General features: G+C 48.4%; 298 protein-coding genes and 3 tRNA genes. 153 read left to right on the top strand and 148 right to left on the bottom strand.

Annotated features, from left to right (window positions below; translation table 11 throughout):
- Positions 1–157: 157 nt before the first annotated feature.
- The 4 genes from Q1A54_RS14875 to Q1A54_RS14860 all read left to right on the top strand — a co-directional run bounded on the left by Q1A54_RS14875 (position 158) and on the right by Q1A54_RS14860 (position 2,957).
- Positions 158–715 (top strand): DUF2199 domain-containing protein, encoded by a 558-nt coding sequence (locus Q1A54_RS14875; RefSeq protein ID WP_299989800.1) that lies wholly within the window; start codon positions 158–160, stop codon positions 713–715.
- An 84-nt stretch (positions 716–799) separates the two neighbouring features.
- Positions 800–1,336, top strand: a complete 537-nt coding sequence (locus tag Q1A54_RS14870) for a hypothetical protein (RefSeq protein ID WP_299989797.1) — start codon at positions 800–802, stop codon at positions 1,334–1,336.
- 95 nt (positions 1,337–1,431) lie between these two features.
- Entirely contained in the window at positions 1,432–2,262 is an 831-nt protein-coding gene (locus Q1A54_RS14865) for a hypothetical protein (protein ID WP_299989794.1), read from the top strand.
- A 170-nt stretch (positions 2,263–2,432) separates the two neighbouring features.
- On the top strand, positions 2,433–2,957 hold the full coding sequence (locus tag Q1A54_RS14860) for a YetF domain-containing protein (protein WP_196121018.1): 525 nt from the start codon (positions 2,433–2,435) through the stop codon (positions 2,955–2,957).
- 47 nt (positions 2,958–3,004) lie between these two features.
- Here the strand turns inward: Q1A54_RS14860 and Q1A54_RS14855 are convergent, their stop codons facing one another.
- Positions 3,005–5,635, bottom strand: coding sequence for an SBBP repeat-containing protein (locus tag Q1A54_RS14855; protein WP_299989791.1), 2,631 nt, complete (start codon positions 5,633–5,635; stop codon positions 3,005–3,007).
- Positions 5,636–5,878: 243 nt separating this feature from the next.
- On the opposite strand from Q1A54_RS14855, the gene Q1A54_RS14850 reads away from it, so the two are divergent.
- The 5 genes from Q1A54_RS14850 (at position 5,879) to Q1A54_RS14830 (ending at position 12,807) form a co-directional block, all read left to right on the top strand.
- Positions 5,879–9,940, top strand: a complete 4,062-nt coding sequence (locus Q1A54_RS14850) for a response regulator (RefSeq protein ID WP_299989789.1) — start codon at positions 5,879–5,881, stop codon at positions 9,938–9,940.
- Entirely contained in the window at positions 9,930–10,760 is an 831-nt protein-coding gene (locus Q1A54_RS14845; protein ID WP_299989787.1) for a protein-glutamate O-methyltransferase CheR, read from the top strand. Before Q1A54_RS14850 ends, Q1A54_RS14845 begins: the two co-directional genes overlap by 11 nt.
- Positions 10,760–11,332, top strand: a complete 573-nt coding sequence (locus Q1A54_RS14840) for a chemotaxis protein CheB (protein ID WP_299989784.1) — start codon at positions 10,760–10,762, stop codon at positions 11,330–11,332. The genes Q1A54_RS14845 and Q1A54_RS14840 overlap by 1 nt, the downstream gene beginning before the upstream one ends.
- A gap of 25 nt (positions 11,333–11,357) precedes the next feature.
- Positions 11,358–12,530 (top strand): hybrid sensor histidine kinase/response regulator, encoded by a 1,173-nt coding sequence (locus Q1A54_RS14835; RefSeq protein WP_299989781.1) that lies wholly within the window; start codon positions 11,358–11,360, stop codon positions 12,528–12,530.
- A gap of 97 nt (positions 12,531–12,627) precedes the next feature.
- A complete protein-coding gene (locus Q1A54_RS14830) occupies positions 12,628–12,807 on the top strand; it encodes a hypothetical protein (RefSeq protein ID WP_299989778.1) in 180 nt (59 codons plus the stop codon).
- On the opposite strand, the gene Q1A54_RS14825 is transcribed toward Q1A54_RS14830, so the two are convergent.
- A complete protein-coding gene (locus Q1A54_RS14825; RefSeq protein WP_299989776.1) occupies positions 12,797–14,260 on the bottom strand; it encodes an aminoacyl-histidine dipeptidase in 1,464 nt (487 codons plus the stop codon). The genes Q1A54_RS14830 and Q1A54_RS14825 overlap by 11 nt on opposite strands.
- 238 nt (positions 14,261–14,498) lie before the next feature.
- On the opposite strand from Q1A54_RS14825, the gene Q1A54_RS14820 reads away from it, so the two are divergent.
- The 4 genes from Q1A54_RS14820 (at position 14,499) to Q1A54_RS14805 (ending at position 17,075) form a co-directional block, all read left to right on the top strand.
- The gene (locus Q1A54_RS14820) at positions 14,499–15,530 is read left to right on the top strand and encodes a phosphatase PAP2 family protein (RefSeq protein WP_299989773.1); all 1,032 of its coding nucleotides are present in this window, start codon (positions 14,499–14,501) and stop codon (positions 15,528–15,530) included.
- 87 nt (positions 15,531–15,617) lie between these two features.
- A complete protein-coding gene (locus Q1A54_RS14815) occupies positions 15,618–16,043 on the top strand; it encodes an EamA family transporter (RefSeq protein WP_007659376.1) in 426 nt (141 codons plus the stop codon).
- A gap of 3 nt (positions 16,044–16,046) precedes the next feature.
- Entirely contained in the window at positions 16,047–16,532 is a 486-nt protein-coding gene (locus tag Q1A54_RS14810) for a GNAT family N-acetyltransferase (RefSeq protein WP_299989770.1), read from the top strand.
- A gap of 30 nt (positions 16,533–16,562) precedes the next feature.
- On the top strand, positions 16,563–17,075 hold the full coding sequence (locus tag Q1A54_RS14805) for a DinB family protein (protein ID WP_299989767.1): 513 nt from the start codon (positions 16,563–16,565) through the stop codon (positions 17,073–17,075).
- A 72-nt stretch (positions 17,076–17,147) separates the two neighbouring features.
- On the opposite strand, the gene Q1A54_RS14800 is transcribed toward Q1A54_RS14805, so the two are convergent.
- Entirely contained in the window at positions 17,148–17,969 is an 822-nt protein-coding gene (locus Q1A54_RS14800) for a nucleotidyltransferase (RefSeq protein ID WP_299989764.1), read from the bottom strand.
- Positions 17,970–18,207: 238 nt separating this feature from the next.
- Complete coding sequence (locus Q1A54_RS14795) at positions 18,208–19,431, bottom strand: glycoside hydrolase family 2 TIM barrel-domain containing protein (RefSeq protein ID WP_299989761.1); 1,224 nt, start codon at positions 19,429–19,431, stop codon at positions 18,208–18,210.
- Between the two features lie 309 nt (positions 19,432–19,740).
- Here Q1A54_RS14795 and Q1A54_RS14790 point away from each other — a divergent pair, with 309 nt between their 5' ends.
- Entirely contained in the window at positions 19,741–21,552 is a 1,812-nt protein-coding gene (locus tag Q1A54_RS14790) for a glycosyltransferase family 2 protein (RefSeq protein WP_299989756.1), read from the top strand.
- An 85-nt stretch (positions 21,553–21,637) separates the two neighbouring features.
- Positions 21,638–22,405 (top strand): hypothetical protein, encoded by a 768-nt coding sequence (locus tag Q1A54_RS14785; RefSeq protein ID WP_299989753.1) that lies wholly within the window; start codon positions 21,638–21,640, stop codon positions 22,403–22,405.
- 38 nt (positions 22,406–22,443) lie between these two features.
- On the opposite strand, the gene Q1A54_RS14780 is transcribed toward Q1A54_RS14785, so the two are convergent.
- The gene (locus tag Q1A54_RS14780; protein WP_299989750.1) at positions 22,444–23,340 is read right to left on the bottom strand and encodes a glycoside hydrolase family 25 protein; all 897 of its coding nucleotides are present in this window, start codon (positions 23,338–23,340) and stop codon (positions 22,444–22,446) included.
- Between the two features lie 186 nt (positions 23,341–23,526).
- On the opposite strand from Q1A54_RS14780, the gene Q1A54_RS14775 reads away from it, so the two are divergent.
- The gene (locus Q1A54_RS14775; RefSeq protein WP_299989747.1) at positions 23,527–24,390 is read left to right on the top strand and encodes a M28 family peptidase; all 864 of its coding nucleotides are present in this window, start codon (positions 23,527–23,529) and stop codon (positions 24,388–24,390) included.
- Between the two features lie 69 nt (positions 24,391–24,459).
- Here Q1A54_RS14775 and Q1A54_RS14770 read toward each other — a convergent pair whose 3' ends face one another.
- Positions 24,460–25,584, bottom strand: a complete 1,125-nt coding sequence (locus tag Q1A54_RS14770) for an alanine racemase (RefSeq protein ID WP_299989744.1) — start codon at positions 25,582–25,584, stop codon at positions 24,460–24,462.
- 322 nt (positions 25,585–25,906) lie between these two features.
- Between Q1A54_RS14770 and hemN the strand changes: the two genes are divergently transcribed.
- The 3 genes from hemN to Q1A54_RS14755 all read left to right on the top strand — a co-directional run bounded on the left by hemN (position 25,907) and on the right by Q1A54_RS14755 (position 28,670).
- Positions 25,907–27,277: an oxygen-independent coproporphyrinogen III oxidase gene (gene hemN / locus Q1A54_RS14765; RefSeq protein ID WP_299989741.1), complete on the top strand. Its 1,371-nt coding sequence runs from the start codon at positions 25,907–25,909 to the stop codon at positions 27,275–27,277.
- Between the two features lie 119 nt (positions 27,278–27,396).
- Positions 27,397–27,945, top strand: a complete 549-nt coding sequence (locus Q1A54_RS14760; protein WP_196121000.1) for a CopD family protein — start codon at positions 27,397–27,399, stop codon at positions 27,943–27,945.
- Positions 27,946–28,004: 59 nt separating this feature from the next.
- A complete protein-coding gene (locus Q1A54_RS14755; protein WP_299989738.1) occupies positions 28,005–28,670 on the top strand; it encodes a hypothetical protein in 666 nt (221 codons plus the stop codon).
- A 262-nt stretch (positions 28,671–28,932) separates the two neighbouring features.
- Here the strand turns inward: Q1A54_RS14755 and rluF are convergent, their stop codons facing one another.
- The 7 genes from rluF to Q1A54_RS14720 all read right to left on the bottom strand — a co-directional run bounded on the left by rluF (position 28,933) and on the right by Q1A54_RS14720 (position 37,727).
- Entirely contained in the window at positions 28,933–29,943 is a 1,011-nt protein-coding gene (gene rluF, locus Q1A54_RS14750) for a 23S rRNA pseudouridine(2604) synthase RluF (protein WP_299989735.1), read from the bottom strand.
- Positions 29,944–30,033: 90 nt separating this feature from the next.
- Positions 30,034–30,945, bottom strand: a complete 912-nt coding sequence (locus Q1A54_RS14745; protein WP_196120997.1) for an AEC family transporter — start codon at positions 30,943–30,945, stop codon at positions 30,034–30,036.
- A 189-nt stretch (positions 30,946–31,134) separates the two neighbouring features.
- Complete coding sequence (gene ctlX, locus Q1A54_RS14740; RefSeq protein ID WP_299989730.1) at positions 31,135–32,064, bottom strand: citrulline utilization hydrolase CtlX; 930 nt, start codon at positions 32,062–32,064, stop codon at positions 31,135–31,137.
- Between the two features lie 143 nt (positions 32,065–32,207).
- Entirely contained in the window at positions 32,208–33,986 is a 1,779-nt protein-coding gene (locus tag Q1A54_RS14735) for an aminopeptidase P family protein (RefSeq protein WP_299989728.1), read from the bottom strand.
- A 168-nt stretch (positions 33,987–34,154) separates the two neighbouring features.
- Positions 34,155–35,285, bottom strand: a complete 1,131-nt coding sequence (locus Q1A54_RS14730) for an OmpA family protein (RefSeq protein WP_299989725.1) — start codon at positions 35,283–35,285, stop codon at positions 34,155–34,157.
- A gap of 76 nt (positions 35,286–35,361) precedes the next feature.
- Positions 35,362–36,660 carry a S41 family peptidase gene (locus tag Q1A54_RS14725; RefSeq protein ID WP_299989721.1) on the bottom strand — a complete coding sequence of 433 codons (1,299 nt, stop codon included), beginning with the start codon at positions 36,658–36,660 and terminating at the stop codon, positions 35,362–35,364.
- 86 nt (positions 36,661–36,746) lie between these two features.
- Complete coding sequence (locus Q1A54_RS14720) at positions 36,747–37,727, bottom strand: hypothetical protein (protein ID WP_299989718.1); 981 nt, start codon at positions 37,725–37,727, stop codon at positions 36,747–36,749.
- A 257-nt stretch (positions 37,728–37,984) separates the two neighbouring features.
- Between Q1A54_RS14720 and Q1A54_RS14715 the strand changes: the two genes are divergently transcribed.
- The 17 genes from Q1A54_RS14715 (at position 37,985) to Q1A54_RS14635 (ending at position 61,675) form a co-directional block, all read left to right on the top strand.
- Positions 37,985–39,229, top strand: coding sequence for an HlyD family efflux transporter periplasmic adaptor subunit (locus Q1A54_RS14715; RefSeq protein ID WP_299989715.1), 1,245 nt, complete (start codon positions 37,985–37,987; stop codon positions 39,227–39,229).
- Positions 39,230–39,346: 117 nt separating this feature from the next.
- Positions 39,347–40,819, top strand: coding sequence for a TolC family protein (locus Q1A54_RS14710; RefSeq protein WP_299989712.1), 1,473 nt, complete (start codon positions 39,347–39,349; stop codon positions 40,817–40,819).
- Between the two features lie 177 nt (positions 40,820–40,996).
- Positions 40,997–41,701, top strand: coding sequence for an ABC transporter ATP-binding protein (locus Q1A54_RS14705; RefSeq protein ID WP_299989709.1), 705 nt, complete (start codon positions 40,997–40,999; stop codon positions 41,699–41,701).
- Positions 41,702–41,703: 2 nt separating this feature from the next.
- Positions 41,704–42,945, top strand: a complete 1,242-nt coding sequence (locus tag Q1A54_RS14700) for an ABC transporter permease (protein WP_299989706.1) — start codon at positions 41,704–41,706, stop codon at positions 42,943–42,945.
- The gene (locus Q1A54_RS14695) at positions 42,942–44,123 is read left to right on the top strand and encodes an ABC transporter permease (RefSeq protein WP_299989703.1); all 1,182 of its coding nucleotides are present in this window, start codon (positions 42,942–42,944) and stop codon (positions 44,121–44,123) included. Before Q1A54_RS14700 ends, Q1A54_RS14695 begins: the two co-directional genes overlap by 4 nt.
- 56 nt (positions 44,124–44,179) lie before the next feature.
- A complete protein-coding gene (locus tag Q1A54_RS14690; RefSeq protein ID WP_299989700.1) occupies positions 44,180–45,559 on the top strand; it encodes a sigma-54 dependent transcriptional regulator in 1,380 nt (459 codons plus the stop codon).
- The gene (locus Q1A54_RS14685; protein ID WP_299989697.1) at positions 45,543–46,859 is read left to right on the top strand and encodes an ATP-binding protein; all 1,317 of its coding nucleotides are present in this window, start codon (positions 45,543–45,545) and stop codon (positions 46,857–46,859) included. The genes Q1A54_RS14690 and Q1A54_RS14685 overlap by 17 nt, the downstream gene beginning before the upstream one ends.
- Before the next feature lie 172 nt (positions 46,860–47,031).
- Positions 47,032–47,244 carry a hypothetical protein gene (locus tag Q1A54_RS14680; RefSeq protein ID WP_299989694.1) on the top strand — a complete coding sequence of 71 codons (213 nt, stop codon included), beginning with the start codon at positions 47,032–47,034 and terminating at the stop codon, positions 47,242–47,244.
- Positions 47,245–47,740: 496 nt separating this feature from the next.
- Complete coding sequence (locus Q1A54_RS14675; protein ID WP_196120984.1) at positions 47,741–48,514, top strand: polysaccharide biosynthesis/export family protein; 774 nt, start codon at positions 47,741–47,743, stop codon at positions 48,512–48,514.
- A gap of 9 nt (positions 48,515–48,523) precedes the next feature.
- On the top strand, positions 48,524–50,896 hold the full coding sequence (locus Q1A54_RS14670; RefSeq protein ID WP_299989689.1) for a polysaccharide biosynthesis tyrosine autokinase: 2,373 nt from the start codon (positions 48,524–48,526) through the stop codon (positions 50,894–50,896).
- Between the two features lie 103 nt (positions 50,897–50,999).
- On the top strand, positions 51,000–52,535 hold the full coding sequence (locus Q1A54_RS14665) for a lipopolysaccharide biosynthesis protein (protein ID WP_299989687.1): 1,536 nt from the start codon (positions 51,000–51,002) through the stop codon (positions 52,533–52,535).
- 84 nt (positions 52,536–52,619) lie between these two features.
- Positions 52,620–53,837, top strand: coding sequence for a glycosyltransferase family 4 protein (locus tag Q1A54_RS14660; RefSeq protein ID WP_299989684.1), 1,218 nt, complete (start codon positions 52,620–52,622; stop codon positions 53,835–53,837).
- 29 nt (positions 53,838–53,866) lie between these two features.
- Positions 53,867–55,168: an O-antigen ligase family protein gene (locus tag Q1A54_RS14655; RefSeq protein WP_299989681.1), complete on the top strand. Its 1,302-nt coding sequence runs from the start codon at positions 53,867–53,869 to the stop codon at positions 55,166–55,168.
- 64 nt (positions 55,169–55,232) lie between these two features.
- Positions 55,233–56,168 (top strand): nucleotide-diphospho-sugar transferase, encoded by a 936-nt coding sequence (locus Q1A54_RS14650; RefSeq protein WP_299989679.1) that lies wholly within the window; start codon positions 55,233–55,235, stop codon positions 56,166–56,168.
- Positions 56,169–56,281: 113 nt separating this feature from the next.
- Positions 56,282–57,121, top strand: a complete 840-nt coding sequence (locus Q1A54_RS14645; protein WP_299989677.1) for a glycosyltransferase family 2 protein — start codon at positions 56,282–56,284, stop codon at positions 57,119–57,121.
- 27 nt (positions 57,122–57,148) lie between these two features.
- On the top strand, positions 57,149–58,417 hold the full coding sequence (locus tag Q1A54_RS14640) for a glycosyl hydrolase (protein ID WP_299989674.1): 1,269 nt from the start codon (positions 57,149–57,151) through the stop codon (positions 58,415–58,417).
- Positions 58,418–59,035: 618 nt separating this feature from the next.
- The gene (locus Q1A54_RS14635) at positions 59,036–61,675 is read left to right on the top strand and encodes a PA14 domain-containing protein (protein WP_299989671.1); all 2,640 of its coding nucleotides are present in this window, start codon (positions 59,036–59,038) and stop codon (positions 61,673–61,675) included.
- Positions 61,676–61,858: 183 nt separating this feature from the next.
- Here Q1A54_RS14635 and Q1A54_RS14630 read toward each other — a convergent pair whose 3' ends face one another.
- Both Q1A54_RS14630 and Q1A54_RS14625 read right to left on the bottom strand, forming a co-directional pair.
- Positions 61,859–62,338, bottom strand: coding sequence for a hypothetical protein (locus tag Q1A54_RS14630; RefSeq protein ID WP_299989668.1), 480 nt, complete (start codon positions 62,336–62,338; stop codon positions 61,859–61,861).
- 343 nt (positions 62,339–62,681) lie between these two features.
- Positions 62,682–64,964 (bottom strand): LamG-like jellyroll fold domain-containing protein, encoded by a 2,283-nt coding sequence (locus tag Q1A54_RS14625; RefSeq protein WP_299989664.1) that lies wholly within the window; start codon positions 64,962–64,964, stop codon positions 62,682–62,684.
- A 673-nt stretch (positions 64,965–65,637) separates the two neighbouring features.
- Here Q1A54_RS14625 and Q1A54_RS14620 point away from each other — a divergent pair.
- The 3 genes from Q1A54_RS14620 (at position 65,638) to Q1A54_RS14610 (ending at position 69,544) form a co-directional block, all read left to right on the top strand.
- Positions 65,638–67,116, top strand: a complete 1,479-nt coding sequence (locus Q1A54_RS14620; protein WP_299989661.1) for an MBOAT family O-acyltransferase — start codon at positions 65,638–65,640, stop codon at positions 67,114–67,116.
- Between the two features lie 12 nt (positions 67,117–67,128).
- Complete coding sequence (locus Q1A54_RS14615; protein WP_299989658.1) at positions 67,129–68,241, top strand: hypothetical protein; 1,113 nt, start codon at positions 67,129–67,131, stop codon at positions 68,239–68,241.
- A 61-nt stretch (positions 68,242–68,302) separates the two neighbouring features.
- Positions 68,303–69,544 (top strand): glycosyltransferase family 61 protein, encoded by a 1,242-nt coding sequence (locus tag Q1A54_RS14610; protein ID WP_299989655.1) that lies wholly within the window; start codon positions 68,303–68,305, stop codon positions 69,542–69,544.
- A 9-nt stretch (positions 69,545–69,553) separates the two neighbouring features.
- On the opposite strand, the gene Q1A54_RS14605 is transcribed toward Q1A54_RS14610, so the two are convergent.
- The 7 genes from Q1A54_RS14605 to Q1A54_RS14575 form a co-directional block, all read right to left on the bottom strand.
- Positions 69,554–70,768 (bottom strand): glycosyltransferase, encoded by a 1,215-nt coding sequence (locus tag Q1A54_RS14605; RefSeq protein WP_299989652.1) that lies wholly within the window; start codon positions 70,766–70,768, stop codon positions 69,554–69,556.
- Between the two features lie 101 nt (positions 70,769–70,869).
- Positions 70,870–72,216 carry a Gfo/Idh/MocA family oxidoreductase gene (locus tag Q1A54_RS14600; protein WP_299989649.1) on the bottom strand — a complete coding sequence of 449 codons (1,347 nt, stop codon included), beginning with the start codon at positions 72,214–72,216 and terminating at the stop codon, positions 70,870–70,872.
- 113 nt (positions 72,217–72,329) lie between these two features.
- A complete protein-coding gene (rfbC, locus tag Q1A54_RS14595; protein WP_299989647.1) occupies positions 72,330–72,881 on the bottom strand; it encodes a dTDP-4-dehydrorhamnose 3,5-epimerase in 552 nt (183 codons plus the stop codon).
- A gap of 59 nt (positions 72,882–72,940) precedes the next feature.
- Complete coding sequence (gene rfbG, locus Q1A54_RS14590) at positions 72,941–74,047, bottom strand: CDP-glucose 4,6-dehydratase (RefSeq protein WP_299989644.1); 1,107 nt, start codon at positions 74,045–74,047, stop codon at positions 72,941–72,943.
- Between the two features lie 79 nt (positions 74,048–74,126).
- Entirely contained in the window at positions 74,127–74,927 is an 801-nt protein-coding gene (rfbF, locus tag Q1A54_RS14585) for a glucose-1-phosphate cytidylyltransferase (protein WP_007658941.1), read from the bottom strand.
- Positions 74,928–75,228: 301 nt separating this feature from the next.
- The gene (locus Q1A54_RS14580) at positions 75,229–76,050 is read right to left on the bottom strand and encodes a WecB/TagA/CpsF family glycosyltransferase (protein ID WP_299989640.1); all 822 of its coding nucleotides are present in this window, start codon (positions 76,048–76,050) and stop codon (positions 75,229–75,231) included.
- Between the two features lie 4 nt (positions 76,051–76,054).
- Entirely contained in the window at positions 76,055–77,386 is a 1,332-nt protein-coding gene (locus Q1A54_RS14575) for an undecaprenyl-phosphate glucose phosphotransferase (protein ID WP_196115691.1), read from the bottom strand.
- Between the two features lie 1,054 nt (positions 77,387–78,440).
- Here Q1A54_RS14575 and Q1A54_RS14570 point away from each other — a divergent pair.
- The 3 genes from Q1A54_RS14570 to Q1A54_RS14560 all read left to right on the top strand — a co-directional run bounded on the left by Q1A54_RS14570 (position 78,441) and on the right by Q1A54_RS14560 (position 86,523).
- Complete coding sequence (locus Q1A54_RS14570) at positions 78,441–84,977, top strand: gliding motility-associated C-terminal domain-containing protein (protein WP_299989635.1); 6,537 nt, start codon at positions 78,441–78,443, stop codon at positions 84,975–84,977.
- A 6-nt stretch (positions 84,978–84,983) separates the two neighbouring features.
- Complete coding sequence (locus tag Q1A54_RS14565; RefSeq protein ID WP_299989632.1) at positions 84,984–86,000, top strand: type IX secretion system membrane protein PorP/SprF; 1,017 nt, start codon at positions 84,984–84,986, stop codon at positions 85,998–86,000.
- A gap of 130 nt (positions 86,001–86,130) precedes the next feature.
- A complete protein-coding gene (locus Q1A54_RS14560) occupies positions 86,131–86,523 on the top strand; it encodes a transmembrane 220 family protein (RefSeq protein WP_299989630.1) in 393 nt (130 codons plus the stop codon).
- A 73-nt stretch (positions 86,524–86,596) separates the two neighbouring features.
- Here the strand turns inward: Q1A54_RS14560 and Q1A54_RS14555 are convergent, their stop codons facing one another.
- On the bottom strand, positions 86,597–86,806 hold the full coding sequence (locus Q1A54_RS14555; protein WP_299989627.1) for a heavy-metal-associated domain-containing protein: 210 nt from the start codon (positions 86,804–86,806) through the stop codon (positions 86,597–86,599).
- A 35-nt stretch (positions 86,807–86,841) separates the two neighbouring features.
- A complete protein-coding gene (locus tag Q1A54_RS14550; RefSeq protein WP_299989625.1) occupies positions 86,842–89,076 on the bottom strand; it encodes a heavy metal translocating P-type ATPase in 2,235 nt (744 codons plus the stop codon).
- A gap of 295 nt (positions 89,077–89,371) precedes the next feature.
- Between Q1A54_RS14550 and Q1A54_RS14545 the strand changes: the two genes are divergently transcribed.
- Together Q1A54_RS14545 and Q1A54_RS14540 are read left to right on the top strand one after the other, a co-directional pair.
- Complete coding sequence (locus Q1A54_RS14545; RefSeq protein WP_299989622.1) at positions 89,372–92,719, top strand: PAS domain-containing protein; 3,348 nt, start codon at positions 89,372–89,374, stop codon at positions 92,717–92,719.
- 2 nt (positions 92,720–92,721) lie between these two features.
- On the top strand, positions 92,722–93,138 hold the full coding sequence (locus Q1A54_RS14540) for a response regulator (protein WP_040574064.1): 417 nt from the start codon (positions 92,722–92,724) through the stop codon (positions 93,136–93,138).
- 99 nt (positions 93,139–93,237) lie between these two features.
- Here the strand turns inward: Q1A54_RS14540 and Q1A54_RS14535 are convergent, their stop codons facing one another.
- On the bottom strand, positions 93,238–93,618 hold the full coding sequence (locus Q1A54_RS14535) for a DUF305 domain-containing protein (RefSeq protein ID WP_299989617.1): 381 nt from the start codon (positions 93,616–93,618) through the stop codon (positions 93,238–93,240).
- Between the two features lie 80 nt (positions 93,619–93,698).
- A complete protein-coding gene (locus tag Q1A54_RS14530; protein ID WP_299989615.1) occupies positions 93,699–94,277 on the bottom strand; it encodes an AraC family transcriptional regulator in 579 nt (192 codons plus the stop codon).
- Between the two features lie 294 nt (positions 94,278–94,571).
- Here Q1A54_RS14530 and Q1A54_RS14525 point away from each other — a divergent pair, with 294 nt between their 5' ends.
- Entirely contained in the window at positions 94,572–95,978 is a 1,407-nt protein-coding gene (locus tag Q1A54_RS14525) for a DEAD/DEAH box helicase (RefSeq protein ID WP_299989611.1), read from the top strand.
- Positions 95,979–96,054: 76 nt separating this feature from the next.
- Here the strand turns inward: Q1A54_RS14525 and Q1A54_RS14520 are convergent, their stop codons facing one another.
- The gene (locus tag Q1A54_RS14520) at positions 96,055–96,426 is read right to left on the bottom strand and encodes a hypothetical protein (RefSeq protein ID WP_299989608.1); all 372 of its coding nucleotides are present in this window, start codon (positions 96,424–96,426) and stop codon (positions 96,055–96,057) included.
- Between the two features lie 203 nt (positions 96,427–96,629).
- On the opposite strand from Q1A54_RS14520, the gene Q1A54_RS14515 reads away from it, so the two are divergent.
- Entirely contained in the window at positions 96,630–96,857 is a 228-nt protein-coding gene (locus Q1A54_RS14515; RefSeq protein ID WP_299989605.1) for a hypothetical protein, read from the top strand.
- A gap of 7 nt (positions 96,858–96,864) precedes the next feature.
- Here the strand turns inward: Q1A54_RS14515 and Q1A54_RS14510 are convergent, their stop codons facing one another.
- The gene (locus tag Q1A54_RS14510; protein WP_299989602.1) at positions 96,865–97,860 is read right to left on the bottom strand and encodes an alpha/beta hydrolase; all 996 of its coding nucleotides are present in this window, start codon (positions 97,858–97,860) and stop codon (positions 96,865–96,867) included.
- 117 nt (positions 97,861–97,977) lie between these two features.
- Positions 97,978–99,081: a T9SS type A sorting domain-containing protein gene (locus Q1A54_RS14505; protein WP_299989599.1), complete on the bottom strand. Its 1,104-nt coding sequence runs from the start codon at positions 99,079–99,081 to the stop codon at positions 97,978–97,980.
- A 142-nt stretch (positions 99,082–99,223) separates the two neighbouring features.
- Between Q1A54_RS14505 and Q1A54_RS14500 the strand changes: the two genes are divergently transcribed.
- A complete protein-coding gene (locus Q1A54_RS14500; RefSeq protein ID WP_299989596.1) occupies positions 99,224–101,428 on the top strand; it encodes a HAMP domain-containing sensor histidine kinase in 2,205 nt (734 codons plus the stop codon).
- A 75-nt stretch (positions 101,429–101,503) separates the two neighbouring features.
- Complete coding sequence (locus Q1A54_RS14495; RefSeq protein WP_299989594.1) at positions 101,504–102,220, top strand: response regulator transcription factor; 717 nt, start codon at positions 101,504–101,506, stop codon at positions 102,218–102,220.
- A 71-nt stretch (positions 102,221–102,291) separates the two neighbouring features.
- On the opposite strand, the gene Q1A54_RS14490 is transcribed toward Q1A54_RS14495, so the two are convergent.
- A complete protein-coding gene (locus Q1A54_RS14490; protein WP_299989591.1) occupies positions 102,292–102,972 on the bottom strand; it encodes a porin family protein in 681 nt (226 codons plus the stop codon).
- A gap of 249 nt (positions 102,973–103,221) precedes the next feature.
- On the opposite strand from Q1A54_RS14490, the gene Q1A54_RS14485 reads away from it, so the two are divergent.
- Positions 103,222–104,271 carry a nucleoid-associated protein gene (locus Q1A54_RS14485; protein WP_196115732.1) on the top strand — a complete coding sequence of 350 codons (1,050 nt, stop codon included), beginning with the start codon at positions 103,222–103,224 and terminating at the stop codon, positions 104,269–104,271.
- A gap of 129 nt (positions 104,272–104,400) precedes the next feature.
- A complete protein-coding gene (locus tag Q1A54_RS14480) occupies positions 104,401–104,835 on the top strand; it encodes a hypothetical protein (protein ID WP_299989587.1) in 435 nt (144 codons plus the stop codon).
- Between the two features lie 51 nt (positions 104,836–104,886).
- On the opposite strand, the gene Q1A54_RS14475 is transcribed toward Q1A54_RS14480, so the two are convergent.
- Positions 104,887–105,888: a sterol desaturase family protein gene (locus Q1A54_RS14475; RefSeq protein WP_299989583.1), complete on the bottom strand. Its 1,002-nt coding sequence runs from the start codon at positions 105,886–105,888 to the stop codon at positions 104,887–104,889.
- Positions 105,889–106,080: 192 nt separating this feature from the next.
- Here Q1A54_RS14475 and Q1A54_RS14470 point away from each other — a divergent pair, with 192 nt between their 5' ends.
- Complete coding sequence (locus tag Q1A54_RS14470; protein ID WP_299989580.1) at positions 106,081–106,272, top strand: hypothetical protein; 192 nt, start codon at positions 106,081–106,083, stop codon at positions 106,270–106,272.
- A 66-nt stretch (positions 106,273–106,338) separates the two neighbouring features.
- On the opposite strand, the gene Q1A54_RS14465 is transcribed toward Q1A54_RS14470, so the two are convergent.
- The 4 genes from Q1A54_RS14465 to Q1A54_RS14450 all read right to left on the bottom strand — a co-directional run bounded on the left by Q1A54_RS14465 (position 106,339) and on the right by Q1A54_RS14450 (position 109,425).
- On the bottom strand, positions 106,339–106,902 hold the full coding sequence (locus Q1A54_RS14465) for an HD domain-containing protein (RefSeq protein ID WP_299989578.1): 564 nt from the start codon (positions 106,900–106,902) through the stop codon (positions 106,339–106,341).
- A gap of 75 nt (positions 106,903–106,977) precedes the next feature.
- On the bottom strand, positions 106,978–107,478 hold the full coding sequence (locus Q1A54_RS14460; protein WP_196115743.1) for a hypothetical protein: 501 nt from the start codon (positions 107,476–107,478) through the stop codon (positions 106,978–106,980).
- Between the two features lie 399 nt (positions 107,479–107,877).
- On the bottom strand, positions 107,878–108,597 hold the full coding sequence (locus Q1A54_RS14455) for a TVP38/TMEM64 family protein (protein ID WP_299989573.1): 720 nt from the start codon (positions 108,595–108,597) through the stop codon (positions 107,878–107,880).
- 30 nt (positions 108,598–108,627) lie between these two features.
- Positions 108,628–109,425, bottom strand: coding sequence for a rhomboid family intramembrane serine protease (locus Q1A54_RS14450; RefSeq protein WP_299989571.1), 798 nt, complete (start codon positions 109,423–109,425; stop codon positions 108,628–108,630).
- 298 nt (positions 109,426–109,723) lie between these two features.
- On the opposite strand from Q1A54_RS14450, the gene Q1A54_RS14445 reads away from it, so the two are divergent.
- From Q1A54_RS14445 to msrA, 3 genes are all read left to right on the top strand, one after another.
- Entirely contained in the window at positions 109,724–111,547 is a 1,824-nt protein-coding gene (locus tag Q1A54_RS14445) for a glycoside hydrolase family 3 N-terminal domain-containing protein (protein WP_299989568.1), read from the top strand.
- An 80-nt stretch (positions 111,548–111,627) separates the two neighbouring features.
- The gene (locus Q1A54_RS14440; protein WP_299989565.1) at positions 111,628–112,326 is read left to right on the top strand and encodes a hypothetical protein; all 699 of its coding nucleotides are present in this window, start codon (positions 111,628–111,630) and stop codon (positions 112,324–112,326) included.
- A 111-nt stretch (positions 112,327–112,437) separates the two neighbouring features.
- A complete protein-coding gene (gene msrA / locus Q1A54_RS14435) occupies positions 112,438–112,980 on the top strand; it encodes a peptide-methionine (S)-S-oxide reductase MsrA (protein ID WP_299989562.1) in 543 nt (180 codons plus the stop codon).
- Positions 112,981–113,054: 74 nt separating this feature from the next.
- Here the strand turns inward: msrA and Q1A54_RS14430 are convergent, their stop codons facing one another.
- The 8 genes from Q1A54_RS14430 to Q1A54_RS14395 form a co-directional block, all read right to left on the bottom strand.
- Entirely contained in the window at positions 113,055–113,567 is a 513-nt protein-coding gene (locus Q1A54_RS14430) for an NUDIX hydrolase (protein WP_299989558.1), read from the bottom strand.
- 62 nt (positions 113,568–113,629) lie between these two features.
- Positions 113,630–114,649, bottom strand: coding sequence for an SDR family oxidoreductase (locus Q1A54_RS14425; protein WP_299989556.1), 1,020 nt, complete (start codon positions 114,647–114,649; stop codon positions 113,630–113,632).
- Between the two features lie 120 nt (positions 114,650–114,769).
- On the bottom strand, positions 114,770–115,543 hold the full coding sequence (locus tag Q1A54_RS14420) for an outer membrane beta-barrel protein (RefSeq protein ID WP_299989553.1): 774 nt from the start codon (positions 115,541–115,543) through the stop codon (positions 114,770–114,772).
- Between the two features lie 206 nt (positions 115,544–115,749).
- Positions 115,750–116,670 (bottom strand): M28 family peptidase, encoded by a 921-nt coding sequence (locus Q1A54_RS14415; protein WP_299989550.1) that lies wholly within the window; start codon positions 116,668–116,670, stop codon positions 115,750–115,752.
- Between the two features lie 55 nt (positions 116,671–116,725).
- Positions 116,726–116,935, bottom strand: a complete 210-nt coding sequence (locus Q1A54_RS14410) for a hypothetical protein (protein ID WP_299989547.1) — start codon at positions 116,933–116,935, stop codon at positions 116,726–116,728.
- Between the two features lie 215 nt (positions 116,936–117,150).
- A complete protein-coding gene (locus tag Q1A54_RS14405) occupies positions 117,151–117,741 on the bottom strand; it encodes a hypothetical protein (protein WP_299989545.1) in 591 nt (196 codons plus the stop codon).
- A 14-nt stretch (positions 117,742–117,755) separates the two neighbouring features.
- Entirely contained in the window at positions 117,756–118,478 is a 723-nt protein-coding gene (locus tag Q1A54_RS14400) for a head GIN domain-containing protein (protein WP_299989542.1), read from the bottom strand.
- A gap of 104 nt (positions 118,479–118,582) precedes the next feature.
- Positions 118,583–119,500 (bottom strand): membrane-binding protein, encoded by a 918-nt coding sequence (locus Q1A54_RS14395; RefSeq protein WP_299989539.1) that lies wholly within the window; start codon positions 119,498–119,500, stop codon positions 118,583–118,585.
- Positions 119,501–119,676: 176 nt separating this feature from the next.
- Here Q1A54_RS14395 and Q1A54_RS14390 point away from each other — a divergent pair, with 176 nt between their 5' ends.
- On the top strand, positions 119,677–121,092 hold the full coding sequence (locus tag Q1A54_RS14390; protein ID WP_299989536.1) for a sodium:solute symporter family protein: 1,416 nt from the start codon (positions 119,677–119,679) through the stop codon (positions 121,090–121,092).
- Positions 121,093–121,131: 39 nt separating this feature from the next.
- Here Q1A54_RS14390 and Q1A54_RS14385 read toward each other — a convergent pair whose 3' ends face one another.
- From Q1A54_RS14385 to Q1A54_RS14375, 3 genes are all read right to left on the bottom strand, one after another.
- A complete protein-coding gene (locus Q1A54_RS14385) occupies positions 121,132–121,743 on the bottom strand; it encodes a hypothetical protein (RefSeq protein WP_299989534.1) in 612 nt (203 codons plus the stop codon).
- Positions 121,744–121,930: 187 nt separating this feature from the next.
- Positions 121,931–122,680, bottom strand: a complete 750-nt coding sequence (locus Q1A54_RS14380; protein WP_299989531.1) for a YgaP-like transmembrane domain — start codon at positions 122,678–122,680, stop codon at positions 121,931–121,933.
- Positions 122,681–122,846: 166 nt separating this feature from the next.
- Complete coding sequence (locus Q1A54_RS14375; protein ID WP_196115787.1) at positions 122,847–125,099, bottom strand: Tex family protein; 2,253 nt, start codon at positions 125,097–125,099, stop codon at positions 122,847–122,849.
- A gap of 239 nt (positions 125,100–125,338) precedes the next feature.
- Here Q1A54_RS14375 and Q1A54_RS14370 point away from each other — a divergent pair, with 239 nt between their 5' ends.
- The 5 genes from Q1A54_RS14370 (at position 125,339) to Q1A54_RS14350 (ending at position 132,731) form a co-directional block, all read left to right on the top strand.
- Complete coding sequence (locus Q1A54_RS14370) at positions 125,339–126,697, top strand: neutral/alkaline non-lysosomal ceramidase N-terminal domain-containing protein (RefSeq protein WP_299989527.1); 1,359 nt, start codon at positions 125,339–125,341, stop codon at positions 126,695–126,697.
- 507 nt (positions 126,698–127,204) lie between these two features.
- Positions 127,205–130,831, top strand: coding sequence for a T9SS-dependent M36 family metallopeptidase (locus Q1A54_RS14365; RefSeq protein WP_299989524.1), 3,627 nt, complete (start codon positions 127,205–127,207; stop codon positions 130,829–130,831).
- A gap of 210 nt (positions 130,832–131,041) precedes the next feature.
- A complete protein-coding gene (locus Q1A54_RS14360; RefSeq protein WP_299989521.1) occupies positions 131,042–131,281 on the top strand; it encodes a hypothetical protein in 240 nt (79 codons plus the stop codon).
- A gap of 144 nt (positions 131,282–131,425) precedes the next feature.
- Entirely contained in the window at positions 131,426–132,001 is a 576-nt protein-coding gene (locus tag Q1A54_RS14355; RefSeq protein WP_299989519.1) for a hypothetical protein, read from the top strand.
- A gap of 148 nt (positions 132,002–132,149) precedes the next feature.
- Positions 132,150–132,731: a hypothetical protein gene (locus tag Q1A54_RS14350; RefSeq protein WP_299989516.1), complete on the top strand. Its 582-nt coding sequence runs from the start codon at positions 132,150–132,152 to the stop codon at positions 132,729–132,731.
- Positions 132,732–132,809: 78 nt separating this feature from the next.
- Here the strand turns inward: Q1A54_RS14350 and Q1A54_RS14345 are convergent, their stop codons facing one another.
- Positions 132,810–133,298 carry a peroxiredoxin gene (locus Q1A54_RS14345; RefSeq protein WP_196115807.1) on the bottom strand — a complete coding sequence of 163 codons (489 nt, stop codon included), beginning with the start codon at positions 133,296–133,298 and terminating at the stop codon, positions 132,810–132,812.
- Positions 133,299–133,433: 135 nt separating this feature from the next.
- Here Q1A54_RS14345 and Q1A54_RS14340 point away from each other — a divergent pair, with 135 nt between their 5' ends.
- The 10 genes from Q1A54_RS14340 (at position 133,434) to Q1A54_RS14295 (ending at position 142,016) form a co-directional block, all read left to right on the top strand.
- On the top strand, positions 133,434–134,126 hold the full coding sequence (locus tag Q1A54_RS14340) for a glycosyltransferase family 2 protein (RefSeq protein WP_299989511.1): 693 nt from the start codon (positions 133,434–133,436) through the stop codon (positions 134,124–134,126).
- Positions 134,127–134,145: 19 nt separating this feature from the next.
- Complete coding sequence (locus Q1A54_RS14335; RefSeq protein WP_299989508.1) at positions 134,146–135,627, top strand: cellulose synthase family protein; 1,482 nt, start codon at positions 134,146–134,148, stop codon at positions 135,625–135,627.
- Complete coding sequence (locus tag Q1A54_RS14330) at positions 135,624–136,982, top strand: hypothetical protein (protein ID WP_299989505.1); 1,359 nt, start codon at positions 135,624–135,626, stop codon at positions 136,980–136,982. The genes Q1A54_RS14335 and Q1A54_RS14330 overlap by 4 nt, the downstream gene beginning before the upstream one ends.
- Positions 136,983–137,009: 27 nt before the next feature.
- Entirely contained in the window at positions 137,010–137,870 is an 861-nt protein-coding gene (locus tag Q1A54_RS14325; protein ID WP_299989502.1) for a CPBP family intramembrane glutamic endopeptidase, read from the top strand.
- A 120-nt stretch (positions 137,871–137,990) separates the two neighbouring features.
- Positions 137,991–138,773 (top strand): subclass B1 metallo-beta-lactamase, encoded by a 783-nt coding sequence (bla, locus tag Q1A54_RS14320; protein WP_299989499.1) that lies wholly within the window; start codon positions 137,991–137,993, stop codon positions 138,771–138,773.
- 27 nt (positions 138,774–138,800) lie between these two features.
- Positions 138,801–139,481: a class I SAM-dependent methyltransferase gene (locus tag Q1A54_RS14315; RefSeq protein WP_299989496.1), complete on the top strand. Its 681-nt coding sequence runs from the start codon at positions 138,801–138,803 to the stop codon at positions 139,479–139,481.
- A gap of 3 nt (positions 139,482–139,484) precedes the next feature.
- The gene (locus tag Q1A54_RS14310; RefSeq protein ID WP_299989493.1) at positions 139,485–139,724 is read left to right on the top strand and encodes a thiamine-binding protein; all 240 of its coding nucleotides are present in this window, start codon (positions 139,485–139,487) and stop codon (positions 139,722–139,724) included.
- Between the two features lie 176 nt (positions 139,725–139,900).
- On the top strand, positions 139,901–140,743 hold the full coding sequence (locus Q1A54_RS14305) for a hypothetical protein (protein ID WP_299989491.1): 843 nt from the start codon (positions 139,901–139,903) through the stop codon (positions 140,741–140,743).
- Positions 140,744–140,853: 110 nt separating this feature from the next.
- The gene (locus Q1A54_RS14300) at positions 140,854–141,303 is read left to right on the top strand and encodes a hypothetical protein (protein ID WP_299989488.1); all 450 of its coding nucleotides are present in this window, start codon (positions 140,854–140,856) and stop codon (positions 141,301–141,303) included.
- Positions 141,304–141,425: 122 nt separating this feature from the next.
- Entirely contained in the window at positions 141,426–142,016 is a 591-nt protein-coding gene (locus Q1A54_RS14295) for a hypothetical protein (protein WP_299989485.1), read from the top strand.
- A 4-nt stretch (positions 142,017–142,020) separates the two neighbouring features.
- Here Q1A54_RS14295 and Q1A54_RS14290 read toward each other — a convergent pair whose 3' ends face one another.
- Positions 142,021–142,704: a DUF2461 domain-containing protein gene (locus Q1A54_RS14290; protein ID WP_299989482.1), complete on the bottom strand. Its 684-nt coding sequence runs from the start codon at positions 142,702–142,704 to the stop codon at positions 142,021–142,023.
- Positions 142,705–142,908: 204 nt separating this feature from the next.
- Between Q1A54_RS14290 and Q1A54_RS14285 the strand changes: the two genes are divergently transcribed.
- Positions 142,909–144,075, top strand: coding sequence for a L,D-transpeptidase family protein (locus Q1A54_RS14285; RefSeq protein ID WP_299989479.1), 1,167 nt, complete (start codon positions 142,909–142,911; stop codon positions 144,073–144,075).
- A 3-nt stretch (positions 144,076–144,078) separates the two neighbouring features.
- On the opposite strand, the gene Q1A54_RS14280 is transcribed toward Q1A54_RS14285, so the two are convergent.
- The 5 genes from Q1A54_RS14280 to Q1A54_RS14260 are packed head-to-tail and all read right to left on the bottom strand — an operon-like array spanning position 144,079 to position 147,287.
- On the bottom strand, positions 144,079–144,684 hold the full coding sequence (locus Q1A54_RS14280; RefSeq protein ID WP_299989476.1) for a TIGR04282 family arsenosugar biosynthesis glycosyltransferase: 606 nt from the start codon (positions 144,682–144,684) through the stop codon (positions 144,079–144,081).
- Positions 144,677–145,225, bottom strand: coding sequence for a rhodanese-like domain-containing protein (locus Q1A54_RS14275; protein ID WP_299989473.1), 549 nt, complete (start codon positions 145,223–145,225; stop codon positions 144,677–144,679). Before Q1A54_RS14275 ends, Q1A54_RS14280 begins: the two co-directional genes overlap by 8 nt.
- Positions 145,206–146,270: an arsenosugar biosynthesis radical SAM (seleno)protein ArsS gene (gene arsS / locus Q1A54_RS14270; protein WP_299989470.1), complete on the bottom strand. Its 1,065-nt coding sequence runs from the start codon at positions 146,268–146,270 to the stop codon at positions 145,206–145,208. The genes Q1A54_RS14275 and arsS overlap by 20 nt, the downstream gene beginning before the upstream one ends.
- A gap of 3 nt (positions 146,271–146,273) precedes the next feature.
- Positions 146,274–146,609, bottom strand: coding sequence for an arsenosugar biosynthesis-associated peroxidase-like protein (locus Q1A54_RS14265; RefSeq protein ID WP_076422597.1), 336 nt, complete (start codon positions 146,607–146,609; stop codon positions 146,274–146,276).
- A 57-nt stretch (positions 146,610–146,666) separates the two neighbouring features.
- Positions 146,667–147,287, bottom strand: a complete 621-nt coding sequence (locus tag Q1A54_RS14260) for a DUF2064 domain-containing protein (RefSeq protein ID WP_299989464.1) — start codon at positions 147,285–147,287, stop codon at positions 146,667–146,669.
- 256 nt (positions 147,288–147,543) lie between these two features.
- Between Q1A54_RS14260 and Q1A54_RS14255 the strand changes: the two genes are divergently transcribed.
- Positions 147,544–148,905 (top strand): NAD-dependent succinate-semialdehyde dehydrogenase, encoded by a 1,362-nt coding sequence (locus Q1A54_RS14255; protein WP_299989461.1) that lies wholly within the window; start codon positions 147,544–147,546, stop codon positions 148,903–148,905.
- Between the two features lies 1 nt (position 148,906).
- Here the strand turns inward: Q1A54_RS14255 and Q1A54_RS14250 are convergent, their stop codons facing one another.
- Positions 148,907–149,671: a YdcF family protein gene (locus tag Q1A54_RS14250; RefSeq protein ID WP_299989458.1), complete on the bottom strand. Its 765-nt coding sequence runs from the start codon at positions 149,669–149,671 to the stop codon at positions 148,907–148,909.
- 66 nt (positions 149,672–149,737) lie between these two features.
- A complete protein-coding gene (locus Q1A54_RS14245) occupies positions 149,738–149,959 on the bottom strand; it encodes a DUF2905 domain-containing protein (RefSeq protein WP_299989455.1) in 222 nt (73 codons plus the stop codon).
- A 112-nt stretch (positions 149,960–150,071) separates the two neighbouring features.
- Between Q1A54_RS14245 and Q1A54_RS14240 the strand changes: the two genes are divergently transcribed.
- On the top strand, positions 150,072–152,531 hold the full coding sequence (locus tag Q1A54_RS14240) for a type IA DNA topoisomerase (protein ID WP_299989452.1): 2,460 nt from the start codon (positions 150,072–150,074) through the stop codon (positions 152,529–152,531).
- A gap of 40 nt (positions 152,532–152,571) precedes the next feature.
- Here the strand turns inward: Q1A54_RS14240 and Q1A54_RS14235 are convergent, their stop codons facing one another.
- On the bottom strand, positions 152,572–152,973 hold the full coding sequence (locus tag Q1A54_RS14235) for a hypothetical protein (protein WP_196115832.1): 402 nt from the start codon (positions 152,971–152,973) through the stop codon (positions 152,572–152,574).
- A gap of 432 nt (positions 152,974–153,405) precedes the next feature.
- Between Q1A54_RS14235 and Q1A54_RS14230 the strand changes: the two genes are divergently transcribed.
- Both Q1A54_RS14230 and Q1A54_RS14225 read left to right on the top strand, forming a co-directional pair.
- Positions 153,406–154,398: an SWFGD domain-containing protein gene (locus Q1A54_RS14230; RefSeq protein WP_299989449.1), complete on the top strand. Its 993-nt coding sequence runs from the start codon at positions 153,406–153,408 to the stop codon at positions 154,396–154,398.
- 191 nt (positions 154,399–154,589) lie between these two features.
- Entirely contained in the window at positions 154,590–155,213 is a 624-nt protein-coding gene (locus Q1A54_RS14225; RefSeq protein WP_299989446.1) for a porin family protein, read from the top strand.
- Positions 155,214–155,574: 361 nt separating this feature from the next.
- On the opposite strand, the gene Q1A54_RS14220 is transcribed toward Q1A54_RS14225, so the two are convergent.
- The 4 genes from Q1A54_RS14220 to Q1A54_RS14205 all read right to left on the bottom strand — a co-directional run bounded on the left by Q1A54_RS14220 (position 155,575) and on the right by Q1A54_RS14205 (position 160,041).
- On the bottom strand, positions 155,575–156,210 hold the full coding sequence (locus Q1A54_RS14220; RefSeq protein WP_299989443.1) for a carbonic anhydrase: 636 nt from the start codon (positions 156,208–156,210) through the stop codon (positions 155,575–155,577).
- Between the two features lie 14 nt (positions 156,211–156,224).
- A complete protein-coding gene (locus Q1A54_RS14215) occupies positions 156,225–157,796 on the bottom strand; it encodes a SulP family inorganic anion transporter (RefSeq protein ID WP_196115836.1) in 1,572 nt (523 codons plus the stop codon).
- 170 nt (positions 157,797–157,966) lie between these two features.
- Complete coding sequence (locus tag Q1A54_RS14210; protein ID WP_196115837.1) at positions 157,967–159,364, bottom strand: ATP-binding protein; 1,398 nt, start codon at positions 159,362–159,364, stop codon at positions 157,967–157,969.
- Positions 159,361–160,041 carry a response regulator transcription factor gene (locus Q1A54_RS14205; RefSeq protein WP_299989437.1) on the bottom strand — a complete coding sequence of 227 codons (681 nt, stop codon included), beginning with the start codon at positions 160,039–160,041 and terminating at the stop codon, positions 159,361–159,363. The genes Q1A54_RS14210 and Q1A54_RS14205 overlap by 4 nt, the downstream gene beginning before the upstream one ends.
- A gap of 117 nt (positions 160,042–160,158) precedes the next feature.
- Here Q1A54_RS14205 and Q1A54_RS14200 point away from each other — a divergent pair, with 117 nt between their 5' ends.
- Complete coding sequence (locus Q1A54_RS14200) at positions 160,159–161,088, top strand: cation diffusion facilitator family transporter (protein WP_299989435.1); 930 nt, start codon at positions 160,159–160,161, stop codon at positions 161,086–161,088.
- Here Q1A54_RS14200 and Q1A54_RS14195 read toward each other — a convergent pair.
- From Q1A54_RS14195 to raiA, 4 genes are all read right to left on the bottom strand, one after another.
- Complete coding sequence (locus Q1A54_RS14195; RefSeq protein WP_196115841.1) at positions 161,075–161,434, bottom strand: DUF1801 domain-containing protein; 360 nt, start codon at positions 161,432–161,434, stop codon at positions 161,075–161,077. The genes Q1A54_RS14200 and Q1A54_RS14195 overlap by 14 nt on opposite strands.
- A gap of 186 nt (positions 161,435–161,620) precedes the next feature.
- A complete protein-coding gene (locus tag Q1A54_RS14190; RefSeq protein WP_196115843.1) occupies positions 161,621–162,259 on the bottom strand; it encodes a DsbA family protein in 639 nt (212 codons plus the stop codon).
- Positions 162,260–162,310: 51 nt separating this feature from the next.
- Positions 162,311–163,093 (bottom strand): glucose 1-dehydrogenase, encoded by a 783-nt coding sequence (locus tag Q1A54_RS14185; RefSeq protein ID WP_299989430.1) that lies wholly within the window; start codon positions 163,091–163,093, stop codon positions 162,311–162,313.
- 108 nt (positions 163,094–163,201) lie between these two features.
- Positions 163,202–163,507: a ribosome-associated translation inhibitor RaiA gene (raiA, locus tag Q1A54_RS14180; protein WP_196115847.1), complete on the bottom strand. Its 306-nt coding sequence runs from the start codon at positions 163,505–163,507 to the stop codon at positions 163,202–163,204.
- Between the two features lie 168 nt (positions 163,508–163,675).
- Between raiA and Q1A54_RS14175 the strand changes: the two genes are divergently transcribed.
- The 3 genes from Q1A54_RS14175 (at position 163,676) to Q1A54_RS14165 (ending at position 168,300) form a co-directional block, all read left to right on the top strand.
- A complete protein-coding gene (locus tag Q1A54_RS14175) occupies positions 163,676–164,395 on the top strand; it encodes a hypothetical protein (RefSeq protein ID WP_299989427.1) in 720 nt (239 codons plus the stop codon).
- Positions 164,396–164,458: 63 nt separating this feature from the next.
- Positions 164,459–164,872: an OsmC family protein gene (locus Q1A54_RS14170; protein ID WP_299989424.1), complete on the top strand. Its 414-nt coding sequence runs from the start codon at positions 164,459–164,461 to the stop codon at positions 164,870–164,872.
- A gap of 929 nt (positions 164,873–165,801) precedes the next feature.
- Positions 165,802–168,300, top strand: coding sequence for a TonB-dependent receptor (locus Q1A54_RS14165; protein ID WP_299989421.1), 2,499 nt, complete (start codon positions 165,802–165,804; stop codon positions 168,298–168,300).
- A 102-nt stretch (positions 168,301–168,402) separates the two neighbouring features.
- Here Q1A54_RS14165 and Q1A54_RS14160 read toward each other — a convergent pair whose 3' ends face one another.
- A complete protein-coding gene (locus Q1A54_RS14160) occupies positions 168,403–168,705 on the bottom strand; it encodes a hypothetical protein (protein ID WP_299989419.1) in 303 nt (100 codons plus the stop codon).
- 166 nt (positions 168,706–168,871) lie between these two features.
- Between Q1A54_RS14160 and Q1A54_RS14155 the strand changes: the two genes are divergently transcribed.
- The 5 genes from Q1A54_RS14155 to Q1A54_RS14135 all read left to right on the top strand — a co-directional run bounded on the left by Q1A54_RS14155 (position 168,872) and on the right by Q1A54_RS14135 (position 178,123).
- Positions 168,872–171,316, top strand: a complete 2,445-nt coding sequence (locus Q1A54_RS14155; RefSeq protein WP_299989416.1) for a bifunctional aminotransferase class I/II-fold pyridoxal phosphate-dependent enzyme/GNAT family N-acetyltransferase — start codon at positions 168,872–168,874, stop codon at positions 171,314–171,316.
- Between the two features lie 36 nt (positions 171,317–171,352).
- A complete protein-coding gene (locus Q1A54_RS14150) occupies positions 171,353–173,038 on the top strand; it encodes a response regulator (protein WP_299989413.1) in 1,686 nt (561 codons plus the stop codon).
- Between the two features lie 79 nt (positions 173,039–173,117).
- On the top strand, positions 173,118–173,309 hold the full coding sequence (locus Q1A54_RS14145) for a CsbD family protein (RefSeq protein ID WP_007652002.1): 192 nt from the start codon (positions 173,118–173,120) through the stop codon (positions 173,307–173,309).
- A 177-nt stretch (positions 173,310–173,486) separates the two neighbouring features.
- Positions 173,487–176,711, top strand: a complete 3,225-nt coding sequence (locus Q1A54_RS14140; protein ID WP_299989408.1) for a SusC/RagA family TonB-linked outer membrane protein — start codon at positions 173,487–173,489, stop codon at positions 176,709–176,711.
- Positions 176,712–176,722: 11 nt separating this feature from the next.
- Positions 176,723–178,123 (top strand): SusD/RagB family nutrient-binding outer membrane lipoprotein, encoded by a 1,401-nt coding sequence (locus tag Q1A54_RS14135; RefSeq protein WP_299989405.1) that lies wholly within the window; start codon positions 176,723–176,725, stop codon positions 178,121–178,123.
- A 61-nt stretch (positions 178,124–178,184) separates the two neighbouring features.
- Here Q1A54_RS14135 and Q1A54_RS14130 read toward each other — a convergent pair whose 3' ends face one another.
- The gene (locus tag Q1A54_RS14130; RefSeq protein WP_299989402.1) at positions 178,185–178,625 is read right to left on the bottom strand and encodes a hypothetical protein; all 441 of its coding nucleotides are present in this window, start codon (positions 178,623–178,625) and stop codon (positions 178,185–178,187) included.
- Between the two features lie 257 nt (positions 178,626–178,882).
- On the opposite strand from Q1A54_RS14130, the gene Q1A54_RS14125 reads away from it, so the two are divergent.
- The 7 genes from Q1A54_RS14125 to Q1A54_RS14095 all read left to right on the top strand — a co-directional run bounded on the left by Q1A54_RS14125 (position 178,883) and on the right by Q1A54_RS14095 (position 188,946).
- Positions 178,883–179,656, top strand: a complete 774-nt coding sequence (locus tag Q1A54_RS14125) for a M15 family metallopeptidase (RefSeq protein WP_299989400.1) — start codon at positions 178,883–178,885, stop codon at positions 179,654–179,656.
- 217 nt (positions 179,657–179,873) lie between these two features.
- A complete protein-coding gene (locus Q1A54_RS14120) occupies positions 179,874–182,666 on the top strand; it encodes a DEAD/DEAH box helicase family protein (protein ID WP_299989397.1) in 2,793 nt (930 codons plus the stop codon).
- Position 182,667: 1 nt separating this feature from the next.
- Positions 182,668–183,990, top strand: coding sequence for a restriction endonuclease subunit S (locus Q1A54_RS14115; RefSeq protein ID WP_299989394.1), 1,323 nt, complete (start codon positions 182,668–182,670; stop codon positions 183,988–183,990).
- 29 nt (positions 183,991–184,019) lie between these two features.
- Complete coding sequence (locus tag Q1A54_RS14110) at positions 184,020–185,252, top strand: PD-(D/E)XK nuclease family protein (RefSeq protein WP_299989391.1); 1,233 nt, start codon at positions 184,020–184,022, stop codon at positions 185,250–185,252.
- Between the two features lie 29 nt (positions 185,253–185,281).
- Positions 185,282–186,799: an AAA family ATPase gene (locus Q1A54_RS14105; protein WP_299989388.1), complete on the top strand. Its 1,518-nt coding sequence runs from the start codon at positions 185,282–185,284 to the stop codon at positions 186,797–186,799.
- Positions 186,799–187,464, top strand: coding sequence for a hypothetical protein (locus Q1A54_RS14100; RefSeq protein WP_299989386.1), 666 nt, complete (start codon positions 186,799–186,801; stop codon positions 187,462–187,464). The genes Q1A54_RS14105 and Q1A54_RS14100 overlap by 1 nt, the downstream gene beginning before the upstream one ends.
- Positions 187,465–188,946: a class I SAM-dependent DNA methyltransferase gene (locus tag Q1A54_RS14095; protein ID WP_299989383.1), complete on the top strand. Its 1,482-nt coding sequence runs from the start codon at positions 187,465–187,467 to the stop codon at positions 188,944–188,946. It abuts the gene before it with no gap.
- 369 nt (positions 188,947–189,315) lie between these two features.
- On the opposite strand, the gene Q1A54_RS14090 is transcribed toward Q1A54_RS14095, so the two are convergent.
- From Q1A54_RS14090 to Q1A54_RS14050, 9 genes are read right to left on the bottom strand one after another with little or no spacing between them, the layout of a single operon-like run.
- A complete protein-coding gene (locus Q1A54_RS14090) occupies positions 189,316–189,834 on the bottom strand; it encodes a hypothetical protein (protein ID WP_299989380.1) in 519 nt (172 codons plus the stop codon).
- Positions 189,835–189,892: 58 nt separating this feature from the next.
- Complete coding sequence (locus tag Q1A54_RS14085; protein ID WP_299989377.1) at positions 189,893–190,432, bottom strand: retropepsin-like aspartic protease; 540 nt, start codon at positions 190,430–190,432, stop codon at positions 189,893–189,895.
- The gene (locus tag Q1A54_RS14080; RefSeq protein WP_299989374.1) at positions 190,429–191,040 is read right to left on the bottom strand and encodes a hypothetical protein; all 612 of its coding nucleotides are present in this window, start codon (positions 191,038–191,040) and stop codon (positions 190,429–190,431) included. Before Q1A54_RS14080 ends, Q1A54_RS14085 begins: the two co-directional genes overlap by 4 nt.
- The gene (locus Q1A54_RS14075) at positions 191,030–192,775 is read right to left on the bottom strand and encodes a MotA/TolQ/ExbB proton channel family protein (protein WP_299989371.1); all 1,746 of its coding nucleotides are present in this window, start codon (positions 192,773–192,775) and stop codon (positions 191,030–191,032) included. The genes Q1A54_RS14080 and Q1A54_RS14075 overlap by 11 nt, the downstream gene beginning before the upstream one ends.
- 1 nt (position 192,776) lies before the next feature.
- Positions 192,777–194,021 (bottom strand): hypothetical protein, encoded by a 1,245-nt coding sequence (locus tag Q1A54_RS14070; RefSeq protein WP_299989368.1) that lies wholly within the window; start codon positions 194,019–194,021, stop codon positions 192,777–192,779.
- Positions 194,022–194,028: 7 nt separating this feature from the next.
- Positions 194,029–197,481, bottom strand: a complete 3,453-nt coding sequence (locus Q1A54_RS14065; RefSeq protein ID WP_299989365.1) for a hypothetical protein — start codon at positions 197,479–197,481, stop codon at positions 194,029–194,031.
- Positions 197,481–198,995: a hypothetical protein gene (locus Q1A54_RS14060; protein ID WP_299989362.1), complete on the bottom strand. Its 1,515-nt coding sequence runs from the start codon at positions 198,993–198,995 to the stop codon at positions 197,481–197,483. Before Q1A54_RS14060 ends, Q1A54_RS14065 begins: the two co-directional genes overlap by 1 nt.
- 9 nt (positions 198,996–199,004) lie before the next feature.
- Positions 199,005–199,460 (bottom strand): hypothetical protein, encoded by a 456-nt coding sequence (locus tag Q1A54_RS14055; protein ID WP_299989359.1) that lies wholly within the window; start codon positions 199,458–199,460, stop codon positions 199,005–199,007.
- Between the two features lies 1 nt (position 199,461).
- Complete coding sequence (locus Q1A54_RS14050; RefSeq protein ID WP_299989356.1) at positions 199,462–200,991, bottom strand: hypothetical protein; 1,530 nt, start codon at positions 200,989–200,991, stop codon at positions 199,462–199,464.
- 657 nt (positions 200,992–201,648) lie between these two features.
- On the opposite strand from Q1A54_RS14050, the gene Q1A54_RS14045 reads away from it, so the two are divergent.
- The 4 genes from Q1A54_RS14045 (at position 201,649) to Q1A54_RS14030 (ending at position 204,669) form a co-directional block, all read left to right on the top strand.
- A complete protein-coding gene (locus tag Q1A54_RS14045) occupies positions 201,649–201,855 on the top strand; it encodes a helix-turn-helix transcriptional regulator (RefSeq protein WP_299989353.1) in 207 nt (68 codons plus the stop codon).
- A 2-nt stretch (positions 201,856–201,857) separates the two neighbouring features.
- Positions 201,858–202,193 carry a HipA N-terminal domain-containing protein gene (locus tag Q1A54_RS14040; protein ID WP_299989350.1) on the top strand — a complete coding sequence of 112 codons (336 nt, stop codon included), beginning with the start codon at positions 201,858–201,860 and terminating at the stop codon, positions 202,191–202,193.
- 115 nt (positions 202,194–202,308) lie between these two features.
- The gene (locus tag Q1A54_RS14035) at positions 202,309–203,136 is read left to right on the top strand and encodes a HipA domain-containing protein (RefSeq protein WP_366915819.1); all 828 of its coding nucleotides are present in this window, start codon (positions 202,309–202,311) and stop codon (positions 203,134–203,136) included.
- Between the two features lie 255 nt (positions 203,137–203,391).
- Positions 203,392–204,669: a phage integrase SAM-like domain-containing protein gene (locus Q1A54_RS14030; protein ID WP_299989344.1), complete on the top strand. Its 1,278-nt coding sequence runs from the start codon at positions 203,392–203,394 to the stop codon at positions 204,667–204,669.
- 167 nt (positions 204,670–204,836) lie between these two features.
- Here Q1A54_RS14030 and Q1A54_RS14025 read toward each other — a convergent pair whose 3' ends face one another.
- Positions 204,837–206,162: a hypothetical protein gene (locus Q1A54_RS14025; RefSeq protein WP_299989341.1), complete on the bottom strand. Its 1,326-nt coding sequence runs from the start codon at positions 206,160–206,162 to the stop codon at positions 204,837–204,839.
- Between the two features lie 1,325 nt (positions 206,163–207,487).
- Here Q1A54_RS14025 and Q1A54_RS14020 point away from each other — a divergent pair.
- From Q1A54_RS14020 to Q1A54_RS14000, 5 genes are all read left to right on the top strand, one after another.
- The gene (locus tag Q1A54_RS14020; RefSeq protein ID WP_299989338.1) at positions 207,488–207,685 is read left to right on the top strand and encodes a hypothetical protein; all 198 of its coding nucleotides are present in this window, start codon (positions 207,488–207,490) and stop codon (positions 207,683–207,685) included.
- 764 nt (positions 207,686–208,449) lie between these two features.
- Positions 208,450–210,435, top strand: coding sequence for a hypothetical protein (locus Q1A54_RS14015; protein ID WP_299989335.1), 1,986 nt, complete (start codon positions 208,450–208,452; stop codon positions 210,433–210,435).
- Positions 210,436–210,515: 80 nt separating this feature from the next.
- The gene (locus Q1A54_RS14010; RefSeq protein ID WP_299989332.1) at positions 210,516–211,265 is read left to right on the top strand and encodes a hypothetical protein; all 750 of its coding nucleotides are present in this window, start codon (positions 210,516–210,518) and stop codon (positions 211,263–211,265) included.
- Positions 211,266–211,484: 219 nt separating this feature from the next.
- A complete protein-coding gene (locus Q1A54_RS14005; protein WP_299989329.1) occupies positions 211,485–212,000 on the top strand; it encodes a hypothetical protein in 516 nt (171 codons plus the stop codon).
- Positions 212,001–212,385: 385 nt separating this feature from the next.
- Positions 212,386–212,970, top strand: coding sequence for an antitoxin Xre/MbcA/ParS toxin-binding domain-containing protein (locus Q1A54_RS14000; protein WP_299989326.1), 585 nt, complete (start codon positions 212,386–212,388; stop codon positions 212,968–212,970).
- A 53-nt stretch (positions 212,971–213,023) separates the two neighbouring features.
- Here Q1A54_RS14000 and Q1A54_RS13995 read toward each other — a convergent pair whose 3' ends face one another.
- From Q1A54_RS13995 to Q1A54_RS13985, 3 genes are all read right to left on the bottom strand, one after another.
- Positions 213,024–213,641, bottom strand: a complete 618-nt coding sequence (locus Q1A54_RS13995; RefSeq protein ID WP_299989323.1) for a recombinase family protein — start codon at positions 213,639–213,641, stop codon at positions 213,024–213,026.
- A 1,252-nt stretch (positions 213,642–214,893) separates the two neighbouring features.
- On the bottom strand, positions 214,894–216,633 hold the full coding sequence (locus Q1A54_RS13990; RefSeq protein WP_299989321.1) for a DNA cytosine methyltransferase: 1,740 nt from the start codon (positions 216,631–216,633) through the stop codon (positions 214,894–214,896).
- A 290-nt stretch (positions 216,634–216,923) separates the two neighbouring features.
- On the bottom strand, positions 216,924–217,370 hold the full coding sequence (locus Q1A54_RS13985; protein WP_299989318.1) for a very short patch repair endonuclease: 447 nt from the start codon (positions 217,368–217,370) through the stop codon (positions 216,924–216,926).
- Between the two features lie 288 nt (positions 217,371–217,658).
- Here Q1A54_RS13985 and Q1A54_RS13980 point away from each other — a divergent pair, with 288 nt between their 5' ends.
- From Q1A54_RS13980 to Q1A54_RS13960, 5 genes are read left to right on the top strand one after another with little or no spacing between them, the layout of a single operon-like run.
- The gene (locus Q1A54_RS13980; RefSeq protein ID WP_299989315.1) at positions 217,659–219,401 is read left to right on the top strand and encodes an NERD domain-containing protein; all 1,743 of its coding nucleotides are present in this window, start codon (positions 217,659–217,661) and stop codon (positions 219,399–219,401) included.
- A gap of 26 nt (positions 219,402–219,427) precedes the next feature.
- On the top strand, positions 219,428–222,016 hold the full coding sequence (locus Q1A54_RS13975) for a hypothetical protein (RefSeq protein ID WP_299989313.1): 2,589 nt from the start codon (positions 219,428–219,430) through the stop codon (positions 222,014–222,016).
- Complete coding sequence (locus Q1A54_RS13970) at positions 222,001–226,221, top strand: helicase-related protein (RefSeq protein ID WP_299989310.1); 4,221 nt, start codon at positions 222,001–222,003, stop codon at positions 226,219–226,221. Before Q1A54_RS13975 ends, Q1A54_RS13970 begins: the two co-directional genes overlap by 16 nt.
- A gap of 11 nt (positions 226,222–226,232) precedes the next feature.
- The gene (locus Q1A54_RS13965) at positions 226,233–228,362 is read left to right on the top strand and encodes a DUF1998 domain-containing protein (RefSeq protein WP_299989308.1); all 2,130 of its coding nucleotides are present in this window, start codon (positions 226,233–226,235) and stop codon (positions 228,360–228,362) included.
- A 19-nt stretch (positions 228,363–228,381) separates the two neighbouring features.
- Entirely contained in the window at positions 228,382–229,476 is a 1,095-nt protein-coding gene (locus Q1A54_RS13960; RefSeq protein WP_299989305.1) for a hypothetical protein, read from the top strand.
- Between the two features lie 637 nt (positions 229,477–230,113).
- On the opposite strand, the gene Q1A54_RS13955 is transcribed toward Q1A54_RS13960, so the two are convergent.
- Both Q1A54_RS13955 and Q1A54_RS13950 read right to left on the bottom strand, forming a co-directional pair.
- Positions 230,114–231,121, bottom strand: a complete 1,008-nt coding sequence (locus Q1A54_RS13955) for a DnaB-like helicase C-terminal domain-containing protein (RefSeq protein WP_299989302.1) — start codon at positions 231,119–231,121, stop codon at positions 230,114–230,116.
- Between the two features lie 319 nt (positions 231,122–231,440).
- Positions 231,441–231,740, bottom strand: coding sequence for a helix-turn-helix domain-containing protein (locus Q1A54_RS13950; protein WP_299989300.1), 300 nt, complete (start codon positions 231,738–231,740; stop codon positions 231,441–231,443).
- A gap of 654 nt (positions 231,741–232,394) precedes the next feature.
- On the opposite strand from Q1A54_RS13950, the gene Q1A54_RS13945 reads away from it, so the two are divergent.
- Together Q1A54_RS13945 and Q1A54_RS13940 are read left to right on the top strand one after the other, a co-directional pair.
- Positions 232,395–233,411, top strand: coding sequence for a hypothetical protein (locus Q1A54_RS13945; RefSeq protein WP_299989298.1), 1,017 nt, complete (start codon positions 232,395–232,397; stop codon positions 233,409–233,411).
- Between the two features lie 322 nt (positions 233,412–233,733).
- On the top strand, positions 233,734–234,951 hold the full coding sequence (locus Q1A54_RS13940) for a site-specific integrase (RefSeq protein WP_299989295.1): 1,218 nt from the start codon (positions 233,734–233,736) through the stop codon (positions 234,949–234,951).
- 28 nt (positions 234,952–234,979) lie between these two features.
- Here the strand turns inward: Q1A54_RS13940 and Q1A54_RS13935 are convergent, their stop codons facing one another.
- From Q1A54_RS13935 to Q1A54_RS13885, 11 genes are all read right to left on the bottom strand, one after another.
- The gene (locus tag Q1A54_RS13935; protein ID WP_299989292.1) at positions 234,980–235,324 is read right to left on the bottom strand and encodes a helix-turn-helix domain-containing protein; all 345 of its coding nucleotides are present in this window, start codon (positions 235,322–235,324) and stop codon (positions 234,980–234,982) included.
- A 407-nt stretch (positions 235,325–235,731) separates the two neighbouring features.
- On the bottom strand, positions 235,732–236,154 hold the full coding sequence (locus tag Q1A54_RS13930) for a hypothetical protein (protein WP_299989289.1): 423 nt from the start codon (positions 236,152–236,154) through the stop codon (positions 235,732–235,734).
- Positions 236,154–237,650 carry a hypothetical protein gene (locus tag Q1A54_RS13925; RefSeq protein WP_299989286.1) on the bottom strand — a complete coding sequence of 499 codons (1,497 nt, stop codon included), beginning with the start codon at positions 237,648–237,650 and terminating at the stop codon, positions 236,154–236,156. The genes Q1A54_RS13930 and Q1A54_RS13925 overlap by 1 nt, the downstream gene beginning before the upstream one ends.
- 1,281 nt (positions 237,651–238,931) lie before the next feature.
- On the bottom strand, positions 238,932–239,660 hold the full coding sequence (locus Q1A54_RS13920; protein ID WP_299989283.1) for a hypothetical protein: 729 nt from the start codon (positions 239,658–239,660) through the stop codon (positions 238,932–238,934).
- A gap of 91 nt (positions 239,661–239,751) precedes the next feature.
- The gene (locus Q1A54_RS13915) at positions 239,752–242,373 is read right to left on the bottom strand and encodes a TnsA endonuclease N-terminal domain-containing protein (RefSeq protein WP_299989280.1); all 2,622 of its coding nucleotides are present in this window, start codon (positions 242,371–242,373) and stop codon (positions 239,752–239,754) included.
- A complete protein-coding gene (locus Q1A54_RS13910) occupies positions 242,366–244,342 on the bottom strand; it encodes a site-specific DNA-methyltransferase (protein ID WP_299989277.1) in 1,977 nt (658 codons plus the stop codon). Before Q1A54_RS13910 ends, Q1A54_RS13915 begins: the two co-directional genes overlap by 8 nt.
- 4 nt (positions 244,343–244,346) lie before the next feature.
- On the bottom strand, positions 244,347–247,268 hold the full coding sequence (locus Q1A54_RS13905) for an ATP-dependent DNA helicase (RefSeq protein WP_299989274.1): 2,922 nt from the start codon (positions 247,266–247,268) through the stop codon (positions 244,347–244,349).
- Positions 247,269–247,366: 98 nt separating this feature from the next.
- The gene (locus tag Q1A54_RS13900; protein WP_299989271.1) at positions 247,367–247,663 is read right to left on the bottom strand and encodes a hypothetical protein; all 297 of its coding nucleotides are present in this window, start codon (positions 247,661–247,663) and stop codon (positions 247,367–247,369) included.
- 513 nt (positions 247,664–248,176) lie between these two features.
- On the bottom strand, positions 248,177–250,687 hold the full coding sequence (locus Q1A54_RS13895; RefSeq protein WP_299989268.1) for a S8 family peptidase: 2,511 nt from the start codon (positions 250,685–250,687) through the stop codon (positions 248,177–248,179).
- Between the two features lie 22 nt (positions 250,688–250,709).
- Complete coding sequence (locus tag Q1A54_RS13890; RefSeq protein ID WP_299989265.1) at positions 250,710–251,663, bottom strand: ATP-binding protein; 954 nt, start codon at positions 251,661–251,663, stop codon at positions 250,710–250,712.
- Positions 251,664–251,976: 313 nt separating this feature from the next.
- Positions 251,977–252,050, bottom strand: a tRNA-Ile gene (locus Q1A54_RS13885).
- A 90-nt stretch (positions 252,051–252,140) separates the two neighbouring features.
- Here Q1A54_RS13885 and Q1A54_RS13880 point away from each other — a divergent pair.
- Both Q1A54_RS13880 and Q1A54_RS13875 read left to right on the top strand, forming a co-directional pair.
- Positions 252,141–252,773, top strand: coding sequence for an HAD family phosphatase (locus Q1A54_RS13880; RefSeq protein ID WP_299989262.1), 633 nt, complete (start codon positions 252,141–252,143; stop codon positions 252,771–252,773).
- Positions 252,760–254,046 carry a site-2 protease family protein gene (locus Q1A54_RS13875; RefSeq protein WP_299989259.1) on the top strand — a complete coding sequence of 429 codons (1,287 nt, stop codon included), beginning with the start codon at positions 252,760–252,762 and terminating at the stop codon, positions 254,044–254,046. The genes Q1A54_RS13880 and Q1A54_RS13875 overlap by 14 nt, the downstream gene beginning before the upstream one ends.
- A gap of 599 nt (positions 254,047–254,645) precedes the next feature.
- Here the strand turns inward: Q1A54_RS13875 and Q1A54_RS13870 are convergent.
- The 4 genes from Q1A54_RS13870 to Q1A54_RS13855 all read right to left on the bottom strand — a co-directional run bounded on the left by Q1A54_RS13870 (position 254,646) and on the right by Q1A54_RS13855 (position 260,543).
- Positions 254,646–254,948 carry a rhodanese-like domain-containing protein gene (locus Q1A54_RS13870; RefSeq protein ID WP_299989257.1) on the bottom strand — a complete coding sequence of 101 codons (303 nt, stop codon included), beginning with the start codon at positions 254,946–254,948 and terminating at the stop codon, positions 254,646–254,648.
- The gene (locus Q1A54_RS13865; protein WP_299989254.1) at positions 254,945–256,756 is read right to left on the bottom strand and encodes a T9SS type A sorting domain-containing protein; all 1,812 of its coding nucleotides are present in this window, start codon (positions 256,754–256,756) and stop codon (positions 254,945–254,947) included. The genes Q1A54_RS13870 and Q1A54_RS13865 overlap by 4 nt, the downstream gene beginning before the upstream one ends.
- 50 nt (positions 256,757–256,806) lie before the next feature.
- A complete protein-coding gene (locus Q1A54_RS13860) occupies positions 256,807–257,583 on the bottom strand; it encodes a PASTA domain-containing protein (protein WP_299989251.1) in 777 nt (258 codons plus the stop codon).
- A 233-nt stretch (positions 257,584–257,816) separates the two neighbouring features.
- Positions 257,817–260,543 (bottom strand): D-alanine--D-alanine ligase, encoded by a 2,727-nt coding sequence (locus tag Q1A54_RS13855; protein WP_299989248.1) that lies wholly within the window; start codon positions 260,541–260,543, stop codon positions 257,817–257,819.
- A gap of 773 nt (positions 260,544–261,316) precedes the next feature.
- Between Q1A54_RS13855 and Q1A54_RS13850 the strand changes: the two genes are divergently transcribed.
- From Q1A54_RS13850 to Q1A54_RS13830, 5 genes are all read left to right on the top strand, one after another.
- Positions 261,317–262,516, top strand: coding sequence for a phosphoglycerate kinase (locus tag Q1A54_RS13850; RefSeq protein ID WP_196115904.1), 1,200 nt, complete (start codon positions 261,317–261,319; stop codon positions 262,514–262,516).
- A gap of 385 nt (positions 262,517–262,901) precedes the next feature.
- Positions 262,902–264,110 (top strand): porin, encoded by a 1,209-nt coding sequence (locus tag Q1A54_RS13845; RefSeq protein ID WP_299989244.1) that lies wholly within the window; start codon positions 262,902–262,904, stop codon positions 264,108–264,110.
- Positions 264,111–264,195: 85 nt separating this feature from the next.
- Positions 264,196–264,411, top strand: coding sequence for a VF530 family protein (locus tag Q1A54_RS13840; protein WP_299989241.1), 216 nt, complete (start codon positions 264,196–264,198; stop codon positions 264,409–264,411).
- Positions 264,412–264,432: 21 nt separating this feature from the next.
- Positions 264,433–264,819, top strand: coding sequence for an SRPBCC domain-containing protein (locus tag Q1A54_RS13835; protein WP_299989238.1), 387 nt, complete (start codon positions 264,433–264,435; stop codon positions 264,817–264,819).
- Positions 264,820–264,822: 3 nt separating this feature from the next.
- Entirely contained in the window at positions 264,823–265,806 is a 984-nt protein-coding gene (locus Q1A54_RS13830) for an ABC transporter ATP-binding protein (protein ID WP_299989235.1), read from the top strand.
- A gap of 6 nt (positions 265,807–265,812) precedes the next feature.
- Here the strand turns inward: Q1A54_RS13830 and Q1A54_RS13825 are convergent, their stop codons facing one another.
- From Q1A54_RS13825 to Q1A54_RS13815, 3 genes are all read right to left on the bottom strand, one after another.
- A complete protein-coding gene (locus Q1A54_RS13825) occupies positions 265,813–266,013 on the bottom strand; it encodes a helix-turn-helix transcriptional regulator (RefSeq protein ID WP_299989232.1) in 201 nt (66 codons plus the stop codon).
- A complete protein-coding gene (locus tag Q1A54_RS13820; protein ID WP_299989229.1) occupies positions 266,006–266,425 on the bottom strand; it encodes a hypothetical protein in 420 nt (139 codons plus the stop codon). Before Q1A54_RS13820 ends, Q1A54_RS13825 begins: the two co-directional genes overlap by 8 nt.
- A 173-nt stretch (positions 266,426–266,598) precedes the next feature.
- A complete protein-coding gene (locus Q1A54_RS13815) occupies positions 266,599–267,141 on the bottom strand; it encodes a DinB family protein (RefSeq protein WP_299989226.1) in 543 nt (180 codons plus the stop codon).
- 172 nt (positions 267,142–267,313) lie between these two features.
- On the opposite strand from Q1A54_RS13815, the gene Q1A54_RS13810 reads away from it, so the two are divergent.
- Positions 267,314–267,601 carry a DUF1330 domain-containing protein gene (locus Q1A54_RS13810; protein ID WP_196115916.1) on the top strand — a complete coding sequence of 96 codons (288 nt, stop codon included), beginning with the start codon at positions 267,314–267,316 and terminating at the stop codon, positions 267,599–267,601.
- A gap of 136 nt (positions 267,602–267,737) precedes the next feature.
- Here Q1A54_RS13810 and Q1A54_RS13805 read toward each other — a convergent pair whose 3' ends face one another.
- Complete coding sequence (locus Q1A54_RS13805; protein ID WP_299989221.1) at positions 267,738–268,370, bottom strand: YdcF family protein; 633 nt, start codon at positions 268,368–268,370, stop codon at positions 267,738–267,740.
- 121 nt (positions 268,371–268,491) lie between these two features.
- Here Q1A54_RS13805 and Q1A54_RS13800 point away from each other — a divergent pair, with 121 nt between their 5' ends.
- From Q1A54_RS13800 to Q1A54_RS13785, 4 genes are all read left to right on the top strand, one after another.
- Positions 268,492–268,863 (top strand): nuclear transport factor 2 family protein, encoded by a 372-nt coding sequence (locus Q1A54_RS13800; RefSeq protein WP_299989218.1) that lies wholly within the window; start codon positions 268,492–268,494, stop codon positions 268,861–268,863.
- Positions 268,864–269,493: an HAD family hydrolase gene (locus tag Q1A54_RS13795; RefSeq protein WP_299989215.1), complete on the top strand. Its 630-nt coding sequence runs from the start codon at positions 268,864–268,866 to the stop codon at positions 269,491–269,493.
- 10 nt (positions 269,494–269,503) lie between these two features.
- Positions 269,504–269,992 (top strand): GNAT family N-acetyltransferase, encoded by a 489-nt coding sequence (locus Q1A54_RS13790; protein WP_299989212.1) that lies wholly within the window; start codon positions 269,504–269,506, stop codon positions 269,990–269,992.
- A gap of 95 nt (positions 269,993–270,087) precedes the next feature.
- Positions 270,088–270,549, top strand: a complete 462-nt coding sequence (locus Q1A54_RS13785; protein ID WP_299989209.1) for a hypothetical protein — start codon at positions 270,088–270,090, stop codon at positions 270,547–270,549.
- Positions 270,550–270,560: 11 nt separating this feature from the next.
- Here the strand turns inward: Q1A54_RS13785 and Q1A54_RS13780 are convergent, their stop codons facing one another.
- The 9 genes from Q1A54_RS13780 to Q1A54_RS13740 all read right to left on the bottom strand — a co-directional run bounded on the left by Q1A54_RS13780 (position 270,561) and on the right by Q1A54_RS13740 (position 280,556).
- Positions 270,561–271,622, bottom strand: a complete 1,062-nt coding sequence (locus tag Q1A54_RS13780; protein WP_299989206.1) for a methyltransferase domain-containing protein — start codon at positions 271,620–271,622, stop codon at positions 270,561–270,563.
- 90 nt (positions 271,623–271,712) lie between these two features.
- Complete coding sequence (locus Q1A54_RS13775) at positions 271,713–272,465, bottom strand: helix-turn-helix domain-containing protein (protein WP_299989203.1); 753 nt, start codon at positions 272,463–272,465, stop codon at positions 271,713–271,715.
- 447 nt (positions 272,466–272,912) lie between these two features.
- Positions 272,913–274,364 (bottom strand): L-lactate permease, encoded by a 1,452-nt coding sequence (locus Q1A54_RS13770; RefSeq protein WP_299989200.1) that lies wholly within the window; start codon positions 274,362–274,364, stop codon positions 272,913–272,915.
- 27 nt (positions 274,365–274,391) lie between these two features.
- Positions 274,392–275,384, bottom strand: a complete 993-nt coding sequence (locus tag Q1A54_RS13765) for a 2-hydroxyacid dehydrogenase (protein ID WP_299989197.1) — start codon at positions 275,382–275,384, stop codon at positions 274,392–274,394.
- A 54-nt stretch (positions 275,385–275,438) separates the two neighbouring features.
- Positions 275,439–277,358, bottom strand: coding sequence for an ATP-dependent DNA helicase RecQ (locus Q1A54_RS13760; protein ID WP_299989194.1), 1,920 nt, complete (start codon positions 277,356–277,358; stop codon positions 275,439–275,441).
- Between the two features lie 57 nt (positions 277,359–277,415).
- Positions 277,416–277,616 carry a hypothetical protein gene (locus Q1A54_RS13755; RefSeq protein WP_299989191.1) on the bottom strand — a complete coding sequence of 67 codons (201 nt, stop codon included), beginning with the start codon at positions 277,614–277,616 and terminating at the stop codon, positions 277,416–277,418.
- Complete coding sequence (locus Q1A54_RS13750) at positions 277,594–278,394, bottom strand: hypothetical protein (RefSeq protein ID WP_299989188.1); 801 nt, start codon at positions 278,392–278,394, stop codon at positions 277,594–277,596. Before Q1A54_RS13750 ends, Q1A54_RS13755 begins: the two co-directional genes overlap by 23 nt.
- 295 nt (positions 278,395–278,689) lie before the next feature.
- Entirely contained in the window at positions 278,690–279,355 is a 666-nt protein-coding gene (locus tag Q1A54_RS13745; protein ID WP_196115939.1) for an ABC transporter ATP-binding protein, read from the bottom strand.
- A 112-nt stretch (positions 279,356–279,467) separates the two neighbouring features.
- Positions 279,468–280,556 carry an AI-2E family transporter gene (locus Q1A54_RS13740; RefSeq protein WP_299989184.1) on the bottom strand — a complete coding sequence of 363 codons (1,089 nt, stop codon included), beginning with the start codon at positions 280,554–280,556 and terminating at the stop codon, positions 279,468–279,470.
- A 564-nt stretch (positions 280,557–281,120) separates the two neighbouring features.
- Here Q1A54_RS13740 and Q1A54_RS13735 point away from each other — a divergent pair.
- On the top strand, positions 281,121–281,657 hold the full coding sequence (locus Q1A54_RS13735; protein WP_299989181.1) for an SRPBCC family protein: 537 nt from the start codon (positions 281,121–281,123) through the stop codon (positions 281,655–281,657).
- 182 nt (positions 281,658–281,839) lie between these two features.
- Positions 281,840–283,042 (top strand): ADP-forming succinate--CoA ligase subunit beta, encoded by a 1,203-nt coding sequence (gene sucC, locus Q1A54_RS13730; RefSeq protein ID WP_196115947.1) that lies wholly within the window; start codon positions 281,840–281,842, stop codon positions 283,040–283,042.
- A gap of 55 nt (positions 283,043–283,097) precedes the next feature.
- Here the strand turns inward: sucC and Q1A54_RS13725 are convergent, their stop codons facing one another.
- Entirely contained in the window at positions 283,098–283,514 is a 417-nt protein-coding gene (locus Q1A54_RS13725; protein WP_299989175.1) for an organic hydroperoxide resistance protein, read from the bottom strand.
- A 191-nt stretch (positions 283,515–283,705) separates the two neighbouring features.
- On the opposite strand from Q1A54_RS13725, the gene Q1A54_RS13720 reads away from it, so the two are divergent.
- From Q1A54_RS13720 to Q1A54_RS13710, 3 genes are all read left to right on the top strand, one after another.
- A tRNA-Arg gene (locus Q1A54_RS13720) sits at positions 283,706–283,779 on the top strand.
- 426 nt (positions 283,780–284,205) lie between these two features.
- The gene (locus Q1A54_RS13715) at positions 284,206–285,471 is read left to right on the top strand and encodes an APC family permease (protein WP_299989172.1); all 1,266 of its coding nucleotides are present in this window, start codon (positions 284,206–284,208) and stop codon (positions 285,469–285,471) included.
- A gap of 113 nt (positions 285,472–285,584) precedes the next feature.
- Positions 285,585–285,658: transfer RNA gene (locus tag Q1A54_RS13710), tRNA-Pro, on the top strand.
- A 51-nt stretch (positions 285,659–285,709) separates the two neighbouring features.
- On the opposite strand, the gene Q1A54_RS13705 is transcribed toward Q1A54_RS13710, so the two are convergent.
- Complete coding sequence (locus Q1A54_RS13705) at positions 285,710–286,261, bottom strand: DUF4136 domain-containing protein (RefSeq protein ID WP_299989169.1); 552 nt, start codon at positions 286,259–286,261, stop codon at positions 285,710–285,712.
- 184 nt (positions 286,262–286,445) lie between these two features.
- Between Q1A54_RS13705 and Q1A54_RS13700 the strand changes: the two genes are divergently transcribed.
- From Q1A54_RS13700 to Q1A54_RS13680, 5 genes are read left to right on the top strand one after another with little or no spacing between them, the layout of a single operon-like run.
- Positions 286,446–287,318: an STAS domain-containing protein gene (locus tag Q1A54_RS13700; protein WP_299989166.1), complete on the top strand. Its 873-nt coding sequence runs from the start codon at positions 286,446–286,448 to the stop codon at positions 287,316–287,318.
- A 4-nt stretch (positions 287,319–287,322) separates the two neighbouring features.
- Positions 287,323–287,733: an STAS domain-containing protein gene (locus tag Q1A54_RS13695; RefSeq protein ID WP_196116032.1), complete on the top strand. Its 411-nt coding sequence runs from the start codon at positions 287,323–287,325 to the stop codon at positions 287,731–287,733.
- Positions 287,726–288,130, top strand: a complete 405-nt coding sequence (locus Q1A54_RS13690) for an anti-sigma regulatory factor (RefSeq protein ID WP_196116034.1) — start codon at positions 287,726–287,728, stop codon at positions 288,128–288,130. The genes Q1A54_RS13695 and Q1A54_RS13690 overlap by 8 nt, the downstream gene beginning before the upstream one ends.
- Positions 288,120–289,151, top strand: coding sequence for a stage II sporulation protein E (locus tag Q1A54_RS13685; RefSeq protein WP_299989162.1), 1,032 nt, complete (start codon positions 288,120–288,122; stop codon positions 289,149–289,151). Before Q1A54_RS13690 ends, Q1A54_RS13685 begins: the two co-directional genes overlap by 11 nt.
- A gap of 3 nt (positions 289,152–289,154) precedes the next feature.
- The gene (locus Q1A54_RS13680) at positions 289,155–290,525 is read left to right on the top strand and encodes an ATP-binding protein (RefSeq protein WP_299989159.1); all 1,371 of its coding nucleotides are present in this window, start codon (positions 289,155–289,157) and stop codon (positions 290,523–290,525) included.
- 60 nt (positions 290,526–290,585) lie between these two features.
- On the opposite strand, the gene Q1A54_RS13675 is transcribed toward Q1A54_RS13680, so the two are convergent.
- The 3 genes from Q1A54_RS13675 to Q1A54_RS13665 form a co-directional block, all read right to left on the bottom strand.
- Positions 290,586–291,026, bottom strand: a complete 441-nt coding sequence (locus Q1A54_RS13675) for a response regulator (RefSeq protein ID WP_299989156.1) — start codon at positions 291,024–291,026, stop codon at positions 290,586–290,588.
- A gap of 207 nt (positions 291,027–291,233) precedes the next feature.
- Positions 291,234–292,370: a PepSY-associated TM helix domain-containing protein gene (locus tag Q1A54_RS13670; RefSeq protein WP_299989153.1), complete on the bottom strand. Its 1,137-nt coding sequence runs from the start codon at positions 292,368–292,370 to the stop codon at positions 291,234–291,236.
- Positions 292,371–292,449: 79 nt separating this feature from the next.
- Positions 292,450–294,780, bottom strand: a complete 2,331-nt coding sequence (locus Q1A54_RS13665; protein WP_299989150.1) for a TonB-dependent receptor — start codon at positions 294,778–294,780, stop codon at positions 292,450–292,452.
- Between the two features lie 219 nt (positions 294,781–294,999).
- Between Q1A54_RS13665 and Q1A54_RS13660 the strand changes: the two genes are divergently transcribed.
- Positions 295,000–295,296 carry a hypothetical protein gene (locus Q1A54_RS13660; protein WP_196116046.1) on the top strand — a complete coding sequence of 99 codons (297 nt, stop codon included), beginning with the start codon at positions 295,000–295,002 and terminating at the stop codon, positions 295,294–295,296.
- Between the two features lie 60 nt (positions 295,297–295,356).
- Here the strand turns inward: Q1A54_RS13660 and paaN are convergent, their stop codons facing one another.
- Positions 295,357–297,030, bottom strand: coding sequence for a phenylacetic acid degradation protein PaaN (gene paaN / locus Q1A54_RS13655; protein WP_299989146.1), 1,674 nt, complete (start codon positions 297,028–297,030; stop codon positions 295,357–295,359).
- 175 nt (positions 297,031–297,205) lie between these two features.
- Between paaN and Q1A54_RS13650 the strand changes: the two genes are divergently transcribed.
- The gene (locus Q1A54_RS13650) at positions 297,206–300,526 is read left to right on the top strand and encodes a S8 family serine peptidase (protein ID WP_299989143.1); all 3,321 of its coding nucleotides are present in this window, start codon (positions 297,206–297,208) and stop codon (positions 300,524–300,526) included.
- 160 nt (positions 300,527–300,686) lie between these two features.
- On the opposite strand, the gene Q1A54_RS13645 is transcribed toward Q1A54_RS13650, so the two are convergent.
- Positions 300,687–302,966, bottom strand: coding sequence for an aconitate hydratase (locus Q1A54_RS13645; protein WP_299989140.1), 2,280 nt, complete (start codon positions 302,964–302,966; stop codon positions 300,687–300,689).
- A 196-nt stretch (positions 302,967–303,162) separates the two neighbouring features.
- Between Q1A54_RS13645 and Q1A54_RS13640 the strand changes: the two genes are divergently transcribed.
- Positions 303,163–304,401, top strand: a complete 1,239-nt coding sequence (locus Q1A54_RS13640; protein WP_299989137.1) for a peroxiredoxin — start codon at positions 303,163–303,165, stop codon at positions 304,399–304,401.
- A gap of 167 nt (positions 304,402–304,568) precedes the next feature.
- Here Q1A54_RS13640 and Q1A54_RS13635 read toward each other — a convergent pair whose 3' ends face one another.
- Together Q1A54_RS13635 and Q1A54_RS13630 are read right to left on the bottom strand one after the other, a co-directional pair.
- Complete coding sequence (locus Q1A54_RS13635; RefSeq protein WP_299989134.1) at positions 304,569–305,192, bottom strand: methyltransferase domain-containing protein; 624 nt, start codon at positions 305,190–305,192, stop codon at positions 304,569–304,571.
- Positions 305,193–305,518: 326 nt separating this feature from the next.
- Positions 305,519–306,499, bottom strand: coding sequence for a polyprenyl synthetase family protein (locus Q1A54_RS13630; protein ID WP_196116055.1), 981 nt, complete (start codon positions 306,497–306,499; stop codon positions 305,519–305,521).
- Positions 306,500–306,675: 176 nt separating this feature from the next.
- Between Q1A54_RS13630 and Q1A54_RS13625 the strand changes: the two genes are divergently transcribed.
- The 3 genes from Q1A54_RS13625 to Q1A54_RS13615 all read left to right on the top strand — a co-directional run bounded on the left by Q1A54_RS13625 (position 306,676) and on the right by Q1A54_RS13615 (position 308,789).
- Positions 306,676–307,533, top strand: coding sequence for an alpha/beta fold hydrolase (locus Q1A54_RS13625; RefSeq protein ID WP_196116058.1), 858 nt, complete (start codon positions 306,676–306,678; stop codon positions 307,531–307,533).
- Positions 307,526–308,017 carry a 2-amino-4-hydroxy-6-hydroxymethyldihydropteridine diphosphokinase gene (folK, locus tag Q1A54_RS13620; protein WP_299989128.1) on the top strand — a complete coding sequence of 164 codons (492 nt, stop codon included), beginning with the start codon at positions 307,526–307,528 and terminating at the stop codon, positions 308,015–308,017. The genes Q1A54_RS13625 and folK overlap by 8 nt, the downstream gene beginning before the upstream one ends.
- Before the next feature lie 151 nt (positions 308,018–308,168).
- A complete protein-coding gene (locus Q1A54_RS13615; RefSeq protein WP_299989126.1) occupies positions 308,169–308,789 on the top strand; it encodes a hypothetical protein in 621 nt (206 codons plus the stop codon).
- 98 nt (positions 308,790–308,887) lie between these two features.
- Here the strand turns inward: Q1A54_RS13615 and fabD are convergent, their stop codons facing one another.
- The 3 genes from fabD to Q1A54_RS13600 form a co-directional block, all read right to left on the bottom strand.
- Positions 308,888–309,769: an ACP S-malonyltransferase gene (gene fabD, locus Q1A54_RS13610; RefSeq protein WP_299989123.1), complete on the bottom strand. Its 882-nt coding sequence runs from the start codon at positions 309,767–309,769 to the stop codon at positions 308,888–308,890.
- Positions 309,770–309,912: 143 nt separating this feature from the next.
- Positions 309,913–310,341: a DCC1-like thiol-disulfide oxidoreductase family protein gene (locus tag Q1A54_RS13605; protein ID WP_299989120.1), complete on the bottom strand. Its 429-nt coding sequence runs from the start codon at positions 310,339–310,341 to the stop codon at positions 309,913–309,915.
- Positions 310,341–313,103 carry a gliding motility-associated C-terminal domain-containing protein gene (locus Q1A54_RS13600; protein WP_230392051.1) on the bottom strand — a complete coding sequence of 921 codons (2,763 nt, stop codon included), beginning with the start codon at positions 313,101–313,103 and terminating at the stop codon, positions 310,341–310,343. The genes Q1A54_RS13605 and Q1A54_RS13600 overlap by 1 nt, the downstream gene beginning before the upstream one ends.
- 228 nt (positions 313,104–313,331) lie before the next feature.
- Between Q1A54_RS13600 and Q1A54_RS13595 the strand changes: the two genes are divergently transcribed.
- The 4 genes from Q1A54_RS13595 to Q1A54_RS13580 all read left to right on the top strand — a co-directional run bounded on the left by Q1A54_RS13595 (position 313,332) and on the right by Q1A54_RS13580 (position 317,526).
- The gene (locus Q1A54_RS13595) at positions 313,332–314,021 is read left to right on the top strand and encodes a succinate dehydrogenase cytochrome b subunit (protein WP_007652458.1); all 690 of its coding nucleotides are present in this window, start codon (positions 313,332–313,334) and stop codon (positions 314,019–314,021) included.
- A gap of 21 nt (positions 314,022–314,042) precedes the next feature.
- Positions 314,043–315,977, top strand: coding sequence for a fumarate reductase/succinate dehydrogenase flavoprotein subunit (locus Q1A54_RS13590; RefSeq protein WP_299989115.1), 1,935 nt, complete (start codon positions 314,043–314,045; stop codon positions 315,975–315,977).
- Between the two features lie 123 nt (positions 315,978–316,100).
- Positions 316,101–316,853, top strand: coding sequence for a succinate dehydrogenase/fumarate reductase iron-sulfur subunit (locus Q1A54_RS13585; RefSeq protein WP_196116072.1), 753 nt, complete (start codon positions 316,101–316,103; stop codon positions 316,851–316,853).
- Positions 316,854–317,001: 148 nt separating this feature from the next.
- The gene (locus Q1A54_RS13580) at positions 317,002–317,526 is read left to right on the top strand and encodes an NAD(P)H-dependent oxidoreductase (protein ID WP_196116074.1); all 525 of its coding nucleotides are present in this window, start codon (positions 317,002–317,004) and stop codon (positions 317,524–317,526) included.
- Between the two features lie 94 nt (positions 317,527–317,620).
- On the opposite strand, the gene ftsZ is transcribed toward Q1A54_RS13580, so the two are convergent.
- The 13 genes from ftsZ to mraZ all read right to left on the bottom strand — a co-directional run bounded on the left by ftsZ (position 317,621) and on the right by mraZ (position 333,060).
- Entirely contained in the window at positions 317,621–319,237 is a 1,617-nt protein-coding gene (ftsZ, locus tag Q1A54_RS13575) for a cell division protein FtsZ (RefSeq protein ID WP_196116076.1), read from the bottom strand.
- A gap of 46 nt (positions 319,238–319,283) precedes the next feature.
- On the bottom strand, positions 319,284–320,579 hold the full coding sequence (gene ftsA, locus Q1A54_RS13570) for a cell division protein FtsA (RefSeq protein WP_007652463.1): 1,296 nt from the start codon (positions 320,577–320,579) through the stop codon (positions 319,284–319,286).
- A gap of 12 nt (positions 320,580–320,591) precedes the next feature.
- Positions 320,592–321,305, bottom strand: coding sequence for a hypothetical protein (locus Q1A54_RS13565; protein WP_299989109.1), 714 nt, complete (start codon positions 321,303–321,305; stop codon positions 320,592–320,594).
- Positions 321,306–321,354: 49 nt separating this feature from the next.
- Positions 321,355–322,749 carry a UDP-N-acetylmuramate--L-alanine ligase gene (murC, locus tag Q1A54_RS13560; protein ID WP_299989106.1) on the bottom strand — a complete coding sequence of 465 codons (1,395 nt, stop codon included), beginning with the start codon at positions 322,747–322,749 and terminating at the stop codon, positions 321,355–321,357.
- The gene (murG, locus tag Q1A54_RS13555) at positions 322,746–323,858 is read right to left on the bottom strand and encodes an undecaprenyldiphospho-muramoylpentapeptide beta-N-acetylglucosaminyltransferase (protein WP_299989103.1); all 1,113 of its coding nucleotides are present in this window, start codon (positions 323,856–323,858) and stop codon (positions 322,746–322,748) included. The genes murC and murG overlap by 4 nt, the downstream gene beginning before the upstream one ends.
- The gene (locus Q1A54_RS13550; RefSeq protein WP_196116085.1) at positions 323,851–324,999 is read right to left on the bottom strand and encodes an FtsW/RodA/SpoVE family cell cycle protein; all 1,149 of its coding nucleotides are present in this window, start codon (positions 324,997–324,999) and stop codon (positions 323,851–323,853) included. The genes murG and Q1A54_RS13550 overlap by 8 nt, the downstream gene beginning before the upstream one ends.
- A 27-nt stretch (positions 325,000–325,026) precedes the next feature.
- Positions 325,027–326,370, bottom strand: coding sequence for a UDP-N-acetylmuramoyl-L-alanine--D-glutamate ligase (murD, locus tag Q1A54_RS13545; protein WP_299989100.1), 1,344 nt, complete (start codon positions 326,368–326,370; stop codon positions 325,027–325,029).
- A 19-nt stretch (positions 326,371–326,389) separates the two neighbouring features.
- Positions 326,390–327,610, bottom strand: coding sequence for a phospho-N-acetylmuramoyl-pentapeptide-transferase (mraY, locus tag Q1A54_RS13540; protein WP_007652469.1), 1,221 nt, complete (start codon positions 327,608–327,610; stop codon positions 326,390–326,392).
- Positions 327,611–327,649: 39 nt separating this feature from the next.
- Positions 327,650–329,116: a UDP-N-acetylmuramoyl-L-alanyl-D-glutamate--2,6-diaminopimelate ligase gene (locus Q1A54_RS13535; protein ID WP_299989095.1), complete on the bottom strand. Its 1,467-nt coding sequence runs from the start codon at positions 329,114–329,116 to the stop codon at positions 327,650–327,652.
- Positions 329,116–331,215 (bottom strand): penicillin-binding protein, encoded by a 2,100-nt coding sequence (locus Q1A54_RS13530; RefSeq protein WP_299989092.1) that lies wholly within the window; start codon positions 331,213–331,215, stop codon positions 329,116–329,118. Before Q1A54_RS13530 ends, Q1A54_RS13535 begins: the two co-directional genes overlap by 1 nt.
- On the bottom strand, positions 331,205–331,627 hold the full coding sequence (locus Q1A54_RS13525; protein ID WP_366915818.1) for an FtsL-like putative cell division protein: 423 nt from the start codon (positions 331,625–331,627) through the stop codon (positions 331,205–331,207). The genes Q1A54_RS13530 and Q1A54_RS13525 overlap by 11 nt, the downstream gene beginning before the upstream one ends.
- 63 nt (positions 331,628–331,690) lie before the next feature.
- Positions 331,691–332,593, bottom strand: coding sequence for a 16S rRNA (cytosine(1402)-N(4))-methyltransferase RsmH (gene rsmH / locus Q1A54_RS13520; RefSeq protein ID WP_299989086.1), 903 nt, complete (start codon positions 332,591–332,593; stop codon positions 331,691–331,693).
- Positions 332,593–333,060, bottom strand: a complete 468-nt coding sequence (gene mraZ, locus Q1A54_RS13515) for a division/cell wall cluster transcriptional repressor MraZ (RefSeq protein ID WP_007652473.1) — start codon at positions 333,058–333,060, stop codon at positions 332,593–332,595. The genes rsmH and mraZ overlap by 1 nt, the downstream gene beginning before the upstream one ends.
- Before the next feature lie 393 nt (positions 333,061–333,453).
- On the opposite strand from mraZ, the gene Q1A54_RS13510 reads away from it, so the two are divergent.
- The 3 genes from Q1A54_RS13510 to Q1A54_RS13500 all read left to right on the top strand — a co-directional run bounded on the left by Q1A54_RS13510 (position 333,454) and on the right by Q1A54_RS13500 (position 336,598).
- The gene (locus Q1A54_RS13510; protein WP_299989083.1) at positions 333,454–333,858 is read left to right on the top strand and encodes a hypothetical protein; all 405 of its coding nucleotides are present in this window, start codon (positions 333,454–333,456) and stop codon (positions 333,856–333,858) included.
- Positions 333,859–333,957: 99 nt separating this feature from the next.
- Positions 333,958–336,159: a TonB-dependent receptor gene (locus Q1A54_RS13505; protein ID WP_299989080.1), complete on the top strand. Its 2,202-nt coding sequence runs from the start codon at positions 333,958–333,960 to the stop codon at positions 336,157–336,159.
- An 88-nt stretch (positions 336,160–336,247) separates the two neighbouring features.
- Positions 336,248–336,598, top strand: a complete 351-nt coding sequence (locus Q1A54_RS13500) for a heavy-metal-associated domain-containing protein (RefSeq protein ID WP_196116092.1) — start codon at positions 336,248–336,250, stop codon at positions 336,596–336,598.
- A gap of 47 nt (positions 336,599–336,645) precedes the next feature.
- Here Q1A54_RS13500 and Q1A54_RS13495 read toward each other — a convergent pair whose 3' ends face one another.
- From Q1A54_RS13495 to Q1A54_RS13450, 10 genes are all read right to left on the bottom strand, one after another.
- Positions 336,646–337,335 carry a fatty acid desaturase gene (locus tag Q1A54_RS13495; RefSeq protein WP_299989075.1) on the bottom strand — a complete coding sequence of 230 codons (690 nt, stop codon included), beginning with the start codon at positions 337,333–337,335 and terminating at the stop codon, positions 336,646–336,648.
- A 91-nt stretch (positions 337,336–337,426) separates the two neighbouring features.
- Positions 337,427–338,278, bottom strand: a complete 852-nt coding sequence (locus Q1A54_RS13490; RefSeq protein WP_299989072.1) for a 4-hydroxy-3-methylbut-2-enyl diphosphate reductase — start codon at positions 338,276–338,278, stop codon at positions 337,427–337,429.
- Between the two features lie 6 nt (positions 338,279–338,284).
- On the bottom strand, positions 338,285–338,983 hold the full coding sequence (locus Q1A54_RS13485; protein ID WP_299989070.1) for a lycopene cyclase domain-containing protein: 699 nt from the start codon (positions 338,981–338,983) through the stop codon (positions 338,285–338,287).
- A 5-nt stretch (positions 338,984–338,988) separates the two neighbouring features.
- Positions 338,989–339,525 carry a hypothetical protein gene (locus tag Q1A54_RS13480; RefSeq protein ID WP_299989067.1) on the bottom strand — a complete coding sequence of 179 codons (537 nt, stop codon included), beginning with the start codon at positions 339,523–339,525 and terminating at the stop codon, positions 338,989–338,991.
- A 3-nt stretch (positions 339,526–339,528) separates the two neighbouring features.
- Positions 339,529–340,362, bottom strand: coding sequence for a phytoene/squalene synthase family protein (locus Q1A54_RS13475; protein ID WP_299989065.1), 834 nt, complete (start codon positions 340,360–340,362; stop codon positions 339,529–339,531).
- A 16-nt stretch (positions 340,363–340,378) separates the two neighbouring features.
- Positions 340,379–341,881 carry an NAD(P)/FAD-dependent oxidoreductase gene (gene crtI, locus Q1A54_RS13470; protein ID WP_299989062.1) on the bottom strand — a complete coding sequence of 501 codons (1,503 nt, stop codon included), beginning with the start codon at positions 341,879–341,881 and terminating at the stop codon, positions 340,379–340,381.
- A gap of 36 nt (positions 341,882–341,917) precedes the next feature.
- Positions 341,918–342,427: a sigma-70 family RNA polymerase sigma factor gene (locus Q1A54_RS13465; RefSeq protein WP_299989058.1), complete on the bottom strand. Its 510-nt coding sequence runs from the start codon at positions 342,425–342,427 to the stop codon at positions 341,918–341,920.
- Positions 342,428–342,638: 211 nt separating this feature from the next.
- A complete protein-coding gene (locus tag Q1A54_RS13460; protein ID WP_299989055.1) occupies positions 342,639–343,526 on the bottom strand; it encodes a MerR family transcriptional regulator in 888 nt (295 codons plus the stop codon).
- Complete coding sequence (locus tag Q1A54_RS13455) at positions 343,499–344,008, bottom strand: sterol desaturase family protein (RefSeq protein WP_299989052.1); 510 nt, start codon at positions 344,006–344,008, stop codon at positions 343,499–343,501. Before Q1A54_RS13455 ends, Q1A54_RS13460 begins: the two co-directional genes overlap by 28 nt.
- Before the next feature lie 44 nt (positions 344,009–344,052).
- Complete coding sequence (locus Q1A54_RS13450) at positions 344,053–344,862, bottom strand: enoyl-CoA hydratase-related protein (protein ID WP_196116123.1); 810 nt, start codon at positions 344,860–344,862, stop codon at positions 344,053–344,055.
- A gap of 311 nt (positions 344,863–345,173) precedes the next feature.
- On the opposite strand from Q1A54_RS13450, the gene Q1A54_RS13445 reads away from it, so the two are divergent.
- From Q1A54_RS13445 to paaD, 5 genes are all read left to right on the top strand, one after another.
- Positions 345,174–345,746, top strand: a complete 573-nt coding sequence (locus tag Q1A54_RS13445; protein WP_299989047.1) for a TetR/AcrR family transcriptional regulator — start codon at positions 345,174–345,176, stop codon at positions 345,744–345,746.
- Between the two features lie 80 nt (positions 345,747–345,826).
- Positions 345,827–346,813, top strand: a complete 987-nt coding sequence (paaA, locus tag Q1A54_RS13440) for a 1,2-phenylacetyl-CoA epoxidase subunit PaaA (RefSeq protein ID WP_116543088.1) — start codon at positions 345,827–345,829, stop codon at positions 346,811–346,813.
- 26 nt (positions 346,814–346,839) lie between these two features.
- Positions 346,840–347,472, top strand: coding sequence for a phenylacetic acid degradation b (locus Q1A54_RS13435; RefSeq protein ID WP_299989041.1), 633 nt, complete (start codon positions 346,840–346,842; stop codon positions 347,470–347,472).
- The gene (gene paaC / locus Q1A54_RS13430) at positions 347,472–348,227 is read left to right on the top strand and encodes a 1,2-phenylacetyl-CoA epoxidase subunit PaaC (RefSeq protein WP_299989038.1); all 756 of its coding nucleotides are present in this window, start codon (positions 347,472–347,474) and stop codon (positions 348,225–348,227) included. The genes Q1A54_RS13435 and paaC overlap by 1 nt, the downstream gene beginning before the upstream one ends.
- A 7-nt stretch (positions 348,228–348,234) precedes the next feature.
- The gene (paaD, locus tag Q1A54_RS13425) at positions 348,235–348,720 is read left to right on the top strand and encodes a 1,2-phenylacetyl-CoA epoxidase subunit PaaD (protein ID WP_299989035.1); all 486 of its coding nucleotides are present in this window, start codon (positions 348,235–348,237) and stop codon (positions 348,718–348,720) included.
- Positions 348,721–348,939: 219 nt separating this feature from the next.
- Here paaD and Q1A54_RS13420 read toward each other — a convergent pair whose 3' ends face one another.
- The 3 genes from Q1A54_RS13420 to Q1A54_RS13410 form a co-directional block, all read right to left on the bottom strand.
- A complete protein-coding gene (locus Q1A54_RS13420; protein WP_299989032.1) occupies positions 348,940–350,067 on the bottom strand; it encodes a copper resistance protein NlpE N-terminal domain-containing protein in 1,128 nt (375 codons plus the stop codon).
- A 187-nt stretch (positions 350,068–350,254) separates the two neighbouring features.
- Complete coding sequence (locus tag Q1A54_RS13415) at positions 350,255–351,985, bottom strand: M3 family oligoendopeptidase (protein ID WP_299989029.1); 1,731 nt, start codon at positions 351,983–351,985, stop codon at positions 350,255–350,257.
- Positions 351,986–352,101: 116 nt separating this feature from the next.
- Positions 352,102–353,187, bottom strand: coding sequence for a ferredoxin--NADP reductase (locus Q1A54_RS13410; RefSeq protein WP_299989026.1), 1,086 nt, complete (start codon positions 353,185–353,187; stop codon positions 352,102–352,104).
- A gap of 258 nt (positions 353,188–353,445) precedes the next feature.
- Here Q1A54_RS13410 and Q1A54_RS13405 point away from each other — a divergent pair, with 258 nt between their 5' ends.
- From Q1A54_RS13405 to Q1A54_RS13395, 3 genes are all read left to right on the top strand, one after another.
- On the top strand, positions 353,446–354,000 hold the full coding sequence (locus Q1A54_RS13405) for an HNH endonuclease (RefSeq protein ID WP_040573668.1): 555 nt from the start codon (positions 353,446–353,448) through the stop codon (positions 353,998–354,000).
- A gap of 46 nt (positions 354,001–354,046) precedes the next feature.
- Positions 354,047–354,748 (top strand): peptidoglycan DD-metalloendopeptidase family protein, encoded by a 702-nt coding sequence (locus tag Q1A54_RS13400; protein WP_299989021.1) that lies wholly within the window; start codon positions 354,047–354,049, stop codon positions 354,746–354,748.
- Between the two features lie 91 nt (positions 354,749–354,839).
- Positions 354,840–355,700 (top strand): mechanosensitive ion channel domain-containing protein, encoded by an 861-nt coding sequence (locus Q1A54_RS13395; protein ID WP_196116151.1) that lies wholly within the window; start codon positions 354,840–354,842, stop codon positions 355,698–355,700.
- Positions 355,701–355,813: 113 nt separating this feature from the next.
- Here Q1A54_RS13395 and Q1A54_RS13390 read toward each other — a convergent pair whose 3' ends face one another.
- Positions 355,814–357,028 (bottom strand): FtsX-like permease family protein, encoded by a 1,215-nt coding sequence (locus Q1A54_RS13390; RefSeq protein ID WP_299989015.1) that lies wholly within the window; start codon positions 357,026–357,028, stop codon positions 355,814–355,816.
- Positions 357,029–357,139: 111 nt separating this feature from the next.
- Here Q1A54_RS13390 and Q1A54_RS13385 point away from each other — a divergent pair, with 111 nt between their 5' ends.
- The 3 genes from Q1A54_RS13385 to Q1A54_RS13375 are packed head-to-tail and all read left to right on the top strand — an operon-like array spanning position 357,140 to position 359,809.
- Positions 357,140–358,366, top strand: coding sequence for a DUF1343 domain-containing protein (locus Q1A54_RS13385; RefSeq protein WP_299989012.1), 1,227 nt, complete (start codon positions 357,140–357,142; stop codon positions 358,364–358,366).
- A gap of 4 nt (positions 358,367–358,370) precedes the next feature.
- A complete protein-coding gene (gene fmt / locus Q1A54_RS13380) occupies positions 358,371–359,306 on the top strand; it encodes a methionyl-tRNA formyltransferase (protein WP_299989010.1) in 936 nt (311 codons plus the stop codon).
- Entirely contained in the window at positions 359,303–359,809 is a 507-nt protein-coding gene (locus Q1A54_RS13375) for a dihydrofolate reductase (protein ID WP_299989007.1), read from the top strand. The genes fmt and Q1A54_RS13375 overlap by 4 nt, the downstream gene beginning before the upstream one ends.
- Positions 359,810–359,871 lie beyond the last annotated feature (62 nt).

Below are 359,871 nucleotides of genomic sequence, written 5' to 3'. Positions count from 1 at the left end.
AAGAGTTAAGTGTGATTCCAAAAGATAGCCCTTATCCGCTGCTTTTTAAAACCAGCTACCGAAGGTTTAGTGCAACACTGTGCATAATATAGGCTTCGGCCATGCCTCACCCACATTATAGCACGAACCCGTTGGGTGATACTATAAATTATGAAAATTGAAAGTCACTAAAGTAATAAACCAGTTAGGTCAGGTAGCTTATAAATGTGCATGCTGCGGTATGGAACTTGGCAGTCTACCGTTGACTTTTGGCAGCGACTACCCTGAATATTATTTTACTATTCCAGAAGAGGAAAGAGAAACAAGGGTTGAAGAAACTAAAAGCCTATATGTAGTGGACGAAGAATACTTCTTTATCCGTGGCAGGTTGACTATACCTATAATCGACTATGAAGAAGACCTAATATTCGATGTCTGGACTACTTTAAGCGAGAAAAACTTCATCAGAACGAATGAATTGTGGAATGACAAAGACAGAGTAAACGAGCTTCCATACTTTGGTTGGCTGCAAACATACATTCCTACCTACGGCAATACCCTGAACATAAAAACTGAAGTCATCACACAGGAAGTTGGAGTTATACCTAAAGTAGTCGTGATAGAAGAAAACCACCCTCTAGCTCTTGACCAAACAAACGGGATAACTTTAGAAAAGGCTTTGTCAATTGTTACTGAAATCATACCTGACTTACATCAGGAAACGAACAAAGAATAGCAATACCCAACAAGGTTTATACCCTATGCTTCGGCTGACTGCCTCGCACAGGTATACACAAGTCCGTTAATTGCAATTCATAAAATGAAAAGCTTCAGAATCATCATCTTTACTCTAGTAGTTTTAACTTCCTGTAAATCTGATGACTTTATCAGTGTGACTAAGACTATAGAAGCGCCCGAACAGATTGAAGTAAATGAACCATTCGAGGTTAAACTTATCCTCACAAATAATACAACAGCACATTTGCCTCTGACTCTAGATCAGGATATAACAAAGTCGATCCATCTTATGCCACATTGGTATTGTGGAGATGAATACCTGTCTGACAGGACACCAAACCCAAAGGATAAAATACACACCTACTATTCTGTTGAACTTGCTCCAAAGGAGTCATTGACATTTGATTTAATGGCTGAATTAAGCGTTTTTTCAAATGGAGACAGTTTAAGGTTAGTGATTGACAATTATGAAAAGGATTTTAAGCTTGCCAATCCTAATTGTGAAAACTTCAATCTGACTTTGGGGGGAATGTGGATTCCGGGTAACGGCCCTTTTGGAGATTCAATGGAAGGGTACGATTTCAAAACAAAAATTAAAATAAAACCTCCCGCCAACTAAATCCACAAGCTGTAACCTACTGCTGGCTATTAGTGTTCATATTAAATGTTGTATGCAACTTAATTGATAGGTGTATGAACAGGTGTAAAGAGGTTTTGCAACAACAACTACGGTATGCTATCATTCTTATCGCTGTTGTGTTGCTTCCTACTAAACTTCTTGCACAAAGAGAGTTTTATACTCCAAAATCACTGTTAATCCCGCTCCACGATCAAAAAAATCAATTGCATGTTTCATTTGGCAGAGGTGGTGGCTACGACTTTAATCTATCCTATGCCTTTTCAAATAAGCTGGCACTGTTCTCAGCTGCTACCTTCGACAATGACACCAAGAAAAGAATAAGCATACTTGGAGACAGGTATAATGTTGACAGGAATGATTATGCCCTCAAGGGCGGCTTGGGTTATTTCACCAATACTGACAATCCGGTTTTCCCCATCATAGAGGTATATGTGGGCGCAGGTATAACCAAGGTAGACAACTATTGGCATTTTACAGGTAACACAGATGGAGAAGTCACGCAGGCACAATACTGGAGCCTGTTAGGGCAATTTAATGCAGGCAAGAGGATGGCAAAAAGTGAGTATGGTCTAGGACTAAGGTTCGCCTATTCACAGTATACTGATTTCAATTTCTATGACACCTATTCCATTTCCACGAAGAGTAGTTATAAAAACCTGACAGGCTTGACTGCTGATCCAGTAATTAGCGCGGGCTACACGTTATATGGTGTAAATATAAACGCACAGTTAGGGGTAGCAATTCCTTTGATAGCTCCATCTGTAGAACGAACAGATACTCATACCGCTTATGAAGGAAGCAATGAAATAAGTACATTGATTCATTCACAGGAAGAGGTTCGCCTATACTCTGTTATAGGTAGGCTGGCCTTACAGTATAAATTAAACCTTCACAAGAAAAGGTAATAAATACTGCCTGATCGCTAACCGATTCTTTTTGATAAGGTAGAGAACGGACTGATGCTTAACCGCATCGACTGATCAATTCCCTGTTTTTTCCTCTTTTGCAACCGCACAGGTTCAATCCAGTAAAAGATGCGTATACCTGCAACTTAAAAAAGCGGACCTCACACCTTATGGAACAATTCTTTTTCGACAACTGGGAGAGCATCTTCAGAACATTTACCATCACCATTCTAGCGTACATTGCCATGGTTCTGCTCCTGAGGGCATCCGGCAAACGAACACTCTCCAAGATGAACGCATTTGATTTCATTGTGACAGTGGCTTTGGGTTCGGCACTCGCCGCAGTTTCACTTAACAAAAATATTGCGCTGTTAGATGGTGTTTTAGCATTCTTCCTGCTGATTTTCCTGCAATATGCCATTACCTGGCTTTCAGTACGCGTCAAGTATGTTAAGCATATCATAACTAGCAAGCCAACCCTGTTGCTATACAAAGGAGAATTACTGGATGATGCCCTCAAAAGAGAACGCGTGACAATAGAGGAGATCAATTCGGCCGCACGCAACGGCGGGCATGGAGATCTCTCTCAAATTGAAGTGATGATACTGGAATCCACGGGTGAGATCACAGTAATCTCAAACATTAAAGCAGACTCCACCAATGCACTGAAAGACGCTGAGAATTTCCCGCGATGAGGCTAACACATGCGCCCACCGTTTGACAGTGCTTACTGCTGCTTTTTTTAACGAATCAGTTCAACCCAACCTTTCCAATTCTGCCCGTTACTGGTGGTGGCGTGATAGAAATAAATACCGCTTCGCTGATTTCCGCCATCCCAGTTTTGTTTATAGTCCGCCTGCTCAAAAACCAGTTTCCCCCATCGGTCAAACACTTTTAAATCAAGGGGATGGCAGGATACATTCAGGACGAAGTAATCATTCAAGCCGTCGCCATTCGGAGTAAATACGTTGGCGTTCTCGTTCCGGCGCTCGACTTGCACTGTTGTTACCTGCTGTCTGCTGCTGCAATCATTTCCATAATAGGTAGTCAGGTACACATCAAAGTTGCCGATTGTATTGTAGGTATGGTCAGGCGTAGCTTCCTGTGAAGTAGCGCCATCGCCAAACTCCCATAAATAGGCAGTAGCGCCGCTTGTGCTGTTGGTAAACTTTACCTGCAGCGGGGCGAGTCCCGACGGGCTTTCAGTAGTACCGCACTCAACTGGTTCGAAACCTGCCTGGATAGTAGGTATAGGCGTAACCCGCACCTCTTTTGTACTGTAACCCGCGCAATGCCCATTGTCAAAGGTATAGGTCAGGGTGTGAGTTCCTGCACCTGCCGACGAGGGATTGAATACTCCTGCAGCACTTACTCCTGCTCCACTCCAAGTGCCACCTGCCGGGCTAAATCCTGTCAGCTGCACCTCACCTCCGCCCATACATAGTTCAGCATCGCTGCCCGCCTGCACATTCAGCGCAGAATCAATGGTAGCCGTTACCAGCGTTCGCTCACTTTCGCAGCCCGTGCTGTTTACAAGTGATACATAGTAGTGTGTGGTGCTGTTGATAGGTGGTGTCCTGAAAGCAGGGCCAGTGGCAAGTACTTCATCTCCTGTGGCGTTGGCATACCAATGGTAGGCTTCATCGCCACGAGCTCCTGAAACTGCAAGGGTTACGTTACCGGTGCCACAACTTGCAGTAGGTATAGCAACAGGCGCCATAGGTCTTGCTACAATACTGACAGGTATGCTACTCTCCCGGCCTATTACAGCTGGCACTCCGGCCACTACCCGGATCTTATAGCCAGCGCCTGGCGCTATACCTGCCGGTAACTCAGCCATAATTGGAGCCGATTGACCAGTACCTATCGTCACAGGGTTAGCAAACGAACCGGAGGCATCGGAGAGTTGGGCCATGAAGGTGTTGCCAGCTGCGTAAGAACCGGATTTGAGAAATGAAACAGGCACGATTGCGCCAGCACAGTACTCCAGTTCAGGCAGGTTGCTGGTCAGAATGGCAGGGTTGTCCTCTGATTCGAGTTTAGCCACGAAAGCACTGAATCCCTCTGACTTATGCAAGAGTCTTGTTTCCCCGAAAGAAGTATCTACTCCATACACCCCATGCAGGTATACACCTCCCAAAGCATCTACTGCCAAGCCGTAGCCCAGGCCATGGGTGTTGTTCCCGTCAAAGGTTTTTACCCATACCACCTTTCCGTAAGTATCATGTTTGGCTATAAAAAAGCTCCCTCCCAAACTGTTCTGAATGACGAATGGCCCAAAGTCAGCCTTGTACGAAAAAAAACCTGAAACATAGGTGTTGCCTTTGTAGTCTGTAGCCAGTCCCTGCGCCGCATCTGGTCCTGAACCGCCTGCTCTACGAGCCCAAATGACTTCACCGTCTGGCGTGTATTTAGCGACAAACACTTCCTGCTCTTGCGAGTCAAAACTGTAAGAACCGAAGCTGGCGTTAGAAAAAAAATAACCCGTCAGCAGAATGTTGCCTCGGGGGTCCAAATCAATTTTATAGCTCTGAGTACGGACTCCGCCCGTTTGTTTTACCCATTCCAACTTGCCTGCAGCATTGTATTTTGCTATAAATATCGCATCCTCCTGTGGACCAAAAGGACTGGAGATAGAAACCGTTTCAAACTGGGCCACTCCCTGAAATCTGCCTGTCAGGTAACTATTGCCCTCCCCGTCTACTGTAATATCGGAGGCAATATCGTAGTCTTGTCCCCCTATTTTTCTGACCCAGATCTCTTTACCCTCAGGGTCATACTTGACCAGGAAGATATCCGATGACTGACTGGAGAAATCAGTATTTTCAAAGAAAATACGTGTGTCGGCAAAGGAACCGGTAACGTATATGTATCCCGCACGATCAATCCCAAGTCCTACGCCATGCGAAGCAGGAGTACTTTTAACCCATAAAACGTTACCTGCGGGGTTTAGCTTAACCAAAAAAAAGTTGTTTGTACCAGAGCCTGAAATCGTGAAAGCGCCAAAAACGCCAACTCCTGTAAAATTTCCGGTGACATAAATATTGCCCGATGCATCCAATGCAATATCCCTACCTATACCTCCAATCTTAGTGGCCCATATCTCTTTTCCAGCATTATCATACTTCGCGACATAACCATTTACAACGCCACCTAAACCTGTTAGACTGATATCCCCAAAGTTGGCTGATTGCTGAAACATGCCCGTCACAAAGGTATTACCTGCGTTATCCACCGCAATTTCATGGCTGACTGTGGCATAGCCCGTAATACTGTTGGCCCACTCCCACCCCGGAGGGTTATTCGTTTGTGCTGATAAGGATGTAGCGATGACACACAAAGTGAACAGTAACAGTGTAAAATTTTTAAGCATAAGCTGCTGATGTGAACTTGAATAAGGGAGATACAGACTGTCACCTACAGATGATAAGGTATGGCAGCCATTGTCCTGCAAATATACAATATCTCCACTCTCCCAAAACCCGCTTCAACTGCTAATTGCCAGGCCGGATTTTTAACAGCTAAGGCAAGTATTGAGGGCAAAACAAATCTGTTTTTCCTAACTTGCATTTTTAACAGGTTCTTATTCACCCTTGCTTAACCCTACGCACGCTCGATGAACATCATCCGAAACCTGAAGATCAGGGATAAACTCCTCCTCCTGCTGGCCCTGCTCCTTTTTCCGCTTGTCTATTTTGTGGCTGTTACCGTGCAGCGCGAAATAGAGGAGAATAACAAACTGCAGGACGAGATTGCTCAACTCACCGAGTCAGAAAAAATATCCTCTCTGTTGCACGCCTTTCAGCGCGAGCGTGCCCGTATACTGGCAGCTGCTTCCGGCGATTCCATTTTCATGCTCGATGCACGTGCGCAAAGAAACCTGACCGATGCCGCCACACTCGACCTGACAGACTTCCTGAGCAACACCAGCCGCACCTTGCCTGCCATCTCCATGATGCAGGATATCAATAAATACCGCAGTGACCTCGATAAGGGAAATCTGGATGTGGACGACTTTCGCCGCTATTCAAATGAGCTGATTTTTAGCATGCTTAACCGCATGGACGCCAGTGCAACTGCACTTAGCAACGTCGAGATCAGTCGCCAGCTGATCGGTTTCAAAAGTCTTTCTGAAGCCAAAATCCACCTGGGTCGCATGCGTAGTCTGCTGATGAAGTCTATGCAGGAAGGCATATTCTCTTATCAGGATTATGCCCTCCTGATGACGCAATACAACAGCCACACAACAGCCTTGGAAAGCTTTTACCGCTACGCCGATCGTGGCACCGTGAGCGAAGTGCAGGAGATATTAGTGTCTGATGATTATAAACGTGCCGTTGCTGTTGTACAGCGCCTTGAACAGAACCCGGACACAGATCTGAACACCTTTGATGCAGGCTCTGTCTACAGCTTGTATACCTCCAATATCGAGGCGCTTCGCGGAGCCGAAAAGCACCTCATACAAAACATCAGAGAGCAGGTACAGGATGAAAGCAATCGCAAGGAGCGCTATCTGCAGGTGCTGTTTGTAGCGCTGCTGTTTATTCTGACGCTTGTAGGTTTCCTTTCCTACTTCATCATCAGCCTGATCTCTACCTCACTGGCCACACTCAAAAACGCGGCCGACCGTATCCGGCTGGGTGCCACAGACGTGGTGGTTAATATTGAAAGCGAAGACGAGATCGGTAGTGTGGCCTCTTCATTCAGAGGGGTGGTGAACAAAACCGTGTCGCTGTCGCAGGTGGCGCAGGCTATTGGCGAGGGCCGGTATGATGTAGAGGTAGAGGTGCAAAGCAAGGAGGATATGCTGAGCCTTGCCATCCGGGACATGAAAAATAACCTGGAGCACTTCACCACCGAGAATGCAAATCGCAACTGGGTGCTGACAGGCGTAGCCGAGCTGAGTAATCTGATCGGGGGCGAAACTACACTGGACAAAGTCTCCAGGCACGCCCTCTCCTACCTCTGCAACTACACTGACTCTGAGGCCGGTGTGCTGTACCTGCACAACAACAATGGCAAACTGGAACCTGCCGCCAGCCATGGTCTGCAACAGAACAAGGCGCAATTGCCTGTGTTTGAAGTTGGAACCGGTTTGGTAGGCCAGGCAGTGGCCGAACGCAAGGTGAAAGTGCTGGAGGAAGTGCAGGAGGAGTACCTGCGCATTCGCACCGGACTTTCAGACATTGAGCCAGCTACGGTCATCATCATCCCATTATACTTTGGCAACACCATTATAGGCGCACTGGAGCTGGCCTCCCGCCGACCGTATTCGGAGGTGCAGCGCCGTCTGCTCGACTCCGCAGCCGAGCGTATTTCGGTGCTCATCCATACCCTGAAAGCACACCTGCAAACGCAGGAACTGCTTTACGAAACGCAAAACCAGGCTGAGGAACTGGAGACGCAGCAGGAAGAGCTGCGCCAACTCAACGCTGAACTCAAGGCATCGGAAGAAGAGCTGCGTGTAAACCAGGAGGAATTGCAGGAGAAGAACGCTGAACTGGAAGAGAAGGCGCAACTGCTGGAAGAACAGTACGAGGCGCTGGGTGCTAAGAATAAGGCCCTGGAGGATGCCCGCGAAGCCATCGAACTGAAGATACAGCAGGTAGAGACCGTGAGCAAGTACAAGAGTGACTTCCTGGCCAACATGAGCCACGAACTACGCACCCCGCTCAACAGCATCCTCATCCTGTCGCGCCTGCTGGCCGACAACAACGAAAACACGCTCTCCACGAAGCAGATCGACCACGCCCAGATCATTCATAAATCAGGCAATGATCTGCTCAGGCTGATCAACGAAATACTGGACCTCTCCAAGATCGAGTCCGGTATGGTGAAGCTGGAGACGGAAGAGCTGCGCCTGACTGACGTATCCCTGGAGCCGATGTTTAAGGAACTGGCCGCCAAGAAGAAGATCAACTTCAAGGAGCACCACGTGCCGGGTACCTTCGACAGCATCGTGACCGACCGTTTCCGGCTGGAGCAGATCCTCAAAAACTTCATTGGCAATGCTATCAAATTTACCGACGAGGGCGGCGAAGTCGAGTTCAAGGTATACCCGGTTACGCAGCGGCCTAAGTTTAAGTCGGAGCAGCTGCGCGACGCCCAGGATGTGGTAGCCTTTGCTGTGCGCGACACGGGCATTGGTATACCTGCTGAGAAGCAAAGTATGGTGTTTGAGGCCTTCCAGCAAGCCGACACGTCCACTACCCGCAAGTATGGCGGCACTGGTCTGGGACTGACAATCAGCAAAGAGCTGGCTACCTTGCTGGGCGGTGAACTGATGCTGGAAAGTGAGCCGGGCAAGGGCAGTACCTTTACGCTATACCTGCCGCGTGTGCCTTTCGGTGCAACAAATGGCGCCGCTATACCTGAGCAGCGTCAGGCTCCTGCCTATACCCCGCCAGCTGCACAGCCTGTCGCTGTAACTAGCCCATCGCCGGCGCAACAAAAAAGCCAGAGCATGGGACAAGTGTTCCTCAACATGGAGCGACAGAACAAGACAGACATCTGCGTGCTGATCGTGGAGGATGACAAAGGCTTCAGCGACATCCTGGCGGATTTTGCCAAGGCCAAAAACTTCAAAGTACACCAGGCCTTTACAGGGCGTGACGGCCTGCGCATGGCTCTGGAGCACAAGCCTGACGCCATGCTGCTCGACATCCAGCTGCCGGATATGACAGGTTGGGATGTGCTCAAAAAAGTGCGTGAAGACAAAGACCTGCGAAACATCAATGTGCACGTAATGTCGGCTTACGATAAGGAGGTGATCGGCGAGCATGCTGAGAATGAAGAGTACCTTCCCAAGCCAGTCACGCTCGAGATGCTCAACAAAGCTTTTGGCTCTATCGTGAGCAAATCGGGAGCAAACATTGAGAACATCCTGATCGTGGAAGACAACGAGATCGAGAACAAAGCCGTGGCCGAGCTGCTGCTGGCACACGGACTCAAGTCGACTTCCGCCTACTCTGCTGAAGAAGCCGAAAAGGTGCTGGCTAAGCAAAAAGTAGACTGCATCATCCTCGACCTCAACCTGCCGGGCATGAAAGGCTATGACTGGATGAAGAAGATCAAGTCGCAGACCAAACTCGGCGATATTCCGATCATCATCTACTCGGGCAAGGACCTGAGTGAAGAGGAAGAGACGAAGCTGAAGGAGTTTGCCAACACGATCATTATCAAAAACGAGTACTCATACCTGCGCCTGCTCGACGAGGTGCAGCTCTTCCTGCACAAGGTAAACCAGAAGCTGCCACCGGGCAACGAGTTCAAGATGAAGCTGCACGTGCCGGAGGAAGTACTGCGCGGCAAGAAGATACTGGTGGTGGACGACGACGTGCGCAACATCTACTCACTGAGCAGCCTGCTGGAAATGCACGGCATGCAGGTCATAGCGGCTTATGATGGCAAGGAAGCACTCGAAAAACTTGACACAGAAACAGGTATAGACATGGTGCTGATGGACGTGATGATGCCGGAAATGGATGGGATAGAAGCGACAAAACGAATCCGCAAGGATTTACGTTTTAAGCAACTGCCGATTATTTCACTCACCGCGAAGGCTATGAAAGAAGACAGAGAAAAATGCATAGAAGCCGGGGCTTCTGACTATATACCTAAACCAGTGGATACCGATAAGTTGCTTACCCTTATGCGGGTTTGGTTGTATGAAGCTTGAGAACGAGGAGCTGTTTGAGCTGGAGGTAGAGGCGCTCATCAAAGAAATACACACACAGTACGGTTACGATTTCAGCGGCTATGCACGGGCCTCGGTGTACCGCCGCATTAAGCGTTTTCTGGGTCAGAAACATTTGCAGAGCATCGACGAACTACGCAAGTTTCTGTTCACGGACAGCTTCTTTTTTGAGAATTTCCTGCAGGAAGTCACCGTGAATGTAACGGAGATGTTCCGCGACCCGACTTTCTATAAGTCGCTTCGAGAGAACGTGCTGCCTATACTTTCGACCTATCCATTTATCAAGGTATGGGACGCGGGTTGCTCCACCGGCGAGGAACTGTTTTCGCTGGCGATTCTGCTGGAGGAGGAAGGGCTGCTGAGTCGAACCAAGATCTACGCCACAGACATCAACCAGAAGGTGCTGCGGCAGGCGAAAGACGGCATCTTTTCCGCTACGCACATGACGGCCTACACCGCCGCCTATTACGCGGCCGGTGGCAAGCGCGATTTTGCAGAATACTATACCAGCAACTACGGCAGCGTGAAGTTCAACTCCTCGCTTGTCAAAAATGTAGTATTCTATCCGCATAATCTGGCGACTGATACTTCGTTCAATGAGTTCCACCTGATCGTGTGCCGCAACGTGCTCATCTACTTTAACCGGGCATTGCAGGAGCGTGTATACCAGCTTTTTGATGAGAGTCTGGTGAGCCTGGGCTACCTGGCATTGGGCAAAAAGGAAACACTGGCCATGTCAGAGATCAGTAGCAAGTATAACTTTGTAGACAAGAACAACCGCATATACCGCAAGAACTCCTGATGCGCGACAATACCCGACTGATCGTACTAGGTGGCTCCTGGGGTGGCATACAGGCCTCCATGAAGATACTGCAAGGGCTGCCCGCGGACTATAGTATCCCCATCGTATTGGTGCTGCACCGCTTGCGCAATCAAGAAGGCAGCCTGCAGGAGCTTTTTGACAAGAAGCTGGTACTGAAAGCGGTCGAGATCGATGACAAAGCGCCACTGGAGGCAGGCCACGTATACATTGCCCCGTCCAACTACCACGTGCTGCTTGAAAAAGATCTTACTTTCTCGCTCGACGCCTCCGAATTGGAGAACTACTCCCGCCCTTCCATCGACGTGACCTTTACCAGCGCAGCCGATGTTTTCGGGAAAAATACAGTTGGAATACTACTTAGTGGGGCCAGTAAGGATGGAAGTTCAGGATTAAAGTATATATTTGAGAAACGGGGCACTGCCATCGTGCAGCATCCCGGCGAAGCGGAGATTGCCACCATGCCGCTGGCAGCCATCAATAGCACACCCGGCTGTAGTATCATGAATGTTGAGCGCATACAAGCTTATTTGCTAACTTTACATGAACACTGACCACGATATCATACCTATAACATCCTTGCCTACAGCTACCCACCCGGTAAAGATATTGCTAGTCGACGACAAGGAAGAAAACCTTGTCAGTCTGGCGAGTCTGCTCTCTGAGGAAGGCGATAATACGGAATACCTGTTTGCCAACTCGGGCGAAGAAGCCCTGAAGCTGGCGCTGCAGGAAGAAATAGCGCTGATCCTGCTGGACGTGCAAATGCCCGGCATGAATGGCTATGAAGTTGCCCGCTACCTGCGCGATATTTCTAAAACACGGGATATACCCATTATTTTCGTGACAGCCATCCACCAGCAGGACGTGCATGTGATGGAAGGTTTTGAGGCCGGTGCCGTGGACTTTCTTTTCAAACCGCTGCACCCTGCCATTACCAAGGCAAAGGTAGCGGCATTTGTTCGCTTTTACCTGCAGAAGAAAGAAGTGGAGCTTGCCCACAAACGTACCCAGGAAATCAACCGCGAACTGGAAGAACGAGTGAAGGCCCGCACAGCGGAACTTACCCGCGTGAACAAAGACCTCGACAATTTTGTATACACTGCCTCGCACGATCTCAAGGCCCCTATCAACAACATCGAGGGACTGGCGGTGGCGCTGAAAGAAATACTCGAAAGCCCGGAACCTGATCACAATGAACTGAATATCATCATGGCTATGATTCAGGATGCCATCAGCAGGTTTAAACACACGCTGATGGACCTGACCGAAGTGGCCAAGCTACAGCATCAGGATGAAACAGCCATCGAAAGCGTCCGATTTGAGGAATTGCTAGAGGATGTGACCCTCAATATCCAGGAGCTGATCACCAAATATGACGCTGAGATAAAGACGGACTTTTCGGAGGCCCCCGAAATGGTTTTTTCCCGCAAAAACCTTCGCAGCATCGTCTACAACCTGGTATCAAATGCCATCAAGTACAGCTCACCGGAACGTAAACCATTGATTGAGGTCAGCACATACCGTGAGGGCACTTATACTGTGTTCCGGGTAAAAGACAATGGACTCGGTTTGAAACCAGAAGATCGGGACAAGGTATTTGACATGTTCAAGCGCCTGCATGCGCATGTGGAAGGTACCGGCGTAGGCCTCGCTATCGTGAAACGGATCGTAGAGAACTGTGACGGTAAAATTGAGTGCGACAGCCAGCAAGGTAAAGGCTCTGAATTCAGAGTTTATCTGAAGAATTAACAAGATCCTGTCTCCTACATAAGGTATAGCACATCATGGCTAATCTCTCTGCAGCGCTCACGATTCTTTAGGCCATGATTACCCGGCCTTTCAGATCATGGCCAGTGGAAGAGTTCGCAAACCGACCGAGCAATACAGCACACTTACTGCTAAAAAAACCCTCTCCCAGGCCGATAACGCAGGAAAGGGCTTTCTGTTGGAGCTATTTAAAACAGAAGAGCCGCTCTTTGCATTTGCAGGAGCGGCTCTTCTGTTTCAGGTTTCTATTACGCTTTAGCAGGTATACGCTTCAGTGTATCCAGCAGGAAATCCCAGTACTTCTGCACCGAGCTGATCTGCACTTTTTCATCTGGTGAGTGAGCACCGCGAATGTTCGGACCGAAAGAGATCATTTCCATCTCAGGGTAGTTGGCACCGATGATACCGCATTCCAGACCAGCATGGCAGGCGTTCACATGGGCTTCGCCGTTATACTTCTCTTTGTAAAGGTCGCTCATCAGCTGCACAATGCCTGCACCCGGACGAGGCATCCAACCCGGATACATACCACTGAGCGATACTGATGCGCCACCCAATTCGAGGGCACTTTGAATAGCTGCAGCCAGATCCATTTTCTCGCTGTCTACAGAGCTACGGGTGAGGCACTGAACGGTCAGTTTTCCATCCTGTACCAATACGCGGGCCACGTTATTGGAAGTCTGCACCAAGTGCTGGATATCCGGGCTCATACGGTATACCCCGTTATGGCATGCGTAGAGGGCACGCAATAAATTCGCCTGATAGTCGGCTGGTAAAACCTGTGCAGGTGTTTCTGTCTGCTCTACTGTCACGGCCAGATTCGGGTCTGTCGTAGCGTGCTCGTTTTTAAAGATGGCTGTCAGCTCCTCCACAAAATTCTCAAAAGCTCTAGCCTCCCCTGTAGGTATAGCTACCACGGCTACGGACTCACGAGGGATCGCATTGCGCAGTCCGCCGCCATCGATCGAGCCGATGCGCAAGCCAACTTTTTCAGTAGCTTGGTGCAGCAGTCGGTTCATCAGTTTGTTCGCGTTGCCGCGACCGAGGTATATGTCCATACCGGAGTGACCGCCCGTCAGGCCTTTGATGTTTACTTTGTAACCTTTCATGTCACCGCTTATACCTTCAGGCTGGTAAGTGCCGCTGGCATTGATGTCCACTCCGCCGGCGCAACCTATTGTCAGTTCGGTATCATCTTCGGTATCGAGGTTGAGCATGATATCGGCTTCCAGCATACCGCCTTTCAGGCCGAGGGCACCGGTCATACCTGTTTCTTCGTCTACTGTGAACAGCGCCTCGATGGCTGGATGCTCAATGTCAGTAGAGGCCAGAAGCGCCATGATCGTGGCCACACCCAAACCATTGTCGGCTCCCAGTGTCGTGCCGCGGGCTTTTACCCAGTCACCGTCCACATACATGTCGATGCCTTGCTTATCGAAGTCAAAATCAGTGTCGGCATTCTTTTGATGCACCATGTCCACGTGGCTCTGAATCAGCACCGTCTTGCGGTCTTCCATACCTGCGGTGGCGGGTTTCTTGATGATGACATTGCCGATTTCGTCCTGTATAGTTTCAAGGCCAAGTTTTTGACCAAATTCCATCATAAAGGCGATCACACGCTCTTCTTTTTTGGAAGGACGCGGAACGGCGTTCAGGTCGGCGAAATTATTCCAAAGGGCTTTCGGTTCGAGTGCTCTTACTTCAGTGCTCATGTATGGGTTTTATTTTGATTGCGATTCTAAGCTATACCTGTTGTCAAGAGGTATAGGATTGGGTGCCGCTAAGGTACTAAGTTTATGGTGAAAGCCCCAGCAAGAGTGCAGCGTGACAGCCGATTAATTTACCAGACAGAATAATTCTCAAAAAAAATTTCTGAACCCTGCGTCTTTCCGGCATCCTCCCCGTCATCCTGATGAATTTGAAACCAAAACATTAATAACAATTCATCATATGGAACCGATTTATCAATTCGCAACGCCACAGTCAATCGAAAATCAGAAAGCAGCACAGAGCAAGCAAGCTCAGGATGCCACAGAGCAAACGGCCTCATGCCAAAACTGCAAAGAATCGAAGACGGACAGATCTTCTACCACTACCACCCTGTTGGCTATCGCCATCCTACTGGTTACGGGCTTCTGCACCAGTTTCTCCGCAACAGCTCAAACAGCTTTCGCCAGCAACAACGGTCCTAACAAGCCAGCTAAAGAAAACAAGTCGGATGTAGCCATTCGCTCACTGGATGACATCACCTTCCCGGAGGCTGACTTCAAACGTGGCGCCTACCTGAAGCTGCGCACGGTATACGTGGATGTGCCGGTGAGCAAATTCAAAATCAAGCCTTTCCCGGCCAACAGTTCGGCTGAAACCCGCGCTGAACTTGACTTCCTGCTGCACCTGCAAAAAACCCGCAACGCCGAAGCCATCAACCGCACTGAGACCATGGCCAACATATACTTCGACCCATTGACCACCAACCCGGCCGACGCCGACTATACCCGCAACATCAACAGCCTTTTCTTCATTGGCCGCGATCTGGGTCCCTGGTTCAATGCGCAGCAGTTGCCGGTTACATCGCGGGTATTGCAACAGGTGATTCAGGATGCTACTTACTACATCTTCTCCCTCAAAGCCGACTTTAGCCGCCCTCGTCCTTACCAGTTGGATAGCCGACTGGAGAACCTGGAAGCGCCGGGCCACGCCTCCTACCCTAGCGGACACTCTTCTACTTCGCACGTGCATGCCTATATTCTGAGCCACATTTTCCCGGAGTATAAAGACCACTTCATGGGTGTTGCCAGCGACATGGCCTTCTCCAGAGAAACCCGCGGCGTGCACTACCCAAGCGACTCGGAAGCCGGTAAGGAGTTTGCCCACCAGTTTGTGGACGAACTGATGAAGAGCCGTCAATTCCGCACTGACCTGGAAGCCATGAAGGCGGAAATAGTACAGGTAAGAGCTGCTAATCAACTCACAAAAAAATAAGGTAGAAAGCCACACAAAAATTCCGAGCAGAATTAGTTGGAGAGTGTAAAACCTGTCGTACTATTGCAGCCTGAAATTTAGAGGATAATGGAATCTTGGTTAGGATACGCACTCGTTGCCATGCTCACAGGGGGCGTGGCAATGGTGTTTGCGAAGATGGGCATGAATAACAACGCCAACGAGCATTTGGCGCTGGTGATACGCACAGGGGTATTATTTATGATGGTGCTGGGCCACGCACTCTACGCAGGTGGCCTCAAGTCAGCCCGGTTGATCGACAACAAAACGCTCACTTGGTTTATACTGGCAGGAGCCTGCACGGCAGTGTATTGGATACTCTATTTTAAAGCCATCAAAACAGCCGATGTATCGGTAGTGGCTACCATAGACCGGGCAGGTATACTGGTCACGGTGGGACTCTCCTACTTTCTGCTGAACGAGCCGCTCACGCCACGTCTGCTGCTGGGTATGGGCGTGATCTTGTGTGGCACTTTGATTCTGATCTGGAAATAAACGATGATACAGCTTGCAACAATGCAGCAGGAGCATGCGCATGAGGTGCTCCGCATTTACGGGGAGGGCCTGGAAACCGGCTTTTCGACCTTCAACACCGAGGTGCCCACCTGGGAGGAATGGGACCGTAACCATCTGCCGCATACCCGAATCGTCGCTGTTGAAAATGAGGAAGTGCTGGGTTGGGTGGCGCTCCTACCCGTCTCCTCCCGGGCCTGTTACCGGGGAGTGGCTGAGTTCAGCATTTACATTGCCTCCCTCCACCGTGGCAGAGGTATAGCCGATAGGCTCATGCAAGCCATGATTGAGGAGAGCGAAGCCAACGGCATCTGGACACTGCAGTCATCCACTTTTTCTGATAATACCACCAGCCTGCGCCTGCAGGAGCGGCACGGCTTCCGGCAGATCGGCTACCGCGATCGTATCGCTCAGTTGCACGGAGTTTGGCGCAACACTATATTACTTGAGCGACGCAGCAACTTATTTTGACCTGAAACTCGTTCTCAGCCTAAAAAGCCCATGGAAATCAGCAGCATACCTTCTTTTCTGGATTACTACAGCAAGATCAGGCAGCGCACCGAGCGTGTCATCGCCTGTATACCTGCCGACCAGTTCGATTGGACCTACCGGGAAGGGAAATTCACCTTTGCAGACCAGATCCGGCACATTGCGGCCATAGAGCGCTACCTGTATGCGGAAACCGTGCAAGGCAGACCTGCCGCTTATACCGGTTGCGGCAAGGCGCTGGCGGATGGTCCGGAATATGTACTGGCCTTTTTCAGGGAAAAGCATCAGGAAAGTCTCGCTATTTTCAACAGCCTGTCTGACCAGGACCTGCAGCAGAAAATACAAACACCGGGAGGCGGTCAAATCACGTGCTGGAAATGGCTTCGCGCGTTGGTTGAGCATGAAATTCATCACCGGGCGCACATCTATACCTATCTGGGCATACTTGGTGTACCGACACCCCCTATTTTTGGCCTCACCTCAGAGCAGGTACAGGAGCAAAGCACTCAGGCAGCCAAAAGTTAATACATAAAAAAACGCCACTACAATGAGCAGTGGCGTTTTTCTGTTGGCTATACCTCTTAGCAGGTATAGCAACTATATCGTTCGCATAGTAAGGGCCTTGTAATCCCATACACGTACATCATGCCCGTACTGTGTCTGGTCGATGAACGGGCCCCGGCAGATTTTGTCTTTTGGTGGTTCCACATCATACTGCTCTCTGGCCCGCAGCAGCAGTTCGTCCATTAGCCAACGGGGTATGATGTCCCGGTCGGATGGATATACGAACTGGAAACTCATGAACTGGGCCAGTAACAGCTGCCAGTGCTGTTCTGTGTAGGACCACAGCCGGTTCCAGTCCAGCTTATCGCCGCAGCTCAAGATGATGTGGTTGATGTCAGAACCGTCGTAGCGTTCCCGATTCTGCACATACAGTTTACACCAGATCAGCTCTTCGGCAGGCATAAATTTCACTTTTACACCGTACAGCTCGCCTTCTGTGGCATACTCAAACCAACGGTCATCCACCGGGCACATGCTGGCGGGGTTATTGAAGATCAGGTCCATGAGGTGCTCCCCTTTTTTGGCTTTGGCCAGCCAACGGGCGTCTGTCATTTCGGTATAGTAACCCTCTTCGGCAAAGGTCTTGAGAATGCGGGGGCACTCTCCCACCTTGCAGAAAATGTCCATGTCTTTTGTTGCCCTGTTGATCCCCGTGTACATGTCAAGGGCCAGACCGCCACCTACCAGGAACTTGGCCTCACTCTTGACCAACAGGCTCAGTGCTTCTTTGTAAAAGCTCTCTGCGGTTAGTTCGCTATCGCCAGGGGGAGTCTGCTCTGCTTTCACAGTCTTTTTTTTAATTTTTACCGGGTCTTGGGCAGTTTTTACTTTTGTATGATTCAGTTGCTTATTCATGTGTCAAATTCAGGCTCTGTGATGGATGTAATCTTCAGCAGGAGACAGCATTGCCTGAAGACCGCCTCTGTCAGAAACAGTCTAAATTGTACTACTCCTTAATCTAAAACTGAGGTAAGTGGTTTACTCATAAAGCGCTGAATTAGTTGTAGCACTGACTAAATAAACAATCAGGTAAGGTATAGTCACAATTTTCCCTTGAAAGGCAAAATTTAATTTGGATAAAACCTGGAATATATCAATAGAAATCCAATGCTGAGCTGAAGGTGTTGCCAGCCTTCACATAGAAAGGAAAGTTGGCCGTGGCAACGTTTCCCTGCCCGTCATAAACATAGGCATAGAGTCGGTAGGCCCCGTCACGCTGCGGGGCTTTGAGAGTGACGTTGTTGCCAGTTGTTTTCTGGATCGCATCAGGTATAGCGTCAGGCTTTTCTTCTTTGATGGCATTGCCGTCTTCACTTACCGTTTCCGGCAGTAGCTCCCACTGCACTTGCAAACTATCGCCGTCAGGGTCAGTAGCGAACACTGCTGCTGAGGACAATTCACCGGGTTGCAGGTATACCTGGTCCGTTGGAAAGATGTCTTTGAGCGAGAGATAGGCGATGTGCGGCGCCCGGTTAAAATCCCGCTTCCCGCTCCAGATCTCCCGCATCACCTGTGCTAACTCCGTTTCTTCGCCGGTCTCGGTCATAATGCTGAACCAGGTCGGGGTGGTTTCGTACTTGTAGCCCCAAATAAAAGCATAGGCACCCAAACAACGGTTAGGGTCAGCCAACACGGTATTTTCATACCTTTCGCGGGCAAAGGAGGCTTTTTCGGAGCTAGTCTGCTCGATCGGGGCATACCACCAGGTCGTGTAAGTCTCCCAGTAGCCTCTGCCTCCGAACTCAGCTATCACATAAGGCCCGCTCCAGTTGGTTTCACGGATTTCAGCCGGCAGGTCGTTCAGGGCTCCGAAGGAGTTGATGGAGAGAATGTCGATGGCCGGGCAGCGTCGCTTGATCAGGTTGACAACCTGCTTTGGCACGTTCATGACAGTAGTGGTCGTCGGGTGGTTCGGATCTATTTCATGGATCATTTCGGCAATGCCGTTCACGGCATCCCATACCTTCACATTGGAGCCTTCCGCGTAAAGTTCATTGCCTACTACCCACATCAGTAAGGCCGGATGGTCCTTGTATTTGAGGACTTCTGCACGTAAACGCTCCTTCTGAGCCGCCACGTCCTCTTTGTCGTAGTAGTTGAAGCCTTCCCGCTCCCGTTCCATCCAAAGTCCCAGCATAACGGTTAGCCCTTGTTCATGCGCTTCGTCCAGAATGCGCTGCGCATCATCCGTGTGCCACACCCGGATAGAGTTGCCACCATAAGCAGCTACCTTGTCAAAATGCTCGTATCCGGCGGCTCCCTTTATAAAGTAGGGTTCGCCATTCCGGTATAAAGTATACTTCTCCCCCTCCTTCACGACTTCTACTGTGCGCCCCAGTTTGTTATACTGTTGATCATCAGATGTTATAAAAGCACAAGAACTTAAAACAGATAAGCAAAAGATAACAATTGTACTAAAACGGATAGAATAAACCATGTAGCTGGTCAGCATAAAGTCAAGAAAGTAAGGCGTAAGCGATTAAATACAGGGTAAAGCAATGGAACTTTTGAGGATAATACGAGTATAAACCACAGATGTTATTGTACCAAATAATCACAAAACAGGCAAAACAGCTAGTGCATAAAAATTAAGCTATCCTAAAAAAATACACGTTCCCGTTCGCTGATGTATAACATTCCTGCCAGTAACCCTAAAGTACAGCATACTTCCATTCCCGGCGTTGTCCCTAAGCCGAAGGATGTCCTGACCATCCGCCTCATGATCGTGATGGGCTTGATCACCATGGTGCTGTTCCTGTACTGGTTTATCGACGCAGACCATATCGGCTACCTGCCGCTCTATATACTTCTGACTACTGCCCTCGGCTTTAAACTGCTGCGCACCCTGCACGAATGGTACCACTATTTTGATGTGAGCGTACCGGTCAAGCCTAAGCTGCGAACTAAGTTTAAGGTGGATGTGCTCACTACTTTTTGTGCCGGCGAGCCTTATGACATGATCATTAACACACTGGAGGCCATTCAGCGCATCCGCTATCCGCATACCACTTACCTGTGCGACGAAGCCGATGATCCATACCTGAAGGAACAGTGCGAACGATTGGGTGTGATCCATGTGACCCGTACCAAAAAGATCAACGCCAAGGCAGGAAACATCAACAACGCCCTGAAACAGGCCACCGGTGACATCTGCCTGATTCTCGACCCGGACCATGTGCCGGTGCCGGAATTTCTGGACGAGGTGCTACCTTATTTTGAAGATCCGGAGATTGGCTATGTGCAGTGCGTGCAGGCGTATTACAACCAGAAGGAAAGCCTGGTGGCTTATGGTGCCGCCGAGCAGACTTATAACTTCTATGGCCCCATGATGATGGGCATGAATGCACACGGTACGGCGCAGGCCATCGGGGCCAACTGCGTTTTCCGACGCAGCGCCCTCGACAGCATTGGTGGTCACGCAGCGGGTCTGGCCGAAGACATGCATACGGCCATGCAGTTGCATGCCAAAGGATGGAAATCAGTATACGTACCCAAAATCCTGAACAGAGGCCTGGTACCCGGCACGCTGGCCGCCTACTACAAGCAGCAGGTAAAGTGGAGCCGTGGCACCTTTGAGTTGCTCTTCACCACATATCCGAAACTGTTCAAACACTTTACCTGGCGGCAGCGCATCCACTACGGCACACTGCCGCTCTACTACCTGTTTGGGGTTTTCAACCTGATTGATTTCCTGATTCCTTCCCTGGCGCTGATCATGGCTGAATTTCCCTGGTATGTGTCTTTGGGTGAGTTCCTGATCATGTTCACGCCTTTCTTCCTGATCTCCATTGCTATCCGGCAATATGCGCAGCGCTGGTACCACGAGAAAAATGAAAAGGGCTTTCACATGTTCGGGGGCATTCTGCGTACCGGCACCTGGTGGATCTTCCTGCTGGGGCTCGTTTACTCTATTTTCCGGGTAAAAGTACCTTATATACCCACCCCTAAAGATGACAAGCCAAAAAACAACTGGTTGCTGAGTCTGCCCAACATACTGATGGTCGGACTGATGCTCGGAGCCATTGCCTACAGCCAGCACCTGTACGGGCACCTGTACACCAATCCGTATGTACAGATGATGGCCATGTTTTCGCTCGTGAACGTATTCATATTGGGTTCTGTGGTGGTGATCGGACAGGAGAAATTCATACAATGGGTGCGACACAACATCCTGCACGCCCACCTGCTGCAGCCTGTCCTGCAACCGCTCCGACTGGCAATCTGGCGTACGCGTCACAGCTTTTACGACGGCATCCGCTACGTAGCTATTTTGATCACCATGGTCTCTGTGGCTGTTTCTACCAGTTTTTTGCTCTTTGGCTACAAGCCTTACAATACCTCTCAGGAACAGGACAAGCCGCTGGTACAAAAACCTGTTAACACTGGCGCCCGCCCCCATACCATACTTCCCGCCAGTTTGCTGCCCAGCCCCCAATAAGTACAGACACAAATTCCCCAACAGTTGACGGTTGCTCTCGTTAATAAGTATAATGTATTGATGTAGAACGCTAAAACTTAGAACTATGAACAGACATTCATCAGACCGGGATCACGACCGTCATGAAAGAGATTTCCATACCCGTCGCTCAGAGCGCTACCGTCATCCTGAGCAGGACAGCGGCTACCGATTCGACGACTACGGCTCTGCAGCGCATGGCGGCTATGGCAATGAAACCTATCAGGACACTTGGGGTAACCAGGGCAATGAGCGGGGCGGATCGCGCAACTATTCCAGAAGAAACATCACCGACAACGATACCTACAGCTCATCCCGCAACTACGGCAACATGGGCAGCTATGGCGGTGCCCAGGGCTTTGGCGACATCCGCGGCGGCCGCCACGATTCTGACCACCCGTTTGACAGCGGCATGGGATCTCAGCGCAGGTATGGCAGTGAAGGCAGAGGATCGATGGGTAACCGTGGCTACCGCGAGGAAGGCCGTGACTACAGTCGCCACAACAGGTATGGCTCCGACCGCGAAGACCTGTACGGCAACGAAGTATCGCGCCGCTTTGAAGGCAGCAGCGGGCAGGGCCGCTACGACTTTGAACGGGACGACTACTACAGCTCCAACTATGGCGATGATCAGGGCAACTACATGGGCAGCGGCTACAACCGCGAAACCCGCAGCCGATATGGCGAAGGCGACTACGGCTCGAGTGGCTTCATGCAGTCAGGAAACCGGTCTGGTAGCCAAGGCCGCAGAGACCGCGACCGTGACCGTAACCGCGATGACCGTCGCCCACGTGAGTTTAATACAGCTCAAAACCGCTGGAGCAACGACTGGTAGACCAGCATAGAAACCATAAAAAACAGCAAAGGCGCAGCTTATCGTTGCGCCTTTGCTGTTTTGGGGGAGTCTTTCGGATCTATAGTTTCTTTAGGCTGGATGCATAATTTGAGGATATCCTTTTTGGTTCCGTAGAAAATATTGCAGTCTACCGGCCCCCGTATACCTTCTATCACGCCGCGGTCAGTGTGCTGCCAGAACGATAGCAAGGCCCGGTCCGTACGTTGCATCTTTAGCTCTTTCACGTTGTAGTGCGCGATCCAGAGCGTGTATTCGTCAAAAAAGCCCTCCAAGTAATCCTTGTAAAAGCTATAGCCAGTATAGATGATCGGCTTTGTGCCATAGGCCCGCTCCACATGCACCAGCCACTCTTTGATATCGCCCCGGAAGTGGTTGAGCGGTTGCTTACCACGGACCTCCACATCCAGTACAGGCGGCAAGTCACCGGGCTGCAGCACCACTGTCTGGATGAAGTTGCGGGCCTGCTCCTCAGGCGAGACGCTGGGACGGTAAAAATGGTAAGCCCCTCGGATGATGCCCACCTCCTGTGTGCCCTCCCAGTTTCGCTCATAGTGACTGTCTTTTAGCTTCACGCCTTCAGTGGCCTTGATAAAGGCGAAAGACACGTCGTTGTCGCGCACCTTCTCCCAGTTGATCTTGCGCTGGTACTTGGACACGTCTATACCCAGAATCGTATTACCAAGCGGACTGTGCCCTTCCGGCCAGATAGGCTGCTTCTTTTCAGTGAAGAACTCCACATACAGAACCAGCAAACCAATAGCCGCGACCACGCCCAGCCCGACCCAGAAAGGCAGCTTAGACTGCTTCTTCTTAGGCTTCTTGCGTTTAGGCGCAGCACGGGGAGCCTTTGGGGCTGGTGTAGCCTTGGGCGTCCGGATGGCCTTGATCGGGTGAGGAGTTTTGACTGTACTCATAGCTTCCTGAGGGAAAGCAAAGATATACCTTTCAGACAAATGGAAGGTATAGCCCTGTTTAAAAAAGATTAGCTGCTCATGCGGCTATACCTTGCAGTTGCCCTAAAAAGCGGTGCTATACCTGCTATTGCCAATTAAACAGATTTTGCTAAAACCGTAAAAGGAAGTTCACAGACAATGAAAGGCATGACAAACAGCAAGCACAGACTTCACCGTGATGTAGAGCAACTGACAGGTATACAGCCTGCCCGAAACTACCAGAACATAGAGGCCCTGGAGACAGCGGTCAGGTATATCAAAGGTGAATTTGAGAGGCTGGATTGTGAAGTGGTGGAGCAACCATTTAAAGTTGACAACAGGACTTATAAAAATGTGGTAGCTATGTTTAAAGGCCAAAGCAGTGCTGAACGCATTGTGGTAGGCGCCCACTACGACGTGTGCGGTGACCAACCCGGTGCCGACGACAATGCCAGTGGTGTGGCCGGTCTGCTCGAAACGGCTCGGCTCCTGCACGAGCATAAGCCTGATCTAAAACACGACATTGAACTGGTCGCTTACTGTCTGGAAGAGCCTCCTTTCTTTGCCAGCGAAGCCATGGGCAGCGCCGTGCATGCCCGAAAACTGCACGAACAGCAAGTAATGGTGCGGGCCATGATCTGCTACGAAATGATCGGCTACTTTTCGGATGAGCCTAATTCACAGAAGTTTCCCGACCCGGAGCTGGCCAAGCACTATCCTAATAAGGGCAATTTTATAGTCGTAGTCGGAAAGACAGGGCAGGAAGGCTATACCCAGCAGGTGCGTGACCTGATGCGCCAGCATACCTCCATCGATGTGCAATCGGTTAACCTTCCAGCCGGTTTTGGGCTGGTGGGTCTCTCCGACCACCGCAACTACTGGAAGTACGACATCAACGCCATCATGATCAACGACTCCTCCTTTCTGCGCAACCCACACTATCACCAGACCAGCGATACCATCGATACGCTTGACTTCGACAAAATGGCGGCTGTGGTAGAGGGAGTGTACGGTGCCTTAACCAAGCTATAAAAAAGCCGACACTTCACAGGATATACCCCGCTAAAGTACCGGCTACTTATACCTGACGGTAGGTCTTGCTTATACAGGTTGCCCCTGCTGCCCTATACCTGACAGATGCTCCAGTCGCTTGCCCTCGAGGGTCGTGTAGCTTCCCATCACGTCAGCAGTAAGGCAGGAATGGATCGGCAGTATTCCCATCAGGTCACCTATTTTATACCTGTCGAAGAGCTCCTTGCTGGCCCGTATGGTGCCGTGCTCCTGCGAGAGGGACACTAGTTCTATACCTTCCAGGGGTTCTGACCAGCCGTTTTCCGTCAGCTCGACCACGCGTCCGAAGATCAGCGAGCCATCTGCCCCCACCAAGCTGTCTTTTGAGAAATGCACACTGCCGCCGTGCACAATGATCTCGTTACGCTCCGGATGCTTTGCGATAACCGGGCAGGCCATGCATACCGCTATCTGCTCGAAACTGCAGGAGCCGATGTGCTGTTGCGTCAGGTCATAGAACACATAGTTGCCCGGGCGGATCTCGTCAACCCCAGTGATGGTCTGCAAGATGCTGCACGAAGGCGTGTCCCCGATAGATACCTGCAACTCCGGGAAGCGCGCCTTATACCTGTCGCGTACCAAATTCAGGAGAAAAACTGTGGTGTGGTGAATAGTCCGAATAGCTTCTGCATCGGTTTGTTTGTAGGTATGGCCGTCGTGGGCGAGCACGCCTGTGAACTTTAGCTTGTCATTCTGCTCCAGCAAGGCCACAATCGCATCGAGTTCTTCGTGGCTGTGTGGCAGAATGCCCGTGCGGCGGTAGCCTGTATCGATCTTGAGCCAGAGATTCACCGGATGCTTCAGCTGCTCTGTCAGCGCCTGCACTGTTTCAATATTTACGGCCACCAAATGCAGTTTTATCTTTGCCGCCAGTTCGTTTACCAACGCCATCTCGCGGATGTTCACAGGTATAGCCACCATGATGTCATCCCAGCCGTGCTTGGCAAAGTAGCGGGCCATTTTGAGTGAAGAGACAGTAATGGCTTCTGTTCCAGCCTCCCGAAACCAATCCCCCACCTGTGCGGACTGGTGCGTTTTAAAATGCGGACGCAGCCGAATGTTGTTGCGTGCAGCTTTTTCGGCCATCATGGCGATGTTCCGGCGGCATTTCTTTTCGTCCAGTAAGAGGATGGTTTCTGTGATATGGTCAAGCATGTCTATCTAGTTTTACAGGTATAGCGGATACTAAGGGAGGGCCTCAAACTCTGTCGGAAACTATCCTCTTGAGGACAAGTGAGAACCTGTTAGAATTTAATGCCACAAACAGGCTTTAGGCAGGCTCATGACAGGTATAGCGTCTAACAATTCAGTCACAAAATTTCTTTTCATGACAAATATCATCCCTTAGCCCTGCCCTAAAGTTCATAAAAAGCAGCTTGACTGACAAATGTCATTTCTTAGGTGACGGGGGTGCCCGACCTTTGTAACCGTAATGAAGCAGCAATTGCTTCAATGTACCAATTTAGAAGAAACGATTATGAAAACTGCTGTCACTCCTGCTGAACTACTGGCCAAGTACGATGTACCTTCGCCACGCTATACCAGCTACCCTACTGTGCCGTTCTGGGACGAAAAACCCCTGACCGAAGCCCGTTGGAAGAGCCATGTGCAGCAGGCTTTCCGAGCCACAAATAAGAAAGAAGGCATCAGTCTATACCTGCACCTGCCTTTTTGTGAGGCTTTGTGTACGTATTGTGGCTGTAACAAGCGCATCACCAAAAACCACGCGGTAGAGTCACCTTACCTGGAGGCCCTACTGAAAGAGTGGGACCAGTATCTGGAACTGTTCGATGAGAAGCCACGCATTACGGAACTGCACCTGGGTGGTGGTACTCCGACTTTCTTCAGCGCAGCCAACCTCAAAAACCTGCTGGAGCGATTGCTCGAAAAAACTGAGACTACGCCTAATGCGGCTTTCAGCATCGAAGTGCACCCGAACGCCACGAATCGCGAACAGCTGCAGGTACTTTACGACCTGGGTTTTCGCAGACTGAGTGTGGGTATACAGGACTTCGACCCCTACGTGCAACTGATTATCAACCGCATCCAGACGTTTGAAAAGACGAAAGAGATATTTGACATAGCCCGTGAAATCGGCTATACCTCCATCAACGGCGACATTATCTACGGACTGCCGCACCAGACCGAAAAGAGCGTGCGCCATACCATCGAGAAAGTGAAAGAGCTGCGTCCGGAGCGCATCGCCTTCTACAGCTACGCTCACGTGCCCTGGAAGAGCAAAGGCCAACGTCGCTACTCAGAGGCTGACCTGCCTGCACCGGAAGTAAAGCGTGGTCTTTACGAACTGGGCAGAGCCATGCTGGAAGAGGCTGGTTACATCGAAACAGGTATGGACCACTTTGCTCTACCGGAAGACGAGCTTTGTATCGCAGCCGCCAATGGCACGCTGCATCGCAATTTCATGGGCTATACCCCGCGTCATACTCAACTGCTAATCGGCTTGGGCTGCTCCAGCATTTCCGACACCGGCACGGCCTTTATGCAGAACATCAAGGAAGTGGAAGCCTACGAAGAAGTCGTGCTGACTGGTCATCTCCCAATCTTCAAAGGTCACGAGCTGACCGGCGAGGACATGCTGTTGCGCACCCACATCCAGAACCTGATGTGTCGCGATTACACCAGCTGGGAACCTGAGGAATTGCCTTACTTTGTGGATGCGCTAATGCGCCTGCAACCATTAGCCGACGATGGTCTGGTAGAGTACAGCAACCAGGACATACAAGTACTGCCTGCCGGCAAGCCCTTCGTGCGCAACATCGCCATGTGCCTGGATGCCCGACTATGGGCCGGAAAAATGACGGTGCCGGTTTTTAGTAAGTCTGTTTAAGGTGATTTGATAGGATTGATTTTTTGATTATTCAGACCGAAGAACAAAGTCCGGATACCCTTAGGTATGCCGGGCTTTTGTTTTTATGTACCTTTGCCGAAACAGCATCCTGACGGTCTATGTCCTTTTTATACCTCAAAGCCCTGCACATTATATTTGTGGTTACCTGGTTTGCCGGCCTGTTCTACATCGTGCGCCTGTTCATCTATTATGCTGAGGCACAGGAGAAACCGGAGCCGGAACGGAGTATTCTGCAGAATCAGTTCAGCATCATGCAGAAGCGGCTCTGGTATGGCATTACCTGGCCATCGGCTGTGCTTACGCTTATTTTTGGTACCAGCATTGTTATCACGCTTGGACTTTACGACCCTTTTCCGGGCTGGCTTATCTGGAAACTGGCTTTCGTGGTAGGGCTGTACGCATACCACTTCCTTTGTCACAGTATTTTCAAGCAACAGCAAAGCGGCATCATCAAGTATAGCTCCACCCAACTGCGCATCTGGAACGAGGTGGCCACCGTCTTCCTGATCGCCATTGTGTTTTTGGTAGTGCTCAAAAGTGCGCTAAGCATGGCCTGGGGCATTGTGGGTCTGCTGCTGTTTTCGGCATTGCTGATGCTGGCCATTCGCATCTATAAGCGCACCCGGGAAGCGAAGCAGGCGCGTTAAACGACTGAACAATTCGTGCTTTGCCACGGATTTTGTAACTTTGAACAAACACCTGATACATGAAACAACCCGCACTGAAGCCCAACGAGAGAGAACTGATCAAACTGATACGCTTTTTCAGTAAGCGTGCCGCACGACTGATGGAAGAGGGAGAACTCAGCGCGGAGCATACACAAATGACAGCCGCGTGCGAGAATCTGGAGACGCAGCTGATCACGCATGCTGCCAATCGCGCCGCCATCATGGATAAGCGGGAGCGCCTGCTCAACATCATCGAGGACAATGCCCAGTGCCCGAAATGCAACAAAGCCGATATGCTGAAACGCACCGGTGCTACCACCAACGAGCACGGCTGGAAATGCAATACCTATAAGTGCCGCCGATGCAATACCGCCTTTACCTGGAATCGCCCCAACAACCCCTGGGATATGGTGGAGTTTCTGGAAATGTACATCGGTCAGCTGCAACTGGCCATGGCTGCTGAGCAAAACCAGGATGTGATCAACCACACCGAAGATGCTGTGGCCCAAATGAAGGATAGCCTAAGCCGCCTGCGTCCGGTGCTGCAAACATCAGACGAAGAGGTAGACGCCCTGCAGCAAAAAGAAAAGGAGATGGACAAGCTGATTCACCAGTTCAAAACCTACCTACAGATCGAGAAGATCAAATTAAATGCCTATCCGGGAGAGGAAGACGCTGAAGAAGAGGAAGAAGATAATCAGTAATTTTCTTGTTAAATTATCTTAGAAAAGGGCTAGGGCATTTCAAAAACAGCTTGCCTCTGATCGATTGAGTTTTTAATACGCTGTGTAGGCTTTAAATTTACTTTAATGAATTAATCAGGTATAGCGGTTTTAATGGCTTATACCTGTTGAAGCTAGTAGAAGCAAATTCCTATCGGATTAATCAACTCAATGAAAAAGCCGGTGCATCAGGCAGGTCTTACACCTATACCTAATGCACCGGCTTTTCAATATTGCCAGTAGCCTAACGTCTCTTTTTTCCGCCGCCCTTGGCTGCTGGTGCGTTTCTGCTGGCCCCTCTAGAGCCTGCACTGCTTTTCCCTCCTGATTTCTTGGCCCCCGGCCCTTTAGAGGCGCCGCGTTGGCCTCTTCCGCCTTTTGAGTCGCTTGATCCAAAACCACTTTTCTTGCCTGCACCGCCTTCTTTTCGTGGCGGTCTGCTGCCCGAAGAAGATTTTTTGCGAGCTGGCTGTGAAGTTTGCGTTTGGTTCGCAGCCGCCTTTTTCTTGCCCACTGAGCCTTCTTCTGTCATCACGGAATCAGCCACCATGCTTTGCAACATGTCAATCTCGCTTTCGGTGAGCTCTCGCCACTGGCCTAGCGGGAGCTTTGCCAGGGTAATGTTCATGATGCGAATACGCTGCAGGGTCTGCACTTCGTAGCCCAGTGCCTCAGTCATACGGCGGATCTGGCGGTTCATGCCTTGCGTCAGGATAATGCGAAACTTGTTCGGACCCAATTGCTCTACAAAGCACTTCTTCGTGTTCACCCCAAGTATCGACACGCCATTGCTCATCTTCTGAACAAAATCCTCGTTGATCGGCTTGTCCACCGTCACAATGTACTCTTTCTCGTGCTTGTTACCAGCCCGCAGGATTTTATTTACGATGTCGCCGTCGTTGGTCAGAAAGATCAGGCCTTCGGAGTCTTTATCGAGGCGGCCGATCGGGAAGATGCGCTCCGGGTAATTGACAAAGCGGATGATGTTGTCGCGCTGCGAGAGGTCAGTGGTCGTCTCTATACCTGCCGGTTTATTGAGTGCCAGGTATACGGGTGCCACCTGGTTCCATTGCAGCGTTTTGCCGTCTACCTGAATTTTGTCTTTGCCTTTAATCCTGGCTCCGACTTCGGGCGGCTTGCCATTCACCAGTATCCTCCCCTGCTCTATCAGTTTATCTGCTTCGCGACGGGAGCATATGCCTGCGTCGCTTATGAACTTGTTTAAGCGGATGCCGTCGGATGTGTGTTGTGTCATAATCTGAAATGGCCGTACTCTATACCTGTCGGCCGTGTGTTTATACTTGTAAAATAACGAGAAAACTTCAGGAATAGCTAAAGCTTGTCCCTACAGCCCCTGCACCAGCAGGTACCAGACGGCCAGCGTGATAAAGGAAAGCGGAATTCCGAAGCCCACCATCATAGAAGCCAACCGGGGTTTGAGGCCGTAGGAAATAGCTACGATAGAGGCCGTGATCATGGGCGCCATACCTGCTTCCAGTATGCTCACCTGCACCACCGGGCCGCGCATGCCCAGCACCAATGCGTAAAGCACATAAATAAGCAGTGGTGCCAGTATAAGTTGAAAAGCAAGGCCCAAAGCCAGAAAGCGCCAGTGTTTGCTCTTACGCTCAATCCGTAATTGCATGCCCACACTTACCAGCGCCAGCGGCGTCACCGTGCTGCCAAGGCGATTGAAAACATCCTTCAGATCATCCGAAAAATGTAAGTTCGCTACGTTCATGGCAAAGGCGATCACGAACACGAGGAAAGGCGGGAAAGTCAGTATTTTAAGACCGATCGCTTTAAAATCCGGCTGCCCCTTGGAGAAGTAGGCAGCTAAGGCTATACCTAGGGTCGAGACCACCACAAAGGTGCCGGGCAGGTCGACAAGGATAGCTGTCTGCAAACCTTGTTTGCCGTACAGTGCCTCGATGATCGGGAAGCCTACAAAAGAAGTGTTGCCGAGACCGGCGGTAAGAATCAGGCAACCAATCAGCTTCTTGGACCAGCCATAGATCCGGCCCAAGGTATAGAAAAAGGCCGCAGCCGCCCCAAAACAGATCCAGGCCACGCCCACAGGCAGCAAAACCGTACTATCAAGTTCCACTTCAGGTATAGCATACAGGGCCAGCGCCGGAAGCGAGATATGAATAATAAACTGGTTGAGCACCACCGGAGAAGTGCTCGGGAAAGCCGGTACCCGGCGCAGCAGCACCCCCACAATCAGACAAAGAAAAAGTAAAATGATACTGCTCATGCAGGCTCCGATAAAAATGAAACCGCAAAGCTAGGTATACGGGGAATGGGATGGGGCATGATGTAAAAGAAAAATTATGGAGCCATGTCTTCGTGAAAAGCTTCAACAGCAACATACCCAAGTATAACAGGTCCGGCCCACTTCTGCTAATCAAAGGTGAGCGCCTGAAAGCATACCTAATGTTCTAAATCATCGCTTCTTAAACAACTCCGCGATCATGCACCGGATGCTGCCGCCCCCGGCTTTCTCGATCATGTGGATAGGCAGGTATAGTATGTGCTCATTGTGCGCTTGCATACGTTCCAACTGCTTCGGCGTCAGGCTCTGATAGGCTGCCTTCGACATCACCAGAATACGCTCGCCCTGCTGGTTTTCTATTTGGAGCATGTTGCCAGCAAAATGCTGGTAGGTTTGCTCTTTGCTGATCTCGATAATCTCTTTGCCGCTTCCAACTAAACTAGTGTACAGCTTTTTGCGGTCCCGTGCATCCACCACATCGAGCGCCACCACCGCATAGGTATCGCCCACACACATCATCACATTGGTATGGTAGATCAGTTCACCTGCCGGGCCGTAGGCTTCGAAGGTAACCGCTTCGTAGCCGAGCTTGTCGCAGAAGTGCTGCAATGCCACCAGACTCGTGCGAGGTGAAACCGCAGCATAAGCGATCTTGTTCACGCGGTCCAGCACCAGGCTGCCTGTGCCTTCCAGGTATACAGGCGCTTCCTGCTCTTCAAAAAACTCCAGTGTCACATGCTCTCCACATTGGCAAGCATGCTTTATCTGTTCTATTACCTCCTTGCGCCGCTCATTGCGTCTGCTGGGTGATGCCATGGGGTAGGTTACCAGTTGCCCCTCGGCATGGGTAGAGAACCAGTTATTCGGAAAAACAGAGTCGGGTGTGCCTGCGTTTTCAGGGTCCCGCATTGTGATGACTTCTACCCCCAGATTGCGCAACTCAGCCACCGCATTCTTAAACTCAAGCAGGGCAATGTCCTGCACCTGATCAGGTGTGAAGTCCTGCAGCTCTTGTTGAAAGCTGTTGGTTTCGGCTGCCTCCGGGTTAAAGGCAAAGCCTGTCGGCTCGATCATCAAAATGGTGCTGGTGGTTTGTTTCATAACAGGATTTTTTCAAATATACTTCGTTTTCCAGGAAAGTGTAACTTGTAAGCCAGACAAGTCGGGATTACTCTCTGCTCTAAAAGAAAAAACCGGCTATACCCTCAACAGGTATAGCCGGTCTAACAATTAGCAATCAAAAATTAAATCGCCTTAGCCTTTTCCTTCAGCCAATTCAACTCGTCCTCTGTCAGCTGCGGTCCGAGCTTGTCTACCACCAGTTGGTTGTAGTCGTTCAGCCATTTGATCTGGCGCTCGTCGAGCAGCTCTTTTTTCACTGGCGCCGTGTCGATCAGTGCTAAGGTCAAGTGCTCGAAGGTATAGAACTCACCGAAGTCATTGGCCTCGTCAGGTATAGTCAGCACAAGGTTCTCAATGCGGATGCCGTACTGGTTCGGACGATAAAGCCCCGGCTCCACCGAAGTGATCATGCCCAGCTCAATATCCACTGGAGTTGGCGAAGGGTTAAATACGTGTGGACCTTCGTGTACGTTCAGGAAGAAACCTACGCCGTGGCCGGTGCCGTGGCCGTAGTTGCGGGCATGGTCCCAGAGCGGTTTGCGCGTGATGGCGTCAATCTGGTAGCCGCGCGTGCCTTTCGGGAAGCGGGCGGTAGCGCCGTCGATCATGCCTTTCAGCACCAGGGTATAGTCAATCTTTTCTTCTTCGGTCAGGTTGCCCAGTGAAACTACGCGGGTAATATCGGTAGTACCCGTCGTATACTGTCCGCCGGAGTCGAGCAGGAACAGGCCATCTGCCTTCAGCTCCACATCACTCTCGGGTGTGGCTTTATAATGCGGCAAAGCACCGTGCGCTTTGTAACCGGCAATGGTATCGAAGCTCTCGCCTACAAAACCCTCCTGCTCTGCCCTAAACTCCAGCACCTTGTCAGCAACTGATAGCTCGGTGATGGTTTCTTTGCCCAGATGCTCCTCCAACCATTTGAAGAAGCGCGTCAGGGCCACGCCGTCTTTCACCATCGTTTTGCGGGTGTTCTCTACCTCCACTTCATTCTTGATGGCCTTTAAGAAGGTAGTAGGGTTAGTAGTTTGGATCACGCGCACCTCAGTCGGTAGTTGCTTGTACAGGGCATAGCAATTGCGTTTTGGATCGATCAGGATGGACGAGCTGGCTGGCAGTTCGGCGAGTAGGCGATCCACCATCTCGTATGGCTGCAGCTCCACACCATCGGCCATCAGTTGTTTTTTGTCTGCCTCACTCAGTTTGGACTGATCAATAAACAGAATCGCATTGTCCTGACTGATCAGCGCAAAACTCAGCACCACCGGGTTGCACTTCACGTCGGAGCCGCGCATGTTAAAAAGCCAGGCCATATCGTCCAAGGAAGAGATCAGGTGGTAGTCGGCTCTTTGCTTTTTAAGTGCTTTGCGCAGCGCTTCCAGTTTTGCGGTAGTTGACTGACCGGTTGTCTCCTCTCCTATCAGGTAGGCCGAGGCAGTTGGCAATTCCGGACGGTCGTCCCAAATGGCGTCCAGCAAATCGCGGTCCGTGGCCAGTTCTATACCTAGTGGTGCCAACTCCTGCTCCAGCAGCTCAGCCAGTCCCACCGAGATCAGTTTGGCATCGTACGCCACCACTTCTCCCTCCTCCAGACGGTCAGCCAGCCAGCCGATGTACTCGGGTGCATGCTGCGCCTGCAGTTTCACAAGCTCAAAGCCGTTGCCTGCCAGTTGGTCTTTGGCCTGCACAAAGTAGCGGGCGTCGGTCCAGAGGCCAGCAAAGTCTTGTGTGATCACTAGTGTGCCTGCTGAACCAGTAAAGCCCGAGGCAAAGTAAATGCATTTGTAACGATCAGGCAGGTACTCGCTGATGTGCGGGTCAGCCGAAGGAATGATATAGGCGCTCAGTCCCTGCTCTTTCATTTGCTGGCGTATGGCAGCCAGTCTTTCTTTATGACTCATAGTTTATGTGGCTTAGTGAAAGAGGCAAATTAAGGAAAGATGCGGAGAAATACGCAGTTTCGCACAGGGTTTGGCTGGTTTGCATGAGAAAGACAACTATGCCTGAGGCTATAAAACTGCCGGCGTTGAACGTAGTTGCACAACATGGGCCCTCCTGCGTCTCTCACCTTACTTTTGAGATATTTTAATTTCCACCCTCCTGTTCAGCGCCCTATTCTCCTCGGTATCGTTAGCTACCTTTGGCTTACTTTCACCAAAACCTTCTGTCGAAATCCTGTCCTCCGCTATACCACTGTTCGTCAGGTATTCCCTAACAGCTTCTGTTCTGCGCACCGAAAGCTCCAGGTTGTCCTCTTCTGAACCTACGTCATCGGTATGTCCTGTAATGTGCACCACCGCCTCCTGTTCATTTCTCATAAAAGCTGCCAGCGAGTCGAGCATGGGGTAGGCCACGGACAGTATGTGATGATCTCCGGAAGTGAAGTTGATGTCTTCCAGCGTGATCGTCTCTCCAATGGCAAAAGGTAAAGGCTGGCTTTTTCTGCTTGCGGTTGCAGCAGAGCTTGGCTGTGCTTCTTCCTGCGCTGCCTCCGACTTCAGCACCACACTGATATTGTCGTAGCAATAGTAGGTGCCTTTGATCTTGCTGCCTTTCTCTTCCTGCTCCTCATCAGGGTTCATGGACTCGAGAGCCGCTGCGTTAGCTCCTATAAAGTTACCGATAACCAGATAGCGTTCCCCTCCTTTGGCTTTATAAATGGCACTTACTTTTGTCCATACCTGCCGCGATGCCAGTGGTCCCGGCGGTGTAGCTTTTAACGACAGGTAAGGTATGCTGGCCCCGGTTAGCGGATGCTCTTTGAGTCCGTATACCTGGCGGGTAAACCGTTGTGGTCTGTTGGTGAAATGCACGGTGATCTCACTGATGGGCGGCTCAATGGTGGAGGCTTTGATTGTATAAAGCGATACCAGGTACTCTTTGTTCTTCTGAAGTGGGCGTGTCAGTTCTGCCTGCGTCAGTTCGCTGGCGCCGTAGCTAAACCACTGGCATAGGCAGACCTCTCCAAATGCGATGTTTGTCAACTGTCTGCCAGGTGTTTCGGAGCGATACGCGTTGAAGTAAGGCGGATACATGATTACCTTGCTTTCTACAGACGCGATATCAGGTGTGCCGCTCACACCCCTGAAACCAACGATACCGCCTTTCAGTTGCTCAAGACTTGGGTTCTTGACCAGGTTCTGCGCCAGGGCCTGACTTAGGTATAAACTGAAGAGAAAGTATAGCAGAAATGCTTTCATTTCAGTTATTACGGGGAGAAATGCCAGAAGGTGTGTTGTAAGCTCAGGCAAGGAACTAATCGAATCGTTCGACTACTTAGTCTCTTTTCATGAGGCTGGCTTCAGGTACTATCGGATTTTTTTCCCTTATCCGTTCTATAATTTGGCCAATCCAATCTGACTCGTGTTCCAGTTCGATAGCCGGTTCGATCCCATAATCCTCGTATGCCAGAAACTGCCTTTTGTTTTGTGTGTCAGTGATGTAAAGTGTATATCGACCACTTGGCAATATTACTCTTTTACCGTAATTACTGCCATAACTCAGCATACCCTTCGTAGTTTGCCCTGCAGTTGTGGTATTTTTCAGTCTCATCAGCTTCAACGTAAAAATCTCTGCCTGGCTGAGTGTCTCGTTGTTTAAAAGCACATAGATGTTACCTTTTTTTGAATAACTTTTAAGTAGTTTAAAGTACTTCAGCATCTCTTTAGGAGCTCCACCCTCGTTGTTTCTTAAGTCCAGAATTACATTGGCTGCCGTTAGGGAGTCCTTTATGGATTCATAAAAAGCCTGTGACTGCTGCCTGGTAGCCTCGTTTATCTGAAAACTTCTAATCATTAGGTATTGCACATCAGCCGCTACGCGTTTCAGCTCAAATTTAGATGCCTTAATCGGGATGTTTACATAGTCTTTTTGGTACTGCTGCTTGCTATACTGATTGTAAGCTCCGTAAGCGTAAAACTGGGAGTTTAGTAATGTTTGGTTCCGGAGCTTTTCGTTATTCTGAAAAGTAAAGTATTTTTGAACTGGATGACCATAAACAGCTTTGTATGCACTCGGTCCTGATTGGTAGAGCCGAACAGCGATTTGCCCCTTTTGCCAAAACTTAACATTAGAATCCACTACCACTCCCAAATATTCCTTTTCGCTGCTCCGGAAAAGCCCCACAATGTATGAGTTGCCATAGTGATAGATTCCCTCGGTGGAGTCAGCGTGTTTCTGCATCAACTCGTTCTTTAAAGAATCTATATTAAGCTCAACTTTTGGGTAAAGCTGGAATTCCTCGGAGGCGATATAGTTATTTATACTGACAGAGTCCTTGAAATGGCTAAACACTGGAGTCTGATAAAAGCCCAGATGGTTGTCCCGAATCAGAAACAGAAGATGTGACAGCTTGAAAAATTGCTCGTAATTACTCAAGTCACCTGCTGTGTCAGTCGCCAAGGACTTATATAGTTCGTTGTAAGATATAAGTTCACTACCCTGAATCTGCGCTTTATAGGAAGGTGTTTTTTGCAAGAGTAACCTTAGAGCGCTTAAGTCAGACAGATAGTTATCATTCTGTGCTTTCGCTACAGTGGCTGTGAATAATAGTGCTAGTGTCAGAAGTATCTTCATGATTTTAACTAAGTGCTTTAATGATACTACTGTTCAAGATTTAGGTATAGCAAAATGTCTTGTTAATACTCTTTAACAAACCATGCCTACAAACAGCTGCAGCCGAAATTATCGATATCGCTGTACCACAGTTTTAGCCACGCTCCATTCTCTCCTTTCGCTACTAATGCGCGTAAGGGCGTATGCAACTCCCTGTTATTTGGAAAAGCATCCACATATATAAAATAGAGATTCTCAGTGCCGGTCAGTTTGGCGAAAGAGACGGCTTTGTCATGGCTGCTGGGGCAATCGGCACAGTCTGGCATCAGCTTAGACCTGTACCAGCTATCAAAGGCAGGATTGTTTTCATAAGTCAGGTCGAGCGGAAAACGGCTGGCAAAAAGCACTTCATCCCCGCTTTCTAATGCCTGCTCATCAAAGGTATAGTGATAATATTCAGAACACTCATTTTGATAATGGCCCAGGTCCTGTATACGTGATTTGCGGGTTGTCTTAGTTGTGTAAAGGAAAACCTGTGGTTTGCCGGTAGGGTATAAAGAATCGAGCAATTCCGGGAAATGCACTAGCCTGGTTGAGTCAAAGTAACCTTTTTGGTAACCGGGCCGACTGCTCAACAATACTTTTTCAGCTGAAAGATCATGATATTCCATTGGCCGCTCCATGTCCGGTATTGGCTGACCGATAATACCTGCTCTTTGGTTCGGAATCCTGAATACAGGAAACAGCGCCTGCTCTATAGTCAGGCGGGGCTGCTTAGGATTGCTGTTAATGAACTGCTGTCTAAGCTGCATCAGAAACTGGCGGTTGTTAGCAGTGAGCCTGCTCTTCTTATCCGCTAATAACCTGTCGAGGTAGGCTACCCGCACCGAATCGTGTACATACAGGGAAGCGTAGTAGTCTTCACATTTTTGCCTCCAGTCTTCCATTTCTTCATCCGTGAGCTCTATAGCTACTTCGACTGACTGCGTAGTATCGGCAGTTGCAGTAGCAGGCAGTTCCTGTACCGGCTTATCACCACAAGCAGTCAGCAGCAGTGCCACCAGGTATAGCACATAGTTTATTTTCATAATTCCTTAAGATTACCGGTTACCCAATAGGCATATTAAAACCAATCTATACCTAAAGCTAATAAAAATAAGCTATGTTCTATATACAATATATTTACTCAAAGCTCCCTCACAAAACCGCACAAACTGTTCATTATTGAACAGGTACAAAGTGCTAAAAATCAATTATTTACAGTATAAATGTCTGATTATCAATAATATATAAACCTGGCATCCAAATTGGCTATACCCTCACGAGCAAAGCACAAAATAAGACTATGGATCGTGAATTATCAGCCAGCACCAGACAAGCCCAGAAGCGGAAGCGCATTTGGCAAATAGGTATAGCTGTTGCCCTAGTGGCAGTAGCCATCTTTGGGTTTAGAAGCCTGATCACCCCGAGCATCGCTAGAACAGAAATCAGTACGGTGCAAGTTGAAGAGGGGCCGGTGGTGGCTACGATCACTGCTTCTGGCACAGTGGTGCCGGAGCACGAGCAGGTGATCACCAGTCCCATACAGGCGCGAATTGAGCAGGTCGTGCACTCTACTGGCGAGCAGGTACAGTCCGGCGACCAGATCCTGCTCCTCGACAGGGCCTATACCCAGTTAGCCTATGACAAACTGAAAGACGAGCAGGAACAGAGTCGACACAAAAGCGTGCAGCTCAACCTTAACCTCGAAAAGAAACTGAACGCGCTGGCCTCGCAGCTGGAAATAAAACGGATGCGGGTGAAGAGCCTGCAGGCGCAGCTCGAAGATGAGCAGTACCTCCTCAAGATCGGGGGCGGCACACAGGAAAGCGTAAAACAAGCCGAACTCAACCTCAGAATTGCGCAGCAGGAACTCGAGCAGATTGAGCGCGACATCGTAACAGAACGTCAACTCCTGAAAGCTGACCAGCAGGAGCTGCGCTATACCCTGGCCATGCAGAGCCGCTCGATTGAGGAACTGCAGCGCAAAATGGAACAGGCCGAAGTGCGCGCCAAACAGCCGGGAGTTATCACCTGGGTGAAAAACGAGATCGGCAGTAATGTAAATGCCGGCGATATCATCGCCCGTTTAGCTGACCTGAGCAGCTACCGGGTGCAGGCCACCATCTCAGACGCCTTCGCCAGTCAGATCAGCGTCGGCAGCAGCGTGTTGGTGCGCATCAACGACACAAACCTCAAGGGCAGTATTGCCTCCATCAAACCAACTGTCGAAAACGGCATCGTCACCTTTTTTGTGGTCCTCGAAGAGAAAGCACACCAACTGCTGCGCCCTAGCCTTCGCGTGGATGTATACGTGCACACTGTCGCCAAACCGAATACGCTGCGTGTGAAGAACGGCCCTTACTTCAAAACAGCCAATAAACCCCAGGTATACCTGCTGCGCGACGGCGAACTGATCCGAAGAGAAGCAAGGATCGGTGTGAGCAACATAGACTATGTAGAGCTGGAAAGCGGCGTGCAAGCCGGTGATGAAGTCGTGATATCCGACCTGGTCGATTATCAACACCTCGATAAAGTGAAAGTGAAGTAAGATTGATAATTGGACAAAAGACTTTGTGACAAAAGACAATAAATGTGAAAAAGAAAAGTCCTCTGTCTCTTCCCAAGAAGAAGTCGTGATACGAACCTGTGATACGCAAATAAAACGATGAAAGACCTATACAAAATTTGTTTGCTGTTTGTGACGCTGCTGCCCTGTCTGCCAGGTATAGCACAGCCTGCGACGCGTACCTTGCGTCTGCAGGAGGTAATCGCCCTAGCACAGGAGCAGTCGGCAGCGGCACGGCAGGCCGAAACCAGCCGCGAAAACAGCTACTGGCAATGGCGCAGCTTCAAGTCTGACTACAAGCCGCAGCTAAGCCTGACGGGTACCCTCCCCGACTTCAGCCGCACGATCATGCCCGTAACGCAACCCGACGGTACCACTGACTTCAAACCGGTGTCGATAAATAACTCTGAGCTTGGACTAAGCCTGAGCCAGGTGGTGAGTCCAACCGGAGGTCGTGTGTTTGTCACGTCGCTGATGCAGCGCTTCGACGACTTTGACCGCCAGCAGACCCGCTACAACGGCAATCCGGCCATTATCGGTCTGGAGCAACCGCTGTTTGCCTACAACCAGCTAGCCTGGGCCAAAAAGATAGAGCCGCTCCGCTACCAGGAGTCACAAAGAGAATTTCTGGAGGAGCGCGAAAAGATAGCCGTGAATGCCACCCGACTGTACTTTGATCTGCTATTGGCCCAAACAAACCAGCGCATCGCCAGCCAGAACCAGTCGAGCAACGACACGCTATACCAGATCGCGCAGGAGAAGTATAAGCTCGGCCGCTTTTCCAAAAACGACTTGCTACAGCTGCGTCTGGCCGTGCTGAACGCCGAGCTTGCCATGGCGCAGGCTGCCCTTGATCAGCAGACTGCGGCACTTGCCCTCAAAACCTACATCGGCATGAAAGAGACAGACCAACTCGAACTGCATACGCCCGAAGGTATACCTGCCACTACCGTGCTTGCGGAGGTAGCCCTGGCCGAAGCCCGCAAAAACCGCAAAGAAAGCATCAATTTCAGCAGAAGGCTTTTGGAGGCCGAGGCGCTGATGGCCAAAGCCCATGGCGACAATGGTTTTAACGCCAGCCTGTTTGCCACCTTTGGCCTCACGAACCGCGGCGCCTCTTTCACCGACATCTATACCCGCCCTGAGAACCAGCAACGGGCCCGCATCGGCTTCAGCATGCCGATCATGGACTGGGGGCGGCAGCGCTCTATTTATAAAGTGGCCGAGCTGAACAAGCAGCTGGTGCAGTACACCGTGGATCAGGAAGACGCCAATTTCGAACAGGCCGTGCTCACGCAGGTGAACCAGTACAATACTCTGAAAGCCCGCATTGCCACCACTGCCGAAGCCGACGCCATCGCACAGGAACGTTACGAGATCGCCCGCAACACTTTCCTGATCGGCCGCATCAGCATCACCGACCTCAACATCGCCCTGGCCGAAAAAGACCAGGCCCGACGCGCCCACATCACCTCGCTCAGTGCATTCTGGACAGCCCACTATACCCTGCGACAGCTCACCCTCTTTGACTTTGAACAACAACAGGTGATTTTAATAGAGACACAACATTGAGATGATAGATCTATTAAAGACCAAAACACTACCTGTCAGTTCGAGTGCAACGAGAAATCTGGGTTACTGCATGCTTTCAAAAATATTCCAGATTTCTCCCAAGGGTCGAAATGACAAGAAAAACCAAGCATATATGCATCAAAAAATTTACAGATATTAGAACCAAGGTATAAAACTATGATCACGTTAAAGAACATCGAAAAAGTCTACCAGACCAAGACGATTGAAACGGTAGCGCTGCACAACGTCAACCTGCACATACCTAAAGGGGAATTTGTGTCAGTGATGGGTCCATCGGGTTGCGGCAAATCCACACTACTCAATATTATGGGCCTGCTCGACGAGCCGACTAACGGCATTGTGGAGATAGATGGCAACCCCATCAGCAGGTACAGAGACAAAGAGCTGGCGCACATCCGCAATCAGAAGATCGGGTTTGTGTTCCAGAGTTATCACCTGATCAACGACCTGAGCGTGATCGACAATGTGGAGCTCCCGCTACTCTACCGCAGTGGTACATCTGCAGCCGAAACAAGAAGACTCGCCCTCACGGCTTTGGAAAAAGTAGGCCTCAGCGCCCGCACCAAGCACTACCCTACGCAGCTTTCCGGTGGACAGCGCCAGCGGGTAGCCATTGCCCGTGCACTGATCGGTCAGCCGGAAATCATTTTAGCTGACGAACCCACTGGTAACCTCGACTCGGTAATGGGCGAGGAAATCATGAACATCCTGCTCACGCTCAACCGCGAAGACGGCACTACCATCGTGATGGTGACGCACGACGAGAACATGGCCCATAAGACCGAGCGCCTCGTACGCTTCTTCGATGGCCAGCAGGTATCGGATGCTAAAACCACTGCCTACGACTATCAAAAGGTATAGCCATGCTGAAGAATTACATCAAAATAGCCTGGAAGGTGCTCTTGCGGCGCAAGTTCTTTACCTTCATCAGCCTCTTCGGTATCAGCTTTACGTTGCTGGTGCTCATGGTGGCCTCTTCTCTCTTCGACCATACCTTTGGTCCGCAGATGCCGGAGCGCGAAACAGACAAGCTTCTCTTTGTGAATATCCTGCGTGAGCAACGTGAAGGTGGTTTCTCGAGCAGTGGCCCTCCCAGCTACCGCTTTCTCGACCAGCATGTGCGCATCATGAAAACGCCTGAAATGGTGTCCATCAACTCCATGTTCTTTCAGGTGAACAGCTACATCAACAACCGTAAGCTTGCCTTGGACATCAAGTACACAGACCGGGCGTTCTGGGATATCCTGGACTTCAACTTCCTGGAAGGGAACGGCTTTAGTGAGCAGGATGTGCGCGGCGCCAACCGTGTGGCCGTGATCAACGAAAACACCCGCAAGCAGTACTTCGGCACAGATAAGGCAGTGGGACAGTACATCGTGGTGGACCAGGTGCGGTACAAAGTAGTAGGCGTGGTAGAAGACGTACCGGCGCTGCGCCTGCACTCCTACGCCGATGTGTGGGTGCCGATTTCAATGAAGAGTCAGGAGTTTAACAGGCCTGGCCTTCGGGGTACTTACTTTGCCACTATTAAGGCGAAGTCAGCTGATGACGTTCCCAAAATAAAGGAGGAGTATGCGGGCATCATGCAGGAGGTAGAACGCCAGCAAGCAGAAAAAGGCACGACGCTCTCCTCCCACCCCGATACGTTTCTGGAAAGCATTGCCCGCACCTTTCTGAGCAACGGCAAGGACTCCGGTTTAGGTATACTGTATGTGATCATGGCAGGTCTTGCACTGCTGTTCATGCTGCTGCCCACCATCAACCTGGTCAACATTAACATTAGTCGCATCATGGAGCGCTCATCGGAAATCGGTGTGCGCAAGGCCTTCGGTGCCACCTCTTCCACCATTATTGGGCAGTTTATCATCGAGAACGTTTTCCTGACACTGCTTGGTGGCTTGCTGGGCTTTGCGCTGTCAGCGGGAGTGCTCTGGCTGATCAACGACAGCGGCGTCATCGTCTATGCAAACCTGGGGCTCAACATCCGTGTGTTTGCCTTCGGTCTGTTGCTCTGCCTGGTTTTCGGGCTAATTTCCGGAGTGTATCCGGCCTATAAAATGTCACGCTTAAATGCCGTAGAGGCGCTGAAAGGAGGTACAAAATGATACGCCATTTATTTAAACTGATCTGGAACCGCAAAAAGAGCAATTTCCTGCTCATGACCGAGATCTTCTTTTGCTTCCTGGTGCTCTTCGGGGTGGTCAGTCTGATCGTGTACAATGTACGCAACTATACTAAGCCCTTGGGATTTGAGTATGACAACGTATGGTTGCTCACCATGCGCCCTAGTGCCGACTCCGCTGCCCTCAACCACCAGAACCTAGTACAGGCGGTGCAGCAGGTGCGCGCATACCCAGAGGTCGAGTATGCCGCCCTCACAAACAGTAATGCCCCCTTTGCCTTCAGCCAGATGACGGATAACCTGTCGTATGACAACAAGCGAAGCACGCAGGCAGACCACTACCAGGTAGACGACGACTATGCCGATGTGCTGCAGGTACAGCCTAGCCAGGGTCGCTGGTTTGGCCCGGAGGACAATGCCGCCCACCACCAGCCCATCGTAATTAACCGCGAAATGCAAAGGCAGCTTTTTGGAGAAGAAGATCCCCTTGGCAAGCTAATCCCCCAAAACGACTCGGTGAACTACCAGGTGGTGGGGGTCGTGGACCACTTCCGAGGCTACAGCGAGTATTCAGCCGAGCGACCAGCCTTTTTCACTCGGATCAACCTCCAGCAAAGTGACAAGTCTTTTTGGGGTGAACTCCTGATTCGGGTAAAGCCTGGTACCGGGATTGCTTTCGAGGAGAAAATGGTGCGTGAGGTTTCAGGTATCGGCAAAGACTGGACATTGGAGGTGGCTACCCTGGAGAAAATGCGCCAGAACAAATCGAAACTCACCATGGTGCCCATGATCGCCCTAGGGCTTGTCTGCGGCTTTCTGATCCTTAATGTAGCGTTGGGCCTGTTTGGAGTGCTGTGGTATAACATCAGCCGACGCAATGGTGAGATCGGGCTTCGCAGGGCGCTGGGCGCTTCCGCCAACCAGGTATACCGGCAGTTTATCGGCGAGGTACTGGTGCTGGCCACTTTCGGTCTGTTGTTGGGTGTGGCCTTTGCCGTGCAGTTTCCGTTGCTGCAGGTGTTTGAGGTCGAGTCAGTGGTTTACTTCTTAGCTTTAGGTATAAGCGTGGTTGTTATCTATATATTGGTGGTTGGTTGTGCCCTCTACCCTAGCCGACAGGCAGCAGCCATCCACCCTGCCATCGCCCTGCACGAAGAATAATAGCAATTTATACCTTAAAAAATTATCTTTATACCTGATTTAGCAGCTCCCATTCCATGATCCTGATAATAGATGATGATATAGCCGTTCGCGCCTCTTTGAGCATTTTGCTAAAGCAGCACGGCTTCAAGACTAAAGAAGCAGCCTCTCCGAGGGAGGCGCTTGAAGTGGCGCAGGCACATCCTCTACAACTCGTGGTCATGGACATGAACTTTTCCATTGAGACGACAGGTCATGACGGGCTTCGGCTGCTGGAGACTTTCAAGCAGCAGCTGCCACAGGTACCGGTCATTCTCATCACAGGCTGGGGCTCCATAAGTCTGGCAGTGGAAGGTATGCGCCTGGGTGCGGCAGATTTCATTACCAAGCCCTGGAGTAACGACTACCTGGTGCAGGCAGTGCGCACGGCTTTGAGTCTGTCGCAGCAGGCTCCAACCAAAGATGAAGGCCTGAGCCGCAAAAAGCTCGACCAGCAGTATAATTTTAAGAACATCGTAGGTCAGGACCCGCAGCTGCTCCGGATACTGAAGCGGATCGGGCAGATCGCCCCAACCGATGCCTCTGTGCTGATCGAAGGCGAAAGCGGTACGGGCAAGGAACTGATAGCGGAGGCGGTGCATCGCAACAGCCTCCGCAAGTCCCAGCCATTCGTGAAGGTGAACCTGGGCGGCATTTCAGCCAGTCTTTTTGAGAGTGAGATGTTCGGCCACAAACGAGGCGCCTTCACCGATGCCAAAGCCGACCGGGTAGGCCGTTTCGAGATGGCCAACAAGGGCACCATCTTTCTCGACGAGATTGGTGAGCTGGACATGAACAGCCAGGTAAAATTGCTGCGCGTGCTGCAGGACCGCACCTACGAAGTGCTTGGCGACAGTCGCTCCCGCAAACTCGACATCCGGGTGGTGTGCGCTACCAACCGCAACCTGGAGCAGATGGTGGAGGAAGGCAAATTCCGCGAAGACCTCTTCTACCGCATCAACCTGATCAAGGTGCGTATATCTGCTTTGCGTGAGCGCCCGGATGACATTCCGCTACTGGTGCAGTTCTTTGTGGAGAACATGAAGCAGACTTACCACCGGCCTGAGTTGGAGGTTAGCCCCCGAGCCCTGCAGTGGCTGAAGGAGCTCACCTTCCCTGGCAACATACGCGAGCTGAAGAACCTGGTGGAGCGGACCGTGCTGGTTGCCGAGGACGATATACTGCGTGCCGAGGATTTTCAGGCGCAGTCGCAACAGGGGCCTGTAAAAGCTGGCGATAAAACGCTGCCAGCCGTGGGCACCATGACGCTTGACGAGATGGAAGCCTCCATGATCCGAAAGTCCATGGCCTATTACCATAACAATGTTAGCAAAGTAGCCCGTGCGCTTGGTCTGAGCAGGGCCGCACTATACCGTCGCCTCGAAAAGTTTGGCATCCCCTATGAATCTCAGGACTAAGTTCATCCTTTTTGCGGTTGCAGTACACGGCCTGCTAGCAGCTATGGCTTACTTCCTGCTGCAGGAGAACAAGCTGCTGTTCATAGGTATGGAGGTGCTGGTGTTGATCTCTGTTGTGATAACGGTGAACCTGTACTTTGCCTTCTTTAAACCGCTCAACCTGATCCGGGCAGGTATAGAGTCCATCCGCGACAAGGACTTCTCTACAAAGTTTGTACAGGTGGGGCAGCCCGAGTTGGATGAATTGGTAGACGTGTACAACCGCATGATTGAGCAGCTGCGGCAGGAACGGGTGGCACAGGCTGAAAAAAGCTTTCTGCTCGATAAGATTATCCGAGCCTCTCCTGCCGGCATCATCCTCCTCGACTTTGATGACCTCATCGAAAGCATCAACCCCGCCGCCGAGCGTTACCTGAGTCTGTCTGGCCACACATTGCAAGGCAGCGCACTGGAAGAACTGCCCAATACCTGGTCCCGTGAGCTGACGCAGGTACAAGCCGGACAACCCTATACCTTCCGCCTCAATGGCATTCGGACGTTCAGGGCACACCGGGCCCACTTCATCGACCGTGGCTTTCAGCGTGCCTTTATTATGTTGGAAGAACTAACTGAAGCTATTATCAAAAATGAGCGGCAGGCTTATGAAAAAGTGATCCGGATGATGTCGCATGAAGTAAACAACTCGACCGGCGCCATCAACTCGATCCTGGATTCGGTGCAGTACTATACCCCACAGATTGAAGTGGAGCACCGCGAAGATTTTACTTACGCCCTGCAGGTAGCCATCGACCGCAATACCAACCTGAGCAGGTTCATGGCCAACTTTGCCGATGTAGTTCGCCTGCCCCCCCCTTCCAAAAAGCCGGTACAGGTACAGGCGCTGCTGAAGCGGCTTGAGCGCCTGATGCTGCCACAGTTGGAGCAGCGACAGATTACTCTGTCTCTACTGCTTCCCGCTACCCCCCTCTGCATACCGATGGACGAGCAGCAGATAGAACAAGCCCTGCTCAACATTCTCAAAAACGCCATGGAAGCTGTGAAGTCAGAAGGAAACATCTGGGTGGAGCTGCAGCAGGACCCGCCTTGCCTGACCATCACCGACGATGGCGAAGGTATACCGGAGCATGTCCGCCCCATGCTGTTTACGCCATTCTTCAGCACCAAAGAAACTGGCCAGGGCATCGGCCTGACCATGATCCGGGAGATTTTGCTGAGCCACGGCTTCCAGTTTTCACTCGAATCAAATGAGGATAAGCTCACCACTTTCAGAATACGCTTCGCCACAAGAGGAGCTAAATAGAACTAATCCAGCAAAAAGAGCCAAAACACTATGTTTATTTTGAATCATTTTAATAATCAGCTAAATTTTATTCTGAATGTAACCCCATTCACTAAATTTCCGTAGCCACCCGCATACAACCTATGTTATAATCCGCTATATTAGTTCTATAGTTTGTTTATTTACTCACAAGATGGAATACAATATAGTAGTAGCCCCTAACCTCGAAACACTGGCAACAGAGGTTGCCGTATTATTTCCGCAAGGCTGGAAGCTGAAAGGTGGAATAATTGAGCATGCTGAAGGATTTTCGCAGCAGCTGATACGCAAAACGTCTGACAAACTGAAACATCGCCAGATGCCTGAGCCCCGCGCCAGACATCGCCGCACTAAATGGATTGAATAGTTAAGCATACTGTATACCCTTTATATATGTATCGAAACCACCTTTTCTGTACCTCGTGTATGGGAAAGGTGGTTTTGTTTTGCACTCCCCCTATCTACAAGTAACACCGGTTGCCTACTACCTAACCTCCCTGTTCATTTAATCTCTCTAATTCACCCCTTTCCATACATTAATTGCACTTTACTTATAATATAGTTATATTAATTTAACGCCCTAATTTCACTACTGCTTTTCTAAAATTTTAATTTACAAACTTTTTACATTCCACAAAATATTAAATATCAGCTACTTAAAATAAAAAACAAGTAATCACAACATTAAAAGCACATAATATTTTCCAAAATCAGAATCTTTTTGCGGCTCCTATAGTATATATGGCTGATACAATTTTTTGGGTATGCATGCTGCCATCCTTAAACAGTATGTAGCCCTGGAGTGCTGTAAATGAGCAGCCTCTATACAATCTTCACCATATACAACACCCTAACCAAAACAAATGAGACGAGTCGTATACTTTCTACTCCTACTGATAAGCGCCTCTTCGTGCCTGAGCAAAAAGGAGCTCGTATACATGCAAAATGAGAACCTGAAAGAAACAGCGGCAACCTCTATGCAAACCAGCTACAAGCCTTACCAGCTGCAGCCTGCCGATGTGCTTTCTATTAAGGTGCAGAGTTTAGAACCTGAAATATCCAATATATACAACATCGTGCCCCCCTCAAGCGCCTTCGGTTTTGCTGATCCGGGCACCATGTTCCTGAGTGGCTACTCCGTGGACGACGAGGGCAACGTGAATCTTCCTAATGTGGGCAAAGTGAAGGTGTCAGGACTTACCCTGCAGCAAACCCAGGAACTGATTCAGCGCAACGTAGACCGCTACATCACCAATGCGACTGTAGTAGTGAAGCTGATCAACTTCAGAGTAAGTGTGCTGGGAGAGGTAAACCGTCCGGGCCAGTACTTTGTGTACAACGAGCGGGCTACCCTCTTCGACGCGCTCGGCATGGCGGGTGACCTGACACGCGGTGCTGCCCGCGAGAACGTAAAGCTGGTGCGCCAGACCCCTGGTGGATCTGAAGTAGTACTTATCGACCTTAAAGACCCGAATATCGTACAATCTAGATACTACTTTATGCAGCCCAATGATGTGCTGTATGTAGAGCCGTCCGTGGCGCAGGTTAAACGCGACAACCTGGTGTCGCTTAACGTGGTCACCATTGCATTGGGGGTTATTTCTACGGCGGCAGTTATCCTGAATTATTTTAAGTAAGAATCCTCCATGAAACGAAAAAATAAAGAGCACGAAATAGATCTGCGAAGCTGGCTTTTCAAGTTCCGAACCAGATGGTATCTGTTTCTGGCTTTTGTACTGGTGGCACTGGCAGGGGCTTATGTCTATGTTAAAAGCTCTACCCGCATTTATGCTTTTAAGTCAACACTTCTGCTGGGAGATCAGCACACCGGTTCCAAAAAAGCACAGGAGCTGCTGAACCTACTGGATGTACAGAATAAAGGGATCAAAGTGGAAGATGAAGTCGGCATTCTGACCTCAGCCGACATGATTCGCAGCACCCTTAAGCAGCTTGATTTCTCGGTGTCGTACTATAAAGTGCCTGACCACTGGCTCAACACGGGGATAGACCTTATCAAAGAGGAGCAGTACGAAAACGCTCCATTCGTGGTACGCCTTGACACCAGTTCGCTCCAATTAGTGGACATTCCGCTGGAGGTGCGTGTGCTGAACGACAAAGAGTACGAACTGACTGTAAAGGCTGAAACTCCTCCTCTATATGATTTCAGAAAGCATACCGTTGAGCAGATCATTACTGAGGTAGACTACACCAAAGTGCTGGAGTTTGGCAAGCCTTACAAAGACAAATACCTGAGCATTACGATTGAGCGAGCCAATCCTGAGGACAAGATTGACGCCAAGAAGCACTATTTCGTGCTCAACAGCATGGAAAGCCAGGTGGCCCAGTATGCCAGCACATTGCATGTCAAGCCGATTGAGCGTGAGGCACGTGTACTAGAACTGAGCACCAAAGGCGCCATTCCACAGAAGGAGTTGCTTTTCCTTAACACGCTGATGGAAACTTACGTGAAGCGTGACTTGGACGAGAAAAACATGAATGGCCAGAAAACACTGGAATTCATTGATAGCCAGATCGCAACCCTGACAGACTCGCTGCGTCAGAGCAAGCAGGCTCTTTCTACTTTCCGCTCTACCAACCGCATCGCCAACATCGACATGCAGTCGAACATCAGCTACGAAAAAATGGCGCAGTTGGAGATGGAAAGGTCCAAGCTGACAACCGAGAAGCAGTACTACGTGACGGTGCTTGACCAGATAGAAGACGACGAAAGCTTTACGCAGGCTGTGTCGCCGGCTGTGGCAGGTATACAGAACCCTAACCTGGCCAACCTGTTCAACGAGCTCTCGCGCCTGAACCAGCAGAAGGCCTCCTATAGTGTGAGTGCTACTGCCGAAAACCCACGCATCCGGGTGATCGAAAGCGAGATCAAAAGCACACGCAATGCCATCATTGCAAACATCCGCAACCTGGTGCGCTCTACAGACATCTCCATTGCGAACGTAGACAAGCGCATCAATCAGCTGGAGTCCAGCATTGCAAAGGTGCCAGAGAACGAGCGCCGCCTGATGGAACTGCAGAGCCAGGCTGACTTTGTGAACAAGAAGTACGACTTCCTGCTCGAAAAACGCGCCGAAGCGGCTATTGCATTGGCTACGAACACCACTGACAAGAAAGTAGTCGACAAGGCTGCAATGTGGGGAGCCGGGCCGGTGAACGTGAAGCCGAAGATGATCTTTATGCTGGCTTTCATACTGGGCCTGATCATCCCTGCCGCCCTCATCGTGCTGCTCGACAATGTAGACAATACTATACAGGGTAAGAATGACCTGAACAATGTGACCAACATTCCGTTCCTGGGCGTGATCGCGCATGGCACTAAAGCTGACAAGCTCGCCGTGAAAAACAATCCGCGCTCTGCCATTGCCGAGTCATTCAGGTCCATCCGTATTAACCTGCAGTACCTGATGTCCGAAACCGACTTCAAAATTGTAGGCGTGACTTCATCGGTGTCAGGCGAGGGCAAGACTTTTACCTCTGTCAACCTGAGCAGTGAGATGGCCATGGCCGGCAAACGCACCATCCTGATCGAATCGGATATGCGCAAGCCTACTTTTGGCAAGTACTTTAACACGCACAATGCGGCTGGTCTGTCCTCATACCTGAGCCAGGGACTGCCGCTGGAGGAAGTGATTCAGAAAACCGATATCGAGAACCTGGATATTATTTCCTGCGGTCCTATACCTGACAATGCCATCAAGCTGTTGGAGCACAAGCGTATGGCTGAGCTGATCGCCAAGCTGAAGGAACAGTACGAATATGTGGTGATCGATACACCGCCAATCGGATTTGTGGCTGAGTACTTTATCCTGATGAAGCACATGGACGTAAACCTGTATGTAGTGAAGCACAAGTACACCAGCAAGGACATGCTCACACAGGTGAACGAACTGTACGCAGCCCGAAAGCTGAAGAACATCTACATGGTGATCAATGACCTGGACTACAACAACACCTACGAATACGGATACAAGAAAAAAGGCAGCTACTATTACGTATAGCGCCTAAGCAATACATACATGTGCGCTTGATCTTAAAGGTGCTGTGGGATGCAGATTCCTGCAGCACCTTTTTTGAGAAGGACACGATTACCTGAATCTATACATGAGTAAAAATTTAGCTTCGAAGGCGGTTAGTGGTTTGAAGTGGAGCTCGGCTGGCACCATTGCCAATGCCGTGATGCAGATTGGCTATACCTCGGCTATGGCTCGCTTACTCGCTCCTGAAGCCTTTGGTCTGGTCGCCCTTTCAGCTGTTATCCTGCGCTTCGGCTACTATTTTGCCAATCTGGGCCTGAACCAGGCTATCATCCAAAAAGAAGAACTGACCTCTGAGAACATCCGAGCAGCGTTTACCTCCTCGGCTCTGCTGGGTGTTGTATTTACAGTGCTGGCCTGGGCACTGGCGCCTTATGCCACCATGATATTCGACATGCCGGAAGTGGTGCCTATTGTGCGTGTCATGGCGCTGGCATTTGTTGTCGGGGGCGTGTCGGCCACAGCGACCAGCTTGCTGCAGCGCAACATGCGATTCAAAGCACTGAGCATCGTAGAAACGGGATCTTATGTGGTTTCATACCTGGGAGTGGGTATTCTGTTGGCCTGGCTGGATTTTGGGGTATGGAGCCTTGTGTATGCCTCGCTGGTACAGCAGGCACTGGTGGCACTGGGAGCGTACGCCATGGCACGTCACAATGTACTGCCGGTCGTGCGGTGGGAAGCTTACAGAGCCCTGCTCGCCTACGGCAGCAAAATGTCTGTCATCAGTTTTTTTGAGTTTATCTACACTGAACTGGCCACACTTCTGATAGGCCGTGTATTTGGTGCCTACCGACTGGGTATCTACAACCGGGCCTTTATGCTTGTCAACCTGCCCATGTACAACCTGACGCGCACCGTATCGCGTGTTGTCTTTCCTTCGTTCAGCAAGCTGCAATCCGAAACTGACAAACTGGCCAAGGTATACCTCTCCAGCACTACCCTGCTGGCGACCCTGATCATACCAGTTTGCCTGGGTATAATGATTGCGGCACCCGAGATCGTGTACGTGGTGCTGGGCGACCAGTGGGTCGAAGCTATCCCTGTGCTGCAGGTGCTGAGTCTGGCTATTCCGCTTAGCTTCATCACCATGTTTGCCGGCATCGTGTGCGATGCCAAGGCTGTACTTAACTGGAAGATTGTGATCACGATAACCCTGATCATTGTGATCAGTGGCTTATTCTTTCTACTGAAAGAATATGGCCTGGTAGGCTTCGGCTTTGCGCTGCTGATCAGTGAGCTCATCCGGATCGGCATGTACCAGACCCTGATGAAGAAAATACTGTACCTCTCATACTGGAAGCAGCTGCGGGTATACCTGCCAGGTTTACTGAATGGTGCTGTCGTAGCTGTAGTCGTATACCTGGTGAGCACCTTGCTGCGTGGCATGGAACTGCCACACCTGGTGATCCTGCTAGCACAGATGATCACGGGTGCCTTTGTATTTCTTGCCATGATACTGCTCTTCCCGCACAGTGCACTCAAAGAGCAGCTGCATATGATCTTTTCCAAGCTGGGCGTACAGGACAATCCAACCTCCTACTATGGAAGAATGCTGATGCGATATAGAAAGAGTTTGGTAAAAGAAACTGAGCATGTATAAACAAGGTATAAATGAAAGATGTGTCGACGGTTAGCCAGCCTTGTCTGACCTAATGCATACTAAATAACCTTAGGATAAAACCAAATGACTATAGGAGTAGCCGGACCCGTTAATTTACAAATACTTAACTGGGATCTTAAAGATAAAAACTTACCTCAGACCAATGCGTTTCCTCTAACCTCGCATTTCATCAATGCATTGCTGAAAAGAGGCTTTAAAGTAATTGCCTATACCAACTCAACCGAGATTGCGGAGCCAATGGTGCTGGAGAGCGGCAACCTCAAGGTTTGCATTAGCCGCCAGAAACCACAGCCAGGCCGTCGCCTCTTCCTTTTTGAGGTTGAGGATCTTCGTAAGATGATGGTAGCTCATCCGGCAGATTTTATCAGTGCATTCTGGAGCTATGAATATGCCTGGGCAGCCTTAAAAACAGGGAAGCCAACAGCCGTCAGTTTTCACGACGTTGCGTTCCAGATTCTGCTTAACATTCCGGATATGTTCCGGGTGGTGCGCTGGTTAATCAACTCCATTGTAGTCTCTAAGGCGAAGTATCTTATTGCCAACTCATCCTATACCTATAACCAATTGGCAAGGCGCACACAGAAAAAGACGCGCATCATCGACAATTTCTACACAAGCGAACTGGAGGAGAGTATACCTGAGCCGTTGATCAAGGGTAACTACATCACTACCGCTGTGCAGGGCTTTACACATCGCAAAAATGTGCAGAATGCCCTCCATGCCTTTGCGCAGGTACGGGCCAGACATCCCGAACTGACCTATCATTTAATAGGAGTAGACATGGAGGAAGGTGGCCTGGCGCAGCAGTATGCCCAAGCCAATGGTCTGACGGAAGGCGTGCGCTTTTTAGGCCCGCTGCCTTTCGACAAGGTATATCAGCAAATAGTGCATGCGCGTGTGCTGCTTCACCCCGCCCGGGAGGAGTCGTTTGGCATGGTGCCTCTGGAGGCCATGGTGGGGGGCACGCCTGTAGTAGGCGGCAGTAAAAGTGGTTTTATACCTGATCTGCTTGACCATGGTAAGGCTGGCCTGCTCTGCAATGTGGAGTCGCCCGACGACATAGCTGCTGCGCTGCTGCGGCTGCTGGAAGATGAGCAACTGGCTGCGGAAATGACGGAGAAAGGCCGTGCTTTTGCCCGTGCCAGTTTTTCTGAGGACGTGATCATAGACAAGCACCTGGCTTACTACAGCGACATAGTGGGCAGACCCATTCAGCCTGATAACTCACAGTACGAACCTGAAGACGCTTTACACCGTAACACCATACACACTGCCAAATAGCTGCAGTAGATGTTGGATTGCCCGCTACAATGAAAATTAACTACAGCTTTCTCTTTATTATCCCCATCGCCCTGATCCTGCTCATGGACAACATGTTCACGGAGCTGGCCTTTCCGAACAACCTGGAGGCGCAGGGAAACATGCTGAACATGCTGATGAAAGGTATGGCGGCCTTATCGTTTGGCTACAGCGCCGTGTACTTCATGCGCATGTCGCCTGTAATGCGGGTAGCGTTTGGACTTACTACGCTGTATGTGTTCGCGATGGTTTTTGAGTCGTATTACTTCTATGGCACCCCGATGGTATACCCGCACGTGTTCCAGAAGCTTTTCCTGTTTTACTTTATCTTCTTTGTCTATACCTTTTACAAAGGCAATTTTTACCTCAAGTTCTCGCATCTGGTTTGGTTCATCCTGGGTGGTTTCTGGCTTAGTGTGGTTGTGGTGCACCCCGATAAACTGAGCCTCGGCGCCTTTACCTCGCATGAGCGCGGAGTATACGCCTCCTCGGTTTATATGCTGGTCATTCCGTTTATGTATTTCCTGAGCAAGTACATTTTCGAGGGCAAGCTTTTCAGCTTGTTCATGGCTTTCTTTATCCTGGTGTCTATCGTGTTCTTCCAGCACCGTACCGTCTGGATCTCGACAGCAATCATTCTGATTGTTTACTACCTGCTGATCCGATTCAAGTCAGGTCTTTCCATCAACTTCGTCGCCAAGTTCATGCCCATCGGCATTGTGATGCTCATAGCAGGTATAGCGAGCAGCGCCTTTTTATTCTCCACCAACCCCGAGATCATCACCAAAATAGAGGAGAGCTTTTCTGACATCGAAAATTTTGACTCGCAGGGTACGGGAGGCTGGCGTTATATACAATGGATGTCATACCTGCCCTTTATACAGGATAACTGGCTGATAGGCATGCGCTTCGAGGGTTTCGAGCTGCCCATCCAGTTCTGGCGTGACGACACCAACGAACCCGTGTTTGACGACGGCCAGGGGCATCACTTCCATAGCTTTTATGTCGATGTGCTGTTCTATACAGGTTTTGTGGGATTGGCGATCTACTCGATCATGCCTATTTACGCTATTGCGAAAGGCTTGCGTTCCAAAGCGATGACCGTGCACCAGATCATCCTGGTAGCATTTATCAGTACAGGTTTCGTGTATGGTTTCTCTTACGTGCTGCCCGTATTCTACTATGCCATACTTGGCTGGACGATTGTGTACATGGAAGAAGATGGCGTTGAGCGAACGACCTACCTGCGCGACTTCGGCTCCCGCTGGAAGGCAAAAGCAATTGGACAGTACCGCAAATTAACAGCTGCCTGAGCGTAACAACTTCTGACAGCGATTTCAGTATACAATTCCAAACATATTGTTATACCTTAATATTATGAGTAATTCTATTCCCAATACCCCTTTGCACACACCTGTGTTGCTAATCATATTCAATAGAGCTCATACCACACAACAAGTATTCGACCGTATCCGACAGGTAAAGCCCTCGCGACTGTATGTAGCCGCTGACGGCCCGAGACCTAGTGTGGAGACAGATATAGAGAAGTGCGCCGAAACCCGACGCATTGTAGAACAGGTAGACTGGGACTGCGAAGTGAAAACGCTGTTTCAGGAGAAAAACCTGAAGTGTGGTGTAGCTCCGGCTACGGCAATAAGCTGGTTCTTCGAGCATGAAGAATCGGGCATAATTCTCGAAGATGATTGTGTGCCTTCTAAAAGTTTTTTCTGGTTCTGCCAGGAGCTTCTCGAAAAGTACAAGCACGACACGCGCATCATGCATGTCAGCGGCAACAACTACCTGAATGGCTGGCGCAAGGACAATGACTACTCCTATTACTTCTCGAACAAGGTGAATGCCTGGGGCTGGGCTACCTGGCGCAGAGCCTGGCAGCTATTCGATTTTAACCTCAGAGCCTACCCGGAGCTCAAAGAAAAAGGCTATCTGAAAGGGCTTTTCCTGAATAAGTTTGAAGAGACGTACCGCCTGAGCAAACTCGAGGAGGCATTTGCCAGCATTCCGAACGGAGACATCTGGGATTATCAGTGGGAGTTTACCGTGTACAGCAACTCAGGACTCTGTATTGTGCCAGAAGTCAACCTGGTCCGCAATATTGGATTCGGTGAGGATGCCACGCACACGTTTAACACGCATGATAACAAGGCACAGATCAAAGAGAATGAAATCTCATTCCCGCTGCGCCACCCTCGCTTTGTCGTGCGTGATATCGAGTCAGACACCAAGAACTTTAACCATTTGATTAAGGGTAAGGTAAGCTCCAAGCTAAAGAGTCTGCTGAGCTTTAATTTGTAAAAAAACTACTATTCCATAAGCTGATATTTTCGTAGACGGTACTGTCTGCAAGGTTTCGTTGCAAATTTGGCAACAGCAGCCGTACCCATACCTAAGCTTTATACCTGAATAATATGATAAGCATTGTTATACCTGTTTTTAACAGAAAAGAATACACCAGGGACTGTCTTCAGTCTCTAAAAAAACAAACCGACCAGCGTTTTAAAGTCATAATTGTAGACGATGGCTCAACAGACGGTACTGAAGATATGCTTCGGGAAGAGTTTCCGGAAGTGGAAGTACTCAAAGGCAGTGGCAACCTGTTCTGGACGGCTGGGGTGAACATGGGCATCCGGCATGCACTGAAGCAAGATGCGCAACTCATCATGACCATGAACAATGATGTGATTACGGATGAGCGTCTGCTGGAAAAGATGTATTACTGGCACGAGCAGAAACCTGCTGCGCTGCTGGGGGCACTCGAAATGGACGCCAATACAAAACAGCCCATTTTTGGAGGAGAACGGCTTAACTGGCTGTTGAACACCATCGACGAAGTACTCCCAACGCTATCAGCGGAAGAGCAGAAAGGCCTGCACCCTGTAACGCACCTGCCTGGTAGAGGCCTGCTTATACCTCGGGCAGTATTTGAGAAGATAGGGCTCTTCGACCAGGACCGCTTCCCGCATTATATAGCCGATTACGACTATACCCATACTGCCAGAAGAGCCGGATTTGAGCTGTATGTGAATTATGATGCAAGACTGCTCACGTATCCGGAAGAAAGCGGTGAGCGACAGATCAGAAGTGAAAAGAGCTTTAAAAATTACTACAAGCACTTGTTTGACTTGAAGGGTGGCGGCAACCTGCGTGACTTTACCAGGTTCACACTCAAGAACTGCCCCACGCCTTACATCCCATTTCACCTGGCGAATGGCTACACGCGCCGGCTCTTTGGTTATTTTTTAAAGTAGCACCACTTGGTTTACTAAACAATTGATTTGAAGCTAGATTCACCATACATTAAAATACTGAGCATTGCTATTCCCCTGTTGGTAGTAGCAATGCTTTTTACTTACTATTATACCCAGGGGCACCTTCCCGGAGCCAAAAGGAGCGCCAAAGCCACAACGGTTGGCTATGACAACCCGATCGTGATTAGTAAAGGAGGCACCTACTCCGGCAATTGGGAATCAAGAAATTCTGAGGTGGCCGCTGTGGAAATCAGGACATCCGAACCAGTCATCATTGAGAATTCAAGTATAAGAGGGGCCGGCTACCTGATTAAAAGCTGGGGGCACGCAGCCAATATTACTGTCAGACATACCAAAGGCTATGGTCTCACCCCCACCCCATGGATTATATATGAGAAGCCACGGCGTTTTTTGATCGTCAACGACTTCAAACATGTGGTGGTAGAGAACTGCTACATGGAGAATACAGCCGGCATCTACATAGGTGATGCATACAAGGGCGACAGCAGCCCAAACAACACCATCAAGATCCGCTACAACAAAGCCAGGAACATTGATGGACGTATTTATGATGGCTGGTACCGGTCACAATTTGTGCAGTTCAATTTCCGCAACTCAATACAGTATGCCGAGATTGCCTGGAACGAAGTAATCAACGAGCCAAACAAGTCGCTTGTAGAAGACAACATCAATCTTTCAAATTCACGAGGCACACCGGCTTCACCTATCCGCATCCATAACAACTACATCCAGGGAGCCTATCCCTACCCAGCTGACAGCAAAGACTACTCAGGTGGTGGCATCATTGCTGACTCCTGGCACGAAGACGGCATGGGCGATCCCAAGGAGGTAGCTACCGCCTATGTAAAAATACACGACAACCAGACGGTAAACCTCGGCAACTATAACTACGCTATCGCCGGCGGTAATAACATAGAGATCTATGACAACCGTGCCGTAAACGCCGCGCGCTTCGAGAATGGCGAAAAATTCAGGATGTGGACCCAAGGGCTCTATGGGTACGACTTTTATAAAAAGAAATCGACCTTCAACAACACCTTCCGCAACAATGTGATCGGAATCATGGGTCAGGACGGCAGAAACGACAACCATTATTTTCCGGATGGAACAGTCCAAGAGCGCAACAACACCTTCATTGAAGGTGAAATAACAAAAGAAAGCGAGCGCGCAGAGTATCAGCTCTGGAAATCTAAGCTAGAGAGGAATGATATCTCCCTTGGTCCTCGTATAACAACGCCTACCTCAGGATCGGATAAGTCCGTTAGTTTTCAGTAACTGGCTTACTAACCTGGCTTCGCGATAAATTCCCCGTCTAACGTTTTGCACTGCCTCCTCTGATTTACGACTCCGATTTTTATCCTCAAGCTACCGATCCAAAGTTATAACATCTATAAAAAACATAACGGCTAAACCCCCATTATTAAATATATTATATTTTATATATTAAGCATTTTCACTGAATTTGCCATCTAAAACCGAACTTGTATCTTATATTTTAGATTAATAATTATATGTATAATTATATGATTAATATCTATAATCATATTAAAAAGTTTGGACTTTTAAAATTTTTGTAACTTTTTTCAAACATCACCTCAGCAACAAAACACTCAAAACAGGCTTAAAAAGCACTTTTTGCATCTTTTATAAATTGAAATATACAAAGTGTCTATGATTTAAGTAAGAATTTATCATAAAAGACTGGTTTTTCTAAAAAATTCATACTTATATTTGCAACAACTTATATATGAAGATAAGGACAAGGATTAGTCTAGCTCAATATTTTCATAAAAAGCACCAGGCAGATTACCTGCTACACTTATAGAAAACGGTAGTTTACTTGGGGCCTTATAAGGAGTACATTTTTTAATTTTTCAACTTTTAGCCAAAAAGATGAATACAATTTCCACTAAGGTGACTAAGTGGACGGGGACAACTCTGTCTGCTTTCATGCTCACACTCGTAGCCTTTCTACTCTCGACAGGCTTCGTAAACGCCCAGACTTACAGCGGGCCATTAGTAATCACAAAAGGAGGTACTTACACAGGTAACTGGGAGTCAAAAGACTCTGAGGTAGCTGCTGTAGACGTGCGTACTTCTGAACCTGTTGTCATTGTCAATTCGAACATCAGAGGGGCCGGTTACCTGATCAAAAGCTGGGGCCATGCCGCTAATATTACTGTCAGACACACCAAAGGTTACGGCCTAACTCCTACCCCTTGGCGTGATTACAAGAAGCCACGCCGCTTCTTAACAGTTAACAACTTTAAGAACATTGTAGTAGAGAACTGCTACCTGGAAGGTACAGCTGGTATCTATGTGGGTACACGTTACGAGGGCAATGGTTCTACAAACGAAACCGTAAAGATCCGCTACAACAAAGCCAAGAACATCGACGGTCGCGTTCACGGTGGTGCTGAGCACTCGCAGTTTGCGCAGTTTAACTACCGCGGTAACCTGCCACACGCTGAGATTGCCTGGAACGAGATAATCAACGAGCCAAACAAGTCGCTTGTAGAAGACAACATCAACTTGTCAAACGCTCGTGGTACTTCTGCTTCACCTATCCGCATCCACAACAACTTCATCAAGGGTGCTTACCCAATCCCTGCTTCAGAAACTAAATTCTCAGGTGGTGGTATCATTGCTGACTCCTGGTACCAAGATGGCATGGGCGATCCGGCTTCAGTAGCCACAGCTCACGTGAAGGTATTTGACAACCAGACGGTAAACGTTGGTAACTATAACTACGCCATTGCTGGTGGTAACAACATCGAGGTATATAACAACCGTGGAGTAAACTCTGGTTTGTTTGACGATGGCACCCGCATGAACACACACAACGTAGGCCTATATGGCTACGACTACTACAAGAAGGGTGCTACCTTCAATGCCGTAATGCGTAACAATGTTACAGGCGTTATGAGCCAGGGCAACCTTTTCGACAAGAACTACTTCCCTGATGGTCTGGTTAAAAACGAGAACAACCCATACGTTGGTGGTAACATCACAAAGCAGCACGAGCAAAATGAATACAGCGCCTGGTTGTCAAAGCTGAGCCGCAATGGTATCGCACTTGGTCCTAACGGATCAGCTCCGGCTACTTCTCCGTCGCAGCCAACACAAGATGCGCCGGTAGCAACTGCACCTGCTGAGCAGACTCCATCTGCATCAACTTCACCATCAACTGGAACTACAACTGGTACTGCTGGTACTGGCAAGATCACGCGTGACTTCTGGTCAAACGTACACGGTTCAACCATCAGCGTGGTACCAGTGAACACGAACCCAACTTCTTCGAGCGCAATAAGCTCGTTCGAGGCGCCAACAGGCCAGGGCAACAACTACGGCCAGCGCATCCGCGGCTACGTGACAGCTCCTGCCTCAGGCCAGTACACTTTCTGGATCGCGGCCGACGACGTGGCTGAGCTGTACCTGAGCACAAGCGAGGACCCAGCCAAGAAGACGCGCATCGCCCTGTCAAGCACCTGGACCAACCCACGTGAGTGGACCAAGAACGCAAGCCAGCAGTCTGCCAAGATCACCCTGGAGGCCGGCAAGCGCTACTACATCGAGGCGATCATGCTGCAGGGCGGCGGCGGCGACAACCTGGCCGTGGGCTGGCAGTTGCCGGATGGCTCTATGGAGCGCCCGATCGCTGGTAACAGACTGTCTGAAATGGGAAGCACTGCTCCTGCAACAACAACTCCTGTAGCAACGGCTCCAGCAGCTACTACAACTCCTGTAGGCAAGATCACACGTGACTTCTGGTCAAATGTGCATGGCTCTACAATCAGTGTAGTTCCTGTGAACACAAAGCCTGTTTCAACTACTGAGCTTAACTCATTCGAGGCGCCAACAGGCCAGGGCAACAACTACGGCCAGCGCATCCGCGGCTACGTGACGGCTCCTGCCTCAGGCCAGTACACTTTCTGGATCGCGGCCGACGACGTGGCTGAGCTGTACCTGAGCACAAGCGAGGACCCAGCCAAGAAGACGCGCATCGCCCTGTCAAGCACCTGGACCAACCCACGTGAGTGGACCAAGAACGCAAGCCAGCAGTCTGCCAAGATCACCCTGGAGGCCGGCAAGCGCTACTACATCGAGGCGATCATGCTGCAGGGCGGCGGCGGCGACAACCTGGCCGTGGGCTGGCAGTTGCCGGACGGCTCTATGGAGCGCCCGATCGCTGGTAACAGACTGTCACCAATCGAGACTCTGACAGCTTCTGCTTCTTCATCACTTTCTGCTGAGACAACTGATACGAACATCAGCTTTGAGAAAGTAAGCGCTTATCCTAACCCATTCAACGACGTGGTAACACTCGACCTGGGCAAAGAGGAGATCAAGCTGCAGGAAGTAGTAATCCTGGATCAGGCTGGCACAGTAGTATACAAAGAAGCTAACCTGAAAGTAGAAAACAACAAGCTGGTGATGAACCTGGCTGCCAGCGGTCTCAGAGCAGGTCTGTACTTCCTGAAGTATACTGACAACGCCGGTAAGAGCGCTACAATCAAGCTTATCAAAGAGTAAGCTTGGCTTAAAATAAAAATGGATCTTTCCGAACTCTTATAGAGGGGTAGAAACATAGATCCCAAAGTTGGCCGGTGTGCCTACTGGAAATAAGAAAACTCCCGCCTTAGTCGATGTATTGACTAAAGCGGGAGTTTTTCTTTATTCACACCATGCTTAAAGCACAGGGTATTTCATGCAATACTAGTTTTTGCGAACAAACTTCCAGGTATACAAACCAAGTCTGGATGTTGTTTTTTCTGATTCCGGCGCCTCCTCTGGAAAGCCAGCCCATGGCTTTTCCTCTACCCAAGTCATTTCCGTATCTGAAATAGAAGTTACTTTATACTGTCCTTTATCATTGCCCCGCTGTAGTTCGATGATGGTGGTATCGGCTGGGTCTGGGAAACTGTAATTCATTACTTCTGGAGTGCCTCCTGGTACAGTAACAGTCAGGCGTTTTCCGTCAAAACTGAAGTTTGTCTGGTATTGAACTGAGTCAGTGAACATGACTTCATCATCAATTGAATAATACACTCTTTTGATCATCGTGTTTGTCCAGTCGCCACGCATCTGCGCATCAATTTCCGAAACTGCTGGTTCAACCGTTTCATTGTCGTCGTCGTCACTGCATGAAGTGAAGACAAGAGCAAATAATATTGGTAATAGAAATAACTTTTTCATAAAAAATTAAAATTTAGATAAGTAAAGGCATTTTAAACTTGATGATAATTCATTGGTAAAACGGAGCACATGTAATGTTTTTTCACCCATAGTACGAACCGCGCTTTGCAGGGTTTATTAAAAATTTCATAAATACAATATTAGATTCATAAGTGGTTGTTATTCATTACGATATAGAAAATTTAAAAGTTTTAACCGGAATTTTTATCCATTTTTAGAACGACAGTTTCTAACCCTGAACAGCATTAAAGACCATTACTTGCATGCTTCCCCACTACCAGGTTGATAAAAGGCCCGTTCCCATAATGTAGGTTATACTTCTCCTACTATGGTTTAGACTGCACTAGCGGGCCACCACTAGCTTACGATTAAGGGTTTTGTTACTGCCAGCCACCGTCAGGTTGTATATACCTGGCTTTAAAGACATACCGACTGGCAGTGTCAGGCGTAGCTCCCCAAACTCATCGGTTCGGACCTGCTGGCTGAGCACTTGCTTGCCGGAGGCATCCGTTATCATAAAGGTCACATCTTCGCTTTCTTTCAGGTTGGCGATCTCAATGGTCACCTCGTCCCCCACTGCGGCGGGATTCGGGTATACCCTAAAGGATGATGCAGCTGGTGAGCGGTCTTGTAACAGTATGGTGTTGGAGTAGGAAAAGGTACCATCCAGCCGAACCAGCCGAAGCCTGTAATACCCTTGCTCTTTAAGCGGCATGTCGTCGGTAAAGGTATAATCTATGGCAGCCGTAGTAGTGCCGGAAGCTTTCACCTGCCCAATAGCTGTAAAATTCTCACCGTCTTCGGATCGCTCTACCTCAAAGAAATCTGTTCCAAGCTCATAAAGTGTTCTCCATTCTAGGTTTACAATTTTCTGATTAAGGGTTTCTCCATCTGTATAGCGCCCCTCAAAGCTTAAGAACTCAGTCAGGTTGTTGTATACATCAGCGAAACGCTCCCTGATTTCCTCCGGCGAAAGTGCTCTGCCGAAAAGCTTCACCTCATCCAGCTCGCCTTCGTAGTGATAACTGTTGAGCATACTGGCGTTAAAGTAGCCAATGGTAACAGGCGAGCGGCTACTAAATCCATGATCGTGTGCAAAGTTGCTGGTGGCTATTTGCTCACCATCCACATACAGTCTGATAGCTCCTGAGTTACCCTCCCGCACCACTACCAGCTGATGCCAGGATCCGTCGTTAAGCTTCGGGCCACTGTTCCCCACATAAGCACCTTTAAACTCGATGTCGGGCAAGTAAAAGCCGGCTCGTCGGTCTTTGTCGAGCCCCAGCCACCACTGCGACGGAGAGTCCGTGGCATGGCGACCCATCAGCACCTGGTTCTGGGCTTCGCTACTTCCTTCCTTGGTTTCTGTGCGAAGCCACAGTTCGATCGTAAAAGTTTCGTTTGCCTCCCAGTCAAAGTTCGGACTACCGATCACATCAAGCCCGGTGTCACGTCCATTAAACCGCTGCCCTCCGCCTACTACGCCTTTTACCGGGGCAGGACGGCTTCTTGCCTGTGCAATGGCATCGATAGGCGTATACACATCCCGGTAGTTAGATCCTGAAGATTCATTCAGCATCCAGTGGTGCAGCATCCCTATCCCCTCTTCCGTGGCAGCCTTCACCTCAATTTGAAAGCGTTGCGGGGCGCTCTCTCCCTGGCTGTTATTCGCTCTTACCTCTACTGCAAAGTTTCCGGCTGTTTGTGGCACCCAGGTAATCAAGCCCGTACCTGCATTGATCGTCATTCCAGCAGGGCCTGAGATCAGAATATAGCGAGGATCGGGTTTGCCTGACGCATTTACATCATACTTGTATTGCTGATTAACCGTGCCGTAGGTAATTGGAGTTGACACGATTTCGGGTCTGGTCACTTCGGGGCCACAGTAACTGCCAGCCCCCTGATTGTAGCGGTCACGCATTTCCTGCTCCGACAAATTGCGGTTGTAAACCAGCAATTCATCCATTACACCATCAAAATAGTACTTGCTGTCGATATCGATGAATCCGATTGTGGTTGGGCTGGAAGACTCCATACTTCCCCTATAAGTCTTTTTTTCACTGACCCTGTCATCAACTCTGAACCCATCTACATACAGCTTGCTGATTTCATTGGGTCCATCCCGAACGACCGCCACATGATGCCACTTGCCATCAAATAAGTTTACAGCTTTGAGATAATCTCTTATGGTATGTGGCTCACCATAATTATCCTGCATATCAAATACGGCATATCCTTCAGGGCTGACACCCAGCCACCAGGCTGTTAACCCATCGCCTGATTTACGGCCGATAATAACCTGATTGGATGATTTACTGTTTACCTGCACCCATACCTCTATGGTAAAACTGGTGTGGGGTCCCCATTGGAAGTTTTGGATAGGGGTGAACTGCAGGCCAGTGCCTGAACCGTTAAATCGTTGACCACCGGCAAAGCGGCTGCTGGCAGGTTCCGGGCAAGCAGCACAGTTTGCGCTTGCATTCGTCACGTAATCAGAATAGCTGCCAGCCACTTTCTCGTCCAGTCCAAAGTGATGCACCAGGCCGGGAGGACAGTAAGTCTGGGCCAGCGCCATATCCTGAACTGCAAAGCTTAGCAGCAGGCTAAGTGCAGCGACGGAGGCCATGGTGCGCCTACAAGCTAACTGAAAGGAAGATAGGTATAGAAAGATGTACCTTGAGGTGGATGCTATCATATAAGCTCACTAAGTATTTTGTCACGGCGTTTGATTAATCTTCGCCAGTTTATATCGGGTTGTTAAGCGGTATCAATTAGAGCTGAACAGCTGTCGTTCTAAGCAAAATGCTAGTTTACAACATTGCATGTCCTGTACGAGGAGTATAGAGTTACTGTTGTATTAGAGTACAATAATATTACGCCGTAACCGCCCAGATGTTCGGCTTTGTGGTATACTAAAATTGTCCATAAAGTGGCTTACCCGAAAAGAATGCTGAAGAGGGGATTATGAAGCTTTATCTGTATCTAAGGCAGGCCCGGTAACACAACATACCTGCGGCGGGCTCGTGCAGTAAGATGGCTGTTAAATGAGTAGATACAATTTTTTTGTTGTATGAACAGCCATTTCGGATCAGATGCGTATAGAAAGCTGCACAATAAATCCGGTGCATTTATACCGTTATAAAAATATATACTGAAATCCTAAACCTTTTGGTCTGACTCCTAATATAATAAAGGAAACAGGTTCTGTTTTTATACCCTGCCGCAGGATACGGCCTGACTAACAGCTACCAGAAGACATGGGATCACACGCTTCTCTTTATCCATAACAGCGTCTATATATGTTATTTAACTCTACTGAATTTTTCATATTCTTCCCGGTAGTAGTTACGCTCTACTTTCTAACGCCCCCAAATCGCAGATGGCTGATCCTGCTGCTGGCCAGTTACTATTTCTATGCTTCCTGGAAGCCGGCCTACACCCTGATCCTGATTTTCTCAACTTTGGTGGACTACGGCTGCGGACGCGCCATGGGCAGGTATAGTGACGAGGAAAAACACAAACGCAAACCCTACCTCTGGATCTCGCTGCTCTCTAACCTGAGCATACTCGGCTTATTCAAGTATTACAATTTTTTTAATGAAAGCGCACGCGATGCGGCCTCTGCCCTGAACATGGACTATGCTATGCCGGCTTTTGAGCTGCTGCTGCCCATGGGTATCTCCTTCTATACCTTCCAGACCATGAGCTACTCCATTGATGTGTACCATGGGCGCATCAAACCGGAGCGGCACCTGGGCGTATTTGCACTGTTTGTGACGTTCTTCCCGCAGCTGGTGGCAGGCCCTATTGAGCGGGCGGGTAATCTGCTCGGACAACTCAAGGCCAATCATGCATTCAGCTACGAGCGCATAGTAGGTGGCCTGCGGCGCATGGGCTGGGGCTTCTTCAAGAAAATCATGATCGCGGATAACCTGGCCCTGATGGTAAACCAGGTATACAACAACCCGACTGACTACGAGGGCATTACCCTGATCATCGCCACCATCTTTTTCGCCTTTCAGATCTACTGCGATTTCTCCGGCTACTCCGACATAGCCATTGGGGCGGCACAGGTCATGGGCTTCCGTTTGATGGAAAACTTCCGCAGACCCTATTACTCCAAGAGTATTTCAGAGTTCTGGAGCCGATGGCACATCTCCCTCTCCTCCTGGTTCCGTGACTACCTGTACATTCCGTTGGGGGGCAACCGGGTGGTGAAGTGGCGCTGGTATTACAATCTGTTCATCACGTTTTTGGTGAGTGGCCTGTGGCATGGCGCCAACTGGACCTTTGTGATGTGGGGCGCTTTGCACGGCTTTTACCTGGTGTTTGCTATCCTGACAGCGAAGCAGCGTGATGCCTTGGCTGATAGCATGGGCCTGCGAAGCCACCCACTGCTTTACAAATGGGTGCAAGTGTTGAGCGTATTCGCGCTGGTGCTCTTTTCCTGGGTATTCTTCCGGGCCAACTCTATTGGGGAGGCTTTCTACATTCTACAAAGCAGTGTGGCAGGTATAGGTAACATCCGACAATTGATCGCAGGTATAGACCTGCAGCACATCCTGTTCATGGACCAGGGTTTCAAGGTATTTGCGGTGTCTGTCATTTCGATCATGATCATGGAAACGGTGCACCTGATCCAGCGCCATGGCAGCGTATCGCAGCTGATTGGTCGCCGACCCACCGTGGTGCGCTGGGCGTTTTACTATGCGGCCATCATCGCAGTGCTGCTTTTTGGGCAGTTCGGACATCAGGAATTCATTTATTTTCAGTTCTAACCAGCACAAGAGATGAAAAATAAAGAGGTGAAAAGGCTTTTAAAGAAACTGACGCTGCTTGTGCTGCCCTTCGTACTATGGCCTTTTGTAGAAGCAGTCGTGCTTCCCATGAACTTCTTTACGTTTAGGATTTGGGAGACCATCTCTGTGAACAGTGTACGCCTGATGTCAGGACCATTTTACCCGAACATGCACATGCGTATGGAGGAAGAGGGCGAACTGGCACCTCGCACCGCTTATGCTGAAAAGAAACAGGTGGAATGGTACACAGACCCTTACGGCTACCGCAACCGTGATACCAAAGCAGAGGTCTTGCTGATCGGAGACTCCAACATCACAGGCGCCAAGCTCTCACAGGAAGAAATTCTGGCTGAAGTACTGGAAAAGCAATTGGGCAAGGAAGTGTATTCCTTCGCTCCTGCTACTGTTAACCGCTTTCTGGGCACCAAACGCTTCGAGGAAAATCCTCCGGAGATTGTGGTGGTCTCGAGTATTGAGCGCCGCATACCGGAGCTGCCCGCCGTGGGCGCCACAGGCATTGGCAACAAGCTGCGCGACCGCACGGGCGCTGTCATCAATTCATCTAAAGTATTGACCTGGATGGCGGTGACAGCGGACCGCATCTCAAAGCTGGCGCTCTACCATCGCACACTAGCTAACATCGAGCGGACATTCGGAAAAAAAGAGTACATCAATTATCAGAATGAGTTCTTTATGGAAGGCGAATATGCCAACCGAACCTTCACAGATGACGAAATAAACCGCATAGCCGACGTGCTGGAAGGTTACAAACATGCGCTGGCAGAAAGAGGCATCCCATTTGTGTTCATGCCCATTCCAAACAAGGAGAACATCTACCACCAAATGCTGCCATCAGCCAAAAAGCCGGACTTTCTGCCTCGCCTGCTGGCTGAGCTCAGGAGTAGAGACGTACAGGTGGTAGACACACAAATCACCTTCGAGCACTTGTACAAAAACGAAAATAAGAAGCTGTATCCTGCAGATGACGGGCACTGGAACAACACAGCGGTGGCCGCTGCCGCCAACTTGCTGGCGCGACATTTGCAGCAAACCGATGACAGCACGGAAAATAACACCCGACACCTGGTAAAACAATTAGATTGATGGTGTAACACAGCCAAATTAAAATAACAAACGTATAGCAACTATTACCTACCGTATATATATGAAACCAAAGGTATTTTACGATAAATCTACCAATCGTCTGAAGAAGATACTTGGCCGTATCATTCCCCATAACACCCGTTTCAGACCTAATGGCGTATGCCAGATCAATACAGAAAGTGCAACCACATGCACCGATTCCGAAGTGAAGGTGCATCGCATATACCCCAACCTGACCACCCCGCTTGAGATATCCGAGGATCTCTATGAGGCTTGTTCTGATTACTGGAAGCCCAAGCGCAGTGTCACCACTGACTACGTAGTGGTGGAGGTACCCGACGGCCGCATTTACACAGACAATGAGAGCAGTGTGGCCATCGTTTCGCAGCAGAACCGCATTATCGAGAATGTGTCGCTCAGCCTGGTAGAAGGTAAGGCAAAAGGTGCAGAGACGAACAACATCTTTACTCAAAGCTATTTTCAGGCACCTACCCGTTTCAAAGGCACTGTGTTTAGTATGCTGACCGGTGGTGCCGGCCTCAACAATATCGGGCACTGGTTTCTGGACGTGCTGCCACGCCTGCACCTGCTCCGCGAGAGCGGCCTCTACGACGAAGTGGACTGGTTTCTGGTGCCTAACACACGCTACAGCTACCAGACCGAAACGCTGGAACTGCTGGGTATACCTGCTGAGAAGATCATCACAGGTATAGAATACCACCACCTTACCGCCGACCGCATCATCGCTTCCACGGCACCGCGAGGTAATCACACCCTGGTACCACGCTGGCTGGGCCAGTATATCCGGGACTCATTCCTTCCGTTGGTGCAAGATGAAGTATTGCCTGCTTCGGAGCGGGTACCATACCTGTACATCAGCCGAAGTGATTCAGCCATACGCAATGTGTTGAACGAAAAAGAGCTGCTGGAAGCCCTCGAAGCGTACAAGTTCAAATCAATCGTCTCGAGCAAGTATAGCATTCTGGAAAAGATCAGGATGTTCTCACAGGCCAAAGTGGTAATATCGGCTACAGGCGCCGGTCTGATCAGCATGTTCTTCTGCAAGCCGGGCACCAAAATCATTGAGATCTTCCATGAAGGCTTTGTGATAGAGCCATTCTACGACATAGCCACTAAAATCGACCTGGACTATGACTACATCATCTGCAAAGGTGACAGAAAGGTACACGATGCCGCAGAAGGACAGCGCCAGCACCTCCGTGTAGACACCGACCAAGTGGTGGAGATACTGAAGAAAATGCGAAAAAACTCTGAAAAGAAAAGTAATGTGCAGACCGTGTAATTCTGCCTGCTATGAAAGTTTTGCCTCTGCGACCTGGGTTGCAGGGGCATTTTTCTTTTTAGCCCGGATGACGTCTTCGTAAATGGAAATGAGCAGGCGGTAGTTGACTTCGGGAGTGTACTTCACCTCGTAACTCTGGCGGGCAGCAGTGCCCAGTTGGCGGATCAGACGTGGGTACTGCTGCAGATGATGTACGCGTTCGGCTAGCTCCTCCGCCTTCCCAGGACTATAGTGAAGTCCGTTTACGCCATCTTCAACGAGTTGCGCAGCCCCACCCATTTTGGCGGCAATAACCGGTGTTCCCGTCGAAAAAGCTTCTATAATGGTCATCCCGAAGGTTTCCAGCCACTCCGAAGAAAAGATCAGCCCACGTGCACTTTTCAGTAGCTCCAGCACCTGCTCCCGGTTTTGGAAACCCAGGTACTCTATACCTGGGTTTGCAGCCGAATATTGCTCCACACGCTCCCGGAGCGGACCGTCGCCCACGATTTTGAGCGGAAAGTTTTGCAGCGTGTGGGCTCTAAGCAGCGTTTCTATACCTTTTTCAGGCGTTAGGCGACCGACATACAGGAAAAAATTTTCCCGCTCGGGGTAACCCCTGCCCAAGTCCTGGGTGAAGTTGGGTTTCACGGCCAGTTGCTTTGGCTTAAGTTTGAGGGAGGAATTTCGGAACAGCTCAGCGGCGGCAGGCGTCAGGGCGATGAATTTATCCACCTTCTGCTGCCATGTGCCGAACAGTTTATGCATGCCGGTGGTAAGCACCACCGATGCCGTTTGCACAGCCGAATCGCGGTATACCTTCTGACGGATGGCACCCAGCGGAAAAGTCTTGTGCAGATTCTCCATCTGCACCTTCCCATTATAGTAAAGCAGGGCGCTCGGGCAAACCAAACGGTAATTGTGCAGCGTCATTACGATCGGCACCTGCATGCGCTGCGCCACATAAAATACGGCTGGCGAAAGCAGCGGAAAGAAATTGTGCACATGGATCACATCCGGCTGAAATGCCTTTATCCGCTCTTCTACCAGCTTCGCGCTACCCGAATTATACACAACGCCCAAAGCAGCTTTTAGCTTTTCAGGCAGACTGTTAACCTCTTTGTTTGAAAAGGTCAGCTTCTCCACCTGATGTCCGTGCTGCTCCAACAGAGCCGCTTCGGCATGAAAGACGGTGTCTTCCCCACCTGCCTGTTTGTAATAATTATGTATGATCAGAATGCGCATTGTGCAAGTAAGTTGTCATGCATACGAAATCCCGCCCGGGCCATACCTGACAGAGGCGGGATTTTGCCTTTGAATTTATTCTATGTCGCCACAGCGCCAGATTAGGCCATTGCGGTTTTATTCGGTTCCTGCTCCTTCGTCTCAGCGAGAGCGGAGGCAAAGTATTTCCGCTGTTCCTCCCGCAGCTTGTCGATCGTCCTACCCTCCGGTAAAATTACGTCATCGTAGGTCAGCACCTGGTCTTTCGGGATGTCTCGCTTCAGCACGCAGCCTTCGGCTACACCTATTGGCAGCAGGTTCTCGCGCTCGGTCACATCAGCGTTTTCGCACAGACCATAGGTCATGTAATGGCCGATGCCGTCGATGGTCTCACCGGCTTTCAGATTCTTTTTGGCGGCCGTTACTACTTCTACGTAAGGACGGTCCAGTGGCGTGAGAGCGGCATCGTTGAAGAGGACCGCTCTGGCAATGGTGAGTGGCACTTCGAGGTGGCACAGGTGGTACGGGGTATAGAAACAGTACAGTGGCCCCTCTCCCATCTTGTAGTAGTTAAGGTAATGCTGTTGCCGTGGATTATCCTGCGTAGCAAGCACAAACACGCCGCCAGCCGGCTCGGCTATACCTACCACATAGTCCACAATACCCGGCCCCTTGGTGAGTTCCTCCAGCGGAAACAAATTCACCGACTCCCGGATGTTGGCCCCCTGCGGCGCATAAGGGCCTAGCATACCTCGTTTGGCTACACGCATACCTGTTCCGTTTGCGACAATGGCCTGTTCGAAGGAGATCTTGGTGCCGTCGGCAAAAGAAGTCACCATGGCGGGGTTCTGGCCCCAACGCTTGGCAAAGCCCTCTTGTGTAGTTGGGTTACGGTAAGGGTCGTGCAGACCTTTGATGTTACCGCAGAGCACTGGTTTCATACCAATGGACTTCACGTAGCGGTACAAGTTCATGATCACACCGGGCTGGTCGCCGTCAACATTAGTGAATACGACGCCCGCCTTGTCAGCATATACCTTCAGGATCGGGCCAACTGTGCCGTCGACCTCCGCATCCATCATAATGGTATGCTTGCCGTTTTGGATCGCCTCCAGCGCCACCTGCGCCCCAAATTCTACGGCACCGGTTACCTCCAGAATAGCATCTATACCTTCTGCACGGCATAACAGCATCGGGTCGTTGGTGATGCTATACCTGCCGTTGCGAATGTTTTCCTGCAGGGCTTCCACAGTGTCCACTTCTTCCACATCGGCTATACCTGCCTCGTTGTAGGTCTCGCGGGCACGCTCGATGGTTCGGTTTGAGATCGCCACCAGCTCCATTCCCGGCACGTGGTACTTGATTTGCAGGGCCACACCTTTGGCCATAAATCCGGCGCCCACCATCCCTACACGGACAGGTCGGCCTTCAGCTTCTCGTTTGGCTAATGCTGTATCTATAATGATCATAGTTCTTCTTTTAAAATGCGCTTTTGTAAAACGGCTTTATTCAGTTTCAAACAAGCTATAGGTATAATTCCGAAATCTAATATCTACTACCCCTTACCTGTTGTCAAATTTACTTACAAAGCAGACTGCTCCGGTATAGCTTCCAGCAAAGGATGGTTCTGGTCCTTTTCTGAGATGATCTGGGGCTCCATCGGCCACTGAATGTTGAAAGCCGGGTCATTCCAGCGGTGGCCACGCTCTGCACCGGCCGCATAAAAGGCCGTCACCTGGTACATCACGTCTGAGTTGTCTTCCAGAGTCAGGTAGCCGTGTGCGAAGCCTTCCGGTACGTAGAGCATGCGGTAATTGTCCGCGGTTAGTTCCACCCCTATCCATTGCTTATACGTCTCAGAGTCGGGACGCAGGTCCACGATCACGTCATAGATAGCACCGCGGGTGCAACGTACGAGCTTGGTCTCAGCGTGCGGGGCCAGTTGCATGTGCATGCCGCGCAGGGTGCCTTTCTTGTAGTTGTAGCTCACATTGGCCTGCACCAGGTTGGTGTTCAGCCCGTACTGCTCAAACTCCTGCTGGCAGTAAGCCCGGCCAAAGAAGCCACGCTCGTCTTCCAGCTTCTTAATGTCGATGATGTAGGCGCCTCTTAGTTTGGTTTCTGTAAAGATCATGTGTTTGATGTATTGGAAAACACCTGCAAGGGTTGCTTTGCAGGTGCTTGTCGTTCAGATTAAGATGGCAGGTATGCAGGCTGTTCTTCACCCAGGTATTCCGCGATCTGCCCAATCGTGAATTCCTTGATGTCGGTTATACCTTCGTGATACGTCTTATACCAGCCGATGGTGCGCTCAATGGCCTGCGCCGAGTTGTATTTTGGCGTCCAGCCCAGCTCTACTAACGCCTTGCTGATGTCGAGCTTGAGCAAACCGGCTTCGTGCGGCTGGTTCTTGAGTTCCGGCTTGTCGTAGCTGCCCGAGCCCCATACCTGCAGGGCTTTCTGTACCAGGTCCTCCACCGGACTATTGTCACCGGCCTGCGGACCAAAGTTCCAGGCACCGCCAAAGGCTTTTGGGTCCTGCGCCATTTTAGCACCCAGCAACAAGTAACCACCCAGTGGCTCCAGCACATGCTGCCACGGACGCACCGCATTCGGATTACGCACTGTTACTGGCTCCCCTACCCGCAGTGCACGCACAATGTCAGGTATAATACGGTCCTTGGCCCAGTCGCCGCCACCGATCACATTACCGGCACGGGTGCTGGCGATTGCTTTCTGATGCTGGTCAAAAGCTTCCAAGTGGAAGAACGAGCGGGTATAGGACGAGATCACCAGCTCCGCACATGCCTTGCTGGCGCTGTAGGGATCGTAACCGCCCAGTTGGTCCGTTTCACGGTAAGGGTAAACCCATTCTTTGTTCTCGTATACCTTATCCGTCGTGATCAGCACCACCGAGCAAGGCTTCTCCAATTTGCATACCGCATCCAGCACATGGGCTGTACCCACGGCGTTTACTGCGAAGGTCTCCGAAGGAAACTCGTAGGATAAACGCACCAGCGGCTGCGCTGCCAGATGGAAGATAAAGTCAGGCTGAAAACGCAGCACGGCGTCTTCTACGGCTTCTTTGTCCCTTATATCCGAGATCACTGACTCGCATAAGCTGTCTCCATCGATGAGGTGGTACAGGTCTTCCTCGGTTTCAGGTGCAAGGGCATAACCCATCACCTCAGCCCCCAGCGAGTGCAGCATTTGCAACATCCAGGAACCTTTGAAGCCGGTATGACCAGTCAGAAATACTTTTTTGTTTTGATAGGTCTGCTGCAGAAATTCTCTCTTCATCAGCTTATGTTTCGCTAAAAGGTCAGGTATAGGATATGTTATACGCAGTTGCCAAACAATGTGCTATACCCTTTGCCCTTTAGGCATTTACAGGTTGGTTTTGAATCACTTTGTACCAGGGAGCTTTGCCTTGCTGGATCAGCTCTTCCAGATAGTTCTTGTCACGAAGCGTATCCATTGGCTGCCAGAAGCCTGTGTGTTTGAAAGCAGCCATCTCCCCTTCGCGGGCCAATCGTTCCATTGGTTCGCGCTCCCAGGTGGTGTGGTCGCCGTCGATGTAGTCAATCACGGATGGTTCCAGCACAAAGAAGCCACCATTGATCCATGGCTGTTCGCCGCCTTCCGGTTTTTCCTGGAAATGACGCACATGGGTATCCTCTCCGGACAGCGTGAAAACGCCAAATCGGCCTGGCTGCTGCACGGCAGTAAGCGTGGCCTTGGTGCCCTGCTGTTTATGAAACTCAATCGCAGCGCTAATGTCAATATCGCTCACACCGTCGCCATAGGTCAGGCAGAACGTTTCGTCACCGATGTAGTCGCGCACACGCTTCAGTCGTCCGCCAGTCAGCGTACCTTCGCCTGTGTCAACCAACGTCACTTTCCACGACTCTGTGTTGTTCTGGTGCACCTTCATGCTGTTGGTGCTCATGTCGAAGGTCACGTCTGAGTTATGCAAAAAGTAGTTGGCGAAATACTCTTTGATCATGTGGCCTTTGTAGCCACAGCAAATCACAAAATCATTGATTCCATGGGCTGAGTATATTTTCATGATATGCCAGAGGATGGGTTTCCCGCCGATCTCCACCATCGGTTTCGGCCTGATACCACTCTCCTCACTGATGCGGGTTCCATATCCGCCTGCCAGTATTACAGCTTTCATTAATTTCTAAGGGTTTGGGGTGAACTTCAGTTTTAAATCTGTCTTCTATACGACAATTACTATATTTTGATTATGATATTGCGGAATTTATAATCGCAGGCAGCTATGTTCTTAAGTATCAGAACTTCGCGTGTTATAACACACCTCCACCTGCAATTACTAGTCCTTATACCTGCATTTGGCTGATAAGTTGAGCTTAAGTCAGAAGCTTTTCAGACACGCTTGCAAAAAGCTTTAAGAGAACTGATGAAAAAAATGCGCTGAGGTGGTGCTATACCTACGCAGCGCATTTTTGGTCTTGCTAACCCACCGTTACGGCAGTAGCTTTATTATGTTTATCCCTGGGCCAGAGCATGTCTTTTAGCGTCAGGTATACGAAAGTGCTGTTGGTAACCAGGTAGCGTTTCCAAAGCCGTTTGGGCTCTTGGTACAGCCTGTAAGTCCACTCCAGCGACAGGTCTCGCGCCCATTTCGGCAGGCGCTTTTCCAGTCCCGCGTATGTCATATACGCTTGTCCAACCCCCAGCATACAGGCCTTGACGCGGCCCTTGTGCTCAGCCATCCAACGCTCCTGCTTCGGACAACCCAGTGCTACAAACACCAGGTCAGCGCCTGAGTCGTTGATCATGTCCACAATCGACTGATCTTCCTCTTTTGTAAGTTGACGGAAAGGTGGTGAATAATGGCCTGCTATCCTGACATCCGGGTGTTTTGATTTTGCAGTAGCCACCACAGCTTCCAGTACATCGTCAGTGGAGCCGTAGAAGAAGACCGACTTGCCCCTGGCAGCGGCTTCCTTGATCAGGCGCGGCATCAGGTCCATGCCTGGCACGCGGTCCTGCTTGTGGCCGTACTTCAGCTTCATCAGCTTTGAAAGTGGCCCACCGTCAGGTGAGGCAACGTCTGCTTCGTTTAGTATTTTATTGAAGTTCGGGTCTTGGTACGCTTCCACAAGCATGTGCACATTGGCAAAGCATACGTAAGACGATGTCCTGTTTTCAGTCATCCAGAAGACCTGCTCCACAAACTCGTCGAAACGACCCGTGGTGATATAGGAGTTCAGGAGGCGGCGCTTTTGCTGTAAGGGTGCAGTTGTTTTGCGCAGGGTGTTTGTCTCAGTCATTTCGTTAGTATGCATTTTTCTCGCCTTTCACCATATTCCACACAGTCAGGAAGATGATTTTCATGTCCATCATAAAGCTCCAGTTTTCCATGTACTTCACATCGTACTCCACACGTTTCTCCATCAGGTGCACTTCCTTGGTCTCGCCTCTGTAACCACTCACCTGAGCATAGCCTGTAATGCCTGGTGTTACGAAGTGGCGCATTTTGTACTTGTTGATCACTTTAGAGTAGTGGTCCAACTGCGACACCAGGTTCGGACGTGGTCCTACTACCGACATGTCGCCGAGCAGCACGTTGAAAAACTGTGGCAGTTCGTCCAGGTTGGTCTTGCGCAGGAAAGCTCCTACTCTGGTTACACGTGGGTCATCCTTGGTGGCCTGCAGCTCTGTATTGTTGTTCACACGCATGGTTCTGAACTTGTAGCACACAAACAGGCGGTTCTTTTTACCTGGACGCAGCTGCTTAAAGAAGATCGGACCAGGAGAGCTGATCTTGATAGCCAATGCGATGATCGGCATCACGATCGGGAACAGGAACAGGATCACACCCAGTGAGAAGGCGATATCAAAAGCACGCTTGATCACACGGTTAGTTACCTGCTCCAGTGGCTCTTTGCGCACACTGATCATCGGGATGTTCTGGTAGAAGTACATATTCACTTCACGCTGCACAATGGCACTGAAATCAGGCACGATGCGGAAGTAGATGAAGTTCTCGTCAGCAAACTCTGTCAGCTCGTCGATGTGTTCCTTATCATTTACAGGCAAGGTATAGTACACCTCGTCAATGTTGTTCTGAAGGCAAAATTCCTGAAGGTCAGACACATTGCCCTTCACCATGCTGCTATGCTTGCTCAGTTCGTCGGCCTTGTCAGAGAAGAAGCCCATAAACTTGCGGCCCGGTGCCTCGTCGCTGCTGAAGGTCTGGTGCAGGTTGATCGCTGCCGGACCCATACCTACAATCACGTAGCGGCTGTAGGCCATATCTGATTTTGAGAAATAGCGCTGTGCCAGGAAAAGCACCACACGGCTCAGACCGATCAGCAACGCTGTGAACAGGTAAGTATACAAGAGCAACAGGCGGGACAGATGCTCCAGGTTGAATATCACGATACAGCTGGCCAATATGACGGCGTGTATCGCAAAAGCATTCAGCATGTTACCAGTCCTTCTGCCTACCGGAATAAAACCATCGATCCGGAAAACAAAATTCTTAAACCCGGAAACGATCCACCACACGAGCGCAAACAGTACAAAGAAGATACTGTACTGGTGTGTGAGTTCTAGATCACCGTATCTGAAAAGGTTTGACAGCTTAAACGCGAAAGCTATCAATGTAATGTCTAGTATTAATAAGAGTATTCTATTAAAACTATTATAGTGTCTGTATTTGTGCATAACCTGAAATTGTACTTATTGAATCATAATTCCCTTTTTACCTTAATTGACTTTCTCACGCCTCTCGTCTTCAATCACTTTGTCAATCCCCTCGTTGCTCCAGGACCCATGACAACCTTAATGTCTGTATTCACTTTAGCTTATAATTTATATTCTGCTTAGGAGATACTTGCTTGCCCGCTTTGTAGGGGCTCACAATTAACAACCAGAATTTAGACTGAAATACGACTGCATTTATATTAAGGTTTATTAATTTATCGCTAAAACATCAACAAAATTAAAATTGATAATATTAGTATATTTATATTATTAAATAAACATAGGTTAAAATTATACCTTTAATCTTTATTATATAATTATTTAAATAAATCATCCGTTTTTAGACTGCTATTCCTAAAAAGGTTTCACTCAGGGGCTGGAATTTTTTATTAAAAAATAATCAACAATAATTCGCTTACTCTAAAAAGGATCATTTTTTAAACTACTCTACCAAAATCAAAAAATTTTTACTCAAGCACCGACTAGATTATATTATTTATCCATCCTCACTCGCTGTTTAATACCATATAAGAATAATACAACGCCACACATTACTATCTCGCCTGTATCTGTCCCAAATGCCTTGGAACAGGAAAACAACTAAAGCTTGCGTTAATTCAAGATAGGAGCATTTAATAGAATGCTATTTATCTGGATGTGCCTTAAATCTTGATTCATAAAAAATTTACAATTATTTGAACCAAGTCCCTTCAAAAAACATTTTGCACAATACGGACAGACCATGAAAATGTTCAGCCACAGATGATAAATATTTATTGAGCTCAGAATTCATTTTTCTGATACCTCATTAACTAGTTGACAGACATAGGAAAGGATTACCAACACCTCTGTTTTTCTCTCAAAACGCATCGTTTAGCTGAATTGAATTTTCCGGCCATAGCCATTTTCATAAAAAAGCATTTATCTATAGCAAACTTATACTGAACCCTTTATGCAACCGGTACAAAAGAGCCTCACGTTTGTTGTGCTCACCCTGCTTTATGTGCTGTGTTTTGGTACAAAAACCGTAGCACAAAGTTGCACTCCTATTATAACTATTTCGGGCTCTCCTTCATTATGTGCTGAAGGCGAAACGACTCTTACTGCCACACAGGCAGCCAGTTACAAGTGGTCGAATGGTGCTGCCACACAAAGCATTACCGTCACAGAAGCAGCCACTTATACCGTCACGACCACCACTGAAGACGGCTGTACGGCCACCTCAGCACCTTTACAGATCAGTGACCGGCCAGACGCTACGATCAAAGACCCACTCTACGACTTCACCTATTGCAGCTATACCGGCAGCGCCAACTCTTTTAAGCTGGAGGTGGAGAATGCCTCTACTACAGCCGCCACTAACACGGGCTATACCATCAGTTGGGGCGACGGCAAAAGCAGTGCCCTCGGAACTGATTTTGAGCGAACCAGCCATACCTACACTGCCCCAGGTCTTTATACGATTACCGTAACAGCCACTGACGCCAGCGGCTGCCAGGGTACCTTCACCGAGAAACTTTTCATTGGCAGCAACCCCGGCCTGGGTATCACCAGCGATGGCAATAACATCGACTGCGCCCCGGTATCCTATGGGTTTAAGATCACAGGTGTGGAGGGCAACTCACCACATACAGTTTATACCTTCCAGTTCGACGATGGCACGGCACCTTATGTGTTCAAACACAACGAGCTGCCTGCTGACCGCATCTTACGCCACGAGTTCCTGGAGTCTTCCAAGGACAAGCCAAACGGCTTCACACTGACAGGTACTGCCATCAATCAGTGTAACAAATCCATCGCCACCTTTACCGGTATCCGTATTTCCAAAGGCCCTATCGCCGATTTTGCCATCGGTAATGTGTGCTTGAACGAGCCAGTTCGCTTCCAGGACAAGACCAAGAACGGTTATGATGCCTCTGCCAGAACCGACCGATACCGTGTGCAGTGGGAGATCTTTCCGGCGACAGGCTGGAAGTTCACATCAGGCAATGGCACGACGCTATCTCCGAATGTGGTTTTCAACGAACTGGGTGAGTACATGGTCCGCCTAACTGCCTATCCACTTGACCCGAACTCGACCTGCTTGCCGACCGTGATGGAGCAGATGATCGTGGTGAACGATGTACCCAAAGCGGCTTTCGAACTGACGCCGGACGGCGGTGTTTGTGCTCCTTCTATTTTCAGAGCACAGAACAACTCAACCGGTGCAGACCTGAAATATACCTGGACTGTATCCGCCACAGAAGGCTGGAGCTTTGCGGAGGGCACCGACGCCAACTCTGAGAATCCGGTGTTCAGCTTCGATAAGTCAGGTACTTATACCGTGTCCCTGCTGGCCAGCAGCTTCTGTTCTGCCGTGAGCACGCAGGAAACGAATATCGTGGTCATTCACAAGCCCCTGGCCACTTTGCCAGAGGCGCAAACCTACTGCGGACCACAAACCATTGCCTTCTCTGCAGACAACGCTGCCCACCGACCAGTTTACGATGCCCAGTCCGGCACCATCAGCGCCTACCGTTGGGAGGTGAGCGGCCCTGGCAGCGCAACATTTGAAAGTGGCACCCACGCCGGCTCTGCCTTCCCAACCTTGCGTTTCACAGAGCCGGGCACTTACGAAGTAAAAGTGATTGCTACCAACGAATGCGGCGATTCAGAAGAAGCTACGCAGCAAATCACCATCGACGCTATACCTGTTCTCGAATTGAACGCACCAAAGGAAGTAGTTTGCCTCAACAGCGGCATCATGCAACTGGAGGCCTCACATGCAGGCGGTGTTTGGAGCGGCTCTGAATATGTATCGGCTGACGGACAATTTAACCCCGCTGCCGTGGGTTCCTATACCTTAACTTATACCTACCGTGCTGGTGTGTGTGAAGTCTCCGAGACTATCGCAGTAACGGTGAATGACCTGCCAGCAGCCCCAACCGTGCAGCCGGTAACAATACTTTGTCCGGGCACCCCGGCATTGTTACAGGTACTGCAGGCCGAAGGCAGCGTGCAGTGGTACGACCAGCCAACAGGCGGCAATCTGCTGCACGAAGGCAACAGTTTCCAGACTTTAGCACTTGATCAGACGACAATATTTTACGCCCAAACTACAGTAGAAGGCGGCTGCTCGAGTGTGCGCACGCCACTTAAAGTAGAGGTATACCCGGCCACACCAGCTCCTATGGTAGCCCCTGTTACCCTGTGCGGTGCAGGCAGCAGCGCCACCTTGATAGCGGAAGGCAATGCCGGCGCTTATGAATGGTTTGCAGATGCAGCAGCGACTCAAGCTTTGGAAACGGGCAGAAGCTTCACAGCTCAGAATCTGCCAGAAGGCACCAGCACATTTTATGTACGTGGTGTTACAAATGGTTGCTACAGCCCTGTAGTGGCTGCAACTGTCACGATTCTGCCAGCGCTTGACCGCAACACACTAAAAGAAGTGGCGACGATCTGCGCAGGCCAGTCCCCTGCTTTACTCACTGGCACTGCCCCGACCGGTGGCAACGGTAGCTATACCTATCAATGGGAGGCCAGTGTAACAGACGCTGAAGGAGGATTTGAAGTGATTGCCGGTGCTTCTGCTGCTACTTACCAGCCGGGCACGCTTAACCGCACGATCTGGTTCAGAAGAACGGTGTTATCAGCCGGTTGCTCCCATACTTCCGCTCCTATTGCTGTTACCGTTACACCTGTTATCGATCAAAATACTGTTACCGCTATCGCTCCTATCTGCGAAGGCGCAGAAGCCCCAACCTTGAAAGGCAGCGAGCCAATCGGCGGCACGGGCAGCTATGCCTATACCTGGGAATTTAGTACGACAGGCGTAAATGGCAGCTTTAAAACGCCACCTAGTGGGTTCAGTGGAAAAGACTATGCCCCCGGCGTATTGAACGAAACCACCTGGTTCCGCCGAAAAGTAACCTCCGGCACTTGCCAGGTACACGTGAGTGAAGCCGTGAAAGTGACAGTGGTAAAGCCGATCACGATGAACTTTGTTTCGGTGCAGCAGGGCACCATCTGCAGCGGCAGCACGCCATCTGTTATTATCGGCAGCATGCCACAGGGCGGCACTGATCAAAAGACGTATCGCTGGGAGATGCGCAGCGAGAGCGGCAGTTTTGAGCCGGCTCTTGGCACTAACTCAGGCCTGAACTATACCCCGCAGATCAACGATAAAACCATGTGGTACCGTCGTGTGGTAACAGGTGGCCCTTGCGGCGAAAGCGTCAGCAACGAAATCCAGATACTGGTGCAGCCGGCCATTGAGCAGAACACCATTCAGATCGCCGGGCAGCCGGTTATCTGCGAAGGCACTGTTGCAGCCACGCTCACGGGCGCACTGCCTACCGGTGGCAACGGCAGCTACACTTACCGCTGGCTATACAGCACCGCAGGCCCGAGTGCTACGTTCAGCCCGGCTCCTGGCAGCAACGCCAGCCAGCACTACACGAGTCCGACTACCCTTACTCAGACCACTTGGTATATCCGCGAAGTGGTATCCGGTGAGTGTATCAGCAACTCCGATGTGATCGAGGTAACCGTAGTGGGTTTACCGGCAGCGCCACAGGTAGCTCCTGTTACGGTTTGTGAGGGCAGTAAAGCCACCCTGACTGTGAACAGTCATACCACCAATACCTTCCGTTGGTATGCCAATGCATCAGCACAGGAATACTTATTCGAAGGCTACAGCTTTGAAACAGAGGTACTGCAGCAAACCACAACCTTCTTTGTAGAGGCGGTAAATGTGAACGGCTGCGGCAGCAGTGAGCGCCTCCCTGTGACGGTGACAGTCAACAAACGCATCAACAACAACAGCCTGACAGCTCCAAGTGCACCTATCTGTGCCGGTCAGCGACCGAATGTACTAACTGGTACGACGCCTTCAGGTGGAAACGGCAGCTATACCTATCAGTGGGAAAGTAGCGTAACGGGTGCCAATGCAGGCTTCAGCGTGGTAGCAGGTGCCACAGGTGCTTCATACCAGCCAGAGGCGCTGGAGCAAATGACCTGGTTCAGGAGAGTTGTATTGTCTGGTCCATGCGAGGCACACACCAGCGTAGCCGTGAAAGTGGACGTACTGCCGGCGATCAGCAACAATACTATTGCTATTGAGAAGGGTATCATCTGCGCAGGCGATGTGCTGCAGCAACTAAAAGGTACGGCCCCGGCCGGAGGCAATGGCAGCTATACCTACCTGTGGGAAAGCAGCCGCGATGGCCAGCACTTTACGGCCGCAGCAGGCACTAACAACCAGCCTGATTACCAGGCTCCTGCCCCACTGACTGAGCGCATGTGGTACAGACGAGTAGTTTACTCTGCTCCTTGTCAGCAGTCGGTAAGTACGGTACTGGAGATTGTGGTGCAGCCAGTGATCACCCATAACACCATTATTACTCAGTCACATGCGGTTTGCGCAGGCGATACGCCGGGCGAATTGAAAGGCACCCGGCCAACTGGTGGCAACGAGCAACCGGTATACCTGTGGGAAAGCCATACGGAGGGCACTGACTTTGCCCCAGCTACAGGCAACAACACGGGTATGAACTACCAGCCGGGTCAGCTAACGGAAACCACCTGGTTCCGCCGCAAAGTGGTGGCTGGCGAGTGCTACAATACTTCGGCAGAAGTGCGCATCCTGGTAAATGCCGTGATCGCCAACAACACGATCTCTGCGGATCAGGTGATCTGTACAGGTACTGCTCCGGCTAAACTGATTGGTTCACAGCCTAGCGGCGGTACTGGCAGCTATACCTTCTATTGGGAAGCGGCAGGCAATGACGGCGTGTTCCGCAAGGTAAACAACAGCGTATCAGCCGACCTGAACGTGGGCATCCTCACTACCACGACCTCTTTCCGCCGTGTGGTGGAGACTGGTCCGTGCCAGCATGTGTCGAATGTAGTGACGATTACAGTCTCGCCAGTCATCAGCAACAACACAATTGGCCTGAACCAAAGCATCTTCCGTGGCCAGACACCGGCTCCGCTTTCGGGAACCAACCCAAGCGGTGGCGCAGGAGCAGGCACTTATACCTACCTGTGGGAGAGCAGCCTCAGCCAGCAAGGTGGTTACCAGCCAGCAGCAGGTATAAATAACGGTCGCCATTATACGCCAGGTGCACTGCACGAATCTACCTGGTTCCGTCGCCGTGTCTTCTCGGGTGGTTGCGAAACTACTTCTGATCCGGTGCTGATCGAGGTGCACAAAGGCGTCACGAACAACAACATCTACAGCGATCAGGTAATTTGTGCGGGCAACAAACCGGCTACACTCCAGGGCTCTGTGCCTGTAGGTGGCGATGGTGACTTCCTATACCTGTGGCTGGCCAGCACGAAGGGGTCTAAATCAGGCTTTATGACGGCTACCGGCCAGAGTACCGGCAAAGACTATAGCCCGGCAGCACTCACGCAGTCTACCTGGCTCCGCCGAGTAGTACTCTCAGGTCCAACGCCAGACACCAGCGCGGCTGTGTTCATCAGCGTGCGTCCGCCAATGGCAAACAACCGCATCAGCACCAGCCAGACCATTTGCTATGGCACTGCACCCTCTCCGCTAGTGGGCACATTGCCAACAGGCGGTAGCGGCAACTATAACTATAGCTGGGAGAGCAGCACCAGCGGTCCGGACAATGGCTATACAATAGCTGCAAGTATAAACAATGGCAAAGACTTCCAATCGGCTGCACTTACCCAGTCCACCTGGTTTAGAAGAGTAGTTACCTCTGAGTCCTGCGGAAGATTGGTGAGCGAGGCGATAAAAGTAACCGTAACACCATTGCCGGACATGCCGGTTGCCAGTGGCCAGACCATCTGCCACAGCACCAAAACTACCCTGAACGCCACCGGCAAAGGCGGCAGATTGGAATGGTTTAACCAGGCGAAAGGCGGCAATCCGATTCATGTCGGCAACAGCTTCACCACACCAATCCTGACAAGCACAACCACCTACTATGTGCAGGAAGTGGCTTCGTCGTGCGCCAGCGAGCGCCGCCCGGTAACGGTAACCGTGCCTGCACCAAGTGCCAATGCAGGTTTGGACCAGACTTTGATGCTAGGCAGAACGGTGCAGTTCCAGGCTAGCGGTGGAACGACCTATAGCTGGTCACCAGCGGAAGGACTGAACAACCCGAACATTGCCAACCCATACGCCAAACCAGAGAAAACCACGACCTATACCGTAACCGTGACCAACGAAGCCGGCTGCGTGTCTACAGACGAGGTGACTATTGCAGTGCAACAACTGGTGTATGTGCCAAATACCTTTACTCCGAACCACGACGGTGTGAACGATGTCTGGGAAATCCTCAACATTGAGCAGTACCCGAACTGTAAGGTGCAGGTGTTCAACCAGTGGGGCAACACGGTGTTTAGCTCACAGGGCTATAAACTGCCGTGGGACGGTCGCCAGAACGGCAAGGAACTGCCTATCGCCACATATTATTACCTCATTCAGCTTGACAACCAGGAAAAACCGCTTTCAGGAAGTGTGACAATTGTTAAATAACCGTCTATGAACAAACTTTTAGCTTTAGGATTTGTGCTTTTGCTGGCGACACAGGCCATGGCGCAGCAAAAGCCGCAGTACAGCCAGTACACCCTCAACAATTACCTGCTCAACCCAGCCATAGCAGGTATAGAGGATTACGCTGACGTGAAAATCGGCACCAGACAGCAGTGGTCCGGATTGGAGGGAGCCCCGGTGTCCTATTACGCCACCTTCCATGCCCCGATCATGAAAGAGGTATCGCCCGTTACAGCGGCGCAGCGCAACAGTTCGCCTGCCAAAGAGGCTACCACCAAAAAGCCGACATCCTACCGTCGCATCAGGCCACACCATGGCTTGGGTGCCATGGCCATGACGACAGCTACGGGTCCACTCAAGCGCAGCAGTTTTAATGTAAGCTATGCCTACCACCAGCCGCTTTCCCGCACCATGCGTATAGCTGCCGGTGTGGCACCGGGCCTGATCCAGTACAGCCTGGACCCCACCGCTGTACGTGTCATCAACCCGAATGACAGAGCCATCAACGATGGACGGATCAACGAGATGAAGTTCGACCTGAACATGGGCCTGTGGCTCTATTCTTACAACTACTACGTAGGTATAGCCGGTGCGCAGCTTGTACCCAGCAAGCGTGAGCACCTGACGACTGGCACTGCCACCGACAACAGCGGCCGACTACAGAAGCACTACTTCCTGACGGGTGGTTACCGACTGGATGTGTCGCCCGACCTAGCGCTTATACCTTCGGTAATGGTGAAAATGGCCCAGCCAAGCCCGGTATCAGTAGATGCCACGCTCAAGGCTTTGTACAGTGACCGTATCTGGGCGGCGGCCTCTTATCGGCACAACGAGTCAGTGACTGTAATGGCAGGTATAAATATCAGCTACCTGATGGATCTGAGCTATGCTTACGATGCGAGTGTATCGCCACTTGCCGGCGCCAACTCAGGCAGCCATGAGGTGGTATTAGGCTTAAAACTGCGCAATTCCGCTAAAATAATTTGTCCGCAATGGGCCTGGTAGGCTTTTAAGTTTAAGTTTACTGAATTTATGACGAGCAGCCCCAGGCTGCTCGTTTACTTTTAAAACACAATAAAAACAGGAAACTTTTATAAATTATTTTAGTATAGTTAGGTAACCATCTCCATCAACTATGGTCTTCAAACAAATCATTTCGATTCTCATGGGTATTGTTTTCATTGTCTTTGCAGCGCTGCAATACAATGACCCGGATGCTGCCATTTGGATAGCAATTTATCTATTGGCAGCCATTTTCAGTTTCCTGGTTTCTTTCAACAGAATCAGTCAGGTTGTGCTTTTTAGCGCCTTTGCTGCCTATGCAGTAGGTGCTGTGTTCTTCTGGCCTGAGAAATGGGAAGGGCTAGCCATTGGTGGAGGAGATATTAAAAACATTGAAGAAGCCCGTGAGTTCTTAGGTTTAGCCATGACGAGTGCCTCTATGCTGACCTTTGCTTTGCTGAACAGAAGCAAAGCCCGGCTTCACCCCAGGAAACCCGTCTATAGACAAAGAAAATGGGCAAATTGATAATTCAACTTGCCCATTCATCATAAAACAGCTCTGTCTATTTTAGCAGGCAAAGCATCCTATTTATCACAGGTTATACCTGCTCTGCCTTAAATCCTGCCTTTTCCACAGTACTTTTGATATCCTGTGCATCCAGGCTATTGGCGTTCACTTCCAGGATCTTGTCCGGATTGTCAGTATCCACTTTCCAGTCCTGTACCCCTTCCAGTTTATTGAGGTGTGGCGTTACGGCTCTCACACAGCTTCCGCAGTTAATGGTTGTTTTAAACTTATAGGTCTTCATATTTAACATAATTTATCAACTAATTAAAAATACTTTTATAATTTCTTGCCACGCAGGCGCAAACTGTTACTTACCACCGAAACCGAGCTAAGGGCCATGGCAGCACCGGCTAACATTGGGTTGAGTAGGAAGCCTGTGAACGGGAACAACAGACCTGCAGCAACAGGTATACAGATCACGTTGTAGATAAAAGCCCAGAACAGGTTTTGCCGAATCGTACGCACCGTCGCCCGCGACAGGTTGATAGCCGCCGCCACTTGCACCAGGTCAGAGCGCATCAACGTAATGCCGGCTACATCCATGGCTACATCGGTACCGTGTCCCATTGCGATGCTAACATCAGCTGTGGCCAGTGCCTGTGCATCGTTTATGCCATCTCCTACCATGGCGACTACTTTGCCTTGCTCCTGCAGTTTCTTCACAAAATCTGCTTTGTCGCCTGGCAGTAGTTCGGCCTCAAAGTGCGTGATGCCCACCTGTCGAGATACGGCCGCTGCAGTTTGTGTATTGTCGCCAGTGAGCATGTGTACCTCCAGGCCGGCCTCTTTCATACGGGCTATCCCTTCGGCAGCAGCGGGTTTTATCGGGTCACTTACCGCAAACACACCCAAGGCTTTCTGCCCATTAGCGAAGTATACGGCGGTTTTCGCGTTTTCCTGCAGCTGTCGGGCGGCATCAGCGAGCTGACTTTCTATACTTATACCTTCCTGGCGCAGTAGCTTCTCGTTTCCGGCGAAGAACTTTTCCCCTTCAAAAGCCGCTTCTACCCCCATACCAGTCACGCTGTTAAAGTACTCCGGCTCTAGCGACTGCATTCCCTGCTCTTTGTAGTAGGTATAGATGGCCTGCGCAATCGGGTGTTCTGACTTGGCTTCGATCGAAAAGAAAAGCTGTTCCAGTCGCTCCTGCCCTTCTACGCCTTTTGCCCATACCACATCAGTTACAGCGGGTTTACCCATGGTGATCGTTCCGGTTTTGTCAAGCAGGATGGCATTGGCTTTATAGGCATGCTCCAGGCTCTGCGCGTCTTTGATCAGGATGCCGTTTTCAGCACCTTTGCCCACGCCCACCATAATGGCAGTAGGCGTTGCCAGGCCCAGGGCACATGGGCAGGCGATTACCAGCACCGAAATCATCGACACCAGCGCCTGCGACAGATAAGCTTCTCCGCCCAATACCACCCAGGCTACAAATGTCAGTATCGCGATCAGCAGCACGACCGGCACGAAAATACCCGCTATCTTATCTACCAGCTTCTGCACCGGCGCCTTGCTGCCCTGTGCCTCCTGCACCATTTTGATAATATGGGCCAGCATGGTCTCACCACCGGTTTTGCGGGCAATGAGCTGCAGACTACCTTTCTGGTTGATCGTACCGGCAAAAAGCATATCTCCCACTTGTTTCTGCACCGGCAAAGGCTCACCGCTCAGCATGCTCTCGTCCACATACGAGCCGCCTGACACTACCTCACCATCCACCGGCACCCGGTCGCCCGGCAACAGCAGCACATGGTCACCTAGGCGCACCTCTTCTATGCGAATCTCAGCTTCCACACCATCACGAACCACGCGCACCGTTTTGGGCTGCAGGCCCATCAGTTTTTTTATAGCTTCGGAGCTTCTGCTTTTGGCGCCTTCCTCCAGGTACTTACCCATCAGGATAAAGGCAATGATCACCGCTACGGCTTCGTAGTACACGTGCGGCTCCAGTCCGCGGCTCAGGAAGAAATCTGGGTATACGGTATTGAACAAGCTGAAAATAAAGGCTATACCTGTGCTCAGTGCTACGAGCGTATCCATGTTGGCCCGCAGGTGCTTGGCCTGCCCCCAGGCATTCACGAAAAAGTGACGACCGGCCCAAAGCAGAATCGGGGTAGTGAAAGCCAGCATGGCCCAGTTGCCCCAGCTGAAGGCATTGTGGAAGAACATGCCCAGCACAAATACCGGGAATGCCAGTACGCCCGCTACAATGGTTTTGGTTTTGAGTACACCCAGTGCCTTCTCCTGGCGCTCCTCCAGTTCCTCCTCGGTATGCTGGTCAATCAGCAGTTCAAAGCCGATCTCCTCCAGGGTATCGCGCAGCTGATCCGGCTTAACCTGATCCGGCGCATAAGCAACCTGCACTGTCTTGCCGGCAAAGTTCACGTTGGCCTCCTGCACGCCCTCCACAGTACGCAGCATGCTCTCTATGCTGGAGGCACAGGAGGCGCAAGTCATCCCCTCTACGGGGAAAGTATCTTTTTTATAGGCTTTTTTTGTGATCGTTTCCATGTTGTCTCGATGGTTTAGCGTCCAATCAATACAAAGGTACGCCCCTTTCATGCCCTGTGTGTTACACTATCTTTTAAAAGGTTTATAGATTTTTGACGGATTGAGCTGCTGTACTATACCTGAACTATATCATATTTGCCAGAAAATCAGTTGAATAAAACTAATTGGAGGCTGTATTTTTGTTTTTAGAGTTGCAATTGTTTAAGTTCGGGGATAAACACTGATAACAATCAGTGCAAAATCCGCGACCCAAATACTTGTGCTTCGTAATTTAGTAAGCACCTGTACCTGACCCATGTTGAAAACAAACCAGCCCACGCATCTGCATGCAGCATCGCGCACGACCTATCTTGTGCTGTTTGTATTCGCGGGCCTATTGATTACCCTGCTCATCCTGATCTCCAACACCTTTTTTCAGGCCCGCCAGGTTCAGCTCAGCCATGATGCTTATATCGTGCTGGCCTTGCAGGAGCTTGAACTCATCGATGACCTGCAGACCAATGATGATGCCGTACACCAGGCAGTACTACTGCACCTGACTTCAACCAGTCCTGCTGAGAAAGCCAAATACGAAAAGGACATTCAGGCGACCCAGGCACACAGTGCCGACATCATCACGCAGTTGAAGGCCATGATGCAGGATAAGCAGCGCCAACAGATTCTCCGCAATTTTGAAAATGAGACGGCTGCGCACGATACCCTGGTCAAGCACCTGCTGCAACTTAGCCGCAGTAGCAACATAGCAGAGGCTCTGGCCTATAACCGCATGGTGATCACCCCTGAATACCGGCATCACCAAAACTACCTCAAGGATTTAAGTGAAAGTATACGCCAAGCTACCCGCGAAAGCAGCCAGCAGGCATCTCATTCTATCTCGTCATTTGTACAAAGTCACCGGCTTATACTTGCCATTATCATACTGATAAGCATTGCCGCCACTCTTCTGCTCCGCAACGTCATTCAGCGGCTGCGCTCTGACAACAAATTGCTCAACGCCGAAATGCAGAAACGACAGGAACTGCAGGAAGCGCTATCTGAGAGCCAGCTGAAGTATAAGATGCTCTTCGACATGAACCCTATCCCCATGTGGGTGTATGACCGGCTCACGATGCAGTTCTTGGACGTAAACAAGGCCACCCTCCGTGAGTATGGTTACAGCAGAGAGGAGTTCCTGGCGCTGAACATATTCGACATAAGGCCGCAGCATGACGTGCCGCTTCTTAAATTCAGGCTGGACCAGGTAGACGAGCTGGAGTCGCAGCAAAGCAGGGTGCGCCATAAACGCAGCGACGGCAGTGAGTTTGAGGTCGAGGCGATTTCTCATGCGCTGCCGCGCATTGGGGAAAGTATGCCGCGTCTGGTTGTCGCTATAAACGTGGATGAGCGCCTGGAGATGATCGAAAAACTGCAGGTGAACGATAAACAGCTGCGAGAGATCAGCTCCAGCATACCGGGCGCTGTTTTTCAACTGGAGATGAAGAGCCTGTCCCATTACGCCTTTACATTTGTCAGTGACGGCATCCAGGACCTTTTTCATATAAGTCCTCAAGAGGTGTATGGCAACATTACGGCGCTATACCGACACATCGAGCCTGATGATGTGCCCCAGGTTCTGAGTGCCATCACTGATTCTTATCGCAGCCTGTCTCCCCTGGTGGTGATCTTCCGGATCAGGCAGCCGCAGGGCGGCCAATGGAAATGGGTGCAGACCCACGGCCTCCCTACCTGGCGAGAGGCTGGCCACGTGATCTGGAACGGCACTATGATCGATATTACAGAACAGGTCATAGCCCAGGAAAAACTAATGGCCAGTGAGGCGAACCTGAGGGCACTACTTGACAGCTCACCACAGGCGATCTACCTGCTCGATAAATCAATGCGTGTGATGATGTGCAATGCGGTGGCAAAGAAAGATGTGCACAACATGCTGATGAAAGAGCTAAAAACAGGAATGAACTTCCTGGATTTGGTTGGTGAAGAAAAAGGCAGGCAGTTTCGGGAGCAGCATGCACGTGCCATGAAAGGTGAGATCATCCAGTATGAAGATGGCCATGGCGATTTCTGGCATGAAATAGCGTTTCGTCCAGTGCTTGGCCCGGATAACCGTGTGCTGGCCGTTGCCCTGAACGTGCTCAATATCTCAGATCGCAAGCTGGCGCTGGAGACTATCAAGCGCAACGAGGAGCAACTGGCCCGGGCCCAGCAACTGGCCATGCTGGGCAACTGGGAACTTGATGTGGAGCGTGACCAGCTGACCTGGTCTGACAGTGTGTATGCTATTTATGGCGTCAATAGGATGTCCTTTATTCCATCGCGATTCAACTTCATCCATTTTGTGCCAGAGGAGGAACGTGAGCTCATATGGAAGGCGATAGAGGAAGCTTCTGAAAATAACAGTATCCTATCGGTGGAGCACACCATTGTGCGGCCTGATGGTCAGAAGCGTACGGTCTATGAAATTGGAGAGCCGGAATATGATGCGCAGGGAAAGCTGGTCCGTTTCCATGGCTCGGTGCAGGACATCACTGAGCGCAAATGGGCAGAGCAGGAGGCCCTGAAGGCGAAAAACCTGCTGCAATCAACCCTGGAAAACATACCGGAAATGATATTCTCCGCTGACACTGCTCTTAAGATGCTCTATGTAAGTCCGCAGTGCCTCGAACTGACGGGTTATACAGAAGAAGAGTTTACAGCACAGGCTGAGCTCTGGTGCAACAGAATACACCCGGAAGACAGAGTTTACATAGAGCAGCACATTCTGCCAGAACTCAAAAAGGGCGAGCGCCAGCATTATGAAGTACGCATCATAACAAAAGACAACCAGTGCAAATGGCTGATGCTGCGCATTTCGCCCAGAAAGGATGAAAACGGGCACGTTTACCTTCTCGATGGCTCTGCCTCTGACATGACATCTTACAAGGAGGCTCAGCAAAAGCGGGACGAGCTGACTGACCAACTGCTGAAACAAAATCAGAACCTGCAGCAGTTCGCTTACATTGTATCACATAACCTGAGAGCTCCGATTGCTAACATTCTGGGCCTTACCACTATATACAACAAGCACAAGCCTGATTCACCCATGAACCCCCGGGTGATTGACAACCTGTTTAAGTCTGCCAAACTACTCGACACCACCATACGGGACCTCAACGACCTCCTCACGATCAGGAGTGAACTCAACAATGTACGGGAAGAGATTAAGTTTGAGGATGTCTATGAAGAGATCTATGATAGCCTCCCCAATGAGCTGCTGGGAGGGCATATCAGGCTGGAGCGGGACTTCGATGAGGCGCCCAACGTGATTGGCGTTCGGAGCTATGTGCACAGCATCATGCATAATCTCATCACAAATGCTTTGAAATACCGATCGCCTGACAGAAATTTGTATCTGCGGCTTAAAACTTTCACTATTCCTAACTATATTTGTCTCAGCGTATCAGATAATGGTCTTGGGATCGACCTGAGTAAGGAAAAAGAAAAAGTCTTCGGTTTATACAAGCGATTTCATGCTCACGGAGAAGGACGGGGCTTGGGATTGCATCTTGTCAAAACCCAGGCTGAGCTGCTAGGCGGCAAAGTAGAAGTAGATAGTCAGGTGAATGTCGGCACTACTTTTAACATTTACTTTAGACACACCCTGTAGTAATGAATATATTGAAAAGAGTAGTTTTGATTGATGATGATGAAGTGAACAACTTCGTTTGTGAAAGCATCATCCGAAATGAGAACTTTGCTGAGGACGTTTTCAGCTTTCAAGGAGCTGAAGAAGCACTTGATTTTCTGAAGTCTTCTGTGGAACCTTCAGGAGAAAAATTCCCTGATCTGATTTTCCTGGATATCAACATGCCTGGAATGGACGGCTGGAATTTTATTGAAGAGTATCGCAAACTTCCGGAATACGCCACCCAGAAGTGTAGCTTATTTATGCTTTCCTCAGCTGTGGACCGCAAAGACATACAGTGTGCCCGCAGCCATAAGGAAGTAAAGGAGTTTTTCTCGAAGCCCCTCTCTCCTGAGATACTCGAGTTCATCAAAGAAGAATTCTTGATGCGGGTAGAGTAATTTCCTGCTTCAAAAAGCAAGAGCGCATGCCAAGTCAGTACCGACGCAGCATGCGCTCTTGCTTTTAAGTAACTTCGGACTGCAGTACTGTCTGCTTACTCAGTCTAACCGCTGTAGAACTTTCTCCATCTCTGCGATTTCTTCGTTCTTTGACCGGATAATCTCCTCTGCCAGCTTCTTCAACTCCGGATCACTGATTCTGGCCTCTTCACTGACCAGTATCGCAGAAGAGTGGTGCAGGATCATGGAATGAATAAACGCTTTGTCACCGACATAGGACTGGTTGCGCAGCATAATAAATGACCCAACAATAGCTACAATACTCATGACGGCGATGATAGCGTTCAGCTTCTGGTCTCTGTACATCGAGCGCATTACCCCCAGCATGATCAAAGCCATAGGAGCCACCATCAGGATGGTCATGTACAGCCGGCTGAGGTTGAGGTGAATGTGGCTTATTTCGGCTACATTGCTTAACATGACGACATATATCACCAAGAAGGAAAGCCCAAGCATCAGCATAAACTTCCCGTAATTCCCCTTCCCCATAAGCAATTAAATCAGTTTACATTATCCAGCGGCTTCCGCAAGGGAGCTGCGGCTTTTTTATACTCCGATGGGGACATCCCGGTTACCTGCTTGAACTGCGCCGACAGGTGCGCGACGCTACTATAGCCCAAATGGAAACTGATTTGGCTCAGGCTCAACTCGTTGTACGCCAGCAACTCCTTGGCCCGCTCTACCTTTTGCAGCACGACGTAGCGTGCAATCGTAAGTCCTTCTTCAGCCGAAAAGAGCGTGCTCAGGTAGTGGTAGTCACGGCCAAGCTGCTGTGCCAGGTAGTCTGATGTGTTAACATGGAGATTTTCCACCTCTCCAGATCGAATCAGTTCGATAATGGCGATCTTGATCTTCTCGACAAGTTCTGCCTTCTTATCCTCTATTAGTTCAAAGCCATTTTCCTGCAGGGCTTCCCGCAACTTTTGCAATTGCTCTGTTGTGGGCTCCTGCTCCAGCTTTACTTCGCCCAGTTGTATGGCTATCGGATGTAAGGCAAGCTTATCCAGCTCCTGGGTCACCACTTTGAGGCAGCGGGGGCAAACCATATTGCGGATGTGCAACGTGTGTGGCTGTATCATTTCCTTTGTTATATTAAAAGCAAGTCATTGTCGCACCCAGAATATCTACAGAGCGGTCATACCTGCCTATACCTACGCAAATCTAAGAAAACATTTTGCCCTGACACATTTACAGGCTGTCACAAACCAGAACTGCCCTGCTTATACCTGCTTTGAATTATTACGATACACTTCCTGTTGTACCCTTATTCGACCATCCTATACCTGCTGGGTAGCAGTATAGTGGTTTACAAATAAATAAGCGCAAGCCGGAATAATAGACTTACCTTTGTAGCTTGCAATAATCAATCATACATGACATTTAGCGAATTAAATTTAATAGATCCTATCCTGAAGGCACTTCAGGCGGAGGGCTATACGCAGCCTACGCCAATACAGGAACAGGCTATACCACACCTTTTGGCTGGCACCGACGTGCTTGGCTGCGCCCAGACGGGCACAGGCAAGACAGCTGCTTTCGCCATACCTGTGCTACAGATGCTGCACAACCAAAAAAACAGAGCATCTAATACCATCAAAACGCTTATCCTGACTCCTACACGGGAGCTGGCCATACAGATCAACGAAAGCTTTGCCGCTTACGGCAAGAACACCGGCGTGCGCCATACCGTTATTTTCGGTGGCGTGTCGCAACATGCGCAGGTTCAGACCATAAAGCGTGGCGTAGACGTGCTCATCGCAACACCAGGCCGTCTGCTCGACCTGATCGGGCAGGGCTTTATCTCGCTTAAGCACGTAGAGTTCTTCGTGTTGGACGAGGCGGACCGCATGCTGGACATGGGCTTTATCCATGACATCAAGCGCATCATCCCGATGCTGCCAAAGCAGCGCCAGTCACTGTTCTTCTCAGCTACCATGCCGCCTGTTATCCAGGCACTGGCCGATACCATTCTGATTAATCCGGTAAAAGTGGAAGTGACACCTGTGTCGTCTACCGCTGAGAAAGTGGGTCAGGCCGTATACTTTGTAGAGAAAAACGACAAGCGCGATTTGCTGCGTCACCTTCTTTCAGAGTCTGAGATTGACCGTGTGCTGGTATTCACCAGAACAAAGCATGGTGCCGATCGCGTAGCCAAGGACCTGAACAAAGCGAATATACAGGCAGAAGCCATCCATGGCAACAAGTCGCAGAATGCGCGTCAGCGTGCTTTGAGTAACTTTAAGGCAGGTTCTACCCGTGTGCTGGTGGCTACGGACATTGCCGCCCGCGGCATTGACGTAGAGGAGCTGTCGCATGTGATTAACTATGAACTGCCAAACGAACCTGAGACTTACGTGCACCGCATTGGTCGTACGGGCCGTGCCGGCAATGCAGGTATAGCACTGTCGTTTTGCGATGAGGAAGAACGCTATTACCTACACGACATCCAGAAGCTGATCAACAAGCAGATCAAAGTAAATGCGGACCACCCTTTTGCTTTGCCTGAGCACTTATCTGTTAACCTGGAGCATGCCAAAAAGCCGAAAGGCCCAGCCGGAAGAGAGCCGCGCAACAAAACAGCTTCTAATAACGGTAACCGTGCTGCAAGTGGTAACAGGCCATCCGGAAGCGGTAATGGCCGATCAGGCAGAAGCGAAGGAAACAGCCGTGCTACTGCAAGCGCAGGCACGAGTAGCCGCTCAACTAAGGGTAACAGCAGAAACTGGCGAGGTAAAAAAGGAGGCGGTCAAAGCCGCCCATCCGGAAATCTGGAATACTAGCCGTTCATAACATAAAAAGCCCCGCCTCTTTGTAAAGAGGCGGGGCTTTTTGCTGAATTCAGGTACAGCCTATACCTTAAATGCGACTTTGGTCGCTGTCGTTCGGCTCGGTATCATCTTCCCCAAAAGGCTGCTGACGACTGCGGATGCCATTCACATCATCGTCCATGGCGGTATCACTGCCTTCGTACTCGAAGCCGGGGCCCTGTGCGAACTCCTCCGTGCTCTTGGGATTGTTGGCGCCATAGCCAGTCGCTTCGTTCCCCTGTATATGCAGGTTTTCAAGGCTGTCTTTCTGGTCGCCTCGCTCCAACGCTCCCCCATACCCCACGTTGCGCTTCGCAGATGGGTCAGGTTTGTTACCCATCGTCTGTCCTTTGCGGTGCTCGTCGTTTATATTCTTCGGGCTATTGGGCGTGTTCTGTATATCTTCATCTCTGGTTGCCATAATTCAATTCGTTAGTTTACCTGTGTATACGCTCAGCCGGGAGATCAGTTAGGTACAGCAATTTTTATTTAACATAATCAATCAACTGAACACTATTATATATCTACCACATCTTTCGATTATCTTTGAGCGAAATAACGCAAACGGATGGCACGTATGGCACCTCAATTGCGTTACAGAGAGAACCGGCAGCAAAGTAGCTTATGAAACTATCGAAAATATATGACCCGCGTGAAATGAACTCTTACCAGTTCGTGGCTATGACGGGTTTGGTGATGACCATACTGGCAAATATTATCTTACTGTTTATCGACAAAACAGTGGAGAATTTCAATGCGCTATACCTTTGCTGGTTTATATTCTTTGGATTAGGCACCATTGCTAACTTCAACAGCAAGCCCGATGATCACGATCATCATCACCATCACTAAGATCAGGTTACTGCTTCAGGAATTCCAGCAGCGCTTTGTGAAACTGATCAGTTGCCTCGATATGCGGGATATGTCCCACCCCGCTTAATTCCAGCAATCGGGCATTTGGTATAGCTCCGGCCGTTTGCTGCCCCAATTGCGGATACTGTCCGTACTGCTTCCGCTCCTCTTCGCTTTTGATATAGGCTTTGCCTACCACTGTGCGGTCCTCCACCCCGATGGCCAGTAACACAGGCATTTTCAACTCGCTGAATTCATACACCACTGGCTGCTCATAGATCATAGCGTAGGTATGCGCCGCCACCCGTGCCACCAACGGGTAGTCCGGACTCTGCAACTGTGCTGCAGGTATACGTACCCATTCTTCATAGGCTGGTTTCCAGGAGGTATAGTAAGTCTTGTGATAGCCCCGAATGCCTGTCTCCGTGCGCTTCAGTTCTTCCTGGTATAGCTCATCCAGACTCTTGTAAGGTACAATGCGCCGGTAGTCTTCCAGCCCGATCGGGTTTTCGAGCACTAGTTTGGCGGTCGTCTCCGGATACATGAGTGCGAACCTTGTGGCCAGCATGCCCCCCATGGAGTGCCCTACCATCACGGCCTCGCTGATTTTGAGGTGGTCCAGCAATTGCCGTGTATACTGCGCCAATTGGTGAAAACTGTAATGCACCTCTGCCTTGTCTGACTTGCCGAAGCCTAACTGATCTGGCACTACAACCCGGAAGCCCTGTCCTGCCAGGAAGTTCACTGTCTGCTGCCAGTAGGCTCCCAGAAAGTTCTTGCCATGCAGGAGCACCACTGTCTGCGGATTTTTGAAACTGGTGGGCGGCGACACGTCCATGTAAGCCATTCTGTACTTCTGCCCCTCCTGCTCCACTTCCAGGTAATTCACCGGGTAACGGTAAGCATAGTCGCTCAAAGTGGCATCGTAGGTACGCTGCGATTGTGCTGCTGCCGGAACCTGGAAGAGTAGCAGGAATAAAAAAGGGTATAGATAGTTTTTCATCTGATTCAGGTATAAGTCATGTTCTTTTTACTTACAGCGGGCTGGAAGAGTTATGACGCAAAAAGCCCGGCGCTGCAGGCACCGGGCTTCTCTACTGAACTATGCCACAAATCTAATTTACTGTACTAACACCTTTTTGGTATGGTAGCGGCTACCCTGGGCCACTTGCAGAAAGTACAAGCCACGGCCAAATGGAGTCAGGTCTATCTCCCGTTCATATACGCCTTCCAACTTCTCTACCGTATCCACAAACACCTCCTGTCCCTTATCATCCATCACCCGCACCACGGTAGTGCCTTTGTTTTTGAGCGCGAACTTAAGTTTGAAGCGTCCATTGTTCGGATTGGGATGGAAGTTAATCTCCTCTACCTTCAGTTCTTCACGAGACTTCATCTCTACAGGAGCACCGGATGCCTTCAGTTGTTCTTTGTCAGCCTTGGTCACATCCTCCACCCTGGCTTTGTGCACAAGAAAAATAGTCCGCCCGGGTCTGGTAAAGTGCAGTCCAACTTCCTCGCCCGTCACCTCTACTTCTTTCCCGTCGCGATCGATGCGGTATACCTTCTTGTCTTCTCCATCTGTGATGATCTTGATGTAAGATTTCCCCTCTTTCATGAGCAGCGAGTCTGTTCGCAGCCCTCTAGGCATTGTTTCCACGATAATCCGCTCTATTTCCTTAGGATTTATCTCCTTCAGACGCTCCCCGTCGAGCATTCTGAATGTAAAGGCCGAGTCCCGGTGCATTTTAATGAAAGCGTCAGGGTGTCCCTTTATTGTCAGGTTCTTTCCCTCTCCTCGCAACACTTCCATCCGCTTCACCATCTCTTTACTCAAACTATCGGCAGAAAACGTCAGCACACGCACCTCTCTCAGAGCTCGCCGCATGGCACTGTCTCCTTCCAGACTTTGCGCCCTGGCCCTGAACATGGCATTCCCCGCTCTGCCCAAGGTATAAGCTCTGACTTTTCCATCCAGCAGGCGCATGTGCGCAGTATCCAGTCGGGCTGCTTTGAGGGCTTTGGCGATGGCCTCTTCCGTTTCGGCTGTAAAGGTGGTATCAATCACCACAGTTTTGCCATCCACAGTGCGGATCATCTTGATGTGCATCTTATGCTTTTGCTCGCCTGACTCCTGCGCCAGGGTACGGTAAAAGGGCAATAGCCCCATCAGTAAGGCAAGGGCCAGTCTGAGCAAGGTCTGGAGGTTAAGGAAGAGGTTCATAGTATTGGGGTATAATGGGTTAGCGAATCGTTTCTACAAATGTACGCCAGCACAGGGGGCCTAAGCGTTAAAGCCGAGTTAAAGTCTGTTAAGGAAAAGTTAAAGTGATGGACAAGCCGGACGAAATACGTAAATTTGTTATGTGAGCAAACTGACTATCATAGGTGTTATCGTGCTGATGAGCATATCGTTACTGGGTATGGTCGGCCTTCAGCTGTACTGGATATCGGATGCCATACAGGTGAAGCAGGAGCAATTTGACCGCAGCGTGCACGAGGCGCTGGCCCGTGTGGTCGAAAAGCTGGAGACCCAAGAGGCCGTGTCAGCAGTGGCAAGCGGAATGGCTACGCTACAGCAAACTGAACAGGAAACTGTGCCGCTTCATGGAGTACCGTCTCTTTCAGAAGTATCATTTACCAGCGCCAAGCAGGCAGAAGCTTCTGATCAGTCTCAGGGCAGTAGCAAGATCGCCTCACAAAGCAAAGCCCAGGGTATAGCAACAGCAGAAGGTAGGGTGCCGACAGAAAAGCAGCAGCCAGACAAGCCCACGCTTTACAGAAGCATAAAAGGGCAGGCCTTTCCCTATGCTGGCAACCGCAGTTTCCGGGTGGAGTTTAGCTCCTTAGACTCTATGGTGCAGCACCTGATGCCTCCAGGAGTTCGTATGCCCGCTATGCCAGCCATCCCGATCGAGCATATCCAGTACATGGCGGCTTGGCAAGCCCAGGCAGACTCCATGCAGGCACGCGCCCAGCGACTGAGCCAGAACAGCACCTTGCGTATACGACGATTACCGGACAGCACGGTTAGGTATACCCGCCAGCTGAATGGCCGTAGCGTTCACTTTTCGGTGGATACGCTGCAGTATATTGCCCTGCACCTGGACAGCCTGCGCCGTAACAACTTCATCACCCAAACCCTTTCGCCCTCTGAAATAGCCTCTATCAACGTGCGGAAGGACAGTATTTTCATTTATAGAAATGGCAATACCGCCCGTGGCAGCAACTTTACGGAGGCCATCGTATCGGATCCAGCGGTTCTTTCGGGCAGTAAGATCACCTTCCGGAGCATTCACAGGCCAGAAGAGCGAAGAACCGCACAGGAGACAGCACCCAACAACACAGCGCTTCAGGCCAGGGCAAAATCGAGTACTGTACCTGCCATAACGGCAAAGCCTGCTCAGCGCACGTCCGTCCAGCCGACTGCAGTAGCTACGCCGGATCCGGCCAAAATAGAGGCGAAAAAAGAAAAGCTGAATGATGTAGTAGAGAAAATGGTGGTGGAGTATGTGGCCAAGGACATCCCCCTGGCGCAGCGCATGGACCTAAATGAACTGAAACCAATGCTGCAGAGCGAACTCCGCGACAAAGGCATTGCGCTGGATTTTGGCTACTGGGTACTTTCCGATCAGCAGGATACGGTGACGTCCAGCCACTTGCCGGTCAGGGGCATCAATTCCTTTGCCACTTACAAAGCCAGCCTATTTCCAAACGACATATTTGATAAGTCTGACCAGCTTGCTGTATACTTTCCCGACAGCCAGGCCTATGCGCTCAAGTCCCTCTGGATGATGCTGGCTTTCTCTGCGCTCTTCACCCTGATCATGGTAGCCACTTTTGGCACCACGATTCACATTATTTTCAGGCAGAAAAAGCTGTCGGAAATGAAGAACGACTTCATCAACAACATGACGCACGAGTTCAAGACGCCGATTGCCACTATCTCGCTTGCGGCTGATGCCATCTCCAACCCCAAGGTATACGCCCGCCCGGAGAAGGTGCAGTACTACACTGGCATCATCCGGCAGGAAAACAAGCGTATGAACACACAGGTGGAGAACGTACTGCAGATAGCCCGACTTGAGAAGAACGACTACCAGATGAACCTGACCCGGACTGACCTGCATGCCCTGGTGCTCAAAGCAGTTGAAAGCATACACCTGCAGGTAGCGGAACGACAAGGCACGATCACCACCGAGCTGCATGCCACTGCCCCTGATCTTGAGCTGGACGAGGTACATTTTTACAATGTGATCTGCAACCTGCTCGACAACGCCAACAAGTATTCTCCGGATCGCCCTGCCATTCGCATCGAAACCTATAACACAGCCGGCGGCACGCTGCTCGCTGTGGAGGACAAAGGCATGGGCATGACCCGCGACACGCAACTGCGGGTGTTTGACAAGTTTTACCGCGTGCCAACCGGGAACCTGCATAACGTGAAAGGATTCGGACTGGGACTCAGCTACGTGAAAGCCATTGTAAAAGCCCACAACGGCACCATACGGCTGCAAAGTGAGCCGGGCAAAGGCAGTCGCTTTGAGGTATTTTTACCAGCCAGTGCCTAAAAGCACAGCGCCGTGCAACCCGTGAGCCCTATGTGGCATCTTTAACTTAAAGCCTATACCTAAATTTGCCACCTTATGAGCGACAAAGGACTAAACATACTGCTTGCCGAGGACGACCCGAACTTCGGGATCGTACTCAAAGACTACCTGGAGTTGCATGACTACGAGGTGACGCTAAGTCCTGACGGCTGCCAGGCCATTACTGCTTTTCGGAAAGGAAACTTCGACCTGTGCATACTCGATGTAATGATGCCGGGTAAGGACGGCTTCACACTGGCCCGCGAAATCAAGAAGTTGCAACCAGACATGCCGCTGATTTTCCTGACTGCCAAAGCGATGCGAGAAGACATGCTCGAGGGTTTTAAAATTGGTGCCGACGACTATATCACCAAACCCTTTGACTCTGAAGTATTGCTTTATAAAATAAAAGCGATTATGCACCGCAAGGGCGGCAACCCTATACCAGAAAAGCAGGAGGTGACAGAATATAACATTGGGCAGTATCGCTTCCAGTACAAGTTGCGCCTGCTGCACTATAATGGCGAAATCCAAAAGCTTTCACCAAAAGAGGCTGAGTTGCTGCGCCTGCTCTGCCAGCACCTGAATGATGTGATGCCGCGAGAGGAAGCTTTGCTGCGCATCTGGCACGAAGACAGTTACTTTACGGGTCGCAGCATGGACGTATACATTGCGAAACTACGCAAGTACCTCCGTCACGATCCTGCCGTTGAGATCATCAATATACACGGCCAAGGGTACAGACTATGCGCCCACAACGGGGTAATGCTCTAAAATGAAACAGGCCGCTACCAGAAGAAGCGGCCTGTGTGTCTCACCAAAACACTTTAACAAACAATATCTTTTTAGAAAGTAAATCCTACAGAGGCTTTGATCACCCGGTTGAAGGTGTCGAAGTTGCGGTTGGCATCCACAGTGGTCAGACCGTAGTCGTAACCCGCACTTAGATTGAAGCCGCTGGCGAAACGGTAGCCTATACCGCCTGTCGCCGCCACATCCAGTTCACGGAATCCGCTGTTCATGTCCCACTCCTGGTTCAGGGCGTTAAAGCCCAAAGCTCCGGCCCGTACCTGCACCTTATTTGACACCAGGTATGAGAACTGCGGTCCAGCAAAAATGTGGAAACCGTCTCCTATGAAGATCTTTGCCAGAATCGGCAGGTCAATGTATTCTGCCTTGTTGGTAACTGTTACCCCGGCGTTCAGGAAGTCAAATTGCTCCATCGGGATTTTGCCAACCAGGCGCATGCCTTTTTGAGAGTAAAGCAGGCCCGGCTCAATTTCGAAACCCGGTGCTATAGGTATAGACACCACACCGCCGACATGAAATCCTTCGCGCATCTCACGGCTCAGGGAGCCATTGGTCATATCCATCAGATCCTGGGCACTGTTAATGGTCTGCCCCTGCCATTCGGCCATGTTCACACCCGCTTTTATACCGATGCGCACGGGCTGCTTTTGCTGCGCATTTGCCTGCGTTACCGCCATTCCCAGAACGACGGCCAGTAGTAGAAATATCTTTTTCATCACACCTATCCTTAAATATTGAAAAACAAGAAATAAGCTGCGCAGCTTAATTACCCTGATGTAAGAATCGTGCCAAGTCGGGGGCAGACGTTTTAAAAAAAGTTCACAGCAAGGTGTAAATATTTCAAAATCAGCTAATTATGGTATAAAATATTTTTTACACGCTTCTTATTTGCCCATAGGTATAGTTGCGCCTTACCTTTGCAACCCCATGGCTCAGAACAGAGGCAGGTATAAAGGTATAGGCAGATGAACGACAAAAGACAGGTGCGGCTGAACAGGCTGGCCGTGCACAGGGTAGGCAACAAGGCAAAGGAAGAGGGTGTGATCGCTTCGAAAGAGCTGGTTGACCTACGGGACGAGCAGCTGAGCGATTTGCTGACCAACTACTTTTTGGCCCCCTTTAAGCAGGAGGAGTTTTTCCGCTTCCACCATACCTCCGACCTGGCCTTGAATGAGATGTTCGCCTACTCCGCCCTGATGTTCACGGAGCCACAGAAGTTTCTGGAGTACTCCGTGCATGTGCTCAACCACCTCTACGAACAGTCCGACCATCCCAAAGTAAAGAGCGGTGAGCTATACGTGGTACATTTGTCGGGCTGCGTGATGGAGGACGACATCGTGGACGCAATCGGTATTTTCAAGTCGGAGAACAAAGACACTTTCCTGACCTTTCAGGAAGAAGACGATGACCTGAGCATGAACTACCATTTCGGGGTAAACATCAAGAGCGTGGACAAAGGCTGCCTGATCTTCAATACCGAGGCCGAAGACGGCTTCCGGGTGAAGATTGTGGACGCCAACAGCACCGACGCCGTGTTCTGGAAAGAGGACTTCCTGCATGTAACGGAGCTCAAGGACACCAACTTCAACACCAAGACGGCGCTAAACCTTTGCAAGGATTTCTCGGAGGAGGTATTTGCCCAAACTGACAGCAAAAAAGCACAGGTAGACTTCATCAGCCGCTCTGTGGATTATTTCTCCAAGAGCGAGACCTTTGACTTAGAAGAGTTCACCAGCAGCGTGATCGATGAGCCCGAAACGGCGGAACGCTTCAAGAACTACACCCAGGCCTTTGCCGAGGAGCGTGACATCGAAGGCTTCACCGACTTTGCCATCAACAAGAACACGGTGAAGAACATGAAGCGCAAGTTCCGCAACTTCATCAAGCTCGACACCCAGATCGAGATCAAGTTCAGTGGGTATAACCCGGAGCAGAGTGAGCAGTACGTGGAGCGCGGCTTCGATCAGGAGCGCGGCATGCACTTCTACAAGGTATACTTCCACTCCGAGTCGTAGCGTTATCTGCGAGGCTAGCAGGTATAGAAACTATACCTGAACCGGGCTTGTTGCAGAGAGACCGACACCAAAATACCGGAACAGTATTTGATAGATAAGAAAGCACCTATGATAAGCTTTAAAAGAGATATGAAAAAATCAGTTCTTGCCACCTTATTTTTTGCCTTTGCCGCGACCGCCGTGTTTGCACAGGCCCCCGCACAAAAGGCTGGCACAACCCAAAGTGCGCCCAAAACATTGGAACAGCGTGCCGATGATATAACGGCCGGTATGGTAAAGAACCTGCGCCTTAGCCCAAAACAGGCTGCTGAACTAAAGGAGGTGAACCGCAGCAACATGAAGTTTGCGGAAGAGGCCCGCAAAAAGCATCGTGACAACCCGCCCAAACTAGCGCAGCAAATGGACATGATCAGCCAGACGAGGCTTTCGCAGATCAAAGACATTCTCACAGAGCAGCAGTTTGCCCAGTACCAGTCACGCCGCGAAGAGAAAATGGGTGTGCCGCGTGAGGCCAGAAGCAACCCTAGCCAAGGTCCAGGGCAGCAGTACGATAACAACTACTAGTTCATATTGAGTATTAGCAAAAAGCATGGCAGCCGCCATGCTTTTTTTATTTCAGCCCGCCTGCCTGTTTTCAGGCGGACTAGCTTGTTCCTCAAGTTCCATCTCGACAGGTATAGCCGTGGACATTTGCAGGGCAGGCGTCACCGCAGGTGTAACTGCTTGTCGTGCCGCCAGTGCCTCCTGCTCCCGCTGGTAAGCCGTCACGACAGCTCCCGGTGGTTTGAACAGGATATCCCAGGCTTCTCTAAACGACCGGGCATGCAGCAGATCTCTCCAGATATCCACCCATTCATGGAACACCAGGTAGATCGGGTTGTAAGAGTTGACAGGTTTGGTCAGACCATATGTTGGACGCTCCTCTTCTTCCTGGAAAGTCCCGAAAAGGCGGTCCCATAAAATAAAGGTGGAGCCGTAGTTCTTGTCGATGTACTTGGGGTTGGAGCCGTGGTGTACCCGGTGATGTGAGGGCGTCACGAAGATATACTCAATAGGTGCAGGCAGCTTCCGGACCAGCTCGGTATGCACCCAAAACTGATAAAGCACGGCCAACTGGTGGCAAACGAAGAATGTCAAGGGATCAAAACCCAGGAAAGGCACAGGCAGGAAAAACAGGAACTTGATGTGTTGGGTCCAGCTGGTGCGGAAGGAGACTGAGAAGTTCATTTTCTCAGAAGAGTGGTGCGTGACATGGGTCGCCCACCAAAAGCGTTGTTCGTGCGAGATACGATGCGCCCAGTAACGGCAAAGGTCCACTAGCACAAATGCCAAAACAAACCCCCACCAGGACCGCGGTATGGCCCAGGGGACCGCATTGTAAATGACCAGCGATATGTAAAAAAGTGTGACCTTAAGCATAGCCCCCAGTATGACACTGCCCAACCCAATGGAAACAGCGGCCATAAAATCACGCTTGTCATAGTAATTCCGCTTCTTTCTTACACCCACATACCATTCGATCAGTACGGAGGCTACGATAATGGGCGCTGCCAAATGCATGATCGTAAAATTATCCAGCTCTGCCATTTGGTCCATAGTAAAGATTTCCTTCTCCATAAGCTATCCATTTTTGCAGGGGTATAGCTTAATGTAACGACCACCACCGGAAAGGGTTAGTCTCTCCATCAGGCCTAGCTATACAAACGTGGGTATAACACTGGTCTGCCTTTTGTTAGATAAAGGGGATCAACAAAAAAAATTGATTTTGTGAATTAGGCTGCGTAATCTTGTTCCAATCAAGTACACACCATGAATATCCGAAAAAAAGTAAGAGTCACCCTACCTGCCGGCATCAACCGCTATGCCGCCATCGACCTGTTTGTCAGAGCTGCTGAGAAGGAGAACTGGAGCGAACAGGAGATTCAGTTTGTGATAGACGACGTAGTAGAGGCCGAGGATGATGCCAAGGGCCTGGAGGCGCTGCGCTACTACCTGGCTTAAAAGAAAAGCCGTGCCGACGCAAAATCATTGCACCGGCACGGCCTGTATAAATTTACACTATGCTGCTTAGGCTTCGTTTTGCTCCAAAGGCTCGAGCTGGAGCTCAGCCTGGTGCTGCTGCAGCACCCCAATGATAAAGTCGATATGCTCCTTTAAGTCCACGCCGAAGAGCTCAGCACCTATGCGTACTTCTTCACGGTCAACAGAAGCGGCGAATCCACTTGTCTTCAGTTTCTTCATCACTGACTTCGCTCCCAGCCCTTCAAGTCGCTGTGGTCGTACCTGCGCACAGGCTACAATAAAGCCTGTTATCTCATCGCAGGCGATCAAGGCTTTGTCAAGCGTAGTCTCATAAGGCACACCCCAATGCGTATAGTGCGCCGATATGGCATGGGCAATGCGCTCCTCCCCTTTCTCACGCAACTGGTTAACGATCACATTAGGGTGCTGCTCCGGGTAGGCCTGGTAGTCGGCATCATGCAGGAGGCCGGCGATAGCCCATTCTTCAATGTTCTCTCCTAACTTATTTGCATAGGCCTCCATGACCAGCTCTACGGTGCGGGCATGGCGCAACAGGCTTTCGCTGGTAGTCATCTGCTCTAGTATGGCGCGTGCTCCGTCTCTTGTCATATTGTTTTAAGCTTGATGAAGCTCCAATATAAGCAAAATCACCATACAAGCCTGCCGCCAGTAACGGAACAATGCTTAGCGGTTCATAGCAAAACCGAAGTCACTCGGCTGGAAGTGATGCTCCACTTCCGGAAATTCGGCTTTCGCAATCTGCACGTTATCCCACTTGCCATAGATCTTGTCTCTGCGGCCTACCAATATGTCGATGCGATTTGTGAAGCGTCGGTTCATGGTGTCGCGCACGATGTACTGCCCATCCAGTTCATCTGAGATTCCGCGTACCCACACCGTATCGCCATACTGTATATCACCGCCCCAACGCGACAGCATATCGCGTGAAAGAGCAATCCAGCGGTGTTTTTTAGGGTTTTTGGGGTTAATGCGGGAGCCGTCGGCTGTGATAAGGGGATTTCCGTCAGTCTGGCCTCTTTCGGGGTAGTAAACAGTGGCCGTTACGGTAAAGGTTTCTGGGTACTCGGGGTATTCTTGTATTTTTTCTATAAGTCGCGGAGTTAATAAATCCGGAGCTTGGTGCTCACTTGCAGGGCTTGGATCCTCAGGTTCCAGATAAGCCATTTCGTCGAAAAAAGTTACAAAAATGGAGACTACTACTGCGAGTATTTTGACCCTAAACATATGCAATCCATTTCGTGAAACATCATTTCTATTACAATAACCCGCTTAAACGGCAGGCCTAGAAATTAAGTTTTATAAGCTGGACGAATTTAGGACAGTAGTATAGTGAAAGTTTATATTATGAAAAGCAGTACATATTGCCAGTATATTCTAAATTCAATGATTTAGGGCTAAGAGAAGTATAAGATAAAATTTTAAAATTTTCACTAAATATTTATAGTAAAAATTAAAATCATTGCATAAAATCACTTTGAGAAATGAAGCTTATGAGCATCAAAATACGACTGAAATTGTAATTTACAAAGCTTCAAAGATTGCCCTAGTAACAACCTCGGAGGCCTACCCTTGATGCTGCTTTTTGAAGTACTTGTCATAGATGACATAGCCTACAAAAAGCACCAGGCTGACACCCCCTACCCAGATCAATCCGTTCATCAAACGGTCATCATCTTCGCCGAGCCAGGCCAATAACACGGTAAGCGGAATAATACCAGCCATAGTGGCCCCAATGAATTTGAAATACCCCATCTTGGTAAGGCCGGCGACGAAACTAACCGCATCATTGGATAGAAAGGGGGAAATACGGGCGATGATCACAGCCCAAATACCATACTCTGATACAAACCCGCATACCTTTTCTTCGGCCTTATGCCCAATGATCTTGCGTACCCCTGCTTCTCCTAGTCCCCGGCCAATTAAATACCCGATAGTGGAGGCGACCAGCACAGCAGCCAGCGCTATAAGCGACCCCCACACTGGCCCATAAGCAATGATGGCAACCAACATCAGCGCCACTACATTGATGACCAGCAAGAACATCTGAGCCACCATGGCCAGAATAATGAAGAATGGTCCCCAAAAGCCAAATTGCTCCACCCAGGAGGAAATACGTTCCTCATCGCCGCTTGTCAGCACTTCCCAGCCTTCCTGAATATTTGCCTGAAAGCCTGATGAAATAAAATAAGCACCTACTAGCATGGCAATAATTGCCGCCGTTACCAAGAGGGGCCATTTGCTTTGTTTTGTATCTTCTTGCTTGGTTGTCGTATTGTTCGCCATAAGGGGAGTCTTTCGTTGTTTAGACGCAGATTATCTGATTGAGGTTGGATGCTCGAGCATACCACTCGATTTGTTTATCAGGGCTGTCTGTTTATACACCCTGCCCGGTTCGGGAGTGGCAAGCGAGTAACGCCAGGTATACTGCGGATTGGCCAGCGTACTGCTCTGATGCCGCTGCTGCGTCGAGAGCTCACCTTGGCTAAGGGGAGGCTCTGCAGGTATAGCCACCTGTTTGTCGACATGCTCTCCGTAAAGCACAGCCGCTGCCAGTCCTGCCACCAGTCCACCCAGGTGCCCTTCCCAGGAGATGCGCTCCTCTGATGGGAACAAACCGTAAAACAAGCCACTGTACAGAAAAAGTATAGCTAAAGAGATTGCCAGGCCTGCCCTGTCGCGACGCACGATGCCATTGAACAGCAGAAAACCCGCCAGGCCATACACAACTCCACTTGCCCCTACATGGTAAGCATCACGACCGATAAACCAGGTGAACAGTCCGCTCAGTACGTAGACCAGCACGAACACACGCAGTGCAACCGATCGGTGCAAAAACAAGATGAAGCCGGAAAGCAGCACCAGCGGAAAGGAATTGGAAAGTAAGTGTATGAGACCCGAGTGTATGAGTGGCCCCATAAACACACCGATCAGCCCCAGAAAGTCGCGCGGATGAATCCCTAACCACGTCAGGTTCACCTCGTTCAGGTAAGAAAGCAACGCCACCAGCCAGATGAGCCCGACAAACAAGGTGCCCGGCAGAAAACTGTAAGCAAAACGCTCATGTTCGGCTTTCAGGCTTTGGTGGCTCTGCAAAGGGGTTACTTGCATCATAGGTTATGTTTGGAGCAGGTATGGTTGCGCTTTTCACTGTGCTCAGGCTATACGTACAAAGGTAAAGGCAAGTCACAGAGAAATAATCCCGCACAGTGACAAGATACGGGCTGTGGGTTATAAATCGTATGCTATATCCATACTTTTCACGTTCTATATCGTAACAGTTCCATTTCAGCCCTGTTGTTAAGCATACAAGGGTATAGTTAAAAAATCGATTACAAATTTAAGAAGTATAAAAGGTGATTTCACCACCAGTACCATGCACGCTAATCCACTTCACCCTTTAGCCAGACGCTTGTCAGCACTAGGCCTTTGCCTGATGTGTTGCATGCTGTTGTTGCTGAGTTCCTGCGAGAGTTCAGACACAAGCGGGGCAGCTTATGCGCGTGAGGAAGAGCAAAAGCACGAATTTTCCCCGGAAGAGGTCCCTTATACACGCCCCCGCACCTTGGTGGAGGCGATTGAAAACCCATCACCTTGGGTGGATTCTGTATTCAGGACCCTGAGCCCGGAAGAGCGTATCGCACAGCTTATTATTATTGAGGCTTTCTCAAACCAAGGTCCAAAGTACGAGGCCGACGTCATGAACCTGGTCAAAAGGTACAGGATCGGCGGTATCATCTATTTTCAGGGCGGCCCCGTGCGGCAGGCTGTCCTGAACAACCGTTTGCAGGCTGCTTCCAAAGTGCCGCTTCTTATCTCAATGGATGCCGAAACGGGTGTGGGCATGCGCCTAGACAGTACGGTACAGTATCCTTTCCAGATGATGATGGGCGCTATAGAAGACAACGGCCTGATCTACCGGATGGGGGCCGAAGTGGCCGAAGAGTTTAAGCGGCTGGGTATGCACGTCAACTTTGCACCGGTGGCCGATATCAACAATAACTCCCAGAACCCCATTATCAGCTATCGGGCTTTTGGCGAGAACAAACTGGACGTCACAGCCAAAAGTCTGGCCTACATGCGCGGCATGCAGGAAAATGGCATCATTGCGGTGGCCAAGCACTTTCCTGGCCACGGCGACACGGATGTGGACTCCCACTACGACCTGCCTGTGATTCCGCATGACCGTGCCCGGCTCGACTCACTGGAGCTATACCCTTTCCGGGAGCTGATCAAGCATGGTATTGGCGGTATTATGGTCGCACACATGCACATGCAGCAGCTCGACACGACCCATAACCTGCCCTCTACCCTATCCAAGCCCATCGTGACCAGTTTGCTCAAGAACCAGCTGGAATTTAAAGGTTTGGTCTTTACAGATGCCATGGTGATGAAGGGCGTTACCAAATACTTCCCTCCGGGGGAGGCCGAGGCACGCGCCTTGATGGCGGGTAACGATGTACTGGAGCGCCTTAACAGTGTGCCCAAAGCCATCCAGGCTATCAAGCAGGCCATTGCCCGAGGTGACCTGTCGCAGGAAGAGATTGACCGCCGCTGCAAAAAAATGCTGGCGGCCAAAGCCTGGGTAGGTTTGGACAGGTATAAACCTGTTGAACTGGAAAACCTGTATGAGGACCTGAACCCAGGTATAGCCGATAGTACCAACCATGCGCTGGCCGAAGCGGCCATGACCCTGCTCAACAACCGCAAGAACTTCCTGCCCATCCGCCAGAAAAAACGGCAGCGCATCGCCACACTCTCCTTCGGTGTGGTACGCCCCAGTATTTTCCAGCGGGAGATAAACAGGCATGCCCGCATTGACGCAGACTTTGTGATATCCCGAAAAGCCAATGCTAAAGAGGTAAAACAAATAAAGCAAAAGCTTAAAGGATACGACCTGGTGCTGGTGGGGCTCTATGGCCCGAGCGTGACGCCTAGCAACCGCTTGGGTTACTCGAAGGAAGCAACCGCCTATGTAACGGACCTCGCTCGCTCCGACCGGGCTATTATGACGCTCTTCGACAACCCCTATACCCTGAACCAGTTCCCGGACATACACAAGAGCCGGGTACTCATACTGGCTTACCAGGCCCACATGCACGCGCAGGTGGCAGCAGCCAAACTGCTGTTCGGCAAGATACCTGCACGTGGCAAGCTGCCCGTTACCGTCAACAGGCACTACCGCTATGGACACGGCATTAGCAAAGACAAACCACTACTCGCCGTAAGTCCATAGTATCTTGTATGAGTGCTTTGCGTATTATGCCAAGTATAGGCATTGCCTGTCAACACCAACCCTAAAACTGTGAAAAAGAAATGCTTAACAATAAAACAACTTACCTTATAGGCCTGCTGGCTATCTCGCTACTCTGGAGCTGCGAAGGAAACCGCACCGCTCAGGACACAGAAGAAATAACGGTAGATGTACCCGCTGACACTGCTCGTGTAGAGCGAACCGGCCGCACCGTGGGCGATCGACTGGAGTCACTCCGCGGCTGGATGAACGAGAAAGTGGAGCGTGGCGACACGGCCATACAGCGCGAGATGCCCGGGATCAAGGAGGACTTCAGGAAACGATCCGCTGAAATCGAGCAGAACCTGGACAGTCTTTCAGCTGACTCCAAGGCGGAGTACGCACGACTGAAAGAGCGCTACGAACGCTGGGAAAACAGACAGGAGCGACGACTGAACACTCCGTTGGATCGCTCTGAACTGAGCCAGTGGGAAGAGCAGCTGCTCCGCGAGTTTAACAACATTGAAAACATAGCGCCCCAGGACATGCGGGAGGCTTATCTTACCTTTATGGGCGTGGTACGGGCCAAGCGCCGCAACTGGACGCAGCACGACTGGGACTACGTGGACAATGTGTACGGACAGCTGAACCAGCGTCGACGCCAAGTAGAAAACCAGATTTCGAACAGCGACAAGCTCAAAATCAGAGCACTGCAGGCAGAGTACCTGACTCTGGAGGGTGCCGCCGATGCCCAGAGCACCATGCGCAATATGCGCAACTAAAGGCCTGGTAAAACTATTTAGAGGCTTTGTGGTTTAGGCCTTATACCTTTGCACAGGTATAGCCAATAGCCTTGGGCGAGATTGCCTGTACCTAATTTAAAAGCAAGAATTATGGGAAAAGCGACATTTGGAGGAGGATGCTTCTGGTGTACTGAAGCAGTGTTTCAGGACCTGGCAGGCGTGCAGAAAGTGGAGTCCGGCTATGCAGGCGGACATATGGAAAACCCAACCTACAAGCAGGTAACCTCAGGCACAACCGGACATGCGGAAGTACTGCAGATCACCTACGACCCTGCTATCATAAGTTATGACGAACTGCTGGAGGTGTTCTGGAAAACCCATGACCCCACTACCCTGAACAGACAAGGCAATGATATCGGTACACAGTACCGCTCTATTGTGCTCTACCACAACGATGAGCAGCGCGAGAAGGCCGAAAGGTATAAGCAGGAGTTGGACGCAGCGGGTGCTTTCGATGATCCGATTGTGACCACGATTGAGCCTCTGCAGGAATTTTATCCGGCCGAAGACTATCATCAGAACTACTTCAATACCCACGGGCATGAGCCTTACTGTAGTTTTGTGATCAGGCCGAAAGTAGACAAGGTTAGAAAAGTGTTTGCTGACAAACTCAAGCCTGAGGCCAGAAGATAGTCAAGCATAAAAGAAAAGCCTCAGCCACCTTGTAGGTCGCTGAGGCTTTTTTATATCTGCTATTTAGAACTCTACTAGCTGTTTAGCTGCACCCATTGTTGGGCGATGATGGTCTTGGCATCAGCAAAGCTTTCTTTCAGAAGTTCTTCCCGGGTATAGCTCACCAGTTCAATATCCTCGTGCTCATCCTCCTTGCCACCGCCGTCAGCATGTTGGTGCGATACTTCGACATAGTATAACAGCACTTTTTCAGTAGTGCCTCCCGGCGAAGAGTAGAAGGTATGCAGGTGCGTCAGGTTGTCCACGCTATAGCCAATTTCTTCTTCTATTTCGCGGGCAATGCTGGTTTCAGGGCTTTCGCCTTCGTCTATCATACCTGCCACTACTTCCACCAGGTCCGACTCTGATCCAACCCGAAATTGCCTGGTCAGGATGTAGCGCTGCTTTTCCGTGTCGTAGACCATGGCAGCCACCGCTGTGCCGCGGTCAAATTGTTCCCGGGTGAAGGTATGGCCGTTTTGAGTTACTGTCAGTTTATAGATCTTGAAATAGCCATCATAGGCTGTCTCTCTTTTTTTAATTTCCATAAGGGCGAATATAGGCAATGCCAGGGTATAGCTTGCCATCAGGTATAGGTTAATGTGTATCGTTACAATTCGTTGTTCCGGAATGCCGCTTTTTGGGTCCGTTCTGTAAGGCCAGACATGGAAAGCGGAGTCTCACTTTCATAGCCTTTCTTAGCTCGTTGTTCTCCGGTAGGCCCAGGAAGCATACGGTTGAGCACAGCAAAAATATCGGTGGTAGTCTCCGGAGATAGCCCGTGCACAAAGGCACCGATCTTGGCAGGTATAGACGTCACCACTTCTGCATCACCGTGACGGCAGGCATCCAGAATCGACTTGGCTGATCGCTCCGCACTGATGGAAGTCAGCGGACTGGAGTCGGCTATTTTAAACAGGGTATATTCCTCTTCATGCTGCCCTTTTACGTTCGCATGGCGTGGGCTTCCCGTCTGCATCAGACCCGGCGAAGCACAAGTGACCGTGATGTTATACTGCTTCAATTCGGCACGCAGACCTTCCGATAAGCCGACCAGCGCAAACTTGCTGGCACTGTAGGGCACCAGGTGCGGCACTCCCAATTTACCCCCGATCGAAGCAATGTTGAGAATACGACCTGCACCACGTTCCTTCATGGAAGGCAGCACGGCCAGGGTAGTGTAAAGTGGTCCCCAGAAGTGTGTCTGCATGGCCTCCTCAAAGTCTCCGACAGTCATCTCCTCCAGCGGTCCCGCCGTGATGATGCCGGCATTGTTGATCAGCACGTCAATCGGGCCGAACTCCCGCTGCACCTGCTCGACCATCTGCTCCACCTGGGCTTGCTGGGTCACGTCGCAGGGCAGCACCATCACATCGGCTCCGTTGCCTGCCAGCTCCATGCGGGCGTCCTCCAGTTGCATTTCATCACGTGAGCACAGCACCAGTCGCGCTCCTTCTTTGGCCAGTTGCCGCGCCATCACAAAGCCCAGCCCACGGGCGCCGCCGGTTATCAGCACTACTTTGTTTCGGAAATTATAGGCATTCAGTTTGCGGCTAATGGCTCGGGCTGCAAGCAAAGCTCCCGCTCCGGCTGCCAGCCACCATAGGTTTCTCTTCTGTTCTGTTTCCATAGATGTTAGGTATAGCAAATAAAGCCGGAAGCAGCATACAGACAGCTGATCTGGCTTTTTTGTCTACGGGAAGGCAGGGTATGTAGGTTCGGGAACCGGAAACAGCAGGTATAACGCTGCTTATTTTTTCTTTTTGAAGGGATTTATACCTTGACGTTTGCTTGTAAACACCTCGTTTTTAGGCATCGGGGTATAGAGCAGCTTGACTGATACCACGCCGTAGTGATCTTTCGTGTTCTCTATCCGAGTAACATTGTCAAGATAGTCCGTCGTGGTAATCTGGTACATCACCTCGGGCGCAATACTGATCTGATCGGAGAAACGGAAGCGTATACCCCCACCGAAAGGAATTACGCCGGCTATGGCTGGATATGACCTTAAGCGGTCGTAAGTAATGTCGGAGTTCGGGGCACGGTTGGTCGGGTAAGAACTTGGGGTATAATATACAAAGCCAATCCCGCCTTTCACAAACGGCACAGCAAAACGCTTACGGGTAGAGCGGTAGTTGTTAGACCCGGCGTAGCTGTCCATCAGGTTGTATACCAGCATCCCGGATACTTCGATCACTCTGGACTCAAAAGTGATATTGTCCTGATAGGTTTTTTCGGAGGCGCCTAGTTTGATGTACTCCACCTCACCACTGATGGACCAGAAGGGGTTATACTTGAAAAGGGCACCGATGCTGAAAGCAGGGCCAATGTCATTACAATCATAGCTTCCGCATATATCGCTTTTCACAGCGGCTACACCTGCGCCAGCCTGAATGACCAGTCCGCGCTCCGGAATCTTACTCACCCCCATGCGGCGTATGACACTATCCTGCGCTTGGGCGGTAGTGCAAACTGTAAGGGCGATCAAACATAGTAATAGAAGGAAGTATCTGCTCCTGCTCATGCTTCAGACAGGTTTCTCTTTAAGTGTTGTGTGGCATGCAGCCCAGGTATTGGCTGTGGTGGGCCTGCTCCCCCTATCTACGCAGGGCCAAAAGAAAGGATCATTAATTTTTATGAATACATTATAATATAGCCATTATCCTATAATACGTGCTATAGCTTCCCAATTGGATACAATTAGTTTAGCAAACCTTAAGATCCAAGGAATTAATTAGTTGTGCGGAGAGCCGGACGCTTCTTGTTCAGTAACTGAACAAAATCGATTACGAGCGCAGCCGCATCCGGATAAAAAGTGGAATTGATGTTTTCGAAATCATCCGTGGGCTTATGGTAGTGCGGATGGTCTTCTACGCCAAAGTAAATGAAAGGAATCTGGCGCTTGTGGAATTGATAATGATCAGACTGCCTGGTCCAGTCGTTCTGGCCTTGTTCAGGTCGGTCATGGCCTGTTAGCAACTTGGCTTGCGGTCTTGCCTTCACCTGCTGCAGCAGTGGCAGAAGCGCTGGATAGTGATAGGCGCCACTGGCATACAGCTCACCTTGCTGGTTCAGGCTGAGCATGTCCATGTTTACATTTAGCTGGATCAGGTCGAGTGCAAGCGGCGGATTCTCCAAAAAAGCATTTGCCCCCTGCAGACCCAACTCTTCGCCATCAAGCGCGGCAAAGATCAGGGTATAGTAAGGTTTGTTTTTCTTGAAATAAGCGGCGGCAGCCAGCAAAGCCCCTACCCCGGATGCGTTGTCGTCGGCTCCGTTGTAGATCTCGTCCTTGCGAACGCCCACGTGGTCGTAGTGCGCGGTCAGGACAATGGCTTTGTCCGTTTTGCCAGGTATAAAGCCGATCAGGTTCACGGCCTCTTCTACTACGATGCCCCTACCCTCCAGGCGGAAGGTATGGCGGTAGCTATTGTTATAGAGTTGTAGTCCGATCTCGTTGAAACGCTTTTCTATATATTCCTGCGCCATCCGGCTGCCTTCGGTGCCGCTCAGTCGGCCTGCCATCGAGTCGGCAGACAGTATCTGCACGTCACGCAGCAGGACTTGTGGATCGAGCACCTGTTTCTGGGCGACTGCAGTCAGCTGCAGGGCACACATCAGTACAAAAGCGAGGGATAGGCGGCGTTTCATAAGTTTTAATTTAGGCGAAATTAGCATAAATACGCTAACCCGCCCTCAAAATATATTAGCCGTTTATAGCAGGCCAGTTGATCCAGCTTTTCTGGCGTGCAGTGGCTTTCTTCTGCTGGTCGGCCACACGGCGCTCTACCTCCTGCGTGTAGCTACCGTCTTTTTCAAAGACCTCGCCTTTCAGCACCCATCCTGTTTTTACATAGTCCTGCACTCTTGTTACAAGTGCCTGCAAGTCGTTTGCTACGATTACGTCGAATTCCATGTTCGTTCCTGTTTTAAATGGTCTTACAAATGGTTATCAGATGGTATTTAAACAAGGAGCGTGCCACATACGTTCACTGACTATAAATGTTACAACAATTTTAAAACAAACTGCATAACCTTACACAAAGGGCTCTAGGAGCATCCCCAAAGGCCTAGAAACAAAACGGGCCGGTATAAACACCGGCCCGTTTCACTATCGCAACTAATTGTATTTTAGTTTCTTACATTGATAAAGGAAGGCACTTCTACTGGTCCCACCGATGTCTGAATGGTCGGCTTGATCTGGAGTACCAAATCTGGTCGGCTGGTGCCGTCTGTCTTGGTGAGCATGGTAACCAGGCGCAGCAAATTGTTATACCCTGGCTTGCCGTTTTCCTCAGCTATCCGGATAGGCGTGCGCACGTTGATGGTGTTGAGTCCGTGACGGAGCTCCACCGGCTCGTCTACGATGCCGCTCAGCGTTTGCTTGCCGTCGAGCAGCAGCTGCCATTTCAGCTTGGTCACGGTCATGCTGCGCTCCTGGTTTGCTTCATCCAGTTCTACATTCAGTCCCAGGCTGGAGTACGCGGACAAGTTATTGTCAGAGAAGGCCGTAAAAAGCAGCGCCGCTTCTCCGAGAGAAAAGTCCTCCGGCCGCTTTTTGTTCAGCACATTCACGCCATTGAGCTTCACTTCATTTATACCTGACAAGCTATACTTTGCTTCCTTGAAAGCATCCACGTCGCTCTTGGTGCCGCACGAGAATGCGAAAAAGGCTATACCTAGCAGCAGAGCGAAACTTAAGAGATTTGTTTTTTTGATCATTTGCTTTGTTATGCTCAGCGCTTTATCACTTTACCTGAGCCTGAAATATTTGAATTAATAGTCGGATTTCCCTGGTAGTACACATTACCGCTTCCACTGATCGTAACGGCCAGTTCATTGGCGGCATGCACTTCCACACTGCCCGAGCCACTCAACACCACACCGGCATTCTCGCTGCTCAGACCAAAAGATTTTATGCTTCCCGAACCAGAAAGATTAATCTCCTCTACCTCAGCCGTTCCTACCAGATCAATCTTACCCGAACCAGTGAGTCTGCTGCTTACTTTTGTGGCTGACACATTGATCCAGAGATAGCCTGATCCATCCAGCACCGCCCGGAAGTTGTTGGTATCGAATTCATCCTGCAACTCTATACGCCCCGACCCGATCAATTCGGCACTGCTCAGTTCCGGCACAGTCATGTGTACTTCAACGGTCTTGTGGCTGCGCAGGCACCTATCAAAGCTGAGGTCCCATACCCCGTTGGCTACATTGGTGTTGATCGCGTCCAGGACGTTAGGCTGCGCTCTGACCTCGATGCGCTGCGTAGCTCCCCGTCTAACAAATACACGGGTATCGCCGTTCACTCGCAGCCCGTTGACAGCGTCCAGGTTAAACTCCCGGCTCTCCACATCCCCTCTTCCCCTGATACAATCCACCTCATCACCACAGGAAACAAGCAAGAGAGTGGGCAGGATGAGCAATAGCATCCTGCATGCAAAATTAGTAAATTTCATAGTTTTATGTAGCTTAATTAACGTTGCAAGTTACATAATCCTGCTCCAGCTGCATAAAACTTATGAATCCGTCTGCTCAATATTTTGGGGCCATTACTAATTTTTTAGCTGAAATGACCGACTCTTTGCCCCCGCTGGTTTACCAGTACCCCATTATCGGTTACGAACAAGCCCTGCAGGTATTCGCTCTCGAAGTAGAAAGGGTAATCGCGGTTGTTGGTGCGGGCCAGCTTACCAATGATGCGGGCACCTCGCTCGGTCATGTGCACCAGTTGCAACCTCGTGGTCAGGAAAAACTGCTCGTCAGGCGCATTGTTGAACACTACCTTGCGTAATACCAGTCGGCTATCCAGTCCCTGCGAAGCTGTGTTGGTTCTGACTGGCTGTTGTCGCAGTTGCTCCCTTGCCTGCTGGGGTGGCTGGCTGTTGCCGGCCATGGTCTGCGACTCCCGCTGATGGCCGTTTGCACTCGCCAGCAGCTGCGCATCGGCATTGCCCCAGCCTTTGCTGATAGCCGCCAACCGGTAGCTGCGGCCCGGATGCGTGGCAGAGCTTCTTTCATCAGACAACACTTTCATGGCAGCCTGCGCCTCCTCCAAACTAGCTCCCATCTTGCGAAGCACAAAGCCAGAGAACTCGTCCGCCTCCAGTTCATCAGCGTGATTGCTGCCCTGCCGCGACAAGGTATGGCCGTTGAGGTGATGCCCGATCTCGTGCGCCAGAATGCTCACGCCCGCCCAGTCGGTATGCACGGCATTGTTGATGGCAGCCAGGAAATGTTCATTATAAAGAATGTAGCGTTTCCCGTTGTAGATCACAGCAGCGGCATTCTCGATATTGGCAGAACGCACCTCAAAGCGTGGCTTGAGCCCGATCACGTCGATGATCTCACCGATCACGTCACGGGGCGCGGCTTTGGTAGTGGCATAAGGCTCCGGACCGGGCGCTGTCTCTGCCACTGCCGCCAGCAACGGAGTCAGGGCCAGCAGCAAGGCCAGGCTTATTCTATTCAATCGATTCATATTATTTCCCTTTCTGTAGATGGATGAACACAGCATATCCAAAACGAAAAATGGGCGGAAGCTGGTATACCCTTCCATGCAAGTACTTTGCCAGACTTGAGCGTTACGTTCCTCCAAAAAGGGCATTTTGGCAGCTGCACGAATTATTTCTAATTTTACCCGACTGATTTAGAGGCATGCTGCTAATTTTTGTGATCCTTTACCTGCTCTTCAACATGGGGGTGGGCTTCTGGGCATCAAGACGGGTACACAATACCAGCGATTTCCTGCTGGCAGGCAGGAGCCTGCCTTTCTATATTTCTACTGCCGTGGTGTTTGCCACCTGGTTTGGCTCTGAAACCCTACTGGGCGCTTCCTCGGAGTTTGCTTCGCACGGACTGCTGGGAGTAATCGAAGACCCCTTTGGTGCTGCGCTTTGCCTTGTGCTGGTCGGCCTCTTCTTCGCCAAAAAACTCTACCGCCTCAACCTGCTCACCATTGGCGATTACTACCGTATCCGCTTCAACCGCACCACCGAGCAGATAGCCGCTTTCTTTATGGTCATCTCCTACTTCGGATGGATCGCGGCACAGATGGTCGCCTTGGGCATTGTGATGAACCAGGTGTTCGGGGTTTCCACAGCCGCAGGCATTATTATTGGCAGTATGATCGTGGTCGGCTATACCTACATGGGCGGCATGTGGTCGGTTTCGATCACGGACTTTGTGCAGACTGTGATGATCATCGGGGGACTTATCTTCATTACCTATACCTTGCTGCAGCACATGCCGCTGGAGCAGATCACGGCTACCCTGCCCGACGGTTTCTTCCGGATGACGCCCCCTGACCGAAGCCCTACTACCTGGCTTAACTACATTGCCCTCTGGATCACGATCGGGCTTGGCTCTATTCCGCAGCAGGATGTGTTCCAACGGGTGATGTCGGCAAAGTCAGAGAAAGTGGCGGTGGCTGCTTCGCTGGGCGCAGGCCTGCTATACCTGACGGTGGCTTTCATGCCGCTGCTGCTGGCTCTCTACGCCCGCACGCTGCATCCTGAACTGCTGCAGGAAGACGCCCAACTGCTTGTTCCCGGTCTGATCATGGGTCTGGACTCCATGCTGATCAAGGTCCTCTTTTTCGGAGCGCTCATCTCGGCTATCATCAGCACGGCCAGTGGCGGTATTCTAGCCCCGGCTGCTGTGCTGAGTGAGAACATGCTGCGTCCGCTTCTCGGCCAGCGAAGCGACAAGCAAATGCTGTTACTGTCGCGCATCAGCGTGCTCGTGGTAGCGGCTGTCTCGCTGGGTATGGCGCTGCTGCGCAGCAATATCTATGAACTGGTGAGCGAGTCCTCTGCCCTGAGTCTGGTGTCGCTGTTTGTGCCGTTGGTAGCAGGCCTGTATTGGAAACGCACCTCTGCGCTGGCTGCCAACGTCTCTATTCTGGCAGGTATGGCCGGCTGGCTGCTCTGCCTATACCTCCAAACGACTGTCAACCCGATGCTCTATGGACTGGGTGCCAGTGTAGCCGGATTGCTCATCGGCCAATTGATATCCCATCTGCGGGCTGAGCCTATACCTGCTGAACCATTGGCCATAAAAAAACAGGTATAGCCCAAAGGCCATACCTGCTATACCTATCACTGTTACAGCTTATTTAAAAAAAGCCACTATACCGGTCGGTTTGGTCACGGTGATATACGCTGGAGATTCTATGTTTCCTACCGGTGTTTTGATCGTCGGCTTGATCTTGAGCGTCACATGCTCCCGGATATCCGTACGCTGTCCCAGCAGAGTGATCAACCTGGACAGGCCTGTATAGTTGGGCAGATCTCCATCCGAAACCACCCCTACGGGCGTTGCGATCGGCAGCAGGTTCAGGCCCTCCTGCAGTTCCATAGTTTCCTCGATAACACCTGTCAAAGCCTCTTCTCCATCCACTTCCAACAGCCATTTCATGCGCGTGATGGTCAGGTGTCGTGCTTCCTCGCTGTGCTCCTGCAGGGTGACGTGCAGGGCCAGCGTTGAACTAAACTCTAGCGAGTTACTGGTCACGGTAGCCAACAGGCTGTCGCGCTCTTCGTGAGAAAAGCCACGGCGCTCCTGTATGCGCTGCTCTACATCGATTCCGTTGAGCTTTATGTCCCGTACGCTTTGCAGGCTGTACTTTGCTTCTGTAAAGGCTTTTATGTCCTGCGCCTGCTTACAGGAATAGATGACCATTGCCAGTATCAGCAGCAAGGCCATGCTCCATATCTTATTCATGCTAAGATGTCCTAAATATTATCTGCTTCAGATAACGCTCACGGTTGCCTAAAGTGTTTCAAACGAAGCTTTTATAATACTAATTTAGTAAAGTTGATGAAAAATTAAAGCTTCTATACACAAAAACCAGGTATAGCAGCGAGGCTATACCTGGTTTTACTTATGATTTACCCAGTGTTGCTATATCCTAGTTGGCTCCAAGCGGCTGTTTAGGCTTGTGCACGTCCTGCCCTGTCTCCATAAATCGCTTGAAGTAGCGCAGATCATTCTCCACCATTTTCTTAAGCATCGGGTTGAGCATCTTCGCAGCCAGTCCGCCCACCGACCCTGCCGGCGGGCTATAAGAAATCACCGCCTGCACAATAGTCCCCTGCCCATCAGGGGAGTCAGAAAAGCGCACTTCACCGGCATTGTCAAGTTCCGAGTTTGGCAGGGAGCGCCAGGCAATCAGTTCGTTTTCTTTCTCATTGATGATATCCGCATCCCATTCAATGGTACCGACACCACCCGGAATTTTGGCTATCCAATGCGAGCGCTGGGGACCGTTGGACTGTACGCTTTCCAGATGCTCCATGAACTTGGGCAGGTTTTCGAGCATGCGCCAGAACTGGAAGACCTCTGAGCGCGGGCGCTGCACTGTGATGGTTTTGATGATGTCGACTGAAATATCCTCGTTTTCAGCAGTATCACGGCCTATCATTTGGTTCATAGGGCAGTAACCGGTAAAGCCTCTGAAAAGCAGCAGGCCTCCCGCCAGCGTGGACAGCAAACCGGCAGTTCCTGACTGTCGCAGCCCCACAAGGGCCAGTGCCGCTCCACCCACTGCCGAGAGCACACGCTCCGGCCGGCTCACATTGATATGGCTCGACCCGGAAGCAGGTGGAAAAATATGCTCCGTGTGAAGCATTTTGGAGTAATTAGGTTTGTATGTATCCATAGTTTATTTGTTTTGTTCTATTTAGATTTTATTGGATACGTGCTTAGGGTCTATTATTGTTGCTATACAGTTATTTTAATAAGAATGGAGATCTGGCTAAGCTGACCTTAAACAACAAAGCCCCGGCTGTTCACCGGGGCTTTGCTATACATTCACTAGGTATGACTTATTTAAATTTGCCTTTCAGCATGGCCAGTTTTGCCGCAAAATCATTGGCTGGCTCCTCTTCGCGTTTAGCACCACCTTTTTTGCCGCCACCGCCTGCTGGGCGGGCTGCATTCGGATCGCCTTTCATGCTCAGGGAAATGCGCTTGCGCGGCACGTCCACCTCTAGCACGGTTACGTCTACCTTCTGCCCTACCTTCACCACATCATGCGGGTTGCTCACGAAGCGGTCTGACAGGTGGCTCACGTGTACGAGTCCATCCTGGTGCACTCCTATGTCCACAAAGGCGCCGAAAGCCGTGATGTTTGTCACAAGACCAGGGAGCTTCATGCCTTCGCGCAGGTCCTTCATCTCGTTCACGCCTTCTGTGAAGCTAAACGCCTCAAAGGTCTGACGCGGGTCACGACCAGGCTTGGCCAGTTCGCTCAGGATGTCCTGCAGCGTCGGTAAACCTACTGTATCGGTCACGTAGTTTTTCAGGTTGATCTGCTTGCGCAGTTCGTCTTTCTGCATCAGATCCTGCACGGTTACGCCCAGGTCTTTAGCCATCTGCTCCACAATCGGGTAGCTTTCCGGGTGCACGGCCGAGGCGTCCAGTGGATTCTTCGCATCGCGTATTCTTAAGAAACCTGCCGCCTGCTCAAAGGCCTTATCACCCAGACGCGGTACTTTCTTCAGTTCAGTACGCGTGCGGAACGGTCCGTTTTGATTTCTGTATTCTACGATGTTCTGCGCAAGTGAAGGGCCCAAACCTGACACATAGGTCAGCAGTTGCTTGCTGGCCGTGTTTACCTCCACACCCACTGCGTTCACGCAGCTCATCACTACGTCATCTAGCGAGTGCTTCAGGGCAGTCTGGTCCACGTCGTGCTGGTACTGGCCTACTCCTATGGACTTCGGATCAATCTTCACCAGCTCAGCCAGCGGGTCCATGAGTCGGCGGCCAATGGAAACAGCGCCACGCACCGTCACGTCTTGATCCGGGAACTCTTCACGGGCTACGTCCGATGCAGAATAGATGGAGGCACCGCTTTCATTCACCATCACCACCTGCACCGAAGCAGGCAGTTTCAGGCTCTTCACGAAGGCCTCTGTTTCGCGGCTGGCTGTACCGTTGCCAATGGCAATGGCCTCTACCTCAAACCGCGTCACCATATACCTGACTGCCTGGGCGGCTTCGCTTTCCTTATGCTGACCCGTGTGCGGGTAGATCGTTTCGTTGTGCAGCAGCTTGCCCTGCTTGTCTAGCACCACCGACTTCACACCGGTTCTGAAACCCGGGTCAAGCGCCAGCACCGTCTTCTGACCGAGCGGCGATGAAAGCAACAGCTGGCGTAGGTTGTCAGCAAACACACGGATCGCTTCTTCATCGGCACGCTTCTTTGAGGTCAGGCGTACTTCTGTTTCCATGCTCAGTTTGAGCATACGCTTATAGCAATCCTTGGCGGCAAGTTTCACCTGCTCCGAGGCCGCATTGTTACCTTTCACGAACATACGCTCGAGTCTCTCGAGCGCTTCCTCTTCATCGGGCTGGGCACTGAGCAGCAGTACCATTTCGGTTTCGCCGCGGCGCATGGCCAGTATGCGGTGCGAAGGCGCCTTTTCAATCGGCTCTTCCCACTCGAAGTAGTCTTTAAACTTCTGACCTTCCGCTTCCTTGCCCATCATCACGCGGCTCTTGAACGTGCCCTTCTTCTCGAAAAGCTGACGCATGGTCGCGCGTGCCTCGGCATTCTCGTTCATCCACTCGGCCATGATGTCGCGAGCACCAGCCAGTGCCTCTTCGGTATCCTTCACCTCTTTTTCTTCGGAGATGAAATTGGCAGCCTCAGCAGTCACATCGATATTCTCCTGTTCAAAAATACGCTGTGCCAAAGGCTCCAGTCCTTTTTCGCGGGCGATGGTGGCACGGGTGCGGCGCTTCGGCTTGTAAGGCAGGTAGATGTCCTCGAGCACGGCCATGGTTTCGGCGGCCATGATCTGCGCCTCCAGCTCCGGTGTCAGCTTCTCCTGGTCACGGATGGACTTGAGGATGCTCTCGCGGCGCTTGTCAAGTTCACGCAGTTGTTCCAGGCGATCGCGCACGGCAGCTACCTGCACTTCATCGAGCGAACCAGTGGCCTCTTTTCGGTAACGGGAGATGAAAGGCACCGTGGCACCTTCATCGAGCAAGGTTGCCGTGGCTTCCACCTGCTTAATGGTGATGGACAGCTCGGTGGCAATCTTGATTAAATGGTCAACGTTTAATTCCATGTATTTTGGTAAAGAGTAATCTAAACTATCAGGCGGGAAAAGCGCAGCGGGAGGTATAAACTAAGCCCTGCATGATTCGCCCGCACATCCCCCCCTGTTTCGGGGTATACCTTCTTGCTTAAGGAACGTCAAATTTAAACGATATTGCCAGAAAGCGAAACATCTTAGGCCTGTAAATTAACCTCCGCCCTTAAAAGGCTGTCGCACTGTTTGCTTAATATTTTTATACCTTCGTAAGCTTGAGATTCCTGAAACACGATACGATCAGCTTGTTTGCGCTGCTCAGCCTGCTGCTTTGCACGATGCAGAGCTGTGTGGTGCAGCGCATTGACCATACCCCCTACGCACAGACCGATTACTACCGCCATACCTTATTGGCGCTCGAAGAACAACCTCCAGTTGCCAGGGAGGGTGATTCGCTACAGGTTGGTTGGGCCAAAGTAAATATCACTCCTCCCGTGGGAAGTCCACTGGCTGGCTACGGCAAACGCAAAGGGCTCCGTTATAACGCCGTGCACGACTCGGTGTGGGTTCGCACCTTTGCTTTTGACAACGGCCAGGCAGAGGTCATTTTTGTGGCCCTGGATATGCTCATTGCACCGATGACGGTGGCTGCTGCGTTGGAGGAGGAATATGCCGCGCTGGAACTCAGTCCCGGACAGGTATATCTGAGCGCCACCCATACGCATACCAGCTTCGGAGGCTGGGGACAAAAGCTGGTAGGCCGGCTCATGGCTGGCAGGTATAGCAGGCAACTGGTGCAGCAGACGACTGCCCATATTGTGCAGAGCATACAGCTGGCCAGGCAGAACAAGCAAGCCTCCCGACTCGGATACGGCATCGCTTATGCGCCCCACCTGGTACGCAACCGCCTGACAGGTTTTTTAACTGGAAGAGATACAACCATTCGTTTTTTCAAAATAGAGCAGGCTTACGGTAAAACAGCCGTGCTGGCCACTTTCGCAGCGCACCCCACCATCCTGCCCTCTATGGACCCGGTGCTCTCGCGAGACTATCCGGGGGAGTTGGTAGACCAGTTGGAAAAAAGTGTGGACTTTGCTGCTTTTGCAGCTGGCGCGGTTGGCAGTCAGGCCGTAGTGGCACCCCACGGCGACACCTACGAGAGCACAGCTGCCGTCGGACAGCAGCTGGCAGCTGCCATAGTAGAGAAGCTGCCGGCAGTTAAGCTTAAACCCACTGCTCCGCTCGGTTACGGAAGACATACCCTCCTGCTGCCCCGGCCGCAGTGGCGTCTCAATGCCAACTACCGTTTTGCTCCATTTTTGTTTAATGGGCTGTTCGGCCAATACCCGACCTATATTAATAGTATGCTGCTTGGCGATGCAGTGCTGCTTGGCGTTCCGGCTGACTATTCGGGCGAGCTTACACCTGAACTGGAGCAGCATGGTCGACCTGTTGTCGTGACCGGATTCAATGGCGGGTACATCGGCTATATAACACCTGACCGGCATTACCATTTGAAGAAATACGAGACTCGTTCCATGAACTTTTACGGTCCGCAAAGCGGAAGCTACCTGACGGAGATTCTAGAAAATATAATGCGCAGTTATAAGCCAAATGACGGACGCAACAACTGATCTGCAAAAATGTTTAAATTTTATTAAAAGAATTTTAATCCAATATTTCAGTCACAGAGCAGCAGTTTATAGATAGATTATATCCTATTCCTTATTTTTTATTCCCAATCAGACTTTATAAAATAATACAATACTTAGCCGTAATTACTTTGTAAAATTATCCCTTCCCTACCTCTCATTCCTTCACTTTCGCCCTTCGTAACACTCAAAACGCTCTCAGAACTGTCAGTTTTATACGGCCTGGCAAACTCCCCAAACAGAATCTCCAAAAGGTGCAAAAAGGCATACAATCAGCTATACAACGATGTTATGACGCACAAATCCTGATATTATCCGGCATCGTAAATGCATCAATGTCAGCGAAAAACAGGAAAATGCCTATTTAGATTCTCCTGCTTTCGACAGATCACCCATACTTATATAATACAAAGCACGACACCAAAATCCAATCTACAACACCTAGTAAAGAATACCTTATGTAGCATTTCTAATTCTAATCTCTCCTCTATGAAACTAAAATTAACGTGCAATCCCCTGTATCTGCTGGGATTGATTCTGTTATTGGCATCGGGCAATGTACTTGCCCAGTCTCCCCTCGACGTCGCCCTGCGGCACATCGACCAGACCAAGGCGGACTACAAGCTCAATGCCGCCGACCTCTCCGACTATGTGGTCACTGACCAGTATACTTCCAAGCACAACGGTATCACGCACATTTACCTCCGCCAGCGCCACCAGGGCATTGAAGTAGTGGATGCGAACATCAACATCAACATCGACCGTGAGGGCAATGTGATCAACATGGGCAACCGCTTTATACCTAATCTGCGCGGTGCCATCAAGGGCAATGCGGCAGCCCTCTCTCCTGAACGGGCCGCCAACGCAGCAGCAGCGGCTCTCAAGCTCACACCTATGCAGACGATCAAATTAAAAGAGCGCAAGGCCCCTTCTCCTAAGCTACCTGCCGCCGCCAAGGCCGTGGTGCTGACTGATGGAGGAATTTCGCTGGAGCCTATACCTGCCAAACTGGTGTACCAGCCCATGCCGAACGGTGATGTGCGCCTGGCCTGGGAAGTGGACATCTACAACACAGATGCCCGGCACTACTGGAACATGAGCATTGACGCTGCCACCGGCCAAGTACTGAAACAGCAGGACCTCGTCATTCACGATAACTGGGGACTGCCTGTGGTAACAGACGACCCGCACCAGAAAATGGCCATTGTAAAGCAGAGCAGACAGGGTCGCGTAGCGACGAAAGCTGAGCGCCTGAAAGCACAGCAGGACTTCTATACCCAGGCTTTTGCACCGCGTAGCGTGGCTGCTGCTGCAGTTGCCTCCAGCGGTACTTACCGCGTATACGATGCGCCTTTCGAGACACCAAGCCACGGCGACAGAACCCTGGTGACCGGCAAGGAAAACCCGCTTGCCTCTCCGCTGGGCTGGCACAACGACGGCCTGTTAACTTACACCATCACCAAAGGCAACAACGTGCACGCCTACGAAGACCGCCTCGGCGCCAATGCCGGCACCAGCCCCGACGGCGGCTTCGGCCTCAACTTCGACTTTCCACTTGACCTATCCAAAGAACCAGATACTTATGTAAAGGCAGCCACTACCAACCTGTTTTACTGGAACAACATTATTCATGACCTGTTTTACCTCTATGGTTTTGATGAAGCCAGTGGCAACTTTCAGCAGAAAAACTTCTCTGGTGAAGGTATGGGACTGGACGCTGTTATGGCAGAGGCACAGGATGGCGGCGGTACCAACAATGCCAACTTCCTGACGCTGCAGGACGGTATACCTGGCCGCATGCAGATGTACCTGTGGACCTCTTCCGTACCTGCCAAACTGCTTCATATCACAGCTCCTTCCTCGGTTGCGGGTTCTTATACCGGGGTGCAGGCGGCTTTTGGTCCGGCAATTGATGAAAAGGGCGTATCCGGCAAGATCGTGATGGCTGACCCGGCAAATGGCTGTAACGGTGCTCCTGAGCTGCCGGCTGGTTCTGTTCCTTTGCCATTCAACAACCAGGCGGAAATCACTGGTAATATTGCCCTGGTAGACCGCGGCGACTGCTCTTTTATCTCCAAGGCGCTCAATGCGCAGGCTTCAGGTGCCACGGGAGTTATCGTTGTGAACAACATAGACGGTCCGGCCATGTCGATGGGTGGCGATGAAACAGGTGCGCTTGTGCTGATACCTGCTATCATGATCAGCAAAGCCGACGGCGATAAACTGAAAGCAGTCCTGGCCCAAGATTTGGTTGGCGCCCTGCGACTGGAAGGCGGCGTACCTCCGATGCGTGACGGTGACCTGGACAACGGTATCATCGCCCACGAATATGGTCATGGTATCTCTACCCGCCTCACCGGTGGCCCGAGCACGCAGTGTCTGTCAGGTGCTGAGCAGGGCGGCGAAGGCTGGAGCGACTTCTTTGGCCTGATCATGACCATGCGCGATGGTGACACGGGTACGCAGCGCCGTGGCATCGGTACTTATGTAATGTCCGAGGGCACGGACGGTAACGGTATCCGCCCTGCTCCTTATAGCACCGACATGGGCATCAACCCTTATACCTACAAGATGATCGCCAACCCGGAGATCTCTGTGCCGCATGGTGTAGGTTTCATCTGGGCGACGATGCTCTGGGATATGACCTGGAACCTGATTGAGGAGTATGGCTATGACCCGGACCTGCACAATGGCAAAGGCGGCAACAACATTGCCCTGCAGCTGGTCATGGACGGCCTGAAACTGCAGCCATGCAGCCCCGGCTTTATCGATGCCCGTGACGCCATCCTGGCTGCCGACCGCATTAACAATGGCGGTGCCAACCAGTGTCACATCTGGCGTGCTTTTGCCAAGCGCGGCCTCGGCTACAGTGCCACACAGGGCAGCAACAACGACCTCACCGACGGTACCGAAGCCTTTGACATGCCGCCGTCCTGCGAACCACAATTCGCTATAAATCTGCAAGCTACCCCTTCTCCGGTAACTGACGGGGCAGAACTGACTTACAGGATCACCGTGACGAATGAAACGGAAGGCGCTGTGAATAATGTATCGATCACTAATCCGCTGCCAGATGGGACTGTATTTGTACAGGAGTCAGGCACAGATGCCCCTAAGCTGACAAAAGGTGTGGTTACTTTCAAATCGGTGAAGATGGCGCAGGGTGAGACACTGGAGCGTACTTTCAAGGTGCGCGTGAACAAAGGCACCGGCACGACCGTGTTCTTCCACGATGACATGGAAAGCGGCACCGGCAAGTGGAAGACAGCCCGCGGCATTGGCCTGAGTGATTGGAAACTGAGCACGAAGAACCCACACAGCGGCACGAGCTCTTGGTTTGCTGTGGACCCGGATGCCTTTAGCGATCAGTACCTGATCACGGCGCAACCGGTTGCTGTAGGCGAGAATGCATTGCTGCGCTTCTGGCACAGTTATGCCACCGAAGACGGGTTTGACGGCGGCGTAGTCGAGATCAGCACCAACCGTGGCCTCACCTGGAGCAACCTGGGCAGCAAAATGATACAGAACGGATACAACAGCGAAATCCCGCTGCTCAACGCCTCCACTATTGTGGGGCCGGCCTTTACAGGCAACAGCGACGGCTACATCCAAACCGTTGTGGACCTGAGTAGCTACAAAGGACAAAACGTGCTGATTCGCTTCCGCATGGGCTCCGATGTACTCACGGGTGCTACCGGCTGGTATGTGGATGACGTGGACATCGTATCGAACCCAACTGTGGTTACCAGCACGGCCTACGTTAGCTCCCGGTTTGGAGGAGATGTCAGTGCGACCACCGAAACGCTCGTGCTGAAAGCAGGCAGTCTGTCGCAGAGCAGTGTGCTCACGGCCCAGGCTGCAGAAACCCGCGAAATACTGTTTCCGAACCCGGCTCAGAACAGAATCAGCCTGAAGCTGTCCGACAAAGCAGCTGGCCCTGTGCTAATCACCGTTGCCAACGCCCTGGGACAGCAGGTGGCTCAACACGAGATTGCAGCTGAAGACGCCGGTAGCGGAGCAACTATACCGCTGGAGGATCTGACAAATGGCATTTATTATTTCACAGTACTAAATGGTGACAAGAGCAGTACCCACAAGGTGATCATCAGAAAATAATATTATAAACCCCGAGCAAAAGCCATCCCTTCATGGGGGTGGCTTTTCTCTTTTTATACCTGACCGGAAGAATAAATACAATATATCATTTCCATATCACCCATATTCATATCATTGTATTAGAATAGTTATAAACAAATCCATAGCTTTTCAGGTTTAAAATAATGTAGGGGCTATGTTCCTCTTTATGTGATACTTAAATATTTGATAATGGAAACGATTTTGCCTGATATAGCTAGTTTACTCTTTTTCTTAACCTTTGCCATTTACTCTTTACTGGTGATTTTTATGCTGGTGTGGACCTACCATGATGCGGAAAGCCGTGGTGTGATAGGATGGCTGGTAGTAGTTCCGACTTTCATGACAGGTACCCTTCTGGGTGTAATACTTTGGCTGGTGTTCAGACCAGCTCTCAAACCAGAGCCTGTATGGGTAAGGGTTCGAGAATAAAATTTTCAGTGTGATTTAACTTGAATAGCAGCCGGGCAAACACCCGGCTGCTTTCATTTTCTGCCTATCTCCATTCACTAATCTGCGTTTTATAGACTATCAACCGGATTAAGTTCGTTAATTTGCAGTATAGCCAATGAACCTATGAAGTCAATTCGCTTACTACTATACCTGTCCTTGTTCGGCGCCTCTCTGTGGCTTAGCTCCTGCAACGACTGCGAAACAAAAGTAGCGCAGTTTGAAAATGGCGATAGCAGCTGGACCGTGTACAATGCCCGGGACAGCCTCCTCATGGTTGACAGTAACACACCTGATACAATTCGCGTGTTTCTGAACACCCGGGTTAACTCCGATCCTATACCTGGCGACGGATTTGGCCCGGCCGATGTGTGCATAGAGCAGTACTATACCCGCCGCACCAGCGTCATGCAGCACAATAACCGTCGCTTTCCGGCCCTGACAGTTGTAGCCGTGCGCATGCCCGATTCTATTCGTGTGAGCCTGGTAGTAGCCGGCAGAGCTGAGCTTCGCATACCAGATGTCAACACACCAGACCATGCCACCCTTCCCGTTGGCGGCGTAACTTACCAGAATGTGTTCGATCTGACAAATCCGGATAGCACGGCTACCGGCGTGCGCCGCATCCTGTTCAATCGCGAGTTTGGCTTTCTGCAGGTGGCTTATTTCAATGGCCGCACCTTTACCCGATACACACCCTAAGCCCTGCTCACCCTACCAGCCAAGTTGTAACAATAATTTTTGTAACGGCTTGCAACGCTTTGCCTCCAAAACGAATCTTACCATTAGGTATAGCTATACCTGATATGCGACAATTAAACATTTACCATTACAATCAAATTTCACCCTAATGAAACACAGTATTAAACTTTTCGGAGTATTTATTCTGGCAACACTTCTTTTTACCTCTTGCAAAGACTGCGACACCACTACTACCCAATTTGACGAAAAAGATGTGGAATGGCTGGTCTATGACCGCAATGACACCATCCGTTTTCTGAACGAAACAGGTGACACCGTTACGTATACTAACACAGCGCTGATAGCGGAGCAGGTACCAGGCGAAGGCTACAACATTTCCGATAATTGCATCGGTCACTTTGATGTGCAGGCTTACAGCGTGATGGAGGATATTACCAGAAGCAACACGAATACGAACACTAGCCCGGGCATTGCTACTTATTTTCTGAAGCGTGAAAACAGCCTGGAGGTGTCGGTAGCGGTAAATGGACGCGGCGAGTACAAACTGAACCCGGGCCAGCCAACCTACCCATCTGTTGAGGTAAACGATGTGCTGTATACCGATGTGTATGAAGTGACAAATAACGACGCAAGCAAGGCGACAAACGTAAAGCGCATCCTGTTCACCAAGGAGCGCGGCTTCCTGAGCGTGGAGTTTTACAATGACAAAAAGCTGGAACTGATATTCTAGCTCCCAAAAAAGAACATGCAAAAGGCCCGGTGCGAACAACACCGGGCCTTTTGGCTTTATTCAAGTGATACAAATAACTTAGGCGTACTGGGCTACGCTGTCGTGGTTTATGTCGTCCAATACGTCCAGTACCTGCTGCACGTGCTCAGCTGGTTTGGACAGCGAGTTGAACACATACTGCACCTCCCCTTTCTTGTCGATCACGTAGATGGCCCGGCCCGGCATGATACCGAACTTACGCGGCACCCCGTACAGGTTCCGGATTTGGGCGTCACAGTCGCTTAGCAGGGTAAAAGGCAGACGGTACACCCGCTCAAAGCGTTTGTGGGCGTCGGCCTTGTCGTAGCTGATGCACACAATCTCCGTTTCCAGATCCTGGAAGGTATCATAGTGATCCCTGAACTCACAGGCTTGCTTGGTACAATCAGATGAACTGTCCTTCGGATAAAAGTACAGCACAACGTTTTTCTTCTTCAACAACTCGTAAAGTCGGAAAAACCCTCCATCCAATCGCTGCAATTCAAAATCAGGGGCTTTATCTCCAATCTTAACTACTTCTCTACTCATAATTTAAAAAAGCTACTCTCTAAAAACCTTTCTGATACCGGAAGGTTCAATTTGCAAAGTTAATACACTTCTTACTACAAAAGCCATACCTGACCTTCAATAGTTTAGCATATATTTTTTGCACAAATTTGCAGCATGCCCCGAATCAGCGTCATCATACCTACCTACAACGAAGAAAAATCTATTGCACACGTAATCAGCGACATAACTACCAAACTGGTACAGGAAGTGATTGTGGTGAACAATAACTCCTCGGACAGCACCCCTGAAGTTGCCCGGGCCGCCGGTGCCACTGTGCTCCACGAGCCCCAACCCGGGTATGGCAATGCCTGTCTCAAAGGTATAGCCTACGCAGCCAACAAGCCCACTCAGGAGCAGCCAGACATCATTGTGTTCCTGGACGGCGACTACTCCGACTACCCCGGCGAGCTGCCGCAGGTGGTACAGCCTATTTTGGATGGAAAGGCGGACATGGTGATCGGCTCCCGGGTACTGGGGCAGCGGGAGGCGGGTGCTCTGATGCCACAGCAGATCTTCGGCAACTGGCTGGCCACTACCCTGCTGCGCTGGCTCTATGGCGTACGGTATACCGACCTGGGACCTTTCCGGGCCATCCGCTTCAGCACCTTGCAGCAGCTGGGCATGCGCGACCGCAACTACGGCTGGACGGTAGAGATGCAGGCGCGGGCGGCGAAGCAAAAGGTAAGGTATGCAGAAGTGCCTGTGAACTACCGCAAGCGCATCGGCGTGTCGAAGGTATCGGGTACGGTGAAGGGCTCAGTGCTGGCCGGGTATAAGATTATATTGACTATATTTAAGCTCCTGTAGCCTTAACCAGCGCCACCGCATGACAATCCCTCAGCTTCTTCTTGTTGCCGTGTATGGTCTTTGCCTGGCCTTCATCTTCTGCTACAGCCTGGTGCAGCTGCACCTCACCTACCTCTACTGGAGCCGCCGGAAAACTATACCTGCACCCGAGGCTATACCTGATGAAAGCTATACCTGGCCTGCCGTGACGGTACAGCTCCCGCTCTACAACGAACGCTATGTGGTAGAGCGCCTGATTGACGCCGTGGCCGCTCTCGACTACCCTCGTCATCTGCTGCAGATCCAACTGCTCGACGACTCCACCGACGATACAAGTGAGCTGATCCGGCAAAAGATGGCTAGCTACGCCAACACTGGTCTGCGCCTGGAGCATGTGCGTCGCCCTGACCGCAGCGGCTACAAAGCAGGTGCCCTGCAGTATGGCCTGCAGCAAGCCACGGGCGACTTCATCGCCATATTCGATGCCGATTTTGTTCCGCAGCCTGACTTTCTCAAGCGCACTATACCTGCTTTCAGTCACAAGCAGGTGGGGGTCGTGCAAACCCGCTGGGGTCACCTGAACCAGGACTACTCGCTACTCACCCGACTGCAGGCTTTTGGATTGGATGCGCACTTTACGGTAGAGCAGGTTGGGCGCAACAGTGGCGGGCACTTTATCAACTTCAACGGAACGGCCGGAGTATGGCGCAAAAGCTGCATCCTAGACGCCGGTGGCTGGCAGTCTGATACCCTGACCGAAGATCTGGACCTGAGCTACCGTGCTCAGTTGCGGGGCTGGCATTTCCGCTACCTACAGGGTGTAGAAGCCCCCGCCGAACTGCCTGCCGCCATGGGAGCACTTAAGTCGCAGCAGTACCGCTGGACCAAAGGCGCTGCCGAAACCGCCCGCAAACACCTAGGCAAAGTACTACACGCCTCCATCCCATTTTCTACCCGAATTCATGCGGTCTTTCACCTGCTCAACAGCAGTATCTTTGTCTGCGTACTGCTCACCGCCCTGCTCAGCCTCCCGATGCTATACCTGAAACACAGTGTGCCGGGGCTCGAACTGCTTTTCGCACTGGGCTCCCTGCTGATCATCAGTCTGCTCGCCCTGCTGGCCTTTTACTGGACCTCCCTGTACCAGCGAACAGGCTCGGTATGGTACACCACCAGGCGCTTTATACCTGAGTTTTTCCTGTTTCTTTCGATGTCTATGGGGATGTCGCTGCACAACACGGTGGCAGTACTGGAGGGCTACCTGGGCCGTAAAACGCCTTTTATCCGCACACCCAAGCACAACCTGCAGCACCGCCACGACTCCTGGCGCCAGCACGCCTATGCCATTACCAGCCTCCATCCGGTTACTGTGCTCGAGGGGCTGCTGGCATTTTATTTCGGGTACGGTGTCGTGATGGGATTTCAGCTGCAGGATTATGGTTTGCTGCCTTTTCATGTGATGCTGATGCTCGGTTTTGGTGCCGTTTTCGTATACTCGCTCAACCATAGCCGTCGCGCATGACCCTTGCCCGAAAGCACATAGCAACTTATTCCTTGCTGGGGATGTCAGCCCTGGTATACTTGGCGCTGGGCTATGCGACCCCACGCGAAAACTTTACGCAATTGCTGCTGCTCACTTTGCTGGCTTACGGCATTTACGCCTATGTCACCAACCAGAAGCTAAACGTATGGCACGGCATCGGGGCCGGTCTCTTTTTCAGACTGCTATTCCTCTTTGCTATACCTGCACTATCCGATGACTACTTCCGCTTTGTGTGGGACGGACGGCTGCTGCTGGCCGGTGAGAACCCTTACTTATACTTGCCGGCACAGTTCGCAGGCGAAGAGGCCCCTGCTATACCTGGCCTCACGGCTGAACTGTTTTTGCAGCTCAATTCCCAGCATTACTTTTCGGTATACCCACCAGTGCTGCAAGGTGTATTCTGGCTGGCAGCCGCCCTCTCGCCTGATAGTCTAACGGGCAGCATCCTGGTGATGCGGGTGATCATCCTTGCTGTTGAGACAGGCTCCATATTGCTTTTGCTCCGTCTGTTGCGCCGCATGGCCCTGCCCGATCGCTACGTGCATATCTACGCCCTCAACCCCTTGGTGATCCTTGAGCTGACAGGCAACCTGCACATGGAAGCGCTGCTGATCTTTTTCCTGCTGCTCTTCCTGTACCAGCTGCATTACCAGCGCTACCTCATTGCGGCGGTACCTTTTGCCCTGGCCGTCGGCAGCAAGCTCCTGCCGCTGATGTTCCTGCCCTTTGTGTGGCGCAAGCTGGGCCTTAAGTGCTTTATCAGTTTTGGTGTAGTGATGATTGTTGTTCTGTTGCTGCTCTTTCAGCCCTTGCTTTCGTGGGAGGTGCTGCACAATATCTGGCAGAGCATCGATCTGTATTTTCAGCGTTTTGAGTTCAATGCCAGCGTCTACTACCTGCTCCGATGGCTAGGCTATCAGCTGACAGGCTACAATCAGATTGCTGTGATTGGGCCTCTGCTTTCGCTGGCAACATTTTTAGCTATTTTGTCGATGGCGGCGGTGAAGAAGCTGGGCTCGGTGCGCCGACTGGCCGGCTACATGGCGGCGGCCCTAACCGTATACCTGCTGCTAGCCACCACGGTGCACCCCTGGTATATCACGACGCTTGTTGCGCTGACCACCCTGAGCCACTTCCGCTACGCCACTGTCTGGAGTTGCCTGGCTATTTTCAGTTACTCCGCCTACCGCACCAGTGCCTATACTGAAAACCTGTGGCTTGTGGCCCTGGAGTATACCCTGGTCGGACTTTGGCTGCTGGCCGAGCTATACCTGTACCGCCAACAGAAAAAGCACGCCAACCTGCCCCGGCAAAGTGTTGCGCAAACGAAGTGATCTTTAAGCCTGATACTATCCACTAGCATGCAAAAGCTCTACCAGTACTTTGAAAGCATACCTCACAGCAGGACCAGAACTCTTGTACTGGTATTGGCAGGTATCCTGTGCATCACTTCGTTGCTCAACTTACTCTTCCTGTCTGACAAGCTTCGTGACCTGCTCGATAATCAGCTATACTTTGTAGGGATGGTGCTGGTGGTATACCTGATCTGGCTTGTGTTTCTGTACTTCCTGCAACAGCGTGATCCGGTACAACCTGAGCACCTGAGTCTTAGAGGACGGGATATTGCCAGCGGGTTTGCGGTGGCGGCGTTCCTATACCTGGCCGTAACGGTTGCATTGGCAATCGGTGCTTTATTAGGAACGGATGGCTTAGCGGTTCATGCTAAATTTGCGACTATTGGAGCTACCGCCAGAACCCTGGGCGTTTTCACGTTCAACATCATGCTCAATGCCTTTGTAGAAGAGCTGCTGTTCAGGGTATATCTGATACCACAAGCATACCTGCTGCTTCGGCAGAAAATAGCTTCCAGGTTTGTGGCCCTACTGCTCGCCGTACTTTCCACACAATTACTGTTTGCTTTGATCCACCTCCCCAGAGATCTTTTCCGGTTCGACGTAGCCATCGCTACCATGATCAGCACCCAGGCCCAGCTGTTTATGAGCGGATTGCTACTGGCTTTGGTATACCTGCGCACCCGAAACCTCCTTTTCCTGACCTTATTTCATGCTTTCTTGAACTATGGCCTGCCCGTGGTGGGCACGGAATCCGACTTTAAGCTCTACTACATGATCGCTGCTTTTGCCGTTACGATTTTCTGGAGCAAGATACCTGGCTTAGTCCCAGTAACGAAACAGCAGCTTCATCCGCACCAGCTGCAATAACCGTCCACTTGTATGTGTGCGCTGTGCTGAATTATCATTAAATTACCTGTCATTGCTCCTGCTGAGAAATGCGGCAACTGGCAGGAGTTATCAATTCAACTTCTAGACCTGATTCTGTCCATGAAACCTTACCACTTGCTCCTGCTCACGATGCTGCTCTCCTGCCAATCTCCTAAGTCAACAGACAGGCGGGCTGCTGCGGAAAAGATCAACTCAGGTATAGCCGCCAGCGACAGCCAGAGCTATACCTCCGAAACACTGGAAGTACACAAGATAGCAGACCAGGTATACCAGCACCTGTCCTTTCTGGAAACCCAGAGTTTCGGCAAAGTACCCTGCAACGGTATGGTGGTGATCGATCAGCAGGAAGCCATCATTTTTGACACGCCGCCAACAGACCAGGCTTCCCTGGAGCTAATCGAATGGGTGGAGCAAAGTCTGGGGTGTCAGGTAAAAGCGGTTGTCGCCACGCACTTTCACGACGACTGCCTGGGCGGTCTGCAGGCCTTTGAGCAACGTGGCATTCCGTCCTACGCCAGCCATAGGACTATTGCCCTGGCAAAGGCTAATCATTCAGCTGTGCCAAAGCATGGCTTCGAGGAAGAGCTGACGCTGGAGGTCGGAAACGAAAAGGTGCTGGTGCTATACCCTGGCAAAGGACACACGCAGGATAATGTAGTGGGTTACTTCCCGAAGGCGCAGACCATGTTTGGCGGCTGCCTGATCAAGGAAGTAGGTGCTGGCAAAGGCAACCTGGCCGACGCTGACACGGTGGCCTGGCCACAAACGGTGGCGAAGCTGAAAGCCACCTTCCCGCAGGTAAAACACGTTATTCCGGGGCATGGCAAAGCAGGCGGGCAACAATTAATCGACTACACTGTTCATCTGTTTGAGCAAAAATGATATATTGCTCATGTAATATATTTGCCTATGTCTTTTTTTACGCTTCATGCCCCCACCGTTTACTTGAATGTTTTTGCAAGGCCTGACATCGCCGACAGCTACGACGACTACTACCGCACCGACATGGGGCAGCACGTAGACCTCCTCGAAAAAGCGGTTGTCTCCGAATTGTTGCAGCGCATTCCACGGGGAGCCATGCTCGAAGCGGGTTGCGGCACCGGGCACTGGAGCAGTTACTTTTTGGAGCAGGGCTTTAACGTGACAGGTATAGACGCATCAGAGGCCATGCTCAGCATTGCATCTGAGAAAAAGCTGGATGCTCAGTTGATGAAAGCAGATGTGCATGCATTGCCTTTTGAGGATGAACAGTTTCCGGTGGTGGCTTCTATCACAATGCTGGAGTTTGTTGAGGACCAGGACTGTGCGCTGCGGGAGCTATACCGGGTATTGCAACCGGGTGGCTGGCTGCTACTTGGCGCCCTCAATGCCCGCTCCGTGCTGGCGCTCACCCAGCCACGCGACGAAACCTTCCGACACGCCAACTTTATGACACCTGAGGAGCTGACCGCTAAACTGCAGCTTTTTGGTGAGCCAGAGTCAAGGTACTGTGTGCACCTCACCCACGATTTTCAGTTGATTGACGGCACGCCCGAGGCCCGCTATATCCACCCGGTATTTATGGCAGCAGCCGTTCAGAAAATCCGATAAGCCATGATGGTTACCCTGGAAATCAGCTACTATCCCCTGACAGAAGATTTCAGCACACCGATCAACCATTTGCTGGAGCTGTTGCAACGCACAAAGTTCACTGTAGAGATCGGTACCATGAGCACCCTGATTACGGGGGAATACGACGAGTTGATGCCCCATCTCACAAAGGTAATGGGAGAGCTGATGGCGCAGTATCCTTCAGTGTTCAACATCAAGCTTTCGAATGCCTGCAGGGTATAGCGGCTTATGGGGGATTAAGGACTGAAAGCTTTGGCTTGGCTTAAAGGATGGCCCGCTTTTCTAATTTCGTGGTCAGAAGCTGCTTTTAGAAATTATATGAATTACCCTACATATAGAGCCATTAGTGGGGTGTGTAATTCTATAAGCGGTTAGTTAAGAAGGTTATTAAAAATAAAATGAGATTATTCATTATCGGCCTTTTATTAGGCATTTCACTGAATGCTTTCGGCCAGGAACTTCACAGCGAAGTTGAAAAAGTGTTTAACTTTTATCCACATAAGTTGACTTCTGAGGAGCAGAAAGCGCTATACCCAAAGCTTGATAAATTCTTTGAGCTAGTTATTAATGATAAAGAGAAATACATAGAACCTCTAAGGAATGAGCTTAGGCGAGAGGGCAATAACCCTTACTTCTACTTTGATGGGGGCGTGCTGTTATTGGAAATCAGCCAGGAACCGAAGGATATACAGTTAGTTGCCGATGCATTGGTTAAAGCAGACTTGAGGGACTTACCTGGAGATATATACCTGAAACACCTTCTATCATTGTCCCTGAAAGGTGCAGATATCATTGACCCAGCCTTGCATGTACTGGATGACACTACTTTCTATGCCTTTATACCTCAGCATGTTTTAACTTTAAATTATGGTGAGGGACTCAAGTTTCTGCTTCCAAGATACCAGCCTGAGTTGTACATAGACAAGCTTATTTCTAAATATGAGCAGATAACTTCAACCGATAAGAAATTAACCTGCATCGACCTATTTATTTACGCCAATAGCTGCCAAGCTGACAAGTTCTTAGACGCGCAGTTAATGGATAGCAAACAGCCAAAACAATTGCACGACAAAATAGCTGAAACATTAAAATTGACGAAAGTCTCAAGAAGTGAAAATTCAAATAAATACAATAAACTCTTTGAGGAGAGGAAATTGGTTTTAAGCAGAATCTCAGATGAGGCAATTTATGATTTAAATAAAGTGACTCTAAGAATGAGGAAGACTTTCAAGTGTAACTGAAATCATTAGAATCTTTATTCATAACACGTTGCAAAACAAAAGCTTTGGCAACGCCAGCCTATCCGCTGCATAAGTACATTGTAATTAATATAAATAGAACACAAATAAGCATGAAATTCAAACTCCTTGCATTATCGCTGTTAGTTATCCTATCGGCTAACACTTTGAAAGCACAAATAACAACTGAAGAGATTGCCGAAGGATTTTTCAAAGCCTATGCAAAATCCCCACATAAAGCCATTGACTATGCTTTTGAAACCAACAAATGGATGATGGATAGAAACAAGGATGGGATTGATAAAATTAAAACACAATTGAGCAGCTTTCTGGGCTTGGTAGGAGATTACTATGGCTACGAAAAGATCACGGAAAAAAGTGTTGGAGAAAGCTATAAACTCGTTAGCTACATGCTTCGATATGACCGGCAACCTGTACGATTTACTTTTGTCTTTTATAAGCCAAAAGATAAATGGCAAGTGCAGAATTTCCAATATGATGACAGTTTGGATGATGAACTAGAAGAGTCAGGCAAGGTTTACCGATTGAAAGAAAACTGGTAATAGCTACTACTAAACAAGTAACCTTAAATTTAAGTGCAACGGGAAAATTCTGCTTCAGAAAAGCTTTAAGGGCTACTACGATCTGACTAGTATAACAATGCCCCTGAAATAGTTTGATACTTATGGAATCAACCAACTACATACTGCTCCATGACCCGCGCCAGGAAGACATCATTACAGCTGTTCAACAACTGACTGATCTTTACGCTGACTCTGGTTTCACCAATGGAATCACATTGTATAAGTCAACTGCCAAAGAAGAACTCTATATACTGTTTTTTTCAAATCAACCCGATTTTGAAAGATTCAAGTACTTCGTGAATTACCTGACATACCCTGAAATTGACAATTTCAAAGCGAAGGTCTTTGGGTACTGGACCGTAACAGCCGCAGATAATCTACCCCAGAGATATATTGGTCAAAGAGCTTTAGTCTATGTTTCAGAGCAGGATACAGAGGGCGATAACGTACATGCTGTCTTCAAAGAATATGAAAGCACCATCAAAATGGGCTTCGCTTCCGGAGAAGAGTTTCAGGTTTTAGGTGAAAAGGAGTTTTCTTTTTCCGAGCCTCATCTTGAACAGAAGGACCTTTCTTTGATAAGAACGTTCACACCCAACATAAGCCTTAAGAAAACAACTAAGCCTGGCTGCTCCATAATGATGGCTACTTTCATGGCATTTGGAATTCTCTTAATGTGGATTATTAAATAAACCCCTACTCCTCCCCAATATCCCGTATCGGCGCTGTCAGGAAATCATTAAAAGGCTTCACCGCTTTAAAGCCCTCCAATACTGTGTTCATAAAATCCTTGCTGAGCACCACCTTGTCAGATATCGGCATGACGGCGTTCCAGCTTTTGAAGCGGAGGTACTCGATGGCGGGATTGTCTTTGTCGTAGCCTTTTGGCGTGGTCTTGAGCTGCTCCCCTTGTATGTTGCCGAAGCGCTCCTTAAATGATGGCGCCTGAATGATGCGTTCCAGCTCCTCCAGGTTGTAATCAATCTCCTGACGCACCGCCTTCAAATAATCAGCAGGTGGCATCCACAGACCACCGGCCAGGAAGGAATTGTTGTTGGCGGACAGGTGCAGGTAGTAGCCTGGCAAAATAGACTTGCGTCCGCCTTCGGCTACGTAGGCTCCGAAATGATCCTTGTAAGGTCGCTTGTCATTGGAGAAGCGCACGTCCCGGTAAATCCGGAATACCAGGTCTTTGCCCTTCTGCCCGATCGCCACAGGTTCGAAAAGCGCCATCTCCTCCATCAGTTCGTCCAGAAAGCCCAGGTAGTTTTTGCGGGCAGCTTCGTAGCGGGACTTGTTCTCCTGAAACCACTCGCGGTTGTTGTTTTGTGTCAGATCGGCCAGAAAGGCCAGTGTGCTTTTGTCTATTGTTGTTGCCATGGGCTGGTTTCGTCGTGCTTTTAGCGATGCATTGGGTTATTATACAGCCCTTCCGTCGGCTTTGTTTATTGCCATGCCGGATAAGCCAATTTATACCTTTCCTGCAAGCAAACCAATCTATCCTATAAGTTGTTAAAACACGGAGGCTAGCGTCTTATTTTTGCCGCTTGCGTACATTTTAATACCACCGCTTTCTTTACGCCCATGGCACGCCTGCTTTTCATTGTTTCGCTGTTTCTGTACTCGCTCTCGGGTATAGCCAGCGACTCTACGGAGGTATGGCTGCTGGTGCCGGATCAGAAAGAGCAACTCCGCCAGGCCATCGCGCATTACCAGGATCTGAGCAACCGCACCTGGCATACCTTCCCCGATAAGCTGCTGCTCCGCCCCGGTGACTCCAGCCGGCACACCCCGGACCTGCGCGCCAACCTGCTCCTGACCGGCGACCTGGCCAGCTCTGACACCACCGATAGCACAACGCTTTATACCCTTAAGCTTGCAGCGGCCGTCGTGCGTTTTCAGGCAAGGCACGCACTCAAAGCCGACAGCATTGTAGGACCGCGCACCGTGGCTGCGCTCAATGTGCCACCCCTGCAGCGGCTGCGGCAGTTGAAGAACAGCCTGTACCGCTGGGAAGCATTCAGTCACGACCTGCCACAGCCCTTCATCATCATCAACATACCTGACTATACCTTGCGGCTGATCGACCAGAACAGCGTGCAGCTATACCTGCGCACCATTGTGGGCAAACCCAACCTGCCGACCATCGTCAACCACACCAAGCTGCATACGATTGTTTTTAACCCCTACTGGTACATCCCCAACTCTATCGCCTCAAAAGAGATCCTGCCCCTGCTCAAACGCAACCCCGGCTACTTAGAGAGCCGTGACATGGAGCTGTTCCGACCCAAGCCGCTAGGTGGGTGGCAAAAAATAAGCCCTTGGGATATGGATTGGAGCACCGTCAGCGCCTCGGACTTCAACTACCGGATCGTGCAGGTAACGGGGCCGCATAATGAACTGGGGCAAATGAAGTTTCTTTTCGATACTCGCGTGAGCCAATACTTGCACGACACTAAAGACAGACACCTGTTCTCCCTCGAGAAAAGAGCCTTCAGCCATGGCTGCATCCGGCTGCAAAATCCCGAAGACCTGGCGCTATACCTGCTGCAGGAACGGAGCGGGCTATCAGACCACCGCATCGAGAAGGTGCTGGCATCTGAAAAGGACGAGCAGTTCATCCGACTCAAAAAGCCGGTGCCCTTGATTATTGTGTATATGACAGCCTGGGCCGACGAGTTTTCGGTCATTCAGTTTCGGGAGGATATTTATGGGTATGACAGGCTGGAGGAGATTGGGCTGGGGCAGTAAAATCTAACCCAGCTCCGGCCAATTTTCCTGCAGGTCTTCCAGCTTGTCCACATCTGAAAGGTAGGGCAGCAAGGTATGGCTCAGGTGCAGCCGCTCAATGTCGTACAGGGTATCAGGAAAAACATGCTCTGTGCTCCAGCGCTTGTTCTCAAAAAACGCAGAATGCAGGTGCTTCATGCCGAGCAGGTAGTAACCGCCGTCCAAAGCAGGGCCAATGACTACTTCATGCGTCTTCAGTTCTTCAAATGCCTGGCTGATGATGTCTGAAGTAAGTTGCGGACAGTCGCTGCCGATGATGACCACCGAGGTATAGCCTTCGGCAAAAGCCGCTTCAAAGGCCAGTTTCATTTTCTCACCCAGATCACCTCCGGTGTGTTGCAGCTTCTTTTGGTAGTGCCTGGTGGGCCAGAGGTCGTCCTGTTCCACTTTTTCGGAGTAGTACACTACTTTATCCATGGGCAGGTGCTGGGTGATGTTGCGGGTATGGCGGAGCAGGTGCAGGTAAATATCGAGCGCCGTTTCGGGGCCCACACTGGCTGCTAGGCGGGTTTTCACCTTGCCCAGCTCCGGGTTGCGGACAAATAGCATTAACAGGTTTTTCTCAATCATATACTTTCTCTCCTTTGCGCAGCCATACGCCCCAGGCGCGGGTATAGCCATGCACTTTTGTGGTTTGTCCCTGCTTGTCATAAACAGGCAGTCCCTGATTCACCCAGCCAAACAAGCCGCCATGCAGGTTTCGTACCTGGGTATACCCTGCCGCCTGCAGTTGCTCCCCTACCTTTTCGCTGCGGTAGCCAACCGAGCAGTATACCACGAGGGGTGTATTTTGGGGTACGTCTTTCAGGTCAGAAAGGTCAAAGTCCTCGTAGCCCACATACCGGGCACCGGGCAGGTGGCTCACCTGGTATTCACTTTCACTGCGGGTGTCGAGTAGCAGAGGCGCTATACCTTGCCTCAGTTGTTGCTGCACTTGTATAGCCGAAATGGTATCGACGCTGTGGCTATAGAGTTGCCGGAGCATTAGGTTATAGGCTGCGTCTGATGGCTGTTGGCAGGCTGACAGCAGCAGGCAGAGCAGTAAAATCAGGTATAGCCGATGATGCCAGGTATAGCGCATAGGCAGCAGGTCAGACAGTGGAGCCGCCACAGCTGGAGCCAGCCCCGGCTGTGCAACCGTAGCAATGCTGGTTCAGCACGATCTGCCTTCCGTCGAGCTGGGTCAGGTCAAAGTCGCGGATGTGTTGCGGTGTGCCGGGCTGTACCTGGAGCTCCAGCATCTGGTTGAAGTCGCAATCGTACAGTGCACCATCCCAACCGACTGAAACGGTATTCCGGCACATCACATTGGCCGCCGCCACCGGGTTGAAGGCCGTCACCAGCTTCTCCATGTAGCTGCTGTAGTTCCCGCTCTCTATTAGGTAATCGAGGTAGCGGCTTACCGGCAGGTTGGTGATGCAAAACAGGCTATTGAATTCGATGTCGTAAGCGCTCCTCAATCGCCGCTTAAACTCCGCCTCCAGTGATTTCTGACCCGCGGGCAGAAAAGCACCCGACGGATTGTAGACCAGGTTCAGCTCCAGTTCGCTTCCCTCTTGTCCGTAACCCACCTTGTTGAGCATTTGCAGCGCTTTGATGGATTTCTCAAACACGCCATCACCACGCTGTGCATCGGTGCGGGAAGCCGAGAAGTATGGCAACGAGGAAACTACCTGTACCCGGTGTTCCTTAAAAAACGCTGGCAGGTCGTGGTATTTGGGATTGGCCAGGATGATGGTGAGGTTGCAGCGCACGATCACTTGCCGCCCCATCGCCGACAGCTGCTCCACAAACCAACGGAAATCAGGGTTCATCTCAGGCGCACCGCCCGTCAGGTCCACGGTGGTGAGTTGCGGGGACTTAGCCAGCGCATCGAGGCAGAGCTGCATGGTGTCGCGGGTCATGATCTCTTTGCGGTCCGGACCGGCGTCTACGTGGCAGTGGCGGCAGGTCTGGTTGCACATCTTGCCCACGTTGACCTGAAGAATGGTGGTGCCGGTAGGTCGCAAAGGGTATAGCTCGTGCTCGAGCAACTTAGTTCCGAAAAGTGGAAAATCGCCTTCTTCCGTTCCCGCATGCTGCAGCACCTCCAGTTGGTAAGCCGGGTTGGCAAACTGGTGCTGCTGCGCCTTCAGCGATTTAACAGTTATAGGCATGGGCTACATCGTCAGGTCCTTGATCTTGTTCATCATCTGCACGCCGTGCACCAGCGCAGCGCCTCCTTTTATAGCGGCGGCCACGTGCACGGCTTCCATCATCTGGTTTTCGTCGGCACCTTTCTCCAGACAGTCAGAGGTATAGGCATCAATGCAGTAAGGGCATTGCACGGCGTGTGACACAGCTAGGGCAATCAGGGCCTTTTCGCGCTCGGTCAGGGCGCCTTCTTTGAAAACTTCGCCGTAGTAGTCGAAAAACTTGCGGCCCATCTCTGGCTGCAACTCACTGATGTTCCCGAATTTCTTCAGGTCCGCCGGATTGTAATACGTATTATCCATAGAAAAATAAAGTCTTATTTACCTTAAAGGTAACAAGAAACCAAGACTCCTGTTTGGTTAGCTCAGAATAGCGCTGAGTTGCCTGTGCAGGTGATGGTATACGGGGAGGATATTCAATTGACGGGAAAGGTCAGCTCCGCTGCCTGCTTCGGTCTTTTCGTCGAGTACCGTCAGGCTGCCCATACTGGCCTGCATGCGGTATCCATAGAGCACGAGTTCATTCAGCAGTTCGTCGGTTTGCCAGTTGAGCATGGCCAGTGCCTCGGGGTCGAAGCAGTCAATGTGCAGGCCCACCAGGTAAGCGCCGCCGTTTGTACCCGGTCCCACGACCATCCGGCCTTCGCTAAGCGCATCCTGGGCCAGCAGCAGGTCTGCCGGGGTCAGGTCTACACAGTCAGCCCCAATGCAAATCACACGCTGGTAGCCCATCGAGTAAACTTCCTGAAAGGCATTGGCAAGGCGCTCCCCGAAATTGCTTCCCTCCTGCCGCTCCGGGTAGATCACTACAAGCGGAATACCGGAGCCCTTAGCCACAAACAGGGTATGCTGCAACAGCAGGTCAGCCGCTTGCTTGTTCAGTTCAGGGCCATGCTCCTGCGTGAACGTTTTATAGCGGATCTGCTGCTCAGGAGTCTGGGCAAACAGCAAAATGACGGTATCGTGTTGGAGCGTATTCAAAAGAAAAATTTAAAATAAAGAGTTTTTATCTCTGGAGTGAAATCCCTTCGAAACTCTAATGGAAGGCAATTTAGTAAGAAACAATCTATAAAAAAGGGAATATTTGCGAAAGAAGTAACAATATCCGCAAAACCCCGCAAATAGAACTTTAGCAACACTTTATTTAACCCTTTTTTTATCAGTTTATTGTCTTTGGCAGCATAAATAGTCCGGCAACCGTATATTTACAGCACATCTTATCTAGAATCTGAAACAAATGGCGATACAAACAATAAATCCTGCAACAAACGAAGTTATCAAAACATTTGAGGAACATACCTTCGATCAGGTGCAGCACAAACTGAAAGCAGCAGATGAGGCTTTTCAGCAATGGAAAAAAACCGGTTTTGAGGAAAGAGCCCGCCTGATGAACCGCTGTGCTGACATTTTGGAGGAGGAAGCTGAAAAGTACGGGCGCATCATCACACTGGAGATGGGTAAGCCACTGAAGGATGCCATAGCAGAAGTACAGAAATGCGCCAAGGTATGCCGCTACTACGCTGATCATGCCGCTGAATTCCTGAAAGACGAAGAAGTGGAGTCCGGAGCAAGCCGTAGCCTGATCGCTTACCAGCCGCTGGGTGTGGTGTTAGCTGTCATGCCCTGGAACTTCCCTTTTTGGCAGGTTTTCCGCTTTCTGGCTCCTGCCCTGATGGCCGGAAACGCAGGCGTACTCAAACATGCCTCCAATGTGCCACAATGCGCACTGGCCATTGAGGAGATCATCCACAAGGCCGGCTTTCCGAAAGATGTGTTCCATACCTTCCTCGTTGGCTCGAAGGCAGTAGATGCGATCATTGAGAATCCCATTGTGAAGGCCGTAACCCTGACCGGCAGCGAAGGTGCTGGCTCCAAAGTAGCCGAAAAAGCGGGCAGCGAGATCAAGAAAACCGTGCTCGAACTGGGCGGTAGCGATCCGTTTATCATCCTCGAAGATGCCGACCTTGAAGCCGCCGCCACTACTGCCGTAAAATCGCGCATGGTCAATACGGGCCAGAGCTGCATTGCAGCCAAACGCTTTATTGTGGTGGAAGGTATAGCGGATGCCTTTCTGGAGAAGATGAAGGAGAAAATGCAGGCTCTCCGCACCGGCGACCCACTCACAGAGGATTGCGATTACGGTCCGCTTGCCCGCCAAGACCTGGCCGAGGAGTTGGAGCAACAGGTACAGGAATCCATCCAAAAAGGCGCCAAAGTCGTGCTGGAAGGCGGTCACGAAAAAGACTCCGCTTACTTCAAACCGATGATCATTCAGGATCCGAAGCCCGGTTCACCAGCCTACGAAGACGAACTTTTTGGTCCGGTTGCCATCGTGTTTGTGGTGAAAGACGAAGCAGAAGCCATCCGGATAGCCAATGATCACAAGTATGGACTGGCCGGTACCGTATTCACCAGCAATCAGGAACGTGGTTTGCGTGTCGCCCGACAGGTAGAGACCGGCGCCATGTTTGTGAACGCCATGGTCGCCTCCAGCCCTGAAATGCCTTTTGGTGGCATCAAAAAGTCAGGCTACGGCCGCGAACTCTCCTATATCGGTATCCGGGAATTCACGAACCAAAAGAGTATCTGGGTGGGGTAAATCACGCATACCCCACCAGCTTATAAATCACAAAACCCGTCACTTCGTGGATGATGCGGTGCCAGAGGCGGAAGGCGTCAGGATTAGGTATAAGCAGCTCATCCGGGGTATAGCGGATTTCGGAGGTATAGAAATCGGTTGGGAAAACGTCGGTGGCTATACCTGCTTTGTCGAAACAGGCTTTGGAGCGGCGCATGTGGAAGGCGGATGTCACGAGTAGGCGGCGCTCCATCTCTGGGTGCTTTTGCAGCACATCACCTGTAAAGATGGCGTTCTGGTAAGTATTGTCGCTACGGGTTTCAATGATGATGTCTTCCTGCGGCACTCCGGCCAATAACAGGATCTCCTGCAGCATCTCCGCCTCCGGTCGACGGTCCATCGCCACGGTGCCTATACCTCCCGTGATCAGAAACTTGTCCACCTTGCCCATACGGTAGAGCTTGAGCGGATGCAGAAAGCGGTCTGCCCCTTTGTTGGTATGCACCCGGTCATCAGCAAAACCTATGGCCTGGGTCACGCCCGTCAGAATGATGGCCACGTCGTAATTTTCCACCTGCTCCAGTGGTACGGCTTCCAACTCCCAGGCCCGCATGGTTACGTTCGCCAGAAATGGATTCGAGAAAACCAGCAACAGCACCGTAGCCGTCACCAGCATGATGCGTCGCCACTTGGCTGATCGAAGGAAAACAGCCAGCAACAGGAGTACCGCGATCCAGATGATGGGCATCAGGAAATACTGCAGCAGCTTCGAAAGGACAAAAAACATAAGGGTTTCAGGTATAGCAGACGCCGCAAAGGTATAAAAGGCATGGCATCCCTGAAAGGCTATACCTTAAAAGAGCCGCCTGAAGATCCAAAGCAGCAAAGAGAGCAAAATACTCACCAGGATCATACTCGTAATGGGCATGTAAAATCTGAAATTCTCCCGTTCCACCCGAATATCACCGGGCAGGTTGCCAAACCAGCCCAGTTTGTCGCCGGCCAGCCAGACGATAAGCCCGATCACTACAATCACGACCCCGATAATGATAATGTATTTCCCAATTGGCTGCATTTTCTGACGCTTAATGGTATAATGCCTTAGTTTACGACAAAGCAAGTTTAGGGATTTAGAGCCTAAAAGCGTAAATTTGAATGTTAGAGTCACCCTAAAATTACCCTATACCTTGAAAGTTTGCATTGCTGAGAAACCGAGTGTTGCGCGTGAGATTGCCCAGGTAATTGGAGCCAAAACCCGTAAGGATGGCTATTACGAAGGCAACGGCTACCAGGTCACCTGGACGTTCGGCCACTTTTGCACGCTGCGGGAGCCCGACGACTACCGCCCCGAGTGGAAGCGCTGGAGTCTCTACGACCTGCCCATGCTCCCCGAAAGGTATGGCATCAAGCTGATGCAGGACAAGGGGGTGGTGCAGCAGTTCAACATCATCAAAAAGCTACTTGACAATGCCGAGGAGGTGATCAACTGCGGTGACGCCGGCCAGGAAGGGGAAGTGATACAGCGCTGGGTGCTTACTGAGGCGAACTACCGCAAGCCTTTCAAGCGCCTCTGGATCTCCTCGCTTACCGAGGATGCCATCCGCCAGGGTTTCGCCCGACTGCGCGAAGGCTCTGAATTTGACTCGCTTTACCAGGCCGGCAAGAGCCGGGCCATCGGTGACTGGCTGCTGGGTCTGAATGCTACCCGACTTTTCACGCTCAAGTATGCGCAGGGCCGTCAGACGCTCTCTATTGGTCGGGTACAGACTCCTACCCTGGCTATGATCGTGAACCGCCATCACGAGATCGCCAACTTTGTGCCCCAACCATTTTGGGAGCTCAAGACGGTATACCGCGACACCACTTTTTCGAGCACCAACGGCCGCTTCCACAAAGAGGAAGAAGGTCAGCAGATATTGGAAGCCATCCAAAAAGATGAGCTCACCATCACGGATATCGAAACCAAGAAAGGCACCGAGAGTCCACCCAAGTTGTTTGACCTGACCTCCCTGCAGATCGAGTGCAACAACAAGCTGAGCATGTCAGCCGATGAAACGCTCAAAACCATCCAAAGCCTCTACGAGAAAAAGGTGGTTTCCTATCCGCGTGTGGACACTGTGTTTCTGCCGGACGATATTTACCCGAAGATTCCGGGCATTCTGCAGGGTTTGAGCGGCTACCGGCAGGAAGTGGCGCCGTTGCTGCAGAGCAAAATCCGGAAGAGCAAAAAGGTATTCAACAACAACAAAGTAACCGACCACCACGCCATTATACCGACCGGTGCACAAGCCAGTCTGTATGGTCGCGAGGCGGATGTATACGACATCATCACGCGCCGTTTTCTGGCTGCCTTCTACCCGGATTGTATCGTGAGCAACACCACGGTTATGGCGGAGTCAGCGGGCTATACCTTCCGGGTGCGCGGCAAGCAGATCCTGGAGCCGGGCTGGCGCGTGCTTTATGGTGCTGATGATGTAAAGTCGGATAGCAGCACGGGCAAGGATGGGAATAAAGAAGAAGAGGAAACAGCTGGTATACTGCCTAACTTCGAGAAAGGCGAGCATGGTCCGCATGCCCCGCTACTCGACAAGAAATGGACGAACCCGCCAAAGGAATATACCGAAGCTACCCTGTTGCGTGCCATGGAAACAGCCGGGCGCCAGATAGACGATGAAGAGTTGAAAGAAGCGCTGAAAGAAAACGGCATTGGCCGTCCTTCTACCCGAGCGGCTATTATCGAAACGCTGTTTAAGCGCCAGTACATTCGCAAAGACAAAAAGAAGATCATACCCACCCAGATGGGCATCGACCTGATCGGAGTGATCCGTAACCAGACGCTGAAGTCAGCGGAGATGACTGGGCAGTGGGAACGCAAGCTGCGTCAGATCGAAGGCGGTTCTTTTAAGGCTGAGGCTTTTCTGCAGGAACTGCAGGAGTTTGTGGTGAGTCTGGTGCAGGAGGTGAAGTACGACAAAGCCACAGTGACGATGGAGGCGCAGCCAGAGCCTGCCCCTACTAAAGGAGGAACTGCCAAAACTGGCAAAGAAAAAGCCGCTGCAAAAAAACCGAAAGCCGCCACGGAGGCTATACCTGGCAAAGGCCTTGGCGCATGCCCGGCCTGCGGCGAAGGTCACATCCTGAAAGGCTCCAAGGCTTACGGCTGCATCCGCTTTAAGGAAGGCTGTCGTTTCCTGATCCCGATCGAGCAACAGGGCAAAACCCTGACCGACAAACAGGTCACAGCTTTGCTCAGCAAAGGCAAGACGCCAGTGATCAAAGGATTTAAAGACGAACAAGGGAACAGCTTTGATGCCACGCTTAAGTTAGATGGCAACAAGCAGGTGGTGTTGGAGAAAGCGGAAAAAACACCCGAGGCAGATCTCTTTGCGACCTGCCCACGTTGCCAGCAGGGCAGCATGCTCAAAGGCAAGACGGCCTTCGGTTGCAGTCGCTTCCGGGAGGGTTGCCAGTTTGTAGTACCCTTCGAGATGGGTGGCAAGCAGCTTACTGATAAACAGATCGGTACTTTACTCACCAAAGGCAAAACCGGCAAGATCAAGGGCTTCACCTCTGCCAAAACCGGCAACAGCTTTGATGCTGCGCTTACCATCAACGACAACTGGCAAGTCGTATACCTGCTGAACTAACCAGCACAATGGCTATAGGTATAGTCAGCAGGTATACCATTTACTTCACTGAAAACAGTACTTCGCCGGTAGAGACATTCGTCCGGAAGTCAGTGGCCTGAATCCATAAGGTATAGTCGCCCTGTGGCAGGTTGTTTGCGTTCAGCAGCGTATCGAATTCGAGTATCTTCTTATCTGGTAAGGTGGTAAAGTTGATGTGGTCTGCATCGCCACCAACCGCACGCACACGCACCTGCAACTCCTTCACTTTGTCTTTGTCAGAGGCTGTCAGCTTTACACGAAGTCCTGACGACTTTGATAACTTTTGGTTATTGGTTGGATTTCGGATCGTTAGAGCGGGCTTTGAACCATCCGGCTGCAGGCTCCCATCCTCAAACACATCTTCACAGGCTGTCAAAGAAACAACCATCACCGCTGAGGCCAGCAATTTTGTAAACTTCATAAGATAGTAAATAGAGAAAATAATCTAAAGGCCTGCAATTTACTAAATCAATATAATTTACAAAAATCATAAAATAAAAAATATTCAATTCAACAACTTCCAGCTCAACCACCTTCAACACCCCAAACAAGGCCCAATCAGCTGATTTTAAAACTTCTAAATAAACTCTATTCATTCTATAAAAATTAAACCACTTTCAATAATTCAATTCTATCTATATAAATAGTCTTTATTTATTAATAATTAAATACAATTTGTAATTCTACAAACATTACCCATATGCTATGTTATGCCCATAGCATTGGGGCGCACTCTTATCCGGCATTTCCATCAATAACTTATGCGCACTATAGCCGTAAAAAATACCGGTATGCCTTTTTTGGCGTGCCTCAATATTGTTCTTTTTTTCAAACCTAAAAATTAAGAAAAGCTATGAGAAGCTATGAAAATTTGGGTAGTAACCCATACAATGACAACTATAGGTCTGAGAGCAGAGGCTCAGGCAGAAATTATTATTCAGGAGATTATGATCCAACCAATCGCATAAGAGGCTCCTATGGTAGCGAGTCATCAGGCAGAAGCAGCGATTCTTCCCGCATGGGTGGTTTCGGTAGCGGCCGCGACAGCTACTCCTCATCAGGATATGGCGGCACCTCATCTTATGGCCGCTCCGCTGGTAGCTCCAACTACGGCTCAGGTTCTTCTAACTACGGTTCCGGCTCAAACCGCCGTTACGGCAGCAGCGACTGGGACTCCTCTAACCGCTCTGGCGACCGTGATACATGGGACCGCGGCAGCGATGAAGTAAGATCCTGGTTCGGTGATGATGATGCTGAGCGTAGAAGAAGAATGGATGATATGCGTGATCGTGGCAGCGATAGCTACCGTTCATCAAACCGCGGCTACAGTGGTTCCTCTAACTACGGTGGATCTAACTACGGCTCGGGTTCATCAAACTATGGCTCTGGCTACAGCAGCGGCAACTACGGTTCCGGCTCATCTAACTATGGCTCAGGCTCGTCTAATTATGGCTCGGGCTCATCCAACTATGGTTCTGGCAACTATGGCTCTGGTTCTTCCAACTACGGTTCAGGTAATTATGGCTCATCAAGCTATGGTTCTGGCTATGGAAGCGGCAGCAGCTATGGTTCTTCAGGCTACGGCAGCAACCGCGGCTCCAGCGACTGGGATCGCGACAGAGACAGAGACCACGACAGAGGTTTCTTTGACCGTGCCGGTGACGAAGTAAAGTCATGGTTCGGCGACGAAGAAGCAGAGCGCAGAAGAAGAATGGACGAAATGCGTGACAGAGATAACGACAACGACTATAACAGTCGCCAAAGAACGCATACCAGCTACGGTAACACCTACAGTGGACCTCCGTACTCTTATGGTTCGTCCTCACGCAGAGATTACGAATGGTAATATGAAGGCAAACGGCTTATCAGTCGACGACCTGACATAAACCATATTATTAAAGAAAAGCCCGACCAATACTGGCCGGGCTTTTTGCATGAGAAAAATAGTACAATTTATATATATCCTCCATTGACCTGTTTTCTGCTTCTCAGTAATTTCACCCCGATTAAACCAACCCATTTAAACAGGTATTTCCTATGAAAAGACTCTTACTGGTTTTGTGCTGCATTGCACTTATGTCAGGCACTGGCTTCGCCCAACAACTTGGCTTTAAAGGCGGCGCAACCTACACAACATTTACCGGCGCTGACACCGACAACTACAAGTACCGGGTTGGGTATACAGGCGGTATATTTCTGCAAAAGCACATCAATAACATGATGGGGCTGCAACTGGAGGCACTTTATACTTCTAAGGGAGCTCGCCGCGAAATCTACTCAGGCAGCAATCTGCAGACAGCCGAGGTATTTAAGCTGAACTATATCGACATCCCATTGCTCTTCCACGTATCAGCCAGTGGGGTGTTTTTTGATCTTGGTCCGCAGGTATCCTTTATCTACAATGCTAGTCATGTGCACGAAGCGCATTCCAGCAATGGCGATAAGATTGTTACCACCAAGCACAACATTTCAGACAACCCTTACACCATCGACTTTGCTTATGTTGGTTCTGTGGGCTACCGTTCTACAAATGGCCTGGGCCTAGAAGTACGCTACACCGGCGGTTTGAAAAAGATAGATGATGAAGGTGCCTTCGCAAATCGTGAGCGTCGCAATGCCGGCTTCAGCCTGATGCTAAGCTACCTGCTCGGCGGACGCTAAATTAATATACCTCATTTGAAAAGCCCTCCTTGTTGGAGGGCTTTTTTTGTTAAAGAGATGTGGGATCAGACCCTTTCTGTAACTAAGAAAATTCGTTAAGAAGAGTACTCCTAACTCTATCCATTATACTTGGAGATTAAACTAATGCTACTGATAAAGGTATAGGACACCCTTTACAAGCACCCTTTCAGAAGGATAAAACTGTAAAATGAAACAGCTCTGACCAGGTGATGATCAGTTGCAAAACTCCCTGGCTTGCTTTTCAGATCGCCTCAAAAAAAACAAAACCCTCGCAAATGCAAGGGTGTTGTCCAATGTAGTTAATAGAAAAAATCTAGGTAGTAGTGGTTTTTTTCTACGCTTAAGCATCTTGCTCCAGGCTGTAGATGTGCTCATAACGTTTCATGTAGTCGCTTTGCTCAAGCACGTTCAGGTCTCTCAGAAGCCCCTCACTTAGATCGTATACCAGACCGTACAGCTTCGGAGGGTTGTCAGACTGCATGGCATTCTGGATGATAGACGTTTTAGACAGATTAAGCACCTGCTCAATAATGTTCAACTCCACCAGGCGACGGTGGCGCTGTTCCTCATCCTTGATGCTCAGAAGTTCCGGCTCGTGCAGGCGTATCACATCCTTGATGTTGCGCAGCCAGTTATCGATCAGTCCAAACTGTTTGTTGCTGGCCGCAGCCGCCACACCGCCGCAACCGTAGTGGCCGCACACAATGATATCCTTTACTTTAAGCACCTCCACCGCATACTGTAGCACCGATAGCAGGTTCATATCGGTATGTACCACCATGTTGGCGATGTTGCGGTGCACGAAAATCTCGCCCGGGCCTGTGCCAGTTACTTCATTTATGGGAATGCGGCTATCTGAACAGCCTATGTACAGGTAACGTGGCGTCTGTCCCTTAGCCAATTTGTTAAAGTAATCCGGGTCTTCGTTGAGCTTACGCTCCACCCATTTTTTATTATTCTCAAATATTTTTTCCATAGTTTTATTTATTCCTAGTGCATATCCAGCACCTGTACTTCTTCTACATTTAGCACTTCCACAAATATACCACGTTCGTGCGCTGTTTTCTTGAATTCGTGTATAGCCTCCAGCACATCGTAGTCAATATACTCAGAATTCGCCCCATCGATGATCACATGGCTGTTATCCGGCAGCTTCTCCAGCGTCAGCACAATGCTTGCTTTGTTCAGGAACGACACGTGCTCGCTCAGTTTAATGCGAATCGTTTCTTTGTCGCGATGCTCTTCTTTGTGGAAGAAGTAAGGCGACTTGTAATTGGCCTTCAGGATGAAGAATACCCCCACAGCCAGACCGATCAGGATACCTACCAGCAGGTCAGTAAACAGGATGGCCACGATTGTTACCACAAACGGAATGAACTGTTCATGCCCTAATTTAAGCTGCCCTTTGAACAGGGTTGGCTTCGTCAGTTTATAACCCACCATCAGAAGCACGGCGGCCAATGCTGAAAGCGGCACCTGGTTCAGGAAGCCAGCCAGGAACAGGACAGACAGCAACAGGAATATACCATGTATAAAGGCTGACATCTTGGTCTTGCCACCAGCGGCGACATTGGCAGAGCTTCGCACGATTACGGCAGTCATCGGGATACCGCCCAGCATACCTGCTATGATATTACCGACACCCTGTGCCTTCAGTTCGCGGTTGTTTGGAGTGCGGCGCTTGTGCGGGTCAAGCTTATCGACAGCTTCCACACTCAGCAAGGTCTCCAGACTGGCAATGATGGCAATCGTAAACGCTACCACGTAGAGCGAGGGATTCGTAAACTGATCAAATGCAGGCAAACGAAGCTCGTTCTGCAGCGCTCCCATACTGGAAATATCAGGTAAATTAACCAGGTGTGTGCCTGCTACAGCCAGCTCAGGGGAATAGTTGAGGAACAAATAGTTGATACCGACAGAGCCAATCACCACGATCAGAGCACCCGGCACCAGCTTAAAGAGTTTGATACGCTTCATGAATGGCTGCTCCCATAAGATCAGGATCGCCAGCGAGATAATACCAATGATCAGCGCACCTAGCTGTATGGCAGTGAAGGCATGAATTATTTCAGAGAAAGTATTGCGTCCATCCGGCTGTAAGAAGTTCATTTCACCAAAGAAGTCATCATCGGCACCCATAAAATGCGGAATCTGCTTCAGAATAAGGATCAGACCAATAGCGGCCAGCATACCTTTGATGACAGAGGAGGGAAAATAAAGACCAATGACACCGGCTTTCAGGAAACCAAGCGCAACCTGCAACACACCCGCCAATACAACGGCCAGCAAAAAGGCTTCATACGACTGCAGGGTTTCGATACCGTTAAGCACAATTACTGTCAGACCAGCTGCCGGACCACTCACACTCAGGTGAGACCCACTGAGCCAGGATACCACAAGACCACCTACTACGCCAGTAATAATACCAGCAACAAGTGGAGCCCCAGAGGCAAGTGATATACCTAAACAAAGTGGTAAGGCAACAAGGAAAACAACGAGGCCAGCAGGAATGTCTTTACCCAGACTGGCAAAATAATCTGGTTTGGAAGAGATGTTTTTCATAATAAGGTGGAGAGTAAATATTAGGCGAGCATGTAAATTAAAAGTCCCAACTCACATCCCTGCGCTGACCAACAGGCCAGCTGCAGGAACATAAGTCAGAATACTCACCTTATGTCTACAAAAGTACGGGGGAGGTATTAAGCCAGTATTAAAACGGCATTAAAATGAAATTAAAATGCGTTTTTGGCCGAAATAAATCCGATTGCCTGCGGTAAACGCAAGGTCACGACTGTCCCTTCGTTTACGCGGGAATCTATCGAAATGGAGCCTTTGTGGAGTTTTATGATGCTCTCTGTCAAGGGCAGACCGATGCCATGCCCCGTAATATTGCGCACATTGTTTGCCCTGAAAAATGGCACAAATACATGCCTGAGGTCGTGCGGTGCTATACCTACTCCCTTGTCTGCAACCTGTAACACGACCTCCCGCCGGTCAGCGGAAAGTCGTACGGTGCTGTACTCTCCCTTCGGTGAGAACTTGGCGGCATTTTCCAGTACATTGACAATGGCGATCAGCAGCAGCGCATCGTTGCCTTTCACGATCAGGCGGTCCTCATCATCAGGCAGGTTGTCAAAATCTATGTTGAACAGCGCCCCCGGATGACGCTTTAGCGCCTGCTCGTGCGCCATCCACAGCAACTCATCAAATCGCAACTGGGAAAGCTTGATTTTAGAAGTATCCACACTTGCCTGCGCTATCTGCAGTAGGCCGTTTGACAGTTCAGCCAGGAGCCGGGCATCTTCGAGGGTGGAAGCCAGGACCCGCTGATACTCTTCTTTTTCGCGGGATTTCATCAGCGCCACCTCCAACTCACCGATCATGGCTGTGAGCGGCGTGCGCAGTTCATGGGAGGCGTTGGATACAAAGGTGCTCTGCATTTCAAATGCCATCTCCAGCCGGTCCAGCATCTTGTTGAAGGTCTGTGCCAGGTGCGACAGCTCGTCCTTGCCGCCTGCACTGCTCAGGCGCAGGTGCAGGTCAGAGGCACTGATCTTCTCTACCTCGCTCACCACTTTGGTAATAGGGCGCAGCGCTTCGCGGGCAAAAGCCCAGCCCGCCAGCAGTACCACTACCATCGAACCCAAAAAGCCCACGATCAGGATGACCTTAAGGTGCTGCAGCTTCCGCAGACTATAGGCATCCACGGAAGAAGAGAGCACGATAAATTCACCCTCGTTGTCTTCGTAAAGTATGCCCACGACCTGGCGTTCGTCATGCGCATACTGTACCATACCCTCCTGTTTCACACGCTCCAGCACCTCTGGCTCCACATCCAGTTCTCCATCTCCGTCTGAGAAAAACAGGCTGCCATCCAGCCGGTAAATACTTACCTTTTCATAAGGAAGCACTCTGTAGTACCGGATCTGATTGCTGCGGCGTGCCCTTTCGCTCACTTCGTCAGCCTCCAGTATATGGGCGGCCGTATCATAGGCACGGCCCTCGATGCGCTTGTAAAAGTCGTCCTGCCGGTAGAGGGAGGTGAAGTAATAGATCACCAGCGAGAACAGGACCAGGATCAGGGCAAATATACCTGCAAACTGCAGGGTCAGTTTACTGCGAATGGTCATGCGTCGTCCTCCTTGAGCACATAGCCCATTCCTACCAGGGTATGGATCAGTTTACCAGGAAAGCCTTTATCTATCTTTTTGCGCAGGAAGTTGATGTATACATCGATCACGTTGCTGCCCGTGTCAAAAGAGGTTTCCCATACGTTCTCGGTAATATCGACGCGTGAAACGACGCGACCACGGTTGCGCAGCAGGTAATGCAGCAGGGCAAATTCCCGTGCCGTCAGGTTGATGGGCTTTCCGCCACGGGTCACCGTCTTGCTGCTCAGGTCCATTTCAAGATCTGCGATGGAGAGCTTCTCCCCTCCCCCGTTGTCGCCTGACCGACGGGTAAGGGCACGCAGTCGGGCCAGCAGCTCCTTGAACTCGAAAGGCTTGGTGAGGTAGTCATCCGCCCCGGCATCCAGCCCGATGATCTTATCGTCTGTGGAACCAAGCGCTGTGAGCATCAGGATCGGCACCTGCGATTTTTTCTTCCGGATGGCCTGGCAAACTTCCAGCCCGTTCATGTGCGGCAGAATAATGTCCAGTATAATGAGGTCATACTCGTTTTGCATGGCCATCTTCAGGCCAAAATTACCATCGTAGGCCTGCTCCACTTCATACGACTGTTCTTCCAGACCCTTTTTGATAAAGGAAGCTACTTTGGGTTCGTCTTCTACCAGCAGTATTCTCATATTCCAGTCACCGTTTACGTGTTTACCCGGACAAGATACGACTAAAACGCTACTGAGCCGTCCGGCAGCTTGCAGTTGCGCCAATATCTGTATATTTTAGATGAAGACAAACAGTTTATGGCACACGATCATCACCATCACGGAGGCCACGGCCATCACCATCACCACGGAAGCGACAACATCAAGGTGGCTTTCTTCCTGAATCTGGGCTTTACCGTGATCGAGATATTTGGCGGACTCTGGATCAACAGCATGGCCATCCTTTCGGATGCGCTGCATGACCTGGGCGATTCGCTTTCACTGGGCCTTGCCTGGTATTTTGACCGTCTCTCGCGCAAAGGCAGCGATCAGCAGTACTCTTATGGGTATAAACGTTTTTCGCTCCTGGGGGCTGTTATCAATTCGATCGTTTTATTAATTGGCTCAGGTATCGTGCTTTGGGTTTCGATTCCGCGCCTCTTTAACCCGGAGCCCGTGTATGCACCTGGTATGATCGGGTTTGCCATACTGGGCGTGCTTGTGAACGGAGCCGCTGCCTTGCGTCTCAACAAGGGAGAGTCGCTGAACGAGCGGGTGGCCATGCTCCATCTGATGGAAGATGTGTTGGGCTGGGCGGCCGTGCTCGTAGGCGGTATTCTTCTCTATTTCTTTGACTGGCCTATAATTGACCCACTGCTATCAGTGCTCATCACCTGCTTTATACTCTATAATGTAGTGCGCAACCTGCGCAAAGGTCTCCAGATCCTGCTACAGGGTACTCCTGCCAATATCAGTTTGCAGGAAGTACGCCGACGGCTGCAACTTCTCCCTGAAGTGCGCTCCGTGCATGACCTGCACCTCTGGACGCTGGACGGCATGAGCCATGTACTGACCATGCACGCTGTCGTAAATCAAAACCTGAGCTTAGAAGAGGCGCACGGTGTGAAGCAGCGTATACGCGATACCATGCAGGACGCGCACATAGACCACGTAACGGTGGAACTGGAAATGCCGGGGCAGGAATGCAGTCAGGAGCACTGTACCCCTGACCTGCCTAATTCTGGTTAAGCAGCACCGCCTGGCGCACCAGGTCGCTGAAATATTCTTCGTCAATGTCCTCGAGCGTACGCAGCTTGATGTGCGGCAGCTGCCCATTGCGGCTTACCAGGCGCTTGTTGGGGTCATCAAGTTCTTTTCCGCGGAAAAAGCCGAAATGAAGTCCGCTTCGCGAAGAGGCGAAGTAGCATACGGGGCCGTAAAAGAAATAGCAGGGATTTTCCCAGCGCACACACTCTTCCAGATGAGCAGCCGTTTGGCTGATGATGCGGCGTACTGCTTGCGCTAATAGCTGTTTCTCAGGTGTAAGTTTGTCGATGTACTCATCGACCTGGTTTGTGGATATCTTGCTTCTCATACAGGGTATGTATCGGCCTGAGTGGCCTGAGCCGTTAATTTACAGCTAAATATACATATCTTTTAATATTGGAGCAAAAAATCTATTACTGCTTATACAAGGCACTTCATATTCTGTTGCAGGACACTATGCAGTTCCGGGTAGGTAAGCCAGTCTTTCACAAATACTTATACCTCAGGTATAGGGTCAGGCCATTTCCAGATGCTGTAATAACCTTTCTTCCAATTCATCGAGCTGGCAGAAGCCGCTGGCGAGCAGTTCCGGCCCCATGCCTCCTTCCATGTATACACTGGGCAGGTTTGTAACCCCTAGCATCTCGACAAACTCAAACTCCTTTTCGGTTGCATCAATGATCTCCTCAGCTTCAAACAAGGTATAGAATAGGTTTTCCTGGATGCCAAAAGGGCGGACCACATGGGCGAGCACCTGCGGATCAGCCAGGTTCAGGCCATCGGCATAGAAAGCGGAGTGCATGGCCCGCAGTATCTCAAGCGTGAGAGCAGGCCTGAGGCGACGCACCACATGCAGGGCGCGGCAGGCGGGTTCCGTGTCGTACACAAAGTCTTCCTGCAGAAACAGGCTGTAGTTAAATGGCAGACTGGTACGCTCCTGCACCCGGTGCCAGCTTACCGCCAGTCGCTCCCGCTGCTCACGCGAAATAGGCTCGCGGGCAAAGGGATGAAGCCCTCCGGCCACAACCTCTACGGTCAGCCGACCATGCCACAAGGCGCGCAAGCGACGAATCACGTGCGTGAAACCGTAGCACCATGCGCACATCGGGTCGGTCACATATAGCAGTACCGGGTTGTAAGGACTGTTCGTCATAGGCAATTTTTACACTTCCCTTAGGTTTTACCCCAATGCCCGCAGATAGGTTCAGGCATAAATCATCTTTATGGTCATACCGCCGTCTATCACCAAATGCTGCCCCGTGATAAACCCAGCTTTGTCGGAGCACAGAAAGAGCGCTGCTTCGGCGATATCCTGCGGCTCGCCTACCCGGCCGGCCGGGTGCTGCTCCTTGTCCTCGCGGGTATGCTGCGGCTCGTAGCGATTCTTTTCTTTTTGCCAGGGCCCGGTTTCGATCCATCCGGGTGCGATGGCATTGACCCGGATGCGTTCAGGCGCCAGACTCACGGCCAGGGAATGGGTGAGCGCCTCCAGTCCGCCTTTGGAAGCCGAGTAGGCGAAGGTATCGGGTTCTGACATGAAAGCGCGTGTGCTCGTGATATTCAGGATGGCAGGATGTGCTGACTTGCGCAGCAGCGGCAAACCATATTTAGCACAAAGCATGGGCCCACGCAGGTTTACCGCCAGCACCCTGTCAAATTCAGACATCTGCATTTCATCCAGATTGCCAATAAAAGGATCGGCTATACCTGCATTGTTCACCAGCACGTCCAGCTGACCGTGCTCCTCCTCCACTTTTTGCATTATGGAAACCACCTCCTGCTCGGCGCTCACGTCGCAGGGTATAAAGCTGGCATTCAGCTGCCGGGCCTGCAGTCGTTGCAGGGCTTCCTGCCCTGCTTCTTCGTCCGCATCTGTCAGCACGACGCGGGCCCCCGCCTGCCCAAAAGCCTGGGCTATACCCAAGCCTATACCTTGCGCTCCGCCGGTAACCAGTACTACTTTGTTTGTATAATCTGCTGTGGCCATACGTTCTGTTTTATGTTGCTATACCTGTCCGCACCTAAAGGCAAACCCGCTGCCGGGCAGGTGCTGTACCTGGCCACGCAGCGGGTTTGCATTCCTATGCCCCTCGGCTTATCTTTTCTCGAGCTGGCGCTTGAGTTTATCTTCTACGTTCTTCAGCAACTCATACCAATTGTCACCATTGTCTTCGGCAAATGCGTCGGTGCCGGGTATACCTACACGCATGCTCAGTTTCTTGGCATCGGTCGCGTGGTTCGACTCTTCTTTAAAGTATACGTCCACAGAGTCTATCTTCTTGGCGTGGCGCTTCAGTTTGGAGATGGTGTTGCGAATATGCTGCTGTACGTCATCCGAAATCGAAATGTCTACAGCCTGTACGTCAATCTTGATTCCTTCGAAATTCTCTGTATAATTCATGTTCTGTCTTATAAGTATGGTGTAAAATGGGAGGCTTTGTTCAGAGCATCCCGGTGCTGAAATTAAACGGTCGCCTGCCATTAAAGTTTACGCTGACAAAGTGCCCTGCGAAGTAACATCGCCTTGGCACCATTCGTTTTTATGCATAATCACCCAAGGTTTACCGTTATGCAAAACTTACCTATCAATTGGCTGACAGAAGGATTGCTTGACTTTGAATACAAAAAATACCGCTTGCTGGCCTACCTGCAGGCCGTCCGGTCCGAGTTCGGGCAACAGCGCCTCTACCCTGTCTTTTCTGACCTGATCATGCACTATCGTAACCTGCAACAGGTGCGCGAACATAAGAAGCTGGTTTACGAAGCTTTTCCGCAGCAAATTACCCGCGCCGATTTTGAGAAGCTGGAGCTGGTATATGAAAAGATCGTGGAGGACGACGAAACCATGGCCCAGATTGAAGAGGTGATCCAGTATGCCGCACCGCTCTTTCAAGAGGCCGTGCATCAAGGCAAGGAGCTGTATGACTTTATAGAGCGCCACATCGAAATCAATCCGGTGGGCATCACGCCGATGTACTTCAACGAGGGCTATCTCTTCCTGGACGCCTTTCCGGGCAGGGAAACGCAGGTGTACGTATACCGCATCACCGTTTTTGAGAACACCTATGAGAAGTACCGGGGCATCAACACACAACTGGTCCGCACAGTGCGCCGCGGGCTGGCCCAGACGCACGAAAATCTGAAGGTACAGCTGGTGAAAGAAAACCAGGAGCTCCCTAATCCCGCTACTTTTGTAGTCGTAGCCAAGGTACCCTGCCCCCTCGACAGCGCCCTGCTTCCCATAGCCAAACGATCACTGGTGAAGTATGTGACGCGCCTGGCAGCCTGAGCCGGACTTGGTGCAAAGGGTATAAATTTATACCTTCGGACTTCAGAAAACGAGAAATACACCATGGAGATCAACCTCACCCGCATAGACCAGGACTATCACTTCGAAGCCAGAGGCGCAGCCAATGTCGCCATTAACATAGATGCCAATCCCGAAATAGGGGGCCACAACGAGGGTGCCCGCCCGATGGAGCTCATGCTGATGGGCCTGGGAGGCTGCAGCGCCATCGATATTATCAGCATCCTTAAAAAGCAGCGCCAGCCCATCGAAAGCTTTGACATCAATGTGAAAGCAGAGCGCCAGAAGGTAGAGGAGTTTAATCTCTTCAGCACCATTCACATTCACTTTAAACTGGGCGGTCAGCTGGATGAGGACAAAGTACGCCGCGCGATTGAGCTCTCACTGGAGAAATACTGCTCTGTAGCTGCTATCCTCTACAAGACAGCCACAATCACGCACTCATTTGAGATTGTGTAGTCACCCTCCGGCCCTCCCCCTTTATAGAGGGCCCTTATCCCAGAGGGGACATGGGAACGATTGTCATCCCCCTGCCCCTTCAAAAGTAGGGCCGTTAAGTTCCAGCAAATTCTCCCTTAGAGGACAAGTGAGACGCGAGTCGGAACTTGCGAGCGAAGCTCTCAGAGGGGTGTTGAGGCTGCGGATGCATCGTAAATAAGTCCGCTACTGGCAAATTAGCACCGAATTTACACCCCTATAATCCCCTCAAGGGGATAGTTACAAACAGAACTTAACAGCTCTACCTTGGAAGGGGGGACTTAAGTAACGCCAGTCCTCAGGTATAAGCTTTGTGGCTAGCGTCACATAACACTGGCAGGTATAGCAAGACTAACTCGCACTGAACTTACGCAGCAAATAGCTGTGCCAGGTGCGCTTGAATGACTACCCACTGTTCGAGCGTTCAGCGAGTTTGGGGAGTCTTGATTTTTTTGCTTACTTTTTTCATCAAGGAAAAAAGTAAGGCCCGCCCGGCCAGGGTATACCCTGCCCGCCGCACAGGCGAAGCAATGAAACAGTACCATTTGCTATACCTGCAACAGCAGTAGCTATACCTGCAACAGCCGCAGCTACACCTGGGCCAGAGGCCCCACCATATCCGACACGAGCGAGGACGCTCGCGCCATAGGGCTTTGAGGCTATACAGCAACAGTCGCTATACCTGCAATAACCCATCCTGCTATACCTAACAAACCACCTTTCCCTCCACCAACCTCCCCTATTTACCGACGAATGGCTTATAGGCTATATTCGGCTATTCATATAGAAATGCGACGCCTTGGTATATTCCGTTTTCAGGAGTCAAAAACCCGGTTTTTATTTACATCAGCAAGAAATTACAGAAGACCGGAAATATGAAAAGAGAACGTATACACCAACTCGAAAAAACTATGAAAAAGAGCCTGCTGCTCGCCCTGTTGGGACTGAGCACGGTGCCGGCTCTGGCACAGGCACCTCAGGCTGCCCCACAACAACAGGCCGCCTCAGGTATGGCCGTGCCGCGCGGCAACGCCACCATCGTGGGTATTGTGCAGGATGCTGACACCAAAAAACCGGTAGAGTTCGCTACGGTTGCCCTGATCAGCCTGGCCACAGGCAAGCCGATCGATGGAGCCATGGCCGACGACAAGGGCCGCTTCACGATTAGCAAGGTAGGCGTGGGTAAGTACAGACTGCAGGTGAGCTTCCTGGGCTATCAGCAGAAACTGGTAGAGGATGTGACCGTGTCTTCTGACAATGCCAGCGTGAATGTGGGTGCCGTATCCATTGCCTCTGACGCCAAAAAGCTGAGTGAGGTGGTGATTACAGGTGAGAAGCCGCTGGTTGAAGAGAAAATTGACCGCACGGTATACAACGCTGAAAAGGATATCACCAACTCGGGTGGCAATGCGGCTGATGTGCTGCAAAAGGTACCGGCCCTTTCGCTGGATACAGACGGCAACGTGCAGCTGCGTGGTAGCTCTAACGTGCGTGTACTCATTAACAACAAGCCATCAGCCATCATGGCGGGTAGCGTGGCCGACGCCCTCAAGCAGATTCCGGCAGACCAAATCAAGTCGGTGGAAGTAATCACCAGCCCCTCTGCGAAGTATGATGCAGAAGGTACAGCTGGTATCATCAACATCATCACCAAAAAAGACGGTGGTCTGCAGGGTGTGACCGGTTCGGTAGCTGCAACAGCAGGCACCCGTAACAGCAATGCCAACGCCAGCCTCAACATCCGTCGTGGCAAGCTAGGCATCAACGGTACTTTCGGGGGCAACATGTTCTACAATCACGGCAACATGAGCAACACCATTCTGGCTGGCAACACCACCAGCTTCCAGTATGGCAAGACCCGTATAAACGGCTCGTTCATGAACGCCCTGCTCGGTTTTGACTACGACCTCACTCCGAAGAACAACATCTCGGGCAGCATCCGCACCAACGGCGGTACCTTCCGGATGGAGAATGACCAGGAGGTAAACAGCCGCGAAGGCAATACCCTGATCCAGGACTTCCGTAACGAGATCCGTAACCGCAATGAGCGCATCGGCACGGACTATAACCTCGATTACACCCGCACATTCAAGAAGCCAGGTCAGGAACTTGCGCTCCTGTCACTCTACTCGGTTACAAATACCGATAACGATATCCGCCAGGACTACCTGAACGAAAGCGAAAATCCATACCTGCTGAAGCGCAACCTGAACGAAGGCGCTAATAAGGAGCTAACCTTCCAGGCGGATTATACCCATCCGTTTGCTAATAAAACAATGCTGGAACTGGGTGCCAAGTCTATTTTCCGTGATGTGGAAAGTGACGCCCTGTACCGCGACATCCTGAGCTCAGGAAACGAAACGCGTCGCACTGATGCCTTCTTCTATGAGCAGGATGTGTACGCTACTTATATGACCTACGGCTTCATGCTGAAGAAAAAGCTGAACGTGAAAATGGGTGGCCGTTACGAGTATACCGACATTAACGCTGATCTGCAGGGTGACAATGACTATGCCCTGAACTATAACAACTTTATTCCGAGTGTGGCCCTGTCGTACAACCTGAAGCAGAAGCATACTTTCCGCGCCAATTTCACGCAGCGTATACAGCGTCCTTCGCTGTTCTATCTGAACCCGTACGTGCAGGAGCAGACCTCCAACACCCGCGTGCAGGGTAACCCGAACCTCGACGCCGAACTGACTGACCTGTTTGAACTGGGCTACAGCACCTTCTTCAAGACAACATCCCTCAGCGTGACCGGCTACATGCGCCAGACTGACAATGCGATCGAAACGGTGGCCACCATCGAAAGAGAGACAGACACCAACGGCTTGCCTGTGGACGTGACCACCCTGACGTTCGACAACATCGCCAAAAACAAAACCTATGGGGTAAGCTTGTTCGGAAATACCAAGCCGACCAACAACTGGACCATCGGCGGTAGCTCCAACATTTATTATGTAGACCTGAATGGTAAGTATGCCAGCAACAGTGGCTGGATGTACAACATCAACGCCAACTCATCTTATACCTTCGGCAAAGGTATATCGGCACAGTTCAACGGTGGTTTCAACTCCCGCCGCATCCAGCTGCTGGGTGAGTTTGCTGCCTTCTCGTATCACACCATCGCCATCAAGAAAGACCTGTTCGACAAGAGAGGTGGTATCAGCCTGGGTCTGGACAACCCGTTCAGAGAGAGCATGCGCATGCGTAACGATGTACGTGTGGAGGAATCGCCTACCAACCCGAGAGCCTATACCCAGCAGATCCGCATCAACAACTTCAACCGTGGGGTGCGTGTGAGCTTCAACTACAACTTCGGTAAGATGGAGCAGCAGCGTCCGCCTAAGCGCAAAAAGAGCATCCGCAACGATGACGCCAAGCAGGGCGACAGCAACGGCATGAACTAATAACTAAAACCCTTAACCAGGAAATGAAAAAGCCTCTCCGTTCCGGAGAGGCTTTTTCATTTCCTGGCTACAGTAGTTGCCGTTTATTGAGAATAAGTCTTCTTATTTTTTGAATTGTTCAAGCCACTCAACTGCTTCCGCTTTGTCTGTAAACATGCAGGTGGGGTTCTTCGGCTTGTTCACATGTATATAAATATTGGCGGCCATCTTTACCATTGGTGAAGCCACCAAAATAGCACTGGCTGAAACACCTATATTACCTTCGTCGGCCAGGTAGTCGCGTGCTTCTTTGGTAGAGTGTTTTACCTGCGTAATATCAAACAAACTGGGGTATACCTGCTCGCCAATGTAGTTTAACCGGTCCTGCACGCAGATACGGGCTTTTGCCAGATCAAGCTCTCTCACCTCATTATAAATACAGTACAAGATTCCCTCTCTCAAATAAAGCTCGAGGCAATCCGTTTTAATTGGACTCTTTTCGTATTCTTTTTCGAAATTTGCCATTCAAATTTGAATTGGATCTAATGTTTGCATGTTCGGCTAGAGCAATAATGCAGGCATAACAAAACACATGGCAAAGATACGACATAATAACATCATTGATACGGTTGATTCCGTACTTTCTGTTTCTAAAAAAAAGGGGATCATCCACCTGCATGCTGAAGACCAAAACCTTAGCGGCCAGCACTTAACGTTGCATGGCAAGCAGGTGCTGCACTTTGGCACCTGTGGCTACCTGGGGCTGGAGCACCACCCACAGGTAAAGCGTGGCGCCATCGATGCCATCGAGCGCTACGGCACGCAGTTCCCAATGTCGCGCACCTACATATCCAATCCTTTGTACCGCGAACTCGAGGTTCTGATTAAGCAGCTGTACAACGCACCGGTCGTTATCTCTAAAAATTGTACACTTTCGCACCTCACCGTTATACCTAGCATTATACGCCAGTCGGACCTGGTTATACTTGACCACCAGGTACATGCCAGTGTGCAGGAAGCAGTGAAGAAGCTCCTCAGCCAGGGGGTGACCGTGGAAATGGTGCGCCACAACAACCTGGAGATGCTCGAAGACCGCATAAAAAAGCAGCGCGGCAAGTTTGAGCGCATTTGGTACATGGCCGACAGTGTGTACTCTATGTACGGCGACTTCGCCCCTATCAAAGACCTGATTGCCCTGGCCGAAAAATACGAGCAGCTATACCTGTACGTGGACGATGCGCACGGCATGAGTTGGGCAGGCAAACATGGTACAGGCTATGCTATGAGCCAGATGCCGGATGGACTCTATCGCAAAATGATCCTGACCGCCAATTTGGGCAAGGCCTTTGGTGCCTGCGGCGGACTGTCGCTCTTCCCGAATGAAGAATGGTATAACAGGGTCAACAACTTTGGTGGTCCCCTCACCTTTTCGGTGCAGATAGAGCCTGCCACGCTGGGAGCCGCCATTGCATCGGCCAAAATCCACCTGAGCGACGAGATCTATACCTACCAGCAGGAACTGCAACGCAAGATCGCTTATTTCAACCACCTGCTCAAGCAAACCGATCTGCCCTTGGTACACGAAAGCGAGAGCCCGATCTTCTACATCGGCACCGGCACCATGGAGATGGGCAACCACCTGGTACAAGCCTTGTTGCAGGATGGCGTTTATGTGAACCTGGCAACCTTCCCGGCTGTACCGGCCAAGAACATCGGGGTGCGCATTACCATCTCCCTCACCAATTCAGACGAAGACATCGAAGAACTGGTACGCAAGCTGCAGCTGCATTTCCACCTGGCCCTGACTGCGACTAACCAGACACAGGAGAACATCCGGAAGGCCTTTAAGATGGCGCCGCCTGCTCAGTCCCTTGCACCAGCAGTTGCTCAGCCAACTTCTGCCAGCGGCATCAGCCTGCAGCGCTATACTTCTATCACCCAGATCGAGACGGGGCTCTGGAACAAGCACTTGGGTCGCCGGGCTATGTTTGACTGGGAAGGCATGCGCTTTCTGGAAGATTCGTTCAGCTATAACCCTGAGAAGGAAAATAACTGGGATTTCCGCTACTATACCGTGCAGGACCCGGAGGGAAAAGTGGTGTTGATGACCTTTGCCGCTATTGCTTTGCTTAAAGAGGACATGTTTTCGCAGGCCTCCATCTCCAAAGCACTGGAACGCGAACGGGAAGCCAACCCTTATTACCTCACCACCACGGGCATTGTGTTGGGCAGCTTGTTCACCGAGGGCAACCACCTCTACCTGGACCGCAACAGTCCTTACTGGAAAGAAGCTCTGAAGGCACTGCTGTCGGAGCTGAGCAAAGAGCAGGAAGAAAACCAGGCCAGCAGCATCCTGCTCCGCGACCTCGACGATCAGGATCCGGAACTGGATGAATTTATGGTGGAGCAGGATTTCGTGAAAATGCACCTGCCGGAGTCATGTGTGGTCGAGGATCTGAACTGGATAGATGAGGATGGCTTCAGAAAGACGCTCTCCAAGAAAGGACGCGAGAACTTTGTGCAGAAGATCAAGCGCAATGAGCACTTCTACGACGTGGTGATCAAAGAACGTCTCGACGTCGAAGAGCTGCAGCACGCCATGGCTTTGTTCCGCAACGTGAAAAACAACAACTTCGCCATCAATAACTTTTTGTTTCCGGAGAAAATGTTTCAGCAGCTCAACGAAAGCAAGGCTTGGGAATTTATCGTACTCTATATAAAAGAGGAGTACTCCATCAGCCGCAAGCCGGTAGCCGTTGCCTTCTGCCACAGAAATGTCGCGAATGTCTATAGCTTTATGCTGATCGGGATGGATTACGAATACCTGATGACTTACGGGGTATACAGACAGACGCTTTATCAGGTAATAAAGCGCGCCAATGCCCTGCAGTGCACACAGGTAAACATGGGGATATCGGCCACCATCGAAAAGAAAAAAGTAGGCGCAACGCCTTATCCGAAAGTTGGCTATTATCAAAGTAAAGACAACTTTGCACTGGAGATGATGGGTGCCACCTTTGCCATTGAAAAAGAATAAGACAATAACACCGGAAGCGGTGAAAAAACGAAGCGAGTGAAAGTACTAAAAGAGCGAATAGAGGAGATCATGTCCCTGATCACCGAGGTTGCCAGCGGAAACTTCGACTACCAGATCGAGACATCCGAAACGGGCGACGAAATGGATGCCGTGATTGCGGGGATCAACATGCTGGGTCAGGAACTTAAAAGCTCCACCGTATCACGGGATTTCATGCAGAGCATCTATCGGGGCGTAGTGGACATGCTCCTGATTCTCAATCCTGACTTCACGATCCGGTCTGTGAACGAGTCGTTGGAAGAAGCCCTGGGTTACCGGGAAGATGAACTGCAAGGCAAGCATTTGTCGGTGCTGCTCCCCAAAGACCATGTGCCGACGCTGGTGTCGCTGATGGAACAGTGCCGCTCACAGGACAAGTGCCTGAACAAGGAGTTGCAATTCAAAACAAAGCAAAGCCAGCCAGTGCCGGTTTCCTGCTCTTTCTCACACATCCGCAACAGCCACAAGGAAGTAGACGGAGTGCTGATCGTGGCCAAAGACATCACCGAACTGAAGCAGAACGAGAAGGCACTGCGCAAGGCCAAGCGCAAGGCAGAAGCGGCCAACGAGGCCAAAAGCAATTTCCTCTCCAGCATGAGCCACGAGATACGGACGCCGCTCAATGGCATCATGGGCTTTACGGACCTGCTCCTGGGTACAGAGCTGAACGATACGCAAAAACAGTACATCAACCTGATCAAATCGTCGGGCACCACGCTTACCAAACTGCTCAACGACATACTGGATCTCCATCGTGTAGAGCAGAACAAAATCTACCTGGAGGCCATCCCATTTGAACTGCGCGAAAACCTGGAGGCCAGCCTGGGCCCGTACCGGCACCTGGCTGAGAGCAAGGGGCTGCGCTTTGACTGCTCCTTTGATCCTACTGTGCCGCAGTGGGCAATCGGCGACCCAACCCGCATCAATCAGGTGGTGATTAACCTGGTGAGCAATGCCATCAAGTTTACAGAACAGGGCAGCATTGAAGTGCTGTTCAAGGCCGAGCAGCTGCCAGAGGATGAGCTGCTGCTATACTGCTCTGTGAGTGATACCGGCATTGGTATACCTGCCAACAAGCAGGACCTGGTGTTTGAGTCTTTTACCCAGTCCGACCAGTCTACCTCCCGTAAGTACGGCGGCTCCGGGCTTGGCCTGGCTATCAGCAAGAAGTTAGCCCGGCTGCTGCAGGGCGACCTGCAGGTGATCAGCCCATTGCCCGGCCAGAAGCAGGGTTCATTGTTCTGGTTTACGATCAGGCTGAAGCGCATGCAGGTCAGGCAGCCTGTGCAGCAGGAAATGGAGGACGACAGCAGTTACAGGGTGCCTGCAGGCAAGCATCTGCTGGTGGTAGATGACAACGAGATCAATGTGATGCTGCTCGAGACGGTGCTCGAAAACTTCGGGGCAAAGGTAACTGCTGCTTTCAGTGGACAAGAGGCCATCGACCTGGTACGCAAAGACAAGTTTGACCTCATCTTTATGGATGTGCAGATGCCCGGCATCAGCGGCCTGGAGGCAGCCCGTACCCTGCGTCAGGAAAAAAACGATACGCCGATCATTGCCTTTTCGGCCAGCGCCTACAGCAGCGACATCGAAAACAGTCTGGCTTCGGGCATGAACGACTACCTCTGCAAACCCTTCGAGCAAAGCGACCTTGTCGGACTGCTCAGAAAGTGGGTATAGCCTCTCGTTTCAAACGTATGTCCTGTTTCACCCGTAAAACAAGGTATAAGATTTATATAAATTTAAAGTCTAAAATACGATGAACGAAACAGAATATAGAACCAGAGGAAACTGGAACGAAATGAAAGGCAAGATCAAGCAAAGCTACGGCGACCTGACAGACGATGACCTGACCTACGACGAAGGCAAGCAGGACGAATGGCTCGGCAAACTGCAGCAGAAGACCGGCAAGGCGAAAGGCGAACTTAAAAAATGGATCGACTCGCTGTAAGCTGACAGTTTTTTGACAAGTAAAAACAACCCGCAAAGGCTACGGCCTGCTGCGGGGTGTTTTTTTATATCCGCACATTCGTGCATCATGTTATAACAAATATTGCTTTTATATTAATTAAATATATCCTATATTCAACGAAACTAACCTATTCACCTTTAAACTACATGTTGAATTATGGGAAAAAAACTACTATCCATCATTTTACCGCTTATGGTGCTCTGGTCCGCTAGCGCCTTTGCCCAGGACAGGGCAGTAAGCGGTAAGGTGACAGAAGCCTCGACAGGCAATGGCCTGCCCGGGGTGAGTGTTGCCGTCAAAGGCACAACCATCGGCACAGCAACAGACGCGGAGGGTAACTACCAGGTCCGGGTACCCGATGCCAATGCCACCCTCGTGTTCCGCTACCTGGGCTATACCACCCGTGAGGCAGTGGTGGGCAACCAGAGCACGATCAATGTGAGCCTCCAGACCGACGCCCGTCAGCTTGACGAGGTGGTGGTAACGGCCCTCGGCATCGAGCGTAGCGAGCGCTCCCTTGGCTATGCTACCCAGCAGGTGCAGGGCGATAACCTGACCTTCACCAAAGAGCAGAACGTTATTGGTTCGCTAGCCGGTAAAGTGGCCGGTGTGCAGGTACAGGGCTCTTCCGGCGCCAGCATGGGCGGTACCCAAAAGATCAAGATTCGTGGTGTGAACTCTGTTGCCGGCGTGGATCAGCCCCTGATCGTAGTGGACGGCACTCCGATCTCCAACTCCAACTTCGCCGGTGCCGACCAGGCTGACTATGGTAACCTGGCACAGGACATCAACCCAGAGGATATTGAGTCGGTGAACGTGCTGAAAGGTCCTGCCGCCTCTGCCCTCTACGGTATTCGTGGACAGTATGGCGTGATCATGATCACCACCAAGAAAGGTCAGAAAGGCCCAAAGAAAGTAGGTGTGCAACTTAACTCGGCCTTCTCTGTTGAAAGAGCCGTGAATTTTATGCCGATGCAGAACATGTATGGCGGTGGCTCCAGCCAAACCTGGCGCACCCTGCCAAACGGCGACAAGTATGTAGACGTGTCTGTAGATGAAAGCTGGGGCCCGCGCATGGATGGCACCCCGGTGCGCCAGATCTTCAGTTTCTACCCACAGGATCCGGAGTATGGCCAACTGACACCTTTCGTACCGCATCCTGACAACATCAAAGACTACTACGAAACAGGTTATAACCTGAACAATGGCGTTGTCATAACAGGAGGCAACGAGAACAGCACCTTCCGCCTGAGCGTAAACGATACCCGCGTAGAGGGTGTGGAGCCGAACACCTGGCTCAACCGAAACAACGTGGGCGTGAGCGGTAGCCTGGACCTGTCTAAAAAGCTGACAGTGTCGACCAACATCAACTATGCCCGCAACAATGCCCAGCGTCCGTCTCAGGGATCGGAGTACGGTGCCCGTTACATGGTGCAGTGGTTTCAGCGTAACATCGACATGAAGCGCATGAAAAACTATGTGTATCCGGACGGTACTTTCCTGAACTGGAACCTGCGCCGCCCAAGCACTGCTACCGGCGAAATCACCAACTTCAACCCGCTGTACTGGAACAACCCTTATTTTGAGGCATACGAGAACATCAGCAACGACAACCGCGAGCGTGTGTTCGGCGACGTGGGCCTGACCTATCAGATCCTGCCCGACCTGAAAGTGAGCGGCCATGTGCGCAACGACAGCTATACTCAGAACATCGAGACGCGCCAGGCTTTCGGCGGCAGAAGAGTACCTCAGTTCACTACTGGCAAATACCAGGGCCGCGAAACCAACTACGAGTTGCTGGCGCAGTACACGAAGCAACTGGGTGACTTCTCGCTCAACGTGAATGCCGGCGGTAACATCTTCGACACCCGCTACACGGCGCTCTACATGGGTTCGGTAGGTGGACTAGCCACACCGGGCTTCTACCACATCGACGGCTCCATCGACCGCCCTACTACCAACCAGACACTTCGCCGCAAGCAGATCCGCAGTATGTACGGCATGGCCTCTGTAGGATACAAGGACACCTATTTCATCGACGCCTCCCTGCGTAATGACATTTCCTCTACCCTGCCGCCAGACAATAACTCGTACTGGTACCCATCGGTATCCGGTAGCATGGTGTTCAGCGAGTTGATCGACTGGTCGCCGCTTTCGTTCGGTAAGATCCGCGCCAGCTACGCACAGGCAGGTTCTGACCTGACACCTTATCGCACCACGCCTTTCTTCATTTCAGGCACGGTATACGCGGGTTCTCCAACTGTAAACACGCTGTCCGTACCTGATAACCTGAATAACCCGAATGTAAGACCTTCGTTTGCGCACTCTTATGAAGCCGGTCTGGACCTGCGCTTCCTCAATGGTCGTCTGGGTCTCGACGTGACGCTATACCAGCAGAAGAACAAAGATCAGATTCTGGAACTGCCTGTATCGGGCACCAGCGGGTATAGCAGCACCACAATCAATGCCGGTCTGATCCAGAACAAAGGTATAGAGTTCGTACTCAGCGGTACGCCGATTCAGACGAGCAACTTCACCTGGAACACGGCCCTGAACGCCAACCGCAACCGCAACATGGTCGTGGAGCTCCACCCAGATATTGACGTGCTGACGCACTACTCTACTACTTACTCTTCTGTGACCTCTTACCTCAACTCGTATGAGGGCCAGCCTTTCGGTAGCCTCGTAGGCCAGGCTTATCAGCGCGACCCTGCCACCGGGCAGAAGCTGATCGGCGCCAACGGCATGCCGCTGTATACCGACGCGACACACGACTTCGGCACCGTGCAGCCTGATGCGACAGGCGGCTGGCAGAACATCTTCCGCCTCTGGAAGTTTGACCTGTCTGCCATGATCGACTACCAGTTCGGCGGTCAGTTCTTCAGCCGCTCTAAAATGCTGGCAGTGCGTACAGGTCAGGATCCGATCACGGTGGCTACCAACGACCGCGGCGCGAACGTGCGTGATCCGCTGGAAGAAGGCGGTGGCGTGAAAGTGGAAGGCATCTACGCACCAGGCACTACCGTGGGTGGTGTGGATGTGAGCGGACAGCCGGCCTCTAACTACGTGAACGCCCAGTCTTACTACAACACCGTAGTGGGTCGCCGCGTGTACGAAGAGTGGCTCTATGATGCTTCTTACATCAAGCTGCGTGAACTGCGCCTGGGCTATACCCTGGACAAGTCTATGCTGGGCCGTCTGCCGTTCCAGAGCGTAGGTGTTGCCCTGATCTCCCGTAACGTGGCCCAGCTGTGGCAGAAAGCACCGGAGGGCATCGACCCGTCTGAGATCTCAACCGGCTCTCAGTCCATCAGCTGGTACGAGTCAGGTATGACCAACTCCGTGCGCTCTTACGGCATTAACCTAAACATTACTTTATAAGGAAGATGAGAATGAAGAAAATATATGCAGTGCTATTGTCGTGCTTTATGCTGGCAAGCTGCGACAAGTTTGATGAAGACATCAACATCAACCCGAACCAGCCGAGCAATGCTTCCGGCACCCAGCTGATTGCCAACTCGGCGCTCTCGCTGTCGAGCCTGAGCTCCTCGCCTTCGGCCCAGTTCCATGCCCAGTACCTGTCCGAAACTCAGTACCCGGGCGCTTCCCTCTACCCGGAGGGCGGCACCAGCTTCTACTGGATCTACCAGGGGCCGTTGATGAACCTGGAAACTGTGTTGACGTCAGATAACCTGAGCGCTACGGAAGGCCCGGTGAACAACCAGCTGGCGGTGGCCCGCATCCTGAAGGCCTACTACTTCTGGCACGTGACCGACCGTTGGGGCGATGTGCCTTACACGGAGGCCCTGCGAGGTTCCGAAAACTTCACCCCGAAGTATGACACCCAGGAGTCGATCTACAACAGCTTGTTTGCACAGTTGGAGCAGGCTAATAACGAGATCACGGCCGGCAACATCTCCAACGACATCATTTATAACGGTGATGTGAACAAGTGGAAGCGCCTGGCCAACACCATCCGCATGCTGATGGCCCTGCGCCTGTCTGAGGTAGACCCTGCCAAAGGAGCCGCTGAGTTTAAGAAGGCCCTGGAAGCCGGTATCATGACCTCCAATGCCGACAACCTCGCATTCCGCCACCTGGCCGATGCCAACAACCAGAACTACTGGTTTGGACAGGTATCGAACCAGAACCGGGAATGGTGGGCGCTGACAGAGCGACTCGTAAACGAGCTGAAGCCTGTAGAAGACCCACGCCTGCAGGTATACGGCGCACCTGCCCGTACCTCGGGTGAGTATGTGGGCTTGCCATACGGCCGCGTGGAAGGTCTGCCAAACGTGACCAATTACTCGCTGCTGGGTCAGGCCATCTGGAAGCAGGACGCGCACATACAGCTGGTGACTTATGCACAGGCGCTCTTCGCCAAGGCTGAGGCCGCCAAGCTTGGCTGGATTGCCGGTGGCGATGCCGAGGCTGAAGCCAATTACAACAAAGCCATTGAGCAGTCGCTGCTGCAGTGGACGGGAAGCGCAGCCGGAGCCTCAGACCTGTTGAGCCAGGAAGGTATAGCCTACGACGCGGACAATGCCATTGAGCAGATCGCGACGCAGCGCTGGATCCACCTGTTCATGCACGGTTACGAAGCCTGGGCCGAATGGCGCCGCACCGGCTACCCTGCCAATCTGGTGGAACCAGACGGAGGCCGTGCCGTGCCACGCCGCAACAGCTACCCGGCCAACGAAGCCTTCAACAACGCCGCCAGCTACAACGAGGCTGTGCAGCGTCAGTTCGGCGGTCAGGACAACCTGTATGGCCGCGTATGGTGGGATAAGTAAGTTTAGATTGTTTGAGTGTGTTACAAGACGCCGCTCTCCTGATGGGAGGCGGCGTTTTTGTTTAAGCTGCTTTCAGCCATTCCAGACCTTCGCGTTCTATCAGGAAGTACTGGGTGTCAAAAAACGGCGTCTGTTCTTTTACTCTGCTGTCGAGCTTCTCGTTGGTATGCTGCTGAAAGAAATCGGTGGAAGAAATGATCGCCAGCTGTTTCAGCTTGCTCTGCGAGATCATCCTGATGGAGATAGACGCCAGCCATCCCTGGTCATCCATTGTTAGCACGCCCATGCGCTGGTTGTTCACGAGCAGTTTCTCTAGTCCCAGTTCCAACAGCACACGACCTGTTTCCTCTATTCCGAAGCGGTATTCATGGCTCTGCACCGGTCGCAGCCATCGCACAAGCAGCATAGCATACAACGGGTTGTGTATAATCTCAACAAAATCGGTTGAAAGGCAACATACCTGCTGCAGGTTTTGGGGTGGTGTAATGGTATGATGTTTCATCGGAATTGCACCTGTCAGCCAGATCGCAGGGCCTTAAAAATACAAATATTACTTTTCAGAAACCCTCTCTTATTGCCCAGTCAATCATTTTCATTTTTTGACTTAGCCGAACAATTACCAGAGACTCCTGCAACGCAAATTAAATCAAGCGCACTTATTTCCCTATTTTTTTTGCACTATTTTTTTAACCTCTGAAGCTACAGTGTATTTATCACGTATTAAATTGAAGATTTAAATATATACAAAATGCAATAAACATGAAGGTACTCAGAATTGGAAGCAGAGACGATGATGTCCGGAAATGGCAGTATTTTTTGATTGGGCAGGGATATGACCCAGGTATAGCAGATGGCATTTTCGGGGAGAAGACCAAAGCTGCCACCATTATTTTTCAGCTGGAGCATAGCCTGCAGCCCGATGGCATTGTGGGTAACAAGACAACAGGTATGGCCATGACGCTGGGCTTCGGGGTGTTGGCCGATGACCGTACAGGTATACTGAGTGCTCACTGGCCACCACGTCCTCCTTTCCGGCCGCTGCTCAGCCATGCTAATCGGGCCCGGGTATTCGGCTATTTCAATTACCTCCCCCACCCCATACCTGGCAACCCCGAAAACATCCGCATCACCGACGGCTGGGACCGCCGCCACATTATACCCGTGCAGGTGCCGCAGCTTATACCTGTCAAAGGCAGCGCCACGGTCTATTTCCACCGCTTTGCCGCCGACCAGCTCGTGCAACTCTGGCGCGACTGGGAGCGGGCCAATCTGCTGCACCTCGTCCATACCTGGGAAGGAGCTTACGTGCCGCGCTTCATCCGGGGCAGCCGCACGGTGCTCAGCAACCACGCCTTTGGTACGGCTTTCGATATTAATTACGCCTGGAACAAGCTAGGTACCCAACCTGCACTGGTCGGGCAGAAAGGCTCAGTGCGGCAGCTGGTGCAGATCGCGCATCAGAATGGGTTTTACTGGGGTGGGCATTTTACAAGGCAGGATGGGATGCATTTTGAAGTGGCTTGGGTGGGGTGATAGTTTGCAATTCGCGAATTGCAAATTAGACTAAGCTATACTTAAAAAAATGTACTCGCAGTAGAAGCAGATAAGATTCAAAAGTTTTTCACTTGAACTAAAATCAGTTCGATTAGCAAAATATCAGCTTCACCTAATGTTAAAATCAGCAAAAAGCTATATATTTCAAGACAATTAATGTGACAACACGATCTTGCCCTGAATCCAAGCTCTGCAAATGAACCAAAACCCTGAACAGATTGCCCGTGACCAGATTGACGAGTTGTTAACTGCCTCTGGCTGGGTGATACAGGATAAAAATAAAGTCAACCTGGCAGCTGCTACAGGTATAGCCATTCGTGAGTACCAGACTGATGTGGGCCCTGCCGACTATGTGCTGTTCGTAGACAAGAAACCAGTTGGAATAATTGAGGCGAAACGTGAGGAAGAAGGTCATAAACTGACCGTGCACGAGGATCAGTCTATCGCCTATGCCACAGCCAAGCTGAAGCACATCAACAACAACCCTTTGCCCTTCGTGTACGAAAGCACTGGCTTAGTAACCCGCTTTACGGATTACCGCGACCCTAAGCCCCGCTCCCGCGCTGTCTTCACCTTTCACAGACCAGAGACTTTCCAGAAATGGATAAAGGAAGAGAAGACTTTGCGTGCGCGGTTTTACGACATACCTGAGTTGGCAACGGATGGCTTGCGCGATTGTCAGGTAGAGGCGATCACGAATCTGGAACAGTCTTTCCGAGAGAACCGGCCAAAGGCGCTGATTCAGATGGCGACTGGCTCGGGCAAGACCTTTACGGCGATCACCTTTATTTACCGTCTGCTCAAGTTCGCCAAAGCCAAGCGGGTGCTTTTTCTGGTCGATACCAAGAACCTGGGCGAGCAGGCAGAGCAGGAGTTCCGAAAATTTCTGCCGCAGGATGATAACCGACTTTTCCCGGAGCTTTACGGACTCACCCGACTCAGCAGCTCTTTTGTACCGGACGACAGTCAGGTATACATCAGCACGATCCAACGCCTTTACTCTATTCTGAAAGGTTCGTCGCTCGACGAAAAGGACGAAGAGGAAAACCCGAACGAGGGCAACAAGTGGCAGCCCAAAGAGCCGATGCCAGTGGTGTACAATGAGAAAATACCAATGGAGTTTTTCGACTTCGTGGTGATTGACGAGTGCCACCGCAGTATTTACAACCTCTGGAAGCAGGTGCTCGATTACTTCGACGCTTTCCAGATCGGTCTGACGGCCACACCGGATAACCGCACTTTCGGCTATTTCAACCAAAACCTGGTCTGCGACTATGGCTACCAGAAAGCTGTGGAAGATGGCGTGTTGGTGCCTTACAATGTATTCGAGATTGTAACCAAAGTAACGCAGCAGGGCGCGAAAATAGAATTGGGTGAGTATGTCAGCTCACGCGAAAAAATGACCAGGAAAGAGTTCTGGAACCAGCTGGACGAAGAGGTGGAGTATAACAACAAGCAGCTCGACGATAAGGTGGTGAATGTGAACCAGATCAGGCTGATCATTAAAGCTGTGCGGGAAAACCTGCCGACCATGTTCCCTGACCGCTATGCAGGGGAAGGTCGCGAACTGACCGATTTTGAAGTACCTAAAATGCTGATCTTCGCCAAGAGCGACAGCCACGCCGACGACATCATCAACATTGTGCGCGAAGAGTTTGCCGAAGAGAACAAGTTCTGCAAAAAGATAACCTACCACACCGAAGACCCGAAAGGTACGCTCACGCAGTTCCGGAACAGCTATTACCCACGTGTGGCCGTGACGGTGGACATGATTGCGACGGGCACCGATATTAAACCGCTGGAGGTGTTGCTGTTTATGCGCGACGTGAAGAGCCGCAGCTATTATGAACAGATGAAAGGACGTGGTACGCGCACCTTGAGTCTGGAAGACCTGCGGGCTTCGGGTACGCCATCGGCTAAGCTTACCAAAGACCATTTTGTGATCATCGATGCCATTGGCGTGGAGAAAAGCCGCAAGACCGACAGTCGACCGCTGGAGAAAAAGCCAGGACTCTCGTTGAAGCAGGTGCTGGAAGGTATAGCCATGGGCAATACTGACGAGGCCATGCTGACCACGCTGGCTAACCGCCTGATCAGGCTCGACAAGCAGATAAACGAAAAAGAGAAAATGGCTTTTGCCGAAAAGGCCAACGGCTATACCTTAAACCAGGTGGTGAAGCAATTGCTGCACGCCCATGACCCAGATACACTGGCAGGTATAACAGAGCAGGTAAAAGCCCAAAATCCAGGCGCTGCGCCCGCTACCATTGAAGCTCAGATACAGGAACAGCACCAGCAGTTGGTGGAGCAGGCGGTAGCTGTTTTCAACGACTACGAGCTGCGCGATTTTGTGGTGGATATCCGCCGCAAGTACGACCAGATCATCGACCACATCAACCCGGACGAACTGGTGAACATCGGTTGGGTGAAAGACAACAAGGCCGAGGCGGAAAATCTTGTAAGCGATTTCAGAAGCTGGATAGAAGAACACAAAACGGAAATCGTAGCTTTGCAGCTTTTTTACGGACAGCCTTACCAACGGCGCGAGCTAACTTACAGAATGCTGAAGGAACTGGTGGAGGCGTTGAAAGCCGACAAACCTACCATGGCGCCACTTAACATCTGGAAGGCTTACGAACAGTTGGAGAAGGTAGAAGGCAAACCGAAGAACGAACTAATGGCCCTGGTGGCGCTGATACGGCGGGTGAGCGGTCTGGACGACAAACTGACGGCTTACGACAAAACTGTGGACCGCAATTTTCAGGAGTGGGTATTCCGGAAGCAGGCTGGCCCTTTGAAGTTCAGCGAAGAGCAAATGCAGTGGCTCCGCATGATCAAGGATTATGTAGGCAACAGCTTCCGGATTGAGCGCGATGACTTTGGCCTGAGCCCTTTTAACGCACACGGCGGTTTGGGTAAAATGTGGTCTTTGTTTCAGGAGCAGACCGACGAAATTATGAATGAATTAAACGAGGAGTTAGCAGCGTAGGATGATTGATAAAAGTATACTTCCTTCACATTGGGAAGTGAAGAAGTTAGGAGAGGTTTGTAAAGCAGTTACTGGCAATACACCATCGAAAGGGAATATTGCAAACTATGGAAATTATATCCCATTCGTTAAGCCACCACAAATTAATGATAGAAAAATATCTGATGCTCCTGAAAAACTTTCACTCGAAGGTTCACAGAAGGCTAGAATCTTACCAGTAGGGTCTGTTTTGGTAACCTGTATTGGAAATTTAGGAAGGACTGCCATAAATAAAACTCCAGTAGCTTTTAATCAGCAGATAAATGCTTTAATCCCATCTGAAATTTTAGATGGAAACTTCTTATTCTACCAAGCTCAATCAATCAATTTTAGAAATCAATTAGAGAATCTTGCAGCTGCGACTACAGTAGCGATAGTTAATAAAGGAAAGTTTGAAACTATTGAAATTGTAATTCCTCCCCTACCCGAACAGCAAGAGATAGTTGCTAAAATAGAAGAACTTTTCAGCGAATTAGATAAAGGCAAAGAGCAATTAGAAACTACCCTGAAGCAACTTAAGGTATACCGCCAAGCTGTTTTGAAGTGGGCTTTTGAAGGGAGGTTTACAAATGCAGAGGTTAGGGATGGGGAGTTGCCTGAGGGGTGGTTAAATTCATCTATAGGTGAAATTTTCGAGGTTTTTGTTGGCTCTACACCTAGTAGAAAGATAGATAGTTACTGGAATGGAAACATCAACTGGGTAAGTAGTGGCGAGGTCGCCTTCTGCAACATCAACGAAACAAAACAAAAAATTACTGAAGAAGGATTAAATAAATCTTCATGTAAGCTCCACCCACCAGGCACAGTGATAATTGCTATGATTGGTGAAGGAAAAACGAGAGGTCAAGCAGCTATACTTAAAGTTGAGGCAACTCACAACCAAAACACAGCAGCTATTAGAGTAGATCAGGATAAATATCTATCTAAATTGCTTTACTACTTCTTAGTATGGAAGTATGAAGACAATAGACGAGTTGGCTCTGGAAATAATCAAAAAGCCCTAAATAAAGAGCGTGTAAAAAGCATCCCAATTCCACTTATACCACTTGTAGAACAACACCATCTTGTTCAAGAAATAGAAAGCCGCTTGAGTGTTTGCGATAAAGTAGAAGAGACGATAACAAAAGGTATGCAGCAGGCAGAGACTTTGCGGCAGAGTATTTTAAAGCAGGCTTTTGAGGGGAAGTTGGTAAAAACTGCAAGTGCAAAAGTAACTCAGCAGGTAAATCAGCTAAAAAAGAAATTTGCCCAGACAGATCAGTACCAGATTAGTTTTGGTCAATAGTTTGCCTAAGAAATTTTCAATTAGTAGTGATGGAAACAAGCGAAATAAACGAAGCCAAAAATACTTTACAGTTAACAGTATTATCAGAAGTACAAACGGTTATAGAGAACCATTTAAGCCAACTACATCAATTTATCTCAAATGCAAACCTACAGCAACTAACACATAGGTATGCTGAATTTCAAGAACGAGAAATAGAAATTGGGTTAAATGTTTTTCAATTAGTCTCTGATACTTATTATAAAGAAAATTTCCATAGCGATATCCTGAAGGCCATACTAGATCCTGAAGGTCTGCATAAAGAAGGCCCAAAGTATTTACATAGTTTCATCTCCTACTTAAATCAGCATTCAGGTAAAAGCTGGATCAAGAAAGAAGATTATCAAAATGCGGTAGTTGAGAGAGAAGCTGGAAGAATAGATATTTCCATAATAGACAGTAAGTCTAAAAAGGCTATTATCATTGAGAACAAGATGAATAATGCCGGTGATATGGAACGGCAGATACCAAGGTATGTAGCACATCTGGAAAAGAAGGGTTTTGAAATAGACCTTGTTCTATATCTGGTATTAAACGGACACAAAGAGCCCACAACCCATAATTGGACACAAGCTGAGATAGCTCACATACTACCGAAGGTAATACAGGTTTCTGCTTACAACGAAACGCCAAAGGACTTATACAACGGGTGGTTATCTAAATGCGAGAAACAAGCACAAAACATTGACACATTATTCTTAATCAGACAATACAACAACTTAATAGCCTACTTAGGAGGTAAAAATATGAACAAACCGCTGATGGAAGAGTTTCTGCAGAGCATGCTAGTAAATAAAAATTACAGCAAAGCGATGTCGCTCAATGCCATGCTACAAGACCTAATAAACTATAGAAGAGACAAAATTCTAGACACATTTAAGTTTGATAAGACTCCTTTCACAAGGGTATATGATTGGAAACACTACGCTGTTTTAGATAACTGTCATTTCGATGGTATTCGCTTCGCTATAGATATTATTGTGGAGCAAGACCGATACCGATTCCAATTCTTTGTCAGATCATATGATAACAAAGAAACTCCTATAAACCCAGCTACAACATTTTTACAAGCAAATAACCTAATCGATGATTTCTTCCCAGCTGAAGATAGGTGGGAAAAGCAATTTATGTTCCCTACACAGGAAGAAGAATTGTATGCTTACATCAAATCATTCAAGGCAATTCTAAAGGAATATACAGCAACGTCTGCAGTTGAAGAGTAACAGTAAAATGAAATCGAACTAAATACTAAATGTTTAAGCTACTAAAATTAGAGCTAAAGGGTCACCAAATACTTGGAGATTTAAAGCTAGACTTTGTTAATGAAGGTGAAGAGAATAATGGACCTTATTCTACAATAATCATAGGTCCAAATGGTACAGGTAAAAGTAATATACTTAGAGCCTTAGTAGATGTCTACAGAGATTTGTACGAGTATAAATTTAATGGTAAACGACCTCGGTACACTACCGGAAAATTTAATTTAGAGTTTGAATTAGAAAATATCAACTATCGATATTCTAATTTTAACAGGCTTACTTTTATAACCAAGAATGGAAAAGAAACTGCTCCTGCTTTTCTTGAAATAAATGGAGAGAAAGATGATTACAGATACGCGAAGTTCCCTAATAAAATAATTGCTAGCTCGATTTTATTGAATGATAAATTCCCGTTCATAGAAGAGAAAGAAGAATTTGAAAATAAGATATTCCCAATTTACAAATATTTAGGAATCAGGAGTTCTTCTTCGTCAGCTGGCACAAAAACTTTAGTTAAAAGAACAGTAAGTAGTATTGTAGATGCTATCGACAGGGATGGTTTTATGGACTCACTTGGAGAGGTCTTGGAGACACTTGATCTAAAGCAAAGTTTTAGAATTGAGTATGATCTTCGCTATAAGACATACTTCTACGACGGCAACCTAACTGTTGATAAATTCAATGATTTCTTCATAAATTGGAGAAAGCATACAAATAGAAAAACAGATCCTTGGACTCTTGGGCATTATAAAAAAATAAGCTCAGACAAAGCCAACGTTTCTAAGATTGTAGACTTCATGAATACTTTAAGTGCTCGAATGAAGTCTCCAGAAGAGGGGTCGAGATTGCGTGTTATTAGCTATGACATTTTTGAAGATAATTCAATGCGAGAAGAATATCCGATTCTTCTGGAATTATCTAAACTCGACTTGATTAAGTTTCCCAAAATTAAATTATTCAAAAGGGGTAAAAGCTTTAGTTTAGAGACAAGTAGCTCAGGTGAGTTTCACTTTATATCTTCCCTCATCACCATTTTTTCAGAAGCTGAGAATAACAGTCTGATACTTATAGATGAACCTGAAATAAGTTTGCACCCTAATTGGCAAATGAGGTATGTTCATCTATTAAAAAAGCTATTTAAAAATTCTAGTGGAGTACACTTCATTATTTGCACACATTCCCATTTTATAATTTCCGACTCAAAGGGGGATACTTCTGCTGTTATTACACTCAAAAATGGTGAGACCGTGGAAGCAGAATTATTAGATTATAATACTTATGGATGGTCAGCGGAAGATGTGCTTCTTAACGTTTTTGGTGTTGCCACTAGTAGAAATAAATTCTTAGCAGATAAAATAAGTAATCTTTTAAAGTTGATAGGAAATGGTGAGAACAGCAGTGGTGAAATTAAAAGAGAGCTAATACAAGTAAAACAACTAGGGCTACAGCTAAAAAATGTTGATCCATTAAAAAAAATAATTTCAACCTTAACTGAAAAATATTTGGGTTAATGAGTTATTCAGCAAATTACCATTTTATAATTAACCCTTATGAAATTAGTGATGACGATAAGGGAATTATTGATGAAGGGGTAAAACTTCAACTCGCCTGGGAAGACAAGCACTACAAACCATTTAGAGATAGAATTAGGAAGTATTTACGAGTACAACAAAATAAGAGGTGCGGATTCTGCAGGCTTAGAATTAATAAATCACAATTCTACCCACATCTTGAACATTTAGTATCAAAAACTAAATACAAACAATTTACTTTTACATCTAATAATCTAGTTTATAGCTGTCAAAAGTGTAATTTTGGTAAGGGAGTAATTAATGTTTTAAGTGTCCCCCATTCTGATCCTGAATCTCAGACTTACCCAATGACATCCGATGGTTTTACCATAGTTAATCCATATTATGATAATATATTAGATCATATAGAGTTTATAGGCGAAGTGATAGCAAAGCCTATAAACTCTTCACTAAAGGGAATAAATACAATACAATTTTATAAACTAGATAGGCTTGATCTAACTGAAGATCGAGCTTTTGAAGCCGACCTAAGTCAAGCTGACATTGAAGAAAAGTTAATGCAAAGAATCTTAATCGAAAACGATCAAGCTTTAATAACTGAAATACAAGATTTCATAAATAGTTTACCCGATTTGGAAATTTAAATGAACAACAACTCCGCTATAGTTTCTAAAGTCTGGTCTTTTTGTAACACTCTCCGCGACGACGGCGTGGGCTATGGAGACTATTTAGAACAGCTTACCTACCTGCTATTCCTGAAGATGGCAGACGAATATACCAAGCCTCCGCATAACCGCCAACTGCCTATACCTGCCGAATACAACTGGGAAAGCCTTGTTGATTTGAAAGGTGCTGAACTGGAAGCGCATTATACCATCATGCTGCGCGAGCTCGGCAAAGAGAAAGGTATACTGGGCCAGATCTTCACCAAGAGCCAGAACAAGATTCAGGACCCAGCCAAGCTCTCCAAGATCATCGCCATGATCAACAACGAGCAGTGGCTGATGATGGGCGTGAAAGACAAAGGCGACATTTACGAAGGCTTGCTGGAAAAGAACGCCGAAGACACCAAGAGCGGTGCCGGCCAGTACTTCACTCCGCGCGCCCTGATCAAAGCCATGGTGGAGTGCGTGAACCCGCAGCCTATGAAAACCATTGCCGATCCGGCTTGCGGTACAGGCGGTTTCTTTCTGGCAGCTTACGATTACCTGGTGGAGCACCATCAGCTGGATCGGGAGCAACGGCAGTTCCTGAAGTATAACACCTTCTTCGGTAACGAGATCGTGGCCAGCACCCGCCGCCTGGCACTGATGAACCTGTTCCTGCACAACATCGGCGACATTGACAGCGACAACTTCATCTCCCCAGCCGATGCGTTGATTGCAGATGCTGGTGTGCGCTATGATTATGTGCTGGCCAACCCGCCTTTTGGCAAGAAGAGCAGCCAGACCTTTACCAATGCAGATGGCGAACAAGAGAAAGAAGATTTGACCTACAACCGGCAGGATTTCTGGGCCACCACCAGTAACAAACAGCTCAACTTCCTGCAGCACATCCGCAGCATGCTCAAAACCACAGGTATGGCCGCCGTGGTTTTGCCAGACAACGTACTGTTCGAAGGCGGAGCCGGTGAATCGGTGCGCAAGAAGCTACTCGAAACAACCGACATCCATACCATTTTGCGCCTACCGACAGGTATATTCTATGCGCAGGGTGTAAAAGCCAATGTGGTGTTCTTCGATAACAAGCCGAGTAGCAAAGATCCTTGGACGAAGGAAATCTGGGTATACGACTACCGCACCAATGTGCACCATACCTTAAAAAAGAACCCGCTCAAGCTAGAAGACCTCCGCGATTTCATCACGCTCTATAACCCAGAAAACCGCCATAAGCGCACCGAAACCTACCACCCGGGAACAAACCCCGAAGGCCGCTGGCGCAAGTTCACTTATGAAGAGATCATCGCCCGCGACAAGACCAGCTTGGACATTACCTGGCTGAAAGACAAGTCACTGGCAGATCTGGATAACCTGCCTGACCCGGATGTATTGGCGGAGGATATTATTGAGAATCTGGAAGCTGGTTTAGAAAGTTTCCGGACGATTTTGGTGGCGTTGGAGAAGTAGCAAAATCAAAATTGAATCAACCTAAAGTAAAAACCCCTGTCATTAAGTTGTCAGGGGTTTTTACTTTAGGTTGATTCAATTTCAGGCTTTTTCTATCAATTCAATTGATTAGATTTCACTTATGCGCACCTGTTCCTTTTTAACTAACAAAAATAAAAAACGATAAACTATAGTGAAGTAGAGATAAAGGATTAGTAAAAAAGTCTAAAAACAAAAAGCACCTACCTCTCAATAAGATAAGTAAACGATTTTCTGTGGCCCTACATGAACACCAACGGATATACTTTCCTATACCAAACTATATTAATTATATCGACTTAGAAACCATCAGTTATATAAAATAAATTAACCATTACTAATAACATCAATTTACTGAACCAGCTTTAATTTGACCTTACATACAAAATCGCAAACATAAACATAGTCTTGGCCATCCTTACTAAAACCAAGGTAAGCTTTCGTATAATGTGTTGTATAATTATCTATTTCTTTTTGAGATCTAATATTTCTAAGATCATATTCAAGATTTATAATACCGTCTTGACCAGTAGTATGAAGGCCCCCCTTATTCCAATTTGCACCTGATATAAAATCTTGTTCAACAACATTAAAAAAACTAATGTCACTAGAATGATCAATCTTTATATGTTTTATACCCGTGAACTTTGTTGAGCCATCCGCCAATATAGAGTGCTTTTTCACTTCAACTTCCCCTAAGTCAATAGTATCTTTAAAACTAAAAGCCTCCACTTTCCAACCATCAAATTCACCAGTAGTATTTATAGTGGAATTGGATATAATGCCATCTAGATCTATCTTGTATGAATCGCTACAAGACGTAAGCAAAATGGCAAAAGCTAAGCACAGATACCTAAAGTATTCTCTCATAAATTGATTATAATTATTAAACCAGATTATAATGTTTCAACATATTAAAGGTGATCCTTCATTCGAAGATTATAATACCTTTATTATAATCTATAGATATTTTCCCAAATCTCTCTAAAGCTGATTGCCCGAATAGAAGAGGTGCTTCCATATTATGTACAACTGAGGCACTTACATTATATAGTGTCTTATTTCCTAGTTTAACAGAATGCAGTTTGATAACAGTACCTTCACTCACTCTCCCAGTCGCGTCAATGAAATTCTGCTTGCCTACAACGTCTTCGTCACTTAGCTTTCCTTGTTTATAAAGAAAGAGTGCTTCAGCTCCAGAAATAGAAATACTACTAGCACCCGTATCGAATATAAAGTGCATCGGTACCCCATTGATCTCTACTGGAATTTCATAGACTCCGCCTGACTTTACCATTCTCACAACAGTTCGGCTCCCATCAGAAACCAGAACTCCATGATCCTTTGAGTCACTAACTCTATCTTTTTTGGTAGCTGATACTCTTCTGCCCGACTGAGAACAGCCAGAGCAGCCAGTTATACTGATGAAGAGAAGATAAACCAATGCAATATTCAAGTACCGCATCATAACTCTATCTCTCCTATTTTAGGAACCACCTGAATAAGAAATTGTTGATTTTTATATTCTTCGTTACCAGAATATCTCCCGACCCCTCCAGTTCCGCTACCCGCAATTTGGACTTCACAAATAGTAGGATCAAACTCAATCCCATTCAACTTCCAAAGGTGAAAGAGCGAAAGAGCTCTTTCATAACTTAATGGAAAGTTTCTTGAATAAGGTATATTAGAAGCCATGCCTTCTATTACTATCAGGTACTTAATATTCTGATCTTGATATTTAGTTTTTAATCGTTCTACCAAAGACACGATACTGTTACCTACTGTTATGAGATATTCTTTATCACCCTCCCTTATATCGCTCTCCTTCGATTCAAAACCTATTTGTTGATTTAATATGAACCTTTTGTGCTCAGGTTGATAAGTAAAGTATTCTTGCGGAAGTTCTTGAACAGCCGCCTGTATCTCTTTTATCTTGTTTAACTGCTCTTCCGTAGCCTGTTGTTGAAGACGTAGCTTTACGAATGTTAACACATATAAGACAAGCATAATAAAGAATAAGCTCGTCATTAAGTCTGCGTAACTCGGCCAGAAAAAATTTGACCCTTTACTCTTCATGCTTCCCAGTTTTCTTAGAGTTGAAAAGCTTTCTGTATACTTTAGAGAAGAACGTGTATAGGCCGTTCTGTAAAGAAGGCCTTTTATTCATTTCTTCCAAGATAGTAAATGAAGCAGCTATTTTAGAATTTAAGTCGGCTAATTCGGATTTTAGCCCACCTACCTGAGAGGCTGTACTCATTTTCATCTCATATAGATTTTTATTTACACTTTCTAAATAGGACAACTTATTTAGATTGGTTTTATTTTCAGAGAAGGCTTGAATCATTAACTCTTCCTCCTTCGCTGTAATGGCCATCATTGCTTTCATTTTAGCTTCATTATGCTCCCTTATTTGACTGAGCATATCTCCCATTACCTCTTCTTCTCTAATAGTAATCTCTTTGAACGAGCTTATTTTAGCTTGGGTGTGTTCTTTTAGTTGGCCTACTGCTTCAGTCATAACATTATCTACATCCGCAACGGTTGTTTGTATGAGATGACTACGGTCCTGCAAATCCTTGAAATGAGAACTTAAGAAGTCTAATAGCTGTTGACTCTGGTCAAATTTAGACCCAAGACTATTTGCAATTACATGGAAATCCTCTGTGCGGTCAATAGCATCATTTAGCTTTGAAGTAAGCTGCTTAGAGCTATCAATCATAGAGTTGACCTGGTTCAGGTAGGTATTAAACTTAACAAACTGTTGTGTACTTTCTTTTAACTCCTTTAATACATTGACATTATACTTGGCAACCTTAGCTATGTCTATCTTCTCTAGGTTTTGAATCATCCTATCTTGAAGTTCTAAGTACTCAAAATTTGAATGAAACAATCCAGTTAGCTTTGTCAGGTTACCAGAAAACTCAGAGTTAAACTTGAAAAGGTTCCGCTGCAGAGATTCCATAGTCCCGGCAAAAGACTGATTTATTACAGGTAGAAGTTCTGTCTGTACAAACGTGTAAAAGTCATTCTTCTTAGCTTCTACTTTACTTTTCGCTCCTTTATATACAAATGCAGAATTAATGATAGTCAGCAAAAGTCCTACAAAGCTAGCTATCATGGCAATTTTAACCCCACCTAATAAGATATCAATTCCTTCCCCTAACTGCTCATTTGCAGAAGTACCAGATAAAGCTCCAGACAGATCTGACATGTTAAATAAGCCAATAACGATCCCTAACATAGTGCCAGCTAAGCCAAGATATAGAGGAACTGAAACACTTAGGTTAATTTTCTCATCGTAAGCATCTACATTCCGTTCTACAATATCCTTGATTAAATTGAAGTCAGAAGCTGCACCTTTGTTACGAATCAAATATGTGTTTATAGAATTTAACACGTTCTCAAACACCTTACTGTTTTGTGAGTCACTCTCAATAATACTTAACTCAATAAATTCTTCATTATCAAAATCTTCTTCTTTATAAAATGAATCTGGTTCGTCAGTATCTAAGTCTTCATCCAAGTATTCTTCATCTCCAAAGTCATCATAGCTAGCTAGTACAGCTACTCTTTCCTGGACCTTGTTAGGAGAAGAAGCATATCTATACTCATTAAGATTAGCCAGTATTTGAGCGGGTTCATGGTTTTGTAACTCAGCTTGCGTTATATAGATTTTGGAAACCTTGATATTTCTTACAGGAGTAATAATCTTCTTAAAAGAAAGTATCTGATAAAGAGTTTGCCCAAACAAAAAGATTTGTAATACTACTATTCCTGTTATAAGAAATATTTCTAGTTGAATTAAATCCATCTTATATATATTCAATTATTGCTTTACTTGTCACCTTCCACTTATCAGCGCGAAGTTCAGCTTTACCTGGAGCAGACGTATATACTGACTTTGCTTTCGGATTGAAAGCATTCTTGGGCTCACATGCAGGGTCAATGTTTTTATCTGGAAACTGCAGAGCTAATTTTATTGCATCTTCACGATTATCAATTTGAAACTCCGCTCTAAAATCATCAATTTTTGTAAATCTGTAGATTGAAGCGCCAGTTCTGAACGCATGAGAGATAGAAAGTGAGTTAAAACTCTCATCTGCATTAGGGTTAGATAAGTAGAAGACTTCCCTTTCTTTATAAGTATTTTTATCTAGTATAGGTGGTGTTATAATATGTTTTTCACCACCGGTCACATGAGTATTAATACTTTTAGTAGCTAGACCATTTATTTGCTTCTCTAGATCTCTAATGACACCCTTTAGCTTATCTAAATCATCTCGCAGGCTTCTAATTTCCGAGTTGGGAGTGGTTTGTTTAGATCCCACTTTAAAGAGTGGATCATTTAACTTACTACTTACATAGCTTTTTACCGCACTAGGCACTTCATCTGACTTTTTCAGGAAGTTAAAGTCTAGATAAGCATAAAGAATTAAAGCAGTTATGATACTTATAAGAATGGCTATAATATCAAACTCAAATGTAAGACCACCAAACCAGCCCGCTTTCTCTTGGTTTGTTATGCTAGTCTGAGATCGATCAAAAATTACTTCACTTTCATCTTCTACTCCTAATGCAGTTTGGTCAGGTGAACTATACCAACCAGTATCTTCATGTACTCCAAATATATGATTTAATCCTTCAGTGATACTTTTCTGGACGTTCTCGAACTCTTCACCTTTCCTTTTGTCCTTAAAAGCATAAAGCTTACCTAGTTTTTTTTTATCATTAAATGCATTCTGAGACAGATATCTTATAGGGTCATTAGCAGCATTTGAATAGTTATTTATTAAGGAATTTATTTCTTTAGAAAGTTCGAGAGTACCACCATATTTTTTTGGAATAGAAACTAAGATCTTCTCAAAAGTTAGAGTTGAAAATTCATCACAATTACATTCTTTTTTAAATTTATTTAAATCCTCCTTTTCGCTTGTTAAAGAGGCTTCAATAGTTTTGCAATTCAAATAGTTTACCGCTGTTTCATATGTATCTTTTGAAACCTGTGCATACAAACTTTGGCCCATGAAAAGCAAAAGCCCTAAAATATAGATTCTCATTACTTTGCTAGTTATTGATGGGAGTTAAGGTAGAGAGCGGTGTTAATAGATTACTGATAGATCCAATGAGTGGATAAAAGAACAGTGTTTCTTCAAGTTCTTTATCACCGCTTGCCGTTTCATCTAGCTGCTGATTGAATTGCAATCCTTCTTCTAGATAATCTCTTAAGTGCTTATTTGATTCAATATTATACAAGTCCATTGCTTTAGAAGAGACTCCGAAGTTATCAGCAAAACTGTATTCCCTGTTAATCTCTCTTATTGTATGCAGAAACGCCTTAACCTCATCAACCACTACCTGCTTTGTATCTTCATCAAGATCATTGTAAGTCAATGGCTTATTTTCTCCTACAGTAGAATTATATACAGCTTTAATAGTTTTTACATCTATTGATAAATCCTCTGCATTTGACATCAGTCCTCCTTTGCAGGTCACTTCTTTAGGCATTTCTCTTTCTGCTTTGATTGTCAAGCCCTCCGAGTTATAAGATTCACCAAATACTTTTTCAAATACTCTCTTAGTAACTTCTTCTAATTGTTTAGCATCAGGTCTGATAATGGAGAGAATTTTAGATCCTGTTCCACTGAAAACTATATTCTTAGGGAATTCAATTTCTTTAGCCTTCATCAATTGTGCAACGTGATACACAATAGCTAAATAGAAATGCAAGAAGGCGATTTTAAGATCGTCATCCTTGGCAAGTAGTGAGTTGTAAGAGAACAGATTTTTATCTTTTACTTTACTGTTGTTCTCAATTGAAAAGAGGAATGTGTTTATATCCTCGGTTCTATTTTTATCTTTGATACTCGATAGAATCTTAGACAGGTCATAGAGCTTATTGATGGCCAATAAATTCTCAAAGTGAGGATAGTACTTTGACATCAAACCATTCGAGCTAGCAGCACCATACTCACTATAAGCATCTCCAAACATTGCATTAGCAGCAAATTTGAAAGATGTTAACAACAAAGGGCGATTGTGTTTGAATACTACCACATCAGTAGTACCGCCACCGATATCAATAGAAACAACTGGCTTATATGCACCACCTTGAATCTGATTTGTACCTTTATAATAATAGAAAGGCGCAAGTGACTCTGTGATTCCTACTGGTGTGTTAGCAGAGCCAAAGTATTCCTTGAATAATTCGTTCCATGTATTTTCCAAATCAGCCTTTCGGGCAGGTTTCATACTAGAAGGATAGAACCAGATTAAGCGAGTCTGTGATAGATTACCCCTATTAAAGATTACTTTATTTCTAAGTAACATAATTAGGTTCTCGAAGAAAGCTCTTACCCTCTTTTCATTCCCTTTTTCTTTTCTCGCCCATTTAAGATTTGACAGAACCTTATCTCTTTCTGGTTTTTTTTCATAGGCGAACGGTATGTTGAAATCTGCTAATGAGAAAGTCTCCATTTCAATATTCAATGAGTGGCTTTCAGCAATCACCGTCCTATGAGGAAACTTATATTCTGCATGTCCTCCTAAAAATTGAGGTATAAATTCATGATCAATAAGTTCCCTTATCGCATTTGCGCCAGAGCCTCCAAAGTCTTCCGTTGTTTTCTCAGGGTGAAACAGTGTTGCGATTTGTGTGTCTTCAGGCGTAACATCGAAAGACCTCGGTGCACCATTACCAACTTTATATTCAACGTGTGTATTTGTTGTACCAAAATCAATAGCAAATGTGAAGTCCTCATTACCTGGTTGATAGATTGGCCACTTAGGAATTATGATGCCAGATGATAATCCATTATTTACCTGTATGTAATCAAACTCGTCATTTAGTATAAAATACTGTGAAGCAACAGAATCAACAGAATCAGAAATCTTACGACTTCTATGCTTTTTTGCTCTTACAGGTAATACATCGGTTCTATTATCACTGAAGAAATTTAAGTCGTATTCGCTACGTTTAAACAATCCTGCTACATCTCTGTCTACTAACTGAATTCTATAGTGTGCCTTTATTTCAGGTGTGCCACATTTGATGAAAGGAAAAATTGTTACACCAACCTGGTTTTCAATAATTACCCCTTTGTTCCTTCTCTCATCTGGGTTAGTTATTTCATAATCTGAAGTAGGGTAATAAGTTCTTTCAAATGTTATATACTCTCGATCTTTTTTTATTGGAATTCTTAAGATAGCCTTAACAGAGTTTCCTGCACCATGGATCAATTCAAACATTACCTTTCCATCCGGAAGCGTTTTTTGCAGATCAAGTGCATTAAAGTATTTAAAGAATTCTCCCTTGATAGGTAGTAAATAGCCTTTAGAGTCGTCCCCAACAGCAGAATTGAAATTACCGTCAAAGTAACTTTCCTTGTTAAGAGGGTAAACAAGCCTTGTGAGATAGGGCTCTAAGAAATCACTAACAGTAAGATAAGGATACTGCACCTTCTGGCCTGGTAACCACCTGTTATTGAAATTTAGCTCTTCATCAAAATATGGAACAGATGTGTTTTTATTCCACAGGTCATTTGTATACTTCAAATTCTTATTCAAATGATTTTGAAGAACTAGTGGCTTCAAATTGCCATTATACTTGACAGAATCTATTATGAAGTCACTTTCCTTTACGGATGCTATTATATCTTCTTTTTTACGCTTCCAAAGAGGTATACCTAAAACTTCTACGACATCACCAGCAGCACCAGTATCAAGGGCAGCATACTTAGTGGCTAGATCAACAGACCCCAGGCTATTTATCTTATTATAAAGATCTGGCTTATGAGAATTAAGAATTTTTAAATTACGTTGCAAGTAATCATAAAAATCTCTACAACTCGATTTGAGTGTATTATATGTATGGAACAGGCTATAAATGTAAAGCTGAAAATCAGCATCCCTTTCATACAAAGCTGCATAGTTATGATCAAATAGTACATCATCTGTCGTCAGCTTGATATTAGCAAACTCAAGATCATTTGCGGATGCAAAAAACAAAGTAACCGGTGATGTAGCACCAATTATCTTGTGTTTATATTCTATAAGATACAGCCTTTGAAGTTTATCAAAATTGTAAGAATGTTTATCTTGGTCTAGGTATAATTTAAGCGTTTCAGCTAAACGCTTATGCATTTCAGAGCCAGACTTTAATTTTCCTATCTCAATGTCTTTGTCCCAAGGAATAATTCTAACATCATTACTTAAACTATCAATATTAAATAGCAACTCTGCGAGATCTAAAGCATCAGAAACAAGCTTTTCATCTTCACGGCTAACAATTGAATCACCTTCTTTTGTATAACATTTTAGATTGGGGCTTTTTGCTGCATTTCTAAAAGCTGTTTTAACAAGATCCATTCTAGCAAAAGGACTAGGTATAGCTGTTGGCAAAAATGTTTCGCTCCCCCCTTGTGGATCGGTTATAGCTTCTATATGCTGATCATTGTAGGCATCAGCATTAAACCATCCTTCACCATCTGTAATATTATGATATGTAAAAATCTTTTTCATTATGCCTTAACTTTGAAGTGAGCGAACTTTTTTGTCAGGATTTCATCTGTAGCTTCAAAAAATAATTTGATTAGTTTTTCAGAGGATGATGCATATTGCCTGCCTTTAGAAATAGAGTTGAGCTTATTATCATAAAAACCGTAGTCAACTTTATCTTTAAACCAACCTTTCTCAGGCTCTATACCCTTTATGGATGCTTCTAAATTAGATTTGATATTAAAAGGAGAAAAGCCTCTTCTGTTTCTGGCAAGTTCTTCAAGCCATTCATCATAAAATGAGAAGAAATCTGCAATGTAGTTTTTATAAAAGGCAGTACTCAGAAAAGCTTTTTTTATTTCAGGAGAATCCGTGCTCCATGCTTGTTTATCAATAGAAGAAGTTAACTTCTCTTGCATATACTTATGGAAAAAGAAGAATTGAGATAATCTAAGGTTCAGGATGTCTTGACTCTGATTACCAAGCTCAAGTAATGTAAGTGCTTCATTATCTGCTTTGGTACCAAACTCTTTATATATTGGGTTAATTGCTCTCCCTTCAGCAGTTTGTAACTGCCGGTCAGGTATACCCATAAAATCAATAATTGCTAAAGCAGAAGCTAATTCTACGAAATGAGCATCATTTTTTTGCCCACCATCACCCGGGTCATTTTTATAAGATTTTCCATTGTATGAATCTGCTATATAATATAGTGCATTAACTGATTGGTTGCCGGTTACATTATCCTTATAGTAATGTAAAGCTGCCTTAGTTTTTGCAATAAAGTCTGATGTTTGGATAGGACTACTTTCATCCTTTTCTACATTAAAATAAGGAAGAACAGTTAAGGCACCAATTTTAGAGTCTTGAAGAAATCCTTTAGAATCAATGGTAGAGTTACCCATTGCACCACGAATATTTTTCAATATGGTCGGGAAACCTGCAGCACCCGTACCTCCAAAAATTGAGCTAATTATAAAGATTCTGTCATCTTCGTTAAAGCTTGATGCGAATTGCTTAAATTCATCTGAATCTTTAAACTGATTTAGTACAACACTTCCTACGTTTGGATTCCCTACAAATCCAATGTCCATCTCAATATCAAGAAGATCGACATCCTCTCCTCTTTTATTAATTGACTGTCCGGAGAATAAAAGGTTAGCCAAAGCTTGATTTGGCTTATCCATAGTATTGTAGCCAATGTAATCTCTAAATCTACTATTAGATACTTCCTGCAGATCAAATGTGAAACTTCCCTGGAACTTTTGCTTATTAGCAGCTAAACTTTGTAGAGTTGAGATTCTGGTATTGAAAAAACCGTTGTTGATTCCAACTTCTTCTGTTATAGATTGGTAAGTATCTAGAACCCGTAAGGTCCTCTTTAAGTCTTCGTTTGCTTTATGAGGGTCAATGATAATAGGTACAATTTCATAAGTATTGTCAGTCTTTTGTGTTATACCAGAGGCCAACAACATTGTAAGAGATCTCAGTACTCTTGATCCAGTACCTCCTATTGCGAAAATAAATAATCTTGCCATTCTATTATATTATTGTTTCCAAGGTGTGTTCCTGCAATTTACACTAAGCTTTCTAGGAAATGGACTAAGAGAAACAAGAGAAAATAAAATTATTGCCCATATACCGTTTGATACACCAAACCCAATACAATCACCTATTGACAGTGTTAATTCACTACAGTAATTTTCTGTTGATAAGTCATTCATTGGTATAGCATATGCTATAAAAAAATTTATGATAAAATTTATGGCTAAGAATATAACCCAATGTTCTCTCCTCTGCCAAGTAGATTTGTCAATGACATGGTAGTAAGCAGAATATGTCAGAAAAGAAACAACTACCATTATACTAGCTACTATAGAATACCAAGGTGTGCCATCATAGCTACAGCTTATATTATATCCTCTCAAGTGATCACCCATGTCTGTAGCATACAGTGGAGAAAGGCCCCACCATTCATATAAACCTGCCAAAAATTCTATCATCTTATTTCTTTATTTTAATCTTTATTTCACTAATAGCTTTAGGAGTGGAAGAATCACCATAGTTGTTATCTAGCTGGTAACCATAGGCACCTGCAACTCCATTGATTAAATATTTAAATCCAAAAGTCTTTGAATGCTCAGATTTATCAGTTTTTATTCCAGTATCATCGTAGGAAGTGACTGTATATACCCACTTAGGTGTCTTAGGTAAAACTTGTATAGTCAGTTCCTCTGATTTTAAGTCATAAGTAGATAAGTGTAGGAGATGTGTAAAATTATTTAAGGCTGGACTTGACCTATCCGTGTTAGCTGTAATCTTAATTGTGTAGCTGCTGTTACTGATTTCGTAATTAATGGGGTCTTCAAAATATTTTTCATCGATTTTATAATCTGAAAAATCCACAGCAACTGTAAAGCCAAAGAGATCTTTATTTTTATCTCTTTTCTCCTTCTCTGCATCTATTATCGATTTTTTAAAATCACTCTTATCTAATTCAAACGTACCAATTTTTGGGTTTTTTTGAACTTTGTAATTTGGTATTCTAGTATCTCTATGTGATGTAAAATAAGCTTTGTTTAATATTTCTCCTCTAATATTCTTTACAATATTATTCGAGATTATACTTTGCACTTGCTCATCAGTGCCCAATATCCAGACATAATAAGGCCTATTGATAGATGCCTCTCTAAGATTTATTTTAGTATCATATTTATTAAAATAATCTCCTTCAAAAGGCGCTTCTAAATGTAAAATCAATACAGAAATATCTGTCTGTTTCAGTTTTTGTACAAAATCCATTCTAATCCCAACCGACTGGGCTTCAAGGTAATCTGTTGCACTCCCAGAGGCTTTCCCTGGAGAAAAAACATAATCTGACACCAATATCACTGCATTTTTAGTATCTACCTGACCCAGAACTTTGGTTATAATATCTTTAAGATCAGAAGCAGCTTTGTTTCCTCCTTTTGCCCTAAATGAATCAGGGGACAACTTATTGATAAAGTCAGCTATATCAGCGGGTAATGCATTATCCTTTAGAGGAACAATAGAATTATTTATGTAGTAAAGATTTAGACTATCAATAACTTCTGAAATTTTCAAATCCCCTAATAGATTGTAAATAGCATTTCTAAATTCTGGTACATTATTCACATATCCATCCATACTTTGAGAATTCTCTAAGTATACATTTACATTGAAAGAAATATTTTCAGAAGTCTCCGTTCCATTATTACCTGGAAGCCAAATAGTAACATCCCTATCTTTAAATCTTAGGCTTACAATTTTATTTAGGAACTCTTCTAAAGCAGTATTATTTAAACTGCCATCTTCTTTTACAAACTCAGCTAGATCTTCAGGATTTGACTTTATAAATCCTTCCAGATCCTTGTATTCCTCCTGTGTTATATCATATCCTTTTCTCACCATTTGCACAGCTTGCCTCTCCAGTTCTTCATTCAGATTTCTACAAGAACTAAGCAAAATTGCTATTACAGGTATGATATAAATTAAAAAGGAGCGTTTTGACATATATTTCTGCACCACGTTCTGTTAAGTATTTATTCAGATAATTTAAATTGGATTTGATTTGCCTATTTACTATTAGATATTCTAAAACCCGCAGCTAAAAAGAAGAATAAAGGATCATCCCCTTACACTTCCAGAGGGAGTCTAAATTCATCTAAATCAATTGGAAATTAAGAAGGGTTTTAATGTACCGAAAGCATATATGATTCAAGTAGTTAAAACTAGTTGAGATTAAAGCTTTAATATGTATACAATATATGCATATATTATAATACAAAAAACAAATATTGATTATTTATAAGATTATGATCGATTCTCAGCGCCGATAGTATTAAAGCATTTCTGCTACTGATTAACAAAGTATTAAGTTGTTTGCTAAAAAAAGAGTTAACAAAACACCTAAAACAAAGAAAGCACCTACCTCTCCTCGAGATAAGTACTTGATTTTCTGTGGCCCACCTAGAATTGAACCAGGCACCTATTGATTATGAGTCTTTGCTCTAACCGAATAAGCTATAGGCCCGTTTCCTTGAGTCACAAACATACTTGCCTATAAATTATACCTGATAGGGTATAAAATAGTCCAAATTAAAATTATTATACCCGATAAGGTATAGCAAGAAAATTTTAACTATATTTATACCCGAAAAGGTATAAGACATGCATTTATACGAATTTGTAAAAGAGAACCGTAAAGCGGCTAACCTGACGCAGCCAGAGTTAGCTGCTAAAGCTGGCGTAGGCCTCAGATTCATAAGGGAACTTGAACAGGGAAAGGAAACACTACGCTTAGACAAGGTAAATCAGGTGTTACAACTCTTCGGCTACCAAACAGGCCCTGTCCCTATTAACCGAAACAATGCATAGGCATGAGGAAAGCTGAAATTAAATTTAAAGATAAAACCGCTGGCTGGCTTACACAGGATGAAAATGGCTATCATTTTGTATATGATGCTGCATTTCTCGCTTCAAGGGATGCTGAACCAATAAGCCTTACCCTCCCTTTACAAGAATTACCTTATCAAAACCAGGTACTTTTTCCCTTTTTCGACGGACTGATTCCCGAAGGATGGTTGCTGGATATTGCCGAAAGAAACTGGAAACTCAATCCGCGTGACCGCATGGGCTTACTGCTAGCCTGCTGTAAAGACTGTATCGGCGCTGTAAGTGTGTATCCTGTAAAGAAAGAGAATGCAGATGAATAGATGTCTATACTGTTACCAACCCCTCAAACTGCCGGGGACTGATTTTCATGCTGGCTGTAGCAAGAAAATATTCGGACAGCCTACCCCCCCTGTTCTCCCTTATACCGAGGCACAAATGGAAGGACTGGCAGAACAAATTATACGAAGTCAGATAACGGTGACAGGTGTGCAGCCAAAACTATCGCTGGATCTGACACCAGGAACAAGTGCGGGAGATCCGCAAAGATTTACAATTGTCGGCCTGTGGGGAGGCTACATCCTGAAACCTCCAAGCCAGCGGTTTGCGGAGCTATCGGAAGTAGAGGACCTAACTATGCACCTGGCAACTCTGGTGAATATCGATGTAGTACCGCACAGTCTCATCCGGCTACAATCAGGCAATCTGGCTTATATTACGAAGCGTATCGACCGCACCCGGAAAGGCAAATTGCACATGGAAGATATGTGCCAGCTAACTGAGCGCCTCACCGAAGACAAATACCACGGTTCCTACGAACAGATAGCCAAGGCGATTGACAAATACTCCATTCGCCCGGGACTGGATGTTGTCAATTTTTACGAACAGGTAGTATTCTCCTTCCTAACAGGAAATGCTGACATGCATTTAAAGAATTTTTCACTGCTTCATCAGCCTGGTATAGGCCCATTGCTTGCACCTGCTTATGACATGGTAGCCACAGCTGTCGTAAATCCTGCAGATGACGAGGATATGGCACTTACGCTAAATGGCAAAAAGAAAAGAATAAAACGTAGCGATTTCACAGCAGCTTTTAACACTTCCAAACTTACCGAGAAGCAGCAGGAAAACATCTTTAGTAAAATGTTAAAAGCGAAGCCAAAGTGGTTCGATCTTATTGAGATTAGCTTTCTAAGCCAAGACTACAAGGAAGCCTACAAGCAGATTATTCAGGATAGGTTTTTGAGGCTGGGCTTAAACGATTGATGCTACACCACCTAATAAATTTGACCTTAAACAAAAAAAGCACTTACCTCTCCTCGAGATAAGTGCTTGATTTTCTGTGGGCCCACCTGTGCCCAAAAATATAAGTATTAAAGATTTAGAAATAGATATACACCTACGATTAAAATGTGCTTCCATTGGCCCTAAAGTGAATTTTTATCATTCCCTCTCGTCTGTTTATGTTGCTTTTCGTATATTTATTACATGATATCTTGGTTACATATTTAGGTACATATTATGGATATAAATATCAACTTGCTTGAGAGCCGAGAGATAAAAGAAGGCAAGCATAAAGGTAAAGCACCCCTAAGGTTTTCATTTTATTATCATGGTAAAAGAATCTTCATCGGAGCAGGAGAGCGATCTCAAATCAAAGCCTGGGACAAAGACAAACAGAAGGTAACGAGGAAAGACCCTGATGGAATAGAGATCAATAAGAGGCTGGCTAAGAAGAAGGTAATTTTACAGGACTCCATCAAGGAACTGGAGAAGCTTGAACTAGAGCCTACACAAGCTAATTTTAAGGAGTTGTACCAAAAGAAAGTTGACGAGGTTTTTAAAGGGCTTAAGCCAGTAGAAAAGACTCCTAAAACATCCGGAAAAGCTTCTTTGCCTAATACTTTCTGGGAAGTTGTTGAACACTACAGAAAGAACTCCAAGAACTCGAAAGAGACAATCCGTAAATTCAATCAGGTTGAAGGTCACCTCAAGGCTTTTAAGCCAGATCTTGATTTCAAAGATTTTACTGAAGACTTCTACAATGACTACTTTCTTGATTATCTGGTAAACGTACCGGTATGCGATAATACTATTGACAAGCATATCGCAGAGATAAAAAAGATATGCAACTACGCTTTAAATAGGTTTAGCCATATTGATATACCTAAAGACTTCATGGACTACAAGAGGGTATATATTAACCCTTTTAGGTTATCTCTATCTTGGGATGAAGTTAAAAAGATAGAAGCATATAAGGCTCCAAATGAAGAACTAGCACTTGCCCAAGACCTTTTTCTAATCTCTTGCTATACAGGCTTACGCTGGCAAAATATAAGTAAGCTTCAGGAGCACAACATAGTAAAAATTAATGGCCAATATTATTTCCAGGGCATAACGTTTAAAAACAGTAAACCTATACAATTCGCCCTCTCCCCTAAGGTAGTTGGCATTCTAAGACGTTATAGTAATAACATTCCAAAAGCCTATAACTATGACATAAATAAGGGCATTCAAAGGGTAGCAAGAGCAGTCGGCTTGAAAGACAAGGTATCCTTCACAAAACTATATGGAGGCGTACCCAAGGTAACAGTAGTGGAAAAATGGAAGAAAGTTACTATGCACGTGGGCAGGCATACTTTTGCGAGGAGATTTCTAGAGTATAACAAATCTGAGGGAGCATTAGCGCTTCAAGCCTTAAAGGAACAATTAGGTCATAGCTCATCTGTTATTACTGAAATCTACTTAAAAATGGTATCCGAACGAAAGGACGCCATGCTTCTTCAAGCTATAGAGTAAAAAGAATGGCTTTAATACTTATGCCACTGATATGCACAATCACTTATTGTGGCAGTTCTTAGATTAGAAAGAAAAGGCACTGAAGAAAAAACTTTAGTGCCTTTTTACATTATCACATTGACTTACCTTCTCTTACTTATTCGTTGGTTGCTACCCTGCAATAAGTTCTAACTTACACACTTGAGTTTAACATTCGGCTCCCGGCCCAGCCTCTCCCTAAAGCACTGCAGGATCAGCTGCCGGATCGCCTCGGCATCCTGCCGCTGGCAGATCACGCCGTCGTGCCTGGTGATGAAGACCAGCCGAAGGTCCAGCGCCCGGGGCACCAGGTACTCGACCATCACCGAGCTTTCCAACCTTGTGATGGTGCGGTAGACAACGACGTTGTCCTCGCGGTTAAGCCGCTCCACCTCTCCGAACACAGTGGGGAAGAACTCCCGGGCCACACGGTACAGGGTTAGGTGCTTGTTACTGGCGCTCAGGTTGCTCTTAGACTTTTTGTTGAGGGACCTGAGCATTGCCTTCTTCACCAGCTCCTTGGTTCCCCCGTACCTTTCCTCCAGCTCCTCTACCTCCCCCACTCTCCCCTGCTTCATGAGCTCGCCCAGGCAGTAGTCGTAAAGGGCCGTGTAGAGGTTCCCGCCACTTGCCATGGCGTTGAAGCGCTCCAGATCCCGGCCCCTGTGCCCCTCCAGGGCCAGGTAAGCTCCGAAGATAAAGAAGTAACAGGCCGACACGTCCACCTCCACCCAGTCCGGCTGCTCTGGCCGGTTGTCGATCCTGAGGAAACGGCGCAGGCTGTTGTCCAGGCTGTTGAAGGGATGGTAGAGCCTGCCCTCCTTGTCGAGCTTGAGGTAGTCCCTCCTCCTCAGGTTATAGACCGGGTAGATCGCCCGGTAGAACTCCAGCGTTTCATAATCCCCCTGGCTAGCCAGCAGGCTCTCCTCGGCCTCCTCGCTCAGCGATACCCGGCTGAGCACCTCCCGTCTGTAGCGGTGCAGGTAGTCCGGCACCTGCCCCACTTTGGCGGCAGTAAGCTTCCGGAGCAGGTGCGGGTCAGAGAGCTTCAACCTGGTGATAGAACGAGAGGAATGGAACACGCCCACGAGCCTGTAGCCCTTCGTGAAGGAGTCTCGCTTCCTCTCCGGCTGGCCCGTCGAGTACGACTCGTTTACCACCAGGATAGGAATTTGCTCCAGAAATTTCCTGATGCTGTAGTAGTGCGTGCTCCCCCCATAGCGGACAAGCTCGTCGCGGTGTATGTTGACGAACTCTTTCAGGCTAGACTTCTCCCTGGACAGCTTCCCGTTATCCCCTTTGGCGGGGAAAAGGCGCCTGGTGACGACATACCAGACAAGGAACAGGGTCCTCTCCCTTAGCCGCTTCTCTACGGTGCGGCTCCACTTCCCACCGCCCCCTAATACGAGCTCCTTTAGCTTATTGAGGTCTCTGTCGACCCAATCCACGACCTCCTGCGGAAGATAGATGTACATAGCAAAGTCTTAATCCCTTTATACCCTTGCGTCCCTTGCCTGCGCCCTTAGGGACACTGAAAAAAGTGAACACATATATGGTGGTGGTAAGGGGGAGGGAGGGGTATATATATAATACAGTACATTAAGTACCGGTACAGTACGGAAGTGCATATCGTACGCAAAGGCCGCTTTAGGCACACCAGGAAACGTACGGCATCACCCCAAGTGCCACTCCCTCACCACAGCGCACAGCGCGCCTGTTTGGCCGCACAATTTACGCCTATGTCAAAAAAGGCGCAAGAGACAGCGCCGCTACGCTGGGTTTGGTGCGCAGAAGGGCAAGTCCGCCATCTAGGCATGACAGCACTCAAAAAGCCTTCCAGAGCCGTTTTTTCGCCCTCTGGCGAGCCTTCTCCCTTAAGACATAGTTTCTCCTTCTACCCGGCACATGAAGTCGCCAGAGGTCTTGCTTTTGCGGTATCCCTTTGCTCTTTCAGGACGCTCTGCCACCGCTGGCCCTGGGCTCTCCTCCGCACTTCCTGGTCGCCTGATACGGCACCGTTTGCCCCAACAGTTCGCCTGATTGTAGGTGAGCACCTCTACCCCACGCACCCGCAAAAAAATTTAACTTCCCTCACTAACCTCCCGCACCCATTTTTCCTATATTATTCCGAAAAGCAAGAGGAGTTTGGTTGGATTCGCTCAGCTTTAGGCTAAACATCCAACATGTTCATGTGTATCTGTCCGTAGTCTCTGTTCCGCATGAACATTACCCGTGGCTAGAAGCGCTCAGAGCCACAGCCGAGAACAAAGCGAAAGCGGCGAGCAAGGTGCGCAACAACTGATGGACGGCGCAACGATTCGCAAGCCTTGGGATTTTTGGTTGTTTGTCCCCGGGTGCGTGTGGAAACCTCGGAAATGTTTCCCCCGACAGTTCCCCCTCCCCTAAGGGAGAACTGTGTGTGTATTCCTAGAAATGTCTCCCCCTGTTATAGGGACGAAAAGGCACGCTGAAGGGCGTAGAAGGACGTGATGTGACTGTAGTGGTGAGTTATTATGTGATTGTGCGAAAGTGACTTGTATAAAGTATAGCTGTGCGTGTATTGGGGTTGCTTGATGGTGTGGAGCTGAGCGTGAATGTAGTTGTTGTGGTTGATTAGAGGGACTTGTATGATAAGGGAATTAGAGCGAGAATAACTAACGTGAGATGGAGCGATTAGGAAAGTGTTGTGAAGCTGTGGGTAAATGTGGTGTAACATATAGGCGAGTGACTTGAAGGAAGAAGCAAAAGCGTGTAGAGAAAGAGCAGTAAAACTTTGTTATAACCTTTAATCTTGACGGAAATGAGAGCGTTTTATTCGGTAAGAGAGTTCAGAGCAGAGCTAAAGAGCAGAGGAATCGACGTGTCGGAGAAAGCGATCCGCCACTACATCGAAAGGGGCACGTTGAAGGCGCAGAAGGACGTGCTCAGGCCGAGTCGTTGGCTCATCCCATCCTCCGAGCTGGAAAGGGTGATTCCTTTGGCACAGCAGGCTTCGTGAGCCGCTCCTGAAACCTTAAAAACGGGTCGGTAATGTATGCGCCCTTACAGGCTCGAAGGGCACCCGGTCGTTATTTTCTTAAGGGAGGGGGGACTATAAGGCTGCTGCTGTACCGGGCTATCACCTGAAGGCTGCTAGCTTCTGGCGGCACTCTTCCAGCAGCGCCCGGGTCTCCTCCAGGCTACGCGCCATCTCTTCCTGCTCCTAGGGGGAGAGGAACTCCTCCTCGTCTCTTGCAATCCACATCATGGCCGGAATATAAGAAAGTCCCTGGGAAAGCAAGCCCGCCCAGCAAACGCAAACACGCATTTTCGACCGGCTGGGAGAAGGGTCGCGCCAGCCCCTAGGCTGAGGGAAAGGGACCGGGGCCAGCCGCCGCCAGTAAAGCACCGTGCCTAAATGAAGTGTAAAAAAATAAATTAGGGTACGGAGCCGGGAACGGTAATACTGCTATCTACCCAGTACAAAGCTCCATCGCTAATCCTTGGATGATCATGTAAACTATTGTTGCTTTACGCCAGTCATCTGACATTTTTGAGCCTATCTAGCCAACAATAGAATAAGAATTACTGCAGAGTATGAAGTACTGGTGCTTTTGATAGAAGTTCTTATATTGTAGGAACAAAATATTAGAGTGGGAACATAGAACTGCCTCAGCAGTTTTAAAAATGAAAGAAGAGCAGGTTAGATCTCTTCCCTACGTAGTTCAAATTGGAATAGACATCCCTTTATAATACAGTTAGCCTCAATTAAAACCTATTTTTATGCATAAATATGATCGAGACAAGGTAGTTTTTCATTCAAAAGAAGATTTGGCTGGCGTTTATAATTTATCTAAAGGTGAAGCTATTCTAAGAAGTGAATTTAAAAAAATTCCAGATGACATTAACAAAATACTAGAGTTATATAATATCAAACTCTTTATCGATAACGAGGTTTATCTAAGAAGCTGGTCAGAAGGTGAGATTAATGCATTCAAACAAAAAGTACTAGAATATGGAAAATCAATAGGGCAATTCATGTCTAAAATTGATGATAACAATGTTCTAACCTATCATAAAGAGTTAGTCTCTGGATATATCGAATCATTTTGGAGATTAGTTAATGATCAAAAGATTTATAAAAAGGTTTCACCTTCAAAAATTGAAGAAATCTTAGCTCAAGAACCACATCAAATAAGAGTAATCTTAAAACACAAAGGCTTGGTAGAACATTATAATAATGTGCTACGTGATTTTCTATTAACCTACCAACAAAGTGCTAGTATATTGCTCACAATATACGAGATAAAAAAAGACTTAAATCATGTTGACTTATTCTTGCCTAAAAGCCTATCAACAGCTGATAAAGAAAATATTATTTCTGAATATATCGACTCAGAAAATTGTAATATAAACTACTTACAAATAATACAGAATTCAAAAAAGACTAATGAATTTAGGATATCAGACAAAATAAGATTAAAAGCTAAACGAAGACATCAAAAAGAAACTAGTAAGTTTTTTGACGAGGTATCTAATACTTCCTTGATGAAATATGGCGTTTCAGTTACTTACCTAGAAAACGTTTCTAAAATAAAAGAAGTTAAGTTAGAAAACTTTGTAACCCACTACACATACAGCTTAGACTTTATCAAGAATGACACTCATCCATATTCATTGTATTTAAATTTCAAGCTGCTCTTTGGCTATTTAGATTATCAGAATCGAATAGACTTAATCAGCAAATCCAGTCAACTTGGTGTCATGGAAAGAGTAATGGGGGTACGCTCTCAAAATGAATATTTCTGCGGAATGTTATTTCGTCTGTCTCAGATGACTTCTCAAGCACAAATTTTCACTTACTCAAACGTTTTAAAAACGCTAGATTATTCTTTAGAAGAAATTCTTCAATTCGTTTATACTTCTTTTTTTGCTGAAAAATATGGTTTCGCAGATAATGCTAGCCTTATTATGCCAACTGCAAGTGCTTCACCTTTAGAAAAAGTAAGGATGTTAGCACCAGAATTAGAGTCAGTGCTTAAACAATACAAACTATACGTTGAAGACAATCAGATTGACTTTGAGCTTTTGCAAATATCATCCAGTCCAAGCTCAATAAAAGATATACCTAGCTTAAATAAAAAAAAGTACATCTACCCTAATACAGATAATCAAGAGGCAGTTGCGTGTTCTAACCTATTTTTCTCAGATCAAACGTTATTGGCGTATGTAGAACCATTCAAAGAGAGTCAATATCACACTTTTTTTGAACTATTGAATAATGAGAACAATGTCTATTTCAATAATTATGAAGAGTATCAAATCCCTAGCCTTAAATATTTAATAGAGAAGAAATACATATTCTTAGATGAGCACGATCGTATCCAAGTCGCCAACTACAATAGGGTTCTCATTTTAAAGGACTTACGCGAAAATGAAGTTGCTTCTTTCTATCATTACCCTACTGAACTTCAAGAAGAAGCGATCAAAATGTCTGAAGAAGATTTAATCTATTTCGATAGTTCTCTCCTCTCAAAACCAGAACAAGATTATTTTAATTTTTACCTAAATAAAAGCGAATTTACTAATGGCCTAGATCTAAGAAATAGCTATCTGCATGGTACACAAGCTAATCCTTCAGAAATTACCCTTCATGAAAATTCTTATTTACTATATCTACAACTACTAACTCTTGTTTTATTGAAAATTGAAGACGATCTGTTTATAAACCAAATAAAAGAAGAAGCTAAAAAGGTATATAGTGCATAATTCCCTTAAGGATGCTAGGATACCATACACGAACCGCTTTAATGCTTAGTTAAAAAAAACAGGTAGATGTAACTTAATGTATGAAAATATTTAAAAATTTAATAAAAGATATAGCAGACACAGGTAAACCGATCTCTGATTTTAGAAAAAAGGTTGTTACGATAACTAAAATCATATCAAGCCTTTCCTATCAGGAGAGCAAATACTCACCAGGTCTAACTTGGAAGAAGCTACAAGTTGAATTTCTTGAACTACAGGAGATTGCAGAAAGGTGTCCGGCAAACAGTGAAGTTAGAATGTACTTTGAGCCTGCCGCAATAGAAACTAATATTCCCGTGGCAATACTGGCAATACAAAAATGGATTAATTATGCGGTGCTTGAAGGAAATCCATTCACAAATACAGCTGCGCTAGCTCTTATCCAGGCCGCTGAAAAGGAGGTGAATGCTCAAAATAGAGCTTTTAGAAAGCCCAAGCCCATAAGCGATGTGTTTCCTGCGTTTTTTAACTACAAATTACCAGGTCACACTGTTGTAGGAGATAACTCATTGAGAATGGAATTGAAGTTCTCCAGCTCAAGTTATATCTCATACAACGACCCTAGAAATAGTAATTCACACCTCCACACTATCATAGAAAAGAATATTTATGGAGAGTATCTCCTATTTGAGGAGTTCCATTATGAGAGAAAAGGATATTCAGGAAAAGTGGCTACGAAAAAGTATAAGCTCGAAAAGGATAAAAAGCTTGACTACTATAGAAACGTCGACCAGCACCTCCACCATGAAATTTTCTTATTGAAAGCGGATGTACTAAAAGGCATTGCATGAGAGATAGCTTAAAGTATATTAGTATTTAGTTATAGCTGACACATTAGAACAATACCATATAATTGAGTAGATAGCCACGCAAAGGTCAACCGATGGGGTACGCCTCACAAATTATTCTGTTTACAGTTCGTGTACATGGCGGTTCGTCAAGGAGAGCACAGCCACTCTTACAGCAACCATGCCCGCGCGCCCGTTAGAATTTTGATTTAAAGAAAATAAATGATAAAAAATATCTGGAAGGACCCAGTTTGGAGCAAAGTTATATCTGTGGGCATTATTGGACTCATTTCCCTTGCCTACGCTAGATTTATAAGTGTAACTGAACATCTAACCTTTCAACAAGCGTTAAATAAAATTATAGAAATAAGAATATCAGTAATCTATATTATATGTGGAATAATTTCATACTGGGTTCTTGCTTGGGTTATAAGGAATTTATTAAAAAAAGACAATGAATTATATAACAAAAAACAGAGAGAGCTCAGAAAGTTCAACAAACACCATGAGCCGAAGTCAGGGCTGCTAGCTAGGTGGCAAGTGTTGTTCGATTATGACACCCCATTTATATCAGACTTATCAGTATTCTGTACTAAACATGACGGTCCCCCAGTAAGATTTATGGATAATAAGTGTCCATTCCTTGACTGCCCAAACTCTATGCAAATAATAAATAAAGAGGCAATAAAGAACCTTATTGAATCAGACTTAATTCACAAGTGGGATAATCTAAAATAATAGCAGCCAACAACCTCAACTAAACTTCCACCTCTGACCGACGGCCTCGCACGCTAATGAACATTGATCGGACCCAAGAAATATAAGAAGCGTTTGGGGCTTTGTTCCTTGGAGCGGTAGGAAGCTTCGTCCAGCATCCGGAAATGCGCTCAGCGGGCCGGAAAAAGGCCAAAAAGGTCGAAATGGGGCGGGTTTTATACGTGGCCATACCGCCAGGAGAGGGTGCCCCCCTGTTTTTTTCGCGCATAGGGGGGGTACCTGCAGCTAAGTGGTTCCTCCAAACCAGGTTCTACTGTAGTTTCCTGAAATGTGCCCTTGACCAATCGTGCTTAAATAAAGAACCTCAAGGATTTGTCGTATAACAGGTGATTTAGGATATTTAGTTATGGAAATAAAACTGATCCGCAACGAAGACGATTATCAGGATGCGCTTAGGCAGATTAAGGCGCTGTGGAATGCTAAGCCTGACACACCTGATGGAGACAGACTGGAGACACTCTCCATGCTCGTCCATAAGTACGAGGAAGAGCATTACCCTATAGATGAACCTGACCCAGTTGATTATATTAAGGTCCGCATGGAGGAGCTGGGGCTCCGGCACGAGGACCTGGTGCCCTACATAGGCAGCAGGGAAAGCGTCACGGAGGTGCTGGACGGTAAGCGCCCGCTGTCTCTGGAGATGATCCGCAGTCTGCACTATGGCCTCGGCTTTTCCCTGAAGGCGCTCATTGCCGCCCCTTCTGGACCAGGCTTGAATACTGAACCACAGCCCCAACCTCTAAAGCTGGAAGACCCTATCGCAATAAAAGGAATAGAGGTATTCGAGGATGAGGACGCTTTCCAGAGGTGGCTCAACACCAGGAACACGGCCTTAGGTAAAGAGAAGCCCATTGACTGGCTAGACACTCCGGAAAAAAAAAAGCAGGTGTTAAACGTGCTGGTGTGCATCGAGCACGGGATGTACTCCTGATACCCTCTGCCTTCCAGTACTAATGTTGCCTTAACTGGAAGGAAAGAGTTCCTTTAGCATGCCAGCGCCTTCTTTACCCGCTGCACGGTACTCACCCCTACTCCGCAGAGCTTGGATGTCTCTCGGATGGACTGCCCCGCCCGGAGGTAGCGGACCACCTTCGGGTGCGACCTGACAAGATCTTTGGTGCTTCCCTGTGGCCTGCCCAACACCTTTCCCTTGCGCCTGGCCTCCTCCAGCCCCGACTTCACCCGCTCGATTAGGGTAATGCGCTCCATGCGCCCGATGTCGGCCAGGATGGTGAGCAGGAACTGAGCCATGGCGTTCACCGAGCCATCAGGGTTGAGCGTCTCAATATTGTAGTTCTTCACCACCACGCTGACCTGGAGCGCGTGCAGAGCTTCCAGTGTGGCCAGCACCTGCGCCGTGTCCCGACCAAGCCTGGTTACCTCGTGCACCAGCACTTTGTTGATCTTCCTGCCCTGCGCCAGCTTGAGCAGGCGCTGTATGCCCTTGCGCTCCGAATTCTTTTTAGCCCCTGAGACGGTCTCGGTGATCAGCTCTATGACTTTGTAGCCCTGTGAGGCGGCATACTCTGTAAGCTCTGTCACTTGTCTGTCGTAGCTCTGGTCTGCCTTGGACACCCTGACCAGTATAGCAACTTTGTTCATAGCTGTCATCTTGGTACTGACGTGAGAAGTTTTGGAGTTGGGACTAATATAGCAAAAGTATTCAAATAAACTAATAATTATCTGAATACACTTTCCCAAAACAAAGAGCGCCCGCAGGAGGGTGTAAGTAAGGTACAACCTAGAATACCTATTTTTGAATACACCCGTGTCCTCTGCCCCAAAGATTAATGAGCCTTAACAAGAATTTGCTGTCATAACGATAAGGCAGCTATTAGGCCCTTATAAGTGCCTCATTAATCTTGGGATTAGAGACCAATCAATCTTCTTGAGAATTAATAAACTGCCCTTATATAGAATTGAGCCTTTCGTCCCTCCTCCTGCCACACAGCCATCAACTTCGATTCGACATACACCCTCCAACCGCTTCCATAATTAGCTCACCCCATGGCCGTTATCCGCGTTGGCAGCATCTGAACTCGTAACCCTTCAACTGCGTTTGCTGACCAAACGTACTCTTGTCCCCCTTTCAGTCAGCCATGCTAATACTCTAAAATAATTATCTTTCACTTTTTATATAAAGGGGATCTATGATTTCTTCAAATACAAATGTTTGTTAAATAGTATTAATCGCGAATATGCTATAGGAGGCCGTGATCCGAGTGCTGGCCGCACGAAAAGATACCTTTATCATTTGTATGTTTTTATATGCTCGTCAAACGGTTATTGGTCGATTTAAGTCGATTTGATTCGTAATTAATCGGTGGAATTATAGCCTCTAACGAAAGCATTTAGGTTAGCAACAAAGGAGCACTGCTTATCTCCGTCTATCAAGCATATGCATTCATATTCACTAGGTTAACCTACAAATATGCACAATAAAAGAGCAACAATTATCAATTCCTTTCTTTCTCAGTTGTATGTGTACACTTACCGTCTGAGCTATTACTACAAACGATACTTTAACTTCTCCTTACACTAAGGACCTCTACTTATATAAAGTTCATGAGATATTGACTAAGGCACTTCTAAAAGAGAATTATAAATGCTTATGGTCACGCTGCATTTCGTTTTTATTTGCTATTCTTATTAGGCAAGCATTTTCTGCTGCAGAAGTTCTCACTCATATGAACTTGTCCTTTTGGAAGCTAGCTGTAGATTAGCTTAAAGCAATCAATAAAATAAAATCCAAGATGTGTAAGTGATAATATTATATTGATGATTGTGCTTATTCAAATATTAACACTGCTAACCTAGTTGTGACTTAGTGATACTACTTATCCTATCATTTTAATTAGTTGTTATTTGCAACCGAAATTATTTTATTGATAGCATATAATGAGTAAAGCTGCTTCTTAGGAACAGACGATTTTTTAAATATTGACAGCCCTTTCTGATCAAAAGCTTCATCTAGAGTATCAAATTGCTCAATAATTTTTGCAAGCTCATCAATCAGTAGAGTAGGCTCTAGATATTGTCCATACGAAATTTTGTTTTCATACATTTCCTGGAGTAAGTGCTTGCCGGCAATTCTTTCACTAAATCCATTATTTATAACCTTGATGAAGTTTTCTCCATCGGGAAACTCTTTTATGATGATAGGCTCCAGTTGCTTGTAAAATCCTTCTTTATATGAAGAACTACCAAACCCTTCGCCTGTGCCATAAAATACAGTTACTCTCCAATCTCCTAATTTTTTGTTCTCACCGGTTATATCATAGTTAGAGAGAGCTATGGTCATATTGCCACTTTTGAAAGGATGCCTTCGGAACCTCGATCCTTTTTTTCGCTTTGGAGGAAGACCAAAGTCTTTGGTAGAGAAAGTGTTTAAATTGTTTATTTTCTCTAAATTTGGTTCAGTTGTTACGTCTGGTTTATCTAAAACACATAGTCCATAAGCTCTTCTAACTTCTCTTGCCAGGGCATTACTCACGGGTGGGCATACTGCGTTGCCAATAAGCTTTCTTTTGATTCCTTCAGAGCCAATAAACTGGTAAGTTAATGGGAAACCCATTAAAACTGCTGCTTCTCTGACTGTAGGTATTCTGTATTCACCGTTTCCTGTTCTGTGAACTTCAGATTTAAAAATTAAGGCCTCTCTAGATGAACCTATACTAGTAGCTGTTACTGTTCTACTTGGTTTACTTAGGTTTTCAGGAAATGACATTTTGCCCATAAAAGGGTGGTTTAACTTAAGGTACTCTGAATTCTTCCATTCACATTCATGTATACCTGTATCATAAAAGTGATCAGATATGCTCCTCTTCTCGATGATAAAATCATAAGAAGGGTCACTAACTAGTTCACTTGTTTCCTTATCAAAAGGAGAAGGAAAAGATTTCATGAACTGCCCTAGTGTTCTGTAGTTGGGCAAAGATTGTAAATTTTCAAAGAGGCAGTTAGCAGTCTTGTTTTCAGGACATTTATGAGTGGGGGTAGGCAGTAAGAACTTGCCTGAAATTACAATTTCGCCAGTTATAAGTCTATGTCTCGATTGTAAGGAGCCGTAGTCAGCAGAATTGATTATAGCGCTATTACCATGTAAAACAACGGCAGTACTTTTAGGATCTATGCCATTTTCTATAGCCCATTCATATAAGTTCAAATCCTTGAATGAATATGAAGGTTGAAGGTGCTTTTTTGAATTTTTAACATTCTCCATAAACCAAGCTTTCAACTTGGAGTTAGGTTTATGCTTTTTAACTGCTACAATCCTCAAAAAGCACTCTGTCAGCTTTATACCAAGAGTTTTGTCTGCTTTACCAGATTTATTAGAGTTAGAAAAGCTGACGCAAGGGGGGCTGCCTAGTATTACATCACTGTCAGGTAAATTTTCTATCTCCTCAATTGACTCTCCGTATAACAATATGTTTTTAGCCTCGAAGTCTTTACTGTAGTTGTGGTTAAAAGTATCTATAGCTGGCTGCCACCTATCAACCCCAAGGATGATATCAAAACCCTGTTGTCTAAATCCCTCCGAGAACCCCCCTGCGCCACAAAATAAATCAATTACTGTAAGTGTCTTTTTACTCATAAAATCGATTAAATCTCAATCTTCTATTAATAGTTATTTTTTCGAAGTATCTTCAATAAAGTCAAGCGCTACTAGACAATAAATAAACTCCCAATGGAGAAGAACTCCTTCACTCATATATCAATTATAATATACAAATATAGTTTATATCAATTAAGAGTGGAGGATAAAAACTGTCACGGTAAGGCTAAAATGAATATCTACCTGTACTTCATAGTTTAATTAATAGATATTTTTTATCTAATTATACACTTGGCGATCATTAGATAAAAAATAAAAAAAATAGTATGTTATTGTTTAAAGATTGCTGCTTTTATTCTTTCGATTGTGACATCCAATTCTTTTGTTAATTCACATTCCCAAATTACTAATACCTTATATCCTAAACTCTCTAATTCAGATGCTTTTGCTTCATCTCGATGCTTGTTTTTCTTAAACTTTTCTTTCCAAAAGGTTGCATTATTTTTTGGTAAAGGTAAGTTGCATTTTGTGCATCTATGCCAGTAGCACCCGTTCACAAATATTGCCACCTTGGCTTTCGTGAAAACTATGTCAGGTCGGCCAGGGATGGATTTGTAATGAATGCGGTAACCCCTCAGCCCTTTAGCGAAAAGTTGCTTCCGTAGCTTTATCTCTGGCTTTGTATTCTTTGATTTGTTTGCACTCATTACTCTTGAGACGCGGGTGCTCTTCGGCACTGGCGACCTTGTGTCTCTTAAAAACTTTTTAGTAATCATAGAACTCAAATTGTTGCGAAACTTGACTGATAATAGGGATGCGTTGGTAACCTTTTTATCCCGATTGTTAAAGACTTTTACCTGCATTTCTTACAAGAGAATATCTTGTTTGTGATTCAATGTTTATTTGATTCTACTTCATATTAACTGCGTTAAACTGTTGTTTAAAGTTTCTACTAATAATAGGAAAATTTAAATATATAAAGCTTTATAGTTTTATATATTCTTTGTATGTTTAAACACTTGCTCATGACTGACAAAGGGTTAAAAAACTAAAACAAACTCATAATGCCGATTACCTTCTTAGACAATATACCTGAATTACAGCTCCACAAAGTTATCCTAAACCCAAAGACCAAGGCGCCTCTATATGGTGAGATATGGTTCTATGAGCAACTTCTTAAAATAGACAAAGCTGGATTAGTTGAGGACCAATGGTATGTAAAGTGGAACTATATGCTTTCCACACACCCAAACTCAAGAAAATCCGAGGGCCAAATAGACTTCTTGATCATAAGCAAATATGGCGTTCTAGTAGTTGAGATAAAAGGTGGTGATATCAATGTTGAAGGAAGCAAATGGTACTATGGAACTGTAGAGGATGGTAATAACTGCCAAGACCCCTTTGCGCAGGTCAGTGAGAACATGCACTCATTAAAGTCATTACTAAGTGATGACGGAGTATTCTTTTATAGAGCTGTCATACTACCACACAATCACAGCTTCTCAGCTACAAGCCCCAACTATATTGGTTATAGGCATCAGCTCTTCTCTGGGCTGGACATCAGCAATTTACGGGAGCAAGAGATTACTCAGAAAGTATATACTTTTCTTATAACGACAGCAAAAGCATCTAGGCAGAAGATATTAAAGGAGCTGTATCCAAGCAAGGACCATTTGCAGATACAAGCCTTATTGTTTGAAAGATATCCTGAGATAAAGACCAAGAAGATAGATCAAATTAAGAGAGCTTTATTCCCAAATGTAATGAGTTATGGTTTTAATCCTGATAGCCTTAAGACCATCATTCAGAACGAGAACGTTGAAATCTTCGAAGGACTTAGAAGAAATAAGAAGATAATGGTTATGGGACCTCCTGGTTCCGGGAAGACCGTTCTAGCCAGAAAGTTCATTGCAGATCAGAAATTGATGGACCAGAAAGGAATCTATCTATGTGCCACGAAGCTCTTGTCAGCATACATGAAGCACGACCTTATCGCAGAGCATCAGATAAACCAAGAAGGCTTAATCATAAGGACCTTTCCCTATGATGTCACGAATAGAGGCGATGCTAATAGGTATGACAGTATTGATAGGTTCATAGATGAGCTCAAGGGGAAGACCGTTGATTTCGTAGTGGTCGATGAGGCGCAAGAGCTAATGGACAAGGGATTAGATGTGCTATTGCAAAAGCTTCAAGAGGAGTTTGCAGAGCTTAGGCTACTAATGCTATACGATAGCCAGCAAGCTTACATGTCTAAGTTCATTGACCTTGACATCTTCGTCGACTGCATTTACGATATCTACAACTTCACTCATTATGAGTTCAGCACAGTATATCGTTCTAGTCAAACCTCAAAGATAAATTCATTTTGCAGTGGGCTACGAGATTGTAGGGATGCAGATATCACTTCCTTATTGAAGAAAGAGCTGGTACCGACAGAGGAATTACAAAAGCGTGGTATAGTTTCCAAATTGAAAGAGATTCTCTCAAGAGCCAATAGTCTGGAAGATACGAGTCTGGAATTTAATAATGTCATTATATTAGTTGAGTCCAATTTACTTGATGATTTCCAGCTTCTCGTCCGAGAGTTCTTTTCAAGACACATAGAGGAACTGACCAAAGACAACATTGGAGAGACACCTCGTGGCAAGCTCAGATACACGTCCCCTCTCAAATTCAAAGGATTGGAAAAGCCTAATGTGTTCCTCTTCCTTAAAAAGGAAATATGCTCAGAGAATATGACTGAAGCCTATGTTGGTGCCACAAGAGCTATGTTAGGTTTGAATATCTATCTATGCAACATATGAATCTACTTACAAGATATAAACAATCCTTGAGAGACAACCTTTGTGAGGTAAGTTCATTTTTTGATGAATATCAAACTGTTGATATAGTACATGATGTGTTGAGGGAAGCGTTATTTAGGCAGGATTCTAAAATCAACAAGGACCTCTTCAACCACTTTAAAGAGGTGATTCTTCTTCAGAGGGTTCTAAGACTAGATAAGGGAAATCACCTTACATTCCACATCCCTTCTTATACTGATGGGACAGAGATTTTCCTACGTGACCATGTCTTGCTGTTCTCAATGCTTGTGAGTATCTATGAACAGCTAAAGAATGCAACTTCAACTGATTGGGAAGAAGAAAAAGAACTCTCTTCAATTATTGACATATTTCAAGAACAAATGAACTTCCTCTCCTATTCAGGGTCTGCAGAAGGACTCATGATATTTGGTAATGAGGAGATATTCGCGGACACAAATCATTTTCTTCCGCTCTTTTATATTAAGGAAGTGAGTGCTCTGAAACAGGTAGACAAGGAGTTGTTAAGAACTTTATTTAAACCAATAATTTCCTTAGGCAAAAAGCTAGGAATAAATTACCCTATACTGATTTCCTTAAGGAGCAACAAGGGTCTATTTCTTACAGGCACGAAAAGACCCGATTCAGAATATAGATTCATTACCACAGACAATAGAACCGACGGTATCTTCTTTGATTGTATCAATAATGGAGTTGAACGTGAACAGGTACAAAGTCAGCTTAAAGAGAATGCACCTGCAACAATAATACAATTAGAATGGCCGTACAATCGGTTTGACAACAGTTCTTATATTAAACTGCTAAGACCACAGGATTCACTTAGACTAAAGCTCCAAAGGAGATACACTCTGAATTCTTCAAGCAAAACTCCTAAAACTTTGCACTTCCTGCCAGGCGAACTTTCGGAGACGAAAGACTTCTATGACCACAGTGATATAGGTGATATATTAAATATCATCCCAACTGGAGAGGTAAAGACCATAATACAGCTGCTCGAAAACTTGAAAGAATCCTGGAGAGAGCTTGACACTAGAGTATTCACTTGTCCCTTCCCATCCAAATGGTTAGTACTAATCCATGCAGGTAAGCCCCTTGAGTACTGGATAAAGAGCTACTGGGATACTTTCCCAACTGCCCCAACCTCCATGAGAAGCGAACTAGAGTCGATCATCGAGCACGTTTGGAGAGGGAATTGGATAGGGACAGCTATACCTAAATTTCAAGAGAAAGCTCTAAACAAGATAAATATATTACTCCCTCGAGGTAACAACTATAGGTCTATAACTGAAGAGTTCAAAACCTACCTAGACCGACAGCTAAGTAGAACAGAGGTCAACTGCATTGACCTCCAAGACCTACTGCATGGCAAGGTCGATGGAATAGTATGGATATTGAACACTAGCTGGAACATTCTATTCAACCTTCCTAAAAGGGAAGACTTAGAGCTTTTAATTACAGTACCCGATTTTCATTACTTGCAGTCCCTGCTCTACATAAAGGTAAAAATATTGAAAGAGACAAGGGATAACATCTTAGGTGAAAGGAACAAGGCCCCAGGTGTAAGGCAGAAGCTGTTATCAAAAGAGCAGATAGACGATTTGGACTCTCTTTATCTTAGCGAAGTAAAAAAAGCTATGAAAGAAGCCAAGGACAATGCTCAAAATTATAGGATCGAAGTCTCTGAAGAGGTGGATGACACGATCTTAGAAAAGCTTCAAGACCCTGTTGATGACCGGTTGGACCAGGAAGAACTGGATACACATGAACGAGAAGAGCGATTCTACAGCAAAAGGGAACGTGAGTCTCATTACAACTTTAATGCCCCTGCTGTTGAGGCGGACGAAAGGTATCTGGTGAAAATATCAACTATAAGAAGTGTAGTTTCTCTAAAGATAGACACGTCAATCATTATCAGACATGAAGGAGAGTTGATAAACGCTGTTGCAGGAGACCTGGAAGTTGGTGACAGGTTTGCCACATATGCCCAGGTCAGATCATCGTTTGAATTATCTGATGGTATTTTAAAAAGCTGGGCAAAGCATCCAGAGATAATAAATGAATGGAAACAGAGACTTGTTTCACTTCATCCACAAGCACACATAACCTATCAAATGGTAGAGGCTCTTTTAAGTGATGATGACGATAAAATGGTCCAGATGCAGACATTCATTACCCAATGGCTTTCTCCAGACTCCGATATGATTCTACCACGTAGCAAGAGCCATTGGAATGCAGTATGTAAACTATTAGGAGTAGATACCAGACACAAGAATCTGGCTTGGATATCGGTGCGCTGTGCTCAAAGAAGGCAAGACAATGCATGGAGGCGGGCAAAGAGCAGGATCATAGAAGCCATGATAGAGGAAAGGGACCTGGGAAGAACAAAAGAACAAAACACATTGGATAAAATCACTTCATACCTTGATGAGGAACTGGGGGAATTCCTTAAGAGCGAAAACATAGAAGCAACTGAGTTGACCCAGGCACTACTCGATGACTTGGAACATGCTCTTTTGAACGATGAGGTCGAATTTGAAACAACACTAAAGATTGAATACACTACCGCTTTAAAAGAAACTTTATGTCAAGATATCTAAATAAAAGAGAGGAACTCGTTGCAACGATCCAAGAACAGACTATGGGCCCTGGAGCAAATGGGAACCGGTACGTGTTGTTGAGTGAATGGGATATGCTCAAGGCAGAACTAAGAGAAAAAGACCTCAAGAAAATTGCCCCACTAGAAAACCAGTATGAAGTGATGGATGAAGTGCCAGCCTATTATTATGGTACTGGTATACTATTCCCACCTGTAGCTCCACCGGACCCCAATGGACAAGATGGTCATGCAGTCCCACAAAATACCCTCTTGGTCCCAGAAGAATTTGCCGGTGACGAGGTCAACATGCTTTCCACAACACCTGATACCGAAATAGAGGTAAGTGAGCAGAAGGGAGAAGCACTCACTTCTGCTAACCAGAACTATCCTACCTCTTTTGGACTCTCCTTTGCGGTTAAGAAGACAACTACTCTTGCATCCATGCTTGACATCAAACTGGATTTCAGGACCTATAGTAAAATCACAGGTGAAAACTTGAAGAATATAGGTGTAAGAATCACCCACCATGAAAAGGAGATTGAGGATGTCATAAAAAAATACTTTAGCAAGTACCTTGACACTGAGGAAAAGGATGATAACCTCTTTGTGAGGTTCATTGGTTTTAAGTTCACTAGTGAGATCGACCGTGTAGCTTTTGAGCATTTTCAACATTCCTATCTTGAAAATGAAGTTTGGAATGCAGAGAAAGAAGAATTCACAAAAGAGATACAAAGTGAGGGCAGAAAGCTGAGTCTTAACAATGAAAATGGCTGGACAAGTAGGATAAGAGACCGCTATATAGCTCGCTTTCAAAGCGAGGCTCAAGGTGGACAGCAGGAAGCATACGACCTAGAGCTGATAAAAAGGATCGAGGTCATTAATGAGGTAAGGGAGCTATTGGATATATTCAAGGTAATGCATAATCCCAAAAAAAGTACCTTTTGGAAATCAGCACCTCATTCGATACCACTGACCTTAGAGCCTTTACAAGATGAACATAAAAGAGAATCGGGGCATAAAAAGATTGAGGGTTTTGAAGGAACAAATAATAACGTACCTGTTCTTTCATTGCATTGGCAATACCTCCCGAAAGGTGACAAGGTATATGTTAAACTCATTATCAAGAACGACTCTACTCCTATACCATGTGAACCTAACCATCTGAATAAAAAGGATGAAGCTAACATTGTTAGCTGTTTCGGCATTCAGTTGTCTGTGACCGAGAATGGCACAGGCATAGGCTCTCTTATCGGTTATAACCCTCCTAACCTAAGTAGAATCGATAATGAGGACAACTTCAATAAGCTCCTTTATAGGCAGTATATTGACCTAGGAGAAGGGTATAACACCTCTGTAAGATGGGGCAAGCACGAGGATGGACGAAGGTATGTATCCACTGAGTTCCTGCCAACATCTACTACTCCCCAAATTGACCATACTCCTAGCAAATTAGAGAATGAGCAAGTCCGATCTAGATTAAGGAATGAGGACATTCTCAATATCAAATCTCTTTCAACTTTAAGCGACCAATCCGATCAACAAATAATTGATGGTCTTACAACTTTTGTGGGTGACTATGAGATCTGGATAAAGGAAAAATATGATGAATGTAATCTGCTTGAGAGTGAAAAAAGGTTAAACCCGAACGAGGTAAAGCTACTGAAATCACAACTCGATAAAGCAACGACAGACAAGAAGCGACTCCTTCGTAACATAAAATTGTTGAAGGTGGACTCTGTTGAAATGGCAGCCTTCCGGCTCATGAACACAGCAATGTTCATGCAGATGCATCATGCATTAAGTATCAAGGAATACAAGAAAAACAATATACAGCTACCCTACTTAGTGAGTGGAGGGAAGGGAGAAAGTGCTTATAAAGCCCTTGCTGACACCGTTCCTGGCACTGGAAGTATCCCTATTTCATGGAGACCATTTCAGTTAGCATTTGTCCTACTTAACATTGATGCTTTCATAAGACCAGGCAGTAATTCTGAGAAGATATTTGATGATTTCTTCGATAGCGGATGGCATGAGCGAAACGATTTGGCTGATCTGGTTTGGTTCCCTACTGGCGGTGGTAAGACTGAAGCATATTTAGGCATTATGGCCTTCTTTATTGCGTACAGGAGATTCACTAAAGGTGAAAAAGGGTATGGTACCGCCATACTCATGCGGTACACGCTCCGCTTACTTACTTTACAACAGTTCCAAAGGGCTACTCTACTCATCTGTGCATTAGAGCATATCCGGAAAGAAGAATTCAGTATACCAGGCAACTCGTCATTAGGAAAAGAGAGGATTACTATCGGCTTATATGTCGGAAAGGGTTCTCTCCCTAACACCTGGGAAGCAGATCAAAATACTCAAAATGGGGAGGATGGATCCATGGAAGCCATTCTTAAAAAGATAGCAACACAGATTGCTGAGGGGAAAGATATAGAAACAAAGTTGCCCCACACAGAATGCCCATGGTGTGGAAGTAAACTTTTCACAAAATTAGAACCAACTGATGAAACCAATTTAGAGAATATTGAGGAGCCTACAAATAATAACCCTCTAAAGCTTTATTGCAATGAGGCCGATTGCTCTTTTGAGAATAAGGATAACAACCTATTCGAGAGGGACTCTCTACCATTAAGGCTGTTTGACGAGGACATCTACAAAGCTCCGCCCACACTACTATTTGGAACGGTTGATAAATTTGCACAGTTAGCCTTCAATGTAGAGAATCAAGCAAAAAAAGACTCTAGAAGGATATTCGGCCGTAGAAGCAATAATGGCGCTGACGACGTACTTCCTCCTGAGCTAATTATTCAAGACGAGCTGCATTTACTTTTAGGCCCTTTGGGTTCAGCTGTAGGTCTTTTCGAGACAGTTATTGATAATCTCTGTTCATATACCGAGGCTGGTATAACGATTAGACCCAAAGTAATCACGTCCACAGCTACTACCCGTAACACAGACAAGCAAATCTATGCGTTGTTTGATAGAAAGGTGGAGATATTCCCAAAAGCAGGCATTGACTGTGACGACTCCTTTTTTGCTTATTACAAGCGGGATAATAAAGGTAATTACCTGTCAACTAGAAAGTATATGGGGATATTACCTGTTGGTAAGACTCAGGTTTGGATGCAATTACGAATCGCTGCAGTAATGCTTGCCCATAGGTACAAATACATCTATAGCCGTTATTCTACCGAAGAACTCTTCAATGAAGGGATAGTTGACCAAGAGCTAAGAAAGGTCTGTGATTATTACCACACTATGCTCATGTACTTCAACAGCCTAAAGGAGGTTGGCAAGACAGAGTCGCAGCTTTATCATTATTTACCAAATGAGGTGAGCCTTGTAAAGCGGAACATCACAAGAACTAGTTTTTTTGACCCGCTTGTCTCCTCACAAGACAAGATAGAGCATTCTGAGCTTACCGGAAGGTTAAGCGGGGAAGAAGTAAAATCCAGCCTTTCAGCCATTGAGAGGAACTGGGAGCTACAGAAAATACAGAACCCTCCTGAGTTCGTAATAGCCACGAACATGATATCGGTCGGAATAGATGTATCAAGGTTCAATACCATGGTCATTAGCTCTATGCCAAGAAACATTGCAGAGTACATCCAGGCTTCAAGTAGAGTAGCACGTGATAAGGAAGGGCTGGTAGTCACTGTACATCACCCATTCAGAAGTAGGGATATTTCACATTATCAAAAATTCGTGGAATTTCACGAGAAATTCTATGGCTATGTAGAGCCTATCTCTGTGACTCCTTATACACAAAAGGCCCTAGAGCGTTACCTTTCCCTATTTCTAGCAACTTGGATACGACATAAGTATGAGGCATTAGCCGATAATAATAGAGCGGGCAATCTAACATCAGAACTTAAGGACGAGATAGTGGCTGAGGTAACACAACACTTTTCTAAACTCATGGCCCACTCGGAGGCACTTGGTCTGCTTGGTATCCTAGATGAATATGAATTGGGAACAATCGAGAGCGAGACAAGAAGGTTGATGGAGAGCATGTGGTATTCCAGGTTAGAGGAGCAGGAAGTTGACAAAGCTAGATTAAAGTATAGCGCAATGAGATATGAGGAGTCAGTCTATACACCTTATAAGAAAATCCATACTACAAAGCTTAAGAACTGGAATGTGAAGGGCTCATTAAGGGAGGTAGCACCAGAGACAGTGATAAAGACAGTGCAACAATAAATTGATTCTAAATGTCATTCAAAGAGAATAAGCAGGCAAACGAGAGCCTGAGCCAATATAAATTACTCTCCGCCTATGGTGGAGCAGGATCCATATTACATACACAATACGGTTCTATAATTGTGTCATGTATAGAAGAGTGGGGTTTTTTGAAAAAGGCGAAAGAAGTTCTAGATGAGCTAAATGACGAAAAAAAGTTAGATGAAAAGTTACAAGATAGTGGGCTTCGTCAATGTAAGGACCAGCGACTTTTAAGGGACCTCAAGTTCAGAAAGAACCTGACTAACCTGAAGAGTCTAATTTTGATTCCTAACATAGAGGTTAAGGAGCATGACAACCAGATAAAAGATAACAAAGCGGTCCTTGCTATCAACAGTACTTTCATGCCGAAGAACTTTTCTGACACAAAGAACATATTAAAAGCCTATGATAAGTGGTACAATGAATGGGTAAAATCACTAAAACTAATCAATTATAAAAATCCTGAGGATGAATTCTTCCCTCCTAAGTTCCTTTTGAGGAACAAAGAAGGAGGAGTAGTAATGGAAAATTACCAGCCAAAGTTCGGAAAATTAAAGCAAGACAACATTGTCACGATCTGTGACCATGGACACATCAGCAGTTTTCCTTGGTCAAAATATTTGCGGTGGAAGAAAGGAGGACAGAAAGGAAAGGATATCTTCAATATGCAGGACTGCTGTAATGATCCTGTTTTAGAAATAAAGGAGAATCAAGGAAGTGGCTTTGATGGCAAAGAGCTTAAATGTTATAAATGTGATAGTGCAACTTCTTTGAAAGGACTCTTTAGTATTAAGGTGAAATGTCCTGGTCAACTCCCTTGGCATATAGATACCGGAGAGTCATGGGGCTACCGTGGCATTAAAAATAAGCATTCACTACCACATGAGGATTGTTCTTGTGAAAGTGCTAAGGTGGTCTTGACCACAGCGAACAACCTATACTTTGCAAGAAACATCTCAAGCATCTATATTCCAGATCAATTGTATAAAAGCTTCTCAGATGATATACTTGAGAAATTAGAAGCTAAAAAGATCGATGTTTACGAAGATGAAGGACTTGAAGGGCAAGCTCTAAAAGAGAGAACAGTGGAACTCGTCGGGAGAAGGGTGATATATGGTGTACCTTATCAAGAGCACCCTCTTTGGGTAGGTACAGTAGCGGCGTTCTTAGACGGCGGACCAATCGATGATTCAAATTTTCCTACGATACTGGATGGGGAGGAGAATGAGCAAAGGGAAATAGCATTTAGATTCAAAGAATATAATGTATTGACCACTAAAGATGTAGATTACATCAACTGCGATAAGGACAAAGACCTATGGGTGCAGGATGTTACCGAGAATCTTGCCCCAGACCTTACCCCATTCTTCAGTCGAGTGTTAAGGGTCGACAAGTTAATGGTAACGACCTCTCAGCTTGATTTCTCTAGGGTAAGACCGTTAGATGCTGATGCCCAAGGAGTAATTCCTCAAAGCATCTTCAGGAGTAAGCCACATCAAGTAAAGGTTTACCCTGCGGTAGAAAGTTATGGTGAAGGTATATTCTTTGCTCTGGATGAGCAATTGGTTGAGAAATTCGTGGGTTTGTCAGAACCTAAAGAGGAGTTCAAAAGGTATAGAAATATCTTTGAAAGGCCAGTAGACAGCTTTGCGGCCCCAGCGAGAGAGCATGCAAAGCAAAATAGATTACCACTATACCTGATTCACACCTTCTCTCATTTAATTATGCGTGAGTTGGAATTCCAATGTGGGTATCCAACTGCTTCTTTATCAGAGAGGCTTTACATTTCAGATAAAGAGGATACCAAGATGTATGGTGTGCTCATCTACACCTCTGAGGGTGCTGAAGGAAGTATGGGCGGTCTTATTGCTCAGACCAGAAAAGAAAATCTTAACCTATTAATTAGACGAGCACTAGAACGAGCGACCATTTGCTCGAGTGATCCCCTTTGCTGGGAATCAGAGGGTCAAGGTCTGTTTGAGCTGAACCTTGCCTCATGTTTCTCATGTAGTCTTGTAAGTGAGACTTCTTGCGAAAAGAGGAACATGTATTTAGATAGGAGAATTCTTGTAGATGAAGAGTTTGGGTTTTTCAAAGATGTTGTTAATGTGGAAATTTAACAGGAACTGATTTAACAATATGGGATTCAAAGAAGTGAACAGAGACTTTATCAAACAGGTCACCCTTCAGCTTGCCTATGTACCTGGTGGTAGAAACAAGAGAGACAGATTTGAAGGTATCTTCCAAGACGCTGCAATAGAAAGAATCAGGTCTTACTATAAAGAATATGCCAAAGACATGGCAGGTTTGGGAGAGCTTTACAATGAAATTTTAGATACAAACTTAGGCATTCTTTTAGAGCAGCCTTTCAAAGAGTTCTTATCTGAACTCCTGGTGGATATCTACTTGGACCCAGAGTGTGAACTAAAGATCAAGAAGCTCAGGGAAAACAACACAGTAGCAAGGATGGCCTCAATGTCATCCCTACTACCCGACCTAGTGATTTATAACGGTCACATCAAGGATTTTGTGTTTGCCAACATGGTAACTGTTGGGGTCAGCAAAGGTGCTAGTGGCATATTGTCCATCAGTTATTCATTTGCTGAAACTATCTGGGAGTTCATGAATGAACAGAACCAGCATGTGCATATCGAAGGATTGCTCATTCACTTTACCAAATATTTCAGTCTTTTAAGTCAGGAGGACAGAAAAATCTGTGGAATCACTTTTCTTAAAGTCCTTAATAATTTTATAAGTACTTTCTTAGAAAATGAACACGACAATATTGTTGATAAAGATTACAGAACTGTTCATCAAAAGTTTGAGGAGTTCATGATAATGCTTCTAAGGTTCAAATCAAAGAGAATACTGGACCTCTCCTATGTTCCACTGTTCGACATCCAAGTTAGGAATCCGATTATTTTAGGGAGCAAGTATCTTGAGCAACATCAGCTCTTTCACCTCAATTTAAAGCTGCTAAACGAAAGGGTAGTAGGCCTCAGTAAGCTTCTTTCAAAAGATGATACCCTAGAGCTCCTCCTGAAAATTGCTGTACTTGAAAAGAAGCTATCCAAGCCAGAAGAAGCACAACTTTTGAAATCTATTATATCGATCAATAAAAAGGACATAATTAACACACTAGGGATTGATACTTTAAAGGAATCGAAATACATGGATAATTTCTTCAAAAATATCATCCGCAAGAAATACATCTATGAAGCAATACTTGACTAGCCCTCTATAAAGTAGTGAATCAATAAAAGCTCTATTAATATCATGTCATTCAGCACTGATAATCAGTATCTCCTACAGAACCTACGAAGAGAGTTCCAGTCGCTTATCCTACTATTTATAATCAAGACTCTAGAGGAATCGAATTTATACTAATATGCAATCGCCACTGACTTGACTGGACACTACTACTAGGCTTAGCAGCAGAAAGCTTACAGGTTAATTTTTCTTTCGCAACCCCTTTATGGTTTTGTTAGAGGGGATTATAAAAAAAAGATATGAAGTATAATATTGTTCAATGCCAGAGAATGTCAGCTTACATCCTAACTATTGCAATTAATGTCTTTAAAGTCAACCTGCCTCCTTCTCTCTCAGCCTTGGGTATATAACCTCTACTTTTACCTATAGCCCTCCCATGCTGCTGAGTAAATTGCTGATCTTTACGGACGGCCTTCAGCATTGGCCCAATCTCGGATGCCTTACTTGCTTTGTATTGCTTATATACCACTCCAGAGTCCGCTGTGCTGGCCACTTTAAACTTAATACCTGCCGTAGGGCTAAATTACGACTTCTCACTTTTATCCTCCATCGAGCGCTTATTTTAGACAAATGATTATGTAGCTTCTTATTCAAAAGTTCTTTAAAAAGGAGGCTCATCCTCAAAGTCATGGAATGAGGAAGGTTTCCCTAAGCGCATACGAGTTCCTAGTCTCACTCGCCCCTTTGTTTGACCTTCATCTATCCCATTCAGCCATACTTTAGAGCTATTATATTCATCAATTGTAATCTCCTCTTTATTACTAATAAACTTCACTAACTTCCCTATAAACCTTAAGAAGACAGAAGCTTCCACTCCATCCCTATGCTTAGCCACGATCAACTCAGCTCTTCCAGTCGTTGGTTTTCCAAATCTGTCTTCGATGATTCCATAGTAATCTTCCCTGTATAGAAGTAACACCACATCAGCCTCGTCTTCTATCGCTCCCGAGTCTCGTAGGTCAGATAGTATCGGCCTTTTACTTCCTCCTCTGTTTTCTGTATTTCGGTTAAGTTGAGATACAGCAATAATAGGCACCCTAAGCTCTCTTGCTAACAATTTTAATTCCCGAACTATACAAGAAACTTCCTGCTCCCTATTAGCTGCAAATTTTCGTTGCTCTTCCCCTAGCCTAAGCTTATGTATGTCATCTACTAGCAGTAGCTTAACATTATGTGCTTTTATATATTTTCTGGATTGAGCAACCAGTTCATCTATTGTTAAACCAGAAGTACTTAATATATACAGGGGTGCTTTTTCGATGGCATGAGCACATTCAACCAGTTGATTACACTCATAATCTTCTAAGTTGCGTTGGGTGAGCTTAACTATATCTATACAGCTAACTGCGGAGATAAACCTTGTAGCTATTTGTTCATGTGACTGTTCAAGTGTAAAAAGCATAACTCCACTTTTATCATCCAAGGAGACGTTTCTTGCTATATTTAGAATAAGAGCTGACTTTCCCATAGCTGGTCGACCAGCTAATACATATAGATTACCGCCTTGAAAACGACCTATAATATTATCTAGATCAGAAAATCCTGATTTTATCCCTTGGGTCAGCTCTTGCTTAAAATCAAGTCGCCTAATGATATCACCTAGCTTCATTATATATTTTATAGTCTTTGCTTCCAAAGCACCTATTTAGAGGATATAAAAAAGGCTGTTTGGTTCAAACAGCCTCGTCATTAACAGTCATGATTTCAAATTTAAGAAGCTAATCTAGCTTTATACTTCGTCTTCTAGATAGATGTAACCACCAGACCAGATGATTGAAGATACATATCTCTGATAACCTAGGCTCACTGCTTTTCCCTTTCAGGTTTACTAGGCATACCTCCTTTTAACAGTTCTGCTACTTCATCGGACAGTAGCATTACCTAAACTGAATCACACTCTTAATCATTGCCTTCATACCCCCCTGTCTTTAGATTCTGTTTAAGTACTCAGTTATAGCACTCCTCTTTATTCTGTACTGGCAGCCAAACTTCTCGTATGCAATCTTATCCCTTCGGCACAAATCCCTAACGGTATTCTCCTTTACTTTTAGGATTTCCGCTGCTTCCCTTACTGTTAGCTTCTCCTCCGGATTTGATTTCCTAAGAAGCTCCTTTACAAGCTTTTCGAAATTTTTGAACTGCAGAGCCAAGTTCTCAATTTGATTTTCTGTTTTGGCCAACTTCTCTGCAATCACTGACTCTAGTGCGGATTGGATGATTGCTTCCATGGTCATATGTCCTCCTTTCTCCAATCAGTTTAACCATACATGAAACGAATATTAAATCATGTAGCTAGTGGGCTACAATTGATATCAATATCTTCGATACTGGGAATGATTCCTTCCTAGCAAAGATTACCTTACACTCTACTCATAGCCAAAGCCTACACCTTTGAATTGTTCTAAAACTGTAGGCACAATTTTTTACAAATAGCTTCAAAAACAAACTTATCTACGACTTTACCTTTATCGGAAAAGCAATAATTATAATGCAAATATAACTCTCAATGTAAACCTTGTAAATACCTCTAAAAAACTTCCTCAAAACTTACAACTAAGAAAGCCTAATCCCGAATATTTACAATACAAAAACAAGCAGCTATCTTTGTATTGTCAATTCCTAATATAATTGTTGTTTAATTATCTAAAGCATATTTTTAACATAGTACAGAGTAAATAAAAAAGATTATATACTAAGAGTGCGATATTAACAAAGTGCAATAATCGTTTTATTAGTATCACAGGATTTAAAAATCAAAATATATGCAGGAATCAAAACTTACCAGATTGCAACTATATGAACAAGTGTGGGCTTTCCCCATATCAACCCTATCTGCCAAGTATAAAGTCTCAGACTATGAATTCCGAAAAATCTGTAGCCGTATGAAGATACCGCTACCTAAATCGGGACATTGGCAGAAGGTAAGAGTTGGTAAAAGCGTATATAAAGCTCCCTTGCCAGCTGTTGATAACATAGAACAGGAATTAGATTTTGAATCATATAATGATTGCAACTACAACCAGAAGGTTCTTTCTCCTTTAGCTCTTTTGCAGAAAGAGATTGAAGACAAGCATAAGGATTTACTAGCTGTACCTCCAAAGCTTTCCAACCCCGACAAGCTAGTTGCTGAAGCCAAAGAACATCTTGAAGCTGAGAAGAAAGACCGCCTATTCAAAGGTGTTGTACATACATATGGAGATAAGATAAGTATCAAAGTGTCCCCAGCCAATATCTCCAGAGCGTTACGTTTTTTCAATGCTTTGATTAAGTTATTAAGAGTTAGGGGGCACCATGTAAAAGTTAAGTATCAAACGACATACGCTATTGTCGAGGGAGAAGAAATAGAGATTAGCTTAAGAGAAAAGCTCCATCGAACCATAGTAGAGGAGAAACACTGGAATACAGCCAAGTACACCCCAAGTGGCGTATTAGTCTTTAAAATGGACAGAAGTATATCCACAAAGGAGTGGGTAGACGGCAAACTATCCATAGAGCAATATCTGTCAGGTATAGTAGCCAACTTGGAATTAAAAGCTAAGCAAGAAATAGAGCGTAAAATCAAATGGCAAAAGCATGCTGAGGAGCAGAGGGAAAGAGAGAAAATAGAGCGCGAACTAGAGGCATGTCAGGAGAAAGAGCTGGATAGTTTTAAAAAGCTACTCCAGGAAGCACACAGGTGGCATCAAGTAAAGCTATTAAGGGAGTATATTGAGGATGTGAGACAAAATACCATTGCTTCTAATAACCTTTCTGATGAGCTTCACACATGGCTGGAGTGGGCTTCAAAAAAAGCTGATTGGTATGATCCCCAAGTTTCAGGTGCGGACGAATTATTGAGTAAGGTCGACAAAGACACACTCACTTTGAAAAAGAAATTTTCCTTCCAATCTTGGCTATGAGAAGAATTTAAGGGTCAACCTACCTTAGACAGAGCAAGAATGACAAAAGTATTGACTTTGGTTACATTTGGCGATACATAAAATAAAAAAGCCCCTTAGAATGATCTAAGAGGCTTTTCTGTGGGCCCACCTGGAATCGAACCAGGCACCTACTGATTATGAGTCATAACCAAATCTATAGTAGTTAATTATTGATGTTTACAACATGTTGCTAAACCAGCTAATTTAAGGCTTTTTATGCTAAATATACTTATCGATATTTATTGATATTTGATAATTTTTATGCAAATTGTATGCAAATACAACCGCTTGCATAACATCTATGTCAAAGATCCACACTTCCATTATTCATGATACAAGAAGACCGTTGAAGGACGGTACTTATCCGGTAAAGCTCCGCATCACTTACAATAAGAAACAGAAGTACTACCCCACCGGCATATACATGACAACAGAGGATATGGGAAAAATGTATGGCCCGAAACCAAGGGACCATTACAAGAAGCTTCTGTCAAAGCTTACTTCCATTGAAGAGCGAGCGGTAAATGTCATCGATAAGATTAGCGCATTTACTTTCGAACAATTTGAAAAGAAGTTCTTTGACCTCTCGCAACGGGATAACGTATTCGACGCATTTACAACCAAGGTAAAGCACCTGCAGTCAGCTGGAAGAGTTGGCACAGCAAGCAGTTACGAGTGCGCTATGAACTCGCTCAAGTCCTTTACTGAAAATGAGAAGCTGGTCTTTGCCGACATTACGGTTGAGTATTTGAAAGCATACGAGAAGTGGATGCTGGGGAAAGGTAAATCGTTAACTACTGTAGGGATGTATCTTAGAGCGCTGAGGACGCTGTTTAACGATGCTATTGCTGAAGGTGACATCAACCAAGATCTCTACCCGTTCGGAAAGAGGAAGTACCAGATACCTGCCGGAAAGAACCCAAAGAAAGCACTAAAACTGGAAGATATAAAAAAGATATTCCAGTATGAGCCGGTGCATGACAGTGAAGCAAGGGCTAGGGACCTTTGGGTATTCTCCTATTTATGTAACGGAATAAATGTGAAGGATATCGCCCGTCTAAAGTACAGAAACCTTAGTGGTGATAAATTAACCTATGTACGGGCAAAAACAGAGCATACCACCCGTAAAAATCTAAAGACAATTGTTGTGGACCTAGCTCCTGAGACAAAGCAGATCATTGAAAAGTGGAGCAACAGATTCGTCACCTTGGATACTTATATCTTTCCTATACTGGAAGCAAATGTTACACCGGAAGAAGAACTGGCAAAAGTGAGACAGGCAACCAAGAACATTAATAACTATATGAAAAGGATCGCCAAAGCTGTAGGAATAGAACAGAGCGTCACTACATATGTTGCAAGACATTCGTTTTCCACCGTTTTAAAGCGTACTGGGGCACCTATGACGTTAATCTCTGAGGCTTTAGGCCACAATAACCTCAAGACTACTGAAAGCTACTTGGATAGCTTTGAAGATGAAACTAGAAAAGAATATACTTCAAAGCTGACTGCATTCTAAAGATGAATTAAGAAGGGAAGTCCATACCTTATCTACTGCGTTTTCTGTGCTGCATTACAACTCCTTGAATTGCTTCGTTTGATATTTCATGAGTTGTTTGCCTTCTTCCGGCCTTCAGCCAAGTCAGCAACTCATCCTCAGAAAAGTAAAGATACTTCCCTCTTTTGTAGACAGGTATCTCCTGCTTGCTGACATAACTATAGATGGTAGATTTTGATACATTTAGAACTTCAGCTGCTTCCTTCACTGTAAGTGTATGCGTTGTTATAAAACGCTTTGACTGCTGCCGGTTGCTTACCGATTCGTAAAAGAGCTGCAGCATGGCTTCAATAGATCGAAGTCTAGTATCAAGTATTTCAAAAGGGTTTTCCATCTGTATTTTCTTTAGCACAAAACTCTCTATTCCACTCCGTTCTGGAACGGGATAATTAACATCTGTAAAAGGGAAGAATTATTGCCGGCAATGGCTCTTTACCAGGTTTTCATTTGTTTCTACCTGCTTATACTAAAGAATAAGAAAATTGTCACAACTGCACATTAAAAAATCAAACCTTTCGCGATTCTTTTAAGGAAACACGAGCAGGTACCTACACGGCTCATATTTTGATTGTAATTTTTGCACGACTTATACTTATAACTGGAAAGCGAAGGGTTAAAAAGAGCCACTGGTTAGAGTAGCTCTTTTTCATTAAGCAACTAATTATTGAAGATTCAACCTTATTGATTTATTATAAACTAGGCATGCATTTTTAGCTACAACACCTACTCAGCTACATAATATTATAATCCGCAATGTCTAAACACTTCCCCTAGGATATCTCTGTGATAAGTGTTAACATAGCCAAAAGTTTGGTGCTCTGCATTCTTTGTTACTACCCCCCTTTCGTTACTAAGTTTTGTAGCCATTTTACCTAACATAATGCTACCTTTTCGGCTAAGCCCCTTCCGGCCTGTTAATTTGGCATATCCATGAATCGAAAAATAGTCTTGAAATTCACCCGTCTCTTCAGACGGTATATGTTTTTTCCTAGTTAGGTTTTTGGTTAGAGCATCATTTACCTTGGTGCTTAAAGTTGTAATTTGCTCTATGAGGTTACATCTTTGCTTCTCCAAATTTAAGAGAAGCTCTAAATCTGCCAATAGTTGGCTATTCGCAATAGAATCACTTGCATGTGCTATGTTTGGTTTTCTATTATTAGACATTATATATTAAAATTATAAGACAAATATTTATTTATTTCATACTCCGTTTTGGCGTCAGCGATTGGTTCTACTAGCTCTTCAACATCCACAGATGGAGTTAAGCTATGCTCTTCTTGGAAGGAAGCAACTACTATATCTTTAACTAGTAAAGCATCTTTGCGATAGCAAATAAAAGAATCGTGAACTGTCTGAAAGAAAATACCTGCTTTCTCAAGTTTAGGAGCAATTACCTTCAGCACCATATGTGATTCTATTCTTTGCATACGGATGGGAAGCTGTTTATAAGCGTTAGCGGCTTCCTCTTTTGTCATTCCAGGTAGAGGTTTCTTAAGCTCAGAGATTACCCGAGCAACAGATGGAAACATTTTGATAAAGTATTTCCCTTCTTTTGTTTGAGCTGTATACTTTGCTTTACAGTAAAAAACCGTTGCAAATAGCTTTTTCTTAAAAACATTACGTTGACTTGCCGGAACACGGAAATGAGCCATGATACTGTCGTACAACTTCCCACTGGATGTTAATTGGATATACTCCTTAACATCTTCTGGCATGTATCTCCCCTTAAACTGCTCTATCAGTATAATACATAGCAGGAAAGGCTGACTATTTTTAATATCAACATTAAAAAGACATTGCTGATCTTTCTGAGTTGTGTGTAAGCATCCTCTTAACACCTTACTAAGATTAGTAATATTAGTATCAAGCCGGTTATTCACGTCAGACACGCTAGCTCTGAACTCTTTGTATCTTATACTTTCAACAGCAAGATAATCTTTATTGAACTTGCTATTTAAATAGTTACTTAGGTATAAGTATACATCTTTTTTACCATTTACATCAGGCAATTTAACCATTGCTCTTCCGAACTTTTCCTCATTTGCCAAAGAGTAAAAGCTTTCATTTTCACCGGATTTTGCTAGATACTCATTGTACCTTTGGTAAAGTGTTTCAGAATTACCAAAGAGGTCGTGTAGCACCTTGAGCAGTTTCTGTGAATTGGAGAATTTAATTTCTAAGTATTCGTGGGCGGCATCGTGATGGATTCTCATCAATCTTAGGTTTCTGACCAGTATTCCTTTTGCAGTTATTTTACTAGCCAGCTTCTGCTTCCTCTCTAAATTAGCTGCAAAGACTTCACTGAAAATCGTTTCTCCTAAGAGCTTTGTTTGATAAGCAGGTGTTATACGATAACCAATACACCTTTCTCCGGCCTTGTATGAATTATTTTTCTCAACTACTCCTCCACTTATTAGCTCATCAATTACCCATTTCCTATGGTTATAATATAGCTCATCTAAAATTTCTGAAGATATATACGACCACCCTTTTTCATTCTCAAAAAGTACAGCTTGCGTGGCCACTGAATGTACAAAATGGCGAAATTTATCTTGGTGCGAGTTTATCTTTCGCAAACTATACCCTCTACCCATCATCCATGTAACAACGTTAAAGTTTGACGGTACATAGAGCAGCTTTGCTCTTTTCTTATAGTGCATGTTTTTTTCATGTTATATAAAATTATATGGATATTGCCTTTACAGTAATAGCCCAACAGGAAGACAACAAAAACCTGGAGACACCTCGGAATGATCAGTTCCAACTTCTAGAAGCGTACTTATTGAAATCGTATATGACTAGTTTGCCGTGCGTTAGTCAATTAGAGGTGAGGTAGCTGGAATGTAGCTTCCGGCGGTCATACGCATGGTAAGGCTACCCTCTCCGTTTACTTGTTGCAAAGATGGTGAATGCAAAATAACAAAAAGGAACCTTTTAGAATTTTTTTAAAAATTTTATATATACCCACAAAATATTCAAAGCAACAAATTTAGTACTAATCACCTTTTTATTTAATTAACAAATTTCTAGATCTATCAAAACGAAAGACTTACATCAATACTAGCATATAACACCAAACACACAAAACACAACCTAAAAACTTATAAACCAATGAAATAAAAATATATCAACGGAACATAATGAAAGAAATAAATGCTCACTCTTCCTCTCTTATATAACAACAACTTATTCCACTTATCTACATAATATTGTATTTAACTTACCTCTTATAATTATTAAATAAGTTTATAAAAGTGTTTAGTAATATAATTATTACCACACAGCCCCTATTATCTCTTGTAGATATCTACACAAACGTCTTTTATATAATACAAAGGGGACCTCTTACCGAGGCCCCCTACATTTTGTTATTTCCAGTTCTGGTTTAGCTCTTAATTATTTGTTAAAAGCTACTTTTCACTTTTTATTATCTTGTCTTTAGTTCTTATGTCGTTTGTTTTTTTTACATGGTTACACCAGCCCCACTCCTGCCAAAGCTTCAGTACTCTTTATCTTCAAGTACTTCATTTTGCTGGCATTGGCTAATTTGAGATAGTCAAGATGCAATCTGACACTTTCAAGGTATGAGGAGGCTCAACTGCCTCCTCATCTCTAATTTTTGATTATCACAGTGTTGTTATCACCGGTGATGATAATATTCTTATCACCGGTTATTACTGTGGTAGTAATGCCGGATCCCACTGGTATATAATCCTTACCGGCCTCTGCACCCTTATCGCCACTAAGCATAAAGGTTACGATTGTTAATATCCATCCGATCACGTCGTTCACGGTTGGAGCACTAAAGAACTTATGTGTATTAAACATAACATGCCAGATCGCTAATGCTTTTGTGCCCTCGCTCACTGTACCTGTTATATTACCAATTCAAATTAAGTTGTATTCACCAATGTTAAGTTTATGTTAAATTTTTAAGTGCTTTATTCATCCAACATCAACCAGTCGAAAGCACTTTGAAAGTAGCTTTCTGCATATGCTAAAACATCTATACCTCCATGGTACCCAAAGTTCTTTATCTTCCGCTGCGGAGAGCCCGGTGAAGGAATAGCAAGAGCTTGAACGGTAGCTTCGCCTATGGTAAAAACTCGTGCGACCGGAGATACTTGGAGCAAGGTATCACTACCACCTATGCCTTGAATGAAATTATGTTGAAACCCTAACGATTGAGCCATATCAACCTGCCCAAAGTTTGCAGGACAAATAATCTTCCTCTCAAGATCAGAGAGAACACCCTTAGAGGTACATAAAACTTTAGTGACACCACTTGTTATCAGGTCAAGTATCATTCTCCTATTCCACTGCCTCCCCCTTAAATCGGAGTCTGAAGAACTAAAATCTCTCCTCTCGCTTTGGGTAATTGTATCGGAGATAGCAACACCGAAGTGGCTAAGGCTTTCCAGGATGAGTTGTGGGTTAGGAGGTAGATCTAGATTGTTATCAACATAAGCTATGTACTTGCCCCACAGTCGGCTGTCTACGCTCCCGTAGAAAAATCTGACTGTTCCTTCAGCTTCACGGTTGCCTAGCTTTATTTGATTGTCTGGATTAGTACATTCATACACTGGGAAGCTCCCTAAAATCATTTTAGTTGCACCATGAATGGCACCATCTAAAAGGTATGGGTGCGTTTCGACCTCTCCTATTGGCATGTTAGTTTTTCATATATTGACACAGTGATTGCAATAGCATAGCTTAGGATTAAGATATGGATATATGATTAATTCATACAGCAAGTACTAGTTAAGCAATCCCCACTCCGGCCATTGCTTCAGTACCTTTTATCATTTGGTACTTCATATTGCTGGCATTGGCCAGTTGCTGTGCATAAGCCGCTTTTGCTTTCACCACTTCGTCATCAACCATGTGATCAGCTTTCACTTCCATGATAACATAAGATTTGTCTTTCAGTTGTACTAGGAAGTCCGGGTAGTAACAGCGTAAAGTATGTGACTCCGGGTCCACATAATTCACCACAAAGTCACTTTGGCCATGTGTTAGCATACCAGTGAACCATACCTTCTCTACCTGGTCATCGTGGAGTAGTGTCCAGAAGAGTTGGCTTTCCGGTTTACTGTCGAAGCAGTAGTTGTCCAGGTGGAAAGACTTTTCAATGAAGCTCTTGAACGTCTCATTATGCATACTGGCTAGTAGTTCTTTTTTAGCCGATACGCGGTAATACTGTTCCTTTGGCTCCTTCACCAGGCTAACTTCTACTTCGTCTTCTGTTTTGTATTCCTTAAGCTCAAATAGCTCGCTGAAGAGTCTCGGTATTACCCAGTCATACAATAATTCATTAAACTCATTAACGCGTCCAGTGACCTCTGTAATGCCTTCTTTTGTAGAAGCCAAGATCTTCTTCACCCGGATAGGTGAAATGTTGAGGTAACGGGAAATTTCGGCAACTAAAGTTAATTCGGAGAATTCTCGTTTCTCTTTGATGTGGGTGAAGTCTTTGTCCTGCCCGATTTTCTTAGACAGGTCCATGATATTCAGTTCAGATCGTATGATCTTATACTTATCGGTTTCTGCTTTGTCAAGTTCAAGATCAATGGTGCCACTCAGTACTTTCTCTCGTAAAGTATGGAGTTTATTAACCTTCTTCAGTTTTACTTTTACTGGTGGTGGCACAACTCTAACTTCTACCGGAGTATTTTTGTCACCGGCACCATTAAGGTCATCAACTGACAACTTAAAGTTCTCTTGTAGCTCGTCGTTAAGGATGTTAATGTTATCTTCTGATAAGAACACCAGTCCAGTCTCTTGAATGTCACCAATGGCTCGTAAACAGCGCATAGTAGCCTGTAATACAAACACCCTAGACTTTGGCTGACGGTGCAAACCAACTGAGAAAAGAGAACGGCAATTCCAGCCTTCTTTACCCTTATTTACCAAGAGTATAAACTGCTTGTTCGATCCAGGTGTATCCAAGTTCTTGAACTCTCGGATATCATCGTTCGTGGTAACAGAAGTGTCTCCAACGTTAACCAGTATCCGATCCATCGGAATGTTTAGTTCTGAAAGGACCTGTTCCACTGCCGGGCGCAGATCTTTCTCTAACTCTTCTATAGAAGATGCAAAGAAGGCCATCTTTGGCAGCATGTACTCATAACGTTTGTCCTTATAAGTACTCCAGAATTCATTTATCGAAGTTCTAACAAAAGCCTGGGTCTGGTCCTTTATATTTTTAAAAGAACTGATCTTTACCTTCTTCAGGTACTTATTGTTAATCGCTTCTTTTAGGCCATAAGAATACACAACTTCCGGTAACAGTCTGCTCCCAACATACGGAGTACCAGTATAGTTATAGCAACCTACAACTTTACTACCGGCTTGTTGTATACTTGCTGCCAGCTCATTTATTGTTACCCTAAGACTAGTAGCTGTGTTCTTTAACCCAAAGTCAGCTGCTAGTGCGTTACCGAATATATGGTGCGCTTCATCTACATAAATCCCCAACTGCTCTAATCTGGTCAACTTAGCAAATCGCTGGTTAGTGATTAGATCCTGCTCAGAGTTTATATCAAAGCCATACAAGTCAGCATCATCATCGTTACCATATTTGGCTTTATAAATGTTAGCACGTTCATTAAATAGATCCAGTGCTGCTGACTGTTTCTTATGTTGTTTCTTTAGGATGATCTTCTGAGTATTGGAAATTATGATGTTAAACCTAGAACGCTCTATGGCATTAAGGGCATCACCGGTTTCATCCAAGAAGAAGAACTTCAGGTTTGTCTCCAGCCAATTAACATATTCTGTTGGAACAACTTTACTCTTATCAAATGTCTGAATTTCCTTCAGTGATTGCAGTACAGTCTTATCCGGAGCAAATACAAGCACGTTATGGCAGTACTTCTCATCTTTCGGGTACTTGTTGGCAAGCAAGAACTCATAGAAGATAGAAGTAGCCATCAGAATGCTCTTCCCAGTGCCCATCGTTAGAGCAAAGATGTAGTTCGGATAGGTTTGCTGAAAGCTTTTTATCTGCTCAAATACATCCTTGAATTTGATCTTATCATCTGAACTGAACTCAGACGGACCAAACATGCCTAACTGACCGGTTGCAGCCGAAACCCCGATATCTGGTCTACCTTCGAAGTGGTTCTGTTTATAATACCACTCTTCGAAGATCTTGAACAGGTACTGATTATCACAGTACTCCTTCAGGAAAACATACATCTCCAGCGCTTCGAACTGTGGCCGTCTTAGGTAAGCACTTGGGCTGTCCGGATCGTTGAAGTCCAGAAACTTCTTTGTTAAAGGCCTGTATGTACTGCGTATCTTTTTCCGTTCCTGCTTATAGAACAGGTTAAGGTAAGTATAAAATGGAAAGTCTATACTTGCTTGCTTCTTCTTAGCCATTAACGGTAACTTCTAATGATTCACTTAACAGGTCAGTGATTTTAACTCGGATAACTCCAGCATCGCCAGGTATAAGATACACTCCACTTACCAGTTCGTTCTTACCAGGTACATCTACTTTACTAGGAGAGAAGACCGCACCATCATAGTTATAGTCAATCATAACTGATTCCGTAAGCTCACGCCAGTCTTCCACGTTCTCTTTCATCAAGCTCAACTTCTGGAGCAGGTTCATCGGATAAAACTCTCTTATCAGTAACTTACCACCTTCTATCGTTACTTCAGCTTCAGCATCACGTTTAAATTCCAGGTTAGACTTATCTCTAAGGATGTCTACTACTTCTACATCTAGCTTGTAAGGTACTTCGCTGCGAAGGTAAGCTGCCAAGTCCGGTTCGTGACCCATACAGACTAATAGAAGGGATTCTACCGGTTTACCAGGGTTGTCATCGTTCCTTTTATCAAATGTTTTGTAGTCAAAACCGGTGATTAGTTCGTTCAGGTCCGCTCTGGTAGCAATTCGATTTATTGGCATGATTTTCACCATCCGGCCATCTTTCTCGCCATCATATAGCGCATTATTTGGCAATGGTTGTATTTCCAATGCTTTCACAAGCAGATCCTTTGCCTCTACCGGGTTCCGAAATACATCGTAATGATTAACATTGAACACTTCAAAACCAGTGAAATATGCTTGGTTTGCTTGTTGATTTGCACTGCCATACATAACGGTAGGTTCAGCAGCCATTGATGTTACCCCAAACTCAAGTTCCGGTTGGTTCGACTGAAGTTCCTTAGCTACGCTTAAAAGCCTCTTTGTTGTAGTTTGTATTGCTCCTAGATTTATATCAGCACCGATGAAGCGTCGTCCTAACTTCATCGCAACAGCTTGGGTTGTACCTGAACCCATGAAGCAGTCAAATACTATATCACCAGGGTTCGATCCAGAATTAATAACTCGCTCAATTAGTGCTTCTGGCTTTTGTGTTGGATAGTCTAATCGTTCTTTTGCTTGAGAATTAACATCAAAAACGTCATCCCAAATATCTCCTATTCTTTTACCTTTAGATTGATCTAAGTATCTGCGTAAACGTGGCATTCCATTCGATGTGAACTCAATTAAGTTCTTAGCCATACCATCATCAATCTTCTCCTGTGACCATATCCAATGCTTTCCTGCAGGTGGAGCTATGATCTGATCACCAAAACTCCTAGCTGGTCCAGACCCAGCCTGAGTGAAATCCCATAGCCCATACTTGCGATTATTTTCGTCTACTAAATTATAATGAGATTTAATGTAGCTTTCTGAATGGGAGAGGTAAACTGGTTTTACATCATAGCTAGGAGATTTAGAATACACCAGTATAATATCATGAACGTTACCGAAGTTAAGACTTTGCCCCTTCGATACTCGTGTTTTCTGCCAAATTATCTGATTGACAAAGTAACCAAATACTTCTTCTAGTACACACCGGAGATGGTGTGATTTTCTCCAATCACAGTGAACCCAAATCGTACCCTTTTCACTTAACAGCTCTCGCAATAGTATGAACCTCTCATACATAAATTGCAAATATTCATCATTATTCCATATATCAGTATATTGCTTCTCTTCAAAAACTGTTATATCGTTCTGAACTGTTTTACCTTTTAATGCTATCTTCTTCTTATAATCAGCATTGCTGTCAAATGGTGGATCTATATATATTAGATTGACTTTACCTCGAAACTCTTTTAGAAGATGGCTCGCAACTTGAAGATTATCACCCCAAAAAATTTTATTCATCCAACCGTTGAGTTCAGTCCCATGACTTTCCTTTAGCTGTGCTGGATAAAATTGAGTTGAGTAGAAAGGTCGTTTCCCTACCCAATGCAACATAGCTCTCCCTCGAATAGGATCAAATTTATACTCCTCTACAGATGTGATCTTTCTATCTACTTTCAGATCTAATGTCTCCTGCTGTTCCATGTACTTAGTTGTTGCTGTACTGACGTGGGTTACAATGATATTTCATGTCGCATTCGCCACATTGCTTCTCTGATTTTACCACATGCGCCATGTCGTAGTCTTTACTTTCTATTTTTCTTACCACTTGGTCGAATGTGCCGATGGTAGTGCTGATATTCAATTTATTTGAAGAGAAGGTTATGTAAGGATTACCATCTTCTTCTTTAGGATAGTATAGGTGCATCTTACTTACCTTGTTACCGGTTCGTTCTTCTACCAAGTGTGCATACACCTCTAACTGTCTCCGGTACTGTTGTAACGTGTTGCGGATCTTCGTGTCAGTGGTGTTCACATCCGGTTTGTCACCTGATTTAAAGTCAATCAACTCCACTGTTCCATCTTCACCTTGTATCAGGTCAATGGTACCTTTCAGTATATAACCTTCCTTCACCAAAGATACATCAACTTCAGCTTCTTTTATGCGGTGCCACTGGTTTTCATTTCTGTCACGGTAGCGTAATATCTGTCTAAGCAATGCATTCAACTGAACGTCATGCAAATAGGCTTTTAGGTTCTTTGATAGCAATGTGTAGTTGTTGTTGAACCAGTGTCCTATGTTATCATCGGTTAAGGTATGCGACTCTCCACGCAGTACCGCTTTGTGTATATCTTCTATCGTTTGGTGCAACAGCTGACCGAACATAGTGGCACCGGAACGAACGCCTGCAAACTCCAGCTCTTTGTAGAACTTGTATTGAAGTGGGCAGTTTTCATAAAGTAAGATATGAGAAGTAAAAGAGTACTCATGCTTGATGTTGATCGGCTTCACCTTCTCAAGCTCTAACTCATTTAGATCAAGTAGACCGCTATCCCATGATGGTACACTATCGTAAACCGGCTCGAAGTACTTAGAGGGGCACCGGCCACGACCTAGCTTCTCAGCAGCAGTTAAAACCAACAAATTCTGAGGTCTGGAGAAGGCAGTATAAAATAACCTCCAGAAGTCATAATACTTGGTTAATTCCAGCGGCTCGTAGATAGGCTTTGAGTAGTACCTACTCTGTAAAAGCTCGTCTACCTCAGTGTATTGTTTCCGTGGCACCAGGTTAAGAGAACCAACAAAAACTATTGGAAACTCCAGGCCTTTAGATTGGTGAATGGTCATGAACGATACGCACCCGGAAGGAGCATACTCATCAAAGTCTTCGTACTCTTCTATACCACCATCAATAATAAAGCGAAGGTAGTTGTTAAAGAAGTTACGAAGAGTTGCTGTCAGTATCTTAGGTGTGAATACCGTAATACCATACAGGTACTCAAACTTATTCAACAGCTTTGTCAATGTCGCTATGTTATAAGCTGCCCTGAGATTTACCTTGTTATCGTTTAGGTCCACGTTCATGTACTCTGAGAACATGGGGAATTCAAGTAACTGGTAAACTAAAGCCGTGAATGCATAGTTAGTGCTATCCTGCAATGCCAGGTGCTGTTTGGACCGCTTCCGGCACCACTTGAGTAGACTGGCATGCTTTTCCGGATCTCTTCTCAGCTCATAGGTAAACCGCTTTTTCCAGGATTCATACTCCTCCCACACATGCAATTCAATATCTTCATCCCATTGTAGGTGTTCAGTTATGAGCTTCGGAAAGATGAAGATAATTGCACCTAGCAAAAGCTGAATTTCTTCTCGCTCAAAAAATAATCCGGAACGCGGTGAAAACACGTTTATACCTCTTTCTTCCAGGTACTGAGCTAAAGCTATAACTCTGTCATTCTTAACTGATTTAAACAGGAATGCTATCTGGTTGTAATCATCCAGGTTACCTTCACTTTCCAAATGTTTGATAAACTGGTAAACTTCTTCATAGTAACTATCGGTTGCTTCTTCACAACTTACTTTCACCACTGATGCATATTTGCCGAACTCACCATCTTTAGGTTGAATGGTTTTGTCGAATCGGAAAGTAGTGCCATTATGTTCCCAGTCTAACTCATTCATCCAACGGTTGTAGAAATCCACTATACCAGGATGGGAGCGGTAGTTTATGGTTAATGTAATCTGTTTGCAAGTTCCTGCAGGAAAGTTATCCGGAAACTCCAGGATGTTGCGGATAGTGGCACCACGGAACCGGTAAAGGCCTTGGTCATCGTCACCCACTACGCAAATATTTTGATGTGAGCTGGCCAGGAGTAACAGTATCCGTTCCTGGATGGTGTTTGTGTCCTGGTACTCATCTACCATCAGGTACTTTATCTTCTCTTGGAGTTTTTGGAGTATCTGTGGGTTGTTCTCCAGCAGGTATAACGCTTCTGACTGTATAGTAGAAAAATCAAGTGCATTCTCTTCATGTAGCTGGTTTGAATACAACTTGGAAAACTCACCAATGATCCTGATCTCTTCTTCTTCAGCAGTACATAGCACTTCCGGATCTATGCATTCTTCGCTTACCTTACCAATATACCTGACGATCTGATCTGCTTTATCCCAACGGGAAGATCGTTCGCCCAGTAGCTCATATGCTCCTTCTATTGAGATATATTCTTCAAGGTTGCGGAATACAAAGTACTTCTGGTCGAACTGGTCCAGCAACCGGTAGCTTCTCTTCAACCTGGTAAACTCTCTGTGTTCTTCCAGGAACCGGAGGAAGATGGAATGTAAAGTACCAATGTACATTTCATTCAGGTTCACCTTCATGTTTAACTCCAGCATCCGGTTAGAGACACGGGTAATTAGTTCCTTTGCAGCTTTCTCGGTAAAGGTTGCCACCATAATACTCTCAGCATCTACACCAAGCTCTATCAAGTGAACAATTCTTTCAACGAGTGTGCGGGTTTTACCTGAGCCGGGTCCAGCGATGATTAGGACAGGCCCTTCAGTAGTAGTTACTGCTTCTCGTTGCGCCGAGTTAAGAGAAGCTAAGCGGTCAGGAGTAATGTTTGCTTTCAATATATTGGAGCATTAATGTAATTACACTCCAATTACTATAATTTATTACTAAATTTCAATAAATATTTTGATATATTCAGCTCTTGTAACAGTAGTAGTTAGCTCCCTTGCTCTCTAATAACTAACTTATGTACTGCGGTTACAATGTCAGCCACTTTTCCTGCCTTTATCTCCTTACCACTGAATGGAGTAGCAATTACATTTTTATTAAATAGATAATATGGCTTTGTGATAGAGAAATAGGCATCAGTTACTTCACCAAAATATTCTATGCGAAGGTTATATTCTTCGGAAATCCACATCCAGGAAGTGACCTGTTTGAATCCGAGCTTTATAAAAGCATCAGTGCTTAAGTGTTTATCTACACCTGGAAATTTGGGTTGTTTACTTGTCATAGAGAAGCTAGGTCACTATACCCCAATCAGTACTACCGGTTTCTTACGTTTGGTCTTTAAGTTGATAGTACTATTAAGATACTAAAAAAAAGGAATTTATATATACTAAAATTAGTATTTATAGCTACTTAAACCTATTGATATCTCTAATTTTTGACACTTTTACGGACTTAGTAAAGCTTGTAAAAGTGCTTATTTCAGTAGATTAACGATAATTTTGGCACAAATACTGATTTAAGATCACTACACATGCAACGGTTGACCAAAAATCTAGCTCCAAATTGCATTTACTATTTACTAGCCCTACCCGGGGGTATCCGGGTACAAATTTGCCCCCCTGGGGGGCCCCTCATTGTTCAGCCGATAGCGTTTCTAAAAAATTTACAAAATTTTTGATTCGAAAATCTGCATGGAACTAGTTTGTATAGTTAAGCTGGTTGGTATATACTGTGTACAGTGTTTTGAATTAAATTATGTTGCATGTTATTGTTTTGAGAGAGATAGAAATAGAAGTTAGACCGTCACTTCATTAACAATAGTAACTGGTATACTAACTTTATGCATTACTGGTGTATAAATATCTATCTCTTGATTGGGTGTAATTAATGAGACAATTAATGAGTATCTGGTACGGGAACCCCATTTATCCAAATTCTTCCTTTCTCTCCACCAACCGATCACTGGGTATACAGCTAAGAAATTACATGCTGCAATATTAGCTGCATTATCAATATATGAGTCTGAATGAATTGAACCCATACTTCTGTTGGTCTTCCCTATAACCCATCTCTCACTGCCTGGATCTGAAAAACCGGTTTCATCTTCTTGTCTTGCTGCTACATTTACTCGTTTGATAAATTCTTCTTCTGACTCAGATGGATTATTTAAGTCAAACCTTAATGCATGGGAAGCATATCTATACCTATCTTTCCAACCTACTTCACCTGGTCCTGGCTCTATAAAATAAGATAATGTAATACGAACTTTTACCTGAGTCTCTCCTAAATCCCTTAAAACTTCATTTGGCCATGGCAATTTGAAGAAGTGCATGTCTTTTGTTATAAGCCTAGATCCACCTTGGGCTCTATCATATGGCTGTATATATTCTTGTGCAATTAATGTTAAGCTACTGCTGGTGCTAAAGAGAGCTTTATCAAGGGAAGGAACCCCATAACCACAAATCCTTAAAAGTTTTTTTACACTTGTTTTTCTAGTAATATCAATGGCGAATTGGCTAATTAATTGATCTGTCCATTCAGCTGAATGGACAATTAAACCTCTTACAGTTTCCGGCCAAGCATCAGGATACAGTGTCTGTATTCTAGCAGCCATATTTGAAGCTTGTGCAGTCGCTGCGCTTGTCGCACTAATAATATCAAATTGTTGAAGCAAGGGCCTAGAAGAAGTCGAAAGTATACCTAAATCACCACAAGAGTCAACATTGCCTTCACCATCTCTTAATAAATTACCACCCTCAAAAACTACATCAGGTTTTATTGGCCATTTAGTTGTTTCCCACATGTTTGAAGTTGAGCTATAAGGTGATAGTTCTCCTGCTTGTGCTAAAGGAGACCAGCCATCAAAAGAGGTACTTGTAATTCTTGTTTTTTGAGTGTAAGCACCAACTGTTAATGCATTCCAAGACTGAGCTGGGTCCTGAATTGAATTTAATAGATTACTATCCGGGTATGATCTCCACTGTGCTCTATCACTAATATTACCTGCAGAAATGATAATTAATCTCTTAGATTCTTCATTTTCACCAAAAGCAGATTGATCTATAGCTGCTGACCACGAAGAAGGTCTCCCTGAACCTATTTGCTCCATTGTGGTCACTGCCATACAATAAATATGATTCCAGGTCGGTCTTTGAATTTCAATCCTACTTATAGCTTGTTGAGTTATTGATCCATACAGATCAAAGCTATTTTCTCCAGAGGGCGGAAGGATTTTTACGGATGTTAGCTTATGATTGACGTGAATTGTACTACCCCCTTCAAAAGAGGACTGTAGGTCCCCATATGTAGCGAGCCCACTCATAAGTGTTCCATGCCCTAAATGGTCTCTAACGCCCCATGCTTCTACCACTGTTAGGCAATCATGCTGGCTGATAACAGGAGATAGTAATCTATGGCCGTAAGTGACTCCAGAATCTAGTACACAAACACTAATTGTAGTATCCGCAAATATTGTTCTACCTAATAAGTCGTCAATCCAACTACTTTGTTCACTATTTGACTCTTGGAGCCAAAATTCAGCAGTCTCTTTAACTGCTCGTATCTCAGCTAATGTATCAAGCCGGTTAATTAATTCGATTAAATTATCTCTGGTTGCTTTAAAAATTAATACAAGTCTTTCCGGGAATACTAATGAATTTTGTTTTACTTCTATACCTAAGCTTTGGCATGTGGAAATAAAATTATTATAGACATTCTCTTGTCTAAATACACCATCAGTATCAGTAATTTCAAATCTTAACCATGCTTCACACCATTTCGGATTGTCACCTGGTTGTAGGTCAAGTGAATCTGTCCATAACGCATTGAGAAAAGCAACTCTTACATCATCTATACTATTTACCAGAGGCGCATTTTTTGGTTTACCGGTAATAGTTTCATTTGTCGAATATTGCCTAACCTTATTTAAAAAATAGCTTTCTTGACCTCTCGGCACGTAGACTGTTGCATAAGTAACATCACCAGTGTCAGCGGGTTGCTCCCTAACATTTAACAGCCTAATTCCCTTTCTCTGGTCTTCTAGACTTTTTGTTATTAAGTCATATCCTAAACCACTCTTAAATTCCAAGTACGTACCGCTACGAATTGGAAGTGCAACAGCTGCCCGGTCACTATTTGTTCTATCAACATCACTCCAAGCTTCTCGAAGTCTATTATCTAAAAATTCACTATGTGATACTCTATTACGTTCAGGGATTCTAGGCCTGCTTCCTTGTTGTTGTCTAGGCCGATAAACGCTTGCTTCAGCAATTCCTTCTAGAAAGATATGATTAAGATTTGTTTGCATGGTAATGGGCTAAGAATAGAATTTATTTTTGATATGCAGATACCCGGTTCTTAAGCATCTTGAGAAGAAGGCTCTTATCTACTTTATTTTTGTCGAACAGAATAGCTTCTTTAATTGAATCATTACATGCTTGCACAATCTCAGCATGACTTAATGATTTTACATTATCTGCAATTGATGCGACATTAAACCTACCCTTAAAGCTTCCCAATCTGTTTTCAATTAACTGGATTACTTCGCTTTTAGCTGGTAGGTTATAATGGAAGACATCATCAAATCTTCTAAACAATGCCTGGTCTAACATGGATGGATTATTAGTAGCAGCTATTATTATAGCTGCTGACTCATCTCTTTCAATAAATTGTAGGAATGAGTTTAACACCCGGCGCATTTCACCTACATCATTATCTCTGAGACGCTCCGCACCGATAGTATCAAATTCATCGAATAGGTATATTCCATGATTGTTGTTAATGAACTCGAAAACTTGTCGAAGTTTTGAACTTGTTTCACCCATATATTTTGAAACCAGCCGATCCATATTTACTAGATAAAAGGGCAAGTGAAGTTCCTTAGCAAAGATGGAAGCCGTCATGCTTTTTCCAGTGCCAGGAGGGCCTGCAAGCAATAGTTTACGCCTATTTCTTAAATTATGCTTTGAAAGTTTTCCTCGCTGTTTATACTCCAGTATTACACGTTCCATCCTTTCTTTTAGTGAATCTGAAATAACTAATTCGGTTAGCCTTGAGTGGACCGGTATCTCTTCAACTAAACCTTCTACTGATTGATCAAAAAGTTTAAGTCTAGGAGGGGTAATTTTGCGACTATCAATAAGCTTTTTTATTTCATCAGCGAATATAGATCTACCCAGTTTGGCTTCGTGAGCAGCAATTTGAAGAGCAATAGTCACGAAACGTTCATCCTCATTATTGACATGAGACTTAATAAGTGCTTTTATCTGATCCGAATTAGCCATGAGGAGTAATTTACAGGAAATTTAAATTAATTATTTAATATATAAAGTGAATTACAATGTAACACCTGGTTTAATAGAGATTTTAAGAACCGGCTTCAGCTAGTAAGCTTCGAATTTGCAATTCGTTTGTCCTATATCATTAAGTATTGGATGCCTAAGTAGAAAAGCTGACATCTTGCTAAAGATAGAAGATGATTTATCACAAGAAAATAAAGGGATGTATATGACAATATAGAGCAGATATTATGCAAATAGTATGCAAACAAAAAAGCACCTACTCCGAATTAACGACGTAAGTGCTTGATTATCAACGTGGGCCCACCTGGAATCGAACCAGGCACCTACTGATTATGAGTCAGTTGCTCTAACCGAATGAGCTATAGGCCCGTTCCCTTAAAAGAATGTGCTTCCTTTGATTTGGGAGTGCAATTCTACATATTTGTACTGACAATTTCAAATACCAGACCAAAAAATTTCGTGGACCTGACTAGCATCAAAAACATCATCTTCGACCTCGGCGGGGTCATCATCAACATAGATTATTTTAAAAGCATACGCGAGCTGGAGCAGTACTGTGCCGAGGGGCACACCATCGAGTACAGCCAACGCGCACAGTCTCACCTCTTTGACCTCTTCGAGACCGGCAACAGCAGCCCCGAGGAGTTTCGCCAGCACCTGCGCGAAGCCTACCACCTCAACGCCACCGACAAGCAGATCGATGATGCCTGGAACGCCATGCTGCTTGATATTCCGGCCGAAAGAATTGAGCTGCTCCGCGAGTTGGGCAAAAAATACCGCATTTTCCTGCTCAGTAATACCAACGCCATCCACCTCAAGCGCTTCAACGAAATGGTGGCCCACAGCTTTACCATGCCGAGTCTCGACTCTCTGTTTGAGCAGGCCTATTACTCGCACCTGATCGGGCAGCGCAAACCCGATGCCATCGTGTTTGAGCAGATACTGGAGCAGAACGGCCTGAAGCGCGAAGAGACGCTCTTTATCGATGACAGCATTCAGCACATCGAGAGTGCCCAAAAAGTGGGGCTGCAGACGCTCTTCCTGGAGCCGCCGCTCACCATCAACCAGGTGTTCAAGGATGAGGTTTCCTAGGCAGCAAAACAGGTATAGCCTGCACCTGCTCCTCTTTGTGCTCACCCTGACCACGACGACCATCGCCGGAGCCGAATGGCGCTTCGGTAAGTTGTTCTTCTGGGGAGCAGAGGGCTTTTCGTGGACGGGTACTTTTACCTGGGCCGAACTGGCAGCCGGGCTATACTTCTCTATTCCTTTTCTGGGCGTGCTTACGGTACATGAGTTCGGTCATTACTTCACTGCGAAGCGCTACCGGGCCAACGTTTCATTGCCCTATTATATTCCGCTGTGGTTTGGCATCACGTCTACCATTGGTACCATGGGGGCTTTTATCCGGATCAGGAGCCGCATCTTCTCCCGGCAGCAGTTCTTCGACATTGGTATAGCCGGTCCGCTGGCGGGCTTTGTAGTGGCTATACCTCTGTTGTGGTACGGCTTCACGCACCTACCCGACCCTGACTTTATCTTCACCGTTCACCCGGAATACCGGCAGTTCGGTCAGGACTATGCCCAGTATGTGTACCAGGGCGAGGGCAATTTTTCGCTTGGCAAGAACCTGCTGTTTTTGTTCTTCGAAAGGTATGTGGCAGACCCGGCGCTAGTACCCAATGCCTATGAAGTGATTCATTACCCGCTGCTCTTTGCGGGTTACCTGGCCTTGTTCTTCACGGCGCTCAACCTGCTGCCTATCGGTCAGTTGGACGGTGGACACGTGCTTTACGGCTTGATCGGATACAGACGTTTCAACCAGCTCTCTCCGATCTTCTTCAGTTTTTTTATTCTGTATGCCGGTATGGGCATGATCTCGCCGCACCGCGAGCCGCTCTGGGACGACAGTCTGCTGGTGGTACTGGCGCCCTTTGTGTTCTTTGCCTTCCGGGGTATCTTGCACGACAACCGCCACGGCCTGCTGGCCGCGCTGGGGATGCTACTGGCACAGTACAGCCTGGCCGAAACCTTCCCGGAACTGGCAGCTTACATCTGGGTATGGCCGCTGTACGTGCTCTACCTGTTCTTCGTGCTGGAGCCCGCCACCCCAAAACTGAGCTTTACCGCCTACCTGGTACTGATCGTAGTAGTGGTACAAGTGCTGATTGCCTCGCTATACCCAATTGCCGACGGCTACAGCGGCTGGCTGGTATTCGGTCTGCTACTCTCACGACTTATGGGCATCTTCCACCCTTCCTGCCCGAACGAGGCTCCGCTTACGCCAGGACGGAAAGTACTAGGTATACTGGCCTTTGTGATCTTCCTACTGTGCTTCAGTCCGACGCCGTTTGTGATTGAATAACCTCCCCCAGCCCCCTCCTAAAAACAGGAGGGGGAGTGTGCACGATTGTCATCCCCCTGCCCCCTTCTTCGTGGAGGGCCCCTACCCCCAAGGGGGACTTTCTGTAGCTGCCAGTTCTCAGGTATAGCTTCTTTGTTTCAGCAACAGACTACACATACCCCACGAACCCTTGGCACGCATTGCCAAGGTAACTTGCACATAAGCTACGCAGCAAGCAGCGGTGCCATGTGCGTCCTTTGATTACCCACTGTTTGAGCGTTCAGCGAGTTTGGGGAATCTTGATTTTTTTGCTTACTTTTTTTATCAAGAAAAAAAGTATGTGCCCGCCGCACAGGCGAAACAATGAAACAAATCAGATTGCTATACCTGCAAAAGTAGCTACGCTAGTTATAGGCGTTGATACAAGCAATACTAAAGCTAGCTATGCCTAGAGCAACAGGGCCAAAGGCCCCACCATATCCGACACGAGCGAGGACGCTCGCGCCATAAACACTACACAATAGAAAAGGGGCCATAAAGGCCCCTCTATAGCAGACACAAGTGTAAAGATCCCGAATCAAATCCGAAATCTCCGACCCACGCCATATCCAAAAATCAAATTACCCCTGATACCCGGTAATCCCGCCAAGCAGGTTCCTCACCTGCTTAAACCCCTGCTGCTGCAGAAACGCTTTGGCGGAAGCTGAACGCATACCGGATTTGCAGTGCACGATCACTTCCAGGTCTTTGTAATCCTCTATATCATCCAGGCGTTGCGGCAAAGCTCCGAGCGGGATGTTCTGTGCACCTTCAATTCTGGATTCCTGATGTTCCCAGTCCTCGCGAACATCGATGATAACGGGCGTTTCACCCTTGGCCAATCGTTCCTTGAGTTCCTCGGCCGTAATGTCTGTTGTGATCATAAGTTTATTAGGATGCGTTTGGTAGTAAATGTATGATGGTCGGTTTCAATTCGGATAGTGTATAAGCCCGGCGAAAGCTTCGGGAGGCGTACCGGTTCCTGCCATACCGTTGCTTTATGACGCAAAATCTCCCTTCCGGTTACGTCGTACATCGAAAAAGAACGGTAAGGTCCGGAGAAATGTAAAATGCCGTTGCTGGGGTTGGGGTATACCTGCAGGCCAGCATCACGTGCCTCCTCCTCCAGACCCAGTGCCTGCCCAGCCATTACGGGACGCAGCATCACGGCACCAGCGTTCACGCTGTCCCGCTGCCAGCCACCTACTACGGTATTGTAAAACAAACGGCCTGTGGCACCGGCATTGCGGTCAAAGCCAATGTTCAGGTATAGGGTCGCAGGCTGACTGAAGCCGACATAAAAGGTGCCCTCCACCGGAACCGGTTGGCTCAGTTCTATTTCATAAAAGGTGTTTAGTCCCTCGTTCTGTTGCACCGGAAAGGATTGCTCGTGAAGGGTGCGGCCCGGTCGTCCGTTGTCGTCAGCCCAGATGCGGAACACGATAGAAACGTTGTTATGCCGTACGCCCACCTGCGGAAAATGCACCCGGAAAGCCCGCACCTGGTCTGCTGTAGCCAGTTCAAAGCGCTGCGCCACCTGGGTGTTGCCATAGGTATAGAGACTGCTGTAACCGGCCTCTGCTGAGCCATCGTCCAGGGCGAAGTAGTCGCTGAAGGTAGTGCGTTGCAGCGTGCTGTCGTTGGCGCGCTGCCGGGCGTTCTGCTCTTTGGTATCGAGCCAGAAACCGTGCTGTAGCACAAAGCCCTCCGGATTGAGGTTGAGGTTGCTGATGCGCGGTGTGGCCGTGATCTGGCGCTGTCGGGCCTGTCCAGGTATAAGGGCTTCTTCGCGCAGGAAGGTATCGGCTGGCGAAACACCTACCTGCTGGATAAAAGCACGCCAAGCAATCGCTCCCGGCAGGTCACCGAGGTTGTTCAGACTGGCATAAATCTCGTCGCGTAGGTATAACTCGGGGTTGGCCACAAACTGACGGGCAGGTACGGCACTATAATCCATGAGCGGTGACACGCTTTCGCTGATGCCGATGTCGCGGGTCGTGTTTTGTCCACGGCGACGGTTGCGGTCCAGCTCTACGTAGTCGAGGTTCCAGATGTCGCGGATGGCATTGCGGGTGCCCTCTGTTCGGAAGCGGAATTGAAACTCGTCGTGCATAAAGCGCTGCTCCCTTACAGCCACCCAAGCCTGGGCAAACTCTGTTACCTGGCCAGGGGCAGTCTGTTGCCATACCTGTGTCCAGGTGCCATTGCTTTCTTTGAACTCCAGCCGCAGCACACGCGGGTTGTTATTATTCCGCTCCGGCGCACTCCCCTGCCCACCTGATTGCCAGTAAAAGCTCAGGTATACCGAGTCGGCTGGCATGAGCCCTGCTAAGCGAATGGGCTGCGAAGTCAATGTATCGGTTGGTCCACCAATGTTGCTACCATAGGGGTTGCCCTGCGCATTGAGTCCGTCAAACGTGGCTACGTTGCGGGTAAGCGGTCGTAGGGCAAAGCGATTGTTTACGTAAACCCCGCCATTGATCCAGTAAGCCGGATCGGGCGTGGTGGTGGTACCGGAAAAATCGTCGAAAAAAGGTAGGGACAGGTGATTGCTCTCTGTTCGGAGTTGGTAAGGACTGCCGGAAGGTATACGCTGCGGATCCTGCTGTAAGGGCATCAGTACTCCCTGAGCCGAGGCAAAAGAGCCGCAGCAGAGCAGTACTAGCGTAAACAGAAACTGTCTTGTACCCATACCTTCGTTATATAAAATGCGCCCGCCACGGTGAGTAGCGGGCGCATCTGTTAGTCTATACCTTGCACTGGCTCTTCGCCGGCTACCCAAAGGTCCACCAGCTCGCCTGTCCTGATCATGGCTTTCACATCAGCGATCGGACGCTGACGAATGATAGTGCCATCCGGCTTGCCGCTGCCTGACACATAAAAGATGTTGCCCAGCTGTAACTTCTGACCTACGAGCAGCACCGAAGCCTCGTCGAGCGGCATACCTACCACGTCCGGCACCTCAAATTCAGTATTACCAAGGCCGTCACCTACGTGCAGGTCTACCACTGCACCCTTTGGTACCTGGTCGCCCGGCTGCACTTCCTTGCCATTCACAAACTGCTTTAGCACAGCACCATGCTGCAGGTCAGGCACATTAGTGATCTTGCCACGACGCAGGTTATAGCTTTTCAGGATAAGCTCCGCATTTTTCACCGAACCATCAATCAGCTTCGGCATCTTGATCATCGGCGGGTTTTTCATGTTGATGCTGATGTAGATCTTGCGGTTTTCCTTTACTTTGGAGCCCGGTGCAGGATCTTGCGTCAGAATCTCAAAGGGCTTGTACTCCGGATGATAACTCGAGTCGTTTACGAAATAGCGCAGGTTCTGTTCTTCCAGAAACGCCTCAGCATCCGGCAACTGCATACCTGTGATTTTCGGCACCGAGATCGTCTCGCCATGGTTCGTAGCCGACGGCAGGTACAGGTAGAAGAATCCGAAGACCAACGCGGCCACAATCACTCCCATCAAGGCCAGGTGTACCAGCACCCCCACAAATGAATTCGTCTTTAACATTTAATTTTTTTCGATTGCTAATTGCTTGCCCCTGTGGGGGCTTTTTTATTTTTGAATTAATGATTAGATGAATTAGTGAGTTGGATTTATTCCATTTTACTCTCTAAGTCACAGCGCTCTGGCATTACTGTCATTTCGAACAAAGTGAGAAATCTGTATAACTTCATGGCTTCCACAATAACTCAGATTTCTCATTGCATTCGAAATGACAGTTAGTGAATGACTCCCTAACTTCAAATGTTCTTCGCCTTATACCCTTCCAGATCCTTGGCGCGCTCAGTTCTTTCCACACCAAAAGTCAGAATGCGGTCGATGAACTCGTAGGGTTTGTAGCCGTTGATGGCGGTCTGGTGGAAGATGCAGGTTGCCGGAGTCATGCCTGGCAGGGAGTTTACCTCGATGATGATCGTCTCCACCTCGTCGTTTTCCAGCACGCGCACAAAGGCGTCGATACGGGCATAGCCTTCTATGTTCAGAATCTGGGCCACGCGCTTCAGGTCCTCCTTCACTTTGTCAGATATCTTCTGACGGCGCTCCGGGTCCTGTGCATAACGGGCCGGGGTAATGTTTTGCCCCTCCCCTGCCAAAAACTTCTCTTCAAGTGACAGTACTTCGCCTTCGGCCAAAGCCTCAGAAGCTTCGAATACTTCGTACTCTACGGTACCATCCGGGTTGTATCGGGTCAGCAAACCACCGGTGATCTCCAGGAAGTGCTTCGCTCCGTTTTTGCTGATGAGCGTTTCTACCAGGAAACCCTGCTTGTTCGGGAATTCCTCTTTGAAGCCCAACGACAGTGTTCTGGCACATTCTGTATCCAGCTCTTCCATCTCACGGAAGATCAGGGTCGTGAAAGCGTCCAGTTCTGCGCGGTTCTTGATCTTCTTCACGGCCGAGCTGCAACCATCGTCCGCTGGCTTGGCAATGAACGGATAGCGGAACTCTGTTTCAAGACTCGCATAAAACGCTTCTTTGTCCTTCAGCCAATCGTCTTTCCAAGCCATGCGGTGATGCGCTACCGGTATGCCGTGTTTGGCAAGGATCTCGTTGGTGTCGTATTTGTTGATCGTGATCTGTGAAGAGCTGATGCCGGAACCGTTATAAGGTATAGCCAGCTTCTCCAGCTCCTGTTGCAAGGCACCGTCCTCACCCGGACGACCGTGCAGGGCAATGAACACCGCATCGACCATGTTCTGCAACTGGCTATAGGTCAGGCGCTGCGGCTCGTCGAGGCTCTTGCCTGTATACTTGCGGGTAATGCTTTCAGCCTCACTGATGATCTCCTGCAGCACCGGATGCGGTTTGCCGCCGTGCTCAAAATGCTGAATCTTTTCTTTGATATCGTCGGCATTGTCCTTCAGCATGATGTTGATCGGAATGCTGTACAGACGGTGCTCCTCGTTACTACCCGTCAGGAAGATCGGCAGCGGTTCGTATTTGGTAGACGAAGAAAGCTTCTCGTAAATGTTACGACCGCTCTCCACGGAAATGTGTCTTTCAGAGGAATAACCACCCATGATCACCCCCACCCGAACCTTGTCGTGGCGGTGGGCGTTCTCTTCGCGGATGGCATTATCCAGCTGGCTTAACAGCCTGGTCAGCGTCACAGTGTCCTTACCCGACTTCAGGCGCTCAGCCACGGAGGTGCGGATGATATAGGTCAGAAACTGCGAAGGGTTCAAGCCAATCTCAGCGGCCTGATGGAAGAAGAACGACGAAGGCAGCATGCCTGAGGTCGTGTTCGGGTCGTTCAGGAAGATGTTGCCTTCCTCAGTAATGAAGCCGTCGAGACGGGCATACACGTTGAAGCCCAAATTGATGAACAGCTTGCTGCAGGCCTTGCGGATCTCCTGAATCTGCTCGCTTGGCAAATTGATCGGGGTGATCTTACGCGCCAGACCCGGCAGGTACTTGGAACGGTAATCGAATACCTCGTTGCCCTTCACGATCTCGGTCGGCGGCAAAGCGATCGGCGCACCAGTCTCGTCCTGCACTACAATGCAGGAGAACTCGCGTCCGTTGATGAAAGCCTCCACCAGCACCTGCTGCTCATGCTCGACACTGGTCAGCACGATCGTTTCGGTATCGGTTGTGGCGAAGGTATGGTTGATATGGTTCAACAGCTCTTCAGGGTGATACAGGATGGTGCCGTCTTCGAGCACCACCGGCATGCCGATACCCTCGCGGATGTCAACCAGCTGCTTCATGCTGGCTACCTGCTTCTCCTCACCCAGCGCCTGCCATTGCGCTTTGTAAATGTTCTTGGTAAAGAAACTACGGTCCATGCCCTGCTCGAACAGGTCGTAGTTGTGCTCCTTCACAATGGAAACGCCAATAGAAGAACCCTGATGCGGCGCCTTGAGCACCAGCGGCAGACCAAGGTCAGCTACCAGCGACTCGAACAGCTGCTTGCGGTTGTTAACATCTTTCCACTCAGCGTACTGCACCTTGCGGTAATCCGGCGTCGGGAAGCCATGCTGCTTAAGCATCTCCTTCTGCGCAGCCTTGTCTATACCTATGGAAGATGGCAGTATACCTGATCCAGAGTACGGAATGTGGTACCACTCCAGCAAGCCTTGAATGCTGCCGTCTTCTCCATAAGGTCCGTGCAGCGCCAGGAATGCGAAATCGAAATGGTTTTTAAACTCGTGCGGCAACAGGCGCTTACCGGCTTTCGCGATAATGCGGTCCTGCTCCTCAATGCTCAGCTCGCCTAGCGACTCCAGGTAGATCTGTAGTCCGTGCTCGCTCTCCGGCAGCGCCTCTACCGGCGGATAGAAGTCGCGGATGGTGCCTTTGTAGATGTATTGCCAGTCCAGCAAAATGAAATTGCCGAGACTGTCGGCAAATACCGGAACGGCTTCAAAAAGGGCTTTATCAAGGTTGTCGTACACGGTGCGGCCACCTGCGAAAGAGATCTCACGCTCACGGGACGGTCCGCCAAATATTATTCCTACTCTCATGGTATGCAAAGGTAACAAATACACTCAGTATTTTAAGGGGCAAAAGATACAGGATGCAATTGGAAATACATAGCGAAATCGGGATTTATGATACCGCTTATTATGATAACGATGTGGTTTGGGAAAAATTCAATGTTTAACCAGGAGATGAGGTTCTTCGCCTTGCCGGCGGGGCTCTCTTTATAAGCCTATGGCGCGAGCGTCCACGCTCGTGACGGGTATGGTGGGGCCTCCGGCCCAGGTATAGGTGTAGCTGCAGCAGTTACAGTTATAGCAACGTAACTTGTTCCATAGCTTCGCCTGTGCGGCGGGCACAGTATGCCCTGGCCGGGCGGGCCTCACTTTTTTCCTTGATGAAAAAAGTAAGCAAAAAAATCAAGACGCTCCAAACTCGCTGAACGCTCGAACAGTGGAGCCTCGCAAAGCGCACCTGGCACTGCTGTTTGTTTCATTGCCAGCGTGCAAGTTAGTCTTACAATGTGTGCCAGTGTTACGTGACAGTAGCTATAAAACTTATACCCTTGAATTGGCAGATACTTAAGTTCCCCTTCTAAGGGGGCAGGGGGATGACAATCATTCACAGCACCCTCCCCTGTTTTTGGGTTAGGGTCAGGTGACCCGATACCTGATAAAATCCTGTCAATCCTAAAATCCTGAAAATCCTGATTCAGACAAATACCCTTTTCACTATATTTGTACACCCAATTACGCATACCGGAAACAAAAACTCCGTAAAAACGAAAAACGAGTAAGACTAACGAAAAAGACAAATCATGAGAACTGTAGACGCGTATAACTTTGCCGGCAAGAAGGCGCTGGTCCGGGTGGACTTTAACGTTCCGCTGGATGCTGACTACCGCATTACCGATGACACCCGTATCCGTGCGGCCGTGCCGACTATCCAGAAAATATTGAACGATGGCGGTGCTGTCATTCTCATGTCACACCTGGGTCGTCCAAAAGCCGGACCGGAAGAGAAATACTCCTTGCGTCACCTCGTGGACCGTCTTTCACAGGAATTCAACACTACTGTTAAGTTTGCTACTGACTGCATCGGCCCTGAGGCGGCGCAACTGGCTCAAGACCTGCAGCCGGGCGAGATCTTACTGCTCGAAAACCTCCGCTTTCATAAAGCTGAAGAAAAAGGCGATCCGGAATTTGCGCAACAACTGGCCAGCATAGCCGATGTGTATGTAAATGATGCCTTTGGTACCGCACACCGCGAACATGCTTCTACAGCTGTGATTGCCCGCTACTTCCCGAACGACAAAGTGATGGGCTATGTGATGCATGCCGAACTAGACAATGCCCGTCGCGTGATGGACAATGCCGAGCGTCCTTATACCGCCATCATGGGTGGTGCCAAAATATCTGACAAAATCTTGATCATCGAGAAGCTGATGGACCGCGTGGACAACCTGCTGATCGGTGGTGGCATGAGCTATACCTTCGTGAAGGCTGACGGTGGACAGATTGGTTCTTCGCTGGTGGAAGAAGATAAAGTAGAACTTGCAGCCCGCCTCATCGCGATGGCCAGAGAAAAAGGCGTGAACCTGATGATCCCTGTTGACTCCATCATCGCTGACGAATTCAGCAACGACGCCAATGTGGATACGTCACTCAGCCACCATATCAAGCCGATGTGGATGGGCCTTGACATCGGACCAAATGCCCGCGAGCAGTATGCTGACGTGATCCGTAACTCTAAAACGATACTTTGGAATGGCCCGATGGGTGTGTTCGAGATGTCGAACTTCTCTGTCGGAACCGAAGCCGTGGCTGAAGCGGTGGTAGATGCAACCCGCCGTGGTGCTTACTCGCTGATCGGTGGTGGTGACTCTGCTGCCGCTGTCAACCAGTTGGGCTATGCCGACCGCGTGTCTTACGTGTCGACTGGTGGCGGTGCGCTGCTGGAGTACATGGAAGGCAAGACCCTGCCGGGTGTGGCCGCCATTGAGCGTGACGACTATTAATCTAATAAAACTAACGCGCTTGTGAAACCGTCCCCTGACACCCTCGCTCACTTCCCGCGAGTGTGAGGCATCTAGTGGCGTCCCGTCACTTGTATCAGAGGCACAGACCTTAGCGGCCAGTTGAACTTCCCAAACACTTTCGGGAAGTCCGCCGGACCACCCACACTCGCGGGACGCGAGCGAGGGTAGTAGGTATAGAACAAGCGAGAACACTAATTAACTCAAGAAATCCCCCGCTGCTTTTCTGTAGCGGGGGATTTTGCTAAACAGCAGACAGCATCTGATCTCACAGTACTTGCTGTTTCTTATAAATTTATACCTGATCACATTGGTCCTTTTTAAGCTCTGAAGACCCAATGAATTCCATAAGAGCCAGAGACTAAACATGAAAATTTATACCCTATTGCTGGCGCTTTTGCTGGCATGTCCCGTTGCAGCTGTTGCCCAGACTCAAGAAAGTAATCAGCCACTGTTCAACTTCAAACGCGGTGTTGGCATTGTGACTCCGGACAGCTCCTTCTCGATCAACATGAGGTTTCGTGTGCAAAGCCGGGCCATGTATAACTCCGTTGCAAAGGACGATTTTGGAGTGTCAGAATATGAAATGCGGGTGCGGCGTCTACGTTTGCGATTCGAGGGTTTTATGTACTCCCCCAAACTGACCTATAACATACAGCTCTCTTTCTCGCGCGGCGACATGGACTGGAGCATGCGCGACCAATCCAACATCAACACCAGCCCCAATGTGGTGCGTGATGCCGTGGTGTACTACCGGCCGAACGATAACTGGCAATTCGCTTTCGGACAGACCAAATTGCCTGGCAACCGACAGCGTGTGATCTCTTCCGGTGATCAGCAATTCATTGATCGTTCCATCGTGAACGTGGCCTTCAACGTTGACCGTGATTTTGGTTTTCAGGCGGTGTATAGCAATCAGTTCGGTGGTTTCCACTACATGCTCAAAGGTGCACTCACAGCTGGTGAGGGTCGTAACGTGTTTTCCACTGACAAAGGTCTTGCCTATACCGGGCGTTTGGAGCTCCTCCCCTTTGGCAAGTTCACCAACGGAGGCGATTACTTTGAAGGAGACCTGGAGCGTGAACAGACCCCAAAACTTTCCCTGGCAGGTGGCATGAGCCATAACGAAGGTGCCCGCCGCACGGGTGGCCAGATTGGTCGTGACCTGTACGAGCAGTCGGATATGCAAACCTATATTTTTGATGGCCTTCTCAAGTACAGAGGTATGGCCCTTTATGCGGAGTACATGGCGCGAGAGGCAAACAACCCGATTACGCTTAATGCTGCAGGCGATCGACGCCACATCCTGACCGGTCGTGGGCAGAACTACCAGCTGAGCTATATCTTCCCGAATAATGTGGAGCTGGCAGGCCGTTATTCCCGCATAACACCCAACCAGGAAGTGCGCTCTCTGGAAAACACCGAAGAGGCTTACCTGGCGGGCGTAACTAAATACCTACGGGCGCACCGCCTTAAGCTACAGGCCAATGTGGGCTATCACTCCTTCAATCCTTTCCTGCCCGTAAACAACGACTATCACTGGACGGCTGGCGTGCAGGTCGAACTGGGGATATAAGCCACGAACAGGTATAGCAGCCTTCGGCTAATTAAATTGCGTATTCAGGATAATGTATGGAACTTGCAAGCCCTAACATTTGCGTATGGAAGAACAGAAAAACAATCCCCTGCACGGCAAAACACTGGAGCGCATCCTGGTGCAGCTCGTAGACTATTATGGCTGGGAAGAGCTGGGTTATAAGATCAACATCAACAGCTTCAACAACAACCCGAGCATCAACTCCAGTCTGAAGTTTTTGCGCAAAACACCCTGGGCAAGGCAGAAAGTAGAGGAGCTCTACATCAGAACCTTCAGCTAGGACCTTACGAAAGCGATCGACATGAAAGACTATAAAAAATATTTTATCATACCGGCTGCCCCTGAGGAGGTGTATGTGGCCCTAACCAACCCCAGCACTATCCAATTGTGGACAGGCGATCCGGCAGAGATGTCGACCGAGCCGGGCTCGGAGTTTTCGCTTTTTGAGGGTAACATTGTAGGCAAAAACCTGGAGTTTGAGGAGGGCAAAATGCTGATGCAGGAGTGGTACTTCGGCGAACAGACAGACAAGTCGATTGTTACCATCAAGCTGCATCCACACAAACATGGCACCTCTGCCGAGCTGCGCCACCTCAACATTCCTGACGAGGACTATGATGACATCGTAGAAGGCTGGAACGAAGCGTACTTCGGTGCGCTGATAGAGTTTTACGAGGACGAGTTGTAGGCTTTGAGTTTCCTAGAAGTATCCGGAATACATGTGCACGAAGATGGCCATACCGTGCTGCATGACATTAGTTTTCAGCAAGGTGAATACGAGAAAATTGCGATAGCTGGTGAAACCGGGTCCGGCAAAAGTACGCTGCTGCAAACCATTGCCGGACTTGTGCAGGCCAGTGCCGGTCAGATCAGGTTTGAAGGCAAACGGGTGATTGGTCCGCACGATAAGTTGGTGCCGGGTCATGAAGGGATTGCCTATCTGTCGCAGCACTACGATTTGCCCCAGTTTTTGCGGGTGGAGCAGGTGTTGCGCTATGCCAACATGCTGCAGGGCGATGAAGCTGAAACCTTGTATGAAGTGTGCCGCATCAGTCACCTGAAGCAGCGCAAAACCAACCAATTGTCGGGTGGTGAGCGCCAGCGCATTGCTTTGGCACGACTGCTCAGCACATGGCCCAGTTTGCTACTGCTCGACGAGCCTTACTCCAACCTCGACAAAGGCCACAAGGAATTACTCAAAGAGGTCATCCACGACATCACCGAGCGGCTTGCCATTACCTGCATCCTCATTTCCCACGACCCACACGACACCCTTTCTTGGGCCGACCGCATTCTGGTGATCAAAGGCGGCCAGATCATACAACAGGGCACGCCCGAAGAGGTATACCGCCACCCCATCGATACGTACACAGCTGGCTTATTCGGCAGCTATAACCTGATCCTGGCAGACATAGCCCGTGAAATTGTGAGCAAGCTAGGGATAGAAACCCAGGGCCGCGACCTGCTAGTGCGTCCGGAGCATTTTAAGTTCGTAAGCAAAGCAGCCGGTTCTCTGACTGGCTTCGTTCAAAAGGTTACCTTTTATGGCGGGTATTACGATGTGGAGGTACAGCTATCGAACAGCAGCGTCACGGCAAGAACACAGGCCATACCTGCCAGTATAGGCGAAAAAGTATACCTCGCCGTTAAGCCAGAGAATATTACATTGGTTTAGTGTAGCTTAGTCTTCCTTTTCAAGCTGGAACAGCTCTTCGACACGCATCTTGAAAATACTGGCCATTTTTAGAGCAAGCACAGTAGAAGGTATAAACTTCTTATTTTCAATGGCATAAATTGTCTGCCTTGTAACTCCAAGTAAATCGGCCAATTCGGTCTGTGACATGCTGTACCTGGCCCGCTCTACTTTTATGCTATTATTCATGTGAATGGCTTGGTACTACCTCATTAATAACGTTTGACTTCTTATAGTAATAAAGCACAATAACACCGATTATTTGAAGGTTTACCAAGTAAGATGGATGAATTCTGTAATTAGGAAAAATCATATAAACCAAGAATACGATCATAAGTGAAGCCATAAAAATAAGCTTCACCGATTCTAGTTTTAAACTATGCAAGAGTTCATCGTGTACTTTATCCTTCGCAAAAGCATAAAGCGCTATACCTAACATCCCTACTATATCTAGCATATGCACGTATTGTTTTTCAAAGAAATGATACTCTTGTCCTGTCCAACCATCTACCATACCGGAAATGAATGAAGGAGTACTCGCTAAAACAAAGATGATTATGCCGACCTTCTTAAAATAGTTTGGGAGTAATTGTGTTTTCATATAGTCTAGTTTAGTTATACAAACGTAAACAATAGATTACACAATGCAAAGTATACATTACATAAATATTCAAAAAAACATATCTTTATACTGAAGCAAGAAAGCCCTTTTGAAATAGATCATTTTAGATCAATCTCAAAAGGGCCCTGTAATTTTGAATATTTCAGTTCGTGCTAATCCACCATATTCCCATTCGACATTTCGCGTTCACGCAGCACCCGCGCTGTTACCAGCAGCTGCCCTACATGGCGCATGCTGTGTTCGGCGGCGTGAAAAAGAAGGCCCATCACCGTGGACTCTACCTGCGCACGTCCTACCCTTCTACTTTCGGTCAGGCTGTTTTCATCGGTCTGCCGCAATTGATCCATGGCTTTGTCCACCTGCTCATTAAACTTTTGCACCAGTGTTTCAGATTGCTTGTCCTCCCCTACTGGTTTGCCTTCGGCGTACAGATAGGCTAACTGTTGCTCACTCAATTGTTCGCCGCGGGCATAGGCAAAGAGGCGCTCTAGTATACCGGTGAGGTGCTGCAGGTGGTAACCGACCGAGGCAACTCCGGCAGGTCGCTCCCAAAGCAGTTCATCCGGGAAGTCCTGCATGAAACTTCCGACTTCTTCGCGGGCCTGCAGCAGCGCATGGGCTACTGGCTGTAACAAGGCAGGCACATCAGGCAGCGGACCGCGCAGCCATACTTCGAGGTTTTTGGTCTGTGTCATAAGATCAAGGGCTTGTACATGAGCGATGTACGCAATCAGCAGCGAAAAAGCCTAGCTATTTTGTTTTTTCAAGTTGAAATTGATGCATGCACCTACTCAAACTTCAGCTTGCACCATCCGCGGATTATACCTAATATGCAGCCATCCTATTATAAACCCATACTTAACTGATATGCCAGCTTATATTATTGTAGATGTAGAGGTGAACAATCCTGCCGCTTACGAAGATTATAAAAAACTGACACCAGGCTCTCTGGAGCCATTCGATGGCAAGTTCATTGTACGTGGTGGCGCTGCTCAAAACCTGGAAGGCGACTGGAACCCAAGCCGCATCGTTGTGCTCGAGTTCCCGACCATGGAGCAAGCCAAAGCCTGGTGGTCGTCTGACGAGTATGCCCCAGCCAAAGCCCTGCGCCAGAGTGCTTCCAGCACCCGCATGATCGCCGTAGAGGGAGTTTAAAATTTCCTATCATTTCGACCTTTGGGAGAAGTCTGAAATATTACTCAGGCTTTGAGTTAATTCAGATCTCTCCTATTGTCGAGATGACAGATTAAAAAAAATTGTTCCTTATACTGAAATTGGAAGTAGAGACAGCTTACGAATCTAACTTCTTTTTATCCCGCCGGTTCAGGTAATCGAGCGCCTCTGTCACGGATATAAGGTCGTTGCGGTCGTGGTAGCAGCGGATGCGCTCCATCTCACCGGCGATGAGTCCGGCGCGAGTGTCTTCGAGCTTGCCTTGCGAGTGGGTCACTTCCTCTTGCCAAAGCATGGGCTTACCGGGCAGACTGTACAGGTATAGCGACGGGTGCTCCCGCAGTGCAGCTGTAATGGCTGTCATAAAAGCACGTGGCTGTTGGAAAGGAGCTGCCGTTACCACCATGCTTTTATAGCCCTGCTCCCTGGCATAGCGCACTGCCGAAGTCGCTTCGATCAGGGTATGGAGCATCGCTGTATCTTCGGGCACGGGGGGAACAGGTATAAGCTGCTCCACTCCTATTCCGAGTTTTGTCATCTCCTCTTTCCATACCTCAAATCCGGGGTAGCCGCTCATGGCTTTGGTCCCGAGGCAGAGCACCTTGCCGGTGCGGCCGCTTTGCAGAAAAGATTGGGATGTTTCAAAGGCTGCCTGCTGGTTGTCTTCGGTCTGGCCGAACAGAAACAAACCGTCTACCGGCTCCTCAGGTATTGTATCGCAAAGTGCACGAATGATGAGTTCTTCTATCATAGCTCCGCTTATACGCAATGTAATTGTGCAAGGTATATCCCCACAAAATTGCCTAATTTTGTGCATGATCAAAAAATACCTGCTACCTCTCACCATCCTTTTATTTAGCAGTATCCCTGCCATGAGCCAAAGCAAACCTGAAACGCCTGCCGTTGTGAAACCGGTGGAACTGCAACTGAAAGGCTACAATAGCCGCGACATTGATCTGTTTGCCAGCGCCTTCAGCGACACCGTGAAGGTATACCGTCAGCCCGGCGTGCTTACCTACCAGGGTCGCGACGAACTGCACAAGCGCTACGGCGCCATGTTCGCCAGCACTCCGGACCTGCACTGCGAGATCGTGAACCGAATTGTGGCAGGCGACGTGGTGATTGACCAGGAGAAAGTGCAGCGAAAAAAAGGAGAGCCGCGCACCGACGCCATAGCCGTATACCGCGTAAAGGATGGCTTAATCGTAGAGGTGACTTTTATACCGCCTTACAATACCCAATAAATGACGAACCAGATAGACAGTATCATATTTGACCTGGACGGCACCCTCTGGGATGCTGCCCAGACTGTGGCCAAAGCATGGAGTGCAGCCCGCCAGAAAGTTGACTTTGAGATACAGGGGATCACACCTGACAAAATCCGTTCCATCGCCGGCACACAGCATAACCTGATCTTTGATATGCTATTCCCGCACCTGGACCAGGCACAGCGCCAGGAACTGATGGAAGTGAGTGGCAAAGAAGAAATGGCCCATATCCGCGCGCACGGAGGTGACCTGTACGAGGGACTGGAGGAAACGCTGGAGTACCTGCACAACAAGTACAAGCTTTTTATCGTGAGCAATTGCCAGGACGGCTACATCGAGGCTTTTCTGGAGCGGCACGACCTGGGCAGGTATTTTGGTGATTTTGAATGCTCCGGCCGCACCGGTGACCCGAAGGATGTGAACCTGAAAGCCATCGTGGAACGCAACAACCTGCAGGCACCTGTGTATGTAGGCGACACCCCCGGCGATCTGGATGCCAGCAAGAAAGCTGGTGTACCCTTTATCCATGCCGGTTACGGCTACCGCGAAGTGGATGAGTACGAGCACCGCCTGGAGCGCATCAGCGATCTGACCACGCTTTTCTAGCAGCTCCGTTATGATCTTTGAAGCCCAGCCTGAGGATATTGATGAGTTCTACGAGCTCTGGTGCCTGCTGCTCGACCTGCATCAGTCCCATCATGCCGTATTCCGCTTTAAGCCGGGCAGCGAGCAGGCTCTAAAGGCAGAGCTGCTCCACCGCCTCAAGGACAAAAGCACCCGGGTATTTGTGTACCAGGATGCGGATACCTGGGCAGGTATGCTGGTGGCCAGCCTACGGCCTGGCTCAGCAGGCTTCAAGCTCTCCAACAAAGGTTACATTGGCGAGACGGTGGTGCGTGCCGGATATCGGGGCAAAGGTATCGGCAAGGAATTGTTTGAGGCCGCCCGCAAGTGGCTTAGCGACCAGGGAGCCGATCACCTCGAGCTCCAGGTGTCGGTGCAAAACCCAAAGGCCATCCGCTTCTGGGAATCATTGGGCTTCACTCCCTCTACACAGCACATGGTGCTGCCTCTGCAGGAGCCGGGAAATTCGAGAAAAAACTAAGCCGGAACCGAAAACTGAAGCCGGGGTGCTCCGTACTGCTAAGTAGGCAACACCCCATGTCGCCTTCCCCCTAACAGCTTCTACTTACGATTATCATGGTTCTAAAATTACGCACCCTTGCGCCCTTTCTGGCGCTTTTGTTGTTGCTCACAAGCGGCTGCGACAAAGAAAAAGATGAAGAAATGCCGCTCCCTGAGTCCCCGGTGTACAACAAAGAGGTGGCCTTCAAAATTTTTACGGAAACAGATTACAGTGAAGCCCGCTGGCAGGATTCTAAATTGAACCTGACCCTCAGGTTGCGCCGCATCAGCACCACCCTGCCCAAAGACGAGATCGTGCTGGACACTACCTTCGGTTGGATGCCATTCCAGGAGCTGCCCCTCAGGACTGCGCCTCTGCAGCTGGACAAACAAATGCGGGAAATTCATAAAGAGCAGGACCAGCTGGTGCTGGACGTAACCAAAGTCGTATCCATCAACGGTTACGAAACAGTGTTCCACTACGACCAGACACTGGACCATGACAAGCGACAGGAGACAGTAGAAGTCAAACTCTAGTTACTGGCACCTTAGCGCCGCAGTTCATATACCTTGTCGTAGAGGGTTTCCGCTACCTTACGGAAAACTGAAAAACCAGCTGCTGTGGATGCTCTATGCAGTTCGTGCTCGTGTCCGTCAATACCGCGCTCTACCCGGTATATATGCTCTTCCAAAACAGGCAGTACTTTGGAGGAGCGCAGGCGCTGGTACTGCTCTTCGCTTACGATGTTGCTGTCCTTGGCTTCCGCTATCACCAGCACACCGTCTGCTTTGAGTACCTGATAACATTCAGAGAGCAGATCCTGGAGGCTGTCCCCCATGCAGTCCAAAGTTTCGATAAGCGTGATCAGGTCATACTCGTAAGCATACACCTGCTCTTCGGTGGCCCACTCAAAGTGCGCATTCACGATATGCTTCTCTTTGGCAAGCAGATTAGCCCGCTCTACAGAGGAGATATACCTGTCAAAACCCAGGAAGGTCGATTTAGGAAACACACGAGCCATCACCAACGTCGAAGCCCCGTGGCGACCGCAGCCCAGGTCCGCTACCAGTATACCTGTTTCCAGTTTTTCAGAAAGCCCTTCCACAGCAGGAATCCAGTTATGCAGCAGACTAGCCAAGTACTCTTCACTGAAAAACCGGCCAGATACATCTTCAGGCAATAAGTTAAATCCTTTGGCATGGCTACTTCCTGTTGGCAGCGTCATATCATGGGGTTTGCCATGCTGGTCTCCGTTTCCTTTCAGGAAGCGGTTACCTATGTAATGGGGGCTGGTAGGGTCGGTCAGTGCAATGGCATGCGCCTCGGGTAGACAGAAGGTATCGGCTTCTGGTTCGTGCAGGAGGTAGCCATCCGCAGCCAGGCTGTCCGCCCATCGCTTGACCAGTTTGATGCTGGCTCCGGCGCTTCGGGCAATCTGACCTACAGTCATAGGTCCTGCGTTGACCATCGCTTTGTAAAGCCCCAGTTGGCTGCCCAGAAAAGACATCCTGACTCGCTCGGCAGCACTCAGGTCTTCCAGCACGTGATGAGCAAAATCCTCTACCCGCTCCGGCCTGACCTGGTTTCGATGTATTGTATTCTCTTCCATAGTAGTAGTGTTTAGTTTGAGGATAACACTCTAAAATTAAAATACTTACAATGAAAAGTATTGTATGAATTTCGGAATAATTTGTGCAGACTAGAAGTTTTTGCGAATCTCTAACGGAGTCTGTCCGGTTTTGCGCTTGATGAAGTGACTGAAATGGGACTGGTCCTCAAAATGCAACGCATAGGCGATCTCAGCCATACTCATTTTTGTATGGCTGAGCAGCGTGCGGGCTTCCTGTAAGAGCCGGTTTTGGATCATTTCGTGCGGGGGCTTGCCAGTGGTGCTTTTCACAACGTCAGCCAAGTGCTTCGGTGTGATGTTGAGCAAGCTGGCATATTGCTGCACCTCGTGCATTTCGCGGAAGTGCTCGTCGACCAGGTGCTGGAAGCCACTTGTCAATTGCACGGCACGAGTAGCTTTCTCTTTGATGTAGACCGTGTACCTGGCTTTGTAGCAGTCACGGATGAGCAAGAGCAGGATATGGATATAATTTCGGATCAGTTGTGTTTTCTCCCTCGAATGGCCATTGTATACTTCTATGATTTCCTCAAAAGACCGCTGCAATAGTTTGCTTTCATATGAGGTGAGGCTGATGACATGCTCGGCATCCAGATCAAAGAATGGAAATTGTTCTGACAGGGCTCCCTGCATGACAGGCTCCATGAACTCCGTTGTAAATTCTATACAGAAGCCCCTGCAGTCTTTGATGTTAGTGGAAGCGTAAAGCACATTAGCTGGCACAATGACCAGATCATGCGGCATGAGCCAGCGGTGCTTATCATCAAGGCGTACATCGTGGAGGCCGTCGAGGAGGAGGTAAATCAGGTTAAAGTTTCTCCGCAAAGCTGGAATCCCCAGCTTTGGGTCAACATGTTGGTGCCTTTCCTCCATACGCCCTGGCAGGAACTGAAGGCCCGGATCATAGGGCCGTGTATCGTGGTTTATTTTTCTTTCAAAGGCAGCAATTGTTTCAAAGGTCAATATTTCATTTCTGGGCACAAATACCTTATTAAATTTCCCTACTTACCCTCCATCGTCTATTTCGCCCGTAATGTGAAGGATGCTCGCCCCGCCAATCGCTCTTTGTTCTCACTTGAGTCTGTTGCTCACTAAAAACAGCAGGGTTCCTCTATTTATCATAACATTATTTCACCCAAAAAAGTAGCAATTTTTATACATTTAGTTAAAGCATAGATCCGCTTTTGGGTGAATCGCACTGAGACACTGATATAGGGCCATAAAGCGTAAGTTAACAAAACCTGTAGCAGAAAAGGGCGCAAATTAATTGCATCAGAATAGCGTTAGAGCGAGCCAGCCAAATGCGCCGGCCACTGCTCCCGCCAGGAGCGTAGGCAGCATATTGGCTGCCAGGATGGCCTTGTAGTTCTGGATGTTTGCCACTGATGCCGCCGCGATAATATTGAACAGGCAAATGGCATTGCCCAGTCCAGCACCACTCAGTTGCAGCGCCAGCAGCACATTGGGATTGAGCCCCAGTACGGCGGCCGTCTCGAGTTGCGAAGCCCCGAACACGACGTTGGAAATGGTGGTGCTGCCTGTGATGAAAGCGCCCATAATGCCCACAAAAGGTGCAAACACCACATAGACAGGCCCCAGGCCGCTTAACATTTCAGAAATGTACCGAACCATGGAAGGCTGCGTGACACCTGAGTGGATCATCAGTTGGGCAATGGCGATGGAAGGGAAAAGCACAGCAAACACGGCCAGCATCTTTTTGAGTGGCTCTGCCAGGTATAGGGACTTACTCCGGTACAGCACCGCAACCCCTAATCCCACCGCCGCAAAGGGCAGCAAGGGGGAGGCAAGCGGCCTGATGGCAGCCCGTATACCTGTACCGAACATATTTTCAAAGGTCAACTCCCAACCCAACCAACTCCGCAACACAGGAGAGAGCTTTGGCAACAGCAGCATTATTGCGAGCAGCGCATAAGGCAACCAGGGTTTCAAATCAATCTTTACATTTTTCTGCCGCAGGTATAGCACTGACAACCCCAGCATGGTCAGGGCGGCCAGCACAGTGGCGAGTTCGGCAGCCAGCCTGGCCAGCAGCAGAAAAGGCAAGGTGATGAACAGGTATAGCAACAGCACTTGCCTGCGGTGCTGCAAGTCGCCATGGCTGCGTGTCACCATCCGGAATACCAGCCAAAGGATCAGCAGGCCAACAAGCACATTGATACCTGCCGCCATCCAGGCGATATCGCGTATGGCAGCATCAGGCAGACCCAGAGGAACTTGCAGGCCTGTGAGCAAAGGTGTACCAACGGCCCCGAAAATAGCGAATAAGCCATCGAAGAGCAGTACTACCGCCACCGAAAGCACGGCATCAAAACCCAGGGCGATCAGTATAAGCGGCACAATGGCACCCGGCGTACCGAACCCAGCCACTCCCTCAAAAAAAGCGGTCAGTCCAATTGCCAGCAGAAAAAAGCGTAACTCTTTGGAAGGATGCAGCTGGTCGAGCGAATGGGTTATCTGGTTGATCAGACCATTCCGGGACATGATGTTGTAGAGAAACGTGGCGCCCAGTACAATCATCAGAATATTGATGGTCGTGAGCAGCGACGCCCCCATTGCAGCCAGAAAATGTGCTGCCGTAGCGCCCCAGTAAAAGAACAAGATAGTCGTGAAGATCGCCCCAACCAGCACCGCCACTTTCACTCCTCTGGTAAGGGAGAGCACAACCAGCAGCAGAATAGGCAACAAGGAGAGCAGGTAGGGCATCTTGTCGATCGATAGCGAAGGTATAGCTTAGGCCTTTACTTCATTTTCCAATTGCCGTCCTTGTTCAAAGTCAGCAATATTTTGCAAGGTAACACCTGCTATACTTTCAAGGGCATTGCTGGTGAAGAAGGCCTGGTGCCCGGTGATCAGCACGTTGTTGAACGAGAGCAGCCGCATGAACACATCGTCCTGTATCACCCGATCTGACAGATCTTCGAAGAAAAGATCGGCTTCCTCTTCATACACATCAATGCCCAGGTACTTGATATGCCCACTCTTGAGTGCGGAAATGACAGCTTTGGTATCCACGAGCGCTCCCCGGCTGGTGTTGATGAGCATCACACCTGGTTTCATTTGGGTGATGGTTTCTTTACTGATAATATGGTGGGTTTGCGGCGTGAGCGGACAGTGCAAGGAAATAATGTCGGAGTTGGCGTAAATGCTACTCAGGTCGGTGAATTCTATACCTATCTCGTCAAATTCATCCCGCTTTTCAATGTCATAGCCCAGCACGCGACAGCCAAAGCCTTTCAGAATTTTTGCTGTCACCAGCCCGATCTTTCCGAGTCCGATCAGGCCTACAGTCTTACCGTTGAGGTCGAAGCCCATCAGTCCGTTTAGGGCAAAGTTGCCTTCTTTCACGCGGTTGTAGGCGCGGTGAGTTTTACGGTTGAGCGTCAGGATGAGTGCCAGGGTATGCTCTGCCACCGAGTAGGGCGAGTAGGCTGGCACACGCACCACTTTCATACCCAGTTCTGCAGCTGCACCAAGGTCTACGTTATTGAAACCGGCACATCGAAGCGCGATCAATTTCACTCCCTGCTCTGCCAGCAACCGCAGCACTTCGGCATTGGCGGTGTCATTCACAAATATGCAGACAGCCCCATAGCCTTTGGTCAGCACAGCGGTGTTCTTGTTAAGCGGTACCTCCAGATAGCTGAGTTTGTGCTGGTGCGATTTGTTTGCGGCATTAAAAAAAGTGCTGTCGTATACCTTGGAGCTGAAAAAAAGTACGTTCATATCGCGGCGGTTTTGATGAGCAGGTATAAGACTATACGCAAAACCTCCGGTGGGTTATACCTGTTCTACTGCCAGGTATAGCTTGCCGCTCTCGGCGTACTTGACAATGCCTGTGTCCAGGAGTTCACGCAGCAATTCGGTTACCGCTTCGCTGTGTTTGGTTTCAAATTGCTGCACGAGTTCTTTCGGCAGCAGATTTTTGGATTGCACTACTTCCAGCAACTTCTGCCGCAGAGCCTGCTGCTCCTGCCCTTGCCGCTCCTTCTTGCGTTGCGCCAGGCAGTAGTCACAGATGCGGCAACTCTTGTCACTGACTTCGGCAAAGTACTCCAATAGCAACTGTGTGCGGCAGCGGTCAGTGGTCTCTACATAGTGAGCAATTTCCTGGGCCTGCTTCATGGCACGATCGCGGAGTTGGTCCAGCTTTTTGTGGTTAAGCGGCAGATTGGCGGCATCCAGACGGGGCGCTGTGAAAACCAACTGTGGCGCATCGTGCTGTGGCTCGTACACCAGCACCTGTAGCTTGTGCAGGTACTCGAGTTTGCGGCGCACTTCTTGTTCCGGCTTCTTAAGCTGCTCGGCCAGTTTGCGCTCCGATATCTTCACAAAGCCCGTGAAAGCCTCACCGCCATACATGCGCAGGATCAGGCGCAGCAGGGCATCGTGCTCGGCATTGGCCACTTGAAACTCGTAAAGCGCCATGTTGTCGAGCAGCAGGTATAGCCGCGACGGACTGTAATAAGCTTCGTTGAGTTGCACGTAGCCCTCCCCTTCTAGTCGCTTGATGGCGTGGTGCGTTTCGAGGGCCGACAGTTTGTAGTTTTTGGAGAAAGCAGCCAGGTCGAAATCGAAGCTGCCCATAAAGCCGCTGCCCACCGCAATCTGGTAATAATTGGCCAGGCACTGGTATACCCGCCGGATCAACTCCAGTGGAGGATGCGCCTCCTTCACTTTCTGCAGCAGGTCTTTGGTGTCGCTCGGGCCGTAAAGCAGCGTGGCATAAGCGTACTTTTCGTCACGGCCGGCACGGCCCGCTTCCTGGTAATAAGCCTCCAGACTCTCCGGCAGATCGAGGTGCACGACCAGTCGTACATCCGGCTTGTCGATACCCATGCCAAAGGCGTTGGTTGCCACCATCACCCGTACCTTGTCTTCGATCCAGGCCTGCTGAGTTTTGTTGCGCTCCTCAAACTTAAGCCCCGCATGGTAGGCCGCGGCAGGTATACGCCGGCTCTGCAGGAAGCGGGCTATCTCGACCGTCTGCCTGCGGCTGCGCACGTACACAATCGACTGCCCCGGCATGCGCTGCAGGATCTCAAGCAAACGCCCCACTTTGTCTTCGGTATAGAGACAGGAGTAAGACAGATTGGCCCGGGCAAAGCTCTTGACAAAGACGTTCTGCTTTTTGAAAGCCAGTTTCTCCTGTATGTCTACGCGCACCTGTTCGGTAGCTGTAGCCGTGAGGGCCAACACAGGTATAGCCGGCAATGTTTCGCGCAGGGCAGCCAGCTCCAGGTATGGCGGACGGAAATCGTAGCCCCATTGCGAAATACAGTGCGCCTCATCCACAGCCAGCAGACTGACTTTCATGCGCTTCACCCGCTCCTGAAACAGCTCGGTTTGCAAACGCTCCGGCGACAGGTATAGAAACTTGACATTGCCATACACACAGTTGTCCATGGCAATGTCGATCTCGCGTCGGTTCATCCCTGAGAAGATAGCCACGGCAGATATACCACGCTTCTTCAGCTGCTCTACCTGGTCTTTCATCAGCGCGATCAGCGGCGTGACCACAATACAGATTCCCTCCATGGCCATGGCCGGCACCTGAAAGCAGATCGACTTGCCCCCACCCGTCGGCAACAGCGCCAGCGTATCCTGCCCCGCCAGCACCGACCGGATAATATCTTCCTGCAGCGGCCTGAATTGGTCGTAGCCCCAGTAGGTTTTGAGTATGTGGTGGATGTCTTGCAAGGGTGTGTGCTTTACAAAGGCGAAGATAAGGCATATCGGCTAAACTAGCTGCCCGGCTTAAGGCAGGACTTGGAAAATTACGCCGATAGGTATAGCCGATAGGTATAGCCGATAGGTATAGCCGATAGGTATAGCCGATAGGTATAGCCGATAGGTATAGCCGGTAGGTATAGCCGATAGGTATAAAAAAAGCCCGACTCTAAGGAGGCGGGCTTTTAAGTGCGGTAGTTTCAGATTAAGCGGCAGCAGACTGACCATCTTCACGGTCTTCGATCACTTTTTTCAGTTTATCGATCGCCTGCGCGGCACGCTCTTCGTCAAATCTATTGATGTTAAGCAGCATCTTCGTTTTTTCCTGGCGTGTGATCACCGGGTTGTTCAGCAGTCGGATGATTTCCTCTTTCTGCTTGGCAGAGGCATATCGCACACCAGCCACCTGCTCGTCCACTTCAGCTTTCTCAGCCACAGGAGTGGCAGACGCAGCTTTCATGGTTGCTTTCTTCTCCGTTGGCACAGCTGGCTTAGCAGATGATTCGTTGCCGCCATAGTCCATCTCCTCTACCGGAGTAGGTTCGTAACCAGCCGCACGGATGATCCAGGCCAGAATGTTACGATAAGCCTTACCTATCGCACGCGTCTGCGCCATCGAGGCGATCGCAAATTCCTGATAGTACTTCTTGCCCTGCTCTTTGTTAGAGCAAATCGCAAAACCGGCACCCACCACCTGCTGACTGCGCAGGTCTAGCAAGTTTACCTTCGCCTGGTATTTAATTTCCTCGTCGGTGCTGATGTTCACCACATGCTCCACCACCGGCAGGATACCCAGACGAGATCCGGCATACTGCCAGCCTTCTACGTTTACGTACTCTTTTCCTTGTATATTTTGATATAACCTGTTCTCTTTTATAAACTTAGCCAGGTCAACAGCTAAGTGAAGCGTCTCATCAGATTTAGCAATATCATAGCTCTCAACCTTCGGCTTTCTCTCCACTTTTGTTTCTTTATTCACTTGACTCATACTTTCGTTAGTTTTCATGTTTTAGTATATATATCAAACATACCTGCTCCTGAAATGGTGCAAAAAAACTAAAAAAATATTCATTATAAACGTCTAATAATCAGATATTTATAAAATAATTTTAGCCAGGTATATTTCCCCCGAAACCAGTCTCTATTTTAGCACAAAAAGGCAAAGGGGGGATATATTGTACGTGAAAACTGCAATTGAGGTAGTCGGGTGAACCGGAAGGCCAGTCAAAACAGAGGGCATGGGAAATATTCGCCCAAGCGATGGTCGCTTATAGCACTGTAAACAGCGGATTAGGTATAGCTTAGGCCCTAACTTCCTGCACGATCAAGCCGTCTTTCATGATCAGGGTGCGGTCGGCCATGGTAGCCAGCTGCTCGTTGTGCGTCACGATCACGAAGGTCTGGTTGAACTCGTCGCGCAGCTTAAAGAAAATCTCGTGCAGCTCCTGGGCGTTTTTGGAGTCGAGGTTACCACTGGGCTCATCGGCGAAAATGATGCGGGGTGAGTTGATCAGGGCACGGGCCACGGCCGTGCGCTGCTGCTCCCCTCCTGACATTTCGGAAGGCTTGTGGTGCATGCGGTGGCTCAGGTTGAGCATGCTCAGCAATTCGGCGGCCCGTTCAGTCACCTCCAACTCCGGACGACCGGCCAGAAAGCCCGGCAAGCAGGCATTTTCGAGGGCTGTAAACTCGGGCAGCAGGTTATGGAACTGGAAAATAAAGCCAATGTGCCGGTTACGGAAACGTGCCAGTTCAGTCGGATTGAGGCGGGAAATGTTCTTGTCATCGAACATCACGTCGCCGCTGTCAGCCGAGTCAAGTGTGCCCAGGATGTGCAGCAGCGTACTCTTGCCGGCACCGGAAGCACCTACAATAGAAACAACTTCTCCGGCATGGATGGTCAGGTCAATGCCTTTTAGAACTTCTAGCGAACCGTATTTTTTGTGAACGTTGACTACCTGCAGCACAGCTTAATGAATTGGTTTGAAAGTGTTGAACCTTCCAAAGCTACAAAACAAAAGGTATAAGTGCGGTACCTGCTCCCCAAATTTTAGCTTCAGCCTCCCGGTACGACCGCATCTAGGAGCTTGCTGTTCCTGTGCCTGTACTGTCCCCGGCACCAGCTGCTTTAGTTGAATCAGGCCGTTCGAGCACATCCTTGATGTATACTTCCTGCACGATCACCATGACCACTGCCAGTAACGGCGCTGCCAGAAAAAGTCCCAGCCCACCCTGCACGATGCCCAGCAGCACCTGGAAGAACAGCAATAGCGCCGGAGGCAGTGCCACTGTTTTCTGAAAGATAAGAGGCGTCAGTACATAGCCCTCTATACCCTGAATGATACTGTAGACCAGGAGTACTTGCAGCGCCATCTGCGGACTGTCCAGCAAGCCTAGCAGGATGGGTGGCACGCCTGCTATGATAGGTCCTATGTTCGGAATAAAAGCAAAGAAAAAAGCCAGCAGTGCCATCAGCAGCGCCAGTTCCAGCCCTATGATCGTAAAGCCCAGCCATACCGTCCCCCCAATAAGGCACATAGCCAGAAACATGCCCCAAAGCCACTGCCGCAGGGTATCGTAGCACAGGCTGAGCACCTCGTATACCCTGTTGCGCCTCATAACCGGAAAGAGCTTCACAAAGCCTTTGGTGTAGAGCAGCGGGTTTGCCGCCAGAAACAAGCCTGTGATCAGAACGATCAGTAAGTCAGTAATAATGCTCAGCGTGGAAGTGAACATATTGGTGACGCGCGAAAAGATGGCTTTGGACTCCGGTATCATCTTGCCTGTTCCATTTTCCACCTCGTGAAGCACCTGCTCCCCCCATGTGGTCTCCCGCAGTTTATCTTTCAGATCTTCCCAAGCCTGGGGTATGGAATCGCCCATTTCATTGACCTGCTCCCCGACCGTGGGTGCCACAATGAAGCCCAGGCCGACCAGCATCCCAAAAAGCAAAATGGTTACAATGGTCAGGCTGAGTCCCCTTCCAAAGCCTATTTTAGCGCTCACCCACTCTGACAGGCTCGTGAAAAGCACCGCCAACAGTATACCTGCGAACACCAGCAGTAGAAAATGGGTGAGCTGTATGAACAGGTAAAAGGCTGCCGCCACCAGAAAGAAAATAAAAGCGGCCAGTGCAATTCGGCGAGCATATGTGTAAATGTCTTGCATGTAGCGTTTCTGAGGAATGCAATGTATCCATATCGGATTATGTATATTACTCAGAAACTATATCCATCGTTGCAAAGCAATCATTTGGGAATCTTTATTTATGCACAAACCAGCATGGCTCACAATGGCAAAAACATTGCAATTATCTGTTTCCAATAACCGCAACTTTATGCATAGCATCATAATTTTCTAAGCAGAGTTATGGCAGCAACACAAGTTTCCTGATAAGGAAAAAGCTGCTAAAAGGAGTTGACAAGTACTATATCTTGTAAAATCCGGCCTGCCGCCCCTATCATCTTTGCTGATAAAAAAGGAGTTTCGTCTTTGATTGCTACAAGATATAAAGCACAAACAGTGAAAACTATAGCGATCATTATAAATGAATAGTTATATTTACATATTCTAATAGCTTTCACTGCCTTAGAGTACTTTGCCAAAAACTGGATGAACCTATCAGGTTGGCTAATTTCAGTTTACGCTTGCAATCGTTATCCTCTGTCTGCAAAGACCAGATAAGGTAAAGGAGATTTTACGAAGCAGTATACATTATACACGTTATACCTTATGCCTACTATCACATTAGAAACGGTTATCGATGCCCCAATATCCATTTGCTTCGACTTATCCAGAAGTATAGATCTGCACGCTATCTCGACTCGCCATTCCGGCCAGCAAGCCATTGCCGGTGTTACAACTGGTCTGATAGGCTACAATGAAACAGTTACCTGGAGAGCGAAGCATTTTTTTCTTTGGCTTAACATAAGCAGCCGGATCACGGTTTTTGATCAGCCCCGCTATTTCGCCGAAGAGATGGAAAAGCGCTCCTTTATAAAATTCAAGCACGAACGCTATTTTGAGGAAACTGCTGAAGGCTCCATCATGGTTGATGTCTTTAACTATACATCTCCTTTCGGGGCATTGGGAATCATGTTAGATAAGCTGTTTCTGCAAAAATATATTACCGCTCTGCTCCAGAAGAAAAATAGAGTAATTAAGCATTTTGCTGAGACAGGCAGGTGGAAATCTGTATTAAAAGGGTATTCCAGCTCTCCTCGGTCTTATCAGTCTAAACCTGACAGGCTAGTGTTGGCGCATGCCTGATCCCAACCTCACTTCATTTAGGCATGTAATAGCTTAAAAGGCTGCACCTGAGGATCCCGTCTGATAGCATATAGCGTCTTGGCCAGCTATAGCGCTGTGCACTCCCGTTTATATTTTAAAAACCTATTACTTGAATTTAAGCCGATAAACGATTACTTTCGTGCGACCATTAAATTGAAAGCATGAACATACACGAATATCAGGCTAAAGAAATTCTGAAAAGCTACGGCGTTCGCATACAGGAAGGCATCGTGGCAGAAACGCCAGACCAGGCTGTAAAAGCGGCAATGAAACTGACCGAGGAAACCGGTACAGGCTGGCACGTGATCAAAGCGCAAATTCATGCGGGTGGCCGTGGTAAAGGCGGTGGTGTGAAACTGGCGAAGAACCTGGATCAGGTGAAGCAGATCGCAAACGACATCCTGGGCATGACACTGGTAACGCACCAAACCGGTCCTGAGGGCAAGCTGGTACAGAAAGTATTGGTAGCGCAGGACGTATACTACCCTGGCGAATCTGATCCGAAGGAGTACTACCTAAGTATCCTGCTGGACCGCGCCAAAGGCCGCAACGTGATCATGGCATCTACTGAAGGTGGTATGGACATCGAGGAAGTGGCTGAGAAAACTCCTGAGAAAATCATCAAAGAGTGGATCGACCCGGCTATCGGCTTGCGTCCATTCCAGGCAAATAAAATTGCATTTGCATTCGGTTTGCAAGGCGAGGCTTTCAAAGAGATGGTGAAATTCATCACTAACCTTTACAAAGCTTATGTGGAGACAGACTCTTCTATGTTTGAGATCAACCCTGTGTTGAAAACTTCAGACAACAAGATTCTGGCCGTAGACGCGAAAGTTGACCTGGATGACAACGCCCTGTTCCGTCACAAGAACCTGGCTGCCCTGCGCGACATCACGGAAGAAGATCCGTTGGAAGTAGAGGCAAGCGAGTCTAACCTGAACTATGTGAAGCTGGACGGTAACGTTGGCTGTATGGTAAACGGTGCCGGTCTTGCGATGGCAACCATGGATATCATCAAGCTTTCTGGCGGTGAGCCTGCTAACTTCCTGGACGTAGGGGGTGGGGCAAACGCGCAAACGGTTGAGGCTGGTTTCCGCATCATCCTGAAAGACCCGAACGTGAAGGCTATCCTGATCAACATCTTCGGCGGTATCGTTCGTTGCGACCGTGTTGCCAATGGTGTAGTGGAGGCTTACAAGAACATCGGTGACATCAGCGTGCCAATCATCGTTCGCCTGCAGGGAACAAACGCTGAAGAAGGCGCCCGTATCATTGACGAGTCTGGCCTGAAGGTATACTCTGCCGTAGCTTTGAAGGAAGCTGCTGAGAAAGTGAAGCAGGTTTTGGCTGAAGTAGGAGCTTAATTCCTATAATACATAAAAACAGAAAGGGCTGCCAGTGATGGCAGCCCTTTCTGTTTTATACAATCTCTAACTCTACATTGATGTTGCCCCGCGTACCGACTGAGTAGGGACACACCTCATGTGCTTCGTCTACGAGCTCTTTTGCTTTGTCCTTTTCAAGTCCCTGCAAGTGCACCTCCAGCTTCACTCCCAGTCCGTATTTACCATCTTCTGACTTGAGCAGATCCACATGTGCTTTCACAGTAGATTCGGGATTAAGGCGGATGTGATGCTTACCGGCAACCAGCAGTAAAGCACTTTGGAAGCAGGCCGCATAGCCCGCCGCAAATAACTGCTCAGGGTTTGACTTCCCCTTCTCCCCTCCCAGGCCCTCAGGTAATGAGAGTGGCATATCAATAACTCCGTCAGACGACGTCACATGGCCTCGGCGGCCTCCTGTAGCAGTTACCTCTGCCGTATACACTTTTTCCATAGCTTTCTGATTCTGTTTGCTTGATTCTAAGTATTATTTAATAACTCTCAATTTATCCATATTGTTTTAGGTATGAACTAATTATGTACTTATATCAATGCTATACCTGCGGGATCTGCCTTTGTGAATTATAATTATTGATCCTAAAATTTCCTTTTTAGCGCATTGTTCCTATTTTTGCAACACGGAGAGCACCCGTAGTTCAACTGGATAGAATATCGGATTTCGGCTCCGAGGGTTAGGGGTTCGAATCCTCTCGGGTGCACAAGTACAATTTAGAGCGCTAGCTACTGTAGAAGTGGCTGGCGCTTTTTTGTTGAATACACAATTAAGTGCCGCTATAGGAAATAGGTATTTACAGAAGAGATAACAAGTGCGATGACATAGATCAGGAGCAACCATCTGAAAAGCCTCTTTCTGCTAATGTACCGCTTCAGGATCGGGTAAAATAAGAAGTAGGCAAAGCCTGTTACTACTAGTATATAGAGAAGCGCTTTTAACACTTTTTAAAGTAAAATGATAAGATCACGTTTGGAGTGATCAGAGAAAACATAGAGTGCCAAAGTTAAGAAATCAATTTACCAATCTCTACTTTTATACCTGCCGTACTGGGGCTTTAACCTGGCAATCTTTCTTTTTCAGACTGAACTTGATCAGTGTAAGTAAAGTACAGCACTATAAATAAGAGCCTATGAAAAAACAAGGCCCAAAGCAGCATGAACTGTTGCGCGCACTCACGCTTAAAGACGCCGTGGGTGTCGGGCTGGGTGCTATAATCGGTGCAGGTATATTTGTGGTGACAGGCGTGGCTGCAGGTATAGCCGGTCCGGCTTTCCTTGTCGGGCTACTTTTTGCCGGACTTATCGCAGCCTTCAATGGCTTGTCTTCAGCACAACTGGCGGCAGTATACCCGCAGTCGGGCGGCACTTACGAGTACGGTTACCGATTACTCAACCCGACTTTTGGCTTTTCGGCCGGCTGGATGTTCCTGATCAGCAAGCTTTCGGCGGCAGGGGTCGTAGCCATTGGCTTTGGCAGCTACTTTTACCAGCTTGTTCCGATCCACTCTCCCCTTGCGCTCTCGCTGGTGGCTGTGGTGCTTCTGACACTTGCCAATTACTTCGGTATCAAGAAAGCGGGTATGCTGAATTTGGTGATCGTATCCTTCACCCTGCTCTCCCTCCTATACCTGGTTTTCAGTGGAGTACCTGCTATGAAACAGAAAAACTTTCAGCCCTTTGCACCATTTGGCACGGCAGGTATAGCAGAAGCTTCGGCCTTACTGTTTTTCGCCTTTACCGGGTATGCCCGCATTGCCACACTGGCCGAAGAAGTTCAGGAGCCCCACAAAACAATTCCCCGCGCCGTTATCATCACTATCGTTTCAGCCATACTGCTGTATGCGGCTGTGTCGCTGGTAGCAGTCGGCGTGATCGGAACTGAAAGCATGGCAGGCAGCAAATCGCCTTTGCAGGTGGTGGCCTCTTCCCTTAACACACCCGCTATCAAAACCATGATCACGCTGGGCGCCTCCACGGCTATGCTCGGGGTATTGCTGAGCCAGATATTAGGTATAAGCCGTATGCTGCTGGCCATGGGCCGCCGTCATGATTTACCGCCTGTATTTGAGCGCGTGCATGCCCGTTACCGGGTGCCGCACGTGGGCATTTTCCTGACCGGATTTATTATCTTTCTGCTGACCATTGCGGGTTCCTTCGAATTTATTCTTCGCTCTGCTTCCTTCACGATTCTGCTCTACTACAGCATTACCAACATAGCGGCCCTGCGCCAACCTGCCGGCGAACAGTTGTACGGTAAAATTATTCCTGTACTGGGTTTGATTGGATGCCTGGCTATGTCTGTATCTTTACCTTTAGCAGTGATTCTTTCAGGTATAGGCCTGCTTGTGATCGGCTTTGCACTTCGGTTCGTTTTTCACAAAGTATACGATAAGTGATTTGCGTAAAAATACTTTTGAGCTCAGGTATAGCTCCTGGAAAAAAATGAAACCATAGTGCCTGAGACAGTATTGCAGCAATGCAGTGTTTTTGCTATGTTGCATAAAATTTTCGGGGTGTAGCGTAGCCTGGTATCGCGCCAGCATGGGGTGCTGGAGGTCGTGGGTTCGAATCCCGCCACTCCGACAAAAGCGAAGCCTTCTACATGTTATAGAAGGCTTCGCTTTTTTTAGCTCCTTAGGATGGAATTTCACCCACCAGCCTTTCTATACCCTTCTCTATCTGCTCCCGCAATTTTTCAGGCTTATCAGAAATAACACGCTCAGCCGTACCCTGCCATACCAGTTCGTTCTGCACCGGATCAACCAGATGTACCGACACCGTGCCTACGCTGTAGCGCCCGACTTCTACCTCCCTACTCTGCCAGGTATAGCGTCGCTGTCCTATGTAACGGGGCGGGTCAGATATGATATTAGTTTCCCTGGTTTGTACCTGCCTGTCTACCACTATACCCAGGTTGATGAGCAGGTCGGCTTCTTCTGTCGTCGGTGCTTGCTTCAGGCCGCGGAGTTCCAGTTGTCGGGCCAATTCCTGCTTCAGGAAGTGTACATGCCCCTGATAGTCGCGCCCCGTCTTCTCTAAGTCGGTATCTACATCCATGAAGGCAAACTGACGGTAAGTGCTCAAGCCGAAGCCGGGTGCCGGCTCGGAGTGGATATTGGTGGAAGAGCTACAGGCCGTGAGCAGCCAGAGTAACAGACAAGCAGTACTTAATACTAGTTTTCTCATTTCCGAAAGTTCTTGGATCATCACACAGGAAATAATTTATATACGTAAGCAGTAATCTGAGAAGTATGCATTGATTGCGATTTTTATATTTAACTTAGCACCTAGCCTGCTAAAAGAACTATTCCGCGATGTAAAATATCAGCATCGTTTAAACCATACGTCCACAAGCTACGTTTTGCCCTCCATGAACACAACGGCACAAGTACTCGAGAAAAACAAGGAACGCATCCTGGAAAAATGGATGCAAAATCAATTGTCGGATGCGTCACTCCGTGACGATCTGATGACAAGTGATGAACTGCAGCGTCAGTCAAAAGAGATGCTCGACGGTCTGCTCAGAGCAATTTCCAAAGGAAACTATGACAACATTTATGACACGGAATTTGAGCAGGTAACTGATACGCTCCGCGACATTTCCATTACAAGAGCAAGACAGGGTTTCAGTCCGCGTGAAACAGGCGCGTATGTGCTGAGCCTGAAGCAAGCCATCATGGAAGTACTGATTGAGCAGCGTAAAGATGACCCTGCTACCCTCTATCAGGAAATCATGCAGCTCAACAACCTGCTGGACAACCTGAGCATCGTTACCTTCGAGACTTTCATCAAAGGACGCGAAGAGGTTATTCTTCGTCAGACAGATGAAATAAGCGAGATATCTACACCTGTGATCCGGGTATGGGATGGTATACTGGCCCTGCCTATCATCGGAACCCTGGACAGCGCACGCACCCAGGTCGTGATGGAAAACCTGCTGCAGGAGATCGTGAACACAGGCAGCAACATTGCGATCCTGGATATCTCTGGCGTACCTGCCGTTGACTCACTGGTAGCACAACACCTGATCAAAACTGTAAGCGCGACACGCCTGATGGGTGCCGAGTGTATCATCAGTGGTATACGTGCCGAAATAGCGCAAACTATTGTACACCTGGGCATTGACCTGTCTAACATCAAGACCAAGGCCAGCCTGGCCAGTGCACTGCAGCTTGCCTTTAGCATGACCAACCTGGAGGTGCGCCGTGTAGACCGGAACAAAGGATTTAAACTAACCCGCTAATACGATGGAAAGGATACCAGTTTTAAAAATGGGGCCTTTCCTGTTGGTGACTATACAGGTAGACCTCTACGACAGGCTAGCCCTGACGCTGGAGAATGACCTGATCAACATGGTGAGCCAGACCGGGGCACGGGGCGTTTTGATAGATATCTCGGCAGTAAGCATCGTAGATTCGTTTATGGGCCGCATTTTGGGCAACATTGCCTCTATGTCGCGCATTATGGATGCTGAAACCGTAGTAGTAGGTATGCAGCCCGCTGTGGCCATTACACTTGTGGAGCTAGGCCTAACGCTGCAAGGTGTACATACTGCCCTGAATGTAGAAAAGGGCATGGAATTACTTAACACTAAACTAGGCGATAACCTGGAACTAGACGACGAAGAGGAGGAAGACCAGGATGATCGTAATGACTAAAGATACGATGGAGATCGTGCGCGAGCAGGATGTGGTTCCCTTCCGCAACCGTGTGCGCGAATTTGGCACCCGTATAGGTATGAGTCTGGTTAACCAGACCAAGCTGATCACGGCTGCGAGCGAACTCGTGCGTAATATGCTCAAGTATGCCAGTGGAGGCAAAGTAATACTCGAAATTATCAGCCACAATGCCAAAACCGGCGTAAGACTAACCTTCAAAGACGAAGGCCCGGGTATAGCTGATATCGCCATGGCCATGCGCGATGGCTTCTCTACCGGCAGGAGTCTCGGCCTTGGTCTGCCCGGCGCCAAACGATTAGTCAACGAATTTGACCTCAAAAGCAATCCGGGAGAAGGCACAACAGTTACTGTCATCCACTGGAAACATGGACGTTAATCAACACTACCGCTTCGCGATACCCGACCGAAGCTACGCTAGTCTCACCAAAAAAGACATTACCCGACTTGCTGAAAGCTTCGCCCTATCGGAAGGAGCCGTGGGCAAGGTCAATATTATCGTGTCCGAAATGCTCTCCAACCTGGAGAAGCATACGACGCAGGGTGGCGAACTGCTGGTGAAAGCCATCGGCAAACCCATTCATGGGATTGAGATCATCAGCCTGGACAATGGGCCCGGCATGAACAACCCGGACCGGATGCTGGAGGACGGCGTTTCTACCTTTGGCTCTGCCGGTGAGGGGCTCGGCGCGATCAAGAGACAGTCTGACGTTTTCGACCTTTACTCACATCCCCAGGTAGGCACCGTGATCATGGCCCGGGTATACAAGTCGGCACGCTCCATCCCTCCAAGCAGACGCTACGACATTGGCAACATCATGGTCCCCAAGCCGAAAGAAGTAGACTGCGGCGATGGGTATGCTATCGTACATCACGAACGGGGCGTCTACCTGCTGGCACTCGATGGGTTGGGCCATGGCATGCATGCACAGGAGGCATCCCAACTGGCCGTCAAGACCTATTGCGACAATCCTATACCTGATCCGGCCATGGCGCTGCAGGTAATACATACAAGCATCCGGCGTACACGGGGTGCAGTGGGTTTTGCAGCTAACATCGACATCAGCCAGAACATATTCAGTTACTGTGGCATAGGCAACATAGCCGGCAAGTTATTCTCTATGGAGAGTGCGCTGGGCAACATGCCTTATAAGAATGTGATATCGTACAACGGTATACTAGGCCACAACATTCCGGGCAATTTCAACAACCAAAAGCTGGAATGGAACCGTAACAAATTGCTCATCGTGCACAGCGACGGATTGAAATCGCGCTGGGACCTGAGCCGTTACCCTAACCTGCATCGGCACTTACCCACTACCATCGCGGCAGTTCTTTACAAAGACCATAGCCGCCAATCAGATGATACACTCGTACTAGTTTGTAAAGCCAAAGTCTAGCTGATGCCAAGGAGTTTTCTCAAAATAAACATTGCAAACGAACTGGACGTGGTGCTGGCTTATAAGCGGGCCATGCAGCTATCAGAAAAAACAGGTATGGCACAGGCCAACCAGACCAAGTTCGCAACGGCTGTGTCGGAGATTTGCCGCAACGTGGTAGAGCATGTGGGCAACGGCACCATACAGTTTGGCATTATCGGAGAAGCTGGGCATAACTATCTGGAGGCGAAAGTGTCGGATCGGGGGCGTGGCATCGGAAACCTGGATCATATTTATGAACGGGCCAGTTATGGCAGCAGTGCTACAGGGCGCGGCATGGGCATTGTGAACTCCCGCAAACTGGTGGATTTCTTTGAGATCAAGACCGAGAGTGAACAAGGTACTATCGTGACCCTCCGCAAGCGCATCCCTACACAGTCTCCTGTGTTTACGAAAAGTCTGCAGGAGCTCTGGCTACGTGAGTTTAATGACGAAGAGGGAATATCGCCCTATGCAGAGATCAAGAGGCAGAACATGCAGCAGCTTGAGCTACTCGAGAAACTGCGACTTCGCAACCTGGAGGCAGAGCAGCAACTGCAGGAGATCAGGAGACTGAATCTGCAGCTTCAGCAGTCCAACTTTGAAATACAGTCGCTCTCGGAGGAGCGCGAACGCCGGAACCTGGAACTGCAGAAAGCTAATGCCGACCTGGATGCATTTGCCCATACCGTTTCGCATGACCTGCGGGCTCCTTTGCAGAACATCGGAGGCATCATTAACTTCCTGGAAAACAGTTTGCAGAACGGCAATAGCGAAGATGCCGCTTCACTGCTGCCGATCCTTCGGGAGCAGGCCAGCAAGATGGACAAACTGATCACAGGTATACTGGCCTATTCGCTTGCCGGCCACCACAGCCTGCACCGCCAGATCGTATCTATCCGGTCTGTCCTTTACAAAGTGCTGGAGTCGCTCTACATTCCATCCACTTTTAAAATCATACTGCCGGATGAGCTACCTACCCTCTACACACAGGAGATTTACTTGTACCAGATATTCAGTAACCTGCTCGGCAACGCTGTAAAGTACCACGACAGACCGGAACAAGCTGTGATAGAAGTGCAGTACAGCCTCCGATCTAGCCTCATCTATCTGGCTGTGCAGGACAACGGCCCGGGCATAGCACCCGAAGATCAGGAGCAGATCTTTAGCAAATACGAATCGCTCGGTCACAACCTGACGCGTGCCGACAGCTCAGGTTTGGGACTTGCCATCGTAAAGCGTATACTCGAAGAAAAGCAGGGTGATGTGTGGGTAGAGTCTGATGGGCGTGGTACCCGCTTTGTGTTTACGTGGCCAGCCACTGAAGTGGTCACGGAGTCAGAAGAGGCCGAATAAAGCACAAAGCCTGTATACCTCGCGGCATACAGGCTTTGTGCTTTATTAAGCTAACTTTCCCTAGCTATTGCGCTTCTGGAAAAACTCAGCCAATATCTCTTTTACATCATGGTTGGTCAGTGCCTTGGAGTAATGTTTCTTCACTTTCTTAAAGCTCTTGATACGCTCCAGGTCATAAAAGCTTGCTGAAGATGTCAGCATCAGAATGATGACATGATCGCCGGCATCCAGCCCCTTGCGCTGGTACTCCTCCAGAAACTCAAAGCCATCCATGGTAGGCATTTTGATATCGAGAAAGATCAGATCAGGGCATTTAGTTGCACCATCTGACGTTTCGCTGCAGGCTTTGCTCAGGTAGTCAATTGCTTCTTTACCGTTCTTAAGCACCAAAATCTCTTTGGCCACCTTCATATCGGTCAACAGGCGCTTATTCAAATAGTTTGTGGTGTCGTCATCGTCTACCAGCAGCACTAGGTCAAGCATTTCGGATGCTTCCTTCATAGTCAGTCTTATTATCTCTCTCAAATTAACGGTACAGTACAACTAATACCTGCGGATGCTTCGGTCCTCGGTTGAGCCACTAACACATTGTAAACAATTAATGTTCAATATTGCTGCTCTTTGTGGTGTATATCACCATAGCGGCGCAAAAATACATTTTTGATTTTTAAGTATAAAGCTAATTCAGCGGTTATCGTACCTAATTTTTCAGGCCATCACACCACCCTTTACTTTCACATAGCCCCTCTTTTTCTTCTTTTTGCTTTTGCCTCGCCACATCACGATGCCGGTTACCCACAGCATAGCTGGCATCAGCCCCAGCACGAACCAAAGTATCCGGGTGATCCACCCGCCTATTTCCCCGAAATGGATCGGCACAAACCAATTGCGGGTAAGCTGCCGGCCCAGGGGAGCAGTGTGCGGATTGTAATCGTACACGATGTCTCCAGTGTACTGGTTCAGGTATACCATCGGGCGGTCCTGGGGGCCGGCTTCCAGATCAGACGAAGCCAGGTAAGTCAGATTGAGCGTACCCAAACTATCGGGCGCCAGTGTGAGCGTTCGCCTGACGTAGCCAAGGTATAGAGCATCCATCCTGTCGAGCGCCTGGTATACGGTTAGCGGTGCTGTACCATCCGCTGGGTAAGTCGACTGCAGTGCCTTCACGTAAGGTGTCGGTTCCTTAGCCAGCGTCAGCTTATCGACCACCGTCTGGGTCTTCTCCTGAAAACCAAAATACACTCCGGTAACTGCGGCCAGGAAAAGCGGTACACTGAAGTAGAAGCCAAACACATTGTGCAGATCAAAGTTGCGCCGCTTGAAAGATGCGTTGGCCTTGAGGCGCAAGCCGTCTTTCAGGTTACGTTTCTTGCGTGGCATCCACAGGTATAGCCCCGTCGTGAGCAGCACAAAGGCCAGCAACAGCGCACTTATACCTGTAATCAACGCTCCGGTGTCACCCATTGTCAGGTGGCGGTGCAGGTCAAGCACTGTATCCATCACGCCACGGCGTTTCTCCAGTTGCCCCACGTAGTTGCCGGTCGCTGCATCAAAAAAGAGAAACTGCTTATTGCCTTTTACTTTGACGATGTAATTTTCCAGCTCCCGCACCGGAAAAAAAATGTTGGTAACCGAAGCACCGAACTCCTTTTCGGCATTGCGGACAACCAGTCGTACATCTACTGGAGCTGCTTCCGGATCAGAGCTTTTGTACTGCTCAGGGTATAGCGCCACCGTCAGCTCAGACTGAAAAACGTAAAGCGATCCCGTCAAGCCCACGAAGGCTAGTACGGCACCCGCTGTCAGGCCGATCCAAAGGTGTAACTGAAGAAGGAATTTGCGCATGTACCTGAACTTGAAATCGGCGGCATCGCCCTTTTCAGGACAATGCCGCCGATATACTTATTATCTGTGTTTCTATCAATTAAAATCTCACACCGACTGTGCCCTGCACTGTAGTAGGTGCACCTGGCATGATCACGGTAGCTGACTGTGAGCCTTCGTAGTACTTCACGTTGGTCAGGTTCTTTACATTCAGGGCTGCGTGGAAACGCTTGCTGTTGTAGAACATGGTGGCGTCGTAGCGGGTATAGCCTGGAAGCATAAAGCTGTTGGCATCATCCACCGGACGATCTTCTACATAGGTAAAGCCACCGCCAATGCCCAGGCCTTTCAGCAGGCCATCCTGCAGTTCGTAAGTCGTCCAAAGGCTGCTGTTGTTATACCCTACCCCTCTGAAGCGACGGCCTACGGTATGGCGTGGATCGTCGTTGTTGAGAGCGTCTTTAGTCACACGGGCATCCGTGTAAGTATAAGTGGCGATCACGTTCAGGCCTGGCAGCACCTCCCCTGTGATATCGGTTTCTATACCTTTACTCTGCACCTCGCCCAGTTGTACGCTGGCGCCACTCTGTGTTGGATGTGGCACTACCACATTCTGGCGTGTGATATCGAAATAAGCAGCTGTCAGGTTCACGCGGTCGTTCAGCAGACCGATTTTTGTACCAGCTTCATACTGCACAGAGGTGATTGGCTTGAACGCCTCGCCTTCCAGTGTCTGCCCTATACCTGGCTGAAAGCCCTTCGAGTAGTTAGCATACACCGATACCGGACCGTATACCTCATACAGCACGCCCAGTCTTGGGTTGAAAGCCTTGTTTTTTTGCTTGGTCGTTTCGTCCTTCATGCGGTTCTCCTTCTCCTGTTCCCAGAAGTCGTAGCGGCCGCCCAGTAACACTTTAAGGCGCTGGTTTACTGTGATGAAGTCCTGCAGATAGAAGCCCAAAACATTCACGCGGTCCTGGTAATCCTGTGAATAAGTGAGCAACGAGTAATCCTTTGGTTTGGTATTGTATTGCGGGTTCAGGATATCCAGCACATCATAAGGAGCACGCTTTACCCAGATGTCAAACACGGAGCGGGAAATTTCTATACCTCCTACAGCTTTGTGCTCCACTAATGCGCCGGTATTGAAGTTGGCGTACAATTCATTTTGCGTAGCGATGTTGCGGTCATAGGTATCCTGGTCCTGATGCTGACGATTGATACGGAAAGAGCCGTCTTTCAGGACAGTAGTCTGCTCCACCACGTCACGTGTTTCGGTGGCATAGTTGTAATTGAACGCATGACGGAAGCTCAGTGCCTCAGAGAACTTGTGCTGCAGGTTGTACTGGGCCATGCGGTTCGTAAACTCACCGGTATTGCTTGGCTCAATCAGCACACGGCTTCTTGATACAGGCGCAATCTGACCGTTTACAGAGAAGATGCCGCGATCAGAAGGCTGATCATGGTTCAGGAATTCAGTTTCTACCGTCAGGGAAGTCTTGTCGGAGAAATCGTAGGTGATGGCCGGAGCGACGAAAATACGCTTGGTCTTCACGAAATCGCGGTAGCTATCAGCACGCTCGTACACAGCATTCAGTCTGTACTTAAACGTTTTGCTCTCATTAAATGCACCGCCCAGATCGATAGCAGGTCTTACGAGGCCAAAGTTGTTGGCCGTGATCTGGATATCCTGGAAGGTATGGGCTGTCGGTTTTTTGGTGGAGATGTTCACCATACCACCCGGATCGCTCACACCGTACAGCACTGAGGCGGGACCTTTCATCACTTCAATCTGCTGGATGTTGGCACTCTCGCGGTAGGTACGCACCGTGTTGCGGAAGCCGTTCTTGAACACACTCTGCATATCGGTACGGAAACCACGGATCTGGAAAATATCGGAGCGACCACCAAAGCCTGTCTCCATGCTCACACCGCTTACATTGCGCATGGCATCCTCCAGGCGAAGCACCTGCAACTGGTCCAGGGCGCGGCGCGATACCACCTGTACCGACTGCGGCACCGACTTGATAGGTGCTTCCATTTTAGTGGCTGTTGTGGCGGTGCGCTGCAGGTACTCGCCGCTGCGGTGTGCCGTCACCTGCACCTCTCCGAGTGAATGCGAAGAAGCAGCCAGGTCTACATTCACAAAGGAAGCCTTCCCTCCTGCCACTTCCAGCAACTGCTTTTGCAAGGTATAGCCTATACCTGAGGCCACCAGCGTGTAGTTGCCAGCGGGTATGTTTCTAATCAGGAATTTGCCTTCGTCATCTGTCGTGGAGCCATAAGAAGTGCCTTCCAGCCCAACGCTGATACCGGCTATACCTTCTCCTCTTTCTGATTGAATACGACCTTCAATACGGCCTGTGGTTTGAGCAAATGCCTGCTGCGCCAGAAGCACGAAGACAAACATGATAGTAAGTATGCGTTGCATGTATTTTTATTTAGATTAATTCTAACAAGCGCTGCAAAAGTAAGCACCGGATACATAAGAGAAAAGAGTTATTTAGATATTTTCTAAATAAGTGATGTAAATCATCTACCGCTTCCACTATACTTCAGTCTGTACATCCTTTTTACCCTTTTTTGAGTATTTAGAGAAGATTGCTGCCAATGACAGCATGACAGAAACTGAAAGACAAAACTGAGAAATATGGATACTTATAACCTGAAACCGGAGCATATGCGGGCTCCTGCTCATCTCACCCGTGAGGAGATACAGAAAAGTCTGGATGAGTTGGACAGCAAAATAAAAGTGCTGAAAGGCCGGGTAAATGCGACCGCCGCCGACTCAAATCATACCTATCATGAGCATATTGCGGCACTCGAAGCCAAGCGCGAACTGATTGCCAACAAACTGAGCGATCAGGAAGACAGTCAAAGTAAGTGGCAGGGCTTGAAAGATGGCCTTGACAACCTCAAAAAAGACATGGATAACCTGTTCAAATAAAGCAAAAAGCCCCGGCACTGTGACAGTGCCGGGGCTTTTGTTTTATAGGCTATACCTGGTTTAACCAGCTACAGGCTCACGGAAACCAACCCATGTAAAGCGCTTGATCACAAACTCAGGGTTTGTAAAAGACGCATTGCCAGCTGGATTGCCGCCTGTCACGTGGAAGTCAGAGAAAGCCGCGTTCTGATTCACATAGATGCCACCCGTCAGGTTGAAGCTCACCGGCGTACCCGCCAGGCTCATCTCATCCATGATCTTCTCTTTTGTCTCCTCGTCTGTGGTATAAGCACCGCAGGAGATCGCACCGTAGTTCATTGCCATCTCTTTTGCCAGTTCGATTGACTGGTCTGTATCCGTGGTTTTGATAACCAGCGCAATCGGGCCGAACAGTTCACGGCTGAAGCTTTCCTTCTCAGTTGCATCCACTTCGTAGATCACCGGCGTACAGGTACGGGCGTTTTCGAACATCGGGTTGCTGAAGTCGCGAGTGCTCAACACCTCTTTGCCTTTTACGCTGGCGGCCTCTTTTACACGCTCCGATGTGGCCGGATTTTGGATGGCCCCCAATATGTGTGGACCAGCTTTCGGGTTGTTTACCAGACCGGTTACGGCATCAGCCAGTTTCTTCACAACTTCATCATAAGGCATCATCTCCTCTCCTACTTTCACGCCAGAAGCTGGCACGAAGAAGTTCTGCGGAGCGGTACACATTTGTCCGGAGTAAAGGCTCAGCGAGAAAGCCAGGTTCTGCGCCACTTTGTCGATATCCTGCACTGAATCCAGTATGATCGAGTTCACACCTGTTTTCTCTGTAAAGGTCACCTTGCCCGGCAGGCTCTCTACATAGTTACCAAACTCTGTTCCACCGGTGTAGTCGATCAGTTTTACCTTCGGATTCTCAGCCAGTTCTTTTGTGATCAGATGATCGTCCGCATCTACACCAAGTTGGCAGATGTATGGGCTCAGTCCGTTTTCTACCAGCACCTTCTGCACCTCTGCCACTACAATTGCGATTGGCAATACGGCTTTCGGGTGTGGCTTCACGATCACAGGGTTACCTGTTACCAAGCTGGCATACATGCCCGGCACTGTATTCCAGGTCGGGAAAGTCGAGCAGCCGATCACCAGGCCTATACCTTTCGGTACGGCACGCCAGCTCTTGTTCAGCTTGAGGTTATACTTGCCCATCGGCTTCTCCCATTCCATGTGCTCCGGAAAGCGGGTTTGCTCTTCGTAGCCAGCTGCTATGGCCTCCAGCGCACGGTCAGCTGCATGCGGTCCAGATGCCTGAAACGACATCATATAAGCCTGCCCGGTAGTGTGCATCGTAGCGTAGGCAATTTCGAAAAACCGCTCCTTCATGCGCTCCAATGACTCTACTAGAATCGCAGCACGATCAACTGGCTTTACCTTGCGCCACTGATGGAAAGCCTCGCCGGCACGCGACACCAGCGTTTCTGCACTGAAATAAGGGTACTTTATGCCTAGTGGCTGCTGCTCATAAGGTGATTCTTCCTGACCTGCCCAATTTTCAGCATTATCATGCACCAATTCTGTAAATTTGTTGTTAAGGTGCTGCTTGTAGCTCTCACGGCCTTCTTTATCAGCGGTTTCGCCATAAATATCAGGCATCGGGTTTTCAGGATATTGCGCAAAAAAACGTCGCTCATGCAGGGCTTTCACGGCGTTTTCTATGATGGGAAGATTTTTATTTTTCAAATCCGAGGTCATAGTATTTATTTTATATAATTAAACACATATATTAGAATCAATTGTTGGAAAGTTACGTATTTTTTTAATACGCACGGGAAGCATCTTTAAATTTCGCCGTGTACTATGCGCTTTTGCTCTATACCTCTGCCTGCTCAGCGAAGGTTGTATTCACCTAATAGTTTAATATGATTTAATGTTTACCCAAGGGCCAGTGGTTTACCGCTGCATACTTTCTTTCCTGTTTATAGTCCTGAGTTCTTCCCTGCTTGCTGCGCAGCATTTGCCTGCTCCAAAAGGTATAGGAAACGCGACTAAACCCCATACCGTTGTCTACAAGCTGAAGCCTCAGTCAGGTAATCAGCTCCGCATGGCTACCGGTAATCCTATGCAAAAAGCCTTGCAAAAGGTAGGAGCTAAATCGGTTGAACAGAAGTTCCCGGGTAAAGCCCCTTCTCCTTTTGCCCGCAAAGCCCACGTGGATCTCTCGCTCATCTACGAACTGTCATACGACCCTTCGCACAATCTCGAAGCCGTGCAGCAGGCCCTGCTGGCAACCGGTATGGTGGAGTATGTGGAACCGCTCTACGAACGGGTACCACTCTACCAACCCAATGACCCGGCCTCCGACTCGACAAAAACAACGCAAGCTTACCTCAAACTGATACAGGCTTATGGTGCCTGGGCTGTGCAGAAAGGCGATACCAACATTGTGATCGGTATAATGGATACAGGCTTCAGGCTGACCCACGAGGATATTCGCAGCAAAATCAAGTACAACTACGACGACCCGGTAGACGGGATCGACAATGACGGGGATGGTCTGATCGATAATTACATTGGATGGGACTTCGCCGAGCGAGACAATAACCCCAATGACGATAGTCCGCACCGTGGGCACGGGGTGGCAGTGGCCGGTGCTGCTATTGGCCATGCTGATAACGGCGTAGGTATAGCGGGCGTCGGGTTCAACACCAAGTTTATGCCGCTTAAGGTATTTCCATCGACGGCCTATGGTAGCTTTGGTGGATACGAGGCTATCGTGTATGCCGCTGACAAGGGTTGCAGTATCATTAACCTGTCGTGGGGTGGTGAGGGTTCTTCCCAGTTTGAGCAGGATATCATCAATTATGCTGTATTTGACCGTGATGTAGTTATTGTAGCTGCTTGTGGCAACACCAATGCACAAGTCAATATTTACCCAGCTGCCTATGAAAATGTGCTTTCTGTTGGGGGAATTACGAATGATGTAAAAACTAATGGGCATACCTGGAATTACAGGGTCGATGTAACCGCTCCAAGCACCGGCATTTTCACTACCACAACCTCACGCGATAATTCTTATGGCACCTGGGGAGCGGGAACATCCCATGCTTCTCCGCAAGTGGCAGGCGCAGCAGCCCTAGTGCGTTCCCAGATGCCACACCTGAATGCGTTGCAGGTAATAGAAAGGATACGGGCCACATCCGATAACATTTACCACCTCGCCGGCAATGCTCCCTACAACGAACTACTCGGCAGGGGACGTCTGAATGTGAAGCGTGCTGTGCGTGACCTCCAAGCCAAATCGGTGCGCTGTACTTCTTTCAGTATCGTTGACAACAAGGTGGCGCAAATTGGCGACACGATGTTAGTCCATCTGAGCCTCACTAATTACCTCGACCCTATTATTGACCTTAAACTTAGACTTACTTCAACCTCACCTTTTATCAAAGTACTCGAGGAAGACCTGAGTATTGGTGCCATGGCTACTTTGGCTTCACGTAATAATCACAACAAGCCTTTCCGTTTCGTAGTGCTCCCGGATGCCCCCCATAATGCCATGGCTACTTTCAGACTTGGTTTTACAGATGGAGAATACAAGGATTTCCAGTATTTTCAGTTGCCTGTCAACCCGGATTATATCACCCTTACGGCTAACAACCTGCATATCACCCTGAACAGCAAAGGCAACCTGGGGTACAACGGGTACAATTTCAGACAAGGCATCGGCATTACTTATAAGGGAAGCACTTCCATGCTATTCGAGGGCGGACTACTGGTAGCCACTGCCCCTGACCGTGTATCTGACAATGTCCGCAATGCCAGCTGGCAAACAGACAACGACTTTGTATCTGTGAACTCCGCGCGGCTCCGCCACAACACAGACGATGCAGACCAGGAGATCACCGGGATGATGCGGGACAAATTTCCGACGCCAACACAGGCGGGTGTGCAGGTCAGTTATAAAGGAATGGCTTGGAGCGATACTGCGAACGCTGACTACATCATACTAGAGTATCGCATCCGCAATATTACACCGGATACGATCAAAACCCTGCATGCCGGTTTGTTTGCTGATTGGAATATAACCGACGCCTACATGAACGTGGCAGACTGGGACGAAACACTCAAAATGGGCTATGTTTATAACATGGGCCAGGCTTCGCCTTATGCAGGTATAAGTCTGCTATCGGTGACACCGCCTTCTTACTACGCGATCGACAACCTGTCTGGGGGCTCATCTACTTTTGCGATAGCCGACGGCTTTAGTACGCAGGAAAAATACAGAACACTGTCGGGAGGAGTGGCACGGAAGAAAGCATGGGGCAGTGGTTATGGCAACGACGTGGCACATGTTGTAGGCACCACGGCCAAGGGGTTAGCGCCAGGCGAGAGCCAGTTGGTTTCGTTTGCCATTGTCGCTGGCGATGATTTGGAACAGCTTCAGGAAAATGCAAAAGCGGCTCTTGTAAAATACCAGGTCATGAAAGCGGGGCCGGCTCCGCTGGCTATCAGTGATACAGTTTGCATTGGCTCTTCAATTAGTCTTTCGCCGGAGGGAGGCAAGCAGTTTAAATTTTATGCTGACGAAACCAAAACAAAGCTTCTGGGCGCTGGCAATAATTTCGAGCTGGCTGCCCTCGACACGAGCACGGTGCTATATGTTTGCAACGCCGACTCATTGTTTGACAGTCCGCTGGTACCTTTCCGGATCGTGGTAGCCAACTCTCCTGTAGCCGGTTTCAGCATTGCACAGCAACCGGAAACTTTGGAGCCCGGCACGAGCATTGACTTCCGTAATGAAAGCGAACATGGCAATAGCTGGCGATGGGACTTTGGCAACGGTGACACTTCTACTGAACAGCACCCTACATATAGCTATGACTTGCCTGGCTCTTATGATGTGGCCCTGATTGTAGCGAATGCCTATAACTGTGCTGAGGACACCGTCACAAGGCGGATAGAGATTAAGCAAAGCGAAACAGTAATACCGCCACTAGAAGCTCCTCAACAGTTTGTAGTGTATCCTAACCCGGCCGTGTACGAACTGTATGTCGCAATGCCTACGGCTGATGCTGCTCTGACTTTGTTTATGACAGATGCCATGGGCCGTCGAGTTAGTCCTAAGTTACGCAGCCGCCTGCCGCACGAGGCTATCTATGACCTCAGCGGCTTGGCTGAAGGTCTCTATATTGTTCAGCTTACGTATGAGCAAAACACGGTCACGAAACGTTTGCTGATCATGAGACCTTAAGTATAGGCGTTCCATTCTCATGGCTAAGCCCAGGTTAATTTTTGCCAGCCTGCACGGCTCCTGATAGCAAGTCGCATAGAAATAAATATACATTCTTACAAAAACAAAACGCCCCGCTCTTTCGAGCGGGGCGTTTTCATTATCGGCAGCTAAATGTTTATTACGCGTTAGTTGACTGTTTCTGCTGCAAACGAATCAGGTTAAGCGCTGAACCAGCCTTGAACCACTCAATCTGACCTTCGTTGTAGGTATGGTTTACCATGAAGGCATCCTGAGAACCGTCTTTGTGCGTCAATACCACTTTCAGCGGCTGACCTGGTGTGAAGTTTTCCAGACCCAAGATATCGATAGTATCGTTTTCCTCGATCAGGTCATAGTCAGCCTTGTTGGCGAAAGTAAGACCCAGCATACCCTGCTTTTTCAGGTTAGTCTCGTGGATACGCGCGAATGACTTCACGATAACGGCACGAACTCCCAGGAAGCGTGGCTCCATGGCCGCGTGCTCACGTGATGAACCTTCACCGTAGTTCTCGTCACCAATTACAACGGTACCGATACCGGCAGCTTTGTAAGTACGTGCAGTGGCAGGTACGGTGTCATAACCACGGGTCATGTCGTTGTATACCTTGTTGGCTTCACCGTTGAACGCGTTGATCGCACCGATCAGCATGTTGTTGGAAATGTTATCCAAGTGACCACGGTACTTCAACCAAGGGCCAGCCATGGAGATGTGGTCAGTTGTACACTTGCCCTGTGCTTTGATGAGCAGCTTCAGACCTTTCAGGTCAGTGCCTTCCCATGGCTTAAAGCCTTCCAGCAATTGCAGACGATCAGACTTCGGATCAACCACTACCTCTACGCTGCTTCCGTCTTCAGCAGGAGCTACATAGCCCGCGTCTTCCACGGCGAAGCCCTGAGGTGGCAATTCAATACCTCTTGGTTCGTCCAGCATTACTTCCTCACCATCAGCGTTGATCAGCTTGTCAACCAATGGGTTGAAGGTCAGGTCACCGGCGATAGCGAAAGCAGTTACGATTTCAGGCGATGCCACGAACGCGTGTGTGTTCGGGTTGCCATCGTTACGCTTGGCGAAGTTACGGTTGAAAGAAGTGATGATAGAGTTCTTGCGTGTAGGATCGTCTGTGTGACGAGCCCACTGGCCGATGCACGGACCGCAGGCATTTGCCAATACCACACCACCCATCTGAGCGAATGTATCCAACAGACCATCGCGGGCTGTGGTAAAGCGTACCAGTTCAGAACCTGGTGTGATGGTAAACTCAGCCTGGGCTACCAGTTTTTTAGTAACAGCCTGCTCAGCAATAGAAGCTGAACGGGTAAGGTCCTCGTAAGAAGAGTTGGTGCACGATCCGATCAGACCTACTTCCAGTTTAGCTGGCCAGTTGTGCTCTTTTACAACAGCAGCGAACTGAGAAATTGGCCAAGCTGCGTCCGGAGTAAATGGTCCGTTTACGTGTGGCTCCAGTGTAGAAAGGTCGATCTCGATCAGTTGATCGTAGAAAGAAGCCGGGTCAGCGTATACCTCGTCGTCAGCACGCAGTTGGTCAGCTACCTCATCGGCCATCTGTACCACTTCTTCGCGGTTTGTAGCACGCAGGTAGGCACGCATGCTATCGTCGTAGGCAAATACCGAAGTAGTCGCGCCGATCTCAGCACCCATGTTACAGATTGTACCTTTACCAGTACAAGACATAGACTCAGCACCTTCGCCGAAGTACTCCACGATCGCACCGGTTCCGCCTTTTACAGTCAGGATACCAGCCACTTTCAGGATCACATCTTTTGGTGAAGTCCAGCCGTTCATTTTGCCGGTCAGTTTCACACCGATCACTTTCGGGAACTTCAGCTCCCAGGCCATACCGGCCATTACGTCTACGGCATCAGCACCACCAACACCAATCGCTACCATACCCAGACCACCAGCGTTTGGTGTGTGGGAGTCAGTACCGATCATCATACCACCTGGGAAGGCGTAGTTCTCGAGCACTACCTGGTGGATGATACCTGCACCTGGCTTCCAGAAACCGATACCGTATTTATTCGAAACAGAGGCCAGGAAATCGTATACCTCTTTGTTTTCGCTGTAAGCGTCCTGCAAGTCCTGGTCAGCACCAACACGTGCCTGGATCAGGTGATCGCAATGCACGGTAGAAGGCACAGCCACCTGCGGCTTACCCGCCTGCATGAACTGAAGCAAGGCCATTTGCGCCGTTGCGTCCTGCATAGCCACCCTGTCCGGAGCGAAGTCTACGTAAGACTTTCCACGCTCAAAAGACTGTGTCGCGTTACCGTCGTAGAGGTGCGCGTACAAGATTTTCTCTGTCAGGGTAAGCGGTCTGCCTACTGCGTTACGGGCAGCATTCACGCGCTCGGCCATCCCGGCATACACTGCCTTGATCATTCCTAAATCAAATGCCATAGTTTTGCTATTGTTATTATTTTTAATGCTTCGTTGTGAAGTTTACAAATGTACGAAATATGCGTGTTTTAGCACAACATTAGCAGATAGGAATATAACATTTCCATACCTGATGTTGCTATTTGGGCTAAGTTTCGCTTTTCACGAATTCATCTAGTAATTTCGTGGCATGAAACTTACTTGTTTTAATACCCCAATGAAGCTGATTTTGTTGTTGGCACTGTCCTTCACACAGCTTTTAACATCCTGTGGTTCTTCTACATCTAACGATAACACCATACAACCTGGTCCGTGGCGCGTTGTGCTGCAGGCTCAAGGCCAGGAGATTCCGTTTATCATGGAAGCAGAAGAGCAGAACGGCAAGACCGTGCTATACCTGGTGAATGCTGACGAACGCATTTTGGTGGACGAAATAACCGAAGAAGGCGACTCGCTTAAAATCAGGCTGCACATATTTGACGCCGACCTGATTGCGAAAGTAGACGGCGACAAGATGGCCGGCCGCTTTACCCGAAACGACTTGAGCAAGCGCTATTCCGTGCCTTTTACAGCCGAGCATGGCAAGACCAACCGCTTTAAGGAGAATCCTGCTCCGGCTACCTTTGACTATTCCGGTAAGTGGGAAGTAACCTTCACAAAGGCAGATGGCAAAACCTACCCGGCGATCGGGGTTTTTGAGCAGCAGGACAATCGCGTAACCGGCACCTTCCTGACCAACACCGGTGACTACCGCTACCTGGAAGGACAAGTGGAAGGCGATCAGCTGAAGCTCTCAACTTTTGACGGTAACCACGACTATTTGTTCACGGCGCAACCAACAGCTGAGGAAACGCTGAAGGGCGATTACTTTGCAGGCCTGTATGACTACGAAACCTGGACAGCTAAACGCAACGAAAACGCACAATTGGCCAATGCCTCTGAGCTAACTTACCTGAAGCCTGGCTACGAGTCGCTGGAATTTACATTCCCTGATTTGGAAGGCAAACAGGTATCGCTGTCGGATGAGAAATACAAAGGCAAAGTAGTACTAGTGCAGTTGCTCGGTTCCTGGTGTCCGAACTGTATGGACGAAACGCAATTCCTGGCGCCTTATTACAGTAAGAAAAAGGACCGCGGACTTGAGATTATCGGTTTAGGTTTTGAGCGCACCAAAGGCTACGAACAAGCCGTGCCACGTCTGAATAAAATGAAGGATCGCTTCGACATTGAGTATGACCTGCTCTATGCCGGTCCGGCCGACAAAGAAGCTGCCGCGCAGGCGCTCCCGGCCCTCAACCACGTGCTCTCCTTCCCTACTACGATCTTCATCGATCGCCAGGGCAAAGTGCGCAAGATTCACACGGGCTTCTCTGGTCCTGGTACCGGCAAGTATTACGAGGAGTGGGTAGCAGACTTTAACAAGACGATGGACGAGCTGCTAGCGGAGGAGATTTAATTGTTGATTGTTAATTGCTGATTGTTAGATGATCGGCAGGTATAGCAAAGGCCGCTACTGAGGAAGTAGCGGCCTTTGTGTTTTTGTATCTCCGCCTAGCGCTTTCATCACTTTATGGATCTTCCATACAGTAACTTCGGGCTACCATTCATCTTGGAGATCTACGCTTAGGCTTGTTTCCGAAGCCGCACAATCCTAAAAGTTCCCCCAAAAGCTGCTGGCTCATTCAATTCCACCTGCAGCGAGGTATGGCGCACGATCTTGCCAATGCTGCGGTTCACATCAGAGAAGAGCGTGCTGGCGACTTGGTTGAAGAGGCGGCGCAGCAGCGAAGGCTTCTGTCCATCAGGCAGAAACTTATCGAAGACCATGACTGATCCGCCTGGCTTCAGCACCCGCTCTACTTCCATAATGCAAGCGATAGGGTCAGGTATAACAGCGATGATCAGGTGCAGGATCACCGCATCGAAACTGTTATCTGCATAGGCAAGCTGCTGGCCGTTCATCACATGGGCCTCGACAGGTATACCTAATTTGTCAGCACGAACTTTCAATTTTGTGATCATGCCGGGGGTGATGTCGTTAGCGGTGATGCGTGTATAGCCTTGCAGGTATGGGAGGTCCAGTCCGGTGCCGGCACCGATGATCAAAATGGCATCGTCGGGTTCAGCTTGCAGCAGCTCGATGGAACGCTGGCGGTGCTTGCGGAAAACACGGTCAGCGATCAGGTCGTATACCGGCAGGTACAGGGTATAGCGCAGTCGGTTCCAGGTGTTCGTGTTGAGACTCATTTTTCATAGGTTATTTTGTACGGCTCAAAATTACCTGATGTGTATACCTGTAGACTTACAGTTTTAGAAAAGAAGTTTATAAATATTTCTGCTTCTAACCTCACAGTGTCTTCAAGACCTGTGAGTGTCTTATTTGCTACAAAGCAAGGTATAGGAGGCATTATAAATTCGTACAGATCTAGGGGTAAGGATCCTCATCTTAATCATCAGAATCCTTGGGACAGGAGCCCTAAGTATAGATTCAAGCAAGTATAGGCTGCGTAGGCAACAAGACCCTCACAGGTCTTGGAGACACTGTGGGGTCACAGCAATCTAACCATCAACAATTATTTCTCCCGCTCGATGGTATAGGCGATGAGCTGCTCCAGGGAGGTGCGGGATGGGGAGGCCGGGAAGGTATGGAGAATAGCGAGTGCCTCGGCATGGTACTGGTTCATGGCCTCGATGGTATACTGTATACCGCCGGAGGTTTTCACGTAGTCGATCACCTGCTGCACACGCTTGTTGTCGCCGTTGTTGTTTTTCACGTTGTAGATCACGCGGCGGCGGGTCATCCAATCGGCTTCGCGCAGGGCGTGGATCAGCGGTAAGGTCATCTTCTTTTCCTTGATGTCTATACCTACCGGCTTGCCGATTTCAGCAGTGCCGTAGTCGAACAGGTCGTCTTTGATCTGGAAGGCGATGCCTACTTTCTCGCCGAAGAGTCGGGCTTTTTCTATATCTTCTTTAGAGGCTCCGGCAGAGGCAGCTCCCACTGCACAGCAGGAAGCAATCAGGGAGGCAGTCTTCTGTCGGATGATATCGAAGTACACAGACTCGTCAATGTCCAGGCGGCGTGCTTTTTCGATCTGTAACAGCTCCCCTTCGCTCATTTCCTTCACAGCATTCGACACGATCTTGAGCAGTTCGTAATCATCGTTTTGAAGCGAGAGCAGCAGGCCTTTGGATAACAGGTAGTCGCCTACCAGCACGGCAATCTTATTTTTCCAGAGGGCGTTTACAGAAAAGAAACCGCGGCGGTAGTTGGCCTCGTCCACCACGTCGTCGTGCACGAGGGTGGCGGTGTGCAGCAGCTCTATTAAGGCCGCACCACGGTAGGTGGCATCCCCGATGGCGTCGCCGCGGAAGAGCTTGGCCATGAAAAACACAAACATCGGCCGCATCTGCTTGCCTTTGCGCTTTACGATGTAGCTCATGATCTTATCGAGAAGCAGCACCTTAGACTTCATCGAAGTCCTGAACTTTTTCTCGAACAGCTCCATTTCCTGCGCAATCGGCGCTTGTATTTCCTTTAGGCTAATGCTCATGCGATATTCCGCAATATTACTAGGTGTGGGGGTCGTTTCCAAACAAGTATAGCAAATCGGCGTTTAAATAATCTTAGATAAGCCAGGCGGTATACGTAACCAACAGCACAGCCTCGTGCTGGTTTGCCGCATGCCGAAAATAACTATATTGCCTTCTGATAACACAGCAGACCGTTATGGCAGATACACTCAAAGTAGACTTCGTGGTATACCCGGAGCACGAGCGTCCATTCACCGCTGACGCCACCTATACCCAGGACGGAAACAAAAAGCCGGTCGTGCTTTATACCCATGGTTTCAAAGGCTTTAAAGATTGGGGACATTTCAACCTACTGGCAAACTATTTTGCCGAGCACGGTTTTGTGTTCATCAAATTCAACTTCTCTCACAACGGCACCAGCATCGACAATGATTCCGATCTGCACGACATGGAGGCTTTTGGACGCAACAACTTCAGCATTGAGCTGGAGGACCTCAAGTCGCTTATCGACATGGTGCACGACGAGGAAGGCCCGCTGGCACAGAACGAATTAGATCTCGACCGGATTTACCTGATAGGCCACAGCCGTGGTGGCGGGTCTGTTATACTCAAAGCCGCTGAAGACACCCGTGTGCGTGGTGTGGCTACCTGGGCCGCCGTGAATAATTTTGACCAGCGCTGGGACGAATTGGAGCAGGAACAGTGGAAAAAGGAAGGGGTGCAGTGGGTTACCAATTTCCGCACAGGTCAGCAAATGCCCTTGTACTACCAGATCGTGGAGGATTACCTGGCCAATGTCGAGCGTCTGGAGATTCCGAAAGTGATCCAGAAAATGCAGCAGCCCTTGCTCATCTTGCATGGCGAAGAAGACGAGACATTGCCCGTACAGATGGCCCACGACCTCCATACCTGGAAACCCGATGCGGAGCTGCACCTGCTACCCGGCGCCGATCACTCTTTCGGGGGCCAACACCCTTACCAGCAGGAAGAATTACCACTTGCAGCCAAAGCCGCTGCCGACCTGAGTATCGCCTTTTTTAACAAACATGCCTAATTTATACCTGCTCCTGGGAGGTAACCTCGGTGACCGCACGCTATACCTGTCCCAAGCCCGCGAAAGCATTGCCGCACAGGTCGGCCCGATCCTGCAAGGGTCCTCTCTATACGAAACAGCTGCCTGGGGCAAGACAGATCAACCCGCTTTCCTGAACCAAGTATTGGAGGTACAGACTACTCTCAGTCCGGAGCAAGTGCTCCAAACGATCAATCAGATAGAGCAGGACTTGGGCCGCATCAGGCACGAGCACTGGGGAGCACGCGTCATAGACATCGACATTTTGTTCTATGACGAACTTGTACTACAATCGCAGCGCCTAACCATCCCCCACCCGCAGCTACACCTGCGCCGGTTTACGCTCCTGCCGCTGAGTGAGATAGCACCGCATCTGCAGCACCCTGTGCTCCACATGCAGGTAACACAGCTTCTACAAAATTGCCCAGACGAACTTCCGGTTCATTTGTATATTTCAAGTCAATAGCTTGTCAGTTACTGAGAAATTTCACTAAAAATGCCTTACATTAGCGCAAGATGCAGCTAGCAAAGTGAAATTTTACTTATATTGTGAGATAACTATACTTGCGATTATGCATGATTTGATGCGCTTGTGGTTCGCTTCTCCAGAATAGCTTATGAACGACCTCCTCACCATCATCACAAACGAAAAAAGAAGCCTTATGCGAGGCTTCCTGGTTGTGTTTATCTTGGTGCTTCCCTTTACTTTTATTCCTGTTCTGTTCACGCAGCGCTTCACTGCAGAAACTTTTAGCCAGCAATTGCCAGAAAAGGCCTTGGTTGCAGCACTAATCGCCGGGGCTATTATTATCCTGCTGCTACTCAACAATTACGAAAAGCTGCTGCAGAAGAAGCGGCTGTATGACCTCCCTGCCTTTTCATCGCTTCATTTTAACGGAGCTGTTGAAAAATACAACGCGATTGTAAAAGAAATTTCAACCTACCTGTTCGGCAAAGTAGGCAATTACTTTTTCAGGGTGAACATCACCAACCCAAGGCAGCATAATATTCAGGTTGAGCTTTCACCCCTCATCTATGTCGGTCAAGACCATGAGTTACTGGACCGCCTCATGCAAGAGCTACAGCTAAAGGAAAATCTATACCTGTCACGCGTGATCAACCTGCCCGAAGAGGAACTGCAACACAGCGACATCATCAGAAACGAACTCTTGAAACTGTCGGACGAACTAAGCAGACTTGGCGTAACACCGATGGCCGTAGATGAAAATGGGCAGTAAGCCATACCTAAGCGTCATCATTAAGCCAACTACTCCCCATAAAAAAAGACCATTGCAGCAGCCGCCACAATGGTCTTTTTATGTTCTCCTTTAAGGTTTTATTCCACTGAACTCACCTCGGCCGTACGTTCGATCTTTTTAACCAATCCCTGTAGTACCTTGCCAGGGCCGCACTCTACGAAATGAGTGGCGCCATCAGCTACCATTTGCTGTACTGATTGCGTCCAGCGTACCGGGGCTGTCAGCTGGCTGATCAGGTTCTGCTTGATCTCCTCCGGATCAGTGTGCGGCTGAGCGTCCACGTTCTGATAGATCGGGCAGATACCCTGGCTGAAGGTCGTTTCTTTAATGGCTTTGGCTAGCTCCTCTTCGGCCGGTTTCATCAGCGGGGAGTGGAAAGCACCGCCCACAGGCAGTGGCAAGGCACGCTTGGCACCGGCTTCCTTCATCTTCTCGCAGGCGATTTCTATACCTTTGTTAGAACCAGAGATCACCAACTGCCCCGGGCAGTTGTAGTTAGCGGCCACTACCACTTCACCTTCTATTGAGGCACACACCTCTTCTACTTTCGCATCGTCCAGACCAAGTATAGCCGCCATGGTAGACGGATTGGCCTCGCAGGCTGCCTGCATCGCCATTGCTCTTTTATATACCAGTCTCAGGCCATCCTCAAAGCTCAGCACCTTGCTGGCTACCAAAGCCGAAAACTCACCCAGTGAGTGACCAGCGACCATATCCGGATTAAATTCCTGTGCTACAGCCGCCTGCGCCACAGAATGCAGGAAGATAGCCGGTTGCGTCACTCTGGTTTGCTTCAGCTCCTCTTCGCTGCCGCTAAACATGATCTCTGTAATGTTGAATCCCAGTATTTCGTTTGCTCTATCAAACAACTGACGGGCAGTCTCATGCTGCTCATACAGGTCCTTGCCCATGCCCACAAACTGCGAACCCTGTCCCGGGAAAACGTATGCCTTTTTCATGCTGCTATTTTTGTATTGTTGATTGCTGGTTGTTGATGATTAAAATTGTTGAATTGTTAAATGGCTGCTTGTAGTCTTTGACAGCCACACCCTGTCATCAGGCAAAAGCCCAACAACAATTTGGCCATCAACAATTTAACAATTTAATAAGCTACAAACCGGGCCCTCTCTTCGGGGCTGGGCAACATACAGGCTTCGTTACGCCCTGCTATGCGGTAGCGGTGCTTCGCGATGAAGCGATACACAAAATTGCGGAAAGATAAGGGAATAAACCTGAAATAGTAAAGCACCGACCACGGAAAATTGAGATGACGGGCGATGCGAAGAGCGGCCTCAGACTCAGTATAGAGCTGGCCGTTTTCAAAGAAAAGAATAGAATCGGGTAGCGGATCAGGTATAAGCTGCTGTGGTACCAGCTGCTCCACCAATCCGGATTGCAAAGCGGCAAAATGCAGGTTCTGACGCGTGTTATACTTTAAAGCGATCTGTATGCTGGCCTGGCAAAAGCCGCAGGTGCCATCGTAAAATACGATGGGCAAACCCTGCAGCCGATCCAGTTCATCTTTTGTCATTAGCGTACTATTTCTACCCAGCCTTTGTACTTACTGCGGCTGCGGTTCGGGTCAATGGATATAAACTCAACCTCGGCCTCGTAATAGTAAACCCCATCTGTGAGGCGCTTACCATCGTTATCGGTGCCTGGCCAGTTGATATACGCATCTGAGTTGCTTTCGTATACCTTCACACCCCATCGGTTGAATACCTTGAAGGTAGTGGAGCGAATAAACGCAGCCCTCGGGTCGGGTCTGAACACATCGTTCTTGCCATCAGCATTAGGCGTAATAATGTTCGGCAACTCGAAGAAGAAACAGTTGTCTTTGCACTCTTCGTTGCTTGGCTCGCTCTCCTCTCCTGCCAGGCTAGTGGCCGTCACATAATAGCAAGCTGCAAAAGACTCCAGCCCGGTATGGGTAAAGGTGGTCTCTTTCGTCGTGGCGATGGCGCGATACTCCGTTTCGCCTGGTCCTCTAAAGTATACCGTATAGAAGTCGATCTCGTCCGTACATCCATTTTCGATCTGTGGTACCCAATTCAGCACATTCTGGTAAGGTGGCCGTGTCGGATTAGCAAAGAAAGCCTCGCAGTTGAGCACATCCAAGGTCAGTTCAGGCGGACAGATCACCAGCGGTATCTCCACGCACACTTCCTGACTCAGGTTTTGCAGCGGCTCTGGCAGACCGTCTATCTGGTAAGTGCCCTGGGTGCGTACCACGTAGCAGTAAGTCTGGCCTCGCTCCAGTGGGGCGGCGGCCGTGCCATTGTCTGTAAAGGTGCCGCTGCTAGCTGATGCTGTTACGCTGCCTACCTGCACCAATTCATCCCCCACTACCCGGAAGATCTGGTGCTCCAGCACTTCATTTCGCCACGGCACATTATAGGTCCAGTTGAGTGTCACACCCAGTTCGTCGCCTGTACTCTGTGCTTCGGCAGCCAGTCGCACACTGGAGGCGGATGTCGAATCGCGCAGCATATCTGCTGAAGCACCACCTGGCGTAGTGGTGCTGTAGAACTCGAGTTTATATCGGTAAGCGTTTTCCTCGGTATTCAACCCACTGTTCACATACACTGTGTCACTCAGTCTGCGAGAAGTAAATACCCGCTGATAGGCTCCGCCTGGCTCCTGCCCTGCCTTACGGTATAGGCGGTACTCAAATGGTGGATTCAGACGTTCGATTCCCGGCCCCGGCTGCGTCCAGCGAACGGTGATCTGTCCGTTAGTCACATCGGTGCGGTCTACTGTTACATTAGTGATGTAAGGTATGTCACGCTCTATCACAACACAGGCCTCCAGTGAAGCGATACTTTGTCCGCCGGCCGGTCTTGGAAACTCAGCATAAATCACATAGCAGTACTCTGCGCCTGCTGCCAGTCCTTGCCCGTTATTATCGTCCAAAAACTCCGTCGCATCTTTGCCTACCTCGCCTATCAGCACATAGCCCGTACTGGCAGGCACGCCAGTTTCACACGGGCCTGGTGTCCAGCCAGAAGGTCCTTCGCGCCTGTAGATCCGGATGGTGGCGGCATTCTGGCAGATATAGCTGTCCCAGGTCAGCCGCACGGTACGGTCCTGTCCGGTTGCCAGCAGGTTTTGAGGCGGCGGACCAATGACCCTGATGCGATAGGGCTGCAGGTCAGCCAGCTGCCTCGATGGCGGCGGCGGGTTATCCTCCGCTCTGAAAATGACTTGGTATGGATTGGCGCGGACATCGTTGCAGGATGTATTCCATACCAGCTGTCCTGCTGCGCGGCCTGGCTGGTTAACGGTCACGTTGAAGGTGGCAGGTGGCAGAACACCACCAGTACCTGGCGCAGTGAGCGTGATCAGGTGACCGTCAGGGTCAGTAGCCGTGATGGTAGTGCGCAGCGTTTCGCCAGCCACAATACAGGTGTCGCGTGGCACCAGCACCGGCGGACGGTTACGGGCATCTACCACCAGGATCTGCATGTCGCGTACCACGGTACTGATCAGCACAGGCGCGGCGCCTGTGACACGCCACTCCTCTACTACAAATGCTACGTTATACTCTCCCAGTCGGCAGGGCGCATCCCATGTTAATTGTCCGGTAATGGGATCGAGGGTAAAAGTAGAAGGTCCGGTGTTTGAGGAGTTGCGGCAGTTATCCACGGTATGCGGATCGCGGTAGCCGGGCACGTTAGTGATCGTTCCGGTTCCCTGGTTGCGGTGCTGCGGTTGTATCAGTCTGTATGCCAAGCTGTCTCCATCGTCATCAATAGCTCCTGGGTTGTGTACCCAACGCTCACCAGCTGTCGCCTCGTCAATAGGTGCCACGGTGAGCACCGGTGTGCTGTTCAGGCCACGTAGCGGGTTGATTGAAACAGTGGTCGTAATGGAAAAGGTGAGCTGATCGGTTGGAGCAGCCATGTTCAGGATGCCCCCGTTGCGGTTTTCCCCTACCCATGTCACAGGATAGGTACCGTTAGCCGCATAAATATACTCCCACACAAATACTTCACGGTCAACATCCGGCTTTACTGGTGTTACAGACTGCCGATCCACCCTTACCGTATTACCATCTCCCATTGAAATAAACACAAAAGGGTCGTCGGCTGGAGAGGCGGTTTTGGTGTACATCACCATAGTGAAGAAGAACTTCCGGGGATTTGGGTTGGGACCAGTGTCCCTGCGGGCAGTAATATCTCCCGCCCTGATATGTGTTGCCTGCGCCTCGTATGCATACCCCAACAACAACATCAATACCAACAGCACAATGCGGCCAGGCAAGCAACAGCTCAAGCGTAAACTATTTGGCATAAGCGTAGAGTTAGGTTTGGCGCTGAACAAAGGTAAAATGAAAACTGAATTTTTACCTTTTTATTATCAACAATCACAAGAAAAGTGGGTTTATAATATATGGTTTTCAGTCCTACGCATTGCAATTTAGATTGATTCAAAATATGCTATTTAATTGTTTTATACGGGCTCCGCTTGTACCTTTGGGCATTAAAAAGCATTCATTACTTAACCTTCTAACAAATACAGATGAATTGGTTTACTAAAACGTTTTCCAGTACAATCGGCCGCAAGATCATCATGTCTATCACAGGTCTTTTCCTGTGTTCTTTCCTGGTAGTGCACCTGATAGGTAACTTAACGCTATTCAAAGGTGATGACGGCGTGACATTTAACCTGTACTCTCACTTCATGGCGAATAACCCGATCATCCGCACCATGGAGATTGTATTGGTTCTGGGATTTGTGTTTCACATCTACGATGCGCTTGTACTGACGCGTCGTAACAAAGCAGCCCGCCCTGTTGGATACGCAGAGAATCATCCACAGGAGAACAGCACGTGGTCTTCCCGTAACATGGGCCTTTTAGGTACTGTGATTCTGGTGTTCCTGATCATTCACCTCTGGAATTTCTTCGTTCCGGCTCGTTTTGGTGCCGCTGGGGGCCTGGAGGGTGTTGTGATTGAGAATGTAGACTATGACAACCTTTACCTGAAGGTAGTGCAGTCTTTCCAGATCTGGTGGTATGTGCTGATCTACGTAATTTCCATGATCGCTTTGGCTTATCACTTGATCCACGGCTTCCAGAGCGCCTTCCAGTCACTGGGCCTGACGCACAAAAAATACACCCCGTTCATTAAGACATTCGGTGTTGTATTCTCTATAGCGGTTTGCTTTGGCTTTGCCATCATTCCGATTTATTTCTTTTTCGCTGCATAACATAAACTTTCATTAGTTGCTATGATATTAGATTCAAAAATCCCGGAAGGCGCCTTAGCTGAAAAGTGGGATAAGCATAAATTCAATGTGAAGCTGGTAAACCCAGCCAACAAACGTAAATACGACATCATTGTAGTGGGTACTGGTCTTGCCGGTGCTTCTGCAGCTGCCACACTCGGCGAACTAGGCTACAACGTGAAAGCGTTTTGCTTCCAGGATTCCCCTCGCCGTGCGCACTCTATCGCTGCGCAGGGTGGTATCAACGCCGCTAAAAACTACCAGAACGACGGTGACTCTATCTTCCGTCTGTTCTACGACACTATCAAAGGTGGTGACTACCGCGCCCGTGAGGCAAACGTATACCGCCTTGCTCAGGTGTCAGTGAACATCATTGACCAGTGCGTGGCGCAGGGTGTTCCTTTCGCCCGTGAGTACGGCGGTCTGCTGGCTAACCGTTCATTCGGTGGTGCGCAGGTATCCCGTACCTTCTATGCCCGCGGCCAGACTGGACAGCAGCTGCTACTGGGTGCCTACTCTGCCCTGAACCGTCAGATCGCTTACGGTAAGGTAAAGATGTACCCACGCACGGAGATGCTGGACCTCGTAATGGTGGACGGCAAAGCCCGTGGTATTGTGGTGCGTAACCTGATCACAGGTAAAATTGAGTCGCACAGTGCACATGCCGTGGTGCTGGCAACAGGTGGTTACGGCAACGTATTCTTCCTTTCTACTAACGCCATGGGTTCTAACGCTACGGCGGCCTGGAGAGCGCACAAGAAAGGGGCTTTGTTCGCTAACCCTTGCTTCACACAGATTCACCCAACCTGTATCCCTGTTTCCGGTGAGTACCAGTCGAAACTGACGCTGATGTCAGAGTCCCTGCGTAACGACGGTCGTGTATGGGTACCTAAGACTGTGGAGATCGCTCAGCGCCTGCGCAAGGGTGAAATCACAGTGAACGATATCAAAGAAGAAGACCGCGATTACTATCTGGAGCGTAAGTATCCTGCCTTCGGTAACCTGGTACCACGTGACGTAGCATCGCGTAACGCAAAACTGATGTGCGACGAAGGACGTGGCGTGGGTGCCTCTGGCCTGGCCGTATACCTTGACTTTGCTGATGCAATCCGACGCGAGGGGCAACCAGCGATCGCTGCCAAGTATGGCAACCTGTTTGACATGTACGCCAAGATTACGGATGAAAACCCGTATGAAAAACCGATGCGCATTTACCCTGCCGTGCACTATACCATGGGTGGTCTGTGGGTTGACTACAACCTGATGACAAACATCCCTGGCTTATACGCTACCGGAGAGTGTAACTTCTCTGACCACGGTGCAAACCGCCTTGGTGCTTCAGCCCTGATGCAGGGTCTTGCCGACGGTTACTTTGTGATTCCTTACACGATCGGTGACTACCTGGCACAAACGCCTTATGATAAAGTAAGCGTAGACCACCCTGCCTTTAAAGAAGCAGAGCAAAATGTAAAAGCCACTACTGATCGCCTATTAGCTATCAAAGGTAACCGCACAGTAGATGACTTCCATAAAGCGCTTGGTTTGTTGATGTGGGATTACTGCGGCATGGCTCGTAATGCTGAAGGACTACAGTTCGCGAAGCAGGAAATCCGCAAGTTGCGTGACGAGTTCTGGCAGAACGTGAAAGTGACTGGCGTGAACGAAGAGCTGAACCAGACGCTGGAAAAAGCGCACCGCGTAGCCGACTTCCTGGAACTGGGTGAGCTGATGGTAGATGACGCACTGAACAGAAACGAGTCGTGCGGTGGTCACTTCCGTGAGGAATACCAGACACCAGAAAACGAAGCCCTGCGTGACGACGAGAACTATGCTTACGTAGCCGCCTGGGAGTTTACAGGTGTAGGCAACGAACCAGTCCTGCACAAGGAAGAGCTGAAGTTCGAGAACGTGAAGCTGACGCAGCGTAGCTATAAATAATGGATAATTAATAATTAAGAATGAGTAATAGATCTGGGAAACAGACGATTGAAGTTCTTAATTCGTAATTCTTAATTCGTAATTAATAAAGAAATGGCTGGAAGTAATCCAAATGCTAAACCAATGGACCTCACATTGAAGATTTGGCGCCAAAAAGATAGAAATACTGCAGGTCAGCTGGTAACTTATCCGCTTAAGAACATATCTCCGGATATGTCTTTCCTGGAAATGCTGGACGTGCTAAACGAAGAACTTCTGGTAAGAGGTGAAGAGCCTGTTGCCTTTGACCATGACTGCCGCGAAGGTATATGCGGTATGTGCAGCTTGTTCATCAACGGCCGTGCACACGGTCCGGAGCGCGGTACTACTACGTGCCAGTTGCACATGCGTCACTTTAACCACGGCGATACCATCACGATCGAGCCTTGGAGAGCAGCAGCTTTCCCAGTACACAAAGACCTGATCGTTGACCGTTCTGCCTTCGACCGCATTCAGCAGGCTGGTGGTTATGTATCCGTAAACACAGGTGGTGTACCTGACGCAAACGAGATTCCTATACCTAAGACTATCGCTGACAAAGCGTTTGACGCAGCAACCTGCATCGGTTGTGGCGCTTGTGTGGCGGCATGTAAGAACGCCTCTGCCATGCTGTTTGTAAGCGCGAAGGTATCACAGTTGGCTATGTTGCCACAGGGTAAGGTAGAAGCCAAAACCCGCGCGGAAAATATGGTTGCACAGATGGATGTGGAAGGCTTTGGTGCTTGCTCTAACACAGGTGCTTGTGCGGCTGAGTGTCCGGTAGGCATATCGCTTGACAACATTGCGATGTTGAACCGTGAGTATCTTGGCGCTAAAGCAAGCTCTGAGAACGTATAGTTAACCTGATTCTAATAAGCTTAAAAGGCGAGACAGGAAACTGTTCTCGCCTTTTGCTTTTATATTCGCACAAATATTCTGACATCTATACTTTTCTGTAAACCGTAAAGACTAGCGTCTGTTTACAGGAAAACACCTACACGATACTATGATCACCATTATAACGGGCACAAACAGACCATCCTCCAACTCCAGAGCTGTAGCCAATCTGTACTCAAAACTGCTGGACGAACGCCAAATAGCTAACCAAATACTAGACTTAGCTGACCTTCCGGCTGACTTTACAACATCAGCTCTTTACGATAACATTGGCACAAACCAAGCCTTTAACGACCTGAGCGCTCTTATTGGTGATTCAGAAAAGTTTGTATTCATCGTGCCGGAGTACAACGGTTCATTCCCAGGCGTCCTCAAGGCTTTTATTGATGGTCTTTCCTACCCTAACACTTTTCGCAACAAAAAGGCAGCTTTGGTTGGCCTCTCATCCGGAGTACAAGGCAGTGGCCTGGCCATGAGCCACCTGACAGATATTTTCAATTACCTGGGCATGCACGTATTGGCGCTAAAACCGCGCTTGGCTCAAATTGAGAAGAACTTCGATGGAGCTGCTATCACAAACGAGCTATACCTGGAACTACTAAAACAGCAGATTGATCAATTCATCCATTTCTAATAGCCAAGCTATACTGTAAGTGTAGGTATAGGTATAAAAAAAGAGCCCGCTTTGACAGCGGGCTCTTCACATTATTAGAAAACAGGATTAAAAATTAGTCTACATTATCATGTAGAAAGCGGTTATCACCTAGTATCTCGTTGTCATCGTTCAGGTTGAAACGGGATATGTTGCGTTCAGAAGAGTGTGCAACTGAATCCAGGGCAACATTGCGGCGCAGGTAAGCCGGTACGTCCAGCTTCTCTTTCATCGCTTCGCTCGTGGTCATGTCGGCGCTGAGCATTTTCAGGCGCTCACGGCGCTCAATTGCTTTTTGCTTCATCAGCTCACGCTCAGCTTCAAGGCGCTTTGCTTCACGTGTGGCATAGTCTTCTTGTTGCTGCGCACCAAAGCCGTTGCTGAACTCCTGCGTAGCAGAACCCTCTAGGTTAAAAACACGGCGCTGCGGTTGCTGCTGTACAGGCTGCTGTGGCTGTGGGGCCTGCGGCTGCTGGTACTGCTGTTGCTGAGGCGCTTGTGGCTGAACTGGCTGTTGCGGCTGCTCCACCACCGGGCGACGAATTTCGAACTGCTGCTGCACTGGTTGCTGTGGTTGTGGTGTCACAACAGGCGCTACCACTGGCTCAGGCACAAAGTTCACCATTTTAGGTTGCTCTGGCTTGGCTGGCTCTGCTACTTCAATTTTTTTTTGGCTATCCAGGTCAAACACCGTTTTCTTTGGCTCAATGATAACCTCTGCATCACTGGCAAAACCAGTAGCGATTACGGTTACACGAATACTCTGACCAAGTGAAGAATCGATACCGTGACCAAAAATTACTTCAGCTTCCTGCCCGGCTTTATCCTGGATATATTCTGTGATTTCAGTCAATTCGTCCATTTCAAGCTCAGCCTGCTCACCAGACATAATTGAAAGGAGGATTCTCTGAGCACCGTGGATGTCGGTGTTATTCAGCAAAGGAGAAGAAAGCGCCTCTTCAGCAGCACGCAGGGCACGGCCCTCACCTTCTGTAGTTGCAGAACCCATCACTGCAGCTCCAGAGTCTTTCATTACAGTCTTCACGTCTTCAAAGTCAACGTTCACTTCGGCTGTAACGGTGATAATCTCAGCAATAGATTTAGCGGCTGTTGTCAACACGTTGTCAGCTTTGGAGAAAGCCTCACGAATGGTCAGGTTACCGAACATCTCGCGCAGCTTATCATTGAGGATAACAAGGATTGTGTCGCAATTTTCACTTAGTTCTTTGATACCGTTCTCAGCGGCAGTCTTTTTCTTCTTTCCTTCGAAAACGAAAGGAGCTGTAACAATACCCACTGTTAGGATACCGAGTTCTTTAGCCACCTTTGCGATAACCGGAGCTGCACCAGTACCTGTACCACCACCCATACCAGCCGTGATAAACACCATCTTGGTATCGTTGCTTAGTAACTCGCGTATCTCTTCCTTGCTCTCCAGCGCTGCATGCTTTCCTTTCTCAGGGTTGGCACCGGCGCCAAGACCTTCAGTCAGGTTCAAGCCTATTTGTAGTTTATTTGGAACACTGCTGCTTTTCAGCGCTTGCATATCTGTATTACAGATCACGAATTCCACATCTTTGATACCTTGGCTATACATGTGGTTAACCGCGTTGCTGCCACCGCCCCCGACGCCAATCACCTTGATGATGGACTTACCGCTTGCCGGCAGGTCAAAACTGTACATTGATGTCATACTAAAATCTCCTGCTATTATGGGTTTCTAATAATTATGCTTCTTACTAATCGATGTCGTCCGACAGAAGTCCTTTAATTCTGTCGAGCAATCCCTTGCCGCTGCTTTCTTTGCTGGCGGTCTTTGTTGTTACCACTCTGTTATACTCTTCGTGCTGCTGCACCTCCACATGCTTCTCTTCACGCTGGTCAAGTGACTGGTAGCCAGCCAACACCAGCCCCACACCCGTTGCGTGCATCGGGCTCTTTACAGCATCGATCTTCGACTTGCCCAGGTGCTCGTTCGGATAGCCAATGCGGGTATCCATACCGGTGATGTACTCTACCAGTTGCACCAGGTTCTGAAGCTGAGCGCCTCCGCCTGTGATCACGATACCGGCTGCCAGGCTGTTGCTATACCCTGAACGAACAATTTCCGAGTAGATCAGTTCCACGATCTCTTCCATTCTCGCCTCAATAATATAGGCCAGGTTCTTCAGAGAGATCTCTTTAGGCGTACGGTCACGCAAGCCCGGGATCGAAACAATCTCATTATCAGAGGCCTCGTCAGCAATCGCCTTTCCAAACTTCACTTTCAGCTGCTCCGCCTGGTTCTGCATTACCATGCAGCCCTGCTTGATGTCTGACGTAATGATATTTCCCCCGAAAGGTAAAACTGCCGTATGGCGGATAATATTGTCTTTGAAAATGGCCAGGTCCGTTGTGCCTCCACCAATATCAACTAAGGCTACCCCGGCTTCCTTCTCTTCGTCGCTTAGTACCGACATGCTCGAAGCAAGTGGCTCCAAAATCAGATTATCAATCTCCAGACCGGCACGGGCGATGCATTTGTTAATATTGCTGATCGCGTTCGACTGCGCGGTGATGATATGGAAGTTGCCCTCTAGACGCACCCCCGACATACCTACCGGATCAACTATACCCTCTTCGTAATCCACTTTATACTCCTGTGGCATCACGTGAATGATCTCACTTCCCGGAGGCGTTACCAGGCGGTACATGTCGTTCGTCAGGCGGTTCACATCCTCAACCGTGATCTCATCATCCGTCATTTGGCGGGTGATGCTGCCATTGTGCTGCAGGCTCTTGATGTGCTGCCCGGCAATGCCCACGTTGACCACCTTGATGTTGATGCTCGCCTGATCTTCGGCCTGCTGAACGGCTTTTCTGATCGCCTCTACAGTTTTGTCGATGTTGCTGACAATACCGCGTACCACCCCTTCCGAGATGGCTTTGCCCATCCCCAGGATTTCCAGCTTTCCATACTCATTCTTCCGACCAACAAGTGCGCAAACTTTGGTTGTGCCGATGTCCAAGCCTACTACTATTTTGTCGTTCTGCATATGCTGTATATGTTATTCACAAATAATCTGATCTTCGTACTCCACATTGACTCTCTTATATTTATCCCAGCCCATCACGGGCAGCACTTCTTTATAAAAGACCATCAACTTTTTAAATTTCTGTTCCATGTCATTTGGCTTCCCAAACTCAATGGTGTGTTCCCCTACCTGTGGCAGAAAAGAAACTTTGCCCTTTTCATCGATATGCATCTGGGCTAATTGGGCTTTCCAAAACTGATCGGTTTCAATGAAACGCAGCAAGGAAATATAGGCCTGGCCTGTAGAGTCCTGAAAGAAATCCCTGCCGAACGGTCTGCCGGACTGGGTCTTCGTAATTGGTATTACACGAGCGGTATATCGGTCGGACAGGGGCAGCATATTACCCTCTGCGTCGATGTAGACATCTTGATCTGGTCGTATAATTCTAGCTATAGGCCTATTCTGTTTAATACTTACTTTGATGTTGCCGTCGAGACCTTTATAAACCTCTGCTTCCTTCACAAAGCTATGTGCTTCGATGCGTTTTTCAAGGCTTTTCAGATCGATCTGCTGGTTGGGCAAACCTTCTAATTTTCGTTCACCTTCTCGGGTTAGTAGGTCTCTTACTTCCTCTTCCCCAATAAAGTAATTGTTGTACTCATTATCAATATTTATTGACACTTTCTCACACTTTTTTTCATTTTGGCGAGAAGAGGCAAATCCTGCAAGAGCGGCGATCGTAACCACGCTACAACATGCAAAAATTAAAGATTTTATTTTACTATTCAAGCCCATTTCAGTTATTTTCTAAAATATTTTTTATAGGCTTTACTAATGTATCGATATCGCCGGCTCCAACTGTTGCCAACACCTCAAAATCAGTGTTTTCAGCTAAATAAGACGCCACATTCTCTTTATGCAAAAGTCTCTTTTTCGGGCCATTTATCAAGCCTAAAATCATTTCTGAAGTTACGCCTTCAATTGGCTTTTCCCGTGCTGGGTATATATCCAGCAAGATCAGTTCGTCAGCAGCACTCAAACTCTGTGCAAATTCGGTTGCAAAATCGCGGGTGCGGCTGAACAAATGCGGCTGAAACACTACGGTCAGCTTTTTGTCCGGGTAAATGGCACGCAAAGACGTCATGAACGCATCAATCTCTTTCGGGTGGTGCGCATAGTCGTCAATGTATACTTTGCCCTGCCCTTCATACACCACTTCGAAGCGTCGCTTCACACCTCTGTAACTTGCCAACGCGTCGCGCAACTTGTCTTCGGACACTCCCATGATCTGACCCGCTATCAGCGCAGCCAGCGCATTCTCTACATTGTGATATCCAGGTAAAGCCAACACCAAACGTGCTATGTTACCGAAGGGTGTTCCCGCATCAAAACAGAAGCTGTACCCCTGTATGTCAAGCTGTTGCACATACCCTTCGCCTTCATTCAGACTGTAACGAATCACCCGAACATCTTTCTGCACTTTTTCAAGCAAACGTGGGTCAGTGTCGCTATGCAAAATCAGGTAACCGCCGGGTTTCACCTGACTGATGAACTTCTGAAAGGTCCTGATCAGTTCCTCTTTGTCGCCGTAAATATCCAGGTGATCGGGATCAGCCGACGTCACGATTGCGATGTCCGGGTATAGCGTCAGGAAAGAACGGTCGTACTCATCTGCTTCCACCACAATCGTCTCTTGCTCAGCCGTACCTTTTCCAATCAAGAGGTTCGAATTCAGGTTGGTAGCTATACCTCCCAGGAAAGCCGAACAATCCACACCGCCCTCGTGCAGCAGGTGCGTCACGATAGACGAAGTAGTCGTTTTGCCATGCGTTCCGGCCACTGCTACGGTATAAGCTGAACCCGTGATAATGCCCAGCACCTCCGAACGCTTCTTGATGGTATAACCCTGTTCTTTCAAGTAGGCCCACTCCGTGTGCTCGGCAGGTATAGCCGGCGTGAGCACCACCAGAGTGGTCTCCTTGTTTTCCAGTATTTTTTTTGGCAACTGGTTTACATCATCTTCATAATGCACCCGGATGCCCTCCTGCTCCAGCGCCTCAGTGAGTGGGGTGCGGGTCTTGTCATAGCCCCATACCGGAAGCTTCCGGGCATTGAACCAGCGGGCAATGGCACTCATGCCGATTCCGCCGATGCCAAGGAAATAGATATAGCTATAATCTTCCAGTCTCACTTGATCAACTTTAACAGTTCGTTTACAATATCGACAGCGGCATTTGGCCGCGCCAGTTTCAATATATTCTGCGCCAGACGGTGTTGCTCTGCCTCGTTTCCGGCCAACTCTAATGCAGCCGGGATAAGCTTTTGCTGTGCTTCGGCGTCGCGCACCAATAAGGCGGCCTGCTCCTGCACCAGCGACATGGCATTTTTAGTCTGATGATCTTCGGCCACGTTCGGTGAAGGCACCAGTATGCTCGGCTTGCCGGCCAGACACAGTTCTGAAATCGAAAGCGCCCCGGCTCTGGATACCACCACATCGGCAGCGGCATAGGCCAAATCCATCTGTCGGATAAAATCGAAGGCGCGTATACCTGCATCGGCATAAGGCTTCTCCAATTCCTGCGCCTGCGGATAAAATGCTCTGCCCGTCTGCCAGATCAACTGGTAACCAGCATCAGCAATTTGCTGCAGACCTGAGGCTATACTTTGGTTTATCGTTCTGGCACCAAGGCTTCCGCCTATGACCAGTATAGTTTTCTTTTCAGAAGTCAATCCGAAATGCAGCAAAGCCTCGCGGCGTTTGCCTTCGAGCTCCATGATGTCTTTTCGAACCGGATTGCCCGTCATCACCAGCTTTTCGGCTGGGAAGAAGGCGTCCATGTTGTTGTAAGCCACACAGATTTTCTGCACCCGTTTCGCCAACAGCTTATTGGTGATACCCGCATAAGAGTTCTGCTCTTGCACTAATGCAGGTATACCTTTTCTGGTCGCTGCATACAAAAGTGGACCACTGGCATAGCCTCCCACTCCCACCACAGCATCCGGTTTAAAATCACGGATGATCTTGTTCGACATCCGGATACTGGAAATCACTTTCCAAGGGAAAGAGAGGTTGTCCAGTGTAAGACGGCGCTGCAGTCCGCTGATCCAGAGACCAACGATCTTATAGCCCGCTTCTGGCACACGTGTCATTTCCATACGCCCGATCGCTCCTACAAATAGGATCTCCGCATCAGGGTGCACCACCTTGATCTGGTTGGCAATGGCAATAGCCGGGTAAATATGCCCGCCGGTGCCGCCACCACTGATGATGAAGCGATATGGACGCTTCGACTTAGGCATTGGCCGTCACTTTTGCGGTTGAACTAAATGACTCTTCCCCTTTCACGGTACGGCTCACGCTCAGGATAATCCCGATCGAAATACCTGTGAAGATCAAGGACGTTCCACCCATACTCAGGAGCGGCAACGGCAGACCCGTGATCGGACCAAGCCCAACGGCCACGCCCATGTTGATCATGCCCTGCAGCACCAGACTGAAACTCAGACCAGCTGCCAGCAAACCTCCAAAGGCACCGTTGCTTTTCGTAACAGTCACCAATCCCCTGTAGAGCAAGGCTAGGTATAGGAACAGCACCAAGGCACCGCCCAACAAACCGTATTCCTCTAGTATGATTGCATAAATAAAGTCAGAGTAAGGGTGCGGCAGAATGTCGCGCTGATCGCTGTTGCCCGGACCTTTGCCTACCACACCACCTGTCGCAATCGCGATGTAGGACTGCTCGAGCTGGAAAGCAGTTTCGGACTCATCAAAAAAGGCCTCTACCCTGCTAATAGCCGTGCCTAAGCGCTGACCTGCTGCCAGACCTACTCCGCCTAACATGGCACCTGCCAACACGAAAACTGCCAGCGATTTCATTGGCACACGTCCAATGAACATCAGCAAAAGACTGGTCAGGAATAGCAACACCGCTGTAGAAGTGTTCGTCAAAGCGATCAAGGCGCAGATAAAACCTGTCCAGGCAAAAATCGGGATCAGGTTGCGCTTCCAGTCATCCAGGTTGTTCTGCTTCTTGGAGAGCATGCTGGCCAGATAGGAAATCAGCGCCAGTTTGGCCAAATCCGATGGCTGAAACGTCTGGTTGATCACCGGAATAGTGATCCAGCGAGAAGCCTCGTTGATGTTCGAACCAAAGAAGAAGGTATAGAGCAAAAGCGGCACCGATAGGATAAGCGCCACTAATGATAATCGAGAGTAGTAACGGTAATCGATCTTGTGCGCCAACCACATAAAGGCCAAACCGATGAAGATCAGCGACGAGTGCTTGAAGAGGAAGTACTCCGTATTACCGTCTTTTTGCTTGTACGCCAAGGTACCGGTAGCCGAATACACGACTGCCATGCTGATAAGCGAGAACATCAGCACGATGCCCCAAAGCACCGCGTCCCCTTTCAGGTTCCGCTGTAACCACTGCTTGATCATAATACCTTTGGCTAAAAATTAAAAATCTTACTTTTTCAAAACTATCTTCTCTACGGCCTCCTTGAAGCGCTGCCCCCGGTGCTCGTAATTATTGAACAAATCAAAACTTGCGCAGGCCGGCGACAAGAGCACCACATCGCCCGGCGTCGACAGCAAGCGGCCCATGCGCACGGCATACTCGATGGAAGTGGTTTCCACTACCACTGGCACAATGCGCCCGAATGCTTCTTTCAACTTGTCGTTGTCCTTGCCCAGACACACCAGCACTTTCACTTTCTCTTTCACCAGTTCGGTTAGCACACTATAGTCATTGCCTTTGTCTACACCGCCCGCGATCCAGATGATCGGCTGCTTTATACCTTCCAAGGCATAATATACGGCTTCCACATTGGTCGCTTTCGAGTCGTTGATGTAGGTGACTTCCTTTGACACTGTGATCACCTGCAAGCGGTGCTCAGCGTTCTCAAAAGTCTCCAGCCCATTTTCAATCTGGCTGTCCTCCACGCCCATCAGCTTGGCGACGGCCACGGCGGCCATGGTGTTGTACTGGTTGTGCTTGCCAATTAGGGCAGAGCGCGAAGCATCAATGTCACCTTCAAAGAATTTGACGTTGACTTTTACATGCGTCCCTTCACATAGTACTTTCGTACCCTCCGTGTTTTGGAGTGAGAATGGGATTGTGGTTCCGCCAAAAGACGCAGAATCGAACGCATTACGGATAATATCATCATCGTTGTTGTAGATAAAGTAGTCCGCGCCGCTCATGTTCTGCGCAATGCGCAACTTAGAGGCGGCGTACTTGTTTAGATCATAGCCATACCGGTCTAGGTGGTCTGGCGTAATATTTAACAGTACTCCAATATGTGCTTTGAACTGATACATGTTGTCGAGCTGAAAACTGCTCAGCTCCACCACGTAGTACTCGTGTTTATTGTCAATTACTTTCTCAGCCAGACTCTCGCCGATGTTACCAGCCAAGCCCACGTTTATACCTGCGCTCTTCAGCAAGTGGTAAGTCAGTAGCGTGGTGGTCGTCTTTCCATTCGTACCGGTAATGCAAATGAACTTCGCATCGGTATAGCGGCCGGCAAATTCGATCTCCGAGATAATCGGGATCTCTTTTTTGATCGCCTCCTGAATTATAGCTGCCTTGTCCGGTATACCCGGGCTCTTCACGATCTCGTTGGCTTCCAATATGCGCTCAAAGGTATGGGTGCCTTCTTCGTAAGGTATAGCCGCTGTTGCCAGCTTCGCTTTGTATACCTCCTTGATCTGCCCCATATCGGACACGAACACGTCCAGCCCCTTTGCCTTTGCCAGCAAAGCCGCTCCTACGCCACTTTCTCCCGCTCCGAGTATCGCTAGTTTCATGGTTTGTTTTCGTTAGGTTTTAGCGCAGTTTCAGGGTTGCCAATGTCAAAATCGCCAGCATGATGCCCACAATCCAGAAGCGCGAAACGATCTTGGACTCATGGTAGCCATTTTTCTGGTAGTGGTGGTGCAGCGGCGACATCTTAAAGATGCGTCGGCCTTCCCCGTATTTCTTTTTGGTATACTTGAAGTAACTCACCTGCAGCATCACCGACAGATTCTCAATCAGGAAGATGCCGCACAGGATAGGTATAAGCAGCTCTTTGCGCACGATCAGGGCCATCACCGCGATGATACCACCAATCGCTAAACTACCGGTATCACCCATAAACACTTGTGCCGGATACGAGTTATACCACAGGAAACCCACACAGGCTCCCACAAAGGCCAATGCGAAAATGGTCAGCTCACCCGAGTTCGGGATGAACATGATGTCGAGATAATCCGCAAAAATGGTGTTACCCGATACCCAGGCAAAGATCGCCAGCGTAAGGCCGATGATGGCCGAGGTACCAGCCGCCAGACCGTCGATTCCGTCGGTGATGTTAGCGCCGTTAGATACGGCCGTGATTACCAGAATCACGAACGGGATGTACAGGTAGCACGACCAGTCTGCGAAAAGCGGACCCGCGAAAGAAAACAGATTGCAGTAATCGAGTTCGTTATTTTTGCGGAAAGGTATAGTCGTAATCATGGATTTGATGTCCACCCACTTGCTCGTGGCGTTCACGGCGGAGGTAGAACCATCGGTGAAGATGTACTGCCTTACGACAACATCGTCACTAAAGTATAGGGTCAAACCCACAATAATTCCTAAGCCAATCTGACCCAGCACCTTAAATTTTCCGGCCAGTCCCTCTTTGTTCTTTTTGAACACTTTGATGTAGTCATCCAGAAAGCCGATCAGGCCCAGCCAGATCGTCGAAACGATCATCAGGAGCACATAAATATTGTCGAGACGGGCGAATAGCAAGGTCGGTACCAGTATAGCCAACAAGATGATCAGACCGCCCATGGTCGGGGTGCCTTTCTTCTCCATCTGGCCTTCCAGCCCGAGGTCGCGAATGCTTTCGCCTACTTGTTTGCGCTGCAGTATTTTAATCAGTCGTCCGCCAAACATCATCGCAATCAGCAAGGATGTCAGCGTTGCCATACCCGCCCTGAAGGAGATGTATTGGAATACACCCGCCCCTAATAGGTCGTACTCACGGTCAAGGTATGTAAAGAGGTGGTAAAGCATTTAATCTGTAATCGTTTCTCCTTTGTTTTTCAGTTTGTCTTATTTGCCAAGCTGTTGCAGAGCTTCCTGCAGTACCTGTTTATCGTCGAAGGGGTATTTCACACCCTTGATCTCCTGGTAAGTTTCGTGGCCTTTGCCCGCCACCAGGATGATATCACCCTTACCGGCCAACATACAGGCCGTACGGATGGCTTCTCTTCTGTCGAGCACACTCAGCGTCTTCTTGAAGTCGAGCGGCTTTACACCTTTCTGCATGTCTTCCAGTATCGCCTGTGGCTCTTCGAAACGCGGATTATCGGACGTTAAAATCACCTTGTCGCTCAGACGGCAGGCGATGTCGGCCATCACCGGGCGCTTAGTCGCGTCGCGGTTGCCGCCACAGCCAACTATTGTTATCACCGTTTGCAACGGCGTACGTATTTGCTGAATCGTGTTCAGCACGTTTTCCAGTGCATCTGGCGTATGGGCATAGTCTACTATACCGGTGATTTGCTCCTGCTCCGACACTATGTAATCGAAGCGGCCAGCTGCTGTATCCAAGCTCGAGAGTATAGTGAGCGCTTCCATAGGATCTTCCTCTAGCAGCACTGCCACACCATAAGCACCAAGTAAGTTGTAGGCGTTGAACGCCCCAATTAGTTTGGCCCAAATCTCGTGTCCATCTATCTCCAAATGTAGCCCCTGCAGCGTGTTGTCAATCAAGCGTGCCTTGAAGTCGGTAACTTTGCGCAGCGAAAAGTAGCGCACATCGGCTTTAGTGTTCTGCACCATCACCGGGCCGCGTTTGTCGTCGGCATTGATCAGGGCAAAAGCACCAGCCGGTAGCATATCAAAGAAGGACTTCTTCGCTTTGATGTACTCGTCGAACGTGCCGTGGTAGTCGAGGTGGTCGTGTGTGATGTTGGTAAAAACGCCACCAGCGAAGGTTATACCTGCTACACGCTGCTGCACCATGGCATGGGAGCTTACTTCCATAAAAGCATAAGCACAGCCTGCCTTTACCATCTTATCCAGCAAAGCATTGAGTGAAACCGCATCCGGCGTGGTATGCGTCGATGGGATTACCTCTTCGTCAATCTGGTTCTGCACTGTGGAGATCATACCCACATGGTAGCCCAGTTCGCGGAATAGCTTGTGCAACAAGGTCACGGAAGTGGTTTTGCCATTTGTACCCGTTACGCCCACCAGTTTCAGTTTTCTGGACGGATGGCCGTAAAACGCAGAAGCCATCATACCCAAGGCCTGACCGCTGTTTTTTACCTTGATATAAGTAACATCCTCGGCCAGTTCAGCCGGTAATTCTTCGCACACAATGGCAACGGCCTTCGCCTCCGCGGCTTTCGCCATGAAGTCGTGCCCGTCTACCTGCACACCGCGCATAGCTACAAACAGCACGCCTTGCTGCACCTGGCGCGAGTCGAAGGTGATCGACTCGACCTGCACATCCAGCGGACCGTGGCTTTCCAGCACGGTAACGTCTTTCAATATGTCCTGCAATAGCTGCATTAGCTCAGTACAATTGTAATTTTTGTTTCCTTATTAATTTCAGTGCCCGGCTGCACGGATTGCTTTTGTACCCGCTTGCCCATCCCTTCCACACTTACCTTCAGGTGCTGGTTGCCCAAAATGAACAGCGCGTCGCGCAGTGTCATACCGGTTACGTCGGGCACCTGACCGCCCCTTACCGGGTTTGGCTCAAACTTAAGCGAGCGCATCTGCGGTGTCACACGCACCCACTCGTCATCGCTTGTCGCCGTGGAGTGGTTGCTTACGCCGATCTTGTTCAATATCAGGCCCAGATCATCCAAGCTGCCGGCTTTCACCTGTGGCAAACTGTCTTTGTTCGGCACCACACGGGCACGCAGCGGCTGGTGCATGGCCAAGTCGCGAGCATAAGCCTTGTCGGCCACTTCCTTGAACACAGGCGCGGCCACATCGCCGCCGTACACGTTCACCCCTCTCGGACTGTCGATGATCACAATGCAGCTATATTTCGGGTTGTCAGCCGGGAAATAGCCGGCAAACGAAGTCGAGTATAGCTTCACATATTTACCGTCTTTCACCTTGCGGGCGGTTCCAGTTTTGCCGGCTACTTTATAGTCGGCACTTTTAATGTTCTTAGCCGTACCGTTCTGCACCACGCCTTCCAGCATGGCACGTACCTTTTTAATGGTCTCTTCAGAGGCAATTCGATCGTTCAGCACCCGCGTCTGAAATGTCTGAATCACCTGATCAGCGCGACGGATCTCTTTCACGATGATTGGTTGTACCTTCACCCCATTGTTTGCCACGGCATTGTAAAGTGCCAGTGTCTGCAGCGGGGCCAGCTTCATTTCGTAGCCGATTGACATGGAGGTAAGCGTTGTGCCATACCATGTTTTATCACTGGTGTTCTTGATGTAAGGCCTTGCCTCACCGTCCATCTGAAAACCCAATGTGCTGCTCAAACCAAACTTGTGCAAGTAATCCACAAAAGCCTGCGGGTTGTCACTGAAGTTATCCTGAATCAGTTTGGCCACCCCGATGTTAGATGACTTCTCGAAAACCTCCTGTGCCGTGATCTTGCCGTAACCGCCGATTTTCACGTCGGTCATGGTCGTGTTTTTAATGCGGTACCGGCCGTCTCCAGTATCAACCGTGTCAGTCAGGTCCACGTCGGAATGCTCAAAAAGCGCCAGCATAGAAGCCAGCTTAAAAGTAGATCCCGGCTCCGTACGCCCTTGGTTACCAACCGCATAGTTATAATCTTCAATGTAACCACCTTTGGTTCTGCCCAAATTGGCCATCGCCTTGATCTCGCCTGTCTTCACCTCCATCAGAATCACGCAACCGTAGTCGGCGTTCTTCTCCACCAAAGCCTTGTAGAGCGCATTCTCCGCCACGTCCTGCAGGTTGATATCGATGGTAGTTTTAATGTCGTAACCGTTCTGTGGCGCCACTTCCGTACCGTCGTAGATCGGTTTGTTACCGCCTGCTATACGCTCAAAAAGGGCCTCCCCATCGGTGCCCGCCAAATCGCCATTGAAGCTGTATTCCAGCCCCGCGCCGTTTTTGTCCTCATTTATAAAGCCGATGGTACGCTCAGCCAGCATACCGAAAGGCTTGAAGCGCTTCTCTACTTTCTCGAAGATCACCCCGCCTTTGTTCTTACCAGCCCGGAAGATCGGCCAGCTCGCCATCATCTTCTTCTCCTGGTAGTTGATCTGGCGGCTGTTCAGTCTTATGTACCTCCTGCCGGCATGTCGTGCATTTTTGATCTTGCGGCGATAATGTTCCGGCGACTGGTCTTTGTAGAATCGCGACAACAGCATGGCCAGCGAGTCTATACCTGCGTTGAAAGTCTCGGCCTGGGCAATTGCCGGGTCAAACGCAACGCGGTAAAACGGCAGCGAAGTGGCCAATATGCTCTCGTTGTCAGAGTAGATATTGCCACGGGTAGCCGGAACTGGCTGGTAGCGTATGCGGCGCTCCTTCGAGATCTGCTTCCACTTGGTACCATCCAGCACCTGTATCTGCACAATCTTGTACACGATCGCACATGCAAAAAGGCAGACCAATAGGAACACGATCCGTACGCGCAGTACGATTTCCTTCTTAATATTCATCTTCCGCAACTTCAACTTGATAGGGTGGAGATGAACTTTCAACTAGGCCCAGTGGTGCCACGTTGCGCGCCACTTCAGACTGCTTGCTGGCGCCCATATAATCAGACTTCAGGGTGGTGTAATCCGCCCGGAGGTCTTCTGTCTCAACTTTAATCTTAGCTATTTTGCGGATGGTCTTCTCGGCATAGTGGGTGTTGCCGATATAGAAAAGCGTAATACCTGTCAGGAAAAGCACATGCGGCAGGTACTTGGTCGGCACGCCCTCCTGAAACAGAAAATCAACGTTCGTGTATTTATCCAGCCATTTGAACAGGCTGAACCCTTTCTTTTTTGCCTTCACCTCCGGCTTCACCTCTTCCTCTGGCTTCACGCGCAGCGTGTTGCCCTTGGGCGCGGCAGCTGTCTTAGTCATAAGGTTAGGAGCCATAGTTAAGTTTAGGTTACTACACTGTTGTTAATTCTATTTCTGCATTCGCTATCTCTTCTCTGCGATTCTTAGTTTGGCGCTGCGTGAGCGACTGTTCTCGAGTAATTCCTGTTCCGATGGCACAATCGGCTTTCGGTTGACAGCGTCGAGTGGTTTTTTCTCGTTGCCGAACAGGTCTTTTTCCACTTCTCCGAAGAACTTGCCTTTGGCTATAAAATTCTTCACGAGCCGGTCTTCGAGTGAGTGGTATGACATGACCACCAGTCTACCGCCGGGCTTCAGCACTTCGGCCGCCTGCTCCAGCATTTCCTCGAGCGTCTTCAGCTCGTCGTTTACTTCTATGCGCAGCGCCTGAAACACTTGCGCCAGGTATTTATTCTCCTTCCCACGCGGGGTGCAGGAACTGATCGCTTGTTTAAACTCCCCGATCGTCTCGATCGGCTTGCGGGCCCGCTGCGACACGATCACACCGGCCAGCGTCTTGGCGTTTTTCACTTCGCCATAAATTCCGAAGATCCTGTGCAGTTGCTCCTGGCTGTAGGTGTTCACTACCTCGCTTGCCGGCATACCTGACTCCGGATCCATGCGCATGTCAAGCGGTCCATCGAAGCGGGTTGAAAAACCACGCTCGGCCTCGTTGAACTGGTGCGATGACACGCCTAAGTCGGCCAGTATACCGTCCACTTCTTTCACGCGGTACAGGCGCAGGTACTTTTTCAGGTCCCTGAAGTTGGCGCGCACAAACGTAAAAGCAGGACTATCGATCTTCTTCGACTGCTCCTCTGCGTCGCGGTCTTGGTCAAACGAGTAAAGCTGACCTGTCGTCAGCTTGCTGGCAATTACGCTAGAGTGACCACCGCCTCCAAACGTCACATCGACATACACGCCATCTGGTTTGATCGCCAGCGCGTCTATGCATTCCTGCAGCATAACCGGTCTGTGGTACTCCATTAAATCAAAGGCGCTTCCGCCGGTTTATCTCCTAAAAACTTCTCGGCCAGTTGTGAGAAACTCTGCTGGTCCTTGATGAGGAAGTCCTCATACTTGTCAGGGTTCCAGATCTCAACACGGTTTCCCAAGCCTACCACAATCGCCTCTTTCTCCAGATCGGCGAAACGGGCCATGGTGCGTGGCACGATGAAACGACCGGTGCCGTCCAGCTCGATCTCCGTGTTGCCACGGAAGAAATTGCGCTGAAACTGGCGGTACTCCTCGTTGAACTCGTTCAGACCTGCCACCTTATCATAGATCGTCTTCCACTCCGATTTTGGGTAAAGCACGAGGCAAGGCTCGAAACCTCTTGTCAGCACCACATGATTGCCAGACGCCTCCGGCAGGTTGGATTTTATCTTCGCAGGTAAAACCAACCTTCCCTTTGGATCAATCTTGCATTCGTATTCGCCAGACAGGAAGTTCATGTATATGACAGTTGAGTCCGTATAGTTTTCGGAGTATACAAATGTAACGATTCACCAAAACACCGCAACCACAATCTCCCACTTTTTACCACTTTGTGGATAAATTACGGTTATCCACCCCACTTATCCACATTATCCACATTTCGGACCTTCATTTTGCGGATAAGTTTATTTGCATAAAATATACTAGTTCGTTAATATACGAGAGACTATATATTATAAAATCCTGTAAGACAACATATTAACCCAATAAGCAGACCTAAACTATTGCTCTATGAAGGCATTTTTGTCAAAAGTGGGACAAAGTGGAGAATGTGGTAGAAAGTGGGGCAATATCCCGAGAGTGGATAAAGTTTGTAGTAAAAGTGGGGAGTTTATCCGTATATTTGCACTGTGAATCAGACCATCCGTCATACGGTTACGCTACTCCTTACCCTGAGCATTTTGCTGGGCTCGTTTGGCGTGGCTTTGAGCGAACAACTCTGCCTGATGACCGGGCTGAAAATGTCGGCCGCACAGGAGCAAGCGGATGGTTGCTGCCAAGAGCCTGACACACAGGAAGCTGAAGAAGACGATTGCTGTACCACAGAACTTTCCTTTGAAAAGCTGGAGCCGGTCTCTTCTATCAAAAGTCTATCGCTGGAGATTCCTGTTTTCTTTGCGGCTGCATTCACACCACTCTTTACCACTTGGGCGCCGGAGCCTGCCACCGACCAAAGGATTCTTACTTACTCCGATAGTTCTCCCCCGCTCTACGGCATTCAACTACTCCATCGGCTACAAATTCTTATCGTCTAGGATTTCCGTTTGCACAAAGTCCTGCATTGGCTAAAGGCCTATGCACAAACCTGCATTCAGAAATTTTAATCAATAAAGAATATGTATTCCAGCATACCTGTGCGAACCATCAGCCGAATCTTCGGCACGTTTGCACTCCTTATTACTATACTTATACCTGCCGCCGCCCAGCAGCTGACGGGCACAGTGGTAGACCAATCCAGCAAAACACCTCTGATAGGCGCCAATGCCGTGTGGAAGGGAACGTCTAAAGGCACTGCTACTGATGCCAGCGGAAACTTCACACTCCAACTGACCGACGCCATTAGCCCTCAGATCATCGTGTCTTACCTGGGCTACAAGCCCGATACGATTGATATCAGTGGCAAAACAACTGTAATTGTTGCACTCATACCTACCAGTTCCATAAGAGAAGTAGTAGTGGAAGGACAACAGACGCGCTACTCCGCTCTCACGCCGACAAACTCGCAGATCATAACGACTCGTGACCTGGAAAAATCGGCCTGTTGCAACCTGGCGGAAAGTTTCGAGACAAATGCCTCCGTGGAAGTAACGACTACTGACGCGGTTTCGGGTGCCAAGCAGATCCAAATGCTCGGGCTGGACGGCTCCTATACCTTGCTCACTACCGACAACGTGCCGGCCCTGCGCGGCCTTTCCACCCCCTACCGTCTCAACTACTTGTCTGGCACTTACATTGAGTCCATTGACATCATAAAAGGAATGGGCTCGGTGCTAAACGGCTACGAATCGATCTCGGGACAGGTGAACGTGAAACTGAAGGACCCTGAGAAAAGCGAACGGCTATACCTGAACCTGTATGGAAACAGCCTCGCCAAGTTTGACGCCAACTTGAACGTGTCGGCGCAGGTGAGCCCGAAGTGGAGCACGCTCCTTATGCTGCACAGCGACCACCTGGGTAACCGTGTGGACCGCAACAAGGACGGCTTTATGGACCTGCCACTTGGCACGCATCATAATGTATATAACAAGTGGAAGTATACCAACGGCGATTGGGTATCAGAGTTTGGTATAAACGCCTTGCGTGAAACCAAGTTGGGCGGTCAGATGGACTATGAAAAAGGCGAAGCAATTGGACCTGAGCAAAACTATGGTACCGAATCCGAAACGGATCGTCTGTCCTTTTACAATAAGACCTCCTATACTTTTAAGGGCAAGCCTTACCAGAGTTTGGGTTTTATTTCATCAGGTGTACACCACAAGTTTAATTCACTTTATGGCCGCCGGCAGTATAACGGTGAGCAGAACACCGGCGATCTGCGCTTCATTTTCCAGTCCATCATTGGGCATACCGGCCATACCTATAAAGTGGGCGCCAGTTTCCTTTACGACGACTATACCGAGCGACTGGAGCAAACCAGACTGGCGCGCACAGAGCAGGTGCCAGGCATATTTGCGGAATACATCTTTAACAATGCGGAGAACTTGACCGTGGTGGCCGGCGCCCGCACCGACTTCCATAACCTGTATGGCACTGTATTTACGCCTCGCCTTAATGTAAAATACGACTTCACCCCGAACACTATTTTCCGATTGGCGGCAGGAAAAGGGTTCCGGGTTGCTAACCCTATTTCGGAGAACACGGCTGCTTTGGTCAGCAATCGCGCCTTCACCTTCCGGGAAGAACTGCAGCCGGAGAAGGCTTGGAACCTGGGTGGCTCCTTTACGCAGTATTTTGAGTTGGGCGGTCGTCCGGGCGCCTTCATCACCGACTACTACTATACCACTTTCCAGAACCAGGTAGTGGCAGACATGTACAGCAGCGCCAACCAGGTTGAGTTTTACAACCTGCAGGGCCGCTCCTTCTCTCGCAGCTTTCAGGCGGAGTTGCAGTATGAGGTGCTGAAAGGCTTTGACGTAAAGACGGCCTATAAATACTACGACGTGCAGACCACCTATAACGGCACCCTGCAACAGCGCCCCATGATCCCGCAGCACCGCTTCTTCGTGAACCTCGGCTTTGCCACGCCATTCGACAAGTGGCGCGCTGACCTGACCACACAGTACTTCGGACAAATGCCACTAGCCTACATGGAAGGCCATAGCGGTACAGCGGACGTGCGCCAGTCCGATGCTTTCTATACCTTGAACGGGCAGGTGTCGCGGGCCTTCAAGCGCTGGGAAGTATACCTGGGCGGTGAGAACCTGTTGAACTTCCGTCAACCGGATGCGATCAGAGGGGCAGATAATCCCTTTGGTGCCAACTTCGACGCCAGCATGGTGTGGGGGCCAATTACCGGCAGGGTCATCTATGCAGGTATGCGCTTCAAGATCGAATAGCGGCACATCATTTGCACTGCTCCAGCGGCTCTAATAGAAACCAAATCATTATCATACATCTAACTTTCACCAATAATAATTTCACATTATGAAAATCTTCAGAAACATCGGATTAGCACTTGTTATGTTCTTCGCTACGTTGAGCGCACAGGCCCAGAACGGCAATGAAAAAACAGTTCAAATCAAAACTTCAGCTGTGTGCGGCATGTGCAAGAAGAGTATAGAGAAAACAATGGCTTATGAGAAGGGCGTCAAAAAATCGAACCTGGACGTGGATTCCAAGATGCTGACTGTTACCTACGACCCGAAGAAGACCAACGAAGACAAAATCCGTAAGGCAGTGAACGACACAGGCTACGACGCCGACGACAAACCAGCCACGCCACGTGCCTACAACAAACTGGACGATTGCTGCCGCAAGGAAGCTGGCGCGCACTAAGTCGCCGATTTTTTAAACAACAAAAAGGGTAGCTGATTTCAAATCGGCTACCCTTTTGCTTTATACAGCTGCCACCACGGCAGGTAGGGCTTGTCGTGGTGCTCATAGTGGTAGCCGAAGAAGTAACAGCTCACAAAGGCCCACAGGTGGTTTTTGGCCTGTGTACCTGATTTGTGCTTGTTCTCGGAGGCATGCTCACCGCGGTGTGGCAGGTAGGTCCCGAAGTAGAACAGCTGAAACGTAGCCAGTATAGCCGGCACCATCCAGAACATGACCACATTCTCGAGCGGAAAAAACAGCTGCAGCACATTATAGGTAATGGCCATCAGCACGATCTGCCACCATGTGATGTAGTTCTTCAGAAAGCTGTAGTACCAGGGCCAGAAAGAGCCGTGGTGGTAGTCCGGGTCCTCCTCCGTGGCCACATGCCTGTGGTGCTGGTGGTGCCTTGGCAAAAGCCGCGGATACCAGTTATAGGCAAAGAGAAAAGCGGTGACAGTGCCGATCATGCGGTTCAACTTTGGCCGGCCGGGAGCGGCAACGCCATGCATGGCATCGTGGGCGGTTATAAAAAGCCCCGTGTACAAGTGCGTCTGCAGCAGCATGAACAGGTATGGCAAAGGCGATGCAAAGTCAACCGGAAAGCGCAACAGGTATACGAGCAGGCCAGACCAGCACACCACAATAATGGCTGCGATGGCGACCCCTCTGTTGTCTCTATGGATTGTCTTTGCCATTTGATTGTTTAAAGGCTGGAGATTGGCTATACCTACATTGAACAGTCACGCTTCGGGTATACCTGTTTTCACAGGCCATCCCTATACCTGATTACACCGCTTCCTTTAGTAAGGTATCGCGCACCTCCTCCATCAGCCACATGGGTGTAGAAGTTGCGCCGCAAATACCCACTTTGTCTCCGTCGGCAAACCACTCGGGCTGTATTTCTTCTACCTTCGAAACAAAATAAGTAGCCGGATTGGTGTCTTTGCATACCTGATAGAGCACTTTGCCATTGCTCGACTTGGTGCCCGACACGAAGATAATCTTATCAAACTGAGCGGCAAACTTCCGCAAATCTTTGTCTCTATTCGATACCTGCCGGCAGATGGTGTCGTTGGCGTCCACTTCGTAGCCCTTTTGCTCGAGCGTGTCCTTTATGTTGTAGAAGCTGTTGGTGCTTTTGGTGGTCTGGCTGTAAAGTGTGATTTTGGGCGGCAACTCATGTTGCATCAGTTCGTCCAGATTCTCGAACACCACCGCTTTGTTGCTCGTCTGCCCCAACAGCCCCATCACCTCAGCATGCCCATGCTTGCCGTAGATAAAAATGCGCTCGTCTTTGTCGTAAGACGTTTTGATCCGGTTCTGCAGCTTGAGCACCACAGGACAAGAGGCATCGATCAGGGTCAGGTTATTCTGCAGGGCCACGTGATAAGTTGCAGGCGGTTCGCCATGGGCACGAATCAGGACAGCCTCGTCGTGCAATTCGCGCAACTGGCCATGGTCGATGATGCGCAGACCGCGCTTCTGCAGTCGCTCCACCTCCACGTCATTGTGCACGATATCACCCAGACAGTAAAGATACCCTTGCTCATCGAGCAGGTCCTCAGCCATCTGGATGGCATAGACCACGCCGAAGCAAAAGCCTGAGTTAGAATCGATCGTGACTTGAAGGTTCCGCATATACCTTTATACAGCCAAGCGTTGATATTGTTTAACGGCGAAGCGCTGTTTTAAGCCCTCGTACATCGAAATTGTCGACAAAAGCATCAGCATGGAGTACATCGAGTCCTCCACGGGTATAGACACAATGCGCAGATTCAGGTTGTGGCTGTTGTTATACCAAACTATCGGCAGATAAGTCAAAACGCCATTTACCAGCAGGAACGGAACCAGGTGCACCATGTAAGCCAGGTAGAAGCGCCCGAATCTTTCTGTGTTGAAATAGTAATAGTGCACCCCCAGCATAGCGGCCAGCAAGGTAAAGGTGATGGAAGTATAGAGCTTTTCTAAATTAAAGACCGCCAAAAGTAAGAGCACAGGTATAAGCGCAAATGTGATCGCCTTAGCATAAGGCTGCAGCAGGTCTTTGGTGATGTAAGCATTGAGACAGTCGTAGATAAAAACGCAGGCGTAAGGCACCGTGATAAAGAAAAGTACCTCCTCGAGGGGTAGGCTAAAGATGTAAATTCCTACCAGATACTCCGGGTTGAAGCCCCATACGCCAGCTTGCGTGAAGAGTTCGTCCCAGATGATAAACATGACAGCATTGATAATGATTGCCGGCCACAGGTATGGCCAGTTTTTGTAAAAAGTCACTTTCCTGTCGAAGGATAGCAACAGCGGAAACAGGATGGTGAAGATGTTCAGGTACAGGTATAGCGGCATGTGGCTTATATAGGTATGCTTTTGATTTTTCGTTTTTCCTGCTCGGTGCAGTGGTCTTTTGTCAACATAAAATCCCGGATATCGCGGGCCATGTCATTAGACAGGCCGGACTTCGGGTGGCGCTCCAGCCCGGCAATGATCTTCGCTTTGTCGTCTTCCAGGTTATTGCTCATATTCAGATAGCGTGGCACGTAATGCTCTACTGTGAAGCGCAGAAACCTGATTTCCGGATTGACTGCATCGAGCTGTACGGCCTGTTCAAATATCTCCGAAGACCGCTGCAGGTGCTTCATTTTCATGTAAGGGTTCCAGACATGTTTCGCCATAATGGCTTCCGAAACCGCCTTGTAAGCCAGCACCACAGGGTTATTGTCCTCGTAGTCGCTCATCAGCTTGTGAAACTCCCTGCCAGCCTTGCTATTCTGACTAGCCTCCAGGAACTGCACACGCAGATCAGGCAACTTGTAAGACTTGGTGTTATCGGCCAGAGCCGTAATGTAAAAAAAGAGTAAAAAGGGTAATATCAGTAAGCTATTCTTCACGATTCAGATGGCGTTTAGTTGGTACCTGAGATAAGAGCCCAAAAGTAAGGCAAACTTTGTGTTATCAGGTACTCTTACGCGCTCATTCAAGATATGGGTTGCCGGCAACCCTCTGATTTTGTGGAAAAGCTTGAGGTAATACACATAGGCTAGGTATACGCCCATACGGGCAGAACGCGGCAAACCCAGTATTCCGGCGTAGGCATCTTTGAAGTCCTGCGCAATGTCGGCTTCTATTTCTTCTTTGCTGGCGTTGTTAAACGTGCGGATATCGACAGCCGGAAAGTATACCCTCCCACGGTCCTTGAAATCACTCTGCATATCGCGCAGGAAATTTACTTTCTGGAAGGCCGCACCCAGACTACTTGCCGGTTTCTTCAGCCGCTCAAACATCTCTTGATCCCCTTCGCAGAACACCTTCAGGCACATCAGCCCCACCACTTCAGCCGACCCGTAGATGTACTCTTTATATAGAGCAGGATCGTAAACATGGTCTTCCAGATCCATGGCCATACTGTTCAGAAAGGCTTCGATGTACTCCCGGTCAATCTTATACTCATTCACCACGCACTGAAAGGCATGCAATACCGGGTTCAGGCTTATCCCTTGCTCAATGGCCTCAAAAGTATGCTTGCGGAACTCGCTGAGCAGTTTGCGTTTGTCGAAGTCATGAAAGGTATCCACAATCTCGTCGGCGCAGCGCACAAAGCCATAAATGGCATAAATAGGCTGATGGAATTTGCGGTGCAGCGTCTTGATACCGAGCGTAAAGGACGTGCTGTACGCCTCCGTTATCAGTTTGCTGCAGTTGAGGCAGGTTTCTTTAAATAGATCCATAGTTTTATCTGGAGCGTTACTTACTCATTATTTCTTGTTTAGCCAGCGCGTATTCCTTCGCCACTTCTTTTGCCACCACCTGTCCTGAGATAAGCGACGGCGGCACTCCCGGGCCCGGCACCGTCAGCTGACCGGTGTAGTACAGATTTTTTACTTTTTTACTCTTCAGGCTGGGCTTGAGCAGGGCAGTCTGCATCAGCGTATTGGCTAAGCCATAGGCATTGCCTTTGAAGGCATTGTAGTCAGAAATAAAATCGCGGTGGGCGTAGCTGCGCTTGTATACCACAGCACTGCGCACATCCTGCCCGGTCAAATGCTCCAGGCGGTCCATGATGATGTTGTAGTAGCGCTCCCGCAGCTCCTCTGTGTCTTCGAGATCAGGTGCCACAGGCATCAGCACAAACAAGTTCTCGCAGCCATCCGGGGCCACGCTGTCATCCGTAACTGACGGAGCCGACACGTAAAACAGCGGCTTGGCCGGCCATTTAGGATCTGTATAGATTTCGTGGGCATGCGGCCCGAAGTCTTCGTCAAAGAACAGGTTATGGTGCCGCAGGTTGCCAAGCCTTTTTCCTATACCCAGATAGAAGATCAGGCAGGAAGGCGCCATTACCCGCTTGTCCCAGTAGTCCTCTGTATAACTACGATAGGCCGGGGCTATAAGGTGGCGCTCCACGTGGTGATAGTCAGCACTGGCCACCACCACTTCTGCCTCAAATGTACCCGAAGCGGTGCGGACGCGATGGGCTATACCTTGTTCTACCTCTATCTCCTGCACATCCTGGTTGTACAGGAAAGACACGCCTTTCTCCTCTGCCAGATGCACCATACCTTCGATGATCTTGTACATGCCACCCATCGGGTACCAGGTTCCGAGGCTGATATCGGCGTAGTTCATCAGACTGTATAAGGCAGGTGTGTTTTGCGGCAGCGCACCCAAAAACAGCACCGGAAACTCCATCAGTTTGATAATCTTTTCGTGAGAAAAGAAACGGCGGATATGGGCGTGAATGGACTGGAACACATCCATGCGGAGCACATCCATTAGCAGCTGCAGGCTCATGAACTCACTCACCGAGCGACCCGGTTTGTACACGAGTTGGTTTATACCGACTTCATATTTATAGGCAGCCTGCTCCAGAAATTTGTCTAGTCGGGTGGCACTTCCTGGCTCCCATCTCTCGAAGAGGGCTTTTAATTCTTCAAGTGATGCAGGCACATCCACAAAATCATCTTCACCGAAGACCACGGTATAAGACGGGTCGAGGCGCACGAGGTCATAATAATCTGAAACGGATTTGCCAAACTTATTGAAGTACGACTCAAACACGTCCGGCATCCAGTACCAGCTCGGCCCCATGTCGAAGGTATAGCCTTCGGCCTCGAAGCTGCGGGCACGGCCTCCCGGTGTGGTGTTTTTCTCCAGCACTGTTACTTCATAGCCTTGGTCAGCCAAACTAGTGGCGGCGGAAAGACCTGAGAAACCGGCACCGATCACGATTACTTTTTTTGACATCATTTAGAAATTTACTAAAAAAACTGGTTTAAGTTGTTTTTAGTCGCCATAAACCTGCAGCATCCTCTTCAGCTCCTTCCGGGCGATGTGGATGCGATTTTTCACGGTACCGATCGGAATATTTAGTTTCTCGGCAATCTCGAGGTATTTGAACCCGATGTAATACATCATGAAAGGCGTACGGTGCTCTTCATTAAGCCTGGCAATGGCAGCCTTGATATCGCTCATGACGAAAGCGGCCGTGCCTTTGTTAACCGTCACAAAGCTATCATCAGTGTTCAGGTACTGCAGGTACTCTGTACTATCGATATTGCTGCTGCGCTTGGTGATCTTGTTGTAGTTATTGATAAACGTATTACGCATGATCGTGTAAAGCCATGCTTTTAGATTAGTGCCAGCGTTGAATTTCTCCCGGTTCGAGAGTGCCTTGAGCAACGTTTCCTGCACTAAGTCTTTCGCGTCGTCCGCATTGCGGGTAAGGTTCATGGCTACCGGCTTCAACGAACCAGCTGCCAACTGAATGTGATTGGAAAATTCTAACGCTGTCATGATGTTTAACTTTTTAATAAAATAACTAAACAATTATACGACTACAATTAATAAAGGTCAAATTTTGTTTAATATTTATTTTAAATACTTAAACAATAAACTCACCTCATATCGATCATAAATTGAACTTCTGACAACAAAAAGGGCCAAACCCTTTCGGATTTGGCCCTTTTTGTTGAACAATAACAGCTATATTATTTTGTTTAACTCATTAGCTTTTCTGCGTCAACACGCGAATAAAATCTTCGATGCAGCTGAGACGGTGTGTGTTTTCGGGGAATGTCAGGAAATCGTGCTGCACCTGGTAGCCATACAGGTATATCTGCGTAGCCGGGAAGGTAGTGGCGAGTTTATCTATGTAGTCCTGCACCTGATCGCGCTCAGGTATGATCGTCATGACTGTACAGATAATATCAGGTTTCAGCTGATTATAGGTAAGCTGCAGATCCTTGAAAGGCAGATTCTGCCCAAGGTAGATCACCTGCTGATGATGCGACCTGATCAGGTAATTCATGTAGAGCAGGGCGATTTCGTGCAGTTCGCCTTCCGGCAGGTATAGCAGGTAAGTTGGCTCTCCCTCTTTGCGCTTCACCACCTGTCCGTCTATTGCCACAATCAGCTTCTGACGCACCAGGTTACTTACAAAGTGCTCATGCGCAGGTGTTATGTTATTTGTCTGCCACAGAATGCCGATTTTATGCAGAAAAGGATACACCACCTGCAGCATCGCCTGATGAAACCCCACCTGCAAAGTCACCGTGGAGAAGGATTTGTCAAACTGCTCTTCGTCCATGTCAATCATGGCCGTCACCATGTTGGTGATATGATGCGAAAGCGATGATGCCTCCTGTTCCGCCAATTGCTGCACCGTCAGCTTTAGCTGCTCGGGGCTCATCTTGGCGATTTTGGAGATTTTAAACCCTTGTTCGTTCAGGAGTGAAATATTGAGCAGGGTCTTCAGGTCGGCATCGCTGTAGTAGCGAATGTTGGTGTCGGTACGTTGGGGACAAAGCACATTGTAGCGCTGTTCCCAGATGCGGATGGTATGAGCCTTGATGCCCGATAGGTGCTCTAGCTCTTTGATGGTGTATTGCGCCACGTCTGTTCCCCTTGTTGTTGTTTCTGAATGATTGCGTATGCATCCCTGAAATACCTGGGCGCCACCCACAGCATGCCGTAAGACTCGGAGCCCTCACGCCCTTTGTGCTTATGATGCACTTTGTGCGCCATGTTTAAGGCTTTCAGGTAAACATTAGACGTACTACCAAAAAGCCTGATGCGCCTGTGGATGAAAACATCGTGTATCAGGAAATAAGCCACACCATAGAGCGTAATCCCTGCTCCTATCCAAAAGCGGTAGTCAATGGGGTCGCTGCCGAACACAAAGAACAGCATCGCCAAGGTACCGTAATAGGCAAAAAACAGGTCATTCCACTCAAAAGCGTGCTTATGATGGGTATGATGGGACTTGTGCAGGAACCACAGAAAACCGTGCAGCACATACCGGTGCATGGCCCAGGCCACACCTTCCATTGCCACAAAAGTAATCAACATGATCCCAAGGCCCATCAGCATACTCATCAAACAACAAGTTTAACAAATGGTTTTGAAACTTTAACAGAAAATTACCAGGTCAGCTCCTCCTTATTTAAAAAGGCCGCTATACCGCGCTGGCAGTCTTCGCTGCCACGAGCCACGGCGTTCATTTCGGCCGCATACTGCAAGCCGTCTTCCAGCGACATCTCCTGCACCCGGGCGATCATCTCTTTGGTCACCTCCATACTCTGGCGGGAGTTTTCTTTGCAGAGTTTCTGGGCGAAGCTAAACACGCGTTCCTCCAGTTCATTGGCAGGCACTACGTAGTTTAGCAAACCGAAGTGCTGCGCTTCCTCCGCCGTGATCAAGTCGCCGGTGAGCAGCAGCTGTTTGGCGCGGGCCTCTCCTATCTTGCGAAGCAGGAACACCTTTACGATAGCAGGTATAAAACCGATCTTCACTTCGGTGTAGCCAAACTTAGCCTCCGGTACGGCAAAAGTGAAGTCGCAGATAGCCGCCAGTCCGCAACCGCCTGCTATGGCATGTCCGTGCACCTGAGCTATTACTACTTTCTTCAAGGTATAGATCAGGCGAAAGAGCTCCATAAGGTGGGTGGAGTCGGCCAGGTTGTCGTGGTAGTCGTATTGCTGCAGGCGCTGCAGGTACTCCAGATCGGCACCAGCACAGAATACTTTGCCTTCGGCCCGTAGCACGATCACTTTACAGGTTTCATCGTCTTCTGCGGCTGTGAAGGCTCGTTTGAGTTCCGAGACCATCTCAGCATTCAGCGCATTACGTTTCTCAGAACGGGCTAGGGTGATATATCCAACACGCTCCTTCACTTCGTAGTGCACAAAGTCCAGGGTTTGCGTGATAGGTGGTTGAGTCGTGTCAGTCATGATATAGTCTTCTAAATTTTAATTCTACATACCGGTGTGCCGGTTTCAGATAATACGCGAGTTAATCGGTAATGCTCGAAAAAGATAAGCAAATTCAGTGAATGTCGCGACAAAATGAGCACAAATTCTTAGTTCTTACATTTCATTTATACTTGGTTATTTGTTGATCGATCGCATAACATAACAACTTCACGATCCTAATCTAACAGTCATTGTCATCACACAACACAAATGCTGTAAACCCGTAAAATTTATTTGCTAACGAACGTTAGGTTGTTTACATTTGTTGTTATCTATATAAGGAGTATACTTTGAGCAGGAAAGAACAGATAGAGCAAACGGCTACGGCCTTATTCAAGACCAGAGGTTTTTCGGCCACGTCCATGCGCGACCTGGCTAATGCCTTGGGTATAGAGGCGGCTAGCATTTACTCCCATATCCGTTCGAAAGAAGAGATTCTGCAGCGGGTGTGCTTCCGGATGGCAGACGAGTTCTTTGGAGCTATCGAGTCTGTGAAAGACGATTCCACCAGCGCTACTGAACAGCTGAAGCGGGCCATTTCGGCTCATGTGCAGGTGCTGACCCGCAACACAGAAGCCTCGGCCGTTTTTTTGCAGGAGTGGCGTCACTTAAGCGAGCCATACCATACGGAGTTTCTGGCCCTGCGCGACCGGTACGAGAACTACTTCCGCGAGATCATCCGCAAAGGTATAGCCAGCGGAGAGTTTCAGGTGCCGGACGAGAAGTTTGCCGTCCTCACTATTCTTTCGGGACTCAACTGGATCCATACCTGGTACAAACCAGACGGGAAGATGAAGCCGGCCGAGATTGCCGAAAACCTATCAGCCATGTTGCTGAACGGTTTAAAGACGAACCTTAACTAGTTTACCTATACTAACCCTAGCCGGACTGTTCCACCTTAACAGTCCGGCGCCTTTTACTGAACCTTAAAACTGAAAATATTATGTACGGAGGAGGAAACGTTTTCGAAGCTACCAAATTCGACGACCTGCAGACGGAAGACCCTGCAAAGCTGGCCGAGTTTGAAGCACGCATTGCTCGTGGCGAGAAGATCGAGCCAAACGACTGGATGCCGCAACTATACCGCAAGCAGCTCATTCGTATGATTGAGCAGCATGCGCACTCTGAGATCATCGGCGCATTGCCGGAAGGCACATGGATTACCCGTGCCCCGGGCTTCCGTCGCAAGATGGCTCAGATGGCCAAGGTGCAGGACGAGGTAGGACACGCACAGTTGCTCTACTCTGCCGCCGAAACTTTGGGCAAAACCCGTGAGCAAATGCTGACGGACCTGATCAACGGCAAGAGCAAATACTCAAATGTGTTCAACTACCCTGCCTTTACCTGGGCAGATTCCAATATCATTTCCTGGCTGATTGATGCAGGTGCGATCGTAAACCAGATGGCAAACGCCAAAGGCTCTTACGGCCCTTACTCACGTGCGCTGGAGCGTATCTGCGCCGAAGAGGCTTTCCACCTGAAATATGGTCATGATGCCGTGGTACACATGGCAACCGGCTCTCCGAAGCAGCGTGAAATGATTCAGGCTGCCCTCAACCGCTGGTGGCCGCCGATCATGACGTTCTTCGGTCCGTCTGACAAAATGAGTACACACACCGAAACACTGATGCGCTGGAAAGTGAAGATGGCCTCTAACGACGAGTGCCGTCAGCAGTTCCTCGACATGTACGTGCCGAAGATCTGGGAGCTTGGTCTGACCGTGCCGGATCCTAACCTGAAGAAGAACATGGAAACCGGCCAGTGGGAATACACCGAGCCAGATTGGGATGAGTTTAAGCGCGTGATTAACGGCGATGGCCCTTGCAACGCCGAGCGTCTTGCCGTACGCCGCACCGCCGAAGAACGTGGTGCCTGGGTTCGCAGAGCCCTTCTCAACCCGAAAGCAAAGTATGTGAAACCGTTGGCATAGCCAATGAAAGTTTAACTAACAAAACTATGTCCCTGACATCACTAGATCCAAGAGTAACCCGACTGAACCTGCCGGAAGAGGCCCAGCCCATTGAGCCGAAACCGGAGCTGGATCAGTTTGAAACATACGAGGCCTTCCACCAAAAGAAAGAAGGCGCTGCCCATACCTATGTTGGTCCGGTACATGCCCCGAACGAAGACGTGGCTTTCCTGTTTGCCAAAGAGCAGTATAGTCGCCGCTTTGCTTGTGTGGGACTCTGGATTGCGCGTACTGAGCACATTCAGGTAACACCTTATGCCGGCGATGGTGAGAACGTGTATGAGATGATGCGTGTGGAAGAGCCAGCAGAGCGTAGCGAAGAGGTGGAAGCTTACGAGATCTTCCATCTGAAGAAGCGCGGCAAAGCCCATACCCATGCCGGCCGTGTTATGGCCACTTCTTATCAGGAGGCACTTCAGGAGGCCCGCAATCAATTTGGCGAGAAAGGCCCGATTGTAAATGTGTGGGTAGTGAAGTCTAAGCATGTGCTGCAGTCAGCGGAAGAAGACAAAGACATGTGGACCACCATACCTGAGAAGAAGTACCGCGAAGCTATTGCCTACAAGGTGATGGACAAAATCACGAAGTATAAAGAAGAACACAAAACCACTGCGCAATAATGAACGAGCTAGCGATAAAAGACCTGTTATACAAACTGGCAGACGACCAACTAATACTTGGCCACCGCAACTCCGAGTGGACTGGCTTCGGCCCAATCCTCGAAGAGGACATTGCTTTCTCGTCAATGGCGCAGGACAAAATCGGCCACAGCTTGGCTTTCTATACCTTGCTGCAGGAGCTTGGCGAAGCTGATCCGGATACGGTTGCTTTCACCCGCAACGCCAACCAGTTTCATAATAGCCAGTTGGTAGAGCTGCCTAACGGCGAATACGATTTCAGTTTGATCCGCCACTTCCTGTACGACAATGCTGAGATTATCCGCTTTGAAATGCTGAGCCAGTCGAGCTATGAGCCGATTGCCAAAGTTGCCATCAAGCTGAAGGGCGAAGTAAAGTACCACGTACTGCATGCCAATACCTGGATCAAGAACCTGGGCTCGTCTACTGAAGAAGCGATCCTACGTTTACAGTCATCCCTGAATGAAGCTATACCTTATGCACTGGGCATGTTCGAGCCGTCGCAGTACGAGCAGGAGCTGATAGAGGCAGGCGTATACGCTGGCGAAGAGGCCGTAAAAGCAGAGTGGCTAAAGCGCATCCAAGCAGTTATTGAAAAGACAGATCTGAAGTTGCCGGATCTTGCCACAGTAGAACCAAAACTGGGCGGCCGCTACGGTGAGCATACCGAGCATCTGCAGCCATTACTAGATGAAATGGCGGAGGTGTTTAAGATCGACCCGACAGCAGAGTGGTAATATAATAATGGAGTTGACGAAAGAGAACATATTGACCCTGCTCGAGGAAGTGAAAGACCCTGAGATACCGGTATTGTCGCTGGTGGACCTGGGGGTGATCACGGGTGTGGACATTTCTGATGAAAGCCATGTGACGGTGAACATGACTCCAACTTTCGCGGGTTGTCCTGCCATGGACTACATGAAGAAGGATGTCGAGCGTACACTGGAGAAGCATGGCATCGCCAATCACACCGTCATTATGTCTTTCGACAAACCCTGGGACAGCAATAAGCTTTCAGAAAAAGGCCGTCGGCATCTGAAAGAGTTTGGCCTGGCACCGCCTCCTAAGTATGATTTAATTCTGGACCTAGACATTCTGGAGCATGTGAAGTGCCCCTACTGCGATAGCGAAAACACTGACCTGCGCACACCTTTCGGCCCGACCCTTTGCCGCTCCATGCACTACTGCAACGACTGCCGACAAATGTTTGAGCAGTTCAAGCCGCTATAAAGATTTTATTTGGAGAATAGAAATGGCCTGTCGAAAACGACAGGCCATTTCTATTTTGTCTGAATATTCAAATTGGACTTCTATCCAAAGGATTGACGAGATTCTCCTCGCAGCAACTAAGCGATTGACCAAGCTGCGACTTGGCTTTACAATCGTATTTCGTATTAACTAAAAGTAAGAAAGCCATCAGGATTTAACGCACGAATACTTGCAGCAACCCTACTCCCCTCTCTTAAACATCATCACTGCTTTGCCGTCCAGTATCAGTTCCAGCCACTCTTCACTCACCTTATACCTTAGCTCCCTATCATTCAATAACTTCAACATCTGATTCTCTACCTCCATATCCGGACAAGCCATTCTAGTTGCGGCGATGGGGCCGAAGTTGATTCTGTCAGCAATCGGCTCAAGTGTGCCCGTTATTCTATTACATCCCGTACTCCCCGATAACCTGCCCTCGGCAAGCGATATAACCAAGGTTGGCTGGTTCTGTCCGAAATCTTTTGGATTGATAGCTTTCGCCTGCAGTTCTGCCAGATGCCAGGTGCCATCAAGGCGGGAGTCACGGAGGTACATACCACATCCTCTGTATTCCATGTCGTCTTTCAGTACTGTTACGGTATAAGGAAGCTCTCGTCCTGACATCGTATTAACGCACGTTTCCTTGATCAGCCGGATTTCGAGACTGCCTGTAACGGTCTGTACCCTGTACACGACTCCCTCACCCGTTTCTGGCTCTTCAGCAACCGGCACTGGTGTCAGCACACTGCCATCCTCTTCGTCCAGCACCCTGAACTCAATCATTTTATCTAAGTCAACTTCCAGGGACCAAAACGGTTCGTTTCCAATGGCTGCAAATTCGATCCCGCGTTCGTATTTCTCACGCCACAGTTTAGGACTGTCCTCTGGTTCGTCCGGGTTTTTCCGGCGTAGGCGGTAGGCATCAGCAATTTGTGATTCTATGCGGTTGCCTTCGCTATCAAGCATAACCAGTGCTTCACCCTCTACGGCAAACTGGTTGTTACCAGTGCCCTGCTTTTTTAGCTGAACTCTCCCATTGCCCACACCCCAAGTTCCAGACTGCACAAATGGCGTTGCGCTCCGGCCTTGGTACACGAGGCGTTCCCGGTAGGTGCTGTCAGGGCTGAGATCCAAGGTATAGTCTATACCTGGGCAGTCGGCACAAGGTATAGTTCCTACCCAGGAACCCACGGCTGCCTGCGCGACCTCAGCGTTCGACATCTCCGCATTCGACTGCGAGACGGAAGTTGGGGCAGTTGAACAGGCAGCAACAATGCACAGCAAGAAAATCCCGATGGGGAGCAACAGTTTTTTAAAAGGGTTCATTATTCTTCTTGAACAGGTATAGAAATTTCTACGAGGAATAGCCCGGCACAGGTATAGGTGGAAACGCAAAAGCGCTTACGGAGCAACACACCTGCGAAACTACCAAATTTATCGGGAGTACATGCAAAAAGCCCCGTCGCTACCTGATTTGGTAACGACGGGGCTTCTGTACAGGTATAGCTATACCTTATATGTTGGCCATTTCGCCTTTTACAAAGTCCACCAGACTCTTGATGTACTCAGTGCTGAAGTCGAACTTAATGCCAGCGGCTTCATATACCTCGCCAATCGAAACGGTGTAGCCTAAGCTGAGGGCACGCTTGTAGGCAGCCAGCCCTTCAGTAGGATTCTCTTTGTAGTTTTTCCAAACAGCAATAGCTCCCAACTGTGCCATAGCATATTCTACATAATAGAACGGCACTTCGTAAATGTGCAGCTGCTTCTGCCAGATGAATGGCTTATACTTCTCCAGTCCGCCCCAGTTCACTTCGAGGTGATTGAAACGTTCAAAAATGTTGAGCCATTCCTGATGACGTTCTTCCTGAGTATGGGTCGAGTTTTCATATAGCCAATGCTGGAATTTGTCCACGGTAGCTACCCATGGGAAGGTCTCGAGCACGCTCTCCAGGTGCGTGCGTTTGGCGCGGCGCAGCTCATCTTCGTCTGTAAAGAAAGTATCCCAGTAGTCCATTGAGATCAGTTCCATCGACATGGAGGCCAGTTCGGCTACTTCGGATGGTGGGTGTTTGAAAGCGCCCAGCGTCAGGTCGCGCGTCAGGAAAGAGTGCACCGCATGGCCACCCTCGTGCAGCATCGTGATCACATCACGCAGACTGGAAGTGGCATTCATAAATATGAACGGTACGCCAATCTCGTCCAGCGGATAATTGTATCCACCCGGTGCTTTGCCTTTTCTTGACTCCAGATCCAGGTGGCCCATCTCGCGCATAGTAGCCAGGCAGTCACCCAGGTAGGTATCGAGGTTATAGAACACCTGTATAGTCTTCTCCAATAGCTCTTCACCCGACGTAAACGGTTCAAGCGGTGCTTTTCCGCTTGGGTCTACGTCAAGGTCCCATGGACGCAGATCGGCTATACCTAGTTTTTCTTTGCGCTCACGGTCTATACCTGTCAGCACGGGCACGATGGTTTCCTCAATGGACTTGTGGAAATCAAAGCAATCCTGTGGGGTATAGTCGAAGCGGCCCATGGCAGCAAACATGTAGTCGCGGTAGTTGTCGAAGTCGGCGTTTCTGGCCAGCTGTGTGCGCAGTTTCAACAGTTCGTCGAAGAGGTCATCGAGTTTCTGACGATCCTGTGTACGACGCTCCTGTATGGCACGCCACGCCTCTTCACGCACTGCACGCTCGTTACGCTTCAGGCGGTCTGCGGCACGTTGCAGGGTCATTTCCTCCCCATCCAGCGTTACGGTCATGGCGCCTGTTATGGCGGCATACTGTTGCTGCTTGGTACTGATTTCGGTGTTCAGCGGAATATTTTCTTCACGGAAGATCTCTAATGCACGCTCCACACCGCGCAGGTAAATACGGTATTTATCTTTGTCGAGACCGGCCACATAAGGCGAGTGCATCAACTTGAGGTTGAGCTCGTGGTCGTAAGGGGCTATTTGGGGTTCTATCTCTGATACGAAATACTGAAAGGCTTTCGTGATATCCTCGTTCTGTGTGTCGCAGGTCATGCGGATGTAGCGCCAGCCAAGGTCTTCGGAGAGCACGCTCTCGAGTTCGCTGCGGTCTTTCATCCACTTTTCCAGCTCCTCCACCGAGTTTATGGCACGGTTTTTCAGTTCTTCAAAATATGGCTGTATGGTTTCCCAAGTATCTATTTTAAAGTCTTCGGACAGGTAAACCCGCTTCTTTCGTTCGGGCACTTGTATCATAGCTTCTGTTTTACTCATTGATGGTTCTGTATAAGAAAAGGTAATATATACACTTCTCCTGAAAGTGCAAAAAAAAGCTGCACTATATCTTTATTAAAGATAGTGCAGCCTTACTGAAGTTATAACAGGTATTATTATCCTATTTCGATGACCACATTGGCAGTCAGCGGATGGCCTACGCAATTGAGCACATAACCTTCGTCCAACTCAGCGTCAGAAAGGCCTTCGCGTTCGTCCAGGTGCACTTTCCCGCTCAGGCATTTGCCGCGGCAGGCGGTGCACAAACCGGCCTGGCAAGAGTATGGCAAATCCACGTCCTGGTCAAGCGCCGCTTCCAGAATGGTCTGGTCTGGCTCCACAGTCACGCTGTACTCGGCGCCTTCATAAATGATGGTCACGGTCTGGGTAGTTATCTCACCGTCGTCATCTGAAGAGGACACGTCGCCATGGTGCTCCTGCTCGTGTTGCTCTACCAGTTTGTTGCTCACAAAGCTCTCCCGGAAAATGCGATCAGAAGGTACGTGCAGCACGTTTAGGGCCTTGCGCACCTCTTCCATCATCCCCTCAGGTCCGCACATATAGTAGAGGGCATCAGCTGACTTGGTCAATTGCCGGCGCTCCAGTATTTTGAGTATCACACTTTGGTTCATGCGACCGCGGTAGTCGCAGGCATGTTTTGGCTGACTGTAGATATACTCCACGTGCAGGCGCTCAGGGTGTGCAGCCTGGAATTCTTGCAGCTGCTGCTTGAAGATCACGGAGTCTTCATCGCGGTTACCGTACAGCAAGGTCACCTTCGTGTTCGGCTCCTCGCGCAGGGTTGCTCTGAGCATAGACATCAGCGGGGTAATACCGCTGCCTGCCCCAAACAGGATAATGTGGCGGCTCTTATCTGCCTCCGGCACCAGGTTAAAATTACCAAGCGGCTCCATTACTTCGATTTCCTGTCCAACTTCCAGATTATCAAGCAAATAATTGGAAACAAGACCGCCTTCTACACGTTTAACAGTAACTGACAGGCGACTGCCCTCATTCGGAGCGCAGCACAGTGAGTATGAACGGCGGACTTTCTTTCCGTCTATCGGAATGATAAGTGTCAGGAATTGCCCTGCCTTGAATGGAATCGGTTTTTTATCGGGATGTTCTAAGTGTATCGTAATCGCATCTGAGGTTTCGCGGGTTATCTCCACGACCTTCAGCGTGAAATAGGGGCTACTCATATCGTTTTATTAATAGTCTTTTAGGGGGAAACATGGTTTCAAACTGAAAGTTACGACAATCTGGGCTGTTGCGTGAAAATTTAGGCGAATTTTTAAAACCGATTTCACGAATCACGTATTATAACCAAATCATTAACAGAATGAACGGTGAATGAAAAAAAAGCTGCACATTTGTAACATAGTACATACAAGTGCCGTGGCCGGGAAATAACTAACCCCCACATTCCGTTCTTTACCATACAATTACTGAAAACACCAATGCTCTACAAACTAACTCTCAAAAACTGTGAAAAAACCGTAATGGTGGATGACCGCACTTACGAGTATATTCAAAACAATGCCTACCTGCAGCAGATTGAGTTTCTGAAGCACCTGCGTATTCACTCCAACGGTTATGCCTTCTTCCAGAAGAACTGGCCGCTGAAAAATGGCAAGTACCGCAACGAAACCATTTACCTGCACAAAATGATCGGCGAACAGCTGATCGAGAAGCCGGAAAGCAATATCAAGCTTTATGTGCACTTCAAGAACGGCAACAAACTCGACTGCCGCCTCGAAAACCTGGAGTGGGCTCCGCTTTGCAAGATCGTGCGTAACACATCCAAAACGGAGAACAAGTTGGGTGTACGCGGTGTGCACAAAGAGGCACAGAAATACCGCGCCATCATTCACCATAACAAGCAACGCATCAACCTCGGCACCTTCGACACGCTGCAGGAAGCTGCGCAGGCTTACAGCAAAAAGTCAGAAGAGCTTTTTGGCAAGACCAAAAGCCTGAAGACACTCTCCAAGTATGTAGAAGAAGTAGCATAATTCTTCTTATACTTGCGTGACGGTATACCCACCGTCATGTTTACTCATGCTGAATACCGAAAAGAAACTTAGCGACATTCTAAGCCGGCACACTGTTGCTTTTGGGCCCGTACTCGATGCGGACCTGAACGGCGAGCACGTGTGCCGTCTTGATTTTACGGCGACCAACAAACTGTTGGAGCAAACTGATCTGCGCAACACTGGGGCTTTTAACGAAGCTGTGAACCAGATGCTGCAGGAACAGAAAGCCACCATCGGCGTGGGCGGCTACATGGAAAACCGCTTTATTTACCGCCGCAGTCAGCACTTTGATGTGGCTGAAGAGAGTCGTGACCTGCACTTAGGTATAGATGTTTGGTTACCCGCCGGTACCACCGTGTTTGCCCCGCTTGATGGCAGGGTGCACAGCTTCGCCGACAATGCTAACTTCGGCGACTACGGCCCGACCATCATTCTGGAGCACGAACTCGAGGGCGTGACGTTCTATACCTTGTATGGCCACCTGAACATAGATTGCTTAACTGGACTATCAGTTGGCAAGGAATTTCGCAAAGGTGATAAGATTGCCGAAGTAGGTCCATACCCTGAGAACGGTGATTGGCCTCCGCACCTGCACTTTCAGGTGATGTGCTCTATGGACGGAAAGCAAGGAGATTATCCGGGTGTGGCACGGCTCTCGGAACAAGCTGTGTATGAGGGTCTTTGCCCTGACCCAAACCTGATTCTGAACTGCCGCCATCTGGTCTAGTTTTGGCTTTGCCCTGGAAATTAACCAAATTTGAACTCTGGTAACCTCTTATAGGTGCCAGAGTTTTACTTTTTAACACAAAGCTCTCCGCATGTTTGACCTTTTTAATTTTGAAGCTTACAGTGCCAACATCACCAATTTTGTCATGCTTTATGGCATGCGTCTGGTGGCTGCCATCATTACCCTTTTAATCGGCCTTTGGGTTATCAATTGGCTTAATCGAATGGTATTTAACCTGATGGTGAAGAAAGATGTGGACGTATCGCTGCGTCCGTTCCTGAAGAGTGTGCTTGCCGTAGTCATGCGCGTACTCTTGATCATTCTGGTGATCGCGCAACTGGGTGTCGAGATGACTTCGTTCATCGCCATATTGGGCTCAGCAGGCTTGGCCATCGGTCTGGCTTTGCAGGGTAGCCTTTCTAATTTTGCAGGCGGTGTGCTGATTCTTACCATCAAGCCTTTCCGTGTAGGTGACTACATTGAAGCGCAGGGACAGGGAGGCACCGTGGACATGATCAACATTTTCAACACAGTATTGAAGACGCCTGACAACAAAACGATTTTCATACCCAACGGTCCTTTGGCCAATAGTGTGGTCGTGAACTTTACCATTGAGAAGACCCGCCGCGTAGAGCTCAAGTTTGCCGTCTCAGTGAACAACGACATCGGTAAAGTGCGCCAGATTCTGCAGGACCTGATTTCAGCAGATGAACGCGTACTACCCGACCCAGCGCCCGTTATTGTCGTAACCGATTTTGCCGAGCATTCCCTGACATTAAGCGTGCGCACGTGGGTAAACAAAGAGAATTTCTGGGCCTTCTTCTGGGACATGAACGAACGGGCCAAGTCAGCGTTTGAAGAGCAAGGTATCCAAATGCCAGTACCTCGTAGAGAGATGGTGGGAGGCAGCTCAAACAATGGGCAGGCTCCGAAGGCTGTGCCGCAGGTATAGTTTAGGTATAGATTTTTGAAAATGGAAACGGCAGCTCTGAGATGGGCTGCCGTTTTTTTGTTATATACACTAATCTGCTTTTTGCTAGACTAATTATTTAATAAGCATTTCTTTTAATCAAACTTAATCGCCCGCACCGGCTTAATGCGCGCAACCATAGCGGCAGGGATCAGGATGGCGAGCATGGTCATTACGAGGGTAATAACGTTGAGGGCAATGATGATGGCAAAGTTCCAGCTAATAGGGACAGTGTCCATGTAGTAGTTTTCGGGATCAAGCGGAATGACCTGGAAATAGTATTGGATAACGCAAAAGCCTAATCCAATGACATTACCCCAAAGCATACCCTTGAGTGTTAGGCTGAGGCCTCGGAAATAGAAGATTTGCCGTATCTGAGCGTCAGTGGCGCCGATGGCTTTGAGCACACCAATCATGCTGATGCGCTCGATGATCATGATGAACACCGTGGACACCATGTTGAACGTCGCCACGAAAATAATCAGCACCAGAAAGATGACTACGTTTTTGCGCAAGAGTTGCAGCCAGTCGAACAGCTGGGCGTGCCGGTCGGTAATTTTTTCGAGCTGCAGGTCGTAGTTCATCTGGTCGAATACCTGATCAGCTACCTGATCAATCTGTTCGAAATCCTTGAGCAAAATCTCCACACCACCCACCAAAGTATCGGGCCAGTTGTTAAGCTCCCGAATCAGTTGCAAGTCACCAATGACAAACACCTCGTCAAACTCTTCCAAACCTGTATTGAATACCCCCGCTACTTTGAGTTTTCGGGCTCGTGGCGGGTTTTGGATGAAATAGAAAATAGCCTCGTCCCCTACTTTCAGGCGGAGTTTGTTGGCAATTTTCCGACTGAGCATGACGTCTTTGGAGGAGGCAGTGTCTGAGAAAGAAACTACACCTCCCTCGTCCAGGTTAGCCTGCATGGCACTCAAGTCATAGTCTTCGCCCACGCCTTTCATCACGACGCCCAGCACCTCGTCTTCGGTTTTGATGATAGCCGTTTTGCGGGCGAAACCCTGTATGTGCTGTATACCCGCTATTTCTTCGGTGCTGTTTATACCTGTGGCCGTGCTGATGGGAGCACCTTCAAAGGAATTGTTCGTGTCGTACTTGCTGATTTGCAGATGCGCCCCGAAGCTGAAAATCTTATTTCTGATCTCGTCACGGAAGCCTTCCAAAATTGCAAATGACACAATCATGATGGCAATGCCTGCAGCTATGCTTATAATTGCTATTTTTGTCACAGACGTGGTGAAAGAACCAGCCTGTACTTCGGAAATCTTATCAGATATGAATTTGGATACGTTCACTCGCTTGCGTCTAAACTGCCTTAAAGATAGGTATGAATTTTGACTTAGAGCCTGTTAAAGTTTCGTTTTTGCGAGCGAATCTCCAAACACGGCCCTGAAAAAAGAACACTGATGATACAACCACTTGCTATACTTTGCAGTGCTCTGTTGCTCAGCTTTAACAGCTGCACACCCAAACAGGCACCTGTCGCCGCTGAGCAAAACGCCCCGGCCACTGAAGAACCTTCTCAAGTTCCAGCCAGAAAACCATTGGCCCTGGGTGCCGAACAACTCGACCGCTACCTGAAACACCTCGAAGGCAAAAGAGTAGGTATAGTCGTGAACCAAACCTCTATGGTGGGTAACACCCATCTCGTAGACACGCTGATTAGCCGTGGCGTGGAAGTGACCACCATTTTTGCGCCGGAGCACGGTTTCCGTGGAGAGGCTGATGCAGGTGCACACATCAAAGACGCAAAAGACACCAAAACGGGTCTGCCGATTATCTCGCTTTACGGTAGCAACAAGAAGCCATCGAAAGCTCAAATGCAGAACCTTGATGTGCTGGTGTTCGACATTCAGGACGTGGGCACGCGCTTTTATACCTACATCAGCACCATGCATTATGCCATGGAGGCCTGCGCCGAGAACGGCAAAAAGATGCTCGTACTGGACCGCCCGAACCCGAACGGTCATTACGTAGATGGGCCTGTTTTGGAGATGGAGCACAAGTCCTTTGTGGGGATGCACCCGATTCCAATTGTGCACGGCCTCACGGTAGGCGAACTCGCAGAAATGATTAACGGCGAGAAATGGTTGGAGGGCGAAAGAAGCTGTGACCTGACTGTGATCAAGATGGAGAACTACGACCACACAATGGCGTATGACCTGCCGGTGCGTCCTTCCCCGAACCTGCCAAATGCCCAGTCCATCGCGCTATATCCATCCATCTGTTTCTTCGAAGGCACGAACGTGAGCGTAGGCCGTGGAACTCCTACTCCGTTTCAGGTGATAGGGTCACCTTTCTACCAGAAGAAAGATTACTCGTTTACCCCTGTGAGTACCCCGGGCGCCACTGACCCGCCGCACAAAGGCGTGAAGTGCTACGGTATGGATTTGACGGATGTATCGCATGCACAGCCGTTCACGTTGAAGTACCTTTTGGAGATGTACAACAACTCATCGAACAAGGAAAAATTCTTCAACAACTTCTTCGAGAAACTGGCAGGTACCTCCGAGTTGCGCAAGCAGGTAATTGCTGGCAAAACCGAAACAGAGATAAGAGCGAGCTGGGAACCAGAACTGTCAGACTACAAGGTGCTCCGCAAAAACTATTTGCTATACCCTGATTTTGAATAGAACCATGCCTGAATTACGCATCGTCTTCATGGGTACGCCCGATTTTGCGGTCCCTACCTTACAAGCACTCGTTGAACACCAGTATAATGTGGTAGCCGTAGTTACCGCTCCTGACAAACCAGCGGGTCGCGGCCAGAAGATACAGCAATCGCCTGTAAAGGAGTATGCTATGTCGCAAGGTATACCTGTCCTTCAGCCGACCAACCTGAAGTCGGAGGCTTTTCTAGAAGAACTGCACGGCTACCGAGCAAACCTGCAAATCATCGTGGCTTTCCGTATGCTGCCGGAGGTGGTATGGGCCATGCCAGAGCTGGGTTCATTCAATATACATGGCTCCCTGCTACCGCAGTACCGCGGTGCCGCGCCTATTAACTGGGCCATCATTAACGGCGAGAAAGAAACGGGCGTGACCTCTTTCTTCCTGAAGCATGAAATCGACACCGGCGACCTGATTTTTCAGGACCGGGTGCCGATTCTGGAGGAAGACGATTTCGGCAGCATGTACGAAAAGCTGAAGTACAAGGGCGCTGAATTAGCCGTGCGCACCGTGCAAGCCATCGAGCACGGCGAAGTGAAGCCCCAGCCGCAGCAAACAACCGTCGAAACGAAGCACGCTCCGAAAATCTTCAAAGAGACCTGCGAAATCAACTGGAATCAACCTGCCCATCAGGTTCGCAACTTCATCCGTGGCCTCTCCCCTTATCCTGCAGCGTGGACTCGTTTAGATGGCAAGACATTCAAGGTTTTCAAAACAGAAGTGCTGGAAAACTCCGCTTATACGGATGCGCCTGGGCAAATTATGACTGATAACAAAACATACCTGCATGTGCAAACCGCCGATGGTGCTCTGACTATTTTGGACCTACAGATGGAGGGTAAGAAGCGCATGCCGGTGCAGGATTTGTTGCGGGGCTATAACTTTAAAACAGAGCAAGCATGATTGCCATTGTCGTCGCCATAGCCGAAAATAACGTTATCGGTAAGGACAACCAACTGATCTGGCACCTCCCCGCCGACCTACGCCATTTTAAGCAAAAAACCATGGGCCATCCCATGATCATGGGCCGCAAGACCTTTGAATCCATCGGCAAGCCCCTCCCCGGCCGCACAACCATTATCGTGACGCGTCAGGAAGACTATCAGGTAGAAGGCTGTATCGTAGTAAACTCGGTAGAGGAAGCTCTTACTAAAGGCAAAGAGCTTGACAGCGAACAAGTGAGCATAGTTGGCGGCGCTGAAATTTATAAGCAAGCCTTGCCATACGTGGATACGATCTACCTGACTGAGGTGCACCATACCTTTGATGGGGACACTTTTTTTCCTGAGTTGAAGAAAGAGGAGTGGCAGGAAGTCAGTGCCGAGAGTCACGAGCCTGACGAGAAGAACAAGTATGCCTATACCTTTAAAGAGCTACGCCGCACAGGTATAGCCGCACAGGTATAGCCGCACAGGTATAGCCGCACAGGTATAGCCGCACAGGTATAGCCGCACAGGTATAGCCGCAC

Origin of the sequence: uncultured Pontibacter sp. (assembly GCF_947502515.1) — a bacterium.
Classification (GTDB): Bacteria; Bacteroidota; Bacteroidia; order Cytophagales; family Hymenobacteraceae; genus Pontibacter.
This window is presented reverse-complemented; position numbering and strand designations above follow the sequence as displayed.

Excerpts from the sequence above, each read along its gene's own strand:
- Q1A54_RS14870 (WP_299989797.1), top strand. The coding sequence starts at position 800 with ATGAAAAGCTTCAGAATCATCATCTTTACTCTAGTAGTTTTAACTTCC.
- Q1A54_RS14860 (WP_196121018.1), top strand. The coding sequence starts at position 2,433 with ATGGAACAATTCTTTTTCGACAACTGGGAGAGCATCTTCAGAACATTT.
- Q1A54_RS14855 (WP_299989791.1), bottom strand. The coding sequence starts at position 5,635 with ATGCTTAAAAATTTTACACTGTTACTGTTCACTTTGTGTGTCATCGCT.
- Q1A54_RS14850 (WP_299989789.1), top strand. The coding sequence starts at position 5,879 with ATGAACATCATCCGAAACCTGAAGATCAGGGATAAACTCCTCCTCCTG.
- Q1A54_RS14845 (WP_299989787.1), top strand. The coding sequence starts at position 9,930 with ATGAAGCTTGAGAACGAGGAGCTGTTTGAGCTGGAGGTAGAGGCGCTC.
- Q1A54_RS14840 (WP_299989784.1), top strand. The coding sequence starts at position 10,760 with ATGCGCGACAATACCCGACTGATCGTACTAGGTGGCTCCTGGGGTGGC.
- Q1A54_RS14830 (WP_299989778.1), top strand. The coding sequence starts at position 12,628 with ATGGCCAGTGGAAGAGTTCGCAAACCGACCGAGCAATACAGCACACTT.
- Q1A54_RS14825 (WP_299989776.1), bottom strand. The coding sequence starts at position 14,260 with ATGAGCACTGAAGTAAGAGCACTCGAACCGAAAGCCCTTTGGAATAAT.
- Q1A54_RS14820 (WP_299989773.1), top strand. The coding sequence starts at position 14,499 with ATGGAACCGATTTATCAATTCGCAACGCCACAGTCAATCGAAAATCAG.
- Q1A54_RS14815 (WP_007659376.1), top strand. The coding sequence starts at position 15,618 with ATGGAATCTTGGTTAGGATACGCACTCGTTGCCATGCTCACAGGGGGC.
- Q1A54_RS14810 (WP_299989770.1), top strand. The coding sequence starts at position 16,047 with ATGATACAGCTTGCAACAATGCAGCAGGAGCATGCGCATGAGGTGCTC.
- Q1A54_RS14805 (WP_299989767.1), top strand. The coding sequence starts at position 16,563 with ATGGAAATCAGCAGCATACCTTCTTTTCTGGATTACTACAGCAAGATC.
- Q1A54_RS14800 (WP_299989764.1), bottom strand. The coding sequence starts at position 17,969 with ATGAATAAGCAACTGAATCATACAAAAGTAAAAACTGCCCAAGACCCG.
- Q1A54_RS14790 (WP_299989756.1), top strand. The coding sequence starts at position 19,741 with ATGTATAACATTCCTGCCAGTAACCCTAAAGTACAGCATACTTCCATT.
- Q1A54_RS14785 (WP_299989753.1), top strand. The coding sequence starts at position 21,638 with ATGAACAGACATTCATCAGACCGGGATCACGACCGTCATGAAAGAGAT.
- Q1A54_RS14780 (WP_299989750.1), bottom strand. The coding sequence starts at position 23,340 with ATGAGTACAGTCAAAACTCCTCACCCGATCAAGGCCATCCGGACGCCC.
- Q1A54_RS14775 (WP_299989747.1), top strand. The coding sequence starts at position 23,527 with ATGACAAACAGCAAGCACAGACTTCACCGTGATGTAGAGCAACTGACA.
- Q1A54_RS14770 (WP_299989744.1), bottom strand. The coding sequence starts at position 25,584 with ATGCTTGACCATATCACAGAAACCATCCTCTTACTGGACGAAAAGAAA.
- hemN (WP_299989741.1), top strand. The coding sequence starts at position 25,907 with ATGAAAACTGCTGTCACTCCTGCTGAACTACTGGCCAAGTACGATGTA.
- Q1A54_RS14760 (WP_196121000.1), top strand. The coding sequence starts at position 27,397 with ATGTCCTTTTTATACCTCAAAGCCCTGCACATTATATTTGTGGTTACC.
- Q1A54_RS14755 (WP_299989738.1), top strand. The coding sequence starts at position 28,005 with ATGAAACAACCCGCACTGAAGCCCAACGAGAGAGAACTGATCAAACTG.
- rluF (WP_299989735.1), bottom strand. The coding sequence starts at position 29,943 with ATGACACAACACACATCCGACGGCATCCGCTTAAACAAGTTCATAAGC.
- Q1A54_RS14745 (WP_196120997.1), bottom strand. The coding sequence starts at position 30,945 with ATGAGCAGTATCATTTTACTTTTTCTTTGTCTGATTGTGGGGGTGCTG.
- ctlX (WP_299989730.1), bottom strand. The coding sequence starts at position 32,064 with ATGAAACAAACCACCAGCACCATTTTGATGATCGAGCCGACAGGCTTT.
- Q1A54_RS14735 (WP_299989728.1), bottom strand. The coding sequence starts at position 33,986 with ATGAGTCATAAAGAAAGACTGGCTGCCATACGCCAGCAAATGAAAGAG.
- Q1A54_RS14730 (WP_299989725.1), bottom strand. The coding sequence starts at position 35,285 with ATGAAAGCATTTCTGCTATACTTTCTCTTCAGTTTATACCTAAGTCAG.
- Q1A54_RS14725 (WP_299989721.1), bottom strand. The coding sequence starts at position 36,660 with ATGAAGATACTTCTGACACTAGCACTATTATTCACAGCCACTGTAGCG.
- Q1A54_RS14720 (WP_299989718.1), bottom strand. The coding sequence starts at position 37,727 with ATGAAAATAAACTATGTGCTATACCTGGTGGCACTGCTGCTGACTGCT.
- Q1A54_RS14715 (WP_299989715.1), top strand. The coding sequence starts at position 37,985 with ATGGATCGTGAATTATCAGCCAGCACCAGACAAGCCCAGAAGCGGAAG.
- Q1A54_RS14710 (WP_299989712.1), top strand. The coding sequence starts at position 39,347 with ATGAAAGACCTATACAAAATTTGTTTGCTGTTTGTGACGCTGCTGCCC.
- Q1A54_RS14705 (WP_299989709.1), top strand. The coding sequence starts at position 40,997 with ATGATCACGTTAAAGAACATCGAAAAAGTCTACCAGACCAAGACGATT.
- Q1A54_RS14700 (WP_299989706.1), top strand. The coding sequence starts at position 41,704 with ATGCTGAAGAATTACATCAAAATAGCCTGGAAGGTGCTCTTGCGGCGC.
- Q1A54_RS14695 (WP_299989703.1), top strand. The coding sequence starts at position 42,942 with ATGATACGCCATTTATTTAAACTGATCTGGAACCGCAAAAAGAGCAAT.
- Q1A54_RS14690 (WP_299989700.1), top strand. The coding sequence starts at position 44,180 with ATGATCCTGATAATAGATGATGATATAGCCGTTCGCGCCTCTTTGAGC.
- Q1A54_RS14685 (WP_299989697.1), top strand. The coding sequence starts at position 45,543 with ATGAATCTCAGGACTAAGTTCATCCTTTTTGCGGTTGCAGTACACGGC.
- Q1A54_RS14680 (WP_299989694.1), top strand. The coding sequence starts at position 47,032 with ATGGAATACAATATAGTAGTAGCCCCTAACCTCGAAACACTGGCAACA.
- Q1A54_RS14675 (WP_196120984.1), top strand. The coding sequence starts at position 47,741 with ATGAGACGAGTCGTATACTTTCTACTCCTACTGATAAGCGCCTCTTCG.
- Q1A54_RS14670 (WP_299989689.1), top strand. The coding sequence starts at position 48,524 with ATGAAACGAAAAAATAAAGAGCACGAAATAGATCTGCGAAGCTGGCTT.
- Q1A54_RS14665 (WP_299989687.1), top strand. The coding sequence starts at position 51,000 with ATGAGTAAAAATTTAGCTTCGAAGGCGGTTAGTGGTTTGAAGTGGAGC.
- Q1A54_RS14660 (WP_299989684.1), top strand. The coding sequence starts at position 52,620 with ATGACTATAGGAGTAGCCGGACCCGTTAATTTACAAATACTTAACTGG.
- Q1A54_RS14655 (WP_299989681.1), top strand. The coding sequence starts at position 53,867 with ATGAAAATTAACTACAGCTTTCTCTTTATTATCCCCATCGCCCTGATC.
- Q1A54_RS14650 (WP_299989679.1), top strand. The coding sequence starts at position 55,233 with ATGAGTAATTCTATTCCCAATACCCCTTTGCACACACCTGTGTTGCTA.
- Q1A54_RS14645 (WP_299989677.1), top strand. The coding sequence starts at position 56,282 with ATGATAAGCATTGTTATACCTGTTTTTAACAGAAAAGAATACACCAGG.
- Q1A54_RS14635 (WP_299989671.1), top strand. The coding sequence starts at position 59,036 with ATGAATACAATTTCCACTAAGGTGACTAAGTGGACGGGGACAACTCTG.
- Q1A54_RS14630 (WP_299989668.1), bottom strand. The coding sequence starts at position 62,338 with ATGAAAAAGTTATTTCTATTACCAATATTATTTGCTCTTGTCTTCACT.
- Q1A54_RS14625 (WP_299989664.1), bottom strand. The coding sequence starts at position 64,964 with ATGGCCTCCGTCGCTGCACTTAGCCTGCTGCTAAGCTTTGCAGTTCAG.
- Q1A54_RS14620 (WP_299989661.1), top strand. The coding sequence starts at position 65,638 with ATGTTATTTAACTCTACTGAATTTTTCATATTCTTCCCGGTAGTAGTT.
- Q1A54_RS14615 (WP_299989658.1), top strand. The coding sequence starts at position 67,129 with ATGAAAAATAAAGAGGTGAAAAGGCTTTTAAAGAAACTGACGCTGCTT.
- Q1A54_RS14610 (WP_299989655.1), top strand. The coding sequence starts at position 68,303 with ATGAAACCAAAGGTATTTTACGATAAATCTACCAATCGTCTGAAGAAG.
- Q1A54_RS14605 (WP_299989652.1), bottom strand. The coding sequence starts at position 70,768 with ATGCGCATTCTGATCATACATAATTATTACAAACAGGCAGGTGGGGAA.
- Q1A54_RS14600 (WP_299989649.1), bottom strand. The coding sequence starts at position 72,216 with ATGATCATTATAGATACAGCATTAGCCAAACGAGAAGCTGAAGGCCGA.
- rfbC (WP_299989647.1), bottom strand. The coding sequence starts at position 72,881 with ATGATCTTTACAGAAACCAAACTAAGAGGCGCCTACATCATCGACATT.
- rfbG (WP_299989644.1), bottom strand. The coding sequence starts at position 74,047 with ATGAAGAGAGAATTTCTGCAGCAGACCTATCAAAACAAAAAAGTATTT.
- rfbF (WP_007658941.1), bottom strand. The coding sequence starts at position 74,927 with ATGAAAGCTGTAATACTGGCAGGCGGATATGGAACCCGCATCAGTGAG.
- Q1A54_RS14580 (WP_299989640.1), bottom strand. The coding sequence starts at position 76,050 with ATGACTGAGACAAACACCCTGCGCAAAACAACTGCACCCTTACAGCAA.
- Q1A54_RS14570 (WP_299989635.1), top strand. The coding sequence starts at position 78,441 with ATGCAACCGGTACAAAAGAGCCTCACGTTTGTTGTGCTCACCCTGCTT.
- Q1A54_RS14565 (WP_299989632.1), top strand. The coding sequence starts at position 84,984 with ATGAACAAACTTTTAGCTTTAGGATTTGTGCTTTTGCTGGCGACACAG.
- Q1A54_RS14560 (WP_299989630.1), top strand. The coding sequence starts at position 86,131 with ATGGTCTTCAAACAAATCATTTCGATTCTCATGGGTATTGTTTTCATT.
- Q1A54_RS14555 (WP_299989627.1), bottom strand. The coding sequence starts at position 86,806 with ATGAAGACCTATAAGTTTAAAACAACCATTAACTGCGGAAGCTGTGTG.
- Q1A54_RS14550 (WP_299989625.1), bottom strand. The coding sequence starts at position 89,076 with ATGGAAACGATCACAAAAAAAGCCTATAAAAAAGATACTTTCCCCGTA.
- Q1A54_RS14545 (WP_299989622.1), top strand. The coding sequence starts at position 89,372 with ATGTTGAAAACAAACCAGCCCACGCATCTGCATGCAGCATCGCGCACG.
- Q1A54_RS14540 (WP_040574064.1), top strand. The coding sequence starts at position 92,722 with ATGAATATATTGAAAAGAGTAGTTTTGATTGATGATGATGAAGTGAAC.
- Q1A54_RS14535 (WP_299989617.1), bottom strand. The coding sequence starts at position 93,618 with ATGTTAAGCAATGTAGCCGAAATAAGCCACATTCACCTCAACCTCAGC.
- Q1A54_RS14530 (WP_299989615.1), bottom strand. The coding sequence starts at position 94,277 with ATGATACAGCCACACACGTTGCACATCCGCAATATGGTTTGCCCCCGC.
- Q1A54_RS14525 (WP_299989611.1), top strand. The coding sequence starts at position 94,572 with ATGACATTTAGCGAATTAAATTTAATAGATCCTATCCTGAAGGCACTT.
- Q1A54_RS14520 (WP_299989608.1), bottom strand. The coding sequence starts at position 96,426 with ATGGCAACCAGAGATGAAGATATACAGAACACGCCCAATAGCCCGAAG.
- Q1A54_RS14515 (WP_299989605.1), top strand. The coding sequence starts at position 96,630 with ATGAAACTATCGAAAATATATGACCCGCGTGAAATGAACTCTTACCAG.
- Q1A54_RS14510 (WP_299989602.1), bottom strand. The coding sequence starts at position 97,860 with ATGAAAAACTATCTATACCCTTTTTTATTCCTGCTACTCTTCCAGGTT.
- Q1A54_RS14505 (WP_299989599.1), bottom strand. The coding sequence starts at position 99,081 with ATGAACCTCTTCCTTAACCTCCAGACCTTGCTCAGACTGGCCCTTGCC.
- Q1A54_RS14495 (WP_299989594.1), top strand. The coding sequence starts at position 101,504 with ATGAGCGACAAAGGACTAAACATACTGCTTGCCGAGGACGACCCGAAC.
- Q1A54_RS14490 (WP_299989591.1), bottom strand. The coding sequence starts at position 102,972 with ATGAAAAAGATATTTCTACTACTGGCCGTCGTTCTGGGAATGGCGGTA.
- Q1A54_RS14485 (WP_196115732.1), top strand. The coding sequence starts at position 103,222 with ATGAACGACAAAAGACAGGTGCGGCTGAACAGGCTGGCCGTGCACAGG.
- Q1A54_RS14480 (WP_299989587.1), top strand. The coding sequence starts at position 104,401 with ATGAAAAAATCAGTTCTTGCCACCTTATTTTTTGCCTTTGCCGCGACC.
- Q1A54_RS14475 (WP_299989583.1), bottom strand. The coding sequence starts at position 105,888 with ATGGAGAAGGAAATCTTTACTATGGACCAAATGGCAGAGCTGGATAAT.
- Q1A54_RS14470 (WP_299989580.1), top strand. The coding sequence starts at position 106,081 with ATGAATATCCGAAAAAAAGTAAGAGTCACCCTACCTGCCGGCATCAAC.
- Q1A54_RS14465 (WP_299989578.1), bottom strand. The coding sequence starts at position 106,902 with ATGACAAGAGACGGAGCACGCGCCATACTAGAGCAGATGACTACCAGC.
- Q1A54_RS14460 (WP_196115743.1), bottom strand. The coding sequence starts at position 107,478 with ATGGCTTATCTGGAACCTGAGGATCCAAGCCCTGCAAGTGAGCACCAA.
- Q1A54_RS14455 (WP_299989573.1), bottom strand. The coding sequence starts at position 108,597 with ATGGCGAACAATACGACAACCAAGCAAGAAGATACAAAACAAAGCAAA.
- Q1A54_RS14450 (WP_299989571.1), bottom strand. The coding sequence starts at position 109,425 with ATGATGCAAGTAACCCCTTTGCAGAGCCACCAAAGCCTGAAAGCCGAA.
- Q1A54_RS14440 (WP_299989565.1), top strand. The coding sequence starts at position 111,628 with ATGCTTAACAATAAAACAACTTACCTTATAGGCCTGCTGGCTATCTCG.
- msrA (WP_299989562.1), top strand. The coding sequence starts at position 112,438 with ATGGGAAAAGCGACATTTGGAGGAGGATGCTTCTGGTGTACTGAAGCA.
- Q1A54_RS14430 (WP_299989558.1), bottom strand. The coding sequence starts at position 113,567 with ATGGAAATTAAAAAAAGAGAGACAGCCTATGATGGCTATTTCAAGATC.
- Q1A54_RS14425 (WP_299989556.1), bottom strand. The coding sequence starts at position 114,649 with ATGGAAACAGAACAGAAGAGAAACCTATGGTGGCTGGCAGCCGGAGCG.
- Q1A54_RS14420 (WP_299989553.1), bottom strand. The coding sequence starts at position 115,543 with ATGAGCAGGAGCAGATACTTCCTTCTATTACTATGTTTGATCGCCCTT.
- Q1A54_RS14415 (WP_299989550.1), bottom strand. The coding sequence starts at position 116,670 with ATGAAACGCCGCCTATCCCTCGCTTTTGTACTGATGTGTGCCCTGCAG.
- Q1A54_RS14410 (WP_299989547.1), bottom strand. The coding sequence starts at position 116,935 with ATGGAATTCGACGTAATCGTAGCAAACGACTTGCAGGCACTTGTAACA.
- Q1A54_RS14405 (WP_299989545.1), bottom strand. The coding sequence starts at position 117,741 with ATGATCAAAAAAACAAATCTCTTAAGTTTCGCTCTGCTGCTAGGTATA.
- Q1A54_RS14400 (WP_299989542.1), bottom strand. The coding sequence starts at position 118,478 with ATGAAATTTACTAATTTTGCATGCAGGATGCTATTGCTCATCCTGCCC.
- Q1A54_RS14395 (WP_299989539.1), bottom strand. The coding sequence starts at position 119,500 with ATGAATCGATTGAATAGAATAAGCCTGGCCTTGCTGCTGGCCCTGACT.
- Q1A54_RS14390 (WP_299989536.1), top strand. The coding sequence starts at position 119,677 with ATGCTGCTAATTTTTGTGATCCTTTACCTGCTCTTCAACATGGGGGTG.
- Q1A54_RS14385 (WP_299989534.1), bottom strand. The coding sequence starts at position 121,743 with ATGAATAAGATATGGAGCATGGCCTTGCTGCTGATACTGGCAATGGTC.
- Q1A54_RS14380 (WP_299989531.1), bottom strand. The coding sequence starts at position 122,680 with ATGGATACATACAAACCTAATTACTCCAAAATGCTTCACACGGAGCAT.
- Q1A54_RS14375 (WP_196115787.1), bottom strand. The coding sequence starts at position 125,099 with ATGGAATTAAACGTTGACCATTTAATCAAGATTGCCACCGAGCTGTCC.
- Q1A54_RS14365 (WP_299989524.1), top strand. The coding sequence starts at position 127,205 with ATGAAACTAAAATTAACGTGCAATCCCCTGTATCTGCTGGGATTGATT.
- Q1A54_RS14360 (WP_299989521.1), top strand. The coding sequence starts at position 131,042 with ATGGAAACGATTTTGCCTGATATAGCTAGTTTACTCTTTTTCTTAACC.
- Q1A54_RS14355 (WP_299989519.1), top strand. The coding sequence starts at position 131,426 with ATGAAGTCAATTCGCTTACTACTATACCTGTCCTTGTTCGGCGCCTCT.
- Q1A54_RS14350 (WP_299989516.1), top strand. The coding sequence starts at position 132,150 with ATGAAACACAGTATTAAACTTTTCGGAGTATTTATTCTGGCAACACTT.
- Q1A54_RS14345 (WP_196115807.1), bottom strand. The coding sequence starts at position 133,298 with ATGAGTAGAGAAGTAGTTAAGATTGGAGATAAAGCCCCTGATTTTGAA.
- Q1A54_RS14340 (WP_299989511.1), top strand. The coding sequence starts at position 133,434 with ATGCCCCGAATCAGCGTCATCATACCTACCTACAACGAAGAAAAATCT.
- Q1A54_RS14335 (WP_299989508.1), top strand. The coding sequence starts at position 134,146 with ATGACAATCCCTCAGCTTCTTCTTGTTGCCGTGTATGGTCTTTGCCTG.
- Q1A54_RS14330 (WP_299989505.1), top strand. The coding sequence starts at position 135,624 with ATGACCCTTGCCCGAAAGCACATAGCAACTTATTCCTTGCTGGGGATG.
- Q1A54_RS14325 (WP_299989502.1), top strand. The coding sequence starts at position 137,010 with ATGCAAAAGCTCTACCAGTACTTTGAAAGCATACCTCACAGCAGGACC.
- bla (WP_299989499.1), top strand. The coding sequence starts at position 137,991 with ATGAAACCTTACCACTTGCTCCTGCTCACGATGCTGCTCTCCTGCCAA.
- Q1A54_RS14315 (WP_299989496.1), top strand. The coding sequence starts at position 138,801 with ATGTCTTTTTTTACGCTTCATGCCCCCACCGTTTACTTGAATGTTTTT.
- Q1A54_RS14310 (WP_299989493.1), top strand. The coding sequence starts at position 139,485 with ATGATGGTTACCCTGGAAATCAGCTACTATCCCCTGACAGAAGATTTC.
- Q1A54_RS14305 (WP_299989491.1), top strand. The coding sequence starts at position 139,901 with ATGAGATTATTCATTATCGGCCTTTTATTAGGCATTTCACTGAATGCT.
- Q1A54_RS14300 (WP_299989488.1), top strand. The coding sequence starts at position 140,854 with ATGAAATTCAAACTCCTTGCATTATCGCTGTTAGTTATCCTATCGGCT.
- Q1A54_RS14295 (WP_299989485.1), top strand. The coding sequence starts at position 141,426 with ATGGAATCAACCAACTACATACTGCTCCATGACCCGCGCCAGGAAGAC.
- Q1A54_RS14290 (WP_299989482.1), bottom strand. The coding sequence starts at position 142,704 with ATGGCAACAACAATAGACAAAAGCACACTGGCCTTTCTGGCCGATCTG.
- Q1A54_RS14285 (WP_299989479.1), top strand. The coding sequence starts at position 142,909 with ATGGCACGCCTGCTTTTCATTGTTTCGCTGTTTCTGTACTCGCTCTCG.
- Q1A54_RS14280 (WP_299989476.1), bottom strand. The coding sequence starts at position 144,684 with ATGATTGAGAAAAACCTGTTAATGCTATTTGTCCGCAACCCGGAGCTG.
- arsS (WP_299989470.1), bottom strand. The coding sequence starts at position 146,270 with ATGCCTATAACTGTTAAATCGCTGAAGGCGCAGCAGCACCAGTTTGCC.
- Q1A54_RS14265 (WP_076422597.1), bottom strand. The coding sequence starts at position 146,609 with ATGGATAATACGTATTACAATCCGGCGGACCTGAAGAAATTCGGGAAC.
- Q1A54_RS14255 (WP_299989461.1), top strand. The coding sequence starts at position 147,544 with ATGGCGATACAAACAATAAATCCTGCAACAAACGAAGTTATCAAAACA.
- Q1A54_RS14250 (WP_299989458.1), bottom strand. The coding sequence starts at position 149,671 with ATGTTTTTTGTCCTTTCGAAGCTGCTGCAGTATTTCCTGATGCCCATC.
- Q1A54_RS14245 (WP_299989455.1), bottom strand. The coding sequence starts at position 149,959 with ATGCAGCCAATTGGGAAATACATTATCATTATCGGGGTCGTGATTGTA.
- Q1A54_RS14235 (WP_196115832.1), bottom strand. The coding sequence starts at position 152,973 with ATGAAGTTTACAAAATTGCTGGCCTCAGCGGTGATGGTTGTTTCTTTG.
- Q1A54_RS14230 (WP_299989449.1), top strand. The coding sequence starts at position 153,406 with ATGAGAAGCTATGAAAATTTGGGTAGTAACCCATACAATGACAACTAT.
- Q1A54_RS14225 (WP_299989446.1), top strand. The coding sequence starts at position 154,590 with ATGAAAAGACTCTTACTGGTTTTGTGCTGCATTGCACTTATGTCAGGC.
- Q1A54_RS14220 (WP_299989443.1), bottom strand. The coding sequence starts at position 156,210 with ATGGAAAAAATATTTGAGAATAATAAAAAATGGGTGGAGCGTAAGCTC.
- Q1A54_RS14215 (WP_196115836.1), bottom strand. The coding sequence starts at position 157,796 with ATGAAAAACATCTCTTCCAAACCAGATTATTTTGCCAGTCTGGGTAAA.
- Q1A54_RS14210 (WP_196115837.1), bottom strand. The coding sequence starts at position 159,364 with ATGACCATTCGCAGTAAACTGACCCTGCAGTTTGCAGGTATATTTGCC.
- Q1A54_RS14205 (WP_299989437.1), bottom strand. The coding sequence starts at position 160,041 with ATGAGAATACTGCTGGTAGAAGACGAACCCAAAGTAGCTTCCTTTATC.
- Q1A54_RS14200 (WP_299989435.1), top strand. The coding sequence starts at position 160,159 with ATGGCACACGATCATCACCATCACGGAGGCCACGGCCATCACCATCAC.
- Q1A54_RS14195 (WP_196115841.1), bottom strand. The coding sequence starts at position 161,434 with ATGAGAAGCAAGATATCCACAAACCAGGTCGATGAGTACATCGACAAA.
- Q1A54_RS14190 (WP_196115843.1), bottom strand. The coding sequence starts at position 162,259 with ATGACGAACAGTCCTTACAACCCGGTACTGCTATATGTGACCGACCCG.
- Q1A54_RS14185 (WP_299989430.1), bottom strand. The coding sequence starts at position 163,093 with ATGGCCACAGCAGATTATACAAACAAAGTAGTACTGGTTACCGGCGGA.
- raiA (WP_196115847.1), bottom strand. The coding sequence starts at position 163,507 with ATGAATTATACAGAGAATTTCGAAGGAATCAAGATTGACGTACAGGCT.
- Q1A54_RS14175 (WP_299989427.1), top strand. The coding sequence starts at position 163,676 with ATGCAAAACTTACCTATCAATTGGCTGACAGAAGGATTGCTTGACTTT.
- Q1A54_RS14170 (WP_299989424.1), top strand. The coding sequence starts at position 164,459 with ATGGAGATCAACCTCACCCGCATAGACCAGGACTATCACTTCGAAGCC.
- Q1A54_RS14165 (WP_299989421.1), top strand. The coding sequence starts at position 165,802 with ATGAAAAAGAGCCTGCTGCTCGCCCTGTTGGGACTGAGCACGGTGCCG.
- Q1A54_RS14155 (WP_299989416.1), top strand. The coding sequence starts at position 168,872 with ATGGCAAAGATACGACATAATAACATCATTGATACGGTTGATTCCGTA.
- Q1A54_RS14145 (WP_007652002.1), top strand. The coding sequence starts at position 173,118 with ATGAACGAAACAGAATATAGAACCAGAGGAAACTGGAACGAAATGAAA.
- Q1A54_RS14140 (WP_299989408.1), top strand. The coding sequence starts at position 173,487 with ATGGGAAAAAAACTACTATCCATCATTTTACCGCTTATGGTGCTCTGG.
- Q1A54_RS14135 (WP_299989405.1), top strand. The coding sequence starts at position 176,723 with ATGAAGAAAATATATGCAGTGCTATTGTCGTGCTTTATGCTGGCAAGC.
- Q1A54_RS14130 (WP_299989402.1), bottom strand. The coding sequence starts at position 178,625 with ATGAAACATCATACCATTACACCACCCCAAAACCTGCAGCAGGTATGT.
- Q1A54_RS14125 (WP_299989400.1), top strand. The coding sequence starts at position 178,883 with ATGAAGGTACTCAGAATTGGAAGCAGAGACGATGATGTCCGGAAATGG.
- Q1A54_RS14120 (WP_299989397.1), top strand. The coding sequence starts at position 179,874 with ATGAACCAAAACCCTGAACAGATTGCCCGTGACCAGATTGACGAGTTG.
- Q1A54_RS14115 (WP_299989394.1), top strand. The coding sequence starts at position 182,668 with ATGATTGATAAAAGTATACTTCCTTCACATTGGGAAGTGAAGAAGTTA.
- Q1A54_RS14110 (WP_299989391.1), top strand. The coding sequence starts at position 184,020 with ATGGAAACAAGCGAAATAAACGAAGCCAAAAATACTTTACAGTTAACA.
- Q1A54_RS14105 (WP_299989388.1), top strand. The coding sequence starts at position 185,282 with ATGTTTAAGCTACTAAAATTAGAGCTAAAGGGTCACCAAATACTTGGA.
- Q1A54_RS14100 (WP_299989386.1), top strand. The coding sequence starts at position 186,799 with ATGAGTTATTCAGCAAATTACCATTTTATAATTAACCCTTATGAAATT.
- Q1A54_RS14095 (WP_299989383.1), top strand. The coding sequence starts at position 187,465 with ATGAACAACAACTCCGCTATAGTTTCTAAAGTCTGGTCTTTTTGTAAC.
- Q1A54_RS14090 (WP_299989380.1), bottom strand. The coding sequence starts at position 189,834 with ATGAGAGAATACTTTAGGTATCTGTGCTTAGCTTTTGCCATTTTGCTT.
- Q1A54_RS14085 (WP_299989377.1), bottom strand. The coding sequence starts at position 190,432 with ATGATGCGGTACTTGAATATTGCATTGGTTTATCTTCTCTTCATCAGT.
- Q1A54_RS14080 (WP_299989374.1), bottom strand. The coding sequence starts at position 191,040 with ATGAAGAGTAAAGGGTCAAATTTTTTCTGGCCGAGTTACGCAGACTTA.
- Q1A54_RS14075 (WP_299989371.1), bottom strand. The coding sequence starts at position 192,775 with ATGGATTTAATTCAACTAGAAATATTTCTTATAACAGGAATAGTAGTA.
- Q1A54_RS14070 (WP_299989368.1), bottom strand. The coding sequence starts at position 194,021 with ATGAGAATCTATATTTTAGGGCTTTTGCTTTTCATGGGCCAAAGTTTG.
- Q1A54_RS14065 (WP_299989365.1), bottom strand. The coding sequence starts at position 197,481 with ATGAAAAAGATTTTTACATATCATAATATTACAGATGGTGAAGGATGG.
- Q1A54_RS14060 (WP_299989362.1), bottom strand. The coding sequence starts at position 198,995 with ATGGCAAGATTATTTATTTTCGCAATAGGAGGTACTGGATCAAGAGTA.
- Q1A54_RS14055 (WP_299989359.1), bottom strand. The coding sequence starts at position 199,460 with ATGATAGAATTTTTGGCAGGTTTATATGAATGGTGGGGCCTTTCTCCA.
- Q1A54_RS14050 (WP_299989356.1), bottom strand. The coding sequence starts at position 200,991 with ATGTCAAAACGCTCCTTTTTAATTTATATCATACCTGTAATAGCAATT.
- Q1A54_RS14045 (WP_299989353.1), top strand. The coding sequence starts at position 201,649 with ATGCATTTATACGAATTTGTAAAAGAGAACCGTAAAGCGGCTAACCTG.
- Q1A54_RS14040 (WP_299989350.1), top strand. The coding sequence starts at position 201,858 with ATGAGGAAAGCTGAAATTAAATTTAAAGATAAAACCGCTGGCTGGCTT.
- Q1A54_RS14035 (WP_366915819.1), top strand. The coding sequence starts at position 202,309 with ATGGAAGGACTGGCAGAACAAATTATACGAAGTCAGATAACGGTGACA.
- Q1A54_RS14030 (WP_299989344.1), top strand. The coding sequence starts at position 203,392 with ATGGATATAAATATCAACTTGCTTGAGAGCCGAGAGATAAAAGAAGGC.
- Q1A54_RS14025 (WP_299989341.1), bottom strand. The coding sequence starts at position 206,162 with ATGTACATCTATCTTCCGCAGGAGGTCGTGGATTGGGTCGACAGAGAC.
- Q1A54_RS14020 (WP_299989338.1), top strand. The coding sequence starts at position 207,488 with ATGAGAGCGTTTTATTCGGTAAGAGAGTTCAGAGCAGAGCTAAAGAGC.
- Q1A54_RS14015 (WP_299989335.1), top strand. The coding sequence starts at position 208,450 with ATGCATAAATATGATCGAGACAAGGTAGTTTTTCATTCAAAAGAAGAT.
- Q1A54_RS14010 (WP_299989332.1), top strand. The coding sequence starts at position 210,516 with ATGAAAATATTTAAAAATTTAATAAAAGATATAGCAGACACAGGTAAA.
- Q1A54_RS14005 (WP_299989329.1), top strand. The coding sequence starts at position 211,485 with ATGATAAAAAATATCTGGAAGGACCCAGTTTGGAGCAAAGTTATATCT.
- Q1A54_RS14000 (WP_299989326.1), top strand. The coding sequence starts at position 212,386 with ATGGAAATAAAACTGATCCGCAACGAAGACGATTATCAGGATGCGCTT.
- Q1A54_RS13995 (WP_299989323.1), bottom strand. The coding sequence starts at position 213,641 with ATGAACAAAGTTGCTATACTGGTCAGGGTGTCCAAGGCAGACCAGAGC.
- Q1A54_RS13990 (WP_299989321.1), bottom strand. The coding sequence starts at position 216,633 with ATGAGTAAAAAGACACTTACAGTAATTGATTTATTTTGTGGCGCAGGG.
- Q1A54_RS13985 (WP_299989318.1), bottom strand. The coding sequence starts at position 217,370 with ATGATTACTAAAAAGTTTTTAAGAGACACAAGGTCGCCAGTGCCGAAG.
- Q1A54_RS13980 (WP_299989315.1), top strand. The coding sequence starts at position 217,659 with ATGCCGATTACCTTCTTAGACAATATACCTGAATTACAGCTCCACAAA.
- Q1A54_RS13970 (WP_299989310.1), top strand. The coding sequence starts at position 222,001 with ATGTCAAGATATCTAAATAAAAGAGAGGAACTCGTTGCAACGATCCAA.
- Q1A54_RS13965 (WP_299989308.1), top strand. The coding sequence starts at position 226,233 with ATGTCATTCAAAGAGAATAAGCAGGCAAACGAGAGCCTGAGCCAATAT.
- Q1A54_RS13960 (WP_299989305.1), top strand. The coding sequence starts at position 228,382 with ATGGGATTCAAAGAAGTGAACAGAGACTTTATCAAACAGGTCACCCTT.
- Q1A54_RS13955 (WP_299989302.1), bottom strand. The coding sequence starts at position 231,121 with ATGAAGCTAGGTGATATCATTAGGCGACTTGATTTTAAGCAAGAGCTG.
- Q1A54_RS13950 (WP_299989300.1), bottom strand. The coding sequence starts at position 231,740 with ATGGAAGCAATCATCCAATCCGCACTAGAGTCAGTGATTGCAGAGAAG.
- Q1A54_RS13945 (WP_299989298.1), top strand. The coding sequence starts at position 232,395 with ATGAAGATACCGCTACCTAAATCGGGACATTGGCAGAAGGTAAGAGTT.
- Q1A54_RS13940 (WP_299989295.1), top strand. The coding sequence starts at position 233,734 with ATGTCAAAGATCCACACTTCCATTATTCATGATACAAGAAGACCGTTG.
- Q1A54_RS13935 (WP_299989292.1), bottom strand. The coding sequence starts at position 235,324 with ATGGAAAACCCTTTTGAAATACTTGATACTAGACTTCGATCTATTGAA.
- Q1A54_RS13930 (WP_299989289.1), bottom strand. The coding sequence starts at position 236,154 with ATGTCTAATAATAGAAAACCAAACATAGCACATGCAAGTGATTCTATT.
- Q1A54_RS13925 (WP_299989286.1), bottom strand. The coding sequence starts at position 237,650 with ATGCACTATAAGAAAAGAGCAAAGCTGCTCTATGTACCGTCAAACTTT.
- Q1A54_RS13920 (WP_299989283.1), bottom strand. The coding sequence starts at position 239,660 with ATGCCAATAGGAGAGGTCGAAACGCACCCATACCTTTTAGATGGTGCC.
- Q1A54_RS13915 (WP_299989280.1), bottom strand. The coding sequence starts at position 242,373 with ATGGCTAAGAAGAAGCAAGCAAGTATAGACTTTCCATTTTATACTTAC.
- Q1A54_RS13910 (WP_299989277.1), bottom strand. The coding sequence starts at position 244,342 with ATGGAACAGCAGGAGACATTAGATCTGAAAGTAGATAGAAAGATCACA.
- Q1A54_RS13900 (WP_299989271.1), bottom strand. The coding sequence starts at position 247,663 with ATGACAAGTAAACAACCCAAATTTCCAGGTGTAGATAAACACTTAAGC.
- Q1A54_RS13895 (WP_299989268.1), bottom strand. The coding sequence starts at position 250,687 with ATGCAAACAAATCTTAATCATATCTTTCTAGAAGGAATTGCTGAAGCA.
- Q1A54_RS13890 (WP_299989265.1), bottom strand. The coding sequence starts at position 251,663 with ATGGCTAATTCGGATCAGATAAAAGCACTTATTAAGTCTCATGTCAAT.
- Q1A54_RS13875 (WP_299989259.1), top strand. The coding sequence starts at position 252,760 with ATGAGGTTTCCTAGGCAGCAAAACAGGTATAGCCTGCACCTGCTCCTC.
- Q1A54_RS13870 (WP_299989257.1), bottom strand. The coding sequence starts at position 254,948 with ATGATCACAACAGACATTACGGCCGAGGAACTCAAGGAACGATTGGCC.
- Q1A54_RS13865 (WP_299989254.1), bottom strand. The coding sequence starts at position 256,756 with ATGGGTACAAGACAGTTTCTGTTTACGCTAGTACTGCTCTGCTGCGGC.
- Q1A54_RS13860 (WP_299989251.1), bottom strand. The coding sequence starts at position 257,583 with ATGTTAAAGACGAATTCATTTGTGGGGGTGCTGGTACACCTGGCCTTG.
- Q1A54_RS13855 (WP_299989248.1), bottom strand. The coding sequence starts at position 260,543 with ATGAGAGTAGGAATAATATTTGGCGGACCGTCCCGTGAGCGTGAGATC.
- Q1A54_RS13850 (WP_196115904.1), top strand. The coding sequence starts at position 261,317 with ATGAGAACTGTAGACGCGTATAACTTTGCCGGCAAGAAGGCGCTGGTC.
- Q1A54_RS13845 (WP_299989244.1), top strand. The coding sequence starts at position 262,902 with ATGAAAATTTATACCCTATTGCTGGCGCTTTTGCTGGCATGTCCCGTT.
- Q1A54_RS13840 (WP_299989241.1), top strand. The coding sequence starts at position 264,196 with ATGGAAGAACAGAAAAACAATCCCCTGCACGGCAAAACACTGGAGCGC.
- Q1A54_RS13835 (WP_299989238.1), top strand. The coding sequence starts at position 264,433 with ATGAAAGACTATAAAAAATATTTTATCATACCGGCTGCCCCTGAGGAG.
- Q1A54_RS13825 (WP_299989232.1), bottom strand. The coding sequence starts at position 266,013 with ATGAATAATAGCATAAAAGTAGAGCGGGCCAGGTACAGCATGTCACAG.
- Q1A54_RS13820 (WP_299989229.1), bottom strand. The coding sequence starts at position 266,425 with ATGAAAACACAATTACTCCCAAACTATTTTAAGAAGGTCGGCATAATC.
- Q1A54_RS13815 (WP_299989226.1), bottom strand. The coding sequence starts at position 267,141 with ATGACACAGACCAAAAACCTCGAAGTATGGCTGCGCGGTCCGCTGCCT.
- Q1A54_RS13810 (WP_196115916.1), top strand. The coding sequence starts at position 267,314 with ATGCCAGCTTATATTATTGTAGATGTAGAGGTGAACAATCCTGCCGCT.
- Q1A54_RS13805 (WP_299989221.1), bottom strand. The coding sequence starts at position 268,370 with ATGATAGAAGAACTCATCATTCGTGCACTTTGCGATACAATACCTGAG.
- Q1A54_RS13800 (WP_299989218.1), top strand. The coding sequence starts at position 268,492 with ATGAGCCAAAGCAAACCTGAAACGCCTGCCGTTGTGAAACCGGTGGAA.
- Q1A54_RS13795 (WP_299989215.1), top strand. The coding sequence starts at position 268,864 with ATGACGAACCAGATAGACAGTATCATATTTGACCTGGACGGCACCCTC.
- Q1A54_RS13790 (WP_299989212.1), top strand. The coding sequence starts at position 269,504 with ATGATCTTTGAAGCCCAGCCTGAGGATATTGATGAGTTCTACGAGCTC.
- Q1A54_RS13785 (WP_299989209.1), top strand. The coding sequence starts at position 270,088 with ATGGTTCTAAAATTACGCACCCTTGCGCCCTTTCTGGCGCTTTTGTTG.
- Q1A54_RS13780 (WP_299989206.1), bottom strand. The coding sequence starts at position 271,622 with ATGGAAGAGAATACAATACATCGAAACCAGGTCAGGCCGGAGCGGGTA.
- Q1A54_RS13770 (WP_299989200.1), bottom strand. The coding sequence starts at position 274,364 with ATGCCCTACCTGCTCTCCTTGTTGCCTATTCTGCTGCTGGTTGTGCTC.
- Q1A54_RS13765 (WP_299989197.1), bottom strand. The coding sequence starts at position 275,384 with ATGAACGTACTTTTTTTCAGCTCCAAGGTATACGACAGCACTTTTTTT.
- Q1A54_RS13755 (WP_299989191.1), bottom strand. The coding sequence starts at position 277,616 with ATGGTCAGTCTGCTGCCGCTTAATCTGAAACTACCGCACTTAAAAGCC.
- Q1A54_RS13750 (WP_299989188.1), bottom strand. The coding sequence starts at position 278,394 with ATGAAAACTAACGAAAGTATGAGTCAAGTGAATAAAGAAACAAAAGTG.
- Q1A54_RS13740 (WP_299989184.1), bottom strand. The coding sequence starts at position 280,556 with ATGCAAGACATTTACACATATGCTCGCCGAATTGCACTGGCCGCTTTT.
- Q1A54_RS13735 (WP_299989181.1), top strand. The coding sequence starts at position 281,121 with ATGCCTACTATCACATTAGAAACGGTTATCGATGCCCCAATATCCATT.
- sucC (WP_196115947.1), top strand. The coding sequence starts at position 281,840 with ATGAACATACACGAATATCAGGCTAAAGAAATTCTGAAAAGCTACGGC.
- Q1A54_RS13725 (WP_299989175.1), bottom strand. The coding sequence starts at position 283,514 with ATGGAAAAAGTGTATACGGCAGAGGTAACTGCTACAGGAGGCCGCCGA.
- Q1A54_RS13715 (WP_299989172.1), top strand. The coding sequence starts at position 284,206 with ATGAAAAAACAAGGCCCAAAGCAGCATGAACTGTTGCGCGCACTCACG.
- Q1A54_RS13705 (WP_299989169.1), bottom strand. The coding sequence starts at position 286,261 with ATGAGAAAACTAGTATTAAGTACTGCTTGTCTGTTACTCTGGCTGCTC.
- Q1A54_RS13700 (WP_299989166.1), top strand. The coding sequence starts at position 286,446 with ATGAACACAACGGCACAAGTACTCGAGAAAAACAAGGAACGCATCCTG.
- Q1A54_RS13695 (WP_196116032.1), top strand. The coding sequence starts at position 287,323 with ATGGAAAGGATACCAGTTTTAAAAATGGGGCCTTTCCTGTTGGTGACT.
- Q1A54_RS13690 (WP_196116034.1), top strand. The coding sequence starts at position 287,726 with ATGACTAAAGATACGATGGAGATCGTGCGCGAGCAGGATGTGGTTCCC.
- Q1A54_RS13685 (WP_299989162.1), top strand. The coding sequence starts at position 288,120 with ATGGACGTTAATCAACACTACCGCTTCGCGATACCCGACCGAAGCTAC.
- Q1A54_RS13680 (WP_299989159.1), top strand. The coding sequence starts at position 289,155 with ATGCCAAGGAGTTTTCTCAAAATAAACATTGCAAACGAACTGGACGTG.
- Q1A54_RS13675 (WP_299989156.1), bottom strand. The coding sequence starts at position 291,026 with ATGAAGGAAGCATCCGAAATGCTTGACCTAGTGCTGCTGGTAGACGAT.
- Q1A54_RS13670 (WP_299989153.1), bottom strand. The coding sequence starts at position 292,370 with ATGCGCAAATTCCTTCTTCAGTTACACCTTTGGATCGGCCTGACAGCG.
- Q1A54_RS13665 (WP_299989150.1), bottom strand. The coding sequence starts at position 294,780 with ATGCAACGCATACTTACTATCATGTTTGTCTTCGTGCTTCTGGCGCAG.
- Q1A54_RS13660 (WP_196116046.1), top strand. The coding sequence starts at position 295,000 with ATGGATACTTATAACCTGAAACCGGAGCATATGCGGGCTCCTGCTCAT.
- paaN (WP_299989146.1), bottom strand. The coding sequence starts at position 297,030 with ATGACCTCGGATTTGAAAAATAAAAATCTTCCCATCATAGAAAACGCC.
- Q1A54_RS13650 (WP_299989143.1), top strand. The coding sequence starts at position 297,206 with ATGTTTACCCAAGGGCCAGTGGTTTACCGCTGCATACTTTCTTTCCTG.
- Q1A54_RS13645 (WP_299989140.1), bottom strand. The coding sequence starts at position 302,966 with ATGGCATTTGATTTAGGAATGATCAAGGCAGTGTATGCCGGGATGGCC.
- Q1A54_RS13640 (WP_299989137.1), top strand. The coding sequence starts at position 303,163 with ATGAAGCTGATTTTGTTGTTGGCACTGTCCTTCACACAGCTTTTAACA.
- Q1A54_RS13635 (WP_299989134.1), bottom strand. The coding sequence starts at position 305,192 with ATGAGTCTCAACACGAACACCTGGAACCGACTGCGCTATACCCTGTAC.
- Q1A54_RS13630 (WP_196116055.1), bottom strand. The coding sequence starts at position 306,499 with ATGAGCATTAGCCTAAAGGAAATACAAGCGCCGATTGCGCAGGAAATG.
- Q1A54_RS13625 (WP_196116058.1), top strand. The coding sequence starts at position 306,676 with ATGGCAGATACACTCAAAGTAGACTTCGTGGTATACCCGGAGCACGAG.
- folK (WP_299989128.1), top strand. The coding sequence starts at position 307,526 with ATGCCTAATTTATACCTGCTCCTGGGAGGTAACCTCGGTGACCGCACG.
- Q1A54_RS13615 (WP_299989126.1), top strand. The coding sequence starts at position 308,169 with ATGAACGACCTCCTCACCATCATCACAAACGAAAAAAGAAGCCTTATG.
- fabD (WP_299989123.1), bottom strand. The coding sequence starts at position 309,769 with ATGAAAAAGGCATACGTTTTCCCGGGACAGGGTTCGCAGTTTGTGGGC.
- Q1A54_RS13605 (WP_299989120.1), bottom strand. The coding sequence starts at position 310,341 with ATGACAAAAGATGAACTGGATCGGCTGCAGGGTTTGCCCATCGTATTT.
- Q1A54_RS13600 (WP_230392051.1), bottom strand. The coding sequence starts at position 313,103 with ATGCCAAATAGTTTACGCTTGAGCTGTTGCTTGCCTGGCCGCATTGTG.
- Q1A54_RS13595 (WP_007652458.1), top strand. The coding sequence starts at position 313,332 with ATGAATTGGTTTACTAAAACGTTTTCCAGTACAATCGGCCGCAAGATC.
- Q1A54_RS13590 (WP_299989115.1), top strand. The coding sequence starts at position 314,043 with ATGATATTAGATTCAAAAATCCCGGAAGGCGCCTTAGCTGAAAAGTGG.
- Q1A54_RS13585 (WP_196116072.1), top strand. The coding sequence starts at position 316,101 with ATGGACCTCACATTGAAGATTTGGCGCCAAAAAGATAGAAATACTGCA.
- Q1A54_RS13580 (WP_196116074.1), top strand. The coding sequence starts at position 317,002 with ATGATCACCATTATAACGGGCACAAACAGACCATCCTCCAACTCCAGA.
- ftsZ (WP_196116076.1), bottom strand. The coding sequence starts at position 319,237 with ATGACATCAATGTACAGTTTTGACCTGCCGGCAAGCGGTAAGTCCATC.
- ftsA (WP_007652463.1), bottom strand. The coding sequence starts at position 320,579 with ATGCAGAACGACAAAATAGTAGTAGGCTTGGACATCGGCACAACCAAA.
- murG (WP_299989103.1), bottom strand. The coding sequence starts at position 323,858 with ATGCCTAAGTCGAAGCGTCCATATCGCTTCATCATCAGTGGTGGCGGC.
- Q1A54_RS13550 (WP_196116085.1), bottom strand. The coding sequence starts at position 324,999 with ATGATCAAGCAGTGGTTACAGCGGAACCTGAAAGGGGACGCGGTGCTT.
- murD (WP_299989100.1), bottom strand. The coding sequence starts at position 326,370 with ATGAAACTAGCGATACTCGGAGCGGGAGAAAGTGGCGTAGGAGCGGCT.
- mraY (WP_007652469.1), bottom strand. The coding sequence starts at position 327,610 with ATGCTTTACCACCTCTTTACATACCTTGACCGTGAGTACGACCTATTA.
- Q1A54_RS13535 (WP_299989095.1), bottom strand. The coding sequence starts at position 329,116 with ATGCAGCTATTGCAGGACATATTGAAAGACGTTACCGTGCTGGAAAGC.
- Q1A54_RS13530 (WP_299989092.1), bottom strand. The coding sequence starts at position 331,215 with ATGAATATTAAGAAGGAAATCGTACTGCGCGTACGGATCGTGTTCCTA.
- Q1A54_RS13525 (WP_366915818.1), bottom strand. The coding sequence starts at position 331,627 with ATGACTAAGACAGCTGCCGCGCCCAAGGGCAACACGCTGCGCGTGAAG.
- rsmH (WP_299989086.1), bottom strand. The coding sequence starts at position 332,593 with ATGGAGTACCACAGACCGGTTATGCTGCAGGAATGCATAGACGCGCTG.
- mraZ (WP_007652473.1), bottom strand. The coding sequence starts at position 333,060 with ATGAACTTCCTGTCTGGCGAATACGAATGCAAGATTGATCCAAAGGGA.
- Q1A54_RS13500 (WP_196116092.1), top strand. The coding sequence starts at position 336,248 with ATGAAAATCTTCAGAAACATCGGATTAGCACTTGTTATGTTCTTCGCT.
- Q1A54_RS13495 (WP_299989075.1), bottom strand. The coding sequence starts at position 337,335 with ATGGCAAAGACAATCCATAGAGACAACAGAGGGGTCGCCATCGCAGCC.
- Q1A54_RS13490 (WP_299989072.1), bottom strand. The coding sequence starts at position 338,278 with ATGCGGAACCTTCAAGTCACGATCGATTCTAACTCAGGCTTTTGCTTC.
- Q1A54_RS13485 (WP_299989070.1), bottom strand. The coding sequence starts at position 338,983 with ATGCCGCTATACCTGTACCTGAACATCTTCACCATCCTGTTTCCGCTG.
- Q1A54_RS13475 (WP_299989065.1), bottom strand. The coding sequence starts at position 340,362 with ATGGATCTATTTAAAGAAACCTGCCTCAACTGCAGCAAACTGATAACG.
- crtI (WP_299989062.1), bottom strand. The coding sequence starts at position 341,881 with ATGATGTCAAAAAAAGTAATCGTGATCGGTGCCGGTTTCTCAGGTCTT.
- Q1A54_RS13465 (WP_299989058.1), bottom strand. The coding sequence starts at position 342,427 with ATGACAGCGTTAGAATTTTCCAATCACATTCAGTTGGCAGCTGGTTCG.
- Q1A54_RS13455 (WP_299989052.1), bottom strand. The coding sequence starts at position 344,008 with ATGAGTATGCTGATGGGCCTTGGGATCATGTTGATTACTTTTGTGGCA.
- Q1A54_RS13450 (WP_196116123.1), bottom strand. The coding sequence starts at position 344,862 with ATGACTGACACGACTCAACCACCTATCACGCAAACCCTGGACTTTGTG.
- paaA (WP_116543088.1), top strand. The coding sequence starts at position 345,827 with ATGTACGGAGGAGGAAACGTTTTCGAAGCTACCAAATTCGACGACCTG.
- Q1A54_RS13435 (WP_299989041.1), top strand. The coding sequence starts at position 346,840 with ATGTCCCTGACATCACTAGATCCAAGAGTAACCCGACTGAACCTGCCG.
- paaC (WP_299989038.1), top strand. The coding sequence starts at position 347,472 with ATGAACGAGCTAGCGATAAAAGACCTGTTATACAAACTGGCAGACGAC.
- paaD (WP_299989035.1), top strand. The coding sequence starts at position 348,235 with ATGGAGTTGACGAAAGAGAACATATTGACCCTGCTCGAGGAAGTGAAA.
- Q1A54_RS13420 (WP_299989032.1), bottom strand. The coding sequence starts at position 350,067 with ATGAACCCTTTTAAAAAACTGTTGCTCCCCATCGGGATTTTCTTGCTG.
- Q1A54_RS13415 (WP_299989029.1), bottom strand. The coding sequence starts at position 351,985 with ATGAGTAAAACAGAAGCTATGATACAAGTGCCCGAACGAAAGAAGCGG.
- Q1A54_RS13410 (WP_299989026.1), bottom strand. The coding sequence starts at position 353,187 with ATGAGTAGCCCCTATTTCACGCTGAAGGTCGTGGAGATAACCCGCGAA.
- Q1A54_RS13405 (WP_040573668.1), top strand. The coding sequence starts at position 353,446 with ATGCTCTACAAACTAACTCTCAAAAACTGTGAAAAAACCGTAATGGTG.
- Q1A54_RS13400 (WP_299989021.1), top strand. The coding sequence starts at position 354,047 with ATGCTGAATACCGAAAAGAAACTTAGCGACATTCTAAGCCGGCACACT.
- Q1A54_RS13395 (WP_196116151.1), top strand. The coding sequence starts at position 354,840 with ATGTTTGACCTTTTTAATTTTGAAGCTTACAGTGCCAACATCACCAAT.
- Q1A54_RS13385 (WP_299989012.1), top strand. The coding sequence starts at position 357,140 with ATGATACAACCACTTGCTATACTTTGCAGTGCTCTGTTGCTCAGCTTT.
- fmt (WP_299989010.1), top strand. The coding sequence starts at position 358,371 with ATGCCTGAATTACGCATCGTCTTCATGGGTACGCCCGATTTTGCGGTC.
- Q1A54_RS13375 (WP_299989007.1), top strand. The coding sequence starts at position 359,303 with ATGATTGCCATTGTCGTCGCCATAGCCGAAAATAACGTTATCGGTAAG.